Genomic DNA, 461,373 nt, shown 5'->3' on the forward strand with positions numbered 1-461,373 from the left:
CCTTTTACTCCTGGAATTTCTGCCTGTCCTTCAAATTTCACTTCTCCATTTTCAACTTCGACCTCTGCCGTAATGACTTTATTTGTATTGGTATTGAGGATACGTACAGTTGTAATGGGCTCAACCGCTTGAACAAGTCCTTTAATGATCGCATACGGCCCAACGGCTGATGAGATGTTCCCGCAGTTTCCTTTAAAGTCGACATATCTCTCATTAATGCTGACTTGTGCAAATGTATAGTTCACATCCACATCCGGGCGTGTGGCTTTATCGATAATGGCCACTTTGCTTGTTAAAGAATTACCGCCGCCGATTCCATCGACCTGCAGCCGGTCAGGGCTGCCCATAATGTCTAATAGAAACGCTTCGAGCTCATCGTGTTCATATGGTGCATTGTTTGCGTGAATGAATACTCCTTTGCTTGTACCGCCTCGCATGATTGTGATTGGAACTTTTCTCATTACTCTCACCCTCAATTTTTAATAAACTGTTTATCTAACCAAAATGGTAAAGTATAATAAGAAATAAGTTAAATACATTATTTTAAGAGAAATCAATAAAATTATTTTATAATTAGTAAAAAAGGAGGACAAACAATGGATGAAAAAGATTGGCGGTTTTTAAAGGTACTTTATGAAGAAAAGAACATCACAAAAGCGGCAGAAAAATTATTTGTCTCTCAGCCTGCCTTAAGCTATCGTTTGAAACAGCTTGAAGAGGAGTTTGATATGAAGCTTTTCTTTAAAAGAAAACGAGGAATTGAATTTACATCAGAGGGCGAATACTTGGCTAAATATGCAAATGACATGCTCAAACAGCTGCAGCAAACAAAAGATGGCATGCTCAATATGCAAAAAAAGGTCAAAGGAACGATCCGGTTAGGGGTCTCAAGTAACTTTGCCCAGTATAAACTGCCAGAAATATTAAAAGAATTTTCTAAGCAGTATCCACATGTTCAATTTATGGTCAACACAGGCTGGAGCACAAAGGTAATGGATTTATTAGGAACATCAAGTGTGCATTTAGGGATTTTAAGAGGCGATTATGACTGGAATGGAGAGCGTTTTTTGCTCGATAAAGAGCGTCTTTGCATCATTTCAAAATCAGAAATCCAGCTAAAGGATCTCCCGAATCTGCCGCTCATTGACTATCATACAGACAGTTCATTGAAACGGCTGATTAACAGATGGTGGCAGGAAACATTCACAATGCCTCCGCTTGTCACAATGGAGACAGACCGTCAGGATACATCAAAAGAGATGGTGAAGCATGGTTTAGGCTATGCCATTGTCCCAGAAATTTGCCTCAGACCAAGTGATGAGTTATTTGTAAAAGGTCTTTCGTATAAAGATGGACAGCCTGTATTAAGAGATACATGGCTCATGTACCAGCCAGACTCACTTCATTTGTCTGTTGTGAAAGCGTTCATTGAGTTTTTAAGAAATCAGCAAGGTTGATTATAAAAGAAATTTATTGAATATACGAAAAAATCGATATTTTCATTATAAAAAAAGCTATTATATCCTTGAAATAGAAAGCGCTAACATGTAGATCGCAAGTGCAAGGGGGCGCTTGCAGATCATGTAAAGAAGAGGATGGAGGGATATAAAGTGCTAGCTATTTTAGGGATCTTGATGGTCTTGACATTTACATTTCTCATTATGACTAAACGTATGCATCCGGTGGTGGCTCTAACCGTTGTACCTATCATATTTGCATTGATCGGTGGCTTTAACAAAGGATTAGGGGACATGATGCTTGATGGACTGAAAACTGTTGCACCATCAGCTGCTTTATTGTTATTTGCGATTTTATTCTTCGGTGTCATGCTGGATGCTGGATTGTTTGATCCTCTGATTAAACTCATTCTACGTATTGTAAAAGGTGATCCTGTCAAAATTGCTTTTGGGGTAGCGATTTTGTCTATGCTTGTTGCTTTAGATGGTGACGGAACAACAACGTATATGATTACCGTATCAGCTATGCTGCCACTTTTCTTAAGAATTGGGATGAACCCATTAATTTTAGGAACAATTTCATTATTATCATTAGGAATTATGAGCGGAATGACGCCATGGGGCGGCCCAGCTACTCGTGCCATCGCGGCGCTTGGATTAGATGCAGGCGAATTTTTCATTCCATTACTCCCAACGATGGTTGGAGGCGGTCTTTTTATACTTTTTACTGCTTATATTCTTGGGAAAAAAGAAAGAAAACGAATTGGGATTGCAGAAATTCAGTACAAAGAAGAGCCGTCCATTTCTCCTGAATTGGCTGCGTCAATTGAGGATGGAGTAGCCGATATCAAAAGGCCGAATCTGATTTGGATTAACTTCTTCCTTACAATTGCTGTCATGGTCACACTAGTCATGGATATCATCCCAATTCCTGTACTTTTCTTAATTGGATTTGTCATCGCTCTCATGATTAACTATCCAAAGGTTGAAGATCAGCGTGAGCGAATTTTATCTCATGCAGGAAACGCATTAACGGTTATCACACTTGTATTTGCAGCAGGAATTTTCACAGGGATCTTCTCAGGAACAAAGATGGTTGAGGCCATTGCCCATTTGGTCATTTACATGATTCCAGATTCCTACAGCTCATTTTTCCCGCTAATTGTGGCTTTGACGAGTATGCCATTTACATTTATTCTTTCAAATGATGCTTACTATTTCGGGGTGCTGCCAATCTTGGCTGAAGCCGGCGCAGCTTACGGGATTGATCCGGTGGAGATTGCACGTGCTTCTATCATAGGACAGCCTGTCCACTTACTGAGCCCACTTGTGGCTTCAACGCTGCTGCTTGTTGGTATGCTGAACAAAGATATTGGTGATTTGCAAAAATACGCACTCCTATGGACCGTGTTAACTGCCCTTTTTACAACACTTATTGCATTGTTAACAGGCGCCATTACAATCTTTTAAATACCACGTAAAAAAGGACGATGTCTCGGTGAGGAGACTCGTCCTTTTTTGCGTGGCTGAAAGCGCAGTAAATTGGACGCTGATATGCGGGATTTCTTGATTTTAACGTCACCTACCTCAGGTACCCGGCATATGATATCTCGACTATACAGAATCCCATTCTATAGAGACTAGAGCTCTCACCTTAGCAAGGAGGGTTACAATACTTGAAGGAGAAAGAGTTTCAATCCAAGCCGCTATTAACCAAAAGAGAAAGAGAAGTATTCGAATTGCTCGTCCAAGATAAAACAACAAAAGAGATTGCAAGCGAGCTTTTTATTAGCGAAAAGACTGTTCGAAATCATATTTCGAATGCCATGCAAAAGCTAGGAGTTAAAGGCCGCTCACAGGCCGTAGTCGAGCTTCTGCGTATGGGTGAGCTAGAGCTCTAAAGTCAGCCGGTTTTCCTTCCATATCGGGAAGGAACCGGTTATTTCTATATGGTTTCCATGAGTCTCTTCTTGCATTTTCTTTGAAAAACGAGGAAAATAGACATGTACGTTTTAATCAAAGTGAGATGCTATAGTGAGGTATCAATAAAATGGAAACGAATGAGTCTGGCCATGTTGCAGAGATTGAAAAATCATTGCGCCACATTGCTGCAATTATTAAGCAAAAAGGCAGAGAAATCCTGAATCAATATACGATTACACCTCCACAATTCATCGGGCTTCAGTGGCTTTATGAATTTGGAGATATGACAATAGGTGAGCTGTCACAAAAGATGTATTTGGCTTGCAGCACAACCACTGATTTAATTGATAGAATGGAAAAAAGTGAACTTGTCGAACGGGTGAAAGATCCATCTGATCGCCGCGTGGTTCGCATTCATTTATTGCCTGAAGGCGAGAGGATCATTCAAGAAGTGATTGCTAAACGCCAAGAATACGTCAGTGAACTTCTAGGGGCTTTCTCAGAAGAAGAAGCCATCGTTTTCAACCAATCCTTAACGAAACTACAGCAGCAAATGAAAAGAAAATGAGGCGATTTTGTTGGATCAACCAATCGGCGTCATTGATTCCGGCGTCGGCGGTTTAACCGTTGCAAAGGAAATCATGAGACAACTGCCAAAAGAAAACATCATTTATGTAGGCGATACAAAACGATGTCCATATGGCCCTCGTAAAGAAGAAGAAGTTCTTCAATATACATGGGAAATGGCGCACTACTTATTAAAACATCACCATATTAAAATGCTCGTCATTGCGTGCAACACAGCAACGGCGATCGCACTGGACGAAATCAAAGCAACGCTTGATATTCCGGTCATTGGCGTGATTCAGCCCGGCGCCCGTACAGCGATCAAGGTGACAAACAATCAGCACATTGGCGTTATTGGCACAGTCAATACGATCAAAAGCGAGGCATACAAAGAAGCGCTGCTGTCACTAAAAGCAGGTCTAACGGTTCAAAGCCTGGCGTGTCCGCTCCTTGTCCCATTTGTGGAAAGCGGTACTTTTTTAGATCAGACAGCAGAGGCAGTGGTGAAAGACTCCCTTGAACCAATGAAAGAAACAGGGATTGATACACTTATTCTGGGCTGCACACACTATCCGATTTTAAAAGAGCCGATTCAGCGCTTTATGGGCAGTGAAGTAAACATCATTTCATCAGGGGATGAGACAGCGAGAGAAGCGAGTACGATTCTCTCATATAAAGGGCTGTTAAATACCTCTAAAGAAGCACCTGTCCATACATTTTACACAACAGGACAGCAGCAAAATTTCCAAAACATCGCTCGTGACTGGTTTGGCTACCTGCCAGGAAAGGTCGAAACCGTGTCACTTGAACACATCTATCAGCAATAACCCCTTCTACTTGAAGCGGGTTATTTTTTTATGAAAAGGGTCTAATCCTCTGATGGAGCTCGTATACATAGTAGTACAAACTACTAGAGGAGGGTGAAGTATGCTGAAAAAAGGATCTACAGCAGCTGTTACGTGTATCGCGTCAGCCATGCTTTTGTCAGGATGCGGATTGTTTCAAACAGACCAAGCGAAAACAGAGATTGATCCACCACAAAACGTCACATATGTGAAAGAAAATAAAGAAGATAAACAAACAGCCAAAGAAGGAAAAGAAGAGAAGCAGGCAGATACGGTGATGAGAGAATTATATTTAATTGATAAAAACGGGTATGTCGTATCTCAATCCATTCCGCTGCCGAAAAATGAAGGAAGTGCCAAACAAACCCTTGAATATCTCGTGGACGGGGGACCTATTTCTAACTTAATGCCGAATGGATTCAGAGCAGTGTTGCCTGCGGACACGAGCGTATCTGTCGATATTAAAGATGGAACGGCGATTGTGGATTTTTCAAATGAATTTAAAAACTATAAAAAAGAAGACGAACAGCGAATCCTGCAATCTGTTACTTGGACGTTAACGCAGTTTGATTCCATAGCAAAAGTCAAATTGAAGATGAATGGACATGAATTAAAAGAAATGCCTGTGAACGGTACACCCATCTCAGATGATTTAAGCAGAGAAGACGGGATTAATATCCAGCACGAGGCTGCCGCTGATATGACTTCAACAAAGCCTGTAACTGTCTACTATTTAGCTGAATCTGATGAACAGACATACTACGTTCCGGTCACCACAAGAGCACCAAAAGACGAGGATGATCCGATTATAGCAGCAATTGATGAGCTCGTTTCCGGACCAAGCAAAAAAAGCCATCTGCTTACAGACTTTGACCAAGATGTGAAGCTGAATGATGTACCAAAAGTAAAAGATGGACATGTGACACTTGATTTCAACGAATCCATTTTTGGCAGTGCGGATGAAAAGAAAAAGGTCATTTCACAAAAAGTTCTTGATAGCATTGTGCTCACATTAACCGAGCTGCCGGACGTCAAAAGCGTATCTGTTAAGGTCAACGGCAAGGCTGAGCTTGTGAACGAAAAAGGAGCAGAGCTCACAAAGCCGGTTTCACGACCAGAACAAGTGAATACAGGTAGTTTTTAACGTCACACATTGATATAATGGAGAAAAAGAGGCATGCATATTCGCTGCCTCTTTTTTATTCCGAGCGGTTAGAACAAGCCGAGGTTGTCAAAGTTAGTAGGAGAACCCCGCTGGCATACGCGCGGAATGTATATCGTAACGGAGGTAAAACATGAGATTAGATGAAAGACAATATGACGAATTGAGAAAAATTGAAATAGAGGCAGGCTACATCACGCACCCAGAAGGCTCTGTCTTAATCTCAGCGGGAAATACGAAGGTGATTTGTAACGCATCGATCGAAGACCGCGTACCTCCTTTTTTAAGAGGAGAAGGAAAAGGCTGGATTACAGCAGAATATAGCATGCTTCCAAGAGCAACTGCACAAAGAACGATAAGAGAATCATCTAAAGGAAAAGTCACAGGACGTACGATGGAGATTCAGCGTTTAATTGGACGAGCACTCCGAGCAGTCGTTGACTTAGAAAAGCTTGGCGAACGCACGATTTGGATTGATTGTGATGTCATTCAAGCAGACGGCGGTACACGCACAGCGTCCATCACAGGTGCTTTTGTTGCCATGACACTCGCGATTCAAAAGCTGCGAGCTGAAGGAGTCATCAAAGAAAACCCGATTACTGATTATTTAGCGGCAATATCCGTCGGAATTGATTCTCAGCAAGGTCTTCTGTTAGATTTAAACTATGAAGAAGATTCTTCTGCTGAAGTAGATATGAATGTCATCATGACAGGCGCTGGACGTTTTGTTGAACTTCAAGGAACAGGTGAAGAAGCGACATTCTCAAGAGAACAGCTAAATGGACTGCTTGATTTAGCCGAAAAGGGCATCAAAGAATTAATCGAAAAGCAAAAAGCAGTAACAGGAGAAGTCATCGAATAAAGAGAAGGGTTTGATCAGGATGAAAACAGCCATCATTGCAACGCACAATGCGGGCAAAGCGAAAGAATTCAAAGCCATTCTTGAGCCAAAAGGATTCACGGTCAAAACACTAGCAGACATTGGCTTTACTGAAGAGATTGAAGAAACAGGACAAACCTTCGAAGAAAATGCCATCATCAAAGCGGAGGCCATTCAAGCCAAAGCAGGTGAAATGGTCATTGCAGACGATTCCGGTCTGTCGATTGATTATCTAGGCGGGAAACCTGGCGTGTATTCAGCGAGATACGCAGGTGAGCATAAAGATGATGCGGAGAATGTGGAAAAAGTGCTGAGCGAACTTCAAGGCATTGAAAAAGAAGACCGCACAGCCAGATTCAGATGTGCCCTTGCTGTCAGCATACCGGGAAAAGAAACAAAAACGGTAGAAGGATCAGTAGAAGGCTTCATTGCAGAAAAACCAATCGGCGAAAATGGCTTCGGATACGACCCAATTTTCATCGTCAAAGACAAAGACCAGACGATGGCCGAGTTATCACCAGAGGAGAAAAACAAGATCAGCCATCGAGCGGTCGCGCTTCAAAAGCTTTCATCACTGCTAGACGCAAATGAATAAGGGGGAATGAAGCCATGAAGATACTCATTATTAGTGACAGTCATGGACTCACAGACGAACTTCAAACCATTGCCAAACGGCATGAGGCTGAAGTCGACATGATGATCCACTGCGGAGATTCAGAACTCGAAACGAACCACCCAGCACTCGAAGGATACAAAGTCGTCAAAGGAAATTGTGACTTTATGGGCGATTTTGAAGAAGAGCTCCTGCTCCCACTTGATGGAGGCGGAAAACTATTTCTCACTCACGGACATCTGCATGGCATCAAACAATCCTTACTTCAAGTCTACTACCGTGCAGAAGAGCTAGGCGCAGACATTATCTGCTTTGGTCACTCGCACATCCCGGGCAGTGAACTACTAAGAGGAAAACTCCTCATTAACCCTGGCAGCGTACACTTGCCAAGAGTGCGAAAAGAGCGCAGCTATGCTATACTGACACTAGATGTAAGCGAAGCAAACGTACAGTTTTTCACGGACGAAGGTCAGGTCATACAAGACCTCGAAAACACTGTCACATTGGAAGGTATTTCATAAGGGTGCAGCATTTGCCCCTTATGAAAAAACTTTCGAAAAACCGTTGACTTTAAAGAACAATAGTAATATAATAAATCTTGTCGCTGAGGTAATACACCACAGCACAATACATAACAACATGTCCCAGTAGCTCAGCAGGATAGAGCAACGGCCTTCTAAGCCGTCGGTCGGGAGTTCGAATCTCTCCTGGGACGTACTAAATTAAAAGCCTGAAATCCTTTATTATCAAGGGTTTCAGGCTTTTTTGTTCTTTGGAACATAAGTTCGTAACCCGCTTCAAAATAGAGTTTTGGGAGCGGGGTGGGAGTGGATTTATTTTTAAGTATTTCCGTTCTCTGTTTTTGTATCAAAGAGCTATCAAAATGAGTGGCTGATTTCTGATCAGCTTTTTCAATGACATGAGCGTAAATTGACATAGTTGTATCCATTTTTGTATGCCCTAAACGTTCCTGAAGATTTATTTAAATGATTGGATAGTTCAGTTCATAATTTGGGTAGCAATAATAAGGCGGTCTACGTCCAATTTCAGACATTGGCCATGAATGCTCCATATAAACCATAGTAACTTTTTTCATTGAATGGTTCACAAGTAATAACTCTACTTCTGGATTAAATTCATATCTCAATCCAATGACCTCCTTATATTAGGAATGTGTGGATTCCCCACCATCAACATGCAGCACTTGACCTGTAACAAAACGTGAATCATCAGAAGCTAGATAAACAAATGTTGGTGCGAGTTCAAATGGATGGGCAACTCGTTCCATTGGGTTAAACGCTCCATATACAGCCACTTGGTCTGACGAGAAGCTTGCTGCAATGAGTGGCGTCCAGATTCGACCTGGAGCAACGGCGTTTACACGAATTCCTTGTTTTACAACATTTTTAGCCAAAGCACGTGTCCAACCAACAATTGCACCTTTTGTGGCTGTATAATCAATCATTTGTTGCTCACCTACATACGTTACGACTGAAGAAGTGCCGATAATAGAACTGCCTGGTTTTAAGTAAGGAAGCGCTGCTCTGGTTGTGTAAAAATGTGAGTATATGTTGACTTTAAAGGTGTCATCGAATTGTTCGTCTGTAATGTCAAGAAGGCTGGGTTGTTGAAATTGGATACCAACGTGGTTACATAGAACGTCTAGACGCCCAAAGGTTTTTACTGTTTTCTCTACAATGGTGATACATTGCCTTTTATCTCGCAAGTCTCCTGGCATCAATAAACAACGTTGCCCGAGTTCTTCGATTCTTGCTTTTGTTCTATTAGCATCTTCGTGTTCATCTAAGTATGCAATCGCAACGTCAGCACTTTCCTTTGCGAAGGCAATGGCTACGGCTGCACCAATACCACTATCCCCTCCTGTAATAAGAGCAACTTTTCCCGCTAACTTACCACTCCCTTTGTAATTTGTATTTTCAATAATTGGAAGTGGTACCATTAAACCTTCTACACCAGGATGACGAAGTTGACGTTGTTCAGGTAAATTAATTGGGATTTCTTCATAGCGTGTGATTTTTCCGTAATTAGGGTACATGGGATAAGGTTGAGTTTTCATTTTCTCTAAAAACATCTGTTGCATTTGTTTTATTTGTTGCAACTTACGCTCATCAGATTCTTGTGTCATTTAATTCCCTCCAAATGTACTTATTCCCTTTAAATGTTTATGTTGTTGACTGCTAATCCAAGTATTAATAATGAATAAACTTGTGAAGGAGTTATTTGAAAGATTTTAGTAAACTTTCGTGAGCAGGTTGGAATATTCAGGTATTTGAACACGTGTCAGCAATCAAGGCTGGGAAGTAATAAAAGTTGCAGACCAATTTATCGGAAGTTGAGAAATGTATAAAGGCGAAGGAGAAGAAGAGTATTTTACAGGTCCTATTAGGTATCTCAATTTTGTTCATGAGATTTTCAAAGTAGGTAGTCAGACTCCACTCTTTAAATATGTAAAGCTAATTGCCGCAGAATTGGTTTCCCTTTCTCTTAGTGGTAAAGAAACTTTTGAAGTTTCCGACCTTGCTCCTGGAGTTACTTCATCAGTTCCTGGCTTATATAATCCTGCTCGGATTGGAGAACAAATGCGTAAGGATATCTAAAATAAAATTGTCAAAGCTTTAATTGAAGGAAGTAGTTACGAATTGAATGAATATTTCACATGGGATAAGAGCATGAAGGCAGGAAAGTTGCTGAAGATTAAACCAGGCTGCAAGCAAATAAACTTCAAACTGTTTGGAGAACGAGCTGAACAAATGGCGGAGAGAATGAGGAAAGGGGAAGATCTTCCTGCAATATTCAGGCCTAAGAAAACAGCGGCACATCTCGACCAAACTGCATTGGATCTTTTTCCTAAATCGGTTTAAACTATTTGAAGGTTCTTTACACTAGGTAGAGAATTCCTTAACACCATTGATTAATATAGTAAATGAGGATACGGTCTAAGTTCGAAAAGTGATCGTTATACATGGCTAATGGACGTGGATATCAATAGGTTTAAAGCAGGATAGAGCAACGGCCTTCTAAGCTGTCGGTCGGGAGTTTGAATCTCTTCTGAGACGTATATGATTTAAAACGGTTAAAAGCCAGAAACGTTGATAAGACAATGTTTCTGGCTTTTTTATTTTTTCCTCTATTGGTTGGACAAAGAAGGCCATATAGGTGTTATCTATTTTAGCGATCTTTTATGACTCCAGTAACTGATGCATTGGAAGGAGCATGAGTCTCTACGTTTACATAGATAGAATATTTCACACCTTTGTCTAGCCAAACGTCGGTACTCTCAGATTTATTGCCTTTTGATCCGCCAACATAAAATCTCTGTACTGAATTAGATGGTGAAGCATTTCTTCTAACTTCACATAAAGCATCTATATTATCTTTAGACGTACTTCCAGAATAAGTACATGTGAATTTCATATACTTACCATTTCCGGTGAATTCAATTTCTTTTGCGGCATTGTCAGATTTTTTTGCTGATAAACTAACAAGAGTTGCTGCTTGAGTTGATGCTACAAACGGTATTGAAAAAAACAGAATTGCTGTTAATGCTACGACAAGAATTCTTTTCATACGATAACCCTCTCTCTTAATTATTTGGTACAATAACTATAATTTGACATATTTTTTTGTTTATCCTCCCATATTTAAAAATAAAAAGGAGAATTTAAATGGATATCAATGAAGTCCTCAAAGTAATAAAAGAATATTATAAGGTTCCAAGTATTGTAGTTGCAATTTTTTTTCTTTTTAAAAGCATTAAACCAATTTCATTTATTTCAGCAGGTATTCTTGAAAAGAAGTTTTTTTCTAAAGAAAAATTATTTATTTTTAAAACTGGTAAGTACATTATCCATACATTATTTTGTACAATCATTTTATATATTGGAGCAGCATTTGTGTCGATAAAAATAAATGGGGATTTTATGATTTTTTTGTTGTATTTAGGGGAGTTTTTATTGTTGCTTATTGTTTCAACTTATACAAATAAAGAAACCAGTGTTTCGAAGTCAATAACATCAAATAAATGGTTAAAATCTCTTGTTATTATTTTGTTTATTGCATGTTTTCTATGTTTTTATTTTACGTTTTATAATATGGTTCTAGCGATTGATTTTGACCACCAGTCATACAAAGAGGTTCTAGTCATAGGATTAATGTTATTTATTCTAACATTGCCAGTACCTTTAATAATGAAGCCTGTTTCAATATTTTTAAATTGGTATACAAATAGGGTTCTTTATTGGGAAGATAATGAGAAAAACAAATGGTACTTAATCCATCTAATAGATAAGAGTTCATTTTTAGTGGGAGATCATAGAGATTATATTTCATGTCAAAGAACTATGCTTCTCAAAAAGGAAGATTTATATGGAAAGACATTGCATATAGAAAAAGAATAGGTTCAAGATTAAGAGTTTGCAGACACTAATCAACCCTTTATAGTGGTGATCGTCGAGTCGTTTTTTATTTGACGGAAAGGAGTAGACAAGTAGCCTAGACATTCATTTTGCAGATTGACAAAGAAATACAAAATGTTAAGCCTCCAAACATCAGAAGTCTTTCTCGTAAAGTCACAACAACTTATTCTATTGCATCACCAAGTTCCAGTTTCATTCAACGATCGAGGATTCAGCGAGCGATTAATCGTCTTACGCAAAAGGAGTGACGTATCTTAGTTATGATCTAGCCTCAGCCAAAGGAATTATTATCGTGTTAAAAATAAAGTATATTATAGACTGGCCTTTGCTTTGAGAGAAGAAGTGTATAAGCAGGGGGTTAAATCATGAATTTTGTGCAGCCGATACGGGACCTTGATCAGGTAAATTATATAAAGAAATATCTTGGAGAGCGGAACAAAAGGAACTTGCTGCTGTTTGTGGCGGTAATCACTCTAGGCTTGCGTATATCCGATCTGCTGCAATTGAGAGTGAAAGATGTAAGAAAGCAATATGTGTCGCTAAGAGAACAAAAAACAGGTAAAGAAAAAAGAATCAAAATAAACAAGACGCTTCGAAAAGCGATAGATCAATATATTAAAGACAAAGATGATCAAGAGTATCTTTTTAAAAGTAGAGAAGGACTCAACAAACCTATCAGCCGCAGCAGTGCATATAACATTATGAGAGAGGCAGCGGACTATGTCGGGCTTGATAGTATAGGTACTCATACGCTCAGAAAAACATTTGGTTACTGGAATTATAAAAAACATAAAGACGTTGCCTTATTACAAGAAATATTTAACCATTCTAGTCCTGACATTACATTGAGATACATTGGAATTACACAAGACGCTATGGATAAAGCAATGGACGATTTTGGCTTATAGACTCATCTGTTCAAACGGCAGGTGGGTCTTTTTTTGCGTTCTTTTTCTTCAATTAACCATAATGAGAAAATGTCCAACTCATTTTAAGGGAATAGCTGAAAAGCAAGAGGGGCAAAGGATACAGCGATTTATCTAGTTGGACAGACTAATAGATATGGTGAATTGGTGGATTGTGTAGATAACTAAAAGTGTATAATATATGGAAAAGGAGGATTTATATGAATAATATTGTTAAAGGCGGAGAAAACATTTTAGACAGAGCAATAAAGCATATGGAAAGTTATTTACAAGTGAAAAACAATATATTGGATAATGATTATGTTCAGTTGATAGGAGATTCTTCGAGAGTTGTGGGTTTTTTACACAACTCATCAAAATTAATCCATAAGAAAAAATTCCAATCATTTTTAAAAGGTTTCAGTATGGATGAAGATCCAACACAAGCTCAATTAGAAAAATTAATAGAATATGTGGATGATGAGACTAAAGCTGAATTTGTAGCTGACGTTTTTTCTAAAATATTATTTTCAAATTCAAGCAAAGCATGTGTAATAATGGGAAGTATCTTGAATGATGTAGTTGAGAGAAAGACTGAATTGACACATGAACAGCTAAATTCAATACACGCTTTAATGCATTTTTATGACATAGATATAGAGAATTACAGAAAATTATTTTCAATTTTTAAGAATGCAAAAAGAAATGAAAATACGCAGTACCAGTTAAGTAGGAAGATAAAAATGGAAAATTTGAATAGGGTTAGTATCAACATGACACTTGAAAAAGCAATAACCAATCAATTGTTTTATAGATCTATATCAGTAGACGTGGACTTAGATGTGAGTTTTGAGTCTGCGGATGCTGATACAGATGAATATTTCAAACTGACAACAAGTGGTCACTTAATAGGAAAATACATAGATAGAATATACACACGTTTTAATATGGCGTAAAAATGGCACACTTTTGACATGATCTTGGCAAAGCGTTTTGTCTGAGAGCGGTTATGATGGTATTAGGTGATAAATTGATAGCGGCTTTCATTATGATATGAATTTTCGTTCGACAAATTATGCATTAAGTTTCTTCTCATCGTTTTCTGCCGATATAAAGGCTGGAGGTGAAATATATGAAAAAATTCCGAGTTATTTTTAATTTTGATAAGGAAAACTCAAAAACGTTATTAATCAAGTCAGCAAGTATAGAAGATATTAGTGAGGAAATTATTAATTCTTCTAATCGTTGGTTTACGCACATCGACGAAAAAGGTGTAGGTACTGTTATCCAATTGGGAAATGTAAACAGCTTTAATGTAATAGAATACAAAAGTTTATAAGTCTTTTCTTTAGGCATCTAAAATTTAACGATCTTGGCAAAGCATTTTGTTTGAGAGCGTTTATGCTGATATTGAGTGATAAGTTGAGAGCGACTTCCATTGCGGGGTCGCTTTTTATTTGGGAACTATTCACTTTAAGTTTAATTTGCCGATAATATACTTGATAATCTTAAGGTACAGGTTGACTATAAATAAAGTTGCTGTGTATTTTATGTTTGGAGGTATAAACTTGGCAAAAACTTCTCTAAAAGAAAAAAATGAAAAAAAAGTTAATGAACCATCAAAAAAAAGAGCTTTTGTAATTACTCCTATCGGAAATGACAATACTGAGATAAGACGATCAGCTGAGGGATTTATTGATGTTGTTATCGAGCCTATCTTAAGCGAGTTAGGTTTTGAAACTAGTGTTGCTCATAGAATTATAGATGGTGGTTCTATTACAAATCAATTAATATCTAGAATCTTAGATGATGATTTGGTTATAGCTAATTTAACAGGATTAAACCCAAATGTTATGTATGAGGTTGCTGTTAGACATGCTGTTAGAAAACCAATAGTACATGTTTGTGAGAATGGTACTAAACTCCCGTTCGACTTAGGGACTGAAAGAACTATTTTCTTTAGAAATGATATGATGGGAGTAATTGAAGTTAGGGATACGTTTAGAAGGTATGTTGAGGCTGCTTTAGAGGAGACAAAAGCAGATAACCCAATATATAGAGCTTCATCCGAATCAATGATTTTGGACAAATTACAAGATGAAGATCCTGATAAATATTTGATTATGAAAAGATTGAATGATATAGAGAGTTTAGTTAAAACAAATATTAATAAAAGCAAAGAAAAAGCTATTAATAATTTAGATTATGAAATGTTACTTCCAAAAGTAGATTCCTATAACAACCTGCATTCTTATATGTTTGAATCTGGTAGGGATATACGAGCTATAGAAGATATACTATTTAGACTTATAGAATTTTCTTTTAGCTTAGACTTTGAAAAATGTCAGGTGAAACTAAAAAGAGAAACGAATGAGGGGAAACATTTATATCGTTTGAATTTAAGATTACCTAATTATATTTCTGGAAAACGATTTATGGGTGAAGCCCAAGCCATGGGATTAGATATACAAAGTATTTTTTAAAATGCTTAATTTAAAAGGCGCTTTTCACAATGGAAAGGCGTTTTTGTTTAGGAGGGAATTATATGAATAGACAATTAAAACCATGTAATGAACCTGGATGTCCTCAGTTAATCCTCGAAGGATATTGCGAGCAACATAATACATCTAAGCCTTTATATGATCTGTACCGTCAATCATCGTCAAGTCGTGGGTATAATAGCCGATGGCGTAAAGCACGATCTACTAGTGAGTCCGAGGTGTAAAGCTGAGTACACATCTTACTATACAAACGCGGAAATCAGAAAGCAGCAAAGTAAAATCAGGAAGCTATATAATGCTATTCGAATGACGAGGAACAAAATCCTAATTGATCAACTCCAAAAGAAAATGGATTCGATACGAGCAGATTTAGAAAGAGACATGAATCAGCTGCGCATTGAAATTGAAGGCCCCCAGCTTAAATCCCTAGAAACGATTTGCCGTAGATCGCTTCTCTCTCAACATTTTGAAGAAAAATTCACTAAGCCTGAATAACGATGAATGGTTATGCATCTACGATAAGCCTCCTTGGTCAGCAAAGCACAAAAAAGTAAAGTCGGGTGGAGCATTCACGATTGATAGATCTTCAGTCAATGAGGCAAAAATGTACAAGTTAAAATCAGACCATTTTATTACGGATGATTCAAAATATGGTGAAGTAAAGCAGAAGTAAATGAATAGCCCTTCCAATTTGGAGGGGCTTTTCTTTGTTATTCATCGCTGTCCAATTCCCATAATTTTTGACCGTCTGCTAAATAAACTGCACTTGGTGTATCTTTATAAAGTGAAATTTCAATTAAGGAACTTTTTTCTTGCTTTAACCAATCATATATATCACAGTCGTAATTAGTGGGGTGGGATAAGATGTTATTTACTTGAAATGCGACTGCGTCATACTCTGTATAATTGACATCATCAACTTCCAATCCGTTATCAGTTTCATAAAGTGTGTCAGGTTCTCCAATAACTTTTAAACCACTTTTCCATTCTATTATCAAATCGTTATTTTTATATTTTCGTAATGCTGAAATTAATGGGTCATATCCCATTTGAATCCCCCTTAGTTTATGGTTTTAAAGGCTCTGATGGTACTATATGAGCGCCGTTTTTGCTGTAGTGTATTAAGCCCCTAGTAGTCTCCACATACTTACCGGTATCTTTATCATAGTATTTTCCAATCATCTGTCCAAAGTCTACTCTTTCTTTGTGCTCTCCTATTTTTGTACCTTTACCAGCGAACTTATCCAGCAATTCTTGTGCTTTTTTATTATCTCCATAGAAAATGCTTTTATTTGGACGGCCATTCGCAACTTCTTGCTTATAGTTAGGTGCATCAGGAATATGCTTTTCTTGAGCGCCTGGTTTTACTTTTACAGGGAAACCATTTACTTCACGATAAGGACCTTTTGGTACGGAGTGTTTGCCGAAGGAAGGTGTTTTGACAATCTTCTTGGCTACTTTCTCTCCTTTCATTATTTTAAATACGTATTTTCCAACTTTAGTGATTTTAGCTCCGGGTATCATGTACAAGCTTGATACTAGACGGTCCATGTCAGCGACTTTGTCTCCTGTTACAGGGTCTCTCCCTGTGATGACTCGAATGGCATCATTTATTCCTGTAAATTCAACCGCTGTATTTAAGATGTTTGAGGTTTGTTCACCCGTTTTCACATCAGAAATCTTTGTGATGCTTTCAATCTTCACTTTGTTTTGATCCGATATTCGTAACCGATATAGCATTCCATATCGAATAACTTCAACTGTTTTGGCATTTGCGAAGTCAATCTTTTCATTTGTATTATATACTTTTCCATTTACGAACACGGCGTTTTGATTGATTTTATTAGACGGTTTCTTCTTCAGAAGAGTATCCACATTCGATTGCTCTTTATCATTCAGCTTGTTCAGCATGATCATCATTGGGTTTTCTTTAGGGTTGTCTATTTTTTCATTCAATTCGCTGATGTTGCTGCTGATTTTTTCTTCTTTTCCATCTTTGAAAATAGAGCCCTTTTGATAACTGGTAATTTCAATTTTCGGGCTAGTGAACATCGTGCTTAAGGTGTCCAAATATTGTTTCATTGTGTGAAGGGAACTTTTTGTTTCATTTAGAGCACTTGTTTGTTCTCTGTCAAATGCATGAAGTAGTCCGATGGTTTTGGACGTCTCGAGCCAGGATTTTTGATAGCTTTGTTGAAAAGCAGATTCATCTACATGAGGCAAATGCGCAATATGGCTGACCCTGCTGAGCGCTTGATTCACATCGGATACAATATCAGAAATGGTTCGTTCGGCTTTTTTTAACCCTTGGTCAAGCTCTTGTTCAATGAATGATTGAGAGATAAAACCATTCGGGTTTGATTCAAAAGCATGAAGTGCTTGTTTTGTCTTTTTTAGCGCACCGCTGTATTCTTCAATGACGATCTGAAAGAATTGCAAAAAGGGAATGTGACACTCCGTATAAAAATCTTTTATCGCTTGTCCAGCTTCTCCCTTTAATGCGCCATCTAAGGAGATGATTTGATTGATTTGTTTTTCTAGGGACTTCACATTATGTGATTGCTGCTTCAACTTGTTCAGCGTTTGGTCAATTTCATTCTTCAACTCAAAGACATCAAGGGTTTTCATTCCGTTCTCCTTTACTTTCTGTTAGTACTCGTAGCAATTAAGCGTCCACATAAAGAAAGGGAGCTGCATAAACGACAGCTCCCAAAATGAGGAGTTAGTTTTTCTTTTTCCTGTAGTCTTTTACTAAGCTTGAAACAACTAAACCCATCACACTAAAGGCCACAAGATAAAATAAAACATTTGTTACAGGTGTATCAATTTTCCCTAAGATCATCACAAGGGCAATAATAGAGGCGGGTAAAGTAATTAATAACATTTTGGATGGCGTGCTTTGCTGTGACACTTAATGACCTCCTGGTCGATCCATTAAATAGATATTTTAGTTGATTTTAACATATGGGGATTGTGCGAACAACATAAGGGGGATAGCAATCTACTTTAAGTGTGGACGAACGAAACTCGTTGATTTTATGGAAATAATTTCGATTAAAACTTTTGTGTAATAAAATGTAGATGATTTATACAAAGGGGTGAGATGGTGGTGAAGCATTTTTTAACGGCAATCGTGGTGGCTATCATTGTGGGGATCATTGTATATGTTGCAGATGATCATTTAAGCATGTTTCCGTTGATGCTGATTTTAGCGGTTGCGATCTATATCGTAAGCAGAATTAGCGAAGCATTGATTAAGAAATACTCAAAAGAAAATAGTTAATTGCACAGCCCTCCATTGGAAGGGCGTTTTTTAATTAACCTTCCTAATGAAAGAGGCATTGTAAAGCAGTAAATGTTCAAAAGAGAGAATATTCTTTCTCCAACTAAAAAAGTAAGGTGTATAAGATCAAAACGGAGAACCCGCTTGACTTGTGATGGATTTTCTTATCATGCAATGACGAGAAACCCATGAAATCATGGGTTCTTTTATTTCTCTAGTCAAACTAAAATCAAGGTGCCACCAATTCAACTTTCATTCTATCAGGATCTTCGAAATAAACTGCGTAATGTTTATCGCCGCCTGCGAAGGGGTGTGTATCGGTATAAAGAATTGTAACCCCCATGCTTTTTAACTTTTCAGTCATTTCAACTACTTGCTGCCGGGAACTGGCATGAAAAGCCAGGTGGTTTAGACCTGTCCTGCGTCTATGATAGGGTATGTCCATAAATCGTTCCTCCGTTTGTACGAAAACGATATAAGTTTCTCCCAATTTCCAACTTCGACCGCTTTCCCAGGTTTGATACGGCTCGTAACCTAACTCCTCTAAAAACCACCCCCAAAAAATAATCGAATTCTTTAAATTCGAAACATTTAGTTCAATATGATGGATAAGTCCTTTTGACAATAGATGAGCCCTCCATTTAGAAGATTAATTATTATATGATTTAATGTAACTTAATTCAGGTGAATAAGGAACTCTATTTCATTGTTTAGCAGTTAATGAATAAATCTAAAGAAGAATATGCTGCTTATCAACAGCTTTCAGCAATTTTAAGGCAAATTTAAGCTCGGATTTCATTTCAAATGTATTAAATCTTTGTTACAATAAGACAGCTTTGCTCAAAAGAGACATTCCAAGGTTCGACATTTTTTTAGCATTTCTTAAAAATTTTATGGTTTGATATGAAACTCTTTTGATGATCCATGCGTCTCTATAAGTGTCAAAAGAAAAGAGGTTATCAATATGCTATTCAAAAAGCTATCAGAAAATAAGTCTGTAAAATGGATAGGATATACAAGCTTTTACTTACTTATTTTGCTATTATTGTTCTTTATTTACGGATTCCACACAGCAAATACGGGATCATTCATTTACAACGATTTTTAATTGGAGATTAAACTATGAAACTATTACACACGATTCATGAATACCAGCAAACGAAACCAACACAGCCAGCATTTGTTTCTCAACAGGCGTCGATCACATATGATGAGCTTTGGCATTTATCAGACCAAATGGCTGGTGCGATCGATTCAGTCGCAGCTGGCAGTGAACCTGTCATTGTCTACGGTCATATGGAGCCAGAGATGCTGATTTCTTTCTTAGGCAGTGTGAAATCAGGCAGACCTTATATTCCGGTCGACATCTCGATACCTGTCGAGCGCATCGTCTCAATCATTGAAAGGTCAAAAGCCAGTCTATTGATATGTGCAAATGAGCAGAATGTATTAGATGTAGAAGAGCACATTGAAGTGAAGAGTGCGGCATCGCTTCTAGCACTTGAAAAAGAAGCACCGCCAGCCACGCAGTGGGTTCAACAAGATGATGTTTTCTACACTATTTATACGTCTGGCAGTACCGGAAAACCGAAAGGCGTTCAGGTAACAGCCAATAATTTAGAAAGCTTTACAGAGTGGATGTGCCGGGATTTCCCAATTGGTGAGGGACGCACATTCTTAAATCAAGCACCATTTTCTTTTGACTTATCAGTGATGGATCTCTATCCAGCGCTTCAATCAGGCGGCACGCTTTACTGTTTAGTAAAAGATCTTGTCAATAAGCCAAAGGATATGTTTGCAGCACTTGGTCAATCTGACGTTGAAGTGTGGACATCAACACCATCCTTTGTGCAAATGTGCTTAATGGACCCTTCCTTTACAGGAGAGCTTTTACCAGAGCTGAAAGTTTTCTTGTTCTGCGGTGAGGCGCTTCCTGTAGCTGTAGCAAGTGCACTTCTGGAGCGTTTTCCAAAGGCGCAGGTCTTTAATACGTATGGTCCAACTGAAGCAACTGTTGCGATCACATCGATTGAAGTCAAGCAGGAGATTCTTGATCAGCACGATTCTTTACCAGTCGGCTATGCCAAACCTGATACAGATATCGTCATTTTAGATGAAGAAGGCAAGACACTTTCTGATGGTGAGAAAGGCGAAATTGTCATCGTGGGGCCAAGCGTCACGAGAGGCTACTTAGGTGAACAAGCCTTAACGGATAAAGTGTTCTTTGAATACGAAGGACGCCCTGCTTACCGCACAGGTGACGCAGGTGTGGCGCAGGATGGATTAATTACGTGCCACGGTCGTCTCGACTATCAAATTAAGCTTCATGGATACCGGATGGAGCTTGAAGAAATTGAATATCATGTAAGCGAGACAACCTATGTCAATGCTTGTGTGATTGTGCCATTCCAGCCAAACGGTCATGTCGAGTACTTGATTGCAGCGATTGTTCCAGCAGCTCATTCATTTGAAAAAGAGTATCAGCTGACAAGTGCGATTAAGAAAGAAATGGCGGATTCACTGCCAGCGTACATGATTCCAAGAAAGTTTGTCTATCTTGAGCAGCTGTACATGACGCCAAACGGGAAGGTTGACCGTAAGAGAATCGCGAAAGAGGTTCTTCTATGATTCCGTTTAGTTCATTCTTTTTCTTCATTCTAATTGGTATTCTTCTTTTGCCGACGATCATTCTTGGTCTTCGCGGTAAAAGAATGCAGGGCTACAACATGTTTGCAACGGTTGTGGCACTCGCGCTTATTTTCTCAAAGGATGCACATGGCGCACTGCTGCTCTTCTTGTTCACGGTGTGGCAAGTCTTAATCATTCGCCTGTACCTTGCATACCGGTTAAAGGCGAATCAGGCATCCGTTTTCTATGCAGCAGTGGTGGCATCAATTTTGCCGCTTGTGCTGTCAAAGGTATTACCGTTCTTTTTAACTCATCACCCGCACCAGCCGCCGCCAATTAACTGGCTGAGCTTTTTGGGGATCTCGTACTTAACATTTAAAGGTGTTCAGTTAATTATCGAGACAAGAGACGGCTTGATTAAGAAGAAAATTCCGATTCATCGTTTGGTCTATTTCATTGTCTTTTTCCCGACGATTTCATCAGGTCCGATTGACCGTTACCGCCGATTTGAAAAAGATATGGATACACCGCCTGAAAAGGAAGCATACAGTGATCTTCTGTATTCCGGTATTCATAAAATTTTCATTGGCTTCTTATATAAGTTCATTATTGGTTATCTGATTCACACGTATATTCTGATGAATATTCATCACATTAGCAGCAGTCACTTTGTTCAGCAGTTAACGTATATGTATGCTTACAGCATGTATTTGTTCTTTGACTTTGCTGGATATACAGCATTTGCTGTAGGTGTGAGTTATATTATGGGCATTAAGTCGCCAGAGAACTTTAATAAACCGTTTATCAGCCGCAATATTAAAGACTTCTGGAATCGCTGGCACATGTCCCTGTCCTTCTGGTTCAGAGACTACGTGTTTATGAGATTTGTGTTCTTTATGACCAAAAAGAAGTGGATCAAGAACCGTATGGCTGTATCAAATATCGGGTACTTTGTCCTCTTTCTATTGATGGGTGCTTGGCATGGTCTTGCCCTTCAATATATTATTTACGGACTATATCATGCAGTTATCATGTCCGGTTACAATTTATTTGAGAAATGGAATAAAAAGCACAAGTGGTGGCCGGATAATAAGGTCACAATGGTTGTGTCTATCATTATTACATTCCATGTGATTTGTTTCGGATTTTATATTTTTTCAGGAAAACCATTTCATCATTAATGATTAAGGGAGTAGAAAATTATGGAATTTAAAAATCAAGTATACGGTATTATTGCAGAGGTTTGTCAGGATGACGTTGTGAAAGAAAATCCAGAGATTGCGATTTTTGAAGAAGGTCTTCTTGATTCATTTGGTACAGTAGAACTGCTTATGGCAATTGAAAGTCAACTCGGAATCACTGTTCCGATTACAGAATTCGATCGTGATGTGTGGGATACGCCGAATCATATTGCTGAGCAGCTGGCAGAGATGAAGTAATGAAAAAGCGTTTTTTTGGGCCGCTTATTTTAGCGGCTGTTCTATTCATTGGTGTTCTTCTTGTACCAAATGCATGGCTCTCACACCTGATCCCAAAAGACAAATTACAAAAGTCAGCCACAGAATTAGATCCAGGGATGTTTCAAGGGCTTTATTTACAAGATGAAATGCTAAAAGATCCAACTTATTTGCCGATCTATGGTTCTTCTGAACTATCACGTTTTGATCCATACCACCCTTCGAATTTCTTTCATGAGAATCCTCAAGGGTTTACACCTTATCTTATTGGAAAAGGTGGATCGCAATCATTAATTCATGCGATGAACTTTGCAGCGCATATGGATGAATTAAAAGGGAAGAAGCTTGTATTTATCGTGTCCCCGCAGTGGTTTGTGAAATGGGGATCTGACGAGAATCACTTTGCCCCTAACTATTCAGCGCTTCAAGCGCTGAATCTCGCCTATAATAAAGAAATTGATCCAACTGTGAAAAAAGAGCTGATTAAAAGAATCATGAAGTTTAAAGCAGTCAAAAACGACATGGTGATTACAGAGCTTTTTAAAGCAGAGCTATCTGGAAACAAGTTCGCTTATGGCGCGATTTCTCCTATTGCGAAAATGTATTATGGCATGCTTCAAAAGAAAGACATGTACTATACGATTGGATCGGGGCATGAGCGCAAGCTTCAACCGTCTCCTTCAGTCAAAGGAAAAACATGGGCTGAGCTTGAAAAAGAAGCGAGCATTTTTGGTGCGGAAAGAGCAGGGGACAATCCGTTTTATATTAATCAAAAATTGTTTGACAGCAAACTGAAACCGATCATGAAGAAGATGAAGGATTCCCGTGAAGGTCATTCTTATGCCGAATCACCAGAATATAAAGATTTTCAAATCATGCTGGATATTTTAAAACAGGCAGGGGCAAAGCCTTTGTTTGTAACGATTCCTGTCAACGGAAAGTGGTATGATTACACTGGTTTTCCGAAAGAAGGCCGTACAGGTTATTATGAAAAAATCAATCGGCAAATTCGAGATAATGGGTATGAAGTCGCAGATTTGACTAAGCATGAGTACGATCCATATTTCTTTAAAGATACGATTCATGTGTCTTATAAAGGATGGGTGTACATCGATAAAGCAATTGAAAAGTTTTACAAAGAGCAGTAGAATGCAGCAGCTTTCTGCTGCTTTTTTTTTGTCGAATCAGCGGATATCTTGTATAACTGAGGGAAAAGGGCTATGCTGTAGATGGAGGCGATATGATGAATCGTTCTGAGAAAAAAGAACTATTAAAGCGTTCGAAGAAGCATTTTAATGATCATGCCTTTTGGGAAAAGCTAAAAAAGACGGCACAAAAAGCTGGTGTCTCTCTTGTCTATGCTGTGCTATTACTTTACTATACATTGCAAAAACCCGAAGTGCCGGTCAAAGCAAAGACCCTGATTATTGGAGCACTCGGCTACTTTATCCTTCCACTTGATCTCATTCCGGATACATTGATTGGTGTCGGCTATACAGATGATTTAGGCGCCATTACATTTGCTCTGCTTCAAGTAGCGATGTACATTGATGATGATGTGAAAGGGAAAGCAAAAGACAGGCTGTCAAAATGGTTCGGCGAAAAAACCGATACGTCTTTGATTGATCAAAAGCTTGAGGATGGCGGTATGCCGTCTGTATAAAGAAAAGCCTCCGTTATTGGAGGCTTTTTTCTTTTACCCTAAAAATTTCACGCAAACTGGATGAGGGACGGTAATGTCTGATTGTAAGACAGTGAGTCGTCCTGTTTCTTTGTCGCGTTTGTATAACACAAGGTTGCTAGATTCTTGGTTTGAACCGACGAGGAATTCTTCTGTTGGATCAAGCACAAAATCTCTAGGCCAGTTTCCTTCAGAAGAAGCAATCTCGACAAGGCTTAATCGGCCGTCAGCGTCTGTTTTAAAAATCGCAATGCTGTCATGACCACGATTTCCTGCATAAACAAATTGGCCGTCTGAAGAGACATGAATGGCACTGCCTTGATTGTTCTCTGTAAAATCGCTTGGAATGGTCGCGATTGTTTGAATCTCTTCAAAATGACCATCTTCAAAGTAACGAAGCACAATGACCTCTGAGCTTAGCTCTGTCATGACATATGCCACAGGTTTCGTTGGGTGGAATGTGATATGACGAGGTCCGCTGCCTGGCTTTGTTTCAAATGTATGAGCAAGCTGAAGTTTTCCGTCTTCTTTCTTATACGTATAAATTCCATCTGTTCCAAGGTCAACAGCCACAGCAAATTGTTCATCTGGCGTGAGACCCATAAAGTGGGTGTGCGGCTTTTCCTGACGATCTTCGTTAGGGCCAGTTCCTTCATGCTGCGCCTGTGAGAGCGTGCGGATCACTGAGCCATTTTCAGCATCGATCTCATACATCTCTGCTGTCCCTTTATGATAGTTTGCTGTATACGCCGTTTTCGTTTGACTGTCCACGCTGACGTGACAAGGAGAAGCTCCATCGGCAAGCTCTTGGTTGATGAAGTGAAGTCTGCCTGTTGTTGAATCAATTTGATACGCAGCAAGGCCGCCCTGTGATCCTTTTTTCACAACAGCATAAACAAACTTTTGATCCTCTGACACGGTTAAATATGTAGGATTTTCAAGCTCAGCAGCGACTTCTACTTGCTCAATCAGCTGCTTGTCCGTATTTAATGTAAACGTATAAACGCCTTTACTGTCTCCCTTTGTATACGTACCGATATAACCTCTGATGTTAGCCATGTATTGCCCTCCTTCTATTAGATGCTCTCATTCTATCATAAATTCATAGGAAAACGCTTTAGAAAGGCATGCCAAAAGAAAAAACAAAGTCATTGAAATCTCACAATATTCATCAAAAATCATGTGAAAAAATATCACAAAAGTTTTCTCAAAAGAAAAGCGTTCATGTAAAGTAAATAAATTGAAGAAAAAATACAAAAAATTTTAAGTTTTTTCATTCCTTGTCTAGCAAAGGTGTAAGCGTATACATTTAATTTTGATTAGTCTAAATTGTCTAATAATTTTAAAAATGCTGTTGACACTGTATGGAAAGCGGCGTAAGATGGGTTCAACAAAAGCTAAACAAACACGCAGTGCAAGCGATTGACACTTCAAAATAAAGTGTCTGAAAATTCAACTACTTTTTGTTTGAAAGAGAGGGTGCTCACTGAAAATGGAAGACCAAAAGGAACAGTGGATCTTTTTAAACGATGAACTCGTGAAAAAAGAGGATGCGAAAATTTCAGTTTACGATCATGGCTTTTTATATGGCGACGGTGTTTTCGAAGGGATTCGCGTGTATAACGGAAATATCTTTCGAATGAAAGAACATTTAGACCGTCTGTATGATTCCGCCAGATCCATTATGCTGAACATTCCATATTCACTTGAGGAACTCACGGAAAAAATGATTCATACAGTTGAAAGGAACGGCCTAAAGGATGCCTATATCCGCCTTGTTGTCTCAAGAGGAGCGGGTGATCTTGGATTAGATCCTAACAACTGCGGGAGAGCCAACACAGTGATCATTGTAGAGCCGCTGGCCATTTTTCCAAAGCACCTATATGAAACGGGTATTGACATTGTGACGGTTCCAACAAGACGAAATCGTCCAGATGTTCTTAGCCCAAAAGTAAAATCATTAAACTATTTGAATAACATTCTTGTCCGAATCGAAGCCCATATGGCCGGTGTGAGTGAAGCGCTGATGCTGAACGATCAAGGGTACGTGGCGGAAGGTTCTGCAGACAACGTGTTTATTTATAAAAAAGGCAAGCTTTATACACCGCCAGGTTATATTGGCGCACTTGAAGGCATCACAAGAAATGCCATCATGGAAATTGCAGAAGACTTAGGCTACGAAGTGAAAGAAGAACCTTTCACAAGACATGATGTGTATACTGCAGAAGAAGTATTTCTAACAGGAACCGCAGCCGAAGTCATCGCCGTTGTAAAAGTTGACGGCCGTACAATCGGTGAAGGGAAACCTGGGTTCCACACAAACAAACTTCTTGAACAATTCCGCAAGCGAGTAGTTGAAGAAGGAGAAAAAGTTGTTTTTACAGATGAAAACATTCATGCAAGTTAAATAGATATCGATAAACGTTGAAGAGGACTAGTAGCTTTAGAGTCAGTATCTACAGAGAGCCGGTGCTAGCTGGAAACCGGTGTTACTTTCTAAAGTGAACTCACCTCTGAGTGTCTGCTTGAAATGATAGTAGGGCAGGCCGAGTGACATTGCTCACTCGTTACCAAAATGGACGAAAGATGTCCATGAGACGGCAGCAGGGTTTGCCGTGAACAAGGGTGGTACCGCGAAAAACAAAGCTTTTTCGCCCCTTTGACCTAGTGAAAAGTAGTGTCATTGTGGGGTGAGAAGGCTTTTTTATATGGTCTCATATCTCTATCTTGAATGGAAAAGGGTGAAAGGACTTGACTGAAGCAAGACAAAGAGGAGGAAATCAAATGGGGACAAATGTACAAATGGAGACGGAAAAATCAAAAGCGCCACAAACGATGAACGGTGCACTCATGTTAATTGAAGCACTCAAAAGAGAAAAAGTAGAAGTCATTTTCGGCTATCCAGGCGGAGCAGTTTTACCAATCTACGATAAAATTTACGATTCTGGTTTATTTCATGTCCTGCCAAGACATGAGCAGGGAGCGATTCACGCAGCAGAAGGATACGCAAGAGTATCTGGTAAACCAGGTGTTGTCATTGCAACATCAGGGCCTGGAGCGACAAACCTTGTGACAGGAATTGCAGATGCGATGATTGATTCACTTCCCCTAGTTGTATTCACAGGGCAGGTGGCAACGTCAGTCATTGGATCGGATGCTTTCCAAGAAGCAGATGTACTCGGCATCACAATGCCAATTACAAAGCACAGCTACCAGGTAAGAAATCCAGAGGAATTACCGGGTGTCATTAAAGAGGCATTCCATATTGCAACAACAGGCAGACCTGGTCCAGTATTGATCGATATTCCAAAAGATGTCGCAGGCATTGAAGGAACGTTTGAATATGACCAGCCAATTGATTTACCTGGTTATCAGCCAAAAGTAGAGCCGAACTATTTGCAAATTCGCAAATTGGTAGAAGCTGTCAGCAGAGCGAAGAAACCAGTTATTCTAGCAGGAGCTGGCGTTCTTCATGGCAAAGCATCTGAAGAATTAAGACAGTATGTAGAGCAGCAGCAAATCCCAGTCGCTCATACATTGCTTGGACTTGGCGGATTCCCGGCAAAGCATCCTCTTTTCCTAGGGATGGCTGGTATGCATGGCACATATGCAGCAAACATGGCTCTTCATCAATGTGACCTGCTCATTTCAATCGGAGCAAGATTTGATGACAGGGTAACAGGCAACCTCAATCATTTTGCGAAACATGCGAAGGTTGCTCATATTGACATCGACCCGGCGGAAATTGGCAAGAACATTCATACCCATATCCCGGTTGTTGGAGACAGTAAGCTCGTTCTTGAAGAGCTGATCAAGCAAGACGGGAAGCAAGGGGAATCAGACGAATGGAAAAATCAATTAGATCAGTGGAAGGAAGAATATCCACTCTGGTACGTTGAAAACGAAGCTGAAGGTTTTAAACCTCAAAAGCTGATTGAATACATTCATCAATTCACAAAAGGTGAAGCCATTGTCGCAACTGATGTCGGACAGCATCAAATGTGGGCGGCACAGTTCTATCCATTTGAAAATGCAGATAAGTGGGTCACATCTGGAGGACTTGGCACAATGGGCTTCGGATTACCAGCAGCCATTGGCGCTCAGCTAGCTGATCAAGAGGCAACCGTTGTAGCAATTTTAGGAGACGGAGGTTTCCAAATGACCCTGCAAGAACTTGCCGTTATCCGTGAGCTGAACCTTCCAGTCAAAGTGATTGTACTCAATAATCACAGCCTTGGAATGGTAAGACAATGGCAAGAAATTTTCTACGAAGAACGCTACTCACATTCTAAATTTTCAGAGCAGCCAGACTTCGTGAAATTATCTGAAGCTTATGGCATTAAAGGAATCAGAATCTCATCAGACGAAGAGGCGAAAGAAAAGCTAGAAGAAGCCTTAACCTCTAGAGAGCCTGTTTTCATCGATGTCAATGTAGCGAGAGATGAAAAAGTATTCCCGATGGTAGCACCGGGGAAAGGACTTCATGAGATGGTGGGGGTGAAACCTTGAAAAGAATTATTGTGTTGACTGTATTAAATCGATCAGGCGTACTGAACAGAATCACAGGCCTCTTTACCAAAAGACACTACAACATTGAAAGCATTACGGTCGGCCATTCTGAGATTCAAGATGTATCACGCATCACGTTCGTCGTCCATGTAGACCAAGAGAAAGACATCGAACAGCTGACAAAACAGCTGAACAAACAAATCGATGTTCTGAAAGTAACAGACATTACAAACCAATCAATCGTTCAGCGAGAGCTGGCTTTGATAAAAGTCGTATCTGCACCAGCATCTAGAATGGAGATCACGGGGGTCATTGAACCTTTTAGAGCTTCTATTGTAGATGTGAGCAGAGAGAGTGTCGTCATTCAGGTGACAGGTGAGTCTTCAAAAATTGAAGCACTCATTGAATTACTTAAGCCATACGGCATTAAAGAAGTCGCCAGAACTGGCACTACGGCCTTTGCGAGAGATAATCAGCAAAAGCCGCAAACAAATAAAACAATTTCAATTGTCTAAACAAAAGGAGAGAGTCAAATGGTAAAAGTATATTATAACGGTGATATTCAAGAAAACGTATTAAATGGTCAAAAGGTAGCAATCATTGGTTACGGTTCACAAGGTCATGCACATGCATTGAACTTAAAAGAAAGCGGCGTAGATGTGATCGTCGGCGTGAGAAAAGGCGGATCTTATACAAAAGCACAAGAAGACGGCCATCAAGTATTCACAGTAAAAGAAGCAGCAGCACAAGCAGACGTCGTCATGGTACTACTTCCAGATGAGCAGCAAAAGAAAGTATATGATGAAGAAATCAAAGATCAATTAGAAGCTGGAAACTCACTTGTATTCGCACACGGATTTAACGTTCACTTCCATCAAATTGTTCCTCCAAGTGACGTAGATGTGTATCTTGTAGCTCCAAAAGGTCCAGGACATCTTGTGAGAAGAACATATGAGCAAGGCGCTGGTGTACCTGCCCTATTTGCTATCTATCAAGATGTATCTGGTCAAGCGAAAGACAAAGCACTTGCTTATGCGAAAGCGATCGGCGGAGCAAGAGCGGGCGTTCTTGAAACAACATTTAAAGAAGAAACAGAAACGGATCTTTTCGGTGAGCAGGCAGTTCTTTGTGGAGGTCTTACTTCACTAGTAAAAGCAGGATTCGAAACGTTAACAGAAGCTGGTTATCAGCCAGAGCTTGCATACTTCGAGTGTCTACATGAACTTAAATTAATCGTTGACCTTATGTATGAAGAAGGATTAGAAGGCATGAGATATTCAATCTCTGATACAGCACAATGGGGTGACTTCGTATCAGGACCACGCGTTGTAGATGCAAAAGTAAAAGAATCGATGAAAGCTGTTTTGACTGATATCCAAAACGGAACTTTTGCAAAAGAATGGATCGTTGAAAACCAAGTGAATCGTCCACGTTTCAATGCAATCAATGCAAATGAAAATGAGCACCAAATTGAAATCGTTGGTAGAAAGCTTCGTGAAATGATGCCTTTCGTTAAACAAGGAAAGAAAAAGGAAGCGGTGAGCGTCGGTGCGGAAAATTAATTTTTTTGACACAACACTTCGAGATGGAGAGCAATCACCAGGAGTGAACTTAAATGCACAAGAAAAGCTAATCATTGCAAAGCAGCTTGAGCGCCTTGGGGTTAATATCATTGAAGCGGGTTTTCCCGCTTCATCCCGAGGGGATTTCTTAGGCGTACAGGAAATTGCAAGAACGATTAAAAACTGTTCTGTTGCTGGTCTTGCACGATGTGTGAAAGGTGACATTGATGCTGCATGGGAAGCATTAAAAGATGGAGTGGAGCCAAGGCTTCATGTCTTTATTGCTACTTCTGACATTCACCTGAAGTATAAACTAAAGAAAACACGTGAAGAAGTCGTAGAACAGGCTGTCGCAATGGTGAAATATGCGAAAGAACGTTTTCCAGTTGTCCAATGGTCAGCAGAAGATGCGTGCCGTACAGATCTTGCTTTCTTGGCAGAAATTGTAGAAAAGGTCATTGACGCTGGGGCGAGTGTCATTAACTTGCCAGATACAGTTGGATACCTAGCGCCAAAAGAGTACGGGAATATCTTTAAATATATGAAGGAACACGTTCCGAATATCGACCGCGTTAACTTGTCCGCTCACTGTCACGATGATCTAGGAATGGCTGTGGCAAACTCACTTGCTGCCATTGAAAATGGAGCAGATCAAATCGAAACGGCTGTCAACGGAATTGGTGAGCGCGCTGGAAATGCCGCTTTAGAAGAAATTGCAGTAGCTCTTCATATTCGAAAAGACTTTTACCAGGTCGAATCAACGATTCAATTGAATGAAATTAAGCGTACAAGTGATGTAGTGAGCAAATACTCAGGAATGATTGTGCCGCGTAATAAAGCAGTCGTTGGAAACAACGCTTTTGCACATGAATCAGGTATTCACCAAGATGGTTTCCTCAAAGAAAAAACAACCTATGAAATTATTTCTCCAGAGCTTGTCGGTGTGACAACAGATGTGCTTGTCCTTGGAAAACACTCCGGAAGACACGCGTTTAAAGACCGCATGAAAACACTAGGCTTTAAACTAACGGAAGATGAAATCAATAAATTCTTTGAGACTTTCAAGAACTTGACAGAGAAGAAGAAAGAAATTACAGATGATGATTTGATCTCTATTATATTAGAAGAAAAAGTAGCAGATCGAAAAATTGGCTACGAATTTGAAAGTCTGCAAGTGCATTATGGAACAGAACAAATGCCAACAGCAACAGTTTCTCTGAAAAACCAAGAAACACAGGCAGTCATTCAAGAAGCAGCTACAGGTGCAGGCAGTGTAGAAGCTGTGTACAACACGCTTGAGCGCTGTATGGAAGAAAGAATTCATTTGCTGGACTACCGCATTCAATCAAATGGAAAAGGCAGAGATGCACTAGCAGAAGTATATGTCACTGTTTCAATAGAAGGAAAAGAAACAGCAGGACGTGGTGTAGCGCAAGATGTGCTTGAAGCATCGGCGAAAGCTTACGTCAATGCAGTGAACAGACATTTAATCTTCAAATCAAATCTGATTGAAATTGAGAAACATCACGCGATCTCATAGGAAAGGAGGAAGGTTCTCATGAAAAAGAAAATTGCACTTTTGCCCGGCGATGGAATCGGACCGGAAGTCGTGACATCTGCAGTCGCTGTCCTTCAAGAGACAGCGGCTCAATTTAGGCACGAATTCGAATTTGAAACTGCGCTCATTGGCGGTATCGCAATAGATGAAAAAAACAACCCGCTTCCAAAGGAAACAGTAGATGTATGCAAAAGCGCTGATGCGATTTTATTAGGAGCAGTCGGCGGACCAAAGTGGGATCAAAACCCGCCAGAGCTTCGTCCAGAAAAAGGCTTGCTCGCCATTCGTAAGCAACTGGACTTATTTGCTAACATCCGCCCTGTAAAGGTGTTTGATAGCTTAAGCGAGGCATCTCCGTTAAAACAGGATCACATTAACGGAGTCGATTTCGTCATCGTTCGTGAATTAACAGGCGGTCTCTATTTTGGTGAACCAAGCGAACGCTATACAGATGATGAAGGAAAAGAAGCTGCCGTTGATACGCTCCTTTATACAAAGGAAGAAATTGTCCGCGTATTAAAAGAAGCGTTCGATATGGCCTTAACGAGACGGAAAAAAGTGACGTCTGTGGATAAAGCGAATGTTCTTGCTTCTAGTAAACTATGGCGGGATGCAGTAGAAGAAGTTGCTTCTCAATATCCAGAAGTTGAATTTGAGCATATGCTCGTTGACAATGCCGCCATGCAGCTGATTTACAAGCCCGCTCAATTTGATGTCATTGTGACAGAGAATATGTTCGGTGACATTTTAAGTGATGAAGCTTCGATGATTACTGGATCACTCGGCATGCTGCCATCTGCTAGTTTATCAAGCACAGGCCTTCATTTATATGAGCCAATTCATGGTTCAGCACCCGATATTGCGGGGCAAAACGTTGCAAACCCTCTGGCAACCATTTTATCAGCAGCAAGCTTGCTTAGAACATCCTTTGCATTAGAAGAAGAAGCGGCTGCAATAGAAGACGCTGTGGAAGCTGTTCTTGCCTCTGGCAAACGAACAAAAGATTTAGCAGCAAAAGAGGGAACATATCAAACGACTGAAGAAATCACTAATGCGGTTGTAGACGCACTCAAGAAGCGCGTGCAAACGATTGTATAAATAGAATCTTGTGGAATTAGATAGAGGGAGGAAAAGGGTTATGCCTCGAACAATCATCGAAAAAATATGGGATCAGCATATAGTCAAAAGCGGCGAGGGGAAACCAGACCTTTTATATATTGATCTGCACTTGGTGCATGAAGTGACATCACCTCAAGCATTTGAAGGATTAAGACAAAAAGGGCGTAAGGTGAGAAGACCTCAAAACACGTTTGCGACGATGGATCACAACATCCCAACTGTGAATCGATTTGTGATTAAAGATGAGATTGCTAAAAAGCAAGTGAGTGCCTTAGAGCGCAACTGTGCGGAATTTGGCGTTCGTCTTGCTGATCTCCACAGTGTTGACCAGGGAATCGTCCATGTCGTTGGACCGGAGCTTGGATTGACACTTCCGGGGAAAACAATCGTTTGTGGAGATAGTCATACATCAACTCACGGCGCGTTTGGCGCGCTTGCCTTTGGGATCGGTACAAGTGAGGTTGAACATGTACTTTCTACACAAACACTTTGGCAGCAGCGTCCGAAAACGCTAGAAATTAGAGTAGACGGAAAGCTTCAAAAAGGGGTAACCGCCAAAGATGTCATTTTAGCCGTCATTGGTGCACACGGCGTGAAGTTCGGTTCAGGTTATGTCATTGAATACACTGGGGAAGTATTCAGAAACATGACGATGGATGAGCGGATGACAGTTTGTAATATGTCGATTGAAGCAGGCGCGAGAGCAGGATTGATTGCACCTGATGAAGTCACCTTCGAATATTGCCGCGGCCGCAAATATGCACCGCAGGGCGAGGATTTCGAAGCAGCTATTAAAGAATGGGAAGAACTTAGAACAGATCCAGGTGCAACCTACGATAAAACCATTGTGTTAGATGGAAATAAGATTTCACCAATGGTTACGTGGGGAATTAACCCAGGAATGGTACTGCCTGTGGATGCATCAATTCCAGGACCTGAGGACTTTGCACAAGAAGATGATCAAAAAGAAGCGATTCGTGCTTACGAATACATGGGAGTCCATCCGCATCAGCGTATAGAAGATATTACGATTGAGCATGTCTTTATCGGCTCATGTACGAACTCAAGAATGACTGATTTACGCCAAGCCGCTTCTATGATTGAAGGACAAAAAGTAGCAGATCATGTCAGAGCGATTGTGGTGCCTGGCTCTCAAAGTGTCAAATTGCAAGCAGAAAAAGAAGGTCTTCATGAAATCTTCCTTGAAGCAGGATTTGAATGGAGAGAATCAGGCTGCAGTATGTGCCTTAGTATGAATAACGATGTGGTACCGGAGGGCGAACGCTGCGCGTCCACATCAAACCGTAACTTTGAAGGGCGTCAAGGGAAGGGTGCGAGAACGCATCTTGTCAGCCCGGCAATGGCTGCAATGGCTGCGATACATGGCCGATTTGTCGATGTCAGGAAGTTTAATCAAGAGAAAACAGTCGTGTAAGGAGTTGTCATAGATGGAGCCTTTAGTCACTCATAAAGGGAAAGCCGCTGTGCTTAACCGTATCAATGTAGATACAGATCAAATTATTCCGAAGCAATTTTTAAAAAGAATCGAACGAACAGGATATGGCCGCTTTGCCTTTTTCGACTGGCGTTATTTAGCCGATGGCAGCCCAAATCTAGATTTCGAACTGAATCAGCCGATCTATGAAGGAGCATCGATTTTGATCGCAGGAGAAAACTTTGGCTGCGGATCATCTAGGGAACATGCTCCTTGGGCGCTTGATGATTATGGCTTTAAAATTGTCATCGCACCATCATTCGCAGATATATTTCATCAAAACTGCTTTAAAAATGGGATGCTTCCGATTCGCCTTGATTATGATGTGTGGAAAACCTTCGCAGCATCATATGAGAACAAAGGGTATGAGATGACGGTTGATCTTGAAAAACAGCAGATAGAAGATCACGAAGGGAATATCACCCCTTTTCAAGTCGACCCTCACTGGAGAGAAATGCTCCTAAATGGTTATGATGAGATTTCATTAACATTACTACTAGAAGATGACATTCAAGCATTTGAAGAAAAGCGTAGCAACTGGCTGCGCGCTTAAGCAACGAGAAGCTGTCCGCCCGAGGTGTGACGGCTTCTTTTTTGCATAAAAACCTCTCGTTACTTGTGTTTACTAATCTTCGTTGGTAAACTGATAAAAAATATGCGCCCGAAAGGAACGTAAGCATGAAGCATGACAAGAAGAAAGATAATGTCATTTTGTTTCCTGGTCTGAAAGAAAGACTGATTGAAAAAGGAATGGCAGCATTAAAAGATAAACAGTATCAAGAGGCGCTTCACTTGTTTTCAGAAGCAAAATCGTATGATGACGATGAAGAATCCGATATTCACCTCGGAATGGCAATTTGTTTTCTGGAGCTGGGTGAGCTGCAGGATGCAAAGCGTGTTTGTGAAAAAATGCTGCATGAAGGATATGGCCACTATTTCACTGTGCTCCAAGTGTATATGACGATCTTAATTCAGCTGAAAGAATATGAAGAAGTCAAACAGACAATTGAGGCTGTGCTCGAGGAAAACCATCTTCCGGCAGAAAGCGCGGAGCATTTTTACAAGCTGCTCGAATTTAGCAGAAAAATGATTGAATCACCTGAAGAGATTTTAGATGAAGATGAGGAAGCCGGAAGTGAGGTCAATATAGATGACATGCTGAAGCGGCCGGAAGAACAGGTCCAGTTCATCCATTCATTGAAAGACCGGAATATTACACCGCACATGGGTCTATTAAATACAATCTTACAAAATCCCGATGGGAACCCTTTGGTCAAATCAATGATCCTGCAGCTTCTGGCAGATCATGATGTGGCAAAGCCGGTTCATGTGACAAAATTCGGTGATTCTTTAACACTTATTCCTTCTGAGGCTGTAAAGCCAGAGCAGATGCCGCTTCTTCAGCAAGTCCTTCGTATGCTCGATGACACGCTCGGCAATGAGAACCCAACCCTTTACCAAGGCGTGGAAGAGCTATGGCGCCGGCACTTATTTGTGCTGTATCCATTTCTTCCTAAGTACACAGATCCGAGTCTTTGGGCAGCGGCGCTTCATAAAGTCGGCTATGAAATGCATGGGATCGAGATTGAACTCGAAGAATTGCATCTATTGTATGAATTTAACGAACGAGAGCTGAGAGAAGCTTGCACAATGCTGAAAGATATTGAAGAAATTTCTTATTTGTAATTTGTCGATTTAGTTGAAAGACGGACTTGTTATGTTATAATATAATGGTTGTATTTGTGCATATATAGTGCAGTTGTCAGATTCCAACGGTTGAAAGACGATATGTATAATCAAGTCAAATGTTGTATACATAATGCAAGCTTCTTAGCGGAGTGCGTGGTTTTTGATTGGACGAAGTCTTTATGATGCTTTAGAATGGAGCAACGCACAATCTGAATAGATTTTTGGAGGGAAACACACATGTCAGTAAAATGGGAAAAACAAGAAGGTAACGAAGGCGTTCTAACTGTAGAAGTTGACGCTGAAACATTTAACAAAGCACTTGATGATGCATTTAAGAAAGTGGTTAAGCAAGTATCAATCCCTGGATTCCGTAAAGGGAAAGTACCACGTGGTCTTTTCGAGCAGCGTTTTGGTGTAGAATCTCTTTATCAAGATGCATTAGATATTCTTCTTCCAGTTGAATATCCAAAAGCAATCGACGAAGCTGGTATCGAACCAGTTGACCGCCCTGAAATCGATGTTGAGAAAATCGAAAAAGGCGAAAGCTTAATCTTCACTGCAAAAGTAACAGTGAAGCCTGAAGTAAAACTTGGTGACTACAAAGGTCTTAACGTAGAAAAAGACGACACAGCTGTTACTGATGAAGATGTACAAGAAGAGCTTAAAGGCATGCAAAACCGTCAAGCTGAGCTTGTTGTCAAAGAAGAAGGCGCAATCGAAAACGGCGATACAGTTGTTCTTGATTTCGAAGGATTCGTTGATGGAGAAGCATTCGAAGGCGGAAAAGCTGAGAACTACTCTCTTGAAGTAGGTTCTGGTTCATTCATCCCTGGGTTCGAAGAGCAATTAGTTGGTCTTGAAGCTGGCGCTGAAAAAGACGTAGAAGTTACATTCCCAGAAGAATACCATGCTGAAGACCTTGCAGGTAAACCAGCTGTATTCAAAGTGAAAATTCATGAAATCAAAGCAAAAGAACTTCCAGCACTTGACGATGAGTTCGCTAAAGATGTTGATGAAGAAGTAGAAACACTTGCTGAGTTAACTGAAAAAACGAAGAAACGTCTTGAAGAAGCAAAAGAAAACGAAGCAGAAGGAAAACTTCGTGAAGAGCTAGTTGCGAAAGCTTCTGAAAATGCGGAAGTTGACATCCCACAAGCGATGGTTGACACAGAGCTAGACCGCATGATGAAAGAATTCGAACAACGTCTTCAAATGCAAGGTATGAACCTTGAGCTTTACTTCCAATTCTCTGGACAAGATGAAGATGCGCTTAAAGAGCAAATGAAAGAAGATGCTGCTAAACGCGTAAAATCTAACCTAACACTTGAAGCAATTGCTGCTGCAGAAAACTTACAAGTGTCTGACGAAGAAGTGGAAGAAGAACTTTCAAAAATGGCTGAAGCATACAACATGCCAATTGAAAATATCAAACAAGCGATCGGATCTACTGAAGCAATGAAAGAAGATCTAAAAGTTCGTAAAGCAATTGATTTTCTTGTAGAAAACCGTTAATATGGTGCATAATAATAAAACAGGGCGCGAGTGACTCGTGCCTTGTTTTGTACAATTTTTGACTTATCATCGCTTCTTTTGGAAACGATAGTGTAAGTCGCATCTTTCTGTCATACATATCTCAATGTGCGGTGTTAGAAACACATCGTTACCGTCTTTTAGGAAAGTATGGTAAAATGCATACATACTGGACCCAGAAAGGTAGCTGACTGTTAGCTACAGGCAAGTGAAGAAGAATAAGGGGTGAAAGAATGTTTAAATTCAACGAGGAAAAAGGTCAATTAAAATGCTCGTTTTGCGGAAAAACGCAAGATCAAGTGCGTAAACTGGTCGCAGGACCTGGCGTATATATATGTGATGAATGTATCGAGCTTTGCACGGAAATAGTTGAAGAAGAGCTCGGCACAGAGGAAGAAGTTGAATTCAAGGATGTTCCGAAGCCTCATGAAATTCGGGAGATTCTTGATGAATATGTCATCGGACAAGACAATGCGAAAAAATCCTTAGCTGTAGCGGTTTATAACCATTACAAACGGATCAATTCCAACAGCAAGATTGATGATGTTGAGCTTTCGAAAAGTAATATTTCTATGATTGGACCAACAGGAAGCGGTAAAACATTACTTGCTCAAACACTTGCTCGTATTTTAAATGTTCCATTTGCGATCGCAGATGCAACATCATTAACTGAAGCAGGTTATGTTGGTGAAGACGTAGAGAATATTTTACTAAAGCTGATCCAGGCAGCGGATTATGATGTAGAAAAAGCGGAAAAAGGCATTATCTACATCGATGAGATCGATAAAGTAGCAAGAAAATCAGAAAACCCTTCTATCACTCGTGATGTATCTGGGGAAGGTGTCCAGCAAGCCCTTTTGAAAATTCTTGAAGGAACAGTTGCTAGTGTACCGCCTCAAGGTGGACGTAAGCATCCTCATCAAGAATTCATTCAAATCGATACAACAAATATCCTCTTTATTTGTGGTGGAGCCTTTGACGGCATTGAGCAAATCATCAAACGCCGCTTAGGTCAAAAAGTAATTGGATTCGGTGCGGAAAATAAAGTCGAAGATCTTGAAAAAGAAGTCCTTCTATCAAAAGTACTGCCAGAAGACTTGCTTCGCTTCGGTTTAATTCCAGAATTCATCGGTCGTCTACCGGTTATTGCAAGCCTAGAGCCGTTAGATGAAAAAGCACTTGTAGAAATCTTGACGAAGCCTAAAAATGCGCTCGTTAAGCAATATACAAAAATGCTTGAGCTTGACGATGTAGAGCTTGAATTTGAAGAAGATGCTCTTAGCGAAATTGCGAAAAAAGCAATTGAGCGTAAAACAGGAGCTCGTGGTCTTCGCTCAATCATTGAAGGTATCATGCTTGATGTGATGTTTGACCTTCCATCTCGTGATGATATTGAAAAATGTGTCATCACTGGTGCAACGGTTGCTGATGGTGAGCCGCCGCGTCTTGTTTTAAAAGATGGCACAGTCGTCAACAAAGATACAAAAACATCTGCATAAGAGAAGTCTCACTCCTGAATCATTTTGATTCAGGAGTTTTTTATTTATCGTGGAAGACGTGTTTATTCCGTCCAGCTCTAGGAAATACTAGCAGACAGAAACCAATACATACGATAGATGAAGGAGGGAGCACCGATTGAGCTGGACAGGAATCGTATTATTTATACAGCTGTTCTTTGGTATCGTCATCGGGCTGTACTTTTGGAACTTACTGCGAAATCAGCGCACACAAAAGGTGACGATAGACAAAGAATCAAAGAAAGAAATGGAAGCACTCAGAAAGATGCGCTCAATCAAGCTGAGTGAGCCTTTATCAGAGAGAGTCCGGCCAAAGGGATTTCAAGATATTGTAGGGCAGGAAGACGGCATTCGTGCTCTAAAAGCGGCGCTTTGCGGACCAAATCCTCAGCATGTCATTGTCTACGGCCCACCGGGAGTTGGAAAAACAGCAGCTGCCCGTCTTGTCATGGAAGAAGCGAAGCGTCATGCTGATTCACCGTTTAAGAAAGATGCGGTATTTGTGGAGCTCGATGCCACAACCGCAAGATTCGATGAACGGGGCATCGCAGACCCACTCATTGGTTCCGTGCATGACCCTATTTACCAAGGGGCGGGAGCGATGGGACAGGCAGGCATTCCGCAGCCAAAACAAGGAGCCGTTACGCATGCTCATGGAGGGGTTCTGTTTATTGATGAAATTGGTGAACTGCATCCGATCCAAATGAACAAAATGCTGAAAGTCCTTGAAGATCGGAAAGTATTTTTAGACAGTGCCTACTACAGTGAGGAAAACACCCAAATTCCGAATCACATCCACGATATTTTTCAGAATGGGCTTCCGGCTGATTTCCGGTTGATTGGTGCTACGACAAGAACACCTGAAGAAATTCCACCGGCTATTCGCTCAAGGTGTTTGGAAATTTTCTTTAAGGACCTTGACCAGCATGAACTGAAAATTGTTGCTGCTAAGGCTGTCCAAAAAATCCAAAAGGAATTAAGTGATGAAGGGCTGAACCTGTTAACCTCCTATGTGAAAAATGGCCGTGAAGCAGTCAATATGGTGCAGATCGCCGCTGGAATGGCCGTCACAGAAAACCGAAAAGACATCACGATCGAAGATGTCGAGTGGGTCATTCATTCAAGTCAGCTGACACCAAGATATGAACAAAAAGTACCGGAAAAGCCAAAAGTCGGGGTAGTGAATGGTCTGGCTGTCTACGGACCAAACAGCGGTGCCCTGCTTGAGATTGAAGTGAACATATGTAAGGCGCTTGAAAAAGGCAGTATCAACATTACAGGCATTGCAGAAGAAGAAAGCATTGGCAGTCAGTCTAAATCCATTAGACGAAAAAGTATGGCCAAAGGGTCTGTTGAAAATGTATTAACAGTGCTGAGAAACTTAGGCATACGGACAAATGAATATGACATCCATATTAATTTCCCAGGCGGTGCCCCGATTGATGGACCGTCTGCTGGGATTGCCATGGCGGCGGCGATTTTCTCTGCTATTCATCAAATCCCGATTGATCATCTGACAGCGATGACAGGTGAAATCGGGTTGCAGGGTCAGGTGAAGCCGATCGGCGGTGTGATACCGAAGATTAAGGCGGCGAAACAAGCTGGTGCTACTACCGTGATTATTCCTTATGACAACCAGCAGTCGATCTTAAAAGAGATTGAAGGCGTCACCATTGTGCCTGTGAAGCACTTCCAAGAGGTGCTGGATCAGTGTTTGGTCAACCCGCCAGACGAGAAGAAAGATGGACTAGAAGAGGAAATGAAAAGAAAATCTGTTTAATCCCCATCACATATGGGGATTTTTTAGTGAAATAGATCTTTTTTTCTTTTTCAAGATAAAAAGAAAGGGTATACTACGGTAAGATCATCATTTCTCAAGTCTTTTACATTGTACAAGACTGAAACAGGTATATTATAATGATTCATACTAGTGACGGAGGTGTCAATCAACATGGCAGATGAAATCAAAAAGAATGTTCCGCTCCTCCCATTGCGAGGCTTGCTTGTTTATCCAACAATGGTCTTGCATTTGGACGTTGGACGCGAGAAGTCTGTTCAAGCATTAGAACAGGCGATGATGAACGATCATATGATTTTTCTAGCAACACAGCGGGAAATTTCAATAGATGAACCAGGTGAAGAGGAAATTTTCAAAGTCGGCACCTACACAAAAATCAAACAAATGCTGAAGCTGCCGAATGGAACGATTCGTGTACTCGTAGAAGGCTTAAATCGAGCGCAGATCGAATCATATGTGGAGCTTGAGGACTATACGTCCGTCGATATTAAAGAATTGGCAGAAGAAGATTTAAAGGACGCAGAAGCAGAAGCACTCATGCGCACTTTGTTAGATCACTTTGATCAGTACATAAAAATTTCAAAAAAAATCTCAGCTGAAACATATGCAACGGTGACGGATATTGAGGAACCGGGGAGAATGGCAGATATCGTTGCTTCTCACCTGCCGCTTAAATTAAAGGACAAACAAGAAGTACTTGAAACAGTGGATGTTAAAAAACGTCTGAATCGTGTCATCAGCTTAATTCACAATGAAAAAGAAGTGCTGGAAATTGAAAAGAAAATTGGTCAGCGCGTCAAACGTTCAATGGAACGAACGCAAAAAGAATATTATTTGCGTGAACAAATGAAAGCCATTCAAAAGGAGTTAGGTGACAAAGAAGGAAAAACGGGCGAAGTCAGTTCATTAATGTCTAAAATCGAAGAGTCCAGCATGCCGGATTCTGTTCGTGAAACGGCACTAAAAGAATTGAACCGTTATGAAAAAATTCCTTCAAGCTCTGCGGAGAGCTCTGTCATTCGAAATTATATTGATTGGCTGATCAATCTTCCATGGGGCACCTATACAGAAGATCGTCTAGATTTAAAGCTGGCAAGTGAGATTTTAGATGATGAGCATCATGGGCTGGAAAAAGTCAAAGAACGTGTGCTTGAATACCTTGCTGTACAGAAGCTGACCAATTCATTAAAAGGACCGATTCTTTGCTTAGCAGGACCTCCTGGGGTAGGGAAAACGTCACTTGCCAAATCGATTGCTAAATCACTTGACCGAAAGTTTATCCGTATCTCTCTTGGCGGTGTGCGTGATGAATCTGAGATTCGTGGACATAGAAGAACGTATGTAGGCGCGATGCCAGGCCGTATCATTCGCGGGATGAGCAAGGCAGGCACAATGAATCCGGTGTTTCTTTTAGATGAAATTGATAAGATGTCATCTGATTTTAGAGGTGATCCGTCTTCTGCGATGCTTGAAGTGCTGGATCCAGAGCAAAATCACAACTTTAGCGATCACTATATTGAAGAGACATTTGATTTATCACAAGTGTTATTTATTGCCACTGCCAACAATTTAGCAACCATTCCAGGCCCACTTCGTGATAGAATGGAGATTATCACGATTGCAGGGTATACAGAGGTTGAAAAAGCAGAGATTGTGAAAGATCACCTTCTGCCGAAGCAGCTAAAGGAGCACGGATTAAAGAAAGGGAACTTGCAGCTTCGTGAAGCAGCGATTTATGATATGATTCGCTATTACACAAGAGAAGCAGGAGTTCGTGGATTAGAGCGTCAGCTTGCGGCCATTTGCCGAAAAGCGGCAAGAGCGATTGTGGCTGAAGACCGAAAACGCATCACAGTGACGGAAAAGAACTTATCTGAATTCCTTGGAAAAAGACTTTACCGTTATGGTCAGGCTGAAACAACAGACCAAGTGGGGGTTGTCACAGGACTTGCGTATACGACAGTTGGCGGAGACACCTTATCAATTGAGGTATCACTCTCGCCTGGTAAAGGCAAGCTCTTGTTAACAGGTAAGCTTGGTGATGTCATGAGGGAATCTGCACAGGCGGCATTCAGTTATATTCGTTCCAAAGCAGATGAACTGAACATTGATCCTAATTTTAATGAAAAGCACGATATTCATATCCATGTTCCAGAGGGTGCGGTTCCAAAGGACGGGCCATCAGCTGGTATCACCATTGCGACGGCTCTTGTATCAGCACTCACAGGACGTCCTGTATCAAAAGAGGTTGGTATGACAGGAGAGATAACGTTAAGAGGAAGAGTGCTTCCAATTGGCGGACTAAAAGAAAAAGCATTAGGCGCACATCGTGCAGGATTGAAAACCATTATTCTTCCAAAGGACAATGAGAAGGATATTGATGATATTCCTGAAAGTGTGAGAGAAGGACTAACCTTTATTCCGGTCTCACATTTAGATGAGGTGCTTGAGAAAGCGTTGGTAGGAGAGGGAAGATGAAAGTAACAAAATCAGATATCGTCATTAGTGCGGTGAAACCAGAGCAGTACCCGAGCGGTGGACTGCCTGAAATCGCGCTTGCTGGACGATCAAATGTTGGAAAGTCCTCGTTCATCAACTCATTGATTAATCGTAAAAATTTAGCGCGTACGTCTTCTAAACCAGGAAAGACACAGACGCTTAATTTCTACATTATTAATGATATGCTCCATTTTGTGGATGTTCCGGGCTACGGCTTTGCCAAAGTATCAAAAACAGAGCGCGAAGCCTGGGGTAGAATGATCGAAACGTATATTACAATGCGTGAAGAATTAAAAGCAGTTGTCCAAATTGTGGATCTGCGCCATAAGCCATCAGTAGATGATGTGAACATGTATGAATTCCTTAAATATTACGGAGTTCCCGTGATCGTCATCGCAACAAAAGCGGATAAAATTCCAAAAGGCAAATGGGAAAAACATGCGAAAGTCGTCAAACAGACGCTCGACATTGACCCATCAGATGAACTCATCTTATTCTCTTCTGAAACAAAAAAGGGAAAAGATGAAGCCTGGAATGCGATCCTTGCGAAAGTAAACGGCTAAAAAAAGCATCTGCGATGAGCAGATGCTTTTTTATTGTATAAGTTATTTCCTTTTTAAAAATAATAAGAGGAGACTGACAGCAATCAGTACATAAGGCCAGTACAATTCAAAGCCGGAAGTAGGGATCGAAAGGGAACTTAGCTGTTTTGTAATTTGCTGAAAGAAATAAAGGAACAGACCGAGTGCGATCAGCACAACACTTTCAATACGATATTCTTTTTTCTGAGATGATTTCACAAAGAGTGCAAGTCCTATGATGAACACAATCATCGTAAATGTGTCTGGCCAGTGTTCCAATTTTGGCTGAAGAATAAAGTGTAGCGAAAGGCCTGTCATGAGCATACCGATAAACACATGAGCGCTTTCTTGCTCCTTTTTTCCTTGATATAAGAACGCGAGACCAAAAAGCAGTACAAGTGTATACCATTTCTCTTGATCCTTCCAAATGTCAAATTGACCTCCTGAGAGAATGGCATATAGCGCTACAGCCAGTAAAGTGAGCGGCAGCAAAATGGATTTCTTCTTCAAAGATGTCACCTTCTTTTAAGCAGATCATTTGTCCGCACGCGCCAAATCTGGTAAATTGCTTGAAGTGATGATATGGCATAATTGATGTCGAACATTTTTCTACTATATCACAACATTTTTGAAATCTGTTCACAATTTTTATCCAGTTAAAAATGAATATATGTTATAATCATTATAAATAATAAATTCTATATTGTAATTATTATAAATTAGACAGGGCGTTGGGGGTGCAAGCTGAAGTTATGCATATTCTTGTTGTGGGTTTAGATTATAAAACAGCCCCTGTTGAGATACGGGAACAGCTGAGCTTTGAACCGAGTGAGCTCGGAACAGCGATGTCCAAGCTTAAAGAAGAAAAAAGCATTCTAGAGAATATCGTCATCTCAACATGTAATCGAACAGAGATCTACGCAGTAGTAGATCAGCTTCATACTGGACGGTTTTATATAAAAAGATTTTTAGCCGATTGGTTCGGTTTAGAAAAGGAAGATGTCTCTCCATATTTGAAGTTTTATGAAAACGATGGAGCGGTTGAGCATTTATTCCGTGTGGCCTGTGGACTTGATTCCATGGTCATTGGTGAAACGCAAATACTCGGTCAAGTACGCTCCAGCTTTAAAGTAGCTCAAGAGGAGAAGACCATTGGTACCGTTTTTAATTATTTATTTAAACAGGCGGTCACTGTTGCAAAACGCTCTCATGCGGAAACGGATATTGCGTCTAATGCGGTGTCTGTCAGCTATGCAGCGGTTGAGCTTGCTAAAAAAATCTTTGGACGTCTTTCTGATAAGCATGTCCTGATTCTTGGCGCGGGCAAAATGGGCGAACTGGCAGCTCAAAACCTTCAAGGGCAAGGAATTGGCCAAGTAACGGTCATCAACCGAACGTTTGAGAAGGCAAAGGAATTGGCCGGTCGTTTTTCAGGAGAGCCTAAGAGCTTAAACCAATTAGAAAAAACATTATCCGAAGCGGACATTTTAATCAGCTCAACGGGTGCGAAACAATTTGTCATTACAAAAGAAATGGTTGAAAGTGCGAATAAAAAGCGGAAGGGCAGACCTCTATTTATGGTAGATATTGCTGTACCCCGTGATTTAGATCCAGCCATTTCTGAAGTAGAAGGTGCTTTTTTGTATGACATTGATGACCTTGAAGGCATCGTGGCTGCCAACTTAAAAGAGCGCCGTGCAGTGGCTGAGCAGGTTGAGCTCCTGATTGAAGCAGAAATTGTAGAATTTAAGCAATGGCTGAATACGTTAGGTGTTGTTCCAGTCATTTCTGCACTTAGAGAAAAGGCACTCACAATTCAAGCCGATACGATGCAGAGTATTGAGCGAAAGCTTCCAAACCTCACAAACCGTGAAATGAAGCTGTTAAATAAACATACGAAAAGCATCATCAACCAAATGCTGAAAGATCCTATCTTAAAGGCAAAAGAAATTGCCGCGGAGCCAAATGCAGAGGAAAAACTTTTACTTTTTAAAGAAATCTTTGATTTACAGGTTGAAGATGAAGAGCAAAAGGTCGAACCTGTACAGGTGGAGCAAGGGGCATTTCAGCTGTTCAAACCAAATATGGCACAAGGCTTTGCTACAGTTGCCAGTGAGTGATTAAGCGATGATGGAATCCATTGTAGCGAGACTCAATGAAGCAACGATCTTAATCTATGCACTAAGTGTCTTGTTCTATTTCATAGATTTTCTTCAACACAACCGGAAGGCTGGAAAAATGGCTTTCTGGTTGCTTTCTATTGTCTGGCTGCTGCAAACAGTCTACATGTTCTATATTATGATGGAAACAGACCGATTCCCTGTGTTGAATGTAGCAGAGGGGTTATATTTTTATACGTGGGTGCTTGTGACACTTTCGCTTGTCCTCACAAAGATATTGCGCGTTGAATTTATTGTCTTTTTTACAAATGTGATCGGTTTTTCCATGATGGCGATTCACACCTTTACACCATCTGACCTCCATTCAGCAGAACTAACGGGGAAGCTGACGAGTGAACTGCTCGTGATTCATATTACGATGGCGATTTTATCCTACGGTGCCTTTTCACTTTCTTTTGCATTTTCACTGCTTTATCTCTTTCAATATCGTTTGCTGAAAAAGAAAAAATGGGGAAAATGGCTTTTGAGAATTGAAGACTTATCAAAGCTGGATCATATGGCGTACGTATTAAACATTATTGGTGTGCCAATGCTTTTGCTTAGTTTAATTCTTGGCATCATTTGGGCATATATTTCGTATGATACGTTGTACTGGACAGATGCAAAGGTGCTTGGTTCGTTTATTATGCTGTTTTTATATGGCTTTTACTTATATATCAGATTGGTGAGAAATATGCAGGGCAAAATCGTGGCATTTTGGAATGTCGCTTCATTCCTTGTGCTAATGATCAATTATTTTCTGCTTGGTAGCTTATCAACCTTTCATTGGTTTCAATAATGATGAGTCTTAAAGGCATTGTCGGGAGGAAGACGTATTGCGTACAATTAAAGTTGGTTCTAGACGAAGTAAGCTGGCAATTACACAAACAAAATGGGTCATTCAAAAGCTGTCTGAACTAAACCCTTCTTATTCTTTTGAAATAAAAGAAATTGTGACAAAGGGTGATCAAATTTTAGATGTGACCTTATCTAAGGTTGGCGGAAAAGGACTGTTTGTTAAAGAGATTGAGCAGGCGATGCTGAATCATGATATCGATATGGCGGTGCACAGCATGAAGGATATGCCGGCTGCTCTTCCAGAAGGTTTAGTGATTGGCTGTATTCCTGAGCGTGAAGATGTGCGGGATGCACTTATTTCGAAGGATCATCTGAGTCTCAGCGAACTGCCTAAGGGTGCAATTGTGGGAACGAGCAGCTTACGGCGCAGCGCACAGCTTCTTCAGGAAAGACCAGATCTTGAGATTAAATGGATTCGAGGAAACATTGATACGAGATTGGAAAAGCTGAAAAATGAAGAGTATGATGCCATTATTCTAGCGGCTGCCGGTCTGTCCAGAATGGGATGGAGCAAAGAGGTTGTGTCGGAATTTTTATCTCCTGAGACGTGCCTTCCAGCCGTTGGACAAGGCGCGCTATCGATTGAGTGCCGCGGGGATGATGAAGAGCTGTTGCAGCTTCTCGCCCAATTTACGAATGAATATACGAAGAAAACGGTCCTCGCAGAAAGAGCCTTCCTCAAACAAATGGATGGAAGCTGTCAGGTGCCGATCGCCGGCTATGCAACGATGAATGAGCATAATGAAATTGAACTAACAGGTCTTGTTGCATCTGCTGATGGGCACTCAATTATTCGAGAAACCGTCACAGGCACTGACCCTGAAGCAATTGGAACAGCGTGTGCGAAGCAGATGGCCGATAAGGGAGCAAAGGATTTGATCGACAAGGTGAAAAAGGATCTGTCTCAATGAGCATAGGCAAATCGCTTCACGGACAGACGGTGCTTGTCACTCGAAATGAACGTCAAGCGGGCGTGTTTCAGCAAAAGATTGAAGCGCTGAACGGCCATGCGGTTTTAACCTCTCTTATTCGGTTTGAGCCTACGCTCACAAAAGAAAAAGCGCAGGACTTTTTAAAGGACTTAGAAAATAGCCAATGGCTTGTTTTCACGAGTGTGAATGGTGCGTCTTTTTTTCTGAACTACATAAAAGACCATCATTTCCAAAAGAGCTTATCCCATTTGAAAGTGGCTGCTGTAGGAGAGAAAACCTCTGCCTATCTTGAGCAGCACGGCTTGAAGGTGGATGTTGTGCCAGAACGATTTATAGCGGAAGAACTGGCAGATGCATTACTTGACCATGTACGCCCAGGAGATCGTGTGTTTGTAGCAAAAGGGCATCTATCACGAGATGTGGTGAAAGAGACCCTCGTTCCGCTCGGCATTGAGGTAAAAGAATGGATTTTATATGAAACAGTCAGGGATGAGGAAGGAATTGCTGCTCTTAAAACGGCAATGACGAAGCAATCATTTGATTTTATTACATTTACGAGCTCATCTACTGTTCATTCTTTTATGCATGTGATGGAAGCAGATGCAGCGATGCTTGCTGCATCTGACACCTGTTTTGTGACGATCGGTCCTCTAACAAAAGAGGCATTGCTTCAATACGGGATTTCTTCTGAAACCCCAGATACTTATACGATAGACGGAATGCTTGATTTGATGTGCCGTTTATCTGAAAGGAAGTTGAACCATTGATGAAATTTAACAGACACCGCAGATTGCGGACAAGCGCAGGAATGAGAGAATTAGTCAGAGAAACCTTTTTAAGACCATCTGATTTCATTTATCCGATCTTTTTTGTAGAGGGAGAAAATGTCCGAAAAGAAGTCTCTTCAATGCCAGGTGTGTATCATATTTCTGTAGATCTTGTGAAAGAAGAAGTCCAAGAGCTTGTTGATCTCGGCATCAAATCGATCATTGTATTTGGTGTGCCAGATCATAAAGATCATGTAGGCAGTGAGGCGTATCACGATCATGGCATAGTTCAAAGAGCAACGCTTGAGATCAAAAAGCATTTCCCAGAGCTCGTGGTCATTGCAGACACTTGCTTATGCCAATATACAGATCACGGACATTGCGGAATCGTTGAAGATGGTGAAATTTTAAATGATGAATCTCTTCAGCTATTAGCGAAAACTGCTGTCAGCCAAGCGCGTGCAGGTGCAGATATCATCGCGCCTTCAAATATGATGGACGGATTTGTTGTTGCCATTCGTGAGGCACTGGATGAAGCGGGCTTTATTCATGTGCCAGTCATGTCTTATGCCGTGAAATATGCAAGTGCTTTTTACGGTCCGTTCCGTGATGCAGCACATAGTACACCGCAGTTTGGAGATCGTAAAACATATCAAATGGACCCTGCAAACCGTTTAGAGGCTCTAAGAGAAGCGCAATCTGATGTAGAAGAGGGAGCAGACTTCTTGATTGTCAAACCATCTCTTTCTTACTTAGACATTATGCGTGATGTGAAAAATGAATTTACACTCCCTGTTGTTGCTTACAATGTGAGCGGAGAGTATGCAATGGTAAAAGCCGCTGCTCAAAATGGCTGGATTTCTGAAAAAGAGCTTGTTTTGGAAATGCTGACAAGCATGAAACGTGCAGGAGCAGAACTCATCATTACGTATCATGCAAAAGATGCAGCAAAATGGCTCTCGGAATAAAGAACGGATAGACAGGAGGACATTGAAATGGGACGTAGCTATGAAAAATCAAAACAAGCATTTGAAGAAGCACAGCATTTAATGCCTGGTGGTGTCAACAGCCCTGTACGTGCATTTAAATCAGTCAACACAGACCCGATTTTTATGGAACGAGGCAAAGGCGCCAAGATCTATGATATTGATGGAAATGAATACATCGATTATGTCTTATCATGGGGACCACTGATTTTAGGACATACGAATGATCGTGTCGTTGAAAGCATTCAGCGAGTAGCGGAAAATGGGACAAGCTTCGGTGCTTCTACGTTAGTTGAAAATGAATTAGCTAAACTTGTATCAGAGCGGGTCCCTTCCATTGAAGTCATTCGCATGGTCAGCTCTGGTACAGAGGCGACGATGAGTGCACTTCGTCTAGCTCGCGGTTTTACAGGCAGAAATAAAATTGTGAAATTTGAAGGCTGCTATCATGGCCACGGTGATTCTTTGCTCATTAAAGCGGGTTCTGGAGTGGCAACGCTTGGACTGCCTGATAGTCCTGGTGTTCCTGAAGGGACTGCAAGCAACACGATCACAGTGCCGTACAATGATTTAGAAAGCATTCAAGTTGCTTTTCAAGAATTTGGCGACGATATTGCTGGTGTCATTGTAGAGCCGGTCGCAGGAAATATGGGGGTTGTCCCTCCGCAAGAAGGTTTCTTGCAAGGGCTGAGAGACATTACGGAGCAATACGGATCATTACTCATTTTTGATGAGGTCATGACAGGCTTTCGTGTGGATTATCACTGCGCGCAAGGATATTTTGGCATCACACCTGATTTGACGTGTCTTGGTAAAGTCATTGGAGGCGGTCTTCCGGTCGGTGCTTATGGCGGAAGAGCGGATATTATGAGACAAATTGCGCCAAGTGGTCCAATTTATCAAGCAGGAACGTTATCTGGTAACCCTCTTGCGATGACAGCAGGCTTAGAAACTCTAAAACAGCTCACACCTGAGTCTTATGAAGAGTTTAAACGAAAAGGTGACCGTTTAGAAGAAGGTATTTCGAAAGCAGCAAAAGCATATGGAATTCCATTAACGTTTAACCGTGCGGGTTCCATGATCGGATTCTTCTTTACAAATGAAGAAGTGATCAATTATGACAAAGCGAAAACAGCTGATCTTGCTTTATTCGCTGAATTTTACAAGGAAATGGCCGATCACGGCATTTTCCTCCCGCCTTCTCAATTTGAAGGACTATTCCTGTCAACAGCTCATACAGATGAAGACATCGAATATACCATTGAGACAGTGGAAAAGGTTTTTCAAAAACTACGTCGATAAAACAAAAGCCGATATGGAGACATATCGGCTTTTTGCGTTGGAGAAAACGAATCATATTTTCACTTCCTCCCACATACAACTGTATTGACATCTAATTTTATTTTTTAAGGATTAGATGAAAGGAGGACACCGACTTGTCTCAAAACAATCGATTACAGTTTTCGGTAGAAGAATCCATTTATTTCAAAAGCGGACAGGAAGTCAGTGAGCTGCTGTCAATTTCTCTCGACCCTGACATTCTCGTTCAAGAAGTGAATGATTATGTTTCCATTAGAGGTTCACTCGAGCTAACAGGAGAATACAACATAAATCAAGAGGAGCTATTGGGTGAATTGAGTTCCTTTCCAACATACAGGGAAGCAGATGAGGTAAAGGTAAGAGAAGACGGAACGGCGGAGCTTCTGCATCAATTTCCAGTCGATATCACCATTCCGAAGAACAAAATTAGTCATTTAAATGATGTGTTTGTGTTCATTGATGCGTTTGATTACCAGCTGACAGAGAATCGTTTGCTTACCATTCAGGCTGATTTAGCCATCGAGGGCTTGTTAGACGAGGAAACGCCTCAAGCGCCTGTAGAGGAGCCGTATGAATTTGTCCATCGTCCTGAAGAGGATGATGGCAATATGGCTTACGATTATCAGTTGCAGCCGGAACAAGAAGAGCAAGAAGACCTGCAAAGCGAAGAACATGAGGATGATGAGAAGCAGCATGTATTCCAACATGACACGCGCGCCGAGCAAGAGGAACAGGAAGATCAAGAAGAAGAAATTGAGATAGAACTGATGAACAGGGAAGTAGAGGAAGTGCTCGAAGAACCCGAGGAACCTGAAGAACAAGAAGAGCCGGAACAGCCGAGTAATCAAGAAGAAGCTGTGGCGCTTGGCTATCGATCCATCCCTGAAGCTCAGGTGCAGGAACCGCCATTTTTTGAACCGCCTAAGCTTTTAGAAGAAGAGGAGCGGGATGATACGTACTTTGAAGTGGAAGTGAGAAAAGATCCGGAAGCTGCAGAAGAGCAGGAAGAAACGGTACAGTCGTATCCGGCATTTGAAGCACCTGCTTATCAAGTGGAACCTGAGCAAGAGGAGCAGGATGACGAATATCAGCTTGGGCGGTTATATGAACGGGAAGCACCTAAAATATATGAGTCAGCTCAAGAAGAAGAGGAGCTTGAAGAAGACGTGAGAGAAACGTCTGGCAGTGAGAACTCTCTTTATTTAACAAAGCTGTTCGCTAAGCAGGAGGAGGAAGATTTTTCTCGCATGAAAATATGTATAGTTCAGCAAGAAGATACGGTCGATCGTATTTGTGAGAGATATCAATTGAATGTGCAGCAGCTTCTTCGCACAAACTCATTATCGATTGATGCGGAGCTTGAGGAAGGGCAGATTCTTTATATTCCTGAATATCAAAAAAGCAATGCATAGCAAGCGATGACTGACCGAGAAAATGTGGTGAGTGGACGTGGATGAAATCCAATCTGTCTTATACGAATACGGACTTGAGGCTGAATATATTGAACCTGTCAGTCCTGTTGTCATCAAGGTATATACAAAGCAGGGTGTATTTGCCTTGAAGCGAGTAAAAGCCAACCGGCATATGCAATTTACTGAACAAATGCTTGAACTAGAATCAAAGGGATATCGCTCCTTTGTGCCGATTTATCGGACGAAGAGCGGTTCCTTTTTCTCAAGTCATCGGGAAAGCCAGTATGCATACTATCTTATGCCGTGGCTGACGAATGAAAAGAGAGAAGAGCAGGACGATAAGCACGAATATTTATTTCAAGAGATTGCAAGACTTCATAAGCGGACTGAAGTCATGATCGATATCACAGAGCAAGAGATAGAAGCGCATTACACCCAAATCAAGACCAAATGGGAAACAGAGAAAGACATGTATGAACGATTCATAGAGCGGGCAGAACAAACGTGGTATATGTCGCCATTTGAGCTGGCCGCTGCTATGTATTTTTCAGAGGCGATGTCTGCCAGCGAATTTGCGCTTGAACGATTAGAAGATTGGCATGAAGAAATGAAAGACAAAGAGACAACGCGTGTTGTGCTAAATCATGGACAGCTATCGATCCATCATTTTTTGTATAATGATGTAGGAACAGGACATTTCACCAATTTCGAGCGGTCTAAAAAAGCCGCCCCCATCTATGATCTTCTGACCTATTACTTTCGGACATTCAAAACCTATCCCACGTCTTGTCCTGAATGCACTTCTTTGTTTTATACGTATCAAAAAGGAAACCCTTTTCGGGAGGAAGAACTGCATTTGTTCCTAAGCTACCTTGCTTATCCGCAAGTGCTCTTTGATACAGTAAAAGCTTATGAAGCAGGCGGACAGGATGAAATGGAAAGTTGTCAGCAGTTGTTAAGAGCGTATTGGCAGATGAAAAATTCTGAGCCGACCGTCATGAAGATTCATGAGATTGAGCAGGCTAGACGGCTTGAAGAAGAACAAAGTGCCTCGTCATCAGCGGAATGACGAGGCTATGTTGCGTTGGCTATATATGGGCAGGTACATAAGCATGAGTTTTTTTAAAACCAATCAAGATGAAAGGCACAGGCGAGAAAAATAAGAATACCTAGAATGAGGACGTCAAATGTTGTAGGGAAAATGATCGTACGAAATCCTTGAAATATAGCAATCGGGAGAACGACTTGGGAGGCAACTGCCCGAATTTGCCTCAGCCAGGGGGGGAGTGTGTAAGGATTGATCTTCTTCAAATCAAACGCCCTCCTTCTTCATTTTGTTATTATCATATGGGCAAAAGGGCGAAGGGTGCCTGCCCAATTTGTATAAAGAAGAAGAAAAGCGGAAAAGATGATTGACGAAAACAAAAGGCATTTAGTAATATAAATAAAAGATGAGTATGTGCTGATGAACGTGATATATCGTAAGCGTAGATCAGGAAGAGTACGAGCAAGACCCTAAAGAGAGGGAAGCCAAGAGCTGAGAGGTTTCCTAGGATGTACTTGTTTGGAAGGTCGCCTGTGAGCTTAATTTCTTGAATGAACAAGTAGAGAAATTCGGGAGAACCCCGTTATCCTTTAGAGTGTATGGGACACGTGTATGTGTCTCATGAAAAAAGGTGGTACCGCGAAAAAGCTTTTTCGTCCTTTTATAAGGATGGAAAGGCTTTTTTTATGTTTCATCAGCCGAAAAAATGTGGAGGTTACACAAATGGGAACAAATAATCAAGAAATGCCAACAAAGTACGATCCTAATGCGATTGAAAAAGACCGCTATACGTACTGGCTTGAAGGAAAATTCTTCGAAGCACAAAATGACAAAACGAAAGATCCATATACAGTCGTCATTCCTCCACCAAACGTGACAGGAAAACTGCATCTTGGGCATGCATGGGATTCTACACTCCAAGACATCGTGACACGTATGAAACGGATGCAGGGCTATGACGTTCTTTGGCTTCCAGGTATGGACCATGCCGGTATTGCGACTCAAGCAAAAGTCGAGGCAAAGCTTCGCGAAGAAGGCGTAAGCCGGTATGACCTTGGCCGGGAGAAATTTGTGGAAGAAACGTGGAAATGGAAAGAAGAATATGCAGATTTTATTCGCAGCCAGTGGGCGAAAATGGGTCTTGGTCTCGATTACTCCCGTGAACGTTTTACTTTAGATGAAGGTCTGAATAAAGCCGTTCGCCAAGTGTTTGTTCAATTGTACGAAAAAGGGCTTATTTATCGCGGAGAGTACATCATTAACTGGGATCCAGCAACGAAAACGGCACTTTCTGATATTGAAGTGATTTATAAGGATGTTCAAGGTGCGTTTTATCACTTGAGATATCCGCTTTCAGATGGCACGGGTTCAATTGAAATTGCGACAACAAGACCTGAAACAATGCTGGGGGATACAGCTGTAGCCGTACACCCTGATGACGAGCGCTATCAGCATTTGATTGGAAAAACAGTGGTTTTACCAATTACAGGCCGCGAGATCCCAATCGTCGGTGATGACTATGTCGATATGGAGTTTGGTTCAGGTGCTGTGAAAATTACGCCTGCTCATGACCCGAATGACTTTGAGCTTGGAAACCGCCACGGGCTAGAGCGTATTCTTGTCATGAATGAAGATGGCACAATGAATGCGAATGCACTGCAATATAAAGGGATGGACCGTTTCGAATGCCGCAAACAGCTTGTGAAGGATTTACAAGAAGAAGGCATTTTGTTCAAAATTGAGGACCACATGCATTCAGTTGGTCATAGTGAGCGAAGTGGAGCTGTCGTTGAACCGTATTTATCGACACAATGGTTTGTGAAAATGCAGCCGCTGGCAGACGAAGCCATTCATCTGCAAAAAGGGGACGACCAAGTTCAATTTGTTCCAGACCGATTTGAAAAGACATATTTACATTGGATGGAAAATATCCGTGACTGGTGTATTTCTCGTCAGCTATGGTGGGGACACCGTATTCCGGCTTGGTATCATAAAGAAACGAAAGAAGTATATGTTGGACTTGAAGCACCAGAAGATATTGAGAACTGGGAACAGGATAACGATGTACTTGATACATGGTTCAGTTCAGCTCTTTGGCCGTTTTCTACAATGGGCTGGCCGGATGCAGACAGTGAAGACTTCAAGCGCTACTATCCAACCAATCTGCTTGTAACTGGCTATGACATCATTTTCTTCTGGGTATCCCGCATGATCTTCCAAGGTCTTGAATTCACAGGAGAAAAACCGTTCAAAGATGTCCTTATTCATGGGCTTATCCGCGATGAACAAGGGCGTAAAATGAGTAAGTCGCTCGGCAACGGAATTGATCCAATGGAGGTCATCGACAAATACGGTGCGGATTCATTAAGATATTTCTTAGCGACTGGAAGCTCACCAGGTCAGGATCTTCGCTTTAGCTTTGAAAAGGTTGAATCCACTTGGAACTTTGCGAACAAAATTTGGAACGCATCCCGTTTTGCTTTAATGAATATGGATGGTCTAACGTATGATGAGCTTGATTTAACAGGAGAAAAATCAGTTGCTGATCAATGGATTTTAACACGCTTAAATGAAACAATTGAAAGTGTCACACAGCTTGCTGACAAGTATGAATTCGGTGAAGTGGGCAGACATTTATACAACTTTATTTGGGATGATTTCTGTGATTGGTACATTGAAATGGCGAAACTTCCGCTTTATGGAGAAGACGAAGCAGCGAAGAAAACGACTCGTTCGATCCTTGCGTATGTATTAGATCAAACGATGAGACTTCTACATCCGTTTATGCCGTTCTTAACAGAAGAAATCTGGCAGCATCTACCGCATGAAGGTGAGTCCATTACTGTTGCGGCATGGCCTGAAGTGAAGCCGGAGCTTTCCAACGAACAAGCTTCTGCTGATATGAAGCTGCTTGTGGAACTCATCCGCTCTGTTCGTAACATTCGCAGTGAAGTGAACACGCCAATGAGCAAACAAGTAGAGCTTTACATTAAAGCCTCTACATCTGATGTGCAGGAACGCTTAGAGAAAAACCGTTCATATATTGAGCGCTTCACGAACCCAAGTGTTCTTGAAATTGGCACGGATATCCCAGCTAGTGATAAAGCGATGACGGCTGTTATTTCTGGAGCAGAACTCATTCTGCCGCTTGAAGGCTTAATCAACTTAGATGAAGAAATTGCTCGTCTGCAAAAAGAGCTTGATAAGCTGACAAAAGAAGTGGAACGAGTACAGAAAAAGCTTGGCAACGAAGGCTTTATGAAAAAAGCGCCTGAAAGTGTCGTAGAAGAAGAGCGTGCGAAAGAACGTGATTATGTCGCAAAACGCGAAGCTGTTCAAAAGCGTATTGAAGAGCTGAAAGCATAAGGTTGAAAAGACGGCTCCTAATGAAAGGGAGTCGTCTTTTTTGAAAATTTCGTATGAAATGAGAGATGACATTGTTTACAACCTATCATGAAGCCATTGATTGGATTCACAGCAGACTGGCCTTTGGCGTAAAACCGGGTCTTGAACGAATGAAATGGCTGATGAACAGACTAGGAAATCCGGAACAAAGTATAAAAACAGTACATGTTGCAGGTACAAATGGTAAAGGATCAACCATTGCGTTTACGCGTTCTGTGTTGCAGGCAGCCGGCTATTCGGTCGGAACTTTCACCTCTCCGTTTATACTAACGTTCAATGAAAGAATCAGCGTGAATGGAGTGCCTATAGATGATGAAGAATGGCTGAGTTTGGTGAATGAAATCAAGCCTTTTGTTGACGAATTAGATCAAACAGAGCTTGGCGCAGCGACTGAATTTGAAATCATTACAGCATGTGCATTTGCTTATTTTGCTCATGTGCACCAAGTAGACTTTGTCCTCTTGGAAACAGGGCTTGGCGGAAGGCTTGATTCTACAAATATTGCTGTGCCTATTTTAACAGCGATTACGTCGATTGGTCATGATCATATGGCCATTTTAGGTGACACACTTGAACAAATTGCAACTGAAAAAGCGGGCATTATCAAAGAGGGTATTCCAATGATCACGGCAGTTCACCAGCCTGAAGCTCTTGCTGTCATTCAAAACACAGCCAAAGAAAAGAATGCTGAATGTATTTCATTACATGATACTTGTAGCTTTGATGAGCAGCAGCCAACAGAAACAGGTGAACGTTTCACGTTACGCACATCAAAAAAGCAGTATCCACAGCTTGAAACACGATTAATCGGAACGCATCAAAGGCAAAATGCTTCTCTTGCTGTTTTACTCATTGAATGGCTGGAGCAAGAAGGCTATATTAGCGTGACAAAAGAGCAAATATATGAGGGCATTCGGCAGGCAGTTTGGGCTGGGAGATTTGAAAAAGTCAAAGATCATCCTCTAGTGTATTTAGACGGCGCTCATAATGAAGAAGGGATCGACCGTTTAATTGAAACTGTACAAGCTCATTTTTCTAGTAAACAGGTGCATATATGTTTTAGTGCTTTAAAAGATAAGCCGTACAAGCAAATGATTCAAAAGCTTGAAGCTGTCAGTTCTTCCATCCATTTTGTTTCATTTGATTTTCCAAGAGCCGAATCAGCTGAAAAGCTTTATGTATGCAGTCAGTTAGACGCAAAGTCGTATGATGATGACCCTCGTACAGTGCTTGAGTTCATTCAGAAAAAAAGTGATGATCCTTCAGCGGTGATCATTGTGACAGGATCTCTTTATTTTATTTCAGATATACGAAATCGTATTTTAAGGTAATCAAAAGACGCAATTGCTTTTATGCAATGTGCGTCTTTTTTTTTGAAATGCGGGTTTACTAGGTACTCAAGTTGAAGCTGATGACGGGAAGGAATTCTATATGGAGTGAACATATTTTATTCGATGCCCATCCCTTCTTATTCCCTCTATGACGATTTATGGGATATTTTTAATCAAATTTCACTTCAAGTAATGACTGCTACTTTTTGGAATAGATTATTTTGGGTTTAATGTAACTATATAGTACAATGGATAAAAAGGTGTATCGCGTAGTATTAATGTATAAATTAACAGATTGTCATTTAATTTTTAAAACGCTTTTCCTCAAATTTCATCTGAAAGGAGGAATAACTTGTTTATTATCAGTGGAGTTCTTCTTTCTTTTATGTTATTAATAGTTGTTTCAATAGTTGTAATCCTTTTTAAGCGAATTATTTTAGGGAAAAGCATAGGTGTTTACTATACTCCCTTTGACAATATTACTGGAAACACCAGTATTGAATTTCATGAAGAGCAAAATGAAGAAGGAAATGAAGACGATCAAGGTAATGATAAGGATAAAAATAAGGGGAAAAGATTCTAGCCGCTAATAAATAATGAATTATTTAATAGTGTGATGGAAGTGTTGTTGAGATAATATATGGTGTTAATTTTAGTGCTCTTCTTACAAAATGGGCGTAAAAATAATTGCTTAAACAAGATTAAGTATATGGAGATTTTATAAAGACGGGTAAGCTTCTATCTTGTGCTCTTTCTTGTTAGGATATCTGTTTTATTATCTTGTCATATTTGATCAAAAATTTGTGAGTTTGAAGGAAAAGGGTTAGGTATTTGTAACACTTTTTCTCGGATATCCGAAATCGTATTTTAAGGTAATCAAAAGACGCAATTTCTTCTATGTAATGTGCGTCTTTTTTCTTTTGAAATGTAAATGAGAGGGGAAATCACATTTTCATCAGGTGTTCAAGGTGAATCGCTATGGTACAATCCGGGATATTCTATTTCCGGAAGGAGCCGCGATATATGATAGGCATTTTTGTGTTTCTTGCAGGCATCACCATGGGGTCGTTCTTTCATCTAGTTGGTGAAAGGCTGCCACTTAAGCGGTCTATTCTTTTTCCTCGTTCTCACTGCACAGTGTGTAAACAGCCGCTTTCCCTGCACGAGATGATCCCGCTCGTTTCGTATGCGTTATTGAGGGGAACTTGTAAACATTGCGGCACTCGGCTGTCTTTGCTATATCCACTGGTTGAGCTGCTGTCAGGTAGTCTTTTTTTGCTCATGTATAGAATTGCTGGTATTTCGTTTGAAGGTCTTTTTCTTGTGATTCTTTGTAGTTTATTTGTGATTGCTGTCGTGAGTGATCTCCTTTATATGAGGGTGCCAAACGAGCTGTTTCTCTTCTTTTTCCCTCTTTTCGTCATATACCGCATGCTTGAACCACTTCTTATTTGGTGGGAAGGAGCGGCTTCGCTTCTTTTTTGCTTTCTCATGTTTTATAGTTTAGAACGTTTCAAGCCAAATAGCATGGGCGGTGCTGATGTGAAGCTGTTCAGTGTGCTTGCATTTTGCCTTGGCTTCAAGCCATTCCTTCTCATTCTTTTCCTCTCGTGTATCGCTGGAATCGCCTATGCAAAGGTTTTTTCATTTCAATTAGATGAACCATTTCCCTTTGTTCCTGCGATCTCTTTTTCTTTTTGGCTGTATCTCTATGGAGCTCATCTCATGCTCCCATTCGTAGGGTCGACTGGTTGAAAAAATTGGCGAACACTTTTTTTCCCTGCCGACAAAAGTCTTGTTCTTTTTTTTTTCCGCTATGTTAAAGTGTGAAACAGAAAGAAGGACGGGTACATTCGCGCTGATTCATTGGACAAAAAGGTCTTTCTTACAAACAATGTCAGAAAGCGGGGAATGACAGTGAAAAAAAGGCAGGCAAAAAAACAAGGGTTAAAAGTCAATATTAATGGCAAAGAAAAAATGCTTCATGAAGATGATCACCAGCCGCCAAAACAGCAAGAGGATGATCAAGTGACGTTTTCGAATTGGGAGGAAAAAAGGCAGTCAGAACAGGAGACAGCTGCATCTGAGGAAGAACCGGATAAACCGAAAGAAGAAGACTTCCAGTGGGATGATGCAGCTGATCATATTTATCATTCTGATCCAAAGGTCGTCACACCTTATCAAAAGAAAAAAGGTTCCTTTGATCAGAAGTTCGGTAAAAACCGCGGCCCGTTTAAGAGAGTGATGACAACGATTGTGTTTGCAGTGGTTCTTGGGACAGGCCTTGGTGTGTTTGCACTTAGCTTAAGCCAAGATGGTACTCAGAATCCATCAGGAGGAGATATCAGCGTTTCAGCATCCGGAAATCAATCATCGATGAAAGCAGGTGGTGATGCGCCGCCAACAGATACTGCTGATGGATCAAAAGAGAATAAAAATGAAAAAAGTGCCTCTGGCCATTTTTCAACCTATGTCGTACAGGCTGGAAAGTTTTCCTCTGAAAAAGGAGCAGATGAATTAGTTGGCAGTTTAAAAGAAGCAGGGTATGCGGGAAAAAAGATCTCAATGGATGATGGCTATTATGTCATTGCTGGGCTGGCGACAGAACAGGGCATGACAAGTGCTGTTGGGAAGAAGCTGATTGATCAGCACTTTGAGGCATGGGGAGGCAAGGAGCTCTCATTTCAAGTACCGGATGAGTTGACTAGTTTAATAGAAAAGGCATCTCTATTATCCTCTAAGGTCATTGCAGGAGATGATGTAGATCAAAAGGACGTTACGCAGCTGATCTCTGAGCTTGAAAGTGCCAAAACAACGGACGCACCAGCTAAAAGCAGTTTGCTGAAAGCGGTACAACTGTTAAATGAACCTACTGCTGAAAACGCGTGGAAATCTCAGCAGGCACTGCTTGATCAATTAAATACGTAAAATCATATTTTAAGAAACCAAACTAGTCAAAAAATGACTAGTTTTTTTCTTTTGCATCCAACATAATGATGAAGGAACATGAAAAATGAAATTTTCGTAAATTGTCCGTAAGATGTACATTTGATAGGATGAATGGGTATCTTACTTCTTAGGCTAAACCCTGAAAGGATGAACAAACATGAACCGATTGATTCTCGCATCTCAATCCCCTAGAAGAAAAGAATTGCTTGATCTAGCAGGGTTTTCTTATGACATTCAAGCAAGTCAATTAAAAGAAGAAATAAATCGAAACTTTTCTCCTGCAGAGAACGTCCAATGGTTGGCAGAACAAAAAGCAAGTGATATTCAAAGATTATATCCCGAAGCTGTGATTATTGGTGCAGATACGATTGTTGCAATTGACGGCAAATGTCTTGGGAAACCAAAAGACAAGGAAGAAGCGGCCTCAATGCTTCAATTATTGTCAGGAAAGACACATCAAGTCTTGACGGGTGTCACGATTCAGTCAGAGAATAGAAAAGAAACATTTTATGAACAGACAGAAGTAACGTTTTGGACACTTACGCAAAATGAAATAGACCGCTATATCGAAACGGGAGAACCGCTTGATAAAGCGGGAAGCTATGGCATTCAAGGAAAAGGCGCACTGTTTGTTCAAAAAATAGATGGTGATTATTTTTCCGTTGTAGGTCTCCCTATTGCCAAAACAGTTAGAGTGCTCGAAACATTTGGAATCACCCCTTTTTGATGACAGGAAGGAATCTAAAAGGAGTGGGCATCATGAACGATTTCCCTATGTTGCTAAAGCATTTTCCTCAAGATGAAAAGCCGAGAGAACGATTGATCAAATATGGTCCCGGCAGTATGTCAAACCATGAACTTGTTGCGATTCTTTTAAGGACAGGCACAAAAAAGGAATCAGTTCTTCAAATTTCCGCAAGACTTCTGCAAACATTTGGCGGTCTTCGCACTATAAGAGAAGCCTCAATTGAAGAAATGTCGAAGATTCGAGGAGTTGGAAAGGCGAAGGCGGTCTCTCTTTTAGCTGCTTTAGAACTTGGCACTAGATTACACCATCAAACGACGGACAACCGCTATGTGATCCGCACACCAGAGGATGGGGCAAACTTTGTGATGGAAGATATGAGGTTTTTACAACAGGAAAATTTCGTTTGTCTTTATCTCAACACAAAAAATCAAGTTCTTCATAAACATACCGTGTTTATTGGAAGTCTGAACTCATCCATCGTTCACCCGCGTGAAATTTTCAAAGAGGCCTTTAAACGGTCCGCTGCTTCATTTATTTGTGTGCACAACCATCCATCTGGAGATCCGACGCCCAGCAGAGAAGATATTGAAGTCACACAGAGACTATTTGAATGTGGAAAGCTGATTGGAATACAGCTGCTTGATCATCTTGTCATAGGTGATCAAAAATTTGTGAGTTTGAAGGAAAAAGGGTATTTGTAACACTTTTTTTTTCAATGTTTTACGATATAATAGAGTTTATGAGTTTTTCCCTAAGGGAATTTTGGTTTAAGAAAGGAAGATACATACATATGTTTGGAATTGGTACAAAAGACCTTGGAATAGATCTTGGAACAGCGAATACGCTTGTTTTTATTAAAGGAAAAGGCATTGTTGTGAGAGAACCTTCGGTCGTAGCTTTGGAAACTGATACGAAGTCTATAGTGGCGGTCGGAAATGATGCTAGAAATATGATTGGTCGTACACCTGGTAATGTTGTGGCACTACGCCCAATGAAAGACGGAGTCATTGCAGATTACGAGACGACAGCAACAATGATGAAATATTACATTAATCAAGCATTAAAAGGCAAAGGGCTTTTTGCTCGTAAACCTTACGTCATGGTATGTGTGCCATCTGGCATTACAGCTGTAGAAGAGCGTGCGGTCATTGATGCAACAAGACAAGCTGGTGCACGTGACGCATACCCGATTGAAGAACCATTTGCTGCGGCAATCGGTGCTAACCTGCCTGTATGGGAGCCAACAGGAAGTATGGTTGTGGATATTGGCGGCGGTACAACAGAAGTAGCGATTATTTCTCTTGGCGGCATTGTGACATCACAATCAATCCGTGTTGCAGGTGATGAAATGGATGATGCGATCAGCAGCTACATCCGTAAAACGTATAACCTGATGATTGGTGATCGTACGTCAGAAGCGATTAAAATGGAAATCGGTTCTGCGCAGCCTGATGTACATGATGAGATGGACATTCGCGGACGTGACCTTTTAACAGGTCTGCCAAAGACAATCTCTATTACGGCAGAAGAGATTGCAAAAGCGCTTCGCGATACGGTGGAAACAATTGTCGATGCAGTAAAAATGACGCTTGAAAAAACCCCGCCTGAGCTGGCAGCAGATATTATGGACCGCGGAATTGTTTTAACAGGAGGCGGTGCATTACTGCGTAATCTTGACAAAGTCATTAGCGATGAAACGAAAATGCCAGTCATTATTGCTGAAGATCCGCTTGACTGTGTGGCGATCGGAACAGGGAAAGCACTAGAACATATTCATTTGTTCAAAGGAAAATCAAAAGATAATCGATAATCGGGCGTAATTAAAGAGGTGTAAGACATGCCGCAGTTTTTTATGAATAAAAGATTAATGTTGCTCCTTGTCTGTGTCATCGTACTGGTGGCCATGATTGGTTTTTCAGTGAAAAGCGGCAGAGGTGCTTCATGGCCGGAAAAATTAGTGGGGGATACGACAGGCTTTTTTCAAGGTGTCTTTCATAAACCATCACAATTTATTGCCGGTATTTATGGGAACGTACAAGATTTAAAGAACACATATGATGAAAACGAGCGTCTTCGAAAAAAACTTGATGGACAAACCCAATATGAGGCGAAACTTCAAGAACTAGAAGATGAGAACAAAAAGCTTCGCAAACAGCTCGGGTATGTGAACTCTGTTCGTGATTACACGCCAATTCTATCAACTGTTATTGCAAGAAACCCATCTCTTTGGGATAGCTTTGTGATGATTGATAAAGGGAAAAAACAAGGCGTTGACAAAGATATGGCGGTCACAAATGAGAGTGGCGCATTAATTGGGAAGATTGAAAGTGATAAGCTCAACAATTTTACTTCAACTGTAAGGTTGCTAAGCTCTACTGACCAAAATAATAGAATTTCAACGAAAATTTTTGCGAAAAAGGGCAAAGAAGAACTCAATGGAATCATTAACGGTTATGACAGCAAGAAAAAAATGCTGACTATGAATATTCTAAAATCCGATGCAGATGGGGATGTCAAAAAAGGAGATCTTGTTGAAACATCTGGAGCAGGGGGCGTATTCCCACAAGGCTTGACGATTGGTAAGGTGAGTGAAATCGAGCCAGACCATTACGGCCTGACAAAAATCATTTACGTAGAACCAGCGGCTGAACTCAACAATTTAGACCGTGTGATTGTGGTGAATCGCAGCACAAGTACAGCAGATGCATCTGAATTGACGAAGGAGGAAGGCTCGTGAAACGTGTCCTTCTTGCTTTCGTCATGTTGTTTATCTTCGTATTTGACAGCATTTTTGTCGATTTAGTGAAGCTCCCATTTGTTTCAGAGAATCAAATTTTAGCTCCTCATTTCATTTTACTTGCACTTGTATTTATGACTGCTTTTGTGAATCAAAAATATGGTGTGATTTACGGATTTATCTTTGGACTTTTATATGATATTTCATATACAGGCATACTTGGTGTTCATATGTTTGGCTTTGGGGCGCTTTGCTATTTGCTAGCAAAAGCCTTTAAAGTTCTGCAAACGAATATGTTAGTCGTCGTCTTTCTGTCGATTATTGCTGTTTCCGTGATGGAGTTTTATGTATACGGCGTTCAAGCGACAATTCAACCAGGGATTATGCCGTTTAATACGTATGTCATCGAACGCTTTATTCCAACGATTCTTTTAAATACTGCTGCGTCTCTCATACTTGTTGTGCCGCTTAGGCTCTTTTTCATCAATGTGAAACAAGGACTGATCGACGAATAAAAGCAGGAGTTTGTCCAATTACGGCGAAATGAGTATGTTGTTGAGGTGAGCATCTTGAAAACTCAAAAACAGCAATATGTGACGATAAAAGGTACAAAAAACGGATTAACATTACAGTTAAATGATGACTGTTCGTTTGATGATCTTCTTTCTGGCTTGCGAGAGGTTCTTTTACTTGAGCAATATACAGATGGAAGAGAAGGACATAAGGTCAATGTGCATATTAAGCTTGGTTTTCGTTATTTAACGGAGGATCAGGAGACACGTTTGACTGAAGCGGTGTCTGAAAATGAACATCTCGTGATCCACTCCATTGAAAGTGACGTCATGTCAACTGAAGAGGCGAGACGATTAAAAGCAGAGGCTGAAATTACTTCTGTAGCAAAAATTGTACGCTCTGGACAGGTGCTGTATGTCGAAGGAGATCTTTTATTAATAGGAGATGTCAATCCTGGCGGAACGATTCGCGCAGGAGGAAATATTTTTGTGCTTGGTGCATTAAAAGGTGTGGCGCATGCTGGATGTAATGGCAACAAACAGGCTGTTATTGCGGCATCTCATATGATTCCAACACAGCTTCGCATCGCACAAGTTTTTAACCGTGCACCAGACCAAAAAGAAGATGGAAATGAAATGGAATGTGCTTATTTAGATATAGATGGCAATATGATCATTGAACGCCTGCAGCAATTGGCTCATATAAGACCTAATCTGACAAGGCTTGAGGGAGGAATGTGAAATTGGGCGAGGCTATTGTGATTACCTCAGGAAAAGGCGGCGTTGGCAAAACAACAACATCTGCAAACTTAGGCACAGCACTAGCAATTCAAGGAAAAAAAGTGTGTCTAGTTGATACGGACATCGGCCTTCGGAATCTGGATGTCGTGATGGGGCTTGAAAACCGCATTATTTATGATCTAGTTGATGTAGTAGAAGGAAGATGCAAAATTCACCAAGCGCTTGTAAAAGATAAGCGTTTCGAGGATCTTTTGTATCTTTTACCTGCTGCTCAAACAAGTGATAAAACGGCTGTGGAGCCGGAACAGATCAAAGAATTAATTCAATCATTGAAACAAGACTTTGATTATGTTGTCATTGACTGCCCTGCTGGAATTGAGCAAGGCTTTAAAAATGCTGTATCAGGTGCAGACAAAGCCATTGTCGTGACGACACCTGAAATCTCAGCTGTGAGAGATGCAGACCGAATCATCGGTTTGTTAGAACAAGAAGATATCGAACCGCCTCGTTTGATTGTCAACCGTATTCGTACACACATGGCGAAAAATGGCGATTCAATGGATGTAGATGAAGTGGTACATCACTTATCGATTGATCTACTTGGCATCGTAGCAGATGATGATGATGTGATTAAGGCTTCAAACAATGGTGAACCGATTGTTATGGATGCTAAAAACAAAGTATCGATTGCATATCGCAATATTGCCCGCCGCGTACTAGGTGAATCTGTTCCGCTTCAATCCTTTGAAGAAGAAAACAAGGGAATGTTTGCAAAGCTGAAAGCATTTTTTGGTGTAAGAGCATAATCGTGATAGAAAACCTTTACAGTCTAGTAAGGACGAGCACTGGAGCGCAGACCTGACAACGAATGCTAGGGTTTGTCTACACGCTGAGACCGATTCGATTTAGAATCGGTCTTTTTGTTGCATATCAGATGAGGTTGTCACATAAAATGTACAAACTGTTTGTATGTAAAGGGTGATCTCATGAAAAGAGTGGACGAGTACCGAAAGAAAATCGCGCAGCGCCGCAAAACGATGCAGCCAGCTGCTCCTCCTAAGAAGACGGCTTTCAAGAAAAAAGAGGATATCCCGCCATGGGTTATGCTGACAGAGGAAGAAAAGCATTCTGGCTCGACCTCCTATGAACCGGCGTCCCATCAGCCAAAGAAATATCGTCATCCCTTATTTAATCCGAATACTTTTGTACTTAAATGCTTATTATCAGCGTCCCTTGTGTTGATTGCTGCCATTTCGTTTAAAGGTCAGGCAGGTCCGTTTCAGCAGCTGAAGCCGATGATTACTCAGACCTTTGAGCAAGATTTTCAATTTGCTGCTGCCAACCGTTGGATAGAAAAAACAGTCGGACATCCGCTGGCATTTTTAACAGAGAAAAAAGAGGGCCAAAAGGACGTACAAGCGAATCAAGAACTAGCTGTGCCTGCCTCTGGTAAAGTGCAGGAATCCTTTACGCAAAATGGAGCAGGGGTCAAAGTCGAGACATCAGCTGAAGCGATTGATAGTATGAAGGAAGGCTACGTGGTCGAGGTGAAAAAGCAAAGCGATACAGGGCTTACCGTGGTGGTGCAGCATGCAGATAACAGCTATAGCTGGTACGGTCAATTAAAGAAAGCCGATGTGGCCTTATACGATTTTGTCGATAAGGGTGAAAAAATTGGCCAGATTTCGCTTGATGATCAAGGGAAGGGCACGTATTACTTTGCCATTAAGCAAAATGAACAATTTATCGATCCTATTCAGGTGATGACCTTTGAATAGATGGCTGCTCATGCTGACGAAAATTCACATCCATCCGCTGCTGTGGATTGTGATGGCTTTTGCGATTCTGTCAGGTCAAATCAAGCCGCTGCTTTGTCTGCTCGTGATCGTCTGTGTCCATGAACTTGGACATGCAGCGGCTGCCTGCTATTATCATTGGCGCATTCGGCGGATTTTTTTACTGCCATTTGGCGGAACGGTGGAAGTAGAGGAACATGGGAACCGTCCGTTAAAAGAAGAGCTGGCGGTCATTTTGTGCGGGCCGCTTCAGCATGTACCGCTCCAGCTCATGGCATGGCTTTTCATGGAGGCTTCTCTTATCTCGCACGACGTCTTTACGATGTTTACCTTTTATAATATGGCGATTTTCCTTGTGAATCTTTTGCCCGTTTGGCCGCTTGATGGCGGAAAATTATTCTTTTTGCTCTTATCCGTTTTTTACCCATTCCAACGTGCACATGCCCTAGCAATAAAAGGCTCACTTGTCTTTTTCGGTCTATTGACAGGAGGGTTACTTTTGTTTGCACCACTGCAATTCAATGGCTGGGTGCTACTCACTTTTTTAGCTTATTCACTCGTGATGGAGCACAGGCAGCGGCATTACGTCAGGGTGCGCTTTTTACTAGAACGGTATTACGGTAAAAAAGAGCAAAAGGTAGAAAAACTGATTCCGCTGAGAGCAAGTGCAGAGGAAAAAGTATACGAAGTAATGGCACGATTTCAAAGGGGCTGCAAGCATCCGATTATTATTGAAAGAGATGGCGTGAAGATGAGCCTGCTTGATGAAAATGAACTGCTCCATGCGTATTTTTCAGATCGCAGAACCACCTCCTCAATGGAAGAGCTTCTTTTACCGTACTAATGGTGAAAATACATTGACATTCTGCGTCTAGTTTGATATATTTTTTAATGTTATGGATATGTAGCACCCGTGCTACAACCGCGCGGAGCAGGTGCAAAGAGCCTATTGGCCCCCTGTATTCGGCGAGTCTGAGTTTATTAGGAGGTGCAGAGATGTACGCAATTATCGAAACTGGTGGTAAACAAGTAAAAGTTGAAGAAGGTCAAACTGTTTATGTTGAAAAACTAGCTGCTGAAGCAGGTGAAACAGTAACTTTCGAAAACGTATTGTTTGTCGGCGGAGACACTGTCAAAGTGGGTAACCCTTCAGTTGCTGGAGCAACAGTAACGGCTAAAGTTGAAAAACAAGGTCGCGGTAAGAAAATTACTGTGTTCAAGTACAAACCGAAGAAAAACAACCACAAGAAACAAGGTCATCGTCAACCTTACACTAAAGTTGTTATCGAAAAAATCAACGCTTAAGGCGTGTGAGTGATATGATCAAAGCAACCATTACTCGGTCTTCAGCAGATGAAAGCATTACGTCTTTTCAGATGACTGGACATGCCGAGTTTGCTGAAAAAGGTCAGGATCTCGTTTGTGCAGGTGTATCTGCTGTTGTTTTCGGCTCAGTCAATTCAATTATTGCACTGACAGGATTGGACCCACTGCTTGATATTGGTGAAGAAGGCGGCTATTTCTCTTTTGAGGTGCCAGCTGATACAGACCCAGTATCCTTTGAAAAAGCCCAGCTGCTTTTAGAAGGCATGGTCGTTTCCTTAGAGACAATTGAACGAGATTATCACGATTATGTGAGAATATCAACAAAAAAATAGGAGGTGAACTTCATGCTTAGATTAGATCTTCAATTTTTCGCATCTAAAAAAGGGGTAGGTTCTACAAAGAACGGACGTGACTCTGAGTCTAAACGTTTAGGCGCTAAACGTGCTGATGGTCAATTCGTAACTGGTGGTTCTATCCTTTATCGTCAACGTGGAACGAAAATCTATCCAGGTGAAAACGTTGGACGCGGAGGCGACGACACTCTTTTCGCTAAAATCGACGGAACGGTTAAATTCGAACGTTTCGGTCGTGACCGTAAAAAAGTGAGCGTATATCCTGCGGCACAATAATTGCTAAAAACTCCGGTCATTGACTGGAGTTTTTTTCACTTTTACAAGCAGTACCGAAGATGATAAAAGAAGATGCACTCCATAAATATCAAAGAACGTTTGCTGACTTTGCCTCATTTTCTCCTATACGATCAGAAAAAACAACCTTTCCTCACATAACTAGTGTTTTTCTATGCTGTCTTCTCTGTTATAATTCAGGGAGACATATTGATGATAAGACTCCTAAAAGAGAGACCAAACGATTGGGAGTGCGATAATGGAAGAGATACCAAGTAAAGAAAATGAAAAATTAACTCACGTTGCATTAACAAATGAATTGATCTATCTGCTCAGTCGTTCAAGACACGACTGGATGAATAAATTACAGCTGATCAAAGGCAACTTGACATTAGAAAAATATGACCGCGTGTTTGAAATTATAGAAGAAATGGTCATTGAAGCACAGCATGAATCCAAACTCTCAAATTTAAAAATTCCCCAATTGGCCTATTACTTTCTAACATTTAATTGGGAGTCGCATTTTATCACCTTAGAATATGAAGTGCTTGGTGAAACCCGAGACTTATCAGCATATGAATCGCAGCTGCTAACGGTATCACAGGAGTTGTTTTCGATATTCGATCAATCAGTTTGCCAAAAAACTGAAAATCATTTAACGGTCACGTTCCAAACAGATCATGAAGAAAATGATGTGATCTTATATTTTGATTTCAAAGGAAAATTAACAAGTTTGGATGCGTTAAATGCGTTTCATGACGCAAACTATCCATGTATGAGTATAACGCAATTTCATGTGACGCCTCATGAGTCCATGATTGAGCTTTGTTTGAGGCAAGAACGAGATATGTGATGCAGAGAAACGGAGGAAGTTATGTTTGTAGATCAGGTTAAAGTGTATGTTAAAGGCGGTGACGGCGGAAACGGTATGGTGGCGTTCCGTCGTGAAAAATATGTACCAAAGGGCGGCCCAGCAGGCGGCGACGGCGGAAATGGTGCAGATGTTGTATTTGAAGTAGACGAAGGACTTAGAACGTTAATGGACTTTCGTTATAAGCGTCATTTCAAGGCTGACCGCGGCGAGCATGGAATGAGTAAAAACCAGCATGGCCGAAATGCGGAAGAAATGATTGTCAAAGTTCCGCCGGGTACGGTTGTGACAGATGCAGAGACGGAACAAGTACTAGCTGACTTGACAGAGCATGGGCAGCGTGCTGTGATTGCCAAAGGCGGACGTGGCGGACGTGGAAATTCACGCTTCGCAACACCAGCAAATCCTGCGCCACAGCTTTCTGAAAACGGTGAGCCAGGAAAAGAACGTGACGTCATCTTAGAATTAAAAGTACTTGCAGATGTTGGACTTGTTGGTTTCCCAAGTGTCGGGAAGTCAACGCTGCTTTCAATTGTCTCTTCTGCGAAACCAAAAATTGCGGATTATCATTTTACAACGCTTGTGCCGAACCTCGGAGTTGTTGAAACAGACGATAACCGAAGCTTTGTTATGGCGGATCTGCCAGGACTGATTGAAGGAGCGCACGAAGGCGTTGGCTTAGGTCATCAATTTTTACGTCATATTGAGCGTACACGTGTCATTGTCCATGTCATTGATATGTCTGGACTTGAAGGGCGTGACCCATACGAAGACTACGTGACGATTAATGAAGAGCTTGAGCAATACAATATGAGATTGACAGAGCGTCCGCAAATCATTGTTGCGAACAAAATGGACATGCCAGATGCAGCTGACAATCTAGCGGCATTTAAAGAAAAATTAACGGATGACTATAAAGTGTTCCCGATTAGTGCGATCACAAGAGAAGGGCTTCGTGAGCTCTTATTTGAAATCGCCAATCAGCTTGAAACAACACCGGAATTCCCGCTCTATAATGAAGAGGAGCTGTCGGATAACCGCGTGATGTACAGATTTGATGAGGGTGATGCACCATTTGAGATCTCTAGAGATCCTGATGGCACATTTGTCTTAACGGGTAAAGCACTTGAGCGTCTCTTTAAGATGACAGACTTCTCAAGAGATGAATCCGTTAAACGATTCTCTAGACAGCTGCGCGGTATGGGTGTCGACGATGCCTTGCGTGAGCGCGGTGCAAAAGATGGCGACATCATTCGTCTGCTTGAATTTGAATTCGAATTTATTGATTGATCAACAGGAGGGTCCAGACCATGGGCTCTCCCGTTTTTAAAAGGGGAGAAAACAGGTGAAAGAAGAAACGTTCTATTTAGTAAGAGAGGATGTACTTCCAGATGCGATGCGAAAAACGCTTGAAGTCAAAAAGCTTCTCGATCGCAAAAAAGCGGATTCAGTTGCCGATGCTGTTCAAAAAGCGGATTTAAGCCGCAGTGCTTTTTATAAATACCGAGATGCTGTTTTTCCATTTTATACAATGGTAAAAGAGCAGATCATCACATTGTTTTTCCACCTTGAAGACCGGTCTGGGGCTCTGTCAAGGCTGCTTCAAATTGTGGCTGACTCTGGCTGTAATGTGTTATCCATTCACCAAACGATTCCGCTGCAAGGAAGAGCGAATGTCACCCTATCGATTAGTACGGCAGGTATGGCAGATGATATTAATACCGTCATGAATCAATTAAGAAAGCTTGAATTTGTCGAAAAAGTTGAAATTCTAGGTTCTGGGGCGTAAAAGGAGAGATCATAGCAGATGAAGCAATTAACTGTAGGTTATTTTGGACCAGAGGCAACATTTACTCATTTGGCCGTATGCTCTTGTTTTCCAAAAGATGCAGTGCAGCGTGCCTATGCAACGATTCCGCAATGTATGGATGCTGTGTCAAAGGGCGAAGTCGATTTGGCGGTCGTTCCACTTGAAAATGCACTCGAAGGATCTGTGAACTTAACGATTGATTATTTAATTCATGAAGAAGCGTTGTCCATTGTGGGGGAGATGACAGCACCGATACGGCAGCATTTGCTTGTCCACCCATCAAGAGCGGAGAGCTGGGAGACGTTAGATGTCATTCAATCACATCCTCACGCGATTGCCCAGTGTCATCAATTTCTGAAAAAACAGTACCCTCATATTCCTCACAGGCCAGTGGAATCAACAGGCTATGCAGCAAAATACATCAGTGAGCATCCAGATGAAGCTGTCGGGGCTATTGCCAATGAAATTGCCGCAAAAACGTATGGTTTGACGATTGCGAAAAAAGACATTCATGATTATCCGCACAACCATACACGCTTTGTGATTTTACATAAAGATCCTAATGCATCGTTCCCAATGAATTCTGGTTTTTCATCAAAGCCAAAAACGACCATTGTGGTCAGTCTGCCTAAGGATGACCAATCAGGTGCATTGCACCGCGTGCTGTCTGCTTTTTCTTGGCGGAATCTTAACTTGTCAAAAATTGAATCTCGTCCGACAAAAACAGGTCTTGGACACTATTTATTTATTATTGACATTGAAAAAGAAATGGATGATGTACTAGTCCCTGGTGCGATTCAAGAATTAGAAGCGATTGGCTGTGAGGTCAAGCTGCTCGGCAGCTATCAAACATATGAATTAACGAATGAAAAATAGTGTCCCAACCAGGACACTATTTTTTTAGTCTTTTATTAAAAACCCAGCATCATCCAGCGCTTGAATGGCTTGATCAAGCTGCTTTTGGCTGTAAGAAGTGAGAGTATGCAAATGTACGCCGTCTGTTAGTTCTGACAAGTAGGACGCGCCGGTGTTAGAAATATGATGGACAAAATCAGCGACTTGTTTCCGAGTGCTGACGCGAATGGAGGCCGTTAGTTCACCATAAACAGGATGCTCAATGATCACATCTTTCACCGTCACTCCAAAGTCTACAATCAAGGTCAGTTCCTCTTCTGTGCGAGCAGGATCATGCTTACAGGCGATGATTTGTTCAATTTCTCTTTCTGGCGCATGCTGCGCTGCCATATACACATAGCCTTGGCTTGTGGCAATAATGGGTTCATTTTTTGCTTTTAATAATGAAATATCTTGTACAATGACTTGTCGAGAGACAGCCGCTTTTTTAGCTAAAAAGCTTCCAGTAAGCGGTGTGTCTGTTTCTTTCAGCCACTCTAAAATGGCGGTTCTTCTTTCTTCGCCAATGAGTTTCCTCTCTTGCTCCACGTCCTAAGCTCCCTTCTTCTCCTTTTGCAAATGGTCAAATGTATGCAAAAGCTGATCGATGTCATCTTTTGATGACTGCCATCCAAATGATAGTCGAATAAATTGAAGGGCATCACGATCTGATACACGCAATGCCTTCACAGCAGGGGAAGGATGGTGATAACCAGAAGCACATGCGCTTCCAGTTGATAGACAAATCCCATGCCGGTTACATGCTAACATTACATATTGTCCTTCAAACCCTTCAAAAAAACAACCAATAATATGAGGCAGTGTACGGCGATTGTCATTGTCCTGAAGTGTACGAACTGGCAGCTGTCTGATTTTTAACTGTTGAAGAAAATAATCACGCAGCTGTTCATCTAATTTTTGCTGTTCATCCAGCCTAAGCATTGCTTGTTCACTTGCAGCAGCAAAAGCACCGATACACGGAACATTCACTGTCCCTGGACGTAAGCCATTTTCCTGAACTGCTCCTGTATATAAAGGTTTCCAAGGAACATGAGCGCCCATATAAACGGCACCAGCACCTTTAGGAGCATACACTTTATGACTTGAGATGGACACGGCATCGACTCCAAGTTCTTTGATGGACACACGTATCTTTCCAAATGTTTGCACAGCATCTGTATGAAAAAGAATGTTCCTTTCTTTTAAAAGAGGTGCTAAATCAGCAAGCGGCTGGATAATCCCTGTTTCTGAATTAGCATGCTGAATAGATACGAGTCCTGTTTCAGGCAATAATGCTTTTTTGAGAATGTCCTCTGTTATGATTCCATCCTGATTCGGTTCAATGATGGTGACTTTTACGCCAAGACGCTCTAAGCTGCTAACTGCATGATGAACAGAGGGGTGCTCGACTGAAGTTGTGATGACATGCTGTTTATGTGCTGGTAGTCCATTGATGATCAATTGAATCGCAAGGAGATTGGATTCAGTTCCACCGCTTGTAAAGTAGATCCCATCTGGTTCACCCTCGATCATGGCAGCGAGTGATTGTCTGCTGTAAGTCAATATGTCATTTGCCTTTCCTCCAGCATCATGAAGACTGCTTGCATTTCCGTAGAAATTTTTACTCAGCTGCTCAAAAACATGCAGTGCTTCTTCTGAAACAGGTGTAGAAGCTGCGTAATCTAAATAAACCAACCTATCCATCTCCCGTGTGAAAATTTTTTCTTGTATTTATTTTAGTGTTGTGTAATGATATGTGTCAAGACAGGTGTAAATGACAGGAGGGGCAATGGTGTCATTAATCAAAAAAGTTATTGTGGTGGGATCAGGCATTGCAGCGCTTTCCTTTGCAACAAACATCTCGGAAAACTGCCAGGTCATCATGATGACAAAAAAACAATTTTCATCTAGTAATTCCATGCTGGCACAAGGTGGAATCGCTGCTGCCTTTTCAGCACATGATTCAGCTGAGCAGCATGTGCAAGATACACTAGATGCTGGCTGTGACCACAATGATGAAAGAACCGTACAAGAAATCGTGAGACTTGGAAAACGTCTTGTGGAGCAGCTCGTAGCAGATGGCTGTCCATTTGATCAAGATGAAGCGGGAGAGCCGCAATTAGGCAAAGAGGGGGCACACACCACTCATCGCATCTTGCATGCAGGAGGAGATCAAACAGGGAAAACCCTTGTACAGTATCTGAAAAGTCAGCTCGGCTCACATATTCATTTATACGAATATCATCATGTCATTGATCTATTGGTTCATGAAGGGACATGCAAGGGTGTTGTATGGAAAGACGAGACAGGACACGTACAAACGATGACCGCAGATGCTGTTGTTTTATCAACTGGCGGCTGCGGCTCCCTATATGAGACAAACACAAATGATTCTTCTGTCACAGGAGACGGACTAATGATGGCCTATCGAGCAGGTGCGCAATTAGTGGATCTCGAATTTGTTCAATTCCATCCAACTCTTTTGACAATCGATGGAAAAGCAGTTGGTCTCATTTCAGAGGCAGTAAGGGGAGAGGGAGCTTATTTAGAAGATGAAACAGGCAGGCGGATCATGAAAGGTATTCACCCACAAGCTGATTTAGCACCTAGAGATGTGGTCGCTAGAGCTATTTTTCATGAGCAGCAATTAGGCCATCAATTATATCTTAACATCCATGATATTCCGCATTTTTCAGCTCGTTTCCCAGCAATAGATGCGATGTGCCAGCGTGCAGGTGTCAATATGGCGAGCGGCAGGTTGCCAATTTCCCCGGGTATGCACTTTTTAATGGGCGGTATCAGCGTCAATGAATATGGAGAAACGACTGTTCCAGCGCTATTTGCCATTGGAGAAGCGGCCTGTACTGGCTTACACGGTGCGAATCGATTGGCCAGTAATTCTCTTCTGGAAGGTCTCGTGTTAGGCAGCAAAGCAGCACAAAGAATTGAACAGCTGCCTAAACAGAAAGAAACAAGTCCACCTTTTTCTATTCAAGAAATATGGATGGTTCCAATGATTTCAAAGGATCAGCTGAGACAATGGATGACTACATTTGCAGCCATTGTGAGAGATGAAAAAGGCTTGCAGACTTTGCTTCATACGTTACAGCATGTCACTTTTCAGCAAATTAATGTGAAGGATATCACAAATGAACAGATCGAATTAAGCAATCAATGGGCATTAGCGGTTTGCCTTGCTAAATCTGCATTACTCCGTACAGAAAGCAGAGGAGGCCATTATCGAATGGATTATCCAGAGCGAAGCGATGCGTTGTGGCAGGGCAGGCAGATTGTTCATGAAAAAGGTCATATTCATATCATGAAAAATGAAAGGATCGGTGCCAAATGGAACGTTTACAGTTAAAACAAATGCTCACTCATTTTTTCACAGAGGATATTGGCTTTGGAGATGTATCAGCTGATGCCATCTTTGGAGACAAGAACGGAACAGCTCTTATCATTGCGAAACAATCTGGTGTATTGGCAGGATCACAACTGATTGATATAGGGTACCGCCTGTTGAATGAACAAATTCAAACTGAGCTGTTTTTTCAAGAAGGTGATTGGATTCATTCAGGCGCTGTACTGGCGAAAATAAAGGGCCCAGTCAACGACTTATTAAAGGGAGAGAGGGTCATTTTAAATCTATTGCAGCGAATGACAGGTATCGCCACCTTAACACATCAGGCGGTGGAGCGATTAGGTGACCCGTCTATTACGATTTGTGATACGAGAAAAACGACACCCGGCTTGCGTATGTTAGAGAAATACGCAGTGAAGACAGGCGGTGGAAAGAATCATCGCTTTGGCTTATCAGATGGGGTGATGATTAAAGATAATCATATTGCCGCATGCGGTTCTATTCGTGAAGCTGTAGAAAAAGCAAGAGCATATGCCGGTCATATGGTGAAAATTGAAGTGGAAATTGAATCAGAAACGCAGCTAATGGAAGCCATTGATGCAAAAGCGGATGTCATCATGTTTGATAACTGCTCTCCGGACGAGGTTAAACGTTTTAAACAAATGACGCCAGAGTCCATTCTGACAGAGGCTTCAGGGGGTATTACGCTAGAGACATTGCCAAGCTACAGGGGGACAGGAGTCGACTTGATTTCACTTGGTTTTCTCACACATTCTGCTCCAGCATTTGATTTTAGTATGAATATGGAATTCAGTCATAAAGGGGGAACAACTCATGTCCATGCTTAATGTATTAGCCAATCAACATGCAGCCATGATGCCGGATGAATATAAACACCGCTCTGATGATGAAATGAAGCAGCGAGTGTTAGAAATTAAGCGAGCTTTTGGATCAAAGCTTTTTATACCGGGCCATCATTATCAAAAGGATGAGGTCATCGAATTTGCAGATGCAACAGGAGATTCATTGCAGCTGGCACAAATAGCGGCCGACAATCACGAGGCTGAATACATTGTGTTCTGCGGTGTTCACTTTATGGCAGAAACGGCAGATATGCTGTCAAACAAGAATCAAAGCGTCGTATTGCCAGATATGAGGGCAGGCTGTTCAATGGCAGATATGGCGAACATGAAACAAACAGACAGAGCATGGGAGCAGCTCACTGACCTGTTTGGAGATACAATACTTCCGCTTACGTATGTCAATTCAACAGCAGATATTAAAGCATTTGTCGGCAAGCATGGCGGGGCGACTGTTACTTCGTCAAATGCTAAAAAAGTTCTTGAGTGGGCGCTGACAAAAAAAGAGCGGATTCTATTTCTGCCTGATCAGCACCTAGGGCGTAATACGGCTTTTGATTTAGGTATTCCGCTAGAAGAAATGGCTGTCTGGGATCAGATAGAAGAAAAGCTCATCACCGATCAGCCGCTTTCCCGGATCAAGATGATTTTATGGAAGGGCCATTGCTCCGTACATGAGAAATTTACCGTTCGGAATATAGAAGAAATGAGAAAAAAAGACCGTGACATTCAAATTCTTGTCCATCCTGAATGCACGCATGAGGTCGTAAGGGCTTCTGACCTAGCAGGTTCAACGAAATTTATTATTGATACGATCAAACAGGCGCCAGCAGGCAGCAAGTGGGCGATTGGAACAGAGATGAATTTAGTCAAACGGATCATAGCGCAGCACCCAGATAAACAAATTGAATCCCTTAACCCAGATATGTGTCCATGCTTGACTATGAACCGGATTGATCTGCCTCATTTGCTATGGTCACTTGAAAGCATTGAAAAGGGTCAGCCGGTCGGGTTGATACAGGTCAATGAAGACATCACGAAAGACGCTTTGCTTGCACTCGAGAAAATGCTCGCCATTAAATAATGATTCAGCCCCTCCTATCAGAAAACAAGTTTTTATCATATCGGCTTGTAAATAGGCATAAATTTATGTTGAAACATATTGTACTTCTGACATAACCGTTACGTTCACGTTTTGCATAGGAGGGGAAAACGTTGAAAATTCATATTGTGCAAAAAGGAGACTCCCTTTGGAAAATTTCAAAGAAATACGGAGTCGACTTTCAAGAATTGAAAAAACTAAATTCTCAGCTCAGTAATCCTGATTTGATCATGCCGGGTATGAAGATTAAAATTCCATCTAGTGGTGTTCCTGTGAAAACAGATCATCACAAAGCAAAAGAAATGCCAAAAACGAAAGAACATCCGTATGTGAAAGAAAAGCCAAAAGATGTCGTGCAAGTGCAAGATACAAAACCGAAGGAAAAGCCAAATGAACCGGTACCTTATGTACCCCCAGTGCCAAAGATCGAGCAGCCAGTTTTTCCGCAAGTTGATGTGAACTATTATCAGACCAATCTCTACCAGCCATTCACGCCTCCTCCCAAAAAAGATCATTATGAGAAAAAAGATCACGTTCACGAGAAAAAAGATCACAAAGATCATTTTCATCATGAGAATAAAGACCATAAAGATAACAAGGGTCATTTCCATCATGAGAATAAGGAACATAAAGATCACAAGGACCATTTTCATCATGAAAATAAAGGTCATCTAAAAGATGAAGTGGCAAAGGGATATGACCCGTTTATTCATATTCCGCATCAAAAAGAGGAGGGAAAAGACATGGAGCATGGCAATTACCCAAACCTTCCTAACTTCCCGCAAATGCCAAATGTGGGAGGGGCAGCGGTAGGAGGAGTGGCTGAAAATAACGAACATCATCACCAGCATCATCATCATGAACCATATGATCCTTATTTTGGTTATGGTCATGGTCATTACATGCCGGCGATGTATCCATATCCGCAGCAAATGGTGCCGGCATCGCCAATTTTACCGGGATCAGGCCTATGTTATCCTATCCATCCATATTATCACCATCATATGATGCCATATCCATACCCGGCTCATCCATATTATCCTGCGTATCAAGCGCCTGCTTACTACGGGGAAAATCATGAGCACCATGCAAACGACGGACATCACTGGCATCACCATATGCATTCAAACGCCAATGCAAATGCCAATGCAAATCAAGGTTTTTATCCGAACGTCTCAAATGCAGCATACGGTAAGGAAGACTGCGGATGTGATGATGGCATGAAGCATCATCAGCCTTGGCCAGGACATTATCCGAATCCTGTTCCTTATGGCCAAATGGGAGCTTATCCAGCTCAGCCATATATGCAGCCATATCCAGGTCAATCCGTATTTGCAAGGCCGGAGGAGGAAGAAGAGGATTAATGACAGAAGGAACGATCTCAATCGTTCCTTTCAGCGTGTAGACAAACCCTCGCATTCGGTGTCAGGTCTGCGCTCCGGTGCTCACGAATGTCAAATTCGCTCCGCTCCGGTGCTCGTCCTTCCTAGAATGCAAAGGTTTTCTATTACGCTGAAAAGAAGACAAAAGGCTAAAATCAAGAACATTTTAGCCTTTTCTCACCATACCAGAAGGAACGATCTCAATCGTTCCTTTTTTTGTTTATAACTGACAGCTTGATTTTCTTCCTAACTGTACATGCTAAAACAGAGCCTGTTTCGCGCTCATGAGATTGAATTTGTACAGGGGGTTTTTCGTTTGCAAAAATGGCAAAAAACAATCGCATTAGTGCTTCTTCCTATTGGTTTAACGGCATGTGGTGCAAATAATAACGCAGGTGTCGATACACGTCATAATCAATCAGGCCAGCCGGTTGGTTATCATTCGAATCAACGAGCGGACGACAACAACCAAGATCATCAAGGACCAGTTTCTGAACTCATGGAGGGAATGAACGGGAGAAATACAACGAATGTTGATTACCGTACACGTCCTCAAGCTGATGATCGAATGCCTCTCACAGGTGGAGATGGACGCTACAGTCATGGAGATATGAACTATCATAATCAAATGTCGTTCTCAGGCTACGATAAACAAGAGAACATCCAGCGTTCAAGAAAAATTGCCAACCGCGTCAATAAAATGAATCACGTGGCAGACTCTCAAGTCATGGTGACGGATGAAAATGTGTATATTGCCATTAAATCAGATGGCCGCCTGACGTCAGAAGGAGTATCACAAGTAGAAGAAGCGGCGGCTCGTTATGCAGATGGAAGAGCAGTCCAAGTCATTAAAGATGAAGGTGCATTCACACGCTTTAGAGATATGAGAAGAACGCAATTTGAAACAGGACAAACAGGCATGACCCGATAGTTTGACACAAAAAGGCTAAAGTTCATCACGAACTTTAGCCTTTTCTTAAAAATAAACCTTGATGCCTATATAAAATTCGTAAAAGAAATAACAGCCAAACCCTAATAATAAAATACCAGCAATAATGGATGTCCACTTGATCATCGTCCGATTCATCACTTTTCTTGTTAAGGATACAAGTGTGAGGAGACCGATGTCATGAAGGAGAATCCCTGCCAAAATACCGCCGGCAGCCAGCATAAATTCAGATGAATCTGTTTTTGTATAAGCATCCGCAAGTACAGCACCAAAAACAGAAACCCAGAACACAAGATTTCCAGGAGATATCGCCACAAGCAATCCGTTTCGATATGTTTTCGCGAATGATTTATTGACCTTTTCTCCTGCTAAATGAATATCTTGATCCGCATTTTTAATGGAATCGTATGCGAGAATCATTAAAAATACAGCTCCAATCAGCCAGAGCGGGATTTGAACAAACGGCAAAGATAAAAACTGAGCAAATCCAGCATATAAAGCCAAGATGAGTAATAAGTCTATGGTCATACCGCCTGCTCCGACAGTTAAACCATGAAAAAATCCGTTTTTCAGTCCCTGTTTTGTCATTTCAACCGTGATTGCTCCAACAGGCAGAGCAATTGAGAATCCTACGACGATAAATGTGAGAAATGTTTGCAATCGACTAGAACTTCCTTTAAATAAATTGTATAAAAATTCTCCGTTTAGATTAATTATACATAATAGGAGAAAAGGATCAATGATTATTTCAGATTTGATTGAAATGATAGAGATAGATGATGTATAGAAGACTGTATATCAACATGATCCATAACGCTTGTAGGGGAAAGGAACTATTTTCCTGAATCTTCTTTTCTTCATGATGTCTCTATGCTACACTGATGTGGTAATCAATAAAAGTGACTAGGGGTGCCCGTAAATGGGCTGAGAGAGAAGTATAAGCTTCTTAACCCTTTGGACCTGATCTGGCTCGTACCAGCGTGGGGAAGTTGAAGATGATGCATGTATCATATCAATGATATGCATGTTTATTTCTGACGACGAAACCAGGTTCTTTAAATAGAGCCTGGTTTTTTGCTGGTGCTGATTCCATCCTGTCCGGTGACAAGAAGAAAAGGAGAGAACAGCAAATGAAAGAAAAGAAAAGTGTCCCATCCAACCAATCATTGTTATCCAGCTTTGACGGCAGCCATAAGGTGTATGAGAAAGGATCAAGACCCGATATCTTAGTGCCAAAAAGAGAGATTACGCTCTCACATACTGTGACAGAGGCGGGCGACATAAAAAATGAACCAGTCCGTGTATACGATACGAGTGGACCGTACACCGATGAGAACGTTCATATTGACGTCACAAAGGGGTTAAAGCGTCTTAGGGCAACATGGATTGAAGAAAGAGGAGATACAGAAAGCTATGAAGGGCGTCATGTAAGACCGGAGGATAATGGATACCGTTCAAAGGGGAATGAATCTATTCATTCTATCCAGACTGATTTTCATCATATGCCACTCCGCGCGAAACAAGGTGCATGTGTGACGCAAATGCATTATGCCAAAAAAGGTATCATTACGCCTGAAATGGAGTTTATCGCAATAAGAGAAGAGCTAAGCCCTGAGTTCGTTAGAGAGGAAGTGGCGAGCGGAAGAGCCGTCATTCCTTCGAATATCAACCATCCAGAAAGTGAACCAATGATTATCGGAAGGAATTTTCATGTCAAAATCAATGCGAATATTGGCAATTCAGCTGTCACATCATCCATTGATGAAGAGGTTGAAAAAATGACATGGGCGATCAGATGGGGGGCAGATACAATGATGGATCTGTCTACTGGAAAGGATATTCATACAACGAGAGAATGGATCATTCGGAATTGCCCAGTCCCAGTAGGAACCGTTCCTATTTATCAGGCCCTTGAAAAAGTGAATGGAGTCGCAGAAGATTTGACGTGGGATGTGTACAGGGACACATTAATTGAACAAGCGGAGCAAGGTGTAGACTATTTCACGATTCATGCTGGCGTGCTGTTAAGATATATTCCGCTCACTGTCGATCGGGTGACTGGAATTGTTTCAAGAGGCGGTGCAATTATGGCAAGATGGTGTCTTGCTCATCATCAAGAGAATTTCCTCTACACTCACTTCGAAGACATTTGTGAAATTATGAAAAAATATGATATCGCCTTTTCACTTGGAGATGGACTTAGACCAGGCTCGATTGCTGATGCCAATGATGAGGCGCAGTTTGCAGAGCTGGAAACGTTAGGTGAGTTAACAGAGATTGCTTGGAAACACGATGTGCAGGTGATGATTGAAGGACCCGGACATGTCCCAATGGATAAAATCAAAGAGAATGTGGACAAGCAAATGGACATTTGCAAGGAAGCACCATTTTATACGTTAGGGCCTCTTACAACAGATATCGCGCCGGGGTATGATCACATTACATCCGCGATCGGTGCGGCCATGATCGGCTGGTACGGTACAGCAATGCTATGCTATGTAACGCCAAAAGAGCATTTAGGTCTGCCGAACAAAGAAGATGTGAGAGAAGGCGTGATCGCCTATAAAATTGCGGCACATGCCGCTGATCTAGCAAAAGGACATCCTGCGGCTCAAAAGCGCGATGATGCTTTATCGAAAGCGAGGTTTGAATTTAGGTGGCGGGACCAATTCAACCTGTCACTTGATCCAGAAAGAGCCTTGGCGTTCCATGATGAAACATTGCCTGCCGAAGGCGCTAAAACCGCTCACTTTTGCTCGATGTGCGGACCGAAGTTTTGCAGTATGAAAATTTCTCATGATATCCGTAATCAATCTGAAGAAGTGAAAAGAGAGATGGAAAAGAAGGCGAAGGAGTTTGTGAGCCAAGGAAGTCAAATTTATCAGCCATAAAAAAGAACCTCGCACGATGCTGTGCGGGGTTTTATCAAACCGCTGAAAAGGCTTTTCTTAAAAGGTGAAAAAATGCCTTTGCTGCATATGCCATCATGTCCACACTTGGAATGAGAGCATCTGTTAAATGAAAAAAGACTGTTTTTCTTTCTGGAGATGTTCGTTTCTCTTTCTGCTTCATCAAGGGCAGCCTCCTTTTTAACTAATATACTTCTTTGCAGATATGAGAGATAGATATGTTGTGTGAATTTAAACAAAATTTAAACTTCTTGGGTTTGAATGGAAAGAAGGAGGGGAAACGAGTTGAATAGAGAATGAATGAAAAGAGCTGATCTATTTGACCAGCGAACAAGAAGAGTGGAAGGTGATCTTATGATGAAAGTATTTAAGGTAACATTTCATATGAACAATGGGGAAGTGCTTGATTTCGAGCTCAAACGTCCAGCTACCTATGATGTGTATAAAAAAATTGAAGAAGCCAATCATTGGTTTAAGCTGAATAATGAAATCATTAATCTATTAAACGTCAATAGTATCCATGTAGAAACAGAATAACAGCAAAAAGCCGCTCAAAAGAGAGCGGCTTTCGTTATGCAGAAAAATCATTCCGATTATTAAGCTGCCCGCGGGACAGCCAGTTCTTTTTATACAAATATGCAATCACTTCAAGCCACAGACGCGGTGCTTTTTTAGGGAAAAAAGGTTTTTGGTAATAGGCATAAGCGGCTTTTAGATCATCCCATTGATGACATGCTTTCGTTTGCGTGAACCTGGCAACGTCAATGACTCTGATCCGTCCTTCTTTTGTTAAGATCAGATTGCGCAGATGGATATCAGAAGGATTCAATCCTTTCTCGCGCGCTTCCTCCAGCGCATCATCGACTTGTTCAATCATTTGTTTTTTAATAGGAATTCCTTTTGTAAGGCATTCATAGAATGTGTAGCCTTTAATATATTCCATTAAAATATATTGATCCCCAGACTCATAAATCTCAGGGTAGTAAGACGAACCAGAAAGTTTTTCGTAAATGGCAGCCTCTTTGCGGGCGATATGCTGATAAGAAGGGAAAAAGACTTTTAGTGCCATTTTCTTGCCGTCTTTTTTGTATAAGAAGACATAGGCACTTCTTCCTTTGCCGCACAGTTCAAGCTCTGCTGGTTTATAGGCAAGCTTATGAAAACGTTTCTCTTCATGATACTGAATCGATTCGGCTAATCTTTTGACATCTGACATTGACTTCACCTTCTTTGGTTTCAGTTTATGCGGCTGAAAAACGAATGATGAAAAAACCGTGTCATTCGATAAAGCAATGGATTGTATAAAACATAACATTTACGAATGAAGGATACAACGAAAGACTCTTACCATACATTTGAATGATCGATTTGGTTAATGTTTAGAAAAATGGGTCAAACTACATATGTCATGCATCGATCTCATGTTCTAAAGAGGTGTAAATAGTGAAAGTGAAGATGAAATGTTTCGTTACAGGACTTATCATGACAAGTGTGCTTTTTTTCGCTGCGGATATGGAAGGAAAAGAACACTTGCAAAAGCAGTCAAACTCTATCACCGTCCAGCTTGAAAAAGTCTATCTAGACGGCGATGTGAGTATTGAAAGACACCGGGCATCATTAGAAGACAAAGACACATTCTGGGCGCAGTATAAAGGCTGGACGCTGGTAGAACAAAAAGAGGATTTTGCCCTTTTTAGAAAGCAAATTGATGATATCTCTCCATTAAGTAAAGCAAATGGATATATCGGATTATCAGAAGACGGTGTGATTTCTACGTTTCATGGAAGGCCTGACGGCTGGGCGGAGCCTATTCATCTCTTTTTTCAAATTGATACGTCCCGTTTAGAAAGTCATGTGGAAAAACAGCTTGAGCAAGGCATTCCTTTTCGAACAAAGGATGAATTTGAGCATGTGCTTGAAGTCATGAAGCCTTACCGAAATGAACGATCGTTTTAAAGCATGTAACAGCTTGCTGGTGTGAAGACCGCAAGCTGTTTTTCGTGGTTTCATGATAAAAATGTACTGAGCGAACGTATGTTAACTTTTATTGCGGTTTTCTCCTCGATTTATGTTACAATGAAGAACAGTCAAAGAGGTGAAAACGGTGATAGAGTTTGTAAAAGGGACCATTGATTATGTGTGCCCGCAATATGTTGTCATTGAAAACGGCGGAGTGGGATATCAAGTCTATACCCCAAACCCGTTTATCTATCGAGTAAACAAACAAGAAACGATTTATACGTATCATTACATAAAGGAAGACGCATTTTCGTTATACGGTTTTCAAACACGAGAAGAAAAAGCGCTGTTCACAAAACTGTTAAATGTCACAGGAATTGGGCCAAAGGGCGCGCTCGCCATTCTTGCTTCCGGTGATCCAGGCGCTGTCATTTCAGCGATAGAACGTGAAGATGAAGCGTTCCTGATTAAATTCCCTGGTGTGGGCAAAAAAACAGCACGTCAAATCATTCTGGATCTAAAAGGAAAACTTGCAGATGTGGTGCCAGAAATGATTGGCAACTTATTTAATCACGAGGACCACATTCAGGTTGAAACGCAGCAAACTGCATTAGATGAAGCGCTTGAAGCCTTGAGTGTCCTTGGATACGGTGATCGTGAAATTAAAAAGGTTCTTCCATTATTAAAAGAAGAAAAGAATCTTACAACCGATCAATATGTGAAAAAAGCTTTACAAAAAATGTTGAAATAGGGTGATGTCTCATGGATGAACGGCTCGTCTCAACTGAAGCAGACAACCATGAATCAGCCATTGAGCAAAGTCTGCGGCCACAGACACTTAGCCAATATATCGGTCAGCAAAAAGTAAAGGATAATCTCAGCGTATTTATTGAAGCTGCCCGCATGAGGCAGGAAACGCTTGATCACGTCCTTTTATATGGACCTCCTGGACTTGGGAAAACAACACTTGCGTCGATCATTGCCAATGAAATGAATGTTCAGCTGCGTACAACGTCAGGACCAGCGATTGAGCGTCCTGGTGATTTGGCGGCCATCTTAACATCTCTTGAGCCAGGTGATGTATTGTTTATTGATGAAATTCACCGATTGCAGCGCTCAATTGAGGAAGTGCTGTACCCAGCAATGGAGGATTTTTGTTTAGATATTGTCATTGGAAAAGGAGATACAGCACGCTCTGTACGGCTTGATTTACCGCCATTTACGCTTGTAGGTGCAACGACCCGTGTCGGGCTGTTAACAGCGCCGCTTCGTGATAGGTTTGGGGTACATGCAAGATTGGAATACTATGAGCAAAGAGATTTGGCTCACATTGTGGCAAGAACAGCCGAGCTGTTTGAGATTGGGATCGATATTCGCTCTGCCGAAGAGATAGCGAGACGTTCCCGTGGAACACCGAGGGTTGCCAATCGTTTGCTCAGAAGAGTAAGAGATTTTGCGCAAGTGCTTGGGAATCATACCATTACCGAGGACATTGCGGAAGATGCCCTTGAGCGTCTTCAAGTCGACAGGCTTGGCCTCGATCATATAGACCATAAGCTCCTTTTAAGTATGATCGAAAAATTTAGAGGCGGTCCTGTTGGTCTTGATACAATCTCAGCGACAATTGGAGAAGAATCACATACGATTGAAGATGTGTACGAACCGTACTTGCTGCAAATTGGTTTCCTGCAAAGAACACCAAGAGGGCGGGTCGTCACAAGAGAAGCGTATGAACATTTTCAAATGGAGGTTCCGATTCGTGACTGAATTCCCTAAAATATTAATGATTTTAGGTGGTGTCCTTTTTGCCGTAGGATTAGTGTTTCAATTGGTTGGTAAGCTTCCAGGTGATATTTTTGTGAAAAAAGGAAATGTCACGTTCTTTTTTCCTGTCATTACATGCATTGTCATTAGCATCGTACTAACCATATTACTGAATATCTTTGGACGGATGAAATAACGTTAACTAGTTAACTACAGAATAGGTGAAGGAAATGAAGCTAGAACTATTTGATTTTGATTTACCAGAAAGATTGATTGCACAAGTGCCGCTTGAAAAAAGAGATGCATCAAGACTGATGGTCTTAAACAAACAAACGGGTGCGATTACACATGATACATTCTCACAAATCATCGATTATTTTCAAAAAGGTGATTGTCTCGTTCTAAACAATACTCGCGTTTTGCCTGCACGATTGTTTGGGATGAAAGAGGATACAGGTGCAAAAGTTGAGCTGCTTCTCTTGAAACAAGAAGAAGGAGACAACTGGGAAACACTTGTAAAACCAGCGAAACGGGTGAAAAAAGGGACGGTTATCACTTTTGGTGATGGACGGCTCAAAGCGGTATGTACAGAGGAATTGGAACATGGCGGAAGAAAAGTCGAGTTTCAATATACAGGCATTTTTTATGAAGTGCTTGAATCCCTTGGTGAAATGCCGCTGCCTCCATATATTAAAGAGCAGCTTGACGACCGTGAACGCTATCAAACCGTTTATTCAAAAGAGGTTGGTTCCGCTGCTGCGCCAACTGCCGGTTTACACTTTACAACCGAGCTGCTGGATGCACTGAAAGCGAAGGGTGTACACATTGCCTTTATTACGTTACACGTAGGGCTGGGTACGTTTCGTCCGGTGAGTGCAGAACGAATTGAAGAACATGAAATGCACGCAGAGTTCTATGAAATGAATGAAGAAACAGCTGAAAAGCTCAATCTTGTTCGCAAGGAAGGCGGGCGGATCATTTCAGTTGGCACAACGTCAACAAGAACGCTTGAAACTATTGCAAGTGCACACGATGGTGAGTTCAAAGCCTCAAGCGGCTGGACGTCGATCTTTATTTACCCTGGCTACACATTCAAAGCAATTGATGGCATGATCACAAATTTCCATCTGCCAAAATCCTCGTTAATTATGCTTGTCAGCGCATTAGCTGGACGAGAGCACGTACTAAAAGCGTACAATGAGGCTGTGAAAGAGGAATACCGATTCTTCAGTTTTGGCGATGCCATGCTGATTCAATAACATTATACAACAAAGACAGGAGGGCTCATTTTTGTCGCAATTACCGATACGTTATGAGTTCATTAAATCATGCAAACAAACAGGTGCACGTCTTGGCCGCGTTCATACACCGCACGGCTCTTTTGAAACACCTGTATTTATGCCAGTAGGTACACTGGCTACAGTCAAAACAATGGCGCCTGAAGAATTAAAGGCGATGGATGCAGGCATCATCTTAAGCAATACGTACCACTTATGGCTCCGTCCAGGTCACGATATCGTAAAAGAAGCAGGCGGTCTGCACAAATTTATGAACTGGGATCGAGCCATTCTAACTGATTCAGGCGGATTCCAAGTTTTCTCATTGAGTGAATTTAGAAAAATTGAAGAAGAAGGCGTTCACTTCCGTAATCACTTAAACGGAGACAAGCTGTTCCTATCTCCTGAAAAAGCCATGGACATCCAAAATGCGCTTGGCTCTGATATTATGATGGCATTTGATGAATGCCCGCCATATCCTGCAGAGTACGATTACATGAAACGTTCTGTGGAGCGGACAAGCAGATGGGCAGAGCGCTGTCTAACAGCGCACCAGCGTCCAGAGGATCAAGGGCTGTTTGGAATTGTCCAAGGCGGAGAATACGAAGAGCTTCGAAAACAAAGTGCAAAAGACCTTGTTTCACTTGATTTCCCAGGCTACGCCATCGGAGGCTTATCTGTAGGGGAACCAAAAGATGTGATGAATCGTGTACTTGAGTTCACTACACCATTTTTACCGGCAGACAAACCAAGGTACTTAATGGGTGTCGGCTCGCCAGATTCCTTAATTGACGGCGCCATTCGCGGTGTAGATATGTTTGACTGCGTACTGCCTACGCGAATTGCAAGAAACGGTACCTTAATGACAAGTGAAGGCCGCCTTGTTGTGAAAAATGCAAAATATGAGCGTGACTTTAGACCAATCGATGAGAACTGTGACTGCTATACATGTAAAAACTATACACGCGCCTATATTAGACATCTCATCCGAACAAATGAAACGTTCGGAATTCGATTAACAACTTATCATAATCTTCATTTTCTGTTAAAATTAATGGAGCAAGTGAGAGAAGCTATCCGTGAGGATCGTTTAGGTGATTTTAAAGAAGAGTTTTTTGAGCGTTATGGCTTTAACAAACCGAATGCGAAAAACTTTTAACGCATAAACGAAAGGCTTTACAATGCTTTAGAAAGGGGTGAAATAGAATGGATGGTGGTATGGGTTCAATCATTATGATTGTTGTCATGTTTGCTGTGCTTTACTTCTTGTTAATCCGTCCACAGCAAAAGCAACAGAAAGCTGTGCGTCAGATGCAGCAATCTTTATCAAAAGGCGATAAAATCGTCACAATCGGTGGTTTACACGGTGAAATCGACTCAATTGATGAATCAAAAGTGGTCATCAAAACAAGCGAAAACAACCGTTTAACTTTCGATCGCCGTGCTATTAGAGAATTAGCTGACAAAGGCTAATCCTCCGATACATAGCAATAAAAAAAGAGCGATATGAACCGCTCTTTTTTTATTTGCCTCGAAGATTGACGCCAATCATTCCCCCCAGCATACAAATGCCTAAAAATGCCCCATGATAGATGAACTGCTCTGGTGAAAACGTTTTTCCAAACCCCAAATATTGAAATAAAAATACAGTGAGAGAAAAAATGATAGATGTGATCGCACCAATTAGCCAGCCGCGCTCCTTTGCTTTCCCGCCAGAAATGATGCCTCCTAACAACAGGGCAACAAAGGACAAAATCATAATCATCCATTTAAATGATGATTCCTGCATACTTGTGAATGTAAGCATGAGCGACACAAGTAAACTTGTGACAACCATCACGACAAAAATGGCAATTAATCCGGATAAAATGCCTTTTCCAATATGTTTTGTTTCTTGCATGTGATTTGTCTCCTCTCCAATTGACCGAAGCTTGTCTTTTACTAAAATGTATTCACAGTGGAGAAAAAATAGACATGTTTCAGACGTTTCTTTTCTACATAAATAAAGTGTTTTGACACAAGCTATGATGGAGAAGGAGGGTTTACATCACATGCAGGACATCTTGATCATTTCCATGAGAACCATCATTTTATATTTTCTTATTTGGTTTATCTTTCGCTTAATGGGCAAAAGGGAAATTGGCGAGCTGAGTATTTTAGATCTAGTCATTTTTATGATGATTGCAGAAATTGCGGTTCTCGCCATAGAAGAAGTAGAGGATCACATGTTACATACGGTATGGCCAATCCTGCTGTTAACCTTCATTCAAATCACACTTGCCTATCTCTCATTGAAATTCCAAGGCGTCCGGCGCTTTCTAGACGGCAAACCGGTCTTGCTCATCATCAATGGCAAAATAGACGAGGGTGCTATGAGAAAACAGCGATACAATTTTGATGACCTGCTTATTCAATTAAGAGAAAATAACATCGACAGTATTCAGGATGTCTCTTACGCTATTTTAGAGCCGTCTGGAAAGCTCGCCGTCGTCGAAAAAGAAAACAAGCTCAAACATGCAGCGCTTGAGCTTCCACTTGTTGCGGACGGTGTAGTGCAGCATGATCACCTTAAGCAAATCAATCAAAATGAACAGTGGTTGAAAGATGAGCTTGCTAAAAGAGGTTACCATGATATCGAGCAAATCTCTTACTGCAGCTTTAATCAAAAAACATTTTATATTGATTTGAAAGATGAAGTGATCAAAAAGAGATGAGCTAAAACAGCTTCCCAATGAACGGAATGCGGCGCAGCTCTTCTCGTTTCACTAGTCCTAGGCAGATTAATAGAATGACATACAGCATGCACGTAACAAAGATGAGTGTTACAAGTTCAATAGGAGCAGAAAAGAGTCCGTTTACTTGAGATTTCAGCCAAAGACTGACAGCCCCCGTACCGATAATCACAAGGACGCAAAGTCCATATTCCTTTAATGGTAAATGAATAGGCAGCACCTTTCCAACAGTTGCCGCATGGAGCAGTGTGACAAGGATGATGCCGATTAAGATCGCAAGTGCTGCGCCCATAATGCCAAAGCCAGGCTGTGAAGCAAGAACAAAAATCATCCCTGTTTTCACAATTGCACCTATCAGGCTGTTGGTCATCGCCGCACCAGCTAAATTGAGTGCTTGAAGCACGGCTTGAAGGGGCCCCTGAAAATAATATAGAAGGAAAAATGGCGCCATGAATTTCACATAAATAGCCGCATGCGATGAACCATACATAAAGAGCGTTAAATCTTCTGCGTAAACGAAAAGAATAATACATGAAATGCCTCCGCTGAGTAAACAAAGGCGCATCGCCTGCTTCAGCCGGTATTCGACCGTTTTACGTTTATTCTGCTCCATTCCTTCACTGATCGCCGGAACTAATGCAGTGGAGAGTGAATACGTAATAAAACTAGGCAGTGTCAAAAGGGTCAGGGCAAGCCCGGTCAACTCCCCGTACTGCCTTGTCGCCTCAACAGCCGCATATCCAGCAATGGCAAGACTTTGCGCGACAACAATCGGCTCTAAAAACCACGAAATATTCCCGATAAAACGGCTGCCTGTTGTTGGCAGGGCAATGCTCATCAGCTGCTTAAATGTGTCCTTCCCGTCATGAATCGCCTTAAAAAATCGTTTTCGAATACGAATGGTCTTTTTATAGCGAAAGGCGATCAGTAAGTAAGCAAGTGAAATCATCTCTCCAATCACCGATGACACCATGGCACCTGCTGCCGCAAATTCAATCCCGTAAGGAAGGAAAGCCGTTGTACATACCGCGACTAATGAAATTCTTGCGACCTGTTCCAGAACTTGAGACATCGCTAGCGGACTCATTTGCTGTCTGCCTTGGAAATAGCCTCTTAACACACTGGAAATGGCGATGACTGGTACGACGGGTGTAATGGCAAGCAGTGGATAGACCGTTCTAGGGTCTGTCAGCATATTTTCTGCCATGATAGGCGCAAACCATAAAAAGAGCGGCGTGAAAATCAGGCTGAGTGTTCCTGTTATCGCAAGGGACATGACAAGAATACGTTTTGTTTTCTGTTTGTCACCCCGGGCTTCTGCTTCTGCGACAAGCTTACTAATGGCGACAGGCAGTCCGAATTGCGTGAGCGTCACGGCGAGAAAAAAGGTAGGTGCAGCCATCATATAAAGCCCGACCCCTTCTTCGCCAATGAACCTCGCAATGACAATTCGATTGACAAAACCCAATATTCTTGTGATAAAACCTGCTAAAATTAAAATAATGGTCCCCTTTAAAAACGTTTGCTTCGTCAAATCACAGATCACCTGCCTTCTCAAACGACATAGAATCATATACAATAAGATATGCGTGTATATCGTCCAAGCATGACAAGTCTCTCGATAAAAAACTGAAAAGGGGGAGCTACGCAATGACACAACACCCAGCTGCTATTTACAAAGACCATTTAAAGCCTTTTCTGTTCAGTAAGCTTGAAGAATTCATCGTTTTGGGCTATAAAGATGTAGATTTAGAGGAATTATGGTCATACTTAGAGAATAAGAAGTGGAAGAAAAAACAAGAGTATCCGATTCATGAAATGGTTGCAGATATCTTATCTGTAAAAATAGGCGAATTTATGAACTATGCAACCGTTCAGTCGTTTAAAACGTCTGCTTTTTTGGACAGTGAAGATGGCAAGAATATGCTTGATGAACTGTTAAAATAAGCCATCTTAATGGATTCAGGTGTTTAAGGAGGAAATACATAATGAAAAAAGGGCGCATTCTTGCGTTTTTCTTAGTGGTTCTGTTAATCGGAACTGGCGTGGGCTTACTGACAAAGCCTGTTGCGAAAGATATGACGCTAGGGCTGGATTTACAGGGTGGATTTGAAGTCCTGTATGATGTACATCCAGTGAAAAAAGAGGACAAGATCACAAATAGTGTTCTCGTTAGTACAGTGGAGGCTCTTAACCGAAGAGCAAACGTGCTTGGTGTAAGTGAGCCGAACATTTCGATTGAAGGAAACAACCGTATCCGCGTGCAGCTTGCGGGTGTAAAAGATCAAAACAGAGCAAGGGAGATTCTTTCCACTGAAGCACAGCTATCCTTCAGAGATACGAATGATAAAGAACTCCTAAACGGGGCTGACCTAGTCGAAAACAGTGCAAAACAAACATTCAGTCAAACGAATGAGCCAATTGTGACGGTTAAACTAAAGGATGCGAAAAAATTTGGTGACGTTACAAGAAAAGTAGCAGCGATGGCACCAAATAATCAGCTTGTCATTTGGCTTGATTACCACAAAGGAGATTCCTTCAAAAAAGAAGTCTCAAAATCAAACCACAAGTATGTATCTGCACCAAATGTGAATCAAGAAATTAACAGCAGTGACGTACAAATTGAAGGAAAGTTTACTGTCCAAGAGGCAAAAGACCTTGCGAGTATTTTAAATGCCGGGGCATTGCCAGTGAAATTAACAGAAAAATATTCCACATCTGTGAGTGCACAGTTTGGTGAACAAGCACTGAACGAAACAGTGTTTGCAGGAATAGTAGGAATCGCATTTATCTTCTTATTCATGCTGTTTTATTACCGATTACCTGGCCTAATAGCTGTCATCACACTTTCAGCTTATATCTACATTACGCTGCAAGTGTTTGACTGGATGGGCGCGGTTATGACACTGCCTGGAATTGCCGCACTCATTTTAGGGGTAGGGATGGCTGTCGATGCCAACATTATTACTTATGAGCGGATTAAGGAAGAGCTGAAGCTCGGCAAATCAGTCCGTTCTGCTTTCAGATCAGGGAACCGCAGATCATTTGCGACTATCTTTGATGCTAACTTAACAAGTATTATTGCCGGCGGAGTGCTGTTCTTCTTCGGGACAAGCTCTGTAAAAGGATTTGCAACAATGCTCATCCTCTCGATTTTAACAAGCTTTATCACAGCTGTTTTCCTATCAAGATTCCTTCTCGGTCTTCTTGTTGAAAGCCGCTATCTTGACCGGAGAAAAGGCTGGTTTGGTGTTCGTCAAAAAGACATTATGAACATTCATGAAACAACAGAAACCACCGAGCCAAAAACACCATTTGATAAGTGGGATTTCGTCAGCAAACGTAAAGGATTTATGATTTTCTCAGCTACTATCACCATTGCGGGAATCATCGTTCTTTCCATCTTCAAGCTGAATGCGGGAATCGACTTTACAAGTGGAACTAGAATTGATATTCAAAGTGATCACAAGCTGTCAACTGAACAAGTCGAGCAAGACTTTAAAAAGCTTGACCTTGAGACAGACAGTGTCGTGTTATCGGGTCAAAAAGAGAATCAGGCAGCAGCGAGATTTGTCGGTGTGCCGAACAAAGAAAAGATTGCTGAAGTGAAAGATTACTTCAAAGATAAATACGGAACGGAGCCAAACGTAAGTACAGTGTCTCCGACTGTCGGAAAAGAACTTGCCCGTAATGCGCTATATGCCGTCATCATTGCCTCCATCGGGATCATTTTATATGTATCCGTCCGATTTGAGTATAAGATGGCGATTGCGGCAATTATTTCGCTGCTATATGATGCGTTCTTTATCGTGGCCTTCTTTAGTATTACGCGCCTAGAGGTGGATGTCACCTTCATTGCCGCGATCCTCACGGTCATTGGGTACTCGATCAACGATACGATCGTTACCTTCGACAGGGTTCGTGAGCAAATGAAGAAACGTAAACCGAAAACCATTGAAGATCTATCGTACATTGTGAACTTAAGCTTACAGCAAACCTTTACGCGATCTGTCAACACGGTGCTGACTGTACTTGTCGTTGTTGTCGCACTGCTTATCTTCGGATCAGCGTCGATTACAAACTTCTCCATCGCCTTACTTGTCGGCTTATTAACAGGGGTGTATTCATCCCTTTATATCGCGGCACAAATTTGGCTGATGTGGAAAGGCCGCGAGCTGAAAAAACCAGCTAAGATAGATACAGATCAAGATATTTAATCTAGAAAGACTGCCTTATCGGCAGTCTCAGCGTGTAGACAAACCCTCGCATTCTTTGTCAGTCCTGCGTGCCGGTGCTCACGAATGTCAAATTCGCTCCGCTCCGGTACTCGTCCTTCCTAGGGCTGCAAAGGTTTTCTATCACGCTGAAAAGAAGAAAAAGAGCTAAAATAAATATCATTTTAGCCCTTTTTCAACAATCTGAGACTGCCTTATCGGCAGTCTTTTTCTATTGGTTTTCCAAAAGTTAAACGCTTTGAAAAAACATTTTGGGTTTCATTGATCTTAAAATGGTCTTTTGCTATAATGACTTACGTTTAGATCAGTATAGAAAGCGGGTGTCTGTTTAAGGCATTTTGCTTTATTCATTGGAGGGGCTGTGATGAAGGTTCGGGAAACTGAACTGCCAGGTATCGGTCATAAAGCCGAAATGATCACAAGAAATAATGAGAAGCTTGCCATCATTACACATAATGACGGCAGAAGAGAAATGTATCATTTTCAGGAGGACGACCACGAAGAAACGATTTCTGGTATCCTGCTAAACGATGAAGAAGCAAGACAAATTGCGGCTATTTTAGGCGGCATGGTCTATAAGCCGAAAGCGCTTGAAACCGTAGAGGTAGCCATTGATGATTTAGTGATTGAATGGTTTAAAATTGAAAAGAATGCACCAGCTGTTCAGAGAAGCATCGGTGAACTCAATGTCCGCCAAAACTATCAAGTAACAGTCATCGCCATTATGAGAAAATCACATGAGAAGATTTTAAATCCAGGACCAGATACCATCATCGAAGAAGGGGATACCCTTGTTATTTCTGGAGAAAGAAAAGAATTAAAGAACCTGATTAAAGAAAAACTCAGCAGCTGATGATGCCCATGCTGATAGGTTTTCTTCCGCTGCTTTTTTTCTGTGTTTAAAAAAGGCAGTGAAAAGGGAAGAATAAAAGAAAAAGCTTGGGGGATTTGTAGATGAACAAACAACAATGGACCATCATACTCGCATTTATTTTCGTATTAATTGTCTCAGTATTTGCCGTGATTAATGTACGGCCTGTCGAGGTAGACTACTTATTTGGAACGGCTGAATGGCCGCTGATCCTCGTCATTATCGGTTCTGTTTTAATGGGCGGACTGATTGTGGCATTTGCAGGGATCTTCCAAATTGTGAAACTGAAACGTGAACTAAAGGCATTAAAAGCTGAGCGTGCAGCCGCTGCACCTGCTGCTTCGACGAAAAAGGCAGACAAAGATCTTCAAAAAAAATCGCATGTTACGCCTTTAAAAGAACAGCCAGCATCATTTGACCGGAAGGAAAAATAATCTTCCAGCACAATTTCATAAAATAAAAATTGAAACCCCTCAGGCCACTCTAGTATAATAGTGTGGTTGAGGGGTGAATTTATGTTATTATCCAAAATGCGCTGGGAATATGAACATCCAAGCGAAGAAAAAGTGAAATCACTCTCTGAAAATCTGAATATTTCAGCGCTGACTGCATCGCTTCTCGTAAAAAGAGGACTTGAAGAAGTAGAAGAGGCGAGGTCTTTTTTATTTGATCAAAAAGCCGAATTTCATGATCCATTCTTATTAAAAGGAATGAAAGAAGCAGTAGAGCGCATCAACAAAGCGATCGAAGAGCAGGAATCGATTGTGATCTTCGGAGACTATGATGCAGATGGTGTGACAAGTACGTCTGTACTTTTACATACATTAAAAGAGCGGTCTGCGATAGTAGATTTTTATATTCCAGATCGGTTTAAAGAAGGCTATGGGCCTAATGAACAGGCTTTTCGATATATCAAGGAGCAAGGAGCATCGCTTGTCATCACGGTTGATACAGGCATTGCTGCTGTAAATGAAGCACGTATTGCAAAAGAAATAGGGCTAGACCTGATCATTACAGATCACCATGAACCAAGTGAGGAGCTACCTGAGGCACTTGCCATTGTCCATCCTAAGCAGCCAGGCTGTGAGTATCCCTTTAAAGAACTTGCTGGTGTAGGTGTAGCGTTTAAAGTGGCGCATGCACTTCTTGGGGAGTTGCCAGTTCAGCTGTTAGATCTTGCAGCAATCGGGACAATCGCGGATCTTGTACCGCTTCATGATGAGAATAGATGGCTCGCCAAAAAAGGGCTTATGCAGCTTCGTCAGTCGAATAGACCGGGGCTGAAAGCGTTATTGAAAGAAGCGGGAGCCACTTTAGAAGAAGCGAACGAGGAAACGGTCGGCTTTCAAATTGCGCCAAGGCTGAATGCTGTAGGACGAATTGAACAGGCAGATCCAGCTGTTCACCTTCTTATGACTGACGATAAGGATGAAGCAGAAGAGCTCGCTCGTTTTGTACAGGAACTGAATAAAGAACGACAAAAGATTGTCAGTACGATCACAGAAGAAGCCATTCAAATGGTGGAAGAGGCAGGCGATGACCAGTCTGCGATCGTTGTAGCGAAAACTGGCTGGAATCCGGGCGTTGTCGGAATTGTTGCCTCTAAATTGACGGATACTTTTTCTCGTCCGGCGATTGTGCTTGGAATAGATGAAGAAACGCAAATGGCAAAAGGATCAGCCCGAAGCATTCCTGGCTTCGATCTATTCTTCCATCTAAGCAAATGCCGCGACATCCTGCCACATTTCGGCGGGCATCCGATGGCAGCAGGGATGACACTTCGAGCGGATGATGTCGCTTTACTAAGGGAAAGATTAAATCAATATGCCAATGAAACATTGACGGAAGAAGATTTTATTCCCATTCAGCGGGTCGATGCTGTGTGTAAGGTAGACGAATTGACGGTTCAAGCGATTGAAGAAGCAGGGATGCTGTCACCATTTGGTATGTCAAACCCAAAACCGTTCATTATGATTGAAGATGCGAAGCTTGAAGATATCCGAACAATTGGGGCAAATCACAACCATATTAAAATGTCTCTGAAAGACGAAGACAAGCTGCTTGACTGTGTCGGCTTTCACCAAGGGAAATTAAAAGAAGAAATTGTTCCAGGAAGCCGCATTTCCGTGATTGGAGAAATGTCCGTCAATGAATGGAATAACCGGAAAAAGCCCCAGCTAATGCTAAAAGATGCACGAGTTGATGAATGGCAGCTGTTTGATCTGCGAGGGAAAAAGGATTGGGAGAAGAAAGTTTCGACGCTTGATTCTGAAAAATCTTTGGTTGTCTGTTTTGATGAAGCAACGAAACAAAACGTCGATATCCCCATTCATCATGTTCATGCAGAAAATGTATCAACGTTTGATGTATACGGAAAGTATGTGGTCTTTGCGGATGTTCCGGCAGATGAGCAATTGCTGAAGCAGCTTTTAGAAAATCAGAAGCCTGCCAGAATTTATACGGTTTTTCAAAGAGAAGAAGATCATTTTATGTCCTCTTTCCCAAGCCGTGATCAATTCAAATGGTTTTATGGGTTCTTGTTTAAACGGGGAAGTTTTCCTATCAAAGAACAAGGAATGGAGCTTGCCAAACATAGAGGCTGGACAAAAGATACAATCATTTTTATGACAAAGGTGTTTTTTGAACTCGGTTTTGTTAAAATAGAGAATGGTGTGCTGTCAATAGTACTTGATGCCCCTAAAAAAGATTTAACGGCATCAGCGTCCTATACAGCAAAACAACGATTGATGGAACTCGATCAAACACTAACATATTCCTCAGCTAAAGAGCTGAAGGAATGGCTGAATAGCATGATGAGCGAAGTCTCACCTGTGCTTTGACGTACGAGGAGGAAAAGGAAAAGATGGATTTAAAACAATATGTGACAGTTGTACCTGACTACCCAAAGGAAGGTGTACAATTTAAAGATATTACAACGTTAATGGATAAAGGCGAAGTATACCGTTATGCAACGGATCAGATCGTTGAATACGCGAAGGAAAGAGACATTGATCTCATTGTTGGACCTGAAGCGCGTGGATTCATTATTGGCTGCCCTGTAGCATACGCACTTGGTGTAGGTTTTGCACCAGTTCGTAAAGAAGGAAAGCTTCCTCGTGAAGTCATTAAAGTCGATTACGGCTTGGAATATGGTAAAGATGTATTAACGATTCATAAAGATGCGATTCGTCCTGGTCAGCGTGTCCTGATTACAGATGACTTACTGGCAACTGGTGGAACAATTGAAGCGTCCATCAAGCTTGTAGAGGAATTAGGCGGCGTTGTGGCAGGGATTGCATTTTTGATTGAGCTGACGTATCTTGACGGCAGAAAGAAGCTTGACGGCTACGACATCATGACGTTAATGCAATACTAATGGAGTTTTTCGTAAAAAGCACTCAGTAAGAAGGGTGCTTTTTTCCTATCAAAAATCTTTTAGCGGACTTCTTCTCTTTACATCTATCGAATTTTTCTTGATAATAAACTACAATACAGTTTTCATTTAAAAAGGTGATTCCATGGCGAACGAACAAGTTTTAACGGCGCAGCAGGTCATTGACAAGGCAAGAGAATACCTGTCCGCTGAACATATTCAATTTATAGAGCGAGCATATGAATATGCTGAAAATGCACACAAGGAGCAATACCGGAAATCTGGTGAGCCCTATATTATCCATCCAATTCAAGTGGCGGGCATTCTTGTTGACCTTGAAATGGATCCATCAACCATTGCAGGTGGTTTCCTGCACGATGTAGTTGAGGATACAGATGTGACATTACAGGATTTAAAAGAGCATTTTAACGAAGAAGTAGCAATGCTTGTTGATGGTGTCACAAAGCTCGGGAAGATTAAATATAAATCACAAGAAGAACAGCAGGCCGAAAACCATCGAAAAATGTTTGTTGCAATGGCGCAGGATATCCGCGTGATCTTGATTAAGCTGGCAGACCGTCTTCATAACATGAGAACGCTCAAACATCTTCCGCAGGAAAAGCAGCGGAGAATTTCAAATGAAACGCTTGAAATCTTTGCACCGCTTGCGCACAGATTAGGGATTTCAAAGATTAAGTGGGAGCTTGAAGATACAGCACTCCGCTATTTAAATCCGCAACAATATTACCGAATTGTGAATCTGATGAAGCGTAAACGAGCGGAACGTGAGGAATACTTGGACGAGGTTGTCAATGAAGTGAAAGACCGCGTGTCTGAGGTGAACATCAAGGCTGAATTTTCCGGAAGACCAAAACATATTTATAGCATTTATCGCAAAATGGTCTTGCAAAATAAGCAGTTTAATGAAATTTATGATCTGCTTGCCGTTCGTATTTTGGTCGACAGCATTAAAGACTGTTATGCGGTGCTCGGTATTATCCATACATGCTGGAAACCGATGCCAGGCAGATTTAAGGATTATATTGCGATGCCAAAGCCGAACATGTACCAATCTCTTCATACAACGGTGATTGGGCCAAAAGGTGATCCGCTTGAAGTTCAGATCCGTACAGTGGAAATGCATGAAATTGCAGAATATGGGATTGCGGCACACTGGGCATATAAAGAAGGCAAAGAGTCAGCAGAATCAACGGAAGAAGCGGTTTTCCAGAAGAAGCTTTCTTGGTTTAGAGAAATTCTTGAATTCCAAAACGAATCCACAGATGCAGAAGAATTTATGGAATCGTTAAAAATCGATCTCTTCTCTGATATGGTGTTTGTGTTTACACCAAAAGGAGACGTTATTGAACTGCCGTCAGGCTCAGTTCCGATTGACTTCTCTTACCGGATTCACTCGGAAATTGGGAATAAAACGATCGGTGCCAAGGTCAATGGCAAAATGGTCACACTCGATCACAAACTAAAAACAGGTGACATTATTGAAATTCTGACATCAAAGCACAGCTACGGGCCAAGTCAGGATTGGGTCAAGCTTGCCCAAACCTCCCAAGCGAAGCACAAGATCAGACAGTTTTTCAAAAAACAGCGCCGTGAAGAAAATGTCGAAAAAGGCCGAGAGCTCGTGGAAAAAGAAATCAAAAACCTTGAGTTTGATGTCAAAGACATTCTGACCGCTGAAAACCTGCAAAAAGTGGCTGACAAATTTAATTTTTCTAACGAAGAGGACATGTATGCAGCTGTTGGATATAACGGCATTACTGCACTACAAGTTGCCAATCGTTTAACGGAAAAAGAAAGAAAACAAAGAGATCAAGAAGAGCAAGAGAAAACCGTTCAAGAAGTGACGGTGGAACCAAAGACGTATCACGGGAAAAAACGGGAAGCTGGCGTAAGGGTCAAAGGGATTGATAACCTGCTTGTCCGCTTATCTAAGTGCTGTAACCCTGTTCCTGGCGATAGCATTGTCGGCTTTATTACGAAGGGCCGAGGCGTATCTGTTCACCGTGAGGACTGTCCGAACGTGAAGACAGGAGAAGCGCAGGAGCGGTTAATTCCGGTCGAGTGGGAGCATGAGCAGCCTGCTAAAAACCGTAAAGAATACAATGTGGAAATTGAAATATTAGGATATGATAGACGCGGCTTACTCAATGAGGTGCTTCAAGCAGTTAACGAAACCAAAACGAACATCTCCTCTGTTTCTGGGAAGTCTGATCGTAACAAAGTGGCGACGATCCATATGGCGATCTTTATCCAAAATATTAATCATTTGCACAAAGTAGTCGAACGCATTAAACAAATCAAAGACATTTACTCTGTTCGCCGATTCATGAATTAGAAAGGAAGTATATCGTCTATGAGGCTTGTTGTGCAGCGTGTGACAAATGCATCTGTGAAGGTAGAAGAAGAGATCACAGGTGCCATAAGCGAAGGATATATGGTGCTTGTTGGTGTCACACACGAAGATACAGAAGAAGATGTGCTTTACTTAGCTGAAAAGCTTGCACATTTACGTATTTTTGAAGATGAAAATGGGAAAATGAATCGTTCATTATTGGACATAAAAGGAAGCGTTCTGTCTGTGTCGCAATTTACCCTTTATGGTGATACGAGAAAGGGCAGACGGCCGAATTTTATGAAAGCCGCCAAGCCGGATGCAGCCAATTCGCTTTACGAATGTTTCAATAAAACCCTTAGAGAAAAAGGTATCCATGTTGAAACTGGCCGTTTTGGTGCGATGATGGACGTGTCATTGACCAATTCAGGACCAGTCACGATCTTAATGGACAGCAAAGAATAGATTCTCTTTAGACTGTAGATGAACTCATGCGGGAGTTTGTTTAGAGTCTTTTTTTTGTGGTCAAACAAAAAAAGAGGCGCAGAGGCCTCTTTCTTTTTAACGGAAATATTGTTTTAATCCTTCAGTCATTCCTTCTGTGACTCGTTCTTGGTAAGAGGCGCTATAAATGATCGCTTCCTCCTGAGGATTGCTTAAATACCCGAGTTCATATAAAAGGGAAGGGCGTTTGTTTTCTCTTAAAACAAAGTAATCTCCGAATTTGACACCCTTATCAGGGATTTGAGAGCGTTTTGCGACTTCGGAATGAACGCTTGACGCTAATTGCTGATCTTTTGCTGCGTGATAATAATACGCAGTACTTCCTCTAACACTTTGGTCCATAAAACTATCATAATGAAGACTAATAAATGCATCTGCATTTCGGTAATGAGATGTTGCCACCCTCGATTGAAGGCTGATAAATGTATCGTCACTTCTAGTTAAATACACATTTGCACCAGAAGCTCTTAATTTGCCTGCCAGTAAATTGGCGGTTTTGATGGTGATGTTCTTTTCAAAAGCACCGTCTGCGCCAATTGTGCCGCTGTCTTTTCCGCCATGACCAGGGTCAATAACAATCGTTTTTCCTTTTAAAGAACCAGTCCCAGACGATGAATCCTGCTGAGGTCTTGGCGCTTCGCTGCTATTTTTCTTCGTTTGAACGACCCAGCTCGCCACATAGCCAGTCCCGCCATTCGATAGTGTCACCTCGTACCAGTCACCTTGCGTCCGAACAATGTGATAGGCAGCTCCTTTTGTTGCTCTTTCTGCAATCCCAGCAGAGGTAGAAGCGCTTTTTCGAATGTTGGTGCCGTCATAGACAATGTACGCTTTTTGCTCAGAAGCTGAAGAGGATGAACTCTTTTCAGGTGCAGAGCCTGCTCCTTTGCCTGTGACAATGTAATAGCTTGCAACCCAGCCTTTTACGCCTTTCCCTTCAATTTCATACCAGCCGTTCTGCTCTCGCAAAATGGTGATCTGTGTGTTGCGGGCAAGTGAAGCGACGACTTGTGCATTTGGTGCGGCCGATTGCCTCACATTCAAGCTCGATACGCCAACTGTGCCTGTCTGGTTAGAGCGAGAAGACCCGCCGGAGCTTGATTGAGAAGTTTTCTGCCCCCCTGAAACATAATCAGAGTGAACCCAGCCTTCTGCTTGTTTATAAGAAATTTTCGTCCATTCGCCGCTTGTCTCGAGCTTTTTAGCGGAAGCGCCTTGCGGGAAAGTACCAATCACTTGATAGGAAGTCCCAGGGCCTGTCCGGATGCGAAGGTCGGAAGCTGTCGATGTAATGGTACTGCCTCCTGCCGTGCTTTGACCTTGCGCCTTTGGTTTCGCTGTTTTTTGAGCGCCGGATGATGTGGTGATCAACCATGAGACGACCCAGCCTTTTTGTCCGTTTGATAATTGGATCTGCACCCATTCTCCTTGTTCAGTGAGAATAGGATAACTTTCGCCGCGTTTTACAACAGCTGCAATTCCATAGCTTAAACCAGGGCCCGTTCTCACATTGATTTCATCTGTTGCGACCACAGCTTGATCTGTTTGTGCTGTAGCATGTGTCATAGGCAAAGAACTCGCGATGAGAACAAAACAAGTAAGCAGCATCATCATTTGATTGTGTTTTTTCAGATTCAAAACGGTGTTTTCCCCTCCCTTGTAAAACCGATGAATGTTAATTCGTTATGTAATGGATGAATTCCTTGCAGTTTCCCTAATAAAAATGAATCAATCTGTTTATACTAAATAAAAATGTGATAAAAGGATGTACAAACATGAGATTAAGCAGAAAATTAGGACGAGTGCAATATAATGGACATCGTGATATCGACCGCTGGCAGCATGACGAAATGGATCAGCCAGGCTTCCTTGAAGAAACCGCATCTGAATACGGATGTACGTCAAAAGAAGAGCTGGAAAAGAAAAAGAGGCACGGCAAGGGTTGACAGAGTGGCAGCACCGACCTTATTATAATATAAATCAACACACTTGAAAATTTAAAATGTGGAACTGATGATAGAGAATAGTAGGGTAAATTGCGTGAGCAGAGAGGAATCGCCTTAGGCTGAAAGCGAATCCGCATGGCATTTATCACGAAAGAACACTCTGTAGGTTTCCTGCTGAACGCTCGAAAAATGAGTCAATAGGCGGAGAACGTGAATCTGCGTTAAGGATTTGAGCGGGAACATGCTTGATCATGTTCCAACTAGGGTGGCACCACGGGTATAACTCTCGTCCCTACTATACACATAGTAGAGGCGGGGGTTTTTTATATGTCCACATAAAAAATGAATGATGGTCGTAGGAGGACGAAAAATGAGTTTTAATATTCCAAGAGGCACACAGGATATTTTACCTGGAGAGTCAGAACGCTGGCAGTATGTTGAACAAATTGCGAGAGATACATGTGCAGCCTTTCAATACAAAGAAATCCGCACACCGATTTTTGAGCATACAGAGCTGTTTGCACGGGGAGTAGGCGAATCAACTGATATCGTTCAAAAAGAGATGTACACATTTGAAGATAAAAAAGGACGTAGCATCACACTCCGTCCAGAGGGAACAGCTTCAACCGTCCGTTCTTATGTTGAAAATAAATTGTTTGCACAGCCGGCTCAGCCAACTAAGCTGTATTACATCGGACCAATGTTCCGCTATGAACGTCCGCAAACAGGAAGATATCGTCAATTTTATCAATTTGGAATCGAAGCGATTGGTTCCAAAGATCCTGCCATTGATGCAGAGGTCATTTCACTTGCGATGAGTGTGTATGAGAAAGCAGGCCTTTCTAACTTAAAACTCGTCATTAACAGCCTTGGTGACAAAGAGAGCCGTGCAGACTACCGCACAGCACTGGTCAAGCACTTTGAGCCAAGAATTGAGGAATTCTGTCACGACTGTCAAACTCGTTTACATCAAAATCCGCTGCGCATTCTTGATTGTAAAAAGGATCGTGATCATGAACTGATGACAACGGCTCCATCCATTCAAGATTACTTAAATGAAGAATCACGGACGTATTTTGAAAAGGTCAAACAATACTTATCAGATATAGGCATTGAGTATGTCGTCGATCCAAATTTAGTGCGCGGTCTTGATTACTACAATCACACAGCATTTGAAATCATGAGTAATGCAGAAGGCTTTGGTGCGATTACAACATTAGCCGGCGGCGGCCGTTATGACGGACTCGTTGAAGGAATTGGCGGTCCTGAATCACCAGGGATCGGATTTGCGATGAGTATTGAGCGTTTCCTATCAGCGATCGATGCTGAAGGAATTGAGCTTCCTCTGCAAGATGGTATTGATCTATACATTGCTGCTCTCGGAGATGAAGCGAAGGATTATTCTGTTTCATTATTAAACCGTCTGAGAAAAGAAGGTATCTCAAGTGAAATGGACTATACAGGGAAGAAACTAAAAGGACAATTTAAAGCGGCTGATCGTTTAAAAGCCAAATTTATTGCAGTTCTTGGTGAAGATGAACTTGCACAGCAAATTGTGAAGGTGAAAGATACAACAACGGGTGAACAAATTGAAGTGAAGCTTGATGAGCTGATTCAAATGTTAAAGGCCCACCAGAAAGCGTAAAGAAGGAGTGGAATGTTTGTGTTTGGTAGAACTTTTTATTGTGGAGAAGTAACAGAAGACCAAATCGGTCAGTCAGTTGTATTAAAAGGATGGGTTCAAAAAAGGCGTGACCTAGGCGGATTAATCTTTATTGATTTGCGCGACCGTACAGGGATTGTACAAGTTGTTTTCAATCCAGACTTATCAAAAGAGGCGCTTGAGACAGCAGAATCAATTCGTAACGAATATGTCCTTGATATTAAAGGAACGGTTGTCGCAAGAGAAGAAGCAACGATCAACCCAAATTTAAAAACGGGCAAAATTGAAATTCAAGTCGAAACGGTCACCGTTTTAAATGAAGCGAAGACTCCTCCATTTGTGATTTCAGATCAAGCAGACGAGGTATCAGAAGATGTTCGTTTAAAATATCGTTACCTGGATCTTCGCCGCCCTGCAATGTTTGAAACAATGAAAATGCGACATGAAGTCACAAAAGCATTCCGCCATTTCTTAGACGACAACGGCTTTCTAGACATTGAAACACCAATTTTAACGAAAAGTACGCCAGAAGGTGCGCGTGACTATCTTGTTCCAAGCCGTGTACACGAGGGAGAATTTTATGCACTGCCTCAGTCTCCGCAATTATTTAAACAATTGCTGATGGTTTCTGGGATGGACCGTTATTATCAAATTGCCCGCTGCTTTAGAGATGAAGACCTGCGTGCTGATCGTCAGCCGGAATTCACACAAGTCGATATTGAAATGTCCTTTATGAGTCAAGAGGATATCATGACGCTTGCTGAAGAGATGATGGCGAAGGTAATGAAAGATGTCAAAGGTGTAGACCTTACATTGCCATTACCTCGTATGACATACGATGAAGCGATGAATTCCTATGGATCTGATAAACCGGATACACGTTTTGAGATGAAGCTGGTTAACATTTCAGATACGGTAAAAGACTCCGATTTCAAAGTGTTTAGTGGCGCTGTGAAAAATGGTGGAGCTGTGAAAGCCATCAATGTCAAAGGGGCTGCATCGAACTATTCAAGAAAAGACATTGATGCACTTGGTGCATTTGCAGCGAACTACGGTGCAAAAGGTCTAGCTTGGCTAAAAGCAGAAGGGACTGAATTAAAAGGTCCGATCGCTAAATTCTTTGATGATGCAAAGCAAGCTGAATTAAAAGAACAGCTGCAAGTTGAAGAAGGCGACCTTTTACTCTTTGTCGCAGATAAGACGTCTGTTGTTCATGATGCACTTGGTGCACTTCGCTTAAAACTTGGTAAAGAGCTTGAACTGATCGATGAGTCTGTATTCAATTTCTTATGGGTTGTCGATTGGCCGCTGCTTGAAAAGGATGAAGAAGAAGGCCGCTTCTATGCTGCCCATCATCCATTCACAATGCCAGTTCGCGATGATCTTGAATTAATTGAAACAAGCCCAGAAGACATGAAGGCACAGGCTTACGATCTTGTGCTAAATGGCTACGAGCTTGGCGGAGGTTCTATTCGTATTTTTGAAAAGGACATTCAAGAAAAAATGTTTGGCTTACTTGGTTTTTCAAAAGAAGAGGCCTACGAACAATTTGGCTTCCTTCTGGATGCGTTTGAGCATGGTGTTCCTCCGCATGGCGGAATTGCGCTTGGGCTTGATCGTTTAGTGATGCTGCTTGCAGGCCGCTCTAACTTAAGAGATACGATTGCATTCCCGAAAACGGCAAGTGCGAGCTGCGTTCTCACAGATGCCCCTGGCCATGTGAGCGAGGCGCAGCTTGATGAGCTGAGTTTAGCGATTAAAACAAAAGTAAAACAGTAAAATAGGCGCATGTTTATAGGTATGTAAACGCTTGAAAAAGAAATATGCCTATGATATGCTTTCATCAATCAATAAATAAAGTCCTGATACGTACGGTGGTTACCTAGTTTTGACCGAACATTTTTTTATACGGGAGCTTGCCTTTCCTTTCTGCATAAATGCCTCATTAGAGGACTTATAAAGTCAGGAAGAAAGCACCCACCTGCATGGTGCGGGGTTCAAAACGAAGGAAATGCTGGCGGCGTCATCGGGACTTTTTTGTGTTTTTTTCTTTTAGAGAAGGATGACGGAGAAGTCTGAATATGATATGATTCTTTCGATTCATTTTAAATAAAGGTGGAGTGAGGCACTTGTTACATCAGTTTTCAAGAAACGAGCTTGCCATTGGCAAGGAAGGCTTAAATATACTAAAAAACAGTACAGTTGCAGTGCTTGGTGTGGGCGGCGTTGGTTCATTCGCAGTAGAGGCACTCGCTCGTTCAGGCGTTGGCCGTATTGTTCTTGTTGATAAAGATGATATTGATATTACAAATGTAAACCGTCAGCTTCCAGCATTGCTATCAACAGTTGGTCAGCCAAAGGTTGACTTAATGCAGGCGAGAATCGCTGATATTAATCCAGAATGTGAAGTTGTTGCGCTTAAAATGTTTTATACAGAGGAAACATACGAGCAATTTTTTGAGTATCCGCTTGATTATGTCATTGATGCCTCAGATACCATTCACTATAAAATTCATTTAATGAAAGAGTGTCTGAACCGCGGTGTGAACATCATTTCAAGTATGGGAGCTGCGAACAAAACAGATCCGACACGTTTCAGAATTGATGATATTTCAAAAACACATACCGATCCTATTGCAAAAGTCGTGAGAACACGTCTGCGTAAGGAAGGGATTCGTAAAGGAATTGAAGTCATTTTCTCTGATGAAAGTCCGATTGTCATTCGCGAAGATGTCAGAAAAGAAGTTGGAAATGATGAAGCGAAGATTCGCAAGGCGCAAATGCCGCCATCATCCAATGCGTTCGTTCCGTCAGTTGCCGGACTGATCATGGGTGGTCATGTCATTATGAAGCTTTTAAAGGATATTCCGATTACACGTGTGAAGGATAAATAAACAGCCCGCCTGCTAATATGCAGGGGGCTTTTTTTATTTTTGGCGTTTTAAATTTTCATAGACCTGTTTCAATGCACCTTCAAATTTTCCGGTTTGTTTCGGTACATAGTATTGCTTGTTTTTCAGCGGATCAGGTAAATATTGCTGCTTCACCCAGCCGTTCTCGTAATCATGTGGGTATAAGTAATCGACACCTCTTCCGAGTGCTGTGGCGCCTTTGTAGTGTGCATCCTTTAAATGAACTGGAACTTCACCAATTTTCCCTGTACGAATGTCACCAAGTGCCGCATCAATCGCCTTATATGCCGAATTGGACTTAGGAGAAAGACACAGTTCAATCACTGCGTTCGCCAGCGGAATCCGTGCTTCTGGGAAACCGACTCTTTCTGCTGTTTGTACTGCGCTTAACACGCGGGGTCCTGCCTGCGGACTGGCTAAGCCAATGTCCTCGTAAGCCATCACGAGTAATCTTCTTGAAATGCTTTCAAGATCTCCTGCTTCGATCAATCTGGCAAGGTAATGCAGCGCCGCATCTGTATCAGATCCTCTAATGGATTTTTGAAAAGCCGAGAGGACATCATAATGAGCATCACCATTCTTGTCATGTGAGAAGCTCTTTTTTTGTAAGCATTCTTCTGCTGCGGCAAGAGTGATTGTGATATGCCCTGTCTCATCAGCTTTTGTCGATAAGACAGCGAGTTCTAGTGCATTTAAAGCAGAACGCACGTCTCCTCCGCATCCATTGGCAAAATGATTCATCGCTTCATCGTCCACGGTCACCTCATAACCGCCAAGCCCGCGATGCTCATCCTGTAAGGCTCTTGTTAACGCAGCTTTGATTTGCTCTGTTTCAAGCGGCTTCAGCTCGAATATTTGTGTCCGGCTTCGGATGGCAGGATTGATCGCATGATAGGGATTAGCCGTCGTTGCGCCAATTAAAATGATCATGCCATTTTCTAAATAAGGAAGGAGAAAATCCTGCTTACCTTTATCAAGCCGGTGGACTTCGTCTAAAATAAGGATCACCTGTCCGCTCATTTTCGCTTCAGCGGCGACAGCCTCCATATCCTTTTTGTTATGAATGACCGCATTCAATGTACGAAAAGCAATGCTTGTACTGCCAGCAATTGCGGTCGCAATCGATGTTTTGCCGATGCCCGGCGGTCCGTATAAAATCATCGAGGATAAATGCTTTGCCTCGACCATTCGTTTAATAATTTGACCTTCTCCAACAAGATGCTCCTGCCCAATAATGTCTTCAATATGACTTGGGCGCATCCGGTACGCTAAAGGTTTCATAATTATCTCTCCTAAAGCAATGTCTTGTTTGTATAGAGTACCGAAATTTCTTCAAATAGAAAAGGGATGCGTCCTCCTATTGTGCTCAGTACCCGTAAATGAAAGTTGGCTGAAAGTATGATATAATTGCTTTTGGTCTATATATCAGCGTATATGAAATCAGAAAAATAATTGATGACATAGAATAGAAAACGCAGAGGTGTTTAACTTGAAAATATCAACTAAAGGCAGATATGGTCTGACGATCATGATCGAATTAGCCAAAAGACATGGCGAAGGCCCTACATCATTAAAATCAATCGCTCAAAACAATGATTTGTCTGAGCATTATTTAGAGCAGCTTGTATCACCACTCCGCAATGCCCGTCTTGTAAAAAGTATTCGCGGTGCGTATGGCGGCTATGTTCTTGCACATGAACCAAACGAGATCACAGCAGGTGATATTATTCGTGTATTAGAAGGACCAATTAGTCCTGTTGAAGTCATCGAAAACGAAGAACCAGCAAAGCGTGAACTATGGATTCGTATTCGTGATGCAGTAAAAGACGTACTAGACAATACAACTCTTGAAGACTTGGCAAGCTACACAGATGACGGGGATCAAGACTCGTATATGTTCTATATTTAGATCAGAGGTGTACCGGAAATGGAACGAATCTATTTAGATCATGCAGCCACAACGCCGATGGATCAGCGTATTGTGGACAAGATGATGCCGTACTTTACAGAGATATTTGGCAATCCCTCTAGTATTCATTCATATGGGCGCGAGGCAAGAAAGTGGCTCGATGAAGCAAGAGAAGTCATTGCAAGAGAATTACACTGTAAACCACAGGAGATCATCCTCACAAGCGGTGGAACCGAGGCGGACAACCTGGCGATCACAGGTGTTGCCATGGCAAGACAGCATGAAGGAAAACATATCATCACAGTGAAAACAGAGCATCATGCGGTGCTGCATACATGTGAACGCCTAGAGAAGCTAGGATTTGAAGTGACATATTTAGATGTGGACGAAACGGGATTGATTCATCTTGATCAATTAAAACAAGCGTTGAGAGATGATACGATTCTTGTGACCGTCATGTACGGCAATAATGAAACAGGTGTGATTCAGCCAATCAAAGCCATTGGCGAACTTCTGCGTGATCACACTGCTCATTTTCATACAGACGCAGTGCAGGCGTTTGGCACAGTGCCTATTGATGCAGCAGATCTCCATCTTGATCTTTTATCTGCTTCTGGCCATAAGCTGAACGGTCCGATGGGAACAGGCTTTTTATATGTAAACGAAGGCGTGAAACTTTCTCCGCAAATATTCGGAGGGGAACAAGAAAGAAAGCGCCGTGCTGGCACTGAAAATGTGGCAGGAATTGTTGGGCTTGCAGAAGCTGTTCAATTAACGAAGCAAAATAGAAGAGAAAAAGCGATGCATTATGGTAAGCTCAAAGAAACTATGCTGCAAGTATTCGAAGAGGAATCTCTCAATTTCTCTATCAATGGACATCCGAAAGAGACATTGCCGCACATTTTAAATGTTCATTTCCCGGGCGTCTCCATTGAATCGCTGCTTGTGAATTTAGATATGGAAGGAATTGCTGTTTCAAGCGGATCGGCATGTACGGCTGGATCTGTCCTTCCTTCGCACGTGTTAAGCGCCATGTATGGCGAAGAAGCAAAAGAGCTGACATCCTCAGTCAGAATAAGCTTCGGTCTTGGGAATGAAGAGGATCATGTGAAGCAGGCGGCACGTAAGATAGCAGCTGTTGTCAAACGCCTAGCCAAATAAATGCTTCCTTTTGTTCGTGTGTGAAAAATGAAACAGCGAAGCACCTGAAGAACGAAACGCGTATGTTGTTTCATTGAAATTGGAGTTGATGAAGATGACAAAAAGACCAGAAGATACAAGAGTTGTGGTCGGTATGTCCGGAGGAGTCGATTCATCAGTTGCCGCTCTTATGCTAAAGGAGCAAGGCTATGATGTCATCGGCATATTTATGAAAAACTGGGATGACACTGATGAAAATGGTGTTTGCACAGCAACGGAAGACTATGAGGATGTCATCCGCGTGTGTAACCAAATTGGAATCCCATATTATGCAGTAAATTTCGAGAAGCAATATTGGGACAAAGTGTTTCAATATTTCCTTGATGAATATAAAGCGGGCAGAACGCCAAACCCAGATGTCATGTGTAACAAAGAAATTAAGTTCAAGGCATTCCTTGAACATGCATTGTCACTTGGTGCGGATTATTTGGCAACAGGACACTATGCCCGTGTTGATAGAACTGGTGATGAAGTCAAAATGCTGCGAGGTCTTGATGCAAACAAAGACCAAACGTATTTCTTAAATCAGCTGACTCAGGAACAACTTGATAAAGTCATGTTCCCAATCGGTGATTTAGAGAAAAAAAGGGTTCGTGAATTGGCAAAAGAAGCAGAGCTCGCAACAGCAACGAAAAAAGATTCAACAGGTATCTGCTTTATTGGAGAAAGAAACTTTAAAACGTTCCTTAGTCAATATTTGCCTGCACAGCCTGGTGTGATGCAGACAATGGATGGAGAAGTAAAAGGGGAGCACGATGGACTGATGTATTACACGATCGGTCAGCGCCAAGGACTTGGCATTGGCGGCAGTGGTGATCCTTGGTTTGTCGTTGGGAAAGACTTGGAGAAAAACATCTTGTTTGTTGAACAAGGCTTCCACAATCCACTTTTATACTCTGAAAGCATTTCAGCCGTTAATATCAGCTGGACTCGTCCTCATATTGTTGGGGAAAACGGTGAATTAACGTGCACAGCAAAATTCAGATACCGTCAAGAAGATCACCATGTGAAGGTCAAAATGACAGGTGAGCAAGAAGCAATGGTGATCTTTGATGAGCCTGTTCGTGCTGTTACTCCGGGACAAGCGGTTGTTTTTTATGATGGTGACGAATGTCTTGGCGGTGGTACAATTGACGATGTCTTCAAAGATGGTCAAAAGCTGTCGTATGTGTAGCATGTTTTCAAAACCTCAACGTCGCTGTTGAGGTTTTTTAATGAAAGGATGAGAGAGCGAATGAATCATAACGAAATCGGCATAGAAGCCTTGAATCAAGGGAATATCGAAAAAGCAGCTGAAGCTTTTACAAAAGCGATCGAAGAAAGCCCGAAGGACCCGGTTCCATATATTAACTTTGCGAACTTACTTTCAAGTATCAATGAATTTGAACGTGCTTTAAACTTTTTTCAAAAAGCAATTGAACTTGATCATACCGCCGCTGCAGCCTATTACGGGGCAGGAAATGTGTATACATTAAAAGAAGACTTTATGAAAGCGAAAGATTATTTTGAACAAGCACTAAAAGCGGGCATGAAAAATAGTGATTTGTTTTATATGCTTGGGCAGACGCTCATCAAATTAGAGCAGCCAAAGCTTGCGATGCCGTATCTTCAGCGTGCCGTTGAACTAAACGAAGAAGATAATGAAGCAAGATTCCAATTTGGCATGTGCTTAGCCAATGAACACATGCTGGAAGAAGCGGTGACAACTTTTACTGAAGTCATCACGCGTGATCCGCAGCATGCAGACGCCTTTTATAATTTAGGGGTTGCGTATGCGTACTTAGAGAAAAAAGACGAAGCGCTTGAGATGCTGGGTAAAGCCATTGACGTGCAGCCTGACCATATGCTTGCACTACATGCGCAAAAGCTGATTCAAGAGGCAGAATAGATGGAAGGAGGGAAGACCTGTGCAGGAACATCCAGATCAAATGAAGCTTGAGGACGAACCGTTTTTAAAGGGGACCATTCAAGCCGTTATTTTCCATAATGAAAGTAATTTATACTCGGTGTTAAAGGTGAAAGTCATTGAAACATCGGAAAACTTAGAGGAAAAAACAGCATCTGTCACAGGCTACTTCCCCGCACTTCATGAGGAGGAAACCTACACCTTTTATGGCAAAGTCACAAGCCATCCGAAATTTGGTGAACAGTTTCAGGCCACTCACTTTCAAAAGGAAGTGCCGACAACGAAGCAAGGAATCATACATTATCTCTCAAGTGATTTATTTGAGGGGATAGGAAAAAAGACGGCGGAAGAAATCGTGGGACAGCTTGGCAATCAGACGCTTCATAAAATTATGCGTGACCCAGCTGTTTTGTACGATGTACCGCGCTTATCAAAAAAGAAGGCGGATAAGCTGGCCGCAGCGCTTCAGGAGCATCAAGGACTGGAACAAATCATGATCAGCCTGAATCAATATGGCTTTGGTCCGCAGCTCAGCATGAAGATTTACCAAGTGTACGAGAGTGAAACGCTGCAAAAGATCGAGGAAAATCCGTATCAGCTTGTTAAGGATGTTGAGGGGATCGGATTTATTAAGGCGGATGAGCTCGGCGCTAGAACAGGCATCTCAGGTAATGATCCAGAGCGGATTCGCGCAGCCTTGCTATATACAGTGGAGACAGCCAGTCTTCAGGACGGTCATACGTACATACAAACGAAAGACTTGATCGTCGAAACCCGCAAGCTGCTCAACCAAACAGGCAATGATTACAAAGTGACTGAAATGGATGTTGCCAATCAGATCATTGCACTTGGCGAAGGAAAAGAAATGATCATTGAAGATGACCGCTGCTATCATCCATCCTTATTTTATGCGGAGCAAAGTGTTGCCAAACGCATTCAAAAAATCGTCTCCCAAACAGAATACGCGGATCAATTTCCTGAATCAGAATTCCTCCTTGCACTTGGTGAGCTGGAGGAGCGATTAGGCGTTCAGTATGCACCGACACAAAAGGAAGCGATTCAAAAGGCGCTCATGTCCCCGATGCTGCTTTTAACAGGCGGACCTGGTACAGGGAAGACGACGGTCATTAAAGGAATTGTCGAGCTTTACAGTGATCTTCACGGTGTATCTCTTGATCCGAGTGATTATAAAAAGGATGAATCTTTCCCATTTGTGCTTGCGGCACCAACAGGACGGGCGGCTAAACGGATGACAGAATCAACAGGGCTTCCAGCTGTCACCATTCACCGGCTGCTAGGCTGGAACGGTTCGGAGGGCTTCTCACATGATGAAGAACAGCCGATTGAAGGAAAGCTTGTCATCATTGATGAATCAAGTATGCTTGATATTTGGCTGGCGAATCATTTGTTTAAAGCCATTCCTGATCATATCCAAGTGATTATGGTAGGGGATGAACATCAGCTGCCATCAGTTGGACCAGGTCAAGTTTTACGGGATTTGCTTGCCTCAAAAGCTGTGCCGGCTGTTACCCTGACAGATATTTACCGGCAGGCAGACGGCTCAACCATTGTTGAACTTGCCCATGATATGAAAAATGGTGTGCTGCCAAAGGATATTACTGCACGCTCAAAGGATCGGTCCTTCATTCAATGTTCAGCTGATCAAATGAAAGAAGTCATTGAGAAAGTCGTCAGCAATGCTGCTCAAAAAGGGTTTTCGGCAAAGGACATTCAAGTGCTCGCACCAATGTATAAAGGAAAAGCGGGCATCAATGAGCTCAACAAAATGCTACAGCACATTTTGAATCCTAAAAAACCAAAAGGCAGAGAAATCTCGTTTGGTGATGTGGTGTACCGGACAGGTGATAAGGTGCTTCAGCTTGTGAATCAGCCGGAGAACAATATTTTTAACGGCGATATCGGCGAAATTGTCTCGATTTTTTATGCAAAAGAAAATACAGAAAAAGAAGACATGGCCGTGATCTCCTTTGATGGAAATGAAATCACCTTTACGAAAAAGGATTTTCATCAATTTACTCATGCCTATTGCTGCTCCATCCACAAATCACAAGGCAGTGAATTTCCGATTGTTGTGCTGCCAGTTGTGAGGAGCTATTACCGAATGCTTCGGCGTAATCTGCTGTACACAGCTATAACACGAAGTAAAAAGTTTTTAATACTGTGCGGCGAGGAATCAGCGCTGGAGTGGGGCGTGAAAAACAATGAGGATTCCCTCAGACAAACGTCCTTAACGATGCGGCTTGTGCAAACCGAACAAATCATGGATGCAGAACTTGAAGCGCTCCAAAAAGAGCTTCCGTTTAGCGTACATGACGCAAATATTGGCATGGAGGGAATCACTCCGTTTGATTTTATGCATGAGTAGAAGGCTTCCATATGGAAGCTTTTTAGCGTGGAAGGAACTTCTTCCATTCCGTTCATGGAAGCCATTTCTTCGTATGAGTCATGAAGCAAACGCACACGATAAGACTGTTCCGCAAAAGGTGGTTGAGCACATTTTGAGAACATGCCGAGAACTTGAAGGAATGACGATCTATACAGATGAACTGTCCCAATCGCTTGGTTCCATAAAAGATATTTGCTTATTAGCCGGAGGCAGCTGCGGAGGATATGTGTTAGAGGGGAAAAAGAAAGACTGTGCACTCATTCCATTCTCTGGATTTGATCAGCTGACAGACAAAGGTTTATATGTGAGCTGCCAGGAGGGAGTAGGCATGGATTCCTCTGCTCCATTCTTGTTATTTTCGAAATTAAAAAAGAAAATGATGCAGTCGCCTGATGGTGAAAATTTAGGCATTTTGGAAGATGTATACTTTTGTACAAATTCGGGCACAATCGTAGCATATGAACTCTCGGACGGCTTCTTTACAGAGCTATCAGGGATTCGGAAACAGCTGCAGGCTGCCGGAACCTTGATGAACGTTCAAAAGGAAGCACTGGTTCTAAACCGAACGTAAAGAGGTGCTGATTATGCTCATTTGCCCAAATTGCAAATGTAAAGACATCGGAAAAATTGGGGTCAATCAATATTATTGCTGGGGCTGTTTTATTGAATTGACGCTGTCAAAAGGCAAAATATCTACACACCAAGTGGAGGAAGACGGGACACTAAGCAGCTTAGATGATCTGTTTAGTGACGATGAACGTTCAATTCAACTATAAGTGTTAAGGGGGAATTTCGAATGGGCAAAATGACTTCTTCACTATTAACGCTTGGTGCAGGTGCACTTGCATATCACTTTGCAAGCCGATATGATATGCCATCAAAGCGGGATATGAAAAAGCTAAAAAAACGTGTTATGAGAATGATGTAAACACAAAAGGGCTAAAATGATCTTCATTTTAGCCCTTTGTTTTTTTTTCAGACCAGGACGCAGTGTTTGTCTATAAGCTGAGCTGTTACGCCTGCCTGTATTCTAATCGTCTTGCAAGAATAGATAAACTGAAATTGACGACAAAATACATCATAGCCGCCAATAAGAAAATCGGCAGTAAATAGGATTGGCTTTGACCGTTTAATATTTGAGCGTGATGTAATAATTCTGGAAGCGCAATGACGACGGCAAGTGACGTATCTTTTAAAAGAGATATGAATTGACTGACAATTGGCGGCACCATTCTGCGCAGGGCCTGCGGCATAATAATCATTTTCAATGTTTGAATATAGGTTAAACCAGAAGACCTGGCTGCTTCGATCTGGCCCTTATCAATTGATTTAAGGCCGCTTCGAATAATTTCTGACAGCATCGCGGATTCAAACACAGTTAAAGCCGCAATGGCAGAGGCTGTGATGCTTAGCTTGATGCCGATTTCAGGCAATGCAAAATACGTGAAAAAGATGATCAGTAAAAGCGGCAGGTTCCGAATAGTTTCTACAACAACCGCAAGCACTTTTGATAAAACCGGGATTTGAGCGAACCGCAATGTGCCGACGACTAATCCAATGATAAAGCTCAAAATGATGGAGATAAAAGCCACTTTTAAGGTGACAGCAAATCCTTCAAGTAAAAAGGCGAGATGATCAGGCTGGTAGGCACCTATAAAATCCATGGTGTTTCCTCCTCTCTAGTGGCTTTTTGCTAATCTTCTTTCTAAATAACCAACGCCTAGACTAAGCGGAATTGTTAATAGCAGATAGAACATGGCAACAAAGATGTAGACATCAAACGTCACAAATGTTCTAGATGCAATAAGGTCACCTTGATACATGAGATCAAACCCTGCAATGACACCTAAAATCGAGGAGTTTTTGACAAGGTTAATAAATTGATTCCCAAGAGGGGGAATGACGATTTTAATCGCCTGCGGCAAAATGATATACCGCATCGTCCCGCCATATGACAGACCTGAAGCGCGGGCTGCTTCCATTTGTCCAAGCGGTACAGCTTGTATCCCTGCACGAATGGCTTCAGCAATAAAGGCAGACGTATAAATGGCAAGAGCAATCGTCCCAGCAGTAAAGCCATCTGCTACAATACCTAGCACGGGTAAACCAAAGAAGAAAACAAAGGTGATCAATAATAACGGAATATTCCGAATAAATTCCACATAAGCCGTTCCGAACCAGTTGAGCGGCCTAAATGGCGCAATTCTCATAATGGCAATGAGTGTACCGATCAAAAAGCTTCCAATCAGAGCAATGACACTTGCACCAATGGTATATTTAAAGCCTTCTAAATAAAGATGAAAGTTTTCAGTGAGAATGGAAAACCGCAGCAATCAGTTCACTTCCTTCCAGATCAACAGGGGAGCCATTGAGCGGCTCACCTGAGGCATTGATGTTAACCAATCAAATGTTATTCTTTGATCCATTTTTTAAGAATCTTGTCATACTCTCCATTGTCTTTTAACGTTTTTAAGGCTTTATTAATCGCATCTGTTAATTCTTGATCCCCTTTTTTCACAGCAATGCCATAAGGCTCATCTGTAAAGGTGCCGCCGACCACTTCGTAATTTGAATCCTCATCTGCCATACCAAATAAGATCGCATTATCAGTTGTCAGCACTTGCCCTTGGTTTGATTTTAATGCTGTAAAAGCCTCCTGATAGTTCTCAAATTCTAATACGGATGCTTCAGGTGCTTTCTCGCGGATATTTTGTGAAGAAGTAGATCCTTTCACGGCCAGCACCTTCGTTCCTTTTTTAAGATCATCAATGGATTGAATGTCGCTTCCTTTTTTCACAAGCAGTGATTGTCCTGCTTCAAAGTAAACATCTGAGAAATTGACTTCTTTTTTACGCTCTTCTGTAATTGTCATGGTCGCAACAATCGCATGGATATCCCCTTTTTGAAGCAAAGGAATTCTTGTTTTAGATGTCACTTCCTTAAATTCTGCTTTTCCTTCATCGCCGAGTATTTCCTTTGTGATGGCTTTTGCCATATCAATATCAAATCCTTCAATATCACCGCTGCTCGGATTTTTTAGACCGAATAGCCGTGTGTCATTTTTTACACCGAAAATGATTTTTTTGTCTTTCTTAATGGCTTCTAAAGAACTTCCTTGTTTTGCATCCGTTGAACCTTTTTCAGTAGATCCACAAGCAGCCAAAGCGGCGATGCAGCAAGTCATAAAGAGCAGCAGGCCCAAGCGTTTCATTTTTTTTTTCATCAAGCATTCCCCCTAGTGATTTAAAATACGGCTTAAAAATAATTGAGCACGTTTCTCTTGCGGTTTTTCATAAAATGCAGCCGGTGTTGATTCTTCAAGAATTCTGCCTTCATCAATAAAGACAATGCGGTCGGCCACTTCACGGGCAAAGCCCATCTCATGTGTGACAACAACCATGGTCATGCCTTCACGGGCCAGCTGCTTCATCACATCTAAAACCTCGCCGATCATCTCTGGATCAAGTGCAGATGTCGGTTCGTCAAAAAGCATCACCTCTGGCTTCATCGCAAGCCCTCTTGCAATGGCAACGCGCTGCTGCTGTCCGCCTGAGAGTCGTGAAGGGTAGGTGTCTGCTTTTTCAGGAATGCCGACTTTATTTAAATAAAATTCAGCTGTTTCCTTTGCTTCTTCCTTGCTCACTTTTTTGACCTTCATCGGCGCAAGCATAATGTTTTCAAGCACCGTCTTATGCGGATAGAGGTGAAAATGCTGAAAGACCATTCCGATATTTTGCCTGACAAGATTGATGTTGGTCTTCGGATGCTGAACAGACACTTGGTTGACGAGAACTTTTCCCGCATCAATACTTTCAAGACGATTGATACACCTGAGCATCGTGCTTTTACCAGATCCTGAAGGACCGATGATCACAACAACCTCCCCTTTTTGAATATGTAGGTTAATATCCTTAAGTACATGGAACTGGCCATAATGCTTGTTGACTTCTTCGAATGTGATCATGAAGAACCTCCTCTTGTGTTTCATTGGCTAAAGCTAAAGTGGATTCTAGCACAACTTGTGTAAAAAGAAGTAAATGATGGAATATTTTCTGACGAGATTTTACAGCAAATAGTGACTTTGGATGGAGCTGTATGTTTCATGTGTATTCATTTTTAACAAAGTTAGGACAAATTTTATTTACGTGGATAATTGCAGAAGATGGTTAAACAATAAGAAAAGAGGTGAAAAAGGTGAAGAAACGTCCGATCCAATTTCTGATATATGCTGCAGGGATCCTGCTTGTCCTTGCATCCTTGCTCATTTTACTGCAGCTCGACGAGTTATGGATGCCTGTTTTTTTATTGCTGAAGGCGGTTCTCATTCCGCTTCTCATCGCCATTTTTATTTCTTATCTGCTTTATCCGATTGTGGAAAGACTGCATGCACGAGGGCTGCCGAGAACAGTCAGTCTCTTACTCATCTATGTCCTGTTTTTTGGCGGGATTGGGTTTGCGGTTTATAAAGGAGCGCCTGTGATGATCGCACAGTTAAATGAGCTGTCAGAACAAATTCCTGTCCTCGCCAAAACTTATAATGGCGCTTTATCACATATTCATCGTCATACGAGCCACTGGCCTGACGGACTTCACGACCGCTTGGACCGCTTCATTGTTCAATCGGAGACATATGCAGCCAATAGCGCTGAGCGGATGATTCTTAGCTGTAAGGTTTTATTTGATTACGTATTAGTCGCAGCACTCATTCCTTTTCTTGTTTTTTATATGGTGAAGGATATGAACACGATGAAGCGGGCGGCATGGTATTTAACGCCGCCATCATTTAGGAAGAGGGGGCATGCTTTTGTCAAAGCAGTGGATGAATCACTTGGTGATTATATTCGAGGGCAGCTGCTTGTTTGTTCTTTAATCGGGGGTGCAGCAGCCATTGTGCTCTGGCTTTTTCATATCCCGTATCCGCTTGTTCTTGGGGTGCTGATAGGGGCAACGAACGTGATTCCTTATTTTGGACCGATTATTGGCGCAGTTCCTGCCGTCTTTATTGCGTTTACTATTTCGGTGAAATCGGTCATCATTGTACTGATCACAGTAGCGGTGCTGCAATTTTTAGAGAGTAATGTCCTCAGCCCAATTATTGTAGGGCGAAGTCTTCATATGCATCCTGTCGTCATTATGCTTGTCTTGCTTGCAGGAGGAGAGCTGTTTGGCTTAATTGGGATGATTTTAGCCGTACCAGCAGCTGCAATTATCAGGGTGATCATTGTGCAATATATCCTGATGAGACGAAGCGTTCATTGACAAGACGAGCCGAGTTGTCTATAATAATTTCGATTCATACATATTGAAATTCAATGACGGACCCGAGTACGTTAAAAAGCTGTTGCAGAGAGAGGCTTTATTTGCTGAGAAAAGCCTTATCAGACCTTTAACGGAAGCTAGTCCCGAGTGCAGATAAACACTGCCGCTCTCTTCCGGCGTTATCGGATGTGAAGGTGATAGACGAATTTGTCTATAATCAGGGTGGTACCGCGAGAACATCTCGTCCCTGTGTAAGTCGTTTTGTGCTTGCATAGGGCGGGATGTTTTTTCGTTTGTGTGGAGATTGATGAATGATAAGGGAGGATTTTTGAATGAAAACTTTAACTTCAGCTCAAGTACGTCAAATGTTTTTAGACTTTTTTAAAGAAAAAGGACATGCTGTAGAACCGAGTGCGTCACTTGTACCGCATGATGATCCGACACTTTTATGGATCAACAGTGGTGTGGCAACATTAAAAAAATACTTTGATGGCCGCGTCGTACCTGACAATCCGCGTATTTGCAACGCACAAAAATCGATTCGTACGAATGATATTGAAAATGTAGGGAAGACAGCACGTCATCACACGTTCTTTGAAATGCTTGGCAACTTCTCTATTGGTGACTATTTTAAAGAAGAGGCCATTGAATGGGCGTGGGAATTCCTCACAAGTGAAGAGTGGATCGGCTTTGATCCGAATTTGTTATCTGTGACAGTCCACCCAGAGGACGAAGAAGCATATATCCTTTGGAGAGATAAAATTGGTGTGCCTGAAGAACGTATTATCCGTCTTGAAGGAAACTTCTGGGATATAGGCGAGGGCCCAAGCGGACCAAATACAGAAATTTTCTATGACCGCGGTGAATCATACGGTCACGACGTGAACGATCCAGAATTATATCCAGGCGGGGAAAACGAGCGTTATTTAGAAGTATGGAATCTCGTGTTCTCTGAATTCAACCATAATCCAGATGGATCATACACACCACTGCCGAAGAAAAACATTGATACAGGGATGGGCCTTGAACGAATGGTATCTGTCATTCAAAATGTGCCGACGAACTTCGATACAGACCTATTCATGCCAATTATTCGCGCAGTCGAAACGATCTCTGGAGAAAGCTATGGCGAAACAAAGGAAAAGGATACAGCATTCAAAGTGATTGCTGACCACATCCGGACAGTTGCCTTTGCTGTAAGTGACGGAGCACTTCCTTCCAATGAAGGCCGCGGATATGTATTAAGACGTTTGCTGCGCCGCGCTGTGCGTTATGCAAAAACGATCCATATCCACCGTCCGTTTATGTATGATTTAGTGCCAGTTGTTGCTGAAATCATGAAGGATTTCTACCCAGATGTACAAGCAAAAGAAGAATTTATTGCGAAAGTCATCAAAAACGAAGAAGAACGTTTCCACGAAACACTGAACGAAGGGTTAGCCATTTTGTCAGAAGTGATCAAAAAAGAAAGAGACAAAGGCAGCTCACAAATTTCAGGTGAAGATGTATTTAAGCTGTATGATACGTATGGATTCCCTGTCGAGCTGACAGAAGAATATGCAGAAGATGAGAACATGACAGTTGATCGAGAAGCATTCCAAGCGGAAATGGAGAAGCAGCGTGAACGTGCAAGAAATGCGAGACAAGATGTCGGCAGTATGCAGGTTCAAGGCGGCGTTCTAGGCGATATTAAAGTAGAGAGCACCTTCGTTGGCTATGAAAATCTAACAGCAGATGCCCGTATTATTGAATTGCTTCAAAATGGTGAAATTGTCTCGGAAGCACATGAAGGAGACACGGTGCAAATCTTATTAGATGAAACACCATTCTATGCGGAAAGCGGCGGACAAGTAGCGGATAAAGGGACACTAAAAAGTGCAGAAGCCATCATTGAGATCAAAGATGTGAAAAAAGCGCCAAACGGTCAGCATGTCCATGAAGGAGTCGTCGTAAGCGGTACGGCTCAAAAAGGTCTCGAAGTCACTGCAGAAGTGGAATCAGCTCTTCGAAAAGGCATTGTGAAAAACCATACAGCGACACACCTTCTACATCAGGCGCTAAAAGATGTATTAGGCAGTCACGTGAACCAAGCAGGGTCATTGGTGAATGAAAACAGACTTCGCTTTGATTTCTCTCACTTTGGACAAGTGACGAAAGAAGAATTGTCTCAAATTGAAAAAATTGTGAACGAAAAGATTTGGGAAGGCATTTCGGTTGCGATTGACCTGAAGCCAATTGCTGAAGCAAAAGAAATGGGCGCAATGGCGCTCTTTGGCGAGAAGTATGGCGATATTGTCCGTGTTGTCCAAGTCGGCGATTACAGCATCGAGCTATGCGGCGGCTGTCACGTTCAAAACACTGCGGAAATCGGTTTGTTTAAAATTGCGTCTGAGTCGGGTATTGGTGCTGGAACACGCCGTATTGAAGCTGTGACTGGTCAAGGTGCCTATGAAGAATTAAATGACCAGCTGGCGATTTTAGAGCAGGCAGCAAGTGAGCTGAAGTCAAATACGAAGGACGTACCAAAACGAATCGCTTCATTACAGGCGGATTTAAAAGAGGTTCAAAGAGAAAACGAATCACTTCTTGCGAAATTAAGCCAAGCAGAAGCAGGCTCTATTTTAGAGAAAGTGACTGAAATTGGCGGAGTGAACGTATTAACTGAAAAAGTAAACGCCAAAGACATGAATCATTTAAGAACAATGGTTGATGACTTGAAAGCTAAATTAGGATCAGCTGTCATCGTCCTGGGAGCCGTTCAAAACGGAAAAGTAAACATTTCAGCAGGAGTGACAAAAGACGTGATCGAAAAAGGTCTGCATGCAGGGAAGCTTGTGAAACAGGCAGCTGAAATCTGCGGCGGAGGCGGAGGCGGACGTCCAGATATGGCTCAAGCAGGCGGAAAACAACCAGAAAAGCTTGAAGAAGCACTGGCATCTGTCGAAGAATCTGTCAAATCCGTTTTATAATCAGGCGATGTAGTGTAGAATAATGGTATTAGATGAGCGGTTAGAAAAAAGCTTGCTAGTAGAATGTTGGAAGAGAGGTGCAAGAAGCAGTGAGTTCATTTGATAAGACAATGAAGTTTAACTTCTCTGATGATTCAGCTGAAACCAATGTGAATGAAGTGCTCATTACAGTTCATGACGCACTCCAAGAAAAAGGATACAACCCGATCAATCAAATTGTCGGATACTTGCTGTCAGGCGACCCTGCTTATATTCCAAGACATCAGGATGCACGCAACCTAATTCGTAAACTAGAACGAGACGAATTAATTGAGGAATTGGTTAAATCGTACTTAGAGACACATAAAGAGGCGTAAAACATGAGAATTTTAGGCTTAGATTTAGGCACGAAAACCCTTGGTGTTGCGATCAGTGATGAAATGGGATGGACAGCGCAAGGGATTGAAACAATTAAAATTGATGAAGCAGGCGGAGACTTTGGTCTCAGCCGCCTGTCTGAGATTGTTGCAGAATATGGAGCGGATAAAATTGTACTTGGCTTTCCAAAAAATATGAACGGCACGGTTGGTCCTAGAGGCGAAGCCAGCCAATCATTTGCGAAAGTGCTAGAAAACACGTACAATGTTCCTGTTGTGCTTTGGGACGAGCGTCTGTCAACAATGGCAGCGGAAAAAATGCTCATCTCTGCAGATGTGAGCAGGCAAAAGCGTAAAAAAGTCATTGATAAAATGGCGGCTGTCATGATCCTGCAAGGATATTTAGACAGCTTAAATTAAAATGAGGTGAATCAAATGGAACACGGAGAAAAGCAAATTACAATCGTTGATGATAATGGAAATGAACAGCTTTGCGAAGTACTATTTACTTTTGAAAGCGACCATTTTAACAAATCTTATGTTCTTTACTACCCAATTTCTGAGCAAGACAATGAGGAAATTGAAATTCATGCATCAAGCTTCACACCGAACGAAGACGGGGAAGATGGCGAGCTAGAGCCGATTGAAACGGATGAAGAGTGGGACATGATTGAAGAAACGTTAAACACGTTCTTAGATCAAGAAGACGAAGAATAGAACGAATAAAAGGCCTGTGAAACAGATGAGAGTTTATCTGCATGATCACAGGCCTTTTTTTATTTATGGAAGCTTTGAAGTAATGGTCAGCTTTTGATTATCTCGATGCGCATTTTGAAAGTTAAGGAGATACAGACCATGATGAAATGTTAAATAAAAATAACTTTCTTTATTTAGAGAACCAACTTTTTTGATTGAACCGTTCATCTCTTTAAGTATAGTGTAACCACTCTTTTTAGGTTCATCTGTTTCGACAAAAAATCGATTATGATCATCAATCACGATCGATCCGACACCCGAGTCAGTGTTCTTAATTACTTTAGATTGTTTGGCGTTTATGTCATAAAAGATCAATTGGCTTTTATTGATTGTTCCTTCAGAGTCAGTAAAAGACTTTTCGTACACAAATTGATGGTCGTTAATGAGCTGACCATTACTGATCAAATGTTGATTCAATGGAACTTTTTTGAGAGACTCAGTAGTAAGATTGTAAATGTAAGCTTGCTGCATTCCATTGTCTTTATTAAAAAAGAGAACGTTATCATGGTGAACAGAGAGATGAGCATTATTCATTGAGTCTAGTTTAAAGAGTTTTTTCGTCTGCTTTTTTTTGAGATCTTTCATATAAATGTGAGTTTCATCTTTTTCTTCATCATGCGATACCCATACTGCTCGATGATTAGTTAATTCAAGTGTGTCACTTAATGTCTCCGAAGTGTTATTTTTTTTGATCGACTCTATTTCTTGTGTACGGATGTTCATCGCGTAGTAATTCATTTGTCCGCCTTCTTCATCGCTGTCAATCCAAACGACCCAGTCTTTATTCGCTTTTAAGGCTTGGATCGAAGAACGCTTAAAAGTTGTTGTAAATAGTATTTTGCTTTTCTGTGTTTTTCTATTAAATTCAATTACTTTATTTGCCATCTTTGAAGGGCTATGATCATCTACACTTAAGAATAAATGATGTCCAATGGCTGAAACAGAATTTGTCACAATATAATTGAGCGTAGTTGTTTGACCTAATTCGTTGTCTTCAATTTTAAAATTTATTTTATTGTCTTCTGAAGCTGTCTTTTTTTGACTACATCCGCTTAGATATAAAATAGTTATCGTACAAAGTAGTATCATAAATATGTAAGAGAGTTTACGCAAAATAGTTCCTCCATGTGTACTTTCATTCATTTGATATAATCAGTTAAATGTATAGATAGAAATAAATCCTTTATTAGTAAATAATAGCATTTATCTATTCGTGAAATAAATAGATACACGGTTAATTAAGTTTAATTTAAAGATCTGACGTTAGTTAACATTAAAAATAAATGATCTTCATCTTCAGGTATTGAGGAACTCAAATTGTTAGTGAGGTCTTTTTTTATTGCATTTTTGTTAACTTAATTATATTTTAAGTTGACATAAAAAGCTCTACCTTTTACTCTATTTTTAACAATAAATTGAGTGAGGGGCATGAATATTGAGAATTCAAAATATGATGCAAATAGCTTTAATGACAGCAGTCATCGGGATATTAGGCTTGATCCCGCCGATTTTACTGACATTTACACCTGTACCCATAACATTGCAAACCGCAGGTCTTTTGCTTGCTGGGGGGCTGTTAAAGCCAAAACAAGCATTGATCAGTTTATGTCTTTTTCTTTTGATTGTGGCAGCAGGCGCACCTCTTTTATCAGGTGGGAGAGGTGGAATTGGGGTCTTTTTTGGGCCAAGCGGCGGCTTTCTACTTGCCTATCCAGTTGCTGCCTTCATGATCAGCCTTTGGGTGAATCGGCTGAAAAAAGTAACCGCACTGCGTCTTTTTGTGATCTATGCGGTTTGCAGTATTGTGATTTTGTATATGTGCGGTATTCCTTTTCAAGCCATGATGATGCATATTAAGGTTTCACAGGCCGCTTTTCTTAGTCTGATTTATCTTCCAGGTGATCTCATCAAAGCGGGAATGTGTGCTGTCTTTACGGTCAAAATCATTCAGGCCTTGTCCTATCGAAAAAGGGATTTGCCTAAAGGGAGGCGTGCAGTTTGATCAGAATAACGGAAAGCTATGCAGTACATGCAGAAATGAAACGAGATCAGATTGCCATCATAGATGAGCAAGAAAGCATTACATATGAAGATTGGTATGAACGTGTGCAGAGAGCGGCACAGTGGTTACAAGGAACGGCTCATCAGCAAAAAAGAATCGCTTTTTTATTATCAAATGGTGCTTCTTTTCTTCAAATATTTGCGGGCGCTGCTTGTGCAGGGTGGACAGCCGTTCCGCTTGATCCGAGATGGAGTCATGAAGAATGTGTAGAAAAGCTCTTGTTAAGTGAGGCGGATCTCGCCATTATAGAGGATCGATTGATGAAAAAATTTGTACAGAGAAGCGTGGACATGCCGATTCTTTCTTTATCTGAATGGAAGGAAAGAATGAGCCTTCTTACAGACAACAGTCCTTATAACAACTGCGATACCGAGAAGGATCCTGTCTTTTATATGGGATTTACGTCAGGTTCAACAGGCTCACCGAAAGCCTTTATTAGACGTCAGCAGTCATGGATCGAGAGCTTTCGAATGACCACCGCTTCATTTGGAATCACTCATCAAGATCATGCTCTTATATTAGGTACACTCTTATCCTCTCACTTTTTATATGGTGCTATCAGTACATTATACTTTGGCGGCACAGTGACGCTTTTAGAAAAATTTGTGCCAAGAAAAGCGAAGCAAGCCTTAGAGTCAGGTGATATCACCGTGATGTATACTGTCCCAACAATGACAGAAACGTTACTGCAAATCGATGCTTTTAAAGGAGATAAACCGCTTCTTGTCATGTCATCGGGAGCAGATTGGAGCATCTCTTCAAAAGAACAGCTCGTCACCAACTATCCACATGTCACTTTTTTTGATTTTTATGGCACATCAGAGTTAAGTTTTGTCTCTTATTTGTCTTCAAATGACTTTCTGCAAAAACCTTCTTCTGTTGGACGACCTTTCTCCTCCATTCAAGTAGAAGTAAGGCGGCCCGATCAATCTGTCTGTCAGCCAAATGAAACAGGGAGGATTTATGTGAAGAGCCCAATGACTTTTTCAGGCTACTTACATGAGCAGAAACCGCCGCAGGAGTGGCTGACAGTTTACGATATGGGGTGGCTGGATGAAGACGGTTATCTGTATATGAGCGGTCGTGAGAATGGCATGATCGTCTATGGAGGACTGAATATTTTCCCAGAGGAAATTGAGCGTGTGCTAAATGAACAGCCAGAGGTGAAGCGGTCAATTGTGGTGGGCGTTCCTGACCCATATTGGGGTGAAATCCCTATTGCCATACTGGAGCAAGTGCAGCAAACAAAGGTGGTTCGACAAGCTGTTAAAGAAAAGCTTGCGGCCTACAAGGTACCAAAAAAATGGCTTGTGATTGATCAAATGATTGAAACATCCGGCGGAAAAATTGCCCGCGTGAACATGAAAAGGTGGGCGGAGGAGCAATTGTCATGCAAGCGGTGATCGTACAAGCAAAACGAACACCCTTCGGTGACAAAAATGGGATGCTGAAAAATTATCGCCCAGAGCAATTAGCTGCTCCCCTTATTCGACATTTGTCTCAGGACATGACACCAGATGACGTCATATTAGGCAATGTCGTCGGAGGCGGTGGAAATATGGCTCGTCTGTCCTCATTAGAAGCAGGGCTTCCTTTACACACTCCTGGTATGACGATTGACAGGCAATGTGCCTCTGGTCTTGAAGCAATTCGAACAGCTTGCATCATGGTTCAATCGGGGGAGGGCTCGATGTATATCGCTGGCGGGACTGAGAGCATTTCCAAATCACCAATGAAAGAAAGAGCCCGCTTTTCACCGGAGTGGATAGGAGATCCGCATATGGGAGAAGCAGCAGAGCTGACCGCGTCGGCATTTTCTGTTACAAGAAAAGAACAAGATGACTATGCCCTTTTAAGCTGGGAAAGAAGTTTAGCCGCATTCAAACATGGTACATATGCAGAAGAAATCGTTTCGGTTGACGGGCTGAGCAGAGATGAAGCAGCTGCTAAAATAAGACCAATGACAAAACTGATCAAGCGGGCAAAACCTGTATTTTTGCCGGGGAAAGGAACTGTGACCGCCGCCAATAGCTGTAAGGAAGCAGACGGAGCAGCTGCTGTCGCTGTGATGGAAAGATCGTTAGCGGAAGCGAGTGGATGTAAGGCGGTATTACGGTATGCCGGAAGTGCTGTGACAGCGATACATCCTCATTTTCCAGCTGCTTCGCCAATTGATGCGATCAAGAAACTTTTACATCAAGAGAACATCAAGGCAGAGGAAGTGGCGCTTTTTGAAATCAATGAAGCATTTGCGCTGAAAGCAGCACTTATTGCCCGGACGCTGGGGATACCATATGACCGGATCAATAGAAGAGGCGGTGCACTATGCCTTGGGCATCCATACAGCGCGTCAGGAGCTGCTATGATGGTGAGATTATTTTATGAAGCGCACACCTTACCGAATGGAAGTTATGTCATGGCTGCTATTGGAAGCGGTGGCGGTGTTGGTTTAGCCGTTTTGTGGCAAGTTTTGTCATGACATGCATGAGCAAGGAATTGCCGAACTCCGTCGAATCATGTACTATAAAAGCTAGATGTGAGGAGGGCCATGCATGTTTTCAGAACAAAAGAAACGACCATTCTTCAAAAGAAAAATGGGGATCGTCCTGTTATCTGTCCTTGCTGTCATCATCATTGCAGCATTATCAGGGTTTATATATGTTAAATCAGCACTCGGACCGGTCGATCAAAAAAGTAAACAAACGATTAATATTCATATTCCAAATGGGACATCTGTGCGCGAAATTGCGGGCATTTTAAAAGAAAATGGGCTCATTTCGAATGACACGATTTTCACTTATTATGCAAAATACAAAAATGCGTCCGGCTTTAAAGCGGGTTATTTTCATTTGAAACAAACAATGGACGCAGACACGCTGATCAAAAAGCTGACATCTGGCGGGACTGATTACGCCTTTCAGCTTGTGATTCCAGAGGGAAGACAGCTATCTGATATTGCAGCCATTATTGCAAATCAGACGAATTTTTCAGCGAAGGAAGTTGAAGCAAAGCTGGATGATCCTGCTTTTATTCAAACACTAATGAAAAAATATCCGAAAACCGTGACATCACAGGTGAATGGGAAACAGGTGAAACATCCGTTAGAGGGTTACTTATTCCCTGCTACGTATCCATTTTATCGTGAGGATGAATCACTCGAAACGATCATTGAAACGATGATTAAACAAACAGATCAATACGTGAAAACGTATGAAAAAGACATGAAAAAGAGAAACATGTCCATACATGATGTGTTAACGATGGCATCACTCATTGAAATGGAAGCAACAGAAAAGACAGATCGGGCAAAAATCTCAAGTGTATTCTATAACCGGTTGAAAAAGGACATGCCGCTTCAAACTGACCCAACCGTTCTTTATGCACTTGGTGAGCATAAATCCCGTGTGTATTACAAAGACCTAAAAGTGAAATCTCCTTATAACACGTATAACAACAAAGGGCTGCCGCCTGGACCTATTGCAAATGCTGGTGAATCCTCTTGGAAAGCAGCACTGCATCCAGAGAAAACAGATTACGTTTACTTCCTTGCGAAGAAAAATGGAGAAGTCGTATTTACGAAAACGTTAAATGAGCATAATAAAGCAAAAGCAAAATACATCACAGGCAGCAATTAACGTACAAGTGAATCGAAAAAGACTGTAGACAATACGAGATTGCCTGCAGTTTTTTTCGTTGGAATATCCATTTTATAGGTTCGCAATTACCACTTCTTTGTGGTAAAATATATCGGGTTGTTTTTACTTAGATGAACGAAAGATTGACGAGAAAGAGAGCTGCAATAGGCAGGACTCTTCTTTTTCAGGTCATGAAGGAGCTAGACAGATAATGACTATCGAAGATGATCGAATAAATGATTATATTGAACATTTAATTCACCCAAGTCCTGATGCAATCGCTCAATTAGAGATATATGCAAAAGAGCATCATGTGCCAATTATGGAAAAGGTGAGCATCGAGCTTTTACTGCAGCTTCTTTCGATGAAAAAGCCGAAGAAAATTCTTGAGGTTGGGACAGCGATTGGCTATTCCGCCATTCGAATGGCAACAGCTCTGCCAGATGCTGAGATTTATACGATTGAGCGAAATGCAAAGCGCTATGAAGAAGCGACACGGAACATTGAAGAATTAAAGTTAAAAGAAAGAATACACGTGTTTTTTGGTGATGCGATGGAATCGGCTAAAACGGTCCAAACGATGGCGCCCTATGATGTAATTTTTATTGATGCTGCAAAAGGGCAGTACAAGCGTTTTTTTGAATTGTTTGAACCGATGCTCGCTCATGACGGAATGATTATTACAGACAATGTATTATTCAAAGGCTTAGTGGCAACGAATTATGAAGAAGAAATTGAAGATAAACGAAAAAAACAATTAATTGGAAAAATTGATCGATACAATCAATGGCTCATGTCAAACCCTGATTTCCAAACGTGTATTATTCCAGTTGGAGACGGGATCGCCATTAGTACAAAAAGAGGTGACCAAACATGAAGAAACCAGAATTGCTTGTGACGCCAAGCAGCGTGTCAGACGTCATGCCATTAATTGAGGCAGGAGCTGATGCATTCTTAATAGGCGAACAAACATACGGTATTCGTCTTGCAGGTGAGTTTTCAAGAGAAGATGTGAAACAAACGGTTGAGCTTGCACATGCCCATCACAAAAAAGTGTATGTGGCGATGAATGCAATTTTTCATAATGACCGCGTGCAGCTGCTTGGAGATTATTTAACTTTTCTCGATTCATTAAACGTGGACGGTGTCGTCTTTGGAGACCCAGCCGTAATTATGGCGGCAAAAGAAACAGGAGTGAACCTGAATCTTCACTGGAGTACAGAAACGACTGGGACAAACTATTACACTTGTAACTACTGGGGTAGAAAAGGCGCATCACGTGCTGTTCTTGCAAAAGAGCTGAATATGGACAGTGTGATCGACATCAAAGAAAATGCTGAGGTGGAGATTGAAATTCAAGTCCATGGCATGACATGTATGTTTCAATCAAAACGTACGCTCATCGGCAACTACTTTGAATACCAGGGCAAACAAATGGATGTCGTAGGCAGACATATGGAGGAAGGGCTATTCCTGCATGACCAAGAGCGTCAAAACAAATACCCTATTTTCGAGGATGCAAACGGGACGCATATTATGAGTCCAAATGATGTGTGTATGATTGACGAATTAGAAGAGTTTGTTGACGCAGGCATTGACTCATTTAAAATTGACGGAATTTTAAAGTCACTTTCTTATATGACAGAGGTGACATCACTTTATAGAAAAGCAATTGATTTACTAACGACTGACAAAGACGCGTATGAAGATCAGAAAGAGGACTGGGTGAAGCGAATTGAAGAGATTCAGCCAGTGAATCGTTCGATTGATACAGGATTCTTCTTTAAAGAAACGGTTTATTAATATAAGAGGAGGCAGAGGAAATGGCATTATTGAAAGATGGTATTTCTGAAATGATTGATGGGAAACGTGTCATTACAAAAAAACCAGAACTGCTTGCACCCGCAGGAAACTTGGAAAAGCTGAAAATTGCTGTACATTATGGAGCTGACGCTGTTTTTATTGGCGGGAAAGAATTCGGGCTTCGCTCTAATGCAGATAACTTTTCAATTGAAGAAATGGCAGAGGGCGTCGCATTTGCAAACAAATATGGCGCACGCATTTATGTGACAACGAATATCTTCGCCCACAATGAAAACATGGACGGGCTGGAGGAATACCTTCAAGGGATTGAAGGCGCTGGAGTAGCAGGCATTATCGTAGCTGATCCACTGATCATTGAAACATGTAAACGTGTTGCACCGAAGCTTGAAGTCCACTTAAGCACACAGCAATCTCTTTCAAATTGGAAAGCTGTTCAATTTTGGAAGGATGAAGGGCTTGAGCGTGTGGTGCTTGCACGTGAAACAAGTGCGCTAGAAATTAGAGAAATGAAGGAAAAGGTAGATATTGAAATCGAAACTTTTATTCATGGTGCGATGTGTATCGCATACTCTGGCCGCTGCGTGCTCAGTAACCATATGACGGCAAGAGATTCTAACCGCGGCGGCTGCTGCCAGTCCTGCCGCTGGGATTATGATCTTTATAAACTAGAAGGTTCTGAGGAAGCACCATTATTTGATGAAGAAGATGCACCATTTGCGATGAGTCCAAAAGATTTGAAGCTTGTTGAATCCATTCCTCAAATGATTGAAATGGGAATTGACAGCTTAAAAATCGAAGGACGGATGAAATCCATTCATTATGTGGCCACTGTTGTCAGTGTGTATCGTAAAGTCATTGATGCGTATTGTGCTGATCCAGACAATTTTGTCATTCAGCAGGAATGGTTAGATGAATTAGATAAATGCGCAAACCGTGACACAGCACCAGCCTTTTTCGAAGGCGTACCAGGAACAGATGAACAAATGTTTGGCATCCATGGAAAGAAAACCACATTTGATTTCGCAGGTCTTGTTCTTCATTATGATGAAAAAGAACAAATCGTGACATTGCAGCAGCGTAACTTCTTTAAGCAAGGCGACGAAGTCGAATTCTTTGGACCAGAAATTGAGAATTTCACATGCAAAATTGAGACGATTTGGGATGAAAAAGGAAATGAACTAGATGCCGCTCGTCATCCGCTGCAAATCGTCAAATTCAAGCTTGATCAAAAAGTATACCCTAGCAATATGATGAGAAAGGGGAAATAACAGCCACATGAGGAGTAAACCAGTTGTCATTGGTATTGCTGGCGGCTCGGGTTCAGGTAAAACGAGCGTCACCAATTCAATCTATGAAAAATTTAAAGGACATTCCATCCTCATGCTTCAGCAAGATTTATATTACAAAAATCAAAGTCATATGCCATTTGAAGAGCGCCTGCTCACGAACTATGATCATCCGCTTGCATTCGACAATGACCTGATGTTTGAGCATTTGGAACAGCTCTTAAGGTACGAATCCATTGAAAAACCAATATATGATTTTAAACTAAACACACGTTCAGAAGAGACGGTTCATGTTGAGCCGAAGGATGTCATCATCGTTGAAGGCATTTTTGCACTAGAAGACGAACGTTTGAGAGACTTAATGGATATTAAACTGTATGTCGATACAGATGCAGACCTTCGCATCATCCGCCGCATTTTACGCGATACGAAGGAAAGAGGCCGGTCGATCGATTCTGTGATTGAACAATATGTATCTGTTGTCAGACCGATGCATAATCAATTCATTGAACCAACAAAGCGATACGCCGATATCATCATCCCAGAAGGCGGTCAAAACCATGTGGCGATCGACTTAATGGTCACAAAAATTCAAACGATTCTTCAAAACCGAGCAGAGTAAATGGTGGCGAAGAAAAAGACCTTTACACTGTAAAGGTCTTTTCAGCATCATATTAATAAACAGTCACGGAAACTTGTCCTAAGACAGACGTTCCTTTAAAAAGAGTGATAGTGGCATGGCCAGTTGAATGAGCGGTTACTACTCCAAAAGAGCTAACAGTTGCAACTCTCTGGTTATCTGTCCAATAACGTGTTGCTGCAGCATTATAGACTGAGCACTCCTGACCAACTCTCATAGGTAAACTGTAATCTTGAATCGAAATCATATCCAATGTTTTCAATCCAGAAGTGCATATATTGTTATTGACTGTGAAATCCGCTGTTTCTTTGGCTGAAGCCATGCCCATTAGTGAAAAAGATAAGGTAGAGATGGATAGAACAGAAACAATTGTTTTCTTCATGTTCATTTAAAACACTCCCTAGCATGTATTTGGTCTTGCATTGATAGAATTCAACAAAAACCAAATATTTCCTTGTTAATATTTGTTAATAATATGTGAACATTTATGAAAGCAGCATTCTCGGAAAAAATTTTGAGGGTTTGATATGATAAAAAAACAATGAAGAAAAGTACAGATGGAGAAATCACTATCACATAGCGAAAGAATGAAGTTGAAAAAGTATATTAAAAAAACGACAAACAAATCATCACAAATTTTCAAACAATTCTTGATCAAAATGCAATTTTGTAATAATATAGCATAGACATATCGTACACTGACCATATTATGTATTGGAAGATGGAGAATGGGTAAGCTATTCTTCTACATATGATCGAAATGGCCGAACGAGGTACAGGAGCTTCCTGTGCCTTTCCACAGTTTGTGCGATTTTAGACCGCTGCGGAGTGGTCCTGTCTAATAAAAGGCATAATAGTTGCATCTAAAAGGGACGCCATGTAAGATGGACTTTTACGAATATGGGACAGAAGGAATGAGGGCCTGAACATGTCCTCATTCTTGTATATTTCAGTCGTCACTCATGTGCAGAAAGTTTGTATGATGAGGATTAATAGAAGGAGTGAATGATTCATGGCACAAGAGAAAGTATTTCCAATGACAGAAGAAGGAAAGCGTAAATTAGAAGAAGAGCTTGAACATTTGAAAACGGTTAAACGTAAAGAGGTAGTAGAGCGTATTAAAATCGCTAGAAGTTTTGGAGACCTCTCTGAAAACTCGGAATATGATTCTGCTAAAGAAGAGCAGGCGTTTGTAGAAGGCCGTATTACAACGCTTGATAATATGATTCGTAATGCCAAAATTATCGAAGATGAAGGAAATTCAAATGTTGTTTCACTTGGTAAAACGGTGACATTCGTTGAATTACCAGACGGCGAAGAAGAGTCTTACACTATTGTGGGAAGTGCAGAAGCTGATCCGTTTGAAGGCAAGATTTCAAACGATTCACCGATTGCAAAAAGCCTTTTAGGTAAACAAGTAGACGACAAAGTAACCGTTCAAACACCTGGCGGAGAAATGTTCGTCCAAATTGTAAAAATTTCATAATCACGTTTATCAGGTAAACACCTCGTCCACAATAGGGACGAGGTGTTTTTATGCGCAAAAAAAGAAGAATTCAATGGACAGGTGCGATTATTTTTATGCTATTTCTCGGTCTTCTGATGAGACTGGCAGAAATTCAGCTGTTCTTCACAGAATCGTTTTCAAAGCTTGATATCAATTTAATACAAGAAAGTGTCAAACAGCGAACAGAAGAAGTCGTCATTTCAGACGGGCGCGGTGAGTTTTTAGATCGAAAAGGCCAAGCACTTCTTACAAAAGAACAGCCCGCGGTTATCTTATTTCCTTTCCTGCAATATGATCTTCCGCGCTTACAGCAAACCGCCTCTATTCTTGAGATAGAAGAGAATGAACTCAAAAAACAGTTAACAGAAACGAAAAAACCGCTCATTTTAAAAGATGACATTTCGAAAAAAAAGCTGAAAGACATCAATGATATGAAATATTCAGGTGTGTACGGCGTATATATGAAAGAGAAGGACAAAAAAAGACTTGCCCTCCACACATTAGGTTTCACAAGTGAGAATCCAGAACTATTGAGAAAGCGGTATCCTGAAAAAAAAGAACTTTCCATTCGTACTGAAATCGGCACATTTGGGCTGGAAAGCACCTTTGACGAATTTCTATTACCTGAGCAAGACACAAAATTGTTATATCATGTGGACGGAAGGGGAAACCCTTTGTTCGGTATGGACGTCAAATATACAGCAGAAGCTCATTCCTTTTATCCACTTCAGGTACAGACAACAATAGATGAAGACATGCAGGCTGAAATGGAAAAGGTGCTCAAAGAACAAGGCGTTGAAAAAGGCGGTGCCGTTCTGCTCGACATTGAAAAAAGCAGTGTACTGGCGATGGCGAGTACCCCAAATGTCACAAGCAAAAACCGGCATGAGGCAAGAAATTACATGCTGACAGCTATTGCACCAGGCTCTGTCTTTAAAACGGCTGTGCTTGCCGCAGCAATTGAAAAAAACCTTGACCAGCCACAAACCATGTATGACTGTCGAAAGAATTTATATGGAGAGCCTGAAGGAAAACAGGAAGTGCTGAATCTGACGGACAGTTTCTCAGAGAGCTGCAATTATACCTTTGCGACACTTGCTGAAAGGCTCATTCAAACAGATAATCAAATCATCGAAAAGACGGCTGCAAAGCTTGGACTCTTAGATCGAGCTGGCTGGGAAGGGGATGTCTATCATAAGCAGCACTTCAGACAGTTTGATCGTGAAGAAACAGGCAGTGTGTGGGGAGATAAAAGAGACAAGCATGTCAAAAAAGCCATTGCACAAACCGCAATAGGACAAAAAAATGTCAAAACGACTCCTCTGCAAATCGCGAATATGATGGCTACGATCGCAAGAGGAGGAGAACGAAAAGAAGTGAAAATCGCAGAAAAAGTGCTGTATCAAAACGGAACAACGATGCTGACCTTTCAAAACAAACGGCCTGAAGGGAGCAGCATAGACCGCTATACAGCGCAAAAGCTGCAAAAATTCTTAAGACAGGTGGTGACCTCTGACAAGGGAACCGGAAGAAGGTTTCAAGATTTGCCATACGATGTAGCGGGGAAATCAGGTACTGCCCAAACCGGCGGTCAAGACAAAAAGGGGAATCCGCTTTATCATAAGTGGTTTGCTGGATACTTTCCGGTAGAAAAACCAAAATATGCCCTTGTCGTTGTTCACCTTGACGAGACAAGTGGCCGGGCTAAGACAAATGATGCGTTTTATGATATTGTAAAAAAGGTCAATGAAATTGAAAAGAAACAGACATAGAACATCCCTTCATGACATGTTAGAATAGTAACGACTTAGGGAACAGAGGCAAAGGAGTGCAGAGATTTTGAGTAGAAATTCTCGATTTGAACATCGTGATAAGCGCAGAAAGGCAAATATGGTGCTTAACATATTAATTGGTATCGTTGTGGTGCTTATTTTGGTTGTCGCATCGAGTTTGTTAATTTTTAATAAGCCGAAAGATCCAGATGTAGCGAAAGAACCATCAAAAACGGCACCTGCAACAAGTGAAAATAAACAAAACTCAGAAGAAGATGTGAAAGATCCAAAGAAAGACACATCCGATGATTCAGATGCAAAAAAAGATGATTCATCTGATCAAGACGACGATACGAAGAAGACAGATGATGAAGAAAAACCTAATAAAGATGCGTTAAAAGATGCCAAAGAAACAGACGGCGGCAAAACAAGTGACGTCGACAAAACATACGAAAACGATGACTGGGAGCCTGTAGGAACAGAGCAATCCGGTTCACATACAGCAACCTATGATTCGAGCTCAAAAGACTGGAAAGAAATGATCAAAGCCATGTCCTATGCGACAGGAATTTCAGAAGATCAAATGACCGTTCTTTGGTTAGGAAATAACGGAGGTCCTCAAGATGCAAAAGGAACCATCCGTGATAAATCAACAGGTGAACGCTACCGCGTGGAAATTACGTGGGTAGATGAAAAAGGCTGGAAACCTGTGAAGGTTGAAAAATTAAGATAAACATGAAAAAAAGATAGCATATTTGCTATCTTTTTTGTTTAGACATTCGCTTTAAAATGAACAACTGCTGTATACAAAATCCGCTCATCGATCACGGTCGTTTGATGACTGACGGAATGAACGGTCAGCAGAATCGCCTGATTATGTTCAATTTGTTTTTGGATCTTTTGTTCAAGTTCTTTTAAAGATGTTGCTTCAAAAAATTCAATTTTATCCTTTAAAAAATCCAGCTGAAAATCCATTTGATTCACCTCTCTATACTCTTCATTCATCTTAATCTCTCTCCCTCAGAAGGGCAAATGTTTTTCTACCTCTCCCAGTATTTTTTAGTAGGAAAGAAACAGAAGTTGTGGTAGGATAGGAACTGTTCGATGGAATAAAACATACTATACGCATAGGAATAAAAAGATAAAGTGGAGGGAAAGAAAATGGGACGTGAATTTCTTTCTTTATTTGATCATTGGGCTGACTCTTATGACGACACGGTAAGTGGTCATGACGAGCAGTATAAAGAAGTGTTTCGCCGGTATCCGGCTATTTTAAAAGAAATTACCCGCCGTTCAGGCCAATATGTTCTTGAGTTTGGAAGCGGTACGGGGAATCTAACAGTGCTCCTGCTTGCAGCTGATAAAAACGTGTTTGGTGTTGAACCATCAGATGCCATGAAGAAAGCAGCTCTTCAAAAAGGAATACCAAATATATTTCATGATGGGGATTTTTTATCATTTCCAGCGCCGCCTTTTGAGCCGGATACGATCGTCAGCTCATATGCATTCCACCATTTAACGGATGAAGAAAAAAAACAAGCCATTCACACCTATAGCAACATCCTTCACTCAGATGGTAAAATAGTCTTTGCTGATACAATGTTTCAAAATCAAGCAGCACATCAAGCTGAAATCGACAAAGCGAGAGCTGCAGGGTTCGATCAGCTTGCAGAGGATTTAGAAACGGAATATTATCCATCCATTGATGTGTTAAAGCAAATCTTTGAAGAAGAAGGTTTTAGCACATCCTTTCATCAAATGAATGATTTTGTTTGGATCGTAGAAGCAAAGAAAAGGGAATGAAAGGATGTTTTGTTTTGAAAATCGCAGTTATAGGTGCAATGGAAGAAGAAGTGACGATTTTAAGAGATCAACTAAAGAATGCTACACAAGAAAACATCGCTGGGTGTGAATTTACAACAGGTGTTTATGAAGATAAAGAAGTGATTTTATTAAAATCAGGGATTGGAAAAGTAAATGCAGCGGTCAGCACAACATTACTGCTTGACCGCTTTCAGCCAGATTATGTGATCAATACAGGATCTGCTGGCGGTTTCCATCACTCATTAAATGTAGGTGATATTGTCATCTCTACTGATGTGAGACATCATGATGTAGATGTGACCATCTTTGATTACGAATATGGACAAGTGCCGGGACTTCCAGCTGCTTTCATTGCAGATGAAAAGCTTGTAAAGCTGGCAGAGGAATCTGCTTTAGAGATCGATCATATTCAAGTGGCAAAAGGAACAATTGCAACAGGAGATTCATTTATGAATGATCCGGATCGTGTAGCGTTTGTAAGAGAGAAGTTTCCAGAGCTATATGCGGTGGAAATGGAAGCTGCGGCCGTTGCACAAGTATGCCAGCTCTTTGGTACGCCATTTGTTGTCGTTCGTGCGCTATCAGATATTGCAGGGAAAGAATCCAATATCTCCTTTGATCAATTCCTTGAGCAAGCAGCGATTCACTCAACCGACCTTGTCTTGCGTATGATAAAGCAAACACAATAAAAGAAGGGGTTTCCCCCTTCTTTTCCATGCAAAGGAAGGGAATTATATGGCTGTCATAAAGGATATTACCGAATTAATTGGCCGCACACCGCTTTTAAAGCTGTCAGGGATTGGCGTCCCAGAAGGCGTTGAGGTGTATGCAAAGCTTGAGATGATGAATCCAGGTGGAAGTATTAAAGATCGTTTAGGTGATATGCTCATCAGAGAAGCATTAGCATCTGGCAAACTGCGTCCAGGCGGAACCATTATTGAAGCAACTGCTGGAAACACAGGAATTGGGCTTGCCCTAAGTGCAAGAAAGCATCAATTGCAGACCATTTTTTGTGTACCAGAACATTTTAGTCAAGAAAAACAACAGGTGATGAAGGCGCTCGGTGCAGAGATTATTCATACGCCGAGAAAAGAAGGCATGAAGGGTGCGATTGATCGAGCCCTTGAACTAGAGGCAAGCCTTGACAATGCCTATTGTGTTTTACAATTTAAAAACCAAGTAAATCCATTGACTTACTACAGAACACTCGGTCCGGAATTATGGTCCGACTTAAAAGGGAATATCGATGTATTCGTCGCAGGAGCAGGATCTGGCGGGACTTTTCAAGGTTGTGCCGCCTATTTAAAAGAGCAGCATCCGTCGTTAAAAACGGTTGTTGTGGAGCCTGAAGGGTCAATTTTAAATGGTGGGGATCCGGGCCCGCATAGAACGGAAGGAATTGGTCTTGAATTTATCCCAGATTATATGGAGCAGGCTTTATTCGATGAAATTTACACTATCAGTGATGATGATGCGTTTCGAATGGTGAAAGAAGCAGCTGAAAAAGAAGGTGTTCTCATCGGCAGTTCTTCTGGTGCCGCTTTATTTGCCGCTTTAGAGGAAGCAAAGAAAGCAGCACCTGGGACAGTCATTGTCACCATTTTTCCTGACAGCAGTGAGCGATATTTAAGTAAAGGAATTTATGAGGGAGGAAAATAGAATGAAACCAAAAACAATGATGATTCACAGCGGAACAACGGGTGATGAAAGAACAGGCGCCGTGTCTGTACCTATTTACCAAGTGAGCACGTATAAGCAACCGAAAGCAGGCGAACATACGGGGTATGAATACTCCAGAACAGCAAATCCAACAAGAACAGCCCTGGAAACAGTCATTCGTGATCTTGAAGGAGGAGCAAACGGCTACGCATTTGGTTCAGGGATGGCAGCCATTACGGCGGTGATGATGCTGTTTAACAGCGGGGATCATATTGTCCTGACAGATGACGTGTACGGCGGAACCTACCGCGTCATCACAAAGGTGCTAAACCGAATTGGCATTACTGCAACCTTTGTTGACACAAGTGATCCTGAAGCGGTGAAAAAAGCCATTTTACCTGAAACAAAAGCCGTTTACATTGAATCACCAACCAATCCTTTACTCAAAATGACGGATCTAAAAGCGATTGGCGAATTGACAAAGGAAGCCAACATCTTGATGATTGTCGATAATACATTTTTCACACCGTATTTCCAAAAGCCGATTGAATATGGCGCGGACATTGTTCTGCACAGTGCGACTAAATATTTAGGCGGTCATAGTGATGTCGTAGGCGGGCTTGTCGTCACAGCGACGAAAGAGCTTGGGGAAGAACTGCACTTTGTTCAAAACTCGACAGGCGGAATCCTTGGACCGCAGGATTCATGGCTTCTCATGAGAGGGATGAAAACACTTGGGCTAAGAATGGAAGCACATCAACAAAATGCACAGAAAATCGCTGAGTTTTTAAAGCAACATCCAGCTGTCACACGTGTTTATTATCCAGGTCTCGGTACTCATCCTGGCCATGAACTTGCGAAAACACAAGCATCTGGCTTCGGCGGAATGATCTCTTTTGATATTGGAAAAGAAGAACATGTTGATGTATTTTTGAGCCAGCTAAAGCTGTTTACGATCGCAGAAAGCCTTGGAGCAGTAGAAAGCTTAATTTCTGTCCCTGCCCGGATGACCCATGCGTCCATTCCAAAAGACCGCAGGGAGGAGCTTGGCATCACAGATGGTTTAATTCGTATTTCCGTTGGGATTGAAGATGTTGATGATTTACTACATGATATCAAGCAAGGACTTAGCGCGCTGGCGAATGGATAGATTTACATGCTCCTCGCTTTCTCTCACTATGTTAAGCTATGAATAGACATTGATAACTGGAAGGTGAAACAAGTGAAGAAAAAGTGGAGTGATTTAGTGACAGATTACAAGCAGTACGCTTTTATTTTGCTTGCTGTCAGCACCTTTTTATATATTGGTACGATCTTACCGAACCAGCACATCGAAGCATCTCCAAAAATGCTGATGATGGGAATAGATTGTGTTTTCTTATTAGCAGCTTTTGTTTGTGTTAAACGTGCGATTTTCTTTCAAAAGAAACTGCAAGAATTAGATGAAGATTAATTCGAAAGCCTCCTCATGTGCCTGAGGGGGCTTTTTTCATTGTATTGGACAATCGGACAAGAATAACTGTAGAAATTTAGTCAAAAACACAAAAATCATCTATATTACTAAAAACAGGTTTACAAAATGGTGCTTGCTGGATATACTTACAAAGTAATTAAAAAAACGTAAAGGAGGCTGAAGAATATGTTATTCGTATCTACTTGTGATCAATTCAACCAACAATTTCATCATGTCATCAGCCTGTGGAAGAGTTCGTGTTCTTCCTTTGCCTTATACGGTGCACGCTTTATAACTGTTTAAGTAGTAAACGAGGATTTCACACGTATCATCCATTGCAGGTTGGAAGACAATGTCTTTTGAGCTGTATTTTTGTGTGCCCGCAGGTCAACTGATAAAGAAGATCTGCGGGCTATTTCGCGTGCTGCGAACTGAAGGGAGGTGAGCGTATATGACAATCCATTTATTTTTTATTACATTGACGATCAAACGTAAATACAAGGATATTGAGACTGTTCTTTACGAACAAGAAGTCGAAACATTTTATGAAGAAATGAAACAGAAACAACTAAAGTATATGAACTAAAACAGGAAATGAAAAAAGTGAAAAGGAGGAGATTGACATGTTTATGATGCTTGCCATGCTTGATTGTTATACGAGGGAGAAGGACCAGGTTTAGACACGCTCCACATTGATCACCTGCACATATGATAACCGTAAAAGGAGATTGTGAGGTGATCAATAAATGTCGATGTCACCATATATGAGATTTCCGTCTGTTGGGCACGGATATGCATCTATTCCGCATTCCTTAAAGCACGGGTACGGCAATCCATACCGCATGCAAAGAGAGCAAGAGGAAATGCTCAGACGTTATATGTATCAGTACCGGACTTATTGGTATTAAAGAAAAGGAGCAGGAAACGTCATGGTTTCCTGCTCCTTTTACATTAGCAAATCCAGCTTGCACCAATGATGATCAACAAAATGAACAGTACAACAAGCAATGCGAATCCGCCTGCAAAACCGCCACCGTAGCCACCGCAGTAGCCTCCAGAATAACCGCCAAAGCCCATAATCTAGCACCACCTTTATCTTATCAAGATACATTTATAAATTATGCAGCTCATGCAGAAAACGAAATCAATCTGAGCACAAATAATGAAAACGCCTATTCAGGTCAAAAAATTTTCACTTTCTGCGAAACATTTTCTGAAAAGGAGCGTCTTATAAAGGACAAATAAATTAGGACTAGGTCTTAATTTTTGTTAGGTGAGAGCCGATATGAAAAGTAAGAAAATTTGTAAATAGTTATATTTACTGGTGAAAAGCAGGTGTTAACATTGATTCAAAGCTGGATTGGAAAACAAATGAGGGAACCAAAAGGCTTGTTCTCAAAATGGGTTGCCCGCTATATGGAAAAAAATCATCATAATATCAATGAATGGACGCTTCAACTCTTAAATATACAAGAAAATGACCGAATTTTAGAAATTGGGACTGGAAGAGGCATCACCTTATCAAAGGTAGCAGAAAAACTTGACCGCGGAAAAGTATATGGAGTGGATGCCTCTCGTCATATGATTAAATATGCAAAAAGAAAACATAAGAAGCTTGCGGAACAGGACAAAGCCGTTATTACGCTTGGCAAGGCTGAGCAATTACCTTTTGAAGACAGATCATTCAATAAATTATTTACGGTGCAGACGATCTATTACTTGAAGGATATTGAGCAAGTTATGAAGGAAGTGTACCGAGTCCTTCAAGTGGATGGTGAAGTATTTTTATCTTTTCAAAAGCAGGAGCTGATAAAGGAACAAAAACGGTCAACATCTTTTTCATCGTACAGTGAACAAGAGATCAGCCGTCTGTTTTCAGCATATCACTTTAGAGAAGTCTCGGTTTATCACTATGATACATACATTTGTATCAAAGCTTTAAAATGATGAAAATATTTCCCAGGTAATGAACAAGCACTCAAAAAGAGGCTCTTCGTCAGAGGAGCCTCTTTGCCTGCAATCGAATGTAAAAATAAATAAAGGCTCTTCATCAGAAGAGCCTTTTGTATGTAAGGTAGGCGCCAGCCAGGTGTGTAAGGAATGATAGTATATATAAGGAATTTGTTTGTCGATTAAGGATACCTGTCTGGCTTATTTATTATATCGACACCATTCTTCAAAAGTTTAGCTTTTTTTTCAATATTTTCTTTTTTATTTCACTGGAAGACACATTTTTCTTTCTCACGTAGACATGTATCTCCTTCTTTTTCACATAATGTGCGGTTTGAAGAAGGAAATTGCTTAAGAAATAGAGAAAATTGTAGAGACTTCATTTTTAAACAAAAGGGAGGAATGAAATCATGTCGGGAAACAAAGGTGTCGTTTATAAAGGAGCAGGAAAAGTAGCAGTTGAGGATATTGGATACCCTGATTTGGTCTTAAAAGATGGCCCGGGTGTACCTAAAGCCAATGTGGGGCGCAAATGTGAGCATGGCGTCATTTTAAAAGTAGTGACGACGAATATTTGCGGAAGTGATCAACACATGGTAAGAGGGCGTACGACTGCACCTGAAGGACTTGTCCTTGGTCATGAAATTACAGGTGAAGTCGTTGAAGTTGGGCGAGATGTGGAGTTTATTCAAAAAGGAGATCTCGTATCCGTTCCGTTTAATATTGCATGCGGACGCTGCGTCATGTGTAAGGAACAAAAAACCCATGTGTGCTTAAATGTAAACCCGGACCGTCCAGGCTCTGCCTATGGATATGTAGATATGGGCGGATGGGTTGGCGGTCAATCCGAGTATGTCATGGTTCCATATGCAGATTTTCAGCTGCTCAAATTTCCAGACAAAGATCAAGCGATGGAAAAAATCCTTGATCTGACAATGCTTTCTGATATTTTCCCGACAGGTTTTCATGGTGCTTATACGGCAGGAGTAAAGCCTGGTTCGACCGTATATATTGCAGGTGCTGGCCCAGTAGGTCTTGCAGCAGCCCATTCGGCTCAGCTTCTTGGCGCATCTGCTGTGATTGTTGGAGATTTGAATGAGCAAAGACTGGAGCAGGCAAGAAGCTTCGGCTGCGAGACGATCAATTTACGAAAACATGATCGAATCGGCGAACAAATTACGAATATTTTAGGGGAGCCAGAAGTCGATTGTGCTGTCGATTGTGTCGGCTTTGAAGCTTCGGGTCATGGAGATCAGGGAGAAGCACCAGCGACCGTTTTAAATACAATTATGGATATTACCAAAGTTGGCGGCAAGCTTGGAATTCCAGGGCTTTACGTCACAGAAGATCCAGGAGCAGTGGATGCCGATGCAAAAGTCGGTTCTCTGAAAGTGCGAATTGGACTTGGCTGGGCGAAAGCTCATACCTTTGTGACAGGTCAAACCCCTGTTATGCAATATCATCGCAGTTTAATGAAATCCATTTTAAGCGGAAGAGCACAGATCGCCAAAGCCGTCAATGCGACCGTCATTGACCTTGATCAAGCCCCTAAAGGATATAGTGACTTTGATTCGGGTGTGGCGAAGAAATTTGTCATTGACCCGCACGGGATGCTTTCTCGATAATTTTTAACATGAAAGGAGCCGCTCAATAAAATGGGACGGCTCTTTATTGTGGAAAATCCAATCTATTTCAAAGGGGAGGAATCAGATGAATGCAGATCAAGCCAAAAGAAGAGTTATAGAACAATTTGGGAGAAATGCAGAAAAGTATGTGACGAGTCAAACTCATGCAAAGGGAGCAGACCTAGATCTCATTGTTGAATGGGCAGCTCCAGAAGAAAGCTGGGTCGTTCTCGATATAGCAACTGGTGGCGGGCATACCGCAAAAACACTGGCTCCATATGTGAAACAAGTGTTTGCGACGGATTTAACGAAAGACATGCTTTCTCATACATCACTTCATTTAAAAGCGTATCCACAAATTTTTTATGTAGTAGCGGATGCAGAAAGCCTTCCTTTTTTAGATGGCACATTTGATATGGTCACATGCCGAATTGCAGCACACCATTTCCCGCACCCTGAACAGTTTGCCAAAGAGGCATCTCGTGTATTAAAGTCAAATGGTCTGTTTTTCTTTATTGATAATGTTTCTCCAAATGATGAAGAGCTTGCACTATTTATCAATGAGCTGGAACGATTGAGAGACCCAAGTCATGTCTCCTGTCTATCGACAAAACAATGGGGGAAATTGTTTTTAGAAGAGGGATTAAAAGAAGTGAGATCAATGGAACGAAAAAAACGTTATCCTTTTCAGGAATGGGTCAAGCGAACAACGAAAACTTTAAAGGAAGAAGAGATCGTTACAAAATACTTGTTAGATGCTAACGAGAAGATAAAGCAATATTATAGATTGAAAAAGACAGAGGATCAAATAGGATCAATAGAGGTAGATGACTGGATTGCTCTTTTCAGGAAAGGGTAAAAGCAATTCATTCAAACCAGTCATAGAAAGGAAGCAATCATATGCTGAATTTTAAAGGAAAAACCGTCATCATCACAGGCGCAGCCAATGGAATTGGTGAAGCGGTCGCCTGCGGCTATGCAAAAGAAGGGGCGCGTGTGGTGCTTGCTGATATTGATGAAGAAAAGGGAAAGCGTTTGGAGGAGCAGCTGAGAAAAGAGTCCTATGAAGTTTATTTCTTCAAAACGGATGTGAAACAGGAGAAGGATATTCAGCGCTTAATGTCGTTTGCGGCGGAGCGCTGCAAAACGATTGATATTCTCATCAATAATGCAGGCGTCATGTGCACAGCATCGCCTTATGAGTTAACAGTCGATGAGTGGGATCATGTGCTGCATACAAACGTAAGAGGGACTTTCTTATGTGCTAGAGAAGCAGCGCGTTTTATGAAAGAGAATCCAAACGGCGGTTCCATTGTGAATATTTCTTCTACCCGTGCGACCATGTCAGAGCCTCATACAGAAGCATATGCTGCATCAAAAGGCGGGATTTCCGCGCTTACTCATGCCTTGGCGGTTTCTTTTAGTCAGGATCACATTACGGTGAATAGCATTTCCCCTGGGTGGATTGAAACGAAGGATGAGAAAAGTCTTCGAGAAATTGACCATCAGCAGCATCTTTCCAATCGAGTCGGCACGCCAAAGGATATTGTGAAAGCTTGTTTTTATTTAACAGATGAAGACAATCAATTTGTGACCGGCACAGATTTGGTTGTTGATGGCGGCATGACTAGAAAAATGATTTATGCGGATTAACATGAAAAAAACATTGACGCTTTGATCAAGCGGCAGTACAATATGTAACAATTCAGCTGAAGATCGTGATGAAAAAAAGACACAGCGCCAATAGAGAAGAGTACATCATAGCTGCCCCACACAGAGAACTCCGTGAAGCTGAGAAGGAGCTGGGAAGCATGATGGAACCAAGCCTCTTAGCTCTGCACCGGATTCTCTCGGATGGTGGTGCAGCGAATTTCTCCCGTTACAGAGAAGGGTGAGTGATCACCCGCTAAGGTTCATCTGGCAACAGATGAATGAACTGAGGTGGCAACGCGGAGTAAATCCCGTCCTCAAGACAGAAATGTCTTGGGGGCGGGATTTTTTTTTATGACAAATAGGGGGGACAATGATGAAAAAACATTGGCGGGATATGAGTATTTTGCTTGGAGCCATCGGGATCGCAAACATAGGAGAATGGATTTATATGATTGCCCTCCATCTGCTTATTTTTCAAGAAACGGGCTCTGTTCTTGCTGTAACAGCAGTTTATTTGCTAAGACCGGCAGCTTCTCTTTTGACCAATAGCTGGTCTGGCAGTTTGATTGACAGGCTGAATCAGCGGAATGTGATGATCAGTTTAGATATTACCCGTGCTTTGCTCATTGCATGCATCCCTTTTGCCTTATTTTCAGGACATCTGCTTATCCTGTATGTCATGGTGTTTTTCATACAGATGGCACAAGCGATGTTTCATCCAGCGTCGATGGTGTATATGACTGGACTCATCCCGGCCGATAACCGAAAACGGTTTAATGCCATTCGCTCTTTATTACAATCCGGTGGATTTTTACTTGGACCCGCAGCAGCAGGTCTGCTTTTTCTCATCGGGACGCCTGTTCTTTCAATTTATGTAAATGCGTTCTGCCTTTTGATATCTGCTCTGTTAACGATGTGTTTACCGAATTTGCTCAAAACAGATGCTGGCCAAAAGGGGTTTTCCCTTTCAATGTTAAAAGAGGATGCAAAGCTGGTTCTGCGATTTAGTCTGACGTCACGCCAAATCATGGCGGTATATTTATTATTTAGCGCGGCAATATCGGTCCTTCCTACAGCCATTGACTCACTTGAAACAGTTTTTGCAAAAGAAGTACTGATGCTGACTGATACCCAATATGGCCTTCTTGTTAGTGTGGCTGGAGCAGGCATCATCGCAGGGGCAAGTCTTAATTCGGTCATTGTCGAAAGGCTGTCAGTTTCGCTGATGCTTGGAGTCGGCAGTTTGTTTGTGGCGTTTGGCTATCTTATATATGCATTTTCCAGCACACTATTTGTAGCAGCCGGTGGTTTTTTTATATTAGCCTTCTTTTTAGCTTTTGCGAATACAGGTTTTATGACGTTCTATCAAACAAATATCCCAGTAGAGGTGATGGGAAGGATAGCCAGCTTTTATGCTTTCATTGAAGCCATTTTGACAATAGCCATGACGGGAATATTCGGCGGGCTCGCTCATATTTTATCGATCAGAATGTCCGTCATCATTGGGTGTATTTGTATGCTTCTTATCTGTCTATTGCTATGTTTTGTCATCTTTCGTCCATTGACTGTCAAAAAAATAGTGCATCCTACTTAGAAAATTAAAAAAATTATGTTATCATTATTTAAGTAAGTTAATTAAATTGATGAGAAAAGGAGTCTTACAAATGAAAGCACTACGCTGGCACGATCAAAAGGACATTCGACTAGAGGAAATTGACGAACCAACAGTTGCTCCAGGTAAAGTGAAACTGAAAGTAAAATGGTGCGGCATTTGTGGTAGTGATTTACATGAATATTTAGGCGGACCGATCTTCATTCCTGTGAATGAACCTCATCCACTTACAAAAGAAAAAGCACCAATTACATTGGGACACGAGTTCTCTGGGGAAGTTGTTGAAGTAGGAGAAGGCGTAAGCAATTACAAAGTAGGCGATCGAGTGGTTGTAGAACCTATTTTTGCAACTCACGGGCATCAAGGTGCTTATAACTTAGATGAAAACATGGGCTTTTTAGGACTTGCCGGAGGCGGCGGTGGATTCTCTGAATATGTATCAGTTGATGAAGAATTACTTCATTTATTACCAGACGAAATCTCCTATGAGCAAGGCGCGCTTGTTGAGCCTTCTGCAGTTGCTTTATATGCGGTACGTTCTAGTAAAGTACAAGCTGGGGATACAGCGGCTGTGTTTGGCTGCGGACCAATTGGTTTACTTGTCATTGAAGCATTAAAAGCAGCTGGTGCTACTGATATTTATGCAGTTGAATTATCGAAAGAACGCCAAGAGAAAGCAAAAGAGCTTGGAGCGATCATTGTAGATCCTTCTCAATATGAAGATGTTGTTCAAGAAATCGCAAGCCGTACAAATGGTGGCGTCGATGTTTCTTTTGAAGTGACGGGTGTACCTGTTGTATTGAAGCAAGCAATCCAATCAACTAAAATTGCAGGCGAAACAGTCATTGTGAGTATTTGGGAAAAAGGCGCAGAAATTATGCCGAATGATATTGTCATCAAAGAACGTACAGTGAAAGGAATTATCGGCTACAGAGACGTATTCCCATCTGTATTAAACTTAATGAGAAAAGGCTATTTCTCTGCAGACACACTCGTCACGAAAAAAATCAAGCTGGACGATGTGATCGAGGATGGCTTCCATGCTTTAATCAATGAAAAAGATCAAGTGAAAATTTTAGTCAGTGCTGAATAAGTAAGATAACAAAGGGAATGGCATAAGCCATTCTCTTTTTTATGTGATCAGATTAAGAGAGCTGCGGTTGAATAGTGATAATTGAAAAGATGTTTAATAGAGCGAGAAGAGGATGTCGTCATATTCGGCTCAACACCAAAAGAACTGATAACACACCAAAAAAGGGTGAATAAAAAAGTCGATCAGGTTTTTGTGCCTGATCGACTTTTTAACGCCCGAGAGTTCTGCCGTATACGCTGACACGTTTCTCTAATAATGCAAAAGCTAATTCAAAGAAAATGCTCAGCAGCCAATAGATCAAAGCGGAGACGAGATAAGTTTCTAAAAACTGATAGCCGTCATTTGCAATGATCCGGGAAATACCCATGATTTCGAGTACCCCAATTGTAAACGAAAGAGATGTCGCTTTTAATAGCTGAACGAGCTGATTGCCTAGGTTCGGTAAGGCCACAACAAAAGCCTGCGGCAAAATAATGCGAATCATCGCCTGCCTTGTGGTCATGCCTACAATTTTTGCCGCTTCCAGCTGCCCTTTGTCTACTGCGAGAAGTGCACTTCGGACCACCTCTGTTAAATGGGCGGCTGAATGCAGGCTGAAGGTAATGAGAGCAACAGCTAATGGGGAGACCATATCCGGGTGAAAGGTCAGCCCGAATGTGCCGCTCATGCTAGTTAGAACAAAAGGAAGCCCATAAAAGAAAGCAAACAGTTGAACAATAAGAGGCGTTCCTCTAAAAAAGGAGACGTAGAGCGTGACCAGCTGCCTGAGTACAGGGATGCGAAAGAGACGAATGAAAGCAAAAACAGATCCGATCACAAGACTCACAGCCATAGAAACTAGTGCAATTAATAAGGTGAAAGGAACGCCTTTTAGAATATGAGGTACTTGGTCAATCGCAAATGGAATATCAATGGTTTGCATCTAAATCGCCTCCTTAACGTGACAGGCTGGTGCGGCCTTTTACAAATTTCTTTTCAAGCAGCATGGTGACTAGTTCAATGCTCATACAAATGAGCCAGTACACAATCGCAATGATCACGTACACTTCAAACATGCCGATTCCGTAGTTATTCCCTAAGATGATCTTCACCTGTCCCATAATATCGATGAGCCCGATCGTAAAGGCAATCGCCGTGTCTTTCACAAGATCAATGGTGTAATTTCCGAGGTTTGGCAGAGCAATGAGAAAGGCCTGCGGGATAATGATCCTGATCAAGGCCTGTGTATCTGTCATCCCAACAATGTAGGCGGCTTCCAGCTGATCTTTCCCAACTGATGAATATGCACTGCGAAAAACTTCAGATAAATAAGCGCCCGTATGTAAAGAGAACGTCATCATCACAAATAACACACGATCCCAATGGTTGATTTGAATTCCTGCCACAAGTAAAAGCTGAGGCAGTCCAAAATAAATTAAGAATAACTGAACAATTAATGGCGTACTTCGTGTAAAAGATAAATAGACAACAGCCAATTGCTTCAGCACTGGGATTTGCTTAATACGAATGCATGCAAATAAAAGCCCTATTATGATAGCGGAAAACAATGATACTACAATAATGAGAAAAGTGAGTGGCAGGCGTTCAAGCACCTGTAAAAAGATCCGCAGCCAATCTCCAGCTGTAAACGTCATGACGCTTCCTTCCTTTCTTCATATTGATAGCCTTGCTCTGAGATGTAGTCAATATCTTGAAAGAAATCAACCCCAAACCACTTTTTCGCAAGCTTAGGCAATGTTCCATCATCAATCATCTCTTGTGTAACCCGGTCCAAATCTGCTGCAAGCTGTTTTTGACTTGGCTGTAAGACAAGATAGATTGGCTCCTTTGACACGATCCCGCCCACTTTGACCTTCAGGTTCAGATGCTGTTGAATGGTATCAAAGGTTGAAATATTCATAAACGCAGCATCAGACCGTCCGCTTTCAACGCGCTTTAAGTTGAGTTCATTTGAAGGGCTTTCAATGGTTGTCAGCGGAATATCTGGATCATGTTCTTCATTATATTGATTTAATATGGAACGCAATCCGCCGCTAGGACTGACAGGAGCCAGCTTTTTAGATGTCATATCGTCAAGCGATTGAATATCCTGGTTTGATTCATTCACAATTAAACCTGTCATCGAATAGCCGTACGGAACCTTAGGATAAAGAAACCGCTTTTCGCGTTCAGGGTTACTGAAAAACCAATTAGCCGCCATTTCAAACTTCCCAGCGCCAACACCAATAAGATTGGATTCTTCTTCGCCAAAGATGTAATCAAAATGGATGTGCGGAAGTCTTTTTTCCACTTCATTTAAATAATCAATGTTATAGCCAATTGGTTCGTTTCGGTCATTTGTGGCTAAAAAGGGTGGATTGACCTCTGCACTCAGTGCGACCTTCACAATTTGTTTCCCATCATCTGTTGTTGTTTTTACACTGCTGCAGCCAATCAAAGAGAGGAGAAACAGAAGGACACCAGATGTCATGAATGCTGTCTTTTGCTTCATATGTCTTCCTCCGATCCTTGCCACATTCCGCGATGAATTCTGGATAAAAATTGTTTCGTTCGTTCATGCTGAGGCTTCATCAGAACATCTTCTGGTGAGCCTTTTTCAACAATTTCCCCATCTGCCATAAAGATCACCGTATCCGCTACGTCCTTTGCAAAGGAAATTTCATGCGTCACAATGACCATCGTCATCCCTTGGCTTGCAATATCCTTGATCATTTCAAGGATTTCTCCAACCATCTCTGGGTCCAGTGCGGACGTTGGTTCATCAAACAGAAGCACCGCAGGATTCATCGCAAGAGCGCGGGCAATTCCAATCCGCTGCTGCTGCCCGCCAGATAGTTCACTCGGAAATGCATCCTTTTTATGAAGCAGTCCAATCCGCGTTAAAAATTGCTCTCCAACCTTTTCTGCTTCTTTCTTAGACATGTTTTGAGACACAATCAATCCCTCTGTAATATTTTCAAGTGCCCGTTTATTTTGAAACAAGTGATAATGCTGAAATACCATGGAAGATTGCTGCCTTAGTTTTAAAAGATCTTTTTTATGATATCGTTCAAATTGAATCGTGGCTTCTCCAACAGTCAGCTCTCCTTTGTCTGGAATGTCGAGGCTGTTTAAACTGCGGAGAAGTGTTGTTTTTCCTGATCCGCTCGGTCCAATAATTGCGACCACTTCACCTTCTTGTACGGAGAAATCAATGCCTTTTAACACATGGGTCTGCCCATAAGATTTATGTAGATTAGTAGCTGAGATCATAAAAGCATCACGTTCCTTTGACAGATGTACTTAATATTGATAAAATTTAACACATTAAATCCTATAAGTAAAGTGTGTTTTATTCATTCCAATTGGAAAAATGAGATATCATAGATTGTGAGAAACAGAGGAGTTGGATACATTTTGTCTAAAGCATTATTTGTTGATACCGATTTTCAAAAAACATGGCTCAATCAGCTGGAATCTCTTCGTGAAACGATCGAACAAAACGCAAAAAAACATGATGAAGGCGCCTATTTTCCTAAAAAGAATATCGAATCATTAGTAAACATGGGATATACAACCCTGTCTCTCCCCGCTGAATATGGAGGCGGAGGTCAATCTGTAACAGATATGGTTCTATTTCAAGAAACGCTTGGGAGCATGGACGGAGCAACTGCCTTATCGATCGGCTGGCACCAAGGAGTTGTAGGTGAAATTTATGAAAAGAAACTATGGAATGAGAAACAGCTGCAATTCTTTGCGGAAGAAGTGAAGAAGGGCGCCCTTGTCAACCGCGCTGTGAGTGAGGCGCAAACAGGCAGCCCAACAAGAGGCGGCAAGCCTGGAACAACAGCGATTAAATCAGGTGATCGCTGGGTGATCAATGGACGTAAAATTTTCACAACGATGTCACCAGCTCTCACATACTTTTTAGTCGGCGTATGGATTGAAGAAAAAGAAGCGATGGGATTCTTCTTAATTCCCCGTGATACAGAAGGTGTTTCTATAGAAGAAACATGGGATGTTGTCGGCATGAGAGGAACAGAAAGCCATGATTTAATCTTAGATCAAGTTGTGGTCTCAGATGACATGCTTGTTGAAGTGCAAAAAGGACCTCGAGGCGGTACATTAAACCCTTGGATCGCACATATTCCTTCCTGCTATTTAGGGATTGCGCAAGCGGCAAGAGATTATGCAGTTCAGTATGCCATCACTCATTCACCGAACAGTATCAGCGGAACGATTAGTGACCTGCCAAATGTCCAAACATTGATTGGCGAAATTGATTTACTACTAAAGCAAGCACGCCACGTCATCTATTCAACGACAACATTGTATGAGCAGCCTGAGAAAAGAGAGCTGTTAATCAATGAATTCGGTGCAGTGAAGCATACAGTCGTCAATCATAGTCTGCAGGTGGTTGATAAAGCCATGCGTTTAGTCGGTGCAAAAAGTTTGAGTCTTGGCTGTCCGCTGCAGCGTTACTATCGAGATATTCGTGCTGGGCTCCATAACCCGCCAATGGATGATATGACGATTTCAAAAATCGCGAAGCAGGCCATTGAAGAGAAAAAAGAAAGCTAATATGATCAGAAAGCCGGATGAAACCGGCTTTTTTTATTTGGCAGAAAAGAGGACAAGCGTACCTTATGTCTCATCGCTCAGGCATGCTACAATCGATACAAATCATGGGAAAAGGAGCGGTTTTTTGAAGAAAAAGCATATGAAATGGCTAGTTTCCTTCATTTTGCTGATGGCGCTTTGTATCGGTCAGCCGTCATCAAGTGAGGGAACATCACCAGCATGGTCAGTAGATGAATTCTTGAAAGACAGGGAAGGCACATTTGTGATACAAGAAGTAAAAGAAAAATCGCCATGGGTATATAACAAAAAAAGAGCGAATAAGCGCTTTGCCCCACAATCAACATTTAAAGTGGCAAATGCCCTCATCGGACTCCAAACCGGCGCGGTGAGAGATGAATATGACATCAAATATTGGGACGGAGTAAAAAGAGAAATTGATAACTGGAATAAGGATCATACACTGGGCTCTGGCATGAGAGATTCAGTCGTCTGGTACTATCAAGCCATGGCGCGTGACATCGGGGAAGAACGCATGAGCCATTGGGTGAAAACCATACACTATGGCAATGAAGACATATCTGGCGGAATCGATCAATTTTGGTTAAGCAGTTCGTTGCGCATTTCTCCAGTAGAACAAGTCCATTTCCTCAAACAGCTATATGAAGAAAGTCTCCCATTTGACCTATCTGTCATGAGAACGGTCAAACGAATGATGATACAAGAAGAAGAGAAACATGCCACCCTATACGGAAAAACAGGCTCCGGCTCAGGCATCGGCTGGTACGTAGGCTTCATCAAACATAAAAACAAAACCTACATCTTCGCCACAAATATCGAAGGCACAGGACTAGAAGCAAAAGAAATCACCTATCGTATTTTGAAAAAATATCATTTGATTGAAGCATCCGTGTAGGGTGCTTTTTTATATGAAAAAGGAGATATATTGATAAGTTGATGATATATGGGTTAGTTTGAAAGGATGATATATTTATAGAAATATATTGAAGTTTCATTTCAAATATATTATTATATATGGCGTAATGTTACAAATGTTACAAATATATGATAAGGAGATTAATATGAATCTAAAAAGAAAAGTAAAATGGAAAAGGAATATCGCAGCACTATTAGCCTTTGTGATGCTTTTATCAATGTTTCCTTCTGATATTTTTGCAGAAGAACATGACGAAAATACAAAATCAAGTCATAACCTCTTAGAAAAATTAGATGATTCAAAAGCCCTTGAAATGGCAGGGATTGACGAAGACGAAATTGGAAAAGACGGAGAAGTTCTTTCAGAAAGAACAGAAAACAGCAAGCTTTTTTATGAAGGAGAGGGTGTATTTACGCAAGAGGTATATCCTGATCCTATTCATATAAAAGATGCCCCAGACGCTGAGTGGGAGGACATCTCTCCTGAATTAAAGGAGATCTCGAAAAAAGAAATAGAGACAGAAAATGCAAGATTAGAATCAACTTTTCAAAAGCAAATGAAGCAAGGACTATATGCTACATTTGAACACAAGAAGCATCAAATTGAATTTTCAATTTTAAAAGCTTCAGGTAAAAACAAATCAGAAATCAATTCCAAGGATACCTCAGCACAATTTAAAGAGAACACCAATGAGCTTACATATGAAGAGGTATTTCCAAATATAGATTTACGATCATTTACATTTAATGAAAACATCAAAGAAGATATTGTACTCAACCGATATGATGGCTACAATTCTTTTACATTTAAAATAAAAACAGATCTAACTGGGGAAATTGAGGAAGATGGTTCTATTACATTTTATGATCAGAAAAAACGGACCATTTTTCAAGTACCAAAACCGTTTATGACGGATTCTAATTTAGATGAAAAGTCAGGTGAAGTGGCTCGCTCAGAAGATGTGAGCTTTAAACTAGAAAAAGAAGACGATGGCTATTTACTTCGTGTGACTGCTGATGAGAAATGGCTTAAGGATCCTGAACGAGTTTATCCTGTGTCTATCGATCCATCGACTTCTTTATCTGTGTCAGCAGACACATTCATCATGAGTAAATACCCAACAACAAACTATTCATCCTCTACGCAAAAATGGGATGCTAATCTGAAAAGTTATGTACTGAAAACCGGTTATTATGATAAAACAACTGGTACAAACTACGCCTTCATGAAGTTTAATTCATTCAAACCGATTCAAAATATGAATGTAACAAAAGCGACGCTCAAAACGTATGTTGCTCATTCATATTACGGGACGAAAGCAACTGGTCTTTGGCTGGATACAGTGAATGCCAACTATGATCATACAAAGCTAACATGGAACAATAAACCAAGTTCTAAAAACATCGGTAAAGCCAATGTTTATAAAGGACAATGGGCGAGCTATGATGTGACATCAACCATCAAAGCTTGGAATAGTGGAACAGCTAACTATGGCTTTAAATTACATGCAAATGGAAATGGACAAGACCATTGGAAAAAAATAATCTCATCAACAAACTCTACTAATAAACCAGTCATTGAAGTAACGTATACCATTCCACAGGCAAATGCACCAACTGTAAAAGGTTTTAGTAATGGAAATGGGACAGGCTACTTCAATTTAAGTTGGAAAAAGGTAGCTGGCGCAAAAGGTTACAAAGTGTGGCTATACAACGGAAAAGAATATGAAGCCATTTCAGTTGGAAATGTGGCATCATGGAGTACAAAAGGAAAGAATATATGGCCAACAGCGAGCGAGATAGCAGCAAAAAAATATAAACTTCATTTAGACGGAAAAGGTGGCACTGAATTAGCAGTGGATCCTTCTCCAGTTTACAAAAACTCAGGCGGTAAGTATGCGACAAGTAAAAATTATTGGGTAGCTGTAAGTGCGATCTTCGACCAAGGTGAAGGCGCAATGTCAGCAAAGGTAAAGCCTGTCGTGCCGAATGTTGCTAGAGCGAAAGCACCTAGTACAAAAGGTTTCAATAATAATAACGCAACAGGTTACTTTGATCTTTCTTGGACTTCAGTTTCCGGTGCAACTGGTTATAAAATACAAATGTTTAATGGGAAAAGCTATGAGACATTGGATCTTGGGAATCAAACATCATGGTCAACTAAAGGGAAAAAAGTATGGCCGACAGCTGCTGAGATCAAAGCAGGTAAATATGCATTGCACCTCCAAGATGGTAAAGGGGCGGAGCTTCCAATTCATCCTGGTGCGACTTATAAAAATGCTGGAGGAGATGCGGCTCAAAAACATTATTCCTTCAGAGTGATTGCCTACAATAAAGATGGAGAAGCTATTGCTTCACCGCCAGCCGGACCAACTTTACCTGATCTATCTAGACCAAAAGCTTTATCTGGATATGCTTATACCAATACAAAAGAAAGCCAAACAGGTTATATCAATTTACATTGGGACAAAGTGAAAAATGCAAAAGGGTATAAAATTAACATCTATAATGGTAAGGCATATCAATCATTTGATGTGGGTGATGTCGATCATTGGACAACACAAAACAAGAATATTTGGCCGACTCCTACTGAAGTTAAAAATGGGAAATATGTGCTTCATACAGATGGTAAAGGCGGGGAATTAGCGCTAGACCCATCACCTGTATATGAAAATGCGAATGGAAATTATAAAGGACGCAAGAACTACTCCTTTACCCTTTCCGCTTACGATGCAAATGGAGAAACCATTCCAACACCAGCCTTTAACCCGACATTCCATGAAGGGGCCGAATTCCTTGGAACAGAGGATTACTGGTCGATTATTGATATACCAGACGGTCAGCTTAATGGTGCAACTGGGAATGTGATTGTCAGTGAAGAAGAAATGTCGATTGATGGAAGAGGACCGGGGCTTGGAATTGGTCGAACGTACAACAGTTTAGATGCAGCTGACCACCTGTTTGGTCAAGGATGGTACGCAGATGTAGAAACGAGTATCACGCCAACAAAAGAAGGTGCTATCTATCTTGATGAGGATGCTACAACCCATGTTTTTACAAAAAAAGCAGATGGCACGTATCAACCACCAACAGGTATTTTTCTTGAATTAACGGAATCAAAAGATGAATACATGTTAAAAACGAAGGATCAAACCTTTGCGCACTTTAGTAAAAACGGTGGGAAAATCACCAAGGTTGTAGATGGACATAAAAATACAACGACATATAAATATAATGAAAACAATCAGCTCACTTCAATGGAAGATGCATCTGGCCGAAAAATAACAATGGATTATGATGAAGATGGTCATATCATTTCGGTTCAAGGACCAAAAGGGAAAAAGCTTTCATATGAGTATGATGCAGGTTTACTAACGAAAGTCATAGATTCAGATGGAACAAGTATCTCATATGAATACGATAAAGAAGGCAGATTGATTAAACAATTCTCTCAAAACAGCACACAAGATCAGCCTGTTTTTACAGAATATCTATATGAAAATCATCGTTTAGTCAAGGCAACCAATGCAAAAAAAGAAACATTTGAGTATGCATATGATATGTCTAAAAAGACACTCATGCTGACGCAGCCAAACGGGCGGAAAATACAGTATACGTATAACGAAGCAGCCAATCCAATTCAAGTTGTAGATGATGCGGAAGGGCTTAAAATTACCACTAAAACGAAATATGAAGGCAACCAAATCGTAGAAGAAACTGACCCAAATGATGTAGAGAAAGGAAAAGCTACAGAAAGCTATTCGTATGACAAAAATGGCAACGTCATTCAGGCGAAAGATGCTTATGGCACAGAAACCTACGAGTATAACAAAAATAATGATGTCACTAAAGTGAAAGATACAGAAGGAGATATTACAGATATCGCCTACGATGGATTAGATGCTGTATCTGAGACAGATCAAAGTGGAAATATGTCTTCAGCAAGTATTTATGATTCTTACGGGAATTTGGTACAAACGAGTAAAGAACTTGCTGCAGGTGCGAGTATATTAAAAAATGGCAGTTTTGAAGATACGCTAACTGGCTGGAAGCTTACAGCATCTAAGGATGACGGGAAATTAGCGCAAACAGCTGGAAAAAGTGGTCCGTTATCTGGCGGCCGAGTATTAGAGGTCAGTTCACAATCGACAACTGAAGGAACAGAACTTGGCTATTCTTCGGCTACACAAGAAGTAATACTAGAGCCAAATACGACGTATACACTGAGTGGGAAAATAAAGACAGAACTAACGAAAGCAAGAGCATTTTTTAACATTGATTTAAGAGATACAAACAATAAACGAATTCAGTGGATCAGCAACGGCTACAGTACATTATCAGGCAAAAACGATTGGACAAAACGCCAAGTTTCGTTTACGACGCCATCTCATGCAGGCAAAGCTGTGATCTATATGGAAGTGGATCATCGAGATAAGGCTGGAAAAGGAAAAGCCTGGTTCGATGAGATTCAGCTGGAAAAAGGCGAAGTTTCATCAAGTTATAATCCAGTCAAAAATAATTCCTTTACGGATAAAACAACAAGCTGGAGCGGAACAGGTGGTTCATTAGATAATGAAGAAGGCTTTAACGATGACGTTTCGTTAAAAATGACAAGAACTTCTTCAACTCAAGCAAATGTCATCTATAAACAATCTGTCCCGATTGAACAAAGTGCGAATGATCAATCTGTGTATGTCACATTGACTGGGATGTCTAAGGCTGAAAATGTCAAAGCCTCAAATGAAAATGATTACTCACTTCAAGCGTCCGTTACGTACACAGATGGCACAACAGGAACGTTTAATGCAAAATTCCCAACAGGTACACAAGAGTGGAACCGGGCGGCGGTTGTCATACCAAAAACAAAACCGTTGAAAAAAATCGACGTGCAGATCGTTTTCCAAAAAAGCGCGACTGGAACGGTGTGGTTTGATGATATCCGTCTAGTAGAAGGAAGTCTGTTAACGAAAACCACTTACGACGAAAAAGGGAACTACGCAGTTAAAGAAGAGGATGAGCTTGGTTACTCATCTCAATCTGCCTTCGACGAAACAGGCAAAAAACTTTCTGAAACCGATGCGAAAGGCGAAAAAACAACATTCGAATATGACCAGGCTGATCAGCTGAAGAAAATCACTTTATCTAACGGGACATCCATTGTAAGAACCTACGATAAAGAGGGCAATGAACAGTCGAAAACCATTCGTGCAGAGTCAGATCAAACGTATCAATTTGAATACGACCTTATGGGCAAATTAACAAAAACCATTGATCCATTAGGAAATGTGTTAAAAAGTGAATATGATGCGAATAGCAACTTAATCAAAACCATTTCTGCAAATGGACATGAAGTGTCTCTCACGTATGATGGAACAGACCGAGTGAAATCCAAGTCATACAATGGAACAGAAAAATATAACTTTAGCTATGATAAAAACGGAAACGAAACAACGGTTGTCAACAAAGAACAAAACACAACCAAAAACAGAACGTTTGACCAACAAAACCGTATTACAAAGTTAACGGAGCGAGGCAGTAGTCAAACTTGGACGTATCCAACCGATTCAGATAAACTGAAATCCTTTGAATGGACACACGGAAATCAAAAAGGGACGAACCAATTCAGTTACAATAAGCTTGATCAAATGACGCAAATGAAGGATTCGAGTTCTACGTATTCGTTTGATTATGATGAAAATGGAAATGTTCAGTCCTTTATTACAGGTAACGGCAGTGGTGCTAGCTTTGCTTATGATGAGCGCAATTTAATTAATGATTTGCATATTGGAACAAACCAAGGCACAACGATCTTAAACGAAGCTTACGAATATGATCAAAATGGAAACAGAATAACGATTGATCAAGGAAGCAACGGGAAGATTCGTTATGAATATGGAAAATTAGATCAATTGATCAAAGAAACTCATCCAGATGGCACGGTCATTGAGTACACATATGATGGGTTTGGAAACAGAAAAACCGTCACGACTGAAAAAAATGGCACTAAAAAAACAATCAACGCATCATTCAACATCATGAACCAACTGACAAAGGTAAATGATGAGACTTTAACTTATGACAAAAATGGCAACCGAACGTCTGACGGGCAATTCCTTTATGAATGGGATGCAGAAGATAACATTACAGCCATCACGAAAAAAGGGGAAGACAAGCCATTTGTCACTTACAAATATGATGAGCGTGGATATAGAATTCAAAAAACAGTGAATGGAAAAGTCACCAATTATTTTTATGACGGCGATAGCCTGAATGTCTTATACGAAACAGATAAAGATAACGTAGTCACAAAAGCATACACATACGGTGAGAGTGGACAGCTCCTTGCATTCACGCAAAACGGGAAAAAATATTTCTATCACTACAATGCACACGGCGATGTCATAGCCATCACAAATAGTGCAGGGAAAATCGTTGCTGAGTACGAATACGATACATGGGGAGTTCCAACTAAAGTAAAAGAAGATGAAGAAGTAAAAGGAAACCCATATCGCTATGCTGGTTACCGCTTCGATGAAGAAACAGGACTTTACTATTTAATCGCCCGCTACTATGAACCGAGAAACGGCGTATTCCTATCACTTGACCCAGACCCAGGAAGCGATGGAGATGCACTAGATCAAAACGGATATACCTATGGAAACAACAACCCAGTCATGAATGTGGACCCAGACGGCCATTGGGTATGGTTTGTTGTCAATGCAGGATTTGCGGTATATGATGGATACAAAGCTTATAAATCAGGCAAGGGCTGGAAAGGTGCAGCTTTAGCAGCAGCATCTAATTTTGGACCTGGGAAGATATTTAAGGGTGCGAAAAGGGTTTATAGTTTTGCGAAAAGTAGCGGGAAACGAAAAGTAAAAAGTGTTGATTGGGATCATATCAAATCAGGTCATTCTGCAAAATCTAAAAAGAAAAACAAGGGGAAATTTAGAAGTAATAAAACATTAAAGAGAACTACACGGGATACCCTGAGGACTGGAAAGTCTAGAGCTGGGAATAAACCTGGATCAACAGTTTATGAGAAAACCTATAAAAAACATGTTGGTGTCAATGGGAAAGGAAAAAAAACAAAGAGAGTTAGAGTGGTAGTCCAAAAAGATGGTACTCTAAGAACAAGCTTTCCATATTAGGAGTTGAGATGATTGATAAGTAAAATAGCTACAGAGAAAGTAATTGATTTTCCAAAACAAGATCTAATTTATTTTAATGTTGGAAGAGATGAGAAAATATATATGGTATTTCTTATTGATGATCAACTAATACTTCAAGTAGTCAAGGATCATAGTATTATAATGAATAAATCACTAAATGAACTTGATTCTGATAGCTATATTTATTTAATACAAGAAATAAACGACGATACCATTGTCATTGTGTTTGAACAAGATTATATATGTAAAATAAATTTTTTAGATTTAAAAGAAAATAATATGGTAGAAATGTGTTCATTTCTACTAAGTGTTAATACATTTCATCTGGATGAAAACGGATTATTGTGGATTGGTATCTCAGAAGAGGGGATATTTGACGAATTAAATCCTAAGGGTAAAGGAATGTACTGTATAAACTTACTTGTAGGAGAAATGCTATTTGAAGAAGAATTTAAAGGGATCATGTATGAATGTTCTTCAATACAAACTCTAGAATCAGAACTATACACTAGCTATGAAGAAGAGCAAACGATTGTTATTTCAACTTTTTCTTACGATTTAAACCTTCAGTCATGTCAAAAAAAGAAAATGTATCATCTTGATAAAAAAGAATATAGGTACTGTGACCAACTATATGTTTCTGAGAGTCAAATCTTGTTATTCGATAATATGGAAAATAAACAGTATGCTTTTAGAATAGTTGACGACGAAACGTTTAGAATGAAATTATTCTTAGATGGAATTGATCCCTCACAGTGTGATCCTACTTACAAAGTAGTTGGAAAGTATCTTTATATTTTGGTCGAAGATAAGCTGTATAGAAGTAAACTAATGTAGGAATATCATGAATTTCTTTTAGTATTAATTAAAATAACCCTCTCTAGGAATTAGGGAGGGTTTTATACTGGAGGAAAAGTTGAAGAAAGTTAAATTAAACACGATGACCAAAAAATCTATCGCAGATATCGAAAAAGAAATGACAAATACCGCACTGAATCTAGTGAAAGAAAAACAAGCAAAATTTAAAGATTTAGGTTTAACAATCAATGCTGAATTTGGAAGGTTTGCATTCGGAAAAAATATAGAGGGAGAGAAATTCAAGTTTCAGATTGTTTTACAGCAGGATATAATTCATCATGGAAAGTTGTCACAAAAATAAATCAAGATTTTATAAAAGAAGATGATCTTCAAAATCTGAAATTCGTGACATATAGAGATGAAAATTATTACGTTAGCGAGGGAAAAGAAGGTTCCATTGCACCTGTTATGGACTTAGAGGTTGCTGACCCAAAAACAGCTAAAATGATATTTAACCCGATTGGTATGTATGGCGAATACACTATTATAAACATTCTTTCTTTATATTTTAAAGGTATGTCGATGGAGGATATTATCAAATATGAAATATAGGTAGCTTACAGCGTGAAGTGAGTTTTGAGAAAAACTTACATAGGTAGGATGTAATGAATGGACGAATCAAAAATGCTAGACTGTTTAAATAAAATAAGACAAGTCTTGTAGGGGACGATCACAAGAGAACAAATTTCTGATTGGGCTGCAATTTACGTTTCTGCAGACGATCCAGAAATAGACGATGATCAAGTTTGGGATATGCTGATTCTGTTGAGTGGAATTAATTTGAAAGACTCACCTAATTCTTACTTGCATTGATCAGTATCTATAGAAGAAATAAACGCTCTTTTACAATTTACTACGGATTTACTAAAGATTGAAGTAAAAGTTGAATCATCTGGTCGATCTTTTATGAAGAATATGGAGTCGTCGTATTCAATAAGTAATTACTAAAATCATGCCGCTTTCTACAGTAAATAAATAGATAAGGAGCGACGCAATGTCCATGCATCCGAAAGAATTAGAAACCACCATGCAATTACCTGCGAAAAAGCGTTATGACTATTTCATCAAAAAGATTGTTGATTTTGAAGAGGTTTAGTCATTAAGCAACGAGAAGGGCTGGGTTATGTCAGAGGATGACGTGGTGTACCGCAGCTTCATTTTTGGGCGACAAAGGATTATGCCGCTTATTGCGCAAACGATCAATGGGAAAAAACAGTGCCAGAAATGATTGATTTAGAAGACTTTATAGAAGAGTGGCTCCCGGGCATGATAGCAGATGGAAATCAATCCGTCCATTTTCTATAATCGAAATAATTCGGTGTCAATTGAAATTCAAACATTAAAAGAAGATATAGAGAAAGAATTAAAAAACTACTAGTTCGACAAGAGTGGAGGTAGTTGTTTGAAACGGCTTGAAGACTTATTTATTCGTTCAGAAAAAGAATTCAAATTCTATCAGAATTTAGTAGACCATGTGTTTGACACAAATAAAGAGCTGCCACAACAAGTCTTCCGTAAGACATTTGATTGTTTTTTGTTTCAAGAGTTTGATTGGGCATTGAGTGATGATATTTTACAAACCATAAAAGAGTTATCAACTGTTACACAAGATAGAGAATTTTTGACTGCAGTCCTTCAACCAGATCCAACCAAATATTATTTGAAGGAATTTGGATATTATAATTGGCTGAAAGCGAATGTAAACATTTCAAGTGAGAATTATGTAAACGCACTATGGACGCACCCAAAAGAGTCTATAGCGGATGATATCATAACGAATTCGTACATAGTGGTCTGGTTATCGCATTCTTTGCAGTGGGCGATTTGGGCAGACAGGGATATGGAAATTTGTGTAATGGGGGTGGTATCAACAAAAGATTCTGTGAAAAATAGGTTATTAAAAGAAGGGTGGAAACCAATGGATTACCCTGTTTTAGCAAATTGGCTTGAAGGCTTATTGAAGGACCAAAATACATTCAATGATTATTACACTCAAATGCTTTCTCATTATGCGTCATGTTACAAGCGGTGAAATGGAGTATCAATGACTAATGATAGATTTACCCGAAGATGCGAAAGGAGCATAAAGTGAAAAATTTGTTTATATCCGATCCAAAAGAACTTGAACATGTTCTATCGTTTGTTAATTCGCTCGTTAACAGTACGAAGACATTCCCTGATCAAGTGTTGAAAACAAAAACCCCTCATTATTTATTCGAAGAATTCCATTGGTTGTTATCAGACGGTAGCTGGGAGACACTAAAAGATTTAGCTTTGAACCATAGAGATGAATATATACTAATGGCTGTGTTAGATGAGCAGAAGACTATGGATAATTATTATCGTGATTTTGGTTATTATCCTTGCGTGAAAATCCCGTTAAATATCACACCAAGTGATTACCTTGATATCTTAACGGATTACCCGATACATAGTGTAAACGATAGCATGATGAATATTGCTTCACGTGTGATATGGGTTTCCCCTTCTGCAAAATGGATCATTTATGGTGAAAGAGGTTATGAGATAGGAGTATTAGCGACTCATCAATTAGAACATATGAATAAACAATTGCTGAAAACGTGGAGAACTTTAGATGAGATTGTATTAGGTTGGATTTCTGTTGTATTTCGAAATCAGAAACTTCCAGAAGATTTTAAAAATGAATTCATTCAAAATTACACAAATATTGAATAATAAGAACTATAATCTTCTTAAATTTTAACCTACTTAAAAGCATTGAGAGAAAGGTGTAGTGGATCCATGAACACGAGCCAAGATAAACAAGGCTTAATCAATGATTTGAAGCAGCGCTATCAATACTTGTTAGATTCCGCTTATCCAGATGATAACGTCTCTTTTGAAGAAGAAACTGGTATGCCCTCAGATGATTTTTATTTATTTTTTTCACTTGTTGCAGGCAGTTTGAGTTATGTGGTTGATCATAAACGAATACCGAAAAAACAGTTAAACGTGTTACGTCAGTCATTTGAAGAGCAATCTCCTCAAATCAAATCGTTTTACCATATCCTTGAATCGTATCCTTTATTGCATTCCTACGTTCAATACCATGAAGAAACAAGAAAACGAATTATTGCATTTATACAATAACCTCTTGGAGGACAAACGATGACATGGTTTTTAGATGAAAAAATCCAGAAGCAAATCCCTGATTTCGATATCAGTCATCTAAAGCAAATCAATGAATTCCACTACTTTAAAGAGTATAATGAATATGACGACTTGATCAATTGTTTTTCTCTTGCACATCCCATATGAATCTAGTATCGAATTGAATCGTGCTAGTTTATCTACATATCTGCTACTCATGCTTCCCCATCCCAACACAGAAAGGTGCAATGACATTGAATCGAATCTTGAAATGGCTCTTATTTGCGGCGGTCATCGCAGGCTTATTGGTTTGCGCATTCTTTGTGTTCCGTTTCAACCAGCCTAAACCGACGACAAACATCCATTATGCAGACACACAAAATAAACAGCAAACCCTCGATATGTATATGCCGAAGGGCAAAGATGAAGACAAAAAGAAGAAGCATCCAGTGATGATCTATCTCCATGGCGGAGGCTGGACAGGCGGCGATAAGAATAGAGTCGCTTCTAAAGCTGATTATTTTACAGGTCAAGGGTATGTGTTTGTTTCAATGAATTACAGGCTTCACCCTGATGCAAACTATGAGCAGATGGCAGATGATACGGCAAACGCCATTAAATGGGTGAAGGATCATGCGGATGAATATCAAATCGATTCATCAAAAATCAATGTCATGGGTCACTCAGCGGGCGGTCATTTGACGGCGCTGGTTGCCACAGATTCGACCTACTTAAAACGTGTGGGGCTGTCGCCAACAACGATCAATTCCATCGTGATTTTAGATGGGCCGTTAAACATCAATCAATTTATACAAGCCATCCCATCGTACAAAAAAGTCTTTGGCAAACAAGAGGAGAATTGGACAAAGGCATCTCCTGTCACTTATATGAATCAAAAGAATTTACCACCTGTCTATTTGGTCACGGGCTGGGAAAATCCTGAAGTGTATCGATTTGCTGAAAAACTGAATCATGACAAAGGCTCTCGGTTTGTTTTTCGGGTGCATACGCTGAGCCATAGTGACTTGAACAAATGGTTTGGATCAGACAGAGCGCCAAAAGAAGCACAAAAAATGACGGAGGCTGTGATGGCTTTTGTTAAAAAACAAAATCAATAACGAAGACCATATGTTCGACAATCCATTTAGTTGCAGTTATGATAAAACCTAAGTGGTTTGTTATTAAAGGAGTGTATGTCGTTGTCATCACGAATGGAAAATAAAGTGTTTAACTGCGAAAAGGAGCTGACGCTGAATATTATCGGCGGTAAGTGGAAAATGCTGATTTTATGGCATCTGGGCAGAGAAGGGACAAAACGTTTTGGTGAGTTAAAGTCGTTAATGCCTGGGATTACGCAAAGAATGCTTGTCAATCAGCTAAGAGAATTAGAGGAAGATCACATTGTGCACCGGGAGGTTTATCCTGTCGTCCCGCCAAAGGTTGAGTATTCTCTCACAGAACTAGGAGAAAGCTTAATGCCGATTTTAGAGGCGATGTATGATTGGGGAAAACAATATCTCGACAGCAATTTCTTAAAAGATGATAAATAGAAAGACTACCGATTGTAGGGCTAAAATAACTTTATTTTAGCCCTTTGTCTTTACCCTGAGATACTGCCCAAAAGACAGTATCTTTTTTGTAACCATATGCGGAAAAGTATAGTATGTAAAAAAAAAGTGCGTACTTACATTGCGTCATTCCTGTTGTTATACTCATTTCATCGTTCAAGATGCATCATCCGCGGAGCTCTTGAAGATGAGATGAAAAACGGGAGTGAAAGTTGATGAAATTACAATTAGCATTAGATTTAGTGAATATACCAGAGGCAATTGAGCTGATCAAAGAAGTAGAAGCATCCATTGATGTGGTCGAAATTGGGACACCTGTTGTGATTAACGAAGGGCTTCGTGCTGTAAAAGAAGTCAAGCAGGCTTTTCCCAATTTACGTGTACTCGCTGATTTGAAAATTATGGATGCTGCCGGCTATGAAGTGCAGCAGGCATCTGAAGCTGGAGCAGATATCGTCACCATTCTTGCAGCGGCAGAAGATATGTCCATTCAAGGAGCGGTGAAAGAAGCGAAAGCAAGAGGAAAACAAATTTTAGTTGATATGATTGGCATCAAAGATATCGCAGGCCGTGCAAAAGAGCTGGATGCGCTTGGAGTCGATTATATTTGTGTGCATACAGGCTATGACCTGCAAGCAGTTGGTCAAAATTCATTTGCTGATCTTATGACGATTAAAGAAGTTGTCAAGCAGGCGAAAACAGCGATTGCAGGTGGAATTAAGCTTGATACGTTACCTGAAGTCGTGAAATTAAACCCTGATTTAATCATTGTCGGCGGCGGTATCGCAAGCCAGGACAATAAAGCAGAAGTGGCTGCACAAATGAAGCAGCTGATCGCACAATCATGAAGACCAGCGACTATGTGAAAGCCATTTTAAATGAGCTTTCTGATCATTCGTCTGCCATTCAAGACGAACAAGCAGAGCGCCTGATCACAAGTATTTTATCTGCACAAAAAGTTTTTGTGACAGGTGCAGGCAGATCTGGCTTGATGGGAAAATCGTTTGCGATGAGACTTACTCATATTGGCGTCAAGGCATATGTAATTGGTGAAACGAATACGCCTTCTTTTACAGAAGAGGATCTTTTGATTGTCGGGAGCGGCTCTGGCCGTACAGAGTCTTTACTCGTCCTTGCAAAAAAGGCAAAAGCAATTGGCGGAAAAGTGGCAGCATTCACGCTTTCTGCTGAGTCACCTTTAGCTGATTTATCGGATGAAGTCATCTTATTGTCAGGTGCACCGAAGGATCAACAGGAAGGAAACCATCATACCATTCAGCCAATGGGCTCACTATTTGAGCAGTCGCTTCTTCTGACATACGATGCGGTCATTTTAAGGTTAATGGAAATAAAAGAGCTCGACACACATACAATGTACGGTCACCATGCAAATTTAGAATAGGTATTTTCAAAGCCTTTCCTTTCTTAAAAGGAGAGGCTTTTTCATTTAAAACAAGATCAGAATCTTGACATCATCTATTTGATGTAACTATAATTGTTACATCGTTAAAGAAAAAGCGCAAGCACGGAAGGAAGATGAACATGAAAGTACAAATTTGGTCAGATATCGCCTGTCCTTTTTGTTATATAGGAAAAAAACAGCTGGAAACAGCGCTAGAACAATTTCCAGAGAAGGAACAGGTAGAGATAGAGTTTAAAAGCTTTGAGCTTGATCCACATGCACCTGTTGATGTCGATCATGACGTTCACGATATGCTTGCCAAAAAATATGGCATGAGCCGCAGCCGGGCAATGGCGATGAATGAGCAGGTAAAGCAGGCCGGTAAAGAGAAAGGAATCGATTTTCAATTCGATCCGCTCGTGTTGACCAATACCTTTGATGCCCACCGATTGGCGCAATATGCTGGTCAAAAGGGGAAAGGCGATTTCGTCATGGGAGAGCTGTTTCAAGCGTATTTTACAGATGGAAAGCATGTTGGTGACCGTCAAACTCTTTTAGACATTGCAGAAAAAGCAGATCTTGATTTAAAGGAAGTAGAGCAAGCTCTTGACAGCGAGGAATTTGCAGATCATGTACGAGAAGATGAAAAAAAAGCGAGACAGCTTGGTATTAATGCCGTACCATTTTTCTTAATCAATAACAAATATTCAGTGGCAGGTGCACAGCCAGCAGATACCTTCCTGCGCGCACTTGAAACAGCTTGGACAGAGGAAGCAGCTCAAGCAGAGAAAGCTGCTGACAATGCGTTTGAAGCAGCATGTGCAGATGGCGTATGTGCGGTGCCTTCCCCTAAAGAAGAATCGTAATAGGCAAAGGCAAGTTCCCTATCTTTCTAAAAGATGGGGATTTTTGTTGATTTAATATAAAGTTTACTTCATAATTAAGGTATCTTAATTATGAAGGTGATAAAATTGATATCCAAAACAGCTATGATCCAAGAGCTAAACAATATCGAAGCTCGCATCCATCAAAAGCTCCGATTAGAGTTTGAAGAATTATTTGTAGATGAGTTAACCGATAAGCAGCATATTGTACTGAATTTTATTGAACAGAAAGGGGGAAGTTCTCCTATTCAAATTGCCCAGCAATTAGGTATCACTCAAAGTGCAGTGAGTCAATTGTTAAACACGCTTGAAAAAAAAGAATGGATTTGCCGCAGCATTAACCCGCATAATCGGAGGGAATTGCATGTTGAACTTTCTGAGAAGGCCATAACGTACCTCGAGAATATGAGAAAGGTAGAGCTTGCGATTATTGAAAAATATTATTCAGCATTATCCCTCGATGAGATCTCCACATTGACATCGATTTATGAAAAGCTCGATCAATTGATCCCACATCAAAACGAAGAGAAAGGATGAGAATGAATGACGCTCAAACAAGAAGTACAGAGAATCGCTTCCTCTTATATAGAGAAAAAGAAGGACGCACTGCTTGTGATCGGATTGATTCATCAAGGGGAAACACATGTCTTTCATTTCGGGGATCACCCTATACAAAAGCGAGTGGAGCCAGAGGATGTCATTTTTGAGATTGGCTCGATTTCAAAAGTCTTTACGACAAGTATATTGTCAAGCATGTTGCAAAAAGGGCAGATGAAACTCGATGATTCGATTTCACTGTATTGTCCTCATATTCGAAAGAATCATCCCATTCAAATAGAGCAGCTGGCAACCCATACGTCTGGACTTCCTCCGCATCGTCTTCTTAGAGATTTGCAGCTATGCTTCCTTCCTAAAGTGAGAAGAGATATGTTCTGTCAATATTCACTCGATGAATTAATGAAACTGTTAAACTCGAAAAAGTGGAATCAGCCAAAAAGCTTTCCATCTCGTTATTCCAATGTGGGTGTCGGGCTGCTTGGTTTAATCATGGGCTGGTCTCGTCACAAAACATATGAACAGCTATTGATGGATTATATCGTGGATGAGCTTCATCTATCAAGTACCTTTATTACTATCAAGGATGATATAAAATCAAAGATGATCTTAGGTCATCGAGAAAATGGTAAAGAGGTTCCGCCGCTTCATATGCTTGATTATCAAGGAGCTGGCGCTATTCGCTCGACCATCACAGATTTATTGTCATTTCTCTCGGCCCATCTACACGCAGATGCGGATTCTTTTTGGAAAATCACGCATGAACCAAGAGGGGATATGGGCAGGAACATGTCAATGGGACTCGGCTGGGTCATCGATGACACAGGACTTATTTGCCATAATGGGGCGACGTCGGGATTCTCCAGTTTTATTGGCTTTCGCCCGCATTCAAAAGCAGGCGTGGTCGTTTTATCCAACTACCGTAATCGAATCACGCAAGACTCTCCCGATCGTATAGCGTATGATCTGCTGGATATGCTGGAATCTAAAATAAAATGAGCCACCTGCGGCAAGGGCTCATTTTATTCGTTTGATCGTTTCACCTGGAACCAATTCAGGCTCGTAAAACGTTTGATCAGGGAGATTCTTTTTCCCTTGTACTTTTTTAATCATCCAGTCTGCTGCATCACGGCCCATTTTCTCCTGTGGATGGGTCAGTGTTGTCAGCTTCACATGGGCATTTTTCTGGGCAATATACGAATTATCCTGTCCAATAATCGAGAGATCATCTGGAATGGACAGCCCGATTTCGCTGCATACGCTGGCGACTTCTAATCCCACCTCATCGTTATAGCAAACAAGAGCGGTCAGTTCGTGTCTGTGCGCCATCAGGAATGTGTGAATTTGCTCTCCCAAATGCTGCTTTGATTCTGTATCGAAAAAGAGCACATGCTCAGGCAGGAAATTAAGCTTCGCTTCACCTAGCGCTTGAATATAGCCCTTCATCCGATATTTTCCCTGTAAATCATCTGTTTTTGAAATAAGTCCAATTTGCTGATGGCCTGAGGTGATCAGCTCTTTTGTGGCTAAATAGCTAGACTTCACATCATCTAAACAGAGAAAAGGAACCTCTAGCTGCTCATAATAGGCATTGATCATAATGAGCGGTACATCCTGTTCTTTAAAGGATAAGTAGTACGAAATGTTTGGATTGTATAAATTGCTTTTCGTCGGCTCGACAATAAGTCCGTCCACCCCAAAAGACAGCATCATTTCCAGCGCTTTTTTCTCCTGCTCAACATCGTTATTTGTGCTTGCCAGTAACAAGGAATAGTTCTCTTCGTTTAATCGGCTTTCAATGCCTCGAATGATGGAAGGGAAAATGTAATCGGATATGTATGTTGTAATGACCCCAATCGTTTTCATATGTGCATGTCCCGCAGGTTTTGTTTGATATTGATTGGTCACAAATGTGCCTGAACCTTTTTCGCTGCGCAAAAATCCTTCGCTGGACAATTCCAAAATGGCTTTTCGAACTGTATGTCTGCTTACTTGATACATGTCCTGCAGGCTTGATTCGGTTGGAATGCGCTCCCCGATCCGATAATCCCCTGTGAGTATTTTGCTTTTTATATCATCAATAATGATCTGGTACTTCTTTTTCATCGTTTCACTTCTTTCTCAGTTGATCATCTACTCGGATTGAGAAGAAATTGTATGGACATATTTTAACATGGTTGTCGAATCAAAAACAGGCGCTTTCCTTTTCTGTCATGACCCCTCCAGAAAAAATGCAGGTTTTTGTCACATTGTGTATGTACAACTATATTTATTATTGACATATGTACGTACAAATATTATATTGTGATTGTACCAGAGAATCAATGAATCTAGAAAAACAAAATTGAAACCGCTATCAAAATGGGGGTGAACGTAGATTGAATCATAAAGAGACGGCCAAAGCCTTGAAAGAAGGACGGACATCTTTAGGCATTGAATTTGGTTCAACACGAATTAAAGCGATTTTAATAGATGAGGAATTTCAGCCAATTGCACAAGGTGCATATGAATGGGAAAGTTTTCTCCAGGATGGAATTTGGACGTACAACTTAATTGATATTATTACAGGTCTGCAAGTGGCGTATCGAGAGATGAAAGAACAGGCCAAGCAAAAGTATGGTGTGACCATTCAAACCATTGGCTCAATCGGGGTATCAGCGATGATGCATGGTTATGTGGCATGTGATCATACAGGAGAGGTTCTCGTTCCGTTCCGAACATGGCGAAATGCAACGACCATCGAGGCGAGTCAAAAGCTGACAGATGTATTTCAATTTCATATTCCAGAAAGATGGAGTATTGCTCATTTGTATCAAGCGGTATTAGAAGAGGAAAAACATCTATCCCGATTAGAATATATGACCACTTTGTCTGGATATATTCACTGGCTGTTAACCGGAAAGCAGGCCATTGGTATTGGCGATGCGTCAGGGATGTTTCCAATTGATGACGAAACGAAGGACTACAATGAAGAAATGCTCCAGCAATTTGAAGCATTGATTGCAGAAAAAGGCTACCCGTGGAAGCTTCGCCACCTTCTGCCGCGTGTCTATTTAGCTGGTGAAGAGGCAGGCGTGTTAACGGCAGCAGGGGCAGCCATTTTGGATCAAGGAAAACATTTGCAGCCAGGCATTCCATTTTGCCCGCCGGAAGGTGACGCTGGAACGGGAATGGTGGCGACAAACAGTGTAGAAAGACGGACTGGGAATATTTCTGTTGGGACATCGGTTTTTGCCATGATTGTCTTGGAGCAGGATCTAAAAGGTATGTATCCAGAAGTGGATCTTGTCACGACGCCGGATGGACTGCCAGTTGCCATGGTTCATGCGAATAACTGTACAAGTGACCTAAACGCTTGGATGAATATATTCAGAGAGGCATTTGAAGCACTAGGCATGCATGTGGAGTCAGAGAGGTTATACGAATCGTTATTGCAGCAAGCTTTAGAAGCAGATCGAGATGGTGGCGGACTCTTAAGCTATGGCTATTACTCTGGTGAAAATATTACGAGACTGCCAGAAGGAAGACCTCTTTTTGTCAGGTCTCCTGAAAGCCGCTTTAACCTCGCTAATTTCATGCGCACCCATTTGTTCTCCGCTTTTGGTGCTATGAAAATAGGCATGGACCGGTTAAAGGAACAGGAACATGTAGTGATTGACCGCTTACTAGGACATGGGGGATTATTTAAAACACCGCTCGTTGGCCAAAAAATGGTTGCCGCAGCGCTGAATACACCTGTATCAGTCGTTTCAACAGCAGGAGAAGGTGGTGCGTTTGGGATGGCGGTCCTTGCTTCATTTATGGTCCATCATCAGCAGCAAACATTGGCTGAATTTCTTACCCACCGGGTATTTGCCCATACATCAGAAGAACTCATGGAGCCTGATCCACTCGATGTCAAAGGCTTTGACGAATTTTTAAAGCGCTATCAAGAAGGGCTTCCGATTGAAGAAGCGGCGGTAGCGCATCTGATGCCAACGAAAGGAGTGACAACGGTATGCTAGATCGCTTAAAAGAAGAAGTGTATCAAGCAAATTTAGATTTGCCAAAATACGGACTTGTGAAATTTACATGGGGCAATGTCAGTGCATGTGATCGTGACAGTGGTTTGTTTGTGATTAAGCCGAGCGGCATAGCGTATGACCAACTATCAGCAAAAGATATGGTCGTGGTGAACTTTGACGGTGAAGTGGTGGAAGGAGAATTCAGTCCTTCGTCAGATACAGCTACACATGCAGTTCTTTACAAACACTTTGAGGAAATAGGGGGCATTTCACATAGCCATTCTATGTGGGCAACCGTTTGGGCGCAGGCAGGTCTTGATTTACCAGCAATGGGCACAACACATGCCGATACATTTTACGGCGCCGTTCCGTGCGCTCGTTTTCTTACAGAAGAAGAAGTCAATCGCGGTTATGAGATAGAGACCGGCCGGCTGATCATCGAAACGTTTGAGAAAAGAAACCTAGATGTCATGGCGGTGCCTGGTGTATTGCTTCAAGGGCATGGTCCGTTTACATGGGGGAAGGATGCAAAAAGTGCGGTCACAAACAGTGTGATTTTAGATGAAGTTGCCAAAATGAACCTTTTTGCCAAGCAATTGAACGAATTTGCGGAGCCATTGCCGCAGCGAATTTTAGATAAACATTACTTAAGAAAACATGGAAAGCATGCGTATTACGGACAAAAACCTTCAAGATAAAGAAAAGAGGGATATCTATGTTAACAAGTCAGAAAAAAGAGTTTTGGTTTATCGTTGGGTCACAGCATTTATATGGTGATGAAGCACTGCAAAAAGTAAAAGCAAATGCACAAAAGATGACAGATGCCTTAAATGAGAGCGGTTTACTTCCTTATCCAGTGATTTTGCAGGAACTGGCTGTCAGCGCCGATCAAATCACAAAGCTAATGAAAGAGGTCAATTATCGCGATGAAGTCATTGGCGTGATGACGTGGATGCATACATTTTCTCCAGCGAAAATGTGGATACGCGGGACCAATCTTTTGCAAAAACCTCTTTTGCATCTTGTCACACAATATTATGAAAAGATCCCGTGGGACACGATCGACATGGACTATATGAATCTTCATCAATCCGCACATGGAGATAGAGAATATGGCTATATCAATGCACGTTTAAATAAACAAAACCAAATTGTGACCGGTCATTGGTCAAAGCCTGAAGTGCAGCAACAAATTGCTGATTGGATGGACGTTGCGGCTGCCTATCATGAGAGCTTTCACATCAAAGTAGCCCGGTTTGGTGACAACATGCGGCATGTGGCCGTGACAGAAGGCGATAAAATCGAAGCGCAGATTCAATTAGGATGGACCGTTGATTACTTTGGAATAGGCGATCTCGTCGAATATGTAAATGCAGTAGAGCAAGAAGAGATAGATGCATTATTTGCTGAGTATTTAACGCAATATGATGTGAATTATGGAACGTATTCAGTTGAAGAATGGGAAAAAAGTGTCAAGGTGCAGGCGCGATATGAGATCGCCATCAAACGTTTCTTAGATGAAGGCGGCTATCATGCCTTTACAACAAACTTTGAAGATTTACATGGGATGAAGCAGCTGCCTGGACTTGCGGTACAGCGGCTGATGGCAAAGGGATACGGCTTTGCTGGGGAAGGCGATTGGAAAACGGCCGCACTAGACCGCTTATTAAAAGTGATGAGCCATCATCAATCCACTGGTTTTATGGAGGACTACACATATGAAATGACGTCTGGACAGGAAGCGGTGCTACAATCTCATATGCTGGAAGTAGATCCAGCGCTCGCACAAACAAAACCCGTCATTGTCGTTTCTCCACTTGGGATTGGAAACCGGGAAGATCCAGCACGTCTTGTATTTGATGGAAAAGCAGGCGAAGGTGTTGTTGTTTCCATAGCGGATTTTGGAACACATTTCAAATGGCTGATACAAGAAGTTGAAGCCTTTGAGCCGGAGGAAGCGGCACCTCATTTACCAGTTGCGCGTGTATTGTGGAAAATCAAACCGAATTTTCAGGATGGCGTCAAAGCATGGATTAAGCAAGGGGGAGGCCATCATACAGTCGTGTCTCTCAATTTAACGGTCGATCAAATTGTTCAGTTTACAAAACTTGTCAATGCAGAATATGTGGTTTTATAGAAGAAGGATGAAAGGTCTTCTACTGTTTACAGTGGAAGCACAGGGAGAAATGAAAGCGGTTAATTAAGTGAGGGGGTCATCCACTTGGAGAAAAAAGTGTCAAGCAAATTTATCTTCTTTTTCGGGTCCTTTGCAGGCATCTTATTTGGGTATGATATTGGTATTATTGCAGGGGCAGAAGGACATATTCAGGAAGAATTTCAGCTCAGCCCATTATGGCTTGGAATTGTTGTCTCTTCATTAATGGGCGGGGCCATCATTGGCTCCATCTTAAGCGGTCTCTTAGGGGATAAATTTGGCCGCAGAAAACTCATTTTGGTCTCATCCGTTATCTTTTTTGTCGGGGCTATCGGATCAGCTGTCGCACCAGAAGAGATTTCACTCACCATCGCTCGGATCTTTTTAGGGACAGCAGTAGGAACAGCCTCATCATTGGTTCCGGCTTACATGTCTGAAATCGCTCCTGCTAAAATCCGCGGGAAATTATCTGGACTCAATCAGCTCATGATTGTAACTGGACTATTGCTCAGCTATATTGTCGCGTTTGTGTTTGAACCCATCCCAGACAGCTGGCGCTGGATGCTGGGAAGTGCTGCTTTATTTGCGATCGTGCTTTATATTGGCATGCTGAAGCTTCCTGAATCTCCGAGATATTTGATTAAACACGGAATGGCTCATAAAGCACGAGAGGTATTAGGATCACTGCGTTCTTCCCGTGAAGAAATCGAATCAGAAATGCAGGAAATCTTAGAAGTCGCCAAAGAAGAACGCTCGGGTATTCGTGAATTGTTTCAAAAGAAATTCAGAATGGCTCTTTTCATTGGGGTTGGAATGGCGACCCTTCAACAAATTCAAGGCGCGAACTCCATTGTCTATTATGCAACGAGTATCGCTCGGAATGTAGGCCTTGCGCCGCAGGTCGCCGCAGGTTTTACAGTCATTGTCGGTGTCATTTTTGTCGTCACGACCGTAATCTTTTTACAATTTGTTGACCGCTTCGATCGCCGAACGATTCTCACCGTAGGGGGATCGGGCATGGCTCTTTCTTTCTTTGCTCCCGCCGCATTAGGTGCACTTGGCGTCAGTGAAGGAATTTTAAACTGGGTGACATTGATTTCACTTTGCTGCTTTATTTTGTGCTATGCCTTCTCGTGGGCACCGATCACTTGGATCATCATTGGCGAAATCTTCCCGCTTTCTGTCAGAGGCATCGGAGCAGGTATCTCTTCTGCCTTTAACTGGACCGGATCGTTAGCAGTTGGACTCGTTTTCCCTATCCTGGCAGACAAATTCAGCTTTGGGGTTATTTTCTCCTCATTTGGCGTCATCTGCTTAATCGGACTATTATTCACCCGATTTGTGCTAGTCGAGACAAAGGGAAGAAGCTTAGAGCAAATCGAAACCGATATGGCTGCACGTGTATAAATTTAAGAAAACCATCTACCCACACGGGATAGATGGTTTTTTTACTCAAGCGTCTGTTTGAGCTCATTTGGCAGTAAATCAATTAATTGATCATAGGATGACAAATCCAGCACTTCAAGTAGCGCGTAATATTTCGCGTAAATTTCACTCAGCTGATCAGGATGATTGGTTTGATAATGATTCAGATGTAATTGAGTTAGTTCTAGTGCAATGTCTAGCTTGTTTCGTTCGAATGGCTGTGTCGTGTTGATCATGTCGTTCACCTCTTATTTGATGATGAGTAGAAAAAATGCAGTGAATAAAAAAGCTTATGTTTTATTTCATAGATGTTATTTCTTCTCAATATATCATTTGTATAATATGTTAAGATTACCCTTTTGTAAAGAAAGAGAAAACTAGATCGATAGTTGATTTTTCTAAAAATAGACAAGCATCTAATCACGAAAGGTGCCTTTTACATACGATAGAGTGTAAGTGAAAGACAACTTGAAGGGGTGTTAAGATGAGCCGAAATCGATTAGATGATTTTTTCTTTGGGCCTCGCCGAGAAGAAACGGTTGTTTTCCCCACACGTCAAATTGTCAACACAAGAACGAATGAACAAACGATCAGAAAAATTCATCCAACGCATATTAAAAACGTCAATAAAAACATTAAAAGAATAGAAAACTACTATCCGGTCACTGAATCGACTCACAACGAGTATATTGTAGAAGAATACGATTGCGGCAGTGATATCAAAAACCCTTGCTGCCGTCCGGTAAAGCGCTGTAAGTGGTAATGAAGGGGCATCCTTTTATGGGATGCCTTTTTATATTCAGGAATAAAATTTTGATCCAAAGTTCTTTTCAAGATAAAATTAGAAGTATCCATCATTCTTTTGGAGGTGATTTTCTGAATATTCGATTGTTAACACCAGATGATGCTGAAGAATATACAGCACTCAGACTAGAAGCACTGCGAGTAAATCCAGAGAGTTTTGCGATGAGCTATGAGGAAGAGCAATTCAATACAAAGGACAAATATAAAGCGCGTTTTGCTTCGGCTCAATCTATGTGGACGTTTGGCACTTTTCATCAAGGGCAGCTTGTGGGGGCAGTCACGCTCATCCAAGAAACCTTGCAGAAGTTAAAGCACCGAGCGAATCTGACTGCGATGTATGTAACAGCTGATGCCCGCGGAATGGGCGCAGGCAATGCCTTAATGACGAAAGCTCTTTCCTTCGCGCAAGAACAGCAGGACATCGAGCAAGTGTATTTATCAGTGGTGACAACTAATCATTCAGCAAAGCGCCTCTATCGCTCCGTTGGATTTGAGTCGTACGCTGTTGAAAAAAAGGCGTTAAAATGGGCTGATACATATGCAGATGAGGAAAAAATGGTTTTATTTTTATCATAGTCTGGAGGAGATAGAAGTGGATCAACAAGCCATGCGCATCACATTAGCAGCAGGACCTAATAGTGAGCTGGAATCTTTTGCACTGCGTGCAGCACTTGAAAACTTCGGCGCGAAAGTCGATATGCATTGGATTGGAAGACCAAATGACCTGATTCATGTGTTATCTGGTAGAAATAGAGGAGAAATAGATTACCTTCTTTTATCGTTTCATGGTGAAGAAGGAGCATTTATCATGCCTGAATTAGGGGAAGATGTATACGAAGATGAAGAGCCTAGGGATACTGCTTTTGGAGCGGATGAAATCAAGCGGTATGCTTCCTTAGAAGGAGTTCATGTTATTTCTACAGGCTGCACACTAGGAGAGAAAAATCTAGCAGATGCTTTTTTAGAGGCAGGAGCTACATCTTATTCGGCGCCGGACGATTACATCGATGGGAATGCAGCTTTTATCTTTGTGCTGACCATGATGTACGAGCTCATGAACAATACAAAGACGGTCAGAGCGGCATTTGATCGAGCGCGTTCCATTGATGAAGAAACGAAATTATTTCAACTATATATGCAAAAATAATCAAAGGACTGAGAAATCAGTCCTTTTTTATTCCTCTCTAAAAATGTGTCGAAAATGTGACGGTTTTGTGATTTGCAAACTAAAAAGGGGGCATGCAAAGTCTATCCTACAAACACACGTCATTCAGGCATGACGGCATCACGAGAGGAGAATTTTTGTGTCAATTAAATGGAAAGTCAGTCTCGTCCTATGCGGACTTGCGATGATCATCGGAATCGCCGCGTTTTATCATAATCAGCAGGCAAGCGGGACAGAGAAGAAGAAGGTAGCACCAGATGCGAGCTATAAAGAAGTTGAAATTGTGACCCTCGTGAATGACGGGAGATACTTGAGATATGCTGTGAACTATCCTGTGTTTCATCAAAAAAAGCTAGATCAAGAGATGAAAAGATTTGCAGAAACAGCGCTAGATAAATTCAAAACATCATTTAGTGAAGCAAATGATGTCGATGAAGATCATCGATACGAATTAAACATAGATTACGAGATTGCTCATTATGCCAAACAAACTGCTGCGATCAAATTCAATACATATGAATTAAAAGGCGGAGTAAAAGGCAGACATGAAACGAAGATTTTCAATTTTGATTTCAAGAAACAGCGTTTTTTATCGATAGACGACCTATTTTTATCAAAGAAAGAAAATCTGCAAAAACTGTCTCAAATGACATTTGAGGAGTTAAAAAAAGATCGCTCTCTTGCTGAACACAAGCATTTACTTAAACAAGGAACATCTCCTGAGGCAGAGCATTATCAGTATTTTGCCATCAAAGATCGTTTTATTGAATTCTACTTCCCAGCAGGGCAAATTGCACCAGACAAGAAAGGCCCTCAAGTGCTGGCGATTAAGAAAACACTGCTTAAAGGAATGTTAAAGCCAGAATACATCAATAAAGAAAAGAACAAAAACGAGAAAAAAGAACCGATCGCAAAAAGAAAGATCGTAAAATGGCCAAAACAGCGAGTATTTAACCCACATCAAAAAGCCATTGCCCTTACATTTGATGATGGACCAAATCCATCAACGACTTCAAAGATCTTAACTGCTTTAAAAGAAAACAAAGGACACGCGACATTTTTTGTATTAGGAAGCAGGGTTCAATATTATCCTGATATGCTAGGTGAAATCAGAAAAGGTGGAAATGAAATCGGAAATCATTCCTATAACCACCCTTTACTCACAAGACTGCCATTAAAACAAGCCATCAAACAAGTAGAAGAAACGCAGCAAATCATTGAAAAAGCAGGCGGATTCACACCGACTCACTTTAGACCGCCATATGGTGGAACAAACGGACAGATCAACGAGGCTGTCAACATGAAAGTCACGCTTTGGGACGTTGATCCTGAAGACTGGAAATATCGCAACAGCCAATACGTCGCAAACTACATTCTCACCCATGCGTCTAGCGGAGAAACCGTCTTAATGCACGACATCTATGACACCTCTGCAAACGCGGCTGTCACGATCATCAAGGAATTGACGAAGCAAGGATATCAATTACTAACAGTCTCGGAGCTTGAGCAGTGGAAGGAAGCACGGGCGAAAAAGGTGAATTGAATACGTAAAAAAGATGCGAGTCTTAATGGATTCGCATCTTTTTTAAAGCATATTATGAAGATAAAGGGAAAATATGTTAAAGTGATTATAGAAAGGGAGGGCTTCGAATGGTGTTGATGAGGTTGATCAGCATATATATGCTGACAGCGTTTAGTTTGGGATTTGTTATAAACTATGTACCTGGTTTGATGCTGCCCATCTATATTCTTGCGATGATTGGGCTCATTTTATGCCTCGGTCATATTGCGCTCCATTATATTCGGCGAATTAGATATATGTTGTTTGAAGAAAAACGGTAAGATTTCTCCTATGGAAAAAACCTCCTGCTAGTTGCGTGAGGTTTTTATTTTTTTGGTTTTTGATGTTCTAACAGTTGGATGATTTTCTCGTTTGGTGCTTTGATTACAGTACAATAAGAGTGTATAAAATGAACAGTTCATGCCATCTATTCGACAATTGGTGTGAATGGAGAATGTTAAGGGGGATTCATTTGAAACGAGTAGACGTGGTTTCAGCTATTATTTATGATGAGGAAGAAAATATATTAACGGTCAAGAATGTAAGGGGATATTGGGAACTTCCGGGCGGTGCTGTGGAAAAAGGTGAACACCTGCAGCAGGCTGTCATCCGTGAAGTGAAAGAAGAGACAGGGTATGTTGTCAAAGTAAATGAACTTCATTCGGTTCGTGAAGCATTCTTTCAAGATAAAAAGCATCATGCGCTGATCATTACGTTCTTTGCGGAAATGATCGGGGGAGAGATGAACATTCTAGATCCGGATCATGATATTGAAGAAGTAAAATGGGTCAGCACTCAAACCTTTCAAAAGCTAAACCCAAAGCTATTTCACATGCTAAAATTAAACCAACAAACAAAAGCTTTTTATGATTTTGAGGGAAATAGAACAATTGGTTAAATCCAAATTGATATAGGCATGAAGGAGCGATATTGATGTTTTTATACTACGGACCCATAGGAGCTCCAGTAGAAAATCCGGGAGAAGAATTCATGAAAAAAATCTTCTTCCAGGAGGGTGAAGAGTATTGGGAACAAGGTAACGGGGAATCTTCCATTGAGATAGAGGAAGATTGGGAATGCGAAAGTCTAGTTTTCTTTTATACTGAACCGTATGGATTTTTTATCATCAGATATCCAGATTTTTTAGTCCCTTTTCAAAAGGTAGAAAAGATCGAAACGATCGAGCATTTGGTCGCTGGATCACCATTGTATGTGCCATCGTGCAGCTATGTCGACCGCAATCAAGCGTATCAAATCGTTCAACATTTTTTGACGACAAAAAAAATACCTGACTTTGTTGATTGGGTTGAGTTGAGGAATATTGATTTTCAGCATAATGTGAAAAGTTAGGGGAGTAAGGTGAAAGTGTGTACAAATGAAAGAATACATAGTTTAGTTGAGAGTATGCATTTACATGTAGGATATTATGAACAAGGTTATGGTTATGAAGGCGTCTTTTAAGAGTTTAGAAACAGGAAGATGGTTATTGTTTTTTGATCAGAAAAGTTACGGGTTGAATCTCTTAAAGAGTTATGAGGAATACGACCATTTAGGCTTATTCATTGGGGAATATCCAATTGAAGATGATCAAATTGAAGAGGAAGGTCAGCGATTATTCGAGCATTTTTTAAAAGGAAACAACATAGTGGGATAAATGAATGGACTTTAACTGACCTTACTTTTCATAAGAATGTACTGATTTTAACTTTCTACCAATAAAATTAGCAGATACAGGTATTGCCCAAACAGAAATTTGAACGATATGGTGAATTTCGTGGGCGATGATATGATGTACTGGTTATCCTTTTTTGTTTCATTAAAGCGATAAAGAGTTTGGCTTTTTTTGTTCTGGAATTAAAAGGTCAAATTCATCTCTCATTTAGCAACTTTGTTAACATAACAGTACTTCAAGAGTTTATATGGAAAGTCAACTCGTAAAAAATCGTATTGCATAACCTATGGAATGACCAAATTATATTAGATGAAGAAGTTATCTGTGTAATGATAACCAAGCACTTTTCAAAAGTTTTACACCTTGTGTTATTTCATCAAAGTCAAGGTGGCCAAAACCTAGTTTAATGAGGGGTGTTTCAGGATTTCTGTTAACGAAATAAATCTTAGTAGGATATACTTTTACTCCGTATTTAAAGGCGCGCTGTATTAGCCTTTCTTCCGAACAGTTGAGATGAACTTTCACTAAGATGTATAATCCAGACTGCTCACCAATAATCGTTACATGATCTCCGAGCTCGTGCTTTATATTGGAAATAAAGTGCTGCATTTTTTTTCTGTACACAACGCGCATGCGTTTAATATGGCGAAGCCATTCTCCCTTTCTCATAAACTCGGCCATAGTGAGCTGGCTGAGTATAGAAGCGGTGTTTTCGAATTGACGAAATCGTTTGTTGTACCGGTGTAAAATCGGCTGCGGCAATACCATGTAGCTGAGACGAATGCCTGGGAGAAAGGACTTTGAGAAATTCCCTAAATAAATAACTCTTTCTGAATGAATGGAGGCAAGGGCAGGAAATGGCTGCTGCGTATAACGGAATTCACTGTCATAATCATCTTCAAGAATATACCCCTCTTTTTTATTGACCCAATTAATAAGCGTTTGCCGTTGCTGAATCGGCATGCTTACTCCGTAAGGACTGTGATGAGAAGGTGTCACATAGATTAATCTTTCTTGCAGTCGATTTAAGTTAGAAAAATCAGCTCCGGTCTCAAAAACCGGTAACGTTTCCATAGTAAACCCATGAAATTGAAGTGCTTCTCTCGCACCGTCGTAGCCGGGATCTTCAATTATAACTCCAGAAAACTCATCTTTCAGAATATGACCAAGATAAATCAGCATCTGCTGTGTACTGCTGCCAATGATTATGGAAGTTGCCTCTGTTTTTACTCCCCGGGATTCTAATAGATACGCAGCCACTTGTTCACGGAGGCACATTTCCCCGAATGCTTCACCGTATTGATAGCTTGTCTGTAATGTCAAAACTTGATTGGACAATTTCCTCCATATTTTTATGGGGAAATGCGCTTGATCTACGGCACCCGCACGGAAGTCGATTAAAACTGGTTGTATCGTTTCTCTTTTCTTATTTTCAAAAGAGTCATCTTTCCTTTGAAATAAAGAGAGTTCTACTTCATTTACAAAATACCCTTTTCGTTTTTCTCCCCGAATGTAGCCTTCTGCTAAAAGCTGATCATAGGCCATAAGCGTTGTATTGCGGCTTACTTGCAGGGAGTTCGCCAGTTCACGAATAGATGGTAATTGCTCATTGGCATATATATTTCCTTGTTCAATTAATAATTTAAACTGCTCGTAAATTTGTTTGTATTTTGGAGCATCATCTTTAAAAGCAAAAATAATATTTTTCATCGCTTTCTCCTCTGACATGCTTATTTATCCGAAATTGTACCTTTGAAAATGTCAGTTTGTATCATATTATATCTTAAAAGCTGTAATGAAACCATTTTAGAACTTAAATACTTGTGTTCTAATTTAGTACGAGAGGAGAGTTTTTCATGTTTATCCCTGCTTATTTTAAACTGAGTGAAACAGAAGCTTGCGATGTGATCAAAGAGAACGGTTTTGCAACATTGTTTTCAATGCATGATGGTATGCCATATGCAACTCACTTGCCATTGATGATGAGCACCGACAAAAATTACTTATACGGTCATTTTGCTCTGGCAAATCTCCAATGGAAGGATATTGTAGACCAACCTATTTTAGCAGTTTTTCAAGGACCTCATTGTTACATTTCGCCCTCGTGGTATGAGACGAATCAAGCTGTTCCTACATGGAATTATGTAGCCGTTCATGTTTACGGGGAAGTTGAACTTCTAGATGAGGAAGAAACTGCAAAATCCATGAGTGATTTGGTATTGAAATATGAAAGCCCTGACAGTCCATATAAATTAGAGGAAATGGATTCTAAATTGTTGGCGGGCATGAACAAAGGAGTAAAAGGTTTTAAAATCAAAATCAACAAAATTGAGGGGGTAGCGAAATTAAGCCAAAACCATTCAATTTTGCGACAAGAAATGGTCGTTAAACAACTCAAGCAAATACCACATACAAATGAACAGACCATCTCCAGTCTCATGCAAGAAAATATAAATAAAAATTGAGTGAGAGGTTGAAAGTCTATTTTTAGAAGGATTCGACCCTTTTATTGAACATTTGAAAAACAATGGCATTGAGAAGTTACAAAAGGTCAACCTATTGTTAATATAAAAGCCCGTTATAAAAAGCTTGGTTTAAAAAAGGTAATTGCCAGTCACCAATCATATCAATTTAAAAGATCGAGTATTCAATAAGATGATTAATTTATGTTTAAAAAAAGTGCATTTGTCACAGGTGGGGGGAACCTTTTACTTAATTGGTGCTAGTGAAATGAAATAGAAAAAAGCCGGAATTTTAGACCGGCCTCTACGACATCACTTCCCCTTCTCCCGTTTCCGTTTTTCCTTCTCCGCCTGGTAAAACTCATGAAACATCTTCATCAGCGCCCGCTTTTCAATCCGTGACACATAGCTCCGCGATATCCCGAGCTCTTTGGCTATTTCCCGCTGCGTTTTTTCTTTCTTTAAATCAAGGCAGAACCTGCCGACGATGACTTCTTTTTCTCGGCCGTCGAGGATGTCGATATACTCCTTTACTTTTTCAAGCTCCATGTTGAGCTGAATATCGATCACATCTTCATTTTCGGATTTTAAGACATCGATTAATGAATTTTCGTTGCCTTCTTTATCCTGACTGATGGGGTCATGCAAGGAGACATCTTTTTTCATTTTTTGAGGGCGCGTAAGTGCATGAGAATTTCATTATTAAAGTCAAAAGGGGGGCAGAATTTAAAAATCGAATTTCACTTTTGCCCCATCATGCAATAATTCAGGTTCGTCATTTAGAAATACATCTCCTAAGTGAAGTGTGATTGAGCTCAAATCTGAAACATCATCTACAAGTAAAGGAACTACAACCATACCTTCATTTTCGACTTTACCATAAAAAGAACCAACACCTTTATCCGTATACAAATTAGACTCATTGACTTCAATTTGTTTTTTTGTATTAGTGGTAATAACTTTAACACCAGAAAACAAAACATCTTTATCGGAAGTGTTTTCAGTCGTGTAAGTGATTTGTATTCTATGATATTTATCTTTTTCATATTGATTATCAGAAAGAAGCTCTTTATCGTCTTCACCTAAATTACTGTATTCAAAAACTTTAATATCTTGTATTTTCATCTTAATAGGACTTAAATCTATTTCTTTTTGTTTGTTGTTTATCTTTTTCAAAGTCAGTGTTGACCCATTTTTATCTTTCTTCCACTCCCCAATCTTTGATAAGCGTCCTGACGTTGGTTTATTCTCTTTTTGTGCTGATTCTTTTGAAGCCTCTTTGCTCGTTTCTTCTTTTTTTGCTGGATCAGTTGAACTGTTAGTGTTACCGCAAGCAGTTAGAACTGCCATAAAGCATAAGAATAAAATTAGTTTAGCTTTTTTCATTAGTCTGCACCCTTCTATATACACATTTTAGTAATACAGGAAACATTATAATATAAAAAATATTAAATTGATGATTTTCGACAAAATAAGACAAAACAATTAATGACTTATAGCATGGGTTTAAAGTCATGAAACATTCGGTAGTGAATTCGGATGTAACATTAAAAAGTGCTGATATTTCATTTGTGAAATTATTATAAGTCTGAATAGCTTTTATTTTTCTAAACATAAAAGTTGAAATACAAAACTATGCAAACCGATTGTCCTGCATTTTTCCACAATTCTCTAAACAGTGGGGCATAATTAGTTGATTTCTTTCATGTCTAAACGCATGACACAAAGTTCATCACCAAAATATTTCCATTTTTCTTGAGGTCTAAGGCGGTAGCTATTATCAAAAGAAATGCAACGAGACAGTAGCTTATTGCCGAAATAAAAAACAGACCTAGTAAGGTCTGTTTTTGTTAGAAGTTAGGGAAATTCATTTTCACTTCCCCTTCTCCCGCTTCCGTTTTTCCTTCTCCGCCCGATAAAACTCATGAAACATCTTCATCAGCGCCCGCTTCTCAATCCGTGACACATAGCTCCGCGATATCCCGAGCTCCTTGGCTATTTCCCGCTGCGTTTTTTCTTTCTTTAAATCAAGTCCGAACCTGCCGACGATGACTTCTTTTTCTCGGCCGTCGAGAATGTCGATATACTCCTTTACTTTTTCAAGCTCCATGTTGAGCTGAATGGTATCGATCACATCTTCATTTTCGGATTTTAAGACATCGATTAATGAAATTTCGTTGCCTTCTTTATCCTGACCGATGGGGTCATGCAAGGAGACGTCTTTTTTCGTTTTTTTGAGCGCACGTAAGTGCATGAGAATTTCATTTTCAATACACCGCGCCGCATACGTTGCCAGCTTTGTTCCTTTTCCAGAGGAATAGCTTTCGATGGCTTTAATGAGTCCGATCGTCCCGATGGAGATGAGGTCTTCAGCGTCTTCCCCGGTATTTTCAAATTTCTTTACAATATGGGCGACGAGCCGAAGGTTATGTTCAATCAGCATGTTTCTTGCGTGTTCATCGCCCTGTGCCATGAGGGCTAAGTATTTTTTTTCATCATCTCCCGAAAGGGGCTGTGGAAAGGCATTGTTTTTGACATAGGACACTAAAAACACCAATTCTTTGACCATCAATCCCATCGCTGTAAATACTCCTGCCACGATTTTCACCTCCACCATGTTTAGGCTGCTGCCTATATCCTCAAATGTATGTGAAGGAGGGATTGTCTGTGTCTGTACGATGAAAAAATCATCTTTTTCAAAAAAATCGTGCTTCTGTGCGTCTCTTTTTTATGTTTGCGGTTTCTTTTCGGTGCTTGGCGGTCAAGAAGCGTGCTAAAATATGTAATATTAGACCGAAAAGGAAGGGGTCATTTCGGAACATGGGGAAGGTTCTATCTTCACATGTAGGTATGAAAATTAATGAATGGTATCGAATGATACGGCAGTTCAGTGTTCCAGATGCGGAAATCTTGAAAGCGGAAGTTGAAGCGGAAATTGAACAGATGGAAGAGGACCAGCATTTACTGATTTATTATCAGCTCATGTGTTTTCGGCACCAAATCATGCTTGACTATATACACCCTTCAAAATACCAACCTTTCTCAGTATCTAATCTAGTCGATAAAATCGAAAATTCCAATCATGAGTTATCTGATATGCTGCATTATTACCATGCATTTTTTCGTGGCATGCATGAATTTAGTCAAAAAGAATATTTAGAAGCCGTCAAATATTATCGAGTCGCAGAAAAGCAGCTGTCCATGGTATTTGATGATATTGAGCAGGCTGAGTTTCATTTTAAAGTGGCAGAAGCCTACTATATAATGAAACAAACACATGTCTCCATGCACCATATTTTAAAGGCGCTGGAAATATACGATCAGCATGATGCGTATACCATTCGCATCATTCAATGTCTCTTTGTCATTTCAGGAAATTATCAAGATTTAAAACGAAAAGACCGGGCACTGCCTCATTTAAAAAAGGCAAAACAGCTCGCATCTCAAATTGATCACCCGCGCATATACAGTTCAGCGCTCTATAATTTAGGAAAATGTTATGGCGAGCTTGGCTATAGAGAGGAAGCGGAACGATATTTAACGGAATCCGCTGATCTTGCCCGCAAAGAGCTGCTTCCAACGCTTCCGCATACGCTCTATACGCTGGCGAAGCTGCTTTTTAGACAGAATGAACAGGCGGATGCCTTGCGCATATTAGAAGCTGGGAAATTGGCTGCAAAGAAGCATGAAGACCAGCTGTTCTGTCATATGTTTGAGTATCTGGATGCTTTATATGTTCAGGAAATCAATGAAGACCAACTGCAAAAAACCATTGATTATTTGGAAAAACTTAGCCTATACTCTTATATAGAGGATATCTCACTAGAAATTGCGACAGCCTTAGAAGCCTCTCAACAATACAAAAAGTCCAACCAGTATTATCAGAAATTATTATGGGCTCAAAATCAAATCCAAGAAGGAGAGTGTCTGTATGAATTCTAAGCAACGTTCGACAGTTGAAGAGAGAAACCAAACGTGAAACACAAAGAGCGGGCCAGTATGGCCGGCTTTTTTTTATGTGAAAAAGATGTCGATATCCTCATGAGGTTTGCATGAATTGATGAGAAAGCGGGCAATTTAATTGGTAATGATGTTCGGTGGAGGAGGCGGTCGAATGAAAGGGCTGCATATCTTAATGTGTATATGGCTGCTATGTGCTTTTGTTCCTAATAAAGTAGAGGCACGTACATTAAAACGAGTCGATCTTGAAAAAACGGGACGTGCCTTTTGGGACATGAGAGCGGAACGGAAAAAGATTGCAATCACCTTTGATGATGGACCTCACCCAGTGTATACAAATCAAATATTGGATGTGCTGAAGGAGCATCAAGTGAATGCGAGCTTTTTTGTGATAGGGAGCCGAATCCATGCATATCCGATGATCGCAGAACGGATTGTGGACGAAGGGAATGAACTTGGCAATCATACGATGAATCATACGTATTTTGACCTGTTGTCGTCAAAGGAGATCAAGCGGGAATTAAAAGAATCAGCGGCTCATATCGCTTCACTCCAGCCTGGCGGTCCCTTATTATTTCGCCCTCCTGGTGGACGTTTAACAATGAAATCATTCCGCATTCTGTCAAAGCAAGGGTACGATGTGGTTATGTGGTCCTTTACGCAAGATCCGAAGGACTGGTCAAGACCAGGCGCACATAAAATTGCAAGCCGAATTATTGATCATATTCAAGGCGGCGATATCATCCTTTTACATGATGGCGGGGGAAATCGCAAGCAAACGGTAGAAGCATTAAAGCAGGTGATTCCTGAATTAAAGAAGAGAGGCTATGAATTTGTAAAAGTAAGTGAGCTGCTTCACCATGACAAAGCATATATGCCAGTTCAACTGCAATAGGAAGCATTCGTCAAAAACAGTCATTCATTGAAACCAAAAGTCTTGTCGTTTACTATATGAAGAGGGCTTTTGGAGGTGAATGTTGTGAAGAAGTATGTTTTCCTTTTTATCCTATTATGTGTTGCTGCCGGGTGCTCAAAGCCAGTACAAGAAAGCGTCATTGCATTTGGTGACAGCAATACGAGAGGATCGAACTGGGACTTTCGAGATTACCCAACATCTGAAAAATGGGTGAATCTCATGAAAAACGTCGAGCGCGGCCAAATTCAAGTGAAGAATGCAGGCATTGGCGGGCAGACGACTGAAGATGCGAAGCTTCGTTTTGAGCAGGATATTTTAAAGCAGAAACCAACTTACGTCCTCATCATGTTCGGTACGAATGATGCGGCGATTTTAGACGGGAAACATCCCCGAGTGACGAAAAAAAGGTTTAAAGAAAATTTATCCTACTTCATTTCTGAAAGTAGAAAAGAAGGCATTACCCCGATTCTCATGACCTGTGTGCCTGTTGTAGAAGGCGGGAAAAAGGGCTTGTATTATTACTCTAGATATAAGTCATCTTATTTTGCCGGAAGAGGCGGGGCAAGAGCTTGGCAAAACTCTTATAATGACATCACGAGAGAAGTAGCGAAGGATGAGCAGGTGCCGCTTGTCGACAACTGGAAAGCTTTCATCCGAGAAGCTGGTGAAGATAGTGATCATGCCCTGATTCAGTCAGGCTTGATCGACCCTTCTGGCAATCATATGACACCAAAAGGTGCGAGAATTATTTATAACGAAATCAAAGAGCGTGATGTCATCAAACATTTTTAAATGATGGCCATCTGCCTAAACAAGACCATCCATCCAGCATAGTCTAACAGTATATCTTCCTAGAAGGAGGTAACTGATATGTGGGGATGTCCTTATCCTTACCCTGCGTGTTCGCCTTATCCAGCACAAGGAGCAGGAATCGGTTACGCTTTTCTTGTTGTGTTCCTTGTGGTCATTTTAGTCGTAGGCGGAGGGTTATGGTTTTGGAATGAACAGCCTTACAATTAAGACACCTCTTCTTTTATCAGAAGGGGTGTTTTTTACGGAAAATAGTAGTAAGCCTATAGCGCAAGTGATATAATATCAGTCACCTGAGTTTAAAAAAGGAGAGTGCTCGGGAGGCATGGTTCCTGTGATATGGAATTAAGAGGAAACAGAGAGCATATGCCCGAGCGAACGTCTTTTCATTTCTGTCTCAATTAATTCAATGAAGTCGCGATTTAAGTTCATTTCATTTGCTTTATAATACGATTCTATAAGTAAATCATCTGACAGCTTTTTCATACTAGAAACCCATATGATGGGAAAAACACCTCCCCTGAAAAAGTTGGCATAAAATTTGAGGAAAAGACATATCATCATAGGTTGATCGACTGTCTTTGAAGTACCTTTAATCTACCATGAATGGGAAACAAGAACAATCGTTCTGTTATCCACATGGTTAAGTGGATAACTTGTGGGTAGAGTGTTTATAATTGAATGAAAGCGTGATGAAATATAGGTGGATAATGTGTGTAAAATTATCCACACCTGTTGAAGGGCCTCATCATATGTCGAAAACTTTTTCATTGTATTCGATAGACAGACAAATTGTGATTTGATTCGACACAATCGCTGAAAACCAATGGAAGAAAGGGTGCAAATTGTGCTAAAGAAGTATTTCTTACCGGATGAATTTGTGAAAAGTATTTTCCACATTTCACCGCAAAAATTAAAAGAACGAAATGTAAAAGGAATTATTACTGATCTAGATAACACACTAGTAGAATGGGACCGTCCAAGTGCGACACCGCGCTTAATTGAGTGGTTTCAAGAAATGAAAGATCACGGGATACAAGTGACGATTGTATCGAACAATAATGAAAAAAGGGTCAAGCTTTTTTCTGAACCGGTTCATATCCCGTTTATCTATAAAGCGAGAAAGCCTATGGGAAGAGCCTTTAATAAGGCAGTCGCTGATATGCAATTGAAAAAAGAAGATGTGGTTGTCATTGGGGATCAGCTCATGACAGATGTTCTTGGCGGGAATCGTCATGGCTTCCATACGATTTTGGTCGTTCCTGTTGCTGCCTCGGACGGATTTTTCACAAAGTTTAACAGGCAGATTGAACGCAGAATTTTAGGAGCCTTAAAGCGTAAGGGCCACATTCAGTGGGAGGAAGAGTAATAATGGAAAAGGTTGTTTGTATTGGCTGCGGTGTAGCCATTCAGACGGAAGATAAAGATCAATTAGGATATGCGCCGGCAGCATCTCTATTGAAAGAAGATGTGATCTGTCAGCGCTGTTTTAGGTTAAAGAACTACAATGAAATTCAAGATGTTTCTTTAACAGAAGACGACTTTTTAAATATATTGCACAGCATTGGAGAGACAGATTCTCTCATTGTGAAGGTCGTTGATATTTTTGACTTTAACGGAAGCTGGATCAATGGACTGAGCCGTATTGTCGGTGGTAATCAGATTTTACTTGTCGGCAACAAAGTGGATATTTTACCGAAATCCGTGAAAAAAGATCGTCTGATTCATTGGATGAAACGGGAAGCAAAGGAAAACGGATTAAACCCTATTGATGTTTTCTTAATTAGTGCAAGCAGAGGCCAGGGCGTACCTGAGGTGATGGAAGCGATTGATCATTACCGCGAGGGAAGAAATGTCTATGTTGTCGGCTGTACGAATGTTGGGAAATCAACATTTATCAATCGAATCATCAAAGAAGTATCTGGAGAAGAGAATGTCATTACTACCTCCCAATATCCAGGTACTACACTTGATGCGATTGAAATTCCGCTTGATGATGGGTCTGCTTTATTCGATACGCCGGGCATCATCAACCGACATCAAATGGCACACTATGTCAGCAAAAATGACTTGAAGATTTTAACGCCGAAAAAAGAATTGAAACCGAGAACGTTCCAATTAAATGAAGCACAAACGCTTTATTTTGGCGGACTGGCTCGATTTGATTACGTAAAAGGCGGCAGAACGTCATTTGTCTGCTATATGCCAAATGAGCTGAACATTCACCGTACAAAGCTGGAGAACGCAGATGATTTATATGAAAAACATGCAGGAGAACTGCTGTCACCGCCATCAAAAGAGGGAATAGAAGATTTCCCGCCGCTCGTTCCGCATACCTTTACCATTGATCAGCCAAAAATGGACATCGTCTTTTCAGGTTTAGGCTGGGTCACTGCAAATGATGCGGACAAGCAAATCAAAGTTTATGCGCCAAAAGGCGTTCATGTGTTTATGAGACGTTCGTTAATTTAAATGTTCAAAGGGGGAGAGACCTTGAAACCTTTATACGGAGTAATCGGCAACCCTGTTGGCCACTCAATGTCTCCGGATATTCATAATGCAGCACTAAAGGATGCTGGAATAGATGGACATTATCATGGCTTTCAAGTAGAAAATGATGACCTGAAAGATGCGATTAGCGGCATGAAAGCGTTAGGAATCAGAGGCATTAACGTCACTGTTCCGCACAAGGTAGAAATCATGAAGTACCTTGACAAAATTGATGTGACAGCTGAACGCCTCGGTGCCGTCAATACGGTACGGCGCGAAGGGGATCAGCTCGTTGGGTACAATACAGATGGAGAAGGCTTTCTTCATTCATTGCTTGAAGCCTTGGATCAGCCGTTATCAGAGCTATCATTTCTCTTGATTGGTGCTGGCGGAGCGGCAAGAGCGATTTATACGACAATTGCTCAGTATGCACCGAAGAGCTTTGATATTACGAACCGCACCATTGAAAAAGCTGAAGCTTTAATTGAAACTGCAGAGGGGAAAATCACATCTCATGCAATCACATTAAATACAGCAGAAGAGCGGCTTGGGGAATATGATGTCATCATCCATACGACCTCGATTGGTATGTATCCGAATGTTGAGGAAACCCCGATTTCTTTAGCGAACGCAAAAAAAACAGCGGTCGTTTGTGATATTGTGTATAATCCAATAGAAACAAAACTGCTAAGTGAAGCAGCAGGATTAGGCTTGAAAACAGTAGATGGGGTTGGCATGTTTGTTGGACAAGCAGTAAGAGCCTTTGAACTGTGGACAGGCATTACGCCTGACGCCGGAAAAATGAAGTCAATTGTCATAGAGAAATTAGGAGGAACACCATGTTAAAAGGTAAGCAAAAACGTTTTTTACGTGCACAAGCACATCATTTATCACCTATTTTTCAAGTTGGAAAAGGCGGGGTAAATGACAATATGGTCAAGCAAATTTCCGAGGCGCTTGAAGCAAGAGAACTGTTAAAAGTCAGCGTATTGCAAAATTGTGACGAGGACAAAACAGAAGTTGCGAAAGCACTTGTAAAAGGTGCAAAAGCTGAACTCGTTCAAACGATCGGAAATGTGATTGTCCTTTACAAAGAATCTAAGGAAAATAAACAAATTAAGCTGCCGTAAAGGTGGATGCGATATGAAAAAAATAGGATTGTTCGGCGGTACGTTTGACCCTCCCCATAACGGGCATTTACTGATGGCAAGTGAGGTGCGGACTCAAGTGGGGCTGGATGAAATATGGTTTATCCCAAACCATATGCCTCCTCATAAAGCAGGAAGGAAACGAGCAGATAGTCATCACCGGATAAAAATGGTGGAGACGGCGATTCTGTCAAATCCGTATTTTCGTCTCGAGCTCATTGAAATGGAGCGGGAGGGTCCGTCTTATACGGTAGATACAGTGGATCTGTTAAAGAAGCGTCATCCAGAAGATCAGTTCTTTTTTATGATAGGAGCGGACATGGTCGAGTATTTGCCAAAATGGCATCGGATCGACGATTTGCTTCAAATGATCACCTTTATTGGGATGAAAAGACCGGGTTACGTTGGAAGTACGGCATATCCGCTTTTATTTGCAGATGTTCCAGCTTTTGATGTATCATCGACATTGATTAGGCAGCGAATAGAGCAGGGAATACCTGTTGATTATTTGATTCCGAAAGCTGTTGAGCGTTATATAAAGGAGCATCATTTATATGAATCGTGAAGAAGCATTGAACTGTGTCAAAGAGCAGTTAACAGAGCATAGATATACACATACACTTGGAGTCATGGAGACAGCCATTTCATTAGCGGAACGGTTCGGTGCAGATGTGAAAAAAGCAGAGATCGCCGCTATTTTTCATGATTATGCGAAATTTAGACCAAAGGAAGAAATGAAGGGGATTATCGAGCAAGAGAAGATGAACCCTTTATTGCTTGAATATTCGCCTGAGCTTTGGCACGCGCCGGTTGGTGCCTATTTGGTCAAAAAAGAAGCTGGAATTGATGATCACGATGTGTTAACAGCCATTGAATTTCATACTTCCGGCAGACCAGACATGACTTTACTTGAAAAAGTCATTTATGTCGCAGATTATATTGAACCAGGACGACATTTCCCTGGTGTCGAAGAAGTAAGGGAGTTAGCAGAACATGATCTAGATCGTGCACTGATCCAATCATTAAAAAACACCATCAGTTTTCTAATGAAAAAGAATCAGCCAGTCTTTCCAGATACGCTTGCTACTTACAACTCGCTTGTGCATAAGAACAACTAAGGAGGAATTTTGGATGGACTCATCATCAATTTTAAACGTCGCAGCAGGTGCATGCGATGATAAACGGGCTGAGGATATTATTGCCCTTAATATGCAAGGAATCTCACTTGTTGCAGATTATTTTCTCATTTGTCACGGGAATTCTGATAAACAAGTGCAAGCCATTGCAAGAGAAGTAAAACATCTTGCAGAGGAAAGCGGAATCGAAGTGAAGAAGATGGAAGGCTTTGATGAAGCAAGATGGGTATTGATAGACCTAGGAGATGTTATTGCCCATGTGTTCCACAAAGAAGAAAGAGGATATTACAATCTAGAAAAGCTTTGGGGAGATGCGCCGAGAGAAACGCTTTCACTTGGCATTAACTCATGATTTATCAAGGGTTTGCAGGTGTGTATGACGAGCTCATGACACATGCGCCTTATGATGAATGGGTTCAGTGGATCCAGCAGTATATTAAGCCGAATGCTGCCATCATCGATGTAGGCTGTGGAACTGGAGAGATTTCTCTTCGGTTAGCTGAAAAGGGCCACAAGGTCACAGGAATTGACCTCAGTGAAGAAATGCTGGCCTTCGCGCAGCAAAAAGCCCAGGCGAAAAAGCAGTCGATTCAATTTTTACATCAAGATATGAGAGAGGTTACGGGCTTTGAGCAAGCCTTCCAGGCAGCCGTTATTTGCTGTGATTCCTTGAATTACTTAAAAAACGAAAATGACGTCAAAAAAACCTTTAAAAACATGTTTCAGCTTTTAGAGGCAGATGGGGTTTTACTTTTTGATGTTCATACGCCTTATAAAATGGAAGAGGTATTCCCGGGATCGACTTTTGCAGATCAAGATGAAGAGATTAGCTATATTTGGCAGAGCGATAAAGGGGATGACATGTATTCGGTCATTCATGATTTAAGCTTTTTTGTAAAAGATGGAGACATGTATCAGCGTTATGATGAGACGCATGAACAGCGCACATTTCCATTTGAAACATATTCAGCGTTCCTTGAGTCCGCTGGTTTCGAACAAATAGAAGTGACCGCTGATTTTACAAATGAAGCCCCCGGTGAATTCGCCGAAAGATATTTCATCTCAGCTAAGAAACCAAAAACCATCGTTTAATAGAACGATGGTTTTTTAAAACCCTTTTTTAGCAAGTTGCAAAGATGATTAATTTCTGCGATCATCAGTGAACACACTTGGTGGATATTGATGCGCAACTGCTTCAAGATCTTCATCGAATTTTTCATGAGTGTTTTGAAAGAGACGGTGAAACATATCTTGCACACCTGCTTCAAGTGCTTTAATGCCTTCACCAGTGACCCCGCCTTTCACACATACTTTGTCTTGCAGTGTCGGAAGGGTATAGACTCTTTTTTCAATCAAACGGCCAAGTCCAACGAGCATATCTTCTGATAAGGTGGTGGCTTCTTCTTTAGAAATATCCGTTTCTTCTACAGCCGCTTCAATCATCTTCTGAACGAGAAAACTGATAAAAGCAGGTCCGCAGCTGACAATATCGGAAGCCACTCTTGTAATCGAATGATGGATCTCGATTGGTGTTGAAATGCACGAAGCCAACTGTCTTAACGCTGTTTTCGTCGCGGCATTGCAGGATGAACCAAAAGTTAAAAGTGATGCGCCTGATAAAGCGCGGTTTGTAATGCTTGGAATTAGCCTGGCTGTTTGACAAGGAACGATATCCTGAAGCTGTTCAGGATGAACCGGACTTGTAATGATGACAATGGTTTGCTGCTCCGTTAAAAGAGGACTCAGCTCTTTTAAAAGTGGATAAATATCAAGTGGTTTGACACAAACAAAAATGAAATCTTTATTCGTGACAGCCCCTGAAAGCTGTTTCGTTACTTCAAGCTCTGGATGGTTCTTTTTTATATTGAACGCTTTTTCAATGGTTCGGTTTGTAATGGTGATCGATGAGGGATTGACTGCCTTTGATTCAATAAATGCCTCAGTAAGTATGGTACCCATGTTTCCTGTACCGATTAACCCTATATTCAAACGTTCTCCCTCCTTAGACGCATAGGATCTGTTATCTTCTAAACAGTATGTTGAGCAGTAGAAAAATATGATTGAAAGAAGCGTGAGTAAGTGAAACGACTCATATCATTAAAAAAATACAGTCTTTATATTGCAGCTGGGCTCATGGTTGTGATGATCATCAGTTTCTTCTTTTTCACTGGAAAAGGGGAGGGAAGCAGAGAACCAAATGTATTGAAGGGGAATAAAGACATACAAGTCACATTAGAAGACAAACAAGAAAAGACAGAAAAAGAGCCATCGACGATTTTTGTAGAAGTCAAAGGAGCTGTAAGAAAGCCAGGTGTTTATACGTTTCAATCTGATGCTCGGGTAGAAGAAGCGATTCGAAGGGCAGGAGGCTTTACTAGCAAAGCAGACTCGATTGAAATCAACCAAGCAGCAAAATTAGAGGATGGTATGATGATTTATGTTCGGAAGCAGGGGGAAGCGGAAAGAGAGACGCAAACAGCATCAGCTGACGCATCAACGGACGTTGAAAAGAGTGAGGGTGTAAATGTCAATCAGGCCAATGCAGCCGAATTGCAAACCATTAACGGCATAGGACCAGCTAAAGCCGAAGCTATTATTACGTATAGAGAGGAACACGGAGATTTTCAACAAATTGAAGACTTGCGGAACATTTCAGGTTTTGGGGAAAAGACGATTGAACGGCTGAAAAGTCAATTGACCGTGAAGTAGAATTGACGGTATAGAAGAAAGGCATGTACACTTAATATCAACCATCATTCTGGAGGGATCAGCTCGTGGAAAGAATTTCATGGAATCAATATTTTATGGCACAAAGCCATTTGCTTGCTTTACGAAGCACCTGTGAGCGGTTAGCTGTTGGGGCGACCATCGTAAGGGACAAGCGCATCATTGCAGGGGGGTATAATGGCTCCATTGCCGGTGATGTTCATTGTGCGGATGTAGGATGCTATGTCATTGATCATCACTGTGTTCGCACGATCCATGCGGAAATGAATGCTATTTTACAATGTGCCAAATTTGGTGCACCTACAGCTGATGCTGAAATATATGTCACACATTTTCCATGTTTACAGTGCTGTAAAGCCATCATTCAAGCGGGCATACGGACAGTGTACTATGCAAAGGATTATAAAAATCATCCATATGCCGTTGATTTATTCGAGCAGGCGGGTGTTCAAACAGAGCAAGTTGAATTAGATGAAATGATCATCGACTTAAAAAATCAAGAAAAATTGGCCTTTGTTGCAGATTTAATTGGGAAGCTGAGTGAATCAGGACTTAGCGAAACAGAAATTCGCGATATGCATGAGAAGGCGAATCGATTATTTACTTCCTATGTTTAAATATTTGCCGTTTGGGGCAATTTCAGCAGCTGTTGGAATTGCTCTGGCTGCATATCATCTTCATATATATTTCCTTCTCTTTCTTCTCATCATATTACTTCTCAGCCTACTGAAAAAAATGCCCCAGCTTTTTTTAATGGTCAGCCTATGCGGGGCTGTCTATACACTCATTTTTATGGTTCATGAGTCTCTTGAAACGGAGCTAGCCGTACAAGAAAAATTCCTATCTGGTTCCGTTGTGATTGAAAGCATTCCGAAAACAGATGGCAATCGTTTTTCAGCGACTGTATCGACAGTCCATGAACGACTAGCCACTTTTTATACAATTCAAACAGAGCGTGAAAAAGAGGCATTAAAAGAGGTAGAACCTGGTATGAGCTGTCACATGACAGGTGATGTACGCCCAGCAAAACACGCCACCATTCCTAATGGGTTTCAATACGATCAATTTTTAAAAACAAAAGGCATTGACGCTATTTTTCTGCCGCAGTCGATCAAAAACTGTATAAAAAAAGGCGGTTCTTCCTACTATCTTCAAGCGATGAGGCAAAAGGGTTTGACATTTTTAGAGGACCATGTGCCAAAACACTCTGTTGGCATTGTACAGGCACTTATTTTTGGCGATCGTGAGTTGATAGAACCTGACATATTAAGAGATTATCAAATGCTCGGCATTATTCATTTACTAGCGATCTCAGGACTGCATGTGCAAACGCTTCTTGCCTGTATATTTTGGTGTCTCCTTCGCGTGGGTGTGACAAGAGAGACAGCACGTATTCTTCTATTATGCTTTCTTCCTGTTTATGCTTGTTTGACAGGCGCTGCACCATCTGTTTTAAGAGCTTGTCTCATGGCAGGAATTTATTTAGTGATGACTAGTCTGCCAAAAGAATTGAAACAGCCTTCTGCTGTGGTATTAAGTGCAACGTTTTTACTCTTGTTAGCGATTCATCCTCTTTATTTATTTGATATCGGATTTCAGCTTTCCTTCGTGGTGACGTTTTTTATTTTGTTATCGACGAGGATTTTATCGAAAGCAAAAAGTTCGGTCATGCAATTATTCCTGATTTCCTTTATTGCACAGCTAGCTTCGCTCCCTGTTCTTTTATATCATTTTCATCAATTCTCTTTACTGAGCGTTCCTTTGAACATGATATTTGTTCCTTTTTATACGACGATCGTCATGCCGCTATCCTTACTCTTTTTTCTTTTGACGATCATTTATCTTCCGCTTGGACAAACATTGTTTCAACTTCTTGATTCGGTGATCCAGCTTAGTCATCAATTGTCAGCCTATATGGCTGATTTTGATGGATTCAACTTGATTTTTATGAAGTCAACTTGGTGGCATATTGTTCTTGAGGTGAGTGCCTTAATTGTTCTGTTAGTTGTGATGGAGTGCAAAACGTCTGTGAAGTCCTATGCTGTGCCGCTCCTTTTTCTCATTGGTGTCTTGAGTGTTCACTATTTCACCCCGAATTTTTTTGAAAAAGGGGAAGTGACGATGCTGGATGTAGGACAGGGGGATAGTTTGTTTATTCAGCTGCCCTATCGAAAGGGGCACCTGCTTGTGGACACGGGAGGCAGGCTTTCTTTTGAAGAAGAACCGTGGAAAAAAAGACGAAAAGTGTCTACGATCGGTGATCAAACGCTGATCCCGTTTTTACATTCTAAAGGTATAGCGAAACTTGATGTCCTTATTCTGACGCATGCGGATCAAGACCATATGGGAGAAGCGGTTCGTTTAATCAATCGAAATAAAGTAAAGCGGCTGGCTATACCAAAAGGCTTTGCACGGAGTCCAGAGGAAGCGGAGCTGTTAAAAGAAGCAGCTGATCAAGGGATCATGATTGATGAATTAGAGAGAGGAGATCAGCTTCAGATTGGAGAGCAAATATTTGACGTTCTTCATCCGTCTCGTGATCGAGTGACAACTAAGAATAATGATTCACTTGTTTTGACATTTACTCTAGGCGGGAAGCGGTTTATGCTCACTGGAGATCTTGAACAAGAAGGGGAGCGAGACATTATAAAAGCCTTTCCTCATCTGCGGGCAGATATCTTAAAGGTTGGACATCACGGGAGTAAAGGGTCAACAAGCGAAGAATGGCTTCAGCATCTCAAGGCCTCACATGCACTCATTTCAGCAGGTGAACGCAATCGTTATCAGCATCCACATCAAGAAGTTTTGAAGAAATTAAAGGACCAGCAAATGAAGGTGTATCGTACAGATACCGACGGGAGCGTGACGTATGAATTTCTCGATGAGGAAGGAACGTTTTACACTCATCCTCCATATGATATCTTACAAACTCAATAAAAAAACTGCCATAAAGGCAGTCATGTAACCTTCATGAAGTTAAGATCCAACGAGGTGTATAATGGTTGCCAAAATAAACATTGAGGCGAAAAATCCGAATGTGACGATAAAACCAACGGCTGAGTCGGTCACATCATTCCGCTTGCTTTGAACATTTTTTTCAAATTCATTCATTTTCATCCCTCCTGGCTAATTTTAGTATACTTGAACTCATTTGGAATTGCTAGAAGGTAAAGTAACCGTTTTCCATTTTCATGTTCATTTTGTGAATATCGTCTGACAGCAGGCTGACCCGGGAGCTTGCGCCGGACGTTTACTATAAATGAGGAGGCGGCACTTTCAGCTTCCTCTTTACTAATGTCTTCGCACACTTTAGGATAGAGGAGGAAGTGAAAGAGAGGGATTCAATTGATGGTCTTTGATGTATGGAACAATTTAAAACGAGGGGATATCCATCCCGTTTATTGCTTATATGGGAAAGAAACATATTTACTGCAAGAAACCGCCGCTAAATTGAGACAAGCTGTAGTAGACGAGGAAACGAAAGATTTTAATTACTCCATCTTCGATATGGAAGAGGTGCCGCTTGAACAGGCTGTGACCGATGCAGAAACATTTCCGTTTATGGGAGAAAGACGTCTCGTCGTGATCAAGAATCCTTATTTTCTTACAGCTGAGAAGAAAAAGGAAAAGATCGAGCATGAGCTTTCTGTATTAGAAGCTTATTTAGAAAAGCCTGCGCCCTATACCATTCTCGTGTTATTAGCACCATATGAAAAGCTGGATGAGCGTAAAAAAATCACCAAATTGCTAAAAAAGAAAGCTGCTGTTGTTGAGGCGAAAGAATTAAACCCAAAAGAAACAACTGATTTCACCATTACACTGGTGAAGACAGAAGGAAAGATGATTACATCTGAAGCGGCTGAACAGCTTGTGATGTTATGCGGCGGAAGTCTATCTTCTCTATTCCAAGAGGTTCGGAAGCTAAGTACATATATTGGAGAGCGGGAAGAAATTGAGTTAGCAGATGTCAATCAGCTCGTTGCAAGAAGCTTAGAGCAAAATATTTTCGAGCTGATTAATCAAATCGTAAACAGACGCCGCTCTGAGGCCATGCAGATGTTCTATGACCTCTTGAAGCAAAATGAGGAACCCATTAAAATATTAGCACTCATTTCAACTCAATTTCGATTGATTTTACAGACGAAGTACTTCGCTCAGCAAGGCTATGGGCAAAAACAAATTGCTTCAAACCTAAAAGTCCACCCATTCCGTGTCAAACTCGCTATGGATCAGGCAAGACTGTTTTCAGAAGAAGAGCTTAAGCAGATCGTCAAAGAGCTTTCAACAATTGATTATGAAATGAAAACGGGTAAAAAGGACAAACAGCTATTGTTAGAATTGTTCCTGCTTCGACTATTAGGCGCTTGAACATAAAAAAACGACCTTCTAAAAAGAGGGTCGTTTTTGTTTAGATGTATAATTGCCAGTCTGTCCTTAAGGCTCGGCCAGTCAGGACGGACGTACAGTTAAACAGGTGCCTCATTACTGAGGCGTTGCAAGCATTATGCAGAAAGTCCGTTTACTTGTTTAGCAAGTCTTGATTTGTAACGCGCAGCTGCGTTTTTGTGTACAAGACCAGTTTTAACGGCTTTGTCAATGCGTTTTGCAGCAGAAGCAAGAGCAGCTTTTGCTTGCTCAGCATCGTTGTTAGCTACAGAAACTTCAACTTGTTTAATCGCAGTACGCATCGCAGACTTGATTGTTACGTTATGTGCACGGCGTTCGTTATTCGTTTTTGTACGTTTGATCGCTGATTTAATATTTGGCATGTGTTTCACCTCCTAAGATACAACCTAAACACAATTGTCTTAAGGTTAAATCTTCACAATAGAACAAATTGTATTCTATCAAACACACCTTTAGAATGCAATATAAATGTAAAGTATTTTTCATTGATGACGTGCTCGAATGTTTCTTTCAAGAGATGGAAAGACTACTGTTAATTACTTGGTGGAAGGAGTCTTTTTATGGAGAAACAGAAACTCGATTTAAGCGTTTATCAAATCCGGACAGACCTGGCTGTTGAAACAAAAGAGATACTAGAACAAGAGAACGATCCGAATGTCGTCAAAAAGGACGGGATCCAAGGGATCGTCGAAAAAGAAAAAGATGAGCAAGGCATCCGCATCCGTACTGTAGAAATCACGAAAGAAGGGGAGGAGCTGACCGGCAAAAAGGCAGGGACATACTTGACGTTTGAAGCGCAAGGCATTCGGGAGAAAGACTCTGAGATGCAAGAAAAAGTCGTCCAAGTCTTTGCCCGTCATTTTGCTCAGTTTTTAAAAGACAGAGGCATTCAGGCAGATGCGAGCTGCCTTGTAGTAGGACTGGGAAACTGGAATGTCACGCCTGATGCACTAGGTCCTCTCACAGTCGAAAACCTGCTTGTGACCCGTCATCTCTTTGAATTGCAGCCGGAAAATGTTCAGGAAGGCTATCGCCCAGTTTCCTCTTTGTCGCCAGGTGTGATGGGACTGACCGGTATTGAAACAAGTGACATTATCCAAGGTGTGATTGAGCGGTCTAAGCCTGATTTTGTCATTGCTGTCGACGCCCTTGCTGCTCGTGCGGTGGAACGAGTGAATACAACCATTCAAATTTCTGATACAGGTATTCATCCCGGTTCTGGTGTAGGGAATAAGCGAAAAGAATTAAGTAAAGAAACATTGGGCATCCCAGTGATTGCGATTGGCGTTCCGACAGTGGTGGATGCAGTAACGATTGCTAGTGACACAATTGATTATGTCTTAAAGCATTTTGGTAGAGAACTAAAAGATGATAGACCATCCCGCTCTCTTGTGCCGGCTGGTTTGACATTCGGGAAGAAAAAAGTGCTCAACGAAGAAGACTTGCCAGATGAGGAAACACGTCAATCATTCTTAGGCATCGTAGGAACCCTTCCAGAAGAAGAGAAAAGGCAGCTGATCCATGAAGTACTTGCGCCGCTCGGGCAAAATTTAATGGTCACGCCTAAAGAAGTCGATACATTCATTGATGATATGGCAAACGTACTTGCCAACGGATTAAACACAGCGCTTCATCAAAAAATCACTCAAGATAACAAGGGTTCATATAATCATTAATCGGTTCTACTTTCTCTAGCTCGCTCATAGTGTAATTACTAGAAAGCGTGCTGGAGGGAGTAAATCATGAAAAAAAGACCCCGCCGTCCTCGACAGTTGGTCGTTGCGATTAATGGAACGAAAGTAGTCAAAAGTATTTTCTTATTTATTGCCGCTCTTGTTGTGGTGTTTGTGATGTCAGGGGCTTTAACATCTTTAAAACCTGAGCTGAGGCCGCAAGCCTCTTTATATGGTGTAGCAGATGAGCTCTCTGGCGCATTTTTTGCTACATTAATGGGCATGGAAAACCAATATTTCGCCTCAGCAGTTCCAGAAGCTCAAAAAGGATTTCATTTCTCTGGGCTGTCACTGAAGCTTGCAACCAGTATTAATTTAGAAGACCCGCGCAGTTTTCTAGGAAGAGAACTTCCAGGCTTTGAACATTTTGATACAAAAATCATCTTAGCGGGTGAAGGCACAGACTATACCAACATGCCAATGGAATCGCCGCCTCCGAGTGAAGTGATCCAAGATGAAAAAGAAGCAAATTTAGCTGAACTGGACAAGCTCGATGAAGATGGGCCGAAAAAGCCTGCCAAAGAACCGGACCGGTCAACAGGAAAACGAAAAGCTGTGTACATTTATCACACACATAATACGGAATCATATTTACCATTTTTAAAAGGAGAAACGAACCCAAATAATGCACGGCACTCAAAAGTGAATGTTACCCTTGTCGGCGACATGTTTGGAAAGGCACTTGATCAGCAAGGAATCGGCAATACAGTCGACAAAACGGAAATTGAAAAAAGACTCGTGAAAAAAGGATTAAAGTATCCGCAGTCTTATAATGAATCAAGATTGGTCGTGAAAGAAGCCTTAGCGAAAAATGATGACCTCGATTATTTAATTGATATTCACCGGGACTCAAGAAGAAAGAAAGATACGACTGTCGAAATCAAAGGGAAGAAATATGCGAGAATTGCGTTTGTTGTAGGGAAGAAGAATCAAAGCTATGAGAAAAACTTAAAGCTTGCGACAGAGTTCCACCATTTGATGGAGAAAAAATATAAAGGTCTTAGTGTCGGTGTGTTTGCCAAAGGAGAAATTGGCGATAATGGAATCTATAATCAAGATTTATCTGACAAGGCCCTTCTTTTAGAATTTGGTGGAGTAGATAATAATATGGAAGAATTAAGAAATGCATCCAATGCAGCAGCTGATGTATTCAGCGACATTTTCTGGGACGCGGAAAAGGTGGACGGCAAAGCAAAGGATGAGAAAAAACGCTCTTAAGGTGGTGACGGGTATGGGCTCATTTATTGGAAAAACCATTATTTTAGGATTGGTCTTGCTGTTTGGTGTCTTTTTAGGAATGCAGCAAGCGAATAATGGCATGCTGCAAATGAAGGGCTACCATGATCCGCAATTAAAAGGAGCTTTCTCCATTCAAATGAACGAAGATGAAGAAAAGGAAGCTTCTATCTTAGGAACGGCTGTTACAGAAAAGGATCTTGCCGAAAAACAAAAGCAGCTGGAGGAAATAGAAGGCTTTAATGCCTTTTCCAAAGCAGGAAAAGCCCTGTCTGATGGTATGACACATGCAGCCCGTTCTCTTTATGATTGGGTGAATGGGAAATAAACGAATTTCATGAGATATCACCCTTTTAATCAAAGCCGCTGACCGATAAGCGGCTTTTCTTGATTTCGATTGAATCTTTACAGCCCTATTGATATAATCTAACCTAGCGCAACCCGCGTTTTATAGTAGGAGTGATAGATTGTGACAGATAAAGAAAAACGATTAGAACGGCAATCAAGAATTCGAAATTTCTCCATTATCGCCCATATTGACCATGGGAAATCCACATTGGCGGACCGTATTTTGGAAAAAACAGCGGCGATTACTCAACGGGAAATGAAAGAACAATTACTTGATTCCATGGATTTAGAGCGTGAACGCGGCATAACGATTAAATTAAACTCTGTCCAGCTGAAGTATAAGGCGAAGGATGGAGAAGAATATATCATGCACCTGATTGATACACCAGGGCATGTCGACTTCACCTATGAGGTATCTCGAAGCCTAGCTGCCTGTGAGGGTGCGATTCTCGTAGTAGATGCAGCACAAGGAATTGAAGCACAGACACTTGCGAACGTTTATTTAGCTCTTGATAACAACTTAGAAATTCTTCCGATTATCAATAAAATCGATCTGCCGAGTGCAGAGCCTGAGCGTGTAAGAGAAGAAATTGAAGATGTCATCGGGTTGGATGCGTCTGAAGCTGTTCTCACCTCTGCTAAGGCGGGTATTGGAATCGAGGATATTTTAGAACAAATCGTTGAAAAGGTGCCGGCACCTGCTGGAGATCCAGAAGCACCACTTCAAGCCCTTATTTTTGATTCTCTTTACGATGCGTATCGCGGCGTTATTGCGTACATACGAATTGTTGAAGGAACCGTCAGACCTGGTCAGAAAATTAAAATGATGGCGACGGGGAAAGAATTTGAAGTTCTTGAAGTCGGCGTTTTCACACCAAAAGCCATGCCTACAGATGAACTCACCGTTGGAGATGTTGGCTACTTAACAGCTGCGATTAAAAATGTCGGTGATACACGAGTAGGGGATACGATCACAAGTGCGGAAAACCCTGCGAAAGAAGCGCTGCCAGGATACAGAAAGCTAAACCCAATGGTATACTGCGGACTTTATCCGATTGATACAGCGAAATACAACGACTTACGTGAAGCGTTAGAAAAGCTTGAATTAAATGATTCTTCACTTCAATATGAGGCAGAGACATCCCAAGCACTTGGCTTCGGTTTCCGCTGCGGCTTCCTTGGAATGCTTCATATGGAAATCATCCAAGAACGGATTGAACGTGAATTTAAAATTGATCTGATTACGACAGCGCCAAGTGTTATTTATGATGTATATATGACAGATGGAGAAAAAATCGTCGTAGATAACCCGTCCAATCTGCCTGATCCGCAAAAGATTGAGCGAATTGAAGAACCATATGTAAAAGCAACAATGATGGTGCCGAACGATTATGTAGGCTCTGTGATGGAGCTTTGCCAAGGAAAGCGCGGAAATTTCATCGATATGCAGTATCTTGATGCGAACCGTGTGAGCATTGTGTACGAAATTCCTTTGGCAGAGATCGTATACGAATTCTTTGATCAGCTAAAGTCCAACACAAAAGGCTACGCGTCCTTTGATTATGAGCTGATTGGCTATCGTCCATCGACGCTGGTGAAGATGGATATCATGCTGAATGGCGAAAAAATCGATGCCCTTTCCTTTATTGTTCACCGCGATTATGCATATGAACGAGGTAAGATCATCGTAGAAAAGCTAAAAGAACTGATTCCGCGCCAGCACTTTGAAGTGCCAGTTCAAGCAGCAATCGGTCAGAAAATCGTTGCTCGTTCCACCATTAAAGCGATGCGTAAAAACGTACTTGCCAAATGTTATGGTGGAGACATTTCCCGGAAAAGAAAGCTTCTTGAGAAGCAAAAAGAAGGGAAAAAGCGCATGAAGCAAGTGGGCTCTGTTGAAGTCCCGCAAGAAGCATTTATGGCCGTGCTGAAGATGGATGACAGCACACCGAAAAAATAACCATCCTCAAGGCTGCTTGCTTTACAATGTTCGCCTTGACGTTTATAGTCGATAACAAACAAAGGCGCCGCAGCGATAAACTGCGGCTCTTTACCTGTAAAGAAGGTGTCATCAAATGAAAGCAGCATACATTCACATTCCATTTTGTGAGCACATTTGCCACTATTGTGATTTCAATAAATTTTTCATTAAAACGCAGCCAGTCGATGAATACTTAGCGGCTCTTGAAAAAGAGATGCAGCATACGATCGAACAAAAGGGCGAGCAGGAACTCAAGACGATTTTTATTGGCGGGGGAACCCCGACATCACTGACTGTCAGCCAGCTAGACAAGCTCATGAACAGCATTCACCGTGTATTAAAGCCGACAAAAAAACTGATTGAATTTGCAGTGGAAGCGAACCCAGATGAATTATCACTCGAGAAGCTGCATGTGTTAAAAGAAGCCGGTGTCAATCGGCTGAGTTTTGGCGTTCAAACCTTTGAAGACGATTTGCTCAAAAAAATCGGACGAGTTCATCAAAAAAAGGATGTCCTTACGTCCTTTGAGCGGGCTAGAGCTGTTGGATTTAACAATATTAGCCTCGATCTCATGTTTGGCTTGCCGCATCAAGAAAAGCATCATGTGATGAATTCACTTGAGACAGCTTTCTCGCTGGGGGCAGAGCATTATTCGGTTTACTCACTCATCGTCGAGCCGAAAACCGTTTTTTACAACTTAATGCAAAAGGGAAAACTTCATTTACCGCCGCAAGAACGTGAGGCTGAAATGTATGAGCTTGTGATGGATGAAATGGAGCGCCATGGATTAAAGCAGTACGAAATTAGCAATTACGCCAAACCTGGCTTTGAAAGTCAGCATAACCTGACCTATTGGAGCAATGAAGATTACTTCGGTTTTGGTGCAGGCGCACACGGGTATGTAGATGGCGTCCGAAATGTGAACGCAGGGCCGGTGAAGCATTATTTGGAGCTGATTGACCAAACAGGGTTCCCGTATAAGGAAACACATGAGGTCACAAAAGCAGAGCAAATAGAAGAAGAAATGTTTCTAGGTCTTCGAAAGATCGAAGGAGTGAAAAGTGCTGATTTCCAAGCAAAATATGGTACTGCACCAGAAGCACTTTTTCCCACTGTTCTTGAAGAATTAGAAGAAAAAGGCCTCATTGTAAAAGATGACATCGGGATCCGTTTAACAAGAAAAGGAAAATTGTTAGGGAATGAAGTATTTCAAGCGTTTCTCGGTGAGTTATAATTGACATTTTAATTTGAGTTTGGTAATTTTGTTTATACAATTAGCACTCGTTGAAAGAGAGTGCTAACAGGGGTGATGATGATGTTAACAAATCGTCAGCTTTTGATTCTGCAAGTCATCATTAATGACTTTATTCGTTCGGCGCAGCCAGTTGGATCAAGGACTCTTTCTAAAAAAGAAGACATTACATTCAGCTCTGCGACGATTAGAAACGAAATGGCTGATTTGGAGGAACTTGGTTTTATTGAAAAGACCCATTCTTCATCAGGAAGAATTCCTTCCGAAAAAGGATATCGTTATTATGTAGATCATTTGCTCTCTCCGCGAAAACTGTCGTCTAAAGAGCTTGTGCTCATCCAGTCGGCCTTTCAGGAGAAAATTTTTGAGCTGGAAAAGACAGTTCAAAAATCGGCGGAAATTTTATCAGATCTCACAAACTATACATCGATTGTGCTTGGTCCAAAGCTAAGTGAAAATCGATTAAAGCAAATTCAGCTTGTCCCTGTTCAGCCGAACAAAGCAGTGGCAATCATGATTACAGACAGCGGACATGTTGAAAACAAAACCATTACCTTCTCTGAGCATCTCGATGTCTCCGATATTGAGAAGCTGATGAATATTTTAAACAGCCGCCTAGCCGGAGTCCCGATGGATCAGCTGAAGGACAGAATGTATAAAGAAGTTGTGATGCTTCTTCGCACGCATTTAAAAGATTATGATCATATTTTAGATGCGCTCGGCAATACATTTACATCGACTCAAAATGAATCAAAACTTTTCTTTGGCGGGAAGATTAATATGTTGAATCAGCCAGAGTTTCATGACATTGACCGCATTCGTTCACTCATGATGCTTATTGAGCAAAAGAATGATGTCATGCAGCTGTTTCATCCAAATCAGCAAGGAATCACCATTAAAATCGGTTCAGAAAACAATTTGGAAGCGATGGAGAACTGCAGCTTAATCACAGCCACTTATTCGATTGATCAAAAATCACTCGGCTCCATTGCTGTCATCGGTCCAACCCGTATGGATTATGGCAGGGTTGTCAGTCTCTTGCATCATGTATCAAAAGACTTGTCAAACGCACTTTCCAATTTGTATGATGAGTAGGGTGATAAAAGATAGGGGCATAGCCCCTTCGTATTTTTGAATCTTTTGAGGGAGGTGAACACAATGTCAGAAGAAAAACAGACACCTGAGCAAGAAGCAGAGGTTGAAGCACAAGAAGAAGCAGTTCAAGCAGATACTGAGGAAGTAACACATGATGAACAGTCTGCCTTCCAAGAAAAAATCGATGAATTGCAGCAGCTTCTAGATGAAAAAGAGAACAAAATTCTGCGTGTTCAAGCAGATTTTGAAAACTATAAACGCCGTGCTCGAACTGAAGTGGAGACCGTGCAAAAATATCGTTCTCAACATGTTGTCAGTGATCTTCTCCCAGCTCTTGATAACTTTGAAAGAGCGCTTGGAATTGATCCAGACAATGAGCAGACGAAAAGTTTGTTAGAAGGAATGCAAATGGTTTACCGCCAGCTGGTAGAAGCGTTGAAAAATGAAGGCGTTGAACCAATTGAAGCTGTCGGCAAAGAGTTCGATCCAAACCTTCATCAAGCCGTCATGCAAGTTGAAGATGAAAACTATGATTCAAATATTGTTGTAGAAGAATTGCAAAAGGGCTATAAACTCAAAGATCGAGTTATTCGTCCATCAATGGTAAAAGTAAATCAATAACTACATAATGGGAGGTCATCGAATATGAGTAAAATCATTGGGATTGACTTAGGAACAACAAACTCATGTGTTGCAGTACTTGAAGGCGGCGAGCCAAAAGTCATTGCAAACGCTGAAGGAGCACGTACAACACCATCTGTTGTCGCTTTTAAAAACGGAGAGCGCCAAGTGGGTGAAGTAGCAAAACGTCAATCAATTACAAACCCAAACACAATCATGTCTGTTAAAAGACATATGGGTACAGATTATAAAGTAGAAGTTGAAGGCAAGAACTATACACCGCAGGAAATCTCTGCAATCATTCTTCAACACCTTAAATCTTACGCTGAAAGCTATCTTGGTGAAGAAGTAACAAAAGCTGTTATCACAGTTCCTGCTTACTTCAACGATGCAGAACGTCAAGCAACGAAAGATGCTGGTAAAATTGCCGGTCTTGAAGTAGAACGTATCATCAACGAACCAACAGCAGCTGCACTTGCGTATGGTTTAGATAAAACAGATGAAGATCAAACGATTCTTGTATACGACCTTGGCGGCGGTACATTTGACGTGTCAGTTCTTGAACTTGGAGACGGCGTCTTTGAAGTGCGCTCAACTGCTGGGGACAACCGTCTAGGTGGAGACGATTTTGACCAAGTCATCATTGATCACCTAGTGGCTGAATTCAAAAAAGAAAATGGCATTGATCTTTCTAAAGATAAAATGGCGCTTCAGCGTTTAAAAGATGCGGCTGAAAAAGCGAAAAAAGATCTTTCAGGTGTATCTTCTACACAAATTTCACTGCCATTTATCACAGCTGGAGAAGCAGGACCTCTTCACCTTGAATTAACGTTAACGCGTGCTAAATTCGAAGAGCTTTCTGCAAATCTTGTAGAGCGTACAATGACACCAGTACGTCAATCACTAAAAGATGCTGGTTTATCTGCTAGCGAGATTGATAAAGTCATCCTTGTAGGTGGATCAACTCGTATTCCTGCAGTCCAAGAAGCAATCAAAAAAGAAACAGGCAAAGAGCCTCATAAAGGTGTAAACCCTGATGAAGTTGTTGCACTTGGTGCAGCGATCCAAGGTGGAGTGATCACAGGAGATGTCAAAGACGTTGTTCTTCTTGACGTAACACCACTTTCTTTAGGAATTGAAACAATGGGCGGCGTGTTCACGAAACTGATTGAACGTAATACAACAATTCCAACAAGTAAATCTCAAGTATTCTCAACGGCTGCTGACAACCAAACAGCTGTAGATATCCATGTCTTGCAAGGTGAGCGCCCAATGGCTGCAGATAACAAAACATTAGGCCGCTTCCAATTGACTGATATCCCGCCAGCACCACGCGGCGTACCACAAATTGAAGTATCATTTGATATCGATAAAAACGGTATTGTCAACGTACGTGCGAAAGATATGGGTACAGGCAAAGAGCAAAACATCACAATCAAATCTTCTTCAGGTCTTTCTGATGATGAGATCGAAAAAATGGTCAAAGAAGCAGAAGAAAATGCTGAAGCAGATGCGAAGAAAAAAGAAGAAATCGAAGTGCGCAACGAAGCAGATCAATTAGTGTTTACAACTGAAAAAACATTAAAAGATCTAGAAGGCAAAATCGATGAAGAGCAAGTGAAAAAAGCAAACGACGCGAAAGATGCACTAAAAGCTGCGATCGAAAAAGGCGAGTTTGAAGACATCAAAGCGAAAAAAGATGAGCTGCAAACAATCGTTCAAGAATTAACGACAAAGCTCTATGAAGAAGCTGCAAAACAAGCACAAGCTCAGCAAGAAGGCGCTGAAGGTGCTCAAAAAGCAGATGACAATGTAGTGGATGCAGAATACGAAGAAGTAAACGACGATCAAGAGAAAAAATAATCACCTTTACTTTTGAAAAAGACTGCTGAAACGTACTCGTCAGAAAGTCAAAGTCAGGATCTCTTGGCTTTGACTTTTTTTCTTTTCAACGATGAAAGGAATTGAAAAAAGTTAAATCAAAATGATACAATCGTATTTATGTGAGAAAATCGGGAGTGTGAAGAGATGAGTAAGCGTGATTACTATGAAGTGCTTGGCGTAAGTAAGAGCGCCTCAAAGGACGAAATCAAAAAGGCATACCGCAAGCTTTCAAAAAAGTATCACCCTGATATTAATAAAGAAGCTGGCTCAGATGAGAAATTCAAAGAAGTAAAAGAAGCCTATGAAACCCTTTCTGATGATCAAAAGCGTTCGCATTATGACCAGTTCGGTCATACCGATCCAAACCAAGGCTTTGGCGGTGGCGGTTTTGGTGGAGGAGGAGACTTTGGCGGCTTCGGCGGCTTTGATGACATCTTCTCTAGTATTTTTGGCGGCGGAGCGAGAAGAAGAGATCCAAATGCACCGCGCCAAGGAGCGGACCTGCAATATACAATGACGCTTTCATTCGAAGAAGCGGCATTTGGAAAAGAAGCAACGATTGAAATCCCTCGTGAAGAATCTTGTGAAACATGTCATGGATCAGGTGCAAAGCCTGGTACGCAGGCGAAAACTTGTTCACATTGCGGAGGATCTGGTCAATTAAACGTTGAACAGTCAACCCCATTTGGTAAAGTGGTCAACCGCAGAGTATGTAACTACTGTAGCGGAACAGGGAAACAAATTGATCATAAATGTTCAACATGCGGCGGATCTGGCAAAGTGCGTAAGCGTAAGAAAATTAACGTGACGATCCCTGCAGGTGTTGATGATGGTCAGCAGCTCAGAGTATCTGGTCAAGGTGAACCAGGTGTAAATGGAGGACCTCCAGGCGATCTATTCGTTGTATTCCATGTGCGTGCGCATGAATTCTTCGAACGTGATGGAGATGACATTTACTGCGAGATGCCGCTCACCTTTGCCCAAGCTGCATTAGGTGACGAAATTGAAGTGCCAACATTACACGGAAAAGTAAAATTAAAAGTTCCTGCTGGCACTCAAACTGGCACGAAGTTTAGACTTAAAGGAAAAGGTGTGAAAAATGTACGCGGCTACGGCCAAGGCGATCAGCATATCGTTGTACGTGTCGTCACACCGACAAATTTAACAGACAATCAAAAAGATATCATTAGAAAATTTGCTGAAGTGAGCGGAAATAAACCGGACGAACAAGAAATGAGCTTTTTCGATAAGGTAAAACGCGCATTTAAAGGCGAGTAAGACGGATAAGGAGTTGGTAGTATTGAAGTGGTCAGAAATTAGCGTCCATACAACAAATGAAGCGGTGGAACCGATCACCAATATTTTGCATGAAGCAGGTGCAAGTGGTGTCGTGATTGAGGACCCGCTTGATTTAGTCAAGGAACGTGAAAATGTATACGGTGAGATCTACCAGCTCGATCCGAATGACTATCCGGATGAAGGTGTCATTGTCAAAGCCTATCTTCCAATGAACAGCTTTTTGATGGAAACGGTAGATGAGATCAAAGAAGCCATCAACAATCTTCTTCTATACGATATTGACCTTGGACGCAATACACTGTCAATTTGTGAAGTAAATGAAGAAGAATGGGCCACCGCATGGAAGAAATACTATCATCCTGTGAAAATTTCTGAAAAATTCACCATCGTTCCAACGTGGGAAGAATATACACCGGTTCATTCTGATGAACTGATTATTGAAATGGACCCTGGAATGGCATTTGGAACAGGTACGCATCCCACAACCGTCCTTTGTATTCAGGCGCTTGAGCGCTATGTAAAGGAAAACGATACGGTGATTGATGTTGGAACAGGCTCTGGGATTTTAAGTGTGGCAGCAGCGATGCTTGGTGCAAAAGACATTCAAGCCTTTGATCTCGACACCGTTGCGGTAGAAAGTGCGAAGCAAAACATCGAACTCAATGGTGTAAGTGAACAAGTGGCGGTCAAACAAAACAACTTGCTTGATGGGATTTCAGGTGAGCGTGATGTGATTGTCGCCAACATTCTGGCAGAAGTAATTTTGCGCTTTACAGATCAAGCCTATGACCTATTGAAGAAAGATGGCTATTTCATTACATCAGGCATCATTGGACAAAAGAAATTACAAGTCAAAACAGCATTAGAAGAAGCAGGATTTGATATTGTTGAAGTGCTGTCAATGGAAGATTGGGTCAGCATTATAGCGAAAAAATAAAGCGAGTAGGTGTCAGGACACGTATGCAACGATATTTTATCGACCTCACGAAAGAAGAAGTGACTACAAAGGGAGCCATCGTCATAAAAGGTGAAGATGTACATCATCTTTCCAATGTTATGCGGATGAAAGCGGGACAGGAAATCCTTTGTTTAACGACAGACGGCTTTGAAGCGCTCAGTAAAATTGATACAATAACAAAGGAAGAAGTGATTTGTCACCTTGAAAGCTGGACAAATCAGGACAGAGAACTTCCGATTCGGGTGACGATCGCAAGCGGTCTTCCAAAAGGAGATAAGCTTGAGCTCATTATCCAAAAAGGCACAGAGCTTGGCGCAAGTGCTTTTATCCCATTTCAAGCGGCTCGTTCTATTACAAAGCTAGACCAAAAAAAGTCACATAAAAAACGAGAGCGCTGGGAGAAAATCGCGAAAGAAGCAGCAGAGCAGTCCTACCGGAATATCATTCCGCGTGTTTATTCAGTATCAACGTTTAAAGAGCTGACGCAATTAGCTGGTGAATTCGATAAATGTGTCGTTGCATACGAAGAATCATCGAAAGAAGGAGAGCAAAGCCGCTTTCAAACTGTGCTTCAACAGATGAAAGGCGGACAAACCTTGCTAGTGGTTTTTGGCCCTGAAGGCGGTTTGGCAGAAAAGGAGATTGAAGAGCTTGAAACGCTTGGTGCAGTCATTTGCGGGCTCGGACCACGCATTTTAAGAACGGAAACCGCTCCTTTATATGCGCTTTCCGCTATATCTTATCAAACAGAGTTATTAAGAGGTGAATCATGATGGGAACAGTAGCGTTCCATACACTTGGCTGTAAGGTCAACCACTATGAAACAGAGGCGATCTGGCAGCTGTTTAAAGAAGCTGGCTATGAAAGAAAAGAGTATGAATCAAAAGCAGACGTATATGTCATTAATACATGTACGGTCACGAATACAGGCGATAAGAAAAGCCGCCAAGTCATTAGAAGAGCCATTCGTCATAACCCGGATGGTGTCATTTGTGTAACCGGCTGCTATGCGCAAACATCTCCAGCAGAAATCATGGCGATTCCTGGTGTTGATATTGTGGTTGGAACACAGGATAGACATAAATTACTAGGTTATATAGAAGAATTCCGCAGAGAAAGACAGCCGATCAACGGGGTTGGCAATATCATGAAAGCACGTGTGTTTGAAGAACTTGATGTTCCTGCCTTTACAGACAGAACGCGCGCTTCATTAAAAATCCAAGAAGGCTGTAACAACTTCTGTACATTCTGCATTATTCCTTGGGCACGCGGCCTTCTTCGTTCTCGCGATCCAGAAGAAGTCATCAATCAAGCACAGCAGCTTGTTGATGCAGGCTATAAAGAAATTGTGCTTACAGGTATTCACACAGGCGGATACGGAGAAGACTTAAAGGATTATAACTTTGCGAAGCTTCTGAGAGCATTAGATGAACGTGTTATTGGCTTAAAACGAATTCGTATTTCATCTATTGAAGCTAGTCAAATTACAGATGAAGTGATTGAAGTGCTTGATCAGTCAGATAAAATTGTCAGACACTTACACATCCCGCTTCAATCTGGCTCAAATACTGTGCTAAAAAGAATGCGCCGTAAATATACGATGGAATTCTTTGCAGAGCGTTTAACAAAGCTGAAAAAAGCATTGCCAGGACTTGCTGTCACCTCTGATGTAATCGTAGGGTTCCCTGGGGAAACAGAAGAAGAGTTCTTGGAAACGTACAATTTTGTCAAAGACCATCAATTCTCTGAGCTGCACGTCTTCCCTTACAGCAAACGTACAGGTACGCCAGCTGCAAGAATGGAAGATCAAGTGGATGAAAATGTGAAAAACGAACGTGTCCACCGTTTGATCGCTCTTTCTGACCAGCTTGCGAAAGAGTATGCATCTGCATATGAAGGTGATGTGCTAGAAATTATTCCGGAAGAATCCTTCAAAGAGCAAGAAGGAAACCACAATCTTTATGTTGGTTATACTGATAACTATATGAAGGTTGTTTTTGAAGGAACAGAGGACATGATCGGACGTCTGGTCAAAGTGAAAATTACGAAAGCGGGTTATCCTTATAACGAAGGACAATTCGTTCGCATCAGCGATGATGTGCAGCCAAACAAAGTGAGAATGACCTCATAATAGATAAAAAAACCGGCAGCCAAAAGGGCAAGCCGGTTTCTTTTATTTTGACTGATTCGGCATGAGACACAAGATCAATGCGTGAAAAGGGCGTATGAACGGCAAGAAGAGGAGAGAGCTTGCCACATTAAACAGCAGGCTGAAATGCGCAATCTGCTGGGCGGGTGAGCTTGCGAGAAGGGCGACAACCTCTGTGATCAGGGCGAGAAACGGAAGGCATATAAGAACACCGAGCACATTAAACACGACGTGTGCATAAGCCGTTTGACGTGCTGCGTAGCCGCCAGATATCGCAGCCATCACAGCCGTAATACATGTCCCGATATTGGAACCTAACACAAAGCTGATGCCTTCCTGAAGTGCCACAGTTCCCTCATTCATAAATCCCATTAAAATGCCGATACAGACGGAGCTCGAATGAACAATCGCTGTGAAAATGGTACCCGAAAGCAGCGCTGTCCAGTCTGAATGCTGCATCATTTCAAGAAAACGCAATGTCTCAGGCTGACTTGTCATCATCCCTGCAATTTTTGAGAAGCCTTGTATGCAAAAAAAGATCATCCCGAGCCCAAATAAACTTTTTCCTGCATGTCTAAAAGATGTTCTGCCAAAAAGGATGCATACAAGACCGGTTATGATCAAAACCCACATGAAGACATCCATTTTAATAGCGATAAATTCTGTCGTAAACGTGGAGCCGATATTGGTTCCAAGAATCATAGGGATCGATTTTTTAAAAGAGAGAATGCCTGTACTGACAAAGCCGATGACGATGACCATAAACGCCGAACTGCTTTGTAGAACCCCTGTAAACACAATGCTGACCAAGAATGCTTTGACCGGGTGATCTGTAAAGAGAAGAAGTGATTTCTCAATACGAGAGGACGCAAGCGCCATTAATCCTTTTCTCAGCAAACCCATTGACCATAAAAAAATGAAAATAAGTGCACAAAAATAAATGATCGCCATCATAGAAAAGTCCTCCTCTTACCAATGAATATATGGACTTGTCTACCTGCTCATGACGAAAATATATTTCCAAATCACTTAGTTGACCTCACACAAGGCTTATATTATAATGTCTAGGTACATGTTTTGCATGTATATCTTTTTTTAATGCAGTCGATTGGTGTATTCGGAGGGAGGGAAAGAGAATGTCAAAAACGGTCGTTAGAAAAAACGAATCGCTTGAAGATGCTCTTCGTCGCTTTAAACGCAGTGTATCCAAAACTGGAACATTGCAAGAAGCAAGAAAGCGTGAATTTTATGAAAAGCCTAGCGTAAAGCGCAAGAAAAAGTCTGAAGCTGCTAGAAAACGTAAATTCTAAAGAGGGTGGATTTTATGAGTCTTCTTGAGCAATTAAATTCTGATATGAAGCTTATGATGAAAAACCGTGAGAAAGACAAGCTTGTTGTCATTCGTATGGTAAAGGCTTCGCTGCAAAATGAAGCAATTAAGCTTAAGAAAGACAGTTTGACCGGCGATGAGGAACTAACCGTCCTTTCCCGCGAGATTAAGCAACGTAAAGACTCCCTCCATGAATTTTCGAAAGCTAATCGCTTAGATTTAGTAGATAAAGTTCAAAAAGAGATTGACATCTTAGACGTTTATTTACCTGAACAGCTTTCTGAAGAAGAACTGCAAACGATCGTGAAAGAAACGATCGCTGAAACAGGTGCTTCCTCAAAGGCTGACATGGGTAAAGTGATGAGCGCTATTATGCCAAAAGTAAAAGGTAAAGCTGATGGAGCTGTCATTAACAGACTTGTCAGCGAGCAGCTGTCTCAATAAAAAAGTATCCTTCTATTGTTAGAAGGGTACTTTTTTTATGCCCTCATGATTCTGTCATATAAAAATGAAACCTATGATACATTTGTAACGTATGTAAAGGAACAGTAAAATGGAAGAAAGAGAGGAGGGATCACCAAATAGATGAAAAAAATAAAAATTTCTATTGCTCTCTTCAGTTGTTTTATAATATGCTTGTTATTAGGGGTTCAATTGACCGCGAAATCAGCAGATCAGAAAGTTCATGTTATCCCAATTGAAGATACAGTAGAAAAAGGACTTTCTAAATTCATTGAACGATCGTTTGAGCAGGCAAAGGCGGAACGGGCGAAGCATATTATTCTCGACATCAATACACCGGGTGGTGCAGTCGATGCAGCGCTTGAGATCGCAGATACCATCCGCGCTTCTGATATCCCAGTGACAGCGTTTGTCAATCATAGAGCGCTTTCAGCCGGGGCATTCATCGCGCTAAATGCCGATCAAATTTATATGACCCCGAATGGAAAGATGGGGGCTGCTGCGATCATTGATGGAGAAGGCAATGCTGCCGATCAAAAATCTGAATCTCTATGGCTTGCTGAAATGAGTGATGCTGCCGAAAAGCAGGGGCGTGATCCAAAGTATGCTCTTGCCATGGCGGATGTAGATATAGACGCAAAAGAAGCCGGTGCACCAAAAGGGGAATTGCTCACCTTTAACACAGATCGGGCGCTTCAATTCGGGTATGCAGAAGGTGAAGCGAAAAATATGGATGACTTGCTTCAGAAGCTGAAATTAACAGACGCTTCTGTTCAATACGATGAAGTGAGCTTTGCTGAAAAGGTTGCGCGTTTTCTTACGCACCCAATCGTCATTCCGATCCTTTTATCCATTGCAAGCTTAGGATTAATTGTTGAGCTCTATTCTCCTGGCTTTGGAGTCCCGGGCACCATGGGAGTGACAGCGCTTCTTCTATTCTTTTATGGTCATCTCGTGGCAGGTTTTGCAGGATATGAGACGTTGTTCCTGTTTTTAGCAGGGATTGCACTCATCATTCTGGAATTGTTTTTGCCAGGGGGAATCGTAGGTGTCATTGGACTGATCTGTGTCGTTGTCAGCTTATTTTTAGCAGCTGGAAGCTTTACAGAAATGGCGATTTCCATCTTGATTGCCACTGCTGTTTCAATCATAGCAGTTATTTTATTGACAAAGGTGTTGGGGAAACGTATGAAATTCTTTAAAAAGTTCATTTTAACCGATTCAACCAATAAGGAAAGCGGTTATGTCTCAAATGAAACAAGAGAAGATCTTGTTGGACAAATCGCAGTGACAGCAACTGCACTTCGTCCATCTGGTACGATCGTATTCGGAGATGAGCGCATTGATGTTGTATCAGAAGGTGCATTTATCGATAAGGATGAGCAAGTAAAAATTGTGAAAGCGGAAGGCTCACGCATTGTCGTGAGGAAAGTATAGATATACTGATTTTAGAGGAGGAATAAAATGGATCCATCTACTTTACTATTATTTGTGATTATCGCAGCAGGTTTGATTGTTCTTTCGATCTTTTTCACCTTTGTACCGGTGATGCTGTGGATTTCTGCCCTAGCGGCTGGCGTAAAAGTGAGCATTTTTACACTTGTAGGAATGAGACTGCGCCGAGTCATTCCAAACCGAGTGGTCAACCCGCTCATCAAAGCACATAAAGCAGGTCTTGATGTGACGATTAACCAGCTGGAGAGCCACTATCTTGCGGGTGGTAACGTGGACAGAGTTGTGAACGCATTAATTGCAGCTCAACGCGCGAATATCGAATTGAATTTTGCTCGCTGTGCAGCCATCGACCTAGCAGGACGTGATGTACTAGAAGCAGTTCAAATGAGTGTAAACCCTAAAGTCATTGAAACACCATTTATCTCTGGTGTTGCGATGGATGGGATTGAAGTCAAAGCAAAAGCACGTATTACAGTTCGTGCAAACATCGACCGACTTGTCGGTGGTGCAGGGGAAGAAACAATTATTGCCCGTGTAGGTGAAGGGATTGTCTCGACAATCGGTTCATCAGATAATCATAAAAAGGTTCTTGAGAATCCTGATATGATTTCTCAAACGGTTCTTGGTAAAGGATTAGATTCAGGTACTGCATTTGAAATTCTCTCGATTGATATCGCAGATGTGGATATCGGTAAGAATATCGGGGCGATTCTGCAAACAGACCAAGCAGAAGCAGACAAAAACATTGCACAGGCGAAAGCAGAAGAACGCCGCGCAATGGCTGTTGCACAAGAGCAAGAGATGCGTGCGAAAGTTGAAGAAATGCGCGCGAAAGTTGTAGAAGCAGAGGCTGAAGTACCACTTGCAATGGCTGAAGCATTACGTGAAGGCAATATTGGTGTCATGGACTACATGAACATTAAAAATATCGATGCTGATACGGATATGAGAGATTCATTTGGTAAAATGACAAAAGGTCCATCTGATAATGAAAACAAATAAGCATCCTCTCACGCTGTAAGGAGGGAGCCCATTGGACATTCTATTTGAAAATCCGCTACTAATTGCGATTATCATCGGTATCATCTCTGCCGTCTTTGGGAAGATCGGCAAACAAGAGGAGAACGAAAAGCAGAATCAGCAAAAGAAGCCCGCTCCTCAGCGTAAGCCGGTGCCCCAGAAACAAACAAAGCAAACAAGTCCAGATCCAGTCGTGACGGATCAGCTGGACGATTTCGGTGATGTACATGATCATGGCGGGATGAAGAAAAAAACATCTCAGTCCTTACAAGATCGTTATACAGCTACACTTGCCGAAATGGAAGAAAGAAAAAACGAGCTGAACAAAGAGTTCCAATCGCTTGAAAGAGAGCTGACAAGGCCAAAGGCTGCATCTGCTGAAGTGAGGCCAAAAGTCATTGAGAATCTGAACCAAGATACAATTGTTCAAGGAATGATCCTTGGAGAAGTATTTGGAGAGCCGCGCGCGAAAAAACCGCATAGAACGATGAAACGGCCATATAAAAGATAAAGAAGAAAGCCCCCTTCAAAAAAGGGGGCTTTTCAGCACGCGGACAAACCCTCGCATTCGGTGTCAGTCATGCTTGCCGGTGCGCACGAATGTTCAATTCGTTCCGGTACTTGTCTTTCCTAGGGCTGCAAAGGGTTTCTATCACGCTGAAAAGAAGACAGAGGGCTAAAATAAAGATCATTTTAGCCCTTTGTCAACAATCTGGAAAGCCCCTTCATGAAAAAGGGGCTTTTTTTGTCTGATAACGATTTTTCATAAAGAAAATGCTGAAACGGCTGTTTTACGGGATTCATTAGCATGATATGAACCCCTGAGGAATAGGATGATATAGAGGCTTTCTCATCAGTCTCACCATCTTTCAGTTTGATCTCATACACATGAGGTGGGAAGGGGTTCTTATTGAATGGGAAAAAGAAAAAATCGACTTAAAGCATGGCTGACAAGAACACTTGAAATCCCTCCAGACGTGATGATGGATCTTCCCCGTATTACGATGGTTGGCAGACTCCACATTTACATAGAGAACCATAAAGGGCTTCTGCTTTTCAGTGATCAAGAGGTAAGGCTGATGCTCAAACAGGGACAATGCATTATTTCAGGGAAAGATTTTGTGATTAAAACGATTTTGCCAGAAGAGATTTTATTGGAAGGGAAAATCGATGAGGTCCGTTATATTGATTCTTAACTGACGGAGGGGAGAAGCGTGAAGAATAAATGGTTCGGCTATTTTATTGGCAGAGTGGAAGTGGAGATCAAAGGAAATGGCATTGAGCGGCTCATCAATGAGTGCACGAGGCAGGGGATCACAATGTTTCAAGTGAGCCGCCGTCAAGACAGCGTGCGCTTATTTATTCGCCTATCAGATGTACATGCCTTCAGAAAAGTACGCAGACATCATGACGTGACATGTTCATTTCATCAAAAGAAGGGCTTTCCGTTTCTACTTCTTTGGTCAAGGAAGAATATCGGATTTACCCTTGGGATTGTATGCTTTCTAGTGACGATATTGGCACTTTCAAACATGGTATGGAAAATTGATATCAAAGGAGCCAATCCAGAAACTGAACATCAAATGAGAAAGCATTTAGACGACATTGGGGTGCAAAAAGGACGTTTTCAGTTTCTAATGGGAACACCTGAAAAAATTCAAAAATCCCTGACAACCAATATTCAAAGCATCACATGGGTCGGCGTTGAACTAAACGGCACAACCTTTCAAATGAAAGTTGTGGAAAAAAATGAACCCGAAAAAGAAAAATACACGAGTCCTCAGCATATCGTCGCCAAGAAAAAGGCTGTCATCACGAGAATGTATGTAGAAAAAGGGGAGCCGCTCGCCGCGGTTGATGAACATGTAAAGAAAGGACAGATGCTTGTCTCTGGACTCATTGGCAGCGAAGATCAGCAGAAAACGGTAGGAGCCAAAGCGAAAATCTATGGTGAAACGTGGTATCGTTCTGAAGTTTCTGTCCCTCTTCGAACATCTTTTGACGTCTTTACGGGTAAAATGAAGACAAAGCACAAGCTCTCCGCATTTGGAGGCTCACTGCCATTTTGGGGCTTTTCTTTTAAAAAGGATGATTTTAAGCAGCCAAAAACAGAAACAGAAGTTCATCCGCTTCATTTCTTAAACATGCAGCTCCCATTCTCTTATGAAAAGGAAATCACACGTGAAAGTGAGAAAATAAATCGAGAATACACAAATAAAGAAGCGGTTCAAGCAGGGATTAAAATGGGTAAAAAAGAATTAGAAGAGAAGCTGGGTCAAACAGGAGAGGTGAAAAGTGAAAAAGTTTTGCACGAGACAACAGGGAATGGTAAAGTTAAGTTAATCATCCTTTACCAAGTAATAGAAGATATTGTTCAACCAACACCTATTGTTCAGGGAGACTAGAGAATGACAGAACATTTACTTGAGATTCAACAAAAATTGGATAGCCCAAACGAAGCGATTGCTTTATTTGGCAATCAAGATGCTTATCTGAAACTAATGGAAAACGAGCTGAACGTCTCCATTATTACGCGTGGAGAAAAAGTGTATGTTTCTGGTGAGGAAGCATCAAGAGATACAGTAAGCCGTTTGATCACATCTCTTTTACATCTCATCCGTAAAGGAATCGAGATATCTGAACGGGATGTCGTCTATGCCATTAAAATGGCGCAAAAAAACAAGCTGAATTATTTTGAGAATATGTATGAAGATGAAATTACGAAAAATGCAAAAGGAAAGTCGATCAGGGTGAAAACAATCGGCCAGCGGGAATATGCTGCGGCGATGAAAAAAGATGACCTGGTCTTTGGAATTGGACCAGCTGGTACAGGGAAGACGTATTTGGCAGTCGTCAATGCGGTACATTCATTGAAAAATGGACATGTGAAACGGATTATCCTGACCAGACCAGCTGTTGAAGCAGGGGAGAGTCTTGGCTTTTTACCAGGCGATCTAAAGGAAAAGGTAGATCCTTATTTAAGACCACTATACGATGCCTTGCATGATGTGCTTGGCAGTGATCATACGGAACGTTTAATCGAGCGCGGCGTGATTGAAATAGCACCCCTTGCCTATATGAGAGGCCGGACGCTTGATGATGCATTTGTTATTTTAGATGAAGCGCAGAATACAACACCTGCCCAAATGAAAATGTTTTTGACGAGACTTGGCTTTGGTTCTAAAATGGTCATTACAGGAGATATTACACAGATTGATCTGCCAAAGGGCATGCAATCAGGTCTTGCGGCTGCAAAGGACATGCTTGCAGAGATCAAGGGCATCTCATTTATTGAATTAGACCAGACAGATGTGGTCAGACACCCGCTTGTGGCGAAGATCATTGGCGCATACGAAAAGCAAAAATGAACTGAGTGACCCGATCGTCTTCATCGGGTCATTTTGTTTCGATCGTGGTTTAAAGTAAAAAAGGAGGTACTTTCCTTGAGAAAGAATCAAAAAGGCAGTAAGCGCAAAAGACTGCTGTCTAAAAAAGAACCTCAGAAAATGGAGCGCTCACGTTATTTAAATGTCTTGCTGTACGCTGCTTTAGCAGCCATTTTATTCGTGGTGCTCTTCTTCCATGTAAAGCCTGAATCGCTAGACTTAGATTTATTTTCTGTGAGCGAACAGACCATCTATTCTCCGTCAACTGTTGATGATCAAGAAGCGACAGAAGAAAAGAAACAAGAAGCAACAGATCAAGTAGAAGATCAATATACGCTCAAAAAAGCGTATTCTGATAATCGTGTAGACCTCATCTCATCCCTCTTTGAAGCCATTAAAGAAGAGAAGAAAGCAGCTGATGATAAAGAGAAAGCGCCATCAGATCAAGAAATGGTCAAGCGTGTCAAAGAAAAGCTCACAACAGATATGCAGGAAGCTGTTTCGGATCAATCCATCAAAGCACTGCTTCAGGCAAGTGATGAGAATCTCTCATTTACTAAAGATTCCATCATCACAGTGGTGAATTCACTGATGAGTAAAGAAATCACAGCAGCGAAATTACAAGATGAGAAAAAACAAGTCAAAACAGAGCTTGAAAACAATTCGATTCCATCAAAATACTTAAATGCAGCGAAAGAAATCGGTGAATTTGCGATCATCCCAAACTATGTATTTGACCCAGTGGCAACAGAGAAGAAAAGACAGGAAGCGGCTGACAATATTCAGCCAGTGCAAATTAAGCAAGGGCAAATCTTAGTTGAAGAAGGAGAGCTCATCGACCGAGAAGTTTATCGCAAATTAGAACTCACGGGTCTACTAAACAGCTCAAATTTATTTAAGCCTGTAAGTGGTCTTTTCATATTAATTGGCCTTTTCTTAGCAGCGATTATTCATTCCCTTGAATCGAGAAAAAAGTCGCTTGTCCATAAGAATAAGTCATTATTGCTCTACTCGCTTATTTTTACGATTATTTTAATTATTATGGAAGTGTTCAGTCTCTTTCAGGAAACGAAATATACAACGATAGGCTATGTTGTGCCAGTGGCACTTGGCACGATGCTGATCAAACTGCTCATTAATGAGCGGTTAGCAATCTTCTCCGGTCTTGTATTTGCTCTTTGCGGCAGTATGATGTTTAATCAAGGAGTAACCGGCGTCTTTAACTATGTGATCTGCGCTTATTATCTGATGAGCGGGATGGCAGGTATTTTATTTTTAAGAAAACATAATGCAAGATCAAAAATATTGCAGGCTGGGCTTTTGGTGGCCTTGGTGAATGTGCTTGTGGTTTTATCCATTACACTGATCCAAAACTCTTCACCATCAGGGCTTGAAATCGGTGTGAACCTCATGATGGCGATTGTGTCAGGGTTTGCATCATCTATCTTGGTCATTGGGTTAATGCCTGTTTTTGAGAGCATGTTTGGCATTCTTTCCACAATGAAGCTGATCGAATTATCTAACCCAAATCATCCGCTGCTCAAAAAGATTTTAACCGAGACACCAGGTACATATCATCATAGTGTCATGGTGGCGAATTTAGCGGATGCTGCATGTGAAGCAGTCGGTGCAAACGGTCTTTTAGCAAGGGTCGGCGCTTATTATCATGACATTGGGAAAACGAAAAGACCGCAATACTTTATCGAAAACCAAATGAACATTGATAATCCGCATGATAAGCTTTCTCCTCAGCTGAGTAAAAATATTATTATTGCCCATACGACAGATGGCGCTGATATGCTGAGAGAAAAGAAGTTTCCTGAAGAGCTTGTCGACATTGCAGAACAGCATCACGGGAAGTCTCTTTTAAAGTTCTTTTACTATAAGGCAAAAGAGCGTGATGATCAGGTGACAGAAGAAGAATTTCGTTACCCTGGTCCAAAGCCGCAATCAAAAGAAGCAGCGATTATTTCTGTGGCTGACAGCGTTGAAGCGGCGGTTCGTTCCATGCATAATCCAAATCCAGAGCGGATTGAAAAGCTTGTCAAAGGCATTATTTCGGATAAAATGCAGGACGGGCAATTTAGTGAATGTGACCTGACATTTAAAGAATTAAATATTATCAGCCAAACAATTTGTACAACATTAAAGGGGATTTTCCATTCTCGGATTGAATATCCAGATGCCCCGAAGCAGAAGGTGAAGTAAATGACATTGTTAATCGATTTAATAGATGAAACAGGACAAGTATCAAAAGAGCAGCTTGAAGAAGTGGAAAAGCTTCTTCAGTTTGCTGCAGACGAACTTGAGGTTAAGGATCAAGCGGAAGTATCAGTGACGATCGTTTCGAATGAAGAGATTCATCAAATCAATAAAGAATACCGCGGAAAAGACGCACCAACGGATGTGATCTCCTTTGCACTTGAAGAAGAAGGAGAAGGGGAGATTGAAATCATTGGAGCGGATGATATCCCGCCTGTACTTGGTGACATTATCATTAGTGTAGATCGAACGAAAGAGCAGGCGGAGGAATATGGACATTCCTTTATGAGAGAGCTTGGATTCTTAACGATTCATGGCTTCCTTCATTTGCTCGGGTATGATCATATGACAGAGGAAGATGAAAAAGAAATGTTCGCCAAACAGACAAAGATTTTGGATGATTATGGCCTTTCGAGATCATCGTAAGAAAAGAAGGCCGCTCGCCCGTTTTTTTCGGAGTTTTTACTATGCATTTAGAGGAATATGGCGAACTTTCTTGAATGAACGGAATTTTCGATTTCACACAGTCGCAGCCATCATCGTGGTGATCTGCGGCTTTTGGTTCCGCATTGACCCATTTGAATGGCTAATTGTTCTTCTTCTATGCGGGGGGATGTTTGCGCTTGAACTTGTCAATACAGCCATTGAACATACAGTGGATCTGATGACAGAAGAAAGGCACCCGCTTGCAGAGAGAGCGAAGGACGCTGCGGCAGGCGCTGTTTGCGTTTACGCCGCAATTTCGGTTATGATTGGGTTGATCATCTTCTTACCGAAGATCATGCAATAGAACAATATTACTATTTATTAACATTTTTAGAAATGGGCGTGAAAATGTCACGTGAATTATGTAAAATATAAATGTGACAGTGGTACCATTTCTTCTGAAAGTGGGAACTAGGAATGAACAAACAAGAGTTGATTTCAGAAGCAATCAAAGCAAGAGATTTTGCATATGTACCCTATTCTAAATTCAAAGTCGGTGCAGCGTTACTGTCGAATGATGGAAAAGTGTATGGCGGCTGCAACATTGAAAATGCAGCATATGGTATGTGTAATTGTGCGGAAAGAACAGCACTTTTTAAAGCCTATTCAGAAGGCATTACATCTTTTCAAATGTTAGCAGTGGTGGCTGATACAGACCGTCCTGTTTCGCCGTGCGGCGCATGCAGACAGGTCATTTCAGAGCTATGTGCACCTGACATGCCAGTGATTCTAACGAACTTAAAAGGACATATATACGAAACAACAGTAAACGAACTATTGCCAGGAGCATTTTCACCGGAGGATTTAAATGACTAACGAAAGCTTCAAATCAGGATTTGTATCAATTATTGGAAGACCAAATGTAGGGAAATCAACTTTTCTTAATCGTGTTATTGGACAAAAGATCGCCATTATGAGCGATAAGCCCCAAACGACGCGAAACAAAGTGCAAGGTGTCCTGACAACGAACACATCACAAACGATCTTTATCGATACACCGGGGATTCATAAACCTAAGCATAAGCTTGGTGATTTTATGATGAGGGTGGCTCAAAATACACTGAAGGAAGTCGACCTGATCTTATTTATGATCAACGCACAGGAAGGCTATGGCAAAGGTGATGAATTCATCATTGAACGACTAAAGCAAACATCTACACCGGTGTTCCTTGTCGTGAATAAAATTGACCAAATTCATCCAGATGAACTGTTCCTTTTAATTGATGAATACCGCACACGTTATCCATTCAAGGAAATTGTGCCAATTTCAGCTCTTGAAGGGAACAATATCGACACGCTTCTTCAGCAGATTGAAGGTTATCTTCCAGAGGGCCCTCAATTTTATCCGGCAGATCAAGTAACAGATCATCCAGAACGGTTTATTATTTCTGAATTAATTCGTGAAAAAGTGTTGCATTTAACGAGAGAAGAGATTCCGCACAGTATTGCGGTTGCGATTGAATCGATTAAGCCAGATGAAAATGGCAAGATCCATGTCGCGGCAACCATTGTTGTAGAACGTGATTCACAAAAAGGGATCGTCATTGGTAAACGAGGCAGCTTGTTAAAAGAAGTGGGACAAAAAGCGCGCAGAGATATTGAAGCACTTCTAGGCTCAAAAGTGTATTTAGAGCTTTGGGTCAAAGTTCAGAAGGACTGGCGTAATAAATCCACTCACCTTCGTGACTTCGGATTTAGAGAAGACGAATATTAAAAAATCGCTGCATTTGTCAGCAAATCTGACAATGGTGCGGTTCGATTAGTAAAAATTGTTTATCATGAAATGGAGGTAGCCTGGTCAAGATAAAATTAATATGTTGGATGTAGCGTTGCTGCTTCTAATAAAGAAAGGTGGGGTTTTTATGTTGAATTTTACATGGAACGTATTTTCACAAACAGGAAGCGTTGACACGTATCTGCTTTTCAAAGAGTTAGAAAAGGAGAACCTGGAAAGACCCGATGTACTTGAAGAAGAAATAGCACGATTTGATTTTCCAATTTTATAATTCTTGACCCCCTCCAGCGCTCGGAGTGTAGACAAATGCTCATTAAAAGTGAAGGAATCGTCCTTAGAACAACAGATTATGGCGAAACAAACAAAATTGTCACGCTGCTCACTAGAGAACATGGAAAAATTGGCGTGATGGCAAGAGGCGCAAAAAAATCAAACAGCCGCCTGTCAGCCATAAGCCAGCCGTTTTTATACGGCACCTTTCTTATCCAATCATCAACAGGACTTGGAACGCTCCAGCAAGGCGAAATGATTGAAAGTATGCGGGCCATTCGGGAAGACTTATTTCTGACCGCATATGCCGCATATATGACGGAATTGATTGATAAAGGCACAGAAGAAAAAAAGCCAAACCCTTATTTGTTTGAGCTTCTGCTTCAATCTCTGCGTCATCTCAACGAAGGCACAGATGCTGATATTATTTTATTTATCGTAGAGGTTAAAATGTTATCAGTGATGGGGATGAAGCCTGAACTTGATCAATGTGTTCACTGTGGTCAAAAAGAAGGGCAGTTCCATTTCTCGATAAGAGATAACGGCTTCATTTGCCAAAATTGTTTTTCGAAAGATCCATATAAACTGCCCTTATCCCCCGCAGCTGCAAGGCTGCTCCGTTTGTTTCATTATTTTGATTTATCAAGGCTTGGTCAGGTTGATGTGAAGCCTCAGACGAAACAAGAAATTCGTCAAGTGCTTGATCACTACTATGACGAATATTCCGGCCTCTATTTAAAATCAAAAAAATTCATGAATCAGATGGAATCCATGAAAAAGCTAATGGGTGACGAAAACAAAAGTTGACATCTCCCATGACTTTTTGTAAGATCATCTAAGATAAAATATGTTGCATTGACAGAAAGAAGTACTTACGTAAAATCCATAAAAGCGACCTTAGGGCGGTGTGAGCTAAGGATGGAGGCGTAACGAAAGGCATTCTTGAGCAGCGTAAAACAAAGCGGCTGGATGCTACGACACCAGCAAATAGGGTGGAACCGCGGGAAAAACTCTCGTCCCTATGTTTGCAAAGAACCTTGCGAGCATAGAGACGGGAGTTTTTGTGTTCTCTTACAAGGTTCTAATCCCACCCGCCATACATAGCGGTTGGTGTAGAAAAGATGGAGGTGCGATCATTGAATATTCAAGACATGATTTTGACGCTGCAAAAGCATTGGTCAAATGAAGGCTGCGTATTAATGCAGGCGTATGACACAGAAAAAGGTGCCGGAACAATGAGTCCATACACGTTCCTCAGAAGCATCGGCCCAGAGCCGTGGAAGGTAGCATATGTAGAGCCTTCAAGACGCCCGGCTGATGGCAGATATGGAGAAAACCCAAATAGATTGTATCAGCATCATCAATTTCAAGTGATCATTAAGCCATCACCTGACAATATTCAAGAACTATATCTTGAATCATTGAAAGCACTTGGCATTGACCCGCTGAAACATGATATTCGTTTTGTAGAAGACAACTGGGAAAACCCATCTCTTGGCTGTGCAGGACTTGGCTGGGAAGTATGGCTTGATGGGATGGAAATTACGCAATTCACGTATTTCCAACAAGTCGGCGGCTTAGAATGTAAGCCCGTTTCTGTTGAAATCACATACGGTATTGAACGTCTTGCTTCTTACATCCAGGACAAAGAAAATGTCTTCGATCTTGAATGGACAGACGGATTTACGGTCAGAGATTTATTCTTAATGGCTGAATATGAGCACTCTGTGTATACATTTGAAACATCTAATACTGACATGCTGTTCGAGCTATTTACAACCTATGAGAAAGAAGCACACAGTCAAATGGACAAAGGACTTGTTCACCCGGCATACGATTATGTCCTCAAATGCTCTCATACGTTTAACCTGCTCGATGCAAAGGGCGCTATTTCTGTGACTGAGCGAACTGGTTATATCGGAAGAGTACGTCAGTTAGCAAGAAAAGTAGCCAAAACCTATTATGAAGAACGCGAAAAATTGGGATTCCCTATGCTAAAAGAGGAGGCGGCTTCTCATGAATAAACAAGATGTATTACTTGAGATCGGCTTAGAAGAGATGCCGGCTCGTTTCATGCCAGAGAGCACAAAACAGCTAGGTGAGAAAGTAAAAGCATGGTTTGAAACGCAAAATATTTCATTTGAAGAGACTGCTTTATTCAACTCACCAAGACGTCTTGCTGTACTTGTGAAAGGTGTCGCAGAAAAACAAGAAGACATCAAAGAAGAAGCAAAAGGCCCAGCTAAAAAGATTGCCCAAGATGCTGAAGGCAATTGGACAAAAGCTGCTGAAGGCTTCGCCCGGGGCCAAGGTGCTTCAACAGATGATCTCTATTTCAAAGAGATCAAAGGAGTGGATTATGTCCATGTCCAAAAGTTTCAAGAAGGGAAGCAAGTCAAAGACCTTCTCCCAGCGTTAGGTGAGATCGCTGCTTCATTAAGCTTTCCAAAGAATATGAGATGGGGAAGCGAAGATTTACGCTATATCCGTCCGATTAAATGGATTGTTTGTTTATTTGGACAAGAGATTGTACCTGTTGAAATTGCTGGGGTGAAAAGCGGTCGTGAAACAAGAGGACATCGTTTCCTTGGTACGACAGCCAGCATTGACTCACCTGCTTCTTATGAACAAACTTTGCGCGATCAATTTGTGATTGCAGACTCAGATAAAAGAAAACAATTAATTACTGAACAGCTAAATGCGCTATCTTCAGAAAAAGGCTGGGTCATTCCTGTTGATCCTGAACTTCTAGAAGAAGTGAACGATCTTGTAGAATATCCAACTGTGCTGTCTGGTTCCTTTGAAGAGGAGTTTCTTGCATTGCCGGAAGAAGTATTGGTGACAACAATGAAAGAGCATCAACGCTACTTCCCTGTGAAAAATGAGCAAGGAGAATTATTGCCGCATTTTATTACAGTCAGAAATGGAAACAGTGAGGCGCTGGAAAATGTCGCAAGAGGGAACGAAAAAGTACTTCGCGCACGTTTATCAGATGCTGCATTCTTCTATAAAGAAGACGAAAAACTAGTGATTGAAGACAATATTAAAAAGCTTGATAAAGTGGTATTCCATGAGAAACTTGGAACAATCGGCGACAAGCTGAAGAGAGTGACAGACATTGCAACCCGTCTAGCGGCGCATGTCGGAGCAGATGAAGAAACAACAAAACGTGTGGCTAGAGCAGCAAGTATTTCGAAGTTTGACCTTGTGACTCAAATGGTCTATGAATTCCCTGAATTACAAGGAATCATGGGTGAGAAATATGCAAGAGCTCTTGGTGAGCATGAAGAAGTGGCAAGAAGCATTAACGAGCATTATATGCCGCGCTTTGCTGGTGATGAGGCGCCGTCTACTTTGATTGGTGCGATTGTGGCAGTAGCAGATAAGCTCGACTCTATTTGTTCATTCTTCTCAATCGATGTGATTCCTACAGGTTCTCAAGACCCTTATGGACTTAGAAGACAAGCGAGTGGTATCGTTCAAATCCTGCTCGACCGTCATTGGAATATTTCATTTAAAGAGCTGTTAGCACTTGCTCAAGTAAAAACAGATCATGAAGCTGCTCTAATTGAATTTTTAACGCATCGTTTAAAATATGTTCTTCAAGCAGAGCATATCCGCCATGATGTTGTTGATGCAGTGCTTGATGTTGAAAATATTGAGCCATATGCAGTTGTCAAAAAAGCAGCTGTTCTTGAAGAGAGTGTAAAACAAGAAAGCTTTAAAGAAACGGCTGAAGCATTGGGACGCGTCATTTCAATCAGTAAAAAAGGCGAAGACACAGAGATTCAGCCTGAACTGTTTGAAAATGAACATGAGCAAAAGCTGTTTGAGGCGTATCAGCAAGTAGAGAAAGCTGTCAAGGAACATGTAGCAGCAGGACAATACAGCTTGGCACTTGAGGCGCTGGATACGTTAAAAACACCGATCGTTCATTATTTCGATCACACAATGGTTCATGCGGATGATGAAAAACTGAAGCGAAATCGGTTGGCACAGATGGTCAAACTAGCCAAAGTGATTCAATCATTTGCGAATATGAACAATTTAATTGTAAAATAAATACCTAAGAACGGTTGCCTTTTCCGAAGGGCAATCGTTTTTTACTCATTTAATTCACGGTTTTTGAGTGGATTTTTGTTTCATTCGGACAAAGATGCGCTATAATATGATGAGTTATGAAAATGATATACATAAAATAAAGATTTCGCTCTCTCTATTTAAAGGTGGTGAGTACAATCGAGTTAAATAAACGGCAAGAGCAGATTTTACAGATTGTCAAAGAGAATGGTCCGATCACTGGAGAGCATATCGCCGATCGGCTGAACTTAACAAGGGCGACCCTCAGACCGGATTTAGCCATTTTAACAATGTCAGGCTTTTTAGAAGCAAGACCAAGGGTCGGCTACTTTTTCACAGGAAAAACAGGCACGCAGCTTCTCGCAGATAAGCTGAAAAAACTTCAAGTGAAAGACTTTCAATCCATTCCAGTGGTGATACATGAGAATGTTTCGGTTTATGATGCGATTTGTACGATGTTTTTAGAGGATGTGGGCACATTATTCGTTGTGGATGATCACTCTATTTTAACAGGCGTATTATCAAGAAAAGACCTCCTTCGCGCAAGTATAGGGAAACAGGAGCTTCCATCTATCCCTGTCCATATTATTATGACAAGAATGCCGAACATCACCGTTTGCCGCAAAGAAGATTTCATTATGGATGTGGCGAAGCACTTGATTGAAAAGCAAATAGATGCACTTCCTGTGATAAAAGATACGGAAAAAGGCTTTGAAGTGGTCGGAAGAATCACGAAAACAAACATGACGAAAATACTTGTCAGCTTATCGGAGAACGAAATAATCTAATGACAGAAGACTGCGAGGGGATGTTATGAGTAATCGCGTAATTTTTGTGGTATCAGATTCAGTAGGAGAAACGGCAGAGCTCGTGGTCAAAGCGGCACTTAGCCAATTTGATGGCGGCTCATCAGACCATTCAAATATTAGAAGAATCCCGTATGTAGAAGATGTTGGTACGATTAAAGAAGTCATTTCACTGGCGAAAGCAGATAATGGGATCGTCTGCTTTACTCTTGTTGTGCCAGAAATGCGCCAATTCTTAATCGAGGAAGCAGAAGCAAACGGTGTCGTTTATTATGACATCATCGGTCCACTCATTGATAAAATGGAGACGGCATACGGAAATGAAGCGAAACATGAGCCGGGTCGTGTACGTCAATTAGATGAGGACTATTTTAAAAAGGTAGAAGCCATCGAGTTCGCTGTGAAATACGATGACGGCAGAGACCCAAGAGGTATTCTAAAGGCTGATATTGTGCTCATTGGTGTATCACGCACGTCCAAGACACCATTATCTCAATATTTGGCGCATAAACGGCTGAAGGTAGCGAACGTACCAATTGTACCTGAAGTTGATCCGCCAGAAGAGTTATTTTCAGTTGATCCGAAGAAATGTATCGGTTTGAAAATTAGTCCAGACAAACTAAATCATATTCGCAAAGAGCGTTTAAAATCTCTTGGTTTAAATGATCGCGCTATTTATGCGAACATTGAGCGGATTAAAGAGGAACTAGAGTATTTTGAAAAAGTGGTTGACCGTATTAACTGTCAAGTCGTTGATGTATCGAATAAAGCAGTTGAGGAAACGGCAAATGTCATCCATCAAATGCTGACCAAAAGAGGTTCCGAATAAACTCAGGATGCTCCTCCTGGGTTTTTCCTATGGGGGGAAACGGGTAAACAAAAACAATAGCATATTTGCTGCATTTGTATTATAATAAAAAATTGTGATAAAATGATTGATTTTAGGTTTAAGTTAAGTCAAGAACGAATAAACTAATATTGGCAGAAGTCAAGTGATTCTGAACATAACTTTTCGACAAAATGAGTTTTACTGTTGATTGCTTTATGGGGGAAAAGTATGGTCTTTTTGCTTCTCTAAAGCAGGAATAAGGTGGAGGGATGGAGAATTAGTCACCTGAATGAACGTAAAAAAGAGAGGACGATTTATGTCGATGCAGATGCTTGTCCTGTAAAAGACGAAATCCTTTCTGTCGCATCTCAATTTAAAGTACCAGTGACATTCATTGCTTCATATGAGCATTTTCAAACCAAAAGATATCCACTTGAAGATTGGCGGTTTGTAGATACACATAAGGAAGCAGCGGATTTAGTCATTGCCAACTCAGCTGCCGCGCATGATATTGTCGTCACCCAAGATATTGGTCTTGCCTCCTTACTGCTTCCGAGACAGGTCATTGTTCTGTCTGAAAGAGGACGAATGTACACAAACGAAACAATTGATTTTGATTTGGAACGCAGGCATGTTTCCAGCCAACAGCGAAGAAAAGGTGTATACGGAAAAGGTCCCAAAAAGCTTTTAGAAGAGGATAAGAAGCGATTTATGGCGCAACTACAAAAAATCCTGTCGAATCATGAAGGATTTTTAAATTAAAAGGCGAATAATGTACGACGGAGTGTTATTAGGATGAGCAAACGTATACCAGATGAACTTTTGGAGCAGATCCAAAAAAACGCAGACATTGTCGAAGTGATTGGAGAATACGTACAGCTTAGAAAGCAAGGTCGAAATTACTTCGGTCTTTGTCCATTCCATGGTGAAAATACTCCTTCATTCTCTGTTTCAGCAGATAAGCAAATCTTCCATTGTTTTGGCTGTGGTGCAGGAGGCAATGTGTTTTCGTTCCTCAGACAAATGGAAGGCTACTCATTTATTGAAGCCGTTTCACATGTGGCTGATAAGTACCATATTGATCTGCCTGATCAGGTGGCGAATGCTCAGATGAGTTCCTCTCAGCAAGAGGACACAGCAGATCATAAAATGATTGAGGCCCATGAGCTTCTTAAGAAATTTTACCACCATTTGCTGGTAAATACAAAGGAAGGTCAAAACGCACTTGATTATTTACGGTCCAGAGGCTTTACGGATGAAACAATTGCCAAGTTTGAGATCGGGTATGCTCTTGATTCTTGGGATTTCGTGACCAAGTTTTTAGAAAAACGAGGATTTGATCCTGTGATGATGGAGAAGGCTGGTCTTTTGATTCAACGTGAAAACGGCACAGGCTTTTTTGACCGCTTTAGAGATCGTGTCATGTTTCCCATTCATGATCATCATGGAACGGTCATTGCTTTTTCCGGAAGATCGCTTGGTGATCAGCAGCCTAAATATATGAATAGTCCTGAAACGCCGCTTTTTCATAAAAGTAAGCTGCTTTATCACTTTCATGAAGCACGTATGCATATTCGCAAACGCGAACGGGCAGTTCTTTTTGAAGGATTTGCAGACGTCATCTCAGCTGTTACATCAGGTGTCGGTGAAAGTGTTGCAACAATGGGTACGTCTCTTACAGAAGAGCACGTAAAGCTTCTCAGGCGGAACGTAGAAGAGATCATCCTTTGCTATGACTCTGATACGGCCGGATACGAAGCGACCATGAAAGCATCAGATTTGCTTGGAAAAAGAGGATGTAAAGTTCGCGTTGCCATGATACCAGATGGACTTGATCCAGATGATTACATTCGTAAATATGGCGGCGAGAAATTTAGGAATGACATCATAGATGCAAGTGTGACATTAATGACGTTTAAGATGAATTTTTTCCGAAGAGGAAAAAACTTATCAGACGAAGGAGACCGTCTTACTTATATGAAGCAGGTTCTCCGAGAAATCAGCCGGTTAAAGGGCTCTTTGGAGCAAGAGATTTACATGAAACAGCTTGCTGGGGAGTTTTCGATCTCACTTGATTCATTAAAAGAACAACTGGAGCTGTTTGAAAAGCAGCAGCGGCAAGAAACCAAAAGCACACAGGAAGAAAACGGGCTTGAAAAACGGCGTGCACATCTGTCAACACAAGTGAGAAGAAAGCGTCTGCGGCCGGCATATGAAAATGCAGAGCGAATGCTGCTTGCTCATATGTTAAAAAGCGATGACGTGATCCGCAAAGTACTTGACAGAATCGGGATTGAATTTAATATAGATTCGCACAGGGCGCTGGCAACGTACATTTATGCCTTGTATGAAGAAGGCAAAGAACCAACGCCGCAGCATCTGATGAATCGGATAGAAGATGATGTCATGAATCAGCTGTTGACGGATATATTGATGATTCAAGTCGGAGACGAACTAAGTGAAGCTGAATTAAGTGATTATGTAAAAAAAGTGTTGAATCATCGAAATTTGTCAATGATAAAGGAAAAAGAACTAGAACGTGCAGAAGCGGAGAGGCAAAAAGATTTCTTCAAAGCGGCAACACTTGCAAAAGAAATTATTCAGTTGAACCGTTCGCTGAAGTAATACGTCTATTATTAATGACAGGACTTACGGCTGGCAATGAATCCTTTACGGGAGGAGCATAAGACCGCAAGCATCTTGCCTTCATCATTATTTATTTTATTCCTATTTGCTTCGTCTTCTGTTTGACAGAGAGAGAAAAGCAGGGCGGAAGCAAATCGCAAGTTACTTTAGAATTCGTTGCAAGCTTTGGAAGGAGGGATCCATAATGGCTGATAAACAAGCCCACGAAACCGAAACTGAATTAACCTTTGAACAGGTGAGAGATAAGCTCACTGAAACGGGTAAAAAACGGGGCGTTTTAACATACGAAGAAATTGCAGAGCGTATGTCTAGCTTTGAAATTGAATCAGACCAAATGGATGAATACTATGAATACTTAGGCGAACAGGGTGTAGAGCTCATTAGTGAAAACGAAGAGACAGAAGACCCAAATGTTCAGCAGCTGGCTAAAGCGGAAGAAGAATTTGACCTGAATGATTTAAGCGTACCACCAGGTGTCAAAATCAATGACCCTGTTCGTATGTACTTAAAAGAAATCGGACGCGTCAATTTGTTATCTGCTAAAGAAGAAATAACGTATGCTCAAAAGATTGAAGAGGGCGATGAGGAATCAAAAAGAAGATTAGCGGAAGCGAACCTTCGTCTCGTTGTCAGCATTGCGAAACGCTATGTCGGTCGTGGTATGCTGTTCCTTGACTTGATTCAAGAAGGAAACATGGGTCTGATGAAGGCGGTTGAGAAGTTTGATTACCGCAAAGGATATAAATTCTCAACATATGCGACTTGGTGGATTAGACAGGCAATCACACGTGCGATTGCCGATCAGGCGAGAACAATCCGGATCCCGGTTCATATGGTGGAAACCATTAATAAATTGATCCGTGTTCAAAGACAGCTTCTGCAAGACCTAGGCAGAGAACCAACGCCTGAAGAAATTGCTGAAGACATGGATTTAACTCCAGAAAAGGTAAGAGAGATTCTTAAAATTGCGCAAGAGCCTGTATCTTTAGAAACACCGATTGGTGAAGAAGATGACTCACATCTTGGTGATTTTATCGAAGACCAAGAGGCGACATCTCCATCTGACCACGCTGCGTACGAACTCTTAAAAGAGCAGCTTGAAGATGTATTAGACACGCTGACGGACCGTGAAGAAAATGTGCTGAGACTACGTTTCGGACTAGACGACGGAAGAACACGCACGTTAGAAGAGGTTGGTAAGGTGTTCGGCGTAACAAGAGAGCGTATCCGACAAATTGAAGCGAAAGCTCTTCGTAAATTAAGACACCCAAGCAGAAGTAAACGATTAAAAGACTTCTTAGAGTAGAAACCGGACGGATCTTGAAAGAGATCCGTTCTTTCTTATCAAAAATGAAAACGCTTTTTTCAATCTGATTATATTTTACTGAATAACAAATGAATTTGCAACGTTCTTAGAGAAAAGATGTATAAAAAATACATCTAAATGTGCTGGAGGCTTCATTTCTCATCTTGAATCATTTTTGTCTAATCTGTGAACTTGACCAAAGTTTTGTATCATAATTCGTTTACTTTTTGTAAAATTAAAGTAGAATTAGAATTGTTTGCATAGTCTCAAAGGGGTTTTCACAAAGGGGAGGATGAAAGAAATGAAACGGAATCCACTTATACCATTTTTATTGATTGCCATTTTAGGTATTGGACTCACTTTTTTCTTATCAATGAAGGGGCTGAAAGATGAAGAAAAAATTGCCTCAGGGGGCAAGGAGCAAAAGCAAGAAGAGACAGCAAATGCGACGCCGGAAGAATTGTATAAACAGAACTGTCTAAGCTGTCACGGGGAAAACTATGAAGGCGGCGCAGGTCCTGCTTTAAAAGGTGTTGGAGACAAGCTTGAAGTGGCTGACATCAAGAAGAAAATTCAAGAAGGCGGCAACGGGATGCCAGGCGGGCTGATTCCGAATGAAAAGCTCGATGAAATGGCGGAATGGGTGTCTAAAATTAAATAATCTTACACAAAAAGCTCTTTTTCAAAAGAAGAGCTTTTTTCATTTGAAAACGACTTTTAAAAAGTCCATAATTTATATAAGATAGACAAGTATGAACATTAAAGAAAAGTAGTGATACGTATGAATGAAATGAATTTATCCAAACGATTAAAAAAAGTCGCAGACTTTTTACCAGATGAGGCAGTCTTCGCTGATATCGGCTCAGACCATGCCTATTTGCCATGCTATGCGATCCTGCATCAAAAAGCAGTGAAAGCCATTGCTGGTGAGATTACCGATGGACCGCTCCAATCGGCGCAGCAGCAAGTACATAGACTTGAATTAGATGAACAGATATCGGTCAGAAAAGGAAATGGCCTTGAAGTCATTGAAAAAGGCGAAGTGAATGCAGTGACGATTGCAGGTATGGGCGGGGCACTCATCGCAAGCATTCTAAATGATGGAAGGCATAAGCTCGCAGGCCATGAGCGGCTCATTCTTCAGCCGAATATCCATGCCCACCATATTCGTTTATGGCTTTATCAAGAGGGGTATGAATTGATGGATGAAGTCATCTTAGAAGAGGACGGCAAAATATACGAAATCATCATCGCAGAAAAAGGCGATAAAGATAAAGCTTATGAAGGAATGTCACTTGAAGCAGGCATGCTCGTTGGTCCGTTTCTTGCGAAAGAGCAAAATGACGTCTTCCAGCGCAAGTGGATGCAAGAGCTTCAGCATATGGAGAAGATAGAAAGTCAAATTCAGCAGGCAGCACGGACAGAAGAAAACAAAGAGCGCCTTGAAGAGCTGAATGCGAAAATAAAGACGTTAAAGGAGGTTTTGACTGTTGGCTAAAACAGTAAACGGGCATGAAATCATCCAATTGTTTGAACAATTTTCACCAAAGGCATATGCCATGGAAGGTGATAAAATTGGTCTCCAGATTGGAACATTAAATAAAAAAGTAAGTAATGTGATGATCACCCTAGATGTATTAGAGAATGTAGTAGATGAGGCGATCGAGCGAAAAGTGGATCTCATTATTGCGCACCATCCGCCGATTTTTCGTCCATTAAAACATGTAGCGACAGATCAGCCAGCTGGACGGATCATTGAAAAATGTATCAAACATGATATTGCGGTATATGTGGCACATACGAATTTAGACGTAGCTGATGGCGGAGTCAATGACTTGCTTGCTGAGGCTTTAGAGCTTGAGGACACAAGTGTGTTAGTGCCGACATACGAGGATCCAATCAAACAGCTTGCTTTGTATGTCCCTGAAGAGTTTGAAGAGGCCATCCGGACAGCTTTAGGAAATGCGGGCGCAGGACATATCGGCAACTACAGCCATTGTGCGTTTTCAAATGAAGGGACAGGCAGCTTTTTGCCATCAGAAGAAGCTAAGCCGTTTATTGGGGAGTCGGGTCAATTAGAATTTGTGAAAGAAGTGCGGATTGAAACCATTTTCCCAGCAAGTATAGAAAAACAAGTGATTCGCGACATGATCAAAGCACATCCTTATGAAGAAGTCGCCTATAGTGTACACACGACAGATCTTCCTCCTATTCAAAAAGGCCTTGGCCGTATTGGAAAGCTAAATGAGCCTATGACACTTAGAGATTTCACACAATTTGTGAAAACGAAGCTAGATGTGAATGGTGCTCGTTTTGTAGGAGATCAAGACGCTGTAGTGAAAAAAGTGGCGGTGCTTGGCGGAGACGGAAATAAATACATCTATCAAGCGAAAAGAATGGGTGCAGATGTGTATGTGACAGGAGACCTTTATTTCCATGTTGCGCATGATGCCATGATGCTTGGGCTGAACGTAGTGGACCCAGGGCATTATGCTGAAAAGATTATGAAAGAGGGCGTAAAGGCGAAGCTTCAATCGCTATGTGCAAATAAAAAGTATGACGTACAGCTCTTTGTTTCTGAATCAAACACAAACCCATTTCAATTTATGTAAACAAAAAACGTCAGAGCGGATATGCTCTGACGTTTTCTTATTTCTTTGTTTTGACGCGAGGTAAAATTTTAGAAAGAGGAACCGTTCGTTCAATCTTCCAAGTCGTTTCATCATCCGGTTCATAGTTTTCTAAGAAACGAATGACTTCCTTTGTAATAGGTGTTGGTGTTGAAGCACCAGCAGTAACAGCAACGGTTTTGACGCCCTGCAGCCATTCCAGCTTGAGTTCACTTAAATCGCCAATACGGTAAGCCTGCGTTCCGGCTATCTCCATTGACACTTGTGCGAGACGGTTGGAGTTATTACTTTTTGGATCGCCGACAACAATGGTTAAATCGGCTTGACCAGCTTGCTGCGAGACAGCTTCTTGACGCACCTGTGTCGCAAGGCAAATTTCTTGATGATACTCGACGTGAGGGTATTTCTCTTTAATCAGCTCCATCAGATCGTGGACATCCCATTGAGACATCGTCGTTTGGTTCGTGATGAGCAGTTTTTCTGATGTTAGATCGAGCGCCTCAATATCGGCTTCTGTTTCGACAAGATGTACCTTGTCAGGGGCTACTCCGACAGCTCCTTCTGGCTCAGGATGCCCTTTTTTTCCAATATAAATAATGTCATAGCCATCGGCTGTTTTCTCTGAGATGAGTTCGTGGGTTTTCGTGACATCAGGACAGGTCGCATCAATGGCGACAAGGCCCTTTTCTTCTGCGATTTGACGAACCTCAGGAGAAACGCCGTGAGCCGTGAAAATGACTGTTCCGCTTTCTACCTGCTTTAAAATGTCTAAGCGGTTTGGTCCGTCCAGTGTGTAGATTCCATCTTCCTCGAAGGCATCAGTGACATGTTTGTTGTGCACAATCATACCTAATATATAAATTGGGCGTGGCAAGTTCTTATCAAGTGCGGCATTTTTAGCAATGACCATTGCATCCACAACGCCATAGCAATAGCCACGCGGCGATATTTTAATTACATTCATTTATTCGTCCTCCTGTAGGGAAGTGCTGCTAGAGAAGAACAATATAAAAAGCCGTAAAAAACGGCTTTTTATCATTCTCTTGCTTCCATTATAGCCAAAGTAAGCGTATATATCAAAGATTGTTATACGCAGTGAACACTTCGCCGTTAAAAGATCACTAGACATATAGTTTTGGAACAGAGCTGCCAGATCTTTTTTTCGGTTTTGCTTCAGGAGCAGGTGATGTGTGTGGTGCTGCTTTTTTGACAAGGATGTTTTCGGGTTCAACATTTTCTTCTATTTCATCAGTTTGTGCTTCTTCCTCGGGCACTTCTGTTTCCGCGCTGGTCTCCGTTGATTCTGCATCATCATCATTTGCATTTGCTTCATCATCGTCCGCACTGCCAAGCTGGCTGTACAGTTTAATCATTGCAGGTAAGTTTCTCACTAAAGGACCGTATTGCTGAATCATTGGCGTAAATTGCTGCGCCATCCCGAGCACTTTTTGAACATTTCCTAACATGCTTGAGAGAGTCGCAGGATTAGTGAAGCTCTGGATTCCTTGTAATCCCGCACCACCTCCAGAGACTCCAGCTCCTCCTGCACCAGGAAGAAATTTAGAGAGCATGCCTTTAATTCCTGCTCCGCCGCCTAGTGCACGGCTCTCACCTCCTGGAATTCCGCCCATCCCGGGTAAACCGCCTCCCTGTACAGACGGGGAGCGAGGCATCATTTGCTGAAATGGATTGCCTTGCCCTTGAAAAGGCTGTTGGATAGGAGGCTGCTGCCCTCTTTGAAACATTCGGGGCTGTCCGCCATTTCCAAGGTGCCGGCGTGAGGGGCGGCGCGGCTGAAAATCGCCCATAGGCCTTTGCCCTAACATACTTGTACCTCCCTTACTGCATTCTCTTTCTCTTCATAGGTTATGCAAGGAAGCATCAATTGGTTTCCTGTAGGAAAAGCGGACATGGTTTTTTTACTGAAAATCAGCTATAATGAGGAGATGAGCAAAAAGGCATTGCCTTAAGGAGTGAAAACATGAAAGAAACAAAATTTACGACATATGAATTAAAGCCTTTTATTATAGATGCTATTCATGAACTAGGCTTTTATGAGCCGACTGATATTCAAAAAAGAATCATCCCTGCTGTTTTAAAAGGAGAAAGCGTGATTGGCCAGTCACAAACAGGAACAGGAAAAACTCATGCGTACTTACTGCCGCTGATTCATTCAATTGATCCAAGCAAAGAGCAGGTACAAGTCGTGATTACTGCGCCTACAAGAGAATTAGCCAATCAAATTTTCAAAGAAGCTCAAACGATTTTAAAGAATGCTTCTCCAGAAGAAGAGATCAAAGCAAAGCTTTACATTGGCGGAACGGACAAGCAGAAATCAATTCAAAAGCTAAAAAACCAGCCGCATTTGGTTGTCGGCACACCTGGACGTATTGCTGATCTCATTCATGAGCAGGCGCTGAATGTTTACAAAGCGACCTCTCTTGTCATTGATGAAGCGGATTTAATGCTGGATATGGGATTTTTAGAAGATGTGGACCGTATTGGTGCACAAATGCCAGAACAGTTGCAAATGCTTGTGTTCTCTGCAACCATCCCAGAAAAACTAAAGCCTTTCCTGAAAAAATATATGGACAATCCAAAGTATGCGCATGTTGAACCAAGACGGATTACAGCAGAAAACATTCAGCATATTTTAGTTCCATCTAAACAGCGTGATAAATTAAAATTGCTCCATGAAATGGTGACGAATGTACAGCCATATTTAGGGATTATTTTTGCCAATACAAAAACAACTGTTGATGAAATCGCATCGTTCCTACAAGAAAAAGGAATGAAAATCGGTGTGCTTCATGGCGGTTTAACGCCGCGCGAACGTAAAAAAGTCATGAAACAAATTGAAGATTTGGAGTTCACTTATATTGTGGCATCTGATCTTGCAGCTCGCGGAATTGACATTAAAGGCGTCAGCCACGTGATTAACTATGAGCTACCATCTGATCTTGATTTTTATGTGCACCGCGTTGGAAGAACAGCTCGTGCTGGCTCATCTGGAATTGCCATGACCATTTATGAGCTGGCTGATGAGGATGCACTCATTCAAATTGAGAAAATGGGCGTTGTGTTTGAAAACAAAACCATTGTTCATGGCGAATGGCGAGATGCAGATGACCGTCTGAAGCGTCAAAGACGTAAAAAAGCACCAAATGAAATTGAAGAAAAAGCAAAACGTCTTGTGAGAAAACCGAAAGCCGTCAAACCTGGATATAAAAAGAAAATGACACGTGAGTTGGATAAAATCAAAAGACAGGAACGTAGAAAGTCAAAGCGTAATGGAAAGTAGGGGGAAACATTGTTAAAGATTGGTTCACATGTATCCATGAGCGGAAAACATATGCTTCTTGCAGCGAGTGAGGAAGCTGCCTCTTATGGTTCGAATACGTTTATGATTTATACAGGTGCACCGCAAAATACGCGCCGCAAAAAAATCGAAGACCTCAATATTGAAGCTGGACAAGCGCATATGAAAGAGCACGGCATGACAGATATCGTCGTCCATGCTCCGTATATTATCAATATTGGAAACACAGTGAATCCCGCGACATTTGAGCTTGGCGTAGACTTCCTGCGCTCTGAGATCGAGCGTACGGAAGCGCTAGGTGCAAGACAAATTGTTCTTCACCCAGGTGCGCATGTTGGAGCAGGGGCAGAAGCAGGGATTCAAAAAATCATTGAAGGCTTAAACGAAGTCATTGTGAAAGGTCAAGAGGTTCAAATTGCACTTGAAACAATGGCAGGAAAAGGATCAGAGTGCGGAAGAAGCTTTGAAGAGCTTGCCCAAATTATCGACGGCGTGACACATAACGAAGCTCTTTCTGTCTGCTTTGATACGTGTCACACGCACGATGCTGGTTACCCGATTGTGAGTGACTTTGATGGTGTATTAGAAGAATTTGACCGAATCGTCGGTATTGACCGAATCAAAGTTCTTCATATTAATGACAGTAAAAACGTACAAGGCGCAAGAAAAGACCGACATGAAAATATCGGTTTTGGTGAAATTGGTTTCGATGCACTGAACTATATTGTGCATCATCCGCAACTTCAAGATGTGCCAAAAATTCTAGAAACGCCTTATGTAGGTGAAGATAAAAAGAACAAAAAACCACCTTACAAATTCGAAATTGCGATGCTGAAAGAAAAGCAATTTGATGAAGGCTTACTAGACAAAATTATGGGTCAGTAAAAAAGGATGCAACATGTTGAGGTGCCGCTAAATGCGGCCCTTTTTTGCTTAACTTGTAAACTGGTTAAACAAATCATTCACAGTCTGTGCTGTCTGTTTAGAAGTAATCGCTTCCACTTGCTTAAGAAGCCGGTTACGCTCTGAATCATTAAAAATATTGATGTTTTTCCCGTTCATGAGTTTGGCAACCTCAGCTGCTTGATGTGACGTTAAACTGACACCATACTGTTTCGCATACCTTAACAGATCATTTGCTGTGATCTGATTGAGCCGCTGCAGGACAATTTTTTGGATTAAAATCAATTCCATTCCTCCCCTCTGTAACAATGTATGGGCGAAAACGGAAAATGTGCAAAAAATTTTATTTTATTCTGTGAAATGATAAAATAGTAAAGTGAATAAAATGTTCATTGAAAATTTAACATGTGTAGAAGGGAGAACGTATGGCAAATAGTAAACAGCATAGAAAGGAATCAGTGCCTCATTTTATTTTGAGAATTTTCCTGATTCTAGTAGGGGCTGCATGTGCAGCAGTCAGCATTGAATTATTTTTAGTGCCAAACAATATTATTGATGGGGGCATCATCGGCATTTCGCTTATTTTGGATTATCTCTTTACAGATAACCCGTTTATTAATTTTGCGACGATTGTTGTCATTTTAAATATTCCATTTATGATATCAGGATACAAGCATATTGGAAAAACCTTTCTGGTTTCCACTGTGATTGGGATTGTCAGCTTAGCCGTGATTGAATCTTCACTTCATCATGTGGAGGCATTTACAACACAGCCGATCTTAGCCACTGTATTTGGCGGGCTATTACTTGGATTTGGTGTTGGACTTGTCATCCGTAATGGAGGCTCAATGGATGGAACAGAGATTTTAGGAATTCTTTTGACGAAAAAAATCCCTTTCTCCGTCGGTGAGTTTGTTATGATCGTCAATGTGTTCATTTTTATTTGGGCGGGCTTTGTTTTCGGACCAGAGCAGGCTATGTATTCTGTCATGACATATTATTTGGCAATGAAAACAATTGATGCTGTCATTCAAGGGCTTGATGAAACAAAAGCTGTCATTATCGTATCAGATTATTATGATGAAATTTCAGATGCGATTCTGCATCGACTCGGCAGGGGAACGACAAAGCTGAGAGGAAAAGGCGGCTATACAGATGAAGAAAAAGATGTCATCTACGCCGTTGTCACAAGGCTTGAAATTACAAAGCTGAAATCCATCGTATTTGAAATTGATGACCAAGCTTTTATCACGATTATGGATACGCATGAAACAAAAGGCGGTAAGTTCAAAACAGCCATTCATTAGCTTTTATTTTACTTTTTTATCTTTCTTTTATATAATGAAATGTATGTATGGACAGAGAAAATGGCAAAAGCCATTTTCTTTTTGTTGTATAAATCGTAATCATTCTTTTTATATTGATTAAAGGTGGAAAGATTCATGGCAAAGCCAATCATTGAAATGAAGGACATTTCGTACTCATATGGACAGCGAAATGTTATTGATCACATTCATTTAACAGTAGAGGAAGGAAACTTTCTAGCACTTGTTGGACCGAATGGTTCTGGTAAAACAACCTTATTAAAATGCCTGCTCGGACTTATTAAACCGCAGCAAGGTGAATTAAAGCTATTTGGCACGCCTGTTTCAAAATTTAGAGACTGGGATCAAATTGGATTTGTTTCTCAAAAGGCGAATAGCTTCAATACGGGTTTCCCTGCTTCTGTATATGAGGTCGTCGCAAGCGGATTGACCGCGAAAATTGGTTTGTTTAAACGAATGAGCAAGCAGGATAAATGGCAAGTGGAAGATGCCATTCGCTCAGTTGGTATACAAGATTTAAAGCATCAAAACATCGGGGAGCTATCTGGCGGTCAGCAGCAGCGCGCATTTATTGCCCGTGCGCTTGTCAGTCAGCCAAAGCTGCTCATTTTGGATGAGCCCACAGTTGGGGTAGACCAGCGGACAGTAGAAGGCTTTTATCAGCTGCTCGAAACATTGAACAAAGAAAAAGGAATGTCTTTAATTCTCGTCACACACGACGTTGGCACCGTTTCCGATAAAGTCACCCATGTGGCTTGTTTAAATCAGACACTGCATTTCCACGGGGATGCAGAAGCGTTTGATTCAATGGATGATCAGGCGCTATCCCAATTTTACGGGCATGACATTCAAGTGATTCATCACGACCATCACCATCATGGGGGACATGAATAATGATATTTCCATTTTTTCATTATGAATTTTTACAAAATGCGTTTATCGCAGGGTTATTGATTGGTTTTATTGCGCCCTTACTTGGTGTATTTATTGTCGTCAGAAGGCTCTCGCTTATTGCAGATGCCCTCAGTCACGTATCACTTGCCGGTATTGCGGCAAGTCTATTTCTTGATAAAAAGTTTGGCCTTTTGACAGGGGTAAGCCCGCTGTACTTAGGGATGGCTTTTTCTGTTGCTGGTTCATTGTTTATTGAACGCCTGCGCTCCGTGTATAAGCATTATCAGGAGCTGGCCATTCCCATTATTTTATCTGGGGGTATTGGGATCTCCGTCATCTTCATTTCACTAGCGAATGGCTTTAATACAGATTTGTTTAGTTATTTGTTCGGAAGTGTCAGTGCGGTGTCAAGACTCGATCTTTGGATTATTGTAGGGATCTCACTCGTTGTTGTGTTAGTTGTTGTGCTTTTATATAAAGAATTATTTTTGCTTTCTTTTGATGAAGAGCATGCAAAGGCTTCTGGTATTTCAGCAAAATGGATTCATTTTATTTTTATCTTAGTCGTTGCACTTGTCATTGCGGCATCGATGCGTATCGTCGGTACACTGCTTGTGTCGGCGCTCATGACGCTTCCTGTTGCGGCAAGTATCCGCATTGCCAAAGGATTTAAACAGGCGATTTTCCTTTCGATCTTGTTTGGTGAATTGTCGGTATTAGCCGGATTGATTTTAAGCTATTATCTTGATTTAGCGCCAGGCGGAACCATTGTGATGCTGTCTATTTTGATTTTAATCGGGTGTATTAGTATTGGGAAATTCAGAAGGGGGAATCAACATGAACGTACAAGAAGCGCTTGATTTATTAAAGGAAAAAGGCTACAAATATACAAGCAAACGTGAAGATATGCTTCAATTGTTTTCTGATTCTGATAAATACTTGACCGCTAAAAATGTGCTGACGGCACTAAGTGAAGATTACCCGGGTCTTAGCTTTGATACAATTTATCGAAACTTGTCACTATATGAAGACCTTGGAATATTAGAAACTACGGAATTGTCAGGGGAGAAATTATTCCGTTTCAAATGTTCATTTTCCCATCATCACCATCACTTTATTTGTCTTACATGCGGGAAAACAAAAGAAATCGATGCCTGTCCTATGGACAAGCTTGACGCCGATCTAGAGGATTATCATATTAGCGGACATAAATTTGAAATATACGGAACGTGTCCTTCCTGCGAACCGAAGGAAGTTCACTCGTGAAAAAGCCAGCCGTGAAGCTGGCTTTTTTGTTTTGTCTTTTGAAAACGTTTTACAAAGAGTGGCTGTTTCATTAAAATGAGATCAAGGTACTACAGCGTGCAATTTGAGTCTTTTGGAGTAAAGGGAGGGGTCAAAAGTGGCTTATTACGTCGTGTTTGATGTAGGCGGGACGAGAACGAAACATGGATTAATGGATCAGGATGGAAAGCTGGTCACTAGCGGTGACTATCAGACGAACTGCCGGCAGCTTGAACCGTTTTTAGAAGCAATGGCGGGTGTGGTCAGGGATTATCAAAGGAAGCAGAATGTCAGGGGTATCGCCATCAGTCTTCCAGGCTTTGTGGACAGTGAATCAGGTTTTACAGAATTTGCAGGCGCCATTATCGCCTTAAATGGTCAAAATGTAAAAACACTTTTAGAAGAGAAAACATCTCTTCGTGTAGAAGTGGAAAATGATGCGAACTGTGCAGCTCTCGCAGAAAAATATAGCGGCCATGCGAAAGAGTGTGACAGCTTTATTTGTATGACGCTTGGCACAGGTGTTGGCGGTGGTATTTTCGCTGGTGGTCAGCTTGTGCGCGGGGCTTCCTTTCGCGGCGGTGAATTTGGCATGATGCTGACAGAAACAGACAATGGACAATTTACAACACTCAACAGCAGCGCTTCAACGGCTGGACTCATTCGCAGCTATAAAGAAAAGCAAGGAATTCCGCAAAGTACACAAATAGACGGACAAGACATTTTTGAAAAGGCGAAGCACGATCCGTCCATTGAAAAACTGGTGGATCAGTGGTACAAGCGAATCGCCATTGGCATTTACAATGTAGCAACCGTCCTCAATCCAGAAAAAATTCTCATTGGCGGCGGCGTGAGCGCAAGACCAGATTTACTATCAAGTATTGAGAAACACCTACATACACTGCCTGCGTGGAAGAACATTCAGGTGAAGCTGGAAACGTGTTATTACTTGAATCAGGCAGGCATGAAGGGAGCGTTGTACCATTTCCTCATGAAAGAAGGGCAGCTTGCTCCATCGAAAAAGCCGATACATTAAACGTATCGGCTTTTCTACCTTAATAAGCAGCTTGCAGACTTTGTTCATATTGTTTGATCCATTGAGACGCTTCGTGCCAGTTGTTTACGCGAATAATTCTGTCGTCAATTGGCATCTGGTTATAAGGGGAGTTAAAAAGTATAACCGGGATGTCTGCCTCTTTTGCAATCATTGTGGCATTGCCGTGATGGTCTTCAAAAAATACATCAATCTTGTGCTTTTGAACGGCTTCCAGCTTATGATGACCGCCAACCAGCTCAATGTCATCATAATGCACGTCATGTTCTTGAAACCACTTGTAGGTGATATCTGAATGCTGCTGCCTTCTTGCTGTAATATAAATCAATTTGTGCTGCTGCTTCATTTGGTCGAGGATTTCTTTAGCACCCTCAGCAGGCTTTGCCTGTTTATAAATAAGAGGCTCATGCTCATTCATCCAGCCCCAAAATTCTTCTTGAGAAATCTTTAAAAGCTTCGTCAAATCATATTCTGTCATATCATCTAGTGTCATGGCACATTGGAACGACTCGTTTAAATAGGGAACAAAAGTGTCCTGCGCCGTCACTGTACCATCAATATCAATTCCTAAACGTAACATGCCCACACTCCTCATTTTTATACTCTTAAAGTGTAACATAATCATTTCACAATTCCAGCAAGTTTTAGCAAACATGAAACAGACATTTTTGCTCATACTAAAAAAGCTCCTTTCTATTAACCAAAAGGGGGAATTGATCATGGAAAGAGACGAGGATTTCAGAAGAAATGATCGTGAAATCGACACACACTTTAGTAATGATGATGGCTATTTAGAGGAAACAGCTGCTGAAATTGCAGAGCCATATCAAGCATCAAGAGATCGAGAAGATAGACGAGGACGTGACCATGCAGGTGACGATTCGGGCAGTAAGGGGATAGGCTATACAGCACTCGCGATTGCGATTATCTCATTATTTGTCTTGCCGGTGCTATTAGGGGTAGCGGCAATCGTCGTTGGTTATATTGCAAGAAGAAAAGGAGCACATGCGCTTGGCGCGTGGTCAATCGGGATCGGAATTGTTTCCGTCATCCTAGGCATATTTATCACCCCGTTCTTTTAATAAGGACAGAAAAACGCCTGACAATGACGTCAGGCGTTTTTTGTTATGCATTCGCTTGTTTTTCTTTTTCAGCTTCCATTTTCGCATAATGTTCTTCAGCGATTTTATCGATTTCTTTTTTCAGTTCTTCGACCATTGTTTCTTCAGGTACTTTACGAACAATTTCACCTTTACGGAACAATAATCCTTCGCCTCTAGCACCTGCGATTCCGATATCTGCTTCACGCGCTTCACCTGGACCATTTACAGCGCAGCCGAGGACTGCTACTTTAATCGGAGCTTTGATTTTAGAAATATATTCTTCGACTTCATTTGCAATGCTGATAAGGTCAATTTCAATTCGTCCACAAGTTGGGCAGGAGATCAGAGTTGCTGCATTTGATGCAAGACCAAATGATTTCAACAATTCACGTGCTACTTTTACTTCCTCAACTGGGTCAGCACTTAATGAGATACGGAGTGTGTTCCCAATCCCCATATTCAAAATAGCGCCAAGTCCAGCTGCACTTTTGACTGTACCTGCAAATAACGTACCTGATTCTGTAATCCCAAGATGAAGAGGATAATCAAAGGCTTTAGCCGCTTTTTCGTATGCTTCAATTGCAAGGTTTACATCAGATGCTTTCATACTGACGATGATGTCATGAAAGTCTAGGTCTTCTAGAATTTTAATGTGATGCAGTGCACTTTCGACCATACCATCTGCAGTTGGGTAGCCGTATTTATCAAGAATCTTTTTCTCTAATGAACCAGCGTTTACCCCAATACGAATTGGAATGCCTTTTTCTTTTGCTGCTTTGACAACAGCTTCGACTTTTTCTCTTCTTCCGATGTTTCCTGGATTGATTCGGATTTTGTCTGCGCCTGCTTCAATCGCTTTCAGTGCAAGCTTGTAGTCAAAATGAATATCCACAACAAGCGGGATGTTAATTTGTTTTTTAATGTCCGCAATTGCATTTGCTGCACGCTCATCTGGACATGCGACACGCACGATTTGACAGCCTGCCTCTTCTAAACGTTTAATTTCAGCGACTGTCGCTTCGACATCATGTGTTTTGGTTGTTGCCATACTTTGAATGACAACCTCATTATTTCCACCTATAGTTAAAGGTCCCACTTTGACGGGACGCGTTTTAGTACGATGTGTGACTTCACTCACTTGTCAATCGCTCCTTAGTGTACAAGCAATTCTTTGCCGTGTACGTCGTGTTTTACAGTTCATATTGTAACAGTCTCTTTGTATGAATGACAAGGAATTAACGTTTTATCTCTTATAGACAGGAAACTTATATGTGCTGCCTGCTCTGATTTCGTTCGCTTTCACACCTTGATTCAGCTCCTCGAAATCTTTAATGACATCATCAAGTGGCTTGCTTGTATGTACGATGGAGAGGACCGTTTCACCTTGTTTTACCGTGACGTTCTTATATGTCTTTTTCTCAGCTGTTTGAAGGGCACTTGCTGGAACGGCTGGGTTTTCCTCAACAGGAATGGTTCCATTTTTTAAATCAAAAAAGATAATAAAGAGGACAAACAAACTGATTAGTAAAAAAAGAATTCGCCGCATTTTACTCACCGCTTTTAAGAGTTTACTTCAGTCTATGCATATCCTGAAATGATAGAACCAAAAAGAGGAGAAAAGCTGGAAAGGATGGTTCTAGTTAGTTCTAGTATGTCTTGTAATAAAACTGCTTGGATCGTTGGTGTAAATAGGAGAGCAATCTCATATGACGATTATGATAAAATAAGAAAGGGGGGAGATTTAATGAAGAAAGTTAGTCAGCATATATATGTGAGAACACTAACAGAAAATGATGCAGAATCACTGTTAACATTAGAGCTTGAGAATCGCTCATATTTTCAGGAATTTACACCTTTGATCAAAGATGATTTCTTCACGTTACCTCGTCAAATTGAACGAATTCAGCGGAGTAGGCAAAGAAGTGAACAAGATGAATCATACATGCATGGTATTTTCTTAAATGAAACAGGTGCCTTAATTGGGACGATTTCATTAAGTTCTGTCGTAAGAGGTCCGATAGAAGGAGCTTGGCTCGGGTATGTACTCGATCAAAGGCAGGGCGGAAAAGGATATATGACAGAAGCCATTCGTTTAATCATTGACTATGCCTTTTTTGAGTTGAATCTCCACCGGATTGAGGCTGGAGTAAAGCCGAGTAACAAGGGTTCCATTCGTGTACTTGAAAAGACAGGTTTTGAAAATGAGGGACTAAATCGTAAAAAAGTAAAGATTAATGGCGTGTGGGAGGATCATTATTTATTTGCGATCATCCATCCAGATGAGTCCTAGCGCATGAACATACATAAAAAGCTCCTCCGAGACGGGGGAGCTTTCATTGTGATGGATCATTTGCTTTTTTTGGCAGGTATTTCTTTTACAACAAGATATAAAAAGATAAAGTTAATGACCCAATTTAATAAAAATGAGTTTGCAACAGGCGTGTTTAATGCACTCATGATAGCGAAAAAGACCGTTGTTAATGTGAGTGAATAAGCGGAGAGCTTCCAAAGCATTTGGAAAGACAGCTCTTTTTGCTGCATTCGTTTAATAAATGTACCAAGCATCGCAAGGAATGTTGCGCTAATAAACATGAGAGCCGCAGTTGATAAATATAGCAGTACACAGATGACAGGGATAATAATCGCTTGGTTCTGATTTGTGACGCGAGCAAGTTCGTCTTTTGTCAGCGTTCCGCCAAGGAGCTGGTATGGAATATCTGTCATTTGCCCATCAATCGCAATCACTGCTTTTTCCTTTAATAAAGCGATGGCTGTTTGCTTTGATTCAAGTTCACTTGCTTTTATTTTTTCAGCAGGATCAAAGATGATCGTAATGCCGTTTTCTTCTTTTTCTATTGGTGCACTTTGATCCGCTTGAAGTTTTCCTTTTTCAATTGAAAAGTCGGGTAAATCTTTTTTGATCACGTGCTGAAATCCTGACATCGCATTCGAGATCTCTTGGCTCATATGATATCCCTGCGGAACTGCTGCGATAATTGAGAGGATAAAAATGAATAAAATCGCTTTACCGATTCCTGTAAATCTTGCTTTGGCAATATCTTTTGGTGAATAAATTCCTTTTAACAATAGATTAAATACGTTCAATACCCATTCACTTCCTACATTCTTTTCTATTTCTCATATTGTATCAATGTCTATCCATCAAGTACAAGTATGGCCCTCATCACTGGTTAAGATAGAAGGAATGAGGCATAATGTATACAGCATATAAAAAGGAGGCGGCAGGGTCTTGGACGTGCTTTATTGGATACTGATTGGCTGTGCATTTATCATTGCGTTTGTTGGACTGGTTTATCCAATTATCCCGAGTGTGGTTTTTATGGTACTCGGATTTATTCTATATGGTTTCTTCTTTAGCTTCGAGCCGCTTACACTGACGTTCTGGCTCATTCAAGCGATGTTTACTGCCGTCTTATTTGCGGCAGATTATGTCTCAAACCTTATTGGGGTCAAGCGCTTTGGCGGCAGCAAGGCTGCTATATGGGGAAGCACCATTGGGTTATTGGCTGGTCCTTTTGTGATCCCCATTGCAGGAATTATTATTGGTCCATTTCTCGGAAGTGTCATTGCAGAGCTCCTTGTTCATCAAAAAGATTTGAAGACGAGTGTGAAAGTCGGATTAGGTTCATTAATTGGATTTGTATCAGGTGTTTTTGCAAAAGGATTGATTCAGGCGCTGATGCTGGGCATCTTTTTATTTTATGTCCTTCGCTAAGTTGAAAAAGGGTGTTTAAAACTTTATCTAAAGGGCTAAATACAAAATAAACACTGAAATGTTTCAGAACATGAGCAATAACGTTGAAACAAGCTGTTTCTTTTGATACTCTTTGAGTAGGGTGAATTGCTGACTTACAAAGGAAGCATTTCAGTACATACATTTTAAGGAGGAATTTAACCATGGCTTTTAAACTTCCAGAATTACCATATGCTTACGATGCATTAGAACCACATATCGACAAGGAAACAATGACGATTCACCACACAAAACACCACAACACATACGTAACAAACTTAAACAAAGCAATCGAAGGTGTATCAGCTCTTGAAGATCAATCAATTGAAGAGCTAGTGGCTAACTTAAACTCAGTGCCTGAAAACATTCGTACAGCTGTACGTAACAATGGCGGAGGACATGCGAACCACTCATTATTCTGGACGCTTCTTTCACCAAACGGTGGCGGCGCACCAACTGGTGAACTTGCAGATGCAATCGAAAAAGAATTAGGCGGATTTGAAAAATTCAAATCTGATTTCGCTGCAGCAGCTGCAGGACGCTTTGGTTCTGGTTGGGCATGGCTTGTTGTGAACAACGGAAAACTTGAAATCACAAGCACGCCAAACCAAGATTCTCCTTTAACTGAAGGAAAAACGCCTATTCTAGGACTAGACGTTTGGGAGCATGCTTACTACCTAAACTACCAAAACCGTCGTCCTGATTACATTTCAGCATTCTGGAATGTTGTGAACTGGGATGAAGTAGCTCGCCTTTACAGCGAAGCAAAATAATGATTTGATTCTAAAAGACCTGCTTTCAAGAGAAGCAGGTCTTTTTATATTTTCCCTCCTTTTTTTACATATCTGCCTTTTGATGAGACAGACTATTGTGTAGAAAAGGAGAATGAATTGTATGAGCAGATTAAAGAAAATGTTCGGGGACATGGATGTTACAAGAGATTTATTGCTCCTCCTCACGATTGGCGGGTTATACGCACTTGCCATTGCGCTTTCAAATACGTTTGTAAATGTGTACTTATGGAAACAGTCTGGGAAATTCACGGATCTTGCGATTTATAACTTGGCCATTGTGGTGCTTCAGCCCATTACGTTTTTATTTGCTGGCCGGCTCGCTAAAAAAATAGACCGGGCGTTTGTCCTTCGTTTCGGTGTCATCTTTTTAGCCGCTTTTTATTTAATTGTTTTAATGGCAGGAGAACAAGCGGCCGCACGGCTTGTTTTATTGGGAAGTGTCCTTGGGATCGGCTATGGTTTTTACTGGCTTGCTTTTAACGTACTCACCTTTGAGATCACCGAGCCTGAAACAAGAGACTTCTTTAATGGGTTTCTCGGGGTGCTTACTTCAACTGCCGGCATGATCGGTCCTCTCATTGCGGGCATTGTCATTTCTCAGTTAACGGATGATACAGGCTACACAGTCATATTCACATTATCGCTTTTTTTGTTTTCATTAGCGGTTGTGATGAGCTTTTTCCTCAAAAGAAGGCAGTCAAAAGGCAAATTTATCATCAAACAAATTTGGAAAGAACGCCATGCAGACGAGAATTGGCGTAGGATTACAACAGCTCATTTTTTTCAAGGGCTTCGTGAAGGGGTCTTTGTCTTCTTAATCAGTGTCTTCGTGTTTATTGCAACAAACAGTGAGCTTGCTCTCGGGACGTTTGGTTTAGTGAATTCAGGTGTTGCGTTTTTTGCTTATTTCTTCGCTACACGTTTGATTAAGAAAAAGTGGCGGAAGAAGGCGATTATGCTTGGCGGGCTGATTTTATACGGCGCCCTGTTTTTAATCGTTTTCCACTTGTCCTATGTTTCACTTCTGATGTATGCGGTAGCCATTGCGATAGGATATCCGCTCCTGCTTGTTCCTTATGTATCCTTAACATATGATGTCATCGGCCATGCAAGGTATGCCAGAAAGGCCAGAATTGAATATATTGTGGTCAGAGAGCTATTTTTAAATGCCGGCCGTATTAGTTCGATTGTTTTGTTCCTGCTGTCTGTCACCTTACTAGGTGATGAGCTCGGAATCCCAGCATCTCTTGTTGTGCTCGGGGCGGGACATACCCTCATTTATTATTTTGTAAAAGATATTCATTTAAAAGAAAAAACAGCTGATATGAAAGAGGCTGACGGTCAAAAGCCAGTTTCTCACACGAACCTTATTAAGGGAGAAAGGTAAAATTTCTTACCAATGGAACATCAAATTTCTAGATAAATGATAGAAAAACCGCTAAAATGATGATGGCACCTTTTAAACACAAAAAGGGGTGCCATTTCTTTCTTGATAGAAAAGGTGATGTGATGAGAAACAAGAAAAACAAAAAAGACGCGAAGGAAGGGCGCAAAACACTTCCGATCCGGCTGAATTTATTATTTTTAGCTGCGTTTATTATTTTTACTGGCGTTGTCGTTAGACTCGGGTTTGTGCAAATTGTCAATGGAGAAGATTATAAAAAGCAGGCAGAGAAACAAGAGGATGTGAATGTCAGCTCATCTGCTCCGCGGGGAAAAATTTACGATCGAAACTACAATACGATTGTCAGCAATAAAGCGCTAAATGCCATTACATATACGAGAACCTCGACGACTTCACAAGAAGAGCGGCTCAAAGTGGCATCAAAATTAGCGGATATGATTCATGTGAGTACGAAAAAAATCACAGATCGTGACAAAAAAGATTTCTGGATCTTAACGCATCCGAATGAAGCGAAAAAGCTTGTTCAAAAGGAATCAGAATTAAAGGATGACGATAAGGTCTCTGATGATAAACTATATGAGCTTCAGCTAAAACGCATCACAGACAAGGAATTGAATCAACTGACGAAAAAAGATTTACAAGTGCTTGCTATTAAAAGGCAGATGGATGCAGGCTATGCACTGACGCCTCAATTTATTAAAAATGAAGATGTAAAGCCAAGTGAAATTGCTTACGTCTCTGAGCATTTGGACGAGCTGCCAGGTGTTGATGTGACGACAGACTGGTCACGTAGCTATCCGTATAAAGGACTGCTCCGCAGTATGCTTGGCAGTGTGTCTTCGAGTGATGAGGGTCTTCCGCAGTCACTTCTTGAGCATTATCTATCACTCGGCTACAGCCGAAATGACCGTGTAGGAAAAAGCTATCTTGAATATCAATATGAAGATGTCCTGCAGGGCCAAAAGGAAAAAGAACAGAGTACAACTGATAAACAGGGCAATGTCACAAGCTCTAAAGTGTTAACAGAAGGTAAGAGCGGGAAAGACCTTGTGCTGACAATTGACATTCAGCTGCAAAAAGCGGTTGAAAAAATTATTGAAAAGAACTTGAGAAGTGCGAAACAAAGAGGGGGAACTGAGCTTCTTGATCGCGCATTTGTTGTCATGATGGATCCGAGAAATGGAGAGGTTCTCTCTGTTGCGGGTAAGCAGATTTCAAACAAAAACGGAAAATACAAGTTCGATGACTACTCATTAGGAACGATGACATCCTCATATGCGATGGGATCAGCTGTAAAAGGGGCAACGGTACTGACCGGATATAAAACAGGCGCTATTCATATTGGAAGTACCCAATATGATGAACCTCTCTATATCGCCCAGTCACCGCCAAAGAAATCCTATCAAAATATGGGACTCATTAATGATTTAACAGCACTAGAGCGTTCATCAAACGTGTATATGTTCAAAACAGCGATCGCTATTGGGAAAAGCGAATATCGTAAGAATCAGCCGCTCCCAATTGATCCGAAAGCATTTGATACGTTCCGCTACAATTTCAGTAAATTTGGCCTTGGTGTCAAAACTGGTATTGACCTGCCAAACGAGGCAACGGGCTACAGAGGAACGTCTACACAATCGGGCCTTTTACTTGACTATGCGATTGGACAGTATGATACGTTTACACCGCTGCAAATGGCGCAATACGTTTCAACCATTGCAAATGGCGGGTATCGTTTACGTCCGCAGCTTGTCAAAGAAGTGAGAGAGCCAGATCCGCAGCGCGGCATTGGAGCTGTGACAGAATCCGTCAAACCGGATGTATTGAATAAGCTAGACATGACAAGTGATCAAATCAAGCGTGTCCAGCAAGGCTTCAAGCTTGTGATGCAGAACCCAAGAGGGACAGCTTATTCAAACTTTGGCAACAAAAAGTATAATCCAGCTGGCAAAACAGGAACCGCTCAATCATTCTATGACGGTCCAATTAAAAGCAAGCGCGGTACACCGACGTATAACACAACTCTTGTTGCATACGCGCCTGCTGATAATCCTGAAGTGGCCATTTCCGTTGTCGTCCCGTGGGTGTATCAAGACTACAACCAGCGCTATCCAATTACAAACGATATTGGGGAACAAGTATTAGACAAGTACTTTGAACTGAAATCAAAACAGGAAAGCAATGATACACAGGCGAAAAACAAAAACAAAATTGAAAATGAAGCAGAAACAAATAACTAGACCTTTCATAGGTAAAAACGCTCACTTTTTGTGGGCGTTTTTTTACGTTTTCTTCAAAAATTCCGATATAAATTGACAAAATTCATAAAAAACGCCGCAATTTCTCTACAAAACTTCGACATTTACAAAACCTTAACATTCCATTTAAACGAAATTAATAAAGAACCTTTAATGTATTACTCGTAGGACAAATTATTCAGGGGGTATTCTTGAAATGAAAAAGAACAAATTATGGCTGCTTACTTTCCTTACTATCGCATTGTTAGCATTCGTCACAGCATGCGGAAACAGCAGCTCAAGCGGGGATTCAAAAGACAGTAAAGGAAATGCTTCAAACAAAGATGAGGCATCAGGTTCCATTACCATCTCAGGATCATCTGCGATGCAGCCTTTAGTTCTTGCGGCAGCAGAAAAATTCATGGATAAACATCCAAAAGCCGATATTCAAGTACAAGCCGGCGGTTCAGGAACAGGACTTTCTCAAGTTTCAGAAGGATCTGTACAAATTGGTAACTCAGATGTATTCGCTGAAGAGAAAGATGGAATCGACGCAAAAGCTTTAAAAGACCACAAAGTAGCAGTGGTTGGCATGGCCGCAGCTGTAAACCCTGAAGTGGGTGTCAAAGACATCACAAAGGACGAATTGAAAAAAATCTTCACTGGTAAAATCAAAAACTGGAAAGAGCTTGGCGGGAAAGACCAAAAAATCACGCTTGTCAACAGACCTGATTCTTCAGGAACTCGTGCAACATTTGTGAAATATGCACTTGATGGTGCAACACCTGCAGAAGGAATCACAGAAGATTCTTCAAACACAGTAAAAAAACTGATTGCAGAAACACCAGGTGCAATTGGATACCTAGCATTCTCTTATTTAACAGATGACAAAATTACACCGCTTAGCATTGATGGTGTGAAACCAGAAGAAAGCAATGTAGAAAGCGGTAAATATACAATTTGGGCATACGAGCACTCTTACACAAAAGGTGAGCCGGAAGGTCTAGCAAAACAATTCTTAGATTACCTTATGAGTGACGAAGTACAAAAAGAAATCGTTAAAGACCAAGGCTACATCTCAGTCTCTAATATGAAAGTAGAAAGAGACGCAGCAGGCAAACAATCAGATAAGTAAGAGGTTTTGAATTGCTGATGAAGGAAAAGTGGAGCATTTCACTTTTCCTTTTATGACATTCATAGGAGTGTAGAAAAAGATGAAGCAGATAGAACATACAGAAGCGAGCGATCGGCTGATCAGCTCGAAGAAAAATAGGCAAATGGATGAAGTAAGAGGAAGTATTTTGGTGAGATTCTGCGCATTCTTAATGATTGCAGTATCCATCGCCATCACCATCTTCCTTGGCATTAAGGGTTTACAATCTTTCATCGTAAATGGTGTAAGCCCAATTGAGTTCTTAACCAGTATCAATTGGAACCCCACAGCAGAAAACCCGGAGTACGGCGCATTTCCTTTTATCTTTGGATCGATCGCCGTCACACTTTTATCGGCACTCATTGCAGCGCCGCTAGGCATCGCAGGAGCGATCTTTATGACAGAAATTGCACCTGCATGGGGCCGGAAAATTCTCCAGCCAGTCATTGAATTGCTTGTAGGGATTCCATCCGTTGTTTACGGATTCATAGGTCTTACAGTATTGGTGCCGTTTATCGGACATTTCAAGTCAAGCGGCTCAGGGCATAGCGTGTTAGCAGGAACGATTGTCCTGTCTATTATGATTCTGCCAACCGTTACATCTATTGCAACTGATGCAATGGCTTCCCTTCCAAAAAGCTTACGTGAGGGATCGTATGCACTTGGCGCAACAAGATGGCAAACGATTAGACGTGTGCTTGTACCAGCAGCTCTTCCAACATTAATGACAGCTGTCGTTCTTGGGATGGCGAGAGCATTTGGAGAAGCCCTTGCCGTTCAAATGGTCATTGGAAACACACGTAATTTACCAGAGAGCATTATGGATACAGCTGGTACATTAACAACCATTATTACGTTAAACATGGGTCACACAACGTATGGAAGTGTTGAGAACAATACACTTTGGTCAATGGGGCTTGTCCTTCTAGTTGTATCGTTTATGTTCATACTCATTATCAGATACTTGTCGTCTAGGAGGAAGATTTAATGAATAGCAAAATGACCGATCGTTTTGCCACGATTGTTTTTGGATTATGTGCCGCCATTATTACGGCGATCCTAGTTGGTTTGTTTTCTTATATCATTTTCAACGGGGCAAAAGAATTAAACTTTGACTTTTTGACAACTCGCTCAAGTGCGATTGGCTCTGGCGGCGGCATTAGGGACCAACTGTTTAACTCGTTTTACATTTTGTTTATTACAATGCTGATCACAGTACCACTTGGTGTCGGCGGCGGAGTGTACATGGCTGAATATGCGCCTCAAAACAAAGTCACTGATTTTATCCGCACATGTATTGAAGTGCTGTCTTCACTTCCTTCTATTGTCATTGGTATGTTTGGTTTACTCATGTTTGTCAATTTAACAGGCTGGGGCTATACAATTATTGGTGGAGCTCTTGCACTCACGGTGTTTAACCTGCCAGTGATGGTCAGGGTGACAGAAGACGCGCTTCGCTCTGTACCGAAGGATCAAAAGGAAGCATCACTAGCGCTTGGTGTGACGAAATGGCATACAGTGAAGACGGTCCTAATTCCAGGTGCGATTCCTTCTATTATTACCGGTGCGATTTTAGCATCAGGAAGAGTCTTCGGTGAGGCAGCAGCGCTTCTTTTCACAGCAGGCCTCACCACACCGCGTCTTGATTTTACAAACTGGAGTCCATTTTCTGATACGTCACCGCTGAATATTTTTAGACCGGCAGAAACATTAGCCGTTCATATATGGAACGTCAATACACAAGGAATCATTCCAGATGCAGAGGCCATTGCAAATGGTGCATCAGCCGTACTTGTGCTTTCAGTTTTAGTATTCAACTTAGCAGCTAGATGGCTTGGTTCATTTATTCATAAGAAGCTTACGTCAAAATAATGTGAGAAAGGTGTGAAGGGGATATGGTTCAAATGCTAGCAGAAAAAAAAGAGATTGCAGCAAAAAAGGCTCCACTTCAAGCAGAACAGATATTACAGGTGCAGGATTTAAGCATTTATTATGGGGAAAAAAGAGCGGTCAATCACATTTCATTTGAAATTGAGAAGAACGCAATTACCGCATTAATCGGCCCATCTGGCTGCGGGAAATCAACCTTTTTACGCAGCATTAACCGCATGAACGACTTGATCCCAGGTGCGAGAAGTGAAGGGGCGATCATGTACGAAGGGCTCAATATTTTGGATGACCGCATTAATGTGGTGAATTTACGAAGAGAAATCGGCATGGTTTTCCAAAAACCAAACCCATTTCCTAAATCGATCTACAATAACATTACCCATGCATTAAAGTATGCGGGAGAAAAAAGAAAATCAGTGCTTGATGATGCGGTAGAGGAAAGCTTAACAAAAGCGGCGCTTTGGGATGAGGTCAAAGATCGTCTGCACCGCTCAGCTTTGTCATTATCCGGCGGTCAGCAGCAGCGCCTTTGTATTGCACGTACACTTGCGATGAAGCCCAGCGTTCTTTTATTAGATGAACCTGCTTCTGCCCTAGACCCGATCTCAAATGCAAAAATTGAAGAGTTATTATCAGATTTGAAAAATGATTATTCGATCGTCATTGTGACTCACAACATGCAGCAAGCGTTACGTGTATCTGATCATACGGCCTTTTTCCTAAACGGTGATCTAGTAGAATATGATGCCACTGAACGTATCTTTACACGTCCTGCGCAGCAAAAAACAGAAGACTATATCAATGGTCGATTTGGATAAGGCGGGTGGATTTTGATGAATGCAGTAGCAACTGAAACAGCAAAAAAAGAAGTGTTTCGTGTGAATGATATGAACCTTTGGTATGGACAGCATCACGCACTGAAGCATATTGATTTAGACATAAGAGAGCATGAAGTCACAGCAATTATCGGTCCGTCCGGCTGCGGAAAGTCAACGTTTATCAAGACCTTAAATCTCATGGTCAAAACAGTGCCAGGTGTGAAAATCACCGGGGATATGATGTATAACGGTGACAATATTTTAAAAGGCCGCGTCGATCTAGTGGAACTGCGTAAAAACGTCGGCATGGTCTTTCAAAAAGGGAACCCATTCCCTCAATCTATCTTTGATAATGTCGTCTATGGGCCAAGAATTCACGGGGTGAAGAGCAAGCAGCAATTGAAAGAAATCGCTGAAAAAGCGCTTCGTGATGTTGCCCTTTGGGATGAAGTGAAGGATCGATTAAGTGCGCCTGCATTAGGTCTTTCCGGCGGTCAGCAGCAGCGTCTTTGTATCGCAAGGGCTATTGCCACAAGCCCAGACATCTTATTAATGGATGAACCAACATCAGCGCTTGATCCTGTCTCAACATTAAAGATTGAAGAATTGATTATGAAATTAAAAGAGAAATACACGATTGCCATTGTGACGCATAATATGCAGCAAGCGGCCAGGGTATCAGATAGAACAGCCTTCTTCTTAATGGGGGAGCTTGTTGAGATCAATGATACAAATGTGATGTTCTCTGAGCCAAATGATCAAAGAACAAATGATTATATTTCTGGTCGATTTGGATAATAAAAACCCCTGGAGGTCAGCGCCGCCAGGGGTTTTTATTGTTATTTTGTTAAGGCTTTGACGATTTGTTTGAACGTCATCCCTGTTTTTAAATTGAACTTGCCTGCACGAATTTCTTTATGGTAGCCGGCGTCAATCACGTAATCATTAAAATCTTTAGACGAGTTGATGATTCCGTCCTTTTCAAGCATGTCTGAAACATCACTTGTGCTCATCCCGTTTTTAATAACGAATTTGACCGATTTGCCTTTAGGCTTGTCTGATGTTTGTTTATCATTTTTAGAATCGCCGTCTTCATTTGCTTTCAGTGCTTTTTCTTTATAATCAAGAAGCTGCTGATATGTTTCACGGCTGACGGAGACTTCTTTTTTAGAGTCTAAATAGTTTTTCACGTCAGTGTCTGTTACTTTCGCTGCGAGCGTTTCTTTTGTGGTCGTATCAGCCGTCGCTTCATCTTTTCCAGTGAGGAAAAAAACGATTGCCAGAACACCAGTTGCAAGAATCATACCTGCCGCAAACGTTTGGATGCTTTTTTTCGTCATACAAGCACCTTCTCGTTGTCTTTAATGATCATGTTGACTTCATCTACAGATACATGCTCAGCACGCGCAATGGCCTCAGGAGACATGCCATTTTGATGCTTTGAAATGATTTGTCTTGCGATAGATGGATCAATTTCTGAATGTTTGCGGACGACGATGTTTGTTTCAAGCAATTCTTCTTCAAGAACCTTCATTTTCTTTTTCAGTTTATAGATTTCTTGCATTGCAGATAGTTGAAGTGTTTCAAGTTCCTGCTCGACTTCTTTAATCGGCTCTCTTTGAAAATATGAGAATGCGATCAGTACGATACTGACAACAAGCAATCCGATAATTGCAATTTCCATGTTTCATCACCTTTTATTCATATTTTAATGCTGAAAACCATAAAAGGCTTTCATGATTGTTTCAGACAGTTTTCGACCCTTCTTTTTTATACCATAAAAAAGCTAGTTTCAAAAGGAATTGCTGAAAAAATCACCTTTTTTTCATCTTTTTTCTTTTTTAATGAAAAACGAGTATGAAAATCTTGCTCGCTGTCAAAATAAAAGAGGGTTTCTCACGTATACAGTACGACAAAGATTGACGTTTTATAGGGGAGTAGGCTATTTTTCATAAAATGACCGTGCGATATAGATCAGAACGTAGACGGATTGCACTGAAATTGAAATTGGTGAAAAAACATTCTAGCATTCCTAAGCTAGAAGTGGTATTATAGTTAGGTCTGAATGTGAATTGATTTTAGTTTGGAGGGAAAAACATGCGCGTAAATATTACTCTAGCTTGCACTGAATGCGGTGAGCGTAACTATATTACTAAAAAGAATAAGCGAAACAATCCAGATCGCGTTGAATTCAAAAAGTATTGCTCACGTGATAAAAAACAAACTTTACATCGTGAAACAAAGTAAGCAGCAGGGAATTTTCCTGCTGTTTTTTTATGATGGGAGATGATCTGTGTGAAAAAAGAGCTTCGCCTTCAAACATTAGCCAAGCTGGATCAGTTGAGTGCTGAGGAATTCGAGCGAAGCACCGCTTTACTTCATGAGCACTTGTTTCAGCTGCCAGCATGGAAACAAGCAAATACGATCGCAATCACCATGTCTAGAGGAAAAGAGGTACCGACAATGCCTCTCATTGAAAAAGCATGGCAGGAGGGGAAAACAGTATGTGTACCCACCTGTTTTCCGGAAACAAAAGAGATGACGTTTTATAAATATACACCGGAAACGAAGATGATATCCCGCTACTTTGGGCTATTGGAGCCCGACCCTATGGCGTCGGCCGCTGCATCTAAAGAATCAATCGATTTGATCATTGTGCCTGGGGTGTGCTTTGATCGACAAGGTTACCGTATCGGATATGGGGGCGGCTATTATGACCGCTACTTAGCTGACTATCACGGCGATACGCTTGCCCTTTGTTTGACAGTACAGCAAACCGAGCATATTCCGGTTGAAACGCACGACATCCCGGTCTCAATTATCGTCAGTGAGAAAGGTACCATATATCAAAAATAAAGTCCGCTGCTTATACGTATGAACGGGCTTTTTGTGTTGAGCGAAGGTCTTGTTTGTGATCAAAAGTCACATGAACGATAGCGATCAACATTTTTCATTAAAAAGCATTTTAGCTGACGGGGGGATATGTTTTGAAAAAATTTCGTGGAAAGAAAAGATACTTCCGTAATATGTGGGAGGAAGTGAATACTTATCAATTAACGCTCGACCACGATTCGTGGTTCTCTTTTTCGCATACACACCTTGATTTTTTTGGAGTCGGGGAAAATAGCTTAAAAATAAGGAGAGAACATATCAAAGCTCATATCGCTTTATATCATAGGCTGCTAAAACAGCTTGAAGGCTTTGAAAAGCCATACCAAACTTGGATTTGTATTCACGAGCATGACCCTGGTTTAGACGCTGTATATGTTCATACACCAAATCCATACGACAGTTACTTCCCGCACAAGGTGGAGGGGTTAGAGCGGAATTGTAAGCTGCCTCATACTTTCAAGGATTTAATCGACCTTCATCAATTTGACGTTTCTTATGATCAATCAGAGTGCGGAGAGGTTTATTATATTCAATCAAAAGAACAAGGGATTAGATTGTGAAGGCCTGCTTTTAGGCGATAAAAATGTTGGTTCATGCATAAACAAATCCTATTTAAGCCACGATACGAACATAGGAGGGAATATGATGAATAAAATGATTTGGAGCATTGTGTTCACACTGTTTGCATTCGTTCTCGTGCAAAATCGTTATCGGCTCATGAATTTGATTTTAGGCCAAAATCAAGTACGTCACTTTTTGATTAAATGGCTGATGAAAATCCCATATTTTCGGACGAAATTTATTCGCCAAGCATTCTAATCCCGCAAATGCCGGGATTTTTTTGTTTTGAAATGCGGATCAGAACGATTCTTGCTATAATAATGTAAAAAATGGAGCGCGAATGTATGAATGTCATAGATAGTCTATTTTGGCGAGTTGTTGATGAACTAAGACAAAAAGGATACGAGATGATTCAAAGTCCGTACCCAGAAGATGAAATATTTTTTGAAGCACCACGAAACTCAGGCTATGATCTCATCCGTCTATATAGAAAAGATGTGAATTTTAGACAGGAGATCGTTCGAGATATCGAGGAGCAAACATATCGGATCAATCAGCTGAGAGAAGCTATGCGTAAACGATCGCTTCATCTCTTGCAGCTGCAATTTACAACTGATGTTCCAGTAGATGATTGGGAAGACCTAAACGGTGAGCCGCAAAAAGAGAATAAGGTGACAGTTACTCCTGTGTTACTCAATGCAGACACGCTTCAAAACGATGTAAACGAACTGCATAAATGGCTCAATACATCTCTTGCAGTTGATGTAGAAGAAGCAAAGAGAGACACAGCTGAGGATGCAATGCAGCTTAAAAGGAACGTGCTCCAGGCATTTGATGATCAGGAAAAACAGCGTGAACGGGAACGGGCCGTGTTTCAAAATGGCAGACCCATTTTCACCTACTTGCTGATCGCTGTCCAAGTGGTGATGTTTCTTTTACTTGAGCTCTCTGGCGGAAGTACCAATACGGCAACTTTAACTGCATTTGGTGCTAAAAATAATGTGCTGATTTTAGAGGGTGAATGGTGGCGCCTGATAACACCAATGTTTTTACATATTGGCTTGACGCACTTACTCTTTAATACTTTTGCTCTTTGGTCCGTTGGAGCGGCTGTTGAGAGAATTTATGGGTCAGGAAGATTTTTGCTCATCTATTTGATTTCCGGCATTTTTGGCTCCATAGCGAGCTTTGTGTTTAATACGGCAATTGCAGCCGGTGCATCAGGCGCGATTTTTGGCTGTTTAGGGGCACTGTTATATTTAGCCATCTCAAATCGAAAGCTTTTCTTTCGGACGATGGGGACAAATATTATTGTCATTATTCTCATTAACCTAGGAATAGGCTTCACTGTATCAGGTATTGATAACGCAGGGCATCTTGGCGGCCTGGTTGGAGGTTTTTTCACCGCATTAGCTGTCCGTCTTCCTAAACAGACGCAGCCTGTCAAAATGCTTCTTGCGACTGCTGCTTTGCTCTTGATAGGTGGTTTTGGATTGTATACAGGGTTTCATTCTGATAATCAAAAGGAAGCAGCGGCAACAAGTGAGGCAGCGAGTTTATTTGATGAGAAAAAGTATAGCGAAGCAAGTGAACGACTAGAGGAATATGTTCACGAAAAAGATGCATCAGCTGAGGCACTTCATATTTATGCACTATCCGAAGCGCAGCAGGGCCACCTTGATAAGGCCATTCAATTTTTACAAAAGTCGCTTGAAAAAGATCCAGATGAACCAAATAAACTGTATCATTTATCGTTGTTATTCGTAGAAAAAGGAGAGACAACGAAAGCAGAAGAACTATTAGAGAAAGCATTAAAACAGGACCCTCAAAATGATCAATTTTTAAAGCTGAAACAATATATCGAAAATAGTCAAACACGTTGAATGACTTGACTGAAAGCGCATTTATGAATACGCTTATCCTATCTGTTGATGAGAAGAAATGGTGGAAACAATGAAAACGTTATATGATGTACAGCAGCTGCTTATGAGATTTGGAAATTATGTGTATTTCGGAGATCGTGAAGTAGAATTAGAATTTATGGCAGACGAATTGAAGGAAATGTATACATCGGGCATCATTGACCGGACCGAATGGTCAAACGCAATGACGATTCTTCAAATGGAGCTAGCCAAAATAAATCGAAAAACAATGTGAAGGTGGAGGGCATATGACAGGGGATTGGTTTGTAGGTATTGATCTTGGCGGTACGACAATTAAGCTTGCGTTCATTAATCTATATGGTGAAATTCAGCATAAGTGGGAGATTCCTACAGATAAATCCGGGCAGACGATCACGGTCGATATTGCCAAATCAATTCACCATAAACTGGTTGAGATCAGTATGCCAAAATCAGCACTTATTGGGATCGGAATGGGTGCACCTGGACCCGTAGATAAAGTATCTGGAATCGTCTATAAAACAACGAATCTGGGCTGGACAAACTATCCGTTGAAAGATCACCTAGAGGCAGAGACAGGACTTCCATCTGTCATTGAAAATGATGCGAATATTGCTGCACTCGGTGAAATGTGGAAGGGTGCAGGAGATGGCGCAAAAAATATCCTGATGGTCACACTTGGAACAGGGGTTGGCGGCGGCATCATCGTCAACGGTGAAGTTGTTCAAGGGGAGACAGGTGCTGGCGGAGAAATTGGTCATATTTGTGCCGTTCCATTTCAAGGAGCACCTTGTAACTGCGGAAGAACAGGCTGTATTGAAACGATCGCATCTGCAACTGGCATCGTCCGGCTTGCAAAGGATAAATTAGAAACCGAGCAGCATACATCTTCACTTGGCACGCTCGCTTCGCTATCAGCAAAGAATGTATTTGAAGCGGCAGAAAACGAAGATGATCTTGCAATGCGTGTCGTAGAAGAAGTGACGACACATCTTGGACTTGTCCTAGCGAATCTTGCCAGTGCTTTAAACCCAACGAAAATTGTGATTGGCGGCGGTGTTTCAAAAGCAGGTGAGCTTCTTCGCAGTAAAGTAGAACGCGTTGTGAAACAACATGCGTTCCCGCCTTGCGCAGACGATGTCGAAGTGGTGATAGCATCACTCGGAAACGATGCGGGTGTCATCGGCGGTGCATGGATGGCAAAAACCAAATGGCTGTCTTGAACAAAAAAGTCATAATGATGTCATTTTTATTAAAAAAAGCGATAGATAGGCATGAAATTGGATGTTTAGCATATTCATAAGTTTGTCATGAGGAAAAAGACATTGATTTTCCATCATATACAGGATAAGATATACTTTAGTTATTTTTCTAGAAGCACCAATAATTAGGGTATATCTAGGGCCTAGATGCGCGCTTAGCATAAGGAGGTTACAATGCGAAAGAATAGATTAAAGGCGATTTCATTTTTACTGATTGCGACATTGCTGATGTGGGTCAAAACCTATGTTATCTATAAATCTAGCTTCAATATTAAAATTGAAAATTTCATGCAGGAGTTTATCCTGTTTATTAATCCGCTTAGCTTTCTCTTGTTTATCTTCGGTATCGGTTTATTTTTCAAAGAGAAAAATCGAAATCGATATATCATCGTGACAAGCTTTATCCTGACATTCATTTTGTTAGCCAACATTGTGTTTTATCGATTCTATAGTGACTTTCTAACCATCCCCGTCCTATTTCAAACAAACAATATGGGTGACCTCGGGTCAAGTATTACCTCTTTAATTGAACCAGTCGATTTACTGATGTTTGTTGATATCATCATTTTAATTTGGCTCTATAAAAAACAGCCTTCCTTTAGAACAGATGTCACAGTTTCACGAAAAGAACGAGCAGCATATTACTTATTTGTGGCAGCTACATTTTTCTTTAACCTTGGTTTAGCTGAAACAGAAAGACCAGAACTGCTTACTCGCTCATTTGACCGTGAGATGCTGGTGAAAAATATCAGCTTATATAACTTCCATATTTATGATGGGGTATTGCAATCGAAGCAGTCTGCTCAACGAGCCCTTGCTGACAGTAATAGCTTAACTGAAATTGAAAACTATGTAAGCGCAAATCAAACGGACCGTAATGAAAAGACATTTGGTCAAGCGAAAGGACGAAATGTCATTCTTGTATCACTTGAGTCTACACAGAGTTTTGTGATCAATGAAAAATTAAACGGGAAAGAAATTACTCCGTTTTTAAACAAATTGATCAAGAAGAGCTATAACTTTACTAATTTTTATCACCAAACAGGTCAAGGGAAAACATCTGATTCAGAGTTTATTGTAGATAATTCTCTTTATCCACTTGGAAGAGGGGCTGTGTTCTTCACAAATCCAAGTAATGAGTTTACAGCGACACCTGAGCTGTTAAAGGATGAGGGCTACCACTCTTCTGTTATTCATGCGAATAACAAAAGCTTCTGGAACCGCGACCTTATCTACGATAGCTTTGGCTACGATAAGTTCTTTGATATTAAATCATTTGATGTGAATGAAGAAAACTCAGTTGGCTGGGGACTGAAAGATGGTCCGTTCTTTGAGCAGTCCGCTGAATTAATGAAATCGATCCCGCAGCCTTTCTATACGAGATTGATTACATTAACGAACCATTTCCCTTTTGATTTAGATGAAGAAGATAAGCTCATTGATGAATATGATTCAAAGAGCAAAACGCTGAACAAGTACTTCCCTACAGTGCGTTATCAAGATGAAGCCCTTAAGCTTTTCTTTAAAAAGATGAAGGAAGCTGGGTTATACGATAACTCCATTTTTGTTTTATATGGGGATCACTATGGAATTTCTGAAAACCATAACGAAGCCATGGGACAATTCTTAAATAAAGAGATTACGCCATTTGAAGAAGTACAGCTTCAAAAAGTCCCATTTGTTGTACACATTCCAGGGGTAACGGATCAACATCCAAAAGAAATTGATACGGTAGGTGGTCAGGTCGATATCCGTCCAACTGTACTCAATCTTCTAGGTATTGATACAAGTAAACAAATTCAATTTGGTCATGACCTTTTATCAAAAGATACGAATGACTTTACAGTACTCCGTGATGGAAGCTTTATTACGAAGGACAGCATTTTTACAGATGGTGTTTGCTACAATAAAGAGACAGGCGAGCCAGCAGATGATAAAAATGTGTGTCAGTCTTATGAAGAGAAAGCGAAGCAGGAGCTTCAATTCTCTGATCAAATCATCTACGGAGATCTCCTTAGATTTTATGATCGAAACAGCCCGGACCATTCACCATCTAAAAAAGAAGGTGAAACGGAGCTGAAAAAGGCGTCCTAATAGATGAAAAAACCTCTGCTATTTTTAGAAGCAGAGGTTTTCTTTTTTTGCCTGACGGTTCATATAGTATGAGAGGAGGGATGTAAATGAAGACAACGTCGTTTGGAAAAATTGAATGGCAGCTTGATAAAGCGGAGAGGGATGCTGTGGCAAAGCAGCTTGGTATTGGCAAAGCTGCTTTCCATTTATCTAACACAAGCACTAATGACCTTCTTTTACCGGGATATAGACTTCCAGAAGGAGTCCATGTATTTGATTCCATCGGTGATGTGCAGAGATTTATTACGCCTTACAGACTGCAGCAATCCGATGATTGGATCAATGGAACATTTGAATATGATAGCGCTCAATTAGAAAAAGAGCTGAGCCACTTGAAAGCCATATTTCCTTTTCTTCATATCAGCATTATTGGCCATTCAGTGCTTGATACACCTATTTATGAAATCCGAACAGAGCCTGTTCAGCATTTACATTCTATTCATCTCAATGCCTCATTTCATGCAAATGAATGGATCACGACGTCTGTTTTATTAAAATGGTTGAAATCGCTTTGCTTAGCAGCGTCTGACCCAGTGCAGGCAAGACATTATGAAGCGGTTCATATTCTGCAGACCACCTCTTTATCCATCGTACCAATGGTCAATCCAGATGGAGTGGATTTGGTTCGTAATGGACCGGAGTCACTAGGTCTTCATCGTGAAGAATTCACACTGCTAAACGGTGGATATTCCGATTACCGGGAATGGAAAGCAAATATTCGAGGGGTGGATTTAAACAATCAATTCCCTGCTTATTGGGAGATCGAGTACTATCGTCATCAGTCGAAGGCACCGTCCTACCGGGATTATCCTGGGCGTGAGCCGTTAACAGAACCAGAAGCGAAAGCGATGGCAAATCTTGCGTTGCGAAAACAATTTGACCGGCTGATTGCCCTTCATACACAAGGAGAAGAGATTTATTGGGGTTTTCTTGGCCATGAGCCAGCCATCTCAAAAGAAATAGTCAAACGATTCGAACAAGTGAGCGGCTACAAACCGATCCAATATCTCGACAGCTATGCAGGCTATCGCGATTGGTTTATTTATCAATTTCATAATGAGGGCTATACAGTTGAGCTTGGTCTAGGGAAAAATCCTCTTTCCATGGATCAATTTGATTCAATTTATGAAAAAACAAAGCGGCTTTTGTGGGAAGCGTGTAAGTGTTAAAAGCACCTGTCTGGTGCTTTTTCATATTGGAGCAACAATTAATTGCTTAAGGTCAATAAAAACAATATTGAAGTAATTGACGAAGTCTTTCTTGTAAGCTATTGTGAAAGATATGGATGTAAAAAAAAGGATATGATTTAGGGAGATGTCGACTATTGAGTGCTCAAAGCCTGTGGAAAAGAAATTTTACTTATCTATTTGTTTCTAAAATGTGCAAAATTACAGCTGATAGTTTATCTTTCAACACCATCTTATGGCTTTTGGTACTAGGAGGGAAAGGAGCAATAGGGACAGCTTTTTTTATTGCGGTCAGCTTTGTCCCTCAAGCGATTGTTGGACCATTTATTACGCCCATGATGAAGCCGCATCAATTGAAGTTTTGGATGTGCTTTGCTGATTTAACACGAGGAGCGATTATTCTTGTGATCGTGGTTAGTTACTTTTATGGTTTCACACCATTAGTCCTCATCATCGGCTGCATGCTGCTTCATTCGGCGACAGGAGGCTCCTACGAACCGGCATCTGTATCGATTATTCCAAAGCTTGTCCATGAGGACCTCATACAAAAAGCGAATGCAACCATCCAATCAGCAAGTCATGTCGTAAGACTTGTGACGGTAACGATTTGTGGTGTCATGATTGCATTTGTAGGCGTAGGCTATACAATGCTTGTGATCATTCCCCTTTATCTTTTGTCCGCTTTATTGGTGTTCATGATTTCATATCAAACAGAAGCCATCATCGATAAAGCCAAAAAAGGATTATCTTATGGCAAAAGATTAATTCGAGGTTTTTCACTTGTTAGAAGCCATCATATTTTGTTTCCGTTAGCCATTTTTTGTGTCTGCTCAAACTTTGCTGCGGCACCATGGGAAGCATTGTCTGTTATTTATTTAACTGAAGATTTACATAGTGGACCGGTCGTCTATTCATTCATCAAAGTCACAACCGCACTAGGCGCCTTTTTGATGGGGTTTGTTTTGACAAAGATAAAGGTGAATCGGTATGGATTGCTGTTTATTGGTGCTGGGATTGTTGATGGAATCGCCTTCTTCATCACAGGTATGAACGCATTGTTACCACTTGTGTTTATATCAGCTTTTGCTTTAGGAGCAGCCATTAGTGCAGTTAACGTACCCGAACATACGATGATTCAATTGTCAGTAAAGGCAGAGGATCAGCCGCAAGTGTACGCGATTATCAACATGATTTCCTTCTTGATGATTCCGTTAGGCGCTCTCATTGGCGGTTATATGGCTACACTGTTTGGATCTGGGTATGTCATTGCGGCTGGCGGCATCATTGAAGCTGTTTCAGGTATATGCCTGCTTTTGTTTACAAAGATCGGAAAGGTAGAGAGGGAGGATTTGACGATAGAACGAGACAAACCTGCCGTAAACGCAACGTAAGCATGGCATGATTGATTGAAGATAGGTTACAATGGGGACGAGAAAATATGAGATTTGATTGAAAGGGGAAAAACGATGGCTATAGCAGACGTCACCATCATTCCGATAGGCACTGAAACACCAAGTGTCAGTGCTTACGTAGCAGATGTACAAAGAATTTTAGAAGGCTTTCAACAAGAAGGAAAAATCAAATATCAATTAACACCGATGAATACGTTAATTGAAGGCGAATTATCCGTTTTATTTGAGGTCATTCAGCGCATTCATGAAGCCCCTTTTGAAAAGGGATTGCACCGAGTAGCGACCAATATTCGCATCGATGACAGACGGGATCAAACCACAACGCTTACAAGCAAATTAGAAAGCGTGAATAAGCATTTAAATCAATAAAAAAAGCCTGCTATAAGCAGGCTTTTAATGTGCAGTTGGATAACCGCTATAGATGATGGTCATGACAGTGAACCATCCAAAAACCAAAAATGTAGCGCCAGCAAAAGCGATGGCAAGTACGTTCACTTTTTTTAGTGAGCGATAGATACCGAGCGCAGCTAAAATCGTGACTAGACCAAAAATAATGACGAGCATCATGTGAAAGTCCCCCTTTGTCATCAATCCCCTTGATTTCCTTTCTTTTCATTTTAACCGTTTTCATAAAGCTTGTCGAGTAGATTCCAGTTGACGATTGTTTGAATTTTTATTGAATAGCCTTCATAATAAAAAAGAATGAATAAAGTAGGTGATGAAAATGAATTGGAGAAGAATGCCACTAGGCTATGTACAAGCGAACGCATATATTTGGAAAAACGAGCAGGGAGAATGCTTAATTTTTGATCCAGGCGGTGAGGCGCAAAAGCTAATTTCCTATGTAAAAGAAAAACAGCTCAAACCGCTTGCTGTCTTATTGACACATGCTCATTTTGATCATATTGGTGCGGCAGATGAGGTACGCGAAGAGTGGGGAGTGCCGCTGTATGTACACGAAAATGAAAAAGAATGGCTCACGAACGCTGAATTAAATGGTTCAGCTCGATTGATTGGAAATGGAATTACGGTCAAAGAAGCTGAAAAATTGATTACGTCAGAAGGAACGCTTCAAATTGGGTCGTTTACATTAGAAATGTTCCATACCCCTGGGCATTCACCTGGCAGTGTGTCTTACTATTCGGCGGAAGAGGGCTTTGTTATTTCTGGTGACACGCTATTTGAAGGCGGCATTGGAAGAACAGATTTAGTAGGAGGCAGTCAGGAAGTGCTGCTTCAATCAATCCATCATAAATTATTGTCCTTGCCAGAATCAACTCTTGTATTAAGCGGGCATGGCGGGGAAACGACTGTGCTGACAGAGCAGGAGCAAAATCCGTTTATTAATGGTTTTTCTCTTTAATTGCAGGCATGAAAAAAGCATCTCTTTAGAAGAGATGCTTTTTTCAATTAATGTCCGGTACCGGGAACCATGATGAAAATCGAATAATATGTAAATCCGGCAAAGAAAATCGTCAAGTACGCTCCGAAAATGTAAATATACATTCTTTCGGATAAATTCAAGTAGGATAAAAATACAAAAAGAACGGTTTGACCGAAGAACAGCAGCGATGCATCTTTCATATGTCCTAAATAGAACATGACAGCAAAAATACCCGTCCAAAAGCCAAGCACGCGGAACATGCGATTCATTTCTTTCCCTCCCCTTAAAAAACCCCTTTGATTCATATTATAGCTGATCACCACTTGTTATGTAAACATTTACATTTTTGACAACGTGTGAACAATTTATTTTGAATGTAGAAAAATTTTTTTGAAAAAGTGAAGAAAAAGTGTTTATGCTGAAAAACATGAGGGTACTTACTCCATAAGAGAAAAGGTTAACGACCTAAGGAGGAAGACTAATGAGTGACATTACTTTTTATTCATACCCGAGCTGCACGTCTTGCCGCAAAACAAAACATTGGTTAAAGGCGAATCAAATTGATTTTAAAGAGCGTCACCTTTTCAGAGAAACGCCAACTCTAGATGAATTAAAAAAGATTCTTTCTTTAACAACAGAAGGAATGGATGAAATTTTAGCCACACGAAGTCAAGCTTTTAAAAGCTTAAATTTAAATATTAATGACTTAAAAGTAAACGAGGTTTTGCAGCTTCTCATTGAAAAACCAAAACTGCTTCGAAGACCCATCATCATTGATGGAAATAAATTAGTAGTTGGTTATAATCCAGGAGAACTCATGAAAATATCAAAAAAGAAAGCGATTCATCAATCAGTTTCCTAATAAAAAACGAAGATCAGCTGAAACATGCTTCAGCCGTCTTCGTTTTTGTGCTGAACTGGGCTAGCTGGGTTCGAACCAACGATCACGGAGTCAAAGTCCATTGCCTTACCACTTGGCTATAGCCCAATATCAAACGTGTAATGATATTGTTCACCATCTACGGTCATTTATACATAAAAATTGTATGTCACGAGTTTTAAGTGCAAAAGGAGCGAAAGAAGTAAATGAGAAATGAAAAATCAAAGCAATTATACGAATTTATCCTAAAAGAAGCCCCTGTCATGACCGAAGAATGGCTAAAGACAAGAACAGAAGAAGGCTCATTATATTCTAAACATGCTTCAGAGGAAACGGAAAAGAAGCTGAAGGAACAGAACACAGCGTTTATTCAAACCATTGCAGCAACACTTGTGACACTGTCAGACAAAGTAGAAAACCATTTGAAAAAGTGGTCTGTTGATATTGCTCGTGATCGAGCAGTGCACGAGGTGCCGTTATATGAAATCATTGGACAATTTAAGATCTTCCGCCACATTTTCTGTTCGAGAATTGAGACATTCACCCAAGAAACCGAGCTTGAAGTGACGCTGCAAGATGTGTGTCAATGGAATCAGCACTTTCACGCCACATTTGATGATATGATTGAGCGTTTATCAGAAGAATATGACCGCGTGACACTCAGTCAGCTCAATGCACAAAGAGAGATGATTCAAGAACTGAGTGCCCCTGTTATTCCAGTATCAAAGGAAATCGGGATTTTGCCATTGATCGGAGAAATCGATACGTACCGGGCCAAAATCATTTTGGAATCCGTGCTAGAACAGGCTTCAAGACTGCGTCTAACGCACTTATTTATTGATATTTCTGGCGTTCCCGTTGTTGACACGATGGTTGCTTATCAGCTGTTTAAAGTGGTCGATAGTGCGAAGCTATTAGGAATTGAAACGATTATATCAGGTATTCGCCCAGAGATAGCTCAAACTGTAGTGAAACTCGGCATTGATTTCTCAAAAGTAAATACAGAACACAGCCTTGCAAAAGCTTTAGAAAAAAGAGGATTTCGCATTTTTGAAGAGCAGCAGCAAGAAGCCACATCATGACAAAAAAACCTGTACTTGTAAAAGTCAGGTTTTTTTATATGCTCTTTTCTAAAAAATGATGTGATGCATCTTGAGTTGAGGGTTTTCATGCTTTATTAGTCATGAAAATCATAAAATGCTCTTTTGTCATTCAGGTTCTTCTATTTTACAATGTGATCAATGAAAGGAGTGATCCACTTGTATGGGATTGAATATTTAAGGCAAGAGCTGCTAGAAGAAGCATGCCGCATGAGAGCATCTGATGTGCACATTGTCCCGAAAGAAAAGGAAGCGTTGGTATCTTTCCGCGTAGATTCAGATTTAATCCAGCAGCGAACCATCGATAAAAAAACCGGCGAGCGGCTCATTGCTCATTTTAAATTTTTATCATCCATGGATATTGGAGAAAAACGGAGACCGCAAAATGGGTCATTAGCTGTGATGCTAAGAAGCGGCCAGGTGTTTATTCGAATGTCTACCTTACCAACTGTAAATGATGAGAGTTTAGTGATTAGAATATTGCCGCAGGATCATGCTCCGAAAATAAAACATCTGTCACTATTTCCGAAAGCTTCAGCCAGGTTATTGTCATTTTTGAAGCATTCGCATGGGCTCATTTTATTTACCGGTCCAACCAATTCGGGGAAAACAACAACCCTCTATTCACTGATCCAGTTTGCAAAAAAGAATTTCAACCGAAATATTATTACACTTGAAGATCCTGTGGAAACAAGAAATGAAGAAGTGTTACAGGTTCAAGTAAATGAAAAAGCCGGCATCACATATGCCGCAGGATTACGCGCTATTTTAAGACATGATCCAGATATGATTGTGCTAGGAGAAATAAGAGATGCTGAAACGGCCAGAACGGCGATTAGAGCAGCACTGACAGGCCATTTAGTATTGAGTACGCTCCATGCAAAAAATGCAAAAGGAGCCCTTTATCGTATGCTTGAATTTGGTGTCACGATGAATGAACTTGAGCAAACGATGGTTGCGATTGCTGCCCAGCGATTAATCGAGCTCACCTGTCCTTTTTGCGGAGAAACATGTCAGCTTTACTGTAAATTAAATCGACCGATCAGACGAACAAATGTATTTGAACTGCTGTTCGGAAAAGAGCTTGGTGAGTGTATCAAGGAGGCTAAAGGAGAATTTGCTCACTCGTCATATGAAACACTGCAAAGATTAATTCGTAAAGGAGTGGCACTCGGCTATCTATCAAAAAACACTTACCATCGCTGGGTTTATGAAGAAGCGAGCCTTTAAAGTATGGTCTAAAAAGGACCAAGCTGAATGCCTATCAAAACTGGCTCAATTAATTCAGGCTGGATATACATTGATTGAGGCATTAGTAATGGTGAATATCCAGTTATCAAAACAACATCGGCAGCAATTAAAACTAGGTATTCAGTGGCTGCACGAAGGCGAGCCTTTTTATGTAGTGCTCGAGCGACTCCATTTTCAGCGGGAAGTCATCGCCATACTATGTTTTTCTGAGAAGCATGGCAGTCTAGCTCGTGCTTTAGAACAAAGCGCCCGTTTTTTAGAGAAAAAAGTCAAGCAGTTAGACACGTTTAAACGCATGTTACGTTACCCGCTCTTCCTCATCTTCACGGTTTTGGTCGTGCTGATACTCGTTCAGAATATGATCATTCCTCAATTTTCTGTTTTGTACTCATCGATGGATACCCGCATGTCTTGGCTGATTCAAGTAATGTTTGGAATGTTTCAATTTCTTCATGCTTTTCTGCTTATCATCAGTTGTCTGTGTATTTGTCTTATCGGATATTATGCTGTGTTTTTTAGGAAAAAGTCGACCCTTGAGAAACTCAGGGTGATGAGTAAGCTGCCTTTTTTATATAAAGGGATGCAGCTGATGCATACGTACCTTTTTTCTCTTCAGCTCAGCGGACTGCTTCAGGCTGGATTATCGATGTACGAGGGCTTGCAAGCTTTTAAACAGCAAAGCTACCTACCTTTTCTTCAAGAAATAGGTGAACAAATGATGGATGAGTTAAGAAAAGGAGAAAGCATGGCAAACCAAGTAAGCGTGAGTCCTTTTTTCGAAAAACATTTTGCAGCCATCATCAAGCATGGTGAAGCAAGCGGGATGCTTGCAAGAGAAATGTACACGTATAGCCAATTTCTATTAGAGAATGCAGAGCTGAAAATTGAAAAATGGATGTCTTGGCTGCAGCCGGTGATCTATAGTGTAACGGCACTTCTTATACTCATCGTGTATTTATCTATTCTTTTACCAATGTATCAACTAATGGAGCAAGTGTAAGAAGGAGGACAAAGACATGAATGATAAAGGGTTTACCCTGTTAGAAATGTTAATTGTCATGCTCGTGATATCCATTCTTTTACTCATTACCATACCGAATATCACACGTCATCACCAAGCAATTCAAGCAAAGGGCTGTGAAGGGCTCAAATCAATGGTCAGCACACAAGTGATGGCATATGAATTAGAGCATGATGGGAAGACGCCATCTTTAGCTGAATTAGAAAAAGAAGGTTATGTTAAAAAGGGATTAACCTGTCCTAATGGAAAAGCGATTGTCATTCAAAACGGCAACGTGAAGCATGAATAAATTACTTTTACATGAGAAGGGTTTTACCCTCATAGAACAGCTAATGATCTTACTAGTTCTGTCGATCTTATTGTCGATCATAGGAGTGAAAATCCCAAATTTAATAGTAAGCGCTGAAGCCAAAAGACAAGTGAATATCATGAAACAAGATCTTCAATTGGCGTCATATACTGCATTTGTCAAAAAAACACGAGTGCATGTTGAGATCCAACCGCCGCATGTATCTTATCAGGTAATAGATCAAAAGAGTAACGAAGTCATTGCTTCTTATCAGCATAAAAAGGGCAGCATCAAAACTTCTACATTCTCACAAGGTATCTATTTTAATGAAAACGGACATCCAAGCAGCGGTGGATCTCTCATTGTCGAATTTGACAGTCAAACGTATAAACTCACGATTTATTTAGGAAGCGGGCGAATCCATGTTCAAAAGCAATAGAGGGTTTAGTACGATTGATACGCTGTTTGCTTGTCATATCTTCCTATTTGCAGCCCTTGTGATTATGCCGGCCTATGAAAAGATCATGCTGGGGAAAAAGGAAGTAAGAGCCAAACTTGAAGCTTACCAAATCTTACATGAACAGATGAATGAAGCATTCATAGAGGGAACAAAATCGTCTGTCAAAAAGAAGCGAGGCGACAACACATATGTATTCAATTGGAGTAAAGAGAAGGGATGTGTATCATACAACTTACAAAAAAAGCAGACCATATGCTTTCACCAGGTTGCGGAACGGTGAACAAGGTTTTACCCTTGTCCAGGCTTTGTGGCAATTGCAGCTATTTTTGTTCCTCTCTTTTGGATGTGTACTGATCTTTTCAGCAGCTGAGAAAGCCCTTCCTTTTGAAGAGATTAACCGATTTTCACAAATGGAGTGGAAACAGACTGTCCTGCAATTAGATGAGGATTTAAGCCGTGCAACGGCTGTTCGATCGGTGCAAGGAGGTAATGCGTTAGAGTATGTATCTGATCAAGGGCGAGTGGTAACGATTGAGCCATATCAAGAGATGCTTCGAAAACGTACGGATCAAGCTGGACATCTTCCATTATTGCACAAGGTGAAACAATTTCATGTGAGAACGAGTCAGTATAGAGCCATACTGAAAGTCAAAGATGGATCTGGTAAGGTTCATGAAGCCGTTTTTTTCACATATAAAGGGGTGGTTCCTAAATCGTGAAAAGAGAGGAAGGGTTTATCTATCCGCATGTGCTTGCTGTGATTCTATTTTTTCTCTTGATTCTAGGAGCGATAACGATGGGCTTTCAAAAAGAGCTGAGAAGTGCAGAGCTCACGATTTCTTTTTATAAAAAACAGCAGCTTTTTAGGGTGGGTGTGAGTGAAGCTGCCACCAAAGTAAAACGCATTTGTGAAAAGCGGAAGGTCCATATTGATACTGAAGAAGGCCATGTGACACTGAAGCAGATGAAATGCGATCAACAGAAAAAACGTGTCCTCGCTTTGGTGAGGGTGAAAACAAAGGATGGATTATCCGATGAGCGGGAGCTGATGCTGGATTGGAAGACCGGTGAAATCATGAGATGGGCAAACCCTGATTAGCCAGTGTATAAAATCATCCTCTTTCTGGTAACACTTGAAGGAAGAAGAGGTGAATTTGCTTGAAAACAAATGACTATGTAAAATATATGACGCAGGAAATCATTAAATATATGAATACACCACGAGACGAACGGAAGGAACACAAACAAGAAAAAATGGAAACAAAACCTCCGTTTTCACAGCGATTATTTGGGGTTCTGCCGTTTGGTTTCTCCATGATGCTTAAAAAACGTCAGCGACATCGACGAAAGTAAAAAGCCGCCAGCAGGCGGTTTTTTTATGCCATTTTAGTTGTATTCCTCCACAACAATCACTTTATTCACCTTGTTTGAGTAAGGATTATAGGAAATGGTGACAAACACCCCAAATTCCTTTGTATGGTCTTTTAACGTAATATGATACTGTTTTACAGATTCCTTATCGCGGTGGCGGTCCCATACTTTTTGTTTAAATAAAACTTGCGTTAGCGGGTATCTTTTTTTGGCTTCTTTGACTGCTCGCGTTTCCCATTGGTCTGCGGTGGCAGTCAAACCTCTCGCAGCCACAGGTTTGACGTCTAGCATCATAGGACTCAGCAGTAAACTGAGCATGATTATGATTTTTCCATATTTCACTTAACATCACCTCACCTCTTCATATCCTGACCAAATCCTACATTTTTATGTAAGTTTTAAGAAGTACAAATGTCACACAAAAAAATATTGAATATGGCGAAAGAATGAGAAAATGGAAGAATTTTCTCGTAATTGTTCTTGTTTAAGAACAAAATGAACTAATTTGACGTTTTGGGTTTTATAGGTATTTCCTTATACTGTATATAATCGTTCTTTTTAAAGAACAACCGTTCAAGGAGTTGAAGGGATTAATGAAACAGTCGCTCTTTGTCCTTTTTTGTGCCATTTGTTTGATGTTGACGTCTTTCCTCATGACACCAACGAATGCCTCTTTTAACGATGTCGAGCACAAAAATTTTGTAATGAAAACATGTGAAAACTTTGAACAGACAGATCAGCATTGTCAGCCTAAAAAATGGGATCAAAGTCAATTGGAGCTTGTCGATCAAACGATAATCGAAGGAACAGTCTGCGCACCTCAAAGGCTGAGCATGACACTAAAAAATAGTGGACAGCCTATTGCGTACTCTGAATGGAAGTGGGAATTACATAAAGTGGGAAGTGGTCAGGAGCCATTACAAGATGGTCATATTCTTGAAAAGGGCTCCATAAAGTCCCTATTGTCGCAAGAAACAGCGACTGTCACGACGGATAAAGCAACAACAAATGGAATCTATGTATTTAAAATCTATTATCCTAAAGGATTTGGCACATCTGATAAGGCGTACTTTTGGTCTAAACAGATGGTGCTCTCAAAGTGTCAAGAAAAGGCGTCCTAAATGGAGCTGTCTTTTAAAGTGAAAAAATGATATGCGAAGGGGAGAAGGGGTCATGAAAAAATGGATGAAGATGTCTGGGAGTATTCTTTATGTGGTGGTGTTCACGGTGATGATAGCCTCAATTATTGTCGTGTTGTCATCAAGAACAACAGGAGGAGAACCTCAGATTTTCGGTTATCAATTGAAGCAAGTATTATCAGGTTCGATGGAACCAGAATTTGCAGCTGGGTCACTGATTGTTGTAAAGCAGGTCGCCTCACCTGAGACGCTCAAAAAAGGAGATATTATTACGTTTCAAACAAAGCAAGATCAGTCCTTTGTGACCCACCGAATTGTTGGGGTGAAGGGAAAGGATGCAAATAAAGCGTTTGAGACGAAGGGTGACAATAATATGTATCAGGACGGCACGCTGGTAAAAGCGGATCAGGTGACTGCGCAGTATATGGGAGTGAACATTCCTTATGCGGGAAAGCTTCTTTCGTATGCAGGGACATCAGCTGGAACTGCCTTGCTCCTTATTATACCAGGTGTCATGCTGCTTGTTTATTCAACCATTCATTTTGTGGGCGCAGCAAAACACCGTAGACACACAGCTGATGTACATATGTCAGAGGAACAAGCTTAAATCGTTTGTAACCTAATCAGGTTTCAATAAAACAAAATATTAGGGGGTTTATTATTCATGGCAATGAAGAAATCAATTCGTTTAGGTGTATTATCAGGGGCTTTAGGTCTTGCATTAATCGGCGGGGGAACATGGGCGGCGTTTAATGATTTTGAAAAGGCAAATGCGGTCTACTCGACAGGAGAGCTGGATTTATCTGCTAAAGAGAACTCCGGCGCCATCAACCTTTCGAACTTAAAACCTGGTGATCGGATCAAGAAGGAATTTCATTTTGATAATAAGGGATCACTAGCGATAAACCAAGTGCTGATGAGTCTTGATTATAGCCAGTTTACAGATGGATCTTCCGCGAAGAATGGCGGTAAGAATACAGCTGAAGAATTTCTCAGTCAGTTTCAGGTGAGTGTTCTGACGGTTGGAGCCGAAGGTGGAAATGGTTATCCGAAAAACATTATTTTAGACCATGCAAACCTGCTTGACTTGCATCAATTAACGTCAAAACAGGATCAGACCGCATTTGAAAAGCTTCGTCATGCCGTCGATGAGAAGTTTTTACATGAAAGTGGGAAAATTAATGTAGCAACTGTTGATGGAACAGTGGCTCCAGAGTATGACGGCATTCCAAAGAATCCGTTTGATTACGATAAAGTGGAAATGACCATTGAATTTATCAATGACCAGACGAAGGATAAAGCTGGTCACTATATCCAAAATAAATACCAAGGCGATGCGATTCAAATTGATCTTTCCTTCGAAGCGACTCAGTGGAATGGTTTAACGATCAATCCAAAAAAGCATACGGATGAAAAAGGCTACGTGAAAGAAAACGAAAAAGCACACAGCGAAGATAAAAAATAAAGCCAGTCTTTAGGCTGATATCAAGATCTGCATAGCAATTGGAGGAGTATGCGCTAAAACGTGCGCTTTACTCCTCTTCTTGCTTTTTTCTCCAGATTTGATAATCTAAAAATTCACGAAATTGCTTTTTCGAAACCCCTGATGTCATTGCATCTCGAACTAGTTTTTCCCATTCACTATCTAATTGACCATCGTATTCGGTTTCATCTTTTTCGTTTAAAAGTGTATGAACCGAGACGTCCAGAACAGCGGAGACTTTTTCAAGAAATTGAATGGAGGGGTTTGTTTGCAAGTTTCTTTCTATTGAGCTTAAATAAGACTTCGCTACCCCAGCCTTTTCGGCCAGTTCTGATAGTGAGTAGCCTTTTTCATTGCGGTATTGTTTAATACGCTGGCCAATCAATGTCATCACCTTCCTTTCGATATTATAGCACATTCAGAAAGGTTTGATAGAATGACTTCTTACCAGAGGGGGAGACTCAGAGGACTTTTCATTTGATTTGAGGAAATGACGGACTTCTTCAACTGTTAGTCCTGCCTTGCGAGCTTCACGTAATAATTGAACCCATTCACTGTCTAATTTGTTCGTTTTCTTTTCCATACAAATACCCTCCTAAAATACTGAATCATGTATTTCAGGCACTTAACGCATGAAATGGAAAGACATAGGTGGTAAGACCTCATAGTTTGCTTGCGTCATGTTTCCGCCCAATACAAACAGACAAACTTAGCTTTAGACTGATCGAAAATTGTAAGTCACATAAAAGGGGAGGGGACTATGGGTCAACCTCCTCTTTTTTGCTGTAAGTAAAAAAGTCCGCCATTTTCAATCGTAAGACTGATTTTTGGTTCGTATAAAGTTTTGAGTGCTTGCCTTTCTATTTCATATTCTACAGATGTGTCTGAAGTCCCTTCATAAAACTGGTTTAAAAGTTCGGAGTCTTCCTTCCATTTTTGAACGGCTCGCACTGCCCAGTCGTCCGGTTCTTCATGGGCATAACGCTCCATAAGGCTGTAGAGCCGTTTGATTCCGCTTTCTGGCTTAATCATTGTACTCATCGTAAAACAATAATCGGGAATTTGAGAAGAAAGCTCGCGAGCTTCCAGCTTTTCTTGAAATTGTTCAATGACTTCTCCGCGTATAAGATGGAGTCCTAATGATAAAAGCTTATCCTTCTTCCGGTCTGCAAGGTAAGAAATTTTTACATTGAGTCCAAGCCATGGCTCAAGTGCGATCTGATTGTTCGTGAGCGGACTGACTCGTTCATAAAGCCGGATAAAACGTCCCTGTTGTTTGACCGCCTCAAATATTTGAAATAACCGGGGGGAGCCGAAATGGATGAATTCACCACTGACCGTATCACCCGCTTTTTTTTGATCTGTGATGAAAGTCAATTGCCGCGGTTCAGGTACACCGCCAGTTTTTTCAAGCCAGTGCCAATAAAAAGGACGGTTCATAATCAATTTATCCATTTCAATTGTCAGCTGTACGGTCATATGTCCTGCACTTTCTTCTAATATACTGCATTGATTCGCCTTGAAAAAACGGAGAAGAAAGGTGTGAATGTCATGCTGCTCCATTGATCAACTCTCCTTTATGAGCCCTGCTGTCTCTTTTCTAAAAGTGGTGTTTGTGCTTCAGTTAAATAAGAAGCAAACTGGGTTAATTTCTTTTTCGTGTCTCCATCGGATTCATGCTGGAAGAGAATTTGATGCAACTCTGTTTCGACTTCTTCAATATCAATTCTCGTTAAAATATCATCTAAATCGCCTATGACGTTTTCAAACAGCTGAATTTTTTCATATAAAAGCTTTAAAATATGCTCCTCAACTGTTCCGTTCGTTGACATATTGTAAATGTGAACATCTCGCTCTTGGCCAAGGCGGTGGATACGTCCGATTCTCTGTTCTAAACGCATCGGGTTCCACGGGAGGTCGTAGTTGATGATTTGATTACAAAACTGAAGGTTGATCCCTTCGCCGCCAGCTTCTGTAGCAATTAACACTTGCGCCCGTTCTCTAAATAAATCTTTCATCCAATCTTTTTTGCCCCGCTTAAAGCCGCCCCGAAATGGCACGGAGCTAATGCCGTTTTGCTGTAGAAACCATTGTAAATAAATTTGTGTCGCGCGGTATTCGGTGAAAATAATGACTTTCTCATTTAACTGCTGAATGAGTTTGACCACTTCAAGCGCCTTTGAGTTTTGCTCCACTTGATTGATTTTCTCCATGATTTGCGCTATAGCAGAAGAGCCGAGTATATGCTTTTCTTCTTCCTGCATTTTTTTAATCGTCATATAAACTGCCTCACGGCTTGAACAGCATTCTCGTTCCAAGGTCATAATGGAAAACATATGCTTTGTATAAGACGGATTCTCTTTCAGCTTGCAGATTTCATCATACAATGCTTGTTCTGTCGGAGAAAAATCAATGGAAATCGTTTTAACATGCCGTTTTGTCCACTCGATGCCTGTGTCTTGTCTTCGGTTTCGAATCATCACTTTATTGACGAGCTGTTTTAATCGGTCATGGTCTTCAAGCTGCAAGTCCTTTTTGGCAAAGATATCTTTAAATTGATGTTCATTTCCTAGGTGACCAGGCTTCAGAAGGGAAACGAGATTAAATATTTCTCCGATCCGGTTTTGAATAGGTGTCGCTGTCAGCAGCAGACAGAACTTCTTATTCAGGTTTCTCACAAATTCATAGTTTTTCGTTTTATTGTTTTTCAGTTTGTGTGCTTCATCGATAATGACCATATCGTAGGCAATCGATAAAATCGTGTCTCGATGCGGCTGTCTTTTGGCTGTGTCAATGGAAGAAACGACAACGTCGCACTGCTCCCACACATAGCTCTTTTTTTGTTCAACAGCATCAATATAAAATTTCGTCCGCAGCTCCTGTACCCACTGAGATACAAGGGAGGCGGGGACGAGAATAAGGATCTTTTTGGCAAGTCCACGAATCATGTATTCTTTGATAATGAGTCCTGCTTCTACGGTTTTTCCCAGTCCCACTTCATCTGCTAGAATGGCTTTCCCATTCATTTCTTCTACGACTCTTCTGGCTACTTCGAGCTGGTGCTTTAAAGGGGTGAATGCAGGCAGGTGCGCAGGAGCTTGCAGCCCCTCGAATGAATCAATGGCTGTGACTTTTTGAACCTGCGTCGCTAATCGATACATATCCCAGTTCGCCCAGGGGCCGTCTGATGAAAGCCGCTGCTGAAATTCATTTGCCCATTCCTGATCAAAAATCGTTTGAATATTCAATGTGGTCGCCTGCCTTTCTAGTAGGGTCTGATAAATTGTTCTGTTTTTAAACGCTTCATTTTTTAAGAGGTCTTTAAAAGACTAGATATATGAATAAAAGCGAACGATATCGAAAGGTTATTTTAAAAATGTTAATGATTTTTCTGTTGCTCTCCATCCATTTCTAATGGTAGGATGTTGATAAGTGATCTAGAAAATAAGTCACCCATTTTGATAGTATGTCCAATAAATGTGAAAAATATGAGCGGATGATGGTATGGGGAGAGACTTGGCGGTTATTTTGCACTGGCAGGCGCCGAAGGAGCAAGCTGAATGATTCAGTGAATCTCTCAGGCAAAAGTACTCTTACCGGACGCAACTCTGGAGAGTGTTTGCTGATCGTTTTAGCAAACCACCAAAGGGGAAAACGCACAATGATGTTGTGCTGTAAACTTTCAGGTGCAAGGACAGAGACTTCTTTTTGATAAAAGGGAGCGCTCTGTCCTTTTTTGCTGTGATTTTTTTCTGAAAATTCAGCTTGCATTTGCACTAAAAAAAGGGGGAAACGATTGATGTTGAAACGAACACCGCTTTTTCATGCGTATGAAACGTTTGGCGCAAAAACCATTGACTTCGGGGGCTGGGAATTACCTGTCCAATTTTCTTCCATTAAAGAAGAACATGAAGCTGTTCGAACAAAAGCAGGGCTTTTTGATGTGTCTCACATGGGTGAGGTGGACGTCAAAGGTCAAGATGCCCTTCCTTTTTTACAAAGGTTATTAACCAATGATGTGTCTAAGCTGACAGACGGTAAGGCACTATATACAGCCATGTGTTATGAAGATGGCGGAACGGTAGATGACCTGCTCGTCTACCAAAAAGAAAAGAACCACTATTTACTTGTCATCAATGCATCAAATATCGATAAAGACGTGGATTGGCTTTTGAAGCACCAAGAGAAGGATGACGTATTGATCAAAAATATATCTGATCAAACCGCCTTGCTAGCGCTTCAAGGACCTCTTGCAGCTGACATCATCAAAGAGGTGGCGGATGAAGAGGTGATATCGCTTAAACCATTTACGTTTTTATCAAAAGCTGAGGTCGCAAATAAAGAAGTGCTCGTTTCCAGAACAGGCTACACAGGGGAAGATGGCTTTGAAATCTACTGCCAGTCAGAAGATGCGGTTCACCTGTGGTCAGCTTTATTAAAAGCAGGGCAGCCAAAAGGATTAATACCGTGCGGACTCGGTGCACGTGATACCTTGAGATTTGAAGCAAGGCTTCCGCTTTATGGTCAGGAGCTGACAAAGGATATTTCTCCATTAGAAGGCGGAATTGGTTTTGCTGTCAAAACGGATAAAGAAGCTGATTTTATCGGAAAAGCAGCACTTAAAAAACAAAAAGAAGAGGGACTGAAGCGAAAGCTTGTCGGCATTGAAATGATTGAAAAAGGGATTCCGCGTACAGATTATCCAGTCTTTTCAGGAGAAAAGCAGGTTGGGTTTGTCACAACGGGCACTCAATCCCCAACATTAAAGAAAAATGTCGGGCTTGCTTTGGTCGAAACCTCAGAAGCGGAGCTTGGGGCAGAGGTGGAAGTACAAGTTCGCAAAAAGCGTCTAAAAGCCAAAATCGTCACAACACCATTTTATAAAAGAACCAAATAACGAGGGGGAATAGAGGATGAAGCACAGGTATTTGCCGCAAACAGAGCAAGATCAAAAAGAAATGCTGGATGTCATCGGCGTTCAGTCGATTGATGAGCTTTTTTCAGATATCCCAGAGAAAGTTAGATTCAAAGGAGCATACAACATCAAAGAATCCGCATCTGAAACAGCGCTTGTCAGGGAATTATCCCGGCTAGCTGCAAAGAATAAGGATACAGTTTCCTATGCATCGTTTCTTGGTGCAGGTGTATATGATCATTACCAGCCTGTCATTGTCGATCATGTCATCTCACGCTCTGAATTTTATACAGCGTATACACCTTATCAGCCGGAGATTTCACAAGGTGAATTGCAAGCGATTTTTGAATTTCAAACAATGATTGCTGAGCTGACTGGTATGGATCTTGCCAACTCCTCGATGTATGATGGCGGAACGGCACTAGCTGAAGCGGCAATGCTCGCTGCGGGACACACAAAGAAGAAAAAAGTGGTGGTTTCTGAAACGGTTCACCCTGAATCAAGAGCGGTGCTGAAAACATACGCCAAAGGACAAAACATTGAAGTTGTTGAAGTGCCTGCGAAAAAAGGGCAGACAGATTTAGCTGCACTGGAAAAGGCCGTCTGCGATGATACAGCAGCAGTTCTCGTGCAATATCCAAACTTTTTTGGTGTCGTCGAGCCGTTAAAAGACATTGAACCCATTGCACATAAAGGAAAAAGCCTGTTCATTGTCTCTAGCAATCCCCTCGCACTCGGGCTATTAACACCGCCTGGAAAACTTGGGGCAGACATTGTCGTTGGTGATGCGCAGCCGTTCGGTATCCCGGCGGCATTTGGCGGACCTCACTGCGGATATTTTGCTGTGACGAAAAAGTTGATGAGAAAAGTGCCAGGTCGATTAGTCGGGCAAACAGAAGATGAAAATGGTGTTCGTGGATTTGTCCTGACTCTTCAAGCGCGTGAGCAGCACATTCGAAGAGATAAAGCGACGTCAAATATTTGCTCGAACCAAGCATTAAATGCGTTAGCTGCTTCTGTTGCCATGACGGCACTAGGAAAAACAGGCATAAAAGACATCGCCTATCAAAACGTGCAAAAAGCCCATTATGCCAAGACGCAGGCAGAAAAATATGGACTGCAGGCGGATGTAGAAGGGGCTCATTTTAATGAATTTGTGATCAAGTTACAGGAGCCTGTGAAAGAAGCCAATAAACGATTGCTTGAAAAAGGAATCATCGGCGGCTACGACTTAGGGCTAGACTACCCAGAGCTTCAGCAGCACATGCTTGTAGCCGTGACAGAGCTGAGAACAAAAGAAGAAATTGATACGTTTATCAAGGAATTGGGGGATCGCCATGAATAAACAAGATCAGCCGCTTATTTTTGAATTATCTAAAGAAGGAAGAATTGGGTACAGCCTGCCTGATTTAGATGTACCTGAACAGGAGATCCCGTCTTTATTTGATGAGACGTACATCCGTGATGAGGATGCTGAGCTTCCTGAAGTATCTGAGCTTGATATTATGCGTCATTATACAGCATTATCAAGACGCAATCATGGGGTCGATTCTGGATTTTATCCTCTTGGCTCTTGTACGATGAAATATAATCCAAAGATTAATGAAAAGGTTGCACGCCTTGCAGGTTTCTCGCAGGTCCATCCACTACAGGAGGCAGACACTGTACAAGGTGCATTGGAATTACTATACGATCTAGGTGAACATCTTGAAGAAATTACGGGGATGGACGCTGTGACATTACAGCCTGCGGCAGGAGCACATGGCGAGTGGACGGGACTCATGATGATCCGTGCGTACCATGAAGCAAGAGGAGATCATCAGCGTACAAAAGTCATTGTGCCTGATTCTGCTCATGGAACGAACCCGGCATCTGCGACAGTCGCTGGATTTGAAACCATTACTGTCGCATCTGATGAAAACGGGCTTGTTGATTTAGAAGATTTACGCCGCGTTGTTAATGAAGAAACAGCTGCTTTAATGCTTACAAACCCGAATACACTTGGCCTCTTTGAAGAAAATATTTTAGAAATGGCTGAAATCGTTCATGGAGCTGGCGGTAAACTTTATTATGACGGAGCCAACTTGAATGCGGTTTTAAGTAGAGCAAGACCAGGGGATATGGGATTTGATGTTGTCCACTTAAATCTTCATAAAACCTTTACAGGCCCACACGGAGGCGGAGGTCCTGGTTCAGGTCCTGTTGGCGTTAAAAAGGATTTAATTCCGTATTTGCCAAAGCCGGTGCTTGTAAAGAAGGAAGGTCGTTTTTACTTTGAATATGACCGTCCGGAATCAATTGGGCGCGTGAAGCCATTCTATGGAAACTTTGGCATTAACGTCAGAGCCTATGCGTACATCCGCTCTATGGGTCCAGACGGCTTAAAGGCTGTAACTGATAATGCCGTGTTAAATGCGAACTATATGATGCGACGCTTAAGTGCTCATTATGATTTGCCGTTTGATCGTCACTGTAAGCATGAATTTGTTCTTTCAGGTAAACGTCAGAAAAAATTAGGTGTGCGGACACTGGATATTGCCAAACGATTACTTGATTTCGGCTACCATCCGCCAACGATCTACTTCCCGCTCAATGTAGAGGAATGTATCATGATTGAACCGACTGAAACAGAATCAAAAGAAACACTTGATGCATTCATCGAAGCAATGATTCAAATTGCGAAAGAAGCAGAAGAGAATCCTGAAGTGGTGCAGGAAGCGCCGCATACAACGGTCGTCAAACGTATGGACGAAACAAAGGCCGCTCGGAATCCCGTTCTCGTTTTTGAAAGAAAATAAAGAAAAAAGACTCAGGGGGGATCATGCTCCCAGAGTCTTTTTTGTTAGTTCTTCGTTTTAATGCGGCCGCCCCATTTTTTAAAGCCGCCTTTTAAATTATAAATCTCACGGCAGCCGTTTTTACGTAAAGTTTGGGCTGCTTTTCCGCTTCTGAAATTATTTTGACAATAGAGATAAACAGGCTTGTCAGGACGTATTTCATTTTTGCGCTGCTTTAGTTGGGAAAGAGGGATATTTCTTGCCCCTAAAATATGTCCGCCTTCAAACTCATTTGGCTCTCTCACATCAATGAGCTGGGCTTTGCGGTAACCTTTAATAAATTCTGCTTCCGTCAGCGTTTTCATAATGCGCTGCTGATAAATGTAGCTGCCGATGGAATAAAGAACAAAAAGTCCACAAAGTGAGAGGACGATATAGTTGAACATTGACAATACAACTCGACTCCTTCTTGAGCATCAGCACAGTAGCCTGTCTGATGGTACGTTTTAGACAAATACTATTATAGTAAAGCATAAGAAACTTGTCATCATAAATGGTAAGAATTATTTTCAATTCCGTTCCGATTTGATAGACTGATGAAGAGAGAAAACCGGTGGTCACCACCATCATCTAACATTGACTACGTAAAAGAGAAGGGATTTTATATGCAAAAAGAGAAATGGTGTTTCATTGATTCAGGAAACCAAGACCCTGCCTTTAACATGGCAATGGACGAAGCCTTGCTTTATTGGCATAGTGAGAAGCTCATTCCGCCTGTTATCCGCTTTTATGGATGGGATCCGGCGACATTATCTGTTGGGTATTTTCAGAACGTTGAAAAAGAAATCAACCTAGAAGCTGTCAAGCGCTATGGTCTTGGATTTGTCCGCAGACCAACCGGAGGACGAGGAGTACTACATGACCAGGAGCTGACCTACAGCGTGATTGTGTCAGAGGAACATCCAGAAATGCCAGCAACGGTGACAGAGGCGTACCGCGTCATTTCAGAAGGCATTTTAGAAGGCTTTAAAGAGCTGGGACTCGATGCGTATTTTGCCATTCCTCGTACAGATAAAGAAAAGGAAAGCTTAAAGAATCCAAGATCTTCTGTATGCTTCGATGCCCCTTCTTGGTACGAGCTTGTTGTAGAAGGCAGAAAGGTAGCGGGCAGTGCTCAGACGAGACAAAAAGGTGTCATCCTCCAGCATGGATCTATTTTAATTGACCTTGATGAGGATAAATTATTCGATTTGTTCCTTTATCCTAACGACCGGGTAAGAGAGCGGATGCAGCGAAGCTTTAAAAACAAAGCGGTTGCCATCAATGAAATCTCAGACCGAACTTGTACGATAGACGATGCGCGTGTTGCGTTTAAAAGAGGATTTGAAAAAGGATTAAATATTGAGCTTGAACCTTATGAGCTGACAGATGAAGAATTAACGTTTGTCCATCATCTCGCCAAAACGAAATATGCCTCAGATGATTGGAATTACAAGCGTTAAGACGATGGACACTCCTTGTTTTTTAATGAACGATGGTGTAGAATTGGGTTGATTATTAAGTAAAGGTGCATTATGGAGGGGTTTTATGACTACACCTAGTATGGAAGATTACATTGAACAAATTTATATGCTGATAGAAGAAAAAGGATATGCCAGAGTCTCTGATATTGCAGAAGCACTCGCTGTCCATCCCTCCTCTGTAACAAAAATGGTTCAGAAGCTAGATAAAGATGAATACCTCATTTATGAGAAGTATCGTGGTCTAATTTTAACCCCGAAAGGCAAAAAAATTGGAAAACGTCTCGTATACAGACATGAACTGCTGGAGCAATTTTTAAGAATCATTGGTGTAGATGAAGAGAAAATTTATGATGATGTAGAAGGCATTGAACATCATCTCAGCTGGAACAGCATTGACCGCATCGGCGATCTCGTTCAATTTTTTGAAGAAAACGATGAGCGATCTGTTCAGCTGAAAGCGATTCAAAAGAAAAACGAACAAACAAATCAAGAATCTTAATCAAAAAGGACACCCTCAGCATGGGTGTCCTTTTTGATTAAAGTTCTAATTGAAAGCAAATGCTCCTACACTATTATTAGCGTGAAATCAAAGGGGGCTCCTTGATGAAGATAGATGGTGTGTTCTCAGGTGGAGGCATTAAGGGGGCAGCGCTTGCTGGTGCCTATGAAGCGCTTGAAGCGAGAGGATTTCATTTTGTCCGTCTTGCTGGTACAAGTGCTGGAGCAATCATTGCTTCACTCATCGCAGCAGGTTTTACAAGCCAGGAAATTCGGGAGCTTTTAGATGAAATGGATGAGCATCAATTGCTTGATAGAAGATGTCAATTCATCCCGTTCAAAATGCTTAGGTGGGTATCCATTTACTGGCGCCTTGGTCTTTATAAAGGAGACCGGCTGGAAAAATGGCTGACTGATGTGCTAAAACGAAAAGGGGTCACCGTGTTTGGAGACCTCAAAAAAGATTCGCTGAAAATTGTTGCGTCCGATTTAACGAATGGAAAAATCCTCGTACTGCCAGACGACCTTCCTTCATATGGCTTAAATCCAGAGCGGTTTTCCGTGGCGAGGGCCATTCGAATGAGCTGCAGCCTGCCGTATTTTTTCGAACCTGTCAAACTGAAGTCTTCAAAAGGCATTTGTACCATTGTAGATGGAGGAGTGCTTAGCAATTTTCCAATTTGGCTGTTTGCTGAAGAGAAAAAAAGACCGTTCGTCGGTGTCACATTAACGCCAAACGAAAAAGAACGCCCACAACACTCCATCCGCAATGCGTTTGAACTGTTTGGCGCTCTTTTTGAAACGATGCGTGGTGCTCATGACGAAAGACATATCGCCACAAAACACGAACGTCATATTATTTTTATTCCTGTAGAACACGTCATTGCCACTGATTTTCAACTCATGACAGAAAAGAAAAAGGCGCTCGTCGATCTAGGCAGACAGAAGGCCGAGCAATTTTTAAAAAGCTGGACATTTTAAAATAAGGCGCGATTCTTCTTTTTGTTTTTCTTGCCTTCAATCACAGTCAAATGTGTTTGGCTTTTCTTTTTGAGAAGGACGGGCTTAGACTTGTGGTCAGTCGGCACGCTTCGCAAATGAGTGACCCGATTTTTCATCTGGCTTTTCGTTTTTGGTTTAGGCTGCTGGTAGCGACGTTTTGATTGTTTGACTGCTTTGCGATAAAGATTGCCTTCTGTTCCAGTTCTTCGATTCATCAGCCATCTAAATAGGAAAAATAGGGCCGCTCCAATGATCACAACAGACAGCAGCATTGTAAAAAGTCTGCCTGGGTTCGTTGTGAGTAAGTACACAAATCCCAAAACACCTAAAGCGAAAATAATGGTAAAAGCAGGATGTACTCGGCGATTCATAACTGTCCACCTCCGAAGGAATTTACCGGATTTATAAGTTAGATCACTTGATGAGCAGAATCTGACGCTTGTTTTAGAGATGCTTCCTCTAAACGAAGAAGTTCATTAAAACTTGCAATGGCTACCTCGACTTGATCGTCAGAAGGTTCTTTTGTTGTAAGCAATTGCAGCCAAAGGCCAGGATAGCCAAGCACTTTAAGCACAGGCACTTCTCGGAGTTTGTTCGTGAGCTGAAGCACTTCAAATGAAATGCCCAGAACAACCGGAATGAGCGCCAAGCGGTTCAGAACTCTCACCCATAAAGGATCTGTCGGTACGAGTAAATAGACGAACATTCCAACAATGACAGTGAATAAAATAAAGCTGCTGCCGCATCGATAATGCAGACGGGATTGCTTTTGGACATTTTCCACTGTGATGTCAAGGTTCTGTTCATAGCAGTTTATGACTTTATGTTCTGCCCCATGATATTGAAATACTCTTTTAATTAAAGGGGTCATGGAAATAAAGTAAATATAGCCTAATAAAAGGACCAATTTAAAGAATGTTTCCACTGCGATTTGTGCGAAATTCCCTGAAAAGATGGGACGCACAAGCTCTGCTAAAAAGACAGGTACCAGGGTAAAGACAAATTTACTAAAGAGAAGAGAGAGAACTCCGATCACAGCAATGCCGAAAATCATGGATAATTTTGAGCCTTTTTGTTCTTTTTCAAGAGTATGATCTTCAGAAGGATCTAAGTCATATCGCTCACTGGAGAAGTTTAAGTGCTTACTGCCGTTTGCGCTTGCTTCAACAAGTGCAGCAACACCCCTGACAAAGGGGATTTTCTTGAGAAAGGCGGTTCGTTTATTGGAGGTCCGGGGAAGCTTCAAAAACTCAATGGACTGGTCCTTTCGCCGAATCGCTGTCACATAGTTCTTCTTACCTCCGAACATGACACCTTCGACAACTGCCTGCCCTCCATAAGCTGGAGGATTTGTTTGATTGGACATATTTCATCAACCTGCCTGTTTCCTGTAATTTACATGCATTTCCTTATACCTTTATTGTACAGGAAATGAGGGGAAATCACTAGCGCACAGGTCGATTATCTACTAGAATTCTATCTACCTCTTTTTAGCCAGTATACCCTGTTTTAAAAATTTTACACTCACGCATGGAAATCCTTTTTTTTCATGACATTTTGGACATACTACTTGCTGGAGGTGTTCACAAATGAAACGTGATGAAAAGAAAAACCAAGAAGAAAAAAATCAGTCCGTGCAAACGACATCACTTGTGGCAAGAGCAGCTGCTACAGGCTTTGTAGGCGGTGTTTTTTGGGGCTTTATCGGGTTTCTGACCCATGTGTTCCATTTTTCAGAGGTGAGTCCTAACATGCTGCTTCAGCCATTTGTGCTTGGAGAGTGGAAAAAGGGAGGACTTGGTACTTTTATAAGTATTATGCTGTTAGGAATTTTATCGATTGGAGCCGCCTTTATTTATTATGGGCTTTTAAAAAGGATCAAAGGCTTTTGGATGGGTCTGGTTTATGGCGGGCTTTTATGGCTGCTTGTTTTTTACGTATTTAATCCCATTTTCCCAGATGTAAAGCAAGTACAAGACTTGCAGCAAAGCACCATTGTTACGACATTTTGCCTATATATTTTATATGGCATGTTTGTCGGGTACAGCATTTCGTTTGAATATAATGAATTGACGAGTCAAAAGCTTGCGAGGGCACTCGGGAAAAAGACAGAATAAAGTGTAAATCACCTATTCATATGATAAAATATTTTTGGAAACGAAAGGTTTCTAAGGAAAAAGAAACAGATCTCAATATAGATTGAATTAGGGTGAAGGAGTGGTCATATGCCTCATTTTCTTGTACTGAATGGACCCAATTTAAATAGGCTTGGCAAAAGAGAGCCTGCTGTTTATGGAAGTAAGACGTTGACAGATTTAGAGACAGATTTGTTCCAGTTTGCAGAACGAGCAAACATTCAATTAACGTTCTTTCAATCGAATCACGAAGGAGATTTGATTGATGCGCTCCACGAAGCAGAAGATCAGTACGATGGAGTCGTGTTTAACCCGGGTGCATTTACCCACTACAGCTATGCGCTGAGAGATGCCATTGCAAGTATTTCTTTATCTGTCATTGAAGTACATATCTCAAATGTTCATAAGAGAGAGGAATTCCGCCATCATTCTGTACTTGCTCCAGTATGCCAAGGGCAAATCGTTGGACTTGGCTTAGAAGGGTATAAATTGGCGATTCGTTATTTAGTCAGTGAAGGGGGAGCAGTATCATGAAACTTGAAAAACTAAGAACACTTTTAAGCGAATTAGAGATCGATGGCCTTGTCATTACGAGCAGCTTTAATTTACAGTACATGACCAGCTTTACCGGATCTGCCGGCCTTGCAGTTGTTTCAAAGGACCGGGCAGCTTTTATCACGGACTTCCGCTATACAGAGCAAGCGAAGGATCAAGTCAAAGGTTATGACATCATTGAACATAAAGGAAACATTGTGGAAACGGCTGCCCAAACGGCGAAGGAATTTGGAGTAAAACGCCTTGGGTTTGAACAAAACCATATGACATTTGCCACGTATCAGCAGTACGCTGCCAAAGCAGGTGAGATAGAGCTTGTTCCAGTCTCTGAATCAGTTGAAAAGTTGCGCTTGATTAAGTCTAGTGAAGAGATTAAGATATTAGAGGAAGCTGCGAAGATTGCAGATCACGCCTTTGATCATATTCTCACTTACATCAAGCCGGGCCTGACGGAAATTGCTGTCATGAACGAGCTTGAATTTTTCATGAGAAAAGAAGGTGCTGAAGGATCTTCATTCGATATGATTGTTGCTTCTGGTGTTCGTTCAAGCCTGCCGCACGGAAGAGCGAGTGAAAAGGTAATTGAATCTGGTGATTTAGTGACACTCGATTTCGGTGCTTACTATAAAGGCTATTGTTCTGATATGACAAGAACGATTGCTGTCGGAACACCAAGCGACAAGCTAAAGGAAATTTATCATATCGTATTAGAAGCAGAAAACGCTGGTGTGGATAGAATCAAGCCAGGCTTAACAGGAAAAGAAGCTGATCGCATCACACGAGACATCATTGAAAAGTACGGCTATGGTCAATACTTCGGGCATTCAACCGGGCACGGCCTAGGTATGGAAGTACATGAAGCGCCAGGCCTTTCCTCACGATCAGAGGTCGTTTTAGAAGAGGGAATGGTCGTCACAGTTGAGCCGGGGATTTACTTGCCAGATGTCGGCGGCGTGAGAATTGAGGATGATATTGTCCTGACAGCTGACGGCAATAAACGATTGACCCACTCACCGAAAGAACTTATCATATTATGATGGTGAAATGTAGGAGGATGACAAAATGATTTCAGTAAACGATTTTCGTACTGGCCTGACAATTGAAGTGGACGGCGGTATTTGGCGAGTAGTGGATTTCCAGCACGTAAAACCAGGGAAAGGCGCAGCGTTTGTTCGTTCGAAACTGCGTAACCTGCGTACTGGTGCCATTCAAGAAAAAACATTCCGCGCAGGTGAAAAAGTAGCGAAAGCACAAATCGAAACAAAAACAATGCAATACTTGTATGCTAATGGCGATCAGCATGTCTTCATGGATACAAGTTCTTATGAGCAGCTTGAACTAAGTGAAGCACAAATTAAAGATGAGCTGAAATATTTGCTTGAAAATATGTCTGTTCAAATCGTGATGTACGGTGCTGAAACACTTGGAGTAGAACTTCCAAACACAGTAGAACTAGAAGTAGTAGAAACAGAGCCTGGTATTAAAGGTGACACAACATCAGGCGGATCAAAACCTGCAAAAACTGAAACTGGTTTAATCGTCAACGTTCCTTTCTTTGTGAACCAAGGAGATAAACTAGTGATTAATACATCAGACGGCTCATACGTATCAAGAGCGTAATGAACGAAAAAAGGCTGTAAACCTCGTGTTTACAGCCTTTGTCTTCTTTTCAGCGTGATAGAAAACCTTTGCAGTCTAGGAAGGGTGAGCACTGGCGCCGAGCGAATTTGTTATTCGTGAGCACCAGCGCGCAGACCTGACACCGAATGCGAGGGTTTGTCTACACGCTGAGACTGTAAACCTCGTGTTTACAGTCTTTTTTTATTGAAAAATGACTCCTCAAGACTGGCCCTCTCTCAATTCTCTCATTCATCTCTCTTCCTTCCTGAAAAACAAGACTACTTCTAAATGGTCAAGCATATAGTGTAAAAAAAGCTGGAGGTTCTATATGAAACAATTTCTCCCAGGTCTACACCCGTCGGTCGCTGCAATGGCAGGCATGAGGTTCTTATCCGCCGCCATTGAACTGACGGCAGCCATCCTCATTTTAATCACAAATGATGTACGGAAAGCGGTGGTCATCAATAGTATATTGGCGATCATCGGGCCACTCATTTTTATTATCACGATGACGATTGGAATCTATCAAATTGCAGGGCAGCTATCCTATGCAAAGCTCGTGTTCATTTTCATTGGTGTCGTGTTTATTCTTGTTGGGATCTATAAGTGAAACGGCTTGGCATAATTAACGGCTCACATCATACATTTTAGAGAAGAAAAAAAGGAGGGGAATTCGTTGCGGAGTTTGTTGGATATTCTCCCGCACTCGATTGGACAAGAACTCAGACTGCTGAAAGAGGCAGAATGGGCGCAAATAGAAGAAATCCGCATTCGCACGGAACGTCCTATTGAACTGATGCAAGGAGGAAAAGCACGTTTTCTTTCTTATCACACAACCTGGGAAGATGCGTCTCAGCTATTAGGCAGGCTGAGCAATTACAGCATGTATACACTTGAGGAAGAGCTAAAACAGGGCTATATCACCATATCTGGCGGACACCGGGTAGGACTTGCAGGAAAGGTGATCGTTGAAAACGGATTTGTCAAAGGGCTAAGAGATATCTCTTCATTTAATATCCGCATTGCAAAAGAAAAAATCGGGATTGCGCTTCCCTTTCTTCCTTATTTATATGAAGAGCATTGGCACAATACACTGATCATCGGTCCCCCGCAAACGGGGAAAACCACATTGCTCCGGGATATAGCACGTCTTGCTAGTACAGGCACAAAGACAATCCCTCCTAGAAAAACAGGCATTATTGATGAGCGTTCTGAAATCGCCGGTTGTATAAGAGGGGTGCCGCAGCACCATTTTGGCCACCGGATTGATGTACTCGATGCGTGTCCAAAGGCTGAAGGGTTGATGATGATGATTCGGTCAATGAGCCCAGAGGTCATGATTGTCGATGAAATCGGAAAAAGCGAGGATGTCGAGGCACTTTTAGAAGCGATTCATGCCGGAGTCAACATCATCGTCTCAGCTCATGGCTATTCACTTGAAGATGTATATAAACGTCCTTCATTTAAGCCGTTATGGGAGCTTCGTGTGTTTGAACGATATGTTGAATTAAATCGAAACAATGGACCGGGTACGATCGGGCGAATGTACGGCGGGGACGGACAAGAGATGAAATGGAGGCGGGGAGTGGACGTATGTTAAAGCTCATTGGCGCTATTTTTATTGTTGCGGCCACGACTTGGGGAGGATTCGAGTTTGCCAAACGATATAGCGACAGACCTAAACAAATTCGGCAGCTACGGTTTGCTCTCCAGTCTCTTGAAGCTGAAATTATGTATGGCCAAACCCCTTTAGCGCGGGCGGCAGAGCAAATTGCAGCGCAGGTAGGTCCTCCTGTGAATCAGCTGTTTGAACAATTTGCAGAAAAGCTGAAGGTGGGGACTTTTTCTGCACGTCATGCATGGAACGAAAGTCTTGAGGATGTTTGGAAAAAAACCGTATTGAAAAAAGGCGAATATGAGGCATTGAAACACTTTGGGGAAACACTTGGCCAGCATGATGTCACATCTCAGCAAAAGTATATCAAGCTTGCTTTAGGCCATTTGGAATCAGAGGAGAAAGAAGCAGAAATCGCCCAAGCGAAAAATGAAAAAATGGTCAGAAGCCTTGGGTTTTTAAGCGGATTGTTACTGATTCTTTTATTGATGTGAGAGGAAGGGAGTCGAGAGCATGGGCGTTGATGTAAACGTCATTTTTCAAATTGCCGGAGTAGGCATCGTCGTGGCCTTTCTCCATACGATTTTAGACCAAATGGGGAAGAAAGAGTACGCTCAGTGGGTGACGCTGCTTGGGTTTATCTACATTTTGTTTATGGTGGCAACCATTGTAGACGATTTGTTTAAAAAGATTAAAGCCGTATTTCTATTTCAAGGATAGGGGAGGGCTTACAAATCGAAATCATACAAATTGTTGGACTTGGTTTAATCGCTACTTTTTTAGCATTAATCGTCAAAGAACAGAAGCCAACCTTCGCCTTTATGCTTGTCGTTTTTACTGGATGTGTGATTTTCCTTTATTTAATTGATCAAATCTATGCCATTATCTCAATGATTGAAAAAATTGCAGCAAGTGCCGGCGTCAATATGAAGTATGTTGAAACCATATTAAAGATCATTGGTATTGCTTATATTGCGGAATTTGGCGCTCAGCTGACGAAAGATGCTGGGCAAGGCGCCATTGCATCAAAAATAGAGCTAGGCGGTAAGATTCTCATCTTGGTTATGGCAGTCCCGATTTTAACAGTTATCATTGAGACGATCTTAGGGATGATCCCGTCCATGACGTAAATGAAAAGAGGTGATGATAATGAAACAGGTGACCGCTGTAATGGGATTAATGCTTTTCTTTTGGCTGATTGCTCCGCATGCAGAGGCAGAAGAAAAAGAACCTTTATCTAATGAACAGCCAGCAGCAGAGGAAGTGGCGAATGGACAGGCTGATGCACTTGAGCTTCATTCCATCAGTGACTTTTGGGAAACCATTTTGGACGAGTATGGCGGCTTTTTGCCAGAAAGCCAAAAGGGCACAGTGAAGGAAATGATTGACGGTGATAAAGAGCTGTCTCCCCAAACATGGCTGAAAGCCTTTGTACATTATCTATTTCACGAGGTCATTGCAAACGGAAAGCTCCTAGGTACTCTCATTTTACTCACCATCTTTTGTTCTCTTTTGCAACTTTTGCAAAATGCCTTTGAACAAAGCACCGTCAGCAAAGTCGCATATGCTCTTGTTTATATGGTGCTGATTATTATTGCACTCAACAGCTTTCATGTGGCGATTTCCTATGCCACAGAAGCCATTCAAACGATGACCAGTTTTATTCTTGCTCTTATTCCTCTTTTACTAGCGCTTATTGCTTCATCAGGCGGACTTGTCTCAGCCGGATTCTTTCATCCCGTTATTTTATTTTTAATGAACACGAGCGGTGTTTTCATTCAGTATGTTGTTCTCCCGCTCATCTTTTTATCAGCAATATTAAGCATTATCAGTACGCTGACCGAACAATACAAGGTCACTCAGCTTGCGCAGCTGTTAAGAAATGTGGCAATTGGCGGGCTTGCCGTTTTTTTAACTGTTTTTCTCGGCGTCATTTCCGTTCAGGGTGCATCTGCAGCGGTTACTGATGGAATCGCTCTTCGTACAGCCAAATTCATTACCGGTAACTTCATCCCTGTTCTAGGCAGAATGTTTACAGATGCGACGGATACCGTGATCAGCGCCTCTGTTTTACTTAAAAATACAGTTGGACTAGTTGGGGTCGCCATTTTGATTTCAATTGCCGCCTTCCCGGCGATTAAAGTACTTTCGTTAGCCCTTATATATAAGCTTGCGGCCGCGATCCTTCAGCCGTTAGGGGGCGGACCCATCATCAGCTGTCTTGATGTCATTTCAAAAAGTGTGCTGTATATATTTGCCGCACTTGCTGTTGTGTCGCTCATGTTCTTTTTAAGCATTACCGTCATCATTACTGCGGGTAATCTGACCATGATGATGAAGTAAGGAGGAGACACCTGTTGAGCTTTCTCACGGAATGGATCACAAGTATTATTCTCTTTATCTTATTTGCGATTGTCATTGATCTTCTGCTTCCCAATTCGAGCATGCAAAAGTATGCAAAAATGGTCGTCAGTCTGCTGCTCATCGTGGTGATGCTCAATCCGATTTTTGCTTTATTTCGAGCAGATCCTGACCAAATTTTTGCAGAATTGATGAAAGGGAAGGAAGAAGCGCAGTCAGAAGAAATAAAAAATCAGATGAATTTAGAAAAAAAAGAAATACAAGCCTCTCAGCGTGCATATATTTTAAAGCAAATGGCTGTCCAACTAGAAAAAAGCGCAAAGGAGCCACTGGAGAAGGAGAGCTATGAAATGAAACACGTAGAAGTGCTGGCTGATGAGGAGCATCTGGATCAGAATATGGAGGCGGATCAATTTCGCATCAAAGCAGTTCTTTCCCCGCTCACAGGTGATGCTGTAGAAACGGTGGCAAAGGTGGACATTGATCTCTCCAGGCAAAAGGAGGAAAGCGCTGAATCTTCTAGCAAAGAGATCACGAGGGTGAAAGAGACGCTGGCTAATGTTTGGAATACGAGTCCTGAGCACATCGCGCTGAACATTGAGGGAGGTGACGCAGCAGATCATGAATAACAAGGACTGGAAACAAAAGCTGAAATCCTTCTTCCAACCGCCTGAAAAAGGTGAAGGGAAACCCAAATTAACGAAGCACCATTACTTGCTGCTTGTATTCATTATCGGCGTATCTTTCATGTTAGTCAGTCAGATCTTGTCACCGCCATCAAGCAAACAACAAGCTGCGGTTCCTGCTGCTAAAAAAACATCCTCAGAAGAGCAGGAAGTATTCAAACCGGCATCCTCAGGTAAACCAAAGAATTCAATTGAGGACGTGGAGCAAGAATACGAAAACCAGCTGAAAGAAATTTTAGAGACCATCATCGGCGTTGAGGATGTATCCATTGTGGTCAATGTAGATGCAACGTCTTTAAAAGTGTTTGAAAAAAACAAATCCAATAAAAGTACAACGACCGAGGAAACAGATAAAGAAGGCGGTGTACGAAGTGTCACTGATCAAACAAAAGAAGAAGAAGTCGTCATCATCAAAAATGGCAATGAAGAAACACCAGTCGTTGTTCAAACGAAAAAGCCAGAAATCAGAGGTGTCCTCGTTGTTGCTCAAGGAGTAGACAACGTTCAAATAAAGAAAACCATCATTGAAGCGGTTACACGAGTGCTTGATGTACCGAGCCATAGAGTGGCTGTTGCCCCTAAAAAAATCAAGGAGGATTCGGAATGATGTTAAAAAAACAAACGGTTTGGCTATTAACGATGCTAAGTTTAGTTGTCGTATTAAGTGTGTACTATATCATGTCTCCACAGGGTGAAAATGCAGTGACAGTAGAAGATACGAAATCAAAAGGGACTGAAGAGAAAAAGGTTGAAACAGAAAAAGGAACAGACAAAGGAATGGAAAAAGGCGCTGATAAGAAATCCACTGACAAAGAAACAAACGGCAAACAGGAGGATATCGAAACAAGCGGTGAAGAAGGGAAAGCTGTGTCAGAGCAAACAGACGATGAGCTTTTTACAACATACAGACTAGAGCTTGAAGATAAACGAAGCAAGCAGCGCGAAGAATACAACGAAATCGTCTCAAGTGACGATGCAACGGCACAAGAAAAAAGTGAAGCATACGATCAAATGACAGCGCTTAGTGAAGCAGAAGGAACTGAGCGTCAGCTCGAGACCTTGATCAAAACAAAAGGCTATAAAGATGCGCTCGTAAGTGCTGAAGGAGATAAAGTGAGCATCACGGTTCGTTCTGATAAAAAATCAAAGTCTCAAGCGGCCGATATTATTGATATGGTCACAAAAGAAATGAGAGGTCTTGATAACGTAGCTGTCACTTTTGAGCCCACTAATCAATAAAAAATGAACTGGCGCCCTTTGCCGAAAAGGGCGTTTTTTGATGCGGCTTGACGCCCTCTCCAAGGTGCTTACGCGAGACGCTTCGCCACAATAGTAGTTGAATTCATTGAAATCCTCCTGTAAGATGGGTATAGTACGTACTTTTAGTACTAGCCTATAATAAAAAGATAAATCCATACATAGGGGTGCAAATCCATGTTAAAAATTGAAGAAATTCATGAACTGATCAAATTAATTGACGACTCTACAATCGACGAATTTACGTACGAAAACGAAGGTGCGAAAATCAAACTGAAGAAAAATAAAGAAGTCGTTCAGCAAGTTGCGGCACAAGCACCAGTGGCTCCTGTCCAAGCAGCTCCAGCTCAACAAGCTCCTACAGCACAAGCTCCAGCTCAGACTGAAGCCCTTGCACAAGAGGCAACTGCGTCTGAAAATCTGCATAAAATTACATCCCCAATGGTTGGCACATTTTATGCTTCATCTTCACCAGAAGCAGATCCATACGTGACAACAGGTTCTAAGGTGAAGGAAAATTCAGTTGTATGTATCGTTGAAGCGATGAAACTGTTTAATGAAATCGAAGCAGAAGTAAAAGGTGAAATCGTCGAAGTATTAGCTGAAAACGGTCAGCTTGTAGAATTCGGACAACCCCTCTTTCTAGTGAAAGCAGAGTAAGGAGTACGATCATGATTAAAAAGCTATTAATTGCAAACAGAGGAGAAATCGCAGTTAGAATTATCCGCGCTTGTAAAGAGCTTGGAATTGAAACTGTTGCGGTATTTTCTGAAGCGGATCGCGATGCGCTGCATGTACAAATGGCTGATGAAGCATATTGCATCGGACCAACTGCTTCTAAAGATAGTTATTTAAATGTCACGAATATCGTCAGCGTAGCAAAATTAACAGGAACAGATGCGATCCATCCAGGATACGGCTTTTTAGCAGAAAATGCAGACTTTGCAGAGCTTTGCGAGGAATGTAATGTGATCTTTGTTGGACCAACCGCGTCAGCGATTTCCAAAATGGGAACGAAAGATGTCGCGCGAGAAACAATGAAGAGTGCAGGCGTCCCAATCGTTCCTGGTTCTCAAGGAATTGTAAAAGATCTTGATGATGCTGTTTCAACAGCAGCTAGTATTGGGTATCCTGTCATTATTAAAGCAACTGCAGGCGGAGGCGGTAAAGGAATCCGTGTGGCTCGTACAGAAGAAGAACTTATTAACGGAGTCACCATCACGCAGCAGGAAGCGGCGCAAAACTTTGGGAACCCTGGTGTCTATTTAGAAAAGTTCATTGAAGACTTTAGACATGTGGAAATCCAAGTGCTTGCAGATCAGCATGGCAATACGATTCATTTAGGAGAGCGTGACTGCTCGATCCAAAGAAGAATGCAAAAGCTTCTTGAAGAAACGCCATCACCAGCACTGAATGCAGATATCCGTGAGCAAATGGGTGAAGCAGCCGTAAAAGCAGCAGAAGCTGTTGAATACACAGGTGCTGGAACAGTCGAATTCATTTATGATTATAATGAAGAGAAGTTCTACTTCATGGAAATGAATACTCGTATTCAAGTAGAGCATCCTGTGACAGAAATGGTCACAGGTGTAGACTTGATCAAAGAACAGATCAAGGTTGCATCAGGTGAGAAGCTTTCTCTTACACAAGAGGATGTTGTATATGAAGGCTGGGCGATCGAATGCCGTATCAATGCAGAGAACCCAGAGAAAAACTTCATGCCTTCTGCTGGTGAAATTAAAATGTATCTTCCGCCAGGCGGTTTAGGAGTACGTGTTGATTCTGCCGCTTATCCGGGCTATGTGATTCCGCCATATTATGACAGCATGATTGCAAAAGTGATCACATATGGTAAGACGAGAGAAGAAGCGATTGCGAAAATGAAACGTGCGCTTCAAGAATTCGTCATTGAAGGAGTCTATACAACGATTCCATTCCACCTTAGATTGCTCGAGCATGAAACATTTGTGAGTGGTAATTTTAATACGAAGTTTTTAGAAACATACCAAATCATGAAATAATCACAGCTTTCGGAGGTGAATGATCGTGTCAGAAAACAATTTGCTTGAAATGAACCTTGATGAAGATCAATTGGGAAAAGTGCAAATTGCACCAGAAGTGATTGAAGTCATTGCTGGGATCGCCGCTTCAGAAGTCGAAGGCATTGCCGAAATGCGCGGCAATTTCGCTGCTGATGTAGCAGAACGCTTTGGTAAGAAAAATCACCGTAAAGGTGTAAAAGTAGATGTCTCTGATGAAGGCATCACAATCGATGTGTATTGTGTGGTTGAATTTGGCCTATCCATTCCAAAGGTATCCACTGCTGTACAAGAAAATATCCGTCAAACCCTTTTAAACATGACTGCCTTAACGATTAATGAAATTAACATTCATGTCGTTGGCATTCAATTTGATACAAAAGCACCTGAGGCTGAAGTAGATCAAGAAATGTAAAGAAGGGTTCAAGTGAAACCAAGGAGGCATTGCCTCTTTGGTTTTTTAAAGCCCATTTTTGGGTGATTTCCGAATATTGATAACGTCACGTGTTGATTGATTCGTTTTTCGTCAAAGCTCGCATGGATCTTGGTGCGACCACGGTCAAAATATGTTATGATCTCTGTATGGCTTAACGACAAGCGGATAAAGTGGTTAAAGGAGTAAATAATGAAAAGAAGAACTGCAAGAGAAAAGGCGTTACAAACATTATTTCAAATTGATGTGAGCAATATTGATCCGAAAGAGGCCATTACACATGCGCTGGATGAACAAGAATCAGATCCTTTTTTCGAGGAACTGGTTTTCGGTGTGCTTGAACAAAAGGACAAGCTTGATGACATGATCTCACAGCATCTAGTGAATTGGAAACTCGATCGTATTGCAAACGTAGACAGAGCCATTTTAAGGCTGTCTGTGTACGAGATGGTGTATCAAGAAGACATCCCAGTTAGTGTCTCAATGAATGAAGCGATTGAACTTGCCAAATTATTCGGCGATGATAAAGCACCGAAATTTGTAAATGGTGTGCTTTCGAACATTAAAAACGACCTAAAGCAGCAATAGGAGGATTCGACATGACAGCAACAATCATCGATGGGAAAGAAACAGCAAAAGAAAAGCGTGAACAATTAGCAAAAGAAGTAGAAGAGCTAAAACAAAAAGGAGTCACACCTGGTCTTGCCGTTATTCTAATCGGTGATGATCCGGCTTCACTTTCTTACGTACGCGGGAAGAAAAAAGCAGCAGAAGCAATGGGCATGCATTTCCAGCTTGATCATTTAGATGCTTCTTTAACAGAAGAAGAATTGCTTCAGCTGATTGATCAGTACAATGCGAACGATCAATTCCACGGGATTCTTGTTCAACTTCCACTGCCTAAACACATTTCTGAAAAAGCCGTTATTGAACGTATTTCACCTGAGAAAGATGTAGATGGTTTCCATCCATTAAATATCGGGAAAATGCTGCTTGGGGAAGATACATTCCTTCCTTGTACACCAGCAGGTATTGTTGAATTATTGAACAAAACGGGTGTCGATCTTTCTGGAAAAGAAGTGGTTGTTGTGGGCCGCAGCAATATTGTCGGCAAACCAGTTGGACAATTGCTGTTAAATGAAAACGCAACGGTTACTTACTGTCATTCAAGAACGGCAAATATTTCAGAACACACGTTAAAAGCGGACATTTTAGTTGTTGCCGTCGGTCGAGCAAACTTTATTAAAGCTGACCAAATCAAAGAAGGCGCAATTGTCATCGATGTAGGAGTCAATCGTTTGGATACTGGGAAGCTTGTTGGGGATGTTGATTTTGAAGGAGCAAAAGAAAAAGCTTCTTACATCACACCAGTCCCTGGCGGAGTCGGTCCAATGACGATTACGATGCTTGCACACAATACGGTTAAATCAGCAAAACGTACATTAGCATAAGCTTTATCCATTCATCCACCTGCATGCTGCCGGTGGATGAATGTGCGTTTTTGAAGAGGAGGAATACGTCATGAGTGAAAAAGCCTTTGTGACGGTCACAGCCCTTACAAAATACATAAAAAGAAAATTTGATGTTGATCCGCATTTAGAAGATATTTGGATCAAAGGTGAGTTATCCAATGTGAAGATTCATTCAAGAGGTCATGTGTACTTCACCTTAAAAGACGAAAACGCACGCATGCAAGCTGTCATGTTCCAGCGTTCCGCAGCAAAGCTGCCTTTTTCACCAAAAAGCGGAATGAAAGTGTTTGTACGCGGCGGAATTCAAGTATATGAACCAAGCGGCAACTATCAATTATATGCAAAAGAAATGCAGCCTGATGGTGTTGGTGCTCTTCATCTCGCTTATGAAGAGCTGAAGAAAAAGCTGGCAAGTGAAGGCTTATTTGATGCGTGCTATAAAAAAACAATTCCTGAATATCCAGAGGTTGTTGGTGTCATTACATCCCCAACAGGAGCGGCTGTCAGGGATGTCATTACAACGATTAACCGGCGTTATCAGCAGGCGAAAATCATTGTGCTTCCGGCGCTTGTCCAAGGTGAAAATGCCACTCGTTCAATCGTAGAGAGGATCAAGGAAGCAAATGAAAAACAGCTCTGTGATGTCTTGATTGTCGGAAGAGGAGGCGGTTCGATCGAAGAACTTTGGGCCTTTAATGAAGAAGCTGTCGCAAGAGCGATCTTCGCATCAGACATTCCAATCATTTCTGCAGTAGGGCACGAAACGGACTTTACAATCAGTGATTTTACTGCAGACATGAGAGCACCCACACCAACAGGAGCAGCCGAGCTCGCTGTTCCAAGCACAGCCGATTTAATAGAACGAATCAAATCCATCGACATTCGGCTGACAAGGGCTGTGAAGAATCGAACATCACAAGCGAAAGACCGTCTTGTGGCGCTGCAATCCTCTTATGCTTTCCGTTTTCCAAAACGATTACAGGAGCAAAAAGAGCAGCAATTCGATTTGGTATTTGACCGTTTTCAAAAACAGCTGACGAGACAAATTGAACAAAAACGCAGTCAACTAGACCGCCAGACATACAGGTTGAAGCCGCTTCATCCAAAAGAACAGCTGCTTCAAGCGAAAAAACGCCATGCCAATGAAACAGAACAGCTCATCCGAAGCATGAATGTGCAAATGAAAACAATTCATTCGCAGTTCCAATCTGTTCTTGGTAAACTAAATGCATTAAATCCACTTCAGGTGATGGAAAGAGGCTACAGTTTAGCCTATAAAGACGATGAACTGATTAAAAGTGTCAACCAAGTCGATACGAAGGATCAGCTGGCTATCACCATGAAGGATGGACGTCTGATTTGTGAGGTTATTGAGAAGGAGGGACAATCATCATGACAGAATCAAATAAACAAAAAGAAGAACAAATGACATTTGAAGAAGCGATGAAAGGTCTTGAGGAGATCGTTGGGAAGCTCGAAGAAGGAGATGTACCACTTGAGCAAGCTATTCATTATTTTCAAGAAGGCATGACACTTTCAAAGCTTTGTCATGAAAAATTACAGCACGTTGAAAAGCAGATGGATTTCATTTTAAAAGAGGACGGTGAGCTGGCTCCTTTCTCAGTGAAGGAGGCAGATGCTGGTGAAAAGTAATTTGCAGGATTTTTTAACAACACGAAAACAGGCCATTGAAGATTATTTATTTACATATGTTCAGGAATTGAAGATTCCTGAAGACCTAAAATCTTCGATGCTTTACTCTCTTAAAGCTGGAGGGAAAAGAATTCGTCCTGTTCTCGTTCTTGCTTTATTACATGCCTACGGCAAAAAAGAAGAAGATGGCATACCGGTTGGCTGTGCTGTAGAGATGATTCATACGTATTCATTGATACACGACGACCTTCCTTGCATGGACGATGATGACCTTCGCAGAGGAAAGCCGACCAACCATAAAGTATACGGGGAAGCAACAGCGGTTCTCGCTGGCGATGCTCTTTTAACAGAAAGCTTCCGTCTGATTACATCTCAGCTATCTAGCAGCGTCTCTCCTGACCAAAAACTCAAAATCGTAGATGAACTTGTGAAGTCAGCAGGTGCGCTAGGCATGGTTGGCGGGCAATTTGATGACATGGAAGCAGAGCAAAAACAAGTCCCTCTTGCAGAACTAGAATCCATTCACGCCCGGAAAACAGGAAAACTTCTCACATTCAGCGTCACAGCAGGTGCAATGCTGGCAGGTGCATCAGATGACGAAATCGAAAAACTAAGAGAATTCAGCTATCATATTGGCATTGCTTTTCAAATCCGTGATGACATTTTAGATCTCGAAGGAAGCGAAGAAAAAATAGGAAAACGTATCGGCTCTGATACGGCGAATGAAAAGTCGACATATCCTTCTTTATTAACGCTTTCAGGAGCAAAAGAAAAACTGCACGAGCACATCACACGTGCAAAAGAAATTGTCTCAAATCTTGAATTAGAGCAGCAATTGCTGCATGAGTTATGTGATCTGATCGCCTCAAGAGATCATTAAAAACAGCCTAGATTTGAGGGTCTTCGAGCAATTGTGGTAAACTGTAAACAGTTTATCATGATGAGACAACTCTTATTCCTGCTTGGTTTTCGTAGGAATAAGGCATTATATATGTAGATAGAAATTTTGTTGAAAGCGAGTTGATCCTGATTGGATCTTTTATCAATAAAAAATCCAACGTTTCTAAAAGGAATGTCAATAGCAGAATTAGAGGAGCTTAGTGCTGACATTCGCATGTTTTTAATTGAGTCCTTGGCTAACTCTGGCGGGCATATCGGTCCGAACCTGGGTGTCGTTGAACTTACGGTTGCCCTTCATAAAGTATTCGACAGCCCGAAAGACAAGTTCCTTTGGGATGTTGGACATCAGTCTTACGTTCACAAGTTGTTAACTGGAAGAGGGGCGGAGTTTGATACACTTCGTCAATATAAAGGACTTTGCGGTTTTCCTAAACGAAACGAAAGCGAGCATGATGTTTGGGAAACAGGCCACAGCTCAACGTCATTATCTGGCGCGATGGGTATGGCGGCGGCGCGTGATATTAAAGGAACAGATGAATATATCTTGCCGATTATCGGAGATGGTGCATTAACCGGAGGTATGGCGCTTGAAGCTCTGAATCATATCGGTGATGAAAAGAAAGATATGATCGTCATCTTAAACGATAATGAAATGAGTATTGCACCAAACGTCGGTGCGATTCACACAATGCTTGGCAGACTGCGCACAGCAGGCAAATACCAATGGGTAAAGGACGAGCTCGAATATTTATTCAAGCGGATTCCAGCTGTAGGCGGAAAGCTTGCTGCCACAGCAGAGCGTATTAAAGACAGCCTCAAGTATTTACTTGTGTCTGGCATGTTCTTTGAGGAAATGGGATTCACTTACTTAGGTCCTGTCGATGGACATTCTTATGAAGATCTTTTTGAAAACCTTGAATATGCAAAGAAAACAAAAGGTCCTGTCTTGCTGCATGTCATCACGAAAAAAGGAAAAGGCTATCAGCCGGCAGAATCCGATAAAATTGGGACTTGGCACGGCACAGGTCCATACAAAATTGATACAGGTGATTTTGTAAAGCCAGCAGCAGCTGCCCCGTCATGGAGTGGTCTTGTCAGTGAAACAGTCAGAAAGCTTGCGCGGAAAGATGAGCGAATTGTGGCCATCACGCCTGCGATGCCTGTTGGCTCAAAACTTGAAGGCTTTGCAAAGGAATTTCCAGAGCGAATGTTTGATGTAGGAATTGCTGAGCAGCATGCAGCCACAATGGCAGCTGGGCTTGCGACGCAGGATATGAAGCCATTTTTAGCGATTTATTCAACGTTCCTGCAAAGAGCTTATGATCAAGTGCTGCATGATATTTGCCGCCAGAACCTCAATGTATTTATCGGGATTGACCGTGCGGGTCTTGTCGGTGCAGATGGAGAAACGCATCAAGGTGTGTTTGATATTGCCTTCATGCGTCATATGCCGAATATGGTGCTCATGATGCCGAAGGATGAAAATGAAGGTCAGCACATGGTCAATACAGCCATTCAGTATGATGACGGTCCTATTGCCATGCGTTTCCCGCGCGGAAATGGTCTTGGCGTGAAAATGGATGAACAGCTGAAAACCATTCCGATTGGGTCTTGGGAGGTTCTTCGTCCAGGGAAGGATGCCGTCATCTTAACATTCGGTACGACGATTAAAATGGCGCTACAAGCAGCTGAGGAACTTCAAAAAGAAGGAAAATCCATACGTGTCGTCAACGCCCGGTTTATTAAGCCGCTTGATGAAGCGATGCTAAATGACATTCTTTCTGAAGGGATTCCGATTTTAACGCTTGAAGAAGCTGTGCTCCAAGGAGGATTTGGCAGCAGTGTATTAGAATATGTACACGACAAGAAAGCATCACATATTAAAGTAGAACGTATGGGTATCCCAGATCAATTTATTGAGCATGGAAGTGTTGATGCCCTGCTTGAAGAAATTGGTCTGACGAAAGCACAGGTTGCTAAAACTTTACGTGACCTGCTTCCCGCAGCACCAAGAAAAGGAATTGGATCATGACATCAAAGAAAGAACGACTTGACGTTTTATTAGTCGAACAAGGACTAATGGAAACAAGAGAGAAAGCAAAGCGTGCCATCATGGCAGGAATCGTTTACTCAAATGAAAACCGTTTGGATAAACCAGGAGAGAAAATTGCTCGTGATACTCCGCTCACAGTGAAGGGGAATCCTCTCAAATACGTAAGCCGCGGCGGGTTAAAGCTCGAAAAAGCGCTCAAAGAATTTGACCTGACAGTTGAAGGGAAATTGCTGATTGATATTGGCTCATCTACAGGCGGATTTACGGATTGTGCTCTTCAAAATGGAGCGGTCAAATCATATGCTGTAGACGTTGGCTACAATCAGCTTGCGTGGAAATTAAGGCAGGATGACAGGGTGATCGTCATGGAGCGCACCAATTTCCGCCATTCCGTCCCAGCTGATTTTACTGAAGGATTGCCAGAAGTGGCTTCAATTGATGTATCTTTTATTTCACTTAAACTCATTCTGCCAGCTTTAAAGCATATTCTTGTTCCGGGTGGTGACTGTATTGCACTCGTCAAGCCTCAATTTGAAGCGGGCAGAGAGCTTGTTGGGAAAAAAGGCATCGTGCGCGAGCCGTCTGTCCACCTCGGTGTACTAGAAGCAATGAATCAATTTGCTGCTAAAGAAGGCTATGATGTAAAGGATGTTTCATTTTCGCCTATCACTGGTGGAGACGGAAATATCGAATTTCTACTTCATTTAGTGCTTCATCCTGATCAAGAGGAGAATACGGCGCTTCCGGTTTCAGAACTTGAGAAAGTCGTGAAGGAAGCCCATTCCGTATTGAAAGAAAAGAAAAACAGCCCTGAGCCGGCTGACACATGAGATGATTGATACAAAAGGAATAATAGCTCGCTATTATTCCTTTTCAGATTGTTGACAAAGGGTTAAAATGATCTTTATTTTAGCCCTTTGTCTTCTTTTCAGCGTGATAGAAAACCTTTGAAGTCTAGGAAGTTCGAGCACTGGAGCGGAGCGAATTTGACATTCGTGAGCACCAGCGCGCAGGACTGACACCGAATGCGAGGGTTTGTCTACACGCTGAAAGGAATAATAGCTCGCTATTATTCCTTTTTACATGGTCAAAAGACGAGAATCGGCTGGATCTCACGTAATGCTTGTTTTTTGAAGTGTGCATCATATAACATAGAACGTAAAGACAAACTGAGAATAAAACGCCTAGGGGGGTCAAATATGAATAAAGGTCAAAGGCATATTAAAATTAGAGAAATCATTGCAAGCCAAGAAATTGAAACACAAGATGAATTGGTCGATATTTTGAAAGCCGATGGATATAACATCACACAAGCGACCGTTTCTAGAGATATTAAAGAATTACATTTAGTGAAAGTTCCGACGAATAATGGAACATATAAATACAGTCTTCCTGCGGATCAGCGGTTTAACCCGCTGTCAAAGCTGAAGCGATCCCTAATGGATGCATTTATCAAAATGGATGCTGCCAGTCATTTAATTGTTCTGAAAACAATGCCGGGTAATGCTCAGGCGATCGGTGCTTTAATGGATAATTTAGATTGGGAAGAAATTATGGGAACGATTTGCGGAGATGATACCATTTTAATCATTTGCCGCACCCCAGATGATACAGAGACAGTTTCGAGCAAAATTTTAGAGCTTCTATAAAGAATCAGGTTTACTAAAAGAGGTGTCAAATGAGTGTTAGCAGAACTAACCATTAAAAACTTTGCAATCATTGAAGAGTTAACGGTTTCATTTGAAAAAGGACTCACAGTCCTAACAGGGGAAACAGGTGCCGGAAAATCCATCATGATTGATGCTGTCTCACTTCTCGTGGGAGGAAGAGGGTCCTCTGAATTTGTCCGCTACGGTGAAAAAAAAGCAGAGCTGGAAGGGCTTTTTCTTGTACCAGCCGATCATCCTGTATTTGCTCTATGCGAAGAGCAGGGAATTGACGCATCAGATGAAATGATGATCCTCCGCCGTGATATTAACAACAGCGGGAAAAGCATTTGCCGGATTAATGGAAAGCTTGTCACCATCTCACTTTTACGTGAAGTAGGACGGCTTTTGCTTGATATACATGGTCAGCACGATAACCAGCTGCTTATGGAAGATGAAAATCATCTGCATTTGCTCGATCAATTTGGAGCAGAAGAAATTGCACCAGCTCTCTTGCAGTATCAAGAAGCATATGATCAATATATGAAGACGGCTCAAAAGCTAAGACAGTTGTCCGAGAATGAGCAGGAAATGGTGCACCGCTTAGATTTACTGCAATTTCAGCTAGAGGAGATTGAGGCAGCGCAGTTAGAGCCGGGAGAAGATGAGCGGCTTCAGGAAGAGCGTCATCAAATCAGCAACTACGAGAAAATCTATTCCTCACTCCAAAACGCGTATAACGCTTTGCGTAATGAGCAAGGAGGACTAGATTGGGTCGGCATGTCCTCAAGCGAGCTTGAGCAAGTGTCTGAGATCAATGATGATTTGAAAAAGCTATCTGAACAAGTATCGAATTCCTACTACTTATTAGAGGATTCAACTTTCCAAATGCGAAGCATGCTGGATCAATTAGAATTCGATCCGGCTCGTCTTGATTTTATTGAATCCAGGCTGAATGAAATGAAGCAGTTAAAACGAAAATACGGCACAACCGTTGAGGAAATTTTGGAGTATGCGGCGAAGATTGAAGAAGAAATCGATCAAATTCAAAATCGAGACAGCCATCTGCAGACGCTCAAAAATAAACTGGATGCGATGAGCCGTGATGCCCTGCTGGAAGCACTTAACGTTTCGGAGCTGCGTAAAAAATGGGCCAAAAAGCTAGCGAAGCAAATTCAAACGGAGCTCAAGGATTTGTATATGGAGAAGTCATCATTTGATACAGCTTTTTCTATTCGATATGCGCCTTTTGGCAGCACCGATTGTCCGCTATTAGACGGAAAACCTGTCCAGCTCGGGAAAAATGGAATCGACCAAGCACAATTTGTCATTTCTACAAATACAGGCGAACCGATGAAATCTTTATCGAAAGTAGCCTCAGGTGGAGAAATTTCACGTGTCATGCTCGCTGTGAAGAGTATTTTCTCAGCCAAACAAGACGTCACATCCATTATTTTCGATGAAGTTGATACAGGCGTCAGCGGCAGAGTCGCACAAGCCATTGCTGAAAAAATTTACAAAGTAGCGTCTGGATCACAAGTGCTCTGCATTACACATCTGCCTCAAGTAGCCGCAATGGCTGACACACATCTCTTCATTTCGAAACGCTCGAAAGCGGGCAGAACACTGACGAGTGTCAAACCATTAAGTCATGAAGAAAAAGTGAGTGAAATTGGCCGGATGATTGCCGGTGTGGAAGTGACTGAGCTGACAAAACAGCATGCAAAAGAACTATTGCACCAAGCAAATGATGTCAAAACAACAGGGTAGCTGAATCATCAGCTGCCTTTTTTATATGTTGTGTAAAAGCCGGCGTATATACCCATAAAATCGTCTTTTTCTTTTATCAATTTATCCAATCATTTTCTAAAGCTGCCGGTTATAAATCCTCTCGAAGAAGGCAAAAGTAAAGATGTAGCCAAAACATGAGTGTTCTGGTGTGGGTAAGGAGCGAGGAGAGTGAAAAATGAATGCCCGAAAAGATGAGAAAAGCCATTGGTGTGATTCTCCTTGTTTCTTTAATAAGTACAGGGTTTATGAGCATAGTGAAGGAATACATCAGCATTCCAACAAATGTTGCTGTATTTGAAAAACAGAAGCACTCAATTGACACATCGATTGAAGCGTCAGCCAATGCTTCTTCGCCAGCCTTTAGCCTTTCAGAGAAAGAGAATCAGCTGGATATTACAGGACAAAAGGCGGGAAAAGCCGAAATTGTTTATGATTTTAAAGGATTTCCTATTAAGAAAACAAAAGTTGATGTTCTCCCTGAATTAAAAGTTGTTCCTGGAGGACAATCCATTGGCGTCAAGCTCCACTCTGTAGGAGTTCTCGTTGTAGGTTTTCATCAAATCACAACAGCAGACGGCAAAAAATCACCAGGTGAAGCCGCAGGCATTCAATCAGGGGATATGATCATTGAAATCAATGGTCAAAAAATGGAGAAAATGAATGACCTCACCCCATTTATTCAGAAAGCAGGGAAAACGGGTGAAACGCTTCGTTTGCTCATAAAGAGAGATCATAAAACCTTTCAAACAACATTAACACCCGCAAAAGATGCAAGTGAAGGCATCTATCGAATTGGTCTTTACATTCGTGATTCTGCAGCAGGCATCGGCACGATGACCTTTTTTGAACCTTCATCTAAAAAATATGGTGCCCTTGGGCATGTGATTTCTGACATGGATACAAAAAAACCAATTGTTGTCGACAATGGTGAAATTGTTAGATCAACCGTGACATCGATTGAAAAAGGCACAGGAGGCAATCCTGGAGAAAAATTGGCGAGATTCTCTTCCGAAAGAAAAACAATAGGAGATATCTCCCGCAACAGCCCTTTTGGTATCTTTGGTACGTTAACCGAAAAGCTTGAAAATCATGTAGCAGATAAACCACTTCCAGTCGCTTTATCAAATGAAGTAAAAGAAGGCCCAGCAGAAATTTTAACCGTTGTGGATCATGATAAAGTGGAGAAGTTTGATATTAAAATCGTCAGCACAACACCGCAGAAATTCCCAGCAACTAAAGGAATGGTATTGAAGGTAACAGATGAGCGGCTCTTAAGCAAAACGGGCGGAATCGTCCAAGGAATGAGCGGAAGCCCCATCATTCAAAATGGCAAAGTCATTGGAGCTGTCACACACGTATTCGTCAATGATCCGACTAGCGGGTACGGTGTACACATTGAATGGATGCTGTCGGAAGCAGGAATCGATCTTTATCAAAAAAACAAAAAAGCAAGCTGATCATTTAACTGCCGCGAATCTTCCGGCAGTTTTTTTCTACCCTTTCTTTCTCTTCCATCATGTTATAAAATAAGGAAAAAGAGATTTTTCGACAAAATGAAAAAAAGCATGTTGTCAAATTGCAATAATCGTCGATTCGTTAAGAAAAACATAGAAAAAGCTAGATAATGCTCTATTATTCGGAAAATTAAAGTTTTTTAAAGGGGATAGCATGGTTTTGTCGAATTGAACACTCAGAAGAGAAATGCAAAAGACTAAAGGAATCGACATTGGGGAGGAAAGAACGTGGAGAAAATTAAAGTGTGTGTAGCTGATGACAATCGAGAGCTTGTTGGCCTTTTGACAGAGTACATTGAGGGACAGGAAGATATGGAAGTACTTGGCGTGGCGTATAATGGTCAGGAATGCCTGACATTATTTAAAGATAAAGAGCCCGACGTTCTCCTCTTAGATATTATTATGCCTCATTTAGACGGTCTTGCTGTACTAGAACGCCTCCGTGAAAACAATGAAATGACAAAACAGCCAAGTGTGATTATGCTAACGGCCTTTGGACAAGAAGATGTCACGAAAAAAGCAGTTGATTTGGGCGCATCTTATTTCATTTTAAAGCCATTTGATATGGAAAACCTAGTAGGTCATATTCGTCAAGTCAGTGGAAACGGCACACAAGTTACCCATCGCTCTTCATCAATCCAAAACAGTGTTCTTCGAAACAAACCTGAACCGAAACGTAAAAACTTAGATGCGAGCATTACGACCATTATTCATGAGATTGGCGTGCCCGCTCATATTAAAGGCTATTTATACTTAAGAGAAGCGATTTCTATGGTGTACAATGACATTGAGCTTCTCGGAAGCATTACTAAAGTGTTGTACCCAGACATTGCGAAGAAATTTAACACGACCGCTAGCAGGGTAGAACGAGCGATTCGTCATGCCATTGAAGTCGCTTGGAGCAGAGGGAACATTGATTCCATTTCCTCACTCTTTGGTTATACTGTCAGCATGTCAAAAGCGAAACCAACCAATTCAGAATTTATTGCCATGGTAGCTGATCGTTTGAGATTAGAGCATAGAGCTAGCTAGTTTATTTTTCATGAAAAAACGTTTCTTCATTGAGACGTTTTTTTATTTTGAAACATGTTGTAAAAAATTGGTTAGATTGATAAAATCATTTTAATGTTTAAATTGGACAAACGGGCTGTTTTATTTTCAGAATAAAATGAAAAATAAAGCATGAAAAAAATAAAAAAGACATAAAGTAGTGGTAATCAGCTGCGCCAATCGATCATGAAGTCTTCAAAATAGAAGAAGAAAACGCTCATTCGTAAGAAAAAGGATGAGAGGAAAAGGTCTTATGGAATTGGTAATTAAAGCAAACGAGATCGAAAGTTCTATTTCTATTGACCTGATTGATTGGCGTTTTAAAGTCACTGGCTTCTTAGAGATTGTGCCATTTGAACTGAATATTCCCATTGTCGAATTTAATAATTTTCACATTCTTTTACTATGCTATAATAATGAAAAGAAGAGGGTGAGGTTATGGGAAAGCTGAAAATCCACTCTGCTGAGGTAGCGAACGAAATTAGCAAGTGGACGAGGGTCATTTCTCAGAATGACTTAGAGAAATCTGCTGTCTATAAAGAGAAAATTCAGAATTTGCTAAAAAATACAGATGAAGACCGTGAAGTTCTCCTTTATTATCAGCTTGTTGACGGCAGACATGAAATGTTACTTGGAAATATTGAAAAAGCCAATCAAATTATGAAAAGTGTCGGAACGCTCGATGAGAAGGCAGATGACATTATTAATTTTTATTTTTACTTTTACAAAGGCCAATATGCTGCATATGTGAAAAAGTATGATGAAGCCATTAGTTTTTACAAAATTGCAGAACAGCGGCTAAAACGTGTGAATGAAGACCTTGAAGTAGGAACTTTTCACCATAAGGTTGCTTCAATTTATTACGAACTGAAACAAAATTTCATATCCATTAATCATATTAAAAAAGCCATCGATACATTCAAAGCGCATGAAGAGTATACAGCGCAAGCAATTGACAGCTTGATTTTACATGCAAGTAATTGTATTGATTTGTTCCAATTCGATGAAGCAGAGGAGAAGTATCAAGAAGCTCTTGAGAAAAGTAAGCGCATTAACAATGAAGTGCTGATTGGGAAATGCTATCACAATTTAGCTGTTCTTTATTATGCAAAGCATGATTATGAAAAAAGCGCACTTTATGCAAAAAAAGGAATGGGCATTCAAATTCACCGTGACAATAGTCATTATTACATCCAGTCTTTATATGTTCTGGCAAACGCTTTAGTGCATCTAGGAGATCAAGAGGCGAGGGAATATATTAAAGAGGGTATTCTGTATAGCTGCGATATCCAAAATAATGAATATATAGTAAAATTTGAAATTTTGGATTTGATGTGCGAGAATAGTGGGGCAGCAGACGTATTCTCTGAAAAATTAGACTACATAGAAAAAAATAGATTATATGTGGAGCTTGAGGATTTGTCTGAACAAATATCGAAATACTTCAAGGAACGAAATGATTATCAAAATGCCATTCGTTTTCTTGAAAAGAAATTCGATGCACAAATACTTCAAAAGAAAGTGGAGGTTATCTTATGAAAAAGTTGTTGTTAGGTGTAACCGTTGTTACAGCAGTCGCAGTTGTTTCTTCCCTTTTTGCTCTTGACGCAGAGACGACAGAGCAAGCCATCAGAGCGATTACGTGATCGAATTTATCTGTCAACCTCTTCATGCGAATCAGAAGAGGTTTTTTTTATGTGCTCAAAACTGGAAAAACGAAAAAAGACACGTCATAATGAAAGGAAGCATCATATTTAGAGGTGACCTATGACGAAAATTTTTGCACACAGAGGCTTTAAAGGCATTTATCCTGAAAACACCATGATAGCCTTCGAGCATGCACTCCATTCGGGAGCTGACGGAATTGAGCTGGATGTTCAGCTGACGAAAGACGGCAGACTTGCTGTTATTCACGATGAGAAACTGAACAGGACAACGAATATGAAAGGTTTAGTGAAAGACCATACATATGAAGAATTAAAAGCGGGAGATGCGAGTCATTCTTTTTATGAAGAAACCGGTGCTGTATCCATTCCTCTTTTAGAGGAAGTATTAGAGCTAGTGACGCAGCAATCATCATTGATCATTAATATTGAACTGAAAAACTCCATTTATCGATATCCAGGTATCGAGGAGAAAGTAAAAAAGCAAATCGAGCATTTTCAAATAGAAGACCGTGTACTTGTTTCATCGTTTCATCACGGCAGTTTAGCTCTTTTTCACAAACTGATGCCGCATGTTGAACTTGCTGTACTCACAATGGATGTGATTCATCAGCCGGAGATGTATATAAAAACAGTACCAGCAAGAGGCTATCATCCAAATATTAAGGGTGCAGGCGTGACCAAAGAGGTTGTGTCAGCTCTCCATGCATCTCAGCAAGTAATCAGGCCGTTTACAGTAAACAGTGAAAAGCAAATGAAAAACATGTTTTCCTTAGGTGTCGATGGCATTTTCACTGATTTTCCTGACCGAGCCGTGAAAATAAGAGAAGAAATGAAATAAAGACCTGCTATCATCAGCGGGTCTTTTTTCACGTTTTATCTCTGCTTAAAGCGAGCAGTCACTTTATTTCGTTTACGGTCTCTATATAAAATAAAGCCAGCCACTACATAAAGCCCTCCCCCTAAAAATAACAACCCTGCAATTCCTTGCAGCCATAAAAATGGAAATGGTGCAATGATGATGCCGAAAACAGTGTCACGCAGCAGCTTAATCCCAAGTGCAGCAAGCGCGCCAGGTATTAAAATAATCACTAGTGCAAGTATTCTCCCCATCAAATGTCCCCTTAAACGTCATTTACTTCCATTGTCTAATTCAAAAAATATTTTGTCAAGAAAGGAAAACGTGGTAATATAAGAGTTGTGCAATTTTTTGCAACGGAAAAATATGGTGTGCAAATTTTTTCATATAAAGGGGTAACGGGATGCAGAGAGTCTTGATTGTCGGTGCGGGACAGGGTGGATCAGCATTGCTAGAAACATTGCTGAAAACAAATATGATTCAAATCATTGCGATCGCCGACCTTGATCTTGAGGCACCGGGGATGGCAGAAGCGAAAAAGAATGGAATTGATACGACAACGGATTGGAAAGAATACATAAAAGATGACATTGATATCATCATTGAAACAACAGGCAGTTCAGCAGTGCTGAAAGAACTGATGGAAGAAAAGCCGGAGCATGCTGTCATTGTTCCTAGTTCAATGGCTTACGTCATATCAGAATTAATGTCAGAAAAACAACAGCTAATTCAAATATTAAAGGAACAAACCTATAAGCATGACCGCATTTTTAATGCAACGAACGATGGGATGATTTTTATAAACATGGACGAAGAAGTCGTCCTGTTTAATCGATCAGCGGCCAAAATGGTTGGATGTTCGCAAAAAGATGCGATTGGCCGCGACATACGAGAAGTGATCCCAAACACAAAACTTCCCGACATTTTAAGATCGAGAGAGCCAGAATTTAATCAAAAACAATTTCTGAACCAGCAAATACAAATTGTCACAACGCGTTTGCCAATTATTGATGACGCGGGGAGAATGCTAGGTGCTTTATCCATCTTTAAAGATATTACAGATGCCGTTGAGCTTGCGGAGGAAGTAACGAACCTTAAAGAAGTGCGAACCATGCTGGAGGCGATCATTCAATCGTCAGATGAAGCCATATCGGTTGTTGATGAGCAGGGAAAAGGGATCTTGATCAACCGAGCTTATACGAAAATGACTGGATTAACAGATAAAGAAGTTGTGGGGAAACCTGCAGGTGCAGATATTTCTGAAGGAGAAAGCATGCATTTGAAGGTACTTGAAACAAGAAGACCGGTTCGAGGCGTCAGAATGAAAGTCGGGCCAAATAAAAAAGATGTGATCGTCAACGTAGCGCCGGTTATCGTTGATGGCATCTTAAAAGGCAGTGTCGGCGTCATTCATGACGTATCAGAAATACAATCACTTACGAATGAACTAAATAAAGCAAGGCAGCTTATCCGGACACTTGAAGCAAAGTACACATTTGAAGACATCATTGGAGAAAGTGAGCAAATGCTTGTGGCACTTGAGCAGGCAAAGCTAGGCGCAAAAACGCCAGCCACCATTTTACTCCGGGGAGAATCAGGTACTGGAAAAGAGCTGTTTGCGCACGCCATTCACAATGAAAGTGACCGGAAATATAATCGCTTTGTACGGGTCAACTGTGCAGCCTTATCTGAGACCCTTTTAGAGTCAGAGCTTTTTGGCTATGAAGAAGGAGCGTTTTCTGGTGCAAGGCGCGGCGGGAAAAAAGGACTGTTTGAAGAAGCGAATCAAGGCAGCATTTTCTTAGATGAAATTGGTGAGATGACGCCAAGTACACAGGCGAAGTTGCTGCGCGTCATGCAGGAGAAAGAAATTGTAAGAGTAGGCGGAACAAAGGCAATACCAGTCGATGTTCGTGTGATCACGGCGACAAATGTCAATATTGAAAAAGCGATGGCGGAAGGAAAGTTCAGAGAGGATTTATATTATCGCATGAACAGATACCCGATCTCTATCCCGCCGCTAAGGCAGCGCCTTGAGGATATTGACTCGTTAAGCAAACGTCTCATCCAAAAGATCAATTTAGACTATGGACGGAACGTTCGCGGGTTAACAGAACAGGCACTTCATAGACTGCGATCATATAAGTGGCCTGGAAACGTAAGAGAGCTTGAAAATGTACTTGGACGAGCCATGATCTTTTTAAACCCGCAAGAAGAATGGATTGATGAGGGGCATATTTCTTTCATGGAGTCTGAAGATCAGGAAGAAAAAGAGCAGCAGGAACTGGCTGTCAGTCAATTTGAGGGAGAGACGCTTTCGGATGCTGTTGAGGCATTTGAAGCGCAGCTAATTAAACAAAACCTTGAAAAGCATCAATTCAATCGCACGAAAACAGCGAAAACGTTAGGGATCAGCATACGGAACCTTTACTATAAAATGGATAAATATCAACTTGCAAAAGATAGCATGCAATAAAATGCATGTAAACTGCAAAAGATTGCACGAATGTCATGCGAACTGCCTCATTTTACTGCATTTCAAACTGGCACGGAACTTGCATATAAAACATGAACCGAGCACATGGAAAGGTGGGCATATATGAAGCTTGACGATCTGATTATGAAAGCCGCCCAGCTGCAGAATAAAACGGCGGCTGTGGCTCATGCAGAAGACGAAGAAGTGCTTCATGCCATCAAGATGGCAATTAAGCGAAAGGTCGCTCGCTTTCTCCTGGTTGGGAACAAACGCAACCTGAAGGAGCTAGTGAAACAGCATGAAATCGATGAGGACTGGATAGATATTATTCATTCAGATTCTCCCGAAGAATCTGCCAAAATAGCCGTGCAGGCAGTGAGCGAGAAGCATGCAGATATTTTGATGAAGGGGCATGTCCCGACAGCCATTCTTTTAAAAGCGGTACTGAATAAAGAATATGGGCTCAGGACAGCAAGTGTCTTATCACATGTCGCAGCATTCGAAGTACCGGGCTTTGACCGCTTTATTTATGTCACAGATTCTGCGATGAACATCGCGCCCGATTTAAATATGCTGAAAGAGATTACGATCAATTCTGTTCAAGTAGCACAAGCTGTCGGAAACGACATGCCAAAGGTTGCAGTGCTTTCTGCGGTCGAGGTCGTGAATCCGGCAATGGATTCAACTTTAACTGCGGCAAGTCTTGCGCAAATGAATCGGCGGGGGCAAATTTCTGGATGCCTGATTGATGGGCCTCTTGCTTTAGATAATGCCATCTCTCAAACGGCAGCTTCTCATAAAAATATTACGAGTGATGTAGCCGGCCATGCAGATATTTTGCTTGTGCCAACAATTGAGGCAGGAAACATTCTTTATAAATCTCTCATCTACTTTGCACATGCGAAGGTGGGAGCTGTGGTGGCAGGAGCCAAGGCGCCGATTGCTTTAACAAGCCGGTCTGATTCAGCTGAAAGTAAGCTTTATTCAATTGCGCTTGCCATCTGTACATCAAATTAAGCGGAAGTAATAGGAGGAATAACACAATGGAACTTTTTAAATATATGGAACGATACGATTATGAGCAGCTTGTATTTTGTCAGGATGAGCAGTCTGGCTTAAAAGCGATTATTGCGATTCATGATACAACACTTGGACCTGCACTAGGCGGAACGAGAATGTGGACGTATGAAAACGAAGAAGCAGCTATTGAGGATGCACTGCGTCTAGCAAGAGGAATGACTTATAAAAACGCGGCAGCAGGACTTAATCTTGGCGGCGGAAAAACAGTGATCATCGGTGACCCGAGAAAAGACAAAAACGAAGAAATGTTCCGTGCCTTTGGACGTTACATTCAAGGGCTGAATGGCCGCTATATTACAGCGGAAGATGTCGGTACAACGGTAGAAGATATGGATCTCATTCATGAAGAAACCGATTTTGTCACAGGGATCTCTCCTGCATTTGGTTCATCCGGAAATCCGTCTCCAGTCACAGCTTACGGTGTATATAAAGGAATGAAAGCCGCTGCCAAAGCTGCTTTCGGTACAGATTCATTAGAAGGAAAAACAATTGCTGTCCAAGGTGTTGGAAATGTGGCCTACAATCTGTGTAAACATCTGCACGAAGAAGGCGCACAGCTTATTGTCACAGATATCAACAAAGACTCTGTCAAGCGAGCTGTTGAAGACTTCGGCGCAAAAGCAGTCGATCCTGACGATATTTATGATCAAGCATGTGATATTTATGCACCGTGCGCACTTGGTGCAACCATTAACGATGTAACCATTCCAAAGTTAAAAGCAAAAGTGATTGCAGGTGCTGCAAATAACCAGCTAAGAGAAACGCATCACGGAGACCTTATCCATGAAATGGGGATTGTATATGCTCCTGACTATGTGATCAATGCAGGCGGTGTGATTAACGTGGCTGATGAGCTTTATGGCTATAATGCAGATCGTGCGATGAAAAAAGTCGAAGGCATTTATCAAAATATTGAACGTGTGATTGAAATTTCAAACCGTGATGCCATTCCAACTTATAAAGCGGCAGACAGATTGGCTGAAGAGCGAATTGAAAGAATGCGCAAATCAAGAAGTCAATTCTTGCAAAATGGTCAACATATTTTAAGTCGTCGCTAATTGGAAGAATGAGTTGAAACGGAGGTTTTGTTTTTGTTGACAAAAGAATGGCGTATTCTCACGATTAATCCTGGCTCTACTTCAACAAAAATTGGTGTGTTTCATAATGAACGTTCTATTTTTGAAACGACACTTAGACATACAGATGAGGAATTAAAGTCGTTTTCTCATATCATTGATCAATTTTCTTTCCGCAAAGAAACCATTTTGAAAACACTGCATGAACAGGGGATGAATATCTCAAAGTTTGATGCAGTGTGCGCGCGTGGCGGTCTCCTTCGTCCGATTGAAGGAGGCACATATGAAGTCAATGAGCAAATGGTGAAAGATCTAAAAGAAGGATATGCCGGCCAGCATGCATCTAATCTCGGCGGAATCATCGCGAGAGAAATCGCACTTGGCCTGAATATCCCAGCTTTTATTGTCGATCCAGTTGTGGTGGATGAACTAAAGCCAATTGCTCGTATTTCAGGGCTGCCAACGATCGAAAGAAAAAGCATCTTTCATGCATTAAATCAAAAAGCGGTCGCAAGAAAAACAGCGGCTTCTTTTGGAAAAAGTTACGAAGATTTAAACATGATTATTACTCATATGGGCGGCGGTATCACCATTGGTGTTCATGAAAAAGGGAAAGTCATCGATGTGAATAACGGTCTGCATGGCGAAGGTCCTTTCAGTCCTGAGCGTGCGGGAACCTTGCCGACAGGTGATCTTGTAAATCTTTGTTTTTCGGGTGAGTATACCCAAGAGGAAATGCTCAAACGCATTATTGGTGAAGGCGGGCTAGCGGGCTATCTTGGCACGACAGACGCTGTAAAAGTGGAACGCATGATTGAAGCAGGTGATGAGCGTGCGGCGCTCATTTATGAAGCAATGTGCTATCAAATTGCCAAGGAAATTGGTGCGGCTAGCGCTGTTTTAAAAGGAGCAGTTGACGTCATTGTATTAACAGGCGGACTTGCGTACAGCAAACAAATTACATCAAGTATTCGCGGCTATATTGACTGGATTTCAGATGTTGTCGTGTATCCAGGTGAAAATGAGCTGCAATCGTTAGCGGAAGGTGCGCTTCGTATTTTAAAAGAAGAAGAATCACCGAAAGAATACCCAAATGATCAACAGGAAAAGAAAGGAGTGACAAGTCATGGCAACTGAATATGACCTCGTCATTCTTGGTGGAGGCACAGGCGGCTATGTAGCAGCCATCCGTGCCTCACAGCTTGGATTGAAAACAGCAGTTGTAGAAAAAGAAAAGCTCGGCGGAACATGTCTTCATAAAGGCTGCATTCCGTCTAAAGCGCTGCTTAGAAGTGCAGAAGTATATCAAACCGTCAAACGCGCAGCTGATTTTGGAGTTGAGGCAGGCGGCATTGCCTTGCAATTTGCCAATGTGCAAAAAAGAAAAACAGAGATTGTCGAAAAACTAGCAGGCGGCGTCAAACACTTAATGAAACAAGGGAAAATTGATGTATATGAAGGGATCGGCCGTATTCTTGGTCCATCTATCTTTTCGCCAATGCCAGGAACGATCTCCGTAGAAATGGCAAATGGAGAGGAAAATGAAATGCTCATTCCAAAGCAGGTCATCATCGCGACAGGCTCAAGACCGCGGGTGCTGCCAGGGCTTGAAGCAGATGGAACTCACATCCTCACATCAGATGATGCACTTGAACTGCCAGAGCTTCCGCGGTCGATGCTAATTGTCGGAGGCGGAGTGATCGGAATCGAGTGGGCGTCTATGCTCAATGATTTTGGGGTAAACGTCACTGTGATTGAGTTTGCAGACCGTATTTTGCCAACAGATGATCATGAAATTTCCAAAGAAATGGAAAAGCTATTATCTAAAAAAGGCATCACCTTTGTTACAAATGCGAAGGTACTGCCAGATAGCGTAGAAAAGCAGGGAAATCTCGTGACAATTCAAGCGGAAAAGGATGGAGACATTCAGACGTTCGAAGCGGAAAAACTCCTTCTTTCAGTTGGCAGAGTACCTAATATCGAAGGCATAGGTCTTGAAAACACAGACATCCAAACCGAAAAACAAGGCATTGTCGTGAATGAACATTATCAAACAAAAGAATCGCATATTTACGCAATAGGAGATGTCATCGGCGGGCTTCAGCTGGCACATGTCGCTTCCCACGAAGGTATGATTGCTGTTGAACATATGGCTGGGAAAGATCCAAAGCCGCTCGATGAAACGCTCGTATCTAAATGTGTTTACTCTCACCCAGAAACCGCTAGTGTTGGACTCACTGAACAGGCGGCAAAAGAGCAGGGCTTTGAAGTCAAAATAGGGAAATTCCCATTTATGGCGATTGGAAAAGCGCTTGTGTACGGGGAGTCTGATGGATTCGTCAAAATCATTGCCGATCAAAAGACAGATGATATTTTAGGAATTCATATGATTGGTCCTCATGTAACAGATATGATATCTGAAGCTGGATTAGCCAAAGTACTTGATGCAACCCCGTGGGAAGTGGGGCAGACGATACACCCGCATCCGACCTTATCAGAGGCGATTGGCGAGGCAGCCCTTGCTGTTGACGGGAAGGCGATCCATTTTTAATCAAGGAGGGAAACATGATGAGTAACATGCGTCATCAGGAATTAGGATTATCAGATGAACAAGCAATTGATATATATAGAACAATGCTTCTAGCGAGAAAAATCGATGAACGGATGTGGCTATTAAACCGTTCAGGTAAAATTCCATTCGTCATTTCTTGTCAAGGGCAGGAAGCGCAGCAAGTCGGTGCTGCATTTGCCCTTAATAGAGAAGAAGATTACGTCTTACCTTACTATCGTGATATGGGGGTTGTTCTTGCTTTTGGGATGACAGCAAAAGATTTAATGATGTCTGGTTTCGCAAAACAAGACGATCCAAACTCAGGCGGAAGACAAATGCCGGGGCATTTTGGACAAAAAGCAAATCGAATTGTGACCGGATCTTCACCTGTAACAACGCAGGTTCCTCACGCGGTGGGAATTGCCCTTGCTGGACGATTAGAGCAGAAAAACTTTGTCAGCTTTGTCACGTTCGGTGAAGGCTCATCAAACCAAGGAGATTTTCACGAAGGCGCTAACTTCGCTGCTGTGCATAAACTGCCTGTTATTTTCATGTGTGAAAACAATAAGTACGCGATTTCCGTGCCATATGACAAACAAGTGGCCTGTGAACGCATTTCAGATCGTGCGATTGGATATGGGATGCCTGGCGTAACTGTAGATGGAAATGATCCGCTTGAAGTATATGCCGCTGTCAAAGAAGCGAGAGACCGTGCGGCTAGAGGCGAAGGCCCGACATTGATTGAAACAATCTCTTACCGTTTAACTGCGCATTCAAGTGATGACGATGACTCAAGCTATCGAGAAAAAGAAGAAGTGCTCGAAGCAAGAAAGAAAGATCCGCTCATCCAATATGAAACGTATTTAATCGAAGGAAACGTCATGACTTCTGAAATGAAAGAAGAGATGACAAAAGAAATCATGCAAATCGTAAACGAAGCCACTGATGAAGCGGAAAACGCAGCTTATGCTGAGGCAGAAAGCGCACTTCGTTACGTGTATGCGGAGTAAGGGGGAAGAAAAATGCCTGTTATGTCATATATAGACGCCATTACACTGGCGATGAAAGAAGAAATGGAACGAGATCCGAAAGTGTTTGTGCTCGGAGAGGATGTCGGGAAAAAAGGCGGCGTATTTAAAGCGACAGCGGGTCTTTACGAGCAATTTGGAGAAGCGCGCGTCATGGATACACCTCTTGCAGAATCAGCCATTGCTGGTGTAGGTATTGGGGCAGCGATGTATGGAATGCGCCCAATTGCAGAAATGCAATTTGCGGATTTCATTATGCCTGCAATCAACCAAATCATTTCAGAGGCTGCAAAAATTAGATACCGATCAAATAATGATTGGAGCTGTCCAATGGTCATCCGCGCACCATACGGAGGCGGAGTACACGGGGCACTTTATCATTCACAATCGGTCGAAGCGATTTTTGCTAACCAGCCTGGTTTGAAAATTGTGATGCCTTCTACACCTTATGATGTCAAAGGTCTTTTAAAGGCTGCAGTGCGTGATCCAGATCCTGTATTGTTCTTTGAACATAAACGTGCATACCGCCTTATTAAGGGAGAAGTGCCTGAAGAGGATTACACTCTTCCGATTGGAAAAGCAGATGTGAAACGTGAAGGCGATGATATTACGGTCATTACATATGGCCTTTGTGTGCATTTTGCGCTGCAAGCAGCAGACCGCCTTGCAAAAGACGGCATTTCCGCTCATATTCTCGATTTGAGAACAGTGTACCCGCTTGATCAGGAAGCGATCATAGAAGCGGCTTCTAAAACAGGGAAAGTGCTTCTGTTAACGGAAGATACAAAAGAAGGCAGCATCATGAGTGAGGTTGCGGCAATCATTTCGGAGCATTGCTTATTTGATTTAGACGCACCAATCAAACGCCTGGCAGGACCAGATATTCCGGCAATGCCTTATGCGCCGACAATGGAGAAATTCTTCATGGTCAACCCGGATAAGGTAGAAGCTGAAATGAGAGAGCTAGCGGCGTTTTAAGAAAGAGGAGGGTTTCAAAGTGGCAATTGAACAAATGAAAATGCCTCAGCTAGGTGAAAGTGTAACAGAAGGAACTATTAGCAAATGGCTCGTTTCACCTGGCGATCATGTGAATAAATACGATCCGATTGCGGAAGTCATGACGGATAAAGTGAACGCAGAAGTCCCGTCTTCTTTTACAGGAACGATTACAAAGCTATCGGCTGAGGAAGGCGAAACGCTGCAAGTAGGAGAAGTGTTCTGTGAAATTGAAGTTGAAGGAAGCGAGCAGCAGAGCGAGAAAGAAGCAGCACCTGAGCAAAGCAAAGCGCCTGAAGCAGATCAAACAAATGAGAATCAAAGTCAAAAGAAACGATACTCTCCAGCCGTTCTTCGTTTAGCAGATGAGCATGGCATTGATTTAGCAGCTGTTCAAGGTACGGGAGCAGGCGGCCGAATTACTAGAAAAGATTTGCTGCAGCTTATTGAAAACGGCGGCGTCAAAGAGAAGACAGCTCCTGTCAATGAACGTGCTGTTCAACCGGAGCCTGCGCAGCCAACTCAAGCAAAAGCGACTCCTGCCATCCCTTCCATGCCTGGTGATGTTGAGCTGCCAGTCACGCCGATCCGACAGGCAATTGCGGCCAATATGCTGAGAAGCAAACATGAAATTCCGCATGCATGGACGATGATGGAAGTCGATGTGACAAATCTAGTGACAAGAAGAAATCAGCTGAAGGATCAGTTTAAAGCAAAAGAAGGCTTTAACTTGACGTTCTTTGCGTTCTTTGTCAAAGCTGTGGCTCAGGCCTTAAAGGAATTCCCTGAAATGAACAGTATGTGGGCCGGAGATAAAATTGTGCAGAAGAAAGCGATCAATGTTTCGATTGCTGTCGCTACAGATGACGCGCTTTTTGTTCCAGTCATTAAGGATGCGGATGAAAAGACCATTAAGGGCATCGCCAAAGAAATTCATGAGCTGGCGTCTAAGGTGAGACAAGGAACGCTCAAGCAAAATGATATGGAAGGCGGTACATTCACTGTCAACAACACGGGATCATTTGGTTCAGTACAATCTATGGGAATCATTAATTATCCGCAAGCGGCGATTTTACAAGTAGAATCGATCGTGAAGCGTCCAATGATAGTAAACGGAATGATTGCGGCAAGAGACATGGTCAATCTTTGTCTTTCATTAGATCACAGAGTACTAGATGGTCTTGTATGCGGCAGATTCCTTCAGCGAATTAAACAAATCCTTGAAGGCATCGACGAGCAAACATCTGTTTATTAAAACAATCATTTTCCCCCTCCCGGCATGAGAGGGGGATTTCCACATCTAGGAGAAAGGAGCGATGATATGTCTGGACTAGATTTTTTTGCTTTTCTAACGATTGGTCTCATGTTTATCACAGCGATTGCCTTCGCTTTTCTGCGGTACATTTCTAAATCACGCAATCATCCTGAACGATTACTGCTTATCATATCGATCGTTTCAATCATTCAAATCGTGTACTGTCTGCTGATTGTCGGTGGCTTCAAAGGAGCAGCCAATAGCTTTTTAGGAATATCACTTCTCGTTGGTACACTTCTCGGATATGCACTTGAATATTTATACAGACGCTATATCAAAAAAAAGCCCGAATCAAAATGATGTCGGGCTTTTTTTTATTCTGCTGGAACAATAAAGGTCAAATGCTGCTTTAACACTTCTAAAGAAGAGGGAGCCTTCATATAAACCTCACCATCCGTATCAGCATCCATTTCCTCTTTTGTGTGGATACGAATACTGGACGCTTGAATGAGAGACAGATCGCCGGTGAAATCCTCCAGCTCTTCCCGGTTCATTGAGAAGATCTCTTTCAAAGCAGAGAAACTCGTATTTCTGCAAATTAAGATTTCAGCTTTTCCATCATCAATGGATGCATTAGGCAAATCAATTTTATTTGTACCGATAAAATGTCCATTCATGACAAGAACGATGACAGCTTCCTCTTCCCAGCTTTCCTCTTCGGTCTCAATCCGTACGTGAAAAGGATCTGTTTGCTGCAGTGTGCGCAGGGCACTTGTGAAGTAGCTGATTTTACCGAGTACGGCTTTTTCCTTGTCGTTAATGTTGTTGGACGTGTCTGCGATCAGCCCAATTCCCCAAAAGTTTAATACGTATCGATCCTCTGCTTTGATTAAGTCGACCTTTGTCTCTTTGCCGTCTACAATCATTTGAGCGGCTTTTTGCATCTGTTGAGGAATACCAAGCGTTCTAGAAAAATCATTGCATGTCCCGCCTGGTAATATCGCTACAGCTGGCCTTTTTTCTAAGCCGCCAATACCGTTCATACATTCATGCACGGTACCATCTCCGCCTAATATGATGAGCAATTCCACCGTCTCATCAATATGACGACAGAAATCATAAGCATCATTTGGCTGCTTTGTTGGTTTAAGAATGAGTTCATCAATATGTAGAGAAAGAAGAGGCACTGTTTGACCGAGTGTTTTTTCCATGTTTTTTTGTCCAGCATTTCCATTATAAATGAGCATCGCTTTTTTGAATTGTGCCATCACGCAGTTCTCCCTTTCATCTCTTTATCATCACTTTTCCCCAATTTGACAGCTCATAAACGATGTTCGGAAAAAGAGGCGATGGATAAGACAACACATTTGCCCGCAGGCGTTTTCCTTGTTATGATGGAGTTAAAATGGTTATGGTACGCTAAAGGAGTGGACGGACATGAATATTGATTTTAATTTATTTATGAATGATATTGTAAAACAAGCGAGAGAAGAAATTAAGCAGGCAGGCTACACTGAGCTCACGTCAGCTGAAGAAGTAGACGAAGCACTGACTAAAAAAGGAACGGCACTTGTCATGGTGAATTCAGTATGCGGCTGTGCAGGCGGTATTGCAAGACCAGCTGCCGGCTATTCTGTTCATTACGATAAGCGTCCAGATCAATTGCTGACAGTGTTTGCTGGGCAGGACAAAGAGGCAACAGCAAGAGCTCGTGAATACTTTGAAGGCTTCCCGCCATCTTCACCATCCTTTGCCTTATTAAAAGATGGAAAAATCATCAAAATGGTCGAGCGTCATGAAATTGAAGGGCACGAGCCAATGGAAGTCGTGTCAAAACTACAAGCCGCTTTTGATGAGCATTGCGAAGAAATCTAACATATGACTTTTGAATGAATAAATATAAAGCAGTCCGGTCTTTAGATCGGTCTGCTTTTTGTTTTATAAGACAATAGAATCAAAATAATTTTAGCAAAATACTATTGCATCTTAAAAAGAAAGTGTTTAAAATACATTATAGTGAATAAATATTCAAATCAATACATGATTTTAAATACTGGGAGGCATCATCATATGAAAAAGTGGTTATTATTACTTATGACAGCTGGTCTTGCAGCTGCACTCGCAGCATGCGGAACTTCTTCTAATAATTCAAACGCATCAGGAGATGACAAGACACTCGTGATGGCGACATCAGCCGATTATCCGCCATTTGAATCAAAAGACGGAGATAAAATTGTCGGTTTTGATGTAGATCTTGCAACAGCACTAGCGAAAAAGAACGGCTACAAGCTAGAAATTCAAGATATGGACTTTGCTAGCCTTGTATCAGCCCTCAAAACAAACAAAGCTGATATTGTCCTTGCAGGAATGACACCTACAGAAAAACGTAAAAAGCAAGTGGATTTCTCTGATGTTTATTACAATGCTAAAAACTTGGTTGTATCAAAGAAATCTAGCGGTATTAAAGTAGAGAAAGATTTAAAAGATAAAACAGTCGGCGTTCAATTAGGTTCTATTCAACAAGATGAAGCAAATGGTTTGCAAAAGAAATATAACCTTACAGTTGAAGACCGTAATAAAATTTCTGATATCATTCAAGAGATCAAAGCAGGCCGTTTTGATGCAGCAATTATTGAAGATAAAGTAGCTGCTGGTTACTTGAAAAAGGAAAAAGACTTCCAAGCATTTGGATTGAACAGCTCAAACGAAGGTTCAGCCATTGCATTCAAGAAAAATAGCGACTTAACAGCGAAGTTTAATAAATCATTAAATGAAATGAAAGATAATGGTGAACTTGATAAATTAATTAAAAAATGGTTTGCTGATGAAAAGTAAGTCAGGAAAAGAATCAGCGTCATTCAAGAAAATCAAGTAGAAAAGCGCTGAAAAGTTCAACTCGTGTTGAACTTTTTTTCCTGTTTTGTATGAAGGCAAAAAAAAGGAGAATGTCATGTTTGATTTTAAAGATGTAATACCTCAGATGCCCTTTATTTTAGAAGGGCTTAAGGTCACACTTTCTATTGTAGTGGTATCCCTTTTCCTTGGATTTATCTTAGGAATTTTATTAACGCTTTGTAAAATTAGTGTGTTTAAACCGCTCATTTGGATTGCAGACTTTTATACGTCAATTTTCCGAGGCACACCGCTTGTGCTTCAATTGCTCATTATTTATTTTGGTCTGCCTCAGCTTCTTGGATTCCAAATCGATCAATACTGGGCTGCTGTAGCGGCATTTTCACTCAACTCGGCAGCATACGTATCTGAAATTATTCGTGCGGGTATTAATGCCATTGATAAAGGTCAAAAAGAAGCGGCCGTTGCTTTAGGCATCCCTTATGCTAAAATGATGAAGGACTTATTGCTTCCGCAGGCGTTTAAAAATATTTCACCTGCACTTGTGAATGAAACGATTACACTGACAAAAGAATCAGCAATTGTAACAGTCATCGGACTGGGTGATGTCATGAGACGAGCCTATCAAGCTGGGGCCGTCACGTATAATTATCTTGAACCGCTTATTTTTGCGGGTCTTATCTATTATGTCATCGTGCTTGTTCTCACCTTTGTCGGCAAATCGGTGGAAAGGAAGTTAAAATCAAATGATTAAAATAGAGAAACTCACAAAATCTTTTGGTAAAAACGAAGTTTTAAAGGGGATCGACACGACCATTAAAGAAGGGGAAGTTGTAGCGGTTATTGGACCATCTGGTTCAGGAAAATCGACCTTCCTCCGCTGCATCAACTTACTTGAAAAGCCGACTTCCGGTGTAATAACAATTAAGGACACCGAAATCACCAATCCAAAAACGAATGCACTAAAAGTGCGTGAGAACATCGGAATGGTATTTCAGCATTTCCATCTGTTCCCGCATAAAACCGTGCTGGAAAATATTACGTATGCGCCAATGAATGTGAAGAATCAATCGAAGGAAGACAGCATCAAGCAAGCTGAAGACCTGCTCAAAAAGGTAGGGCTTCTAGAGAAAAAAGATGATTTCCCGAACCGTTTGTCCGGCGGTCAAAAGCAGCGTGTGGCGATTGCACGTGCGCTTGCAATGACACCAGACATTATGCTGTTTGACGAACCAACGTCTGCCCTAGATCCAGAAATGGTCAAGGAAGTATTAGAGGTCATGAAAGAGCTGGCTCAATCTGGAATGACACTCGTCATCGTCACACATGAAATGGGCTTTGCAAAAGAAGTGGCTGACCGTGTGATCTTTATGGATGACGGGAAAATTGTAGAGGATGCAAACCCTGTACAATTTTTTGAATCACCGTCTTCACAGCGTGCGCAAGACTTCTTACAAAAAATATTATAAAGAAAAAAGGGAAGGAGACTTAACATCTCCTTCTTTTTTTGATTATAATGGGGAAAGTAAAAAAAGTTCATCATTTCACAAAAGTGAATGGAAACAAGACAGAAAAGAGTGAATCACATCATGTTTAAAATTGGCTACCGAACGCTGAAAACAGCATTAGGAACAGCGATCGCTATTTATATTGCACAATTGCTTGGCTTGCAAAATTATTCAGCTGCCGGGATTATTACGATCCTGTGTATTCAGGTGACAAAGAAAAGATCCCTCTTAGCATCGGGAGCCCGCTTTGCAGCATGCAGTCTCGCTATTTTATTTTCTTATTTATTTTTCGATCTGATTGGGTATCATCCTTTTGTGATCGGTTTGATGCTGCTTGTCTTTATTCCAACAACGGTTCTGCTACGAATTAAAGAAGGGATTGTCACAAGTTCAGTCATCATTCTCCATTTATACATGTCTGGCGGGATTACCCTGCATCTCATTTGGAATGAACTGCTGCTGATTACCATTGGTGTTGGGGTAGCGCTGATTATGAACCTCTATATGCCTAGTGTTGATAAAAAGCTCAAACGCTACAGCGAACAAATTGAAGCCAACTTTGCTAAAATTTTTGAGGAAATCGAGCAATACTTAATGACAGGGAAGCAAGACTGGACAGGAAAAGAAATACCAGAGACACATCAATTGATTAAAGAAGCAAAAGCTCTCGCATATCGTGATGTTGAAAACCATGTATTAAGACATGAAAACCTGTATTATCATTATTTCAACATGAGACAAAAGCAATTTGAAATCATTGAGCGTGTGCTGCCCAAAATTACGTCGATTTCCGTCACAACGGAGCATGGACAAATCATTGCAGAATACATTAGAGACTTACGCGAACATATTCACCCAGGGAACACAGCGCATAAGTTTTTAAGACGTCTCATTGATATGAAAGAAGAATTCGACGCACTTCCGCTCCCGCAAACACGAGAAGAATTTGAGGCAAGAGCGGCACTCTTTCATTTCCTCGGTGAAATGGAACAATATTTAGTACTGAAAAGCTATTTTAAAGGGATGAAAGAATAGAGACGCATGAGTTCCTCCTTCATTGGTCAATCTAATGAAAAAGGAGGAGCCTATGCGTCTTTTATTTTATACCGTACTGACCATGTCCCTTTCACCTATCTGGCCGCTTGGGCAAAACCCGCTGCCAGGTGACCCATTTGTCATTATTAATAAACAAACAAATGAACTTGCCTTTATTGATCAAGGGAAAATTCAAAAAGTATATCCTGCCTCTACAGGAAAAACAGCAGATTTAACGCCAGAAGGTGAATTTACCATTATGATCAAAGCGAAAGATCCCTATTACAGAAGAAAAAATATTGAAGGCGGTGCGAAGAATAATCCTCTTGGACGAAGATGGATTGGATTTGATGCACGAGGAACAGATGGCAGAACCTACGGAATTCATGGAACGAGTGATGAAACTTCGATTGGGAAATTTATCACGGCAGGCTGTGTGAGACTTCATAATCAAGATGTAGAGCTGCTGTTTGATCAGCTTCCAATTGGAACAAAGGTATGGATTACAAAATCAAGTGCTTCCTTTGAAACGCTTGCCAAAGACAAACAGGCCATTCGTTGATATCTCGAATCACCTGCTTGTCTGCTTTTATTCAATCCTTATAAAAAGGCTGCTGCTCCTGCTAAAAGTGAAGAAACTAACAGCAGGCTAATCATAAGCAATACCATAAATTTCATGAATTTTTGAGACATATCGCACCCCTATAACCGAAGATTTTTGCGACAAGCGCAGTTGTCTTTATTTTATCTGGTTTTTTCATATGCGACAAGTGATCAGCAAAGGAAGTGAACGGATGACACAAATCGATCATATTGCCATTGCCGTCTTTTCTATTAAAGAAACATCTCAAACGCTTCATCAGCTATTTAATTGGCACTTTTCAGACATACAAGAGATTCCTGAGCAGGAGATTAAAGCGTCCTTCACTTCACTTGATGATCTGCACATTGAATTAATTGAGCCAATCTCAGCCCGCAGTAAACTACATAATTTCTTAACAAAAAGAGGAGAGGGGCTTCATCATATTGCGCTAAAGTCGGGTGACATTCAGGCTGATCTTAGCCGTCTCGATCACCTTGGCGTGCAGCTTCTCCAAAAAACAGCACAGATGGGCGCCAGCGGAAAGCAAATTGCATTTATTTCACCTAAAGAAACGTCAGGTGTGTTATTTGAATTGTGCGAGTCCTTGAAAGGAGAGAAACATAGTGATGAATGAATCATTCAATGACTTGTCTGAATGGCGGAAGAAAGCGCTAATGGGTGGCGGCGAAAAACGAGCAGCGGCTCACAAGAACAAGGGAAAGCTGACGGCTCGAGAGCGGCTTCATGAACTTCTTGACGAGGGCAGCTTGATGGAAATTCAGTCATTTGCAACAGGCGAGCTCTCAGAGCATGTTGGTGACGGTGTCGTCATTGGAACGGGACTCATTCATGGAAAACCAGTATGTGTTTATGCACAAGATGCAACAGTATACGGAGGCTCTTTAGGCGAAATGCATGCGAAAAAAATAGCCTCTTTAATGGATCTGGCCGCTAAAAATCAAATGCCGGTCATCGGTCTAAAAGACTCAGGTGGTGCGAGAATTCAAGAGGGTGTGGTATCATTAGAAGGATACGGACAGATTTTTAAACGGAATGTGCTGTACTCTGGTCGAATCCCGCAAATATCTGTTATTTTAGGATCATGTGCTGGAGGTGCAGTCTATTCTCCTGCATTGACTGATTTTGTCTTCATGACAGAGCAAACAGCTCATATGTTTTTAACTGGTCCGAAAGTAATAGAAAAAGCAACAGGAGAAACGGTCTGTCCTGACCGTCTTGGCGGTGCAAGTGTTCAGCATCAGACAAGCGGGAATGTGCACTATACTGGGAAAGATGAGAAGGACGTGTTAAAAGCGGTTCGAACTCTTTTAACGTACATACAAACGAAACAACAATCTGTCACACGCGCTGGGGTCCGAAAGCGCGATTCCGCCGATCCAGGCAGAATTCTGCCAAAGGATCCATCACGCACCTATGATGTCAAACAAGTGGTGACAGCGATAACCGATCCAGACTCATTCTTTGAAACGCAGCCTTGTTTCTCAAAAAATATTGTCACAGGTTTTGCCAGATTACAAGGAGCCTCCATTGGTGTTGTTGCCAATCAGCCAAAGGTGCTGGCAGGCAGCCTTGATCTTGACGCTTCCGATAAAGCGGCCAGGTTTATTCGATTTTGTGATGCGTTTCATATTCCGATCTTAACCCTTGTGGACGTTACTGGTTTTTTACCAGGGGAGAAAGCTGAGCATGCAGGAATTATCCGCCACGGTGCAAAGCTTTTATATGCGTATGCTGAAGCAACCGTTCCCAAAATCACTGTGATTTTAAGAAAGGCGTTTGGCGGTGCTTATGTCGCGATGAATAGCAAGGGCTTAGGCGCTGACTTTGTTTATGCATGGCCAGAGGCCGAAATTGATGTCATGGGGAAAACGTTCGCAGACGAAATTGTTCATCCTGCTTCGCGCGAGTCTGAAAACAAACCAAGTGTATGGAAAGCTGCCCAGGCAGGTCTGATAGACGATATTTTTATGCCAGCTGAAACGAGAGAGCGATTGATCCGCTCATTTGATTTGCTTCGCAGTAAGGAAGAAGATAGACCGTTAAAAAAGCATGGCAACATGCCGCTATAAGAGGAGGAGCATCATCATGATCAATGAAAAACGCTTACTAGACGAATTTTTAGAATTAGTTCAGGTTGATTCAGAAACAAAACACGAAGAGAAAATTGTTGAAGTATTAAAAGAAAAATTCTCGCAGCTTGGTCTTAAAGTGGTTGAAGACGATTCAAAAGCGGCAACAGGCCACGGTGCAGGCAACCTTGTCTGCACATTAGAAGGAAATCAAGAGGCAGATACGATTTATTTCACTTCTCATATGGATACAGTTGTGCCGGGAAATGGCGTAAAGCCAGTCATTGAGGACGGCTATGTGAAAACAGATGGAACAACCATTCTTGGTGCTGACGATAAAACAGGACTTGCTGCTATGTTTGAAGCGATCCGTGTGCTGAAAGAGAAAAATTTACCGCACGGGAAGATTGAATTTGTGATCACAGCAGGCGAGGAATCAGGACTTGTTGGAGCAAAAGCGTTAGACCCAAATTTGATGACAGCGAAATACGGCTATGCCCTTGATTCAGATGGCAAGGTTGGTACGATTATCGTAGCTGCACCAACACAGGCAAAAGTACGCGCAACGATTTACGGAAAAACCGCTCACGCAGGTGTCGCGCCTGAAAAAGGTGTGTCTGCGATTACTATTGCATCTAAAGCAATTGCCAGCATGCCACTTGGCCGAATTGATGAAGAAACTACGGCGAATATCGGCCGTTTTGAAGGCGGAACACAAACGAATATTGTGTGCGATCAAGTCGATATTTTGGCGGAAGCACGCTCTTTAGAGCCAGCAAAAATGGAAGCTCAAGTAGCGAAGATGAAAGAAGCCTTTGAAAAAACCGCTAAAGAAATGGGCGGAAGTGCCGATGTACAAATTGACATCATGTATCCAGGCTTCAAATTCTCACACGGCGATCAAGTCGTAGAAGTGGCGAAAAAAGCGGCAGCAAAAATTGGCCGTCCTTCAGAACTGCAGACGAGCGGCGGAGGCAGTGATGCAAACGTCATTGCAGGCAACGGCGTCCCAACTGTCAACCTAGCTGTTGGATATGAAGATATTCATACGAAAAATGAGAAAATGCCGATTGAAGAATTAGTCAAAACAGCTGAAATGGTTCTCGCCATTATCGAAGAAACGACAAATCCATCGTAAAGGCAGGAGACTCTGTGAGCGCGCAAAAGATTATTATTTTTCAGGTGGGGCAAGAGGAGTTTGGCATCAGTGTAGAGCATATTCGTTCGATTGAAAAGGTCCCTTACTTACAAGAAGTATCGAACCTTCCAAAAGAAATTAAAGGGCTGATGTCATTAAGAGGAGAGGTCATTCCTGTCAGTGACACAGGTGTGATGCTTCACGGAAAGCCTCTTGATGTAAACGAGCAGTCAAAGGTGCTGCTATTTGAAGTAAACGATCAAATGATTGGCTGTCTTGTCTCAGATGCAAAAGATATTATCGATATCGAGCAAAGCGAGATCAAGCCATTTCATATGAACACGAAGGCCTCTGAATATTTCTTCGGCGTTGTGGAGAGAGAAAACAAAATGATTTTACAAGTGGACCCAAATAAATTCCTTGGGAAAATTGAGGACCTCGATCAATTGCCAGACCGGTTGAAAGAAGAATTGGCATAATGAAAAGCCCCTTATCTTTAGATAAGGGGTTTATTTTTATTCAGCAGCTGGTTTGGCTTGTTCGTTAGCCGCAGCTTTCGTTTTTGATTTTTGGTACATGACATTTAAAATAATCGTTTGAATCGTGAGTAGTAGTCCGCTTGTCATCCAGTATAAAGGAAGAGCAGCGGGTGCATTAATTGAAAGAAACAGCATCATGATCGGGAAAATCATGCCCATCACTTTCGCCTGCTTCAGCGCAGCCTCTGTCTGGGTGCCTGATTGCTTCGCATATTTTTGCGTGACATAAAATTGTAAGAAATACATAGCCCCTGCAAAAATCGCCACCAATAAATCGGTTTGTCCTAAATTAAACCATAAGAACGTATGAGTTGCGATCTCAGGTGTTGAGCGGATTGCTGAGTAAAAGCCAAGAACAATTGGAATTTGAATCAGCATCGGCAGACAGCCCATGGCAAGCGGGTTCACATTGTTCTCTTTATATACTTTCATCATTTCCATTTGTAGTTCTTTTTGTTTTTCAGGTTCTTTCGTTTTCTTCAATTTGCTTTGTATTTGGTCAATCTGAGGCTTCACCAATGCCATTTTTTCCTGCATGACTCTTTGCTTCTTAAATTGATTCGCAAAAAGCGGGAAAATCAGCAGGCGGACAATCAAGGTGACGAACATAATCGATAAACCATAATCATCATGAAAGAAGTTCGCAAGCCAAATGATCAGCTCAGAAAAAGGCTGAACAAAATAATGATGGAAAAACCCATCAGAGCTCGTATTCGTTTGCGCACTCGCTGCAAATGCAGGTGACGCAATCATCATCAAACATAAAGTCGTAAAAACAGTCAATAAACGTTTCAATTCGTTTCCTCCTCATGATTAAAAAAATTTAATTAGCGAGAGGAAGCGAATGGTCTTCATCATCATTAGATGATCTTTTCATTCGAATGACTTTACTAATCCAAGTTGTAATGCGATCATATATGATAAACAGAAAGTCTGTTCGATTCAAGCAAGATGCGTCCAACTCTTCCAAACGATGCCCACCAAGGTGTTCGTTCATACGGCAGTCTTTTAGTAAAAACGCAATGCCGATGGCCGTCAGCGCTGGAAGAATAATCGTAAAGAATTCAACAAGGAAAAAGACTTCATTGAATGTATCAATAATCATGATTATCACATCCATTTCATTACTCACAGTGTACTATACACATGGTTAAATGTCTAACAGAACCGCGTGTTTTCTCCATTAAATAAAATTCCTTATTATGTATAAAATAGTAAATGTCATCCAAACTTCATATTTCCTATCCTATAATGAGGGGGATGAAAAGAAATGGAGGTTTTGAATATGACAAGTATTTACCCAAAGTTTCGAGCAGCTGCGGTACAAGCAGCACCAGTCTATTTAAATTTGGAAGCAACCGTTGAGAAATCATGTGACCTGATTGACGAGGCAGCTTCAAATGGTGCAAAGCTTGTGGCATTCCCAGAAGCATTTTTACCAGGTTATCCTTGGTTTGCTTTTATTGGTCATCCAGAATATACAAGAAAGTTCTATCATGAATTATATAAAAATGCAGTTGAAATCCCTAGCTTAGCCATTCAAAAAATCAGTGAAGCAGCAAAAAGAAATGAAACGTACGTTTGTATATCATGCAGTGAAAAAGATGGCGGCTCTCTCTATTTAGCTCAGCTTTGGTTTAATCCAAATGGAGATTTAATAGGAAAACATCGGAAAATGAGAGCTTCTGTAGCAGAAAGACTCATTTGGGGGGATGGAAGTGGCAGTATGATGCCAGTGTTTGAAACTGAAATTGGAAACCTAGGCGGATTGATGTGCTGGGAGCATCAAGTCCCGCTAGATCTTATGGCGATGAATGCCCAAAATGAGCAGGTACATGTAGCCTCTTGGCCAGGCTATTTTGATGATGAAATATCAAGCAGATATTATGCCATCGCGACACAGACATTTGTGCTGATGACATCATCTATATATACGGAAGAAATGAAAGAGATGATTTGTTTAACGCAGGAGCAAAGAGATTACTTTGAAACATTTAAGAGCGGGCATACGTGCATTTACGGGCCGGATGGGGAGCCGATCAGTGATATGGTTCCAGCTGAAACAGAGGGAATTGCTTACGCTGACATTGATGTAGAAAGAATCATTGATTACAAGTATTATATTGATCCGGCTGGACACTACTCCAATCAAAGTTTGAGTATGAATTTTAATCAACAGCCTACTCCGGTTGTGAAACAATTATACCCTCAAAAAAATGAAGTATTCACATATGAGGACATTCAATATCAACATGGTATACTTGAAGAAAAAGTGTAAATGAACGTGAAACCTTCTCTTTTTTAGAGAAGGTTTTTTTAAGGAAAGATGAAGTAAATCAATGTATAATCAAAAACAGCTGATCAAAATTTAGGTAGACAAGAAAATGGGGTTATGCCAATGTCAAATATTATTTTTCATATAGACATGAATGCTTTTTATGCCAATGTAGAAATGGCGTATGATCCTTCTTTGCGAGGGAAACCTTTAGCCATCAGCGGAAATGCAAAAGAGCGTAAAGGGATTGTTGTGACGTGCAGCTACGAGGCGAGAGCATTAGGTGTGAAGCCCCCGATGCCCTTGTGGGAGGCGAAGCGGCTATGTCCGGGACTCATTGTCCGCACACCGAACTTTGACCGGTACCGCAGCTCCTCACAAGAGATGTTTACAATACTTAGAGAATACAGCGATTTAGTCGAACCTGTATCGATTGATGAGGGCTACATTGATTTAACGCATACGCCATATGCCGAGCATGCGGTAAAAACGGCTCATGATATTCAAACAAGGCTAGTAGAGGAGCTGATGCTTCCTTCAAGTATCGGCATTGCACCGAATAAATTTTTAGCGAAAATGGCGTCTAATTGGAAAAAGCCAATGGGCATCACCATATTGCGTAAACGAGATGTTCCGAACATGCTTTGGCCGCTCCCTGCTGGTGATATGCATGGGGTTGGACAAAAAACGGCAGATAAATTGAAAACCATCGGAATTCATACTATAGAAGACTTAGCGAAAGCGAATGAGTATACGCTTAAAGAATTGCTTGGCATTAATGGACCGAGATTAAAGCAAAAGGCGAACGGTGAACATGACGGCATCGTGGACCCAGAAAGAATATACGAATTTAAATCCGTCGGCAATTCATCCACTCTGCCTCATGATTCGGATGATTCAGATGAACTTGTCACGTTAATTGATAAGCTGTCACAATCTGTGAGTGCAAGGTTAAGGAGAAAAGAAGTGATGGCGAATCGGCTGCTCATCATGATTCGGTATGCAAGCTGGAAAAATATCACGCGAAGTGTCATGCTCACAAATCCAACGGATCGAAAGGAAGACATATTTGAAGCGGCAAAGCAGTTATTCCTGAAACATTGGAATGACCAGCCAGTGAGGCTCTTAGGTGTGACGGGGACGGACCTTGTCGAACGAAAAGCAGCCGTTAAACAGCTTGATTTATTTTCATATACAGAAGATGCAAAAGAAGAGCCCCTCCAAACCATTTTAGATGGACTGAAAGAAAAATATGGAAAGCCACTGGTGCAAAGAGGGATCACCATTAAGGAAAAAGAGAGTAAAACAAGCGGGACAAGTTTTAATAAAGATTTTTTTCAGGACGAAAGAGGAAATGACTAGCCTGAAAACTTGATAAAAGAGGTGATGTTGTGGTAATTTCAAAGGGTACATCATTTCAGCAGTAATCAATATAGTGTGTTAGAAGGGACGTCAGAATTATGTCAAAACAACAAATCGGTGTGGTTGGACTAGCCGTTATGGGGAAAAACCTTGCCCTCAATATTGAAAGCCGCGGTTTCTCCGTATCCGTTTATAACAGATCTAGCAGCAAAACAGAAGAGTTTCTTCAAGAAGCAAAAGGAAAAAACGTTGTTGGCACATACAGCATCGAAGAATTTGTTCAGTCGCTTGAAACACCGCGTAAAATTCTTTTAATGGTAAAAGCTGGTGCAGCAACAGATGCAACCATTCAATCATTACTTCCTCACTTAGAGAAAGGTGACATTTTAATTGATGGTGGAAATACATATTACAAGGATACACAAAGACGTAATCAAGAGCTTGCAGAAAGTGGCATTCACTTTATTGGTACAGGTGTTTCCGGCGGTGAAGAAGGCGCGCTAAAAGGTCCTTCCATCATGCCAGGCGGTCAAAAAGAAGCGCATGAGCTAGTGAAACCAATTTTAGAAGCGATCTCTGCGAAAGTAGATGGCGAGCCTTGTACAACGTATATCGGCCCAGATGGAGCAGGACATTATGTCAAAATGGTTCATAACGGTATCGAGTACGGAGATATGCAATTGATCTCTGAATCATACTTTATCTTGAAGCATGTTGCTGGATTGTCAGCAGGGGAGCTTCATGAAGTATTCTCAGAGTGGAACAAAGGCGAGCTTGACAGCTATTTAATCGAAATTACAGCTGACATTTTCACAAAAGTGGATGAAGAAACAAACCAGCCGCTTGTGGATGTGATCTTAGATAAAGCTGGTCAAAAAGGAACTGGAAAATGGACAAGCAAAAGCTCACTTGATCTAGGTGTCCCGCTTCCAATCATTACTGAGTCTGTTTTTGCGCGCTACATTTCAGCAATGAAAGATGAGCGTGTGGAAGCAAGTCAATTGATCCAAGGTCCTGAGCCTGTGCAATCAGCTGAGAATAAACAAGAGCTGATCGAAGCGGTTAGAAAAGCCCTATTTATGAGTAAAATCTGTTCTTACGCACAAGGCTTTGCGCAAATGAAAGCAGCGTCTGATGAATATAACTGGGATTTAAAATACGGTGAAATTGCGATGATCTTCCGCGGCGGATGTATCATTCGTGCAGCCTTCTTACAACAAATTAAAGAAGCATATGACCGTAATCCTGAACTGAAAAACTTATTGCTTGATCCATACTTTAAGGATATTGCTCAAAACTATCAATCATCACTTCGTAAAGTCATTTCACTTGCAGTGGAACAAGGAGTTCCTGTTCCATCATTCTCAAGTGCACTTGCTTACTTTGATAGCTATCGCACGGCTGTCCTTCCAGCGAATTTAATTCAAGCACAGCGTGACTATTTCGGTGCACATACGTATGAGCGCACAGATAAAGAAGGCGTATTCCATACTGAATGGATGAAATAAACAGAACGACTGATAAACCTTACCTTTGGTAAGGTTTTTTTGTTTGCATATTTTCGGCTAAAAATGAGAAAAAGAGGGATGCTATGTAAAAAAGACAAGAAAGTAGGGATAGAAGTGGGCATCTTATATGCACTTCTCCCAGCGATATTTTGGGGAAGTATAGTTCTCATCAGTGTCAAACTAGGCGGGAATGCGTATCAGCAAACCCTCGGCATTACGCTCGGCGCGTTTTTATTTTCGATTGTAGCTTTTTTCATTAAAATGCCAGAGCTGACCCCGCTTATATTTGCGGTTTCCGTCATTTCAGGCATCTTTTGGAGTATTGGACAAATGAATCAGCTTTCAAGTGTCGCTTTTCTCGGCGTGTCTAAAGCGGTTCCTTTATCAACGGGCATGCAGCTTGTGAGCACCACCCTATTTGGCGTCATGGTCTTCAAAGAATGGCAGACAATGACGGTCATACTCATTGGTTCCTGCGCCATTTTACTAATCATTGCAGGTGTTGTCATGACATCGCTCGGTCAAAAAAAGAACGGCGGCGAGAATGGCAGAGGCAATTTTAAAAAAGGGATCATTATTCTACTCATTTCAACCGTTGGCTACGTCGGATATGTTGTCATTTTAAGATGGTTTGATATTGATGGCTGGTCTGCACTCGTCCCGCAATCTGTCGGCATGCTGCTTTCATCCTTAGCGATTAGTTTAAAGCAGGATCCATTTAGTAAATATACGTTTAGAAATATCATTGCCGGTCTTGTTTGGTCAACAGGAAATCTTGGGCTGCTTTTGGCCATTCCATTAATTGGCGTAGCCGTAAGCTTTTCAATGTCACAAACAGGGATTGTCATCTCAACACTAGGCGGCATTTACTTATTAAAAGAGAAAGCATCTAGAACAAGCTTTGTCATTGCAGGCTGCTTGATGATTATTGCAGGCGGTGTGCTGCTAGGCTTTACAAAATAGGAGGTAACACGAATGTATCCAGATTTAGAAGGAAAAACAGTTCTGATTACAGGCGCAGGTACAGGAATTGGCCAAGCGATGGCACGCCGATTTGGACAAGAAAAAGCCAATGTGGTGATCAATTACTTTTCTGATAAAGAAAATCCGGATGACACCATTGCAGATATTCAAAAACATGGCGGACAGGCTGTGAAAATCAAGGGAGATGTATCAAAGGAAGAGGATATGCAGGCAATGATTAATAAAGCTGTTGATACATTCGGCAGTCTTGATGTGATGATCAATAATGCAGGCATTGAAAATGAAGTGCCTTCCACCGAAATGACGCTGGATAATTGGAACAAAGTGATGTCTACCAATTTAACAGGTATGTTTCTAGGATGCCGTGATGCACTGAGGTATATGACGGATCATGGGATAGAAGGCTCGATCATTAATATGTCGTCGGTTCATCAGCAAATTCCTTGGCCTCATTTTGTGCATTATGCAGCTAGTAAAGGAGGCGCCAAGCTTTTGACAGAAACATTGGCGCTTGAATATGCCCCTAAAAAAATCCGTGTTAACAGTATTGCACCAGGCGCCATTGATACCCCGATTAATGCGGAGAAATTCGATGATCCAGCCTTGAAAAAAGGTGTGATTGAGCTGATTCCAATCGGCTATATTGGAAAGCCGGAAGAAGTGGCAGCATGTGCTGCCTGGCTGGCATCAAAAGAAGCAAGCTATGTTACGGGCCTAACGTTATATGTAGACGGCGGCATGACAAAGTATCCTGGGTTCCAGGCAGGAAAAGGATAATATAAAAAAGAGCGTACAATACGCTCTTTTTTTATATTAAATACAGACAAATAAAATTAAATGTCTAGACATTTAAAAATAAAAATATATAATATTAATTGGAAGCGCTTTTATTACAACAATGGGGTGAGAGAAATGAAACGTATTTTATTAGCATGCAGTTCAGGAATGTCTACGAGTTTACTAGTGACAAAGATGAAAGCACATGCCGATTCAATTGGGGACGAAGCAGAAATTTGGGCAGTTGGGCAAGATCAAGCGAGAAAAGAAATGGCGAATGCAGATGTTGTGTTAATTGGACCGCAAATGAGCTTTTTAAAAGGAGATCTGCAAAAAGAAGCAAAAAAATACGGGATTGAGGTAGAAGTCATTGATATGCAGGCATACGGGCTTGCCGATGGACAAAAAGCGTATGAACAGGCACTTGCACTGATGGGGGAATCTTAAAGGATGGAAAAGAAAACACTCGAAGGGCTCACGGAGGAACAAGTCAGCTTTCAATTGATCTTACACAGCGGGAATGCACGCAGTAAATTGCTCGAGGCTCTGAAACAATATCGAGAAGGTCTAGAAGAAAAGGCTTTTGGTCTCATGAAAGAAGCGGAAGAAGATTTACGGCATGCACATGACATCCATTTTCAACTCGTGCAGAAGGAGGCAGGAGGAGAAACAACATCCTTTTCCTTACTGCTCATGCACGCCGAGGATCACTTAATGTCGACTATTACCATCAAGGAGCTTGTGGGAGAGCTCCTGCCGATATTCCAATCGCTTAAACAATAAAGGGTGTAAACAAGGGGGGAAACCAATGTTTGATAAAATAAGTGCCATTTTGGTTCCGATTGCTGGGAGATTGAACAACAACCGCTATTTAGGCGTATTACGGGATGCCTTTATGCTTGCGTTCCCGCTCACCATCTTTGGTTCCATTATGGTTGTGCTGATGAATTTGCCATTTTTAGATAAAATCATGAGTAAAACCGTACTGGAAGGCGTCCAGTCTGCACTGAATATCGCACCGAGTGCGACCATCAGCATTATGAGTGTGTTTGTTGTATTTGGGATCGGCTACTATTTATCAAAAAGCTATGATGTAGAAGCTGTCTTTGGCGGCGTGATTGCTTTAGCCTCTTTCTTGCTTCTAACTCCGTTTTTACTAGAACAAGAAGGCGGTGCAACGATTGCAGGCGTCATCCCAGTCGATCGTTTAGGTGCAAAGGGGATGTTCCTAGGAATGATCACAGGCTTTTTATCTGCTGAAATTTATCGTTATTTTGTCCAAAAGAAATTTGTGATCAATATGCCGCAAGGGGTTCCGCCAGCTGTTTCCAAGTCTTTTGCTGCACTGATCCCGGCTACTTTGACACTTACAACCTTTTTATTAATTAATATCATCATTACACAAGGCTTCAAAACAAATATGCATGATCTGATTTATCATGCAATTCAGGCGCCACTTGTCGGTCTTGGAAGCGGTATCATTCCGACGTTGATCGCTGTTTTCTTTATACAAATTCTTTGGTTCTTTGGGCTTCACGGTCAAATTATTATCAACTCTGTCATGGATCCGATTTGGAATACATTATCCATTCAAAACCTAGAGAGCTATACAAAAACAGGTGAGGTTCCTAATATCATCAGCAAGCAGTTTATTGAAATCTATACGGTTGGAATGGGTGGAACCGGTATGACGCTTGCTGTTGTGTTTACCATTTTAATTTTCCTGAAAAGTAAGCAATTAAAACAAGTAGCCAAGCTCGGCTTAGGACCAGGATTATTTAACGTCAATGAACCGATTATCTTCGGTTTACCAATTGTTATGAATCCACTTATTCTGATTCCGTGGATTTTGGCGCCAATGGTCATTACATGTATTACTTATTTTGCGATGGCATCAGGCATTGTACCGCCGCCTACAGGCGTGAATATCCCGTGGACAGTACCGATCTTTATTAGCGGAATGATGGCGACAAATTCACTAGCTGGCGGTCTGCTTCAGTTGTTTAACCTGATGATTGTGTTTGTCATTTGGTTCCCGTTCCTGAAATTTATTGACCGGATGAATGTGAAAAATGAAAAAATAACGACAACAGAAAATACGAAGACAGCAAACATCAAAGGTGAAGGAGACTCAATACATGTCGATGGAAACTAACAAGCAATCATATACATTTCCAGAAGGTTTCTGGTGGGGATCTTCTGCTTCTGCGACGCAAACGGAAGGGAGCGTCCCTGGTGATGGAAAGGGACCGAACATTTGGGATCATTGGTTTGAACAAGAGCCTACTCGTTTTTTTGATGGCGTAGGGCCGAACGTGACATCTCAATTTTATCGAAAATATAAAGAGGATATCCGTCTCATGAAAGAAATTGGCCACAATTCATTTCGGCTGTCGATTTCATGGTCACGCCTTTTACCTGAAGGAACAGGTGCAGTCAATGAAGAAGCGGTGTCCTTTTATAATGATGTGGTCAATGAACTGATTGCACATGATATCGAGCCATTTGTGAACCTATACCATTTCGATATGCCAATGGCGCTGCAGGAGAAAGGCGGCTGGGTGAACAGACAGGTGGTCGACGATTATGTCAGCTATGCGACATTATGCTTCCAATTATTTGGTGACCGGGTGAAAAAATGGTTTACCCATAACGAACCGATTGTTCCTGTAGAAGGCGGATATATGTATAGCTTTCATTATCCAAACGAAGTCGATTTCCAAAAGGCTGTGCAGGTCGGTTTTCATGAACTTTTATCAAATGCGAAGGCGATTGCGGCTTATAAAGAGATGCAGCAAGGGGGTAAGATTGGCATCATCTTAAACCTGACCCCTTCGTATCCGCGAAGCCAGAATCCGCGCGATGTAGAAGCAGCTGAGATGGCCGATGCTTTCTTTAACCGCTCCTTCTTAGATCCTGCGGTGAAAGGACATTTCCCGGAAAAACTAGTAGAAGTCTTAAAGAAAGAAGGCTTTATGCCAAGTATGGAAGAAGGGGACCTTGAGCTGATTCAAGAGAATACGATTGATCTTCTTGGCATCAACTATTATCAGCCAAGAAGAGTGAAAGCGAAAGAGCATATACCGCATCCTCAAGCACCATTTATGCCGAACCATTATTTTGATTCTTTTGAAATGCCGGGAAGAAAAATGAATGTGTATCGAGGCTGGGAAATCTATGAAAAGGGTATTTACGATATATTGAAAAAAGTCCAGACAGACTATGATAATATCGAATGCTTTATTTCTGAAAATGGTATGGGTGTCGAAGGAGAAGAGCGATTTAAGGATGAAGAAGGAATGATTCATGACGATTACCGTATTGATTTTATATCTGAGCACCTCAAATGGGTGCATCAAGCCATTCAAGAAGGAAGCAATGTGAAAGGTTATCATCTGTGGACATTTATGGACAACTGGTCCTGGTCGAATGCATATAAAAATCGTTATGGATTTGTCTCAGTTGATCTTCAAAAAGACGGGAAACGAACGATTAAGAAGAGTGGATACTGGTTTCAATCAGTTTCAAAGAATAACGGTTTTTAATCAAAATACTTGCTCTTTCCTTGAAAAGGGCAAGTATTTTTCTTATGTGACGGTAAGTGGATGAAACAAAAATGGCTGGCACCTTTTAAGCTCACATCCCTTAGTGTAGAATGAGAAGAAGGCTAAAAAAACGCCATATTCCTTCTAGAAATAAGGCGCTATGAAAAAACAAGTCAGTTGGTGGTGTGAGATGAAGAAGTACGAACTCATTTCAGAAGAAATCAGAAAACGAATAGGAACAGCATATTATCCAGAAGATCAACCCATTCCAGATGAAAACTCGCTTGCCGCTGAATTTCAATGCAGCAGAATGACGATGAAGCGTGCGCTTGATCTTCTCGTTGCAGAAGGTCTGCTCTTTAGAAAAAGAGGCCACGGTACATTTATTGTAAAGGCAGCGCTCAATCAAGGGGCCATCAATGTATCAGGCCATGAAAATAAAGGGTTCACAAAAGTCATGGCGGATAAAAACGTCACGACTCAAATCATTCACTTTGATGTCCATTTTCCAAGCGAAGAGGTGGCAGCCCATCTATCTATTGACTCAACCACACCTGTTTATGATATCATCCGGCTCCGTCTTGTGGATGAAGAGCCTTATGTATTAGAAAAAACGTTTATGCCTGTCAATCTCATTAAGGGCATAGATGAAAAGGTTCTACTGGGTTCTATCTATGGCTACATTTCAAATCAGCTTCATTTAAAAATAGCAGGAGCGCACAAGAAAATTAGAGCGGCTAAATCAGATCAGCTGGATCAGCAGTATTTAGGGTGTGACCCAACAGATCCTGTGCTTGAAGTCGAGCAGGTTGCTTATTTAAACGCAGGGCAGCCATTTGAATATTCATTTAGCCATCATCGCTATGATAAATTTGACTTTTCAACGGTTGAAATCACGAAAACAGGACGTTAAAAAAAGAGCAGAACCCCCAAGGGAGACTGCTCTTTTTTCATTTGATTTTATATGTTCCACCAATGATATCCATCTTTTTCTAGAAGCTCATCAGCTTCTTTCGGTCCCATAGAACCAGCAGGATAGTTTGGTTTTAATGTTTTGTTTTCTGCCCATTTCTCAGAAATCGGATCAACGAAGTTCCAAGAAAGTGCCACTTCATCCCAGTGAGCAAAGTTTGTTGCATCGCCTAGTAAGCAGTCATGAATCAGTTTTTCATATGCTTCTGGTGTATTCATGATGTCGTTATAGTTTGTCTGGTAGTCGAGTTTAATCGGTTTCGCATACGTGCCGCCATCCAGCTTGCGAGCATTCAGGTGAAGGGTGATGCCTTCATCTGGCTGAATATGAATGACAAGTAGGTTTGGATGCATGGCATTTCCGTTACCATAGTACAGGTTCATTGGAATGTCTTTAAATTGAACCACGATTTGAGTAGATTTCTTTTCTAACCGTTTTCCTGTACGAATGTAAAATGGCACCCCGGCCCATCTAAAGTTATCAATCAGCAATTTCCCAGCAACAAATGTTTCTGTGTTTGAGTTCGGGTCAACATTTTGCTCTTTCAGATAAGAAGGAACCTCGCTGCCATCAATCGTACCAGTATCATACTGTCCGCGGACAAAGAATTGATCGACCTCATCTTTAGAGAAAGGACGAAGAGCGCGCAATACTTTCCGTTTTTCGCTGCGGATTTCCTCTGTATTCAGTTTAATTGGCGGCTCCATTGCTAAAAGGGCAACCATTTGAAGCATATGGTTTTGGACCATATCTCTTAGTGCACCAGAATTTTCGTAATATCGAGCCCGGTCTTCAACCCCCAATGATTCACTGGATGTTATTTGAATGTTTGAGATATAGCGGTTTGTCCAAAGCGGTTCAAAGATGGCATTCGCAAAACGGATAACCTCAATGTTTTGAACCATTTGTTTACCAAGATAGTGGTCAATACGATAAATTTGATCTTCTGTGAATGCATCACGAATTTCTTCATTTAATGTTTTCGCACTTGGCAGATCATGCCCAAATGGCTTTTCAATGACAAGACGTGACCAGCCGGTTGTTTCTGATACGCCCTCACTCTTTAGGAACTTCGCAATCGTTCCGAAGAATTCCGGTGCCATAGCTAAATAGAACATGCGGTTATTTGGAATACTGTACGTATCTTCAAGGCCTGTTAGAAGCGTGTTAAGTGATTGATAGGAAGCAGGGCTTGATACGTCAAAATCGTGATAATAGAAATGTGAAATGAACTCTTCTGTTTTCGCTTCTGCATCATCAGAAGAAACAGATTCCTTTACCACAGATCTGAGGTCCTCATGAGACCACGGACGGCGTCCAACTCCAACAACAGCGAATTGATCACCGAGCTTTCCGCTATGATAAAGTCTATGTATAGAAGGGTAGAGCTTGCGTTTGGCAAGGTCTCCTGTTGCGCCAAAAATGACAATGACTGCTTTAGGGTTGTTAGTTTCTGTATTCACGAGAAGTACCTCACTTTATTCGTAGCATTGTTGTAAAAACCGAGAATGTATGTACATTTTCTTTATTTTAAAGGTTCATTGTTCGTAAAGCAAACATTTGATTCGACTTTTTCTGCTCTCGTTTCACTTTTTTCAAAAATTCCGCTGAATTCACATTTACCTTGTCTTCATGTATTCTATATGAATGAAGATATTGTATACCGGCTTTAGGAGGAAAAGTAATGGAACTGCTCTTTTTAGGAACAGGTGCAGGCATTCCTGCAAAAACAAGAAACGTCACTTGCACAGCGCTAAAGCTTTTAGAAGAACGAAATGCAGTGTGGCTTTTTGATTGCGGAGAAGCAACGCAGCACCAAATCTTACATACAACGATTAAACCGAGAAAGATCGAGAAAATATTTATCACACATATGCACGGAGATCACGTATATGGCCTTCCGGGACTTCTTGGCAGCAGATCCTTTCAAGGCGGGGAGGATGAATTGACGATCTATGGACCAAAAGGCATCAAGGCCTTTGTAAACGCAGCACTTTCAGCCTCGCAAACGCATTTGACATATCCGCTGCATATCATAGAAATAGAAGAAGGGATCGTATTTGAAGATGATACCTTTCAAGTAGAAGCAAGAAGAGTCTCTCACGGGATTCCGGCTTTCGGCTACCGGGTTGTGGAAAAAGATCTACCTGGTTCATTAAAAGCCGAAGACCTAAAAGAAATCGGTGTAAAACCTGGACCTTTGTATCAGAAGTTGAAAAATGGGGAAACCGTGACACTCGAAGATGGAAGAACCATCGATGGAACCGATTATTTGGAACCCCCTAAAAAAGGGAGAATCGTTGCATTTTCAGGAGATACCCGTTTGTGCGAGAATATAACAAGGCTTGCCAAAAATGCGGATGTGTTAGTCCATGAAGCAACATTCGGTAAAGAAGATGCAGATTTAGCCTACAATTATTATCACAGCACAACAGAACAAGCAGCGAAAACAGCACAGGAAGCAGGCGTAAAAAGGCTTATTTTGACCCATATAAGTGCACGTTACCAAGGAGAAGAAGCACTGAAACAACTGTTGAAAGAAGCCCGCGATATATTTCCGCTGACAGAAGCTGCACATGATTTCTCTTCTTTCCCCATTGAACGCACCCTGTAAAAATTGGATGAATCGTCAAAAAAAGTTGTGTGATTTTTTTGATATTTATGATGACGCTCTTTTTCAGGTAGTGGTAAAATGGTGAAGAAAAAACAAATGACGAATCAAACTATGAAGAATACGGGAGGCACAATCAAAGATGAGCGGTTTTACAGCATTAAGTGAAGCAGAATTGAATGACCTATATGTGGCACTACAAAATGAGTATGAAACTTACAAAAGTAAAAACTTGCACTTAGACATGTCTAGAGGGAAGCCTTCACCAAAACAGCTCGATTTGTCTATGGGCATGCTCGATGTTGTGACATCAAAGGATGCAATGACAGCTGAAGATGGCACAGATGTGCGAAACTATGGCGGCTTGACAGGCCTTCCTGAAACGAAGAAATTTTTTGCAGATGTACTTAATTTAAAGCCAGAACAAATCATCATCGGCGGTAACTCAAGCCTGAATATGATGCATGATACCATTGCACGTGCGATGACTCACGGCGTATGTGACAGCAAAACACCTTGGGGAGAGCTGTCAAAGGTAAAATTCCTTGCACCAAGCCCAGGGTATGACCGTCATTTTGCCATTTGTGAGCTATTTAACATAGAGATGATCACGGTCGATATGAAGGCTGATGGACCTGATATGGATCAGGTAGAAAAATTGGTCGCAGAAGATGAAGCGATTAAAGGCATTTGGTGTGTACCGAAATATAGCAATCCAGACGGCATTACGTACTCAGATGAAGTCGTTGACCGCTTAGCTTCAATGAAAACAAAAGCAGACGATTTCCGCATTTTTTGGGATGATGCATATGCAGTCCACCATCTAACGGATACACCTGACACGTTAAAAGATATTTTTCAAGCAGTTGAAGAGGCAGGATACCCGAACCGTGTGTTTATGTTTGCGTCTACGTCTAAAATTACATTCCCTGGCTCAGGTGTTGCGCTGATGGCGTCTAGCCCGGACAATGTGAGCTTTACTCAAAAGCAATTATCGATTCAAACGATCGGACCGGACAAAATCAATCAACTAAGACACCTTCGTTTCTTCCAAAATCCAGAAGGTTTGAAGGAACATATGAAAAAGCATGCAGCGATCATTAAGCCAAAATTTGACCTCGTTCTTTCCATTCTTGACGAAAAACTTGGCGGAAAAGATATTGCTGAATGGCACAAGCCAAATGGCGGATATTTCATTAGTTTAAATACACTTGATCATTGTGCAAAAGCGGTTGTGCAAAAAGCTAAAGAAGCAGGTGTCACAATGACAGGTGCTGGTGCAACATATCCATATGGAAAAGATCCGCTTGATCGTAACATTCGCATTGCACCAACATTCCCGGCTCTTGAAGAACTAGAGCAAGCGATTGACATCTTTACAGTATGTGTTCAGCTTGTCAGCATTGAAAAGCTGCTTTCTAAAAAAAGTCAATCTGCTCCAACGGCATAAATAAAATAAACTCCTTGACTCATAACGGGTCAAGGAGTTTTTCGTTTTAATTAGCAGTTTGATAATAGGAGACAGGTTGTTTGGCTGCGCACCATACATCATAGATGGCAAGCTGTACAATATGCGGTTCATCATGATGAATATAGTGCGAGCTGTTCTGCGCTTGAATCCATCCGCTTTGGGATGACAAAGACAGCATGCGTTTATGAAGTCTGAGCCAAGCTTCATGCGCTGGATGAAACAATCGGCTCTTACCTGATGAAATGACAAGAAGCGGCATCATCCCATAATGGGTTTGCTCCTCTTTGATTGTGCTTAACATTTGCTGAAAGTCCTCATGCGTACATTCTGCTGTAAATTGCGCCATATATGAAGTGCGTTCTTCCTTTGATAAAAGCGGCAGGATCACCTGCTCTTGTTCCTCACTTGCTGGGTCTAGCAGCACCATGCCGATGACATCATCTCCTCTTCGGCTTGCCCATAGCCGGCTGACAAGAGAGCCGAATGAGTGAGCGACGATGAGAAATGGCGGCTGAATATTGGCTTCTTTCAGCAGCGCATCTAAATCATCAGCGAGGTCATGCAAGGTTCTTCCTTCACCGCTCTCACTGCTCTTTCCGTTTCCTAAACGGTCGTATAAGAAAACCCCAAGCTCCGGGTCAATATCACGGGCCATATTTGACCACGTATCACTAGAAATGCCGTAGCCGGCTTCAAAGATAATCGTGGCTTGCCTTTTGCCTTGACGATGTTTTGTATAAAAATGGTGTCCATCTATATGATACATTTTTTCAATCATTGCCGAATTCATTCTTCCATCTCCTCTAAGTGGTTCTTTAGCTAAAAGACGGCACAAAAGGCAGATATGTTTCTCTTAAAAACAAAAAAGATGCCTATTTCGAAAAATAGACACCTTTTTTCCTAAGAGCTTTTACCAAGCGCGATCATATTGATGCGGGCTTTCAATGGATGTACGGAGCTCTTGAGCAGCTGTTTTTGGAAAGTATGGATCGCGTAAAAATTCTCTGCCAATAAAGATCAAATCTGCACGCTGATTTCGTAAAATCTCCTCTGCCTGTACACCAGATGTGATCAGACCGACAGCTGCTGTTTGAATGCCGGCACCTTCTTTTATTTTCTCAGCGAATGTTACTTGGTAGCCGGGGAATGTGTTGATTTTCGCCTGTACGACAGCACCTGAGCTGACATCGATTAAGTCGACACCTTGCTCTTTGAGCCAAGTGGCAATCCCAATATAATCTGCAATATCAAGCCCTTTTGTTGTGTAATCAGAAGCCGACACACGGACAAATAAAGGTCCGTCCCATACGGCGTTGACCGCGTCTACGACTTCTCTTAAGAAACGATAGCGGTTTTCTGGTGAACCGCCATAGTCGTCTGTTCGGTGGTTCGCCAGCGGTGAAAGAAATTCATTGATCAAATAGCCATGTGCACCATGAATTTCAATGATGTCAAAGCCCGCTTTTTTTGCCCGTACAGCTGCATCCTGAAACGCCTGAACGGTATCTTTGATTTGATCAACAGACATCTCGACAGGGGTTTTAGATGTTTCATCAAATGGAATGCTTGATGGTGCAAGGATGTCCCCATCAAGTTCAGCTTTACGTCCTGCATGGGCTAGCTGGATGGCTGTCTTCGTTCCGTATGCTTTGATTTGTTCGTTTAATGAAGCGAAACCTTCAATGTGCTCATCGCTCCAAATACCGAGGTCGTGATCACTAATTCTTCCCTCAGGAGATACAGCACTTGCTTCCACCATGATGAGGCCAGCCTGACCTTGTGCACGGGAAATATAATGTGTGAAGTGGAAAGGCTGTAATTTCCCATCACGGTCATAAGATGAATACATACACATCGGGGACATCACGATGCGGTTTTTCAGTGTAACACCTTTTAATGTCCAAGGTGAAAAGAGTTTTGTTTCCAAAATACTTTCGCCTCCTCATGGAATTGTATAGCCGATTATAACAGCCATTCAAACTTTCGTCATAAAAGGTGCTCAAAGAATATAGCTTTTATACACGTTTTTGTATAATGGAGAGATAGAGACATCAAAGGGGGAGAACGGATGAAATGGCAAACAGAGAGTGAACTAAAGGAGCTCCTGACAGCTCTTATGCAATATGAAAGCATATCAGGTACAACAGGAGAAGTCGCGTTAGCGGAATACTTATATTATTTGCTAAGGGAACGGCCTTATTTTGAGCAGAACCCTGATCATTTGGCTTTGCATCCGATGAAAGATGGCCGGTATTATTTAACGGCACTTGTGAAGCGCAGTACGATGCGTCGTACCGTGCTGCTTCTTAGTCACTTTGATGTAGTTGATACAGAAGATTACGGCGAATTTCAAAACATGGCATGCAAGCCTGAAGAGTTAGTGGCATCTTTTTCGCAAAAAAGTGCGCTTCTTCCAAAGAGGGCAAGAGAGGACCTTGCTTCAGGCGACTGGCTGTTTGGGAGAGGGGCCATGGATATGAAAGCAGGGCTCACCGTGCAGCTTTCTATGCTGGAAAGAGCGATGACAGAAACATTTGATGGAAATGTCCTGCTCGTCACAGTCCCTGATGAAGAAGTGAATTCACAAGGAATGCTTGAGGCTGTCCCGAAACTAAAGGAGCTTAAAGAAAAGCATGACCTTGACTATACCGCGTGTTTAAACAGTGAGCCCATGTTTGAAAAGTATCCAGGGGATGAACATCATTATATGTATACAGGCAGTATAGGAAAGGTATTAGCCGGATTTTTCTGTAAAGGGATTGAAACGCATGTAGGAGAGCCATTCTCAGGCTTAAATGCGAATTTTATGGTATCTGAACTAAACCGGCTGTTAGAGCTCAATAGTGATTATTGTGAGGAAGTAGATGGTGAAGTAACGCCGCCCCCAACGAACTTAATGCAAAAGGACTTGAAAGAAGCCTATTCCGTTCAAACACCTCACACAGCCGTATCTTTATTTAATGTGCTCATGATGAAACGTTCAAGTGAAGAACTGCACGGCCTTCTCTATGATACTGCGAAGCAAGCAGCAGACCAAATCGAGGCCAATCTTCAGCAGAAAACAGCTGACTTTCAGCGCTTCAAACACTTTACACCCATCGACGCGAGGGTTACGGTTCTCACGTATCACGAGCTGTATCAAAAGGCCGCAGAACGCTCTGGCGAACAGGAGGTTGAGCGCATTGTCAACTATGCCTTTGCCAACCGGGGTGAGCTTGGAGATCGTGATTTTTCAACGAAAATTGTCTCGGAGCTGACGACGCTTTGTAAGGAAGAAGGACCGCTGATTGTTCTATTTTATAGTCCGCCATTTTACCCTTCTGTGTCCTCAACAGAAGATCCGCATATTCAGAAGACATTCAAGAAGATTCAAGAAGAGGCAAAAGAGGTGTACGGACTTGAAGTGGAGGAAGTGAAATATTTCCCGGGATTGTCTGATTTAAGTTACTTACAGCTCGAAAAGCAGGAGGTAGGTCATTACACGACCAATATGCCGCTTTACCAAAAAGGCTATTCTTTACCGCAAGGAGAAAAGGAAGCCCTTTACGTTCCAGTCATCAACGTGGGTCCATTAGGAAAGGACCCGCACAAATGGACAGAGCGGCTGCACGTCCCGTTCTCTTTTGGCATTTTGCCAGAATTACTAGAATCAACGATTCATGCTTTATTAGAGAAAAAGTAAGTAGATGTGATGAAGAGCCCTATCTTGGTGATAGGGCTTCTATTTTTAAATAAACGATCTTTCCACTTAGATAAATAGAGTATGATATTGATGAAGACTTACAATTATTTGTAGGGGGTAAGAACATTAAATGGAAACTGGGATATTAACAAAAACAGACATCATCACATCGCTTCAGGAAAGTATGCGTGAACTTGAGAAGCTAGTGGAGGCTTGTGATGATAACACACTGGATCAATCTTTAGGGGAGGGGAAATGGTCAATCAAGCAGCTCGCCGGGCATTTGTATGACACAGAAGAAGTCTGGTCAGAGCGGATAGAGCAGGCGATATCAGATGATCACACGCCCTTTCAATCGTATGATCCTGAAATATATGTGAGAGAAAGAGCGTATGAATGGTATAACGCAGAGGAGATCAAAGCATTGATCAAACGGATGAAAGAGAGACGAAACAACACGCTTCGGCTATTAGAAAAAGGCATATGGGAACGATCAGGCCTGCATCCGGAAGAAGGACTAATGACCGTTCAAATATTAGCTGAAACCATCGCTTTACATGAACAACATCATCTGGATCAAATCAAAGCCATCATGTCAATGAGGCAGTGAAAAAGCACCTGTCATCAAAACAGGTGCTTTTCAAATTCATTTATACGTGCTTGCTGAAAACATTTCGTTTAATTCTGCTGCGCGTTTAGTGGCTGTTTTGACACAATCGACAACAGCTTCTTCAAATTGATAGGCAGCCAGTGTGTTCAGGCCGGCTTCTGTTGTTCCGCCTTCACTTGTGATTTCTTTGCGCAGTTCGGCAGGTTCTTTTCCGCTGTCTTGAAGCATATTGGCGGCGCCTGCAATCATTTGGCAAATGAGTAATTTCGCAGTTGCTTGGTCCATTCCAAGTTCCGAAGCACCTCGCTCCATTCCTTCAATCAAATGATAAATGAAGGCAGGGCCGCTGCCTGCGATGGCTGTCACCGCATTTAGCTGCGATTCATCTAATACGGTGACATGCCCGATCGTTTCAAACAGCTCGACGGCCTTTTTCTTTTGCTTTTCAGTAACTTCACGACTTACGGCAATACCTGTTGCTGACTGCTGAATCGCCGCTGATGTATTTGGCATCGCACGAACGACTGCACTCTTTCTGCCAGCATAGTGTTGAATTGTTTCGATGGAAATACCCGCTAAAATAGAAATGATCAGCTGGCCATGTAAATGAGGCTGGACTTCAGAAATTCCGCTTTCTGCATCCTTCGGTTTTAGGGCAAAAACGAGAATATCCGCTTCTTCATAAATAAAGGAGCGAGCGAAATCCGTTTTGACCCCATATCGCGCCTGTAATTCCTCTAATCGTTTTTCATTCGTTTTGTTTGTGACAATGATATCTTCATTCGACATCATGCCGCTTTTTAATAAACCTTTGATCATAGACTCTGCCATCGAGCCTGCACCGATAAATCCAATTTTACTCATAAGCTGCTCCTCCTTGTAGAAAATAAAAAAACCTCTCGCCTGAAAAGGACGAAAGGTTTTTCGCGGTACCACCCTCAATTAGCATGCAAACATGCATACTCAGCTCTAGTCCCTTAACGCGGGAAACGTTTAGGTTTGCCTAACAGCTCAAAGGGCAGGTTCAGCAAATAAGAGGATGGTGAAGTCTTACAGCCGGCGGACCTCACTCTCTTGCATCATTATTTTGCTTACTAATCCTTGTCATCGCGCATCATATATTTGTTGTTCATTATGCAACGATGGACAAGTTTATGTCAATAGGGGCAGTTAAAAAAATTGCCCATCTAAACCGCATGACAGTCTGCCTTTTGCAAGATACAATGAAGTAAGAAGACTGAGTCCCACAATCATGAGTCAAAAAGCAGGAGATGACATATAAAAGTGAAAGAAGACATCATTCAATTATCCATCCCGACGCCGTTTGCCGTTGGGGATGTGCATGCATATGTATTAAAAGGAGAGGCCGTAACCTTAGTAGATTGCGGGCCGATGACAGAAGAGGCAGAGCATGCCTTTGTCACGCAACTAAAGGAACATCGTTTATCGATAGACGATATTGATCAAGTGGTGCTGACCCATCATCATGCAGATCATGTCGGTCTATTGAATTTGATGAAACCTCATGTCCGTGTGATCGGACACCAGCTAAATGAGCCGTATATTAGTCAGGATCCAGTGTTTAAGCAGCACCAAGTGGACTTTATGGTTCCTTTTTTTCAGCAGTTAGGTGTGCCGCTTCGACAAAATGAGTGTGAAAAAATGGTGAAGCAATCTTATACATATTCTTGTACTTCACATGTAGATGAGGTCATAAAAGAAGGTGATCGTTTAAGCGGGCATGAACACTTCTTTGTGATGGAAACACCCGGACACGCACAGTCTCACCTTTCCTTTCTAGACGAAAGAACGGGGAATTTTATTGGTGGCGACCTGCTTTTGACGACCATTTCCTCAAATCCGTTAATGGAAGCACCGTATGAAGGTGAGGAACGTCAAAAATCACTGCTTCAATATAAAGCATCACTTAATCGGTTATTGCGTCTGCCAATCAAGACGATTTATCCGGGACACGGTCAGCTCATCACGGCTCACCATGAATTGATCGAAGAAAGATTTAAGAAACAAGAAAAACGGGCAAACACAATGTATCAGCTGCTCAAACAAAAAGAAATGACAGCCTTTCATCTTTGCCGTAAGCTATTTCCAGTGCTATATGAAGAGGCCTTATTTTTAACGATGTCAGAGACAGTCGGTCAGCTTGATGTGCTCTTAGCGGCTGGTCAAATTGAAGAATTAGAAAAAGACGGAATCGTCTATTATAGGGCAAACTAAGGAGTGAAACGCATGGGGCGATTGACAGGAAAAAGAATTTGGATTACAGGCGCATCTGGGGGCATTGGTGAAAAAATGGCGTACTTGGCAGCAGAAGAAGGCGCAGAAATCATAATTTCAGCAAGACGAACAGAAAAGCTTACAGATGTGAAAGAAAAAATTGTGAGCGCTGGCGGGGTGTGTCACATTGCTCAGCTTGATGTCAGCCAGCTTGAGGATATTGATCGCGCGTATGAAGAAGTGGGGCCGGTCGATATTTTGGTCAACAATGCCGGCTTTGGTGTATTCGATCTCGTCGAAGATGCGTCCATCGAAGAAATGGTGTCGATGTTTGAGGTGAATGTGTTCGGTTTAATCGCCTGCACGAAAAAGGTCATCCCTGAGATGAAGCAAAGAGGGCAGGGACATATTATCAATATCGCATCCCAGGCAGGAAAGGTTGCGACGCCAAAATCAGCCATTTATTCCGCATCAAAGCATGCCGTTCTTGGATTTTCAAACAGCCTCAGAATGGAGCTGGCAGACTCAGGCATTCACGTGACGACAGTCAATCCAGGACCGATTGCAACAGATTTCTTTACCATCGCTGACCGCAGCGGTGAATATGTGAAGAACGTTGACTTTATGATGCTGAGTGCGGACAAGGTGGCAGGCAAAGTCGTATCTGCCATGATGACGAAAAAGAGAGAGATTAATCTGCCCGGGTGGATGAACGCTGGCAGCAAATTGTATCAGTTATTCCCATTTTTATTTGAAAAAGCAGCACGCAAAGCGTTGATGAAAAAGTAACAAAAAAGAAACCGGTTTTGAACTGGTTTCTTTTTTTGAGGTAAGGCTTCATTGCGCCACTTTCTATATCCGTCTTGCCGCTTGCTGAAGCGGGTCCCATACACTGTTGAAGGGCGGTGCATAGCTAATATCTAAATCTTCAAGATCTGTTATGGTCAGCTCTTGGTAAAGGGCAGCCGCCACGATATCGATCCGTTTATCTACACCGTTTCTGCCGATGATTTGGGCACCAAGCAAGGTATGGTCATCGCTTCTGTAGATCAGTTTGACTTTCATTTTCTGCGCATCTGGGTAATATCCTGCGTGATCCGTACTGTCAATGGTGATGGTGGAGAAAGGAATGTCCGCTGCTTCTGCTTCTTTTTCTGATAAGCCTGTTCTTCCCGCTGTCAAGTCCATAAATTTCATGATGGCTGTTCCAGTCACGCCTTGAAACGCCCGGTTTGTTCCTGTCATATGAAAGCCTGCGATTCTCCCTTGTTTATTTGCAGTTGTGCCAAGCGGAATATAATCCAGTGATTTTTTGATGCGGTGATAGGTCGCCGCGCAATCACCAGCAGCATAAATGTCTTTTATATTGGTTTGCATGTATTGATTTACTGCAATAGCGCCATTTTGAAGACGCTTGATACCGGTACGATGTAAAAAGGAGGTTTGCGGAGTGACGCCGATGGCCATGATGACCATATCTGTTTGAATGGTTTGTTTGTCTGTGATAACAGCTGTGACATGTGACTTGCCTTCTAATTGCTGCACTGTTTCTCCAAGTGATACGTGAATACCCTTGGCGTCAGCCTCGTCTTTAAGATATTTTGCCATATCGGAGTCAAAGCCCGGGCCGAGTGCTGCTCCCCGCTGAATGATATGTACGTTTTTTCCGAGCGCTTTTAAATTTTCAGCCATTTCAAGGCCGATATATCCACCGCCAATGATGGTGACATGTGTGATGTCCTTTTTTAAATGGTTCAAAATGGACAGCGCATGCGGGATGGTTTTTAATACGTGTACGCCTTCTAATGGCTGAGTGTCTAAATCCAGTGTGACAGGGCTTGCTCCTGTTGCAATTAAAAGACGGTCATAGCTTTCTGTAAAAGGTTCTTTTGTTTTTGTATGATGACCCGACACTGTTTTTTGCTCTGGGTCAATGGAGGTCACTTCGTGTAAGCATCTGGCGTCAATTCCATATTTCTCACGAAAAGTTTCAGCACTGCGTGCGATCAGCTTTCTATGATGATCAATGAGACCGCCGATCAAGTAGGGGAGTCCACACTGTCCATATGAGAAAATCTCTCCTTTCTCAAAAGCAACAATGTGTGCATCCGGATCCTCTCTATATATTTGCATAGCGCAGCTCATTCCTGCTGCATCTCCGCCAATCATCACATATTTCATTTGGTGTGCTCCCTTCTATCTATCGTACTGAATACTCTTATTTACCCTCATATCCCTTTTTTTAATGCTTTTTTTGCAAAAGAAGCAAACTTTAGTTGAAAAATAAAGACAGCGCCTTCATTTTAAGCTACAATCGGATTATCGTCTTTTTGGGTTACGAGTTTAGTGAAGATTGGTGGGAAAGACTTTGAGTGACACGCGACTAGATTTTAATACGCTATACACGCGCCATACGAGAGAGGCCTGGGCCGCTCTTGGAGAATATATGCCGGTATCTGTTTCAGAAGAGGAAGCGAGAGCGCTGCAAGGGCTAAATGACTATTTATCGCTCGAAGAAGTTCGAGATATTTACATACCGCTTATTCGTTTTCTGACATTACATGTCTTTGCAGAAAAACAAAAAAACCAGCATGTGAATGCCTTTTTAAACTACCCGCATCATGCCAAAATTCCCTTTTTAATTGGGATTGCTGGAAGTGTAGCTGTTGGGAAAAGCACAACGGCTCGTATCATTGAAACGCTTTTATCGAGGCTTGGAGATGGGCTGAAGGTAAGTCTTGTGACAACAGATGGCTTTTTATATCCTCAAAAAGAATTAAAGGATCGAGGGCTGATGGAAAAGAAAGGATTTCCAGAAAGCTACGATGTCAAAGCCCTGCTGTCTTTTTTAAATGAATTAAAATCAGGTAAACAAACTGTGCATGCCCCGGTATATTCGCATCTGACCTATGATCGGCTTGAAGGGGTGTATGAAACAGTAGAGGATGCGGATATTGTCATTATTGAAGGAATCAATGTGCTCCAATCACCAGCGCTGGATGATCTGAAGGATGAACCGCGTGTGTTTGTATCAGATTTCTTTGATTTTTCGATTTATGTAGACGCCGCTGAAACGCAAATTCAATTATGGTATAAAGAACGGTTTCGTTTGCTAAGAGAAACAGCCTTCCAAGACCCTGAATCCTTCTTTCATCAATATAAAGATTTGACGGATGAAGAGGCAGATCAGATGGCAAGCACGATTTGGAATACCGTGAATCGGCCTAATTTATATCAAAATATTTTGCCGACAAAATATCGAGCTGATCTCATTTTGAAAAAAGGTGATCAGCACAAGGTGGAAGAGATCGCCATCCGCCGGGTATAAAGAAAAAACCGCTCAAACGAGAGAGCGGTTTTTTTTAATGATCTCCACTTACTTTAACAGCTACGTCTGCCGCCGATCGCTTTTTTAAACGGTAATATCCTATGAGTAAGAATGGAACGCCTGCAATGGTGATCATCGACAAGACCGTAAAAATGGAGAGGGGATGGGCTGCACCAAAATAGTCAATGCACAGTCCGCCGACAAACGGTCCGATGACGCTGCCGAGCTGAGAAAATCCCATCGCACCAAAGTACGATCCCTTCACTTCAGGCTTTGCAATATTGTCTACAAAAAGATCCATCATCGCAAACAGCAGAACCTCGCCAATCGTAAACACGACAATGATGAAAGCAAGCATGCCGAGACTCTGTGAAAAAGCAATGGCAAACAAACTGCCTGCAAGAAGAATATTCCCAGTGGTCAGCGACAAAATGGTGGAGTAGCGCTTCGCAATCATGATGAGCGGGTATTGTACGACAATGACAACCACTGCATTTAAAGACAAAAGATAGCCAAACAGTTTAGGACCATCCTCAATCATAGGTGACGCTGATAAGTATTGAGGCAGTGTTGAGCTTAAATGCGAATACCCGAACGAACATAAGGTAACGCCGATGAGGATGATGCTAAAGACCGTATCTTTTTGAATAATGGAAAGGGCTTTTTTGACGCTGATTTGTTTTGTGCTTTCTGGAGCAGCAACTGGATGTTTCTGAAATTGCCAGGCCAGTGTTAATCCGTATAACAAATAAATAAAGGCAGCGACAAGAAATGGAAACGTTGTTTTCGATGACCCGAGATATAAGCCAAGCAGCGGGCCGAAGATTACACCAATATTAATGGCCGTATACCGTAAATTAAAAACAAATAACCGAATACTTGATGGGGTGACATCAGATAAGAGTGCTTTAGACGTCGGTTCAAACAGTGCCCGGCACAGTCCATTTAAAGCGTTCATGAGGAAGAAGACCCAAATGGCATCTGCAAACGCAAAGCCAACAAAGACAAATGACCAGCCAAAGATGGATAGAAGCATGACTTTTTTTCTGCCGATTCGGTCAGAAACATAGCCGCCGTAAAAACTCGCAACGATCCCAATAAGGGAGCTGACGGCAATGATTAACCCAGCTGAAGAAGCTGAAGCCCCTTTGACTTGTGTCAAATAAACGGCCAAAAAAGGAATGCTCATGGACGTCGCCATTCGGCCGAATATGGTGCCGATGATGATCGTCCAACTAAGTGGATGTAAAGTACGTAAATTATTTTTCATGCTGTTTCTCCCCTGAGTGTTAAGATGTTCCAATCATACATGAAAAATTGTGCAAATTAAATACACAATTTGATGGAGGGGACATCCGCCATATGACAGAGGAGCTCCGAATAGCCCGCAAATTTGGAGAGCATGTTTTTTCTGCCGATGCTTCTATGTCTTTTAGATCTGCTGATTCGTACGATCACTTAAAGACCATTTAATCAAGATCAATCGCGGCAATTTGCTGCAAGGACAGGTGGAGGACATCTTCATCATTGACGATTTTTATGCGCTGCGTTTCATAATGAATGGCTTTCACCCAGCCCCAAAACTGCTGTTTCATACCTGCTGCAGCATATGTCACGCAAATCGCTTGATCCTCTGTAATCGACTGTGTGATCAAAAAATTCATTTCCTCTAGCTGATCAGTGCTCAGCGGAGGAGGCGTGTATTCTTTTTTCTTCCGTTTTTGAGCAAGCAGCTGTTCACGGTGCTCTGGGAGCATCATTCGGCTTGATTCCCACATGATGTTATATCCAGGTGTTAATTTATTGGGATTCATGGATGTTCGCCTCCGTTATTTGTAATGTCCACCAATTTTTTCGGCGCGGTGATACGCCTGCCCTGCGCTTGTTAGTGACGAAGCGTGCAAGAGTGCAGCAGGTCCATACTTCATATGGATGGCATCAAATACTTTGCTGAGTCTGTCTTTTTTTAAATGGTGATCAAATAAACTCAGCTGATATTGGCTGTCAGGCTGCAGCTGCGAGAGAGTAATACCTACACTGCGAATGGGCTGGCCGTCCCAGTGCTGCTGACATAGCTGAATGGCTGCGTCTGCAATATCTGTCCCATACTGTGTGGGTGAATGGAGCTTGATTTGTCTATGAAATCCAGTCGGATGAGAAAAATCAGCACCTCTTACGCCAACAGACACCGTTTGCCCAACATAATGCTTAAAGCGCGCACGTCTTGCCACTTCTTCACTCAATTCAAGAAGGGCGACTTTGATGTCCTCAAAGGACGCATAATCATGGGGAAGGGTCATATGATGCCCAACCGCTTTTTGCTGATCATGTGTGTGAAGAGTGACCGGGGAAGGGTCGTGGCCTAAAGCAGTTCGTTGCAGAAGCTCCCCGTTGATTCCCCAGCGTTTTTTTAGCCGGTCTGACGGATAAGTAGCAAGCGTCCCAATGGTACTGATGCCCATTCGTTTTAAATGGTGCTCCATTCGTTTGCCGACGCCAAATAGTTTTCCAACCGGAAGCGGCCATAAATCTGCCGCGACCCGGTCTGCACGAAGCTCATAGATGCCAGATGTGTTTTTTTTAGCAAAATGGTCACAGGCCATTTTAGCGAGCACTTTATTAGGACCAATGCCAACACGTGCGTAAATGCCCGTCTGGTTCATAATAGTCGTTTGTATATTTTGGGCGATCTCGCGGGGTGAACCGAGTAGTGTCACACTCCCCGTAATATCGAGAAACTGTTCATCAATTGAATAGGGTTCGACAAGATCTGTGTATTGTTCAAGCAGTTCTGTCATCATGACAGAAACATCAAGGTAGCGCTGCATACGTGGACGTACGACGACGGCTTCAGGGCATTTCTCCTGTGCTTCCCATAATCTTGATGCATTTTGTACGCCCCGTTTTTTAGCGAGCGGGCAGGCTGCAAGTACGACCCCGCTCCGCCGCTCAGGATCTCCTGAGACGATGAGCGGCACATCCTTCAAATGGGGAGCCTCCACTTTTTCGACCGACGCATAAAATGACTGCATATCCACAAGCAGAATGGCTCGTTCATTCATCATTTTCACCTCTTAGAACGTATGTTCTGTATATATTTTAACCGCCAGCAGGTGAAATTGATACTGGTAAATCATTCAAAGAGAAGAGTGTAAATCCATACAAAAAAGACGAAGTGTCTCCACTTCGTCTCATCTGTGTAAAATGAGCCATTTTAAGCATGTGCCAAGTTATTAGATGCTTGGAGCGGCTCAGAACGCAAACGATAGGCCGTTAGTTTTTTCTTAGGCTTATGAGTAAACTGCCGCACTACATCCACGTGGTCATCGTAATGATACAGATAAAGGGTCACATCATGCTTGCCAAGCTTTGTTTGCATGGTAAGCGGCGCCGGTCCTTCCTGTGGGTGAAGAAAACGCTCTTCGTCACCAGGGTAAATATAATAACGTTCAATAAAGATCGCATCATTAAAATGTTGAATAATTTCAGATGTTTGCTGATCATCGAGAGGACGTCCTTGAAACGTCATCGTTGTTTGATCACTTGTTACTTTTGCATGCACTGCATAACGACTAAAAAGTCGTTCAACAACACCAGAAGGCAGCGAAGTGACAAGCAGCTTTAAAAGACTAAACACAACAAGTGAAGTAACAATCCAAACCAATATCATCATCTCCAATAAACTTTTGTTACATTTCTTATATGAACAATTTTAACATAACAAAAGAATGGATCTTTCGCACAAAAAGTGAACTTTTTGAAATAAGTGTGAAGATTTAAAAGGAGATGACAGCAAAAGAACGAAGAACCAACAAAGCTGAAAGGAAAAAAGGCTGATACATCACCTTTACAAACAATTGATCAGACAGGTAGACTATTGAAACAGTTGATTTTTTGTGAAACGGTACAGCTAAAAATGAAAAGGGGCGAGGCCATCATGATACGTCAAGTGAAGCCGTCAGATTTTTATGCGGTCACATCCGTCATTCAAAGCTGGTGGGGAGGCAGAGATTTGCGCGCAAAATTGCCAAAGCTATTTTTCGAACATTTTCAGCAAACAAGTTTTGTCATTGTTGAAAAAGGTGAACTGATCGGCTTTTTAGTCGGTTTTTTATCGCAATCGCATTCAGATGAAGCGTATATTCACTTTGTGGGGGTACATCCAGACCACCGAAAATTGAAGATTGGCAAAATTCTCTATCAAGCGTTTTATGAAGCGGCTGAAAAGGAAGGAAGAACAACGATTAAGGCCATCACAGCTCCTGTCAATAAAGTCTCAATTGCTTACCATACAAAGCTCGGTTTTCAGATAGAAAAGGGAGATAAAACGGTCGATGGCATTTCAGTTTTTTCAGATTACGACGGCATTCATGAAGACAGGGTGCTATTTGTGAAAAAGCTGGAGGCGAAAGCATGATCATTAGACTGGATCAAAAAAATAAAGAACAAGCAAAAGAGCTGTTACATATCCAATTGGCCGCATATCAGCGGGAGGCAGAACAAATAGGCTATCAAGATTTACCGCCCTTAAAAGAAACGGTTAAAGATATAATAGAAACAAATGAGATTTTCATAGGATTTGAAAAAGAGGGGCATTTGTTAGGGATCGCTTCATATGAACTGTATGACGACCGGATCATCCTCAGCCGGTTAGCTGTGCACCCTCATCATGTCAAACAAGGCATCGGGACAGCGCTCCTGCAATCCATAATCCAGCATCAAAAAACAATTGAGCTCACAACAGCGGAAGCAAATATACCAGCAATCAAGCTTTATGAAAAACTAGGGTTTAAACAGAAGGACCGTTTGCAGGTGGAAAACAATCTGATGTTAACAAAGATGGAACGTTTAATGCTTCGAAAAGTGGAAGTGATTGAATACCAACCGAGCTGGCCAAAACAATTTCAAGATGAGCATGACAAGCTGAAAAAGATAGTTGGCGACAACTGGGGATATGGCCACCATATTGGCAGTACGTCAGTCATAGGAATGGCGGCTAAGCCAATTATTGATATATTGCTAGAGGTGAAGCATATCAGTCGCTTAGATGAATGTAACCACCTGTTTCGTCAGCTTGGATATGAACCGCTCGGAGAAAATGGACTCAAGGGAAGACGTTTTTTTAGAAAAGGCGGCTTGAATCGAACACATCACGTTCACGCCTATGAAGCTGGACATGATGATGTAAAAAGGCATTTGGTGTTCCGAGATTATTTACAAGCTGCACCTGATCGTGCCAAAGCCTATGCCAATAAAAAGCGTCAATTGGCAAAAGCATATCCTGAAGATATGGCAAGTTATATGAAAGGAAAAGATGGGCTCATTAAAGAAATTGAACAAGAAGCGTACAATTGGTCAGAGCAGTTAAAGAAAAACGATCAGACATAAGAACTGGCAGGACGTGAACATGTTTAATTAATGACTGATATGTTACAATGTAACAATCAACGAAAAAAGGATGTTCGGCATGTATATTCATATAACAGAACCAGCAGCAGCGTTCCTTACAAAACAACAAGCAGCGCATGAAACAAAAGAACTGCTCCTTCGATATGATTCAGATGGGTGCGGCTGTGCGGTAAGCGGTGTCCCAATGATTTGGCTCACAGGTGAAAGAACAGGCGAATGGGAAGAGCTCAAGCATAATCAGCTCTTTAAGCTGTACATACACACAGCACAAAAGGTCTTTTTTGACGAGGAAATGACGATTGATTTTAATGAAAAAGCCAACACACTCATGTTGAAAAGTCCTCAACAAATACTCAGCCCGAGAATGGGTATACTTGTAAAGTAAGGTGGAAATGTAGTGGATCAAAAGCTAAAAGTGATACAAAATACGGCACAAAATAAAACATGGGTGTCGTTTTTAAATAACAATCATCCCTATAGCCTTTTGCACTGGTCAATAGGTGGAATGGATTCGGTGAAAAAGGACGTTTGGCTTCTTCAAGATGAAGTCACATTTGAAACGGAAGAATTTCCAACACTCGAATTAGCTGTCAATTGGATCAAAGAGAATATGGACCAAGTAACAGATGTATTATAAAAGCCCTTTTTCGAAAGGGTTTTTTTCGTGCGTTCATCATCTCATCAAACGGCACGGTTGTCTAATCTGAAAAATGATCTTTTGAAACAGAAAAAGGCATTTTCAGCAAACAATTCGACAAAATGAGCAAGCTGGAAATAAAAAAATAATGGCTGTAAATGCCGAAAAATAGGCATTTGCAGCGTTTATTGCGGGATACCGAAAACTTTGCGAAAAATGACATTTCATATTTCTTCCATTCGAGGAAATGTGATAGAATACAACATGTATCGTATATGAGAAGGGAGGTGCTAAAGTGAATTGAAGCTCAAGCTGTCATCGCCTCAGGTTGGAATCAAAATAAACGAATGGTATAGGCAGATTTGCGGATTTCATGTGATGAAAGCAGAGAAGCTGAAGGCGGAGATCGAGCAGGAAATCCTCGAAATGGAGCAGGATCAAAACTTGTTATTGTTTTACCAGCTGATGGATTTTCGCCACAAGGTAATGCTTGAATATTTTGAACCGGCAAAGAAAGCCTCGAATGATGAAGAGATTAAGAATTTGCTAGAAACGATCGAACATTCACAAACGAAATTAACGGATATGCTTGAATACTATGTTCATTTTTTTACAGGAATGTTTGAATTTGAACAGAGAAACTACTTAAGTGCCATTGCTTATTACCGCTCAGCAGAAAAAAAGCTCAATCTCATATCAGATGATATAGAAAGAGCAGAATTTTACTTTAAATTAGCAGAAATTTACTACCACATGAAACAAACCCACTTTTCGATGCACTATGCCTTGCAAGCGTTAGATACGTATTCTGCCTACAGAACGTACACGCTGAGAATCATCCACTGTGAATTTGTCATTGGTGCAAACTATGATGATTTGAAATGCTATGAACATGCATTGCCCTACTTTAAAAATGCTCTAAAGCGAGCACGCTCAATTGGAAACCCTCGAGTCATAGGTTCGGCCCTTTTCAACTTAGGTAACTGTTATTATCAAATGAACGATCTTGCGGAAGCAAGCCGTTATCTGAAAGACTCTATTGAAGTGTTTGAAAAGGAGAATTTAACCCATCTTAATCGCTCTCTAGACCCACTATTTATGCTGACACAAATCCTGTTTAAACAAAAACAAATAGAAGAGTCGTTAACCCTCTATCAACAAGGTATTATGAAGGCCTGTGAATTAGAAGATGAAATTTACATCTGCAAATTTCAGTTCTTAAAAGCATTATACGTTGATGCAGACATAACAATCATAGACGATACATTAGACCTGCTCGAGGACAAGCGCTTATACCCGGATATTGAGGAATTGGCACTTGATGCGGCTCATTATTACAATGAGCTTGGACTGTTTGAAGTATCTACCCGGTTTTACGAAAGGAAAATTCAAGCCATATCAAAAATTCAAAATGGGGGTCATTTATATGAAAACGAGTTTGATAGTTCTTTTATTGGCAGCAACTGCAGGATTATCGGTCATGAGTCAGCAACAATCGGAAGAGAGCCATATGGAGCTTGCGGGCAGACACCATACAACAGTGGTGACTATCGCATAAGTTAGCTCAAAAAGAGGGGACGAACTGCTGTTCATTCTCCTCTTTTATTTTCATTCAATTCAAACCTTTGAAGAAATGTTTGAATTTCTTGCTCATAAGCTTCCTTATTTTCGCTAAAAGACATTGCATGCGCACCGTGTGGCGCAATAAACAACTGTTTGTCACCCTTTTTTCGTGCATATAACTGCTGACTTTGCTCACAGGGGATATAGTCGTCATGGCGGCTATGAATAAAAAGTACAGGTTCTTTCACCCGATCGATCACATCAAGAGGGGAAACTTGCCGGATGCGGTATCCGTCCCGCCATTTTAACACTTGATCACTTAATGGAAGAATCCATTGCCCTGAAAGGCGAAAATCTGTTTTTAATCGATACAGAAGCTGGTCCTTAAAAGAAGCAAAAGGGCAGTCTGCTATGTAAAAATTGGCGTTTGCTTCCAGCTTTGCGGCATATAACAAGGTCGTGACTGCACCCATTGATTCTCCGTGTATCCCAATGATGGCACTTTCTCCGAGTCTTTGTCTGAGCCACTTTACGATCTTTGCTAGATCTTCTTTTTCATAATATCCATAACTCGTGGTTTTCCCGCCGCTCATCCCGTGTCTTCTATGATCATAAAGCAGCACATTCCATCCGAGCTTTTGGAATAATTTCATATACTTAACGGAATTAATCAAACTGACTGTCACACCGTGGCAAAGTACGATTGTGCGTGTTGTATGAGGATGCGGCACAAAATAGCCATGTAGATTATAACCAAATGCTGAAGGAATACACACTTTCTCTTTCTTAAGCTGCTGAAATTCCTCGTGATGATAATGGCCTCCATCTGATTCTCGTTTGATGAGCTCTTCATCCGTTAATTTTCGAATATACATCATTTTATTGGTGAAAAAAATGCCGATTAAAGCGAGTGGACATAATATGAAGGCAAATATAGCAATCCATTTCTTCATCTAGCCAATTCTTCCTTTCCGGAGTTTTTTCTATGACGATCATACCACATCTTGGTAGATTGGCGTGCCTCTTGCTCAGAAAATAAAACGGATGATACACTAAGTCAAAAGGAGAGAGGCACAATGAAAAAGACCAATCAGGATCAAGCGAAATTAAAGGACGGCATAAAGGACGATGTCAAACAGCAGCTTCTTCAAATGAAACAGAACCTCGCCGTCGAAACAGAAAAAAGAGAAGAACAAAAGCGACAAGACCTCCTTCGGCAGCAGAAAGAAAAAGAAAAAAACAAAAGCTTTTCAGAGTTGCTAGATGAAAGCCATTTAGACTGGAGAAAGTATAAAAGCTAAAAAAAGGGAGCAATGATGCTTCCTTTTTTTCATGTCATCATCCTTGAGATAGATCCACAGAGTCCATAAAGAGAAAAGCATTTTTGCCTCCTTCACATCACTTCATTTTAGAATCGTGACAGTATGTTTTTTACAGTCAAACGAAACGAAATCCCATAACTTATGTTTGAAACAGAAGTAAAAAGGTGAGTATTGATTTATTTAAATTCCTTTTTATTGAAAATATGGTCATTGAGACCCTTTTGGTGGAGGAGCGTTCTTCTTATAATGAATATGCGTTACAAAATTTGGTAATGGAGATGATTCACGTGAAATTGAGAAAAACAATGGCTGGAGTCGCTTTATCTTTAGGATTGCTTTTACCTGTTTCTGGACAAACTCTTGCAACAAATGAGTTAACGAATGCGGATGTGAGTACAAAGGCTACGTCAATTGTAGGTTGCGCTGATGCTTCTTTTGAAGTAAAACCTAATAGAATATGTATGCATTCAAATAATGGCGTTTTTGCAAATAGTTTCAACCAATTCGGTATTACATATTATTTTAAAGGCAAATCTGGAAATTATGCATATTACGAAAGTGCAAGATAAGACAACGGGGCTTTTAGCCCCTCCTTATTTTATATAGAGAAAAACATAAAAAAATGTAGAAAAACATGAGTTTTTCTACATTCTGACGAGATTAAATGATGTGATTTTTTCTTATTAGGATCGGTGCGCTTCATACACAAACGGTTTTGTATAGTAAGTTACTGCTTTGACTTCTTGGTCGCTTAAAGAACGTGCATTTGCTGCTGCTATGTTTTCTTTTAACTGATCCACCGAGCTTGCGCCAAATACAACGGAACTGACCGCAGAATGTTTCAGTACATACTGAATGGACAGTTCAGTGAGGGACAGGTCATAAGCGACTTTCTTTAAAGAAGGAATGATCTGCTGGAGCTCTTCAAATGAATATTGAAGATAGCCGTTTTTTTGAATCGCTGCACTTGCTTGAGAAAGTGGTTTTTCAGTTAATAATCCTTTCGCTAAAGGACCTCTTGCGACGACGCTAATGCTTTGTTCTTCAAGAAGAGAGAACCATTCTTCCGGGCGGCGGTCGAGTAAGCTATATTGCATCATCACGCTTACGATATTGGACTTTTTGGCATATTCCTTAATGACATTTGGGCGGATAGATGAAATGCCATAATAGCGAATAACGCCTTCCTCTACTAATTCTTCAAAAGCCTCAATGGTTTCATCAATGGGGTCATCAATCGTGCCTCCGTGCAATTGATATAAATCAATATAATCTGTTTGAAGCCGCTTGAGGCTTTGTTTTACTGCTTCCTTTATGTACGCCTTTGAAGGGTCCCAGTCCCAGCCTGGTTTGCCTTTTTCAAAGCGGTTGCCGCCTTTTGTCGCCAAAATCAAATCCTGCCGTCTATTTTTGATGGCTTCCCCAACAATTTCCTCATTTGTCCCAAAATCATATAAATCGGCTGTATCCAAATAGTTAATTCCGAGATCAATGGCCTCATCTAATAAAGAGAGCGCTTTTTCTTTTTCAGTCCCAAGAGACATGCATCCTAGTGCCGCCTCGCTCACTAAAAGATCTGAGGTGCCAATTCGTCTTTTTTTCAATTCCATCACACTCCTATCCTTTCACATTAAGTGAAAAAAATCAGGAATTCAAGCTAGGTGATTTCAAATGGCGCATTGAAGCAAGCGTTCTGCTTTTCGCTTCTCTTAAATCATCTATGTTAAAATAAATGAAGTAAAAAGTGAAAGTAGAACGAGGAGCTGACAAAATTGAAGGACTTTGAAGAAAAAACATTATCGTCGAAAGAATTATACAACGGAAAAATCATTGATTTGGTACTTGAAGATGTAGAATTGCCGAACGGAAAACAAGGCAAACGAGAAATCATTAAACATCCTGGTGCAGTAGCTGTCATTGCACGTACAGACGAAAATAAAATCATCTTGGTCAAACAATACCGTAAAGCACTAGAGAGAGCCATCGTTGAAATTCCGGCTGGAAAACTAGAAAAAGGGGAAGAGCCGGCACATACAGCATTAAGAGAATTAGAAGAAGAAACAGGATATACAACTCAGCAGCTTCAAAAGCTGACGGCCTTTTATACATCACCTGGTTTTGCAGATGAAATTGTTCACATTTATCTAGCAGATCAGCTAGTTCCGCTTGAAGAAAAAAGAGAGCTGGATGAAGATGAATTTGTCGAAGTAATGGAAGTTTCATTAGAAGAAGCCTTGCACCTCATTGAAAAGCAGCATATTTACGATGCAAAAACAGCCTATGCCATTCAATACTTACAACTGCAAGAGGTACTTGAGTCAACAAAATGAAGGAATTTTTTGCAGACATCCATATTCATATTGGCAGAACAAGAACAGGCAGAGCTGTCAAAATTACAGGTGCAAGGTCATTGACAATTGACCAAATTCTCATTGAAGCAGCAGAAAGTAAAGGGATGGGGATGATTGGTGTGATTGATGCACAATCTCCAGAAGTCTTAGAAGAGTTAATAGAGGGTGTAGAGGAAGGCCGGTACACGGAACTAAATGACGGCGGTCTATCATTTGGACCGACAGTGCTGCTTTTAGGCAGTGAATTAGAGATCAATGATGACCATTCAAAGGGTCCGATTCATGTGCTGGCATTTATGCCCACATTACACAAAATGTCTGAGTTCTCCGCATGGCTTTCGCTTCATATGAAAAATGTGCATTTGAGTTCACAGCGCCTCTATGTTGATGGGAAAACACTTCAGCGCAAAGTAAAGGAGCTAGGAGGATTGTTTATTCCTGCTCATATTTTTACGCCGCATAAAAGTCTATACGGCAAAGGGGTGAACACTTCTTTAACGGAAGTATTTGACCCTGATCTTATTGATGCTGTTGAGCTTGGTCTTAGCTGTGATACGTCAATGGCTTCCCGGCTGAGTGAGCTGAACCGGTATCCCTTTTTAACGAATTCAGATGCTCATTCTTTAGGGAAAATCGCGCGAGAATATACAAAAATCAAAATGGATCATGCCTCTTTTGCCGAATTCAAGCTAGCCCTTGAAGAAAAAGATGGTAGAGCTGTCACAGGAAATTATGGACTTGCTCCGCGGCTTGGGAAGTATTATCATACGACCTGCGAGAAATGCGGGGTAAGACCTCACGCATCAGATCAGGAAGAGTGCCACGAATGCGGACATACCCGGATGACAAAAGGAGTAAGTGAGCGTTTAAAAGAGCTTGCTGACCAAGAAAGTGAAAAAAGAATGAGACCTCCTTATGTTCATCAGCTCCCGCTCCAGTTTATTCCGGGTGTTGGACCTAAAACGCTGGAGAAGCTAAAAGCCGTGTTTCACACAGAGATGAATATTCTGCATCAAGCAACAGAACAAGAACTAAAAGCCGTTTTGCCAGAAAAGACAGCGGGCTACATCATCAAAGCAAGAAAGGGCGAAGTCGGACTAATCGCTGGTGGAGGCGGAGTGTACGGTAAGGTGGATATCAATCATGAGTCACATTAAATGGACATGTCAAACGTTTGAACAATTGTCAAAAGAGGATCTTTACTTGATTCTTATGGAAAGAGTTAACGTGTTTGTTGTAGAACAAACATGTCCTTACCCTGAAATTGATCACAGGGATCAAGAAGCAATTCATCTCATCGCAAAAGAGAATGGTACCATTGTGGCTTATTGCCGAATTTTTCAAAACGGGATCGTGTACAAAGAGGCGTCCATCGGCCGTGTTCTTGTGACGCAGGCCGGCCGGAAAAAAGGGTATGGAAAGATGCTGCTCATCAAGGCTTTGGAAAAGCTTAATGAACTAGGTGAAACAAGTGTCAAAATACAGGCGCAAGCCTACCTGAAGTCATTTTACGAATCATTTGGTTTCAAGGTCGTCTCAGATGTTTATGATGAAGATGGGATTCCGCATTTTGATATGATAAAAACAGAAAGATAGACGTATTTACGTCTATCTTTTTTATGTAACATCGTGTATCATAACGTCAACGAAAGGGGTTTTGCCAAATGGGAAAAAGCAAAGCAAAGAAAAAACGAGAGCATATCCAAAGGCAGCACAGCCGTAATCCAGAACTGTCGAGAGGAAACATGCCGCATTTTAGCACACACGAAAGGAAGACAAAAACAAAACAAGAAGTCTTGCAGCACATGATGAAAAAACATAAAGGACGAAATGCTTATGATCACTATCAAGAGGATCATAAGCATTTTTATTTTGCTTTTTTGTGACAACTAGATCAAATAAATGGAAAAATTTTAAAAAATAGGACAAACGGTCGTTTCTTTTTGTCTAAAAATGTAGTTAAATGACAAAAAGAAACGAAAGGGAGAGTGAGTATCGTGAACGTCAAGTCATTTGGAGCAGGGCTTTGTATGGCAAGTGTGCTTGTGGCATCGGTCATGTTTGGCGCGTCAGATATTTCTGCAAAGGAGCAAGCAAAAAAAGAGTACATGATCGGCTTTTCTTCTTCCGTTCAAGACAAAATACAAAAACAGCTTGTAGAAGAAGCTGGCGGGCATGTGAAAGAATCCATAGAGCAAATAGATATGATGAAAGTGTCGTTGAATGAGACATCGAAAAAGAAACTGAATGAAGCAAAAGAAGTGACTTTCATTGAGGAAGATCAAAAAGCAAAAACAAGCAGTCAAACTGTTCCATATGGCATCAAAAGCATCAAAGCACAAAAGGTACATAAACAAGGATACGCTGGACAGAATGTCAAAGTAGCAGTTCTTGACAGCGGGATCGACGGCAAACATGAGGATTTACATGTCACCGGCGGGGTGAGCTTTGTACCGACAGAGTCCGATCCGCTTGTAGATCCGCATAAACATGGCACGCATGTGGCAGGGACAATTGCCGCTTTAGATAATAAGGTAGGTGTCGTTGGTGTTGCGCCAAAAGCCTCTATCTATGCTGTTAAGGTGGCAGATGAAAATGGTGACGGCTACTATAGCTGGATCATAAAAGGGATTGAATGGGCCATTGAGAATGACATGGATGTCATCAATATTAGTATGGGGGGAGCAAGTGAATCTGAGGCGCTGAAAGAAGCGGTAGATCGAGCGTATGATAAAGGGATTCTCATTGTGGCTTCTGCGGGGAATGAAGGAAGTTATGGATCTCTCAATACGATTGACTATCCGGCTAAATACAGCTCCGTGATGGCTGTTGCCTCTGTTGACCAAAAAAAGCAAAGAGCTTTTGATTCATCTGTCGGCGAAGAACTGGAAGTCTCAGCACCAGGCGTTTCAACGCTGAGCACCATTCCTCATAACGAATATGGCTACATGAGCGGAACGTCAATGGCATCACCGCATGTAACGGGCGCTGCGGCTGTCATTCTATCAAAACATCCGAATCTGACAAACGATGAAGTGCGTGAGAGACTGTCAAAAACGGCGACAAAACTTGGAGAACCTTTTTATTACGGTGCCGGGCTTGTGAACGTACAAAAAGCCGCACGATAAATGAAAAAGAGAAAGCAGTGAGCAGGCTGCTTTCTCTTTTTTCTTTCAATAAAACTGTCATGTTTCGTAATCTCTCTCATAGAATCTAGTAACCTTACGATTTGGGAGGAAGACACATGCGGAAAAAGTCTTGGAAGGAGCATCTTCTTCAGCACGTAAAAGATCATCTCTCGATTTATTTATTTGTCTCTGTACTCTTTTTAATGGGTGTGATCTTCGGTGCCATCATTGTCAATAGCATGACATTCAGCCAGAAAGAGGATTTATTCTATTATTTAAATCAATTTTTTGGTCAGCTGACGAATGAGAAAGCAGCAGAATCAAAAGAAATGTTTTTACAAAGCTTCCTGCATCATATGAAATATTTAGGCCTTATGTGGATACTGGGAATATCCATCATTGGTCTGCCGCTCATCTTTCTGATGATCTTTTTAAAAGGAATTGTTGTTGGATTTACTGTTGGTTTTCTCGTGAATCAAATGGGGCTGAGTGGATTTTTTCTCTCGTTTGTATCGGTGCTTCCGCAAAACATTCTGCTTATTCCAGCCTATTTAGTGATTGGCACCTGTGCGATTGCGTTTTCCATCCGTCTCATTGGACAGCTCTTCATGAAAAAAACCATCAGTCAAGCACCCGTCCAGTGGTTTGGCCGGTATGCATCGGTTCTGCTGATGATTTTAGCGCTTGCTGCACTTTCATCTTTTTTTGAATCGTACATATCATTCATGCTCATGAAAAAGCTGGCAGGCATTCTTTTGTAATTGTTATTAATTAATAATCAATTTATTTATCAATTTAAAATGATTATAGTTGGCTCTCAGCACATCATTTGATATAATGATCAAGTAATGTGGCGTAGGAGGGAAAGTCAATGGAAAATAGGATTGATCGAATTAAGAAACAGCTTCATTCTTCCAGCTACAAGCTCACGCCACAGCGTGAAGCCACAGTAAGAGTACTGCTTGAGAATGAAGAAGACCATTTAAGTGCAGAAGATGTATACCTCCTCGTAAAAGAGAAGTCTCCTGAAATTGGTCTTGCTACTGTTTATCGGACGTTAGAATTGCTCACTGAACTGAAAGTTGTTGATAAAATTAACTTTGGAGACGGCGTTTCGCGATATGATCTTCGCAAAGAAGGAGCCGCTCACTTCCATCACCATCTTGTCTGCATGGAATGCGGAACAGTCGATGAGATAGAAGATGATTTATTAGAAGATGTCGAAGAGATTATTGAACGTGACTGGAAATTTAAAATTAAGGATCATAGATTGACATTCCATGGTATTTGCCACCGGTGTCATGATGATGAATCCGGCAAATAATCCGAATTGGAACCTTTTCATTTAATATGAAGAGGTTTTTTGCATTTTCGCTGTATATTCCTTGTCCTACCTGGCATATGCTGAAGTAATGAGAAGGTGAGAAAGGACTTGAAGATCATGCGAAAATGGCTCAAAACAACAGGTGAAGTGATCAAAGTATTTATCTTGTTCACAGGTTTTACCGTCCTGTTCTATTATGCTATGATATGGATAAATTCAGAATATGAAAGCTACCATCGTTATGATAAACCAGAGGGTGCAGCAATTAAAGTGATGGAAATGGATCAGCCGAATCAAGACAATTGGCAAGACCGATTGATTTATTTTTATCAAAACGGGGAGTAGAAATCATTGAACGATCAATTATCCGACTTTATTCATTTTATGACCGTAGAGAGAGGACTCTCTGAAAATACCATTGTTTCTTATAAAAGAGATTTGCAGAACTACTTGTCTTTTTTAATGACACATGAACAGCTGACGGATATTAGCGATGTCACGCGCCTGCATATCATTCATTATTTAAAGCAGCTAAAAGAGGAAGGGAAATCGAGTAAAACGTCTGTACGGCATCTATCATCAATCCGTTCCTTTCATCAATTTCTGCTTCGGGAAAAAGTGACAAAGGATGACCCGTCATGGAACATTGAAACCCAAAAAACAGAGCGAACATTACCGAAAGTTTTATCATTAGGGGAGGTCGAAAAGCTGCTTGATACACCAAATCAGCACACTCCCTTTGACTACCGAGACAAAGCAATGCTTGAGCTCTTATATGCAACCGGCATTCGCGTTAGTGAAATGCTGGATCTGACTCTTGCAGATGTGCACCTCACAATGGGCTTTATCCGCTGTTTTGGAAAAGGAAGAAAAGAGCGAATTGTGCCAATCGGTGAAGCTGCCGCAAGCGCAATTGAAGAATATATCGAAAAGGGAAGAAGCAAGCTGTTAAAAAAACAGCCGTCCGATGCCCTGTTTCTCAATCATCACGGGAAAAAAATGTCGCGCCAGGGCTTCTGGAAGAACTTAAAAAAACGAGCCATTGAAGCAGGGATTCAAAAGGAGCTGACGCCTCATACGCTCAGACATTCATTTGCTACACACCTGCTTGAAAACGGTGCGGACTTAAGAGCCGTACAGGAGATGCTCGGACATGCCGATATCTCAACAACACAAATTTATACACATGTGACGAAAACAAGACTGAAAGATGTGTATCACAAATTCCATCCAAGGGCATAAGTAAAGCATGACACGATGAACGGGTGTCATGCTTTTTCATCTTTACGCCGTTTATGGTTGTCAACTGGCTTGTAAACGGTTTATACTTGAGATGTCTGACCTCTTACTGTTTGTAAGGTCAAAAGACAAGAATATTGAAGGAGGCGCTTTTTAATGCCTGATTATCAGTATAAACGCATTTTCCTCGTCGTAATGGATTCAGTAGGGATTGGGGAAGCACCAGATGCTGCTGATTTTAATGATGTAGGTGCAGATACACTTGGACATATTGCTGAAAAAATGAACGGGCTTCATATGCCGAATATGGCGAAGCTTGGGCTGAGTCATATTAAAGAAATCAAAGGAATTCCAGCGGATGAAAAACCGCTTGCGTATTATGGAAAAATGCAAGAAGCATCAAATGGTAAAGACACAATGACAGGGCACTGGGAAATCATGGGTCTTTACATAGACACACCGTTCAAAGTCTTTCCAGACGGATTCCCAGATGAACTATTAAATGAATTAAAAGAAAAAACTGGCCGAGGTATTATTGGAAATAAACCTGCGTCTGGTACGGAAATTTTAGATGAGCTTGGCGAAGAGCACATGAAAACAGGCGATTTAATCGTTTATACATCTGCGGATTCTGTGCTGCAAATTGCTGCGCACGAAGAAGTTGTGCCATTAGATGAGCTTTACCGTATTTGTGAAATTGCCCGTGAACTCACATTAGATGAAAAATATATGGTTGGACGGATTATCGCTCGTCCGTTTGTTGGAGAGCCTGGTGCTTTTGTTAGAACGCCAAACCGTCATGATTATGCGTTAAAACCATTTGACCGTACAGTCATGAATGAACTGAAAGATGATGGGCTCGATGTCATTGCGATCGGAAAAATCTCTGATATTTATGACGGCGAAGGAATCACATCATCTCTTAGAACAAAATCGAACATGGATGGAATGGACAAGCTAGTCGATACACTTAAAACAGACTTTACAGGACTCAGCTTTTTGAACCTTGTTGATTTTGACGCTCTTTACGGACATAGAAGAGATCCAGAGGGTTATGGAAAAGCATTAGAGGAATTTGATGCACGTCTTCCTGAAGTGTTTGACCTGTTGAAAGAGGATGATCTTCTTGTGATCACAGCAGATCATGGAAATGACCCGGTTCATCACGGAACAGATCATACAAGAGAATACGTTCCGCTCATTGCTTACAGCAAAAAGCATCAGGAAGCAAATGAACTGCCAACAGCAAAAACGTTTGCTGATCTTGGGGCAACCGTTGCAGATAATTTCAAATCAACGATGCCTAAATACGGAACAAGCTTTTTATCTAAACTCAAATAGGGGGAAATCTCGTGGGAGCACAGTTTTCAGAAGCGGCGGCATATATTAAACAAGCATCGACATATGTACCAACAGTTGGATTGATTTTAGGATCAGGGCTTGGTATTTTAGCAGATGAGATTGAAAATCCAATCAAAATAAAATATGAAGATATTCCCGGATTCCCTGTTTCAACAGTAGAGGGACATGCAGGGCAGCTCGTGATCGGAACGCTGAAAGGCACTGTCGTTTGCGCGATGCAAGGACGTTTTCATTTCTATGAAGGATATGATATGAAGCAAGTGACGTTTCCTGTCCGTGTGATGAAAGAAATTGGTATTGAAACATGCATTGTCACAAATGCAGCCGGCGGAGTGAATACGTCATTCCGTCCAGGAGATCTCATGCTGATTACAGATCATATCAATATGATGGGAACCAATCCATTAATTGGCCCAAATGACAGTCAAGGCGTTCGTTTCCCTGATATGTCTGCACCGTACGATAAAGAATTGCTGGCACTTGCAGCAGAAACAGCCCAGCGTTTAGGTATATCTGTACAGCAGGGGGTTTATGCAGGGATGACAGGCCCTTCATATGAAACACCTGCTGAAGTTCGTTTCCTAAGAACACTTGGAGCAGATGCGGTAGGAATGTCGACTGTTCCAGAAGTCATTGTTGCGCGTCATGCAGGAATCAAAGTACTTGGCATTTCATGCATTTCCAATGCGGCATCTGGTATTTTGGATCAGCCGCTGTCACATGATGAAGTGATCGAAGTAACGGAAAAAGTGAAAGCAAGTTTTCTTGATTTAGTAAAAGACATTGTCAAACAACTTTCATAGCATGTGTCCAGAAGCCTTCTGCTACCCAAGCAGAAGGCTTTTTTTATTTGCAATCATACGATCTCTGAATAAAACAGCCTGTATGAGGAAAAAATAGAAAGGATTACGATAATGGAGGTCTGCCACTTGAAACGTCATATATGTGCATTGTTTATTTTAATGATCCTTATCTCAATGGTTTCACCATCTGCGACAGCAAAAGAAAAGATTGAAAAACCAGGAGAAAAACAAACATCAGAATTGGCACACGAAGCCAAATCAGCGATCTTAATAGAACGTGACACGGGAAAGGTGCTTTACAACAAAAACAGCGATGAAAAGCTTGCACCCGCAAGTATGACCAAAATCATGACGATGCTTCTCATCATGGAAGCTATAGATCAGGGTAAACTGAAAATGACAGACAAGGTCAGAACGAGCGACTATGCAGCGTCCATGGGGGGCTCACAAATCTTCCTTGAACCAGGAGAAGAAATGACCGTGAAAGAAATGCTGAAAGGCATTGCGATTGCTTCGGGAAATGATGCTTCAGTTGCCATGGCAGAGCATATTGCAGGATCTGAAGAACAGTTCGTAGAGCAGATGAACAAAAGGGCGAAAGAGCTTGGCCTCACCTCAACAGTCTTTCAAAACCCAACAGGACTTCCTGAAAAAGACCATTACAGCACAGCTCACGATATGGCAATAATGGCAAAAGAGCTGTTGAAATATGAACAAATCACCAAATTCACAGGTGTCTACGAAGACTATCTACGACAAAACACAGATAAAAAATTCTGGCTTGTAAACACAAACCGTCTGATTAAATTTTATCCAGGTGTCGATGGGGTGAAAACCGGTTTTACAGGTGAAGCGAAATACTGTTTAACTGCATCTGCTAAAAAAGGCAACATGCGCGTCATTGCGGTTGTCTTCGGCGCAAGCACCCCGAAAGACAGAAACGCTCAGGTAGTCAAAATGCTGGACTACGCATTTAGTCAATATACGACTCATCCGCTTTACAAACGAGGGCAAGATGTGGCGGAGGTCAAAGTGAGCAAAGGGAAAAAGAAAAATATTCAGCTCGTTACTTCTGAACCGATCTCCCTTCTAACGAAAAAAGGCGAAAATGTGGATCAGATCAAAAAAGAAATCAAATTGTCTCATGATGTCAAGGCTCCATTTTCAAAAGGAACGGAACTTGGTACGATCGTCTTGAAAAAAGATGGAAAAGTGCTGCATGAAAGTCCTGTAGAAGCAAAAGAAGGAATGGAAAAGGCAGGCATTTGGACTTTCTTCAAACGAGCAATGGCTGATTTTGTAAAATGGAAATAAAAGGAGAAAGGCTGCTGAAATTGGCAGTCTTTTTGCTATGAGGAAAAAGAAAAGAACATCTAAATGTGACGAATGGTCACTAGTTTTGTCATGGTGAAGGATTTACTTCTTATAAAAGAGAAACACTCTTTATCCGAAATTAGAGCAAGGAGGAATAAAAAGATGAGCCTTGGTATTGATTTTCAAGTAAAAGAGAGCGTACTTTGCATTCGGTTAACAGGAGAGCTCGATCATCACTCCGCAGAAACATTGAGACAAAAGGTGACGAATTATTTGGAAACAGAGGACATTCGCCACATTGTGCTGAATCTGGCTGATTTATCGTTTATGGACAGCTCTGGACTCGGAGTGATTTTAGGAAGATATAAAGAGATTAAGCAGCTTGGCGGAGAAATGGTCGTCTGTGCCATCTCGCCAGCAGTGAATCGGTTATTTGATATGTCTGGTTTGTTTAAAATCATTCGTATGGAGCCTTCAGAGCAAACGGCTTTGCAAACATTGGGGGTGGCGTCATGAGAAATGAAATGAATCTGACTTTTTCGGCATTAAGCCAAAATGAATCGTTTGCGAGGGTGACAGTCGCGGCGTTTATCGCTCAGCTTGATCCGACTTTAGATGAATTAACAGAAATCAAGACCGTCGTATCCGAGGCAGTGACAAACTCCATCATCCATGGCTATGATGGGAATCCAGATGGCAAGGTGCATATCCATGTCACATTAGATGACCATGTCGTCTACCTCACCATCCGTGACGAAGGCATGGGTATTACCGATCTTGAGGAAGCAAGACAGCCGCTTTTTACAACAAAACCAGACTTAGAGCGCTCTGGAATGGGCTTTACCATCATGGAGAATTTTATGGATGATGTCATGGTGGACTCATCTCCAGAAATGGGCACGACCATCCGTTTAACAAAGCATCTATCAAAAAGCAAAGCGCTTTGTAATTAAAGGAGCTGCTCATATGGATGTGGAGGTAAAAAAGCAAGCTAAAAAAGCCCAGCTGTCAAATGATGAAGTCAAAGAGCTCATCAAAAAAAGCCAAGACGGTGATCAGCAAGCAAGAGACCTCCTCGTAGAAAAAAACATGCGTCTTGTTTGGTCCGTTGTTCAGCGCTTTTTAAATAGGGGATATGAACCAGATGATCTGTTTCAGATTGGCTGTATTGGACTGCTGAAATCTGTGGATAAATTTGATTTGTCATATGATGTAAAGTTTTCAACGTACGCCGTCCCAATGATCATCGGGGAAATTCAGCGATTCATTCGGGATGATGGTACGGTCAAAGTCAGCCGGTCATTAAAGGAACTCGGAAATAAAATCCGGCGAGCAAGGGATGAGTTGTCTAAGTCTCATGGAAGAATGCCGACCGTTCAAGAAATTGCCGAATACCTTGATATCACACCAGAGGATGTCGTCCTCGCCCAAGAAGCGGTCCGCTCCCCATCATCCATTCATGAAACGGTGTATGAAAATGATGGGGATCCAATAACATTGCTTGACCAAATTGCCGATCATTCTGAAGAAAGATGGTTTGACAAAATTGCTCTGAAAGAAGCGATCAAGGAATTAGAAGAAAGGGAAAAACTCATTGTGTATTTAAGGTATTATAAAGACCAGACACAATCTGAGGTTGCAGAAAGACTTGGCATTTCACAGGTGCAAGTCTCACGGCTTGAAAAGAAAATTTTAAAACAAATCCAAATGCAAATGGATCAAAAAGACAGCTAGCCAATTCGGCTGGCTTTTTTTGTGTGGTAATTACCGGTAAATCAAGTTCTGTCAGTATGAGAACCATTTTTCACCACATACTATTTTTAACCCCTCGTATAGGAAGTGACTTGGATGGACGGACAAATCTTTATTCGGCTGCGCCATCGAATCAAGACCGGAATAGATCAGCTCATTTATTTAGAGGATATCGCCCAAATCACTGGTGATGAGTTTGCTGTGCAAAAGCTTAGCAAAATGCCGGTGTATCATGTCAGCAAAAAGGATCGTCACATCGTCGTTCTTGATATCATGCATGTCGTCAAAACGATCAAAAAAACGTGGCCAGATATCGACATTCAAACCGTTGGCGGCTCTGAGGCCATTGTTGAAATTGATACAGGCAAACGCCAGCTTTCTCCCGTTTTATTTGTGTTTGTATGGCTTCTATTATTTGTCGGAGCGGCACTTGCCATTATGAATTTCCACGAGGATGTCAGTATGCGGCTCGTTCATATCCGCCTATATGAAATGATCACAGGGAAAACGGTTGAGCATCCGTATTTATTACAAATTCCATATAGCTTTGGACTCGGCTTTGGCATGATTTTGTTTTTCAATCATGTATTTAAAAAGCGTTTAAATGAAGAACCAAGTCCGCTCGAAGTGGAAATGTTTAAATATCAGCTCGATCTCGATCATTATGTCGCACTCAATGAAAATAAAGAAACATTGAAGGATATCCATGATCGGTAAATGGCTTTTTGTCGTACTCGTTGGACTTGGCGGCGGTTTAACAGTCGGAGCAGGATTTGTGGCATTTCTTACAGTTCTTGGCATCATCCCCCGCTTAATGCAATTAACCAAAACGCAGCGCTTCATACAAGGGTACGAGGCGGCTGTCATTAGCGGGGCGGTTGTTGGCGGCTGGGCCACCTTAAGTCAAATACATCTGCATTTAACCAAATGGCTGGCGCTGCCGGTCGGTCTTTTATCAGGCATCTTTGTCGGCATGCTTGCAGCTGCACTTACTGAAGTATTAAATGTACTTCCTATATTAACGAAAAGAATTGGAATGGACGGGAAAATTGTTTTGCTGCTCATGGCCATCGTCTTAGGAAAGATATTTGGTTCACTATTTCATTGGCTTATTTATATTTAAGAAATTGGAGGGAACAACACGTGTCGAGTTTAAAAGAGAACTATCCATCTAAGGTGAAAACGTATCAGCCCAAACCACCTTATGTCCTCAACTGCATCAAGGCGTTTTTAATTGGTGGCTTGATCTGTCTAATAGGTGAGGGGCTGCAAAATTTCTATATCCACTTTTTTGATTTTAACGAAAAGACAGCAGGGAACCCAACAGTGGCAACCCTCATTTTAATTTCTTCTATATTAACTGGAATCGGTATTTACGATAAAATCGGCCAGTTTGCTGGAGCGGGATCGGCCGTACCAGTGACAGGCTTCGCTAACAGTATGACAAGTGCTGCCCTTGAGCATAGAAGTGAAGGGCTTGTTTTAGGTGTTGCCACAAATATGTTTAAGCTCGCTGGGAACGTCATTGTGTTCGGTGTCGTCTCGGCATATATCGTAGGGATCATTCGATACATCTTGGAAAAGATGTTTTCGTAGGAGGAATGAAAGGTGAAACTAACAGGTAAACAATCTTGGGTATTTGAGCACAAGCTTTATGTCAATGCAGAAGGAACTGCTGCAGGACCTAAGGAAAAAGAGGGTCCAATTGGACATTTAATTGATAAAACATACGATGAAATGCACTGTGATCAAAAGAACTGGGAAATGGCTGAAAGGAAGCTCATGGATGATGCGATATCAACCGCTTTATCAAAAGCAAATTTGCAAAAAAGCGATATTGATCTGTTGCTGGCTGGAGATTTACTCAACCAGAACGTCACTGCAAACTATGTGGCAAGAGAGCTGAAGATCCCGTTTCTCTGCTTGTTTGGAGCATGCTCGACCTCAATGGAATCGGTCGCCATTGCGTCAGCACTCATTGATGGTGGCTTTGCAAATAGAGCCATCGCAGCAACAAGCAGTCACAATGCGACCGCAGAACGCCAATTTCGAAACCCGACCGAATACGGCGGACAAAAGCCAGATACAGCAACAAGTACCGTAACAGGGAGCGGAGCCGTTATTATCAGCCAAGAGCCCTCACAAATTCAAATTACAAGTGCAACGGTAGGCAGGGTCATGGATCTTGGCATTACAGATCCATTTGATATGGGGTCGGCCATGGCACCGGCCGCGGCAGACACCATCAAGCAGCATTTAGAAGACTTAGGAAGAACAGTAGATGATTACGATTTGATTTTAACTGGAGATTTATCAGGCATTGGTTCACCGATCTTAAAGGATCTCCTGAAAGAAGAAGGTATTCAGCTTGGGCGAAAGCACGATGATTGCGGTTTAATCATCTATACGCCCGATCAAAACGTATTCGCTGGAGGCAGCGGCTGTGCTTGTTCAGCGATTGTGACATTTAGTCATATTTTTCAAGAAATGAAAGCAGGGAATTTGCAAAGAGTACTCGTTGTGGCAACCGGGGCGCTACTCAGCCCGATGATGGTTCAGCAAAAAGAGACCATTCCAACCATTGCGCACGGTGTCGTATTTGAGCGTGCAGGAGGAGAGAGCTAATGGATTATCTTATCGCTTTTGTGGCAGGTGGACTTATTTGTGTCATTGGCCAGCTTTTGCTAGATGTACTCAAACTCACGCCTGCACATGTCATGACTACTTTTGTTGTGGCGGGTACCATTTTAGATGGATTCGGTATTTATGATAAATTTATTGAATTTGCCGGTGCAGGCGCAACCGTACCAATCGTCAGCTTTGGTCATAGCTTGCTTCACGGGGCGATGCACCAAGCGGATGTACATGGATTCATCGGTATCGGCATCGGTATTTTTGAATTAACCTCTGCTGGTATATCAGCTGCGATTTTATTCTCATTTATTATCGCACTTATCTTTAAACCGAAAGGATAACCTAATATGGGGCAAAGACGGAAAGTCATTTTAGTGACAGACGGAGATATATATGCTGCCAAAACCATTGAGCTCGCCGCTAAAAACGTCGGAGGACGATGTATTTCTAGCTCAAAAGGAAATCCAAGCAAACGGACAGGACCTGAACTTGTTCAGATGATTTTAAAAACGCCGTATGATCCAGTTTTTGTGATGTTTGATGATTCTGGACTGACCGGTGAAGGAACAGGCGAGACGGCGATGAAACATGTGGCACGCCACCCTGAAATCGAAGTCATTGGCGCGATTGCAGTTGCATCCAAGACGCACCAAGCCGAATGGACAAAGGTCCATGTCTCCATTGACCGGGAAGGTGAACTGACAGAATACGGTGTCGACAAACACGGTCTTCCCGAAATGGAGCCCCATAAAATGAGCGGGGATACAGTGTATTGTCTTGACTCCCTCAATCTCCCGTTCGTTGTCGGGATTGGAGATATTGGCAAAATGGGACGGAAAGATGATCTGAGCAAAGGATCTCCAATCACGATGAAAGCAGTTGAATTGATATTAGAAAGGAGTGGTTTCCGTGAAGAAAGACAAGGTAAACGTGTACCGAGATCCGAAGAAAAATGAAGATTACTTCAAGGAAAATGTCGGAATGGGTCTCAGCTTCGACCTTGGTGTTCGGAAAATTTATATACACGATCAGGAAATCCAACTTTACTATGTAAACGGATTGTGTGATACACAGTATATCATCTACTTATTAAAAGAACTAATCGAAATCAATGACAACGAACCTGAATCAGATGACCTTGCCCGTGTGGTTGAGAACCGCCTTGTCAATCAGCAGGTTTCCAAAGTAGAAACGCTGGATGAAGCGGTGGATCAAGTGCTTTCTGGGCTTGTGGCAGTCGTTGTAGAAGGTGAAAACTACGCATTTATCATTGACGTCAGAAGCTATCCTGGCAGAATGCCAGAGGAACCGGATACTGAAAAGGTTGTCCGGGGAGCAAGAGACGGATTTGTTGAAAACATTATTGTAAATACAGCGCTTATTCGAAGAAGAGTACGGGATGAAAAGCTGCGATACAAAATGCTCAAAGTAGGCGAACGTTCCAAAGCCGATGTTTGTGTTTGCTATATTGAAGATATTGCAGACCCAGATCTTGTAGATATTATAGAAAAAGAAGTATCAGGAATTAAGGTCGATGGGCTGACGATGTCTGATAAAACGATTGAAGAATTTATTATTAAGCAAGGATATAATCCCTTTCCGCTAGTGCGTTATACCGAGCGTCCAGATGTCGCCGCTAACCACATATTAGAAGGGCATGTCATCATCATTACGGATACATCCCCTAGTGTCATCATTACACCAACCACTATTTTTCACCACGTTCAGCATGCAGAAGAATATCGCCAGGCACCTGCCGTTGGTACATTCCTAAGATGGGTACGCTTTTTAGGCATTTTATGTTCTACCTTTCTTTTGCCGATTTGGTTTCTTTTTATCCTTGAACCAAATCTTTTGCCTGACAATTTAAGCTATATTGGGTTTAACAAACCTTCTCATATCCCTGTGATTCTCCAAGTGTTCCTTGCTGATTTCGGGGTGGAATTTTTAAGGATGGCAGCAATTCATACGCCAACCGCATTGTCGACCGCCATGGGACTGATCGCGGCTGTTTTAATTGGACAAATCGCTATTGATGTCGGTTTGTTTACACCAGAGGTCATCTTATACGTTTCACTGGCGGCGATCGGTACCTTTACAACGCCAAGCTATGAGCTGAGTGTCGCCAATAAGATTGTCAGGCTCATCATCCTAGCACTAGTGGCGATCTTCAAGCTGAATGGACTCATCATTGGTTTTACGTTGTTACTCATTTATTTAACTTCCATTCGTTCATTGCAGACGCCTTATATGTGGCCGTTCCTCCCTTTTAATGGGAAGGCTTTGTGGCAAGTGCTGATTCGGACGTCTGTTCCTGGCTCAAAAGTAAGACCGAGCATCGTTCACCCTCAAAACAGATCAAAAATTCCGCCAAATTCTTAAGGCTCATTGAAAGTGGCTGAAGATTGTGATATTGTATTTTTAACTTTGAGACAAGGCACAAGGCAGCTCACGTAGCTGCCTTTTTTCAGCCGAAGCGGAGAAAGAGGGAATGACATTGTATTTACACGGCACTTGCAGACAAAATGAACTCGGTCATTTAGAAATTGGTGGTGTTGATGCCGTTTCTTTAGCTGAAACGTATGGGACACCACTTTATGTATATGATGTGGCTTTAATACGGGAGCGCGCAAAAAGCTTTCAAAAAGCATTTATAGAGGAAGAATTAACAGCGCAGGTAGCATACGCGAGTAAAGCATTTTCTTCTATTGCCATGTTTCAGCTTGCTAAAGAAGAAGGATTATCTCTTGATGTTGTCTCAGGCGGTGAGCTTCACACAGCCATTTGCGCTGGGTTCCCAGTAGAAAAAATTCATTTCCATGGCAATAATAAAAGCAGAGAAGAATTAAAAATGGCTTTAGAGCATGGGATCGGCTGTATAGTTGTGGATAATTTCTATGAAATGAAGCTCATTGAACAGCTTGGTCAAGAGCTGTCAAAAAAAGTGAAGGTATTGCTCCGCATCACGCCTGGTGTCGAAGCGCATACGCATGATTACATTACGACAGGTCAAGAGGATTCAAAATTTGGCTTTGATCTTCACAATGGACAAGCAGATGAAGCGGTGAAACAAGTGCTTGGTTCAGAAGTGATCGAGCTTTTAGGTGTCCATTGTCATATCGGTTCACAAATTTTTGATACGGCTGGTTTTGTCCTTGCAGCAGATAAAATCTTTATGAAGCTGGATGAATGGAGAGAATCATTTGGTTTTATTTCTACAGTGTTAAATTTAGGCGGCGGCTTTGGGATTCGTTATACAGAAGAGGATGAACCACTTCCTGCGACAGAATATGTCGAGAAAATAATCCAAGCTGTGAAAGAGAACGTGGCCCGCTATGAGTTTGATATGCCAGAGATTTGGATAGAACCAGGCCGTTCTCTTGTTGGAGATGCAGGGACGACTCTTTATACGATCGGATCATCAAAACATGTACCTGGCATCCGCGATTATGTTGCGGTAGATGGCGGAATGAGTGACAACATTCGTCCGGCTTTATATCAAGCGAAATATGAAGCGGCAAGTGCCAATAAAATGAGTCAAACGCATGATCAAACCGTTTCAATTGCCGGTAAATGCTGTGAAAGCGGAGATATGCTTATTTGGGATATCGATTTGCCAGAGTTATCACAAGGGGATTTATTGGCTGTCTTTTGTACCGGAGCTTACGGCTATAGTATGTCAAACAACTATAACCGCATCCCGCGCCCAGCGGTTGTGTTTGTAGAGGACGGGGAAGCGCAGCTTGTGGTTGAGCGTGAAACCTATGAGGACATTGTCAAACTTGATTTACCGTATCAATCAAAAGTGAAATCATCTAATTAAAAAAGCTGCCTGGGGTACAGGCAGCTTTTTTAATGAATTATTTTCCTCCAGTGAATACAGAGACGATCGCGTTCCAGATGGAGACAAAGAAATCCCAAATCTTTTGAAGAAGGTTTTTCCCTTCATCCGATTCTATGAATTTTGTAATCTTGTCTTTTGCTTTATCAATTTGAGATCCTACTTGATTCCAATCGATATTGATGTTTTTCATTTTATCAAATAGCGAGACAAGCTGATCTTTTTGATCCTGCGTCAGATTTAAGTTCAAATCAGAAGCAGCCTGATCGACTTTTTCTTCTACTTCTTTGGTGGTTTTAGGGACACCGTTTTTTGCAATGTCATCTTTGATTTTTGCAATAAGGGCAGAAGCGTTGTCTTTCCCGATAGAGTCACCTAATTTAGATGTAGTCACAAGCTCTTCGTTTGCCACCTGCTTCACATCTTCTGGAATGGCTTTGTCGCTTGACACCTCATACGCTTTAAGTAAGCCCGTCAGTGCGGCTGTACCAGATACTTCAAATGGAGCAGTGACGACAACCTTGGCATCCTTGACACCTGCTGTCATTAAAGCATTTAAATACATCTCATCTGTAATGGTCTTGATGTTGTGTGTATCCACAGTCAGACCAGTGCCTGATTTCTCAATGGTGATAGATGAAGATGATAATGCTCTCGTCCCGATAGAAGAACGAGGGATATACTTTCCTAAATATTCGTGCTCTTCTTTATTGGTTACTTCAATTTTTGTCGCATTTTCAGGTGGATTCAACTCGTCAAGAACCTTTTGTCGATCAGCTGGTGTTAAGTCTTGCCCGAGTGTGACGATGACATCGCCGACAGCTGCATCCGCTAAGCTGACTTTTGGCGCACCAATTAGGAAAAGGAGCGCTGCCATCATACCAAGCATCATTTTTTTAAACATGTTGACCTCCTTCAAGTCGAAAGCGTTCCTCTTTCAAGAGAAACTCAGCTTTTGAGTACACGTACAGAAATGCACTCCATCATATAGACGTAACAAATTGACTCGACGTTTCAATTTTCTTTTTAAGATGTGTTCCTTTTCCAATAAATGAAGACATGTCATTTCGTCACATATCATTTTATTAGGAAAAAAGAATCAAGCAATCCTATTTTATCAATCATCAGTTAAGAGGTAAATGACAATCGAAGAGCAGGGGATGTTTAACATCACCGAAAATGTGCTATAATGAGCGTTGTTTAACCTGAAAGGAGAATGTGAAAAATGGCGAAAAAAGGATACATACAATTAACGAATGGAAAGAAAATTGAGTTTGAACTTTACCCAGAGGCTGCTCCAGGTACAGTAGCAAACTTTGAAAAATTAGCGAATGAAGGCTTCTACGATGGATTGAAGTTCCACCGCGTGATTCCAGGCTTCGTAAGCCAAGGTGGCGACCCAAACGGCAATGGAACGGGTGGTCCTGGTTACACAATTAAATGTGAAACAGAAGGAAATCCACATCAGCACGAAAGAGGTTCATTATCAATGGCACATGCTGGTAAAGACACAGGCGGCAGCCAATTCTTTATCGTACATGACCCGCAGCCGCACTTAAACGGTGTTCACACTGTTTTTGGCAAGGTAACATCTGGTATCGAGGCTGTACTTGATATGGAGCAAGGCCAAGGCATGGAAAAAGTTGAAGTTGTAGATGCTTAATCTAAAACACCGCTATACGCGGTGTTTTTTATTTTGTATCTGATTTTACAGTTATTTGTTCTGTTAAGCGGTAGGTGATGATCCAATACAAAATGGCTGTGGCGCTGATAGCGGCACCAAATAGACACACCCCATTCCAGCCATAGTTTGCGTATATGCTGGTTGAAACAATTGAACCGGTCGCACTACCGATGGAGTAAAAAATCATGTAAGCAGCCGTAAGCCGGCTTCTCGCCTCAGGCCGCACTGTGAAAATCATAGTCTGATTCGCTACGTGTACTGCCTGCACAGATAGGTCAAGAATGATAATGCCAATGACTAAGGCAATAAGTGAATGTTCAGTCAAACTGATGAAAAACCATGAAATGAATAATAGGACAAGGGCTATACCGCTTGTGAACTGCCCAAAACCTCGATCAGCAAGGCGGCCAGCCCGAGCAGCCCCTAACGCTCCGGCTGCTCCAGCAAGACCAAATGCGCCAATAGCAGTATGTGAAAGAGAGTGTGGCGCAGTACTGAGAGGCAGCACGAGTGAAGTCCACAACGTACCAAAGACGATAAAAATCAGAAGAGCTAGAATCCCGCGGATGCGCAGGATCCGTTCTTGTATGAACAATACAAACATTGAACGAAGCAGATGAGCATAGGATAATGACTCTCTTTTGCTGTCATCACGCGGGAGTACTCGGAACAATACGCCAGTTAGGATCAGCATGATGACGGCAGAAACAAGATATACAGACCTCCAGCCAGCAAAATCGGTTAATACACCAGCAAAGGTTCGTGCGAGAAGAATACCGATGACGATTCCACTTTGCACCAAGCCGACGATACGGCCGCGCTCTTCTGGAGCAGCCCAACTTGCTGCAAACGCAACGAGTACCTGAGTGACTACAGCGAGCAGTCCGACCAATGCTAATCCTATAAATAGGACGGTGACGATAGGAGCGATGCCGACTAGAATGAGGGCAAGCACAGATAAAAGCATCTGACCAATGATGAGCCGGCGTCGATTCAACAGATCACCAAGTGGTACGATCAGTAGCAGCCCCGCCGCATAACAAAGCTGAGTAATCGTAATGACAATACCGATGGATGAATACGTGATATCGAACTCGGCTGCCAGTGAATCTAGTAACGGTTGTGCGAAGTATATGTTTGCAACAGCCATCCCGCAGGCTGTTGCAAAAAGTAGTGCCATATAGTGAGTCATTTTATCTTTAACCATTCATTGCATCCCCTTCTTTTTATACTAAAAAGAATAATATACTGATCGGTACAAAATGATTACTGTTAAGGATAACCATCAAAATGTTTTAAAGTCAAGAATTTATTCTGTGTTAATCTTGAAAGAAGAAAGACGGTTTGACAATTTTACCTGAACAAAATACAATCATAATGTACTGATTAGTAATGAAAAGAAAATGATATCCTTATAAATAAAGAAATAGACAATTGTTATCGTGAAAGGATTTTATTGTTGAAAAGAGGAATTGATGATGGTTCGACAGCGTGAGTTTGATGAGGAAAAAGCGTTGAATGATGCAATGATGCTTTTTTGGGAAAAGGGGTATAGAGCTACAACGTTAAGCGATTTGACTGCAAAAATGGGAATACAGCGGCCAAGTTTATACGCAGCCTTTGGAGATAAAGAGGAATTATTTGAGGCTGCATTACGCACATATACAAAGCAGCATGCAGCCCGTATTCGAACAAAACTTCAAAACAATCGATCTGTAAAGGAAGCATTTCATCTATTATTGACAGATGTAGTGGAAGAGGAATATGGAGATGGCCCAAGTAAAGGCTGTTTTTGCATTAATACAATAGTGGAGCTTGCTCCACACGAAGAGAAATTTGAAATTCTGACAAGAGAGCATCAAATGTATCTTTCGGTTATTTTTGAAGAAAAGATAGTGCAAGGTATTCGCTCAGGTGAGCTCGAAAGCGGCTCAAATGCTAAAGCCTTAGCACAAACACTGGTCGTTTCTTTCATCGGGCTCACCGTCCTAATGAAGTCACGTCCAGAGCGTTCATTTGTAGATCATTCTATAGCGACGATCCTATCCATTTTAAAATAAAATGGACAACACGCTATGACTGCTTCTGAGAAAAAATTATACAAAATAGTGAAGCGTATTTTGATCCATAACATCAAAATACGCTTTTTCTTTTAGGGCAGTCATGCACAGAATCTTTTTTTATGATATGATAAGAGAACAAACATTCGTATTTGTGAAAAGCCAGCACATCCAGCTGCAAATGAAGAAAATAGAAAGAAGGAGAGACTTTGAAACCACTCACTAAAGAAGAAAAAAATCAAATGATGATGGCCATTCAGCGTTACTTTGCCGAAGAACGAGAAGAAGAGATTGGTGAATTAGCAGCCATTAATATACTAGAATTTATCACAAAAAACCTTGGAAGCTACTATTATAATCAAGGGGTTCGCGACAGCCGCAGCATCGCTGTTCAGCGGTCACAATTGTTAGAGGAAGACTTATTCGCACTCGAAAAAAGAATATAATCGAAAAGACTGCAGTATCGTGTGAAACGAACTGATAAATAGGAAAAAGACCCCCTTAATAAAGAACGCATATTCGTATCATATGTAATGATTAAGAGGTGGAACCAAAGGGCCATCTGAATCGTTATATAAGTAACCATTAATGAAAATCAGCTTTTTTGGTTTTATTTCAATAAAAGAAGGAATAAAACATACAAATAGGCGAAGTGCAGATGATGGAGGTTCTAAATATGGGGAAAATTAAATTAAAAATTGCAATCTTATTTGTTTTACTGCTTTGTTTAGGCGCAGGTTATTTATACATGAATGGCATGAAAATTGAAGATGTGCCAACAGCCATTGGCGAGAGCTTAACAAATAATGATAAAGATTACACTATCTATGAATATACCATTACGAAAATTGATGGAGATGAATATTGCGGTCAAGCAAAGAATGGCACCAAAATCATTTTTAATGGAAAGAAATTTGAAGATGATGTGGCCGATCTGAAAAAAGGCGATCGTATTAAAGCCTACTTTAGTAATGAAAAAAGAATAGATGGACTGATAAAAGTAGTAAAAGTCGTTAATTAACATGTCTCCTTTCCTATAAGGAGGCTTTTTTTGTGAAGAATCATGATTGTTGCATTTGAAAACAAGTATCGCTATAATAGCTCCTAAGGACAGCTAAATATCGATTGTATCCTTCGGGGCAGGGTGAAAATCCCGACCGACGGTAATAAAGCAAATGCTTTACAGCCCGTGACCCGTTAATTTATTAACGGTTGATTCAGTGAAAAGCTGAAGCCGACAGTGAAAGTCTGGATGGGAGAAGGATAAAGAAAGCTATGAACGAAAAATATTTGTTGATCATAGTCTTATTTCTGATGCAAAAAAACCACAGCCCCGGAATTTTTTCCGGGGCTTTCTGTATGTTTTTGTTGTTAATAGACGCATGCAGTGTTTATTAGGTGATCCCTCATCTACCTTGTATGGACCATAAAAAGCGACGAAGGTGCTCAATCGATCACATGTCCCTAACATCGCTTTTTTAAAAAGTGAGAAATACAAATGAAAAGAAAGGGAGGATCACATGTTTACGGGGATTATTGAAGAAGTTGGCACCGTTCAGTCATTAAGTAAAAAGTCAGCAGATGCCATGGAAATTGTCATTACATGCAGCCGTGTGCTGGAAGATGTTCACCTCGGAGACAGTATCGCCATTAATGGAGTATGTCTGACAGTCACAAGCTTCACAAAAGGACAGTTCGCGGCAGATGTGATGCCAGAGACGGTTAAATCGACATCACTGGATCAGCTGACAAAAGGCAGTCCAGTGAATTTAGAGCGAGCCATGTCCTCAAATGGACGATTTGGCGGCCATTTTGTCTCAGGCCATGTTGATGGAACGGCTGTCATTACCCGAATAGAAAAGAAGAGTAATGCCATTTACTATGATTTAAAGATGGACAAGACCCTCACAGATATGCTCACCCAAAAGGGTTCGATCGCAATAGATGGTGTCAGCTTGACCATTTTCGATTTGCGAGATTCACAAGTCACAGTCTCTATTATTCCTCATACGCTTGAAGGAACTATTTTCCCGACTAAATCTATGGGGGATATCGTGAATATAGAGTGTGACATGATCGGTAAATACATTTATCGTTTTTTAACAAAAGAGCAAGGCGATAAACAGCCATCTCGATTGACCCCATCATTTCTAAAAGAGCACGGATTCTAGGAGGCGATTGTATGTATCATTCTGTTGATGAGGCAGTAAATGCCCTTAAACAAGGAGAAATCATTATCGTAGTGGATGATGAAGACAGAGAAAATGAAGGAGACTTTGTGGCACTTGCTGAGCATGCCACACCTGAAGTGATTAACTTCATGGCTTTACATGGAAGAGGCCTCATTTGTACGCCAGTCGATGCGTCGATCGCCAAACACCTGAATTTGCATCCAATGGTTGAACATAATACAGATGCACACCATACAGCATTTACAGTAAGCATCGACCATGTGACAACGACAACTGGTATCAGTGCTTTTGAGCGCTCCACGACCATGCTGGCCATGTTAAATAAAGACGCAAAGCCAGACGAATTTGCCCGTCCAGGCCATGTTTTTCCGCTTATTGCAAAAGAAGGCGGCGTACTAGAAAGACCAGGTCATACAGAGGCGGCGGTTGATCTTGCTAAACTGGCAGGCTCAGAGCCAGCGGGAGTCATATGTGAAATTATGAATGAAGATGGATCAATGGCTCGCGTCCCTGAACTAAAGGAAATTCAAAAACAGCATGACTTAAAGATGCTGACAATAGAAGCATTACAGACATATTTAAACAATAATCAAACAGCGACTATCGAAACAAAATAAAAATCACAAAAAAGGATGATCAACATATGAATACAATACAAGGTCATGTAGTAGCAGAAGGACTAAAATTTGCAATCGTTGTAGCGAGATTCAATGATTTTATTACAAGTAAACTGTTAGATGGAGCAGAAGACACATTGCTCAGACACGGAGCAAATGGTGATGATATCGATGTTGTGTGGGTACCAGGCGCTTTTGAAATCCCGTACATGGCAAAAAAATTAGCTGAAACCAAAAAATATGATGCAGTCATCACACTTGGAACCGTGATCAGAGGCGCAACGACTCACTATGATTACGTTTGTAATGAAGCTGCTAAAGGAATTGCTCAAAGTGCAATGTCAACAGGGGTACCGATTATCTTTGGTGTACTGACAACAGAATCGATTGAACAAGCCATTGAAAGAGCTGGTACAAAAGCTGGAAATAAAGGCAGCGAATCGGCTGCAGCTGCTATTGAAATGGCGAATCTCAATCGAACTTTCTCTTAATTTAGTGAAAAAGAGTTTAAAAACGGTATAAAAATGTTTATAATGTGTGATGAGTAAATGAATCATAAGACATTTGCTGGAAATCAGGATAATTTGAATATTGAGGGGTATATATGTTAATTCGTTACAAGAGGTCTTTTGAAAAAATTGCCATGGGACTCCTGTCCTTTATGCCGGGTGAGAAAGACGTCAAACAGCTTCAGCAGACGATGAAGTCATATGAAATGGATGAAGATCGGCAGCTGTTCCTATGGAAAGATGGCGAGGATATTGTAGGTGCTATTGGTGTGTTGAAAACAGACGACCAAGTACAAATCGAACATATTAGTGTGAATCCATCCCATCGTGATCAAGGAATCGGCAAGGAAATGGTTTTAGCCGTGGAAGACATATTTAAAACCAAAACACTCATTCCAAATGAATTAACGCAAGGCTTCTTTCATAAGTGTCACAGCGAATCAAATTAAATATCACACATGTAAAAGCAGAGGCTACAGTCCTCTGCTTTTTTTACGTTCAATCTGCTTTTTTCGCTCCAGCAATACATCTGTCCGGTCACGGAGTCTATGTTTTTCGATTAAAAATGTATGGGATAAGTTGCTTTCCTGTCCAAAAAGCAGTCCTTCTTTTTGGGCCATTTCTTGGCATAAAGAAAGAAGTGCTTCATCTTTGATCGGCAGCATCACACTTTCATAAGGCATATCTTCATCCATTTTCTTTTTCAGCGTTCTCAGAAGCATCAGAAATGCCTCATCATCCAGACCGAGATTCGATAATACTGAACGGTTTGCTTCTAACAAATGAAGACTGTTAGAAATGAGCCTTTTTGCTCCTTTTCCATTTCCCCGTCTTTGATGATACAAGGCAACAGCGAGCTGAATGAGCCCGACCCAATATTCTTTGCGCTGCTCAGGGGGATCTTCCTTCCAATATTCCTCTAGAATTTCATGACACTCAAAATAATCTCTTGTCGTATGAAATTCGTGTAAAAAAGCTACGTACGCTTCAGGATACACAGCGGTCATCTCCTTTTCCACTTTCAGTCTAACATATTGAAAAGAAAAGAAGAAAGAGCGTCCCTTTAGTGAAAAGGACGCTCTGTTTCTTTAATAAACCCAAGCCGCGCCAACGATGATCAGCAAGATGAAAAGCACGACAATAAGCGCGAATCCTCCGCCGAAGTTATAGCCATCTCCCATAATGATACGGCCTCCTTTTTCATCAGTTCTGATTACAATGGTATTCTATGTATAAATGCCCTTATTGGTATGGGCGAATCCACTGTTTTTCTTGATTTGCCCAAGGCATCATGGCCGAAATTATATTGGACGAGAGCTTTATCCTGTCTTATACTAAAGGTTAGCCGGTGAAACGGTACTTAGAAGACAGTAGAAATGGTGAGAAAAAGATGCTGGAATATCAGGTGAAAATAGATTCGTTCGAGGGTCCTTTGGACTTGCTTTTACATTTAATTAACCGGTTGGAAATTGATATTTATGATATTCCCGTCGCTAAAATTACGGAGCAGTATTTATTATATGTCCACACGATGAGGGAGCTTGAGCTCGATGTTGCGAGTGAATATTTGGTCATGGCTGCAACCCTCCTCAGTATTAAAAGCAGAATGCTTCTTCCGAAACAAGAGGAAGAGCTGTTTGATGAAGACCTGCTCGAAGAGGAAGAGGATCCTCGAGAAGAGCTGATTGGCAAATTGATTGAATACCGCAAGTATAAAAATGCAGCACAAGAACTAAAGGAACGCGAAGAAGAAAGGCAAAATGCCTTTACAAAACCACCGAGTGATTTAAGCGAATTTGCAAAAGAATCAGAAGCGAAGGACACAAATTTACACGTAACGGTGTATGATATGTTAGGTGCGTTCCAAAAGGTATTAAACCGAAAGAAAATAACGAAACCAGCACCATCAAAGATTACAAGACAAGAAATCCCGATTGAAGACAAAATGAATGAGATTATGAACCATTTAAGAAAAACAAAAAAGCGAACCAATTTCATGACTCTATTTCAACATGATCAAAAGGAACACCTTGTCGTGACGTTTCTTGCTGTTCTCGAATTGATGAAAAGTCATCAAATCATGTTAGAGCAGGAAGGGAACTTTGAAGACATTTATATCATAGGGAGTGAAACGATTCATGACGCTTGATATCGTGAATTGGAAAGCCATCTTAGAAGCGCTGCTGTATGCAGCAGGTGACGAAGGCTTAACAAGAAAACAGCTCATGGCTGTTCTTGAAGTAGATGAGTCGGTATTACTCGACATTATGTCTTCCGTAAAGGAAGAATATCAAAAACAAGAACGAGGGATTGAGCTCATTGAATATGCAGATTCATATATGTTGCTGACGAAAAAAGAATACAGCATGTATTTAAAAAAATTAGTCGAGACACCATCCAAAGGTTTGTCGCAGGCAGCGCTGGAGGTGCTTGCCATTGTTTCTTATAAACAGCCGATTACACGCAGTGAGGTAGAGGAGATCAGAGGAGTCAAATCAGAGCGGGTACTTCATAGCTTAGTAGCCAAAGCGCTGCTCTGTGAAGTAGGACGTGCCGATGGTCCGGGACGAGCGATTCTTTATGGGACAACCCCTACCTTTTTAGAGCAATTTGGCTTAAAAGCCTTAGATGAATTACCGCCGCTTCCAGAGAATGTGGAAGCAGATGGTGTGCAAGAAGAAGCTGATCTATTTTTTGAGAACTTCAATCAAACATTTGAAGATATAAAATAGTTCAAAAGAAGGAAAAATGTATGATAAAATATAAAAAAGATTTTAGGTCTAAAATCTTTTGATGAAAGATAAAATGGTGACAAAGCCATGAGGGGAAGGTAAACAAGAAACAAATGGCACATATGAATGTAAAGGCTCAAGTTGATCAAGCAGGCGTCTTTTTATCAAAGGTTGCAATTGAAATGAATGGTTTTCTGAACGAAGCCACCTTATCAAGCTTGAAACGATTAAACCCCGAAGCGGAAGCCTATTATTGTGACATATTGAGTACATTACGGAAGCTTGCAGTGTACAGCGAGGATGCAGCAGCAGTTTGCAGGAAAATGGGGCAGCAGCAGACATTTCCGCAGCAAGCCGCACAGCAGATGCTTCACCGTATTTATCATCAATGTATTGAAGAATTTTTCACGCCGAAAAAGGATACATGGTATGAAGACAGCCGTTCGGCCTATACAGGAAAAAGCAGCATTGTTTTTCACCATGAAGTATCCGCTGATATGAAACAATTATTTTCTTCATTAGAAAAAGACTTTTTAGCGATGAGAGAAGAGCTGGAATATACGACTTCTCATCAACAAGTGAAAATGGTATAAGTAATTCGAAGAAGCGCCTCTACATGTAGAGGCGCTATTTTTTATGGACGAGGCATCATAACTTTTTCAGCTGAGCATACACTTGTACAAAACCGACAAGGACGTGAATGAACATGCCCTATTTAAAAATTGGAACAGCAGTCCTTCTTCTATTTACACTCTTACTGCCTTTTTCCTCACATGCCAAAGCAGACATTTCGTTATCAGTGAGTGCAAGAAGTGCCATTTTAATAGATGGACAGTCAGGCAGAGTCCTATTTGGAAAGGACGAGCACGAAAAAAGAAGAATCGCCAGTATTACAAAAATCATGACGGCTGTATTAGCTATTGAATCAGGAAAAATGAAAGATACCGTCAAAGTATCAAAACGCGCGATTCAAGCGGAGGGCTCATCTATTTATTTAAAGGAAGGGCAGAAGGTGAGCTTAGAAGATTTGACATACGGGCTCATGCTGCGTTCTGGAAATGATGCAGCTGTTGCCATTGCAGAGCATGTTGGCGGCAGCTTAGAAGGCTTTATTTTTATGATGAATCAAAAGGCGGCTGAACTAGGAATGGAGAATACGAATTTTCAAAACCCACACGGACTCGATGATCATAAAAATCATTATTCATCAGCCTATGACATGGCGATCCTAACAAAATACGCGATGAAACATAAACAATATCAAAAAATTGCCGGTACGACTTTCTATAAAGCGAAAACAATGGAAGGCTATTGGAAAAATAAAAACAAGCTACTCACCGGTTTATACGAATATTCAACTGGAGGGAAAACAGGATATACAAAACTTGCAAAACGTACACTCGTCTCCACCGCTGAAAAAGGGGATGCTGAGCTGATCGCTGTGACCATTAATGCGCCGGACGACTGGAAGGATCACATCTCGATGTTTGAATATGCATTTGATCACTACAAAACGTATGTGCTTGCTGAAAAAGGAAGACTTGCTTCGTTAAAAGGGACCTTTTACGAAAAAAAAGCGTTTATCAAGCGTGATGTGGACTATTTTTTAAATGAAGATGAGAAAAAACTTGTCAAAATTGAAACAGAAATGCTCACCCCTAAAAAGAAATGGAAAAAAAACGCCGAAGCCATCCCAGATGTTGTAGGGAAAATGACGATTTTATTAGATGGACAGGTGATCGAGCAATTACCGATTTTTTATGAGAATAAACGAAACCGCATGCCTCAGAAAAGCTTTCAAGAAATGTTTAAGTCTGTCTTTCAGACATCTATAGGCGGATCTTCATGGTCAATCTAATTTGGGTATTTCTCACTGTCATCGGTCTTGTCTATGCGATGTTTAATGGAACGATGCATGAAGTGAATGAGGCTGTATTTAAGGGCTCAAAAGAAGCGGTTACTATTTCAATTGGTCTGATTAGTGTCCTCGTTTTTTGGCTCGGGCTCATGAAGATTGCCGAAGAGGCAGGGCTGTTAAATTTCTTTAGTAAAATGTGCCGGCCCTTTATTTCAAAGCTATTCCCGGATATTCCGCCTAATCATCCTGCAATGGGGTATATTTTGTCCAATCTCATGGCAAATTTCTTTGGTCTTGGGAATGCCGCTACACCACTTGGGATTAAGGCGATGGAGCAGATGAAAGCATTAAATGGCGGAAAAAATGAGGCAAGCCGTTCTATGATTACATTTCTAGCGGTCAACACATCCTCTATCACACTTGTGCCAACAACCGTCATTGCTATAAGAATGACCTATGGGGCAGATCAGCCAACAGACATTGTAGGACCAACCATTTTAGCAACACTCATTTCAGGAATCGGAGCAATTCTCATCGATCGTTATTTCCACTATCGCAGAAGCAGGCGGGGGTGATCTTGTGGCATTTATTAACTGGCTGTCACTTGCTTTGATTCCACTGATCATCGCAGGGATTTTGATTGCTGGAACCATTAAAAAGGTACCAACCTATGAAACATTTGTGGAGGGAGGAAAAGAGGGTATTCAAATTGCCTTTTCCATCATTCCCTATTTAGTGGGCATGCTTGTAGCTATTACGATATTCCGTGCGTCAGGTGCGCTTGATTTTGTTATGGGACTTTTAAAACCAGTCTTTACAGCGATTGGTTTCCCGGCAGAAGTCGTTCCGCTTGCGTTTATTCGCCCGATATCAGGAACGGCTGCACTTGGAATGACATCAGATTTGATAGCGACGTATGGCCCAGATTCTTTTATTGGCCAGCTCGCGGCTGTCATGCAAGGGTCAACAGACACCACCCTTTACATTTTGACGGTTTATTTTGGAGCAGTCGGTATTAAAAAAATGGGAGATGCGCTAAAAGTAGGTTTGTTAGCAGATCTCATTGGTGTCATTGCATCTGTGATTATCGTCAGTTTGTTATTTAGCGGCGCCTAATCAGGCGCTTTTTTGTATTTCATGGATGGAAAATTGCTTTTTAGCTGAAATTAGACAGACGAAACGCTTATTTTTCCACGAATGCTTGTTTGTTTTAGGTCAAGCAAGTAAGATAGTACATGAGGTGAAAGACAAATGGAACGTTTACAGAAAGTAATTGCACATGCCGGCGTCGCTTCAAGACGAAAGGCTGAAGAATTAATTAAAGAAGGACGAGTTACCGTTAATGGTCAAACAGTGACAGAGCTCGGAGTGAAGGTGGGCTCTTCAGATAAAATTGAAGTCAATGGCTTAAAGCTTGAAAGAGAAGAACCGGTTTACTTTATGCTTTATAAACCGCGCGGCGTCATTTCTGCTGCCGAGGATGATAAAGGACGTAAGGTCGTCACAGACTTCTTTGATGATGTCCCGCAGCGCCTTTATCCAATCGGCCGGTTAGATTATGATACGAGCGGTTTGATTTTGATTACAAATGATGGGGAATTTGCCCATAAGCTCATGCACCCGAAATACGAAATTGATAAAACGTATGCAGCGAAGCTAAAAGGCATACCATCAAAGGAACTGCTTAGAAAGCTAGAAAAAGGGATCATGTTAGATCATAAAAAAACAGCACCTGCTCGTGCGAAAATGCTTTCTATTGATAAACGAAAGCAAACTTGTATTGTCCAATTAACCATTCATGAAGGCAGAAACAGACAAGTACGCCGCATGTTTGAAGCGATCGGCCATGATGTCTTAAAGCTAAAGAGGGAGCAATATTCGTTCCTTCATATTGAAGGTATGAGACCAGGAGACCGCAGAGAATTGTCTCCACATGAAGTAAAGCGCCTGAGAGCAATTGCCGATCATGGGAAAAGCGCTTTTTAATTTTCACATAAACTTCAAAAAATGAAGAAGCATCAAAAGAAGGAGAATGCTATAATTTACCTGAATGTCTATGGGGAAGGGGTACTTCAGATGAAAAAAAGACGGTTTTTCATACGGACGGGCATTCTCCTCGTGATGCTTGCTGCACTATGTTATACAATGTATAACTCAGTATTTGCCAAACAGGATCGAGTCAAAGAAGGATCTATTGCGCCAAACTTTGTCCTTCAATCTGTGGATGGGGATCGGATTGAGTTAAAGGACTTAAAAGGCAAAGGTGTCTTTCTTAATTTTTGGGGTACATGGTGTGGTCCGTGTAAACAAGAATTTCCTTATATGGCGAATCAATATGAAGTGTTCAAGGATCGCGGTGTGGAAATTGTCGCAGTCAATGTTGCGGAATCCAAGATTGCCGTGAAAAATTTTATGGAATCCTATGGCGTGAATTTTCCTGTTGCCATGGACAAAGATCGTCAAGTAACAGAGGCGTATGATATTGGGCAGCTGCCAACTACGCTTTTACTTAATCCTGAAGGCAAGGTAATCAAAGTCATAAAAGGAACAATGACAGAACGTCAAATCTATGAGTATATGAATTTGATTAAACCAAAGGGGTCATAGAATGAAAGAGGTAAAGTGCGAGTGTGGACATATTAATCCAATCGGTACTCTTCTATGTGAATCATGCGGGAATCCTATTGCGGCTAAAGAGAAGAACTCTTCAAAGCTGCTTGATATGAGATATGACGGCAGTGCAAGACGCTCGCAAACATACAACAAAACGATTGTTGATAAAGTATGGAACTTTTTTTCTTCGGTTAAAGTGGGTGTGTGGCTGATTGTCATTACACTGCTTGCTTCTTCGCTTGGAACGATTTTTCCGCAGGAGCGATTTATTCCGCCAGGTGCATCTGCTTCCACGTATTATGAAGAGCAATATGGATCGTTTGGCAAGCTGTATTATACACTTGGATTCCATGATCTTTATAATTCTTGGTGGTTTTTAGCTCTTATCGCATCAATCGGAATCTCCCTTGTTATTTGTAGTCTCGACCGCGTTATTCCTCTTTATCGAGCACTCAAAAACCAAGGGGTCATTAAAAAAGAAGGCTTTATGAGAAGACAGCGTCTGTTTAGTGAGACAGACAAAACATTAGATCAGCATACATATGAAGGCATCATCAGAGTAATGAAACAAAAGCGTTACCGCGTGCGAGAAGAAAATGGGTATATTTTAGCCGAAAAAGGACGTTTTTCACGCTGGGGACCTTACGTCAATCACATTGGATTAATCATCTTTCTCATTGGATCGATGCTCCGGTTCGTCCCGGGCATGTACGTAGACGAAACGCTGTGGGTCAGAGAAGGTGAAACTGCACCGATTCCAGGTACGGATGGTCAATATTTCTTGAAAAATAATGCGTTTTCAATTGATCGTTATGAAACTGGAAATGAAAAAGAAGTGTTTGAGAATGCCATTGAAAAAGCTGGCGACGGTCAAGTGGTGAAAAGCTATAAAACGGATGCCGTATTATACAAACGTGAAGGAGAAGTTGTATTGGGTGAAAAGCCCAAGCTGAAGCAGGTCACAGAACACGATATCAAAGTGAATGAACCGCTCAAGTTTGACAATTTCTCATTATATCAAGTGGATTTTAAACAAAATGAACTCGATCAAATGGTCTTTCAGCTGATTCGTAAAGATACAGAAAAATCTTTCGGTACAGTGAAGATTAATCTGCTGGAGCCTAAGTCAGAATATGATCTTGGTAGCGGTTACAAAGTCAAAGTGATGAGCTATCTGCCTGATTTTTATTTTGACGATGATGGAACACCAAGTACGAAAACAAGGAATCCAAATAATCCTGCTTTCGTGTTTGAAATGATTTCTCCTGAAAAACCTAAAGGTGAAAAAAGTTTTGTCGCCATTCAAGAGACAGTAGAGGGTTCTGATAACAATCTATATAAAATGAAGTTTGATCGGGTTGAAACGAAAAACGTCACAGGGTTAACTGTTAGAAAAGATTTAACACTAGGGGTACTTATTGTAGGCGGAATCATTTTCATGATTGGTGTCGTGCAGGGGATGTATTGGCAGCATAGAAGAATCTGGCTGTCGGCAAAGGATGGAAAAGTATTGGTGGCAGGACATACAAACAAAAACTGGTTCGGCTTAAAGTCCGATCTTAACGTGTTACTGAGCGGCAGTGGCATCAAACAGCCAGTTGATCAAAAAGAGCTGCCTGATACAACAAGTATCAGCAAAAGCAAGGGGGAAGGATTAGATGGCGGCAGTCAGTGAAAATCTGTTATTTGCAGCTTTTCTATTTTATTTAGCGGCAGTTCCTTTTTTTGGTGGTGCCATTAAAGGAAAAAAGAAAGAAGATGGACCGCGAAGGAATAAGGCGGCACTCATTGGCATTACGCTTACTATCATCGGTTTTTTGAGCCAGTTGGGCTATTTTATTTCAAGATGGATTGCATCTGGTCATGCACCAGTCAGTAATTTGTTTGAGTTCACTACGGCTTTTGGCATGATGCTGGTGCTTGCATTCATCATTTTATATTTTGTGTATCAAGTGTCTGTACTTGGTTTATTCACACTTCCAATCGCTTTATTGATTATTGCCTATGCAAGTATGTTCCCATCAGATATTTCACCACTGATCCCTTCACTTCAAAGTAATTGGCTTTATATTCACGTGACAACAGCAGCACTTGGTCAAGCCATTTTAGCCATCAGCTTTGTGGCAGGCGTCATCTTTCTATTAAAGCATGTGGATCAAACAAAGCCAGGAAAGAAGACGTTTGGTTTAGAGCTTGTCATGTTTATGATTGTGGTGACACTTGCATTTATCGCTGTCACGTCTATCTTTAGAATGACAGGATATGAAGCGACATTTAATTGGATCGATAAAAATAAAGAAAAAAGTGTGATGGTCTATGAGCTACCAGCTCTTGTCGGACCTCATAAAGGGGAGCTTGTGACGGAAGATCGTTTGGAGCCGTTTGTTGAGCTGCCGCCTGTTTTTTCAGGCAGAAAGGTCAATACAGTGTTATGGTCATTTAGCGTAGGGCTGATTATATACGGACTCATTCGATTGATCATTCGCAAACGACTGAGCGCACTGCTTCAACCGCTAGTGAAACAGGTGAACCTAGATTTAGTCGATGAAATTGGGTATAGGGCTGTTTCGATTGGTTTCCCTGTATTTGCATTAGGCGGGCTGATCTTTGCCATGATCTGGGCGCAAATAGCATGGACTAGGTTTTGGGGCTGGGATCCGAAGGAAGTATGGGCATTGATTACGTTTCTCTTTTATGCAGCCTATCTTCATCTTCGCTTGTCGCGAGGCTGGCATGGTGAAAAGTCTGCTTGGCTTGCTGTGATCGGCTTCGCCATTATTATGTTTAATCTCATCTTTGTCAATCTTGTCATTGCGGGGCTTCATTCCTACGCATAATCACAAGGAAAAGCCAACTTTTATGATTCAATTCGGCTTTTTGTTAAAATGAATGTAACAACGGAGAAAGCAGGAGGACTGTCTAATGGAACACACAACTCAAACGAAAATATTAGTCGTAGATGATGAGGCAAGAATTCGCCGCCTTTTAAAAATGTATTTAGAACGTGAAAATTATGAAATCGATGAAGCGGAAAATGGAGATGAGGCGATTCAAAAAGGGCTTCAAACCGATTACGACCTCATTTTGCTCGATTTAATGATGCCTGGTACAGATGGAATCGAAGTGTGTAATCAAATTCGAGACAAAAAAGCGACTCCAATCATTATGCTGACGGCAAAAGGAGAAGAGGCCAACCGCGTTCAAGGATTTGAGGCAGGAACGGATGACTATATCGTCAAACCTTTCAGCCCGCGTGAAGTTGTTTTACGTGTGAAGGCATTGCTCAGAAGATCGTCTCAAACGTCTTATCTTAATACTGGGACAACAACAAAAGATGTTCTTGTGTTTTCTCATCTTTCTATTGACCATGATGCCCATAGGGTGACGGCTGATGGCAAAGAAGTCAGCCTCACGCCGAAGGAATATGAGCTTTTATATTTCCTTGCAAAAACACCAGATAAAGTTTATGACAGAGAAAAACTGTTAAAAGAAGTATGGCAATATGAGTTCTTTGGAGACTTACGAACAGTCGATACCCATGTCAAACGACTTCGTGAAAAACTGAATAAAGTGTCACCAGAAGCAGCGAAAAAAATCGTAACTGTATGGGGTGTCGGGTACAAATTTGAGGTCGGCGCTGAATGAAACTGTGGAAAAGTGTTGTAGGAAAGCTATGGTTAACCATTCTTTTCCTCGTCCTGATCGTTTTATCTATTTTAACTGTGCTTCTTTTAGAGTTCATTGAGAATTATCATGTAGAAGAAGCAAAATCTGATTTAACACAAATGGCGAACAAAGTAGCGGTCATTTTAGAAAGCCATGAGGATCAATCGCTTGCAAGATCGATAACATCAGAACTCGCTGACAAATTGACGAGTATTGCGATCATCCAAGAGGACGGGCTAGAGTGGTATTCGTCTGAAAAAGACGGGAAGCTTCCTGCGATTACAAAGAAACAAATTGAAGCGGACAGCGATTTAAATCAAGCACTGAAAGATCGTAAAAAAATCAGTAAACGTGCAGAACCTGATGCAGGCAATCAAAAAGATGAACGAATTGTAGTCGGTGTTCCATATGAGGCGAACGGAAAAAAAGGCATGGTCTTTCTTTCTCAGTCACTCCTCGCTGTAGAACAAACAACGAAACATACGACGCGATACATCTTCTTAGCCGCTGGAATTGCGATTGTACTGACCACTATATTCGCTTTCTTCTTGTCAACACGTGTCACCTATCCTCTTAGAAAGATGAGAGAGGGTGCACAAGATTTGGCGAAGGGGAAATTTGATACAAAGATTCCTATTTTAACGCAAGATGAAATTGGAGAACTGGCGATCGCCTTTAATCAAATGGGGAAGCAGCTTAAATTCCATATAACCGCCTTAAATCAAGAAAAAGAACATTTGTCTAATATTTTAAGCAGTATGGCTGATGGCGTCATCACGATCAATATTGATGGAACGATCTTGATGACAAATCCTCCTGCAGAACGATTTTTGCAGGCGTGGTATTATGAGCAAAATATGAAGATCAAAGATGGAGATGAACTGCCGCCAGAAGCGCGCGAGCTATTTCATACAGCTGTCAGCACAGAAAAGGAGCAAATGATCGAAGTTACGCTACAAGGGCGTACGTGGGTTCTTCTCATGTCTCCGCTTTATAATCAGCAGGATGTCAGAGGAGCAGTTGCAGTCCTTCGTGATATGACGGAGGAACGAAGACTTGATAAACTGAGAAAAGACTTCATTGCCAATGTCAGTCATGAACTTCGTACACCAATTGCCATGCTGCAAGGGTACAGTGAGGCGATTGTAGATGATATTGCAGGATCAGAAGAGGAAAAGAAAGAGATTGCGCAAATTATCTACGATGAATCACTTCGAATGGGACGTCTTGTAAATGATCTTCTAGATCTAGCGAGAATGGAAGCAGGTCATATTACACTGAATCTTGAATCAACAGATACGGAAGAGCTGACTGAGAAGATCTACCGCAAGTTTCTAGGGATTGCGAAAGAAAAACAAATCGATCTTACGTATAATATTCAAGTGGATGAACCGTACTTTGTATTCGATCCAGATAAGATTGAGCAAGTGTTTACGAATCTCATTGATAATGCCATTCGTCATACACCAGAGGGCGGAGAGGTTCACTTTTCGGTTCAATCGGTGGAAAACGGGCTGAAAATGGATGTGAAAGATTCGGGAAGCGGAATTCCAGAAGAGGATCTGCCCTTTATTTTCGAGCGCTTCTATAAAGCTGATAAAGCAAGAACAAGAGGACGTTCTGGTACTGGGCTTGGCCTTGCGATTGTGAAGAACATCGTCGAAGCGCATCAAGGCTCTATACATGCTCACAGCAAAACGGGTGCAGGTACACACTTCACCTTCTATATTCCGAGAAAAAAGCAGGAACTCGTCTAATCTTGACGAAGAATCTTGTTACATGAGAAACACTTCTTTTCGAAAGAAAATGAAGTGTTTTTTCTATTTTGAAATTTTTAAGGAGAAGTTAAACAAAAAGCCCTTTCCAAACTGTCGAACTTGTAATATATTTGTCATAAAGTTGTAATGTAACGTTTTATAAGAGTCACTCGACAAAAATAAGTGAACGGAGGGGTTTCCTATGCATGAAACCTTTCAAAAAATATATGATTCGTACCATCAAGATTTGTACCAGTTTTTATTTTATATGGTTAAAGATAAAAATCAGGCAGAGGATCTCGTGCAGGAGGTTTACATTCGGGTACTTCACTCATATAAAACTTTTGAAGGAAGAAGCAGCGAGAAAACATGGCTGTTTTCAATTGCAAGGCATGTGGCGATTGACTGGTTTCGCAAACAGCAAACCATTAGACAACGGGTGCTCGGCACGTTTGATTGGGATAAGCAGGATGTAAAAGACCCAGACTTGCTCCCAGACGAACTAGCTGTACAGGATGAAAATACAAAAGAAATTTATGCCGCACTTGATCACTGTACGATTGATCAAAGAGCTGTCATCATTTTAAGGTTTATCCAGGGCTACTCAATCATGGAGACGGCAAAGGCGCTAAAGTTCTCGGAAAGCAAAGTCAAAACAACGCAGCACCGAGGCCTGAAAGTGCTCCGAAAACATATGGAGCTTTTGAAGGAGGAGCTAGTGAATGAAAACGAACAGGTCCGATTGGAGCGAAGAACGAATCAAGGTGTTACTAAGTCAGCTTCCAAAAGTGGAGGACAACCGTTCATCTAAGCAGATATACCAGCAGATGCTGATGGCAAGCGGGAAGAAAAAGAAAAGTGTCAGATGGATCGGTCCAGCGGTGGCAACCGTTGTGGTTTTATTTATGGCGTTTTTAATTTCTCCTCATTTATTTCAGCGTGCTGCTCAAGAACAGCATCAACAGATGAAAATGGAATCAAGTGCTGACAAAGGACAGGTGAATGCCACATTAGAGCCGGTGAAACAGGCAAATGGTACCGCGCACGTTGTTTCTCATGAAGACAAGCAAAAATATATGACGGTTGCATACATAGATGAATCAACATCTCAAGTGGTTCCTATTAGTATTGAAAAAGAAAATGAACATGACCATTTGCAGGAAATGATGAACACATATGAACAGGTGCAGCTGCCTGAAATGACAAAGCCACTTCAATCTTATCTTGAGATGGTGGACCTTCGTGAAAAAGGGAATACACTTGTCTTTCAGTTAAAAAATGATTTGTCCCTTGATACGATAAAGGAAGCCAATCGGTTTAAAGATATGGTAAAAGAAACGCTGAAATGGAGCAGGTATAAGCAAGTGGAAGTCAAATCTGTCAAAGGCTCTCAGCTTCAATTAGGGGCAAGTGGAAGCATCGGCAGGGTATCGATTGATAAACAAACAAAGCAAGCTTATTACGTATTAGAAAATAAGAGCGGGACTTTTTTGGTGCCCTCAAAAACGCATTATTCTTCTTATGAAGAGGCGGTAGAGGCCATGAAACGGACGAGTGATTCTGGGCTCGAACCATTAATTAAAGAAGAATCCATTAAAGAAGTGACATCAAAAGGTAAGCATGTGACCATCACGTTTGGAGCATCAGCGAAATTATCGGACTCAATTGATCATATTCTACTCATTGAAGGTCTGCTGCTCACAGCGAAAGATTTTGGTTTTACAGATGTCACCATTCAAAATGTAGGAACAGATCAAGTAGGACCATATGAATTAAACGAACCAATAGAGGTACCGGCTCTGCCGAATCCAGTTGTCATCAAAGATCGTTAAAGGACGCAAGCAAGTCATTGCGTTCTTTTTTTATGTATAGAAAATGGCCTTCTTGCTGTATACTAAGCTGTCATGAAAAGAACCTCAAAGAAGGGGAGTCACTGATGAAAAGGTATTGCTTCATAGGTGCAAGCTGTTTTTTGTTCTTCATCTTAGCACCATTTGCCCATGCGCAGCAGACAAACGAATGGGTGGAGCCAGTGAAAGGAGAAGTCACTGACTTGTTTGGGACAAGGGGCGGCTCGCATAAGGGATTAGATATAGCTGCGCCAGAAGGAGAATCCATTTTTGCTGCAAGTGAAGGTGTGGTCACGCGTTCGTATGTATCGGCTACATATGGAGAGGTTGTGTTTATTCAGCATCCAAACGGATACGAAACCGTCTATGCTCATTTACACGACCGTTTTGTCAAAAAGGGTGACCAAGTACAAGCGGGAGAGCCGATTGGCATCATTGGCAACACAGGAGCCTCTAGAGGCACTCATTTACATTTTGAGGTACATCGTGGCAATTGGTCAGTCAGCAAAGAGGATGCGATAGATCCGCTCCAAATGATTGCAGTGGAACGTTTCAAAGAGCCAGCACTTCATGTAAATGGACATGAAACAAATACATATGTCATTAAAAAAGGGGACACTCTTTGGTCAATAGCAAAGGCGCATGAAATGACTGTGGAACAATTGAAAAAGATCAATGAGTTGACCAGTCACCTCATTCGAACAGGAGACCGTTTAATGGTTTCAAAAAAATAAACCTCATGCAAAAGCATGAGGTTTCAGCGAGTAGACAAACCCTCGCATTCGCCCGCAGGTCTGCGCGCCGGTACTCACGAATGTCAAATTCGCTCCGTTCCGGTGCTCGCCCTTCCTAGGGCTGCAAAGGTTTTCTATCACGCTGAAAAGAAGACAAAGGGCTAAAATCAAGATCATTTTAGCCCTTTATCACTGTTTTTTAAAGGTCAATCAGGCGGACAGAAAGAATATCCTGTACTTCCGTTAATTTTTTCACAATTTCATCCTCTAGATGCTTATCGAAAGAAAGCATCATAATGGCTTCGCCGCCTTTTTCTTTACGTCCTACCTGCATTGTTGCGATGTTGACATCGTGGTCGCCTAAAATCTGTCCAACCTTTCCAATCACACCAGGTGCATCTGTATGCTGGATGTAGACAAGGTGTCCATCTGGATAAAAATCAATATTAAATCCATTAATAGAAACAACGCGTTCCCCTAGATGCTGGATGTAAGTCGCTTTTAGAGTAAAGGTTGAAAGATCACCTTTGACTTCAATAGAAATACTGTTTTCGTAACCAGATTCGCTGGAAGAAATTTTCTCACTAAAGCTAATGCCGCGTTCTTTTGCGACCATTCCAGCATTTACTTCATTCACAGTCGAATCAACGCGCTCTTTTAAAAAGCCTGAGAGGAGACTTTTTGTGATAAAGGATGTTTCGAGTTTTGAAATAGAGCCTTCATAAGAAATGCCTACTTCTTTTACAGGTTCTCTCATTGATTGAGAGACAAGACGTCCAAGTTTTCCTGCAAACTGATGATAAGGCTGAATCTTTTTAAATTCGTCTTTTGTCATCGCTGGTAGATTAATAGATGACATGACAGGAAGGCCTTTGGCAAATTGAAGGACTTCTTCAGATACTTGCGCTGCTACATTTAATTGTGCTTCTTTTGTAGAGGCACCAAGATGCGGAGTTGCAATGACGTGTGGATGATCCACAAGCGGATTATCAGTTGGAGGTTCTACCTCGAATACATCGAGCGCAGCTCCTGCGACATGGCCGCTTTCAAGTGCCTCAAGAAGGTCAGCTTCGTCAATAATGCCGCCGCGTGCACAGTTTACAAGGCGAACACCTTTTTTCGTTTTTGCAATCGTTTCTTTATTGAGAAGTCCTCTTGTTTCTTTTGTTAATGGCGTATGTACAGTAATAATATCTGATACTTCGAGTACTTCATCGAGTGATTTCGCATTGACGCCAATTTTTTCTGCACGTTCCTTTGTGAGAAATGGGTCAAACACGTTGACTGTCATGCCAAACGCTCTTGCACGCTGGGCGATTTCACTTCCGATTCTGCCTAAGCCGACAATCCCAAGAGATTTTCCGTAAAGCTCAGCACCAACATATGCACCTCTGTTCCATTCTTTTGATTTGACAGAAATATTGGCTTGCGGAATATGACGCATAAGTGATGAAATCATGGCGAACGTATGCTCAGCTGTCGAGATCGTATTACCGTTTGGTGCATTGATCACAATGACGCCATGCTTGGTTGCTTCATCAATGTCAATATTGTCTACTCCCACACCGGCACGGCCGACAATTTTTAATGAAGTCATTTTTTCATAAAGCTCTTTCGTTACTTTCGTGGCACTTCTGACAAGTAAGGCATCAAACGTGTGTAATTCATCTTCTGCTTCTGCTACATTTTTTTGGACAATTTCAACAAAATCTGACTCTAAAAGTGGTAGAAGACCATCATTGCTCATCTTATCTGAGACTAATACTCGAAACATCGTAAGATTTCCTCCTAAAATAAACGTCATAAATATCTGATAATTTACCATATTCCTTTTCACTGTGTCAATCAAATTAAAGCAGTAAAGTGAAAAAGAAAACACGAACATTTCTTTGTGTCTTTATAAAGAATGAACACCTTTAAACAAAAGATAACCAATTTTTGCGCATTTGTCATTAGAATTTTTGTGTTTTTTACGATTTCTTAAAACTGATGAATTTGCTCAGGATTTTTATCTGTACAAATGCTCATATATCATATATAATGATGTCGAATTGAATAATGATCAATCTTCGGGGCAGGGTGTAATTCCCTACCGGCGGTGATGAGCATAGTCTCTAAGCCCGCGAGCCTTTTTGGCAGGATTCGGTGTGATTCCGAAGCCGACAGTATAGTCTGGATGGGAGAAGATGGAGGTTCATAAACGTTGAAAACATTGATGTTTACACGTTTATTTGTCTAGCCCAATTTCCCCGCTCCTGTTTTCAAGGGCGGTTTTTTTGTGGCTAAAATGGAACAATCCTCTTTTCGAAAGATTTGATCGAAAAGGAGAGAGAATATTGAATCAAAGTAAAGTAAAGCGTTTAGTCGTAATCAGTATGCTTAGCAGTATTTCATTTGTTTTAATGTTATTAAACTTCCCGTTCCCTGGGCTTCCAGGATATTTGAAAATTGATTTCAGCGATATTCCAGCGATTATTGCGATTTTAATTTATGGGCCGGGTGCAGGTATTGCTGTTGAGGCGTTAAAAAATGTACTGCATTATCTCATTCATGGCAGTATGTCTGGTGTTCCTGTTGATCAAGTAGCGAACTTTACAGCAGGCGTATTGTTCATTTTACCAGTGGCCTTCATTTTCAAAAAAATCAAATCGGCAAAGGGAATTGTATGGTCTATGTTCTTGGGCACAGTGCTTATGACTGTGATGATGAGTATTTTAAATTACTTCCTGTTTCTGCCGGCTTACACATGGTTTTTAAATGCACCTCAACTTTCGGATAATATGCTCAAGGCGACGATAACAGCAGGGATATTGCCTTTTAATCTTATTAAAGGCATCATCATTACCATCGTGTTTAGCCTCATTTTTGTGAAAATGCGTCCATGGTTTGAAAATAAACGCCGACTTCAAAATAGTTAATATGAAAAAAGCCCCTGCATAAGGGGCTTTTATACTATTCATGCTTAAGTGGGTCACCCTCGAAAGATTCGTCCGCAACTTTGATTGAATCCGTTGGACATCCTTCAAATGCATCAAGCATATCTTCTTCAAGTACTTCTGGAACCTCTACAGTTCCTTGGTTGTCATCAAGCGTAACAAATGCAATGCCTTCATCATCATAATCATAAATGTCTGGAGCAGCTGCACCGCATGCGCCGCAAGCAATACATGTGTCTTTGTCTACAATTGTATATTTTGCCATGTTAAAAAAATACCTCCCAGATTGTTCGATGGAACAAATGGTCTAACCTTTTTAGTTTCACCGATAAAAAACAATTTCCTCAAACCTTATTGTAATGATTTTAATTTCACATTTCAACTGTAAAGTGATTGAGAATGCTTATCACATAAGGGTTTGTTCATAACTTTCCCCCACAAATTGAGTTTAAACATTTCTTCTTCTATGAAATCTGTTAAAATAAAGGGAGAATATATTCGAATTTTGTCAGGAAGACAGGTGCTTTGGCGAATGACTCTTCATTATTTGGATGTCATGTTAATGGACAGCGTATATAAATTGAACGGCGAACGCTCCATAAGTGCTGTCTACCATCTTTTTAAAGGAAAAAAATCATCACAAACCATACAGGATGCCAGTTTATTTCAGCTTTCAAAGTACTTCGGCTGTTATCCGGGGTTTACGAGGGATCAGCTGAATCGCTCTACTATAAAACTTGACGAAGAGCACTACATCAAAAAAACGGGGGAGACATTCACTGTTACAGATGCAGGACAGCGTATGCTAAACCAGTATTTTTTAGAAAAACCGATGCCCGTTTATTTTCATGGTGCAAAATATCATGATAAAGCAAAGGTGCTATGGATGAGGCTCTCCTTACTTGTACAAGTGCTTTCTCACCATATGGCTGGATCGTATCAATATGTCCCAATACAAAGAGATGTATCCGTACAAAGCTGGACGAAATCCTTCTTAAAACAGCATCACGAGAAGAATAAACTTTCAGAAGAGCTGCATCATGAACTAGAAACGCTTCTTAGCCGTATAAGTGATCAAGAGGCGCTGATTTTTGTTTATTCATTGACGTCAAATGAAAGAATCGGGCGTACGTATCAGCAAATGGCAGAGTGGCTAAAAGAAGATGTGTGGTATGTGTACCTGCTTTTTTGGAATGTCCTTCATTATTTTATTCATGCTGCCCAAAAAGGTGAGGCACTAGTCATGCAGCAGCTCGTAGGTGACCTTGAATTCAAACGCGTGCTAACAACCTCTACTCACAAAACGCTCGAACTTGTGCAAAAAGGCTTTGATATTGATCAGATTTCGCATATTCGTTCATTAAAAAAGGCAACGATCGAAGACCATATTGTCGAGCTTTCCATACATGAACCGAACTTCTCAATAGAGCCGTATGTGAGCGAAGAAGCGCAGCAGGCCATTCATGCAGTAGCCAGGGAGCTTCAAACAAATAAAATGAAGCTGATTAAAGAAAAACTCGAACATTCATTTACTTATTTTCAAATACGATTGGCTCTGACAAGGATGGTGAAAGCAAATGGATAAGCTTCATCAGACGCTCATGCGATATTTTGGTTACGACTCATTTAAAACAGGTCAAGAGGACATTATTCAAAGTGTACTAAATCAAAAGGATACCGTTGCCATGCTGCCTACTGGCGGAGGGAAATCCATCTGCTATCAAATTCCCGGCTATATGACAGATGGATTAGTTCTCATTATTTCGCCGCTGTTATCGCTTATGGAGGATCAAGTAGAACGAATGAAAATGCGCGGAGAAAAACGAGTGGCGGCACTGAACAGCACATTGTCTTTTCAGGAGAGACGACATATCATTCGGCATTTGCCATCATATAAATTTTTATTCGTCGCCCCTGAGGCATTAATGTCAGAGGTACTGCTAGAACAGCTCAAATCGATGCATATTGGTCTGTTCGTCGTCGATGAAGCCCATTGTATATCCGAATGGGGGCATGATTTCCGTCCGGAATATTCTAAGCTGGGAGAATGGAGAGAAGCGTTAGGTCATCCTGTCGCCTTAGCACTTACGGCAACTGCAACAAAACAAACACTTAAAGATACCGTGCAAACGTTAAGATTGCAGCATCCGGACTTTCATATTCATTCTGTCAACCGGCCAAACATCGCTTTACTCAAAGAAGCGCACGAAACGAAAGAAGCAAAAGAGAAACGGGCCATTGAGCTTGTGGAATTCCTGCAAGGCCCCGGTCTGATTTATTGCCCGACTCGGCAAATGACTGAAGACATGGCGCTTTTTATGAAACAAAAAACCCATCAGCGTGTAGAGTATTACCATGGCGGAATGGATGCAGGAGACCGCATGCTTATTCAGCAGCAATTTATCAGCGGACAGCTTGATCTCATTTGTTGTACAAGTGCTTTTGGAATGGGAATTGACAAAGCAGATATACGATTTGTTATTCATATGAGCCCGCCGCAGTCAATTGAAGCATTTATGCAGGAAATTGGAAGAGCAGGACGGGACGGGAAAAACAGTGTGAGCATTCTTTTATATACAGAAGAGGATGCGGACATTCAACAGCATTTAATACAAGCCGAGGGCTTTGATGATCCAGAAATTGATTTTTTCTTAGCTAGACTGACACAAACGCAGACAAATGATGAAAAAAAATTACGTGAACAATTGATGGAATCAGGGCTTCAGGAGACACGGGCAAGAATGTTGATCCACTATTACAGGATGTATCAGTCTGAACAGCCTCGTGTGCTCCTGATGAAACTGAAAGAGAAATTGCAGGACAGACAAACAGAAAAACTGAGAAAAGTATGGCAATTTAAGGAGCGGATCACAGGTCATAGCTGCTTTAGACAATCTCTGTTATCATACTTTTACGAACAGCTTGATCAAACGGAGACCGCATCCTCTGGCAATTGCTGCTCTTCTTGCGGACTTGACCTGTCTGATTATGAAAAAAAAGAACAACCATTGGAGCTGAATGAAATGAAACACTGGAATACAGTGCTGAATCGTATGTTTCATCTGACAAAAGAGGCGCAGCATTGATCGAACAACATCGCCGAATCATTGAAAAATTAACCGATCGACAAGTCGTAGAACAGCTGTATTTTACGCAGCTGCTGATGCTGGTTATTTCTTTTTTACTAGGGATATTTATGTTCGATCATTGGACAGATTTCACATCCCTTTGGGAGATTCAAGATGCGCGGATACTGACTTATGGAATTGGCGGCGCTGTGCTTGTAATCATTGTGGATGCGATTGTCATGAAGGTGTTTCCTGCTCATATGTATGATGATGGCGGATTAAATGAAAAAATGTTCAAAAACCGCAGCATCCCGCATATTGTTTGGTTAACACTGCTCATCGCCTTTTCAGAGGAAATTCTATTCCGAGGGATCGTCCAGCAGCAATTTGGATTGGAGATTGCTAGTATCGTATTTGCACTCCTTCACTTTCGCTACTTATCAAAAATACTCTTGTTTATCCTTGTGGTTTCCATTAGTATTTTTTTAGGACTTTTATACGAGTGGACGGGGAATTTATTTGTTCCTGTCATGACCCATTTTGTCATTGACTTAGTCTTTGCTTGTCAAATTCGTTTAAAATATAGGGGGAGGGATGAACATGGAAGAAATGTCGAGAATGAAGAGAAAGAAAGAGCAGCTGACAAACATCCATGACGATGATGTTGAGAAGATTTTTGAAGAAGAAGTACAGCCTTCAGATGACTCTCACTTTCCTACACGAGAAGATTTTCATGAATATAAAAAGCAGCGCACAAAAAAGGTTCGCAATCCATTGTTTACAACACTGGCTATTATCTTTCCTATTATCGTCGTCACGGTGTTCTTCCTTTTGATCTACTACACGTCAAAGGAAATTAACCATAATAATAATCAAGATGTATATAATATTGATTCTACATCAAGTGCTGACACAGACCCAGTCCCGTCAGCACTTGCCGAAACGAAAAATGACTCAAGCGCTGATAAAGCGGATGTGTCTGATGATGAGAAGCAAAAGAAAGATGAAGAAAAACAGCGATCGAAAGAAAAAGCTGAACAGAAGAAAAAAGAAAAAGCTGCTAAAGAGAAAGAAGAGCGTGAACAAGCAGCGAAAGAAAAAGAGCGGGAGCGAGCTGAAGCTGCCAAAAAGCGTGAACAGCAGCAGCTAGCCCTGCAAAAGCAACAGGAAGAGAAAAAACGAAAAGAAGCTGAAGAGAAAAAGAAGCAGGAAGAAAAGCCAGTTCGTGTCGTGCAGCACACTGTTGGTCCAGAGGAAAACCTGTATCGAATTTCAATGAAGTATTACAAAAACCGTTCGGGTGAAGAGAAAATTAGAGCCTATAATCATTTGAAAGGTAACAGCGTGTACAGTGGTCAAGTGCTGAATATTCCACTAGAAAACTAATCATCTGACATGAATGAAGAAGCAGGCACATACATATGTAGAAAAAAGGGACAGGGTGTATGTGATGACATTGCACGCAATCAGCCGATATATGGATCAGCCAACACAGAAGATGATGGAAACATTGATCAAAAGAAAGCATAAATATGAGGGTTTTGCCAAGCAGTGCAAAAGGTGGCAATGGACAGCCCTTCTATCGCTGGCCATTCTTTTGTTTTATTTTGTGATCACGGCAAATGCGGGAGGCGGCTCGCTTCAGCCGGAAGCCATGATTGCCACACTGCTTGGTCATGAAGTATTTCTGTTTTGGATCATGGCTGAGGTTTTTGCTTTTTATGCTTCTTATTACTATAAGAAAAAAGAAGAAAAGGCTGAAGATGAATATCATCGGCTTCGATGTGAAATTATACAAAAGAGCACAGACTTATGGCCGCAATCAAATCAGTGGAAAGAGCGCGAGGCAGTTTTTCACTATATGCAGAAGCAATATGACATTAATCTCTATTATGAAAGTAAATAAATGAGAAAAAAAGACGTTTAACAGTTGAAACGTCTTTTTTCATTCAAGCGTCTTATGAAAGAAAGATATGTAAGGGAGCCATTTGCGATGAAATATGCCATCGGATTTACTGCCGCCATTGCGGCTGTTACAACAGGTGTGTGTGTAACGGCAAAAATGGTGAAAACGGCAAAACAAAACAACATCAAAAAGCATTACTTTACAATAGAAGCACTTCAATCAGACCGGCCTGCTGTCATTTTCTTTATTTCTGATACACACAGACGTCTCATCAGTGACACTTTATTAGCAGAAATCAGACAGGAAGAGCCAGATGTGATTATGATTGGCGGAGATTTAGCAGAAAAAGGTGTGCCCTACGCAAGGATTGAAGAAAATGTGAAACGTTTATCAAGAATTGCGCCGGTTTATTTTGTTTGGGGAAATAATGATCATGAGCTGCACCAGCAAAGGTTGAAAGAGATTCTTCATGCATACGATGTCACGACTTTGCAAAATGAAACGGCTGTATGGAATTTCGAAGGCCAGCGAATTAAAATCGGAGGAATTGATGATATTCGGCTTGAAAAAGCAGATTATGAAGCGATACGGCCAGAGTTTGTGAAAGAAGATGTCAATATTCTCTTATCACACAATCCAGATGTACATCATTTGATGAGTGAAGAGGAAGGAATTGATCTTGTCCTGAGCGGTCATACGCATGGGGGACAGATCCGAATTGGGAAATTTGGACCGTATGAAAAAGGAAGAACAGGCCAGGTCAAAGGTGCGTTCTTTCTCATTAGTAATGGCTACGGAACAACAAAAATTCCCATGCGTCTCGGAGCAGAACCAGAAACCCATCTGATCTATTTAATGCCTCTAAAAAAGCGTTAACTTGCGGAACCCTCAATATTTTCCATAAAAGTCACCGTAAGCATAGCTTCATGCTTGTCTTCCGTCTTGACACAGTGTAAACTGAATACAAAATTAAGAACCTATGACTCATCATCTCATATACTACAGTATGATGTGTGTTTAGAAGAGGCAGGAGGGAACGTTATGCGACTGGAGCGTCTGAATTATAATAAAATCAAAATTTTTCTCACACTAGATGACCTGACAGACCGAGGTCTTACGAAAGAAGACCTTTGGAAAGATTCGTTCAAAGTCCATCAACTGTTTAAAGACATGATGAACGAGGCGAATCAGGAGCTCGGTTTTGAAGCGAATGGACCGATTGCTGTTGAAGTATTTTCTCTTCAGGCGCAGGGGATGGTCGTCATTGTCACAAAGAGTCAGCAGGAAGATACTGATGATGAGTTTGATGAAGATTACATTGAGATGCAAGTCAAGCTCGACGAGAGCAAGCATGTGCTCTATCAATTTGCCTCGTTTGAAGATGTGATTCAACTGTCCCATAGTTTAAGTCGTATTGGACTTTTAGGGGGTACAGTTTACCATTATGAAGGTCAATATTATCTCAGCCTAGATGATGTTGGAGAACTATCTGCTGATACAGTCATTTCAATTTTAGCAGAGTTTGGTTCACCTACGACACTAACCATTCACCGGCTAAAAGAGTATGGAAAAGTGATCATGCAAGAAGATGCTGTGAAAACGATTCAAATGTATTTTTAATCACTTTTTTCTATTATATTTAATACTGTTGTGATGAAACAACAGTATTTTTTTATATCCTTTTTTATATTTATAAACGCTGATATTTTATTTTGATAAAAAACGCTTTTTACCTTTGCTTTACCAGTACGAAGGTGTATACTATTGCTTGAAAGGGAGCAGTAGATCATGAAAGATTTCTAGGGGGTTTATTTTAATGGCAGCCGATCAAAACGCCGCTCATAACGCAGAAGATAAGCTAGATGTTTTAAAGTCAACTCAAACCGTCATACATAAAGCGCTAGACAAATTAGGGTATCCGCAGGAAGTGTATGAATTACTGAAGGAGCCAATTCGTCTATTAACGGTCAAAATTCCAGTACGTATGGATGATGGATCTGTGAAAATTTTCACTGGTTACCGCGCACAGCACAATGATGCTGTCGGTCCAACAAAAGGCGGAATTCGTTTCCACCCGAACGTTACGGAAAAAGAAGTAAAAGCGCTTTCAATTTGGATGAGTTTAAAATGTGGAATTGTGGATCTTCCTTATGGCGGAGGAAAAGGCGGTATTATCTGTGATCCAAGAGAAATGTCATTCAGAGAGCTTGAAAAACTTAGCCGCGGCTATGTTCGCGCCATCAGTCAAATTGTTGGACCAACAAAAGATGTTCCGGCACCAGACGTGTTTACGAACTCTCAAATTATGGCATGGATGATGGATGAATATTCTAGAATTGATGAGTTTAACTCGCCAGGATTTATTACAGGAAAACCAATTGTTCTTGGAGGATCACACGGACGTGATACTGCAACAGCAAAAGGTGTGACGATCTGCATCAAAGAAGCGGCGAAGAAAAAAGGAATTGACATTAACGGGGCTCGTGTTGTCGTACAGGGATTCGGAAATGCAGGAAGCTACTTAGCTAAATTCATGTATGATGCTGGAGCAAAAATCGTAGGGATTTCAGATGCGTACGGCGGATTATACGATGAAGATGGTCTAGATATTGACTACTTGCTTGACCGACGTGACAGCTTTGGAACCGTCACTAAATTATTTAACGATACAATTACAAACCAAGAGCTGCTTGAGCTAGATTGTGATATCCTAGTACCTGCAGCCATTGAAAACCAAATCACAGAAGATAATGCGGCAAACATTAAAGCCAAAATTGTCGTTGAAGCAGCAAATGGTCCAACGACACTGGAAGGAACCAAAATTCTTTCAGATCGTGGTGTACTACTTGTCCCAGACGTACTTGCGAGTGCGGGTGGTGTAACTGTTTCTTACTTTGAATGGGTTCAGAATAACCAAGGGTTCTACTGGACTGAAGAAGAAGTTGAAACTCGTTTAGAAGATATGATGGTGAAATCATTTAATAATATTTATGAAATGGCGCAAAACCGCCGGATCGATATGCGTCTTGCTGCATATATGGTCGGTGTACGTAAAATGGCTGAAGCTTCTCGATTCAGAGGCTGGATTTAAGCGGCTTATTTGCATCGCGCCTTAAAATCTCCTATCCTTAAATAGGAGATTTTTTTATGGAATGGAACAAAGAATCAAACAGCCCAGCAATTGTTATTGCAGTGAAATGACAGGAGTGGAACAAATGAAACAAGAAAAAGCGATCATAATAGGAGGCGGACCATGCGGGCTATCAGCTGCCATCGCATTCAAGCAAATTGGGATTGATGCACTTGTGATTGAAAAGGGGAATGTCGTGAATAGTATTTATCATTACCCAACACATCAAACCTTTTTTAGTACAAGTGAAAAGCTTGAAATTGGTGATGTCGCTTTTATTACTGAAAATCGTAAGCCCGTTCGTATTCAGGCACTTTCCTATTACCGAGAGGTCGTCAGACGAAAAAGCCTGCGTGTGCATGCTTTTGAAAAAGTAAACGCCGTGACGAAACAAGATGGCCGTTTTACAGTGAATACATCAAAAGACGACTATTCATGTGATTACGTCGTCATTGCAACTGGCTACTATGATCATCCAAACTATATGAACGTCAAAGGAGAAGACCTTCCCCACGTGTATCACTACTTTAAAGAAGGACATCCATATTTTGATAAAGATGTGACGGTGATCGGCGGGAAGAACTCCAGTGTGGATGCTGCGCTAGAACTTGTGAAATGCGGAAGCAGAGTCACTGTGCTGTATAGAGGAACTGAATATTCATCCAGCATCAAACCTTGGATTTTACCAGAGTTTGAAGCGCTTGTCCGTAATGGAACGATTCAAATGGAGTTTGGCGCGCAGGTGAAAGAAATCACAGAAGAAGAAGTGATCTTTACAAACCAGCAAGATCAAACGGATCGAGTGAAAAGTGACTATGTATTTGCCATGACTGGCTATCATCCAGATCATTCTTTCTTAGAAAAAATGGGTGTCACGATTGATCAAGAATCAGGCCGTCCAGCATTTGATGAACAAACGATGGAAACGAATGTTGAAGGTATTTTCATTGCAGGAGTCATTGCTGCTGGAAATAATGCGAATGAAATTTTCATCGAAAATGGAAGATTTCATGGCGGACTCATTGCTGAAGAAATCAACAAAAGAATCAACGGATAAAAAAAGAACTGGATCCTTCAAAAGGGATTCGGTTCTTTTTTATATAAATTGGGATTATATAGAAAGTTATTTTTAGAAAAATGGGCCCGAGTCATATAAAAAAAGGGTAAATCATGGTACGATAATGAAGGATAATGTAGGGAAAGAGGTCTGGTTATGATCGCAATCATCTCAGCAGGTTTAGCTCCCGGCATCGCACTTTTAAGTTATTTTTATTTGAAAGATCAGTACGACAATGAGCCGGTTCATATGGTCATCAGATCTTTTATGCTAGGTGTCATACTTGTGTTTCCAACCATGTTTATTCAATATGTCCTTCAAGAGGAAAATATCGCAACAAACCCTATCTTGATTTCATTTGTGACGTCGGGCTTTTTAGAAGAATCATTAAAATGGTTTATTTTAATGGTCAGCGTTTATGCGCATGCTCAGTTTGACGAACATTATGACGGGATTGTGTATGGAACGAGTGTCTCACTTGGTTTTGCAACACTTGAAAATATTCTTTACTTAGTCGGTCATGGGGTCGAATATGCATTTACCCGTGCTTTATTACCTGTATCAAGTCACGCATTATTTGGTGTTGTGATGGGATTTTATATCGGAAAAGCCCGCTTCTCTGATAAAAAGGAGCAGCGCAAATGGCTGATCCTTTCTTTAACGCTCCCTGTGCTGTTTCACGGCCTGTATGATTTCATTCTATTAGGGATGAAAAACTGGGGATATATCATGGTGCCGTTCATGATTTTTTTATGGTGGTTTGGTTTAAGGAAAGCAAAAAAAGCCCGTGCGGTAAAAATGGTGCAAATTTAATTTTTGAAAACGTCCTATTTGTTGATAGGGCGTTTTTTTGTCTTTTCCATCCAATTCTCTCCTGTGTTGAATGTATAAAAATAGGGATCGGAAGAAACATATATTCAAACATCAAAAGTACAGGAGGATCAAATATGGATAAAGCTCGTTTCATAAAACAAATCGTTCTTATCTTCTCAATCGTTCTTCTTGCGTCTTCACTTTTGACAGAGAGTAAAAGTGAAGCCTTCACCAGCCAAGTCATCCAGCGGGGCGCAACAGGAGAAGATGTAGTCGAACTGCAAGCGCGTCTCCAATACAATGGTTTTTACAATGGCAAAATTGATGGCGTCTATGGCTGGGGGACGTACTGGGCCGTTCGTAACTTTCAAAGCCAATTTGGCATCAAGAAAGTCGATGGACTTGTAGGCGAGAAAACAAAAAGCTTATTAGTTCAAAAGACGAAATACTACAAAGAATTTGTTCAAAAGCAGCTGCAGCAAGGGAACCAGTTTACCCATTATGGCGGAAAGCCTCTTGATCAGCAAACAAAGGCTCCGAAAAGAAGCACGCAAAAAAAGACAGCTCAAGGTACAAAAGAAAATCAAAAAAGTCAAAGTGGATCATCTGCGAAGTCTGGCAATCAGTCAGGCAGCCAGCAGGGAAATCAAACACCGAAACAAACAGCAGCCAACATGCCTGGTGGTTTTTCTAGTAATGACATTCAGCTCTTGTCGCAAGCTGTTTACAGTGAAGCAAGAGGTGAGCCATATGAAGGACAGGTGGCCATCGCGGCCGTGATCTTAAACCGTTTGAACAATCCGACCTTTCCAAATACGATCGCAGGGGTCATTTTTGAACCGCTAGCGTTTACCGCTGTTGCAGATGGGCAATTTTATATGACGCCAGATGAAACGGCAAAAAAGGCTGTGTTTGATGCAATCAATGGCTGGGACCCATCTGAGAGCGCCATTTATTACTTTAATCCTGATACAGCAACAAGTCCATGGATTTGGGGAAGACCACAAATTAAACGAATCGGTAAACATATATTCTGCGAATAAAAAGAGGTGTAAATAAATGATCAGAGGAATATTGATTGCTATTTTAGGAATTGCTGTCATCTCAACAGGTTACTGGGGCTATAAAGAACATCAAGAAAAAGACGCCGTGCTGCTTCATGCTGAGAACAACTACCAAAGAGCCTTCCACGATTTAACGTATCAGGTGGATCAGCTGCATGACAAACTGGGCGCAACACTTGCGATGAACAGCCAAACATCCATCTCACCAGCACTTGCAGATGTATGGAGAATGTCATCAGAAGCGCATAACAATGTTAGTCAGCTCCCGCTCACATTGATGCCTTTTAATAAAACGGAAGAATTCCTGGCGAATGTCGGAGACTTTAGCTATAAATCATCAGTCAAAACTTTATCAGACGAACCATTAAATAAAGATACACACAAAGCCATTTCAGCCCTTTATAATCAAGCATCAGATATCCAAAACGAACTTAGACAAGTGCAGCATCTCGTCCTTAATAAAAACTTAAAATGGATGGATGTTGAAATGGCGCTGGCTGACGGCGATCGAAAGAACGACAACACCATCATTGACGGGCTGAAAACAGTTGAGAGAAATGCAGATGCGTTTGCAGATGTCGATCTTGGGCCTACAAATGTGTCGACAGAAAAAGAAACACAAGGCTACAATCATTTAAAAGGCGATAAGATTTCAAAAAAAGAAGCGATCCGCATTGCACAGCAATTCACACCCGACCATAATCAACATTTTAAAGTGAGAAAAAGCGGCAGCAAAACCAATCGCGACGTGTACAGCTTATCGATGTCTGATCCAGACAGCCATGCTAACTTTTACTTAGACTTAACTGAAAAAGGAGGACATCCAGTCTACCTTCTTCAGAATCGTGACGTGAAAAAACAAAAAATCAGTTTGAATGATGCATCAGAAAAAGCACTCAGCTTTTTAAAGAAGCACGGATTTGACACAGAATCGTTCCATTTAGATGAAAGTGCACAATTTGATAATATCGGTGTATTTACCTATGTGCCTCTTCAAAAAAATGTATTGCTTTATCCAGATAGTATACGCATGAAAGTCGCATTGGATGATGGCGAGGTTGTTGGGTTTTCAGCGAAGGACTACTTAACGAATCATAAAACTCGAGACATCAAGGCACCGAAAATCTCTCAAAAAGAAGCACAGAAAACATTGAATCAGCATGTAAAGATCGAAGATACTCATTTGGCGATTGTGCAAAATGATATGTCAGAGGAAGTTCTATGCTATGAGTTCCTCGGAACGATAAAAAACGATACGTACCGCATGTTCATTAATGCAGATACTGGAAAAGAAGAACGTGTAGATAAACTGAAAAATGCAGAACCTATATATAAAGACCTATAGAAAAGGAAGCGAGGAAAAGGCTAATAAGTCTTTTCCTTTTGTTTTAGACATGGTTTAATATAGGAGAGGATACGATTTCACAGATGAAAAGAGTGATGAGGAATGTTACAAATAGGGGATGCAATCACAATTGAATATGTCAATGAGAATAAAGAAGTGAAAACAGCAAAATCGAAGGTTTTGGAAAATAATAACGATGATATTTTCATTAATTATCCAGCAGATAAAGAAACGGGCCGCACCATCTACTTAAACCAGCAGACAGAAATCACCGTCTTCTTTTTTGACGAAAATCAAATTCCATACAAATGTAAAAGCGAAGTAATTGGAAAAAGAAAAGAAGATATTCCGATGATTGTTATTTCCATTCCGCCAAAAGAAGAAATGGTCCGGCTTCAGCGAAGAGAATATTTGAGAGTGGATACGATGATCAAAGCCACTATCATGCAAACGGATGAAGAGCCCTTTGACACGTTTATTGTGAATATAAGTGCTGGCGGCGTGGCGATTGCTGTTCCTGAGGGCGTGTCATTGAAAGATTATGGAGAAGTGGCCACAGAGTTTGAACTTCCCTTAAAAGAGCCTGTGAAAATTAAAGCGGTTGCAGAGATGAATCGAGTATATCAAGATGAACAGTCTGGCAAAACAAGAGCGATCATGGAGTTTTCAGAGATCACAAATGATCACCAGCAGCACATTATGAAATACTGCTTCCAGCAGCAGCTTTTAACACGTGTGAAAAAAGCATAAGAATAAAGGGTGTAAAAAGCTTCCATACTAGAGAGGAAAGAATCTAGCGTGGAGGCTTTTTGTATGAAGACAATGGAAAGATGGTTATTGAAAGTGGTGCTCATTCAGCTTGTTTTATTGCTAACTGTTCAGATCACACTTCATTTGACGAAAGGAGAACTTTTTTTGTCAAAAGTCGTGCAGTATGAGGGTGTGAATAACATGAGCATTGAAGAATGGATTGAGACGTTTAAGCAGAAGGATTGATAGAAAATTCCCCCGTTTGAGCGGTGATCGTGTTACAATTCATAAGGGAGATTCAATCAAGGAGAGGTATTATGAAAAAGAAATTATCTATTGCAATTGATGGTCCTGCAGCAGCAGGCAAAAGCACTGTGGCAAAAATTGTCGCAGCCAAAAAATCATATATTTATATTGATACAGGTGCCATGTACCGCGCGATTACACTTGCGGCACTTAATCAAGGTGTAGACCTTGAAGACGAACAGGCACTTGATTCATTACTGAAAAAAACAGTCATTGAACTTGTAACAACAGGCGAGGGTCAAAAAGTCCATCTAAACAATACGGATGTCACAGAGGATATTCGTACAGACCGCGTAAGCAACCAAGTATCGGTTGTTGCAAAGCACAGAGCTGTTCGGGAAGAAATGGTCCGCAGGCAGCAAGAGCTTGGCAAACGAGGTGGTGTCGTTATGGATGGAAGAGACATAGGCACTCACGTACTTCCAGATGCCGAAGTGAAAATTTTCTTGCTTGCATCAGTAGAAGAAAGAGCAAAACGCCGCTTTGAAGAGAATCAGAAAAAAGGCTACGATGTCAATTACGATCAGCTGATTGAAGAGATTGCAAGACGTGACAAGCTTGATTCTGAGCGCGAAGTTTCACCTTTAAAGAAAGCGGATGACGCCATTGAAATTGACACAACCTCCCTTTCTATTCAAGAGGTGGCAGGGAAAATTTTAGATGCAGCAGACCGCGTAGAGAAACAGTAAGAAATTTTAGAAAACTTTAATAAGTTAGAGGTTTATCTCTTGACAAACAAGGTCTTTTATTAGAAGTTTATACTAATACTATTTTTATTGATCATTCAAGCAATTATATTGATTTGAATGTTTCTATAATACATATTCGGCTGGCATTCATCATGCTTAAGACACATATTCGCCCAGTCGTTTTAACTAAGCTGTGTAGGTTTGGACCAAGGAGGTTATCGAAATGACAGAGGAAATGAATCAAATCGATGTTCAGGTACCAGAGGTTGGAGATGTAGTGAAAGGGATTGTTTCTAAAGTTGAGGACAAGCATGTCAATGTAGATATCGTCAATGTGAAACAACCTGGTATCATCCCAATCAGTGAATTATCAAGTCTTCACGTTGAAAAAGCATCAGATGTCGTGAAAGATGGCGACGAGTTAGAGCTTAAAGTAACAAAGGTCGAAGACGATGCTTTGATTTTATCTAAACGTGCTGTTGATGCAGACCGCGCTTGGGAAGACCTAGAGAAAAAGTTTGAAACAAAAGAAGTATTTGAAGCTGAAGTAAAAGACGTTGTAAAAGGTGGTCTTGTCGTTGACATTGGTGTGCGTGGATTTATTCCTGCATCTCTAGTAGAAGCACACTATGTAGAAGACTTCACAGATTACAAAGGGAAAACACTCTCACTTGTCGTGGTAGAACTTGACCGCGAAAAAAATCGCGTGATTCTCTCGCACCGTGCAGTCGTTGAGCAAGAGCAGTTAGACAAAAAGCAAGACTTCCTGCAAAAGCTTGAAGTAGGCAGTGTGATTGATGGTAAAGTGCAGAGGCTTACTGATTTTGGTGCATTTGTTGACATTGGCGGCATTGATGGATTAGTTCACATTTCTCAACTATCCCATGCGCATGTTGAAAAGCCATCTGACGTAGTAGAAGAAGGACAGGAAGTCCAGGTCAAAGTACTTGCTGTTGATCGTGATAACGAACGTATCTCACTATCTATTAAAGAAACATTACCAGGACCTTGGAGCCAAATTGGTGAAAAGGTAAAACAAGGTGATGTGCTTGAAGGAACTGTTCAACGTCTTGTGAGCTTTGGTGCATTTGTTGAAATTCTGCCAGGTGTAGAAGGGCTTGTGCATATTTCCCAAATCTCTCATAAACATATCGGCACGCCGCAAGAAGTCCTTGAAGAAGGGCAAACTGTTAAAGTGAAAGTGCTTGATGTGAATGAAGACGAAGAGCGCATCTCACTAAGCATTCGTGATTTAGAAGAAAATCCTGAAAAACAAATCGAAGAGGATTATCGTCAATATCAAGCGAAAGAAGAAAACACAAGCGGATTCCAGCTTGGTGACCTGATTGGCGATAAACTCAATAAACTAAAATAATTTGGTGATCAAAATTGACGCGAGCAGAAAGAAAGAAACAGCATATTGAGCATGCGTTGTCCACTGGCCAGCATGCAGCAACAGGTTTAGAAGATGTTTCCTTTGTTCACGCCAGTTTACCAGATCTTGCAACATCACAAATTGATACACATACGACAATTGGCGGACTGACTTTCGGTTCGCCAATTTTTATCAATGCAATGACTGGCGGGGGCGGAGAATCTACCTATGAGATCAACCGCTCTTTATCGATCGCAGCGAAGGAGACCAATATCCCAGTAGCAGTTGGATCACAAATGGCTGCACTAAAAGATAAAGAAGAAAGACGAACATATGAAGTCGTTCGTAAAGTCAATCCGGATGGAATTGTATTTGCGAATTTAGGCAGTGAAGCGACGATTAAGCAAGCTCAAGAAGCAGTCAGCATGCTCGAGGCAAATATGCTCCAGATTCACCTGAATGTCATCCAAGAGATTGTCATGCCTGAAGGGGATCGCGATTTCAGGGGGGCGCTTGAGCGGATTGCAGCTATCGTTGAATCTGTTGGTGTGCCTGTTGTCGTAAAAGAAGTCGGATTTGGCATGAGCAAGGAGACGGCAAGAAAGTTATTCCATGCTGGGGTTGCAGCCATTGATGTAGGCGGATTTGGTGGGACGAACTTTTCTATGATTGAAAATCTCCGCCGCCAAAAAGCACTTCGCTATTTTGATCAATGGGGGATTCCAACTGCAGCGAGTCTTGCTGAAGTACATACAGCCTTTCAGAATCAAACGATTTTAGCCTCCGGAGGTATCCAAGATGCTCTTGATGTAACCAAATCATTAGCTCTTGGCGCATCTGCTGCTGGTCTTGCTGGATTTTTCTTAAAATCATTGACCAGTGGAGGAGAAAGCGGCCTCATCGCAGATATCATGGATCTTCAAGAAGATATCAAGATGATGATGACAGTGCTTGGCGTGAAGACGATTGAAGAACTGAGACAAGCTCCAGTTGTGATCTCAGGGGAAACAAGTCATTGGCTCAAAGAAAGAGGCGTTGACACAACGTACTATAGTTTAAGATCTAGTAAGAGAGGCATGTGATATCACATGCCTCAGCGCGTAGACAAACCCTCGCATTCGGTGTCAGTCCTGCGCTCCGGTACTCGTCCTTCCTAGACTTCAAAGGTTTTCTATCACGCTGAAAAGAAGACAAAGAGCTAAAATCAAGATCATTTTAGCCCTTTGTCAACAAATCTAAGGCATGTGACCATCACATGCCTTTTTTTATTGATTTCTTTTTCGAGCGCTTTCTGGACCTTCTAATGTTGTTGCACCCTTATGATGAATGGATTGATCACGATCAGATTCCACTCTTTTTGACGCCTTTAAACGCTTTTCCTGTCTATCTTTTCCCATCATTCATCCCTCCTCAATCATTAGGGTGTCACCTCTTGTTTATTTCATACAGAGCCGGTAACGATCCGCATGTTTAAAAATTGGAGATTTTCCCATAATGTAATTGAGGTGATGAGGCGTTGGAGGCTTTGTACTATTATTGGTCTATATGGTTCGTTTGGATCATGGTGACATTTATCATGGAAAAAAGTTTGTGGCGCAGCGTGCTGGGCATCTGTGTACTTGTCCATATTATATCCAGTCATTTCATGATATCCGTTTTAGATATGAGCATGAATGCGGGATTCTTGATGACTTTTTTATATGCATGTGCCGCTTTCGTCATATTCAGGCCTGGTTATCGATTCATGAGAATCATGCAATCGGGCTCAATGGTGAGCGCGTATGCCTTTTTTATGATGTTTGCATTATATGACCCTGTTTGGTTCACGATAATAAAGGTGGATTGGGTCGTATTTGCCTTGCTGATCTTAATGTGTATGACATATGGACAGCCGTTAACGGAAAGAATCACCCTATGGATGATGTCAGTGTGTCTCGGCGAAGCCCTTTATGCGCTGACGATTCACCGCCTCACATCATCAATTGTCATAGGGGATCTCTCTTTTCTTTCCTTCGTTGTGCAAGGAGCGGTCTTTCTATTAGGTGTCGATCAGCTTGAAAAGCTCTTGAACGCCCGTTCATCAAGAAAATCAGTAAAAGGGGCTGCAAAATCAACATGACAGACTATACGTTTCCTGTGATTATTGGTGTCATCTTTGGGATGGCGGCCAGACTTTACATGTTAAGAACCGATTACCGGCAATACCCTACGTATATTCATGGACAAGTGATTCACATTGCGCTTGGTTTTATTGCGTCAGGATTAGGTGCGATCATTATGCCTGCACTGATTCAGGAGGAATTTACGGCGATTACCTTTCTCACTTTGGCAGCCACGCAATTTCGCGATGTCCGAAATATGGAAAGAAATACGTTAACCCAAATGGATTCGTATGAGCTTGTCTCACGAGGCAGTACATATATAGAAGGCATTGCCATTGCCTTTGAAAGTCGAAATTATATTGCGATTCTCACTGCTCTCATTACAACGACAGCCTGTATTTTCTTCTCGCTTGTTGTTGGAACAGTGGTCGGTATTCTTTGTTTTTTCATGGCAAAGCTATTAATGTCAGGCAGTCAATTAAAGGATATCGTCAATATTCAAAAAGGGGAACTTCGCTTTGATGGGGCGGGGCTTTATGTGAATGATATATACATTATGAATATCGGGCTGCCTGAAAAGCAAAAGCTCATTTTAGAGCATGGGATGGGCTTTATTTTGACGCCGAAAAATTTCAACTCTGCTACAACGATTGCCAACCTTGGACAGCGGCAAGCCATTTTATTTGATTTATCGAACGTACTTGGCGTGTATCGCGATTCTGGGGAACCATCGCTCTGTCCGCTCGCAAAACGTGATCTGAATAACGGCACACTTGGCGTATTCATTTTACCTCAATGGTATCGTGAAGATTTGGCTGTCCGTGTATTAGAAGAGGTGCCTATTTTAGAAAATGCCATTCGAATGCCGACAGATTTCATTAAAAAGAAAGTGAGGTAATAGGGCATGGCGAACACCATTGAACAATTTATATTGGCTGTGGCGACAACAAATAAAGAGCGGGTCATTGGCGGAACAGCCGTTTTTTTCTGTGAAAATAAAGAAGAGCTCGACATGTATGCCATGAATTTAGAGGCCATTTTAGATGGAATTGCACACGGCATTGGAGAAGATCTTTACTTGATTGTCAAACATTTTTAAGTTATTCATTGTGGTCTGATTAAAAATTGATATAATATATAAGTTGAACCCTTCATGTTTGAAGGGTTTATTTCATAAAACTGAATGAAAATTATAAATCCCGGTTGAAACATGATGATGAACATATTGAATCGCGGCTGGATTGAAAGGAAGGGTACTATGGGTAAACCTGTCGTAGCCATTGTTGGAAGGCCCAACGTTGGAAAATCTACAATTTTTAATCGAATCGCAGGCGAAAGAATATCGATTGTAGAAGACACACCTGGTGTAACAAGAGATCGAATCTATAGCTCTGCTGAATGGTTAAATTATGACTTTAATTTAATAGATACTGGTGGAATTGATATTGGAGATGAGCCATTCTTGGCGCAAATTCGCCATCAGGCAGAAATCGCAATGGATGAAGCAGATGTCATTATCTTTATGGTAAATGGCCGAGATGGCGTGACATCTGCGGATGAAGAAGTCGCAAAAATTTTATATCGCACGAAAAAGCCAGTTGTACTTGCTGTCAATAAACTGGACAACCCTGAAATGAGAAGCGACGTGTATGACTTTTATGCACTCGGATTTGGCGAGCCGTTTCCGATTTCTGGAACACATGGATTAGGTCTTGGTGATCTGCTTGATGCAGTCGCAGAACATTTTAAGAATTTACCGGATACGCAATATGCTGAAGAAGTTGTCCAGTTCTGCTTAATTGGCCGCCCGAATGTTGGGAAATCCTCATTAGTGAATGCCATGCTGGGAGAAGACCGCGTCATTGTCAGCAACATCGCTGGTACAACAAGAGATGCTGTCGATACGATGTTTACGTACAATCAGCGTGACTTTGTCATTGTTGATACAGCAGGTATGAGGAAAAAAGGGAAAGTATATGAAACAACAGAGAAATACAGTGTGCTTCGTGCATTAAAAGCCATTGATCGCTCTGATGTTGTCGCTGTTGTACTTGACGGCGAGGAAGGCATTATTGAGCAGGATAAACGAATTGCGGGCTATGCACACGAAGCTGGTAAAGCGGTTGTCATCATTGTGAACAAATGGGACGCTGTTGAAAAAGATGAGCGTACGATGAAGGAGTTTGAGCAAAACATCCGTGAGCATTTTCAATTCCTTGATTATGCACCTGTCTTGTTTATGTCTGCTCTTACGAAAAAGAGAATTCATACATTAATGCCGTCGATTATCACAGCGAGCGAAAACCATGCAATGCGCGTTCAAACCAATATTTTAAATGATATCATCATGGATGCGGTGGCGATGAATCCAACGCCGACCCATAACGGACAGCGCCTCAAAATTTACTATGCAACACAGGTGGCCATTAAGCCTCCGTCCTTCGTTGTGTTTGTAAACGATCCAGAGCTTATGCACTTTTCTTATGAGCGTTTTCTAGAAAACCGCATTCGAGATGCATTTGGTTTTGAAGGAACACCGATTAAAATATTTGCGAGAGCGAGAAAATAAAAAGGGTGAGCAGGATGAAGAAAATTTCCGTACTTGGAGCAGGCAGCTGGGGAACAGCTCTTGCACTTGTATTAGCTGATAATCATCATGATGTACACATGTGGGGACATAGACAAGAGCTCATTGATCAAATCAATGAGAAACATGAAAATCATGATTACTTGCCAAATGTCGAACTGCCAGCGTCTATTCAGGCGACAACCGATTTGAAGCAGGCTTTAGAGGGGACAGAGGCGATTATTGTCGCTGTGCCGACAAAGGCCATTCGTGAGGTATTGAAGCAGGCAAATGAGCTGATTTCATCGAAGGTGCCGTTTGTCCATGTGAGTAAGGGAATCGAACCAGATACACTTCTTAGAATTTCTCAAATGATTGAACAAGAAGTCCCATCTGAGAAAAGAGAAGCTGTCGTTGTCCTATCAGGGCCAAGTCATGCAGAAGAAGTAGGTCTGCGTCATCCGACAACTGTCACTGTCTCGTCAGAAAATATTGAAGCAGCTCAATTTGTTCAAGATTTATTCATGAACAATCATTTTAGAGTGTACACAAACCCTGATGTGATTGGGGTGGAAATTGGCGGCGCCTTGAAAAATATCATTGCTCTTGCGGCTGGGATCACAGACGGACTTGGATATGGGGACAATGCAAAAGCGGCGCTTATCACTAGAGGGCTCGCTGAAATCGCACGTCTAGGAACAAAAATGGGAGGGAATCCCCTTACCTTTGCTGGATTAACAGGCGTTGGCGATTTGATTGTGACATGTACAAGTGTTCATTCACGTAACTGGCGCTGCGGGAATTTACTTGGTAAAGGATATAAGCTCGAAGAAGTGCTTGAAAAAATGGGGATGGTTGTCGAAGGCGTCCGCACAACAAAAGGCGCTTATCAGCTCTCCAAAGAATACAAGGTCAGCATGCCGATTACAGAGGCTCTTTACGGCGTCCTGTTTGAAGGGAAAAAGGTTGACGATGCTGTAGAATCATTGATGGCACGTGTGAAAACGCATGAGATGGAAGACCTTGTGAACATGTTTGAAAACCAAACAAAATAAAAGGAAAGACTGAACTTAGGCATGTAGAGGATGCAAGAAGGGGAAGACTTGCATAACATAGCAATGAAGTTTGAATAGAGCTTTGCCTCTACAGAATGAGGAAAATAGTCGATCTAATGACTGAAGCAGAGTCCCCCTCTTTGCTTCAGTTTTTTTATGCGCTTTTTTCTGAATGATTGGAAAAATGATTGATATTTACCTTATTTTTGGTTTAGAATGAAATATAAACGCTTACAATTCGTTCGTTTTGAAGGGGGACAGGCACGATGAGTTTTGCTTTAATCAAGATGTGGTTTGCGCTTGGTTCAATGGGGCTGATGTTTTTAGCCGTAGTAACCATTTATTTCAGCAGGTTTAAGCTGAAAAGCAAATTTCTTAAAATAACGGCCTCAACCGTCGCATACAGCTTGATGCTGATATCAGGTATCATTGTGTTTTTAGTTGTCTTTAGCGGACCGGTCAATGAATAAAGAAAAAGGAAGAATGTGATGATCAGAGCAAAAGTCAGTGTCACGCTGTTAGCACTTATGTTATTAACAGGATGTCTGTATCCAGAGAATCGCAAAGCTGAAAACCGGGTGCCATACGAAGAGCAGCTGCAAAGTGTCCAGACAGCGATTGAGGAATTTCAAAAAGCAACAAATGGTCTTCTGCCTATAGAAACGAAAGAAGCAGACACGCCGGTTTATCAGAAATATGTCATCGACTTTAAGCGCTTGTCACCAAGATATTTACACGATGTACCGTCTACATCTTATGAAGGCGGGGGCGAATATATTTATGTCCTCACAGACGTCGAAAAAAACCCAACTGTGAAACTGCTTGATGTCAAAATGACGCAGACCATCAATGAATTACGTCTTAGGATCAAGATGTATCAAGATGAACATACATATCCGCCATACGGAAAAGTCGTATCAGCCAATTTATATACGTTAAATGAAAAAAAATTAGGATTAAAATCGCCGCCTGCGGTCATGAGTCCTGTGACAGGGAATTCCCTCCCATTACTGATTTCATCAAACGGTGACATCTATGTGGACTACCGCAGTGATTTTGCTCATATTTTGAAGAATACGAAGCAAAAGCTGAAACCAGGTGAAAACATTCAAGATGTATATTGGCAGGAAACCCCGTTTGTACCCGCGTTTTCTGTCCCATATACCATCAACAAAAAAGGTGAGCCTGCCTTTTTAGAAAAAAAGACGTCATAAACAAGAATGAACCTTTTTCCTCTGCATATAAATGAGGAGAAAGGTTTTTTTATGGCTAAACATACTCTCAAAACAAAAAGGTGTCATATTCAAATAGGACAACGTCATACACATATATTGTCCAGACACCTTTCAAGCACAGTTTGATTGAAGAATAGAGTATTTAATTTGAAAACGAGGATAGCAAGTCCGGGAGGGGATCACTTGGAAAAAGTCGATATTTTCAAGGATATCGCTGAACGAACAGGAGGCGATATATATTTAGGAGTCGTTGGCGCTGTTCGTACAGGGAAATCTACGTTTATTAAAAAGTTTATGGAGCTCGTGGTGCTCCCGAATATCAATAATGAGGCAGATCGTGCAAGAGCACAGGATGAATTGCCGCAAAGCGCAGCAGGAAAAACCATTATGACCACAGAGCCAAAATTTGTACCGAATCAAGCAGCATCTATTCACGTGAGTGACGGTCTTGATGTCAACATCAGGCTTGTCGATTGTGTGGGATACACTGTCCCTGGTGCGCGCGGGTATGAAGATGAAAATGGCCCAAGAATGATCAATACGCCGTGGTATGAAGAGCCAATCCCGTTTCATGAAGCAGCGGAAATTGGTACACGCAAGGTCATTCAAGAGCATTCAACAATAGGTGTAGTGATTACAACAGATGGGTCCATTGGAGAAATCCCTAGACATGATTATATTGAATCTGAAGAACGTGTGATTGATGAACTCAAAGAGGTTGGAAAGCCATTTATTATGGTCATCAACTCAGTGAGGCCATATCATCCTGAAACAGAAGCGCTCCGGCAGGAACTTAGCCAAAAGTATGATATTCCAGTACTCGCCATGAGCGTAGAAAGTATGAGAGAGCAAGACGTACTCAGTGTACTTCGTGAAGCATTATATGAATTCCCAGTTCTAGAGGTGAATGTGAACCTGCCAAGCTGGGTGATGGTGCTGAAAGAAGATCACTGGCTGAGAGAGAGCTATCAGGATTCAGTGAAGGAAACCGTAAAGGATATTAAAAGATTAAGAGATGTCGACCGTGTCGTTGGTCAATTCAGTGAATTTGATTTTATCGAAAGAGCGGGTTTAGCAGGAATTGAAATGGGTCAAGGGATTGCTGAGATTGACCTGTATGCGCCAGATGATCTATATGATCATATTTTAAAAGAAGTCGTGGGTGTAGAAATTAGAGGGAAAGACCATCTACTAGAGCTCATGCAAGATTTTGCTCATGCTAAGACAGAATATGATCAAGTATCAGACGCATTAAAAATGGTGAAGCAGACTGGTTATGGGATTGCAGCGCCAGCGTTGTCAGATATGAGTTTAGATGAGCCAGAAATTATTAGGCAGGGATCAAGATTCGGCGTGAGATTAAAAGCGGTAGCGCCATCTATTCACATGATCAAAGTAGATGTAGAGAGCGAATTTGCACCGATTATCGGAACAGAAAAACAAAGTGAAGAGCTCGTCCGCTACTTAATGCAAGACTTTGAAGATGATCCGCTTTCGATCTGGAATTCAGATATATTTGGCCGCTCCCTCAGCTCTCTTGTCAGAGAAGGCATTCAAGCAAAGCTGTCTCTCATGCCGGAAAACGCAAGATATAAGCTGAAGGAAACACTTGAAAGAATCATCAACGAAGGATCAGGCGGTTTGATTGCGATTATTTTATAGCAAGTGAGACCTCTCATTGATAGGGGTCTTTTTTTGCGTATTGAATGAGTCATAAAAAGACAATTGTATAAAGATTAGTCAGATTCAGGTTGAAATTAGGAATATTTGTTCGCAAAAGTGCCCTTAATCCTTGACGAATAAGGATTCTTCCCTTTAAAATGCTTGATATGGTATTTCATATGTGTTAATCTACTTACAGAAAATCTTCACTTTGTTGGACAAACATTCCTTCAAAGAGATGTTTTCTAATGAAAAGCCATGTATAACGCTTTCTAGGACGCTCTTTTTTTCTAAAAAAGGGTATAGAAAGAAGATGAATTGTGAAGAAATGATAACAATCTATTGAATGCATATTTTTGGGAGGAGGTGAAAGGCATGAACAAGACAGAACTTATTAACGCGGTTGCTGAAGCAAGCGAGTTATCTAAAAAAGACGCGACAAAAGCAGTTGATTCTGTTTTTGATACAATTTTAGATGCACTTAAAAATGGTGACAAAATCCAACTAATTGGTTTTGGTAACTTTGAAGTACGTGAGCGTTCAGCTCGTAAAGGACGTAACCCACAAACTGGTGCAGAGATCGAAATCCCTGCAAGCAAAGTACCTGCTTTCAAACCAGGTAAAGCACTTAAAGACGCGGTGGCAGGTAAATAATCGTTATGTGTAATGATCCTGTTGAAGGAGTTATACATATACAGTTTCACACTGGTCTAGAAAAGCCCCTTTCATAAGGGGCTTTTCCTTTTGAATCAAAAGGTTCGTTTAGAACGCTCTCCTTTGCTTTTAGGATCTGAAGTGTGCTAGAATCTGAATGAAATGTAATCGCCTTTGGAGGATATAATACATGAGTGAAATAAATAAAGAATTAATCGAACACGCAGTACGCGATATATTAAAAGCAATTGGAGAAGATCCAGATCGTGAAGGACTTCTCGATACCCCAAAACGAGTCGCAAAAATGTATGAAGAAGTGTTTTCAGGTTTAAATGAAGATCCAAAAGAACATTTTAAAACCATTTTTGGCGAAGACCACGAAGAACTCGTCCTTGTAAAAGATATTGCTTTCCATTCAATGTGTGAACACCACCTCGTACCTTTCTACGGGAAAGCCCATGTTGCTTATATTCCGCGCGGCGGAAAAGTAACGGGACTTAGCAAGCTGGCAAGAGCAGTCGAAGCCGTGGCAAAACGCCCGCAGCTTCAGGAACGCATTACATCAACCATTGCAGATAGTATGGTGGAAACACTTAATCCGCATGGCGTGATGATTGTCGTTGAAGCAGAGCATATGTGTATGACGATGCGCGGAGTGAAAAAGCCAGGCGCTAAAACAGTGACCTCAGCAGTACGCGGCACATTTGCAAATGATGCAGCCGCAAGAGCAGAAGTGCTTTCCTTTATTAAAAACGACTAATTCAATAGATGGACGGTGAACAAAATGAGTGAAAATAAAGCATCTGATTTTGTGGTGATTAAAGCCATTGATAATGGTGTAAACGTCATCGGCCTAACAAGAGGCTCTGATACAAGATTTCACCATTCCGAGAAGCTCGATAAGGGTGAAGTGATCATTGCGCAATTTACTGAGCATACGTCAGCGATCAAAGTAAGAGGCGATGCTGTCATTCAAACAAGCTTCGGTGAAATTCAAAGCGAAGCAAAGAAATAAAGAACTTGTATGCACTTGATAGCATAAAAGTGAGAGCTGATATGGTATAATAATTCTCTATACAATGTGCAGGTCTACATATGAAACTGTAATTTTTGGGACAAGGGTGATATCTTTGCAAGACATCTACGGAATTTTATCTAATCTAAATATAAAATTAAATAAAAAGCTTTCTCATCCTTATTTGGCGAAGCATTTACGCGCGCCACTCATCGATGAAGATAAGCTCCTTCTTTTTCATGCAATGTTTGATGAAGCTCAAATTGATGCAGAGAAAAAAGAAAATTATATTTTAACGGCGATGCTTGTGCAAATTGCCCTTGATACCCATGACGAAGTCACAACTGCTGCAGCCATCAAGCAAGACGAATTTAAAAATCGTCAGCTGACCATCCTGGCAGGAGACTATTTCAGCGGTCTCTACTATTCTCTTCTCTCTGACATGAAAGACATTTATATGATTCGCACGCTCGCTACGGCGATCAAAGAGATCAATGAACATAAAATTAGACTGTATGACCGGTCCATTCAAGATGCAGCGCACTTTTACAAAAGTGTAGCTACAGTTGAATCTGCGCTTTTCCAAAGGATTTCTGAGCATTTTCAATTAACGCATTGGAATGAGATTGCAAGTCGTTTTCTTGTTTATAAACGTTTCATGAAACAAGCAGAAAATGACAAACATTTAAAACTTTTTTTGAACGATAGTTATACGGACGCCTATTCATGTTTTGACAACTTTGAGAATGATGGCTATGAAAAGGCCAAACGGTCGATCAAGGAGCATCTTGTTTCATCTCCGGTCGTTCAAAAAGAGCTATTAAATCGCTTGGATCATATGAAAAATGAGCCTGCGTACCATCAGAAAGTGGAAGAAGGGTAAGTCATGCAGCAATCAAAAGAACAGCGAGTACACGGTGTATTTGAAAAAATTTATAAAAACTATGATCAAATGAACTCTGTTATCAGCTTTAAACAGCATAAAAAATGGCGTGATAAAACAATGAAGCTCATGAATGTGCAAAAAGGCTCTAAAGCATTAGATGTATGCTGCGGGACAGCCGATTGGACAATTGCGCTTGCTGATGCTGTTGGAGAAAAAGGCGAGGTCAAAGGCCTTGATTTCAGTAAAAACATGCTGAGTGTTGGAGAAACGAAGGTGAAAACTGGAGGCTACAAACAGATTGAATTGCTACACGGCAATGCGATGGAGCTCCCTTTTGAGGACAACTCATTTGATTATGTCACCATCGGTTTTGGTCTTCGAAACGTCCCTGATTATTTAACGGTGCTAAAGGAAATGACAAGAGTAGTGAAGCCCGGCGGAATGGTTGTCTGTCTTGAGACATCACAGCCTGAGATGATCGGCTTTAAGCAGGGCTACTACATCTATTTCAAATACATTATGCCGCTCTTTGGTAAACTGTTTGCCAAAAGCTATCAGGAGTATTCATGGCTTCAAGAATCAGCCAAAACATTCCCTGGAATGAAAGAGCTGGCGGCTCTGTTTGAAGAGGCCGGGTTGTCTGATGTCTCGTATCATCCATTTACAGGCGGTGTAGCAGCAACACATATCGGAAAGAAGCTTTGAATAAACGATATTTGGGTGAAAATAATGAAACTAAAAGCAATGATCTCTTTTTTAAATCATGATATCGATATAATTGAAAAAGAGCTTGAACAAACAGTTCGCTCTGATTATGCATTATTAAGTGAAGCAGGTCTTCATTTGCTGCAAGCGGGCGGAAAACGAATCCGCCCCGTTTTTGTTCTCCTTTCAGGCATGTTTGGTGACTATGACATTAATAAAATAAAATATGTTGCCGTTGCTCTCGAGCTGATTCATATGGCATCACTCGTTCACGATGATGTGATTGATGATGCAGAGCTGAGAAGAGGTAAACCAACGATAAAGGCAAAATGGGATAACAGAATTGCCATGTACACAGGGGATTATATGTTTGCGAGATCGCTTGAATACATGACAAAAATCAATCACCCAATGGCACATGAAATTTTGTCAAAAATGGTCGTTGAGCTCTGCCTTGGTGAAATAGAGCAAGTGAAAGATAAATACAATATGGAACAGAACCTGCGTACATATTTAAGAAGAATCAAACGAAAAACAGCCTTGCTTATTGCGGGCAGCTGTCAATTAGGCGCTATTGCAGCAGGTACAGATGAAAAAACACATAAAGCCCTCTATTGGTTTGGATACTATGTCGGCATGTCTTATCAGATCATTGATGATGTCCTTGATTTCACATCAACAGAAGAAGAGCTGGGCAAGCCTGTTGGAGGAGACCTTTTACAAGGGAATGTCACACTCCCAGTTTTATATGCACTGAAAAATCCGACACTAGAAGGTCAATTGAAGCTGATCAATAGTGAAACGACGGAGAAGCAGCTGAAGCCTGTCATTGAAAGCCTCAAACAAACAGATGCGATCGACCGCTCGATTCGAGTGAGTGAAATGTATTTGAAAAAAGCTTTTGAACAGCTCGACAAACTTCCTCGAGGACGAGCGAGAACGTCACTCGCCTCCATTGCAAAATATATTGGGAAACGAAAATTCTAATCAACGTTATGTTGATTGGTTTTTTTGTGAAATTTTTTGTCAAAAATTGATTATTATAAAAAAAAATGATACGATCACTTTGTAACAATGTAAGCCTATACATACATAACGACGGGGTGGAAAACGTATATGGACAAAACATTTCTTATGGTCAAACCTGATGGTGTAGAAAGACAATTAATCGGTGACATTGTGTCAAGATTCGAAAAAAAGGGGCTTCAGCTTGTTGGTGCAAAACTAATGAGTATACCAAAGGAAGTAGCAGAAACACATTACGGAGAGCATAAAGAAAAACCATTTTTCGGGGAATTGGTTGACTTTATTACGTCAGGACCTGTATTTGCCATGGTATGGCAAGGCGAACAGGTGGTAGACGTAACAAGACAAATTATCGGCAAAACAAATCCGAAGGAAGCGCTTCCAGGCACAATAAGAGGAGACTATGGATTGACTGTTGGGAAAAACATTATTCATGGGTCAGACTCACCAGAAAGTGCTGAAAGAGAAATTAACTTATTCTTCAAACAAGAAGAACTCACAAGCTGGGATCAAACCATCTCAAGCTGGATTTATTAAGGTTCAAGCCAAGGTGTTCATTCAATGAGCACTTTGGCTTTTTTTATATTGAACTTTCTACACGAAATTTCGTATGAGAAGATACAAATTTTCGATAAAAACAGCTATACTAGGACAAAGATAGATGAGACAGGAGAGGACATTGATGGATCCATATCAAGTATTTGTTGGAAAATGGAAAAAACTAACCGGGGTTGATCTGAATTTATATAAAGAAGCACAAATGAAACGAAGATTAACATCACTTTATGATAAAAAAGGATTTAAAGATTTTGAAGCATTCGCGGCCGCGCTTGAAAAGGACAGAGCACTATTAGATGAGACGATGGACCGCATGACGATTAATGTGTCAGAATTTTACCGAAACTATCAGCGCTGGGAAGTACTTGATCAAAAAATCCTGCCGCTGCTTTCGAAAAATGGCGGCACCTTAAAGATTTGGAGCGCAGCATGTTCGACAGGAGAAGAGCCATATACACTCTCTATGCTGCTGTCAAGTCATCCTCTAGTGAAAGACTTTCAAATTATTGCAACTGACATTGATGAAAAGGTTCTGCAGTCAGCTCAAAAAGGCAGATATCATGAACGCTCTCTGCAAGAGGTACCAGATCATATCAAGCAAAAATATTTCACAAAAGAAGATTCTTCATTTTACACTGTGAAAAATGAGGTTCGAAAGCATATTCAATTTAAGAAGCACAACCTTTTAGCTGATCCATATGAAAAACAGCTTGACCTTATCGTTTGCCGAAATGTACTGATTTATTTTACTGAAGAGGCGAAAGAAGAAATTTACTTGAAAATGAGCAGTAGTTTAAAACAAAATGGCGTATTATTTGTTGGTTCTACAGAGCAAATTTTTCACCCGGAAAAGTTTGGACTGACATCTGCTGATACTTTCTTTTATCAAAAGAAGGGTATGTAGCTGACTTTTTAGTAGCAAGTGTGTTATTATATTTTTACTTAAAAGCGTTAATGCGATGAAGGGAGATTAAGTCAATGAGGTACTTAACAGCAGGTGAATCACATGGTCCACAATTGACCACAATTATTGAAGGAGTTCCAGCAGGACTTTACATAGAGCAGGATGACATCAATTATGAATTGGCTAGAAGACAAAAAGGTCATGGCCGAGGAAGAAGAATGCAGATCGAAAAAGACCAGGCAAAAGTGTTAAGTGGCGTTCGTCACGGGAGAACATTAGGTTCGCCAATCGCTCTTGTTGTTGAAAATAACGACTGGAAGCACTGGACAAAGGTGATGGGAGCAGAGCCGATCACAGAAGAAGAAGAAAGTGAAATGAAGCGTCAAATCTCTCGTCCAAGACCAGGACATGCGGATTTAAATGGTGCGATTAAATACGGACACCGTGATATGAGAAACGTATTAGAGCGCTCGTCAGCGCGCGAGACAACTGTTCGCGTAGCAGCAGGCGCAGTTGCCAAACAAATCTTGGCGCATCTAGGGATTAAAGTAGCTGGCCACGTTCTTGAAATTGGCGGAGTGAAAGCAGCTCATACAGCATATGAGTCTATTGAAGATTTGCAAAAGGTAACAGAAGAATCACCTGTTCGCTGCTATGACAGTGAAGCAGGTCAGCAAATGATGGATGCAATTGATGAAGCGAAGAAAAACGGCGATTCAATTGGCGGAATTGTTGAAGTCATCGTTGAAGGGATGCCGGTTGGGGTTGGCAGCTATGTTCATTACGACCGTAAATTGGACAGCAAGCTTGCAGGCGCTGTACTTAGTATCAACGCTTTTAAAGGGGTTGAATTCGGTATTGGCTTCGAGGCAGCCTCTAAAAATGGCAGCGAGGTCCATGATGAAATCATCTGGGATGAAGAAAAGGGCTATACGAGAAAAACAAACCGCCTAGGTGGCCTTGAAGGCGGAATGTCAACTGGTATGCCAATTGTCGTAAGAGGGGTTATGAAACCAATCCCAACGCTTTATAAGCCGCTTCAAAGCGTTGACATTGAAACAAAAGAACCTTTCTCTGCAAGTATTGAACGCTCTGACAGCTGCGCTGTTCCTGCTGCAAGTGTTGTTGCAGAAGCAGTCGTGGCATGGGAAATTGCCAATGCGGTTGTGGAGCAGTTTGGCCTTGACCAAATTGACCGCATTAAAGAAAATGTTGAAAAAATGCGCCAGCTTCAGAGGGAATTTTAATGAAAACACTGGAAGTTAAGACGTCTTCAGCCACTTATCCTGTATTTATCGGTGATGGGATTAAACGCAATATCGTCGACTTGATAACTTCCACTGGGCATTCCTATACGAAGCTCTTAATCGTCACAGATACAGCTGTTGATGCCATTTATGGTGATGAAATGGTTCGCTTACTTCAACAGAAGTGGCCTGTGAACAAAGTGGTTGTGCCAAGCGGAGAGCAGTCAAAATCCTTTGCCGAATTTGAGCATATTCATACGAAAGCCATTCAATTTCAGCTTGATCGATCCGCCTGCATTATTGCGCTGGGAGGCGGTGTGATTGGAGATTTGGCTGGATTTGCTGCTGCCACTTATATGAGAGGCATTGACTTTATCCAAGTGCCGACGACGCTGCTGGCACATGATAGTGCAGTTGGCGGGAAAACAGGGATCAACCATCCGCTCGGTAAAAATTTAATCGGTGCGTTTCATCAGCCGAAAGCTGTGATCTATGATACTAGTATGCTTGAGACTCTATCTCAAATTGAACGAAGATCAGGCTTTGCAGAAGTCATCAAACATGCATTGATTTCTAGTGAAGACTTTTTATCAGAACTAATGTCCATTCGTTCTTTGTCGGATTTATCAAAGAGTGAGCTGGCACATATGCTGTATCAAGGTATTCAAGTCAAAGCGTCAATTGTTCAAGAAGATGAAAAAGAACAAGGCGTGCGTGCATTTTTGAATTTAGGCCATACACTGGGGCATGCCATCGAAGCAGAATACGGATACGGCGTCATCACGCATGGAGATGCCATTGCAATCGGCATGCAGTTTGCGCTGTATGTGAGCGAAAAGCAGCTAGGGCTCAGCCTTAATCGTTTGGAACTAAAAGAGTGGATGCAAGAGCTTGGATTCCCTGTACAAGTCACACCAGATATTTCAACGAAAACATTTGTTGACCGGATGATTGGTGATAAAAAAGCAAGAGGCGGAAGTGTTCAATTTGTTTTATTAAAACAGATTGGAGACGTCACCTTACAGTCTTTCACAAAAGATGAGCTGCACTACTGGCTCGAAGAATGGAAACGGGAGGAGGGATGTCTATGATGTTTCGCGGGATACGTGGGGCTACAACTGTGATAGAAGATACAGAAACTGAAGTGTTAAACAAAACGAAACAGCTGTTAGAAGCGATTATTTCAAGAAACCAAGTAGATCCAGAACGTGTCGTGCAGATCTTGATTTCAGCTACACAAGATATTCACTCCGTTTTTCCGGCAAAAGCACTTCGTCAATTTGAAGGATGGACATATGTACCGGTTACTTGCATGCAGGAACTAGACATTGATGGCGGTTTAAAGCAATGTATTCGTGTCTTAATGACTGTCCAGACAGATACAAAGCAGGAAGACATACAGCATGTGTACTTGGAAGAAGCTGTGACGCTTCGCCCTGATTTACAGTTGACAAAAAACAAGGAATTATAATACGATATGAACAGCCGAAGTTTACACACAGGTGTAAACGGCATTGCAAGCTTAGAGAAGATGAGAATGAGACTAGGGTAGTTGAGATGAGTAGAGTTGAGCAGAGATACGATACTTCTATTTAATCATACTGCCTAAAAGAGAAACCCTCTTTTAGGCTTATTTCGTATACTCATACAAACCCTCTATATGTCCCCTCATTCTCCTTAATCCCATTTAAGGAGTGTGCTTATGAATTCCCAATCAAACCTGACCCAATTTTTAAAGGACAGTGAGTCCTACAAAACGATCCCAATTGTTGAAACCATTACAGTCGATACGCTCTCACCGATTCAAATTGTTGAAAAACTCAAACAAGATATTGTGTATTTGCTAGAAAGCAAAGATGAGTCTTCCAGCTGGTCGAGATATTCCTTCATTGGATTGCATCCGTTTTTAACCTTACATGATGACCAAAACAAATACATTGCACGTGACGCTGCGGGGCAGGAAGTCATGCAAAAGCAAGAGCTGAAAGAACTGCTGGATTGGATGAAAGAGCAATATCAAATCAAAGCGCCAGATATTGATATCCCATTTACAGGTGGGGCTGTTGGGTACTTAAGCTACGATCTGATTCCAAATATTGAACCTTCTGTCAGGCCTCATCGAAACGCATCGCTGGCAGAAAATTGCACATTATTTGTCTGCCAAACGATGATCGCCTTTGATCATGAAACGAATCATGTTCATTTTATCCAGTACACCCAGCTAACCGGACATGAAGCAGAAGACGAAAAAATACGCGCTTACAAAGAAAATCAAAAACAGCTTGAACAGATGATTCACAAGCTCCATTCAAAGACTGATATGAAAGAACTGATTTTAACAGGGAATATGAACGAGCCGCCATCCTTTGAACATGTGACGTCAACCTATGAAAAAGCGCAATTTTTAAAGGACGTAGAAAAAATCAAAGAATACATTCGAGCGGGTGACATTTTCCAAGGCGTCCTCTCGCAGCGATTTGATATCCCTGTATCAGTGAGTTCATTTGAGTTATACCGCGTGCTTCGGATTGTGAATCCATCTCCATATATGTATTTTATGAAATTAAAAGATCGTGATTTAGTCGGCAGCTCGCCAGAACGATTAATCCATGCCAAAAACAGGCATCTAGAAATCCATCCTATTGCAGGCACAAGAAAAAGAGGAAGAACAAGAGAAGAGGATGCTGAGCTAGCAAAAGAGCTGCTTGAAGATGAAAAGGAAAAAGCGGAGCATTACATGTTAGTGGATCTTGCCAGAAATGATGTAGGCCGTGTGGCAGAATACGGCAGTGTGTCCGTACCGACCTTTACAAAAGTAGTGAATTTTTCACATGTCATGCACATTATCTCCATTGTGACAGGAAAGCTAAAGCGGGATACACATCCAGTCGATGCGCTCATGTCCGCTTTCCCAGCAGGCACATTAACAGGTGCCCCGAAAATAAGAGCGATGCAATTATTAAATGAAATGGAGCCTGAGCCAAGGGAAACGTATGGCGGCTGTATTGCTTATATTGGATTCGACGGTAATATCGACTCCTGTATTACCATTCGTACGATGAGCGTAAAAAATCAGACCGCTTCTATACAAGCAGGCGCCGGCATTGTGGCTGATTCTGTCCCAGAAAACGAATGGGAAGAGACTTGTAACAAGGCAGGAGCACTTCTGAAAGCCATTCAGCTTGCGGAACATATTTTCTCAGAAAAGGAGAGTGTGCAGGATGAATCACCGACTATCAGCTCTTGTTAATGGAGGCTTTCTATCAGAAAATGAAGCAAATAAACTCATGCATGATATGATGAGCGGCGTTTTAACAGATGCTGAAGTCGCTGCAAGTCTCTCGATTTTAGCGCATAGAGGAGAAACCGCTGAAGAAATGACGGGTTTTGTGAAAGCCATGCGGCAAAATGCAGCACCAATGGAACGATCGCTTGATGTTGTTGATACTTGCGGCACAGGAGGCGATGGCCTCTCCACCTTTAATATATCAACTGCCGCTGCGATTGTCGCTTCCGCTGCTGGAGCCAAAATCGCCAAACATGGAAATCGATCAGTTTCTTCTAAAAGCGGGAGTGCCGATGTACTAGAGTGTCTTGGGATTCACATTCAATCCACACCGGAAGAAACAAGAAGACAAATACAAGAGAAAAACATGGGCTTTTTATTTGCACCATTGTATCATTCATCTATGAAACAAGTAGCCACAGTCCGCAAGCAGCTCGGCTTCCGGACGGTATTTAATCTGTTAGGACCGCTTTGCCACCCAATGCAAGCCAAAAAGCAAATCATCGGCGTCTACTCAAAGGAAAAGGCAAAATTAATGGCAAAAGCCCTTGCGCCATTAGAGCCAGAACATGTGCTGTTTGTTTGCGGAGAAGATGGGCTGGATGAATTAACGATTACAGCAAATTCATATGTGATTGAACTCAAAAAAGATGTCATGACAGAATATACACTCAATCCAGAAGACTTTGGGCTGCAAAAAGGATATTTATCAGATATTCAGGTCCAATCACCGGAAGAGAGCGCCAAATTGATTCAGAATATA

General features: G+C 41.4%; 503 protein-coding genes, 2 tRNA genes, 1 other RNA gene, 3 pseudogenes, 5 riboswitches and 7 other annotated features (2 of these 521 only partly in view). Of the genes and pseudogenes, 422 read left to right on the plus strand and 87 right to left on the minus strand.

The window, feature by feature from the left end:
• Positions 1 to 461: the start of a 2-methylaconitate cis-trans isomerase PrpF family protein gene (locus C9414_RS05925; protein WP_107163261.1), read on the minus strand. It extends 670 nt beyond the left edge of the window; the window shows 461 of its 1,131 coding nt (coding positions 1–461); its start codon is at positions 459 to 461; its stop codon lies off the left edge, out of view.
• Positions 462 to 596: 135 nt separating this feature from the next.
• Between C9414_RS05925 and C9414_RS05930 the strand changes: the two genes are divergently transcribed.
• The 10 genes from C9414_RS05930 to C9414_RS05975 all read left to right on the plus strand — a co-directional run bounded on the left by C9414_RS05930 (position 597) and on the right by C9414_RS05975 (position 8,162).
• Positions 597 to 1,457, plus strand: a complete 861-nt coding sequence (locus C9414_RS05930) for a LysR family transcriptional regulator (RefSeq protein ID WP_024423208.1) — start codon at positions 597 to 599, stop codon at positions 1,455 to 1,457.
• Positions 1,458 to 1,610: 153 nt separating this feature from the next.
• On the plus strand, positions 1,611 to 2,927 hold the full coding sequence (locus C9414_RS05935) for a CitMHS family transporter (RefSeq protein ID WP_107163497.1): 1,317 nt from the start codon (positions 1,611 to 1,613) through the stop codon (positions 2,925 to 2,927).
• Positions 2,928 to 3,133: 206 nt separating this feature from the next.
• Positions 3,134 to 3,358: a spore germination transcription factor GerE gene (gerE, locus tag C9414_RS05940; protein WP_003184172.1), complete on the plus strand. Its 225-nt coding sequence runs from the start codon at positions 3,134 to 3,136 to the stop codon at positions 3,356 to 3,358.
• A 149-nt stretch (positions 3,359 to 3,507) separates the two neighbouring features.
• Positions 3,508 to 3,948, plus strand: coding sequence for a MarR family winged helix-turn-helix transcriptional regulator (locus C9414_RS05945; protein ID WP_024423206.1), 441 nt, complete (start codon positions 3,508 to 3,510; stop codon positions 3,946 to 3,948).
• Positions 3,949 to 3,955: 7 nt separating this feature from the next.
• On the plus strand, positions 3,956 to 4,774 hold the full coding sequence (gene racE / locus C9414_RS05950) for a glutamate racemase (protein WP_099663515.1): 819 nt from the start codon (positions 3,956 to 3,958) through the stop codon (positions 4,772 to 4,774).
• A gap of 100 nt (positions 4,775 to 4,874) precedes the next feature.
• Positions 4,875 to 5,936 carry a GerMN domain-containing protein gene (locus C9414_RS05955; RefSeq protein WP_041086511.1) on the plus strand — a complete coding sequence of 354 codons (1,062 nt, stop codon included), beginning with the start codon at positions 4,875 to 4,877 and terminating at the stop codon, positions 5,934 to 5,936.
• Between the two features lie 151 nt (positions 5,937 to 6,087).
• Positions 6,088 to 6,816: a ribonuclease PH gene (gene rph / locus C9414_RS05960; protein ID WP_024427165.1), complete on the plus strand. Its 729-nt coding sequence runs from the start codon at positions 6,088 to 6,090 to the stop codon at positions 6,814 to 6,816.
• A 10-nt stretch (positions 6,817 to 6,826) separates the two neighbouring features.
• Complete coding sequence (locus C9414_RS05965) at positions 6,827 to 7,429, plus strand: XTP/dITP diphosphatase (RefSeq protein ID WP_162860205.1); 603 nt, start codon at positions 6,827 to 6,829, stop codon at positions 7,427 to 7,429.
• Between the two features lie 14 nt (positions 7,430 to 7,443).
• The gene (locus C9414_RS05970) at positions 7,444 to 7,968 is read left to right on the plus strand and encodes a YfcE family phosphodiesterase (protein WP_107163262.1); all 525 of its coding nucleotides are present in this window, start codon (positions 7,444 to 7,446) and stop codon (positions 7,966 to 7,968) included.
• A gap of 120 nt (positions 7,969 to 8,088) precedes the next feature.
• A tRNA-Arg gene (locus tag C9414_RS05975) sits at positions 8,089 to 8,162 on the plus strand.
• A gap of 267 nt (positions 8,163 to 8,429) precedes the next feature.
• Here C9414_RS05975 and C9414_RS20135 read toward each other — a convergent pair.
• Positions 8,430 to 8,594 carry a hypothetical protein gene (locus tag C9414_RS20135; RefSeq protein WP_181286110.1) on the minus strand — a complete coding sequence of 55 codons (165 nt, stop codon included), beginning with the start codon at positions 8,592 to 8,594 and terminating at the stop codon, positions 8,430 to 8,432.
• An 18-nt stretch (positions 8,595 to 8,612) separates the two neighbouring features.
• On the minus strand, positions 8,613 to 9,593 hold the full coding sequence (locus C9414_RS05980) for an SDR family oxidoreductase (protein WP_058838314.1): 981 nt from the start codon (positions 9,591 to 9,593) through the stop codon (positions 8,613 to 8,615).
• A gap of 214 nt (positions 9,594 to 9,807) precedes the next feature.
• Between C9414_RS05980 and C9414_RS05985 the strand changes: the two genes are divergently transcribed.
• Complete coding sequence (locus C9414_RS05985) at positions 9,808 to 10,065, plus strand: hypothetical protein (RefSeq protein WP_107163263.1); 258 nt, start codon at positions 9,808 to 9,810, stop codon at positions 10,063 to 10,065.
• 42 nt (positions 10,066 to 10,107) lie between these two features.
• Positions 10,108 to 10,329 carry a hypothetical protein gene (locus tag C9414_RS05990; RefSeq protein WP_107163264.1) on the plus strand — a complete coding sequence of 74 codons (222 nt, stop codon included), beginning with the start codon at positions 10,108 to 10,110 and terminating at the stop codon, positions 10,327 to 10,329.
• A 307-nt stretch (positions 10,330 to 10,636) separates the two neighbouring features.
• Here the strand turns inward: C9414_RS05990 and C9414_RS05995 are convergent, their stop codons facing one another.
• Positions 10,637 to 11,035 (minus strand): hypothetical protein, encoded by a 399-nt coding sequence (locus C9414_RS05995; protein ID WP_107163265.1) that lies wholly within the window; start codon positions 11,033 to 11,035, stop codon positions 10,637 to 10,639.
• A 98-nt stretch (positions 11,036 to 11,133) separates the two neighbouring features.
• On the opposite strand from C9414_RS05995, the gene C9414_RS06000 reads away from it, so the two are divergent.
• The 5 genes from C9414_RS06000 to C9414_RS06025 all read left to right on the plus strand — a co-directional run bounded on the left by C9414_RS06000 (position 11,134) and on the right by C9414_RS06025 (position 15,271).
• Positions 11,134 to 11,865, plus strand: a complete 732-nt coding sequence (locus C9414_RS06000) for a hypothetical protein (RefSeq protein WP_107163266.1) — start codon at positions 11,134 to 11,136, stop codon at positions 11,863 to 11,865.
• 383 nt (positions 11,866 to 12,248) lie between these two features.
• Positions 12,249 to 12,791, plus strand: coding sequence for a site-specific integrase (locus C9414_RS06010; protein WP_107163267.1), 543 nt, complete (start codon positions 12,249 to 12,251; stop codon positions 12,789 to 12,791).
• 218 nt (positions 12,792 to 13,009) lie between these two features.
• A complete protein-coding gene (locus tag C9414_RS06015) occupies positions 13,010 to 13,744 on the plus strand; it encodes a hypothetical protein (RefSeq protein WP_107163268.1) in 735 nt (244 codons plus the stop codon).
• A 176-nt stretch (positions 13,745 to 13,920) separates the two neighbouring features.
• The gene (locus C9414_RS06020) at positions 13,921 to 14,127 is read left to right on the plus strand and encodes a hypothetical protein (protein WP_107163269.1); all 207 of its coding nucleotides are present in this window, start codon (positions 13,921 to 13,923) and stop codon (positions 14,125 to 14,127) included.
• Positions 14,128 to 14,356: 229 nt separating this feature from the next.
• Positions 14,357 to 15,271 (plus strand): hypothetical protein, encoded by a 915-nt coding sequence (locus tag C9414_RS06025; RefSeq protein ID WP_107163270.1) that lies wholly within the window; start codon positions 14,357 to 14,359, stop codon positions 15,269 to 15,271.
• A gap of 728 nt (positions 15,272 to 15,999) precedes the next feature.
• Here C9414_RS06025 and C9414_RS06040 read toward each other — a convergent pair.
• From C9414_RS06040 to C9414_RS06050, 3 genes are all read right to left on the minus strand, one after another.
• Positions 16,000 to 16,338, minus strand: a complete 339-nt coding sequence (locus C9414_RS06040; RefSeq protein WP_107163272.1) for a hypothetical protein — start codon at positions 16,336 to 16,338, stop codon at positions 16,000 to 16,002.
• A 16-nt stretch (positions 16,339 to 16,354) separates the two neighbouring features.
• Positions 16,355 to 17,917, minus strand: a complete 1,563-nt coding sequence (locus C9414_RS06045; RefSeq protein WP_107163273.1) for a T7SS effector LXG polymorphic toxin — start codon at positions 17,915 to 17,917, stop codon at positions 16,355 to 16,357.
• Between the two features lie 94 nt (positions 17,918 to 18,011).
• Positions 18,012 to 18,200, minus strand: coding sequence for a hypothetical protein (locus C9414_RS06050; protein WP_024427817.1), 189 nt, complete (start codon positions 18,198 to 18,200; stop codon positions 18,012 to 18,014).
• Between the two features lie 192 nt (positions 18,201 to 18,392).
• Here C9414_RS06050 and C9414_RS06055 point away from each other — a divergent pair, with 192 nt between their 5' ends.
• Positions 18,393 to 18,572: a hypothetical protein gene (locus C9414_RS06055; RefSeq protein WP_107163274.1), complete on the plus strand. Its 180-nt coding sequence runs from the start codon at positions 18,393 to 18,395 to the stop codon at positions 18,570 to 18,572.
• A 229-nt stretch (positions 18,573 to 18,801) separates the two neighbouring features.
• On the opposite strand, the gene C9414_RS06060 is transcribed toward C9414_RS06055, so the two are convergent.
• Positions 18,802 to 19,197 (minus strand): VOC family protein, encoded by a 396-nt coding sequence (locus C9414_RS06060; protein ID WP_107163275.1) that lies wholly within the window; start codon positions 19,195 to 19,197, stop codon positions 18,802 to 18,804.
• A gap of 333 nt (positions 19,198 to 19,530) precedes the next feature.
• Here C9414_RS06060 and C9414_RS06065 point away from each other — a divergent pair, with 333 nt between their 5' ends.
• The 6 genes from C9414_RS06065 (at position 19,531) to C9414_RS06090 (ending at position 24,320) form a co-directional block, all read left to right on the plus strand.
• Complete coding sequence (locus C9414_RS06065; RefSeq protein WP_024427820.1) at positions 19,531 to 19,680, plus strand: teichoic acid D-Ala incorporation-associated protein DltX; 150 nt, start codon at positions 19,531 to 19,533, stop codon at positions 19,678 to 19,680.
• Positions 19,681 to 19,694: 14 nt separating this feature from the next.
• Positions 19,695 to 21,200, plus strand: coding sequence for a D-alanine--poly(phosphoribitol) ligase subunit DltA (dltA, locus tag C9414_RS06070; RefSeq protein WP_107163276.1), 1,506 nt, complete (start codon positions 19,695 to 19,697; stop codon positions 21,198 to 21,200).
• Entirely contained in the window at positions 21,197 to 22,381 is a 1,185-nt protein-coding gene (dltB, locus tag C9414_RS06075; protein WP_107163277.1) for a D-alanyl-lipoteichoic acid biosynthesis protein DltB, read from the plus strand. Before dltA ends, dltB begins: the two co-directional genes overlap by 4 nt.
• Positions 22,382 to 22,402: 21 nt before the next feature.
• Positions 22,403 to 22,639 (plus strand): D-alanine--poly(phosphoribitol) ligase subunit 2, encoded by a 237-nt coding sequence (dltC, locus tag C9414_RS06080; RefSeq protein ID WP_024423191.1) that lies wholly within the window; start codon positions 22,403 to 22,405, stop codon positions 22,637 to 22,639.
• Positions 22,639 to 23,805: a D-alanyl-lipoteichoic acid biosynthesis protein DltD gene (gene dltD, locus C9414_RS06085; protein WP_107163278.1), complete on the plus strand. Its 1,167-nt coding sequence runs from the start codon at positions 22,639 to 22,641 to the stop codon at positions 23,803 to 23,805. Before dltC ends, dltD begins: the two co-directional genes overlap by 1 nt.
• Positions 23,806 to 23,900: 95 nt before the next feature.
• Positions 23,901 to 24,320, plus strand: a complete 420-nt coding sequence (locus C9414_RS06090; RefSeq protein WP_024423190.1) for a YkvA family protein — start codon at positions 23,901 to 23,903, stop codon at positions 24,318 to 24,320.
• Positions 24,321 to 24,353: 33 nt separating this feature from the next.
• Here C9414_RS06090 and C9414_RS06095 read toward each other — a convergent pair whose 3' ends face one another.
• Positions 24,354 to 25,397 carry a lactonase family protein gene (locus C9414_RS06095; RefSeq protein WP_107163279.1) on the minus strand — a complete coding sequence of 348 codons (1,044 nt, stop codon included), beginning with the start codon at positions 25,395 to 25,397 and terminating at the stop codon, positions 24,354 to 24,356.
• Between the two features lie 433 nt (positions 25,398 to 25,830).
• Between C9414_RS06095 and ilvE the strand changes: the two genes are divergently transcribed.
• From ilvE to yihA, 14 genes are all read left to right on the plus strand, one after another.
• A complete protein-coding gene (gene ilvE / locus C9414_RS06100; protein WP_039180440.1) occupies positions 25,831 to 26,745 on the plus strand; it encodes a branched-chain-amino-acid transaminase in 915 nt (304 codons plus the stop codon).
• 8 nt (positions 26,746 to 26,753) lie between these two features.
• Positions 26,754 to 27,000: a binding site (T-box leader), on the plus strand.
• Positions 27,001 to 27,122: 122 nt separating this feature from the next.
• The gene (gene ilvB / locus C9414_RS06105) at positions 27,123 to 28,847 is read left to right on the plus strand and encodes an acetolactate synthase large subunit (protein WP_025092480.1); all 1,725 of its coding nucleotides are present in this window, start codon (positions 27,123 to 27,125) and stop codon (positions 28,845 to 28,847) included.
• On the plus strand, positions 28,844 to 29,362 hold the full coding sequence (gene ilvN / locus C9414_RS06110; protein WP_007501584.1) for an acetolactate synthase small subunit: 519 nt from the start codon (positions 28,844 to 28,846) through the stop codon (positions 29,360 to 29,362). Before ilvB ends, ilvN begins: the two co-directional genes overlap by 4 nt.
• Before the next feature lie 18 nt (positions 29,363 to 29,380).
• Positions 29,381 to 30,409 carry a ketol-acid reductoisomerase gene (ilvC, locus tag C9414_RS06115; protein WP_024423187.1) on the plus strand — a complete coding sequence of 343 codons (1,029 nt, stop codon included), beginning with the start codon at positions 29,381 to 29,383 and terminating at the stop codon, positions 30,407 to 30,409.
• Positions 30,396 to 31,949, plus strand: a complete 1,554-nt coding sequence (locus C9414_RS06120; protein WP_047202466.1) for a 2-isopropylmalate synthase — start codon at positions 30,396 to 30,398, stop codon at positions 31,947 to 31,949. Before ilvC ends, C9414_RS06120 begins: the two co-directional genes overlap by 14 nt.
• 18 nt (positions 31,950 to 31,967) lie before the next feature.
• Positions 31,968 to 33,065 carry a 3-isopropylmalate dehydrogenase gene (leuB, locus tag C9414_RS06125; RefSeq protein WP_099663507.1) on the plus strand — a complete coding sequence of 366 codons (1,098 nt, stop codon included), beginning with the start codon at positions 31,968 to 31,970 and terminating at the stop codon, positions 33,063 to 33,065.
• A 40-nt stretch (positions 33,066 to 33,105) separates the two neighbouring features.
• Positions 33,106 to 34,521 (plus strand): 3-isopropylmalate dehydratase large subunit, encoded by a 1,416-nt coding sequence (leuC, locus tag C9414_RS06130; RefSeq protein WP_039180431.1) that lies wholly within the window; start codon positions 33,106 to 33,108, stop codon positions 34,519 to 34,521.
• A 13-nt stretch (positions 34,522 to 34,534) separates the two neighbouring features.
• Positions 34,535 to 35,134 carry a 3-isopropylmalate dehydratase small subunit gene (gene leuD / locus C9414_RS06135; RefSeq protein WP_107163280.1) on the plus strand — a complete coding sequence of 200 codons (600 nt, stop codon included), beginning with the start codon at positions 34,535 to 34,537 and terminating at the stop codon, positions 35,132 to 35,134.
• Positions 35,135 to 35,259: 125 nt separating this feature from the next.
• Positions 35,260 to 36,267 carry a DNA damage checkpoint antagonist DdcA gene (ddcA, locus tag C9414_RS06140; RefSeq protein ID WP_047202463.1) on the plus strand — a complete coding sequence of 336 codons (1,008 nt, stop codon included), beginning with the start codon at positions 35,260 to 35,262 and terminating at the stop codon, positions 36,265 to 36,267.
• 240 nt (positions 36,268 to 36,507) lie between these two features.
• Positions 36,508 to 37,782: a trigger factor gene (gene tig, locus C9414_RS06145; RefSeq protein WP_034279803.1), complete on the plus strand. Its 1,275-nt coding sequence runs from the start codon at positions 36,508 to 36,510 to the stop codon at positions 37,780 to 37,782.
• A 251-nt stretch (positions 37,783 to 38,033) separates the two neighbouring features.
• Complete coding sequence (gene clpX / locus C9414_RS06150) at positions 38,034 to 39,299, plus strand: ATP-dependent protease ATP-binding subunit ClpX (RefSeq protein WP_024423180.1); 1,266 nt, start codon at positions 38,034 to 38,036, stop codon at positions 39,297 to 39,299.
• A 136-nt stretch (positions 39,300 to 39,435) separates the two neighbouring features.
• Positions 39,436 to 41,097: an ATP-dependent protease LonB gene (lonB, locus tag C9414_RS06155; RefSeq protein WP_041086484.1), complete on the plus strand. Its 1,662-nt coding sequence runs from the start codon at positions 39,436 to 39,438 to the stop codon at positions 41,095 to 41,097.
• 171 nt (positions 41,098 to 41,268) lie between these two features.
• A complete protein-coding gene (lon, locus tag C9414_RS06160; protein ID WP_047202462.1) occupies positions 41,269 to 43,593 on the plus strand; it encodes an endopeptidase La in 2,325 nt (774 codons plus the stop codon).
• Entirely contained in the window at positions 43,590 to 44,177 is a 588-nt protein-coding gene (gene yihA / locus C9414_RS06165; protein WP_024423177.1) for a ribosome biogenesis GTP-binding protein YihA/YsxC, read from the plus strand. Before lon ends, yihA begins: the two co-directional genes overlap by 4 nt.
• A 42-nt stretch (positions 44,178 to 44,219) precedes the next feature.
• Here the strand turns inward: yihA and C9414_RS06170 are convergent, their stop codons facing one another.
• Positions 44,220 to 44,705, minus strand: coding sequence for a hypothetical protein (locus C9414_RS06170; protein WP_107163281.1), 486 nt, complete (start codon positions 44,703 to 44,705; stop codon positions 44,220 to 44,222).
• A gap of 242 nt (positions 44,706 to 44,947) precedes the next feature.
• Here C9414_RS06170 and hemA point away from each other — a divergent pair, with 242 nt between their 5' ends.
• From hemA to ysxE, 8 genes are all read left to right on the plus strand, one after another.
• A complete protein-coding gene (hemA, locus tag C9414_RS06175) occupies positions 44,948 to 46,315 on the plus strand; it encodes a glutamyl-tRNA reductase (RefSeq protein ID WP_039180415.1) in 1,368 nt (455 codons plus the stop codon).
• 7 nt (positions 46,316 to 46,322) lie between these two features.
• Complete coding sequence (locus tag C9414_RS06180; protein WP_039180413.1) at positions 46,323 to 47,153, plus strand: cytochrome c biogenesis protein; 831 nt, start codon at positions 46,323 to 46,325, stop codon at positions 47,151 to 47,153.
• Between the two features lie 37 nt (positions 47,154 to 47,190).
• Entirely contained in the window at positions 47,191 to 48,123 is a 933-nt protein-coding gene (hemC, locus tag C9414_RS06185; protein ID WP_107163282.1) for a hydroxymethylbilane synthase, read from the plus strand.
• Positions 48,120 to 48,911, plus strand: a complete 792-nt coding sequence (locus C9414_RS06190) for a uroporphyrinogen-III synthase (protein WP_107163283.1) — start codon at positions 48,120 to 48,122, stop codon at positions 48,909 to 48,911. Before hemC ends, C9414_RS06190 begins: the two co-directional genes overlap by 4 nt.
• Positions 48,911 to 49,879, plus strand: coding sequence for a porphobilinogen synthase (gene hemB / locus C9414_RS06195; protein ID WP_029706177.1), 969 nt, complete (start codon positions 48,911 to 48,913; stop codon positions 49,877 to 49,879). The genes C9414_RS06190 and hemB overlap by 1 nt, the downstream gene beginning before the upstream one ends.
• Positions 49,880 to 49,906: 27 nt before the next feature.
• Positions 49,907 to 51,199: a glutamate-1-semialdehyde 2,1-aminomutase gene (gene hemL / locus C9414_RS06200; RefSeq protein WP_039180405.1), complete on the plus strand. Its 1,293-nt coding sequence runs from the start codon at positions 49,907 to 49,909 to the stop codon at positions 51,197 to 51,199.
• A 134-nt stretch (positions 51,200 to 51,333) separates the two neighbouring features.
• Complete coding sequence (locus C9414_RS06205) at positions 51,334 to 52,629, plus strand: LysM peptidoglycan-binding domain-containing protein (protein WP_107163284.1); 1,296 nt, start codon at positions 51,334 to 51,336, stop codon at positions 52,627 to 52,629.
• Between the two features lie 37 nt (positions 52,630 to 52,666).
• Complete coding sequence (ysxE, locus tag C9414_RS06210; protein ID WP_064497861.1) at positions 52,667 to 53,698, plus strand: spore coat protein YsxE; 1,032 nt, start codon at positions 52,667 to 52,669, stop codon at positions 53,696 to 53,698.
• A 53-nt stretch (positions 53,699 to 53,751) separates the two neighbouring features.
• Here ysxE and C9414_RS06215 read toward each other — a convergent pair whose 3' ends face one another.
• Positions 53,752 to 53,940 carry a hypothetical protein gene (locus C9414_RS06215; RefSeq protein ID WP_003216497.1) on the minus strand — a complete coding sequence of 63 codons (189 nt, stop codon included), beginning with the start codon at positions 53,938 to 53,940 and terminating at the stop codon, positions 53,752 to 53,754.
• 168 nt (positions 53,941 to 54,108) lie between these two features.
• Positions 54,109 to 54,338, plus strand: a binding site (T-box leader).
• A 59-nt stretch (positions 54,339 to 54,397) separates the two neighbouring features.
• Here C9414_RS06215 and C9414_RS06220 point away from each other — a divergent pair.
• The 21 genes from C9414_RS06220 to pheA all read left to right on the plus strand — a co-directional run bounded on the left by C9414_RS06220 (position 54,398) and on the right by pheA (position 73,402).
• Positions 54,398 to 57,040 carry a valine--tRNA ligase gene (locus C9414_RS06220; protein WP_041086475.1) on the plus strand — a complete coding sequence of 881 codons (2,643 nt, stop codon included), beginning with the start codon at positions 54,398 to 54,400 and terminating at the stop codon, positions 57,038 to 57,040.
• 65 nt (positions 57,041 to 57,105) lie between these two features.
• Entirely contained in the window at positions 57,106 to 58,410 is a 1,305-nt protein-coding gene (locus C9414_RS06225) for a bifunctional folylpolyglutamate synthase/dihydrofolate synthase (protein ID WP_107163285.1), read from the plus strand.
• A 352-nt stretch (positions 58,411 to 58,762) separates the two neighbouring features.
• The gene (locus C9414_RS06230; protein ID WP_228280361.1) at positions 58,763 to 58,993 is read left to right on the plus strand and encodes a DUF3951 domain-containing protein; all 231 of its coding nucleotides are present in this window, start codon (positions 58,763 to 58,765) and stop codon (positions 58,991 to 58,993) included.
• Positions 58,994 to 59,433: 440 nt separating this feature from the next.
• Complete coding sequence (locus C9414_RS06235; RefSeq protein ID WP_107163286.1) at positions 59,434 to 60,165, plus strand: prepilin peptidase; 732 nt, start codon at positions 59,434 to 59,436, stop codon at positions 60,163 to 60,165.
• Between the two features lie 156 nt (positions 60,166 to 60,321).
• Positions 60,322 to 61,338, plus strand: coding sequence for an SPOR domain-containing protein (locus C9414_RS06240; RefSeq protein ID WP_107163498.1), 1,017 nt, complete (start codon positions 60,322 to 60,324; stop codon positions 61,336 to 61,338).
• Between the two features lie 178 nt (positions 61,339 to 61,516).
• Positions 61,517 to 62,086, plus strand: coding sequence for a Maf family protein (locus tag C9414_RS06245; RefSeq protein ID WP_047203336.1), 570 nt, complete (start codon positions 61,517 to 61,519; stop codon positions 62,084 to 62,086).
• Between the two features lie 47 nt (positions 62,087 to 62,133).
• On the plus strand, positions 62,134 to 62,808 hold the full coding sequence (gene radC / locus C9414_RS06250) for a RadC family protein (RefSeq protein WP_181286121.1): 675 nt from the start codon (positions 62,134 to 62,136) through the stop codon (positions 62,806 to 62,808).
• An 89-nt stretch (positions 62,809 to 62,897) separates the two neighbouring features.
• A complete protein-coding gene (locus C9414_RS06255) occupies positions 62,898 to 63,917 on the plus strand; it encodes a rod shape-determining protein (RefSeq protein WP_007501538.1) in 1,020 nt (339 codons plus the stop codon).
• Positions 63,918 to 63,944: 27 nt separating this feature from the next.
• A complete protein-coding gene (gene mreC, locus C9414_RS06260; RefSeq protein ID WP_039180383.1) occupies positions 63,945 to 64,844 on the plus strand; it encodes a rod shape-determining protein MreC in 900 nt (299 codons plus the stop codon).
• On the plus strand, positions 64,841 to 65,359 hold the full coding sequence (mreD, locus tag C9414_RS06265) for a rod shape-determining protein MreD (protein WP_039180381.1): 519 nt from the start codon (positions 64,841 to 64,843) through the stop codon (positions 65,357 to 65,359). Before mreC ends, mreD begins: the two co-directional genes overlap by 4 nt.
• Before the next feature lie 54 nt (positions 65,360 to 65,413).
• A complete protein-coding gene (gene minC, locus C9414_RS06270; protein WP_039180377.1) occupies positions 65,414 to 66,097 on the plus strand; it encodes a septum site-determining protein MinC in 684 nt (227 codons plus the stop codon).
• A 2-nt stretch (positions 66,098 to 66,099) separates the two neighbouring features.
• Positions 66,100 to 66,903 (plus strand): septum site-determining protein MinD, encoded by an 804-nt coding sequence (gene minD, locus C9414_RS06275; RefSeq protein WP_017358134.1) that lies wholly within the window; start codon positions 66,100 to 66,102, stop codon positions 66,901 to 66,903.
• Positions 66,904 to 67,083: 180 nt separating this feature from the next.
• Positions 67,084 to 67,875, plus strand: a complete 792-nt coding sequence (locus C9414_RS06280) for a M23 family metallopeptidase (RefSeq protein WP_107163288.1) — start codon at positions 67,084 to 67,086, stop codon at positions 67,873 to 67,875.
• Positions 67,868 to 68,737, plus strand: a complete 870-nt coding sequence (locus tag C9414_RS06285; protein WP_107163289.1) for a M50 family metallopeptidase — start codon at positions 67,868 to 67,870, stop codon at positions 68,735 to 68,737. The genes C9414_RS06280 and C9414_RS06285 overlap by 8 nt, the downstream gene beginning before the upstream one ends.
• Before the next feature lie 66 nt (positions 68,738 to 68,803).
• Positions 68,804 to 68,877: a sequence feature (ribosomal protein L21 leader region), on the plus strand.
• Positions 68,878 to 68,889: 12 nt separating this feature from the next.
• Positions 68,890 to 69,198 (plus strand): 50S ribosomal protein L21, encoded by a 309-nt coding sequence (gene rplU, locus C9414_RS06290; protein WP_003216781.1) that lies wholly within the window; start codon positions 68,890 to 68,892, stop codon positions 69,196 to 69,198.
• Positions 69,199 to 69,212: 14 nt separating this feature from the next.
• Positions 69,213 to 69,551, plus strand: a complete 339-nt coding sequence (locus C9414_RS06295; protein ID WP_024423158.1) for a ribosomal-processing cysteine protease Prp — start codon at positions 69,213 to 69,215, stop codon at positions 69,549 to 69,551.
• A 12-nt stretch (positions 69,552 to 69,563) separates the two neighbouring features.
• Positions 69,564 to 69,848: a 50S ribosomal protein L27 gene (gene rpmA / locus C9414_RS06300; RefSeq protein WP_003216586.1), complete on the plus strand. Its 285-nt coding sequence runs from the start codon at positions 69,564 to 69,566 to the stop codon at positions 69,846 to 69,848.
• Positions 69,849 to 70,104: 256 nt separating this feature from the next.
• A complete protein-coding gene (locus C9414_RS06305; protein ID WP_024423157.1) occupies positions 70,105 to 70,698 on the plus strand; it encodes a sporulation initiation phosphotransferase B in 594 nt (197 codons plus the stop codon).
• Positions 70,699 to 70,719: 21 nt separating this feature from the next.
• The gene (gene obgE / locus C9414_RS06310) at positions 70,720 to 72,006 is read left to right on the plus strand and encodes a GTPase ObgE (protein WP_039180364.1); all 1,287 of its coding nucleotides are present in this window, start codon (positions 70,720 to 70,722) and stop codon (positions 72,004 to 72,006) included.
• Between the two features lie 55 nt (positions 72,007 to 72,061).
• Entirely contained in the window at positions 72,062 to 72,505 is a 444-nt protein-coding gene (locus C9414_RS06315) for an ACT domain-containing protein (RefSeq protein WP_008342790.1), read from the plus strand.
• Between the two features lie 18 nt (positions 72,506 to 72,523).
• Positions 72,524 to 73,402 carry a prephenate dehydratase gene (gene pheA, locus C9414_RS06320; RefSeq protein WP_024423155.1) on the plus strand — a complete coding sequence of 293 codons (879 nt, stop codon included), beginning with the start codon at positions 72,524 to 72,526 and terminating at the stop codon, positions 73,400 to 73,402.
• Between the two features lie 24 nt (positions 73,403 to 73,426).
• Here the strand turns inward: pheA and C9414_RS20140 are convergent, their stop codons facing one another.
• Together C9414_RS20140 and C9414_RS06325 are read right to left on the minus strand one after the other, a co-directional pair.
• Positions 73,427 to 73,969, minus strand: coding sequence for a transcription repressor NadR (locus C9414_RS20140; protein WP_041086449.1), 543 nt, complete (start codon positions 73,967 to 73,969; stop codon positions 73,427 to 73,429).
• Positions 73,970 to 73,972: 3 nt separating this feature from the next.
• A complete protein-coding gene (locus C9414_RS06325) occupies positions 73,973 to 75,115 on the minus strand; it encodes an IscS subfamily cysteine desulfurase (protein WP_181286112.1) in 1,143 nt (380 codons plus the stop codon).
• Positions 75,116 to 75,209: 94 nt separating this feature from the next.
• On the opposite strand from C9414_RS06325, the gene nadB reads away from it, so the two are divergent.
• The 5 genes from nadB to C9414_RS06350 all read left to right on the plus strand — a co-directional run bounded on the left by nadB (position 75,210) and on the right by C9414_RS06350 (position 81,056).
• A complete protein-coding gene (gene nadB / locus C9414_RS06330; protein ID WP_107163290.1) occupies positions 75,210 to 76,784 on the plus strand; it encodes an L-aspartate oxidase in 1,575 nt (524 codons plus the stop codon).
• Positions 76,766 to 77,629, plus strand: a complete 864-nt coding sequence (gene nadC / locus C9414_RS06335; RefSeq protein ID WP_107163291.1) for a carboxylating nicotinate-nucleotide diphosphorylase — start codon at positions 76,766 to 76,768, stop codon at positions 77,627 to 77,629. The genes nadB and nadC overlap by 19 nt, the downstream gene beginning before the upstream one ends.
• Positions 77,616 to 78,725 (plus strand): quinolinate synthase NadA, encoded by a 1,110-nt coding sequence (nadA, locus tag C9414_RS06340; protein WP_047203343.1) that lies wholly within the window; start codon positions 77,616 to 77,618, stop codon positions 78,723 to 78,725. Before nadC ends, nadA begins: the two co-directional genes overlap by 14 nt.
• A 131-nt stretch (positions 78,726 to 78,856) precedes the next feature.
• A complete protein-coding gene (safA, locus tag C9414_RS06345) occupies positions 78,857 to 80,107 on the plus strand; it encodes a SafA/ExsA family spore coat assembly protein (protein WP_107163292.1) in 1,251 nt (416 codons plus the stop codon).
• Between the two features lie 334 nt (positions 80,108 to 80,441).
• Positions 80,442 to 81,056: a YhcN/YlaJ family sporulation lipoprotein gene (locus tag C9414_RS06350; protein WP_047203345.1), complete on the plus strand. Its 615-nt coding sequence runs from the start codon at positions 80,442 to 80,444 to the stop codon at positions 81,054 to 81,056.
• 45 nt (positions 81,057 to 81,101) lie between these two features.
• Here C9414_RS06350 and C9414_RS06355 read toward each other — a convergent pair whose 3' ends face one another.
• Positions 81,102 to 81,734 (minus strand): LysE family transporter, encoded by a 633-nt coding sequence (locus C9414_RS06355; RefSeq protein WP_107163293.1) that lies wholly within the window; start codon positions 81,732 to 81,734, stop codon positions 81,102 to 81,104.
• 235 nt (positions 81,735 to 81,969) lie between these two features.
• Positions 81,970 to 82,078: riboswitch (TPP riboswitch) on the plus strand.
• Between the two features lie 126 nt (positions 82,079 to 82,204).
• Between C9414_RS06355 and thiC the strand changes: the two genes are divergently transcribed.
• Positions 82,205 to 83,965: a phosphomethylpyrimidine synthase ThiC gene (gene thiC, locus C9414_RS06360; RefSeq protein WP_064497873.1), complete on the plus strand. Its 1,761-nt coding sequence runs from the start codon at positions 82,205 to 82,207 to the stop codon at positions 83,963 to 83,965.
• Positions 83,966 to 83,999: 34 nt separating this feature from the next.
• On the opposite strand, the gene C9414_RS20145 is transcribed toward thiC, so the two are convergent.
• Positions 84,000 to 84,146, minus strand: coding sequence for a hypothetical protein (locus C9414_RS20145; RefSeq protein ID WP_180272418.1), 147 nt, complete (start codon positions 84,144 to 84,146; stop codon positions 84,000 to 84,002).
• Between the two features lie 191 nt (positions 84,147 to 84,337).
• Between C9414_RS20145 and C9414_RS06365 the strand changes: the two genes are divergently transcribed.
• Positions 84,338 to 84,520, plus strand: coding sequence for a hypothetical protein (locus tag C9414_RS06365; RefSeq protein ID WP_008342761.1), 183 nt, complete (start codon positions 84,338 to 84,340; stop codon positions 84,518 to 84,520).
• Positions 84,521 to 84,554: 34 nt separating this feature from the next.
• Here C9414_RS06365 and C9414_RS06370 read toward each other — a convergent pair whose 3' ends face one another.
• Positions 84,555 to 85,199 (minus strand): serine/threonine protein kinase, encoded by a 645-nt coding sequence (locus C9414_RS06370; protein WP_034279877.1) that lies wholly within the window; start codon positions 85,197 to 85,199, stop codon positions 84,555 to 84,557.
• Between the two features lie 239 nt (positions 85,200 to 85,438).
• Between C9414_RS06370 and C9414_RS06375 the strand changes: the two genes are divergently transcribed.
• The 7 genes from C9414_RS06375 to yajC all read left to right on the plus strand — a co-directional run bounded on the left by C9414_RS06375 (position 85,439) and on the right by yajC (position 90,456).
• The gene (locus C9414_RS06375) at positions 85,439 to 85,939 is read left to right on the plus strand and encodes an intercompartmental signaling factor BofC (protein ID WP_047203377.1); all 501 of its coding nucleotides are present in this window, start codon (positions 85,439 to 85,441) and stop codon (positions 85,937 to 85,939) included.
• 148 nt (positions 85,940 to 86,087) lie between these two features.
• Entirely contained in the window at positions 86,088 to 86,693 is a 606-nt protein-coding gene (gene ruvA, locus C9414_RS06380) for a Holliday junction branch migration protein RuvA (RefSeq protein ID WP_024423144.1), read from the plus strand.
• Positions 86,694 to 86,704: 11 nt separating this feature from the next.
• Complete coding sequence (gene ruvB, locus C9414_RS06385) at positions 86,705 to 87,709, plus strand: Holliday junction branch migration DNA helicase RuvB (protein ID WP_047203347.1); 1,005 nt, start codon at positions 86,705 to 86,707, stop codon at positions 87,707 to 87,709.
• A complete protein-coding gene (locus C9414_RS06390) occupies positions 87,702 to 87,902 on the plus strand; it encodes a DUF2905 domain-containing protein (RefSeq protein ID WP_107163294.1) in 201 nt (66 codons plus the stop codon). Before ruvB ends, C9414_RS06390 begins: the two co-directional genes overlap by 8 nt.
• A gap of 34 nt (positions 87,903 to 87,936) precedes the next feature.
• Positions 87,937 to 88,965 (plus strand): tRNA preQ1(34) S-adenosylmethionine ribosyltransferase-isomerase QueA, encoded by a 1,029-nt coding sequence (gene queA / locus C9414_RS06395; protein WP_107163295.1) that lies wholly within the window; start codon positions 87,937 to 87,939, stop codon positions 88,963 to 88,965.
• A gap of 31 nt (positions 88,966 to 88,996) precedes the next feature.
• A complete protein-coding gene (gene tgt / locus C9414_RS06400; protein ID WP_024423141.1) occupies positions 88,997 to 90,142 on the plus strand; it encodes a tRNA guanosine(34) transglycosylase Tgt in 1,146 nt (381 codons plus the stop codon).
• A 47-nt stretch (positions 90,143 to 90,189) separates the two neighbouring features.
• On the plus strand, positions 90,190 to 90,456 hold the full coding sequence (gene yajC, locus C9414_RS06405; RefSeq protein WP_008360993.1) for a preprotein translocase subunit YajC: 267 nt from the start codon (positions 90,190 to 90,192) through the stop codon (positions 90,454 to 90,456).
• Positions 90,457 to 90,505: 49 nt separating this feature from the next.
• Here yajC and C9414_RS06410 read toward each other — a convergent pair whose 3' ends face one another.
• Positions 90,506 to 90,883 carry a TIGR04086 family membrane protein gene (locus C9414_RS06410; RefSeq protein WP_039180321.1) on the minus strand — a complete coding sequence of 126 codons (378 nt, stop codon included), beginning with the start codon at positions 90,881 to 90,883 and terminating at the stop codon, positions 90,506 to 90,508.
• A 151-nt stretch (positions 90,884 to 91,034) separates the two neighbouring features.
• Here C9414_RS06410 and C9414_RS06415 point away from each other — a divergent pair, with 151 nt between their 5' ends.
• On the plus strand, positions 91,035 to 91,697 hold the full coding sequence (locus tag C9414_RS06415) for a DUF421 domain-containing protein (protein WP_039180318.1): 663 nt from the start codon (positions 91,035 to 91,037) through the stop codon (positions 91,695 to 91,697).
• Between the two features lies 1 nt (position 91,698).
• On the opposite strand, the gene spoVB is transcribed toward C9414_RS06415, so the two are convergent.
• Entirely contained in the window at positions 91,699 to 93,249 is a 1,551-nt protein-coding gene (spoVB, locus tag C9414_RS06420) for a stage V sporulation protein B (RefSeq protein WP_047203350.1), read from the minus strand.
• A 116-nt stretch (positions 93,250 to 93,365) separates the two neighbouring features.
• Between spoVB and C9414_RS06425 the strand changes: the two genes are divergently transcribed.
• The 8 genes from C9414_RS06425 to dtd all read left to right on the plus strand — a co-directional run bounded on the left by C9414_RS06425 (position 93,366) and on the right by dtd (position 103,012).
• Positions 93,366 to 93,662, plus strand: coding sequence for a post-transcriptional regulator (locus C9414_RS06425; protein WP_003216788.1), 297 nt, complete (start codon positions 93,366 to 93,368; stop codon positions 93,660 to 93,662).
• 41 nt (positions 93,663 to 93,703) lie between these two features.
• A complete protein-coding gene (gene secDF, locus C9414_RS06430; protein ID WP_039180313.1) occupies positions 93,704 to 95,932 on the plus strand; it encodes a protein translocase subunit SecDF in 2,229 nt (742 codons plus the stop codon).
• A gap of 382 nt (positions 95,933 to 96,314) precedes the next feature.
• Positions 96,315 to 96,803, plus strand: a complete 489-nt coding sequence (locus C9414_RS06440) for a cation:proton antiporter regulatory subunit (RefSeq protein ID WP_058838998.1) — start codon at positions 96,315 to 96,317, stop codon at positions 96,801 to 96,803.
• 101 nt (positions 96,804 to 96,904) lie between these two features.
• Positions 96,905 to 97,255 carry a LapA family protein gene (locus C9414_RS06445; protein WP_039180309.1) on the plus strand — a complete coding sequence of 117 codons (351 nt, stop codon included), beginning with the start codon at positions 96,905 to 96,907 and terminating at the stop codon, positions 97,253 to 97,255.
• Positions 97,256 to 97,336: 81 nt separating this feature from the next.
• The gene (gene recJ / locus C9414_RS06450; RefSeq protein ID WP_107163296.1) at positions 97,337 to 99,661 is read left to right on the plus strand and encodes a single-stranded-DNA-specific exonuclease RecJ; all 2,325 of its coding nucleotides are present in this window, start codon (positions 97,337 to 97,339) and stop codon (positions 99,659 to 99,661) included.
• Between the two features lie 23 nt (positions 99,662 to 99,684).
• Positions 99,685 to 100,197 carry an adenine phosphoribosyltransferase gene (locus C9414_RS06455; RefSeq protein ID WP_024423133.1) on the plus strand — a complete coding sequence of 171 codons (513 nt, stop codon included), beginning with the start codon at positions 99,685 to 99,687 and terminating at the stop codon, positions 100,195 to 100,197.
• Positions 100,198 to 100,339: 142 nt separating this feature from the next.
• Complete coding sequence (locus tag C9414_RS06460; protein ID WP_047203353.1) at positions 100,340 to 102,550, plus strand: RelA/SpoT family protein; 2,211 nt, start codon at positions 100,340 to 100,342, stop codon at positions 102,548 to 102,550.
• An 18-nt stretch (positions 102,551 to 102,568) separates the two neighbouring features.
• On the plus strand, positions 102,569 to 103,012 hold the full coding sequence (dtd, locus tag C9414_RS06465) for a D-aminoacyl-tRNA deacylase (protein ID WP_024423131.1): 444 nt from the start codon (positions 102,569 to 102,571) through the stop codon (positions 103,010 to 103,012).
• Between the two features lie 96 nt (positions 103,013 to 103,108).
• Here the strand turns inward: dtd and C9414_RS06470 are convergent, their stop codons facing one another.
• Complete coding sequence (locus tag C9414_RS06470) at positions 103,109 to 104,665, minus strand: N-acetylmuramoyl-L-alanine amidase family protein (protein WP_483295689.1); 1,557 nt, start codon at positions 104,663 to 104,665, stop codon at positions 103,109 to 103,111.
• A gap of 161 nt (positions 104,666 to 104,826) precedes the next feature.
• Here C9414_RS06470 and C9414_RS20150 point away from each other — a divergent pair, with 161 nt between their 5' ends.
• The 5 genes from C9414_RS20150 to C9414_RS06490 all read left to right on the plus strand — a co-directional run bounded on the left by C9414_RS20150 (position 104,827) and on the right by C9414_RS06490 (position 109,554).
• Positions 104,827 to 104,997 (plus strand): YrzK family protein, encoded by a 171-nt coding sequence (locus C9414_RS20150; RefSeq protein WP_003216250.1) that lies wholly within the window; start codon positions 104,827 to 104,829, stop codon positions 104,995 to 104,997.
• Positions 104,998 to 105,055: 58 nt separating this feature from the next.
• Positions 105,056 to 105,294: a binding site (T-box leader), on the plus strand.
• A 73-nt stretch (positions 105,295 to 105,367) separates the two neighbouring features.
• The gene (gene hisS / locus C9414_RS06475) at positions 105,368 to 106,642 is read left to right on the plus strand and encodes a histidine--tRNA ligase (protein ID WP_047203355.1); all 1,275 of its coding nucleotides are present in this window, start codon (positions 105,368 to 105,370) and stop codon (positions 106,640 to 106,642) included.
• 18 nt (positions 106,643 to 106,660) lie between these two features.
• Positions 106,661 to 108,439 carry an aspartate--tRNA ligase gene (gene aspS, locus C9414_RS06480; RefSeq protein WP_107163499.1) on the plus strand — a complete coding sequence of 593 codons (1,779 nt, stop codon included), beginning with the start codon at positions 106,661 to 106,663 and terminating at the stop codon, positions 108,437 to 108,439.
• A 77-nt stretch (positions 108,440 to 108,516) separates the two neighbouring features.
• Positions 108,517 to 108,697, plus strand: a non-coding RNA gene (gene ssrS, locus C9414_RS06485) — 6S RNA.
• A gap of 92 nt (positions 108,698 to 108,789) precedes the next feature.
• Positions 108,790 to 109,554, plus strand: a complete 765-nt coding sequence (locus C9414_RS06490) for a tRNA threonylcarbamoyladenosine dehydratase (RefSeq protein WP_047203357.1) — start codon at positions 108,790 to 108,792, stop codon at positions 109,552 to 109,554.
• 33 nt (positions 109,555 to 109,587) lie between these two features.
• Here C9414_RS06490 and C9414_RS06495 read toward each other — a convergent pair whose 3' ends face one another.
• On the minus strand, positions 109,588 to 110,853 hold the full coding sequence (locus C9414_RS06495; RefSeq protein WP_107163298.1) for a replication-associated recombination protein A: 1,266 nt from the start codon (positions 110,851 to 110,853) through the stop codon (positions 109,588 to 109,590).
• 208 nt (positions 110,854 to 111,061) lie between these two features.
• On the opposite strand from C9414_RS06495, the gene cymR reads away from it, so the two are divergent.
• From cymR to C9414_RS06535, 8 genes are all read left to right on the plus strand, one after another.
• On the plus strand, positions 111,062 to 111,481 hold the full coding sequence (cymR, locus tag C9414_RS06500; protein WP_107163299.1) for a cysteine metabolism transcriptional regulator CymR: 420 nt from the start codon (positions 111,062 to 111,064) through the stop codon (positions 111,479 to 111,481).
• 18 nt (positions 111,482 to 111,499) lie between these two features.
• Positions 111,500 to 112,642: a cysteine desulfurase family protein gene (locus C9414_RS06505; protein ID WP_107163300.1), complete on the plus strand. Its 1,143-nt coding sequence runs from the start codon at positions 111,500 to 111,502 to the stop codon at positions 112,640 to 112,642.
• Positions 112,643 to 112,736: 94 nt separating this feature from the next.
• The gene (gene mnmA / locus C9414_RS06510) at positions 112,737 to 113,855 is read left to right on the plus strand and encodes a tRNA 2-thiouridine(34) synthase MnmA (protein ID WP_039180282.1); all 1,119 of its coding nucleotides are present in this window, start codon (positions 112,737 to 112,739) and stop codon (positions 113,853 to 113,855) included.
• Positions 113,856 to 113,915: 60 nt separating this feature from the next.
• On the plus strand, positions 113,916 to 114,569 hold the full coding sequence (locus C9414_RS06515) for a tetratricopeptide repeat protein (protein WP_107163301.1): 654 nt from the start codon (positions 113,916 to 113,918) through the stop codon (positions 114,567 to 114,569).
• A gap of 19 nt (positions 114,570 to 114,588) precedes the next feature.
• Complete coding sequence (gene recD2 / locus C9414_RS06520) at positions 114,589 to 116,973, plus strand: SF1B family DNA helicase RecD2 (protein ID WP_047203360.1); 2,385 nt, start codon at positions 114,589 to 114,591, stop codon at positions 116,971 to 116,973.
• A 73-nt stretch (positions 116,974 to 117,046) separates the two neighbouring features.
• Complete coding sequence (locus tag C9414_RS06525) at positions 117,047 to 117,565, plus strand: PRC-barrel domain-containing protein (protein WP_107163500.1); 519 nt, start codon at positions 117,047 to 117,049, stop codon at positions 117,563 to 117,565.
• Between the two features lie 13 nt (positions 117,566 to 117,578).
• Positions 117,579 to 117,770, plus strand: a complete 192-nt coding sequence (locus C9414_RS06530; RefSeq protein WP_003216308.1) for a hypothetical protein — start codon at positions 117,579 to 117,581, stop codon at positions 117,768 to 117,770.
• 20 nt (positions 117,771 to 117,790) lie between these two features.
• Positions 117,791 to 117,922, plus strand: a complete 132-nt coding sequence (locus tag C9414_RS06535) for a YrzQ family protein (RefSeq protein ID WP_064497881.1) — start codon at positions 117,791 to 117,793, stop codon at positions 117,920 to 117,922.
• An 85-nt stretch (positions 117,923 to 118,007) separates the two neighbouring features.
• Here C9414_RS06535 and C9414_RS06540 read toward each other — a convergent pair whose 3' ends face one another.
• The 4 genes from C9414_RS06540 to C9414_RS06555 form a co-directional block, all read right to left on the minus strand.
• Positions 118,008 to 118,658 carry an amino acid ABC transporter permease gene (locus tag C9414_RS06540; protein ID WP_024427867.1) on the minus strand — a complete coding sequence of 217 codons (651 nt, stop codon included), beginning with the start codon at positions 118,656 to 118,658 and terminating at the stop codon, positions 118,008 to 118,010.
• 15 nt (positions 118,659 to 118,673) lie between these two features.
• The gene (locus C9414_RS06545; RefSeq protein ID WP_107163302.1) at positions 118,674 to 119,327 is read right to left on the minus strand and encodes an amino acid ABC transporter permease; all 654 of its coding nucleotides are present in this window, start codon (positions 119,325 to 119,327) and stop codon (positions 118,674 to 118,676) included.
• 77 nt (positions 119,328 to 119,404) lie between these two features.
• The gene (locus C9414_RS06550) at positions 119,405 to 120,217 is read right to left on the minus strand and encodes a transporter substrate-binding domain-containing protein (RefSeq protein WP_107163303.1); all 813 of its coding nucleotides are present in this window, start codon (positions 120,215 to 120,217) and stop codon (positions 119,405 to 119,407) included.
• A 12-nt stretch (positions 120,218 to 120,229) separates the two neighbouring features.
• Positions 120,230 to 120,958 carry an amino acid ABC transporter ATP-binding protein gene (locus C9414_RS06555; RefSeq protein ID WP_024423116.1) on the minus strand — a complete coding sequence of 243 codons (729 nt, stop codon included), beginning with the start codon at positions 120,956 to 120,958 and terminating at the stop codon, positions 120,230 to 120,232.
• Positions 120,959 to 121,188: 230 nt separating this feature from the next.
• On the opposite strand from C9414_RS06555, the gene C9414_RS06560 reads away from it, so the two are divergent.
• The 5 genes from C9414_RS06560 (at position 121,189) to C9414_RS06580 (ending at position 126,295) form a co-directional block, all read left to right on the plus strand.
• Positions 121,189 to 122,253, plus strand: coding sequence for an AI-2E family transporter (locus C9414_RS06560; protein WP_107163304.1), 1,065 nt, complete (start codon positions 121,189 to 121,191; stop codon positions 122,251 to 122,253).
• A gap of 44 nt (positions 122,254 to 122,297) precedes the next feature.
• Positions 122,298 to 122,505 (plus strand) — a binding site (T-box leader).
• Between the two features lie 80 nt (positions 122,506 to 122,585).
• A complete protein-coding gene (gene alaS, locus C9414_RS06565; protein WP_107163305.1) occupies positions 122,586 to 125,222 on the plus strand; it encodes an alanine--tRNA ligase in 2,637 nt (878 codons plus the stop codon).
• 89 nt (positions 125,223 to 125,311) lie between these two features.
• A complete protein-coding gene (locus C9414_RS06570) occupies positions 125,312 to 125,578 on the plus strand; it encodes an IreB family regulatory phosphoprotein (RefSeq protein ID WP_008358522.1) in 267 nt (88 codons plus the stop codon).
• A gap of 3 nt (positions 125,579 to 125,581) precedes the next feature.
• Entirely contained in the window at positions 125,582 to 125,998 is a 417-nt protein-coding gene (gene ruvX, locus C9414_RS06575) for a Holliday junction resolvase RuvX (RefSeq protein WP_034279935.1), read from the plus strand.
• A 15-nt stretch (positions 125,999 to 126,013) separates the two neighbouring features.
• Complete coding sequence (locus C9414_RS06580; RefSeq protein WP_024423112.1) at positions 126,014 to 126,295, plus strand: DUF1292 domain-containing protein; 282 nt, start codon at positions 126,014 to 126,016, stop codon at positions 126,293 to 126,295.
• Between the two features lie 63 nt (positions 126,296 to 126,358).
• Here C9414_RS06580 and C9414_RS06585 read toward each other — a convergent pair whose 3' ends face one another.
• On the minus strand, positions 126,359 to 127,447 hold the full coding sequence (locus C9414_RS06585) for a hypothetical protein (RefSeq protein ID WP_047203365.1): 1,089 nt from the start codon (positions 127,445 to 127,447) through the stop codon (positions 126,359 to 126,361).
• Positions 127,448 to 127,769: 322 nt separating this feature from the next.
• Here C9414_RS06585 and C9414_RS06590 point away from each other — a divergent pair, with 322 nt between their 5' ends.
• From C9414_RS06590 to udk, 8 genes are all read left to right on the plus strand, one after another.
• A complete protein-coding gene (locus C9414_RS06590) occupies positions 127,770 to 128,336 on the plus strand; it encodes a biotin transporter BioY (protein ID WP_107163306.1) in 567 nt (188 codons plus the stop codon).
• Entirely contained in the window at positions 128,336 to 129,799 is a 1,464-nt protein-coding gene (locus tag C9414_RS06595) for an acyl-CoA synthetase (protein ID WP_181286122.1), read from the plus strand. The genes C9414_RS06590 and C9414_RS06595 overlap by 1 nt, the downstream gene beginning before the upstream one ends.
• On the plus strand, positions 129,787 to 130,875 hold the full coding sequence (locus tag C9414_RS06600) for an acetyl-CoA C-acyltransferase (protein ID WP_107163308.1): 1,089 nt from the start codon (positions 129,787 to 129,789) through the stop codon (positions 130,873 to 130,875). Before C9414_RS06595 ends, C9414_RS06600 begins: the two co-directional genes overlap by 13 nt.
• A 73-nt stretch (positions 130,876 to 130,948) precedes the next feature.
• The gene (gene mltG / locus C9414_RS06605; protein ID WP_047203368.1) at positions 130,949 to 132,031 is read left to right on the plus strand and encodes an endolytic transglycosylase MltG; all 1,083 of its coding nucleotides are present in this window, start codon (positions 130,949 to 130,951) and stop codon (positions 132,029 to 132,031) included.
• A 211-nt stretch (positions 132,032 to 132,242) separates the two neighbouring features.
• Positions 132,243 to 132,908, plus strand: a complete 666-nt coding sequence (locus C9414_RS06610; protein WP_107163309.1) for an O-methyltransferase — start codon at positions 132,243 to 132,245, stop codon at positions 132,906 to 132,908.
• Positions 132,905 to 133,834, plus strand: coding sequence for a peptidase U32 family protein (locus C9414_RS06615; protein WP_039180246.1), 930 nt, complete (start codon positions 132,905 to 132,907; stop codon positions 133,832 to 133,834). Before C9414_RS06610 ends, C9414_RS06615 begins: the two co-directional genes overlap by 4 nt.
• Before the next feature lie 20 nt (positions 133,835 to 133,854).
• Positions 133,855 to 135,123 (plus strand): peptidase U32 family protein, encoded by a 1,269-nt coding sequence (locus C9414_RS06620; protein WP_107163310.1) that lies wholly within the window; start codon positions 133,855 to 133,857, stop codon positions 135,121 to 135,123.
• 7 nt (positions 135,124 to 135,130) lie between these two features.
• A complete protein-coding gene (udk, locus tag C9414_RS06625) occupies positions 135,131 to 135,763 on the plus strand; it encodes a uridine kinase (protein ID WP_024423106.1) in 633 nt (210 codons plus the stop codon).
• 52 nt (positions 135,764 to 135,815) lie between these two features.
• Here udk and C9414_RS06630 read toward each other — a convergent pair whose 3' ends face one another.
• Positions 135,816 to 136,169 carry an Ig-like domain-containing protein gene (locus C9414_RS06630; RefSeq protein ID WP_047202505.1) on the minus strand — a complete coding sequence of 118 codons (354 nt, stop codon included), beginning with the start codon at positions 136,167 to 136,169 and terminating at the stop codon, positions 135,816 to 135,818.
• A 624-nt stretch (positions 136,170 to 136,793) separates the two neighbouring features.
• Here C9414_RS06630 and greA point away from each other — a divergent pair.
• The 3 genes from greA to C9414_RS06645 all read left to right on the plus strand — a co-directional run bounded on the left by greA (position 136,794) and on the right by C9414_RS06645 (position 139,793).
• On the plus strand, positions 136,794 to 137,267 hold the full coding sequence (greA, locus tag C9414_RS06635) for a transcription elongation factor GreA (protein WP_047202506.1): 474 nt from the start codon (positions 136,794 to 136,796) through the stop codon (positions 137,265 to 137,267).
• Between the two features lie 50 nt (positions 137,268 to 137,317).
• Positions 137,318 to 139,060, plus strand: coding sequence for a peptidoglycan D,D-transpeptidase FtsI family protein (locus tag C9414_RS06640; protein WP_107163311.1), 1,743 nt, complete (start codon positions 137,318 to 137,320; stop codon positions 139,058 to 139,060).
• A gap of 67 nt (positions 139,061 to 139,127) precedes the next feature.
• Entirely contained in the window at positions 139,128 to 139,793 is a 666-nt protein-coding gene (locus C9414_RS06645; RefSeq protein ID WP_095409110.1) for a YrrS family protein, read from the plus strand.
• A 38-nt stretch (positions 139,794 to 139,831) separates the two neighbouring features.
• Here the strand turns inward: C9414_RS06645 and C9414_RS06650 are convergent, their stop codons facing one another.
• Positions 139,832 to 140,035, minus strand: a complete 204-nt coding sequence (locus tag C9414_RS06650) for a YrzA family protein (RefSeq protein ID WP_024423103.1) — start codon at positions 140,033 to 140,035, stop codon at positions 139,832 to 139,834.
• A 186-nt stretch (positions 140,036 to 140,221) separates the two neighbouring features.
• On the opposite strand from C9414_RS06650, the gene C9414_RS06655 reads away from it, so the two are divergent.
• The 7 genes from C9414_RS06655 (at position 140,222) to C9414_RS20155 (ending at position 144,904) form a co-directional block, all read left to right on the plus strand.
• On the plus strand, positions 140,222 to 140,863 hold the full coding sequence (locus C9414_RS06655) for a class I SAM-dependent DNA methyltransferase (protein WP_107163312.1): 642 nt from the start codon (positions 140,222 to 140,224) through the stop codon (positions 140,861 to 140,863).
• Between the two features lie 14 nt (positions 140,864 to 140,877).
• Positions 140,878 to 141,573, plus strand: coding sequence for a 5'-methylthioadenosine/S-adenosylhomocysteine nucleosidase (gene mtnN / locus C9414_RS06660; protein WP_024423101.1), 696 nt, complete (start codon positions 140,878 to 140,880; stop codon positions 141,571 to 141,573).
• Positions 141,574 to 141,619: 46 nt separating this feature from the next.
• A complete protein-coding gene (locus C9414_RS06665) occupies positions 141,620 to 142,543 on the plus strand; it encodes a PLP-dependent cysteine synthase family protein (RefSeq protein ID WP_107163313.1) in 924 nt (307 codons plus the stop codon).
• Between the two features lies 1 nt (position 142,544).
• The gene (locus tag C9414_RS06670; protein WP_039180222.1) at positions 142,545 to 143,693 is read left to right on the plus strand and encodes a bifunctional cystathionine gamma-lyase/homocysteine desulfhydrase; all 1,149 of its coding nucleotides are present in this window, start codon (positions 142,545 to 142,547) and stop codon (positions 143,691 to 143,693) included.
• Positions 143,694 to 143,765: 72 nt separating this feature from the next.
• Positions 143,766 to 143,996 (plus strand): YrhC family protein, encoded by a 231-nt coding sequence (locus C9414_RS06675; RefSeq protein WP_034279976.1) that lies wholly within the window; start codon positions 143,766 to 143,768, stop codon positions 143,994 to 143,996.
• A 451-nt stretch (positions 143,997 to 144,447) separates the two neighbouring features.
• On the plus strand, positions 144,448 to 144,582 hold the full coding sequence (locus tag C9414_RS06680) for a YrzI family small protein (RefSeq protein WP_064497892.1): 135 nt from the start codon (positions 144,448 to 144,450) through the stop codon (positions 144,580 to 144,582).
• A gap of 160 nt (positions 144,583 to 144,742) precedes the next feature.
• Positions 144,743 to 144,904: a hypothetical protein gene (locus tag C9414_RS20155; protein WP_155267112.1), complete on the plus strand. Its 162-nt coding sequence runs from the start codon at positions 144,743 to 144,745 to the stop codon at positions 144,902 to 144,904.
• A 43-nt stretch (positions 144,905 to 144,947) separates the two neighbouring features.
• Here the strand turns inward: C9414_RS20155 and C9414_RS21305 are convergent, their stop codons facing one another.
• Positions 144,948 to 145,073: a YjcZ family sporulation protein gene (locus C9414_RS21305; protein WP_008342643.1), complete on the minus strand. Its 126-nt coding sequence runs from the start codon at positions 145,071 to 145,073 to the stop codon at positions 144,948 to 144,950.
• 267 nt (positions 145,074 to 145,340) lie between these two features.
• Here C9414_RS21305 and C9414_RS06690 point away from each other — a divergent pair, with 267 nt between their 5' ends.
• From C9414_RS06690 to C9414_RS06715, 6 genes are all read left to right on the plus strand, one after another.
• Complete coding sequence (locus C9414_RS06690) at positions 145,341 to 145,943, plus strand: class I SAM-dependent methyltransferase (protein ID WP_047201970.1); 603 nt, start codon at positions 145,341 to 145,343, stop codon at positions 145,941 to 145,943.
• A 413-nt stretch (positions 145,944 to 146,356) separates the two neighbouring features.
• Positions 146,357 to 147,571: a formaldehyde dehydrogenase, glutathione-independent gene (fdhA, locus tag C9414_RS06695; protein WP_024423097.1), complete on the plus strand. Its 1,215-nt coding sequence runs from the start codon at positions 146,357 to 146,359 to the stop codon at positions 147,569 to 147,571.
• An 85-nt stretch (positions 147,572 to 147,656) separates the two neighbouring features.
• Positions 147,657 to 148,430: a class I SAM-dependent methyltransferase gene (locus C9414_RS06700; RefSeq protein ID WP_107163314.1), complete on the plus strand. Its 774-nt coding sequence runs from the start codon at positions 147,657 to 147,659 to the stop codon at positions 148,428 to 148,430.
• 44 nt (positions 148,431 to 148,474) lie between these two features.
• Positions 148,475 to 149,224 (plus strand): SDR family NAD(P)-dependent oxidoreductase, encoded by a 750-nt coding sequence (locus C9414_RS06705; RefSeq protein ID WP_107163501.1) that lies wholly within the window; start codon positions 148,475 to 148,477, stop codon positions 149,222 to 149,224.
• A 373-nt stretch (positions 149,225 to 149,597) separates the two neighbouring features.
• Positions 149,598 to 150,818 (plus strand): MFS transporter, encoded by a 1,221-nt coding sequence (locus C9414_RS06710; protein WP_107163315.1) that lies wholly within the window; start codon positions 149,598 to 149,600, stop codon positions 150,816 to 150,818.
• Positions 150,819 to 150,888: 70 nt separating this feature from the next.
• The gene (locus tag C9414_RS06715) at positions 150,889 to 151,929 is read left to right on the plus strand and encodes a 2,3-butanediol dehydrogenase (protein ID WP_107163316.1); all 1,041 of its coding nucleotides are present in this window, start codon (positions 150,889 to 150,891) and stop codon (positions 151,927 to 151,929) included.
• A 208-nt stretch (positions 151,930 to 152,137) separates the two neighbouring features.
• Here C9414_RS06715 and C9414_RS06720 read toward each other — a convergent pair whose 3' ends face one another.
• Genes C9414_RS06720 through C9414_RS06735 form a run of 4 tightly spaced genes read right to left on the minus strand, consistent with a single transcriptional unit; the run spans position 152,138 to position 155,181 of the window.
• Positions 152,138 to 152,851 carry an amino acid ABC transporter permease gene (locus C9414_RS06720; RefSeq protein ID WP_047201963.1) on the minus strand — a complete coding sequence of 238 codons (714 nt, stop codon included), beginning with the start codon at positions 152,849 to 152,851 and terminating at the stop codon, positions 152,138 to 152,140.
• A 13-nt stretch (positions 152,852 to 152,864) separates the two neighbouring features.
• Positions 152,865 to 153,563 carry an amino acid ABC transporter permease gene (locus C9414_RS06725; RefSeq protein ID WP_107163317.1) on the minus strand — a complete coding sequence of 233 codons (699 nt, stop codon included), beginning with the start codon at positions 153,561 to 153,563 and terminating at the stop codon, positions 152,865 to 152,867.
• The gene (locus tag C9414_RS06730) at positions 153,560 to 154,420 is read right to left on the minus strand and encodes an amino acid ABC transporter substrate-binding protein (protein WP_107163318.1); all 861 of its coding nucleotides are present in this window, start codon (positions 154,418 to 154,420) and stop codon (positions 153,560 to 153,562) included. Before C9414_RS06730 ends, C9414_RS06725 begins: the two co-directional genes overlap by 4 nt.
• Positions 154,417 to 155,181 (minus strand): amino acid ABC transporter ATP-binding protein, encoded by a 765-nt coding sequence (locus C9414_RS06735; RefSeq protein WP_047201961.1) that lies wholly within the window; start codon positions 155,179 to 155,181, stop codon positions 154,417 to 154,419. The genes C9414_RS06730 and C9414_RS06735 overlap by 4 nt, the downstream gene beginning before the upstream one ends.
• Positions 155,182 to 155,325: 144 nt before the next feature.
• Here C9414_RS06735 and C9414_RS06740 point away from each other — a divergent pair, with 144 nt between their 5' ends.
• The 17 genes and pseudogenes from C9414_RS06740 to C9414_RS06820 all read left to right on the plus strand — a co-directional run bounded on the left by C9414_RS06740 (position 155,326) and on the right by C9414_RS06820 (position 173,971).
• On the plus strand, positions 155,326 to 156,489 hold the full coding sequence (locus C9414_RS06740; RefSeq protein ID WP_107163319.1) for an acyl-CoA dehydrogenase family protein: 1,164 nt from the start codon (positions 155,326 to 155,328) through the stop codon (positions 156,487 to 156,489).
• 124 nt (positions 156,490 to 156,613) lie between these two features.
• A complete protein-coding gene (gene blaBPU, locus C9414_RS06745; RefSeq protein WP_107163502.1) occupies positions 156,614 to 157,402 on the plus strand; it encodes a BPU family class D beta-lactamase in 789 nt (262 codons plus the stop codon).
• A gap of 166 nt (positions 157,403 to 157,568) precedes the next feature.
• Complete coding sequence (locus C9414_RS06750; protein WP_107163320.1) at positions 157,569 to 164,573, plus strand: DNRLRE domain-containing protein; 7,005 nt, start codon at positions 157,569 to 157,571, stop codon at positions 164,571 to 164,573.
• Between the two features lie 12 nt (positions 164,574 to 164,585).
• The gene (locus C9414_RS06755) at positions 164,586 to 165,431 is read left to right on the plus strand and encodes a hypothetical protein (RefSeq protein WP_107163321.1); all 846 of its coding nucleotides are present in this window, start codon (positions 164,586 to 164,588) and stop codon (positions 165,429 to 165,431) included.
• A 79-nt stretch (positions 165,432 to 165,510) separates the two neighbouring features.
• Positions 165,511 to 165,753 carry a hypothetical protein gene (locus C9414_RS20160; protein WP_249117714.1) on the plus strand — a complete coding sequence of 81 codons (243 nt, stop codon included), beginning with the start codon at positions 165,511 to 165,513 and terminating at the stop codon, positions 165,751 to 165,753.
• Positions 165,754 to 166,664: 911 nt separating this feature from the next.
• Positions 166,665 to 166,757, plus strand: a pseudogene (locus tag C9414_RS20485) (DUF2750 domain-containing protein); the annotation flags it as partial.
• A 97-nt stretch (positions 166,758 to 166,854) separates the two neighbouring features.
• Entirely contained in the window at positions 166,855 to 167,484 is a 630-nt protein-coding gene (locus C9414_RS06775; RefSeq protein ID WP_107163322.1) for a hypothetical protein, read from the plus strand.
• A gap of 56 nt (positions 167,485 to 167,540) precedes the next feature.
• The gene (locus C9414_RS06780; protein ID WP_107163503.1) at positions 167,541 to 168,149 is read left to right on the plus strand and encodes a hypothetical protein; all 609 of its coding nucleotides are present in this window, start codon (positions 167,541 to 167,543) and stop codon (positions 168,147 to 168,149) included.
• A 66-nt stretch (positions 168,150 to 168,215) separates the two neighbouring features.
• Complete coding sequence (locus tag C9414_RS06785; RefSeq protein ID WP_107163323.1) at positions 168,216 to 168,563, plus strand: YxiJ family protein; 348 nt, start codon at positions 168,216 to 168,218, stop codon at positions 168,561 to 168,563.
• Between the two features lie 18 nt (positions 168,564 to 168,581).
• Entirely contained in the window at positions 168,582 to 168,731 is a 150-nt protein-coding gene (locus C9414_RS20165; RefSeq protein ID WP_181286129.1) for a hypothetical protein, read from the plus strand.
• An 80-nt stretch (positions 168,732 to 168,811) separates the two neighbouring features.
• Positions 168,812 to 169,681, plus strand: coding sequence for an alpha/beta hydrolase (locus C9414_RS06790; RefSeq protein WP_107163324.1), 870 nt, complete (start codon positions 168,812 to 168,814; stop codon positions 169,679 to 169,681).
• 75 nt (positions 169,682 to 169,756) lie between these two features.
• Positions 169,757 to 170,113, plus strand: coding sequence for a transcriptional activator HxlR (hxlR, locus tag C9414_RS06795; protein WP_012010675.1), 357 nt, complete (start codon positions 169,757 to 169,759; stop codon positions 170,111 to 170,113).
• A 233-nt stretch (positions 170,114 to 170,346) separates the two neighbouring features.
• The gene (hxlA, locus tag C9414_RS06800) at positions 170,347 to 170,979 is read left to right on the plus strand and encodes a 3-hexulose-6-phosphate synthase (RefSeq protein ID WP_039180128.1); all 633 of its coding nucleotides are present in this window, start codon (positions 170,347 to 170,349) and stop codon (positions 170,977 to 170,979) included.
• The gene (gene hxlB, locus C9414_RS06805; protein WP_107163325.1) at positions 170,976 to 171,533 is read left to right on the plus strand and encodes a 6-phospho-3-hexuloisomerase; all 558 of its coding nucleotides are present in this window, start codon (positions 170,976 to 170,978) and stop codon (positions 171,531 to 171,533) included. Before hxlA ends, hxlB begins: the two co-directional genes overlap by 4 nt.
• A 140-nt stretch (positions 171,534 to 171,673) precedes the next feature.
• On the plus strand, positions 171,674 to 172,399 hold the full coding sequence (locus C9414_RS06810) for a DsbA family oxidoreductase (protein WP_107163326.1): 726 nt from the start codon (positions 171,674 to 171,676) through the stop codon (positions 172,397 to 172,399).
• A gap of 90 nt (positions 172,400 to 172,489) precedes the next feature.
• Positions 172,490 to 172,954 (plus strand): MarR family winged helix-turn-helix transcriptional regulator, encoded by a 465-nt coding sequence (locus C9414_RS06815; protein WP_224928959.1) that lies wholly within the window; start codon positions 172,490 to 172,492, stop codon positions 172,952 to 172,954.
• 6 nt (positions 172,955 to 172,960) lie between these two features.
• On the plus strand, positions 172,961 to 173,971 hold the full coding sequence (locus C9414_RS06820; protein WP_107163327.1) for a serine hydrolase domain-containing protein: 1,011 nt from the start codon (positions 172,961 to 172,963) through the stop codon (positions 173,969 to 173,971).
• Between the two features lie 18 nt (positions 173,972 to 173,989).
• On the opposite strand, the gene C9414_RS06825 is transcribed toward C9414_RS06820, so the two are convergent.
• A complete protein-coding gene (locus C9414_RS06825; RefSeq protein ID WP_107163328.1) occupies positions 173,990 to 175,078 on the minus strand; it encodes a GntR family transcriptional regulator in 1,089 nt (362 codons plus the stop codon).
• A 272-nt stretch (positions 175,079 to 175,350) separates the two neighbouring features.
• Here C9414_RS06825 and C9414_RS06830 point away from each other — a divergent pair, with 272 nt between their 5' ends.
• From C9414_RS06830 to C9414_RS06845, 4 genes are all read left to right on the plus strand, one after another.
• Positions 175,351 to 176,976, plus strand: a complete 1,626-nt coding sequence (locus C9414_RS06830; protein WP_107163329.1) for a xylulokinase — start codon at positions 175,351 to 175,353, stop codon at positions 176,974 to 176,976.
• Complete coding sequence (locus C9414_RS06835; protein WP_047201945.1) at positions 176,970 to 177,674, plus strand: L-ribulose-5-phosphate 4-epimerase; 705 nt, start codon at positions 176,970 to 176,972, stop codon at positions 177,672 to 177,674. Before C9414_RS06830 ends, C9414_RS06835 begins: the two co-directional genes overlap by 7 nt.
• Before the next feature lie 17 nt (positions 177,675 to 177,691).
• Positions 177,692 to 179,113: an L-arabinose isomerase gene (gene araA / locus C9414_RS06840; protein WP_107163330.1), complete on the plus strand. Its 1,422-nt coding sequence runs from the start codon at positions 177,692 to 177,694 to the stop codon at positions 179,111 to 179,113.
• Between the two features lie 84 nt (positions 179,114 to 179,197).
• On the plus strand, positions 179,198 to 180,538 hold the full coding sequence (locus C9414_RS06845) for a sugar porter family MFS transporter (protein WP_047201943.1): 1,341 nt from the start codon (positions 179,198 to 179,200) through the stop codon (positions 180,536 to 180,538).
• A gap of 41 nt (positions 180,539 to 180,579) precedes the next feature.
• On the opposite strand, the gene C9414_RS06850 is transcribed toward C9414_RS06845, so the two are convergent.
• Positions 180,580 to 180,792, minus strand: coding sequence for a hypothetical protein (locus tag C9414_RS06850; protein WP_107163331.1), 213 nt, complete (start codon positions 180,790 to 180,792; stop codon positions 180,580 to 180,582).
• A 248-nt stretch (positions 180,793 to 181,040) separates the two neighbouring features.
• Between C9414_RS06850 and C9414_RS06855 the strand changes: the two genes are divergently transcribed.
• From C9414_RS06855 to C9414_RS06890, 8 genes are all read left to right on the plus strand, one after another.
• Positions 181,041 to 181,319, plus strand: a complete 279-nt coding sequence (locus C9414_RS06855; RefSeq protein WP_047201941.1) for a CotD family spore coat protein — start codon at positions 181,041 to 181,043, stop codon at positions 181,317 to 181,319.
• Positions 181,320 to 181,369: 50 nt separating this feature from the next.
• Entirely contained in the window at positions 181,370 to 181,936 is a 567-nt protein-coding gene (locus C9414_RS06860) for a GNAT family N-acetyltransferase (RefSeq protein WP_258182575.1), read from the plus strand.
• Between the two features lie 16 nt (positions 181,937 to 181,952).
• Positions 181,953 to 182,507 (plus strand): delta-aminolevulinic acid dehydratase, encoded by a 555-nt coding sequence (locus tag C9414_RS06865; protein ID WP_107163332.1) that lies wholly within the window; start codon positions 181,953 to 181,955, stop codon positions 182,505 to 182,507.
• Positions 182,508 to 182,664: 157 nt separating this feature from the next.
• The gene (locus C9414_RS06870; RefSeq protein ID WP_107163333.1) at positions 182,665 to 184,068 is read left to right on the plus strand and encodes a polysaccharide deacetylase family protein; all 1,404 of its coding nucleotides are present in this window, start codon (positions 182,665 to 182,667) and stop codon (positions 184,066 to 184,068) included.
• Positions 184,069 to 184,175: 107 nt separating this feature from the next.
• Positions 184,176 to 184,367, plus strand: coding sequence for a hypothetical protein (locus C9414_RS06875; protein ID WP_107163334.1), 192 nt, complete (start codon positions 184,176 to 184,178; stop codon positions 184,365 to 184,367).
• 191 nt (positions 184,368 to 184,558) lie between these two features.
• The gene (locus C9414_RS06880; RefSeq protein ID WP_107163335.1) at positions 184,559 to 184,984 is read left to right on the plus strand and encodes an NUDIX hydrolase; all 426 of its coding nucleotides are present in this window, start codon (positions 184,559 to 184,561) and stop codon (positions 184,982 to 184,984) included.
• A gap of 35 nt (positions 184,985 to 185,019) precedes the next feature.
• Entirely contained in the window at positions 185,020 to 185,436 is a 417-nt protein-coding gene (locus C9414_RS06885; protein WP_107163336.1) for a hypothetical protein, read from the plus strand.
• 136 nt (positions 185,437 to 185,572) lie between these two features.
• Positions 185,573 to 185,740 (plus strand): hypothetical protein, encoded by a 168-nt coding sequence (locus C9414_RS06890; RefSeq protein ID WP_258182576.1) that lies wholly within the window; start codon positions 185,573 to 185,575, stop codon positions 185,738 to 185,740.
• A gap of 21 nt (positions 185,741 to 185,761) precedes the next feature.
• On the opposite strand, the pseudogene C9414_RS06895 reads toward C9414_RS06890, so the two are convergent.
• Positions 185,762 to 185,881: pseudogene (locus C9414_RS06895) on the minus strand (DinB family protein); the annotation flags it as partial.
• A 195-nt stretch (positions 185,882 to 186,076) separates the two neighbouring features.
• A complete protein-coding gene (pdxR, locus tag C9414_RS06900; RefSeq protein WP_107163337.1) occupies positions 186,077 to 187,468 on the minus strand; it encodes a MocR-like pyridoxine biosynthesis transcription factor PdxR in 1,392 nt (463 codons plus the stop codon).
• A gap of 146 nt (positions 187,469 to 187,614) precedes the next feature.
• Between pdxR and C9414_RS06905 the strand changes: the two genes are divergently transcribed.
• Entirely contained in the window at positions 187,615 to 188,223 is a 609-nt protein-coding gene (locus tag C9414_RS06905; RefSeq protein WP_107163338.1) for an FMN-binding negative transcriptional regulator, read from the plus strand.
• Positions 188,224 to 188,532: 309 nt separating this feature from the next.
• Here the strand turns inward: C9414_RS06905 and C9414_RS06910 are convergent.
• From C9414_RS06910 to sigK, 3 genes and pseudogenes are all read right to left on the minus strand, one after another.
• A pseudogene (locus tag C9414_RS06910) lies at positions 188,533 to 188,921 on the minus strand (sigma-70 family RNA polymerase sigma factor); the annotation flags it as partial.
• Positions 188,922 to 188,946: 25 nt separating this feature from the next.
• Entirely contained in the window at positions 188,947 to 189,606 is a 660-nt protein-coding gene (locus C9414_RS06915; protein ID WP_008342520.1) for a hypothetical protein, read from the minus strand.
• A 487-nt stretch (positions 189,607 to 190,093) separates the two neighbouring features.
• Positions 190,094 to 190,822, minus strand: coding sequence for an RNA polymerase sporulation sigma factor SigK (sigK, locus tag C9414_RS06920; RefSeq protein ID WP_034738387.1), 729 nt, complete (start codon positions 190,820 to 190,822; stop codon positions 190,094 to 190,096).
• A gap of 218 nt (positions 190,823 to 191,040) precedes the next feature.
• Between sigK and C9414_RS06925 the strand changes: the two genes are divergently transcribed.
• The 4 genes from C9414_RS06925 to C9414_RS20170 all read left to right on the plus strand — a co-directional run bounded on the left by C9414_RS06925 (position 191,041) and on the right by C9414_RS20170 (position 194,116).
• Positions 191,041 to 192,162: a response regulator aspartate phosphatase gene (locus C9414_RS06925; RefSeq protein WP_041086294.1), complete on the plus strand. Its 1,122-nt coding sequence runs from the start codon at positions 191,041 to 191,043 to the stop codon at positions 192,160 to 192,162.
• Positions 192,163 to 192,334: 172 nt separating this feature from the next.
• A complete protein-coding gene (locus C9414_RS06930; RefSeq protein ID WP_047201930.1) occupies positions 192,335 to 193,075 on the plus strand; it encodes a polysaccharide deacetylase family protein in 741 nt (246 codons plus the stop codon).
• 84 nt (positions 193,076 to 193,159) lie between these two features.
• Positions 193,160 to 193,888, plus strand: a complete 729-nt coding sequence (locus tag C9414_RS06935; RefSeq protein ID WP_231730805.1) for an SGNH/GDSL hydrolase family protein — start codon at positions 193,160 to 193,162, stop codon at positions 193,886 to 193,888.
• A 78-nt stretch (positions 193,889 to 193,966) separates the two neighbouring features.
• The gene (locus C9414_RS20170) at positions 193,967 to 194,116 is read left to right on the plus strand and encodes a hypothetical protein (protein ID WP_181286113.1); all 150 of its coding nucleotides are present in this window, start codon (positions 193,967 to 193,969) and stop codon (positions 194,114 to 194,116) included.
• 135 nt (positions 194,117 to 194,251) lie between these two features.
• On the opposite strand, the gene C9414_RS06940 is transcribed toward C9414_RS20170, so the two are convergent.
• A complete protein-coding gene (locus C9414_RS06940) occupies positions 194,252 to 194,392 on the minus strand; it encodes a sporulation histidine kinase inhibitor Sda (protein ID WP_003217327.1) in 141 nt (46 codons plus the stop codon).
• A gap of 361 nt (positions 194,393 to 194,753) precedes the next feature.
• On the opposite strand from C9414_RS06940, the gene C9414_RS06945 reads away from it, so the two are divergent.
• From C9414_RS06945 to C9414_RS06980, 8 genes are read left to right on the plus strand one after another with little or no spacing between them, the layout of a single operon-like run.
• A complete protein-coding gene (locus tag C9414_RS06945; protein ID WP_008356191.1) occupies positions 194,754 to 195,275 on the plus strand; it encodes a YqeG family HAD IIIA-type phosphatase in 522 nt (173 codons plus the stop codon).
• A gap of 2 nt (positions 195,276 to 195,277) precedes the next feature.
• Entirely contained in the window at positions 195,278 to 196,378 is a 1,101-nt protein-coding gene (gene yqeH / locus C9414_RS06950) for a ribosome biogenesis GTPase YqeH (RefSeq protein ID WP_058839045.1), read from the plus strand.
• 21 nt (positions 196,379 to 196,399) lie between these two features.
• Positions 196,400 to 197,242 carry a shikimate dehydrogenase gene (aroE, locus tag C9414_RS06955; RefSeq protein WP_047201928.1) on the plus strand — a complete coding sequence of 281 codons (843 nt, stop codon included), beginning with the start codon at positions 196,400 to 196,402 and terminating at the stop codon, positions 197,240 to 197,242.
• Positions 197,236 to 197,526, plus strand: a complete 291-nt coding sequence (gene yhbY / locus C9414_RS06960) for a ribosome assembly RNA-binding protein YhbY (protein WP_008342507.1) — start codon at positions 197,236 to 197,238, stop codon at positions 197,524 to 197,526. The genes aroE and yhbY overlap by 7 nt, the downstream gene beginning before the upstream one ends.
• A 13-nt stretch (positions 197,527 to 197,539) precedes the next feature.
• Positions 197,540 to 198,109, plus strand: coding sequence for a nicotinate-nucleotide adenylyltransferase (locus tag C9414_RS06965; RefSeq protein ID WP_047201927.1), 570 nt, complete (start codon positions 197,540 to 197,542; stop codon positions 198,107 to 198,109).
• Entirely contained in the window at positions 198,099 to 198,662 is a 564-nt protein-coding gene (yqeK, locus tag C9414_RS06970; protein ID WP_048238932.1) for a bis(5'-nucleosyl)-tetraphosphatase (symmetrical) YqeK, read from the plus strand. The genes C9414_RS06965 and yqeK overlap by 11 nt, the downstream gene beginning before the upstream one ends.
• Before the next feature lie 13 nt (positions 198,663 to 198,675).
• Positions 198,676 to 199,032 (plus strand): ribosome silencing factor, encoded by a 357-nt coding sequence (rsfS, locus tag C9414_RS06975; protein ID WP_003217467.1) that lies wholly within the window; start codon positions 198,676 to 198,678, stop codon positions 199,030 to 199,032.
• Positions 199,029 to 199,772: a class I SAM-dependent DNA methyltransferase gene (locus tag C9414_RS06980; protein WP_047201925.1), complete on the plus strand. Its 744-nt coding sequence runs from the start codon at positions 199,029 to 199,031 to the stop codon at positions 199,770 to 199,772. The genes rsfS and C9414_RS06980 overlap by 4 nt, the downstream gene beginning before the upstream one ends.
• A gap of 48 nt (positions 199,773 to 199,820) precedes the next feature.
• On the opposite strand, the gene comER is transcribed toward C9414_RS06980, so the two are convergent.
• A complete protein-coding gene (gene comER, locus C9414_RS06985) occupies positions 199,821 to 200,669 on the minus strand; it encodes a late competence protein ComER (protein ID WP_047201924.1) in 849 nt (282 codons plus the stop codon).
• Between the two features lie 90 nt (positions 200,670 to 200,759).
• Here comER and C9414_RS06990 point away from each other — a divergent pair, with 90 nt between their 5' ends.
• The 3 genes from C9414_RS06990 (at position 200,760) to C9414_RS07000 (ending at position 204,344) form a co-directional block, all read left to right on the plus strand.
• Positions 200,760 to 201,389, plus strand: coding sequence for a helix-hairpin-helix domain-containing protein (locus C9414_RS06990; protein ID WP_107163339.1), 630 nt, complete (start codon positions 200,760 to 200,762; stop codon positions 201,387 to 201,389).
• A gap of 65 nt (positions 201,390 to 201,454) precedes the next feature.
• Positions 201,455 to 202,024 (plus strand): ComE operon protein 2, encoded by a 570-nt coding sequence (locus tag C9414_RS06995; RefSeq protein ID WP_106025010.1) that lies wholly within the window; start codon positions 201,455 to 201,457, stop codon positions 202,022 to 202,024.
• Positions 202,017 to 204,344: a DNA internalization-related competence protein ComEC/Rec2 gene (locus C9414_RS07000; RefSeq protein WP_107163340.1), complete on the plus strand. Its 2,328-nt coding sequence runs from the start codon at positions 202,017 to 202,019 to the stop codon at positions 204,342 to 204,344. The genes C9414_RS06995 and C9414_RS07000 overlap by 8 nt, the downstream gene beginning before the upstream one ends.
• Positions 204,345 to 204,383: 39 nt before the next feature.
• On the opposite strand, the gene C9414_RS07005 is transcribed toward C9414_RS07000, so the two are convergent.
• Complete coding sequence (locus tag C9414_RS07005; RefSeq protein ID WP_012010638.1) at positions 204,384 to 204,518, minus strand: YqzM family protein; 135 nt, start codon at positions 204,516 to 204,518, stop codon at positions 204,384 to 204,386.
• Positions 204,519 to 204,755: 237 nt separating this feature from the next.
• Here C9414_RS07005 and holA point away from each other — a divergent pair, with 237 nt between their 5' ends.
• Positions 204,756 to 205,775, plus strand: a complete 1,020-nt coding sequence (gene holA, locus C9414_RS07010; protein ID WP_047201921.1) for a DNA polymerase III subunit delta — start codon at positions 204,756 to 204,758, stop codon at positions 205,773 to 205,775.
• Positions 205,776 to 205,909: 134 nt separating this feature from the next.
• Here the strand turns inward: holA and rpsT are convergent, their stop codons facing one another.
• Positions 205,910 to 206,176 carry a 30S ribosomal protein S20 gene (gene rpsT / locus C9414_RS07015; protein WP_024423042.1) on the minus strand — a complete coding sequence of 89 codons (267 nt, stop codon included), beginning with the start codon at positions 206,174 to 206,176 and terminating at the stop codon, positions 205,910 to 205,912.
• Positions 206,177 to 206,374: 198 nt separating this feature from the next.
• Here rpsT and gpr point away from each other — a divergent pair, with 198 nt between their 5' ends.
• From gpr to mtaB, 12 genes are all read left to right on the plus strand, one after another.
• The gene (gene gpr, locus C9414_RS07020) at positions 206,375 to 207,490 is read left to right on the plus strand and encodes a GPR endopeptidase (RefSeq protein WP_047201920.1); all 1,116 of its coding nucleotides are present in this window, start codon (positions 206,375 to 206,377) and stop codon (positions 207,488 to 207,490) included.
• A 66-nt stretch (positions 207,491 to 207,556) separates the two neighbouring features.
• On the plus strand, positions 207,557 to 208,765 hold the full coding sequence (locus tag C9414_RS07025; protein WP_107163341.1) for a stage II sporulation protein P: 1,209 nt from the start codon (positions 207,557 to 207,559) through the stop codon (positions 208,763 to 208,765).
• Between the two features lie 13 nt (positions 208,766 to 208,778).
• Complete coding sequence (locus C9414_RS07030; protein ID WP_047201918.1) at positions 208,779 to 209,111, plus strand: YqxA family protein; 333 nt, start codon at positions 208,779 to 208,781, stop codon at positions 209,109 to 209,111.
• Positions 209,112 to 209,252: 141 nt separating this feature from the next.
• Positions 209,253 to 211,091, plus strand: a complete 1,839-nt coding sequence (lepA, locus tag C9414_RS07035; RefSeq protein WP_024423038.1) for a translation elongation factor 4 — start codon at positions 209,253 to 209,255, stop codon at positions 211,089 to 211,091.
• A gap of 115 nt (positions 211,092 to 211,206) precedes the next feature.
• Positions 211,207 to 212,346 carry a radical SAM family heme chaperone HemW gene (gene hemW / locus C9414_RS07040; protein ID WP_107163342.1) on the plus strand — a complete coding sequence of 380 codons (1,140 nt, stop codon included), beginning with the start codon at positions 211,207 to 211,209 and terminating at the stop codon, positions 212,344 to 212,346.
• Positions 212,347 to 212,427: 81 nt separating this feature from the next.
• On the plus strand, positions 212,428 to 213,459 hold the full coding sequence (hrcA, locus tag C9414_RS07045; protein WP_003217350.1) for a heat-inducible transcriptional repressor HrcA: 1,032 nt from the start codon (positions 212,428 to 212,430) through the stop codon (positions 213,457 to 213,459).
• A 63-nt stretch (positions 213,460 to 213,522) separates the two neighbouring features.
• A complete protein-coding gene (gene grpE, locus C9414_RS07050; protein WP_041086263.1) occupies positions 213,523 to 214,080 on the plus strand; it encodes a nucleotide exchange factor GrpE in 558 nt (185 codons plus the stop codon).
• A gap of 24 nt (positions 214,081 to 214,104) precedes the next feature.
• Positions 214,105 to 215,943, plus strand: a complete 1,839-nt coding sequence (dnaK, locus tag C9414_RS07055) for a molecular chaperone DnaK (RefSeq protein WP_107163343.1) — start codon at positions 214,105 to 214,107, stop codon at positions 215,941 to 215,943.
• A gap of 165 nt (positions 215,944 to 216,108) precedes the next feature.
• A complete protein-coding gene (gene dnaJ / locus C9414_RS07060; protein WP_024427952.1) occupies positions 216,109 to 217,242 on the plus strand; it encodes a molecular chaperone DnaJ in 1,134 nt (377 codons plus the stop codon).
• Positions 217,243 to 217,264: 22 nt separating this feature from the next.
• On the plus strand, positions 217,265 to 218,200 hold the full coding sequence (gene prmA / locus C9414_RS07065; protein ID WP_106049858.1) for a 50S ribosomal protein L11 methyltransferase: 936 nt from the start codon (positions 217,265 to 217,267) through the stop codon (positions 218,198 to 218,200).
• A gap of 23 nt (positions 218,201 to 218,223) precedes the next feature.
• A complete protein-coding gene (locus C9414_RS07070; RefSeq protein ID WP_064497621.1) occupies positions 218,224 to 218,994 on the plus strand; it encodes a 16S rRNA (uracil(1498)-N(3))-methyltransferase in 771 nt (256 codons plus the stop codon).
• Positions 218,994 to 220,352, plus strand: a complete 1,359-nt coding sequence (gene mtaB / locus C9414_RS07075; protein ID WP_107163344.1) for a tRNA (N(6)-L-threonylcarbamoyladenosine(37)-C(2))-methylthiotransferase MtaB — start codon at positions 218,994 to 218,996, stop codon at positions 220,350 to 220,352. Before C9414_RS07070 ends, mtaB begins: the two co-directional genes overlap by 1 nt.
• A gap of 42 nt (positions 220,353 to 220,394) precedes the next feature.
• On the opposite strand, the gene C9414_RS07080 is transcribed toward mtaB, so the two are convergent.
• A complete protein-coding gene (locus tag C9414_RS07080) occupies positions 220,395 to 221,324 on the minus strand; it encodes a Na/Pi symporter (RefSeq protein WP_107163345.1) in 930 nt (309 codons plus the stop codon).
• Between the two features lie 182 nt (positions 221,325 to 221,506).
• On the opposite strand from C9414_RS07080, the gene rpsU reads away from it, so the two are divergent.
• The 25 genes from rpsU to C9414_RS07205 all read left to right on the plus strand — a co-directional run bounded on the left by rpsU (position 221,507) and on the right by C9414_RS07205 (position 245,055).
• Positions 221,507 to 221,680 carry a 30S ribosomal protein S21 gene (gene rpsU, locus C9414_RS07085; RefSeq protein ID WP_003152957.1) on the plus strand — a complete coding sequence of 58 codons (174 nt, stop codon included), beginning with the start codon at positions 221,507 to 221,509 and terminating at the stop codon, positions 221,678 to 221,680.
• Between the two features lie 14 nt (positions 221,681 to 221,694).
• Positions 221,695 to 222,144 carry a GatB/YqeY domain-containing protein gene (locus tag C9414_RS07090; protein ID WP_041086254.1) on the plus strand — a complete coding sequence of 150 codons (450 nt, stop codon included), beginning with the start codon at positions 221,695 to 221,697 and terminating at the stop codon, positions 222,142 to 222,144.
• Positions 222,145 to 222,285: 141 nt separating this feature from the next.
• Entirely contained in the window at positions 222,286 to 223,599 is a 1,314-nt protein-coding gene (locus C9414_RS07095) for an NfeD family protein (RefSeq protein WP_058839062.1), read from the plus strand.
• Positions 223,600 to 223,626: 27 nt separating this feature from the next.
• Positions 223,627 to 224,619 carry a flotillin-like protein FloA gene (gene floA / locus C9414_RS07100; RefSeq protein WP_024423026.1) on the plus strand — a complete coding sequence of 331 codons (993 nt, stop codon included), beginning with the start codon at positions 223,627 to 223,629 and terminating at the stop codon, positions 224,617 to 224,619.
• A gap of 31 nt (positions 224,620 to 224,650) precedes the next feature.
• On the plus strand, positions 224,651 to 225,148 hold the full coding sequence (locus tag C9414_RS07105; RefSeq protein ID WP_107163346.1) for a hypothetical protein: 498 nt from the start codon (positions 224,651 to 224,653) through the stop codon (positions 225,146 to 225,148).
• Positions 225,149 to 225,551: 403 nt separating this feature from the next.
• Positions 225,552 to 225,833: a sporulation protein YqfC gene (yqfC, locus tag C9414_RS07110; protein WP_012010618.1), complete on the plus strand. Its 282-nt coding sequence runs from the start codon at positions 225,552 to 225,554 to the stop codon at positions 225,831 to 225,833.
• 18 nt (positions 225,834 to 225,851) lie between these two features.
• Positions 225,852 to 227,042, plus strand: coding sequence for a sporulation protein YqfD (yqfD, locus tag C9414_RS07115; protein ID WP_058839064.1), 1,191 nt, complete (start codon positions 225,852 to 225,854; stop codon positions 227,040 to 227,042).
• Positions 227,043 to 227,045: 3 nt separating this feature from the next.
• A complete protein-coding gene (locus C9414_RS07120; protein WP_024423023.1) occupies positions 227,046 to 228,005 on the plus strand; it encodes a PhoH family protein in 960 nt (319 codons plus the stop codon).
• A gap of 114 nt (positions 228,006 to 228,119) precedes the next feature.
• Positions 228,120 to 230,231: an HD family phosphohydrolase gene (locus C9414_RS07125; protein ID WP_390275287.1), complete on the plus strand. Its 2,112-nt coding sequence runs from the start codon at positions 228,120 to 228,122 to the stop codon at positions 230,229 to 230,231.
• The gene (gene ybeY, locus C9414_RS07130; protein WP_024423021.1) at positions 230,232 to 230,711 is read left to right on the plus strand and encodes an rRNA maturation RNase YbeY; all 480 of its coding nucleotides are present in this window, start codon (positions 230,232 to 230,234) and stop codon (positions 230,709 to 230,711) included.
• Positions 230,689 to 231,075: a diacylglycerol kinase family protein gene (locus tag C9414_RS07135; protein ID WP_024423020.1), complete on the plus strand. Its 387-nt coding sequence runs from the start codon at positions 230,689 to 230,691 to the stop codon at positions 231,073 to 231,075. The genes ybeY and C9414_RS07135 overlap by 23 nt, the downstream gene beginning before the upstream one ends.
• Before the next feature lie 113 nt (positions 231,076 to 231,188).
• Positions 231,189 to 231,587, plus strand: coding sequence for a cytidine deaminase (locus C9414_RS07140; protein ID WP_008356263.1), 399 nt, complete (start codon positions 231,189 to 231,191; stop codon positions 231,585 to 231,587).
• Positions 231,580 to 232,485: a GTPase Era gene (era, locus tag C9414_RS07145; RefSeq protein WP_007501305.1), complete on the plus strand. Its 906-nt coding sequence runs from the start codon at positions 231,580 to 231,582 to the stop codon at positions 232,483 to 232,485. The genes C9414_RS07140 and era overlap by 8 nt, the downstream gene beginning before the upstream one ends.
• A gap of 148 nt (positions 232,486 to 232,633) precedes the next feature.
• Positions 232,634 to 232,777: a YqzL family protein gene (locus C9414_RS07150; RefSeq protein WP_003217288.1), complete on the plus strand. Its 144-nt coding sequence runs from the start codon at positions 232,634 to 232,636 to the stop codon at positions 232,775 to 232,777.
• Positions 232,778 to 232,812: 35 nt separating this feature from the next.
• Entirely contained in the window at positions 232,813 to 233,583 is a 771-nt protein-coding gene (gene recO, locus C9414_RS07155) for a DNA repair protein RecO (RefSeq protein ID WP_047202320.1), read from the plus strand.
• Positions 233,584 to 233,622: 39 nt separating this feature from the next.
• Positions 233,623 to 233,800, plus strand: a binding site (T-box leader).
• Between the two features lie 112 nt (positions 233,801 to 233,912).
• The gene (gene glyQ / locus C9414_RS07160; protein ID WP_012010611.1) at positions 233,913 to 234,800 is read left to right on the plus strand and encodes a glycine--tRNA ligase subunit alpha; all 888 of its coding nucleotides are present in this window, start codon (positions 233,913 to 233,915) and stop codon (positions 234,798 to 234,800) included.
• Positions 234,793 to 236,838, plus strand: a complete 2,046-nt coding sequence (glyS, locus tag C9414_RS07165; RefSeq protein WP_107163347.1) for a glycine--tRNA ligase subunit beta — start codon at positions 234,793 to 234,795, stop codon at positions 236,836 to 236,838. The genes glyQ and glyS overlap by 8 nt, the downstream gene beginning before the upstream one ends.
• Positions 236,839 to 237,005: 167 nt before the next feature.
• Positions 237,006 to 237,644 carry a transcriptional regulator CcpN gene (gene ccpN, locus C9414_RS07170; RefSeq protein ID WP_039180035.1) on the plus strand — a complete coding sequence of 213 codons (639 nt, stop codon included), beginning with the start codon at positions 237,006 to 237,008 and terminating at the stop codon, positions 237,642 to 237,644.
• A gap of 25 nt (positions 237,645 to 237,669) precedes the next feature.
• Complete coding sequence (locus C9414_RS07175; protein WP_008342399.1) at positions 237,670 to 238,491, plus strand: pyruvate, water dikinase regulatory protein; 822 nt, start codon at positions 237,670 to 237,672, stop codon at positions 238,489 to 238,491.
• A 261-nt stretch (positions 238,492 to 238,752) separates the two neighbouring features.
• Positions 238,753 to 239,253: a YaiI/YqxD family protein gene (locus C9414_RS07180; RefSeq protein ID WP_107163348.1), complete on the plus strand. Its 501-nt coding sequence runs from the start codon at positions 238,753 to 238,755 to the stop codon at positions 239,251 to 239,253.
• 33 nt (positions 239,254 to 239,286) lie between these two features.
• A complete protein-coding gene (dnaG, locus tag C9414_RS07185) occupies positions 239,287 to 241,116 on the plus strand; it encodes a DNA primase (protein ID WP_107163349.1) in 1,830 nt (609 codons plus the stop codon).
• 205 nt (positions 241,117 to 241,321) lie between these two features.
• The gene (rpoD, locus tag C9414_RS07190; RefSeq protein WP_008342392.1) at positions 241,322 to 242,443 is read left to right on the plus strand and encodes an RNA polymerase sigma factor RpoD; all 1,122 of its coding nucleotides are present in this window, start codon (positions 241,322 to 241,324) and stop codon (positions 242,441 to 242,443) included.
• A 301-nt stretch (positions 242,444 to 242,744) separates the two neighbouring features.
• Positions 242,745 to 243,104, plus strand: a complete 360-nt coding sequence (gene cccA / locus C9414_RS07195) for a cytochrome c550 (protein WP_034280134.1) — start codon at positions 242,745 to 242,747, stop codon at positions 243,102 to 243,104.
• Positions 243,105 to 243,224: 120 nt separating this feature from the next.
• Positions 243,225 to 243,941 carry a tRNA (adenine(22)-N(1))-methyltransferase gene (locus C9414_RS07200; RefSeq protein WP_073979119.1) on the plus strand — a complete coding sequence of 239 codons (717 nt, stop codon included), beginning with the start codon at positions 243,225 to 243,227 and terminating at the stop codon, positions 243,939 to 243,941.
• A complete protein-coding gene (locus C9414_RS07205; protein ID WP_107163350.1) occupies positions 243,934 to 245,055 on the plus strand; it encodes a Nif3-like dinuclear metal center hexameric protein in 1,122 nt (373 codons plus the stop codon). The genes C9414_RS07200 and C9414_RS07205 overlap by 8 nt, the downstream gene beginning before the upstream one ends.
• A 37-nt stretch (positions 245,056 to 245,092) precedes the next feature.
• On the opposite strand, the gene C9414_RS07210 is transcribed toward C9414_RS07205, so the two are convergent.
• Together C9414_RS07210 and vrrA are read right to left on the minus strand one after the other, a co-directional pair.
• Complete coding sequence (locus C9414_RS07210; RefSeq protein ID WP_024423011.1) at positions 245,093 to 246,037, minus strand: 4-hydroxy-3-methylbut-2-enyl diphosphate reductase; 945 nt, start codon at positions 246,035 to 246,037, stop codon at positions 245,093 to 245,095.
• 157 nt (positions 246,038 to 246,194) lie between these two features.
• Positions 246,195 to 246,899, minus strand: coding sequence for a VrrA/YqfQ family protein (vrrA, locus tag C9414_RS07215; RefSeq protein WP_107163351.1), 705 nt, complete (start codon positions 246,897 to 246,899; stop codon positions 246,195 to 246,197).
• Positions 246,900 to 247,054: 155 nt separating this feature from the next.
• Here vrrA and C9414_RS07220 point away from each other — a divergent pair, with 155 nt between their 5' ends.
• Positions 247,055 to 248,374, plus strand: coding sequence for a DEAD/DEAH box helicase (locus C9414_RS07220; protein WP_107163352.1), 1,320 nt, complete (start codon positions 247,055 to 247,057; stop codon positions 248,372 to 248,374).
• A gap of 9 nt (positions 248,375 to 248,383) precedes the next feature.
• Positions 248,384 to 249,277 carry a deoxyribonuclease IV gene (locus tag C9414_RS07225; RefSeq protein ID WP_047202314.1) on the plus strand — a complete coding sequence of 298 codons (894 nt, stop codon included), beginning with the start codon at positions 248,384 to 248,386 and terminating at the stop codon, positions 249,275 to 249,277.
• Between the two features lie 48 nt (positions 249,278 to 249,325).
• Here the strand turns inward: C9414_RS07225 and C9414_RS07230 are convergent, their stop codons facing one another.
• A complete protein-coding gene (locus tag C9414_RS07230) occupies positions 249,326 to 249,580 on the minus strand; it encodes a DUF2624 domain-containing protein (RefSeq protein ID WP_024423008.1) in 255 nt (84 codons plus the stop codon).
• Positions 249,581 to 249,720: 140 nt separating this feature from the next.
• Here C9414_RS07230 and C9414_RS07235 point away from each other — a divergent pair, with 140 nt between their 5' ends.
• From C9414_RS07235 to C9414_RS07255, 5 genes are all read left to right on the plus strand, one after another.
• The gene (locus C9414_RS07235; protein ID WP_047202313.1) at positions 249,721 to 250,602 is read left to right on the plus strand and encodes a YitT family protein; all 882 of its coding nucleotides are present in this window, start codon (positions 249,721 to 249,723) and stop codon (positions 250,600 to 250,602) included.
• A gap of 135 nt (positions 250,603 to 250,737) precedes the next feature.
• Positions 250,738 to 251,514 (plus strand): metal ABC transporter ATP-binding protein, encoded by a 777-nt coding sequence (locus C9414_RS07240; RefSeq protein WP_024423006.1) that lies wholly within the window; start codon positions 250,738 to 250,740, stop codon positions 251,512 to 251,514.
• Complete coding sequence (locus tag C9414_RS07245) at positions 251,514 to 252,374, plus strand: metal ABC transporter permease (RefSeq protein WP_107163353.1); 861 nt, start codon at positions 251,514 to 251,516, stop codon at positions 252,372 to 252,374. The genes C9414_RS07240 and C9414_RS07245 overlap by 1 nt, the downstream gene beginning before the upstream one ends.
• Entirely contained in the window at positions 252,352 to 252,780 is a 429-nt protein-coding gene (zur, locus tag C9414_RS07250) for a zinc uptake transcriptional repressor Zur (protein ID WP_003217433.1), read from the plus strand. Before C9414_RS07245 ends, zur begins: the two co-directional genes overlap by 23 nt.
• 136 nt (positions 252,781 to 252,916) lie before the next feature.
• Positions 252,917 to 253,834: an ROK family protein gene (locus tag C9414_RS07255; RefSeq protein ID WP_107163354.1), complete on the plus strand. Its 918-nt coding sequence runs from the start codon at positions 252,917 to 252,919 to the stop codon at positions 253,832 to 253,834.
• Positions 253,835 to 253,853: 19 nt separating this feature from the next.
• On the opposite strand, the gene C9414_RS07260 is transcribed toward C9414_RS07255, so the two are convergent.
• On the minus strand, positions 253,854 to 254,432 hold the full coding sequence (locus tag C9414_RS07260; RefSeq protein WP_039180012.1) for a 5' nucleotidase, NT5C type: 579 nt from the start codon (positions 254,430 to 254,432) through the stop codon (positions 253,854 to 253,856).
• A gap of 139 nt (positions 254,433 to 254,571) precedes the next feature.
• On the opposite strand from C9414_RS07260, the gene C9414_RS07265 reads away from it, so the two are divergent.
• A complete protein-coding gene (locus tag C9414_RS07265; protein WP_039180010.1) occupies positions 254,572 to 254,934 on the plus strand; it encodes a DUF308 domain-containing protein in 363 nt (120 codons plus the stop codon).
• 43 nt (positions 254,935 to 254,977) lie between these two features.
• Here the strand turns inward: C9414_RS07265 and ispG are convergent, their stop codons facing one another.
• Both ispG and C9414_RS07275 read right to left on the minus strand, forming a co-directional pair.
• The gene (gene ispG, locus C9414_RS07270) at positions 254,978 to 256,093 is read right to left on the minus strand and encodes a flavodoxin-dependent (E)-4-hydroxy-3-methylbut-2-enyl-diphosphate synthase (protein ID WP_024423001.1); all 1,116 of its coding nucleotides are present in this window, start codon (positions 256,091 to 256,093) and stop codon (positions 254,978 to 254,980) included.
• Positions 256,094 to 256,198: 105 nt separating this feature from the next.
• Positions 256,199 to 256,501 (minus strand): hypothetical protein, encoded by a 303-nt coding sequence (locus tag C9414_RS07275; protein WP_039180007.1) that lies wholly within the window; start codon positions 256,499 to 256,501, stop codon positions 256,199 to 256,201.
• Positions 256,502 to 256,699: 198 nt separating this feature from the next.
• Between C9414_RS07275 and C9414_RS07280 the strand changes: the two genes are divergently transcribed.
• On the plus strand, positions 256,700 to 257,245 hold the full coding sequence (locus tag C9414_RS07280; RefSeq protein ID WP_047202309.1) for a GNAT family N-acetyltransferase: 546 nt from the start codon (positions 256,700 to 256,702) through the stop codon (positions 257,243 to 257,245).
• 56 nt (positions 257,246 to 257,301) lie between these two features.
• Here the strand turns inward: C9414_RS07280 and C9414_RS07285 are convergent, their stop codons facing one another.
• The gene (locus tag C9414_RS07285; protein ID WP_041117993.1) at positions 257,302 to 258,060 is read right to left on the minus strand and encodes a DUF1189 domain-containing protein; all 759 of its coding nucleotides are present in this window, start codon (positions 258,058 to 258,060) and stop codon (positions 257,302 to 257,304) included.
• A gap of 145 nt (positions 258,061 to 258,205) precedes the next feature.
• On the opposite strand from C9414_RS07285, the gene C9414_RS07290 reads away from it, so the two are divergent.
• The 9 genes from C9414_RS07290 (at position 258,206) to pstB (C9414_RS07330) (ending at position 267,804) form a co-directional block, all read left to right on the plus strand.
• A complete protein-coding gene (locus C9414_RS07290) occupies positions 258,206 to 258,691 on the plus strand; it encodes a DUF456 domain-containing protein (protein ID WP_039180001.1) in 486 nt (161 codons plus the stop codon).
• 182 nt (positions 258,692 to 258,873) lie between these two features.
• On the plus strand, positions 258,874 to 259,482 hold the full coding sequence (gene sodA / locus C9414_RS07295; RefSeq protein ID WP_007501264.1) for a superoxide dismutase SodA: 609 nt from the start codon (positions 258,874 to 258,876) through the stop codon (positions 259,480 to 259,482).
• A gap of 121 nt (positions 259,483 to 259,603) precedes the next feature.
• Positions 259,604 to 260,890: an MFS transporter gene (locus C9414_RS07300; protein WP_047202307.1), complete on the plus strand. Its 1,287-nt coding sequence runs from the start codon at positions 259,604 to 259,606 to the stop codon at positions 260,888 to 260,890.
• A 122-nt stretch (positions 260,891 to 261,012) separates the two neighbouring features.
• Complete coding sequence (locus C9414_RS07305) at positions 261,013 to 263,148, plus strand: peptidoglycan D,D-transpeptidase FtsI family protein (protein ID WP_047202377.1); 2,136 nt, start codon at positions 261,013 to 261,015, stop codon at positions 263,146 to 263,148.
• A gap of 214 nt (positions 263,149 to 263,362) precedes the next feature.
• Positions 263,363 to 264,280: a phosphate ABC transporter substrate-binding protein gene (locus C9414_RS07310; protein ID WP_047202306.1), complete on the plus strand. Its 918-nt coding sequence runs from the start codon at positions 263,363 to 263,365 to the stop codon at positions 264,278 to 264,280.
• Positions 264,281 to 264,359: 79 nt separating this feature from the next.
• The gene (gene pstC, locus C9414_RS07315; protein WP_047202305.1) at positions 264,360 to 265,286 is read left to right on the plus strand and encodes a phosphate ABC transporter permease subunit PstC; all 927 of its coding nucleotides are present in this window, start codon (positions 264,360 to 264,362) and stop codon (positions 265,284 to 265,286) included.
• Positions 265,286 to 266,170, plus strand: coding sequence for a phosphate ABC transporter permease PstA (pstA, locus tag C9414_RS07320; RefSeq protein ID WP_039179988.1), 885 nt, complete (start codon positions 265,286 to 265,288; stop codon positions 266,168 to 266,170). Before pstC ends, pstA begins: the two co-directional genes overlap by 1 nt.
• Positions 266,171 to 266,193: 23 nt before the next feature.
• Positions 266,194 to 267,006, plus strand: coding sequence for a phosphate ABC transporter ATP-binding protein PstB (gene pstB / locus C9414_RS07325; RefSeq protein ID WP_024422992.1), 813 nt, complete (start codon positions 266,194 to 266,196; stop codon positions 267,004 to 267,006).
• Positions 267,007 to 267,021: 15 nt separating this feature from the next.
• A complete protein-coding gene (gene pstB / locus C9414_RS07330; protein WP_039179987.1) occupies positions 267,022 to 267,804 on the plus strand; it encodes a phosphate ABC transporter ATP-binding protein PstB in 783 nt (260 codons plus the stop codon).
• Positions 267,805 to 267,845: 41 nt separating this feature from the next.
• On the opposite strand, the gene C9414_RS07335 is transcribed toward pstB (C9414_RS07330), so the two are convergent.
• On the minus strand, positions 267,846 to 268,346 hold the full coding sequence (locus C9414_RS07335; RefSeq protein ID WP_039179985.1) for an endolytic transglycosylase MltG: 501 nt from the start codon (positions 268,344 to 268,346) through the stop codon (positions 267,846 to 267,848).
• Entirely contained in the window at positions 268,343 to 268,690 is a 348-nt protein-coding gene (locus C9414_RS07340) for a hypothetical protein (protein ID WP_024422989.1), read from the minus strand. The genes C9414_RS07335 and C9414_RS07340 overlap by 4 nt, the downstream gene beginning before the upstream one ends.
• A gap of 413 nt (positions 268,691 to 269,103) precedes the next feature.
• Between C9414_RS07340 and rpmG the strand changes: the two genes are divergently transcribed.
• The 11 genes from rpmG (at position 269,104) to C9414_RS07390 (ending at position 278,723) form a co-directional block, all read left to right on the plus strand.
• Positions 269,104 to 269,253: a 50S ribosomal protein L33 gene (rpmG, locus tag C9414_RS07345; RefSeq protein WP_008360061.1), complete on the plus strand. Its 150-nt coding sequence runs from the start codon at positions 269,104 to 269,106 to the stop codon at positions 269,251 to 269,253.
• Positions 269,254 to 269,301: 48 nt separating this feature from the next.
• Positions 269,302 to 269,862 (plus strand): 5-formyltetrahydrofolate cyclo-ligase, encoded by a 561-nt coding sequence (locus C9414_RS07350; RefSeq protein ID WP_107163355.1) that lies wholly within the window; start codon positions 269,302 to 269,304, stop codon positions 269,860 to 269,862.
• Between the two features lie 131 nt (positions 269,863 to 269,993).
• The gene (locus C9414_RS07355; protein ID WP_039179980.1) at positions 269,994 to 270,458 is read left to right on the plus strand and encodes a hypothetical protein; all 465 of its coding nucleotides are present in this window, start codon (positions 269,994 to 269,996) and stop codon (positions 270,456 to 270,458) included.
• Between the two features lie 85 nt (positions 270,459 to 270,543).
• Complete coding sequence (locus C9414_RS20175; RefSeq protein WP_162473402.1) at positions 270,544 to 270,717, plus strand: hypothetical protein; 174 nt, start codon at positions 270,544 to 270,546, stop codon at positions 270,715 to 270,717.
• Between the two features lie 86 nt (positions 270,718 to 270,803).
• Entirely contained in the window at positions 270,804 to 272,342 is a 1,539-nt protein-coding gene (locus C9414_RS07360; RefSeq protein ID WP_107163356.1) for a rhomboid family protein, read from the plus strand.
• 70 nt (positions 272,343 to 272,412) lie between these two features.
• Positions 272,413 to 272,616 carry a YqgQ family protein gene (locus C9414_RS07365; protein ID WP_047202300.1) on the plus strand — a complete coding sequence of 68 codons (204 nt, stop codon included), beginning with the start codon at positions 272,413 to 272,415 and terminating at the stop codon, positions 272,614 to 272,616.
• A 13-nt stretch (positions 272,617 to 272,629) separates the two neighbouring features.
• Entirely contained in the window at positions 272,630 to 273,583 is a 954-nt protein-coding gene (locus C9414_RS07370) for an ROK family glucokinase (RefSeq protein WP_107163357.1), read from the plus strand.
• Positions 273,584 to 273,796: 213 nt separating this feature from the next.
• Positions 273,797 to 275,716: an LTA synthase family protein gene (locus C9414_RS07375; RefSeq protein ID WP_039179972.1), complete on the plus strand. Its 1,920-nt coding sequence runs from the start codon at positions 273,797 to 273,799 to the stop codon at positions 275,714 to 275,716.
• A gap of 86 nt (positions 275,717 to 275,802) precedes the next feature.
• Positions 275,803 to 276,924 (plus strand): M14 family metallopeptidase, encoded by a 1,122-nt coding sequence (locus C9414_RS07380; RefSeq protein ID WP_107163358.1) that lies wholly within the window; start codon positions 275,803 to 275,805, stop codon positions 276,922 to 276,924.
• A 155-nt stretch (positions 276,925 to 277,079) separates the two neighbouring features.
• Positions 277,080 to 278,333: an MFS transporter gene (locus C9414_RS07385; protein WP_107163359.1), complete on the plus strand. Its 1,254-nt coding sequence runs from the start codon at positions 277,080 to 277,082 to the stop codon at positions 278,331 to 278,333.
• Positions 278,334 to 278,408: 75 nt separating this feature from the next.
• Positions 278,409 to 278,723 (plus strand): MTH1187 family thiamine-binding protein, encoded by a 315-nt coding sequence (locus C9414_RS07390; RefSeq protein ID WP_024427984.1) that lies wholly within the window; start codon positions 278,409 to 278,411, stop codon positions 278,721 to 278,723.
• 24 nt (positions 278,724 to 278,747) lie between these two features.
• Here C9414_RS07390 and C9414_RS07395 read toward each other — a convergent pair whose 3' ends face one another.
• Positions 278,748 to 278,921 (minus strand): DUF2759 domain-containing protein, encoded by a 174-nt coding sequence (locus C9414_RS07395; RefSeq protein WP_003217333.1) that lies wholly within the window; start codon positions 278,919 to 278,921, stop codon positions 278,748 to 278,750.
• A 157-nt stretch (positions 278,922 to 279,078) separates the two neighbouring features.
• On the opposite strand from C9414_RS07395, the gene C9414_RS07400 reads away from it, so the two are divergent.
• On the plus strand, positions 279,079 to 279,717 hold the full coding sequence (locus C9414_RS07400) for an MBL fold metallo-hydrolase (RefSeq protein WP_107163360.1): 639 nt from the start codon (positions 279,079 to 279,081) through the stop codon (positions 279,715 to 279,717).
• A 47-nt stretch (positions 279,718 to 279,764) separates the two neighbouring features.
• Here the strand turns inward: C9414_RS07400 and C9414_RS07405 are convergent, their stop codons facing one another.
• Complete coding sequence (locus C9414_RS07405) at positions 279,765 to 280,007, minus strand: DUF2626 domain-containing protein (protein ID WP_003217440.1); 243 nt, start codon at positions 280,005 to 280,007, stop codon at positions 279,765 to 279,767.
• Positions 280,008 to 280,219: 212 nt separating this feature from the next.
• Between C9414_RS07405 and C9414_RS07410 the strand changes: the two genes are divergently transcribed.
• Complete coding sequence (locus C9414_RS07410; RefSeq protein ID WP_007501232.1) at positions 280,220 to 280,600, plus strand: Spx/MgsR family RNA polymerase-binding regulatory protein; 381 nt, start codon at positions 280,220 to 280,222, stop codon at positions 280,598 to 280,600.
• A gap of 55 nt (positions 280,601 to 280,655) precedes the next feature.
• On the opposite strand, the gene C9414_RS07415 is transcribed toward C9414_RS07410, so the two are convergent.
• A tRNA-Gln gene (locus C9414_RS07415) sits at positions 280,656 to 280,726 on the minus strand.
• A gap of 98 nt (positions 280,727 to 280,824) precedes the next feature.
• Here C9414_RS07415 and C9414_RS07420 point away from each other — a divergent pair.
• The 9 genes from C9414_RS07420 to C9414_RS07460 all read left to right on the plus strand — a co-directional run bounded on the left by C9414_RS07420 (position 280,825) and on the right by C9414_RS07460 (position 286,092).
• Positions 280,825 to 281,700, plus strand: coding sequence for an STAS domain-containing protein (locus C9414_RS07420; RefSeq protein WP_047202296.1), 876 nt, complete (start codon positions 280,825 to 280,827; stop codon positions 281,698 to 281,700).
• Positions 281,701 to 281,877: 177 nt separating this feature from the next.
• Positions 281,878 to 282,948 (plus strand): competence type IV pilus ATPase ComGA, encoded by a 1,071-nt coding sequence (comGA, locus tag C9414_RS07425; RefSeq protein WP_107163361.1) that lies wholly within the window; start codon positions 281,878 to 281,880, stop codon positions 282,946 to 282,948.
• Positions 282,929 to 283,969 carry a competence type IV pilus assembly protein ComGB gene (gene comGB / locus C9414_RS07430; protein ID WP_107163362.1) on the plus strand — a complete coding sequence of 347 codons (1,041 nt, stop codon included), beginning with the start codon at positions 282,929 to 282,931 and terminating at the stop codon, positions 283,967 to 283,969. Before comGA ends, comGB begins: the two co-directional genes overlap by 20 nt.
• Positions 283,970 to 283,985: 16 nt before the next feature.
• Positions 283,986 to 284,279, plus strand: coding sequence for a competence type IV pilus major pilin ComGC (gene comGC / locus C9414_RS07435; protein ID WP_024422977.1), 294 nt, complete (start codon positions 283,986 to 283,988; stop codon positions 284,277 to 284,279).
• The gene (gene comGD / locus C9414_RS07440; RefSeq protein WP_047202293.1) at positions 284,272 to 284,718 is read left to right on the plus strand and encodes a competence type IV pilus minor pilin ComGD; all 447 of its coding nucleotides are present in this window, start codon (positions 284,272 to 284,274) and stop codon (positions 284,716 to 284,718) included. Before comGC ends, comGD begins: the two co-directional genes overlap by 8 nt.
• Positions 284,702 to 285,019, plus strand: a complete 318-nt coding sequence (comGE, locus tag C9414_RS07445) for a competence type IV pilus minor pilin ComGE (RefSeq protein ID WP_107163363.1) — start codon at positions 284,702 to 284,704, stop codon at positions 285,017 to 285,019. Before comGD ends, comGE begins: the two co-directional genes overlap by 17 nt.
• A complete protein-coding gene (gene comGF, locus C9414_RS07450; RefSeq protein WP_181286115.1) occupies positions 284,928 to 285,458 on the plus strand; it encodes a competence type IV pilus minor pilin ComGF in 531 nt (176 codons plus the stop codon). Before comGE ends, comGF begins: the two co-directional genes overlap by 92 nt.
• The gene (locus C9414_RS07455; protein ID WP_075611637.1) at positions 285,455 to 285,838 is read left to right on the plus strand and encodes a competence type IV pilus minor pilin ComGG; all 384 of its coding nucleotides are present in this window, start codon (positions 285,455 to 285,457) and stop codon (positions 285,836 to 285,838) included. The genes comGF and C9414_RS07455 overlap by 4 nt, the downstream gene beginning before the upstream one ends.
• Before the next feature lie 59 nt (positions 285,839 to 285,897).
• Positions 285,898 to 286,092: a YqzE family protein gene (locus C9414_RS07460; RefSeq protein ID WP_024718846.1), complete on the plus strand. Its 195-nt coding sequence runs from the start codon at positions 285,898 to 285,900 to the stop codon at positions 286,090 to 286,092.
• A gap of 33 nt (positions 286,093 to 286,125) precedes the next feature.
• Here C9414_RS07460 and C9414_RS07465 read toward each other — a convergent pair whose 3' ends face one another.
• A complete protein-coding gene (locus C9414_RS07465; protein WP_052773101.1) occupies positions 286,126 to 286,404 on the minus strand; it encodes a DUF3889 domain-containing protein in 279 nt (92 codons plus the stop codon).
• Between the two features lie 299 nt (positions 286,405 to 286,703).
• On the opposite strand from C9414_RS07465, the gene tapA reads away from it, so the two are divergent.
• From tapA to tasA, 3 genes are read left to right on the plus strand one after another with little or no spacing between them, the layout of a single operon-like run.
• Positions 286,704 to 287,231 carry an amyloid fiber anchoring/assembly protein TapA gene (gene tapA / locus C9414_RS07470; RefSeq protein WP_107163365.1) on the plus strand — a complete coding sequence of 176 codons (528 nt, stop codon included), beginning with the start codon at positions 286,704 to 286,706 and terminating at the stop codon, positions 287,229 to 287,231.
• 52 nt (positions 287,232 to 287,283) lie between these two features.
• Positions 287,284 to 287,856 carry a signal peptidase I SipW gene (gene sipW / locus C9414_RS07475; protein ID WP_107163366.1) on the plus strand — a complete coding sequence of 191 codons (573 nt, stop codon included), beginning with the start codon at positions 287,284 to 287,286 and terminating at the stop codon, positions 287,854 to 287,856.
• A 57-nt stretch (positions 287,857 to 287,913) separates the two neighbouring features.
• Positions 287,914 to 288,714 carry a biofilm matrix protein TasA gene (gene tasA / locus C9414_RS07480; RefSeq protein WP_039179929.1) on the plus strand — a complete coding sequence of 267 codons (801 nt, stop codon included), beginning with the start codon at positions 287,914 to 287,916 and terminating at the stop codon, positions 288,712 to 288,714.
• A 67-nt stretch (positions 288,715 to 288,781) separates the two neighbouring features.
• Here tasA and sinR read toward each other — a convergent pair whose 3' ends face one another.
• The 4 genes from sinR to C9414_RS07500 form a co-directional block, all read right to left on the minus strand.
• Positions 288,782 to 289,117, minus strand: a complete 336-nt coding sequence (gene sinR / locus C9414_RS07485; protein WP_024422969.1) for a transcriptional regulator SinR — start codon at positions 289,115 to 289,117, stop codon at positions 288,782 to 288,784.
• Positions 289,118 to 289,150: 33 nt separating this feature from the next.
• Positions 289,151 to 289,315 (minus strand): anti-repressor SinI family protein, encoded by a 165-nt coding sequence (locus tag C9414_RS07490; protein ID WP_073206269.1) that lies wholly within the window; start codon positions 289,313 to 289,315, stop codon positions 289,151 to 289,153.
• A gap of 182 nt (positions 289,316 to 289,497) precedes the next feature.
• Positions 289,498 to 290,295: a YqhG family protein gene (locus C9414_RS07495; RefSeq protein ID WP_039179926.1), complete on the minus strand. Its 798-nt coding sequence runs from the start codon at positions 290,293 to 290,295 to the stop codon at positions 289,498 to 289,500.
• A 14-nt stretch (positions 290,296 to 290,309) separates the two neighbouring features.
• Positions 290,310 to 291,980 (minus strand): DEAD/DEAH box helicase, encoded by a 1,671-nt coding sequence (locus tag C9414_RS07500; RefSeq protein WP_107163367.1) that lies wholly within the window; start codon positions 291,978 to 291,980, stop codon positions 290,310 to 290,312.
• A 248-nt stretch (positions 291,981 to 292,228) separates the two neighbouring features.
• Positions 292,229 to 292,335: riboswitch (glycine riboswitch) on the plus strand.
• Between the two features lie 3 nt (positions 292,336 to 292,338).
• Positions 292,339 to 292,432: riboswitch (glycine riboswitch) on the plus strand.
• 99 nt (positions 292,433 to 292,531) lie between these two features.
• Between C9414_RS07500 and gcvT the strand changes: the two genes are divergently transcribed.
• From gcvT to gcvPB, 3 genes are read left to right on the plus strand one after another with little or no spacing between them, the layout of a single operon-like run.
• The gene (gcvT, locus tag C9414_RS07505) at positions 292,532 to 293,629 is read left to right on the plus strand and encodes a glycine cleavage system aminomethyltransferase GcvT (RefSeq protein ID WP_047202285.1); all 1,098 of its coding nucleotides are present in this window, start codon (positions 292,532 to 292,534) and stop codon (positions 293,627 to 293,629) included.
• Between the two features lie 16 nt (positions 293,630 to 293,645).
• A complete protein-coding gene (gene gcvPA / locus C9414_RS07510) occupies positions 293,646 to 294,992 on the plus strand; it encodes an aminomethyl-transferring glycine dehydrogenase subunit GcvPA (protein WP_107163368.1) in 1,347 nt (448 codons plus the stop codon).
• Positions 294,985 to 296,445 (plus strand): aminomethyl-transferring glycine dehydrogenase subunit GcvPB, encoded by a 1,461-nt coding sequence (gene gcvPB / locus C9414_RS07515; RefSeq protein WP_047202283.1) that lies wholly within the window; start codon positions 294,985 to 294,987, stop codon positions 296,443 to 296,445. Before gcvPA ends, gcvPB begins: the two co-directional genes overlap by 8 nt.
• 44 nt (positions 296,446 to 296,489) lie before the next feature.
• Here the strand turns inward: gcvPB and C9414_RS07520 are convergent, their stop codons facing one another.
• On the minus strand, positions 296,490 to 296,870 hold the full coding sequence (locus C9414_RS07520) for a rhodanese-like domain-containing protein (RefSeq protein ID WP_039183198.1): 381 nt from the start codon (positions 296,868 to 296,870) through the stop codon (positions 296,490 to 296,492).
• Positions 296,871 to 297,089: 219 nt separating this feature from the next.
• On the opposite strand from C9414_RS07520, the gene C9414_RS07525 reads away from it, so the two are divergent.
• The 3 genes from C9414_RS07525 (at position 297,090) to C9414_RS07535 (ending at position 299,426) form a co-directional block, all read left to right on the plus strand.
• The gene (locus C9414_RS07525) at positions 297,090 to 297,926 is read left to right on the plus strand and encodes a lipoate--protein ligase family protein (protein ID WP_107163369.1); all 837 of its coding nucleotides are present in this window, start codon (positions 297,090 to 297,092) and stop codon (positions 297,924 to 297,926) included.
• Positions 297,927 to 298,011: 85 nt separating this feature from the next.
• Entirely contained in the window at positions 298,012 to 298,446 is a 435-nt protein-coding gene (gene mntR, locus C9414_RS07530) for a transcriptional regulator MntR (protein WP_003215946.1), read from the plus strand.
• A gap of 104 nt (positions 298,447 to 298,550) precedes the next feature.
• Positions 298,551 to 299,426: a patatin-like phospholipase family protein gene (locus tag C9414_RS07535; RefSeq protein WP_107163370.1), complete on the plus strand. Its 876-nt coding sequence runs from the start codon at positions 298,551 to 298,553 to the stop codon at positions 299,424 to 299,426.
• Here the strand turns inward: C9414_RS07535 and C9414_RS07540 are convergent.
• The gene (locus tag C9414_RS07540) at positions 299,423 to 299,818 is read right to left on the minus strand and encodes an SA1362 family protein (protein WP_039179905.1); all 396 of its coding nucleotides are present in this window, start codon (positions 299,816 to 299,818) and stop codon (positions 299,423 to 299,425) included. The genes C9414_RS07535 and C9414_RS07540 overlap by 4 nt on opposite strands.
• A 38-nt stretch (positions 299,819 to 299,856) precedes the next feature.
• The gene (locus tag C9414_RS07545) at positions 299,857 to 300,813 is read right to left on the minus strand and encodes a DUF1385 domain-containing protein (protein WP_047202280.1); all 957 of its coding nucleotides are present in this window, start codon (positions 300,811 to 300,813) and stop codon (positions 299,857 to 299,859) included.
• 223 nt (positions 300,814 to 301,036) lie between these two features.
• On the opposite strand from C9414_RS07545, the gene C9414_RS07550 reads away from it, so the two are divergent.
• The 30 genes from C9414_RS07550 (at position 301,037) to C9414_RS07695 (ending at position 326,732) form a co-directional block, all read left to right on the plus strand.
• Positions 301,037 to 301,564 carry a YqhR family membrane protein gene (locus C9414_RS07550; RefSeq protein WP_047202279.1) on the plus strand — a complete coding sequence of 176 codons (528 nt, stop codon included), beginning with the start codon at positions 301,037 to 301,039 and terminating at the stop codon, positions 301,562 to 301,564.
• Positions 301,565 to 301,672: 108 nt separating this feature from the next.
• Complete coding sequence (gene aroQ, locus C9414_RS07555; RefSeq protein ID WP_034280247.1) at positions 301,673 to 302,116, plus strand: type II 3-dehydroquinate dehydratase; 444 nt, start codon at positions 301,673 to 301,675, stop codon at positions 302,114 to 302,116.
• Entirely contained in the window at positions 302,113 to 303,174 is a 1,062-nt protein-coding gene (locus C9414_RS07560; RefSeq protein ID WP_039179897.1) for a M24 family metallopeptidase, read from the plus strand. Before aroQ ends, C9414_RS07560 begins: the two co-directional genes overlap by 4 nt.
• Before the next feature lie 25 nt (positions 303,175 to 303,199).
• Positions 303,200 to 303,757, plus strand: a complete 558-nt coding sequence (gene efp / locus C9414_RS07565; protein ID WP_024422954.1) for an elongation factor P — start codon at positions 303,200 to 303,202, stop codon at positions 303,755 to 303,757.
• A gap of 328 nt (positions 303,758 to 304,085) precedes the next feature.
• Positions 304,086 to 304,367, plus strand: coding sequence for a YqhV family protein (locus tag C9414_RS07570; protein WP_024422953.1), 282 nt, complete (start codon positions 304,086 to 304,088; stop codon positions 304,365 to 304,367).
• Positions 304,368 to 304,433: 66 nt separating this feature from the next.
• On the plus strand, positions 304,434 to 305,357 hold the full coding sequence (gene spoIIIAA / locus C9414_RS07575) for a stage III sporulation protein AA (protein ID WP_047202278.1): 924 nt from the start codon (positions 304,434 to 304,436) through the stop codon (positions 305,355 to 305,357).
• Positions 305,351 to 305,866, plus strand: a complete 516-nt coding sequence (gene spoIIIAB, locus C9414_RS07580) for a stage III sporulation protein SpoIIIAB (RefSeq protein WP_024428003.1) — start codon at positions 305,351 to 305,353, stop codon at positions 305,864 to 305,866. The genes spoIIIAA and spoIIIAB overlap by 7 nt, the downstream gene beginning before the upstream one ends.
• A gap of 19 nt (positions 305,867 to 305,885) precedes the next feature.
• Positions 305,886 to 306,092, plus strand: coding sequence for a stage III sporulation protein AC (spoIIIAC, locus tag C9414_RS07585; RefSeq protein WP_003153142.1), 207 nt, complete (start codon positions 305,886 to 305,888; stop codon positions 306,090 to 306,092).
• Positions 306,089 to 306,502 carry a stage III sporulation protein AD gene (gene spoIIIAD / locus C9414_RS07590; RefSeq protein WP_087978339.1) on the plus strand — a complete coding sequence of 138 codons (414 nt, stop codon included), beginning with the start codon at positions 306,089 to 306,091 and terminating at the stop codon, positions 306,500 to 306,502. Before spoIIIAC ends, spoIIIAD begins: the two co-directional genes overlap by 4 nt.
• A 19-nt stretch (positions 306,503 to 306,521) precedes the next feature.
• Complete coding sequence (gene spoIIIAE, locus C9414_RS07595) at positions 306,522 to 307,715, plus strand: stage III sporulation protein AE (RefSeq protein ID WP_075611628.1); 1,194 nt, start codon at positions 306,522 to 306,524, stop codon at positions 307,713 to 307,715.
• 14 nt (positions 307,716 to 307,729) lie between these two features.
• Positions 307,730 to 308,362, plus strand: a complete 633-nt coding sequence (gene spoIIIAF, locus C9414_RS07600; protein ID WP_107163371.1) for a stage III sporulation protein AF — start codon at positions 307,730 to 307,732, stop codon at positions 308,360 to 308,362.
• A complete protein-coding gene (spoIIIAG, locus tag C9414_RS07605; RefSeq protein WP_039179881.1) occupies positions 308,355 to 309,026 on the plus strand; it encodes a stage III sporulation protein AG in 672 nt (223 codons plus the stop codon). Before spoIIIAF ends, spoIIIAG begins: the two co-directional genes overlap by 8 nt.
• Positions 309,026 to 309,658 carry a SpoIIIAH-like family protein gene (locus tag C9414_RS07610; RefSeq protein ID WP_024428006.1) on the plus strand — a complete coding sequence of 211 codons (633 nt, stop codon included), beginning with the start codon at positions 309,026 to 309,028 and terminating at the stop codon, positions 309,656 to 309,658. The genes spoIIIAG and C9414_RS07610 overlap by 1 nt, the downstream gene beginning before the upstream one ends.
• 195 nt (positions 309,659 to 309,853) lie before the next feature.
• Positions 309,854 to 310,336: an acetyl-CoA carboxylase biotin carboxyl carrier protein gene (gene accB / locus C9414_RS07615; RefSeq protein WP_107163372.1), complete on the plus strand. Its 483-nt coding sequence runs from the start codon at positions 309,854 to 309,856 to the stop codon at positions 310,334 to 310,336.
• An 11-nt stretch (positions 310,337 to 310,347) separates the two neighbouring features.
• On the plus strand, positions 310,348 to 311,697 hold the full coding sequence (accC, locus tag C9414_RS07620) for an acetyl-CoA carboxylase biotin carboxylase subunit (RefSeq protein ID WP_039179872.1): 1,350 nt from the start codon (positions 310,348 to 310,350) through the stop codon (positions 311,695 to 311,697).
• Positions 311,698 to 311,722: 25 nt separating this feature from the next.
• Positions 311,723 to 312,130, plus strand: a complete 408-nt coding sequence (locus C9414_RS07625; protein WP_034280262.1) for an Asp23/Gls24 family envelope stress response protein — start codon at positions 311,723 to 311,725, stop codon at positions 312,128 to 312,130.
• Positions 312,131 to 312,340: 210 nt separating this feature from the next.
• On the plus strand, positions 312,341 to 312,736 hold the full coding sequence (gene nusB, locus C9414_RS07630) for a transcription antitermination factor NusB (RefSeq protein ID WP_012010530.1): 396 nt from the start codon (positions 312,341 to 312,343) through the stop codon (positions 312,734 to 312,736).
• A gap of 11 nt (positions 312,737 to 312,747) precedes the next feature.
• Positions 312,748 to 313,599, plus strand: a complete 852-nt coding sequence (folD, locus tag C9414_RS07635) for a bifunctional methylenetetrahydrofolate dehydrogenase/methenyltetrahydrofolate cyclohydrolase FolD (protein ID WP_039179869.1) — start codon at positions 312,748 to 312,750, stop codon at positions 313,597 to 313,599.
• A 70-nt stretch (positions 313,600 to 313,669) separates the two neighbouring features.
• Positions 313,670 to 315,016 carry an exodeoxyribonuclease VII large subunit gene (xseA, locus tag C9414_RS07640; RefSeq protein ID WP_107163373.1) on the plus strand — a complete coding sequence of 449 codons (1,347 nt, stop codon included), beginning with the start codon at positions 313,670 to 313,672 and terminating at the stop codon, positions 315,014 to 315,016.
• Positions 315,013 to 315,273 (plus strand): exodeoxyribonuclease VII small subunit, encoded by a 261-nt coding sequence (locus C9414_RS07645; RefSeq protein WP_039179863.1) that lies wholly within the window; start codon positions 315,013 to 315,015, stop codon positions 315,271 to 315,273. Before xseA ends, C9414_RS07645 begins: the two co-directional genes overlap by 4 nt.
• Positions 315,257 to 316,153, plus strand: coding sequence for a polyprenyl synthetase family protein (locus C9414_RS07650; protein WP_181286116.1), 897 nt, complete (start codon positions 315,257 to 315,259; stop codon positions 316,151 to 316,153). The genes C9414_RS07645 and C9414_RS07650 overlap by 17 nt, the downstream gene beginning before the upstream one ends.
• A 150-nt stretch (positions 316,154 to 316,303) precedes the next feature.
• Positions 316,304 to 318,205: a 1-deoxy-D-xylulose-5-phosphate synthase gene (dxs, locus tag C9414_RS07655; RefSeq protein ID WP_047202274.1), complete on the plus strand. Its 1,902-nt coding sequence runs from the start codon at positions 316,304 to 316,306 to the stop codon at positions 318,203 to 318,205.
• Positions 318,202 to 319,056 carry a TlyA family RNA methyltransferase gene (locus tag C9414_RS07660; RefSeq protein ID WP_107163374.1) on the plus strand — a complete coding sequence of 285 codons (855 nt, stop codon included), beginning with the start codon at positions 318,202 to 318,204 and terminating at the stop codon, positions 319,054 to 319,056. The genes dxs and C9414_RS07660 overlap by 4 nt, the downstream gene beginning before the upstream one ends.
• 369 nt (positions 319,057 to 319,425) lie before the next feature.
• A complete protein-coding gene (gene ahrC / locus C9414_RS07665) occupies positions 319,426 to 319,875 on the plus strand; it encodes a transcriptional regulator AhrC/ArgR (protein ID WP_024422938.1) in 450 nt (149 codons plus the stop codon).
• Positions 319,876 to 319,908: 33 nt separating this feature from the next.
• A complete protein-coding gene (gene recN / locus C9414_RS07670; protein ID WP_107163375.1) occupies positions 319,909 to 321,642 on the plus strand; it encodes a DNA repair protein RecN in 1,734 nt (577 codons plus the stop codon).
• A 200-nt stretch (positions 321,643 to 321,842) separates the two neighbouring features.
• Complete coding sequence (spoIVB, locus tag C9414_RS07675) at positions 321,843 to 323,120, plus strand: SpoIVB peptidase (RefSeq protein ID WP_039179850.1); 1,278 nt, start codon at positions 321,843 to 321,845, stop codon at positions 323,118 to 323,120.
• A gap of 285 nt (positions 323,121 to 323,405) precedes the next feature.
• Entirely contained in the window at positions 323,406 to 324,209 is an 804-nt protein-coding gene (gene spo0A / locus C9414_RS07680; protein ID WP_024422935.1) for a sporulation transcription factor Spo0A, read from the plus strand.
• A 271-nt stretch (positions 324,210 to 324,480) separates the two neighbouring features.
• Entirely contained in the window at positions 324,481 to 324,678 is a 198-nt protein-coding gene (locus tag C9414_RS07685; RefSeq protein ID WP_047202271.1) for a hypothetical protein, read from the plus strand.
• Complete coding sequence (locus C9414_RS07690) at positions 324,666 to 325,766, plus strand: Rap family tetratricopeptide repeat protein (RefSeq protein WP_107163376.1); 1,101 nt, start codon at positions 324,666 to 324,668, stop codon at positions 325,764 to 325,766. Before C9414_RS07685 ends, C9414_RS07690 begins: the two co-directional genes overlap by 13 nt.
• Positions 325,767 to 325,994: 228 nt before the next feature.
• Positions 325,995 to 326,732: a glycerophosphodiester phosphodiesterase gene (locus tag C9414_RS07695; protein WP_048239245.1), complete on the plus strand. Its 738-nt coding sequence runs from the start codon at positions 325,995 to 325,997 to the stop codon at positions 326,730 to 326,732.
• Between the two features lie 35 nt (positions 326,733 to 326,767).
• Here C9414_RS07695 and C9414_RS07700 read toward each other — a convergent pair whose 3' ends face one another.
• Positions 326,768 to 327,004, minus strand: coding sequence for a DUF2627 domain-containing protein (locus C9414_RS07700; RefSeq protein WP_039179838.1), 237 nt, complete (start codon positions 327,002 to 327,004; stop codon positions 326,768 to 326,770).
• A gap of 149 nt (positions 327,005 to 327,153) precedes the next feature.
• Here C9414_RS07700 and C9414_RS07705 point away from each other — a divergent pair, with 149 nt between their 5' ends.
• The 9 genes from C9414_RS07705 (at position 327,154) to C9414_RS07745 (ending at position 337,572) form a co-directional block, all read left to right on the plus strand.
• Complete coding sequence (locus tag C9414_RS07705) at positions 327,154 to 329,226, plus strand: sigma-54 interaction domain-containing protein (protein ID WP_107163377.1); 2,073 nt, start codon at positions 327,154 to 327,156, stop codon at positions 329,224 to 329,226.
• A 123-nt stretch (positions 329,227 to 329,349) separates the two neighbouring features.
• Positions 329,350 to 330,243 (plus strand): phosphate butyryltransferase, encoded by an 894-nt coding sequence (yqiS, locus tag C9414_RS07710; protein WP_107163378.1) that lies wholly within the window; start codon positions 329,350 to 329,352, stop codon positions 330,241 to 330,243.
• Positions 330,244 to 330,269: 26 nt separating this feature from the next.
• Positions 330,270 to 331,364: a branched-chain amino acid dehydrogenase gene (bcd, locus tag C9414_RS07715; RefSeq protein WP_003215658.1), complete on the plus strand. Its 1,095-nt coding sequence runs from the start codon at positions 330,270 to 330,272 to the stop codon at positions 331,362 to 331,364.
• A 33-nt stretch (positions 331,365 to 331,397) separates the two neighbouring features.
• Entirely contained in the window at positions 331,398 to 332,519 is a 1,122-nt protein-coding gene (gene buk / locus C9414_RS07720) for a butyrate kinase (RefSeq protein ID WP_483295686.1), read from the plus strand.
• Positions 332,509 to 333,933 (plus strand): dihydrolipoyl dehydrogenase, encoded by a 1,425-nt coding sequence (gene lpdA / locus C9414_RS07725; protein WP_107163380.1) that lies wholly within the window; start codon positions 332,509 to 332,511, stop codon positions 333,931 to 333,933. Before buk ends, lpdA begins: the two co-directional genes overlap by 11 nt.
• A 17-nt stretch (positions 333,934 to 333,950) precedes the next feature.
• Positions 333,951 to 334,943 (plus strand): thiamine pyrophosphate-dependent dehydrogenase E1 component subunit alpha, encoded by a 993-nt coding sequence (locus C9414_RS07730; RefSeq protein WP_039179824.1) that lies wholly within the window; start codon positions 333,951 to 333,953, stop codon positions 334,941 to 334,943.
• A 12-nt stretch (positions 334,944 to 334,955) separates the two neighbouring features.
• The gene (locus tag C9414_RS07735) at positions 334,956 to 335,939 is read left to right on the plus strand and encodes an alpha-ketoacid dehydrogenase subunit beta (RefSeq protein WP_024422925.1); all 984 of its coding nucleotides are present in this window, start codon (positions 334,956 to 334,958) and stop codon (positions 335,937 to 335,939) included.
• Between the two features lie 19 nt (positions 335,940 to 335,958).
• A complete protein-coding gene (locus tag C9414_RS07740) occupies positions 335,959 to 337,212 on the plus strand; it encodes a dihydrolipoamide acetyltransferase family protein (protein ID WP_107163381.1) in 1,254 nt (417 codons plus the stop codon).
• Between the two features lie 66 nt (positions 337,213 to 337,278).
• Entirely contained in the window at positions 337,279 to 337,572 is a 294-nt protein-coding gene (locus C9414_RS07745; protein ID WP_107163382.1) for a YesK family protein, read from the plus strand.
• 14 nt (positions 337,573 to 337,586) lie between these two features.
• On the opposite strand, the gene C9414_RS07750 is transcribed toward C9414_RS07745, so the two are convergent.
• Positions 337,587 to 338,480, minus strand: a complete 894-nt coding sequence (locus C9414_RS07750) for a YegS/Rv2252/BmrU family lipid kinase (protein WP_107163383.1) — start codon at positions 338,478 to 338,480, stop codon at positions 337,587 to 337,589.
• Positions 338,481 to 338,649: 169 nt separating this feature from the next.
• Here C9414_RS07750 and C9414_RS07755 point away from each other — a divergent pair, with 169 nt between their 5' ends.
• The 6 genes from C9414_RS07755 to C9414_RS07780 all read left to right on the plus strand — a co-directional run bounded on the left by C9414_RS07755 (position 338,650) and on the right by C9414_RS07780 (position 343,170).
• Entirely contained in the window at positions 338,650 to 339,087 is a 438-nt protein-coding gene (locus tag C9414_RS07755) for a BrxA/BrxB family bacilliredoxin (protein WP_024428021.1), read from the plus strand.
• Between the two features lie 195 nt (positions 339,088 to 339,282).
• Positions 339,283 to 340,047 carry a transporter substrate-binding domain-containing protein gene (locus tag C9414_RS07760; protein WP_107163384.1) on the plus strand — a complete coding sequence of 255 codons (765 nt, stop codon included), beginning with the start codon at positions 339,283 to 339,285 and terminating at the stop codon, positions 340,045 to 340,047.
• 115 nt (positions 340,048 to 340,162) lie between these two features.
• A complete protein-coding gene (gene artQ / locus C9414_RS07765; protein WP_039179807.1) occupies positions 340,163 to 340,819 on the plus strand; it encodes an arginine ABC transporter permease ArtQ in 657 nt (218 codons plus the stop codon).
• Positions 340,812 to 341,534 (plus strand): arginine ABC transporter ATP-binding protein ArtM, encoded by a 723-nt coding sequence (gene artM, locus C9414_RS07770; protein ID WP_034280282.1) that lies wholly within the window; start codon positions 340,812 to 340,814, stop codon positions 341,532 to 341,534. The genes artQ and artM overlap by 8 nt, the downstream gene beginning before the upstream one ends.
• Before the next feature lie 120 nt (positions 341,535 to 341,654).
• Positions 341,655 to 342,608 (plus strand): aromatic acid exporter family protein, encoded by a 954-nt coding sequence (locus C9414_RS07775; protein WP_024422917.1) that lies wholly within the window; start codon positions 341,655 to 341,657, stop codon positions 342,606 to 342,608.
• Between the two features lie 52 nt (positions 342,609 to 342,660).
• A complete protein-coding gene (locus tag C9414_RS07780; RefSeq protein WP_041106809.1) occupies positions 342,661 to 343,170 on the plus strand; it encodes a L,D-transpeptidase in 510 nt (169 codons plus the stop codon).
• Between the two features lie 38 nt (positions 343,171 to 343,208).
• Here C9414_RS07780 and prli42 read toward each other — a convergent pair whose 3' ends face one another.
• A complete protein-coding gene (gene prli42, locus C9414_RS20180) occupies positions 343,209 to 343,301 on the minus strand; it encodes a stressosome-associated protein Prli42 (protein ID WP_149126490.1) in 93 nt (30 codons plus the stop codon).
• Positions 343,302 to 343,402: 101 nt separating this feature from the next.
• Between prli42 and mce the strand changes: the two genes are divergently transcribed.
• From mce to C9414_RS07800, 4 genes are read left to right on the plus strand one after another with little or no spacing between them, the layout of a single operon-like run.
• The gene (gene mce / locus C9414_RS07785) at positions 343,403 to 343,825 is read left to right on the plus strand and encodes a methylmalonyl-CoA epimerase (protein ID WP_107163385.1); all 423 of its coding nucleotides are present in this window, start codon (positions 343,403 to 343,405) and stop codon (positions 343,823 to 343,825) included.
• Positions 343,818 to 345,281 (plus strand): acyl-CoA carboxylase subunit beta, encoded by a 1,464-nt coding sequence (locus C9414_RS07790; RefSeq protein ID WP_107163386.1) that lies wholly within the window; start codon positions 343,818 to 343,820, stop codon positions 345,279 to 345,281. Before mce ends, C9414_RS07790 begins: the two co-directional genes overlap by 8 nt.
• A 16-nt stretch (positions 345,282 to 345,297) precedes the next feature.
• On the plus strand, positions 345,298 to 346,419 hold the full coding sequence (locus tag C9414_RS07795; protein WP_073979640.1) for a tripeptidase T: 1,122 nt from the start codon (positions 345,298 to 345,300) through the stop codon (positions 346,417 to 346,419).
• 14 nt (positions 346,420 to 346,433) lie between these two features.
• Complete coding sequence (locus C9414_RS07800; protein ID WP_039179788.1) at positions 346,434 to 346,898, plus strand: chemotaxis protein CheW; 465 nt, start codon at positions 346,434 to 346,436, stop codon at positions 346,896 to 346,898.
• Positions 346,899 to 346,934: 36 nt separating this feature from the next.
• Here C9414_RS07800 and C9414_RS07805 read toward each other — a convergent pair whose 3' ends face one another.
• Both C9414_RS07805 and C9414_RS07810 read right to left on the minus strand, forming a co-directional pair.
• Complete coding sequence (locus C9414_RS07805; RefSeq protein WP_052773100.1) at positions 346,935 to 347,753, minus strand: membrane protein insertase YidC; 819 nt, start codon at positions 347,751 to 347,753, stop codon at positions 346,935 to 346,937.
• Between the two features lie 28 nt (positions 347,754 to 347,781).
• Complete coding sequence (locus C9414_RS07810) at positions 347,782 to 348,063, minus strand: hypothetical protein (protein WP_039179781.1); 282 nt, start codon at positions 348,061 to 348,063, stop codon at positions 347,782 to 347,784.
• 180 nt (positions 348,064 to 348,243) lie between these two features.
• Here C9414_RS07810 and C9414_RS07815 point away from each other — a divergent pair, with 180 nt between their 5' ends.
• The 10 genes from C9414_RS07815 (at position 348,244) to C9414_RS07860 (ending at position 358,322) form a co-directional block, all read left to right on the plus strand.
• Positions 348,244 to 349,236, plus strand: a complete 993-nt coding sequence (locus C9414_RS07815; RefSeq protein ID WP_058838026.1) for a carbon-nitrogen hydrolase family protein — start codon at positions 348,244 to 348,246, stop codon at positions 349,234 to 349,236.
• A 114-nt stretch (positions 349,237 to 349,350) separates the two neighbouring features.
• Positions 349,351 to 350,595 carry a DNA polymerase IV gene (locus tag C9414_RS07820; RefSeq protein ID WP_047202259.1) on the plus strand — a complete coding sequence of 415 codons (1,245 nt, stop codon included), beginning with the start codon at positions 349,351 to 349,353 and terminating at the stop codon, positions 350,593 to 350,595.
• A 98-nt stretch (positions 350,596 to 350,693) separates the two neighbouring features.
• Entirely contained in the window at positions 350,694 to 352,103 is a 1,410-nt protein-coding gene (gene gndA, locus C9414_RS07825) for an NADP-dependent phosphogluconate dehydrogenase (RefSeq protein ID WP_107163387.1), read from the plus strand.
• 114 nt (positions 352,104 to 352,217) lie between these two features.
• Positions 352,218 to 353,066: a GRP family sugar transporter gene (locus C9414_RS07830; RefSeq protein ID WP_039183192.1), complete on the plus strand. Its 849-nt coding sequence runs from the start codon at positions 352,218 to 352,220 to the stop codon at positions 353,064 to 353,066.
• A 12-nt stretch (positions 353,067 to 353,078) separates the two neighbouring features.
• A complete protein-coding gene (locus tag C9414_RS07835) occupies positions 353,079 to 353,864 on the plus strand; it encodes a glucose 1-dehydrogenase (protein ID WP_107163388.1) in 786 nt (261 codons plus the stop codon).
• Between the two features lie 135 nt (positions 353,865 to 353,999).
• Positions 354,000 to 354,311, plus strand: a complete 312-nt coding sequence (locus C9414_RS07840; RefSeq protein ID WP_039179770.1) for a PTS sugar transporter subunit IIB — start codon at positions 354,000 to 354,002, stop codon at positions 354,309 to 354,311.
• A gap of 3 nt (positions 354,312 to 354,314) precedes the next feature.
• The gene (locus C9414_RS07845; protein WP_039179767.1) at positions 354,315 to 354,647 is read left to right on the plus strand and encodes a PTS sugar transporter subunit IIA; all 333 of its coding nucleotides are present in this window, start codon (positions 354,315 to 354,317) and stop codon (positions 354,645 to 354,647) included.
• Positions 354,648 to 354,672: 25 nt separating this feature from the next.
• Entirely contained in the window at positions 354,673 to 356,019 is a 1,347-nt protein-coding gene (gene celB, locus C9414_RS07850) for a PTS cellobiose transporter subunit IIC (RefSeq protein WP_041086060.1), read from the plus strand.
• On the plus strand, positions 356,003 to 357,409 hold the full coding sequence (locus C9414_RS07855) for a glycoside hydrolase family 1 protein (RefSeq protein WP_107163389.1): 1,407 nt from the start codon (positions 356,003 to 356,005) through the stop codon (positions 357,407 to 357,409). Before celB ends, C9414_RS07855 begins: the two co-directional genes overlap by 17 nt.
• Before the next feature lie 190 nt (positions 357,410 to 357,599).
• Positions 357,600 to 358,322: a GntR family transcriptional regulator gene (locus C9414_RS07860; protein ID WP_047202254.1), complete on the plus strand. Its 723-nt coding sequence runs from the start codon at positions 357,600 to 357,602 to the stop codon at positions 358,320 to 358,322.
• Between the two features lie 47 nt (positions 358,323 to 358,369).
• Here the strand turns inward: C9414_RS07860 and zwf are convergent, their stop codons facing one another.
• Positions 358,370 to 359,845, minus strand: coding sequence for a glucose-6-phosphate dehydrogenase (zwf, locus tag C9414_RS07865; RefSeq protein WP_047202253.1), 1,476 nt, complete (start codon positions 359,843 to 359,845; stop codon positions 358,370 to 358,372).
• A 221-nt stretch (positions 359,846 to 360,066) separates the two neighbouring features.
• On the opposite strand from zwf, the gene rnz reads away from it, so the two are divergent.
• Both rnz and C9414_RS07875 read left to right on the plus strand, forming a co-directional pair.
• Positions 360,067 to 360,996, plus strand: a complete 930-nt coding sequence (rnz, locus tag C9414_RS07870; RefSeq protein ID WP_047202252.1) for a ribonuclease Z — start codon at positions 360,067 to 360,069, stop codon at positions 360,994 to 360,996.
• 139 nt (positions 360,997 to 361,135) lie between these two features.
• Positions 361,136 to 362,443, plus strand: a complete 1,308-nt coding sequence (locus C9414_RS07875) for an aspartate aminotransferase type Ic (protein ID WP_047202251.1) — start codon at positions 361,136 to 361,138, stop codon at positions 362,441 to 362,443.
• Between the two features lie 46 nt (positions 362,444 to 362,489).
• Here the strand turns inward: C9414_RS07875 and C9414_RS07880 are convergent, their stop codons facing one another.
• Both C9414_RS07880 and namA read right to left on the minus strand, forming a co-directional pair.
• Positions 362,490 to 363,254: an alpha/beta fold hydrolase gene (locus C9414_RS07880; protein WP_024422899.1), complete on the minus strand. Its 765-nt coding sequence runs from the start codon at positions 363,252 to 363,254 to the stop codon at positions 362,490 to 362,492.
• 120 nt (positions 363,255 to 363,374) lie between these two features.
• On the minus strand, positions 363,375 to 364,391 hold the full coding sequence (gene namA / locus C9414_RS07885) for an NADPH dehydrogenase NamA (protein ID WP_047202250.1): 1,017 nt from the start codon (positions 364,389 to 364,391) through the stop codon (positions 363,375 to 363,377).
• Positions 364,392 to 364,532: 141 nt separating this feature from the next.
• On the opposite strand from namA, the gene C9414_RS07890 reads away from it, so the two are divergent.
• Both C9414_RS07890 and C9414_RS07895 read left to right on the plus strand, forming a co-directional pair.
• The gene (locus C9414_RS07890; RefSeq protein ID WP_107163390.1) at positions 364,533 to 366,146 is read left to right on the plus strand and encodes a M20/M25/M40 family metallo-hydrolase; all 1,614 of its coding nucleotides are present in this window, start codon (positions 364,533 to 364,535) and stop codon (positions 366,144 to 366,146) included.
• A gap of 130 nt (positions 366,147 to 366,276) precedes the next feature.
• The gene (locus C9414_RS07895; RefSeq protein ID WP_047202248.1) at positions 366,277 to 366,756 is read left to right on the plus strand and encodes a DinB family protein; all 480 of its coding nucleotides are present in this window, start codon (positions 366,277 to 366,279) and stop codon (positions 366,754 to 366,756) included.
• Positions 366,757 to 366,792: 36 nt separating this feature from the next.
• Here C9414_RS07895 and proC read toward each other — a convergent pair whose 3' ends face one another.
• Complete coding sequence (proC, locus tag C9414_RS07900) at positions 366,793 to 367,620, minus strand: pyrroline-5-carboxylate reductase (protein ID WP_047202247.1); 828 nt, start codon at positions 367,618 to 367,620, stop codon at positions 366,793 to 366,795.
• A gap of 41 nt (positions 367,621 to 367,661) precedes the next feature.
• Positions 367,662 to 367,873 (minus strand) — a binding site (T-box leader).
• A 167-nt stretch (positions 367,874 to 368,040) separates the two neighbouring features.
• Between proC and C9414_RS07905 the strand changes: the two genes are divergently transcribed.
• Both C9414_RS07905 and C9414_RS07910 read left to right on the plus strand, forming a co-directional pair.
• Positions 368,041 to 368,991 carry an MBL fold metallo-hydrolase gene (locus C9414_RS07905; protein WP_107163391.1) on the plus strand — a complete coding sequence of 317 codons (951 nt, stop codon included), beginning with the start codon at positions 368,041 to 368,043 and terminating at the stop codon, positions 368,989 to 368,991.
• 12 nt (positions 368,992 to 369,003) lie between these two features.
• Positions 369,004 to 369,780 carry an SDR family NAD(P)-dependent oxidoreductase gene (locus C9414_RS07910; protein ID WP_039179737.1) on the plus strand — a complete coding sequence of 259 codons (777 nt, stop codon included), beginning with the start codon at positions 369,004 to 369,006 and terminating at the stop codon, positions 369,778 to 369,780.
• A gap of 63 nt (positions 369,781 to 369,843) precedes the next feature.
• Here C9414_RS07910 and C9414_RS07915 read toward each other — a convergent pair whose 3' ends face one another.
• Positions 369,844 to 371,172, minus strand: coding sequence for a CoA-disulfide reductase (locus C9414_RS07915; protein ID WP_107163392.1), 1,329 nt, complete (start codon positions 371,170 to 371,172; stop codon positions 369,844 to 369,846).
• A 187-nt stretch (positions 371,173 to 371,359) separates the two neighbouring features.
• Here C9414_RS07915 and coaA point away from each other — a divergent pair, with 187 nt between their 5' ends.
• Positions 371,360 to 372,319, plus strand: coding sequence for a type I pantothenate kinase (gene coaA / locus C9414_RS07920; RefSeq protein ID WP_039179731.1), 960 nt, complete (start codon positions 371,360 to 371,362; stop codon positions 372,317 to 372,319).
• 34 nt (positions 372,320 to 372,353) lie between these two features.
• Here the strand turns inward: coaA and C9414_RS07925 are convergent, their stop codons facing one another.
• The 4 genes from C9414_RS07925 to C9414_RS07940 form a co-directional block, all read right to left on the minus strand.
• Positions 372,354 to 373,589 (minus strand): MDR family MFS transporter, encoded by a 1,236-nt coding sequence (locus C9414_RS07925; protein WP_047202243.1) that lies wholly within the window; start codon positions 373,587 to 373,589, stop codon positions 372,354 to 372,356.
• Between the two features lie 199 nt (positions 373,590 to 373,788).
• A complete protein-coding gene (locus C9414_RS07930; RefSeq protein ID WP_047202242.1) occupies positions 373,789 to 374,133 on the minus strand; it encodes a YolD-like family protein in 345 nt (114 codons plus the stop codon).
• 15 nt (positions 374,134 to 374,148) lie between these two features.
• A complete protein-coding gene (locus C9414_RS07935) occupies positions 374,149 to 375,381 on the minus strand; it encodes a DNA polymerase IV (RefSeq protein WP_047202241.1) in 1,233 nt (410 codons plus the stop codon).
• Between the two features lie 152 nt (positions 375,382 to 375,533).
• A complete protein-coding gene (locus tag C9414_RS07940; RefSeq protein ID WP_047202240.1) occupies positions 375,534 to 375,983 on the minus strand; it encodes a YfmQ family protein in 450 nt (149 codons plus the stop codon).
• 273 nt (positions 375,984 to 376,256) lie between these two features.
• On the opposite strand from C9414_RS07940, the gene C9414_RS07945 reads away from it, so the two are divergent.
• The 5 genes from C9414_RS07945 (at position 376,257) to C9414_RS07965 (ending at position 379,928) form a co-directional block, all read left to right on the plus strand.
• Complete coding sequence (locus C9414_RS07945) at positions 376,257 to 376,736, plus strand: GNAT family N-acetyltransferase (protein WP_107163393.1); 480 nt, start codon at positions 376,257 to 376,259, stop codon at positions 376,734 to 376,736.
• Positions 376,733 to 377,707: a GNAT family N-acetyltransferase gene (locus C9414_RS07950; protein WP_107163394.1), complete on the plus strand. Its 975-nt coding sequence runs from the start codon at positions 376,733 to 376,735 to the stop codon at positions 377,705 to 377,707. The genes C9414_RS07945 and C9414_RS07950 overlap by 4 nt, the downstream gene beginning before the upstream one ends.
• 79 nt (positions 377,708 to 377,786) lie before the next feature.
• A complete protein-coding gene (locus C9414_RS07955; protein ID WP_047202238.1) occupies positions 377,787 to 378,113 on the plus strand; it encodes an iron-sulfur cluster biosynthesis family protein in 327 nt (108 codons plus the stop codon).
• Between the two features lie 12 nt (positions 378,114 to 378,125).
• Positions 378,126 to 378,365: a YqkC family protein gene (locus C9414_RS07960; protein ID WP_024422884.1), complete on the plus strand. Its 240-nt coding sequence runs from the start codon at positions 378,126 to 378,128 to the stop codon at positions 378,363 to 378,365.
• A 300-nt stretch (positions 378,366 to 378,665) separates the two neighbouring features.
• Positions 378,666 to 379,928 carry a response regulator aspartate phosphatase gene (locus tag C9414_RS07965; protein WP_047202237.1) on the plus strand — a complete coding sequence of 421 codons (1,263 nt, stop codon included), beginning with the start codon at positions 378,666 to 378,668 and terminating at the stop codon, positions 379,926 to 379,928.
• Positions 379,929 to 379,954: 26 nt separating this feature from the next.
• Here C9414_RS07965 and C9414_RS07970 read toward each other — a convergent pair whose 3' ends face one another.
• Positions 379,955 to 380,881 carry an alpha/beta hydrolase gene (locus C9414_RS07970; protein ID WP_107163395.1) on the minus strand — a complete coding sequence of 309 codons (927 nt, stop codon included), beginning with the start codon at positions 380,879 to 380,881 and terminating at the stop codon, positions 379,955 to 379,957.
• A gap of 123 nt (positions 380,882 to 381,004) precedes the next feature.
• Here C9414_RS07970 and C9414_RS07975 point away from each other — a divergent pair, with 123 nt between their 5' ends.
• Positions 381,005 to 381,229, plus strand: a complete 225-nt coding sequence (locus tag C9414_RS07975) for a YqkE family protein (RefSeq protein WP_047202235.1) — start codon at positions 381,005 to 381,007, stop codon at positions 381,227 to 381,229.
• A gap of 185 nt (positions 381,230 to 381,414) precedes the next feature.
• Entirely contained in the window at positions 381,415 to 381,819 is a 405-nt protein-coding gene (locus C9414_RS07980; RefSeq protein WP_258182584.1) for an antimicrobial peptide LCI, read from the plus strand.
• Positions 381,820 to 381,933: 114 nt separating this feature from the next.
• On the opposite strand, the gene C9414_RS07985 is transcribed toward C9414_RS07980, so the two are convergent.
• Positions 381,934 to 382,854: an aldo/keto reductase gene (locus C9414_RS07985; RefSeq protein WP_107163396.1), complete on the minus strand. Its 921-nt coding sequence runs from the start codon at positions 382,852 to 382,854 to the stop codon at positions 381,934 to 381,936.
• A 168-nt stretch (positions 382,855 to 383,022) separates the two neighbouring features.
• Between C9414_RS07985 and C9414_RS07990 the strand changes: the two genes are divergently transcribed.
• From C9414_RS07990 to lysA, 23 genes are all read left to right on the plus strand, one after another.
• The gene (locus C9414_RS07990; RefSeq protein ID WP_046311676.1) at positions 383,023 to 383,580 is read left to right on the plus strand and encodes an NUDIX hydrolase; all 558 of its coding nucleotides are present in this window, start codon (positions 383,023 to 383,025) and stop codon (positions 383,578 to 383,580) included.
• Entirely contained in the window at positions 383,577 to 384,758 is a 1,182-nt protein-coding gene (locus C9414_RS07995) for a TIGR00375 family protein (protein ID WP_047202232.1), read from the plus strand. The genes C9414_RS07990 and C9414_RS07995 overlap by 4 nt, the downstream gene beginning before the upstream one ends.
• Entirely contained in the window at positions 384,745 to 385,197 is a 453-nt protein-coding gene (locus C9414_RS08000) for a GNAT family N-acetyltransferase (RefSeq protein ID WP_039179697.1), read from the plus strand. Before C9414_RS07995 ends, C9414_RS08000 begins: the two co-directional genes overlap by 14 nt.
• A 68-nt stretch (positions 385,198 to 385,265) precedes the next feature.
• Positions 385,266 to 385,487, plus strand: coding sequence for a hypothetical protein (locus C9414_RS08005; RefSeq protein WP_039179694.1), 222 nt, complete (start codon positions 385,266 to 385,268; stop codon positions 385,485 to 385,487).
• Between the two features lie 111 nt (positions 385,488 to 385,598).
• The gene (locus C9414_RS08010) at positions 385,599 to 386,729 is read left to right on the plus strand and encodes a S8 family peptidase (protein ID WP_082672218.1); all 1,131 of its coding nucleotides are present in this window, start codon (positions 385,599 to 385,601) and stop codon (positions 386,727 to 386,729) included.
• A gap of 116 nt (positions 386,730 to 386,845) precedes the next feature.
• Complete coding sequence (gene spoIIM, locus C9414_RS08015; protein WP_039179689.1) at positions 386,846 to 387,490, plus strand: stage II sporulation protein M; 645 nt, start codon at positions 386,846 to 386,848, stop codon at positions 387,488 to 387,490.
• Between the two features lie 110 nt (positions 387,491 to 387,600).
• On the plus strand, positions 387,601 to 388,053 hold the full coding sequence (gene fur / locus C9414_RS08020) for a ferric iron uptake transcriptional regulator (protein ID WP_003215577.1): 453 nt from the start codon (positions 387,601 to 387,603) through the stop codon (positions 388,051 to 388,053).
• 117 nt (positions 388,054 to 388,170) lie between these two features.
• Entirely contained in the window at positions 388,171 to 388,398 is a 228-nt protein-coding gene (locus tag C9414_RS08025) for a YqzK family protein (protein WP_024428058.1), read from the plus strand.
• 6 nt (positions 388,399 to 388,404) lie between these two features.
• On the plus strand, positions 388,405 to 389,295 hold the full coding sequence (gene xerD, locus C9414_RS08030; protein ID WP_107163397.1) for a site-specific tyrosine recombinase XerD: 891 nt from the start codon (positions 388,405 to 388,407) through the stop codon (positions 389,293 to 389,295).
• 153 nt (positions 389,296 to 389,448) lie between these two features.
• On the plus strand, positions 389,449 to 390,633 hold the full coding sequence (gene deoB / locus C9414_RS08035) for a phosphopentomutase (protein ID WP_107163398.1): 1,185 nt from the start codon (positions 389,449 to 389,451) through the stop codon (positions 390,631 to 390,633).
• An 11-nt stretch (positions 390,634 to 390,644) separates the two neighbouring features.
• On the plus strand, positions 390,645 to 391,457 hold the full coding sequence (locus tag C9414_RS08040) for a purine-nucleoside phosphorylase (protein WP_047204125.1): 813 nt from the start codon (positions 390,645 to 390,647) through the stop codon (positions 391,455 to 391,457).
• Between the two features lie 159 nt (positions 391,458 to 391,616).
• Entirely contained in the window at positions 391,617 to 392,771 is a 1,155-nt protein-coding gene (locus C9414_RS08045; RefSeq protein ID WP_404841315.1) for a D-alanyl-D-alanine carboxypeptidase family protein, read from the plus strand.
• A gap of 162 nt (positions 392,772 to 392,933) precedes the next feature.
• Positions 392,934 to 393,287, plus strand: a complete 354-nt coding sequence (spoIIAA, locus tag C9414_RS08050) for an anti-sigma F factor antagonist (protein WP_024422866.1) — start codon at positions 392,934 to 392,936, stop codon at positions 393,285 to 393,287.
• Positions 393,284 to 393,724 (plus strand): anti-sigma F factor, encoded by a 441-nt coding sequence (gene spoIIAB, locus C9414_RS08055; protein WP_024422865.1) that lies wholly within the window; start codon positions 393,284 to 393,286, stop codon positions 393,722 to 393,724. Before spoIIAA ends, spoIIAB begins: the two co-directional genes overlap by 4 nt.
• A 13-nt stretch (positions 393,725 to 393,737) precedes the next feature.
• Positions 393,738 to 394,505 carry an RNA polymerase sporulation sigma factor SigF gene (gene sigF / locus C9414_RS08060; RefSeq protein ID WP_024422864.1) on the plus strand — a complete coding sequence of 256 codons (768 nt, stop codon included), beginning with the start codon at positions 393,738 to 393,740 and terminating at the stop codon, positions 394,503 to 394,505.
• A 114-nt stretch (positions 394,506 to 394,619) separates the two neighbouring features.
• Complete coding sequence (locus tag C9414_RS08065) at positions 394,620 to 395,240, plus strand: stage V sporulation protein AA (protein WP_034280357.1); 621 nt, start codon at positions 394,620 to 394,622, stop codon at positions 395,238 to 395,240.
• Positions 395,230 to 395,646, plus strand: coding sequence for a stage V sporulation protein AB (locus tag C9414_RS08070; protein WP_039179670.1), 417 nt, complete (start codon positions 395,230 to 395,232; stop codon positions 395,644 to 395,646). The genes C9414_RS08065 and C9414_RS08070 overlap by 11 nt, the downstream gene beginning before the upstream one ends.
• Positions 395,647 to 395,666: 20 nt before the next feature.
• Complete coding sequence (spoVAC, locus tag C9414_RS08075) at positions 395,667 to 396,119, plus strand: stage V sporulation protein AC (RefSeq protein WP_047204123.1); 453 nt, start codon at positions 395,667 to 395,669, stop codon at positions 396,117 to 396,119.
• A gap of 12 nt (positions 396,120 to 396,131) precedes the next feature.
• Positions 396,132 to 397,148: a stage V sporulation protein AD gene (spoVAD, locus tag C9414_RS08080; RefSeq protein ID WP_107163399.1), complete on the plus strand. Its 1,017-nt coding sequence runs from the start codon at positions 396,132 to 396,134 to the stop codon at positions 397,146 to 397,148.
• Positions 397,148 to 397,498, plus strand: a complete 351-nt coding sequence (gene spoVAE, locus C9414_RS08085; RefSeq protein WP_007501045.1) for a stage V sporulation protein AE — start codon at positions 397,148 to 397,150, stop codon at positions 397,496 to 397,498. The genes spoVAD and spoVAE overlap by 1 nt, the downstream gene beginning before the upstream one ends.
• A 6-nt stretch (positions 397,499 to 397,504) precedes the next feature.
• Entirely contained in the window at positions 397,505 to 398,113 is a 609-nt protein-coding gene (gene spoVAEA / locus C9414_RS08090) for a stage V sporulation protein SpoVABEA (protein WP_060697230.1), read from the plus strand.
• Positions 398,058 to 399,539: a spore germination protein gene (locus tag C9414_RS08095; RefSeq protein ID WP_107163400.1), complete on the plus strand. Its 1,482-nt coding sequence runs from the start codon at positions 398,058 to 398,060 to the stop codon at positions 399,537 to 399,539. Before spoVAEA ends, C9414_RS08095 begins: the two co-directional genes overlap by 56 nt.
• 115 nt (positions 399,540 to 399,654) lie before the next feature.
• Positions 399,655 to 400,980: a diaminopimelate decarboxylase gene (gene lysA, locus C9414_RS08100; RefSeq protein ID WP_047204119.1), complete on the plus strand. Its 1,326-nt coding sequence runs from the start codon at positions 399,655 to 399,657 to the stop codon at positions 400,978 to 400,980.
• A gap of 37 nt (positions 400,981 to 401,017) precedes the next feature.
• Here lysA and C9414_RS08105 read toward each other — a convergent pair whose 3' ends face one another.
• A complete protein-coding gene (locus C9414_RS08105) occupies positions 401,018 to 401,902 on the minus strand; it encodes a DUF1002 domain-containing protein (protein WP_024422856.1) in 885 nt (294 codons plus the stop codon).
• A 321-nt stretch (positions 401,903 to 402,223) separates the two neighbouring features.
• Between C9414_RS08105 and C9414_RS08110 the strand changes: the two genes are divergently transcribed.
• A complete protein-coding gene (locus C9414_RS08110; RefSeq protein ID WP_008359679.1) occupies positions 402,224 to 402,661 on the plus strand; it encodes a peptidylprolyl isomerase in 438 nt (145 codons plus the stop codon).
• Between the two features lie 28 nt (positions 402,662 to 402,689).
• Here the strand turns inward: C9414_RS08110 and C9414_RS08115 are convergent, their stop codons facing one another.
• Positions 402,690 to 403,889, minus strand: a complete 1,200-nt coding sequence (locus C9414_RS08115; RefSeq protein WP_107163401.1) for an MFS transporter — start codon at positions 403,887 to 403,889, stop codon at positions 402,690 to 402,692.
• A 271-nt stretch (positions 403,890 to 404,160) separates the two neighbouring features.
• On the opposite strand from C9414_RS08115, the gene C9414_RS08120 reads away from it, so the two are divergent.
• The 7 genes from C9414_RS08120 to C9414_RS08150 all read left to right on the plus strand — a co-directional run bounded on the left by C9414_RS08120 (position 404,161) and on the right by C9414_RS08150 (position 408,509).
• Positions 404,161 to 404,742, plus strand: coding sequence for a TetR/AcrR family transcriptional regulator (locus tag C9414_RS08120; RefSeq protein ID WP_107163402.1), 582 nt, complete (start codon positions 404,161 to 404,163; stop codon positions 404,740 to 404,742).
• A 209-nt stretch (positions 404,743 to 404,951) separates the two neighbouring features.
• A complete protein-coding gene (locus C9414_RS08125) occupies positions 404,952 to 405,188 on the plus strand; it encodes a DUF2164 domain-containing protein (RefSeq protein ID WP_039179646.1) in 237 nt (78 codons plus the stop codon).
• A gap of 230 nt (positions 405,189 to 405,418) precedes the next feature.
• Entirely contained in the window at positions 405,419 to 405,763 is a 345-nt protein-coding gene (locus C9414_RS08130; RefSeq protein ID WP_107163403.1) for a hypothetical protein, read from the plus strand.
• Positions 405,764 to 405,868: 105 nt separating this feature from the next.
• A riboswitch (FMN riboswitch) is annotated at positions 405,869 to 406,010 on the plus strand.
• A gap of 252 nt (positions 406,011 to 406,262) precedes the next feature.
• Positions 406,263 to 406,913 (plus strand): riboflavin synthase, encoded by a 651-nt coding sequence (ribE, locus tag C9414_RS08135; RefSeq protein WP_039179642.1) that lies wholly within the window; start codon positions 406,263 to 406,265, stop codon positions 406,911 to 406,913.
• Positions 406,914 to 406,924: 11 nt separating this feature from the next.
• A complete protein-coding gene (ribB, locus tag C9414_RS08140; RefSeq protein WP_080967235.1) occupies positions 406,925 to 407,551 on the plus strand; it encodes a 3,4-dihydroxy-2-butanone-4-phosphate synthase in 627 nt (208 codons plus the stop codon).
• A 26-nt stretch (positions 407,552 to 407,577) separates the two neighbouring features.
• Complete coding sequence (gene ribH, locus C9414_RS08145) at positions 407,578 to 408,042, plus strand: 6,7-dimethyl-8-ribityllumazine synthase (RefSeq protein ID WP_029706184.1); 465 nt, start codon at positions 407,578 to 407,580, stop codon at positions 408,040 to 408,042.
• 113 nt (positions 408,043 to 408,155) lie between these two features.
• Positions 408,156 to 408,509, plus strand: coding sequence for a GNAT family N-acetyltransferase (locus C9414_RS08150; RefSeq protein WP_039179637.1), 354 nt, complete (start codon positions 408,156 to 408,158; stop codon positions 408,507 to 408,509).
• Positions 408,510 to 408,533: 24 nt separating this feature from the next.
• Here C9414_RS08150 and C9414_RS08155 read toward each other — a convergent pair whose 3' ends face one another.
• Together C9414_RS08155 and C9414_RS08160 are read right to left on the minus strand one after the other, a co-directional pair.
• Positions 408,534 to 409,058, minus strand: a complete 525-nt coding sequence (locus C9414_RS08155) for a DUF309 domain-containing protein (protein ID WP_047204116.1) — start codon at positions 409,056 to 409,058, stop codon at positions 408,534 to 408,536.
• Positions 409,059 to 409,148: 90 nt separating this feature from the next.
• Complete coding sequence (locus C9414_RS08160) at positions 409,149 to 409,241, minus strand: YjcZ family sporulation protein (RefSeq protein ID WP_012010430.1); 93 nt, start codon at positions 409,239 to 409,241, stop codon at positions 409,149 to 409,151.
• A gap of 209 nt (positions 409,242 to 409,450) precedes the next feature.
• Between C9414_RS08160 and C9414_RS08165 the strand changes: the two genes are divergently transcribed.
• From C9414_RS08165 to C9414_RS08235, 15 genes are all read left to right on the plus strand, one after another.
• Entirely contained in the window at positions 409,451 to 410,209 is a 759-nt protein-coding gene (locus C9414_RS08165) for a segregation/condensation protein A (protein ID WP_024422848.1), read from the plus strand.
• On the plus strand, positions 410,199 to 410,792 hold the full coding sequence (gene scpB / locus C9414_RS08170) for an SMC-Scp complex subunit ScpB (protein ID WP_107163404.1): 594 nt from the start codon (positions 410,199 to 410,201) through the stop codon (positions 410,790 to 410,792). Before C9414_RS08165 ends, scpB begins: the two co-directional genes overlap by 11 nt.
• A 113-nt stretch (positions 410,793 to 410,905) precedes the next feature.
• Positions 410,906 to 411,385, plus strand: coding sequence for a YpuI family protein (locus tag C9414_RS08175; protein WP_041085975.1), 480 nt, complete (start codon positions 410,906 to 410,908; stop codon positions 411,383 to 411,385).
• A 113-nt stretch (positions 411,386 to 411,498) separates the two neighbouring features.
• The gene (locus C9414_RS08180) at positions 411,499 to 412,650 is read left to right on the plus strand and encodes a D-alanyl-D-alanine carboxypeptidase family protein (protein WP_107163405.1); all 1,152 of its coding nucleotides are present in this window, start codon (positions 411,499 to 411,501) and stop codon (positions 412,648 to 412,650) included.
• The gene (locus tag C9414_RS08185) at positions 412,638 to 413,225 is read left to right on the plus strand and encodes a nucleoside recognition domain-containing protein (RefSeq protein WP_039179626.1); all 588 of its coding nucleotides are present in this window, start codon (positions 412,638 to 412,640) and stop codon (positions 413,223 to 413,225) included. Before C9414_RS08180 ends, C9414_RS08185 begins: the two co-directional genes overlap by 13 nt.
• A 4-nt stretch (positions 413,226 to 413,229) precedes the next feature.
• The gene (locus C9414_RS08190) at positions 413,230 to 413,766 is read left to right on the plus strand and encodes a spore maturation protein (RefSeq protein ID WP_041085969.1); all 537 of its coding nucleotides are present in this window, start codon (positions 413,230 to 413,232) and stop codon (positions 413,764 to 413,766) included.
• Positions 413,767 to 413,901: 135 nt separating this feature from the next.
• Positions 413,902 to 414,636, plus strand: a complete 735-nt coding sequence (rluB, locus tag C9414_RS08195; RefSeq protein WP_024422842.1) for a 23S rRNA pseudouridine(2605) synthase RluB — start codon at positions 413,902 to 413,904, stop codon at positions 414,634 to 414,636.
• Between the two features lie 90 nt (positions 414,637 to 414,726).
• Entirely contained in the window at positions 414,727 to 415,257 is a 531-nt protein-coding gene (gene resA / locus C9414_RS08200; RefSeq protein ID WP_047204114.1) for a thiol-disulfide oxidoreductase ResA, read from the plus strand.
• Between the two features lies 1 nt (position 415,258).
• On the plus strand, positions 415,259 to 416,938 hold the full coding sequence (resB, locus tag C9414_RS08205) for a cytochrome c biogenesis protein ResB (RefSeq protein WP_107163406.1): 1,680 nt from the start codon (positions 415,259 to 415,261) through the stop codon (positions 416,936 to 416,938).
• Positions 416,922 to 418,100, plus strand: coding sequence for a c-type cytochrome biogenesis protein CcsB (gene ccsB, locus C9414_RS08210; protein WP_039179613.1), 1,179 nt, complete (start codon positions 416,922 to 416,924; stop codon positions 418,098 to 418,100). Before resB ends, ccsB begins: the two co-directional genes overlap by 17 nt.
• A gap of 85 nt (positions 418,101 to 418,185) precedes the next feature.
• The gene (locus C9414_RS08215) at positions 418,186 to 418,908 is read left to right on the plus strand and encodes a response regulator transcription factor (RefSeq protein WP_003215596.1); all 723 of its coding nucleotides are present in this window, start codon (positions 418,186 to 418,188) and stop codon (positions 418,906 to 418,908) included.
• Positions 418,905 to 420,686, plus strand: a complete 1,782-nt coding sequence (locus C9414_RS08220) for an ATP-binding protein (protein ID WP_047204111.1) — start codon at positions 418,905 to 418,907, stop codon at positions 420,684 to 420,686. Before C9414_RS08215 ends, C9414_RS08220 begins: the two co-directional genes overlap by 4 nt.
• A gap of 202 nt (positions 420,687 to 420,888) precedes the next feature.
• Positions 420,889 to 421,497, plus strand: a complete 609-nt coding sequence (gene sigX / locus C9414_RS08225) for an RNA polymerase sigma factor SigX (RefSeq protein ID WP_039179611.1) — start codon at positions 420,889 to 420,891, stop codon at positions 421,495 to 421,497.
• Positions 421,409 to 422,518, plus strand: coding sequence for a sigma X negative regulator (locus C9414_RS08230; RefSeq protein ID WP_107163407.1), 1,110 nt, complete (start codon positions 421,409 to 421,411; stop codon positions 422,516 to 422,518). The genes sigX and C9414_RS08230 overlap by 89 nt, the downstream gene beginning before the upstream one ends.
• A gap of 104 nt (positions 422,519 to 422,622) precedes the next feature.
• On the plus strand, positions 422,623 to 423,270 hold the full coding sequence (locus C9414_RS08235; RefSeq protein ID WP_107163408.1) for a peptidoglycan DD-metalloendopeptidase family protein: 648 nt from the start codon (positions 422,623 to 422,625) through the stop codon (positions 423,268 to 423,270).
• 199 nt (positions 423,271 to 423,469) lie between these two features.
• Here C9414_RS08235 and serA read toward each other — a convergent pair whose 3' ends face one another.
• A complete protein-coding gene (gene serA / locus C9414_RS08245) occupies positions 423,470 to 425,044 on the minus strand; it encodes a phosphoglycerate dehydrogenase (RefSeq protein ID WP_107163409.1) in 1,575 nt (524 codons plus the stop codon).
• A 287-nt stretch (positions 425,045 to 425,331) separates the two neighbouring features.
• Positions 425,332 to 425,462: riboswitch (FMN riboswitch) on the plus strand.
• A 144-nt stretch (positions 425,463 to 425,606) separates the two neighbouring features.
• Between serA and C9414_RS08250 the strand changes: the two genes are divergently transcribed.
• Positions 425,607 to 426,188 (plus strand): riboflavin transporter FmnP, encoded by a 582-nt coding sequence (locus C9414_RS08250; protein WP_024428075.1) that lies wholly within the window; start codon positions 425,607 to 425,609, stop codon positions 426,186 to 426,188.
• Positions 426,189 to 426,222: 34 nt separating this feature from the next.
• Here the strand turns inward: C9414_RS08250 and C9414_RS08255 are convergent, their stop codons facing one another.
• Positions 426,223 to 426,471: a ferredoxin gene (locus tag C9414_RS08255; protein ID WP_003215700.1), complete on the minus strand. Its 249-nt coding sequence runs from the start codon at positions 426,469 to 426,471 to the stop codon at positions 426,223 to 426,225.
• A gap of 267 nt (positions 426,472 to 426,738) precedes the next feature.
• Here C9414_RS08255 and C9414_RS08260 point away from each other — a divergent pair, with 267 nt between their 5' ends.
• The 17 genes from C9414_RS08260 (at position 426,739) to fni (ending at position 442,791) form a co-directional block, all read left to right on the plus strand.
• Positions 426,739 to 427,791: a YpbB family protein gene (locus C9414_RS08260; RefSeq protein ID WP_107163410.1), complete on the plus strand. Its 1,053-nt coding sequence runs from the start codon at positions 426,739 to 426,741 to the stop codon at positions 427,789 to 427,791.
• A complete protein-coding gene (locus C9414_RS08265) occupies positions 427,784 to 429,292 on the plus strand; it encodes a RecQ family ATP-dependent DNA helicase (RefSeq protein WP_107163411.1) in 1,509 nt (502 codons plus the stop codon). The genes C9414_RS08260 and C9414_RS08265 overlap by 8 nt, the downstream gene beginning before the upstream one ends.
• Complete coding sequence (locus C9414_RS08270) at positions 429,289 to 429,930, plus strand: CPBP family intramembrane glutamic endopeptidase (protein WP_047202731.1); 642 nt, start codon at positions 429,289 to 429,291, stop codon at positions 429,928 to 429,930. Before C9414_RS08265 ends, C9414_RS08270 begins: the two co-directional genes overlap by 4 nt.
• Positions 429,875 to 430,660 carry a LysM peptidoglycan-binding domain-containing protein gene (locus tag C9414_RS08275; RefSeq protein WP_047202732.1) on the plus strand — a complete coding sequence of 262 codons (786 nt, stop codon included), beginning with the start codon at positions 429,875 to 429,877 and terminating at the stop codon, positions 430,658 to 430,660. The genes C9414_RS08270 and C9414_RS08275 overlap by 56 nt, the downstream gene beginning before the upstream one ends.
• A 64-nt stretch (positions 430,661 to 430,724) precedes the next feature.
• Positions 430,725 to 431,180 carry a DUF2663 family protein gene (locus tag C9414_RS08280; protein ID WP_047202733.1) on the plus strand — a complete coding sequence of 152 codons (456 nt, stop codon included), beginning with the start codon at positions 430,725 to 430,727 and terminating at the stop codon, positions 431,178 to 431,180.
• Between the two features lie 87 nt (positions 431,181 to 431,267).
• Positions 431,268 to 432,056, plus strand: coding sequence for a metallophosphoesterase (locus tag C9414_RS08285; RefSeq protein WP_107163412.1), 789 nt, complete (start codon positions 431,268 to 431,270; stop codon positions 432,054 to 432,056).
• 165 nt (positions 432,057 to 432,221) lie between these two features.
• Entirely contained in the window at positions 432,222 to 432,800 is a 579-nt protein-coding gene (locus C9414_RS08290) for a genetic competence negative regulator (RefSeq protein ID WP_107163413.1), read from the plus strand.
• A gap of 196 nt (positions 432,801 to 432,996) precedes the next feature.
• Positions 432,997 to 434,271 carry a Glu/Leu/Phe/Val family dehydrogenase gene (locus tag C9414_RS08295; protein ID WP_007500982.1) on the plus strand — a complete coding sequence of 425 codons (1,275 nt, stop codon included), beginning with the start codon at positions 432,997 to 432,999 and terminating at the stop codon, positions 434,269 to 434,271.
• A 124-nt stretch (positions 434,272 to 434,395) separates the two neighbouring features.
• Positions 434,396 to 435,367, plus strand: coding sequence for a YpdA family putative bacillithiol disulfide reductase (locus C9414_RS08300; RefSeq protein WP_107163414.1), 972 nt, complete (start codon positions 434,396 to 434,398; stop codon positions 435,365 to 435,367).
• Between the two features lie 156 nt (positions 435,368 to 435,523).
• Entirely contained in the window at positions 435,524 to 436,180 is a 657-nt protein-coding gene (prsW, locus tag C9414_RS08305; RefSeq protein ID WP_024422824.1) for a glutamic-type intramembrane protease PrsW, read from the plus strand.
• A 134-nt stretch (positions 436,181 to 436,314) separates the two neighbouring features.
• Positions 436,315 to 437,223, plus strand: coding sequence for a spore cortex-lytic enzyme (gene sleB, locus C9414_RS08310; RefSeq protein WP_047202736.1), 909 nt, complete (start codon positions 436,315 to 436,317; stop codon positions 437,221 to 437,223).
• 16 nt (positions 437,224 to 437,239) lie between these two features.
• Positions 437,240 to 438,589, plus strand: coding sequence for a germination protein YpeB (gene ypeB / locus C9414_RS08315; RefSeq protein ID WP_047202737.1), 1,350 nt, complete (start codon positions 437,240 to 437,242; stop codon positions 438,587 to 438,589).
• A 102-nt stretch (positions 438,590 to 438,691) separates the two neighbouring features.
• Entirely contained in the window at positions 438,692 to 439,339 is a 648-nt protein-coding gene (locus C9414_RS08320; RefSeq protein ID WP_107163415.1) for a flagellar brake protein, read from the plus strand.
• A 63-nt stretch (positions 439,340 to 439,402) separates the two neighbouring features.
• Entirely contained in the window at positions 439,403 to 439,585 is a 183-nt protein-coding gene (locus C9414_RS08325) for a DUF5359 family protein (RefSeq protein WP_024422820.1), read from the plus strand.
• Positions 439,586 to 439,656: 71 nt separating this feature from the next.
• Complete coding sequence (cmk, locus tag C9414_RS08330) at positions 439,657 to 440,334, plus strand: (d)CMP kinase (RefSeq protein WP_039179588.1); 678 nt, start codon at positions 439,657 to 439,659, stop codon at positions 440,332 to 440,334.
• Positions 440,335 to 440,557: 223 nt separating this feature from the next.
• A complete protein-coding gene (gene rpsA / locus C9414_RS08335; protein WP_041085926.1) occupies positions 440,558 to 441,709 on the plus strand; it encodes a 30S ribosomal protein S1 in 1,152 nt (383 codons plus the stop codon).
• A 14-nt stretch (positions 441,710 to 441,723) separates the two neighbouring features.
• Positions 441,724 to 442,791: a type 2 isopentenyl-diphosphate Delta-isomerase gene (fni, locus tag C9414_RS08340; RefSeq protein ID WP_047202739.1), complete on the plus strand. Its 1,068-nt coding sequence runs from the start codon at positions 441,724 to 441,726 to the stop codon at positions 442,789 to 442,791.
• Positions 442,792 to 442,974: 183 nt separating this feature from the next.
• On the opposite strand, the gene C9414_RS08345 is transcribed toward fni, so the two are convergent.
• On the minus strand, positions 442,975 to 443,106 hold the full coding sequence (locus C9414_RS08345) for a YpzI family protein (protein WP_075611569.1): 132 nt from the start codon (positions 443,104 to 443,106) through the stop codon (positions 442,975 to 442,977).
• A 128-nt stretch (positions 443,107 to 443,234) separates the two neighbouring features.
• Here C9414_RS08345 and C9414_RS08350 point away from each other — a divergent pair, with 128 nt between their 5' ends.
• The 21 genes from C9414_RS08350 to trpD all read left to right on the plus strand — a co-directional run.
• A complete protein-coding gene (locus C9414_RS08350; protein WP_483295690.1) occupies positions 443,235 to 443,828 on the plus strand; it encodes a YphA family membrane protein in 594 nt (197 codons plus the stop codon).
• Complete coding sequence (locus C9414_RS08355) at positions 443,825 to 444,709, plus strand: YIEGIA family protein (protein WP_039179575.1); 885 nt, start codon at positions 443,825 to 443,827, stop codon at positions 444,707 to 444,709. The genes C9414_RS08350 and C9414_RS08355 overlap by 4 nt, the downstream gene beginning before the upstream one ends.
• 6 nt (positions 444,710 to 444,715) lie before the next feature.
• Positions 444,716 to 444,910, plus strand: coding sequence for a capping complex subunit for YIEGIA (locus C9414_RS08360; RefSeq protein ID WP_008344527.1), 195 nt, complete (start codon positions 444,716 to 444,718; stop codon positions 444,908 to 444,910).
• Positions 444,911 to 445,069: 159 nt separating this feature from the next.
• Positions 445,070 to 446,380, plus strand: a complete 1,311-nt coding sequence (gene der, locus C9414_RS08365; RefSeq protein ID WP_034280419.1) for a ribosome biogenesis GTPase Der — start codon at positions 445,070 to 445,072, stop codon at positions 446,378 to 446,380.
• A 14-nt stretch (positions 446,381 to 446,394) separates the two neighbouring features.
• Entirely contained in the window at positions 446,395 to 447,432 is a 1,038-nt protein-coding gene (locus tag C9414_RS08370; RefSeq protein WP_039179572.1) for an NAD(P)H-dependent glycerol-3-phosphate dehydrogenase, read from the plus strand.
• Between the two features lie 266 nt (positions 447,433 to 447,698).
• The gene (locus C9414_RS08375; RefSeq protein ID WP_034280421.1) at positions 447,699 to 447,902 is read left to right on the plus strand and encodes a DUF2768 domain-containing protein; all 204 of its coding nucleotides are present in this window, start codon (positions 447,699 to 447,701) and stop codon (positions 447,900 to 447,902) included.
• Positions 447,903 to 447,920: 18 nt separating this feature from the next.
• Positions 447,921 to 448,646, plus strand: coding sequence for a hypothetical protein (locus C9414_RS08380; RefSeq protein ID WP_107163417.1), 726 nt, complete (start codon positions 447,921 to 447,923; stop codon positions 448,644 to 448,646).
• A 204-nt stretch (positions 448,647 to 448,850) separates the two neighbouring features.
• Entirely contained in the window at positions 448,851 to 450,329 is a 1,479-nt protein-coding gene (gene spoIVA / locus C9414_RS08385; protein WP_008344534.1) for a stage IV sporulation protein A, read from the plus strand.
• Positions 450,330 to 450,704: 375 nt separating this feature from the next.
• Positions 450,705 to 450,983 (plus strand): non-specific DNA-binding protein Hbs, encoded by a 279-nt coding sequence (gene hbs, locus C9414_RS08390; protein WP_003215863.1) that lies wholly within the window; start codon positions 450,705 to 450,707, stop codon positions 450,981 to 450,983.
• 190 nt (positions 450,984 to 451,173) lie between these two features.
• The gene (folE, locus tag C9414_RS08395; protein WP_003215789.1) at positions 451,174 to 451,743 is read left to right on the plus strand and encodes a GTP cyclohydrolase I FolE; all 570 of its coding nucleotides are present in this window, start codon (positions 451,174 to 451,176) and stop codon (positions 451,741 to 451,743) included.
• A 24-nt stretch (positions 451,744 to 451,767) separates the two neighbouring features.
• Positions 451,768 to 451,998: a trp RNA-binding attenuation protein MtrB gene (gene mtrB, locus C9414_RS08400; protein WP_008344541.1), complete on the plus strand. Its 231-nt coding sequence runs from the start codon at positions 451,768 to 451,770 to the stop codon at positions 451,996 to 451,998.
• Between the two features lie 115 nt (positions 451,999 to 452,113).
• Positions 452,114 to 452,881, plus strand: coding sequence for a heptaprenyl diphosphate synthase component 1 (locus C9414_RS08405; protein ID WP_107163418.1), 768 nt, complete (start codon positions 452,114 to 452,116; stop codon positions 452,879 to 452,881).
• A 3-nt stretch (positions 452,882 to 452,884) separates the two neighbouring features.
• Positions 452,885 to 453,589, plus strand: a complete 705-nt coding sequence (locus C9414_RS08410; RefSeq protein ID WP_024422810.1) for a demethylmenaquinone methyltransferase — start codon at positions 452,885 to 452,887, stop codon at positions 453,587 to 453,589.
• A 24-nt stretch (positions 453,590 to 453,613) separates the two neighbouring features.
• Positions 453,614 to 454,576 (plus strand): heptaprenyl diphosphate synthase component II, encoded by a 963-nt coding sequence (gene hepT, locus C9414_RS08415; protein ID WP_041085904.1) that lies wholly within the window; start codon positions 453,614 to 453,616, stop codon positions 454,574 to 454,576.
• 129 nt (positions 454,577 to 454,705) lie between these two features.
• Entirely contained in the window at positions 454,706 to 455,152 is a 447-nt protein-coding gene (gene ndk / locus C9414_RS08420) for a nucleoside-diphosphate kinase (RefSeq protein WP_024422808.1), read from the plus strand.
• Positions 455,153 to 455,297: 145 nt separating this feature from the next.
• A complete protein-coding gene (locus tag C9414_RS08425) occupies positions 455,298 to 456,077 on the plus strand; it encodes a CheR family methyltransferase (protein ID WP_107163419.1) in 780 nt (259 codons plus the stop codon).
• A 74-nt stretch (positions 456,078 to 456,151) separates the two neighbouring features.
• The gene (gene aroC / locus C9414_RS08430) at positions 456,152 to 457,324 is read left to right on the plus strand and encodes a chorismate synthase (RefSeq protein WP_039179560.1); all 1,173 of its coding nucleotides are present in this window, start codon (positions 456,152 to 456,154) and stop codon (positions 457,322 to 457,324) included.
• Positions 457,324 to 458,415, plus strand: a complete 1,092-nt coding sequence (gene aroB / locus C9414_RS08435; protein ID WP_107163420.1) for a 3-dehydroquinate synthase — start codon at positions 457,324 to 457,326, stop codon at positions 458,413 to 458,415. Before aroC ends, aroB begins: the two co-directional genes overlap by 1 nt.
• Positions 458,412 to 458,795 (plus strand): chorismate mutase, encoded by a 384-nt coding sequence (aroH, locus tag C9414_RS08440; protein WP_024422804.1) that lies wholly within the window; start codon positions 458,412 to 458,414, stop codon positions 458,793 to 458,795. The genes aroB and aroH overlap by 4 nt, the downstream gene beginning before the upstream one ends.
• Positions 458,796 to 459,026: 231 nt before the next feature.
• Entirely contained in the window at positions 459,027 to 460,574 is a 1,548-nt protein-coding gene (gene trpE, locus C9414_RS08445; protein WP_039179554.1) for an anthranilate synthase component I, read from the plus strand.
• On the plus strand, positions 460,546 to 461,373 hold the 5' portion of the coding sequence (gene trpD / locus C9414_RS08450) for an anthranilate phosphoribosyltransferase (protein ID WP_039179552.1). The gene runs 195 nt beyond the window's last position; only the first 828 of its 1,023 coding nucleotides appear in the window; it begins with the start codon at positions 460,546 to 460,548; its stop codon lies beyond the right edge, outside the window. Before trpE ends, trpD begins: the two co-directional genes overlap by 29 nt.

The sequence above is a fragment of the Bacillus sp. Nf3 genome, from assembly GCF_003028545.1.
GTDB lineage: Bacteria > Bacillota > Bacilli > Bacillales > Bacillaceae > Bacillus > Bacillus safensis.

Bases quoted from the DNA above. Each gene is read 5' to 3' on its own strand.
- C9414_RS05930 (WP_024423208.1), top strand. From the start codon at position 597: ATGGATGAAAAAGATTGGCGGTTTTTAAAGGTACTTTATGAAGAAAAG.
- C9414_RS05945 (WP_024423206.1), top strand. From the start codon at position 3,508: ATGGAAACGAATGAGTCTGGCCATGTTGCAGAGATTGAAAAATCATTG.
- C9414_RS05955 (WP_041086511.1), top strand. From the start codon at position 4,875: ATGCTGAAAAAAGGATCTACAGCAGCTGTTACGTGTATCGCGTCAGCC.
- rph (WP_024427165.1), top strand. From the start codon at position 6,088: ATGAGATTAGATGAAAGACAATATGACGAATTGAGAAAAATTGAAATA.
- C9414_RS05970 (WP_107163262.1), top strand. From the start codon at position 7,444: ATGAAGATACTCATTATTAGTGACAGTCATGGACTCACAGACGAACTT.
- C9414_RS05980 (WP_058838314.1), bottom strand. From the start codon at position 9,593: ATGACACAAGAATCTGATGAGCGTAAGTTGCAACAAATAAAACAAATG.
- C9414_RS05985 (WP_107163263.1), top strand. From the start codon at position 9,808: ATGTATAAAGGCGAAGGAGAAGAAGAGTATTTTACAGGTCCTATTAGG.
- C9414_RS05995 (WP_107163265.1), bottom strand. From the start codon at position 11,035: ATGAAAAGAATTCTTGTCGTAGCATTAACAGCAATTCTGTTTTTTTCA.
- C9414_RS06000 (WP_107163266.1), top strand. From the start codon at position 11,134: ATGGATATCAATGAAGTCCTCAAAGTAATAAAAGAATATTATAAGGTT.
- C9414_RS06010 (WP_107163267.1), top strand. From the start codon at position 12,249: ATGAATTTTGTGCAGCCGATACGGGACCTTGATCAGGTAAATTATATA.
- C9414_RS06015 (WP_107163268.1), top strand. From the start codon at position 13,010: ATGAATAATATTGTTAAAGGCGGAGAAAACATTTTAGACAGAGCAATA.
- C9414_RS06020 (WP_107163269.1), top strand. From the start codon at position 13,921: ATGAAAAAATTCCGAGTTATTTTTAATTTTGATAAGGAAAACTCAAAA.
- C9414_RS06040 (WP_107163272.1), bottom strand. From the start codon at position 16,338: ATGGGATATGACCCATTAATTTCAGCATTACGAAAATATAAAAATAAC.
- C9414_RS06045 (WP_107163273.1), bottom strand. From the start codon at position 17,917: ATGAAAACCCTTGATGTCTTTGAGTTGAAGAATGAAATTGACCAAACG.
- C9414_RS06055 (WP_107163274.1), top strand. From the start codon at position 18,393: ATGGTGGTGAAGCATTTTTTAACGGCAATCGTGGTGGCTATCATTGTG.
- dltA (WP_107163276.1), top strand. From the start codon at position 19,695: ATGAAACTATTACACACGATTCATGAATACCAGCAAACGAAACCAACA.
- dltB (WP_107163277.1), top strand. From the start codon at position 21,197: ATGATTCCGTTTAGTTCATTCTTTTTCTTCATTCTAATTGGTATTCTT.
- dltC (WP_024423191.1), top strand. From the start codon at position 22,403: ATGGAATTTAAAAATCAAGTATACGGTATTATTGCAGAGGTTTGTCAG.
- dltD (WP_107163278.1), top strand. From the start codon at position 22,639: ATGAAAAAGCGTTTTTTTGGGCCGCTTATTTTAGCGGCTGTTCTATTC.
- C9414_RS06090 (WP_024423190.1), top strand. From the start codon at position 23,901: ATGAATCGTTCTGAGAAAAAAGAACTATTAAAGCGTTCGAAGAAGCAT.
- C9414_RS06095 (WP_107163279.1), bottom strand. From the start codon at position 25,397: ATGGCTAACATCAGAGGTTATATCGGTACGTATACAAAGGGAGACAGT.
- ilvE (WP_039180440.1), top strand. From the start codon at position 25,831: ATGGAAGACCAAAAGGAACAGTGGATCTTTTTAAACGATGAACTCGTG.
- ilvB (WP_025092480.1), top strand. From the start codon at position 27,123: ATGGGGACAAATGTACAAATGGAGACGGAAAAATCAAAAGCGCCACAA.
- ilvC (WP_024423187.1), top strand. From the start codon at position 29,381: ATGGTAAAAGTATATTATAACGGTGATATTCAAGAAAACGTATTAAAT.
- leuB (WP_099663507.1), top strand. From the start codon at position 31,968: ATGAAAAAGAAAATTGCACTTTTGCCCGGCGATGGAATCGGACCGGAA.
- leuC (WP_039180431.1), top strand. From the start codon at position 33,106: ATGCCTCGAACAATCATCGAAAAAATATGGGATCAGCATATAGTCAAA.
- leuD (WP_107163280.1), top strand. From the start codon at position 34,535: ATGGAGCCTTTAGTCACTCATAAAGGGAAAGCCGCTGTGCTTAACCGT.
- ddcA (WP_047202463.1), top strand. From the start codon at position 35,260: ATGAAGCATGACAAGAAGAAAGATAATGTCATTTTGTTTCCTGGTCTG.
- tig (WP_034279803.1), top strand. From the start codon at position 36,508: ATGTCAGTAAAATGGGAAAAACAAGAAGGTAACGAAGGCGTTCTAACT.
- clpX (WP_024423180.1), top strand. From the start codon at position 38,034: ATGTTTAAATTCAACGAGGAAAAAGGTCAATTAAAATGCTCGTTTTGC.
- lon (WP_047202462.1), top strand. From the start codon at position 41,269: ATGGCAGATGAAATCAAAAAGAATGTTCCGCTCCTCCCATTGCGAGGC.
- yihA (WP_024423177.1), top strand. From the start codon at position 43,590: ATGAAAGTAACAAAATCAGATATCGTCATTAGTGCGGTGAAACCAGAG.
- hemA (WP_039180415.1), top strand. From the start codon at position 44,948: ATGCATATTCTTGTTGTGGGTTTAGATTATAAAACAGCCCCTGTTGAG.
- C9414_RS06180 (WP_039180413.1), top strand. From the start codon at position 46,323: ATGATGGAATCCATTGTAGCGAGACTCAATGAAGCAACGATCTTAATC.
- C9414_RS06190 (WP_107163283.1), top strand. From the start codon at position 48,120: ATGAGCATAGGCAAATCGCTTCACGGACAGACGGTGCTTGTCACTCGA.
- hemB (WP_029706177.1), top strand. From the start codon at position 48,911: ATGAAATTTAACAGACACCGCAGATTGCGGACAAGCGCAGGAATGAGA.
- hemL (WP_039180405.1), top strand. From the start codon at position 49,907: ATGGGACGTAGCTATGAAAAATCAAAACAAGCATTTGAAGAAGCACAG.
- C9414_RS06220 (WP_041086475.1), top strand. From the start codon at position 54,398: ATGGGAACAAATAATCAAGAAATGCCAACAAAGTACGATCCTAATGCG.
- C9414_RS06225 (WP_107163285.1), top strand. From the start codon at position 57,106: ATGACATTGTTTACAACCTATCATGAAGCCATTGATTGGATTCACAGC.
- C9414_RS06235 (WP_107163286.1), top strand. From the start codon at position 59,434: ATGATAGGCATTTTTGTGTTTCTTGCAGGCATCACCATGGGGTCGTTC.
- C9414_RS06240 (WP_107163498.1), top strand. From the start codon at position 60,322: ATGACAGTGAAAAAAAGGCAGGCAAAAAAACAAGGGTTAAAAGTCAAT.
- C9414_RS06245 (WP_047203336.1), top strand. From the start codon at position 61,517: ATGAACCGATTGATTCTCGCATCTCAATCCCCTAGAAGAAAAGAATTG.
- radC (WP_181286121.1), top strand. From the start codon at position 62,134: ATGTTGCTAAAGCATTTTCCTCAAGATGAAAAGCCGAGAGAACGATTG.
- C9414_RS06255 (WP_007501538.1), top strand. From the start codon at position 62,898: ATGTTTGGAATTGGTACAAAAGACCTTGGAATAGATCTTGGAACAGCG.
- mreC (WP_039180383.1), top strand. From the start codon at position 63,945: ATGCCGCAGTTTTTTATGAATAAAAGATTAATGTTGCTCCTTGTCTGT.
- C9414_RS06280 (WP_107163288.1), top strand. From the start codon at position 67,084: ATGAAAAGAGTGGACGAGTACCGAAAGAAAATCGCGCAGCGCCGCAAA.
- rplU (WP_003216781.1), top strand. From the start codon at position 68,890: ATGTACGCAATTATCGAAACTGGTGGTAAACAAGTAAAAGTTGAAGAA.
- C9414_RS06295 (WP_024423158.1), top strand. From the start codon at position 69,213: ATGATCAAAGCAACCATTACTCGGTCTTCAGCAGATGAAAGCATTACG.
- rpmA (WP_003216586.1), top strand. From the start codon at position 69,564: ATGCTTAGATTAGATCTTCAATTTTTCGCATCTAAAAAAGGGGTAGGT.
- C9414_RS06305 (WP_024423157.1), top strand. From the start codon at position 70,105: ATGGAAGAGATACCAAGTAAAGAAAATGAAAAATTAACTCACGTTGCA.
- obgE (WP_039180364.1), top strand. From the start codon at position 70,720: ATGTTTGTAGATCAGGTTAAAGTGTATGTTAAAGGCGGTGACGGCGGA.
- pheA (WP_024423155.1), top strand. From the start codon at position 72,524: ATGAAGCAATTAACTGTAGGTTATTTTGGACCAGAGGCAACATTTACT.
- nadB (WP_107163290.1), top strand. From the start codon at position 75,210: ATGGTGTCATTAATCAAAAAAGTTATTGTGGTGGGATCAGGCATTGCA.
- nadC (WP_107163291.1), top strand. From the start codon at position 76,766: ATGGAACGTTTACAGTTAAAACAAATGCTCACTCATTTTTTCACAGAG.
- nadA (WP_047203343.1), top strand. From the start codon at position 77,616: ATGTCCATGCTTAATGTATTAGCCAATCAACATGCAGCCATGATGCCG.
- thiC (WP_064497873.1), top strand. From the start codon at position 82,205: ATGAAAGAAAAGAAAAGTGTCCCATCCAACCAATCATTGTTATCCAGC.
- C9414_RS20145 (WP_180272418.1), bottom strand. From the start codon at position 84,146: ATGAAGCAGAAAGAGAAACGAACATCTCCAGAAAGAAAAACAGTCTTT.
- C9414_RS06365 (WP_008342761.1), top strand. From the start codon at position 84,338: ATGATGAAAGTATTTAAGGTAACATTTCATATGAACAATGGGGAAGTG.
- C9414_RS06370 (WP_034279877.1), bottom strand. From the start codon at position 85,199: ATGTCAGATGTCAAAAGATTAGCCGAATCGATTCAGTATCATGAAGAG.
- C9414_RS06375 (WP_047203377.1), top strand. From the start codon at position 85,439: ATGAAATGTTTCGTTACAGGACTTATCATGACAAGTGTGCTTTTTTTC.
- ruvB (WP_047203347.1), top strand. From the start codon at position 86,705: ATGGATGAACGGCTCGTCTCAACTGAAGCAGACAACCATGAATCAGCC.
- queA (WP_107163295.1), top strand. From the start codon at position 87,937: ATGAAGCTAGAACTATTTGATTTTGATTTACCAGAAAGATTGATTGCA.
- yajC (WP_008360993.1), top strand. From the start codon at position 90,190: ATGGATGGTGGTATGGGTTCAATCATTATGATTGTTGTCATGTTTGCT.
- C9414_RS06410 (WP_039180321.1), bottom strand. From the start codon at position 90,883: ATGCAAGAAACAAAACATATTGGAAAAGGCATTTTATCCGGATTAATT.
- C9414_RS06415 (WP_039180318.1), top strand. From the start codon at position 91,035: ATGCAGGACATCTTGATCATTTCCATGAGAACCATCATTTTATATTTT.
- C9414_RS06425 (WP_003216788.1), top strand. From the start codon at position 93,366: ATGACACAACACCCAGCTGCTATTTACAAAGACCATTTAAAGCCTTTT.
- secDF (WP_039180313.1), top strand. From the start codon at position 93,704: ATGAAAAAAGGGCGCATTCTTGCGTTTTTCTTAGTGGTTCTGTTAATC.
- C9414_RS06440 (WP_058838998.1), top strand. From the start codon at position 96,315: ATGAAGGTTCGGGAAACTGAACTGCCAGGTATCGGTCATAAAGCCGAA.
- C9414_RS06445 (WP_039180309.1), top strand. From the start codon at position 96,905: ATGAACAAACAACAATGGACCATCATACTCGCATTTATTTTCGTATTA.
- recJ (WP_107163296.1), top strand. From the start codon at position 97,337: ATGTTATTATCCAAAATGCGCTGGGAATATGAACATCCAAGCGAAGAA.
- C9414_RS06455 (WP_024423133.1), top strand. From the start codon at position 99,685: ATGGATTTAAAACAATATGTGACAGTTGTACCTGACTACCCAAAGGAA.
- C9414_RS06460 (WP_047203353.1), top strand. From the start codon at position 100,340: ATGGCGAACGAACAAGTTTTAACGGCGCAGCAGGTCATTGACAAGGCA.
- dtd (WP_024423131.1), top strand. From the start codon at position 102,569: ATGAGGCTTGTTGTGCAGCGTGTGACAAATGCATCTGTGAAGGTAGAA.
- C9414_RS06470 (WP_483295689.1), bottom strand. From the start codon at position 104,665: ATGATGATGCTGCTTACTTGTTTTGTTCTCATCGCGAGTTCTTTGCCT.
- C9414_RS20150 (WP_003216250.1), top strand. From the start codon at position 104,827: ATGAGATTAAGCAGAAAATTAGGACGAGTGCAATATAATGGACATCGT.
- hisS (WP_047203355.1), top strand. From the start codon at position 105,368: ATGAGTTTTAATATTCCAAGAGGCACACAGGATATTTTACCTGGAGAG.
- C9414_RS06495 (WP_107163298.1), bottom strand. From the start codon at position 110,853: ATGAAACCTTTAGCGTACCGGATGCGCCCAAGTCATATTGAAGACATT.
- C9414_RS06505 (WP_107163300.1), top strand. From the start codon at position 111,500: ATGGAACGAATCTATTTAGATCATGCAGCCACAACGCCGATGGATCAG.
- mnmA (WP_039180282.1), top strand. From the start codon at position 112,737: ATGACAAAAAGACCAGAAGATACAAGAGTTGTGGTCGGTATGTCCGGA.
- C9414_RS06515 (WP_107163301.1), top strand. From the start codon at position 113,916: ATGAATCATAACGAAATCGGCATAGAAGCCTTGAATCAAGGGAATATC.
- C9414_RS06525 (WP_107163500.1), top strand. From the start codon at position 117,047: ATGAGTCATGAAGCAAACGCACACGATAAGACTGTTCCGCAAAAGGTG.
- C9414_RS06530 (WP_003216308.1), top strand. From the start codon at position 117,579: ATGCTCATTTGCCCAAATTGCAAATGTAAAGACATCGGAAAAATTGGG.
- C9414_RS06535 (WP_064497881.1), top strand. From the start codon at position 117,791: ATGGGCAAAATGACTTCTTCACTATTAACGCTTGGTGCAGGTGCACTT.
- C9414_RS06540 (WP_024427867.1), bottom strand. From the start codon at position 118,658: ATGGATTTTATAGGTGCCTACCAGCCTGATCATCTCGCCTTTTTACTT.
- C9414_RS06550 (WP_107163303.1), bottom strand. From the start codon at position 120,217: ATGAAAAAAAAAATGAAACGCTTGGGCCTGCTGCTCTTTATGACTTGC.
- C9414_RS06555 (WP_024423116.1), bottom strand. From the start codon at position 120,958: ATGATCACATTCGAAGAAGTCAACAAGCATTATGGCCAGTTCCATGTA.
- alaS (WP_107163305.1), top strand. From the start codon at position 122,586: ATGAAAACTTTAACTTCAGCTCAAGTACGTCAAATGTTTTTAGACTTT.
- ruvX (WP_034279935.1), top strand. From the start codon at position 125,582: ATGAGAATTTTAGGCTTAGATTTAGGCACGAAAACCCTTGGTGTTGCG.
- C9414_RS06580 (WP_024423112.1), top strand. From the start codon at position 126,014: ATGGAACACGGAGAAAAGCAAATTACAATCGTTGATGATAATGGAAAT.
- C9414_RS06600 (WP_107163308.1), top strand. From the start codon at position 129,787: ATGCAAGCGGTGATCGTACAAGCAAAACGAACACCCTTCGGTGACAAA.
- mltG (WP_047203368.1), top strand. From the start codon at position 130,949: ATGTTTTCAGAACAAAAGAAACGACCATTCTTCAAAAGAAAAATGGGG.
- C9414_RS06610 (WP_107163309.1), top strand. From the start codon at position 132,243: ATGACTATCGAAGATGATCGAATAAATGATTATATTGAACATTTAATT.
- C9414_RS06615 (WP_039180246.1), top strand. From the start codon at position 132,905: ATGAAGAAACCAGAATTGCTTGTGACGCCAAGCAGCGTGTCAGACGTC.
- C9414_RS06620 (WP_107163310.1), top strand. From the start codon at position 133,855: ATGGCATTATTGAAAGATGGTATTTCTGAAATGATTGATGGGAAACGT.
- udk (WP_024423106.1), top strand. From the start codon at position 135,131: ATGAGGAGTAAACCAGTTGTCATTGGTATTGCTGGCGGCTCGGGTTCA.
- C9414_RS06630 (WP_047202505.1), bottom strand. From the start codon at position 136,169: ATGAACATGAAGAAAACAATTGTTTCTGTTCTATCCATCTCTACCTTA.
- greA (WP_047202506.1), top strand. From the start codon at position 136,794: ATGGCACAAGAGAAAGTATTTCCAATGACAGAAGAAGGAAAGCGTAAA.
- C9414_RS06640 (WP_107163311.1), top strand. From the start codon at position 137,318: ATGCGCAAAAAAAGAAGAATTCAATGGACAGGTGCGATTATTTTTATG.
- C9414_RS06650 (WP_024423103.1), bottom strand. From the start codon at position 140,035: ATGGATTTTCAGCTGGATTTTTTAAAGGATAAAATTGAATTTTTTGAA.
- C9414_RS06655 (WP_107163312.1), top strand. From the start codon at position 140,222: ATGGGACGTGAATTTCTTTCTTTATTTGATCATTGGGCTGACTCTTAT.
- C9414_RS06665 (WP_107163313.1), top strand. From the start codon at position 141,620: ATGGCTGTCATAAAGGATATTACCGAATTAATTGGCCGCACACCGCTT.
- C9414_RS06670 (WP_039180222.1), top strand. From the start codon at position 142,545: ATGAAACCAAAAACAATGATGATTCACAGCGGAACAACGGGTGATGAA.
- C9414_RS06680 (WP_064497892.1), top strand. From the start codon at position 144,448: ATGACAATCCATTTATTTTTTATTACATTGACGATCAAACGTAAATAC.
- C9414_RS20155 (WP_155267112.1), top strand. From the start codon at position 144,743: ATGTCGATGTCACCATATATGAGATTTCCGTCTGTTGGGCACGGATAT.
- C9414_RS21305 (WP_008342643.1), bottom strand. From the start codon at position 145,073: ATGGGCTTTGGCGGTTATTCTGGAGGCTACTGCGGTGGCTACGGTGGC.
- fdhA (WP_024423097.1), top strand. From the start codon at position 146,357: ATGTCGGGAAACAAAGGTGTCGTTTATAAAGGAGCAGGAAAAGTAGCA.
- C9414_RS06700 (WP_107163314.1), top strand. From the start codon at position 147,657: ATGAATGCAGATCAAGCCAAAAGAAGAGTTATAGAACAATTTGGGAGA.
- C9414_RS06710 (WP_107163315.1), top strand. From the start codon at position 149,598: ATGAAAAAACATTGGCGGGATATGAGTATTTTGCTTGGAGCCATCGGG.
- C9414_RS06715 (WP_107163316.1), top strand. From the start codon at position 150,889: ATGAAAGCACTACGCTGGCACGATCAAAAGGACATTCGACTAGAGGAA.
- C9414_RS06720 (WP_047201963.1), bottom strand. From the start codon at position 152,851: ATGCAAACCATTGATATTCCATTTGCGATTGACCAAGTACCTCATATT.
- C9414_RS06725 (WP_107163317.1), bottom strand. From the start codon at position 153,563: ATGACGTTTACAGCTGGAGATTGGCTGCGGATCTTTTTACAGGTGCTT.
- C9414_RS06730 (WP_107163318.1), bottom strand. From the start codon at position 154,420: ATGAAGCAAAAGACAGCATTCATGACATCTGGTGTCCTTCTGTTTCTC.
- C9414_RS06735 (WP_047201961.1), bottom strand. From the start codon at position 155,181: ATGATCTCAGCTACTAATCTACATAAATCTTATGGGCAGACCCATGTG.
- C9414_RS06750 (WP_107163320.1), top strand. From the start codon at position 157,569: ATGAATCTAAAAAGAAAAGTAAAATGGAAAAGGAATATCGCAGCACTA.
- C9414_RS06785 (WP_107163323.1), top strand. From the start codon at position 168,216: ATGAACACGAGCCAAGATAAACAAGGCTTAATCAATGATTTGAAGCAG.
- C9414_RS20165 (WP_181286129.1), top strand. From the start codon at position 168,582: ATGACATGGTTTTTAGATGAAAAAATCCAGAAGCAAATCCCTGATTTC.
- C9414_RS06790 (WP_107163324.1), top strand. From the start codon at position 168,812: ATGACATTGAATCGAATCTTGAAATGGCTCTTATTTGCGGCGGTCATC.
- hxlR (WP_012010675.1), top strand. From the start codon at position 169,757: ATGTCGTTGTCATCACGAATGGAAAATAAAGTGTTTAACTGCGAAAAG.
- hxlA (WP_039180128.1), top strand. From the start codon at position 170,347: ATGAAATTACAATTAGCATTAGATTTAGTGAATATACCAGAGGCAATT.
- hxlB (WP_107163325.1), top strand. From the start codon at position 170,976: ATGAAGACCAGCGACTATGTGAAAGCCATTTTAAATGAGCTTTCTGAT.
- C9414_RS06810 (WP_107163326.1), top strand. From the start codon at position 171,674: ATGAAAGTACAAATTTGGTCAGATATCGCCTGTCCTTTTTGTTATATA.
- C9414_RS06815 (WP_224928959.1), top strand. From the start codon at position 172,490: ATGAAGGTGATAAAATTGATATCCAAAACAGCTATGATCCAAGAGCTA.
- C9414_RS06820 (WP_107163327.1), top strand. From the start codon at position 172,961: ATGACGCTCAAACAAGAAGTACAGAGAATCGCTTCCTCTTATATAGAG.
- C9414_RS06825 (WP_107163328.1), bottom strand. From the start codon at position 175,078: ATGAAAAAGAAGTACCAGATCATTATTGATGATATAAAAAGCAAAATA.
- C9414_RS06835 (WP_047201945.1), top strand. From the start codon at position 176,970: ATGCTAGATCGCTTAAAAGAAGAAGTGTATCAAGCAAATTTAGATTTG.
- araA (WP_107163330.1), top strand. From the start codon at position 177,692: ATGTTAACAAGTCAGAAAAAAGAGTTTTGGTTTATCGTTGGGTCACAG.
- C9414_RS06850 (WP_107163331.1), bottom strand. From the start codon at position 180,792: ATGATCAACACGACACAGCCATTCGAACGAAACAAGCTAGACATTGCA.
- C9414_RS06855 (WP_047201941.1), top strand. From the start codon at position 181,041: ATGAGCCGAAATCGATTAGATGATTTTTTCTTTGGGCCTCGCCGAGAA.
- C9414_RS06875 (WP_107163334.1), top strand. From the start codon at position 184,176: ATGGTGTTGATGAGGTTGATCAGCATATATATGCTGACAGCGTTTAGT.
- C9414_RS06885 (WP_107163336.1), top strand. From the start codon at position 185,020: ATGTTTTTATACTACGGACCCATAGGAGCTCCAGTAGAAAATCCGGGA.
- pdxR (WP_107163337.1), bottom strand. From the start codon at position 187,468: ATGAAAAATATTATTTTTGCTTTTAAAGATGATGCTCCAAAATACAAA.
- C9414_RS06905 (WP_107163338.1), top strand. From the start codon at position 187,615: ATGTTTATCCCTGCTTATTTTAAACTGAGTGAAACAGAAGCTTGCGAT.
- C9414_RS06915 (WP_008342520.1), bottom strand. From the start codon at position 189,606: ATGAAAAAAGCTAAACTAATTTTATTCTTATGCTTTATGGCAGTTCTA.
- C9414_RS06925 (WP_041086294.1), top strand. From the start codon at position 191,041: ATGGGGAAGGTTCTATCTTCACATGTAGGTATGAAAATTAATGAATGG.
- C9414_RS06930 (WP_047201930.1), top strand. From the start codon at position 192,335: ATGAAAGGGCTGCATATCTTAATGTGTATATGGCTGCTATGTGCTTTT.
- C9414_RS20170 (WP_181286113.1), top strand. From the start codon at position 193,967: ATGTGGGGATGTCCTTATCCTTACCCTGCGTGTTCGCCTTATCCAGCA.
- C9414_RS06940 (WP_003217327.1), bottom strand. From the start codon at position 194,392: ATGAAAAAGCTGTCAGATGATTTACTTATAGAATCGTATTATAAAGCA.
- yqeH (WP_058839045.1), top strand. From the start codon at position 195,278: ATGGAAAAGGTTGTTTGTATTGGCTGCGGTGTAGCCATTCAGACGGAA.
- yhbY (WP_008342507.1), top strand. From the start codon at position 197,236: ATGTTAAAAGGTAAGCAAAAACGTTTTTTACGTGCACAAGCACATCAT.
- C9414_RS06965 (WP_047201927.1), top strand. From the start codon at position 197,540: ATGAAAAAAATAGGATTGTTCGGCGGTACGTTTGACCCTCCCCATAAC.
- yqeK (WP_048238932.1), top strand. From the start codon at position 198,099: ATGAATCGTGAAGAAGCATTGAACTGTGTCAAAGAGCAGTTAACAGAG.
- rsfS (WP_003217467.1), top strand. From the start codon at position 198,676: ATGGACTCATCATCAATTTTAAACGTCGCAGCAGGTGCATGCGATGAT.
- C9414_RS06980 (WP_047201925.1), top strand. From the start codon at position 199,029: ATGATTTATCAAGGGTTTGCAGGTGTGTATGACGAGCTCATGACACAT.
- C9414_RS07000 (WP_107163340.1), top strand. From the start codon at position 202,017: ATGTTTAAATATTTGCCGTTTGGGGCAATTTCAGCAGCTGTTGGAATT.
- C9414_RS07005 (WP_012010638.1), bottom strand. From the start codon at position 204,518: ATGAATGAATTTGAAAAAAATGTTCAAAGCAAGCGGAATGATGTGACC.
- holA (WP_047201921.1), top strand. From the start codon at position 204,756: ATGGTCTTTGATGTATGGAACAATTTAAAACGAGGGGATATCCATCCC.
- rpsT (WP_024423042.1), bottom strand. From the start codon at position 206,176: ATGCCAAATATTAAATCAGCGATCAAACGTACAAAAACGAATAACGAA.
- gpr (WP_047201920.1), top strand. From the start codon at position 206,375: ATGGAGAAACAGAAACTCGATTTAAGCGTTTATCAAATCCGGACAGAC.
- C9414_RS07025 (WP_107163341.1), top strand. From the start codon at position 207,557: ATGAAAAAAAGACCCCGCCGTCCTCGACAGTTGGTCGTTGCGATTAAT.
- C9414_RS07030 (WP_047201918.1), top strand. From the start codon at position 208,779: ATGGGCTCATTTATTGGAAAAACCATTATTTTAGGATTGGTCTTGCTG.
- hemW (WP_107163342.1), top strand. From the start codon at position 211,207: ATGAAAGCAGCATACATTCACATTCCATTTTGTGAGCACATTTGCCAC.
- hrcA (WP_003217350.1), top strand. From the start codon at position 212,428: ATGTTAACAAATCGTCAGCTTTTGATTCTGCAAGTCATCATTAATGAC.
- grpE (WP_041086263.1), top strand. From the start codon at position 213,523: ATGTCAGAAGAAAAACAGACACCTGAGCAAGAAGCAGAGGTTGAAGCA.
- dnaK (WP_107163343.1), top strand. From the start codon at position 214,105: ATGAGTAAAATCATTGGGATTGACTTAGGAACAACAAACTCATGTGTT.
- dnaJ (WP_024427952.1), top strand. From the start codon at position 216,109: ATGAGTAAGCGTGATTACTATGAAGTGCTTGGCGTAAGTAAGAGCGCC.
- C9414_RS07070 (WP_064497621.1), top strand. From the start codon at position 218,224: ATGCAACGATATTTTATCGACCTCACGAAAGAAGAAGTGACTACAAAG.
- mtaB (WP_107163344.1), top strand. From the start codon at position 218,994: ATGGGAACAGTAGCGTTCCATACACTTGGCTGTAAGGTCAACCACTAT.
- C9414_RS07080 (WP_107163345.1), bottom strand. From the start codon at position 221,324: ATGATGGCGATCATTTATTTTTGTGCACTTATTTTCATTTTTTTATGG.
- rpsU (WP_003152957.1), top strand. From the start codon at position 221,507: ATGTCAAAAACGGTCGTTAGAAAAAACGAATCGCTTGAAGATGCTCTT.
- C9414_RS07090 (WP_041086254.1), top strand. From the start codon at position 221,695: ATGAGTCTTCTTGAGCAATTAAATTCTGATATGAAGCTTATGATGAAA.
- C9414_RS07095 (WP_058839062.1), top strand. From the start codon at position 222,286: ATGAAAAAAATAAAAATTTCTATTGCTCTCTTCAGTTGTTTTATAATA.
- floA (WP_024423026.1), top strand. From the start codon at position 223,627: ATGGATCCATCTACTTTACTATTATTTGTGATTATCGCAGCAGGTTTG.
- yqfC (WP_012010618.1), top strand. From the start codon at position 225,552: ATGGGAAAAAGAAAAAATCGACTTAAAGCATGGCTGACAAGAACACTT.
- C9414_RS07120 (WP_024423023.1), top strand. From the start codon at position 227,046: ATGACAGAACATTTACTTGAGATTCAACAAAAATTGGATAGCCCAAAC.
- ybeY (WP_024423021.1), top strand. From the start codon at position 230,232: ATGACATTGTTAATCGATTTAATAGATGAAACAGGACAAGTATCAAAA.
- C9414_RS07135 (WP_024423020.1), top strand. From the start codon at position 230,689: ATGGCCTTTCGAGATCATCGTAAGAAAAGAAGGCCGCTCGCCCGTTTT.
- C9414_RS07140 (WP_008356263.1), top strand. From the start codon at position 231,189: ATGAACAAACAAGAGTTGATTTCAGAAGCAATCAAAGCAAGAGATTTT.
- era (WP_007501305.1), top strand. From the start codon at position 231,580: ATGACTAACGAAAGCTTCAAATCAGGATTTGTATCAATTATTGGAAGA.
- C9414_RS07150 (WP_003217288.1), top strand. From the start codon at position 232,634: ATGTTGAATTTTACATGGAACGTATTTTCACAAACAGGAAGCGTTGAC.
- recO (WP_047202320.1), top strand. From the start codon at position 232,813: ATGCTCATTAAAAGTGAAGGAATCGTCCTTAGAACAACAGATTATGGC.
- glyS (WP_107163347.1), top strand. From the start codon at position 234,793: ATGAATAAACAAGATGTATTACTTGAGATCGGCTTAGAAGAGATGCCG.
- C9414_RS07175 (WP_008342399.1), top strand. From the start codon at position 237,670: ATGAGTAATCGCGTAATTTTTGTGGTATCAGATTCAGTAGGAGAAACG.
- dnaG (WP_107163349.1), top strand. From the start codon at position 239,287: ATGAGCAAACGTATACCAGATGAACTTTTGGAGCAGATCCAAAAAAAC.
- rpoD (WP_008342392.1), top strand. From the start codon at position 241,322: ATGGCTGATAAACAAGCCCACGAAACCGAAACTGAATTAACCTTTGAA.
- cccA (WP_034280134.1), top strand. From the start codon at position 242,745: ATGAAACGGAATCCACTTATACCATTTTTATTGATTGCCATTTTAGGT.
- C9414_RS07200 (WP_073979119.1), top strand. From the start codon at position 243,225: ATGAATGAAATGAATTTATCCAAACGATTAAAAAAAGTCGCAGACTTT.
- C9414_RS07210 (WP_024423011.1), bottom strand. From the start codon at position 246,037: ATGAATGTAATTAAAATATCGCCGCGTGGCTATTGCTATGGCGTTGTG.
- vrrA (WP_107163351.1), bottom strand. From the start codon at position 246,899: ATGTTAGGGCAAAGGCCTATGGGCGATTTTCAGCCGCGCCGCCCCTCA.
- C9414_RS07220 (WP_107163352.1), top strand. From the start codon at position 247,055: ATGAAAGAAACAAAATTTACGACATATGAATTAAAGCCTTTTATTATA.
- C9414_RS07235 (WP_047202313.1), top strand. From the start codon at position 249,721: ATGGCAAATAGTAAACAGCATAGAAAGGAATCAGTGCCTCATTTTATT.
- C9414_RS07240 (WP_024423006.1), top strand. From the start codon at position 250,738: ATGGCAAAGCCAATCATTGAAATGAAGGACATTTCGTACTCATATGGA.
- C9414_RS07245 (WP_107163353.1), top strand. From the start codon at position 251,514: ATGATATTTCCATTTTTTCATTATGAATTTTTACAAAATGCGTTTATC.
- zur (WP_003217433.1), top strand. From the start codon at position 252,352: ATGAACGTACAAGAAGCGCTTGATTTATTAAAGGAAAAAGGCTACAAA.
- C9414_RS07260 (WP_039180012.1), bottom strand. From the start codon at position 254,432: ATGTTACGTTTAGGAATTGATATTGATGGTACAGTGACGGCGCAGGAC.
- C9414_RS07265 (WP_039180010.1), top strand. From the start codon at position 254,572: ATGGAAAGAGACGAGGATTTCAGAAGAAATGATCGTGAAATCGACACA.
- C9414_RS07275 (WP_039180007.1), bottom strand. From the start codon at position 256,501: ATGCGGCGAATTCTTTTTTTACTAATCAGTTTGTTTGTCCTCTTTATT.
- C9414_RS07280 (WP_047202309.1), top strand. From the start codon at position 256,700: ATGAAGAAAGTTAGTCAGCATATATATGTGAGAACACTAACAGAAAAT.
- sodA (WP_007501264.1), top strand. From the start codon at position 258,874: ATGGCTTTTAAACTTCCAGAATTACCATATGCTTACGATGCATTAGAA.
- C9414_RS07300 (WP_047202307.1), top strand. From the start codon at position 259,604: ATGAGCAGATTAAAGAAAATGTTCGGGGACATGGATGTTACAAGAGAT.
- C9414_RS07305 (WP_047202377.1), top strand. From the start codon at position 261,013: ATGAGAAACAAGAAAAACAAAAAAGACGCGAAGGAAGGGCGCAAAACA.
- C9414_RS07310 (WP_047202306.1), top strand. From the start codon at position 263,363: ATGAAAAAGAACAAATTATGGCTGCTTACTTTCCTTACTATCGCATTG.
- pstC (WP_047202305.1), top strand. From the start codon at position 264,360: ATGAAGCAGATAGAACATACAGAAGCGAGCGATCGGCTGATCAGCTCG.
- pstA (WP_039179988.1), top strand. From the start codon at position 265,286: ATGAATAGCAAAATGACCGATCGTTTTGCCACGATTGTTTTTGGATTA.
- pstB (WP_024422992.1), top strand. From the start codon at position 266,194: ATGGTTCAAATGCTAGCAGAAAAAAAAGAGATTGCAGCAAAAAAGGCT.
- pstB (WP_039179987.1), top strand. From the start codon at position 267,022: ATGAATGCAGTAGCAACTGAAACAGCAAAAAAAGAAGTGTTTCGTGTG.
- C9414_RS07335 (WP_039179985.1), bottom strand. From the start codon at position 268,346: ATGACGAAAAAAAGCATCCAAACGTTTGCGGCAGGTATGATTCTTGCA.
- C9414_RS07340 (WP_024422989.1), bottom strand. From the start codon at position 268,690: ATGGAAATTGCAATTATCGGATTGCTTGTTGTCAGTATCGTACTGATC.
- rpmG (WP_008360061.1), top strand. From the start codon at position 269,104: ATGCGCGTAAATATTACTCTAGCTTGCACTGAATGCGGTGAGCGTAAC.
- C9414_RS20175 (WP_162473402.1), top strand. From the start codon at position 270,544: ATGAATAAAATGATTTGGAGCATTGTGTTCACACTGTTTGCATTCGTT.
- C9414_RS07360 (WP_107163356.1), top strand. From the start codon at position 270,804: ATGAATGTCATAGATAGTCTATTTTGGCGAGTTGTTGATGAACTAAGA.
- C9414_RS07365 (WP_047202300.1), top strand. From the start codon at position 272,413: ATGAAAACGTTATATGATGTACAGCAGCTGCTTATGAGATTTGGAAAT.
- C9414_RS07370 (WP_107163357.1), top strand. From the start codon at position 272,630: ATGACAGGGGATTGGTTTGTAGGTATTGATCTTGGCGGTACGACAATT.
- C9414_RS07375 (WP_039179972.1), top strand. From the start codon at position 273,797: ATGCGAAAGAATAGATTAAAGGCGATTTCATTTTTACTGATTGCGACA.
- C9414_RS07380 (WP_107163358.1), top strand. From the start codon at position 275,803: ATGAAGACAACGTCGTTTGGAAAAATTGAATGGCAGCTTGATAAAGCG.
- C9414_RS07390 (WP_024427984.1), top strand. From the start codon at position 278,409: ATGGCTATAGCAGACGTCACCATCATTCCGATAGGCACTGAAACACCA.
- C9414_RS07395 (WP_003217333.1), bottom strand. From the start codon at position 278,921: ATGATGCTCGTCATTATTTTTGGTCTAGTCACGATTTTAGCTGCGCTC.
- C9414_RS07400 (WP_107163360.1), top strand. From the start codon at position 279,079: ATGAATTGGAGAAGAATGCCACTAGGCTATGTACAAGCGAACGCATAT.
- C9414_RS07405 (WP_003217440.1), bottom strand. From the start codon at position 280,007: ATGAATCGCATGTTCCGCGTGCTTGGCTTTTGGACGGGTATTTTTGCT.
- C9414_RS07410 (WP_007501232.1), top strand. From the start codon at position 280,220: ATGAGTGACATTACTTTTTATTCATACCCGAGCTGCACGTCTTGCCGC.
- C9414_RS07420 (WP_047202296.1), top strand. From the start codon at position 280,825: ATGAGAAATGAAAAATCAAAGCAATTATACGAATTTATCCTAAAAGAA.
- comGB (WP_107163362.1), top strand. From the start codon at position 282,929: ATGAAGAAGCGAGCCTTTAAAGTATGGTCTAAAAAGGACCAAGCTGAA.
- comGC (WP_024422977.1), top strand. From the start codon at position 283,986: ATGAATGATAAAGGGTTTACCCTGTTAGAAATGTTAATTGTCATGCTC.
- comGD (WP_047202293.1), top strand. From the start codon at position 284,272: ATGAATAAATTACTTTTACATGAGAAGGGTTTTACCCTCATAGAACAG.
- comGE (WP_107163363.1), top strand. From the start codon at position 284,702: ATGTTCAAAAGCAATAGAGGGTTTAGTACGATTGATACGCTGTTTGCT.
- comGF (WP_181286115.1), top strand. From the start codon at position 284,928: ATGTATTCAATTGGAGTAAAGAGAAGGGATGTGTATCATACAACTTAC.
- C9414_RS07465 (WP_052773101.1), bottom strand. From the start codon at position 286,404: ATGATGCTAGACGTCAAACCTGTGGCTGCGAGAGGTTTGACTGCCACC.
- tapA (WP_107163365.1), top strand. From the start codon at position 286,704: ATGAAACAGTCGCTCTTTGTCCTTTTTTGTGCCATTTGTTTGATGTTG.
- sipW (WP_107163366.1), top strand. From the start codon at position 287,284: ATGAAAAAATGGATGAAGATGTCTGGGAGTATTCTTTATGTGGTGGTG.
- tasA (WP_039179929.1), top strand. From the start codon at position 287,914: ATGGCAATGAAGAAATCAATTCGTTTAGGTGTATTATCAGGGGCTTTA.
- C9414_RS07490 (WP_073206269.1), bottom strand. From the start codon at position 289,315: ATGGAAAAGAAAACGAACAAATTAGACAGTGAATGGGTTCAATTATTA.
- C9414_RS07495 (WP_039179926.1), bottom strand. From the start codon at position 290,295: ATGGAGCAGCATGACATTCACACCTTTCTTCTCCGTTTTTTCAAGGCG.
- gcvT (WP_047202285.1), top strand. From the start codon at position 292,532: ATGTTGAAACGAACACCGCTTTTTCATGCGTATGAAACGTTTGGCGCA.
- gcvPA (WP_107163368.1), top strand. From the start codon at position 293,646: ATGAAGCACAGGTATTTGCCGCAAACAGAGCAAGATCAAAAAGAAATG.
- gcvPB (WP_047202283.1), top strand. From the start codon at position 294,985: ATGAATAAACAAGATCAGCCGCTTATTTTTGAATTATCTAAAGAAGGA.
- C9414_RS07520 (WP_039183198.1), bottom strand. From the start codon at position 296,870: ATGTTCAACTATATCGTCCTCTCACTTTGTGGACTTTTTGTTCTTTAT.
- C9414_RS07525 (WP_107163369.1), top strand. From the start codon at position 297,090: ATGCAAAAAGAGAAATGGTGTTTCATTGATTCAGGAAACCAAGACCCT.
- mntR (WP_003215946.1), top strand. From the start codon at position 298,012: ATGACTACACCTAGTATGGAAGATTACATTGAACAAATTTATATGCTG.
- C9414_RS07535 (WP_107163370.1), top strand. From the start codon at position 298,551: ATGAAGATAGATGGTGTGTTCTCAGGTGGAGGCATTAAGGGGGCAGCG.
- C9414_RS07540 (WP_039179905.1), bottom strand. From the start codon at position 299,818: ATGAATCGCCGAGTACATCCTGCTTTTACCATTATTTTCGCTTTAGGT.
- C9414_RS07545 (WP_047202280.1), bottom strand. From the start codon at position 300,813: ATGTCCAATCAAACAAATCCTCCAGCTTATGGAGGGCAGGCAGTTGTC.
- C9414_RS07550 (WP_047202279.1), top strand. From the start codon at position 301,037: ATGAAACGTGATGAAAAGAAAAACCAAGAAGAAAAAAATCAGTCCGTG.
- aroQ (WP_034280247.1), top strand. From the start codon at position 301,673: ATGCCTCATTTTCTTGTACTGAATGGACCCAATTTAAATAGGCTTGGC.
- C9414_RS07560 (WP_039179897.1), top strand. From the start codon at position 302,113: ATGAAACTTGAAAAACTAAGAACACTTTTAAGCGAATTAGAGATCGAT.
- efp (WP_024422954.1), top strand. From the start codon at position 303,200: ATGATTTCAGTAAACGATTTTCGTACTGGCCTGACAATTGAAGTGGAC.
- C9414_RS07570 (WP_024422953.1), top strand. From the start codon at position 304,086: ATGAAACAATTTCTCCCAGGTCTACACCCGTCGGTCGCTGCAATGGCA.
- spoIIIAB (WP_024428003.1), top strand. From the start codon at position 305,351: ATGTTAAAGCTCATTGGCGCTATTTTTATTGTTGCGGCCACGACTTGG.
- spoIIIAC (WP_003153142.1), top strand. From the start codon at position 305,886: ATGGGCGTTGATGTAAACGTCATTTTTCAAATTGCCGGAGTAGGCATC.
- spoIIIAE (WP_075611628.1), top strand. From the start codon at position 306,522: ATGAAACAGGTGACCGCTGTAATGGGATTAATGCTTTTCTTTTGGCTG.
- spoIIIAG (WP_039179881.1), top strand. From the start codon at position 308,355: ATGAATAACAAGGACTGGAAACAAAAGCTGAAATCCTTCTTCCAACCG.
- C9414_RS07610 (WP_024428006.1), top strand. From the start codon at position 309,026: ATGTTAAAAAAACAAACGGTTTGGCTATTAACGATGCTAAGTTTAGTT.
- accB (WP_107163372.1), top strand. From the start codon at position 309,854: ATGTTAAAAATTGAAGAAATTCATGAACTGATCAAATTAATTGACGAC.
- accC (WP_039179872.1), top strand. From the start codon at position 310,348: ATGATTAAAAAGCTATTAATTGCAAACAGAGGAGAAATCGCAGTTAGA.
- nusB (WP_012010530.1), top strand. From the start codon at position 312,341: ATGAAAAGAAGAACTGCAAGAGAAAAGGCGTTACAAACATTATTTCAA.
- folD (WP_039179869.1), top strand. From the start codon at position 312,748: ATGACAGCAACAATCATCGATGGGAAAGAAACAGCAAAAGAAAAGCGT.
- xseA (WP_107163373.1), top strand. From the start codon at position 313,670: ATGAGTGAAAAAGCCTTTGTGACGGTCACAGCCCTTACAAAATACATA.
- C9414_RS07645 (WP_039179863.1), top strand. From the start codon at position 315,013: ATGACAGAATCAAATAAACAAAAAGAAGAACAAATGACATTTGAAGAA.
- C9414_RS07650 (WP_181286116.1), top strand. From the start codon at position 315,257: ATGCTGGTGAAAAGTAATTTGCAGGATTTTTTAACAACACGAAAACAG.
- C9414_RS07660 (WP_107163374.1), top strand. From the start codon at position 318,202: ATGACATCAAAGAAAGAACGACTTGACGTTTTATTAGTCGAACAAGGA.
- ahrC (WP_024422938.1), top strand. From the start codon at position 319,426: ATGAATAAAGGTCAAAGGCATATTAAAATTAGAGAAATCATTGCAAGC.
- spoIVB (WP_039179850.1), top strand. From the start codon at position 321,843: ATGCCCGAAAAGATGAGAAAAGCCATTGGTGTGATTCTCCTTGTTTCT.
- C9414_RS07685 (WP_047202271.1), top strand. From the start codon at position 324,481: ATGGAATTGGTAATTAAAGCAAACGAGATCGAAAGTTCTATTTCTATT.
- C9414_RS07690 (WP_107163376.1), top strand. From the start codon at position 324,666: ATGGGAAAGCTGAAAATCCACTCTGCTGAGGTAGCGAACGAAATTAGC.
- C9414_RS07695 (WP_048239245.1), top strand. From the start codon at position 325,995: ATGACGAAAATTTTTGCACACAGAGGCTTTAAAGGCATTTATCCTGAA.
- C9414_RS07700 (WP_039179838.1), bottom strand. From the start codon at position 327,004: ATGGGGAGAATACTTGCACTAGTGATTATTTTAATACCTGGCGCGCTT.
- C9414_RS07705 (WP_107163377.1), top strand. From the start codon at position 327,154: ATGCAGAGAGTCTTGATTGTCGGTGCGGGACAGGGTGGATCAGCATTG.
- yqiS (WP_107163378.1), top strand. From the start codon at position 329,350: ATGAAGCTTGACGATCTGATTATGAAAGCCGCCCAGCTGCAGAATAAA.
- bcd (WP_003215658.1), top strand. From the start codon at position 330,270: ATGGAACTTTTTAAATATATGGAACGATACGATTATGAGCAGCTTGTA.
- lpdA (WP_107163380.1), top strand. From the start codon at position 332,509: ATGGCAACTGAATATGACCTCGTCATTCTTGGTGGAGGCACAGGCGGC.
- C9414_RS07730 (WP_039179824.1), top strand. From the start codon at position 333,951: ATGAGTAACATGCGTCATCAGGAATTAGGATTATCAGATGAACAAGCA.
- C9414_RS07735 (WP_024422925.1), top strand. From the start codon at position 334,956: ATGCCTGTTATGTCATATATAGACGCCATTACACTGGCGATGAAAGAA.
- C9414_RS07745 (WP_107163382.1), top strand. From the start codon at position 337,279: ATGTCTGGACTAGATTTTTTTGCTTTTCTAACGATTGGTCTCATGTTT.
- C9414_RS07750 (WP_107163383.1), bottom strand. From the start codon at position 338,480: ATGGCACAATTCAAAAAAGCGATGCTCATTTATAATGGAAATGCTGGA.
- C9414_RS07755 (WP_024428021.1), top strand. From the start codon at position 338,650: ATGAATATTGATTTTAATTTATTTATGAATGATATTGTAAAACAAGCG.
- C9414_RS07760 (WP_107163384.1), top strand. From the start codon at position 339,283: ATGAAAAAGTGGTTATTATTACTTATGACAGCTGGTCTTGCAGCTGCA.
- artQ (WP_039179807.1), top strand. From the start codon at position 340,163: ATGTTTGATTTTAAAGATGTAATACCTCAGATGCCCTTTATTTTAGAA.
- artM (WP_034280282.1), top strand. From the start codon at position 340,812: ATGATTAAAATAGAGAAACTCACAAAATCTTTTGGTAAAAACGAAGTT.
- C9414_RS07775 (WP_024422917.1), top strand. From the start codon at position 341,655: ATGTTTAAAATTGGCTACCGAACGCTGAAAACAGCATTAGGAACAGCG.
- C9414_RS07780 (WP_041106809.1), top strand. From the start codon at position 342,661: ATGCGTCTTTTATTTTATACCGTACTGACCATGTCCCTTTCACCTATC.
- prli42 (WP_149126490.1), bottom strand. From the start codon at position 343,301: ATGTCTCAAAAATTCATGAAATTTATGGTATTGCTTATGATTAGCCTG.
- mce (WP_107163385.1), top strand. From the start codon at position 343,403: ATGACACAAATCGATCATATTGCCATTGCCGTCTTTTCTATTAAAGAA.
- C9414_RS07790 (WP_107163386.1), top strand. From the start codon at position 343,818: ATGAATGAATCATTCAATGACTTGTCTGAATGGCGGAAGAAAGCGCTA.
- C9414_RS07795 (WP_073979640.1), top strand. From the start codon at position 345,298: ATGATCAATGAAAAACGCTTACTAGACGAATTTTTAGAATTAGTTCAG.
- C9414_RS07810 (WP_039179781.1), bottom strand. From the start codon at position 348,063: ATGATTATTGATACATTCAATGAAGTCTTTTTCCTTGTTGAATTCTTT.
- C9414_RS07815 (WP_058838026.1), top strand. From the start codon at position 348,244: ATGACAAGTATTTACCCAAAGTTTCGAGCAGCTGCGGTACAAGCAGCA.
- C9414_RS07820 (WP_047202259.1), top strand. From the start codon at position 349,351: ATGCCAATGTCAAATATTATTTTTCATATAGACATGAATGCTTTTTAT.
- gndA (WP_107163387.1), top strand. From the start codon at position 350,694: ATGTCAAAACAACAAATCGGTGTGGTTGGACTAGCCGTTATGGGGAAA.
- C9414_RS07835 (WP_107163388.1), top strand. From the start codon at position 353,079: ATGTATCCAGATTTAGAAGGAAAAACAGTTCTGATTACAGGCGCAGGT.
- C9414_RS07840 (WP_039179770.1), top strand. From the start codon at position 354,000: ATGAAACGTATTTTATTAGCATGCAGTTCAGGAATGTCTACGAGTTTA.
- C9414_RS07845 (WP_039179767.1), top strand. From the start codon at position 354,315: ATGGAAAAGAAAACACTCGAAGGGCTCACGGAGGAACAAGTCAGCTTT.
- celB (WP_041086060.1), top strand. From the start codon at position 354,673: ATGTTTGATAAAATAAGTGCCATTTTGGTTCCGATTGCTGGGAGATTG.
- C9414_RS07855 (WP_107163389.1), top strand. From the start codon at position 356,003: ATGTCGATGGAAACTAACAAGCAATCATATACATTTCCAGAAGGTTTC.
- C9414_RS07860 (WP_047202254.1), top strand. From the start codon at position 357,600: ATGAAGAAGTACGAACTCATTTCAGAAGAAATCAGAAAACGAATAGGA.
- rnz (WP_047202252.1), top strand. From the start codon at position 360,067: ATGGAACTGCTCTTTTTAGGAACAGGTGCAGGCATTCCTGCAAAAACA.
- C9414_RS07875 (WP_047202251.1), top strand. From the start codon at position 361,136: ATGAGCGGTTTTACAGCATTAAGTGAAGCAGAATTGAATGACCTATAT.
- C9414_RS07880 (WP_024422899.1), bottom strand. From the start codon at position 363,254: ATGAATTCGGCAATGATTGAAAAAATGTATCATATAGATGGACACCAT.
- C9414_RS07890 (WP_107163390.1), top strand. From the start codon at position 364,533: ATGAAATGGCAAACAGAGAGTGAACTAAAGGAGCTCCTGACAGCTCTT.
- C9414_RS07895 (WP_047202248.1), top strand. From the start codon at position 366,277: ATGGAAACTGGGATATTAACAAAAACAGACATCATCACATCGCTTCAG.
- proC (WP_047202247.1), bottom strand. From the start codon at position 367,620: ATGAGTAAAATTGGATTTATCGGTGCAGGCTCGATGGCAGAGTCTATG.
- C9414_RS07910 (WP_039179737.1), top strand. From the start codon at position 369,004: ATGGGGCGATTGACAGGAAAAAGAATTTGGATTACAGGCGCATCTGGG.
- C9414_RS07915 (WP_107163392.1), bottom strand. From the start codon at position 371,172: ATGAAATATGTGATGATTGGCGGAGATGCAGCAGGAATGAGCTGCGCT.
- C9414_RS07925 (WP_047202243.1), bottom strand. From the start codon at position 373,589: ATGAAAAATAATTTACGTACTTTACATCCACTTAGTTGGACGATCATC.
- C9414_RS07930 (WP_047202242.1), bottom strand. From the start codon at position 374,133: ATGAATCCCAATAAATTAACACCTGGATATAACATCATGTGGGAATCA.
- C9414_RS07935 (WP_047202241.1), bottom strand. From the start codon at position 375,381: ATGAATGAACGAGCCATTCTGCTTGTGGATATGCAGTCATTTTATGCG.
- C9414_RS07945 (WP_107163393.1), top strand. From the start codon at position 376,257: ATGATACGTCAAGTGAAGCCGTCAGATTTTTATGCGGTCACATCCGTC.
- C9414_RS07950 (WP_107163394.1), top strand. From the start codon at position 376,733: ATGATCATTAGACTGGATCAAAAAAATAAAGAACAAGCAAAAGAGCTG.
- C9414_RS07955 (WP_047202238.1), top strand. From the start codon at position 377,787: ATGTATATTCATATAACAGAACCAGCAGCAGCGTTCCTTACAAAACAA.
- C9414_RS07970 (WP_107163395.1), bottom strand. From the start codon at position 380,881: ATGAAGAAATGGATTGCTATATTTGCCTTCATATTATGTCCACTCGCT.
- C9414_RS07975 (WP_047202235.1), top strand. From the start codon at position 381,005: ATGAAAAAGACCAATCAGGATCAAGCGAAATTAAAGGACGGCATAAAG.
- C9414_RS07995 (WP_047202232.1), top strand. From the start codon at position 383,577: ATGAAGGAATTTTTTGCAGACATCCATATTCATATTGGCAGAACAAGA.
- C9414_RS08000 (WP_039179697.1), top strand. From the start codon at position 384,745: ATGAGTCACATTAAATGGACATGTCAAACGTTTGAACAATTGTCAAAA.
- C9414_RS08005 (WP_039179694.1), top strand. From the start codon at position 385,266: ATGGGAAAAAGCAAAGCAAAGAAAAAACGAGAGCATATCCAAAGGCAG.
- spoIIM (WP_039179689.1), top strand. From the start codon at position 386,846: ATGCGGAAAAAGTCTTGGAAGGAGCATCTTCTTCAGCACGTAAAAGAT.
- fur (WP_003215577.1), top strand. From the start codon at position 387,601: ATGGAAAATAGGATTGATCGAATTAAGAAACAGCTTCATTCTTCCAGC.
- C9414_RS08025 (WP_024428058.1), top strand. From the start codon at position 388,171: ATGCGAAAATGGCTCAAAACAACAGGTGAAGTGATCAAAGTATTTATC.
- deoB (WP_107163398.1), top strand. From the start codon at position 389,449: ATGCCTGATTATCAGTATAAACGCATTTTCCTCGTCGTAATGGATTCA.
- C9414_RS08045 (WP_404841315.1), top strand. From the start codon at position 391,617: ATGATCCTTATCTCAATGGTTTCACCATCTGCGACAGCAAAAGAAAAG.
- spoIIAA (WP_024422866.1), top strand. From the start codon at position 392,934: ATGAGCCTTGGTATTGATTTTCAAGTAAAAGAGAGCGTACTTTGCATT.
- spoIIAB (WP_024422865.1), top strand. From the start codon at position 393,284: ATGAGAAATGAAATGAATCTGACTTTTTCGGCATTAAGCCAAAATGAA.
- sigF (WP_024422864.1), top strand. From the start codon at position 393,738: ATGGATGTGGAGGTAAAAAAGCAAGCTAAAAAAGCCCAGCTGTCAAAT.
- C9414_RS08065 (WP_034280357.1), top strand. From the start codon at position 394,620: ATGGACGGACAAATCTTTATTCGGCTGCGCCATCGAATCAAGACCGGA.
- C9414_RS08070 (WP_039179670.1), top strand. From the start codon at position 395,230: ATGATCGGTAAATGGCTTTTTGTCGTACTCGTTGGACTTGGCGGCGGT.
- spoVAE (WP_007501045.1), top strand. From the start codon at position 397,148: ATGGATTATCTTATCGCTTTTGTGGCAGGTGGACTTATTTGTGTCATT.
- spoVAEA (WP_060697230.1), top strand. From the start codon at position 397,505: ATGGGGCAAAGACGGAAAGTCATTTTAGTGACAGACGGAGATATATAT.
- C9414_RS08105 (WP_024422856.1), bottom strand. From the start codon at position 401,902: ATGTTTAAAAAAATGATGCTTGGTATGATGGCAGCGCTCCTTTTCCTA.
- C9414_RS08110 (WP_008359679.1), top strand. From the start codon at position 402,224: ATGGCGAAAAAAGGATACATACAATTAACGAATGGAAAGAAAATTGAG.
- C9414_RS08115 (WP_107163401.1), bottom strand. From the start codon at position 403,889: ATGGTTAAAGATAAAATGACTCACTATATGGCACTACTTTTTGCAACA.
- C9414_RS08120 (WP_107163402.1), top strand. From the start codon at position 404,161: ATGGTTCGACAGCGTGAGTTTGATGAGGAAAAAGCGTTGAATGATGCA.
- C9414_RS08130 (WP_107163403.1), top strand. From the start codon at position 405,419: ATGGGGAAAATTAAATTAAAAATTGCAATCTTATTTGTTTTACTGCTT.
- ribE (WP_039179642.1), top strand. From the start codon at position 406,263: ATGTTTACGGGGATTATTGAAGAAGTTGGCACCGTTCAGTCATTAAGT.
- ribB (WP_080967235.1), top strand. From the start codon at position 406,925: ATGTATCATTCTGTTGATGAGGCAGTAAATGCCCTTAAACAAGGAGAA.
- ribH (WP_029706184.1), top strand. From the start codon at position 407,578: ATGAATACAATACAAGGTCATGTAGTAGCAGAAGGACTAAAATTTGCA.
- C9414_RS08150 (WP_039179637.1), top strand. From the start codon at position 408,156: ATGTTAATTCGTTACAAGAGGTCTTTTGAAAAAATTGCCATGGGACTC.
- C9414_RS08160 (WP_012010430.1), bottom strand. From the start codon at position 409,241: ATGGGAGATGGCTATAACTTCGGCGGAGGATTCGCGCTTATTGTCGTG.
- C9414_RS08165 (WP_024422848.1), top strand. From the start codon at position 409,451: ATGCTGGAATATCAGGTGAAAATAGATTCGTTCGAGGGTCCTTTGGAC.
- scpB (WP_107163404.1), top strand. From the start codon at position 410,199: ATGACGCTTGATATCGTGAATTGGAAAGCCATCTTAGAAGCGCTGCTG.
- C9414_RS08175 (WP_041085975.1), top strand. From the start codon at position 410,906: ATGGCACATATGAATGTAAAGGCTCAAGTTGATCAAGCAGGCGTCTTT.
- C9414_RS08180 (WP_107163405.1), top strand. From the start codon at position 411,499: ATGCCCTATTTAAAAATTGGAACAGCAGTCCTTCTTCTATTTACACTC.
- C9414_RS08185 (WP_039179626.1), top strand. From the start codon at position 412,638: ATGGTCAATCTAATTTGGGTATTTCTCACTGTCATCGGTCTTGTCTAT.
- rluB (WP_024422842.1), top strand. From the start codon at position 413,902: ATGGAACGTTTACAGAAAGTAATTGCACATGCCGGCGTCGCTTCAAGA.
- resA (WP_047204114.1), top strand. From the start codon at position 414,727: ATGAAAAAAAGACGGTTTTTCATACGGACGGGCATTCTCCTCGTGATG.
- resB (WP_107163406.1), top strand. From the start codon at position 415,259: ATGAAAGAGGTAAAGTGCGAGTGTGGACATATTAATCCAATCGGTACT.
- ccsB (WP_039179613.1), top strand. From the start codon at position 416,922: ATGGCGGCAGTCAGTGAAAATCTGTTATTTGCAGCTTTTCTATTTTAT.
- C9414_RS08215 (WP_003215596.1), top strand. From the start codon at position 418,186: ATGGAACACACAACTCAAACGAAAATATTAGTCGTAGATGATGAGGCA.
- C9414_RS08220 (WP_047204111.1), top strand. From the start codon at position 418,905: ATGAAACTGTGGAAAAGTGTTGTAGGAAAGCTATGGTTAACCATTCTT.
- sigX (WP_039179611.1), top strand. From the start codon at position 420,889: ATGCATGAAACCTTTCAAAAAATATATGATTCGTACCATCAAGATTTG.
- C9414_RS08230 (WP_107163407.1), top strand. From the start codon at position 421,409: ATGAAAACGAACAGGTCCGATTGGAGCGAAGAACGAATCAAGGTGTTA.
- C9414_RS08235 (WP_107163408.1), top strand. From the start codon at position 422,623: ATGAAAAGGTATTGCTTCATAGGTGCAAGCTGTTTTTTGTTCTTCATC.
- serA (WP_107163409.1), bottom strand. From the start codon at position 425,044: ATGTTTCGAGTATTAGTCTCAGATAAGATGAGCAATGATGGTCTTCTA.
- C9414_RS08255 (WP_003215700.1), bottom strand. From the start codon at position 426,471: ATGGCAAAATATACAATTGTAGACAAAGACACATGTATTGCTTGCGGC.
- C9414_RS08260 (WP_107163410.1), top strand. From the start codon at position 426,739: ATGACTCTTCATTATTTGGATGTCATGTTAATGGACAGCGTATATAAA.
- C9414_RS08265 (WP_107163411.1), top strand. From the start codon at position 427,784: ATGGATAAGCTTCATCAGACGCTCATGCGATATTTTGGTTACGACTCA.
- C9414_RS08275 (WP_047202732.1), top strand. From the start codon at position 429,875: ATGGAAGAAATGTCGAGAATGAAGAGAAAGAAAGAGCAGCTGACAAAC.
- C9414_RS08280 (WP_047202733.1), top strand. From the start codon at position 430,725: ATGACATTGCACGCAATCAGCCGATATATGGATCAGCCAACACAGAAG.
- C9414_RS08285 (WP_107163412.1), top strand. From the start codon at position 431,268: ATGAAATATGCCATCGGATTTACTGCCGCCATTGCGGCTGTTACAACA.
- C9414_RS08290 (WP_107163413.1), top strand. From the start codon at position 432,222: ATGCGACTGGAGCGTCTGAATTATAATAAAATCAAAATTTTTCTCACA.
- C9414_RS08295 (WP_007500982.1), top strand. From the start codon at position 432,997: ATGGCAGCCGATCAAAACGCCGCTCATAACGCAGAAGATAAGCTAGAT.
- C9414_RS08300 (WP_107163414.1), top strand. From the start codon at position 434,396: ATGAAACAAGAAAAAGCGATCATAATAGGAGGCGGACCATGCGGGCTA.
- prsW (WP_024422824.1), top strand. From the start codon at position 435,524: ATGATCGCAATCATCTCAGCAGGTTTAGCTCCCGGCATCGCACTTTTA.
- sleB (WP_047202736.1), top strand. From the start codon at position 436,315: ATGGATAAAGCTCGTTTCATAAAACAAATCGTTCTTATCTTCTCAATC.
- ypeB (WP_047202737.1), top strand. From the start codon at position 437,240: ATGATCAGAGGAATATTGATTGCTATTTTAGGAATTGCTGTCATCTCA.
- C9414_RS08320 (WP_107163415.1), top strand. From the start codon at position 438,692: ATGTTACAAATAGGGGATGCAATCACAATTGAATATGTCAATGAGAAT.
- C9414_RS08325 (WP_024422820.1), top strand. From the start codon at position 439,403: ATGAAGACAATGGAAAGATGGTTATTGAAAGTGGTGCTCATTCAGCTT.
- cmk (WP_039179588.1), top strand. From the start codon at position 439,657: ATGAAAAAGAAATTATCTATTGCAATTGATGGTCCTGCAGCAGCAGGC.
- rpsA (WP_041085926.1), top strand. From the start codon at position 440,558: ATGACAGAGGAAATGAATCAAATCGATGTTCAGGTACCAGAGGTTGGA.
- C9414_RS08345 (WP_075611569.1), bottom strand. From the start codon at position 443,106: ATGGGAAAAGATAGACAGGAAAAGCGTTTAAAGGCGTCAAAAAGAGTG.
- C9414_RS08355 (WP_039179575.1), top strand. From the start codon at position 443,825: ATGACAGACTATACGTTTCCTGTGATTATTGGTGTCATCTTTGGGATG.
- C9414_RS08360 (WP_008344527.1), top strand. From the start codon at position 444,716: ATGGCGAACACCATTGAACAATTTATATTGGCTGTGGCGACAACAAAT.
- der (WP_034280419.1), top strand. From the start codon at position 445,070: ATGGGTAAACCTGTCGTAGCCATTGTTGGAAGGCCCAACGTTGGAAAA.
- C9414_RS08370 (WP_039179572.1), top strand. From the start codon at position 446,395: ATGAAGAAAATTTCCGTACTTGGAGCAGGCAGCTGGGGAACAGCTCTT.
- C9414_RS08375 (WP_034280421.1), top strand. From the start codon at position 447,699: ATGAGTTTTGCTTTAATCAAGATGTGGTTTGCGCTTGGTTCAATGGGG.
- C9414_RS08380 (WP_107163417.1), top strand. From the start codon at position 447,921: ATGATCAGAGCAAAAGTCAGTGTCACGCTGTTAGCACTTATGTTATTA.
- hbs (WP_003215863.1), top strand. From the start codon at position 450,705: ATGAACAAGACAGAACTTATTAACGCGGTTGCTGAAGCAAGCGAGTTA.
- folE (WP_003215789.1), top strand. From the start codon at position 451,174: ATGAGTGAAATAAATAAAGAATTAATCGAACACGCAGTACGCGATATA.
- mtrB (WP_008344541.1), top strand. From the start codon at position 451,768: ATGAGTGAAAATAAAGCATCTGATTTTGTGGTGATTAAAGCCATTGAT.
- C9414_RS08410 (WP_024422810.1), top strand. From the start codon at position 452,885: ATGCAGCAATCAAAAGAACAGCGAGTACACGGTGTATTTGAAAAAATT.
- hepT (WP_041085904.1), top strand. From the start codon at position 453,614: ATGAAACTAAAAGCAATGATCTCTTTTTTAAATCATGATATCGATATA.
- ndk (WP_024422808.1), top strand. From the start codon at position 454,706: ATGGACAAAACATTTCTTATGGTCAAACCTGATGGTGTAGAAAGACAA.
- C9414_RS08425 (WP_107163419.1), top strand. From the start codon at position 455,298: ATGGATCCATATCAAGTATTTGTTGGAAAATGGAAAAAACTAACCGGG.
- aroC (WP_039179560.1), top strand. From the start codon at position 456,152: ATGAGGTACTTAACAGCAGGTGAATCACATGGTCCACAATTGACCACA.
- aroB (WP_107163420.1), top strand. From the start codon at position 457,324: ATGAAAACACTGGAAGTTAAGACGTCTTCAGCCACTTATCCTGTATTT.
- aroH (WP_024422804.1), top strand. From the start codon at position 458,412: ATGATGTTTCGCGGGATACGTGGGGCTACAACTGTGATAGAAGATACA.
- trpE (WP_039179554.1), top strand. From the start codon at position 459,027: ATGAATTCCCAATCAAACCTGACCCAATTTTTAAAGGACAGTGAGTCC.